This is a genomic window from Variovorax sp. W1I1 (genome assembly GCF_030815625.1).
In the GTDB taxonomy this organism is placed as follows: Bacteria; Pseudomonadota; Gammaproteobacteria; order Burkholderiales; family Burkholderiaceae_C; genus Variovorax; species Variovorax paradoxus_C.
Map to the genome: position 1 here is coordinate 4,777,261 of NZ_JAUSWZ010000001.1, position 451,600 is coordinate 5,228,860.

Annotated in this window: 404 protein-coding genes, 1 other RNA gene and 4 pseudogenes (1 of these 409 cut by a window edge); 183 read left to right on the forward strand and 226 right to left on the reverse strand. The window is 66.8% G+C overall.

Translation table 11 applies throughout. The features are described 5' to 3' along the window. Nucleotides 1-41: 41 nt before the first annotated feature. Nucleotides 42-953: an alpha/beta fold hydrolase gene (locus tag QFZ83_RS22465; RefSeq protein WP_013539676.1), complete on the forward strand. Its 912-nt coding sequence runs from the start codon at nt 42-44 to the stop codon at nt 951-953. A gap of 78 nt (nt 954-1,031) precedes the next feature. Here the strand turns inward: QFZ83_RS22465 and QFZ83_RS22470 are convergent, their stop codons facing one another. Together QFZ83_RS22470 and QFZ83_RS22475 are read right to left on the reverse strand one after the other, a co-directional pair. Continuing rightward, the gene (locus QFZ83_RS22470; RefSeq protein WP_307510198.1) at nt 1,032-1,916 is read right to left on the reverse strand and encodes a lipid A biosynthesis acyltransferase; all 885 of its coding nucleotides are present in this window, start codon (nt 1,914-1,916) and stop codon (nt 1,032-1,034) included. Next, on the reverse strand, nt 1,913-2,809 hold the full coding sequence (locus QFZ83_RS22475; RefSeq protein WP_307510200.1) for a lysophospholipid acyltransferase family protein: 897 nt from the start codon (nt 2,807-2,809) through the stop codon (nt 1,913-1,915). The genes QFZ83_RS22470 and QFZ83_RS22475 overlap by 4 nt, the downstream gene beginning before the upstream one ends. A 217-nt stretch (nt 2,810-3,026) precedes the next feature. On the opposite strand from QFZ83_RS22475, the gene metK reads away from it, so the two are divergent. After that, nucleotides 3,027-4,211, forward strand: a complete 1,185-nt coding sequence (metK, locus tag QFZ83_RS22480) for a methionine adenosyltransferase (RefSeq protein ID WP_013539673.1) — start codon at nt 3,027-3,029, stop codon at nt 4,209-4,211. A gap of 21 nt (nt 4,212-4,232) precedes the next feature. On the opposite strand, the gene QFZ83_RS22485 is transcribed toward metK, so the two are convergent. From QFZ83_RS22485 to QFZ83_RS22500, 4 genes are all read right to left on the reverse strand, one after another. Next, a complete protein-coding gene (locus tag QFZ83_RS22485; protein ID WP_307510202.1) occupies nt 4,233-6,368 on the reverse strand; it encodes a TonB-dependent receptor in 2,136 nt (711 codons plus the stop codon). 79 nt (nt 6,369-6,447) lie between these two features. After that, the gene (locus QFZ83_RS22490) at nt 6,448-6,651 is read right to left on the reverse strand and encodes a hypothetical protein (protein ID WP_013539671.1); all 204 of its coding nucleotides are present in this window, start codon (nt 6,649-6,651) and stop codon (nt 6,448-6,450) included. Then, nucleotides 6,648-7,847: a PepSY domain-containing protein gene (locus QFZ83_RS22495; protein WP_307510203.1), complete on the reverse strand. Its 1,200-nt coding sequence runs from the start codon at nt 7,845-7,847 to the stop codon at nt 6,648-6,650. Before QFZ83_RS22495 ends, QFZ83_RS22490 begins: the two co-directional genes overlap by 4 nt. Before the next feature lie 32 nt (nt 7,848-7,879). Beyond that, on the reverse strand, nt 7,880-9,925 hold the full coding sequence (locus QFZ83_RS22500) for a TonB-dependent siderophore receptor (RefSeq protein WP_373424161.1): 2,046 nt from the start codon (nt 9,923-9,925) through the stop codon (nt 7,880-7,882). A gap of 235 nt (nt 9,926-10,160) precedes the next feature. Between QFZ83_RS22500 and QFZ83_RS22505 the strand changes: the two genes are divergently transcribed. After that, nucleotides 10,161-11,750, forward strand: a complete 1,590-nt coding sequence (locus tag QFZ83_RS22505; RefSeq protein ID WP_307510207.1) for a phospholipase D family protein — start codon at nt 10,161-10,163, stop codon at nt 11,748-11,750. Between the two features lie 36 nt (nt 11,751-11,786). Here the strand turns inward: QFZ83_RS22505 and QFZ83_RS22510 are convergent, their stop codons facing one another. Together QFZ83_RS22510 and pyrB are read right to left on the reverse strand one after the other, a co-directional pair. Continuing rightward, a complete protein-coding gene (locus QFZ83_RS22510) occupies nt 11,787-12,548 on the reverse strand; it encodes a sulfite exporter TauE/SafE family protein (protein ID WP_307510209.1) in 762 nt (253 codons plus the stop codon). After that, nucleotides 12,542-13,717, reverse strand: coding sequence for an aspartate carbamoyltransferase (gene pyrB / locus QFZ83_RS22515; RefSeq protein WP_307510211.1), 1,176 nt, complete (start codon nt 13,715-13,717; stop codon nt 12,542-12,544). Before pyrB ends, QFZ83_RS22510 begins: the two co-directional genes overlap by 7 nt. On the opposite strand from pyrB, the gene QFZ83_RS22520 reads away from it, so the two are divergent. Next, entirely contained in the window at nt 13,664-14,623 is a 960-nt protein-coding gene (locus QFZ83_RS22520) for a LysR family transcriptional regulator (protein WP_307510213.1), read from the forward strand. The two genes, pyrB and QFZ83_RS22520, sit on opposite strands and share 54 nt — an antisense overlap. Here QFZ83_RS22520 and QFZ83_RS22525 read toward each other — a convergent pair. Further along, complete coding sequence (locus QFZ83_RS22525; protein ID WP_307510215.1) at nt 14,601-15,851, reverse strand: Zn-dependent hydrolase; 1,251 nt, start codon at nt 15,849-15,851, stop codon at nt 14,601-14,603. The two genes, QFZ83_RS22520 and QFZ83_RS22525, sit on opposite strands and share 23 nt — an antisense overlap. Before the next feature lie 263 nt (nt 15,852-16,114). On the opposite strand from QFZ83_RS22525, the gene QFZ83_RS22530 reads away from it, so the two are divergent. Together QFZ83_RS22530 and groL are read left to right on the forward strand one after the other, a co-directional pair. After that, entirely contained in the window at nt 16,115-16,405 is a 291-nt protein-coding gene (locus QFZ83_RS22530) for a co-chaperone GroES (protein WP_176660349.1), read from the forward strand. 51 nt (nt 16,406-16,456) lie between these two features. Continuing rightward, nucleotides 16,457-18,109 (forward strand): chaperonin GroEL, encoded by a 1,653-nt coding sequence (gene groL, locus QFZ83_RS22535; protein ID WP_093125515.1) that lies wholly within the window; start codon nt 16,457-16,459, stop codon nt 18,107-18,109. 163 nt (nt 18,110-18,272) lie between these two features. On the opposite strand, the gene xylB is transcribed toward groL, so the two are convergent. The 11 genes from xylB to QFZ83_RS22590 all read right to left on the reverse strand — a co-directional run bounded on the left by xylB (nt 18,273) and on the right by QFZ83_RS22590 (nt 30,092). Then, nucleotides 18,273-19,742, reverse strand: a complete 1,470-nt coding sequence (xylB, locus tag QFZ83_RS22540) for a xylulokinase (protein WP_307510224.1) — start codon at nt 19,740-19,742, stop codon at nt 18,273-18,275. A 33-nt stretch (nt 19,743-19,775) separates the two neighbouring features. Then, complete coding sequence (locus QFZ83_RS22545) at nt 19,776-20,732, reverse strand: AraC family transcriptional regulator (RefSeq protein ID WP_306880187.1); 957 nt, start codon at nt 20,730-20,732, stop codon at nt 19,776-19,778. A gap of 31 nt (nt 20,733-20,763) precedes the next feature. Continuing rightward, nucleotides 20,764-21,711, reverse strand: coding sequence for a carbohydrate kinase (locus QFZ83_RS22550; RefSeq protein WP_307510226.1), 948 nt, complete (start codon nt 21,709-21,711; stop codon nt 20,764-20,766). 19 nt (nt 21,712-21,730) lie between these two features. Continuing rightward, the gene (locus QFZ83_RS22555) at nt 21,731-22,402 is read right to left on the reverse strand and encodes a transaldolase family protein (RefSeq protein WP_307510228.1); all 672 of its coding nucleotides are present in this window, start codon (nt 22,400-22,402) and stop codon (nt 21,731-21,733) included. Nucleotides 22,403-22,501: 99 nt separating this feature from the next. Beyond that, on the reverse strand, nt 22,502-23,293 hold the full coding sequence (locus QFZ83_RS22560) for an L-iditol 2-dehydrogenase (RefSeq protein WP_307510230.1): 792 nt from the start codon (nt 23,291-23,293) through the stop codon (nt 22,502-22,504). After that, a complete protein-coding gene (gene dalD, locus QFZ83_RS22565) occupies nt 23,290-24,669 on the reverse strand; it encodes a D-arabinitol 4-dehydrogenase (RefSeq protein ID WP_306880281.1) in 1,380 nt (459 codons plus the stop codon). Before dalD ends, QFZ83_RS22560 begins: the two co-directional genes overlap by 4 nt. A gap of 85 nt (nt 24,670-24,754) precedes the next feature. After that, entirely contained in the window at nt 24,755-25,795 is a 1,041-nt protein-coding gene (locus QFZ83_RS22570) for an ABC transporter ATP-binding protein (protein ID WP_306880191.1), read from the reverse strand. 18 nt (nt 25,796-25,813) lie between these two features. Continuing rightward, entirely contained in the window at nt 25,814-26,638 is an 825-nt protein-coding gene (locus tag QFZ83_RS22575; protein ID WP_013539656.1) for a carbohydrate ABC transporter permease, read from the reverse strand. A gap of 10 nt (nt 26,639-26,648) precedes the next feature. After that, nucleotides 26,649-27,506 (reverse strand): carbohydrate ABC transporter permease, encoded by an 858-nt coding sequence (locus tag QFZ83_RS22580; protein ID WP_013539655.1) that lies wholly within the window; start codon nt 27,504-27,506, stop codon nt 26,649-26,651. A gap of 141 nt (nt 27,507-27,647) precedes the next feature. After that, nucleotides 27,648-28,958, reverse strand: a complete 1,311-nt coding sequence (locus tag QFZ83_RS22585; protein WP_307510232.1) for a sugar ABC transporter substrate-binding protein — start codon at nt 28,956-28,958, stop codon at nt 27,648-27,650. Between the two features lie 189 nt (nt 28,959-29,147). Beyond that, nucleotides 29,148-30,092, reverse strand: coding sequence for a LysR family transcriptional regulator (locus QFZ83_RS22590; protein ID WP_307510234.1), 945 nt, complete (start codon nt 30,090-30,092; stop codon nt 29,148-29,150). 92 nt (nt 30,093-30,184) lie between these two features. Between QFZ83_RS22590 and QFZ83_RS22595 the strand changes: the two genes are divergently transcribed. Both QFZ83_RS22595 and QFZ83_RS22600 read left to right on the forward strand, forming a co-directional pair. Then, nucleotides 30,185-31,162 carry a tripartite tricarboxylate transporter substrate binding protein gene (locus QFZ83_RS22595; RefSeq protein ID WP_307510237.1) on the forward strand — a complete coding sequence of 326 codons (978 nt, stop codon included), beginning with the start codon at nt 30,185-30,187 and terminating at the stop codon, nt 31,160-31,162. Between the two features lie 49 nt (nt 31,163-31,211). Further along, nucleotides 31,212-32,276: a 4-hydroxythreonine-4-phosphate dehydrogenase PdxA gene (locus QFZ83_RS22600; RefSeq protein ID WP_013539651.1), complete on the forward strand. Its 1,065-nt coding sequence runs from the start codon at nt 31,212-31,214 to the stop codon at nt 32,274-32,276. A 4-nt stretch (nt 32,277-32,280) separates the two neighbouring features. Here the strand turns inward: QFZ83_RS22600 and pgi are convergent, their stop codons facing one another. Beyond that, nucleotides 32,281-33,840 (reverse strand): glucose-6-phosphate isomerase, encoded by a 1,560-nt coding sequence (gene pgi / locus QFZ83_RS22605; protein WP_306880196.1) that lies wholly within the window; start codon nt 33,838-33,840, stop codon nt 32,281-32,283. A gap of 2 nt (nt 33,841-33,842) precedes the next feature. Next, complete coding sequence (gene tal, locus QFZ83_RS22610) at nt 33,843-34,799, reverse strand: transaldolase (protein WP_306880197.1); 957 nt, start codon at nt 34,797-34,799, stop codon at nt 33,843-33,845. Between the two features lie 255 nt (nt 34,800-35,054). Here tal and QFZ83_RS22615 point away from each other — a divergent pair, with 255 nt between their 5' ends. Next, nucleotides 35,055-35,729: a lipocalin family protein gene (locus tag QFZ83_RS22615; RefSeq protein ID WP_307510240.1), complete on the forward strand. Its 675-nt coding sequence runs from the start codon at nt 35,055-35,057 to the stop codon at nt 35,727-35,729. Here the strand turns inward: QFZ83_RS22615 and QFZ83_RS22620 are convergent. The 4 genes from QFZ83_RS22620 to QFZ83_RS22635 are packed head-to-tail and all read right to left on the reverse strand — an operon-like array spanning nt 35,675 to nt 40,674. Continuing rightward, entirely contained in the window at nt 35,675-36,337 is a 663-nt protein-coding gene (locus QFZ83_RS22620; protein WP_307510243.1) for an HAD family phosphatase, read from the reverse strand. The genes QFZ83_RS22615 and QFZ83_RS22620 overlap by 55 nt on opposite strands. Nucleotides 36,338-36,349: 12 nt before the next feature. Next, complete coding sequence (locus QFZ83_RS22625) at nt 36,350-37,390, reverse strand: ABC transporter ATP-binding protein (RefSeq protein ID WP_307510244.1); 1,041 nt, start codon at nt 37,388-37,390, stop codon at nt 36,350-36,352. Continuing rightward, nucleotides 37,387-39,663 (reverse strand): iron ABC transporter permease, encoded by a 2,277-nt coding sequence (locus QFZ83_RS22630; RefSeq protein WP_307510246.1) that lies wholly within the window; start codon nt 39,661-39,663, stop codon nt 37,387-37,389. The genes QFZ83_RS22625 and QFZ83_RS22630 overlap by 4 nt, the downstream gene beginning before the upstream one ends. After that, on the reverse strand, nt 39,664-40,674 hold the full coding sequence (locus tag QFZ83_RS22635) for an ABC transporter substrate-binding protein (RefSeq protein WP_307510247.1): 1,011 nt from the start codon (nt 40,672-40,674) through the stop codon (nt 39,664-39,666). A 156-nt stretch (nt 40,675-40,830) separates the two neighbouring features. Here QFZ83_RS22635 and zwf point away from each other — a divergent pair, with 156 nt between their 5' ends. Further along, the gene (zwf, locus tag QFZ83_RS22640) at nt 40,831-42,300 is read left to right on the forward strand and encodes a glucose-6-phosphate dehydrogenase (protein ID WP_307510250.1); all 1,470 of its coding nucleotides are present in this window, start codon (nt 40,831-40,833) and stop codon (nt 42,298-42,300) included. A 4-nt stretch (nt 42,301-42,304) separates the two neighbouring features. Here zwf and ygiD read toward each other — a convergent pair whose 3' ends face one another. From ygiD to QFZ83_RS22680, 8 genes are all read right to left on the reverse strand, one after another. Beyond that, nucleotides 42,305-43,240, reverse strand: a complete 936-nt coding sequence (ygiD, locus tag QFZ83_RS22645) for a 4,5-DOPA dioxygenase extradiol (protein ID WP_307510253.1) — start codon at nt 43,238-43,240, stop codon at nt 42,305-42,307. Between the two features lie 78 nt (nt 43,241-43,318). Beyond that, nucleotides 43,319-44,350: an ABC transporter ATP-binding protein gene (locus QFZ83_RS22650; RefSeq protein WP_306880204.1), complete on the reverse strand. Its 1,032-nt coding sequence runs from the start codon at nt 44,348-44,350 to the stop codon at nt 43,319-43,321. Next, nucleotides 44,347-45,417, reverse strand: a complete 1,071-nt coding sequence (locus QFZ83_RS22655) for an ABC transporter ATP-binding protein (protein ID WP_307510256.1) — start codon at nt 45,415-45,417, stop codon at nt 44,347-44,349. The genes QFZ83_RS22650 and QFZ83_RS22655 overlap by 4 nt, the downstream gene beginning before the upstream one ends. 21 nt (nt 45,418-45,438) lie before the next feature. Continuing rightward, nucleotides 45,439-46,350, reverse strand: coding sequence for an ABC transporter permease (locus QFZ83_RS22660; RefSeq protein ID WP_013539638.1), 912 nt, complete (start codon nt 46,348-46,350; stop codon nt 45,439-45,441). A 74-nt stretch (nt 46,351-46,424) separates the two neighbouring features. Continuing rightward, entirely contained in the window at nt 46,425-48,008 is a 1,584-nt protein-coding gene (locus QFZ83_RS22665) for an ABC transporter substrate-binding protein (protein ID WP_013539637.1), read from the reverse strand. Nucleotides 48,009-48,039: 31 nt separating this feature from the next. Then, entirely contained in the window at nt 48,040-49,326 is a 1,287-nt protein-coding gene (locus tag QFZ83_RS22670; RefSeq protein WP_307510259.1) for a M20 aminoacylase family protein, read from the reverse strand. Nucleotides 49,327-49,328: 2 nt separating this feature from the next. Further along, nucleotides 49,329-50,309: an ABC transporter permease gene (locus tag QFZ83_RS22675; protein ID WP_307510262.1), complete on the reverse strand. Its 981-nt coding sequence runs from the start codon at nt 50,307-50,309 to the stop codon at nt 49,329-49,331. A 193-nt stretch (nt 50,310-50,502) separates the two neighbouring features. After that, complete coding sequence (locus tag QFZ83_RS22680; RefSeq protein WP_307510264.1) at nt 50,503-51,750, reverse strand: porin; 1,248 nt, start codon at nt 51,748-51,750, stop codon at nt 50,503-50,505. A 281-nt stretch (nt 51,751-52,031) separates the two neighbouring features. Between QFZ83_RS22680 and coq7 the strand changes: the two genes are divergently transcribed. After that, nucleotides 52,032-52,661, forward strand: coding sequence for a 2-polyprenyl-3-methyl-6-methoxy-1,4-benzoquinone monooxygenase (gene coq7, locus QFZ83_RS22685; RefSeq protein WP_307510266.1), 630 nt, complete (start codon nt 52,032-52,034; stop codon nt 52,659-52,661). Between the two features lie 14 nt (nt 52,662-52,675). On the opposite strand, the gene QFZ83_RS22690 is transcribed toward coq7, so the two are convergent. Next, nucleotides 52,676-53,125, reverse strand: a complete 450-nt coding sequence (locus tag QFZ83_RS22690) for an OsmC family protein (RefSeq protein ID WP_306880210.1) — start codon at nt 53,123-53,125, stop codon at nt 52,676-52,678. 269 nt (nt 53,126-53,394) lie between these two features. Between QFZ83_RS22690 and QFZ83_RS22695 the strand changes: the two genes are divergently transcribed. Then, the gene (locus QFZ83_RS22695; RefSeq protein ID WP_307512797.1) at nt 53,395-54,618 is read left to right on the forward strand and encodes a porin; all 1,224 of its coding nucleotides are present in this window, start codon (nt 53,395-53,397) and stop codon (nt 54,616-54,618) included. A gap of 94 nt (nt 54,619-54,712) precedes the next feature. Here QFZ83_RS22695 and QFZ83_RS22700 read toward each other — a convergent pair whose 3' ends face one another. Continuing rightward, the gene (locus QFZ83_RS22700; protein ID WP_307510268.1) at nt 54,713-55,843 is read right to left on the reverse strand and encodes a hypothetical protein; all 1,131 of its coding nucleotides are present in this window, start codon (nt 55,841-55,843) and stop codon (nt 54,713-54,715) included. A gap of 50 nt (nt 55,844-55,893) precedes the next feature. Here QFZ83_RS22700 and ilvA point away from each other — a divergent pair, with 50 nt between their 5' ends. Then, nucleotides 55,894-57,510, forward strand: coding sequence for a threonine ammonia-lyase, biosynthetic (ilvA, locus tag QFZ83_RS22705; protein WP_307512799.1), 1,617 nt, complete (start codon nt 55,894-55,896; stop codon nt 57,508-57,510). A gap of 126 nt (nt 57,511-57,636) precedes the next feature. Further along, nucleotides 57,637-59,082, forward strand: a complete 1,446-nt coding sequence (locus QFZ83_RS22710; protein WP_307503597.1) for an IS1182 family transposase — start codon at nt 57,637-57,639, stop codon at nt 59,080-59,082. A 123-nt stretch (nt 59,083-59,205) separates the two neighbouring features. Here the strand turns inward: QFZ83_RS22710 and QFZ83_RS22715 are convergent, their stop codons facing one another. Beyond that, complete coding sequence (locus tag QFZ83_RS22715; RefSeq protein WP_307510270.1) at nt 59,206-59,835, reverse strand: type II secretion system protein N; 630 nt, start codon at nt 59,833-59,835, stop codon at nt 59,206-59,208. 49 nt (nt 59,836-59,884) lie between these two features. Between QFZ83_RS22715 and gspG the strand changes: the two genes are divergently transcribed. The 21 genes from gspG (at nt 59,885) to QFZ83_RS22820 (ending at nt 85,549) form a co-directional block, all read left to right on the forward strand. Continuing rightward, nucleotides 59,885-60,325, forward strand: coding sequence for a type II secretion system major pseudopilin GspG (gene gspG, locus QFZ83_RS22720; protein ID WP_013539627.1), 441 nt, complete (start codon nt 59,885-59,887; stop codon nt 60,323-60,325). Further along, entirely contained in the window at nt 60,300-60,776 is a 477-nt protein-coding gene (locus QFZ83_RS22725) for a prepilin-type N-terminal cleavage/methylation domain-containing protein (RefSeq protein ID WP_306880214.1), read from the forward strand. The genes gspG and QFZ83_RS22725 overlap by 26 nt, the downstream gene beginning before the upstream one ends. Beyond that, entirely contained in the window at nt 60,773-61,156 is a 384-nt protein-coding gene (gspI, locus tag QFZ83_RS22730; RefSeq protein ID WP_307510271.1) for a type II secretion system minor pseudopilin GspI, read from the forward strand. The genes QFZ83_RS22725 and gspI overlap by 4 nt, the downstream gene beginning before the upstream one ends. Further along, the gene (locus QFZ83_RS22735) at nt 61,156-61,854 is read left to right on the forward strand and encodes a type II secretion system protein J (protein WP_307510272.1); all 699 of its coding nucleotides are present in this window, start codon (nt 61,156-61,158) and stop codon (nt 61,852-61,854) included. Before gspI ends, QFZ83_RS22735 begins: the two co-directional genes overlap by 1 nt. Continuing rightward, a complete protein-coding gene (gene gspK, locus QFZ83_RS22740; protein WP_307510274.1) occupies nt 61,854-62,858 on the forward strand; it encodes a type II secretion system minor pseudopilin GspK in 1,005 nt (334 codons plus the stop codon). Before QFZ83_RS22735 ends, gspK begins: the two co-directional genes overlap by 1 nt. A gap of 127 nt (nt 62,859-62,985) precedes the next feature. Then, a complete protein-coding gene (gene gspL, locus QFZ83_RS22745) occupies nt 62,986-64,200 on the forward strand; it encodes a type II secretion system protein GspL (RefSeq protein WP_307510276.1) in 1,215 nt (404 codons plus the stop codon). Beyond that, nucleotides 64,197-64,739 carry a type II secretion system protein GspM gene (gene gspM / locus QFZ83_RS22750; RefSeq protein WP_306880217.1) on the forward strand — a complete coding sequence of 181 codons (543 nt, stop codon included), beginning with the start codon at nt 64,197-64,199 and terminating at the stop codon, nt 64,737-64,739. Before gspL ends, gspM begins: the two co-directional genes overlap by 4 nt. A 14-nt stretch (nt 64,740-64,753) precedes the next feature. Next, entirely contained in the window at nt 64,754-65,563 is an 810-nt protein-coding gene (gspN, locus tag QFZ83_RS22755) for a type II secretion system protein N (protein WP_307510277.1), read from the forward strand. A 2-nt stretch (nt 65,564-65,565) separates the two neighbouring features. Continuing rightward, entirely contained in the window at nt 65,566-67,878 is a 2,313-nt protein-coding gene (gene gspD / locus QFZ83_RS22760; RefSeq protein ID WP_307510278.1) for a type II secretion system secretin GspD, read from the forward strand. 5 nt (nt 67,879-67,883) lie between these two features. Further along, nucleotides 67,884-69,275: a GspE/PulE family protein gene (locus QFZ83_RS22765; RefSeq protein WP_307510279.1), complete on the forward strand. Its 1,392-nt coding sequence runs from the start codon at nt 67,884-67,886 to the stop codon at nt 69,273-69,275. A 15-nt stretch (nt 69,276-69,290) separates the two neighbouring features. Continuing rightward, nucleotides 69,291-70,529, forward strand: a complete 1,239-nt coding sequence (gene gspF, locus QFZ83_RS22770; protein WP_013539617.1) for a type II secretion system inner membrane protein GspF — start codon at nt 69,291-69,293, stop codon at nt 70,527-70,529. 13 nt (nt 70,530-70,542) lie between these two features. Beyond that, nucleotides 70,543-71,130 (forward strand): hypothetical protein, encoded by a 588-nt coding sequence (locus tag QFZ83_RS22775; RefSeq protein ID WP_307510280.1) that lies wholly within the window; start codon nt 70,543-70,545, stop codon nt 71,128-71,130. A gap of 13 nt (nt 71,131-71,143) precedes the next feature. After that, entirely contained in the window at nt 71,144-72,043 is a 900-nt protein-coding gene (locus QFZ83_RS22780; protein WP_013539615.1) for a 5'-nucleotidase, read from the forward strand. A 271-nt stretch (nt 72,044-72,314) separates the two neighbouring features. Further along, nucleotides 72,315-74,405, forward strand: a complete 2,091-nt coding sequence (locus tag QFZ83_RS22785) for a LamG-like jellyroll fold domain-containing protein (RefSeq protein WP_307510282.1) — start codon at nt 72,315-72,317, stop codon at nt 74,403-74,405. Between the two features lie 49 nt (nt 74,406-74,454). Next, on the forward strand, nt 74,455-74,655 hold the full coding sequence (locus QFZ83_RS22790; protein ID WP_013539613.1) for a hypothetical protein: 201 nt from the start codon (nt 74,455-74,457) through the stop codon (nt 74,653-74,655). Nucleotides 74,656-74,672: 17 nt separating this feature from the next. Further along, nucleotides 74,673-76,904: a phosphocholine-specific phospholipase C gene (locus QFZ83_RS22795; protein ID WP_307510285.1), complete on the forward strand. Its 2,232-nt coding sequence runs from the start codon at nt 74,673-74,675 to the stop codon at nt 76,902-76,904. 23 nt (nt 76,905-76,927) lie between these two features. After that, nucleotides 76,928-79,174 carry a phosphocholine-specific phospholipase C gene (locus QFZ83_RS22800; protein WP_307510287.1) on the forward strand — a complete coding sequence of 749 codons (2,247 nt, stop codon included), beginning with the start codon at nt 76,928-76,930 and terminating at the stop codon, nt 79,172-79,174. 267 nt (nt 79,175-79,441) lie between these two features. Next, complete coding sequence (locus QFZ83_RS22805) at nt 79,442-79,642, forward strand: hypothetical protein (protein ID WP_013539610.1); 201 nt, start codon at nt 79,442-79,444, stop codon at nt 79,640-79,642. Between the two features lie 31 nt (nt 79,643-79,673). Beyond that, on the forward strand, nt 79,674-81,944 hold the full coding sequence (locus tag QFZ83_RS22810; protein ID WP_307510291.1) for a phosphocholine-specific phospholipase C: 2,271 nt from the start codon (nt 79,674-79,676) through the stop codon (nt 81,942-81,944). 23 nt (nt 81,945-81,967) lie between these two features. Continuing rightward, entirely contained in the window at nt 81,968-83,362 is a 1,395-nt protein-coding gene (locus tag QFZ83_RS22815; RefSeq protein ID WP_307510293.1) for an 8-oxoguanine deaminase, read from the forward strand. Between the two features lie 177 nt (nt 83,363-83,539). Continuing rightward, nucleotides 83,540-85,549, forward strand: coding sequence for a lipoxygenase family protein (locus QFZ83_RS22820; protein ID WP_307510295.1), 2,010 nt, complete (start codon nt 83,540-83,542; stop codon nt 85,547-85,549). Nucleotides 85,550-85,695: 146 nt separating this feature from the next. On the opposite strand, the gene QFZ83_RS22825 is transcribed toward QFZ83_RS22820, so the two are convergent. Genes QFZ83_RS22825 through QFZ83_RS22835 form a run of 3 tightly spaced genes read right to left on the reverse strand, consistent with a single transcriptional unit; the run spans nt 85,696 to nt 87,879 of the window. Continuing rightward, on the reverse strand, nt 85,696-86,979 hold the full coding sequence (locus QFZ83_RS22825; RefSeq protein WP_307510297.1) for a cytochrome c: 1,284 nt from the start codon (nt 86,977-86,979) through the stop codon (nt 85,696-85,698). A gap of 7 nt (nt 86,980-86,986) precedes the next feature. Further along, nucleotides 86,987-87,694 carry a c-type cytochrome gene (locus QFZ83_RS22830; RefSeq protein WP_307510298.1) on the reverse strand — a complete coding sequence of 236 codons (708 nt, stop codon included), beginning with the start codon at nt 87,692-87,694 and terminating at the stop codon, nt 86,987-86,989. After that, a complete protein-coding gene (locus tag QFZ83_RS22835; RefSeq protein WP_307510300.1) occupies nt 87,691-87,879 on the reverse strand; it encodes a DUF2970 domain-containing protein in 189 nt (62 codons plus the stop codon). Before QFZ83_RS22835 ends, QFZ83_RS22830 begins: the two co-directional genes overlap by 4 nt. A gap of 98 nt (nt 87,880-87,977) precedes the next feature. On the opposite strand from QFZ83_RS22835, the gene QFZ83_RS22840 reads away from it, so the two are divergent. Next, nucleotides 87,978-89,408 carry a PLP-dependent aminotransferase family protein gene (locus tag QFZ83_RS22840; protein WP_307510302.1) on the forward strand — a complete coding sequence of 477 codons (1,431 nt, stop codon included), beginning with the start codon at nt 87,978-87,980 and terminating at the stop codon, nt 89,406-89,408. Here QFZ83_RS22840 and QFZ83_RS22845 read toward each other — a convergent pair. The 5 genes from QFZ83_RS22845 to QFZ83_RS22865 form a co-directional block, all read right to left on the reverse strand. Next, complete coding sequence (locus QFZ83_RS22845) at nt 89,356-90,624, reverse strand: MFS transporter (protein ID WP_307510304.1); 1,269 nt, start codon at nt 90,622-90,624, stop codon at nt 89,356-89,358. The genes QFZ83_RS22840 and QFZ83_RS22845 overlap by 53 nt on opposite strands. A 93-nt stretch (nt 90,625-90,717) precedes the next feature. Next, nucleotides 90,718-90,852: a hypothetical protein gene (locus tag QFZ83_RS22850; RefSeq protein WP_307510307.1), complete on the reverse strand. Its 135-nt coding sequence runs from the start codon at nt 90,850-90,852 to the stop codon at nt 90,718-90,720. A gap of 66 nt (nt 90,853-90,918) precedes the next feature. Further along, a complete protein-coding gene (locus QFZ83_RS22855; RefSeq protein WP_307510310.1) occupies nt 90,919-92,634 on the reverse strand; it encodes a putative 2-aminoethylphosphonate ABC transporter permease subunit in 1,716 nt (571 codons plus the stop codon). Between the two features lie 3 nt (nt 92,635-92,637). Beyond that, nucleotides 92,638-93,711 (reverse strand): ABC transporter ATP-binding protein, encoded by a 1,074-nt coding sequence (locus tag QFZ83_RS22860; RefSeq protein ID WP_307510313.1) that lies wholly within the window; start codon nt 93,709-93,711, stop codon nt 92,638-92,640. A 110-nt stretch (nt 93,712-93,821) separates the two neighbouring features. After that, entirely contained in the window at nt 93,822-94,859 is a 1,038-nt protein-coding gene (locus QFZ83_RS22865) for a putative 2-aminoethylphosphonate ABC transporter substrate-binding protein (RefSeq protein ID WP_013539599.1), read from the reverse strand. Between the two features lie 183 nt (nt 94,860-95,042). Between QFZ83_RS22865 and QFZ83_RS22870 the strand changes: the two genes are divergently transcribed. Continuing rightward, nucleotides 95,043-95,603, forward strand: a complete 561-nt coding sequence (locus QFZ83_RS22870) for a phosphonate degradation HD-domain oxygenase (protein WP_307510316.1) — start codon at nt 95,043-95,045, stop codon at nt 95,601-95,603. A gap of 119 nt (nt 95,604-95,722) precedes the next feature. Continuing rightward, entirely contained in the window at nt 95,723-97,528 is a 1,806-nt protein-coding gene (locus QFZ83_RS22875; protein ID WP_307510319.1) for an ABC transporter ATP-binding protein/permease, read from the forward strand. On the opposite strand, the gene queC is transcribed toward QFZ83_RS22875, so the two are convergent. Beyond that, entirely contained in the window at nt 97,510-98,223 is a 714-nt protein-coding gene (queC, locus tag QFZ83_RS22880) for a 7-cyano-7-deazaguanine synthase QueC (protein ID WP_307510323.1), read from the reverse strand. The genes QFZ83_RS22875 and queC overlap by 19 nt on opposite strands. 78 nt (nt 98,224-98,301) lie before the next feature. On the opposite strand from queC, the gene QFZ83_RS22885 reads away from it, so the two are divergent. After that, nucleotides 98,302-98,712: a DUF2177 family protein gene (locus QFZ83_RS22885; protein ID WP_013539595.1), complete on the forward strand. Its 411-nt coding sequence runs from the start codon at nt 98,302-98,304 to the stop codon at nt 98,710-98,712. Nucleotides 98,713-98,798: 86 nt separating this feature from the next. Then, a complete protein-coding gene (locus QFZ83_RS22890) occupies nt 98,799-99,944 on the forward strand; it encodes an acyltransferase (protein ID WP_307510327.1) in 1,146 nt (381 codons plus the stop codon). A gap of 7 nt (nt 99,945-99,951) precedes the next feature. Here QFZ83_RS22890 and QFZ83_RS22895 read toward each other — a convergent pair whose 3' ends face one another. After that, nucleotides 99,952-100,431, reverse strand: a complete 480-nt coding sequence (locus QFZ83_RS22895; RefSeq protein ID WP_306880242.1) for a DUF1854 domain-containing protein — start codon at nt 100,429-100,431, stop codon at nt 99,952-99,954. Beyond that, a complete protein-coding gene (locus QFZ83_RS22900) occupies nt 100,428-102,701 on the reverse strand; it encodes an ABC transporter ATP-binding protein (protein WP_307510330.1) in 2,274 nt (757 codons plus the stop codon). Before QFZ83_RS22900 ends, QFZ83_RS22895 begins: the two co-directional genes overlap by 4 nt. A 139-nt stretch (nt 102,702-102,840) precedes the next feature. On the opposite strand from QFZ83_RS22900, the gene cphA (QFZ83_RS22905) reads away from it, so the two are divergent. From cphA (QFZ83_RS22905) to QFZ83_RS22925, 5 genes are all read left to right on the forward strand, one after another. Continuing rightward, entirely contained in the window at nt 102,841-105,078 is a 2,238-nt protein-coding gene (cphA, locus tag QFZ83_RS22905; RefSeq protein ID WP_307510333.1) for a cyanophycin synthetase, read from the forward strand. Nucleotides 105,079-105,115: 37 nt separating this feature from the next. Then, a complete protein-coding gene (gene cphA, locus QFZ83_RS22910; protein WP_307510336.1) occupies nt 105,116-107,683 on the forward strand; it encodes a cyanophycin synthetase in 2,568 nt (855 codons plus the stop codon). Nucleotides 107,684-107,846: 163 nt separating this feature from the next. Next, nucleotides 107,847-108,257, forward strand: a complete 411-nt coding sequence (locus QFZ83_RS22915; protein WP_307510340.1) for a hypothetical protein — start codon at nt 107,847-107,849, stop codon at nt 108,255-108,257. Between the two features lie 31 nt (nt 108,258-108,288). Then, complete coding sequence (locus QFZ83_RS22920) at nt 108,289-108,792, forward strand: hypothetical protein (RefSeq protein WP_307510342.1); 504 nt, start codon at nt 108,289-108,291, stop codon at nt 108,790-108,792. A 129-nt stretch (nt 108,793-108,921) separates the two neighbouring features. Next, entirely contained in the window at nt 108,922-109,176 is a 255-nt protein-coding gene (locus QFZ83_RS22925; RefSeq protein ID WP_042580210.1) for a hypothetical protein, read from the forward strand. A 24-nt stretch (nt 109,177-109,200) separates the two neighbouring features. On the opposite strand, the gene QFZ83_RS22930 is transcribed toward QFZ83_RS22925, so the two are convergent. Beyond that, nucleotides 109,201-109,980: an SDR family NAD(P)-dependent oxidoreductase gene (locus tag QFZ83_RS22930; protein ID WP_307510345.1), complete on the reverse strand. Its 780-nt coding sequence runs from the start codon at nt 109,978-109,980 to the stop codon at nt 109,201-109,203. Nucleotides 109,981-110,099: 119 nt separating this feature from the next. Between QFZ83_RS22930 and QFZ83_RS22935 the strand changes: the two are divergent. Continuing rightward, nucleotides 110,100-110,972, forward strand: a pseudogene (locus QFZ83_RS22935) (LysR family transcriptional regulator); the annotation flags it as partial. 43 nt (nt 110,973-111,015) lie between these two features. Here QFZ83_RS22935 and QFZ83_RS22940 read toward each other — a convergent pair. The 10 genes from QFZ83_RS22940 to QFZ83_RS22985 all read right to left on the reverse strand — a co-directional run bounded on the left by QFZ83_RS22940 (nt 111,016) and on the right by QFZ83_RS22985 (nt 123,774). Next, nucleotides 111,016-111,933 (reverse strand): dihydrodipicolinate synthase family protein, encoded by a 918-nt coding sequence (locus tag QFZ83_RS22940; RefSeq protein ID WP_307510348.1) that lies wholly within the window; start codon nt 111,931-111,933, stop codon nt 111,016-111,018. Nucleotides 111,934-111,942: 9 nt separating this feature from the next. After that, on the reverse strand, nt 111,943-113,691 hold the full coding sequence (locus QFZ83_RS22945; RefSeq protein ID WP_307510351.1) for an IlvD/Edd family dehydratase: 1,749 nt from the start codon (nt 113,689-113,691) through the stop codon (nt 111,943-111,945). Between the two features lie 45 nt (nt 113,692-113,736). Then, nucleotides 113,737-114,765, reverse strand: coding sequence for a galactofuranose ABC transporter, permease protein YjfF (gene yjfF, locus QFZ83_RS22950; RefSeq protein WP_307510354.1), 1,029 nt, complete (start codon nt 114,763-114,765; stop codon nt 113,737-113,739). Beyond that, the gene (locus QFZ83_RS22955) at nt 114,762-115,796 is read right to left on the reverse strand and encodes an ABC transporter permease (RefSeq protein ID WP_307510357.1); all 1,035 of its coding nucleotides are present in this window, start codon (nt 115,794-115,796) and stop codon (nt 114,762-114,764) included. Before QFZ83_RS22955 ends, yjfF begins: the two co-directional genes overlap by 4 nt. Further along, a complete protein-coding gene (locus QFZ83_RS22960; protein WP_013539580.1) occupies nt 115,793-117,316 on the reverse strand; it encodes a sugar ABC transporter ATP-binding protein in 1,524 nt (507 codons plus the stop codon). Before QFZ83_RS22960 ends, QFZ83_RS22955 begins: the two co-directional genes overlap by 4 nt. Before the next feature lie 4 nt (nt 117,317-117,320). After that, on the reverse strand, nt 117,321-118,529 hold the full coding sequence (mmsB, locus tag QFZ83_RS22965; protein ID WP_013539579.1) for a multiple monosaccharide ABC transporter permease: 1,209 nt from the start codon (nt 118,527-118,529) through the stop codon (nt 117,321-117,323). Then, entirely contained in the window at nt 118,516-120,042 is a 1,527-nt protein-coding gene (gene mmsA, locus QFZ83_RS22970; RefSeq protein WP_041943335.1) for a multiple monosaccharide ABC transporter ATP-binding protein, read from the reverse strand. The genes mmsB and mmsA overlap by 14 nt, the downstream gene beginning before the upstream one ends. Before the next feature lie 35 nt (nt 120,043-120,077). Beyond that, nucleotides 120,078-121,148: a multiple monosaccharide ABC transporter substrate-binding protein gene (gene chvE, locus QFZ83_RS22975; protein WP_013539577.1), complete on the reverse strand. Its 1,071-nt coding sequence runs from the start codon at nt 121,146-121,148 to the stop codon at nt 120,078-120,080. A gap of 142 nt (nt 121,149-121,290) precedes the next feature. Continuing rightward, nucleotides 121,291-122,256, reverse strand: coding sequence for an ABC transporter substrate-binding protein (locus QFZ83_RS22980; RefSeq protein WP_307510361.1), 966 nt, complete (start codon nt 122,254-122,256; stop codon nt 121,291-121,293). Between the two features lie 63 nt (nt 122,257-122,319). After that, a complete protein-coding gene (locus QFZ83_RS22985) occupies nt 122,320-123,774 on the reverse strand; it encodes an aldehyde dehydrogenase family protein (protein WP_306880257.1) in 1,455 nt (484 codons plus the stop codon). Nucleotides 123,775-123,919: 145 nt separating this feature from the next. On the opposite strand from QFZ83_RS22985, the gene QFZ83_RS22990 reads away from it, so the two are divergent. Then, the gene (locus tag QFZ83_RS22990; RefSeq protein ID WP_013539574.1) at nt 123,920-124,879 is read left to right on the forward strand and encodes a LysR family transcriptional regulator; all 960 of its coding nucleotides are present in this window, start codon (nt 123,920-123,922) and stop codon (nt 124,877-124,879) included. On the opposite strand, the gene QFZ83_RS22995 is transcribed toward QFZ83_RS22990, so the two are convergent. Then, nucleotides 124,880-125,653 carry an SDR family NAD(P)-dependent oxidoreductase gene (locus QFZ83_RS22995; protein ID WP_013539573.1) on the reverse strand — a complete coding sequence of 258 codons (774 nt, stop codon included), beginning with the start codon at nt 125,651-125,653 and terminating at the stop codon, nt 124,880-124,882. 130 nt (nt 125,654-125,783) lie between these two features. On the opposite strand from QFZ83_RS22995, the gene QFZ83_RS23000 reads away from it, so the two are divergent. After that, nucleotides 125,784-126,704, forward strand: coding sequence for an SMP-30/gluconolactonase/LRE family protein (locus tag QFZ83_RS23000; RefSeq protein WP_307510364.1), 921 nt, complete (start codon nt 125,784-125,786; stop codon nt 126,702-126,704). A gap of 9 nt (nt 126,705-126,713) precedes the next feature. Here QFZ83_RS23000 and QFZ83_RS23005 read toward each other — a convergent pair whose 3' ends face one another. From QFZ83_RS23005 to QFZ83_RS23020, 4 genes are all read right to left on the reverse strand, one after another. Further along, a complete protein-coding gene (locus QFZ83_RS23005; RefSeq protein ID WP_307510368.1) occupies nt 126,714-127,790 on the reverse strand; it encodes an aldose epimerase family protein in 1,077 nt (358 codons plus the stop codon). Then, nucleotides 127,787-128,758, reverse strand: a complete 972-nt coding sequence (locus QFZ83_RS23010; RefSeq protein ID WP_307510370.1) for a S9 family peptidase — start codon at nt 128,756-128,758, stop codon at nt 127,787-127,789. Before QFZ83_RS23010 ends, QFZ83_RS23005 begins: the two co-directional genes overlap by 4 nt. A gap of 14 nt (nt 128,759-128,772) precedes the next feature. Beyond that, a complete protein-coding gene (locus QFZ83_RS23015; protein WP_307510373.1) occupies nt 128,773-133,551 on the reverse strand; it encodes a CapA family protein in 4,779 nt (1,592 codons plus the stop codon). A gap of 145 nt (nt 133,552-133,696) precedes the next feature. Continuing rightward, complete coding sequence (locus tag QFZ83_RS23020) at nt 133,697-134,575, reverse strand: LysR family transcriptional regulator (protein WP_307510376.1); 879 nt, start codon at nt 134,573-134,575, stop codon at nt 133,697-133,699. Nucleotides 134,576-134,708: 133 nt separating this feature from the next. Between QFZ83_RS23020 and QFZ83_RS23025 the strand changes: the two genes are divergently transcribed. The 3 genes from QFZ83_RS23025 (at nt 134,709) to QFZ83_RS23035 (ending at nt 137,556) form a co-directional block, all read left to right on the forward strand. Further along, nucleotides 134,709-135,692, forward strand: a complete 984-nt coding sequence (locus QFZ83_RS23025) for a DMT family transporter (RefSeq protein ID WP_307510378.1) — start codon at nt 134,709-134,711, stop codon at nt 135,690-135,692. A 6-nt stretch (nt 135,693-135,698) separates the two neighbouring features. Continuing rightward, entirely contained in the window at nt 135,699-136,820 is a 1,122-nt protein-coding gene (locus QFZ83_RS23030; RefSeq protein ID WP_307510380.1) for an NADH:flavin oxidoreductase/NADH oxidase, read from the forward strand. 124 nt (nt 136,821-136,944) lie between these two features. Then, the gene (locus QFZ83_RS23035) at nt 136,945-137,556 is read left to right on the forward strand and encodes a CPBP family intramembrane glutamic endopeptidase (protein WP_307510382.1); all 612 of its coding nucleotides are present in this window, start codon (nt 136,945-136,947) and stop codon (nt 137,554-137,556) included. 5 nt (nt 137,557-137,561) lie between these two features. Here QFZ83_RS23035 and QFZ83_RS23040 read toward each other — a convergent pair whose 3' ends face one another. From QFZ83_RS23040 to QFZ83_RS23050, 3 genes are all read right to left on the reverse strand, one after another. Continuing rightward, nucleotides 137,562-138,056 (reverse strand): DUF2147 domain-containing protein, encoded by a 495-nt coding sequence (locus QFZ83_RS23040; RefSeq protein WP_307510385.1) that lies wholly within the window; start codon nt 138,054-138,056, stop codon nt 137,562-137,564. A 168-nt stretch (nt 138,057-138,224) separates the two neighbouring features. Further along, nucleotides 138,225-138,770 (reverse strand): GNAT family N-acetyltransferase, encoded by a 546-nt coding sequence (locus tag QFZ83_RS23045; protein ID WP_307510387.1) that lies wholly within the window; start codon nt 138,768-138,770, stop codon nt 138,225-138,227. Nucleotides 138,771-138,775: 5 nt separating this feature from the next. Continuing rightward, a complete protein-coding gene (locus QFZ83_RS23050) occupies nt 138,776-139,384 on the reverse strand; it encodes a helix-turn-helix domain-containing protein (protein WP_307510390.1) in 609 nt (202 codons plus the stop codon). 130 nt (nt 139,385-139,514) lie between these two features. Between QFZ83_RS23050 and putA the strand changes: the two genes are divergently transcribed. Continuing rightward, entirely contained in the window at nt 139,515-143,267 is a 3,753-nt protein-coding gene (gene putA / locus QFZ83_RS23055; protein WP_307510393.1) for a trifunctional transcriptional regulator/proline dehydrogenase/L-glutamate gamma-semialdehyde dehydrogenase, read from the forward strand. A 281-nt stretch (nt 143,268-143,548) separates the two neighbouring features. Here the strand turns inward: putA and QFZ83_RS23060 are convergent, their stop codons facing one another. The 12 genes from QFZ83_RS23060 to QFZ83_RS23115 all read right to left on the reverse strand — a co-directional run bounded on the left by QFZ83_RS23060 (nt 143,549) and on the right by QFZ83_RS23115 (nt 156,558). Then, the gene (locus tag QFZ83_RS23060) at nt 143,549-143,941 is read right to left on the reverse strand and encodes a carboxymuconolactone decarboxylase family protein (RefSeq protein ID WP_307510396.1); all 393 of its coding nucleotides are present in this window, start codon (nt 143,939-143,941) and stop codon (nt 143,549-143,551) included. Nucleotides 143,942-143,989: 48 nt separating this feature from the next. After that, nucleotides 143,990-144,637: a phytanoyl-CoA dioxygenase family protein gene (locus tag QFZ83_RS23065; RefSeq protein ID WP_307510397.1), complete on the reverse strand. Its 648-nt coding sequence runs from the start codon at nt 144,635-144,637 to the stop codon at nt 143,990-143,992. 21 nt (nt 144,638-144,658) lie between these two features. Beyond that, on the reverse strand, nt 144,659-145,885 hold the full coding sequence (locus tag QFZ83_RS23070) for a lipopolysaccharide biosynthesis protein (protein WP_307510400.1): 1,227 nt from the start codon (nt 145,883-145,885) through the stop codon (nt 144,659-144,661). Nucleotides 145,886-145,890: 5 nt separating this feature from the next. Then, complete coding sequence (locus tag QFZ83_RS23075) at nt 145,891-147,156, reverse strand: hypothetical protein (RefSeq protein WP_307510402.1); 1,266 nt, start codon at nt 147,154-147,156, stop codon at nt 145,891-145,893. Beyond that, the gene (locus QFZ83_RS23080; protein WP_307510405.1) at nt 147,153-148,262 is read right to left on the reverse strand and encodes a glycosyltransferase family 4 protein; all 1,110 of its coding nucleotides are present in this window, start codon (nt 148,260-148,262) and stop codon (nt 147,153-147,155) included. Before QFZ83_RS23080 ends, QFZ83_RS23075 begins: the two co-directional genes overlap by 4 nt. A 23-nt stretch (nt 148,263-148,285) precedes the next feature. After that, nucleotides 148,286-149,425 (reverse strand): polysaccharide pyruvyl transferase family protein, encoded by a 1,140-nt coding sequence (locus QFZ83_RS23085; RefSeq protein ID WP_307510407.1) that lies wholly within the window; start codon nt 149,423-149,425, stop codon nt 148,286-148,288. A 20-nt stretch (nt 149,426-149,445) separates the two neighbouring features. After that, the gene (locus QFZ83_RS23090) at nt 149,446-150,525 is read right to left on the reverse strand and encodes a hypothetical protein (protein ID WP_307510410.1); all 1,080 of its coding nucleotides are present in this window, start codon (nt 150,523-150,525) and stop codon (nt 149,446-149,448) included. Then, nucleotides 150,522-151,247, reverse strand: coding sequence for a sugar transferase (locus QFZ83_RS23095; RefSeq protein WP_307510414.1), 726 nt, complete (start codon nt 151,245-151,247; stop codon nt 150,522-150,524). Before QFZ83_RS23095 ends, QFZ83_RS23090 begins: the two co-directional genes overlap by 4 nt. A gap of 331 nt (nt 151,248-151,578) precedes the next feature. After that, complete coding sequence (locus QFZ83_RS23100; RefSeq protein ID WP_307510416.1) at nt 151,579-153,840, reverse strand: polysaccharide biosynthesis tyrosine autokinase; 2,262 nt, start codon at nt 153,838-153,840, stop codon at nt 151,579-151,581. Next, on the reverse strand, nt 153,837-154,292 hold the full coding sequence (locus tag QFZ83_RS23105) for a low molecular weight protein-tyrosine-phosphatase (RefSeq protein WP_307510419.1): 456 nt from the start codon (nt 154,290-154,292) through the stop codon (nt 153,837-153,839). The genes QFZ83_RS23100 and QFZ83_RS23105 overlap by 4 nt, the downstream gene beginning before the upstream one ends. Next, entirely contained in the window at nt 154,289-155,443 is a 1,155-nt protein-coding gene (locus QFZ83_RS23110) for a polysaccharide biosynthesis/export family protein (protein WP_013539553.1), read from the reverse strand. The genes QFZ83_RS23105 and QFZ83_RS23110 overlap by 4 nt, the downstream gene beginning before the upstream one ends. A 911-nt stretch (nt 155,444-156,354) precedes the next feature. After that, complete coding sequence (locus QFZ83_RS23115) at nt 156,355-156,558, reverse strand: hypothetical protein (protein ID WP_307510421.1); 204 nt, start codon at nt 156,556-156,558, stop codon at nt 156,355-156,357. A gap of 316 nt (nt 156,559-156,874) precedes the next feature. On the opposite strand from QFZ83_RS23115, the gene QFZ83_RS23120 reads away from it, so the two are divergent. Continuing rightward, nucleotides 156,875-157,966, forward strand: coding sequence for an agmatine/peptidylarginine deiminase (locus tag QFZ83_RS23120; RefSeq protein ID WP_307510424.1), 1,092 nt, complete (start codon nt 156,875-156,877; stop codon nt 157,964-157,966). Nucleotide 157,967: 1 nt separating this feature from the next. Here QFZ83_RS23120 and QFZ83_RS23125 read toward each other — a convergent pair whose 3' ends face one another. Beyond that, nucleotides 157,968-158,795 (reverse strand): winged helix-turn-helix domain-containing protein, encoded by an 828-nt coding sequence (locus QFZ83_RS23125; RefSeq protein WP_307510427.1) that lies wholly within the window; start codon nt 158,793-158,795, stop codon nt 157,968-157,970. Between the two features lie 590 nt (nt 158,796-159,385). Next, nucleotides 159,386-162,994, reverse strand: coding sequence for an indolepyruvate ferredoxin oxidoreductase family protein (locus QFZ83_RS23130; protein ID WP_307510428.1), 3,609 nt, complete (start codon nt 162,992-162,994; stop codon nt 159,386-159,388). Nucleotides 162,995-163,086: 92 nt separating this feature from the next. Between QFZ83_RS23130 and QFZ83_RS23135 the strand changes: the two genes are divergently transcribed. Next, entirely contained in the window at nt 163,087-163,647 is a 561-nt protein-coding gene (locus QFZ83_RS23135; protein ID WP_307510431.1) for an Lrp/AsnC family transcriptional regulator, read from the forward strand. A 75-nt stretch (nt 163,648-163,722) separates the two neighbouring features. Here the strand turns inward: QFZ83_RS23135 and QFZ83_RS23140 are convergent, their stop codons facing one another. After that, nucleotides 163,723-164,505 (reverse strand): DeoR/GlpR family DNA-binding transcription regulator, encoded by a 783-nt coding sequence (locus QFZ83_RS23140; protein ID WP_013539549.1) that lies wholly within the window; start codon nt 164,503-164,505, stop codon nt 163,723-163,725. 258 nt (nt 164,506-164,763) lie between these two features. On the opposite strand from QFZ83_RS23140, the gene deoC reads away from it, so the two are divergent. The 8 genes from deoC (at nt 164,764) to QFZ83_RS23180 (ending at nt 174,527) form a co-directional block, all read left to right on the forward strand. Further along, entirely contained in the window at nt 164,764-165,825 is a 1,062-nt protein-coding gene (deoC, locus tag QFZ83_RS23145) for a deoxyribose-phosphate aldolase (RefSeq protein ID WP_307510435.1), read from the forward strand. 4 nt (nt 165,826-165,829) lie between these two features. Further along, a complete protein-coding gene (locus QFZ83_RS23150; protein WP_307510436.1) occupies nt 165,830-168,259 on the forward strand; it encodes an aldehyde dehydrogenase family protein in 2,430 nt (809 codons plus the stop codon). Between the two features lie 122 nt (nt 168,260-168,381). Then, nucleotides 168,382-168,834, forward strand: coding sequence for an RbsD/FucU family protein (locus QFZ83_RS23155; RefSeq protein WP_013539546.1), 453 nt, complete (start codon nt 168,382-168,384; stop codon nt 168,832-168,834). Between the two features lie 4 nt (nt 168,835-168,838). After that, nucleotides 168,839-169,801, forward strand: coding sequence for a ribokinase (locus QFZ83_RS23160; RefSeq protein ID WP_307510440.1), 963 nt, complete (start codon nt 168,839-168,841; stop codon nt 169,799-169,801). 10 nt (nt 169,802-169,811) lie between these two features. Further along, a complete protein-coding gene (locus tag QFZ83_RS23165) occupies nt 169,812-170,864 on the forward strand; it encodes an ABC transporter permease (protein WP_307510443.1) in 1,053 nt (350 codons plus the stop codon). A 12-nt stretch (nt 170,865-170,876) separates the two neighbouring features. Then, entirely contained in the window at nt 170,877-171,881 is a 1,005-nt protein-coding gene (locus QFZ83_RS23170; protein WP_307510445.1) for a substrate-binding domain-containing protein, read from the forward strand. Between the two features lie 13 nt (nt 171,882-171,894). Beyond that, the gene (locus QFZ83_RS23175) at nt 171,895-173,478 is read left to right on the forward strand and encodes a sugar ABC transporter ATP-binding protein (RefSeq protein ID WP_307510449.1); all 1,584 of its coding nucleotides are present in this window, start codon (nt 171,895-171,897) and stop codon (nt 173,476-173,478) included. Continuing rightward, on the forward strand, nt 173,475-174,527 hold the full coding sequence (locus tag QFZ83_RS23180; RefSeq protein ID WP_307510451.1) for an ABC transporter permease: 1,053 nt from the start codon (nt 173,475-173,477) through the stop codon (nt 174,525-174,527). The genes QFZ83_RS23175 and QFZ83_RS23180 overlap by 4 nt, the downstream gene beginning before the upstream one ends. A gap of 21 nt (nt 174,528-174,548) precedes the next feature. Here QFZ83_RS23180 and glmS read toward each other — a convergent pair whose 3' ends face one another. Beyond that, nucleotides 174,549-176,429, reverse strand: a complete 1,881-nt coding sequence (glmS, locus tag QFZ83_RS23185) for a glutamine--fructose-6-phosphate transaminase (isomerizing) (protein ID WP_280809510.1) — start codon at nt 176,427-176,429, stop codon at nt 174,549-174,551. Nucleotides 176,430-176,567: 138 nt separating this feature from the next. On the opposite strand from glmS, the gene QFZ83_RS23190 reads away from it, so the two are divergent. Then, nucleotides 176,568-177,050: an Lrp/AsnC family transcriptional regulator gene (locus tag QFZ83_RS23190; RefSeq protein ID WP_307510454.1), complete on the forward strand. Its 483-nt coding sequence runs from the start codon at nt 176,568-176,570 to the stop codon at nt 177,048-177,050. Between the two features lie 15 nt (nt 177,051-177,065). Here the strand turns inward: QFZ83_RS23190 and glmU are convergent, their stop codons facing one another. Then, nucleotides 177,066-178,502: a bifunctional UDP-N-acetylglucosamine diphosphorylase/glucosamine-1-phosphate N-acetyltransferase GlmU gene (glmU, locus tag QFZ83_RS23195; RefSeq protein ID WP_307510458.1), complete on the reverse strand. Its 1,437-nt coding sequence runs from the start codon at nt 178,500-178,502 to the stop codon at nt 177,066-177,068. Between glmU and QFZ83_RS23200 the strand changes: the two genes are divergently transcribed. After that, nucleotides 178,501-179,388, forward strand: a complete 888-nt coding sequence (locus tag QFZ83_RS23200) for a DUF6279 family lipoprotein (protein ID WP_307510460.1) — start codon at nt 178,501-178,503, stop codon at nt 179,386-179,388. The two genes, glmU and QFZ83_RS23200, sit on opposite strands and share 2 nt — an antisense overlap. A 19-nt stretch (nt 179,389-179,407) precedes the next feature. Here the strand turns inward: QFZ83_RS23200 and QFZ83_RS23205 are convergent, their stop codons facing one another. After that, entirely contained in the window at nt 179,408-180,133 is a 726-nt protein-coding gene (locus tag QFZ83_RS23205; RefSeq protein WP_306880326.1) for a Crp/Fnr family transcriptional regulator, read from the reverse strand. Between the two features lie 134 nt (nt 180,134-180,267). On the opposite strand from QFZ83_RS23205, the gene QFZ83_RS23210 reads away from it, so the two are divergent. Continuing rightward, nucleotides 180,268-180,672: a BLUF domain-containing protein gene (locus QFZ83_RS23210; RefSeq protein WP_307510461.1), complete on the forward strand. Its 405-nt coding sequence runs from the start codon at nt 180,268-180,270 to the stop codon at nt 180,670-180,672. A gap of 55 nt (nt 180,673-180,727) precedes the next feature. On the opposite strand, the gene QFZ83_RS23215 is transcribed toward QFZ83_RS23210, so the two are convergent. Continuing rightward, nucleotides 180,728-181,930: an MFS transporter gene (locus QFZ83_RS23215; RefSeq protein WP_307510462.1), complete on the reverse strand. Its 1,203-nt coding sequence runs from the start codon at nt 181,928-181,930 to the stop codon at nt 180,728-180,730. A gap of 150 nt (nt 181,931-182,080) precedes the next feature. On the opposite strand from QFZ83_RS23215, the gene QFZ83_RS23220 reads away from it, so the two are divergent. Further along, nucleotides 182,081-182,968, forward strand: a complete 888-nt coding sequence (locus QFZ83_RS23220; protein WP_307510464.1) for a LysR family transcriptional regulator — start codon at nt 182,081-182,083, stop codon at nt 182,966-182,968. Nucleotides 182,969-183,102: 134 nt separating this feature from the next. On the opposite strand, the gene QFZ83_RS23225 is transcribed toward QFZ83_RS23220, so the two are convergent. Continuing rightward, nucleotides 183,103-183,426, reverse strand: coding sequence for a DUF2917 domain-containing protein (locus tag QFZ83_RS23225; RefSeq protein WP_176660242.1), 324 nt, complete (start codon nt 183,424-183,426; stop codon nt 183,103-183,105). A 175-nt stretch (nt 183,427-183,601) separates the two neighbouring features. On the opposite strand from QFZ83_RS23225, the gene QFZ83_RS23230 reads away from it, so the two are divergent. Continuing rightward, nucleotides 183,602-184,585: a LysR substrate-binding domain-containing protein gene (locus QFZ83_RS23230; RefSeq protein WP_307510467.1), complete on the forward strand. Its 984-nt coding sequence runs from the start codon at nt 183,602-183,604 to the stop codon at nt 184,583-184,585. A 90-nt stretch (nt 184,586-184,675) separates the two neighbouring features. Here the strand turns inward: QFZ83_RS23230 and QFZ83_RS23235 are convergent, their stop codons facing one another. Beyond that, nucleotides 184,676-185,293 carry a 5-formyltetrahydrofolate cyclo-ligase gene (locus tag QFZ83_RS23235; protein WP_093443293.1) on the reverse strand — a complete coding sequence of 206 codons (618 nt, stop codon included), beginning with the start codon at nt 185,291-185,293 and terminating at the stop codon, nt 184,676-184,678. A gap of 36 nt (nt 185,294-185,329) precedes the next feature. Between QFZ83_RS23235 and QFZ83_RS23240 the strand changes: the two genes are divergently transcribed. The 3 genes from QFZ83_RS23240 to QFZ83_RS23250 all read left to right on the forward strand — a co-directional run bounded on the left by QFZ83_RS23240 (nt 185,330) and on the right by QFZ83_RS23250 (nt 188,662). Further along, nucleotides 185,330-187,333 carry a lytic transglycosylase domain-containing protein gene (locus tag QFZ83_RS23240; RefSeq protein WP_307510470.1) on the forward strand — a complete coding sequence of 668 codons (2,004 nt, stop codon included), beginning with the start codon at nt 185,330-185,332 and terminating at the stop codon, nt 187,331-187,333. 1 nt (nt 187,334) lies between these two features. Then, nucleotides 187,335-187,880, forward strand: coding sequence for an MgtC/SapB family protein (locus QFZ83_RS23245; RefSeq protein WP_307510472.1), 546 nt, complete (start codon nt 187,335-187,337; stop codon nt 187,878-187,880). A gap of 98 nt (nt 187,881-187,978) precedes the next feature. Further along, nucleotides 187,979-188,662: a glutathione S-transferase family protein gene (locus QFZ83_RS23250; protein ID WP_307510474.1), complete on the forward strand. Its 684-nt coding sequence runs from the start codon at nt 187,979-187,981 to the stop codon at nt 188,660-188,662. Between the two features lie 24 nt (nt 188,663-188,686). On the opposite strand, the gene QFZ83_RS23255 is transcribed toward QFZ83_RS23250, so the two are convergent. Then, on the reverse strand, nt 188,687-189,412 hold the full coding sequence (locus tag QFZ83_RS23255; RefSeq protein WP_306880332.1) for an OmpW family protein: 726 nt from the start codon (nt 189,410-189,412) through the stop codon (nt 188,687-188,689). Nucleotides 189,413-189,633: 221 nt separating this feature from the next. Here QFZ83_RS23255 and QFZ83_RS23260 point away from each other — a divergent pair, with 221 nt between their 5' ends. The 5 genes from QFZ83_RS23260 (at nt 189,634) to otsA (ending at nt 197,083) form a co-directional block, all read left to right on the forward strand. Next, nucleotides 189,634-190,899 (forward strand): multifunctional CCA addition/repair protein, encoded by a 1,266-nt coding sequence (locus QFZ83_RS23260; protein WP_307510476.1) that lies wholly within the window; start codon nt 189,634-189,636, stop codon nt 190,897-190,899. Between the two features lie 87 nt (nt 190,900-190,986). Next, complete coding sequence (locus QFZ83_RS23265) at nt 190,987-192,867, forward strand: hybrid sensor histidine kinase/response regulator (protein WP_307510478.1); 1,881 nt, start codon at nt 190,987-190,989, stop codon at nt 192,865-192,867. A gap of 102 nt (nt 192,868-192,969) precedes the next feature. Beyond that, the gene (gene otsB / locus QFZ83_RS23270) at nt 192,970-193,782 is read left to right on the forward strand and encodes a trehalose-phosphatase (protein WP_307510480.1); all 813 of its coding nucleotides are present in this window, start codon (nt 192,970-192,972) and stop codon (nt 193,780-193,782) included. After that, nucleotides 193,779-195,701 carry a glycoside hydrolase family 15 protein gene (locus QFZ83_RS23275; RefSeq protein WP_013539515.1) on the forward strand — a complete coding sequence of 641 codons (1,923 nt, stop codon included), beginning with the start codon at nt 193,779-193,781 and terminating at the stop codon, nt 195,699-195,701. The genes otsB and QFZ83_RS23275 overlap by 4 nt, the downstream gene beginning before the upstream one ends. Next, nucleotides 195,698-197,083: an alpha,alpha-trehalose-phosphate synthase (UDP-forming) gene (otsA, locus tag QFZ83_RS23280; protein WP_013539514.1), complete on the forward strand. Its 1,386-nt coding sequence runs from the start codon at nt 195,698-195,700 to the stop codon at nt 197,081-197,083. The genes QFZ83_RS23275 and otsA overlap by 4 nt, the downstream gene beginning before the upstream one ends. A gap of 273 nt (nt 197,084-197,356) precedes the next feature. Here the strand turns inward: otsA and QFZ83_RS23285 are convergent, their stop codons facing one another. Continuing rightward, nucleotides 197,357-197,695 carry a hypothetical protein gene (locus tag QFZ83_RS23285; RefSeq protein WP_307510484.1) on the reverse strand — a complete coding sequence of 113 codons (339 nt, stop codon included), beginning with the start codon at nt 197,693-197,695 and terminating at the stop codon, nt 197,357-197,359. 199 nt (nt 197,696-197,894) lie between these two features. On the opposite strand from QFZ83_RS23285, the gene QFZ83_RS23290 reads away from it, so the two are divergent. Further along, nucleotides 197,895-199,358 carry a PLP-dependent aminotransferase family protein gene (locus QFZ83_RS23290; protein WP_307510486.1) on the forward strand — a complete coding sequence of 488 codons (1,464 nt, stop codon included), beginning with the start codon at nt 197,895-197,897 and terminating at the stop codon, nt 199,356-199,358. Here the strand turns inward: QFZ83_RS23290 and QFZ83_RS23295 are convergent. The 5 genes and pseudogenes from QFZ83_RS23295 to hisN form a co-directional block, all read right to left on the reverse strand. Then, complete coding sequence (locus QFZ83_RS23295) at nt 199,355-199,804, reverse strand: DUF1877 family protein (RefSeq protein WP_306880339.1); 450 nt, start codon at nt 199,802-199,804, stop codon at nt 199,355-199,357. The genes QFZ83_RS23290 and QFZ83_RS23295 overlap by 4 nt on opposite strands. Beyond that, nucleotides 199,801-201,336, reverse strand: a complete 1,536-nt coding sequence (locus tag QFZ83_RS23300; RefSeq protein WP_307510489.1) for a tetratricopeptide repeat protein — start codon at nt 201,334-201,336, stop codon at nt 199,801-199,803. The genes QFZ83_RS23295 and QFZ83_RS23300 overlap by 4 nt, the downstream gene beginning before the upstream one ends. 21 nt (nt 201,337-201,357) lie before the next feature. Beyond that, nucleotides 201,358-202,284 carry an ROK family protein gene (locus QFZ83_RS23305; RefSeq protein WP_306880341.1) on the reverse strand — a complete coding sequence of 309 codons (927 nt, stop codon included), beginning with the start codon at nt 202,282-202,284 and terminating at the stop codon, nt 201,358-201,360. A gap of 20 nt (nt 202,285-202,304) precedes the next feature. Next, on the reverse strand, nt 202,305-202,499 hold the full coding sequence (locus QFZ83_RS23310; RefSeq protein WP_013539508.1) for a DUF2905 domain-containing protein: 195 nt from the start codon (nt 202,497-202,499) through the stop codon (nt 202,305-202,307). 9 nt (nt 202,500-202,508) lie between these two features. After that, nucleotides 202,509-203,286: pseudogene (gene hisN / locus QFZ83_RS23315) on the reverse strand (histidinol-phosphatase). A 111-nt stretch (nt 203,287-203,397) separates the two neighbouring features. Here hisN and QFZ83_RS23320 point away from each other — a divergent pair. After that, nucleotides 203,398-203,790 (forward strand): DUF5329 family protein, encoded by a 393-nt coding sequence (locus QFZ83_RS23320; protein WP_306880343.1) that lies wholly within the window; start codon nt 203,398-203,400, stop codon nt 203,788-203,790. A gap of 13 nt (nt 203,791-203,803) precedes the next feature. Here the strand turns inward: QFZ83_RS23320 and QFZ83_RS23325 are convergent, their stop codons facing one another. The 5 genes from QFZ83_RS23325 to QFZ83_RS23345 all read right to left on the reverse strand — a co-directional run bounded on the left by QFZ83_RS23325 (nt 203,804) and on the right by QFZ83_RS23345 (nt 208,794). Then, nucleotides 203,804-204,673, reverse strand: coding sequence for an ABC transporter permease (locus QFZ83_RS23325; protein ID WP_307510491.1), 870 nt, complete (start codon nt 204,671-204,673; stop codon nt 203,804-203,806). Continuing rightward, complete coding sequence (locus QFZ83_RS23330) at nt 204,670-205,545, reverse strand: ABC transporter ATP-binding protein (protein WP_307510493.1); 876 nt, start codon at nt 205,543-205,545, stop codon at nt 204,670-204,672. The genes QFZ83_RS23325 and QFZ83_RS23330 overlap by 4 nt, the downstream gene beginning before the upstream one ends. A 60-nt stretch (nt 205,546-205,605) precedes the next feature. Further along, nucleotides 205,606-206,616, reverse strand: coding sequence for an ABC transporter substrate-binding protein (locus QFZ83_RS23335; protein WP_306880346.1), 1,011 nt, complete (start codon nt 206,614-206,616; stop codon nt 205,606-205,608). A 37-nt stretch (nt 206,617-206,653) separates the two neighbouring features. Further along, nucleotides 206,654-207,541: a TauD/TfdA family dioxygenase gene (locus tag QFZ83_RS23340; protein ID WP_307510495.1), complete on the reverse strand. Its 888-nt coding sequence runs from the start codon at nt 207,539-207,541 to the stop codon at nt 206,654-206,656. Nucleotides 207,542-207,681: 140 nt separating this feature from the next. Continuing rightward, a complete protein-coding gene (locus QFZ83_RS23345; protein ID WP_306880348.1) occupies nt 207,682-208,794 on the reverse strand; it encodes a class I SAM-dependent methyltransferase in 1,113 nt (370 codons plus the stop codon). Between the two features lie 37 nt (nt 208,795-208,831). On the opposite strand from QFZ83_RS23345, the gene QFZ83_RS23350 reads away from it, so the two are divergent. From QFZ83_RS23350 to QFZ83_RS23390, 9 genes are all read left to right on the forward strand, one after another. Beyond that, nucleotides 208,832-209,611 (forward strand): SDR family oxidoreductase, encoded by a 780-nt coding sequence (locus tag QFZ83_RS23350; protein WP_306880349.1) that lies wholly within the window; start codon nt 208,832-208,834, stop codon nt 209,609-209,611. Nucleotides 209,612-209,619: 8 nt separating this feature from the next. Further along, complete coding sequence (locus QFZ83_RS23355; RefSeq protein ID WP_373424096.1) at nt 209,620-210,030, forward strand: dihydroneopterin aldolase; 411 nt, start codon at nt 209,620-209,622, stop codon at nt 210,028-210,030. Between the two features lie 52 nt (nt 210,031-210,082). Beyond that, complete coding sequence (gene ttcA, locus QFZ83_RS23360; protein ID WP_306880350.1) at nt 210,083-211,024, forward strand: tRNA 2-thiocytidine(32) synthetase TtcA; 942 nt, start codon at nt 210,083-210,085, stop codon at nt 211,022-211,024. Nucleotides 211,025-211,231: 207 nt separating this feature from the next. Then, nucleotides 211,232-211,876, forward strand: coding sequence for a DUF4136 domain-containing protein (locus QFZ83_RS23365; protein ID WP_307510497.1), 645 nt, complete (start codon nt 211,232-211,234; stop codon nt 211,874-211,876). A 21-nt stretch (nt 211,877-211,897) separates the two neighbouring features. Continuing rightward, nucleotides 211,898-212,542, forward strand: coding sequence for a histidine phosphatase family protein (locus QFZ83_RS23370; protein ID WP_307510499.1), 645 nt, complete (start codon nt 211,898-211,900; stop codon nt 212,540-212,542). Between the two features lie 124 nt (nt 212,543-212,666). Then, entirely contained in the window at nt 212,667-213,374 is a 708-nt protein-coding gene (locus QFZ83_RS23375) for a Crp/Fnr family transcriptional regulator (protein ID WP_041942782.1), read from the forward strand. Nucleotides 213,375-213,447: 73 nt separating this feature from the next. Beyond that, entirely contained in the window at nt 213,448-214,194 is a 747-nt protein-coding gene (locus QFZ83_RS23380; protein ID WP_307510501.1) for a 2OG-Fe(II) oxygenase, read from the forward strand. Between the two features lie 8 nt (nt 214,195-214,202). Next, nucleotides 214,203-214,919, forward strand: a complete 717-nt coding sequence (locus QFZ83_RS23385; RefSeq protein WP_307510503.1) for an AzlC family ABC transporter permease — start codon at nt 214,203-214,205, stop codon at nt 214,917-214,919. After that, entirely contained in the window at nt 214,916-215,191 is a 276-nt protein-coding gene (locus QFZ83_RS23390; protein ID WP_013539491.1) for a hypothetical protein, read from the forward strand. Before QFZ83_RS23385 ends, QFZ83_RS23390 begins: the two co-directional genes overlap by 4 nt. 101 nt (nt 215,192-215,292) lie before the next feature. Here the strand turns inward: QFZ83_RS23390 and QFZ83_RS23395 are convergent, their stop codons facing one another. Together QFZ83_RS23395 and QFZ83_RS23400 are read right to left on the reverse strand one after the other, a co-directional pair. Further along, entirely contained in the window at nt 215,293-218,460 is a 3,168-nt protein-coding gene (locus QFZ83_RS23395) for an efflux RND transporter permease subunit (RefSeq protein WP_307510505.1), read from the reverse strand. Further along, nucleotides 218,457-219,629: an efflux RND transporter periplasmic adaptor subunit gene (locus tag QFZ83_RS23400; RefSeq protein ID WP_307512802.1), complete on the reverse strand. Its 1,173-nt coding sequence runs from the start codon at nt 219,627-219,629 to the stop codon at nt 218,457-218,459. The genes QFZ83_RS23395 and QFZ83_RS23400 overlap by 4 nt, the downstream gene beginning before the upstream one ends. Nucleotides 219,630-219,885: 256 nt before the next feature. Between QFZ83_RS23400 and QFZ83_RS23405 the strand changes: the two genes are divergently transcribed. The 8 genes from QFZ83_RS23405 (at nt 219,886) to QFZ83_RS23440 (ending at nt 230,192) form a co-directional block, all read left to right on the forward strand. Continuing rightward, entirely contained in the window at nt 219,886-220,341 is a 456-nt protein-coding gene (locus QFZ83_RS23405) for a hypothetical protein (protein ID WP_307510507.1), read from the forward strand. Nucleotides 220,342-220,431: 90 nt separating this feature from the next. Further along, the gene (miaB, locus tag QFZ83_RS23410) at nt 220,432-221,799 is read left to right on the forward strand and encodes a tRNA (N6-isopentenyl adenosine(37)-C2)-methylthiotransferase MiaB (protein WP_307510509.1); all 1,368 of its coding nucleotides are present in this window, start codon (nt 220,432-220,434) and stop codon (nt 221,797-221,799) included. Continuing rightward, nucleotides 221,799-223,226, forward strand: coding sequence for a sensor histidine kinase KdpD (locus QFZ83_RS23415; RefSeq protein ID WP_307510511.1), 1,428 nt, complete (start codon nt 221,799-221,801; stop codon nt 223,224-223,226). Before miaB ends, QFZ83_RS23415 begins: the two co-directional genes overlap by 1 nt. A gap of 85 nt (nt 223,227-223,311) precedes the next feature. Then, the gene (locus QFZ83_RS23420) at nt 223,312-223,980 is read left to right on the forward strand and encodes a hypothetical protein (protein WP_306880360.1); all 669 of its coding nucleotides are present in this window, start codon (nt 223,312-223,314) and stop codon (nt 223,978-223,980) included. A gap of 31 nt (nt 223,981-224,011) precedes the next feature. Further along, on the forward strand, nt 224,012-225,400 hold the full coding sequence (locus QFZ83_RS23425) for a sigma 54-interacting transcriptional regulator (protein ID WP_013539484.1): 1,389 nt from the start codon (nt 224,012-224,014) through the stop codon (nt 225,398-225,400). Nucleotides 225,401-225,802: 402 nt separating this feature from the next. Continuing rightward, on the forward strand, nt 225,803-227,833 hold the full coding sequence (gene mdoH / locus QFZ83_RS23430) for a glucans biosynthesis glucosyltransferase MdoH (RefSeq protein WP_307510513.1): 2,031 nt from the start codon (nt 225,803-225,805) through the stop codon (nt 227,831-227,833). 320 nt (nt 227,834-228,153) lie between these two features. Beyond that, nucleotides 228,154-229,056, forward strand: a complete 903-nt coding sequence (locus QFZ83_RS23435; protein WP_307510514.1) for an RNA ligase family protein — start codon at nt 228,154-228,156, stop codon at nt 229,054-229,056. Next, nucleotides 229,053-230,192: an AAA family ATPase gene (locus QFZ83_RS23440; RefSeq protein ID WP_307510517.1), complete on the forward strand. Its 1,140-nt coding sequence runs from the start codon at nt 229,053-229,055 to the stop codon at nt 230,190-230,192. The genes QFZ83_RS23435 and QFZ83_RS23440 overlap by 4 nt, the downstream gene beginning before the upstream one ends. A gap of 66 nt (nt 230,193-230,258) precedes the next feature. On the opposite strand, the gene ffh is transcribed toward QFZ83_RS23440, so the two are convergent. Then, nucleotides 230,259-231,647 (reverse strand): signal recognition particle protein, encoded by a 1,389-nt coding sequence (ffh, locus tag QFZ83_RS23445; RefSeq protein ID WP_206177310.1) that lies wholly within the window; start codon nt 231,645-231,647, stop codon nt 230,259-230,261. 115 nt (nt 231,648-231,762) lie between these two features. Between ffh and QFZ83_RS23450 the strand changes: the two genes are divergently transcribed. The 8 genes from QFZ83_RS23450 to QFZ83_RS23485 all read left to right on the forward strand — a co-directional run bounded on the left by QFZ83_RS23450 (nt 231,763) and on the right by QFZ83_RS23485 (nt 242,174). Further along, nucleotides 231,763-232,578: an inner membrane protein YpjD gene (locus QFZ83_RS23450; RefSeq protein WP_013539481.1), complete on the forward strand. Its 816-nt coding sequence runs from the start codon at nt 231,763-231,765 to the stop codon at nt 232,576-232,578. Next, nucleotides 232,575-232,847, forward strand: a complete 273-nt coding sequence (locus QFZ83_RS23455; RefSeq protein WP_013539480.1) for a PP0621 family protein — start codon at nt 232,575-232,577, stop codon at nt 232,845-232,847. The genes QFZ83_RS23450 and QFZ83_RS23455 overlap by 4 nt, the downstream gene beginning before the upstream one ends. 1,033 nt (nt 232,848-233,880) lie before the next feature. Then, entirely contained in the window at nt 233,881-234,561 is a 681-nt protein-coding gene (locus tag QFZ83_RS32785; protein WP_373424102.1) for a sensor histidine kinase, read from the forward strand. Nucleotides 234,562-234,565: 4 nt separating this feature from the next. Next, complete coding sequence (locus tag QFZ83_RS23465) at nt 234,566-236,140, forward strand: sigma-54 dependent transcriptional regulator (protein ID WP_306880365.1); 1,575 nt, start codon at nt 234,566-234,568, stop codon at nt 236,138-236,140. Further along, nucleotides 236,127-236,750, forward strand: a complete 624-nt coding sequence (ampD, locus tag QFZ83_RS23470; RefSeq protein WP_306880366.1) for a 1,6-anhydro-N-acetylmuramyl-L-alanine amidase AmpD — start codon at nt 236,127-236,129, stop codon at nt 236,748-236,750. Before QFZ83_RS23465 ends, ampD begins: the two co-directional genes overlap by 14 nt. 350 nt (nt 236,751-237,100) lie before the next feature. After that, entirely contained in the window at nt 237,101-240,016 is a 2,916-nt protein-coding gene (locus QFZ83_RS23475; protein ID WP_013539476.1) for a ribonucleoside-diphosphate reductase subunit alpha, read from the forward strand. Between the two features lie 192 nt (nt 240,017-240,208). Continuing rightward, complete coding sequence (locus QFZ83_RS23480; RefSeq protein ID WP_013539475.1) at nt 240,209-241,444, forward strand: ribonucleotide-diphosphate reductase subunit beta; 1,236 nt, start codon at nt 240,209-240,211, stop codon at nt 241,442-241,444. Between the two features lie 196 nt (nt 241,445-241,640). After that, a complete protein-coding gene (locus tag QFZ83_RS23485; protein ID WP_013539474.1) occupies nt 241,641-242,174 on the forward strand; it encodes a histone H1-like DNA-binding protein in 534 nt (177 codons plus the stop codon). Between the two features lie 82 nt (nt 242,175-242,256). Here QFZ83_RS23485 and QFZ83_RS23490 read toward each other — a convergent pair whose 3' ends face one another. The 7 genes from QFZ83_RS23490 to QFZ83_RS23520 form a co-directional block, all read right to left on the reverse strand. After that, nucleotides 242,257-243,159 (reverse strand): carbohydrate kinase family protein, encoded by a 903-nt coding sequence (locus QFZ83_RS23490; RefSeq protein WP_013539473.1) that lies wholly within the window; start codon nt 243,157-243,159, stop codon nt 242,257-242,259. Nucleotides 243,160-243,232: 73 nt separating this feature from the next. After that, nucleotides 243,233-244,669: a zinc-ribbon and DUF3426 domain-containing protein gene (locus QFZ83_RS23495; RefSeq protein WP_307510525.1), complete on the reverse strand. Its 1,437-nt coding sequence runs from the start codon at nt 244,667-244,669 to the stop codon at nt 243,233-243,235. A gap of 73 nt (nt 244,670-244,742) precedes the next feature. After that, entirely contained in the window at nt 244,743-245,633 is an 891-nt protein-coding gene (gene prmA / locus QFZ83_RS23500; protein ID WP_307510527.1) for a 50S ribosomal protein L11 methyltransferase, read from the reverse strand. Between the two features lie 16 nt (nt 245,634-245,649). Further along, on the reverse strand, nt 245,650-246,999 hold the full coding sequence (accC, locus tag QFZ83_RS23505) for an acetyl-CoA carboxylase biotin carboxylase subunit (protein ID WP_013539470.1): 1,350 nt from the start codon (nt 246,997-246,999) through the stop codon (nt 245,650-245,652). A gap of 2 nt (nt 247,000-247,001) precedes the next feature. Next, a complete protein-coding gene (gene accB / locus QFZ83_RS23510) occupies nt 247,002-247,463 on the reverse strand; it encodes an acetyl-CoA carboxylase biotin carboxyl carrier protein (RefSeq protein ID WP_307510529.1) in 462 nt (153 codons plus the stop codon). Nucleotides 247,464-247,563: 100 nt separating this feature from the next. Then, on the reverse strand, nt 247,564-248,118 hold the full coding sequence (locus tag QFZ83_RS23515; RefSeq protein ID WP_307510530.1) for a TlpA disulfide reductase family protein: 555 nt from the start codon (nt 248,116-248,118) through the stop codon (nt 247,564-247,566). Beyond that, the gene (locus QFZ83_RS23520) at nt 248,119-248,715 is read right to left on the reverse strand and encodes a hypothetical protein (RefSeq protein ID WP_306880374.1); all 597 of its coding nucleotides are present in this window, start codon (nt 248,713-248,715) and stop codon (nt 248,119-248,121) included. A gap of 111 nt (nt 248,716-248,826) precedes the next feature. On the opposite strand from QFZ83_RS23520, the gene mpl reads away from it, so the two are divergent. Then, entirely contained in the window at nt 248,827-250,218 is a 1,392-nt protein-coding gene (gene mpl, locus QFZ83_RS23525; protein WP_307510532.1) for a UDP-N-acetylmuramate:L-alanyl-gamma-D-glutamyl-meso-diaminopimelate ligase, read from the forward strand. Beyond that, on the forward strand, nt 250,215-250,724 hold the full coding sequence (locus tag QFZ83_RS23530; protein WP_307510533.1) for a cupin domain-containing protein: 510 nt from the start codon (nt 250,215-250,217) through the stop codon (nt 250,722-250,724). The genes mpl and QFZ83_RS23530 overlap by 4 nt, the downstream gene beginning before the upstream one ends. Before the next feature lie 6 nt (nt 250,725-250,730). Here the strand turns inward: QFZ83_RS23530 and QFZ83_RS23535 are convergent, their stop codons facing one another. The 6 genes from QFZ83_RS23535 to QFZ83_RS23560 form a co-directional block, all read right to left on the reverse strand. After that, a complete protein-coding gene (locus QFZ83_RS23535) occupies nt 250,731-251,849 on the reverse strand; it encodes a 3-deoxy-7-phosphoheptulonate synthase (protein ID WP_307510535.1) in 1,119 nt (372 codons plus the stop codon). A gap of 227 nt (nt 251,850-252,076) precedes the next feature. Continuing rightward, a complete protein-coding gene (locus tag QFZ83_RS23540) occupies nt 252,077-252,610 on the reverse strand; it encodes a hypothetical protein (protein ID WP_013539463.1) in 534 nt (177 codons plus the stop codon). 82 nt (nt 252,611-252,692) lie between these two features. Then, a complete protein-coding gene (gene tldD, locus QFZ83_RS23545; protein WP_307510538.1) occupies nt 252,693-254,153 on the reverse strand; it encodes a metalloprotease TldD in 1,461 nt (486 codons plus the stop codon). 57 nt (nt 254,154-254,210) lie between these two features. Next, nucleotides 254,211-255,365, reverse strand: coding sequence for a rod shape-determining protein RodA (rodA, locus tag QFZ83_RS23550; RefSeq protein WP_307510540.1), 1,155 nt, complete (start codon nt 255,363-255,365; stop codon nt 254,211-254,213). A gap of 32 nt (nt 255,366-255,397) precedes the next feature. After that, nucleotides 255,398-257,254: an ATP-binding protein gene (locus QFZ83_RS23555; RefSeq protein ID WP_307510542.1), complete on the reverse strand. Its 1,857-nt coding sequence runs from the start codon at nt 257,252-257,254 to the stop codon at nt 255,398-255,400. Between the two features lie 6 nt (nt 257,255-257,260). Next, nucleotides 257,261-258,013: a response regulator transcription factor gene (locus tag QFZ83_RS23560; RefSeq protein ID WP_013539459.1), complete on the reverse strand. Its 753-nt coding sequence runs from the start codon at nt 258,011-258,013 to the stop codon at nt 257,261-257,263. Nucleotides 258,014-258,380: 367 nt separating this feature from the next. On the opposite strand from QFZ83_RS23560, the gene QFZ83_RS23565 reads away from it, so the two are divergent. The 5 genes from QFZ83_RS23565 to mtgA all read left to right on the forward strand — a co-directional run bounded on the left by QFZ83_RS23565 (nt 258,381) and on the right by mtgA (nt 263,693). Further along, the gene (locus tag QFZ83_RS23565; protein ID WP_041943323.1) at nt 258,381-258,974 is read left to right on the forward strand and encodes a YqiA/YcfP family alpha/beta fold hydrolase; all 594 of its coding nucleotides are present in this window, start codon (nt 258,381-258,383) and stop codon (nt 258,972-258,974) included. Between the two features lie 132 nt (nt 258,975-259,106). Continuing rightward, nucleotides 259,107-261,173, forward strand: coding sequence for a ribonuclease catalytic domain-containing protein (locus tag QFZ83_RS23570; protein ID WP_307510544.1), 2,067 nt, complete (start codon nt 259,107-259,109; stop codon nt 261,171-261,173). 49 nt (nt 261,174-261,222) lie between these two features. Further along, nucleotides 261,223-262,074 carry an energy transducer TonB gene (locus QFZ83_RS23575; RefSeq protein WP_307510545.1) on the forward strand — a complete coding sequence of 284 codons (852 nt, stop codon included), beginning with the start codon at nt 261,223-261,225 and terminating at the stop codon, nt 262,072-262,074. A gap of 21 nt (nt 262,075-262,095) precedes the next feature. Next, a complete protein-coding gene (gene aroE, locus QFZ83_RS23580; protein WP_307510547.1) occupies nt 262,096-262,953 on the forward strand; it encodes a shikimate dehydrogenase in 858 nt (285 codons plus the stop codon). After that, complete coding sequence (mtgA, locus tag QFZ83_RS23585) at nt 262,950-263,693, forward strand: monofunctional biosynthetic peptidoglycan transglycosylase (protein WP_307510549.1); 744 nt, start codon at nt 262,950-262,952, stop codon at nt 263,691-263,693. The genes aroE and mtgA overlap by 4 nt, the downstream gene beginning before the upstream one ends. On the opposite strand, the gene QFZ83_RS23590 is transcribed toward mtgA, so the two are convergent. Further along, nucleotides 263,638-264,081, reverse strand: a complete 444-nt coding sequence (locus tag QFZ83_RS23590; RefSeq protein WP_307510551.1) for a DUF2809 domain-containing protein — start codon at nt 264,079-264,081, stop codon at nt 263,638-263,640. The two genes, mtgA and QFZ83_RS23590, sit on opposite strands and share 56 nt — an antisense overlap. 9 nt (nt 264,082-264,090) lie before the next feature. Here QFZ83_RS23590 and QFZ83_RS23595 point away from each other — a divergent pair, with 9 nt between their 5' ends. The 3 genes from QFZ83_RS23595 to ruvC are packed head-to-tail and all read left to right on the forward strand — an operon-like array spanning nt 264,091 to nt 266,496. Further along, a complete protein-coding gene (locus tag QFZ83_RS23595; protein WP_307510553.1) occupies nt 264,091-264,951 on the forward strand; it encodes a lysophospholipid acyltransferase family protein in 861 nt (286 codons plus the stop codon). A gap of 1 nt (nt 264,952) precedes the next feature. Continuing rightward, entirely contained in the window at nt 264,953-265,942 is a 990-nt protein-coding gene (locus tag QFZ83_RS23600; RefSeq protein ID WP_307510555.1) for a phosphatidate cytidylyltransferase, read from the forward strand. A gap of 5 nt (nt 265,943-265,947) precedes the next feature. Then, nucleotides 265,948-266,496 carry a crossover junction endodeoxyribonuclease RuvC gene (ruvC, locus tag QFZ83_RS23605; RefSeq protein ID WP_307510557.1) on the forward strand — a complete coding sequence of 183 codons (549 nt, stop codon included), beginning with the start codon at nt 265,948-265,950 and terminating at the stop codon, nt 266,494-266,496. Between the two features lie 3 nt (nt 266,497-266,499). Here the strand turns inward: ruvC and QFZ83_RS23610 are convergent, their stop codons facing one another. The 22 genes from QFZ83_RS23610 to dksA form a co-directional block, all read right to left on the reverse strand. Further along, nucleotides 266,500-266,982, reverse strand: coding sequence for a hypothetical protein (locus QFZ83_RS23610; protein WP_307510559.1), 483 nt, complete (start codon nt 266,980-266,982; stop codon nt 266,500-266,502). Nucleotides 266,983-267,047: 65 nt separating this feature from the next. Beyond that, nucleotides 267,048-267,224, reverse strand: coding sequence for a hypothetical protein (locus QFZ83_RS23615; protein WP_307510560.1), 177 nt, complete (start codon nt 267,222-267,224; stop codon nt 267,048-267,050). 18 nt (nt 267,225-267,242) lie between these two features. Beyond that, nucleotides 267,243-268,166: a UDP-3-O-acyl-N-acetylglucosamine deacetylase gene (gene lpxC, locus QFZ83_RS23620; protein WP_306880388.1), complete on the reverse strand. Its 924-nt coding sequence runs from the start codon at nt 268,164-268,166 to the stop codon at nt 267,243-267,245. A 201-nt stretch (nt 268,167-268,367) separates the two neighbouring features. Next, nucleotides 268,368-269,576, reverse strand: a complete 1,209-nt coding sequence (gene ftsZ, locus QFZ83_RS23625; RefSeq protein ID WP_013539447.1) for a cell division protein FtsZ — start codon at nt 269,574-269,576, stop codon at nt 268,368-268,370. Between the two features lie 170 nt (nt 269,577-269,746). Continuing rightward, nucleotides 269,747-270,976 carry a cell division protein FtsA gene (ftsA, locus tag QFZ83_RS23630; RefSeq protein WP_013539446.1) on the reverse strand — a complete coding sequence of 410 codons (1,230 nt, stop codon included), beginning with the start codon at nt 270,974-270,976 and terminating at the stop codon, nt 269,747-269,749. Nucleotides 270,977-271,006: 30 nt separating this feature from the next. Then, nucleotides 271,007-271,795, reverse strand: a complete 789-nt coding sequence (locus QFZ83_RS23635; RefSeq protein ID WP_307510562.1) for a cell division protein FtsQ/DivIB — start codon at nt 271,793-271,795, stop codon at nt 271,007-271,009. Between the two features lie 2 nt (nt 271,796-271,797). Continuing rightward, nucleotides 271,798-272,781, reverse strand: coding sequence for a D-alanine--D-alanine ligase (locus QFZ83_RS23640; protein ID WP_307510564.1), 984 nt, complete (start codon nt 272,779-272,781; stop codon nt 271,798-271,800). Next, complete coding sequence (gene murC / locus QFZ83_RS23645; RefSeq protein ID WP_307510566.1) at nt 272,778-274,262, reverse strand: UDP-N-acetylmuramate--L-alanine ligase; 1,485 nt, start codon at nt 274,260-274,262, stop codon at nt 272,778-272,780. The genes QFZ83_RS23640 and murC overlap by 4 nt, the downstream gene beginning before the upstream one ends. Beyond that, nucleotides 274,259-275,323, reverse strand: coding sequence for an undecaprenyldiphospho-muramoylpentapeptide beta-N-acetylglucosaminyltransferase (gene murG / locus QFZ83_RS23650; RefSeq protein WP_307510567.1), 1,065 nt, complete (start codon nt 275,321-275,323; stop codon nt 274,259-274,261). The genes murC and murG overlap by 4 nt, the downstream gene beginning before the upstream one ends. Further along, the gene (gene ftsW / locus QFZ83_RS23655) at nt 275,320-276,618 is read right to left on the reverse strand and encodes a putative lipid II flippase FtsW (RefSeq protein WP_306880393.1); all 1,299 of its coding nucleotides are present in this window, start codon (nt 276,616-276,618) and stop codon (nt 275,320-275,322) included. The genes murG and ftsW overlap by 4 nt, the downstream gene beginning before the upstream one ends. Beyond that, on the reverse strand, nt 276,615-278,822 hold the full coding sequence (gene murD / locus QFZ83_RS23660) for a UDP-N-acetylmuramoyl-L-alanine--D-glutamate ligase (RefSeq protein WP_307510568.1): 2,208 nt from the start codon (nt 278,820-278,822) through the stop codon (nt 276,615-276,617). Before murD ends, ftsW begins: the two co-directional genes overlap by 4 nt. Before the next feature lie 10 nt (nt 278,823-278,832). Next, a complete protein-coding gene (gene mraY, locus QFZ83_RS23665) occupies nt 278,833-280,011 on the reverse strand; it encodes a phospho-N-acetylmuramoyl-pentapeptide-transferase (RefSeq protein WP_013539439.1) in 1,179 nt (392 codons plus the stop codon). 22 nt (nt 280,012-280,033) lie between these two features. Continuing rightward, nucleotides 280,034-281,473: a UDP-N-acetylmuramoyl-tripeptide--D-alanyl-D-alanine ligase gene (murF, locus tag QFZ83_RS23670; RefSeq protein WP_307510569.1), complete on the reverse strand. Its 1,440-nt coding sequence runs from the start codon at nt 281,471-281,473 to the stop codon at nt 280,034-280,036. Then, a complete protein-coding gene (locus tag QFZ83_RS23675) occupies nt 281,470-283,023 on the reverse strand; it encodes a UDP-N-acetylmuramoyl-L-alanyl-D-glutamate--2,6-diaminopimelate ligase (protein WP_306880397.1) in 1,554 nt (517 codons plus the stop codon). The genes murF and QFZ83_RS23675 overlap by 4 nt, the downstream gene beginning before the upstream one ends. 2 nt (nt 283,024-283,025) lie before the next feature. Continuing rightward, a complete protein-coding gene (locus QFZ83_RS23680; protein ID WP_307510570.1) occupies nt 283,026-284,780 on the reverse strand; it encodes a penicillin-binding protein 2 in 1,755 nt (584 codons plus the stop codon). Then, nucleotides 284,777-285,124 carry a cell division protein FtsL gene (gene ftsL / locus QFZ83_RS23685; protein ID WP_307510571.1) on the reverse strand — a complete coding sequence of 116 codons (348 nt, stop codon included), beginning with the start codon at nt 285,122-285,124 and terminating at the stop codon, nt 284,777-284,779. Before ftsL ends, QFZ83_RS23680 begins: the two co-directional genes overlap by 4 nt. 2 nt (nt 285,125-285,126) lie before the next feature. Continuing rightward, nucleotides 285,127-286,050, reverse strand: coding sequence for a 16S rRNA (cytosine(1402)-N(4))-methyltransferase RsmH (rsmH, locus tag QFZ83_RS23690; protein WP_013539434.1), 924 nt, complete (start codon nt 286,048-286,050; stop codon nt 285,127-285,129). An 8-nt stretch (nt 286,051-286,058) separates the two neighbouring features. After that, nucleotides 286,059-286,487 (reverse strand): division/cell wall cluster transcriptional repressor MraZ, encoded by a 429-nt coding sequence (mraZ, locus tag QFZ83_RS23695; protein ID WP_307510573.1) that lies wholly within the window; start codon nt 286,485-286,487, stop codon nt 286,059-286,061. 272 nt (nt 286,488-286,759) lie between these two features. Continuing rightward, nucleotides 286,760-288,088, reverse strand: a complete 1,329-nt coding sequence (gene hslU / locus QFZ83_RS23700) for an ATP-dependent protease ATPase subunit HslU (RefSeq protein ID WP_307510574.1) — start codon at nt 288,086-288,088, stop codon at nt 286,760-286,762. Nucleotides 288,089-288,090: 2 nt separating this feature from the next. Beyond that, a complete protein-coding gene (hslV, locus tag QFZ83_RS23705) occupies nt 288,091-288,636 on the reverse strand; it encodes an ATP-dependent protease subunit HslV (RefSeq protein ID WP_013539431.1) in 546 nt (181 codons plus the stop codon). 52 nt (nt 288,637-288,688) lie between these two features. Then, nucleotides 288,689-290,356 carry an STAS domain-containing protein gene (locus QFZ83_RS23710; protein WP_307510575.1) on the reverse strand — a complete coding sequence of 556 codons (1,668 nt, stop codon included), beginning with the start codon at nt 290,354-290,356 and terminating at the stop codon, nt 288,689-288,691. 48 nt (nt 290,357-290,404) lie between these two features. Continuing rightward, nucleotides 290,405-291,379, reverse strand: coding sequence for an RNA polymerase-binding protein DksA (dksA, locus tag QFZ83_RS23715; RefSeq protein ID WP_306880577.1), 975 nt, complete (start codon nt 291,377-291,379; stop codon nt 290,405-290,407). Nucleotides 291,380-291,758: 379 nt separating this feature from the next. Here dksA and QFZ83_RS23720 point away from each other — a divergent pair, with 379 nt between their 5' ends. Beyond that, nucleotides 291,759-293,267 (forward strand): YdgA family protein, encoded by a 1,509-nt coding sequence (locus QFZ83_RS23720; RefSeq protein WP_307510576.1) that lies wholly within the window; start codon nt 291,759-291,761, stop codon nt 293,265-293,267. 81 nt (nt 293,268-293,348) lie between these two features. Here QFZ83_RS23720 and QFZ83_RS23725 read toward each other — a convergent pair whose 3' ends face one another. The 11 genes from QFZ83_RS23725 to QFZ83_RS23775 form a co-directional block, all read right to left on the reverse strand. Continuing rightward, nucleotides 293,349-294,401, reverse strand: a complete 1,053-nt coding sequence (locus tag QFZ83_RS23725; protein WP_307510578.1) for a GTP-binding protein — start codon at nt 294,399-294,401, stop codon at nt 293,349-293,351. A gap of 97 nt (nt 294,402-294,498) precedes the next feature. Continuing rightward, entirely contained in the window at nt 294,499-295,719 is a 1,221-nt protein-coding gene (locus QFZ83_RS23730) for a class I SAM-dependent rRNA methyltransferase (protein WP_307510580.1), read from the reverse strand. Between the two features lie 25 nt (nt 295,720-295,744). Beyond that, entirely contained in the window at nt 295,745-296,698 is a 954-nt protein-coding gene (locus tag QFZ83_RS23735) for a tyrosine recombinase XerC (RefSeq protein WP_306880404.1), read from the reverse strand. Further along, a complete protein-coding gene (locus QFZ83_RS23740) occupies nt 296,682-297,317 on the reverse strand; it encodes a YdcF family protein (protein ID WP_306880405.1) in 636 nt (211 codons plus the stop codon). The genes QFZ83_RS23735 and QFZ83_RS23740 overlap by 17 nt, the downstream gene beginning before the upstream one ends. Beyond that, nucleotides 297,314-298,009, reverse strand: a complete 696-nt coding sequence (locus QFZ83_RS23745) for a DUF484 family protein (protein ID WP_013539423.1) — start codon at nt 298,007-298,009, stop codon at nt 297,314-297,316. Before QFZ83_RS23745 ends, QFZ83_RS23740 begins: the two co-directional genes overlap by 4 nt. Beyond that, nucleotides 298,006-298,899, reverse strand: a complete 894-nt coding sequence (dapF, locus tag QFZ83_RS23750) for a diaminopimelate epimerase (RefSeq protein WP_307510582.1) — start codon at nt 298,897-298,899, stop codon at nt 298,006-298,008. The genes QFZ83_RS23745 and dapF overlap by 4 nt, the downstream gene beginning before the upstream one ends. 54 nt (nt 298,900-298,953) lie before the next feature. Continuing rightward, nucleotides 298,954-300,534, reverse strand: coding sequence for an MFS transporter (locus QFZ83_RS23755; RefSeq protein ID WP_307510584.1), 1,581 nt, complete (start codon nt 300,532-300,534; stop codon nt 298,954-298,956). Then, nucleotides 300,527-300,934: a DoxX family protein gene (locus tag QFZ83_RS23760; RefSeq protein ID WP_307510586.1), complete on the reverse strand. Its 408-nt coding sequence runs from the start codon at nt 300,932-300,934 to the stop codon at nt 300,527-300,529. Before QFZ83_RS23760 ends, QFZ83_RS23755 begins: the two co-directional genes overlap by 8 nt. Beyond that, the gene (locus tag QFZ83_RS23765) at nt 300,934-302,832 is read right to left on the reverse strand and encodes an amidohydrolase (protein WP_307512803.1); all 1,899 of its coding nucleotides are present in this window, start codon (nt 302,830-302,832) and stop codon (nt 300,934-300,936) included. The genes QFZ83_RS23760 and QFZ83_RS23765 overlap by 1 nt, the downstream gene beginning before the upstream one ends. Before the next feature lie 89 nt (nt 302,833-302,921). Continuing rightward, nucleotides 302,922-303,212, reverse strand: a complete 291-nt coding sequence (locus tag QFZ83_RS23770; protein WP_307510588.1) for a DUF1427 family protein — start codon at nt 303,210-303,212, stop codon at nt 302,922-302,924. Nucleotides 303,213-303,242: 30 nt separating this feature from the next. Then, complete coding sequence (locus tag QFZ83_RS23775; RefSeq protein ID WP_013539417.1) at nt 303,243-303,896, reverse strand: hydrolase; 654 nt, start codon at nt 303,894-303,896, stop codon at nt 303,243-303,245. A gap of 185 nt (nt 303,897-304,081) precedes the next feature. Between QFZ83_RS23775 and QFZ83_RS23780 the strand changes: the two genes are divergently transcribed. After that, a complete protein-coding gene (locus QFZ83_RS23780) occupies nt 304,082-304,996 on the forward strand; it encodes a LysR family transcriptional regulator (protein WP_041943316.1) in 915 nt (304 codons plus the stop codon). A 42-nt stretch (nt 304,997-305,038) separates the two neighbouring features. On the opposite strand, the gene QFZ83_RS23785 is transcribed toward QFZ83_RS23780, so the two are convergent. Next, nucleotides 305,039-305,668, reverse strand: a complete 630-nt coding sequence (locus tag QFZ83_RS23785; protein ID WP_307510590.1) for a 2-hydroxychromene-2-carboxylate isomerase — start codon at nt 305,666-305,668, stop codon at nt 305,039-305,041. A gap of 89 nt (nt 305,669-305,757) precedes the next feature. Here QFZ83_RS23785 and QFZ83_RS23790 point away from each other — a divergent pair, with 89 nt between their 5' ends. After that, nucleotides 305,758-306,963: an MFS transporter gene (locus tag QFZ83_RS23790; protein WP_307510592.1), complete on the forward strand. Its 1,206-nt coding sequence runs from the start codon at nt 305,758-305,760 to the stop codon at nt 306,961-306,963. On the opposite strand, the gene QFZ83_RS23795 is transcribed toward QFZ83_RS23790, so the two are convergent. The 6 genes from QFZ83_RS23795 to QFZ83_RS23820 all read right to left on the reverse strand — a co-directional run bounded on the left by QFZ83_RS23795 (nt 306,950) and on the right by QFZ83_RS23820 (nt 311,083). After that, entirely contained in the window at nt 306,950-307,684 is a 735-nt protein-coding gene (locus QFZ83_RS23795) for an anti-sigma factor domain-containing protein (RefSeq protein WP_307510594.1), read from the reverse strand. The two genes, QFZ83_RS23790 and QFZ83_RS23795, sit on opposite strands and share 14 nt — an antisense overlap. Next, nucleotides 307,681-308,205, reverse strand: coding sequence for a sigma-70 family RNA polymerase sigma factor (locus QFZ83_RS23800; protein WP_307512804.1), 525 nt, complete (start codon nt 308,203-308,205; stop codon nt 307,681-307,683). Before QFZ83_RS23800 ends, QFZ83_RS23795 begins: the two co-directional genes overlap by 4 nt. Nucleotides 308,206-308,347: 142 nt before the next feature. Beyond that, nucleotides 308,348-308,917, reverse strand: a complete 570-nt coding sequence (locus QFZ83_RS23805; RefSeq protein ID WP_306880411.1) for a DUF3455 domain-containing protein — start codon at nt 308,915-308,917, stop codon at nt 308,348-308,350. 155 nt (nt 308,918-309,072) lie between these two features. Continuing rightward, nucleotides 309,073-309,363: a putative quinol monooxygenase gene (locus QFZ83_RS23810; RefSeq protein WP_307510595.1), complete on the reverse strand. Its 291-nt coding sequence runs from the start codon at nt 309,361-309,363 to the stop codon at nt 309,073-309,075. A 175-nt stretch (nt 309,364-309,538) separates the two neighbouring features. Then, nucleotides 309,539-310,540 carry an AraC family transcriptional regulator gene (locus tag QFZ83_RS23815; RefSeq protein WP_307510596.1) on the reverse strand — a complete coding sequence of 334 codons (1,002 nt, stop codon included), beginning with the start codon at nt 310,538-310,540 and terminating at the stop codon, nt 309,539-309,541. Nucleotides 310,541-310,729: 189 nt separating this feature from the next. Beyond that, a complete protein-coding gene (locus tag QFZ83_RS23820; protein ID WP_307510598.1) occupies nt 310,730-311,083 on the reverse strand; it encodes a hypothetical protein in 354 nt (117 codons plus the stop codon). Between the two features lie 314 nt (nt 311,084-311,397). On the opposite strand from QFZ83_RS23820, the gene QFZ83_RS23825 reads away from it, so the two are divergent. The 5 genes from QFZ83_RS23825 (at nt 311,398) to QFZ83_RS23845 (ending at nt 317,233) form a co-directional block, all read left to right on the forward strand. After that, nucleotides 311,398-312,642: a DUF262 domain-containing protein gene (locus QFZ83_RS23825; RefSeq protein ID WP_307510599.1), complete on the forward strand. Its 1,245-nt coding sequence runs from the start codon at nt 311,398-311,400 to the stop codon at nt 312,640-312,642. 113 nt (nt 312,643-312,755) lie between these two features. Continuing rightward, nucleotides 312,756-313,271: a HEPN domain-containing protein gene (locus tag QFZ83_RS23830; RefSeq protein WP_307510600.1), complete on the forward strand. Its 516-nt coding sequence runs from the start codon at nt 312,756-312,758 to the stop codon at nt 313,269-313,271. Nucleotides 313,272-313,423: 152 nt separating this feature from the next. Further along, the gene (locus QFZ83_RS23835; protein ID WP_307510602.1) at nt 313,424-314,626 is read left to right on the forward strand and encodes an MFS transporter; all 1,203 of its coding nucleotides are present in this window, start codon (nt 313,424-313,426) and stop codon (nt 314,624-314,626) included. Between the two features lie 59 nt (nt 314,627-314,685). Continuing rightward, nucleotides 314,686-315,522, forward strand: a complete 837-nt coding sequence (dkgB, locus tag QFZ83_RS23840; protein WP_307510603.1) for a 2,5-didehydrogluconate reductase DkgB — start codon at nt 314,686-314,688, stop codon at nt 315,520-315,522. 82 nt (nt 315,523-315,604) lie between these two features. Then, a complete protein-coding gene (locus QFZ83_RS23845; protein WP_307510604.1) occupies nt 315,605-317,233 on the forward strand; it encodes a hypothetical protein in 1,629 nt (542 codons plus the stop codon). 46 nt (nt 317,234-317,279) lie between these two features. On the opposite strand, the gene QFZ83_RS23850 is transcribed toward QFZ83_RS23845, so the two are convergent. Continuing rightward, nucleotides 317,280-317,657 carry a hypothetical protein gene (locus QFZ83_RS23850; RefSeq protein ID WP_307510605.1) on the reverse strand — a complete coding sequence of 126 codons (378 nt, stop codon included), beginning with the start codon at nt 317,655-317,657 and terminating at the stop codon, nt 317,280-317,282. A gap of 82 nt (nt 317,658-317,739) precedes the next feature. Here QFZ83_RS23850 and QFZ83_RS23855 point away from each other — a divergent pair, with 82 nt between their 5' ends. After that, nucleotides 317,740-318,366, forward strand: a complete 627-nt coding sequence (locus tag QFZ83_RS23855) for a hypothetical protein (RefSeq protein ID WP_307510606.1) — start codon at nt 317,740-317,742, stop codon at nt 318,364-318,366. A gap of 32 nt (nt 318,367-318,398) precedes the next feature. On the opposite strand, the gene QFZ83_RS23860 is transcribed toward QFZ83_RS23855, so the two are convergent. Next, on the reverse strand, nt 318,399-319,139 hold the full coding sequence (locus QFZ83_RS23860; protein WP_307510607.1) for a hypothetical protein: 741 nt from the start codon (nt 319,137-319,139) through the stop codon (nt 318,399-318,401). Nucleotides 319,140-319,381: 242 nt separating this feature from the next. On the opposite strand from QFZ83_RS23860, the gene QFZ83_RS23865 reads away from it, so the two are divergent. Further along, on the forward strand, nt 319,382-321,031 hold the full coding sequence (locus QFZ83_RS23865; protein WP_307510609.1) for a patatin-like phospholipase family protein: 1,650 nt from the start codon (nt 319,382-319,384) through the stop codon (nt 321,029-321,031). 65 nt (nt 321,032-321,096) lie between these two features. On the opposite strand, the gene QFZ83_RS23870 is transcribed toward QFZ83_RS23865, so the two are convergent. Further along, nucleotides 321,097-321,354, reverse strand: coding sequence for a hypothetical protein (locus tag QFZ83_RS23870; RefSeq protein ID WP_013539384.1), 258 nt, complete (start codon nt 321,352-321,354; stop codon nt 321,097-321,099). Nucleotides 321,355-321,471: 117 nt separating this feature from the next. Continuing rightward, on the reverse strand, nt 321,472-322,422 hold the full coding sequence (locus tag QFZ83_RS23875) for a S9 family peptidase (RefSeq protein ID WP_307510611.1): 951 nt from the start codon (nt 322,420-322,422) through the stop codon (nt 321,472-321,474). Between the two features lie 103 nt (nt 322,423-322,525). Between QFZ83_RS23875 and QFZ83_RS23880 the strand changes: the two genes are divergently transcribed. After that, nucleotides 322,526-323,464, forward strand: a complete 939-nt coding sequence (locus QFZ83_RS23880; RefSeq protein ID WP_307510612.1) for an IS481 family transposase — start codon at nt 322,526-322,528, stop codon at nt 323,462-323,464. Here the strand turns inward: QFZ83_RS23880 and QFZ83_RS23885 are convergent. Both QFZ83_RS23885 and QFZ83_RS23890 read right to left on the reverse strand, forming a co-directional pair. Beyond that, complete coding sequence (locus QFZ83_RS23885) at nt 323,430-323,759, reverse strand: hypothetical protein (RefSeq protein ID WP_307510614.1); 330 nt, start codon at nt 323,757-323,759, stop codon at nt 323,430-323,432. The two genes, QFZ83_RS23880 and QFZ83_RS23885, sit on opposite strands and share 35 nt — an antisense overlap. Before the next feature lie 49 nt (nt 323,760-323,808). Next, nucleotides 323,809-325,011 carry an amidohydrolase family protein gene (locus QFZ83_RS23890; protein WP_307510616.1) on the reverse strand — a complete coding sequence of 401 codons (1,203 nt, stop codon included), beginning with the start codon at nt 325,009-325,011 and terminating at the stop codon, nt 323,809-323,811. A 137-nt stretch (nt 325,012-325,148) separates the two neighbouring features. Here QFZ83_RS23890 and QFZ83_RS23895 point away from each other — a divergent pair, with 137 nt between their 5' ends. Then, complete coding sequence (locus QFZ83_RS23895) at nt 325,149-326,078, forward strand: DMT family transporter (protein WP_307510618.1); 930 nt, start codon at nt 325,149-325,151, stop codon at nt 326,076-326,078. A 103-nt stretch (nt 326,079-326,181) separates the two neighbouring features. Then, complete coding sequence (locus tag QFZ83_RS23900) at nt 326,182-327,012, forward strand: TorF family putative porin (protein WP_307510620.1); 831 nt, start codon at nt 326,182-326,184, stop codon at nt 327,010-327,012. Between the two features lie 169 nt (nt 327,013-327,181). On the opposite strand, the gene QFZ83_RS23905 is transcribed toward QFZ83_RS23900, so the two are convergent. Further along, nucleotides 327,182-328,207: a tripartite tricarboxylate transporter substrate binding protein gene (locus QFZ83_RS23905; RefSeq protein WP_307510622.1), complete on the reverse strand. Its 1,026-nt coding sequence runs from the start codon at nt 328,205-328,207 to the stop codon at nt 327,182-327,184. Between the two features lie 140 nt (nt 328,208-328,347). On the opposite strand from QFZ83_RS23905, the gene QFZ83_RS23910 reads away from it, so the two are divergent. From QFZ83_RS23910 to QFZ83_RS23920, 3 genes are all read left to right on the forward strand, one after another. Continuing rightward, nucleotides 328,348-330,048, forward strand: a complete 1,701-nt coding sequence (locus QFZ83_RS23910) for an MBL fold metallo-hydrolase (protein ID WP_307510623.1) — start codon at nt 328,348-328,350, stop codon at nt 330,046-330,048. Further along, nucleotides 330,045-330,767: an RNA pseudouridine synthase gene (locus tag QFZ83_RS23915; RefSeq protein WP_307510624.1), complete on the forward strand. Its 723-nt coding sequence runs from the start codon at nt 330,045-330,047 to the stop codon at nt 330,765-330,767. The genes QFZ83_RS23910 and QFZ83_RS23915 overlap by 4 nt, the downstream gene beginning before the upstream one ends. A gap of 118 nt (nt 330,768-330,885) precedes the next feature. Then, nucleotides 330,886-331,458: a hypothetical protein gene (locus QFZ83_RS23920; protein WP_307510626.1), complete on the forward strand. Its 573-nt coding sequence runs from the start codon at nt 330,886-330,888 to the stop codon at nt 331,456-331,458. A gap of 10 nt (nt 331,459-331,468) precedes the next feature. Here QFZ83_RS23920 and QFZ83_RS23925 read toward each other — a convergent pair whose 3' ends face one another. The 9 genes and pseudogenes from QFZ83_RS23925 to QFZ83_RS23965 form a co-directional block, all read right to left on the reverse strand. Beyond that, the gene (locus tag QFZ83_RS23925; protein WP_307510627.1) at nt 331,469-332,686 is read right to left on the reverse strand and encodes a multidrug effflux MFS transporter; all 1,218 of its coding nucleotides are present in this window, start codon (nt 332,684-332,686) and stop codon (nt 331,469-331,471) included. Continuing rightward, nucleotides 332,683-334,155, reverse strand: a complete 1,473-nt coding sequence (locus QFZ83_RS23930) for an efflux transporter outer membrane subunit (protein ID WP_307510628.1) — start codon at nt 334,153-334,155, stop codon at nt 332,683-332,685. The genes QFZ83_RS23925 and QFZ83_RS23930 overlap by 4 nt, the downstream gene beginning before the upstream one ends. 4 nt (nt 334,156-334,159) lie before the next feature. Then, nucleotides 334,160-335,071, reverse strand: coding sequence for an HlyD family secretion protein (locus QFZ83_RS23935; RefSeq protein WP_307510629.1), 912 nt, complete (start codon nt 335,069-335,071; stop codon nt 334,160-334,162). A 13-nt stretch (nt 335,072-335,084) separates the two neighbouring features. Continuing rightward, nucleotides 335,085-335,290, reverse strand: a pseudogene (locus tag QFZ83_RS23940) (DUF1656 domain-containing protein). Next, nucleotides 335,287-337,419: an FUSC family protein gene (locus QFZ83_RS23945; RefSeq protein ID WP_307510632.1), complete on the reverse strand. Its 2,133-nt coding sequence runs from the start codon at nt 337,417-337,419 to the stop codon at nt 335,287-335,289. Before QFZ83_RS23945 ends, QFZ83_RS23940 begins: the two are co-directional and overlap by 4 nt. Beyond that, complete coding sequence (locus QFZ83_RS23950) at nt 337,420-337,866, reverse strand: MarR family winged helix-turn-helix transcriptional regulator (RefSeq protein ID WP_013539371.1); 447 nt, start codon at nt 337,864-337,866, stop codon at nt 337,420-337,422. A 167-nt stretch (nt 337,867-338,033) separates the two neighbouring features. Continuing rightward, an RNA gene (gene rnpB, locus QFZ83_RS23955) (RNase P RNA component class A) lies at nt 338,034-338,391 on the reverse strand. A 145-nt stretch (nt 338,392-338,536) separates the two neighbouring features. After that, on the reverse strand, nt 338,537-339,055 hold the full coding sequence (locus QFZ83_RS23960) for a shikimate kinase (RefSeq protein ID WP_307510634.1): 519 nt from the start codon (nt 339,053-339,055) through the stop codon (nt 338,537-338,539). A 5-nt stretch (nt 339,056-339,060) separates the two neighbouring features. Further along, entirely contained in the window at nt 339,061-340,011 is a 951-nt protein-coding gene (locus tag QFZ83_RS23965) for an AraC family transcriptional regulator (RefSeq protein WP_307510636.1), read from the reverse strand. Between the two features lie 98 nt (nt 340,012-340,109). Between QFZ83_RS23965 and tehA the strand changes: the two genes are divergently transcribed. The 6 genes from tehA (at nt 340,110) to QFZ83_RS23995 (ending at nt 345,993) form a co-directional block, all read left to right on the forward strand. Beyond that, on the forward strand, nt 340,110-341,075 hold the full coding sequence (tehA, locus tag QFZ83_RS23970; protein WP_307510638.1) for a dicarboxylate transporter/tellurite-resistance protein TehA: 966 nt from the start codon (nt 340,110-340,112) through the stop codon (nt 341,073-341,075). A gap of 68 nt (nt 341,076-341,143) precedes the next feature. Beyond that, nucleotides 341,144-342,064, forward strand: coding sequence for a cysteine synthase A (cysK, locus tag QFZ83_RS23975; RefSeq protein ID WP_307510640.1), 921 nt, complete (start codon nt 341,144-341,146; stop codon nt 342,062-342,064). A 71-nt stretch (nt 342,065-342,135) separates the two neighbouring features. Continuing rightward, on the forward strand, nt 342,136-343,782 hold the full coding sequence (locus tag QFZ83_RS23980; RefSeq protein ID WP_307510643.1) for an NAD(P)/FAD-dependent oxidoreductase: 1,647 nt from the start codon (nt 342,136-342,138) through the stop codon (nt 343,780-343,782). Next, complete coding sequence (locus QFZ83_RS23985; protein WP_373457509.1) at nt 343,782-344,339, forward strand: VUT family protein; 558 nt, start codon at nt 343,782-343,784, stop codon at nt 344,337-344,339. Before QFZ83_RS23980 ends, QFZ83_RS23985 begins: the two co-directional genes overlap by 1 nt. Before the next feature lie 5 nt (nt 344,340-344,344). Next, entirely contained in the window at nt 344,345-344,974 is a 630-nt protein-coding gene (locus tag QFZ83_RS23990) for a flavin reductase family protein (protein ID WP_307510645.1), read from the forward strand. 65 nt (nt 344,975-345,039) lie between these two features. Further along, nucleotides 345,040-345,993 carry a ProQ/FINO family protein gene (locus tag QFZ83_RS23995; protein ID WP_307510647.1) on the forward strand — a complete coding sequence of 318 codons (954 nt, stop codon included), beginning with the start codon at nt 345,040-345,042 and terminating at the stop codon, nt 345,991-345,993. Nucleotides 345,994-346,087: 94 nt separating this feature from the next. Here the strand turns inward: QFZ83_RS23995 and htpX are convergent, their stop codons facing one another. The 5 genes from htpX to QFZ83_RS24020 all read right to left on the reverse strand — a co-directional run bounded on the left by htpX (nt 346,088) and on the right by QFZ83_RS24020 (nt 350,447). Then, nucleotides 346,088-346,960, reverse strand: a complete 873-nt coding sequence (gene htpX / locus QFZ83_RS24000; protein WP_013539363.1) for a protease HtpX — start codon at nt 346,958-346,960, stop codon at nt 346,088-346,090. 151 nt (nt 346,961-347,111) lie between these two features. Next, nucleotides 347,112-347,834 (reverse strand): DUF3025 domain-containing protein, encoded by a 723-nt coding sequence (locus QFZ83_RS24005; RefSeq protein WP_307510649.1) that lies wholly within the window; start codon nt 347,832-347,834, stop codon nt 347,112-347,114. A gap of 4 nt (nt 347,835-347,838) precedes the next feature. Then, on the reverse strand, nt 347,839-348,651 hold the full coding sequence (locus QFZ83_RS24010; RefSeq protein WP_307510651.1) for an NYN domain-containing protein: 813 nt from the start codon (nt 348,649-348,651) through the stop codon (nt 347,839-347,841). Continuing rightward, nucleotides 348,648-349,679: a dihydroorotase gene (pyrC, locus tag QFZ83_RS24015; protein ID WP_307510653.1), complete on the reverse strand. Its 1,032-nt coding sequence runs from the start codon at nt 349,677-349,679 to the stop codon at nt 348,648-348,650. The genes QFZ83_RS24010 and pyrC overlap by 4 nt, the downstream gene beginning before the upstream one ends. A 51-nt stretch (nt 349,680-349,730) precedes the next feature. Next, complete coding sequence (locus tag QFZ83_RS24020; RefSeq protein ID WP_307510655.1) at nt 349,731-350,447, reverse strand: peptidoglycan-binding protein; 717 nt, start codon at nt 350,445-350,447, stop codon at nt 349,731-349,733. A gap of 235 nt (nt 350,448-350,682) precedes the next feature. Here QFZ83_RS24020 and QFZ83_RS24025 point away from each other — a divergent pair, with 235 nt between their 5' ends. The 7 genes from QFZ83_RS24025 to QFZ83_RS24055 all read left to right on the forward strand — a co-directional run bounded on the left by QFZ83_RS24025 (nt 350,683) and on the right by QFZ83_RS24055 (nt 358,011). Continuing rightward, entirely contained in the window at nt 350,683-352,344 is a 1,662-nt protein-coding gene (locus QFZ83_RS24025; protein WP_307510657.1) for an ABC transporter substrate-binding protein, read from the forward strand. 37 nt (nt 352,345-352,381) lie between these two features. Beyond that, a complete protein-coding gene (locus tag QFZ83_RS24030; RefSeq protein WP_307510658.1) occupies nt 352,382-353,335 on the forward strand; it encodes an ABC transporter permease in 954 nt (317 codons plus the stop codon). Nucleotides 353,336-353,354: 19 nt separating this feature from the next. After that, nucleotides 353,355-354,257 (forward strand): ABC transporter permease, encoded by a 903-nt coding sequence (locus QFZ83_RS24035; protein WP_307510660.1) that lies wholly within the window; start codon nt 353,355-353,357, stop codon nt 354,255-354,257. Between the two features lie 4 nt (nt 354,258-354,261). Continuing rightward, complete coding sequence (locus tag QFZ83_RS24040; RefSeq protein ID WP_307510662.1) at nt 354,262-355,311, forward strand: ABC transporter ATP-binding protein; 1,050 nt, start codon at nt 354,262-354,264, stop codon at nt 355,309-355,311. Nucleotides 355,312-355,355: 44 nt separating this feature from the next. Beyond that, nucleotides 355,356-356,345, forward strand: a complete 990-nt coding sequence (locus tag QFZ83_RS24045; protein WP_307512806.1) for an ABC transporter ATP-binding protein — start codon at nt 355,356-355,358, stop codon at nt 356,343-356,345. 28 nt (nt 356,346-356,373) lie between these two features. Then, the gene (locus QFZ83_RS24050; RefSeq protein ID WP_307510663.1) at nt 356,374-357,552 is read left to right on the forward strand and encodes an amidase; all 1,179 of its coding nucleotides are present in this window, start codon (nt 356,374-356,376) and stop codon (nt 357,550-357,552) included. 78 nt (nt 357,553-357,630) lie between these two features. Then, nucleotides 357,631-358,011 carry a cupin domain-containing protein gene (locus QFZ83_RS24055; protein WP_307510664.1) on the forward strand — a complete coding sequence of 127 codons (381 nt, stop codon included), beginning with the start codon at nt 357,631-357,633 and terminating at the stop codon, nt 358,009-358,011. On the opposite strand, the gene QFZ83_RS24060 is transcribed toward QFZ83_RS24055, so the two are convergent. Genes QFZ83_RS24060 through QFZ83_RS24070 form a run of 3 tightly spaced genes read right to left on the reverse strand, consistent with a single transcriptional unit; the run spans nt 358,012 to nt 361,249 of the window. Beyond that, the gene (locus QFZ83_RS24060; protein WP_306880462.1) at nt 358,012-358,536 is read right to left on the reverse strand and encodes an ureidoglycolate lyase; all 525 of its coding nucleotides are present in this window, start codon (nt 358,534-358,536) and stop codon (nt 358,012-358,014) included. It abuts the gene before it with no gap. Further along, entirely contained in the window at nt 358,533-359,978 is a 1,446-nt protein-coding gene (locus QFZ83_RS24065; protein WP_307510666.1) for a UdgX family uracil-DNA binding protein, read from the reverse strand. Before QFZ83_RS24065 ends, QFZ83_RS24060 begins: the two co-directional genes overlap by 4 nt. Nucleotides 359,979-359,989: 11 nt before the next feature. Continuing rightward, nucleotides 359,990-361,249 carry a putative DNA modification/repair radical SAM protein gene (locus tag QFZ83_RS24070; protein WP_307510669.1) on the reverse strand — a complete coding sequence of 420 codons (1,260 nt, stop codon included), beginning with the start codon at nt 361,247-361,249 and terminating at the stop codon, nt 359,990-359,992. A 121-nt stretch (nt 361,250-361,370) separates the two neighbouring features. Between QFZ83_RS24070 and QFZ83_RS24075 the strand changes: the two genes are divergently transcribed. Genes QFZ83_RS24075 through QFZ83_RS24085 form a run of 3 tightly spaced genes read left to right on the forward strand, consistent with a single transcriptional unit; the run spans nt 361,371 to nt 362,594 of the window. After that, on the forward strand, nt 361,371-361,721 hold the full coding sequence (locus QFZ83_RS24075) for a Rieske (2Fe-2S) protein (RefSeq protein WP_307510671.1): 351 nt from the start codon (nt 361,371-361,373) through the stop codon (nt 361,719-361,721). Nucleotides 361,722-361,747: 26 nt separating this feature from the next. Then, nucleotides 361,748-362,302, forward strand: coding sequence for a YbhB/YbcL family Raf kinase inhibitor-like protein (locus QFZ83_RS24080; protein WP_307510672.1), 555 nt, complete (start codon nt 361,748-361,750; stop codon nt 362,300-362,302). A 52-nt stretch (nt 362,303-362,354) separates the two neighbouring features. Next, nucleotides 362,355-362,594 (forward strand): hypothetical protein, encoded by a 240-nt coding sequence (locus tag QFZ83_RS24085; RefSeq protein ID WP_013539345.1) that lies wholly within the window; start codon nt 362,355-362,357, stop codon nt 362,592-362,594. Here QFZ83_RS24085 and QFZ83_RS24090 read toward each other — a convergent pair. Beyond that, nucleotides 362,579-363,499, reverse strand: a complete 921-nt coding sequence (locus tag QFZ83_RS24090; RefSeq protein WP_013539344.1) for a LysR family transcriptional regulator — start codon at nt 363,497-363,499, stop codon at nt 362,579-362,581. The genes QFZ83_RS24085 and QFZ83_RS24090 overlap by 16 nt on opposite strands. A gap of 157 nt (nt 363,500-363,656) precedes the next feature. Here QFZ83_RS24090 and QFZ83_RS24095 point away from each other — a divergent pair, with 157 nt between their 5' ends. The 12 genes and pseudogenes from QFZ83_RS24095 (at nt 363,657) to QFZ83_RS24150 (ending at nt 377,998) form a co-directional block, all read left to right on the forward strand. Further along, nucleotides 363,657-365,792: a 3-hydroxyacyl-CoA dehydrogenase NAD-binding domain-containing protein gene (locus QFZ83_RS24095; protein WP_307510675.1), complete on the forward strand. Its 2,136-nt coding sequence runs from the start codon at nt 363,657-363,659 to the stop codon at nt 365,790-365,792. A 31-nt stretch (nt 365,793-365,823) separates the two neighbouring features. Further along, a complete protein-coding gene (locus tag QFZ83_RS24100) occupies nt 365,824-367,014 on the forward strand; it encodes an acetyl-CoA C-acyltransferase (RefSeq protein WP_307510677.1) in 1,191 nt (396 codons plus the stop codon). Nucleotides 367,015-367,024: 10 nt separating this feature from the next. Then, nucleotides 367,025-368,242 carry an acyl-CoA dehydrogenase family protein gene (locus tag QFZ83_RS24105; RefSeq protein WP_307510679.1) on the forward strand — a complete coding sequence of 406 codons (1,218 nt, stop codon included), beginning with the start codon at nt 367,025-367,027 and terminating at the stop codon, nt 368,240-368,242. A gap of 11 nt (nt 368,243-368,253) precedes the next feature. Beyond that, a complete protein-coding gene (locus QFZ83_RS24110; RefSeq protein WP_307510681.1) occupies nt 368,254-369,396 on the forward strand; it encodes an acyl-CoA dehydrogenase family protein in 1,143 nt (380 codons plus the stop codon). After that, nucleotides 369,393-370,208, forward strand: coding sequence for an oxepin-CoA hydrolase, alternative type (locus QFZ83_RS24115; RefSeq protein ID WP_307510683.1), 816 nt, complete (start codon nt 369,393-369,395; stop codon nt 370,206-370,208). The genes QFZ83_RS24110 and QFZ83_RS24115 overlap by 4 nt, the downstream gene beginning before the upstream one ends. Before the next feature lie 55 nt (nt 370,209-370,263). Then, nucleotides 370,264-371,472, forward strand: coding sequence for a CaiB/BaiF CoA-transferase family protein (locus QFZ83_RS24120; protein ID WP_307510685.1), 1,209 nt, complete (start codon nt 370,264-370,266; stop codon nt 371,470-371,472). A 51-nt stretch (nt 371,473-371,523) separates the two neighbouring features. Next, entirely contained in the window at nt 371,524-372,534 is a 1,011-nt protein-coding gene (locus QFZ83_RS24125; RefSeq protein ID WP_307510687.1) for a tripartite tricarboxylate transporter substrate binding protein, read from the forward strand. Nucleotides 372,535-372,582: 48 nt separating this feature from the next. Beyond that, nucleotides 372,583-374,532, forward strand: a complete 1,950-nt coding sequence (locus QFZ83_RS24130; RefSeq protein WP_307510688.1) for an acyl-CoA synthetase — start codon at nt 372,583-372,585, stop codon at nt 374,530-374,532. Between the two features lie 42 nt (nt 374,533-374,574). Further along, a pseudogene (locus QFZ83_RS24135) lies at nt 374,575-375,572 on the forward strand (Bug family tripartite tricarboxylate transporter substrate binding protein). A 32-nt stretch (nt 375,573-375,604) separates the two neighbouring features. After that, nucleotides 375,605-376,354: an electron transfer flavoprotein subunit beta/FixA family protein gene (locus QFZ83_RS24140; RefSeq protein ID WP_307510689.1), complete on the forward strand. Its 750-nt coding sequence runs from the start codon at nt 375,605-375,607 to the stop codon at nt 376,352-376,354. 2 nt (nt 376,355-376,356) lie between these two features. After that, the gene (locus tag QFZ83_RS24145; protein ID WP_307510690.1) at nt 376,357-377,289 is read left to right on the forward strand and encodes an electron transfer flavoprotein subunit alpha/FixB family protein; all 933 of its coding nucleotides are present in this window, start codon (nt 376,357-376,359) and stop codon (nt 377,287-377,289) included. A 439-nt stretch (nt 377,290-377,728) separates the two neighbouring features. After that, on the forward strand, nt 377,729-377,998 hold the full coding sequence (locus QFZ83_RS24150) for a hypothetical protein (RefSeq protein ID WP_307510692.1): 270 nt from the start codon (nt 377,729-377,731) through the stop codon (nt 377,996-377,998). An 83-nt stretch (nt 377,999-378,081) separates the two neighbouring features. On the opposite strand, the gene QFZ83_RS24155 is transcribed toward QFZ83_RS24150, so the two are convergent. Continuing rightward, entirely contained in the window at nt 378,082-378,564 is a 483-nt protein-coding gene (locus tag QFZ83_RS24155) for a GreA/GreB family elongation factor (protein WP_307510694.1), read from the reverse strand. Between the two features lie 411 nt (nt 378,565-378,975). Here QFZ83_RS24155 and QFZ83_RS24160 point away from each other — a divergent pair, with 411 nt between their 5' ends. The 10 genes from QFZ83_RS24160 to QFZ83_RS24205 all read left to right on the forward strand — a co-directional run bounded on the left by QFZ83_RS24160 (nt 378,976) and on the right by QFZ83_RS24205 (nt 387,741). After that, on the forward strand, nt 378,976-379,485 hold the full coding sequence (locus QFZ83_RS24160; RefSeq protein ID WP_307510696.1) for a DUF1993 family protein: 510 nt from the start codon (nt 378,976-378,978) through the stop codon (nt 379,483-379,485). Nucleotides 379,486-379,803: 318 nt separating this feature from the next. Next, complete coding sequence (locus QFZ83_RS24165; RefSeq protein WP_307510697.1) at nt 379,804-380,301, forward strand: Ish1 domain-containing protein; 498 nt, start codon at nt 379,804-379,806, stop codon at nt 380,299-380,301. A gap of 106 nt (nt 380,302-380,407) precedes the next feature. Continuing rightward, nucleotides 380,408-380,875: a hypothetical protein gene (locus tag QFZ83_RS24170; protein ID WP_307510698.1), complete on the forward strand. Its 468-nt coding sequence runs from the start codon at nt 380,408-380,410 to the stop codon at nt 380,873-380,875. A 40-nt stretch (nt 380,876-380,915) separates the two neighbouring features. Next, entirely contained in the window at nt 380,916-381,215 is a 300-nt protein-coding gene (locus QFZ83_RS24175) for a hypothetical protein (RefSeq protein ID WP_307510699.1), read from the forward strand. A gap of 56 nt (nt 381,216-381,271) precedes the next feature. Continuing rightward, the gene (locus tag QFZ83_RS24180; protein ID WP_307510700.1) at nt 381,272-381,961 is read left to right on the forward strand and encodes a hypothetical protein; all 690 of its coding nucleotides are present in this window, start codon (nt 381,272-381,274) and stop codon (nt 381,959-381,961) included. A gap of 541 nt (nt 381,962-382,502) precedes the next feature. Then, nucleotides 382,503-383,084 carry a TRAP transporter small permease gene (locus QFZ83_RS24185; protein WP_307510702.1) on the forward strand — a complete coding sequence of 194 codons (582 nt, stop codon included), beginning with the start codon at nt 382,503-382,505 and terminating at the stop codon, nt 383,082-383,084. Then, nucleotides 383,081-384,379, forward strand: coding sequence for a TRAP transporter large permease (locus QFZ83_RS24190; protein ID WP_013539321.1), 1,299 nt, complete (start codon nt 383,081-383,083; stop codon nt 384,377-384,379). The genes QFZ83_RS24185 and QFZ83_RS24190 overlap by 4 nt, the downstream gene beginning before the upstream one ends. A 46-nt stretch (nt 384,380-384,425) precedes the next feature. Next, complete coding sequence (locus QFZ83_RS24195) at nt 384,426-385,463, forward strand: DctP family TRAP transporter solute-binding subunit (RefSeq protein WP_307510704.1); 1,038 nt, start codon at nt 384,426-384,428, stop codon at nt 385,461-385,463. Between the two features lie 247 nt (nt 385,464-385,710). After that, a complete protein-coding gene (locus QFZ83_RS24200; protein WP_307510705.1) occupies nt 385,711-386,766 on the forward strand; it encodes a nucleoside hydrolase in 1,056 nt (351 codons plus the stop codon). Nucleotides 386,767-386,925: 159 nt separating this feature from the next. After that, nucleotides 386,926-387,741 carry a class I SAM-dependent methyltransferase gene (locus QFZ83_RS24205; protein WP_307510707.1) on the forward strand — a complete coding sequence of 272 codons (816 nt, stop codon included), beginning with the start codon at nt 386,926-386,928 and terminating at the stop codon, nt 387,739-387,741. A 101-nt stretch (nt 387,742-387,842) separates the two neighbouring features. On the opposite strand, the gene QFZ83_RS24210 is transcribed toward QFZ83_RS24205, so the two are convergent. From QFZ83_RS24210 to QFZ83_RS24235, 6 genes are all read right to left on the reverse strand, one after another. Further along, entirely contained in the window at nt 387,843-388,580 is a 738-nt protein-coding gene (locus tag QFZ83_RS24210) for an amino acid ABC transporter ATP-binding protein (RefSeq protein ID WP_041942767.1), read from the reverse strand. Between the two features lie 35 nt (nt 388,581-388,615). Next, nucleotides 388,616-389,305 (reverse strand): amino acid ABC transporter permease, encoded by a 690-nt coding sequence (locus QFZ83_RS24215; RefSeq protein WP_013539317.1) that lies wholly within the window; start codon nt 389,303-389,305, stop codon nt 388,616-388,618. A 1-nt stretch (nt 389,306) separates the two neighbouring features. After that, entirely contained in the window at nt 389,307-390,038 is a 732-nt protein-coding gene (locus QFZ83_RS24220) for an amino acid ABC transporter permease (RefSeq protein ID WP_093441603.1), read from the reverse strand. Between the two features lie 91 nt (nt 390,039-390,129). Beyond that, nucleotides 390,130-391,029 carry an amino acid ABC transporter substrate-binding protein gene (locus tag QFZ83_RS24225; RefSeq protein WP_013539315.1) on the reverse strand — a complete coding sequence of 300 codons (900 nt, stop codon included), beginning with the start codon at nt 391,027-391,029 and terminating at the stop codon, nt 390,130-390,132. A 179-nt stretch (nt 391,030-391,208) separates the two neighbouring features. After that, a complete protein-coding gene (locus QFZ83_RS24230) occupies nt 391,209-392,663 on the reverse strand; it encodes an aspartate ammonia-lyase (protein WP_307510709.1) in 1,455 nt (484 codons plus the stop codon). 174 nt (nt 392,664-392,837) lie between these two features. Continuing rightward, nucleotides 392,838-393,830: a LysR substrate-binding domain-containing protein gene (locus tag QFZ83_RS24235; RefSeq protein WP_306880495.1), complete on the reverse strand. Its 993-nt coding sequence runs from the start codon at nt 393,828-393,830 to the stop codon at nt 392,838-392,840. Between the two features lie 61 nt (nt 393,831-393,891). On the opposite strand from QFZ83_RS24235, the gene QFZ83_RS24240 reads away from it, so the two are divergent. Continuing rightward, nucleotides 393,892-395,337, forward strand: coding sequence for an amidase (locus QFZ83_RS24240; protein ID WP_307510711.1), 1,446 nt, complete (start codon nt 393,892-393,894; stop codon nt 395,335-395,337). Here the strand turns inward: QFZ83_RS24240 and QFZ83_RS24245 are convergent. Then, nucleotides 395,334-396,272: a 2-hydroxyacid dehydrogenase gene (locus QFZ83_RS24245; RefSeq protein ID WP_307510713.1), complete on the reverse strand. Its 939-nt coding sequence runs from the start codon at nt 396,270-396,272 to the stop codon at nt 395,334-395,336. The two genes, QFZ83_RS24240 and QFZ83_RS24245, sit on opposite strands and share 4 nt — an antisense overlap. A gap of 46 nt (nt 396,273-396,318) precedes the next feature. Further along, nucleotides 396,319-398,151 (reverse strand): ABC transporter ATP-binding protein/permease, encoded by a 1,833-nt coding sequence (locus QFZ83_RS24250; RefSeq protein WP_307510715.1) that lies wholly within the window; start codon nt 398,149-398,151, stop codon nt 396,319-396,321. A 41-nt stretch (nt 398,152-398,192) separates the two neighbouring features. On the opposite strand from QFZ83_RS24250, the gene QFZ83_RS24255 reads away from it, so the two are divergent. Continuing rightward, nucleotides 398,193-398,618 (forward strand): acyl-CoA thioesterase, encoded by a 426-nt coding sequence (locus QFZ83_RS24255; protein WP_007834091.1) that lies wholly within the window; start codon nt 398,193-398,195, stop codon nt 398,616-398,618. 15 nt (nt 398,619-398,633) lie between these two features. Here QFZ83_RS24255 and QFZ83_RS24260 read toward each other — a convergent pair whose 3' ends face one another. The 12 genes from QFZ83_RS24260 to QFZ83_RS24315 form a co-directional block, all read right to left on the reverse strand. Next, nucleotides 398,634-399,791, reverse strand: a complete 1,158-nt coding sequence (locus tag QFZ83_RS24260; protein ID WP_373424100.1) for an ABC transporter substrate-binding protein — start codon at nt 399,789-399,791, stop codon at nt 398,634-398,636. Between the two features lie 146 nt (nt 399,792-399,937). Continuing rightward, the gene (locus QFZ83_RS24265; RefSeq protein ID WP_306880499.1) at nt 399,938-400,702 is read right to left on the reverse strand and encodes an enoyl-CoA hydratase; all 765 of its coding nucleotides are present in this window, start codon (nt 400,700-400,702) and stop codon (nt 399,938-399,940) included. Nucleotides 400,703-400,748: 46 nt separating this feature from the next. After that, nucleotides 400,749-401,342: a 2-hydroxychromene-2-carboxylate isomerase gene (locus tag QFZ83_RS24270; RefSeq protein ID WP_307510717.1), complete on the reverse strand. Its 594-nt coding sequence runs from the start codon at nt 401,340-401,342 to the stop codon at nt 400,749-400,751. A gap of 29 nt (nt 401,343-401,371) precedes the next feature. Continuing rightward, a complete protein-coding gene (locus QFZ83_RS24275; RefSeq protein ID WP_307510718.1) occupies nt 401,372-402,121 on the reverse strand; it encodes an SDR family oxidoreductase in 750 nt (249 codons plus the stop codon). Between the two features lie 2 nt (nt 402,122-402,123). Then, nucleotides 402,124-402,960, reverse strand: a complete 837-nt coding sequence (locus QFZ83_RS24280) for an acyl-CoA thioesterase II (protein WP_307510720.1) — start codon at nt 402,958-402,960, stop codon at nt 402,124-402,126. A 31-nt stretch (nt 402,961-402,991) separates the two neighbouring features. Beyond that, nucleotides 402,992-403,909 carry an alpha/beta fold hydrolase gene (locus QFZ83_RS24285; protein WP_307510722.1) on the reverse strand — a complete coding sequence of 306 codons (918 nt, stop codon included), beginning with the start codon at nt 403,907-403,909 and terminating at the stop codon, nt 402,992-402,994. A 156-nt stretch (nt 403,910-404,065) separates the two neighbouring features. Then, nucleotides 404,066-405,268, reverse strand: coding sequence for an acetyl-CoA C-acyltransferase (locus tag QFZ83_RS24290; protein ID WP_307510724.1), 1,203 nt, complete (start codon nt 405,266-405,268; stop codon nt 404,066-404,068). Between the two features lie 11 nt (nt 405,269-405,279). After that, nucleotides 405,280-407,679, reverse strand: coding sequence for a 3-hydroxyacyl-CoA dehydrogenase/enoyl-CoA hydratase family protein (locus tag QFZ83_RS24295; protein WP_307510726.1), 2,400 nt, complete (start codon nt 407,677-407,679; stop codon nt 405,280-405,282). A gap of 39 nt (nt 407,680-407,718) precedes the next feature. Next, entirely contained in the window at nt 407,719-408,153 is a 435-nt protein-coding gene (locus QFZ83_RS24300) for a DUF2147 domain-containing protein (protein WP_307510728.1), read from the reverse strand. Nucleotides 408,154-408,193: 40 nt separating this feature from the next. Beyond that, entirely contained in the window at nt 408,194-409,990 is a 1,797-nt protein-coding gene (locus QFZ83_RS24305) for an acyl-CoA dehydrogenase C-terminal domain-containing protein (RefSeq protein ID WP_307510730.1), read from the reverse strand. A 68-nt stretch (nt 409,991-410,058) separates the two neighbouring features. Continuing rightward, nucleotides 410,059-410,754, reverse strand: coding sequence for a TetR/AcrR family transcriptional regulator (locus QFZ83_RS24310; RefSeq protein WP_307510733.1), 696 nt, complete (start codon nt 410,752-410,754; stop codon nt 410,059-410,061). A 127-nt stretch (nt 410,755-410,881) separates the two neighbouring features. Further along, a complete protein-coding gene (locus QFZ83_RS24315; RefSeq protein ID WP_307510735.1) occupies nt 410,882-411,640 on the reverse strand; it encodes an SDR family oxidoreductase in 759 nt (252 codons plus the stop codon). Nucleotides 411,641-411,757: 117 nt separating this feature from the next. Between QFZ83_RS24315 and QFZ83_RS24320 the strand changes: the two genes are divergently transcribed. After that, the gene (locus QFZ83_RS24320; RefSeq protein ID WP_307510737.1) at nt 411,758-412,645 is read left to right on the forward strand and encodes a LysR family transcriptional regulator; all 888 of its coding nucleotides are present in this window, start codon (nt 411,758-411,760) and stop codon (nt 412,643-412,645) included. Between the two features lie 9 nt (nt 412,646-412,654). Here QFZ83_RS24320 and QFZ83_RS24325 read toward each other — a convergent pair whose 3' ends face one another. Genes QFZ83_RS24325 through QFZ83_RS24410 form a run of 18 tightly spaced genes read right to left on the reverse strand, consistent with a single transcriptional unit; the run spans nt 412,655 to nt 430,690 of the window. Beyond that, on the reverse strand, nt 412,655-413,518 hold the full coding sequence (locus QFZ83_RS24325; protein ID WP_307510739.1) for an oxaloacetate decarboxylase: 864 nt from the start codon (nt 413,516-413,518) through the stop codon (nt 412,655-412,657). After that, a complete protein-coding gene (locus QFZ83_RS24330) occupies nt 413,515-414,927 on the reverse strand; it encodes an FAD-dependent oxidoreductase (protein ID WP_307510741.1) in 1,413 nt (470 codons plus the stop codon). The genes QFZ83_RS24325 and QFZ83_RS24330 overlap by 4 nt, the downstream gene beginning before the upstream one ends. Beyond that, a complete protein-coding gene (locus QFZ83_RS24335) occupies nt 414,924-415,538 on the reverse strand; it encodes a cysteine hydrolase family protein (protein ID WP_307510743.1) in 615 nt (204 codons plus the stop codon). Before QFZ83_RS24335 ends, QFZ83_RS24330 begins: the two co-directional genes overlap by 4 nt. Then, the gene (locus QFZ83_RS24340) at nt 415,535-417,589 is read right to left on the reverse strand and encodes a hydantoinase/oxoprolinase family protein (protein WP_307510745.1); all 2,055 of its coding nucleotides are present in this window, start codon (nt 417,587-417,589) and stop codon (nt 415,535-415,537) included. Before QFZ83_RS24340 ends, QFZ83_RS24335 begins: the two co-directional genes overlap by 4 nt. Further along, the gene (locus QFZ83_RS24345) at nt 417,586-419,298 is read right to left on the reverse strand and encodes a hydantoinase B/oxoprolinase family protein (RefSeq protein ID WP_307510747.1); all 1,713 of its coding nucleotides are present in this window, start codon (nt 419,296-419,298) and stop codon (nt 417,586-417,588) included. Before QFZ83_RS24345 ends, QFZ83_RS24340 begins: the two co-directional genes overlap by 4 nt. Beyond that, nucleotides 419,291-419,809, reverse strand: a complete 519-nt coding sequence (locus tag QFZ83_RS24350) for a 3-isopropylmalate dehydratase (RefSeq protein ID WP_307510749.1) — start codon at nt 419,807-419,809, stop codon at nt 419,291-419,293. The genes QFZ83_RS24345 and QFZ83_RS24350 overlap by 8 nt, the downstream gene beginning before the upstream one ends. Continuing rightward, entirely contained in the window at nt 419,806-421,092 is a 1,287-nt protein-coding gene (locus QFZ83_RS24355) for a 3-isopropylmalate dehydratase large subunit (protein ID WP_307510750.1), read from the reverse strand. Before QFZ83_RS24355 ends, QFZ83_RS24350 begins: the two co-directional genes overlap by 4 nt. Then, nucleotides 421,089-422,045, reverse strand: coding sequence for a tripartite tricarboxylate transporter substrate binding protein (locus tag QFZ83_RS24360; protein ID WP_307510751.1), 957 nt, complete (start codon nt 422,043-422,045; stop codon nt 421,089-421,091). Before QFZ83_RS24360 ends, QFZ83_RS24355 begins: the two co-directional genes overlap by 4 nt. Nucleotides 422,046-422,097: 52 nt before the next feature. Continuing rightward, entirely contained in the window at nt 422,098-422,808 is a 711-nt protein-coding gene (locus tag QFZ83_RS24365) for an ABC transporter ATP-binding protein (RefSeq protein ID WP_307510752.1), read from the reverse strand. After that, on the reverse strand, nt 422,805-423,566 hold the full coding sequence (locus QFZ83_RS24370; RefSeq protein ID WP_307510753.1) for an ABC transporter ATP-binding protein: 762 nt from the start codon (nt 423,564-423,566) through the stop codon (nt 422,805-422,807). Before QFZ83_RS24370 ends, QFZ83_RS24365 begins: the two co-directional genes overlap by 4 nt. After that, entirely contained in the window at nt 423,559-424,539 is a 981-nt protein-coding gene (locus QFZ83_RS24375; RefSeq protein ID WP_307510755.1) for a branched-chain amino acid ABC transporter permease, read from the reverse strand. Before QFZ83_RS24375 ends, QFZ83_RS24370 begins: the two co-directional genes overlap by 8 nt. Further along, on the reverse strand, nt 424,536-425,408 hold the full coding sequence (locus tag QFZ83_RS24380; RefSeq protein ID WP_206177136.1) for a branched-chain amino acid ABC transporter permease: 873 nt from the start codon (nt 425,406-425,408) through the stop codon (nt 424,536-424,538). The genes QFZ83_RS24375 and QFZ83_RS24380 overlap by 4 nt, the downstream gene beginning before the upstream one ends. Before the next feature lie 13 nt (nt 425,409-425,421). Continuing rightward, complete coding sequence (locus QFZ83_RS24385; protein ID WP_307510758.1) at nt 425,422-426,627, reverse strand: ABC transporter substrate-binding protein; 1,206 nt, start codon at nt 426,625-426,627, stop codon at nt 425,422-425,424. Nucleotides 426,628-426,648: 21 nt separating this feature from the next. Next, nucleotides 426,649-427,431, reverse strand: coding sequence for a GntR family transcriptional regulator (locus QFZ83_RS24390; RefSeq protein ID WP_307510759.1), 783 nt, complete (start codon nt 427,429-427,431; stop codon nt 426,649-426,651). Nucleotides 427,432-427,484: 53 nt separating this feature from the next. Continuing rightward, a complete protein-coding gene (locus QFZ83_RS24395) occupies nt 427,485-428,318 on the reverse strand; it encodes an AraC family transcriptional regulator (RefSeq protein WP_307510760.1) in 834 nt (277 codons plus the stop codon). Nucleotides 428,319-428,338: 20 nt separating this feature from the next. Further along, nucleotides 428,339-429,187 carry a fumarylacetoacetate hydrolase family protein gene (locus tag QFZ83_RS24400; protein ID WP_013539276.1) on the reverse strand — a complete coding sequence of 283 codons (849 nt, stop codon included), beginning with the start codon at nt 429,185-429,187 and terminating at the stop codon, nt 428,339-428,341. Nucleotides 429,188-429,212: 25 nt separating this feature from the next. After that, the gene (locus tag QFZ83_RS24405) at nt 429,213-429,959 is read right to left on the reverse strand and encodes an SDR family NAD(P)-dependent oxidoreductase (RefSeq protein WP_307510762.1); all 747 of its coding nucleotides are present in this window, start codon (nt 429,957-429,959) and stop codon (nt 429,213-429,215) included. Then, nucleotides 429,956-430,690: an SDR family oxidoreductase gene (locus tag QFZ83_RS24410; protein ID WP_013539274.1), complete on the reverse strand. Its 735-nt coding sequence runs from the start codon at nt 430,688-430,690 to the stop codon at nt 429,956-429,958. Before QFZ83_RS24410 ends, QFZ83_RS24405 begins: the two co-directional genes overlap by 4 nt. A gap of 126 nt (nt 430,691-430,816) precedes the next feature. Here QFZ83_RS24410 and QFZ83_RS24415 point away from each other — a divergent pair, with 126 nt between their 5' ends. From QFZ83_RS24415 to QFZ83_RS24465, 11 genes are all read left to right on the forward strand, one after another. Then, entirely contained in the window at nt 430,817-431,524 is a 708-nt protein-coding gene (locus QFZ83_RS24415; protein WP_013539273.1) for a FadR/GntR family transcriptional regulator, read from the forward strand. 46 nt (nt 431,525-431,570) lie between these two features. Continuing rightward, nucleotides 431,571-432,581, forward strand: coding sequence for a sialic acid TRAP transporter substrate-binding protein SiaP (locus tag QFZ83_RS24420; protein WP_307510764.1), 1,011 nt, complete (start codon nt 431,571-431,573; stop codon nt 432,579-432,581). 15 nt (nt 432,582-432,596) lie between these two features. Further along, nucleotides 432,597-433,157 (forward strand): TRAP transporter small permease, encoded by a 561-nt coding sequence (locus QFZ83_RS24425; protein ID WP_307510765.1) that lies wholly within the window; start codon nt 432,597-432,599, stop codon nt 433,155-433,157. 32 nt (nt 433,158-433,189) lie between these two features. Continuing rightward, on the forward strand, nt 433,190-434,587 hold the full coding sequence (locus tag QFZ83_RS24430) for a TRAP transporter large permease (RefSeq protein ID WP_013539270.1): 1,398 nt from the start codon (nt 433,190-433,192) through the stop codon (nt 434,585-434,587). Nucleotides 434,588-434,589: 2 nt separating this feature from the next. Further along, nucleotides 434,590-436,116, forward strand: coding sequence for a UxaA family hydrolase (locus QFZ83_RS24435; RefSeq protein ID WP_013539269.1), 1,527 nt, complete (start codon nt 434,590-434,592; stop codon nt 436,114-436,116). Between the two features lie 118 nt (nt 436,117-436,234). Further along, nucleotides 436,235-437,263, forward strand: a complete 1,029-nt coding sequence (locus tag QFZ83_RS24440) for an ABC transporter substrate-binding protein (RefSeq protein WP_307510766.1) — start codon at nt 436,235-436,237, stop codon at nt 437,261-437,263. 6 nt (nt 437,264-437,269) lie between these two features. Further along, nucleotides 437,270-438,781: a sugar ABC transporter ATP-binding protein gene (locus tag QFZ83_RS24445; RefSeq protein WP_307510768.1), complete on the forward strand. Its 1,512-nt coding sequence runs from the start codon at nt 437,270-437,272 to the stop codon at nt 438,779-438,781. Continuing rightward, nucleotides 438,778-439,743, forward strand: a complete 966-nt coding sequence (locus QFZ83_RS24450) for an ABC transporter permease (protein WP_307510769.1) — start codon at nt 438,778-438,780, stop codon at nt 439,741-439,743. The genes QFZ83_RS24445 and QFZ83_RS24450 overlap by 4 nt, the downstream gene beginning before the upstream one ends. Before the next feature lie 516 nt (nt 439,744-440,259). Next, entirely contained in the window at nt 440,260-440,739 is a 480-nt protein-coding gene (locus QFZ83_RS24455; protein WP_307510770.1) for an ABC transporter permease, read from the forward strand. A 40-nt stretch (nt 440,740-440,779) separates the two neighbouring features. Next, nucleotides 440,780-441,721: an SMP-30/gluconolactonase/LRE family protein gene (locus tag QFZ83_RS24460; protein ID WP_307510771.1), complete on the forward strand. Its 942-nt coding sequence runs from the start codon at nt 440,780-440,782 to the stop codon at nt 441,719-441,721. A 3-nt stretch (nt 441,722-441,724) separates the two neighbouring features. Continuing rightward, nucleotides 441,725-442,783, forward strand: a complete 1,059-nt coding sequence (locus QFZ83_RS24465; RefSeq protein WP_307510772.1) for a malate/lactate/ureidoglycolate dehydrogenase — start codon at nt 441,725-441,727, stop codon at nt 442,781-442,783. Nucleotides 442,784-442,786: 3 nt separating this feature from the next. Here the strand turns inward: QFZ83_RS24465 and QFZ83_RS24470 are convergent, their stop codons facing one another. The 4 genes from QFZ83_RS24470 to QFZ83_RS24485 form a co-directional block, all read right to left on the reverse strand. After that, nucleotides 442,787-443,668 carry a DMT family transporter gene (locus QFZ83_RS24470; protein ID WP_307510773.1) on the reverse strand — a complete coding sequence of 294 codons (882 nt, stop codon included), beginning with the start codon at nt 443,666-443,668 and terminating at the stop codon, nt 442,787-442,789. Between the two features lie 218 nt (nt 443,669-443,886). Continuing rightward, the gene (slmA, locus tag QFZ83_RS24475; protein WP_306880539.1) at nt 443,887-444,534 is read right to left on the reverse strand and encodes a nucleoid occlusion factor SlmA; all 648 of its coding nucleotides are present in this window, start codon (nt 444,532-444,534) and stop codon (nt 443,887-443,889) included. Nucleotides 444,535-444,600: 66 nt separating this feature from the next. Next, the gene (gene argB / locus QFZ83_RS24480) at nt 444,601-445,494 is read right to left on the reverse strand and encodes an acetylglutamate kinase (RefSeq protein WP_013539261.1); all 894 of its coding nucleotides are present in this window, start codon (nt 445,492-445,494) and stop codon (nt 444,601-444,603) included. Between the two features lie 49 nt (nt 445,495-445,543). Beyond that, the gene (locus QFZ83_RS24485; protein WP_306880540.1) at nt 445,544-446,635 is read right to left on the reverse strand and encodes a glycosyltransferase family 4 protein; all 1,092 of its coding nucleotides are present in this window, start codon (nt 446,633-446,635) and stop codon (nt 445,544-445,546) included. A 45-nt stretch (nt 446,636-446,680) separates the two neighbouring features. On the opposite strand from QFZ83_RS24485, the gene QFZ83_RS24490 reads away from it, so the two are divergent. The 3 genes from QFZ83_RS24490 (at nt 446,681) to gmd (ending at nt 450,756) form a co-directional block, all read left to right on the forward strand. Further along, on the forward strand, nt 446,681-447,451 hold the full coding sequence (locus QFZ83_RS24490) for a glycosyltransferase family 2 protein (RefSeq protein WP_307510775.1): 771 nt from the start codon (nt 446,681-446,683) through the stop codon (nt 447,449-447,451). Nucleotides 447,452-447,529: 78 nt separating this feature from the next. Beyond that, the gene (locus QFZ83_RS24495; RefSeq protein ID WP_307510776.1) at nt 447,530-449,569 is read left to right on the forward strand and encodes an acyltransferase family protein; all 2,040 of its coding nucleotides are present in this window, start codon (nt 447,530-447,532) and stop codon (nt 449,567-449,569) included. Between the two features lie 149 nt (nt 449,570-449,718). Continuing rightward, nucleotides 449,719-450,756 (forward strand): GDP-mannose 4,6-dehydratase, encoded by a 1,038-nt coding sequence (gmd, locus tag QFZ83_RS24500; RefSeq protein ID WP_307510777.1) that lies wholly within the window; start codon nt 449,719-449,721, stop codon nt 450,754-450,756. 33 nt (nt 450,757-450,789) lie between these two features. Here gmd and QFZ83_RS24505 read toward each other — a convergent pair whose 3' ends face one another. Next, nucleotides 450,790-451,600 carry the 3' portion of a glycosyltransferase family 2 protein gene (locus QFZ83_RS24505; protein ID WP_307510778.1) on the reverse strand. It continues 245 nt past the right edge of the window, so only the last 811 of its 1,056 coding nucleotides appear in the window; its start codon lies off the right edge, out of view; its stop codon occupies nt 450,790-450,792.

Consider the following 451,600-nt stretch of genomic DNA (forward strand, 5'->3'; position numbering starts at 1 on the left):
ATCAAAAAAATAGCGACAGTCAACCCAAGGAGACACGAAGCATGATCGAGACCTTCCAACGCAGCCTGCCCAACGGCACCACCCTGAGCTGCCGCGCGAGCGGCAAGCCGGGCCAGCCGCTGATGGTGTTCCTGCACGGCTTTCCCGAGGCCGCGTTCATCTGGGACGAGCTGCTCGATTACTTCGCCGACCCCGCCCACGGCGGCTACCGCTGCGTAGCGCCCAACCTGCGCGGCTTCGAGAAATCGAGCGCGCCGACCGAAGTGGCCGAGTACAAGGCACACCTGATGGTCCAGGACATCCAGCAGCTCGTCGCCACCGAAAGCGCCGACGGCAAGATGGCCGCGCTGGTCGCTCACGACTGGGGCGGCGCCTTCGCCTGGGGCTACGCGAACGCGTTCCCGGCGCAGATCGGCAAGCTGGTCATCATCAATTCGCCGCACCCGGGCACCTTCACGCGCGAACTGCGCAACAGCGCAGCGCAGCAGCAGGCCAGCGCGTACATGAACTTCCTCGCGCGTCCCGACGCCGAAGCGCTGCTCGCGGCCGACGACTTCAAGCGCATGTGGCCCTTCTTCACGCTGATGAAGGCCGGCCCCGACGGCTTCGGCTGGCTGACCGAAGAAGTGAAGCAGCAGTACCGCGAGGTCTGGGGCGCGGGCCTCACCGGCGCCTGCAATCTGTACCGCGTGACGCCGATGAAGCCGCCGCTGCCGGGCCAGACGATCGACGGCATTCCGGTGCTGCCGCACGAACGGCTCACGGTGAACGTGCCGACCTTCGTGTTCTGGGCGCTGGACGACGCGGCGCTGCTGCCGGGGTTGCTCGATGGGCTCGAGGACTACGTGCCGAAGCTCGAGGTCAAGAAGGTGCCCAACGCAACCCACTGGATCGTGCACGAGCAACCGCAATTGGTCGCGCGGGAGATCGAGGCCTTCCTGCAGCGAAACTGATTCCTGGAAGCCGTTCGGGCTGAGCCTGTCGAAGCCCTGCGCGGCGCTTCGACAAGCTCAGCGTGAACGGATTGGCCTTCAGTAGATTTTCGGCTCGCCGTCAGGGCGGGTCTTGAAGCGGCGATGCACCCAGTAGTACTGCGACGGCATCGTGTCGATGTAGCCCTGCAGCCGCTCGTTCATGAGGGCCGTGTCAGCCTCGACGTCGTCGGTGGGGAAGTTCTGCCACGCCGACTTCACTTCGATCTCGTAGCCGCCGGGCGTGAGCTTCGCCACCACCGGCACCACCTTGGCCTTGCCCAGGCGCGCGAAGCGCGAGAGCGAAGGCACGGTCGCGGCTTGCACGCCATAGAACGGCACGAAGATCGTCTGGTCGCGGCCGAAGTCCATGTCGGGCAGCAGGTACAGCAGGCCGCCCTTGCGCAGGCCCGAGAGCACCGGCTTGATGCCGTCCACCCGGTTCAGCGCCGCCACATCGCCGAAGCGCGTGCGGCCTTCGCGGATCCAGGCATCGACCATCGGATCGCGCTGGGTTGTGTAGATCGTGGCCGACGGACGCGCCGTGTGCATGGTGAGCGCGGTGGCCGCGGCATCGAGGCCGTAGAAGTGCGGCGCGAACAGGATCATCGGCACATCGCCCTCGGCGATCTCGCGGATCTCGGACTCGGAGCCCACGATCTTGAGCCGGCTCGCCACCACCTTCTCGGGCGCATGCCAGAGCCAGCTGCGGTCCAGCCATGACTGCGCGACGAAGACGAAGGTCTCGCGTGCGATGGCTCGGCGCTCGGCCTCGGATTTTTCGGGGAAGCAAAGCGCGAGATTTCGGTCGACCACGCGCCGCCGCGGCACGGCGATGGTGTGCAGCACGCGGCCGAGGATCTTGCTGAAGCCGCGCACGAGCGGCAGGGGCAGCGGTGCGAGCACCCGCATGAAGCCGATACCCAGTCGGGAGCTGAGGCTCATGGCGTCTGCTCCCCGGCGACGGCCGCGACGGCCCGGTCGGCGCGCGGCTCCTTGTAGCGCGCGTAGTCCCAGACGTACTGGCCGGGCAGGCTGCGGATCAGGCGGCCGATGCCGTCGTTCATTGCTGCGGCCGCTTCTTCGACGGTGGCGTTCGGGTCGGTCAGCGCCGTCCCCACGATGGGCTCGAAGCGGATCACGTAGCCCGCGCCACGCGGCAGCCGCTCGCACACGCTGAGAAAACACGCCGCACCGGTCTGCTGCGCGAGGCGCGGGAGCAAGGTCATGGTGTAAGCGGGCCGACCGAGGAATGGCACCCACACGCCCTGCCCCATCGGCGGCACCTGGTCGGGCAGGATGCCGGTGTAGCCGCCGCTGCGCAGCGTGCGGATCAGGCCGCGCACGCCGGTGTTGTTGGTCGGCAGCGTCTGCAGGCCGGGCCGGTCGCGCGAACCCGCGGCGATCAGGTCGGCCATCCACTTCTTGCGCGCGGGGCGGAACAGCGCGGTGATCGGCCCGAAGGCCTCGAAGAAGCGCTCGCCGATGGCTTGGCCACACATCTCCCAGCTGCCCAGGTGCGGCGCGACCAGGATCACGCCCTTCTTCGCCCGCATGGCGGCCTCGAAGGCCTCGACGCCTTCCCAGCGCACGACGCGGGGCAGCACGCTTTCCCCTTGCGGCCGCAGCCACAACCAGGGCAGCTCGGACGCCATGTGACCGGCGGCGGCGATGGCGGGACGGTATTGATCGGGCGAGAAGCCCGCGCTTTCGGCATTGGCCTTGAATCGGCGTCGGTAGTCCGGCGCAGAGAACCAGACCAGCCAGCCCAGCATGGCGCCCAGGCGATGCATCAACGGCATCGGCACGCGGGCGAGCAGGCGAAACAGGGTGATCATTGAACGGGAAAGGGAGTCAAAAAACGGACGCGCGCGCATGGTATTGCGCGGCTCTAATAGAATGCAAATTGTCGCCGAGTTACGGAACAACTTGCAGGGCGACAAACCACAAGCGCAAAGCGATTGTGTTCCGCCGATTCCCCGGCATCTGCTAAAGCGTTCGCCAGGGCTCCGCAGAGTTGGCAACGCGCCAATCAACTTCAAGGAGCTTTGAAAAATGGCGAACGACTTCCTCTTCACTTCCGAATCCGTCTCCGAAGGCCACCCCGACAAGGTTGCTGACCAGATCTCGGACGCCATCCTGGACGCGATCTTCGAGCAGGACCCCCGCAGCCGCGTGGCCGCCGAGACGCTGACCAACACCGGCCTCGTGGTGCTCGCCGGCGAAATCACCACCAACGCGCACGTCGACTACATCCAGGTCGCGCGCGACACCATCAAGCGCATCGGCTACGACAACACCGAGTACGGCATCGACTACAAGGGCTGCGCGGTGATGGTCTGCTACGACAAGCAGTCCAACGACATCGCCCAGGGCGTGGACCACGCCTCCGACGACCACCTGAACACCGGTGCCGGCGACCAGGGCCTGATGTTCGGCTACGCCTGCGACGAAACGCCCGAGCTGATGCCCGCGCCGATCTACTACGCGCACCGCCTCGTGGAGCGCCAGGCCCAGCTGCGCAAGGACGGCCGCCTGCCATTCCTCCGTCCCGACGCCAAGAGCCAGGTCACGATGCGCTACGTGGACGGCAAGCCCCACAGCATCGACACCGTGGTGCTCTCCACGCAGCACAGCCCCGACCAGAGCGAGACCTCGACCAAGATGAAGGCCTCGTTCAACGAAGCCATCATCGAAGAGATCATCAAGCCCGTGCTGCCGAAGGAATGGCTGCAGAACACGCGCTACCTGATCAACCCGACCGGCCGCTTCGTCATCGGCGGCCCGCAGGGTGACTGCGGCCTCACCGGCCGCAAGATCATCGTCGACACCTACGGCGGCGCCTGCCCGCACGGCGGCGGCGCGTTCTCGGGCAAGGACCCGTCGAAGGTCGACCGCTCGGCCGCCTATGCCGCGCGCTACGTGGCCAAGAACATCGTGGCCGCGGGCCTTGCGCGCCAGTGCCAGATCCAGGTCGCGTACGCGATCGGCGTGGCGCAGCCAATGAACATCACGGTCTACACCGAAGGCACGGGCGTGATCTCGGACGAGAAGATCGCCGAACTCGTGCGCGAGCATTTCGACCTGCGCCCGAAGGGCATCATCCAGATGCTCGACCTGCTGCGCCCGATCTACCAGAAGACCGCCGCCTACGGCCACTTCGGCCGCGAAGAGCCCGAGTTCACCTGGGAAGCGACGACGCAAGCGCCCGCACTGCGCGCGGCAGCCGGCCTCAAGTAAGTAGAAAAAGACGGTGGGTCGTCAGAAGCGGTACGCACCGCTCAGACCCACCGTCCAGTTACGGCCCGGCGCGGGCTCGTAATAGCGCGCATTGCCCTCGTTGACGATGACCGAGCCCACGTAGCGCCGGTCGAACAGGTTGTCGACACGCGCGAAGGCGTTGAACTCCCAGCGCTCCCATTTCTTCAGATAGCCCGCGTACAGCGCCGCGACGGCATAGCCCGGCGCGCTCGCGGTGTTGACGTCGTTCGCCTGGATACGCCCGAGCGCGCGCATCTCGACACCGGCGCGCCAACCCTCGGGCGGCACCCAGCCCAGCGATGCGAACAGCGACTGCCGAGCGATGCCCGGAATGCGGTTGCCGCCCGCCACCGTGTTGGCTGCCGCACAGGGTGACGGCGAGCAGAAGGCATCGCGGTACGTCGCATCGAGCCACGTATAGGCCAACTGCGTGCGCCAGTGGTTCAACGTCTCGTGCTGCCAGCCGAGTTCGAAGCCGTTGCGCCGTGTGCGCCCTGCGTTCTGGAAGGTCGCGCGGCCGCCGACGTTGGCGTCGGTCACGATCTCGTCGCGCGTGCGGGTCTGGAACAGCGCCGCTGTCAGCAGCCCGCCAGCGAGCCGCGCCTTCGCGCCCAGCTCGATGCTGTCGTTCACCGATGGCCGCAGCGCGAAGTTGAGGCCGCTTGCGCCGCCCGAGCGGTACGAGAGTTCGTTGAGCGTCGGCGTCTCGAACCCGCGGCCGATGGAGCCGTAGAGCGCGAGGTCCGGCGTTGCCTGGTAGCGGAGCGACGCCACCGGCAGCGTCTTGCTGTAGCGCGCGGTGCCGCTGTCGTCGCGGTTCGCGCCCACGATGTAGCGATCGTTCGATGCGAAGTGCACGCTGCTGCGGCGCACGCCGGCCTCGAGCGTCCAGCGCTCGGTCAAGCGCCAGGTGGCCTGCGCGTAGGGGTCGAGGTTCCAGACCTCGTTGCGCTCGCTGCGGCGCAGGCGCCCCTGCACGCCCAGCAGCGGGTTCACGACGCTGCCGAGGTAGTTCTCGTAGCCGCGGCGGCGTTCGCGCAGGCTGTCGTAACCGAGCCCCGCCACCACATCGAGCGGCCGGTCGGCGAGTTGCAGCGCGGCGGTCCAGCGCACATCGACGCCGCCGTACTGCCGCGAGAGATCGATCACGCCGCCCGCATGCAGCGGGTTCTGCTGCGCCGAGGGCGGGATCGACTGGTACTGCGTGGTCTTGCGCTCGCCGCCGTAGACCATGAAGCGCAGCCCCTGCGTCGCGTCGATGCGCCGCTCGTAGAGCAGGCCGAGTTGCGTCTGTTCGACCGTCTTGCGCGTGTCGTATTGCGTCGCGAGCGGCGCGCTACGGGGCGCTCGCGCGTACTGGTCGGCGGTCAGGCCCAGCGGGTCCTGCGCGTCGATGCGCACGCTGTTGAGCACGAGCGTGAGCTTGTCGCCGTTGTCCAGCGCAATGCCCAACTTGCCGTTGGCGATGTCGCGCCGCGCGGCACTGTGCTCGCGCCAGCCGTCGGTGTGGAAGCGGCTCGCGCCCAGCAGGTAGTCGACGGCGCCCTGCGAGCCGCTGATCTGCATCGACTGCCGCCACGTGCCGAAGCTGCCGCCGGCCACGGCATACGAAAGGCGCGGCGCACCTTCGCCCGATGCGGTGAAGGCCTGCACCACGCCGCCCGATGAGTTGCCATAGAGCGCCGAGAACGGCCCGCGCAACACCTCCACACGATCAACGGAGCCAATGTCGATGTTCGACGTCTGCCCCTGCCCATCGGGCAGCGTGGCCGGAATGCCGTCGACGTAGAGCCGCACGCCGCGCACGCCGAAGGTCGAGCGCGCGCCGAAGCCGCGGATCGACAGCTGCAGGTCCTGCGCGTAGTTCAGCCGGTTCTGCACCTGCAGCCCCGGCACGGCGCCGAGGCTTTCGGAGAGATTGACCTGCAGGCGGCTGTCGCGCATCTCTGCACCGTCAATGCGGTCGACCGAGCCGGGGACGTTGAAAGGTGCCACCTCTCCGCGCGGCGTGGAGACGGTGACCTCCCGCAACTGGCCCTTCGCCGTTTCGGCTGGAAGCTCCTGCTGCTGGGCATGTGCGGCGAAGGGAACGCCCAGGATCAACAGGCGAAAGGTGGTGGCGAATGCAGCGGTCATTGCACCGATTCTGCGTCGGTGCGGCGAGCGCCCTGCCTATCGGGAACCCGACCGGCGCCGGGCAACGGAACCCGCGGAATCAGTCCGCCGGCGCGCGGCGCCAGCCGTACCAAGCGCACACGACGACCGGAATGCCGAGTGCGACCCAGGCCAGCATGTCGCCGAACCCGCCGTCGCTGAAGAGCGCGGAGATGAGACCGATGGTCGTCAGCACACCGAGCACGATCGGCCATCCCCACATGCGCCAAAACGACTGGTGCGGCGTCTTGTGGTGCGTCGTCATGCCTGCACCTTCATGGCCGGTGCCGGGTCGGGCTGCGCGCCCGATGCAGTGGGCGGCGCGCGCTCCGAAGCGGGCGAAGCCGAAGGCGTCTTCGCAGGCACTGCCTTGCCGCGCTTGAGCCACAGGTAGAGCCCGCTGCCCAGCACGATGATGGTCGCGATGTCGAGCAAGGCCCAGAGGATCTGCATCGGCATGCCGCCGTAGTCGCCGAAGTGCAGCGGCTGCGACACGAGCAGCGCCGTCAGGTACCACGGCATCTTGGGCGCCGCAGTTACCTCCGTGGTCTTGGCATCGACCAGCACCGGCTGCAGCAGCTTCGAAGTGAAGGGCTCGTTGCCGCGCAGGAAGAAGGTCGTATGGTGCGGGCTCGAGAACGCGGTGCCGGGGAAGGCGATGAACGACAGCTTCGTGCCGGGCGCGCGCTGCATGGCCACTTCCATCGACCGCTGCACCGAGCCGCGCTCGGCCACCGCCACCGTCGGCTGATCCTTGTAGGGCGCGAGCAAGGTGCTGAGCTGGTCGTACTGCCAGTACTTGATGACCAGGTCCGCCCACGTGTTGATCATGCCGGTGGAGCCCACCACGAACAGCCACACCAGCGTGACGACGCCCAGCAGGTTGTGCAGGTCGAGCCACTTCAGGCGCGGGCGTTTCTCGCGCCGCACGGTGCCAAAGTCGAGCTTGCGCATGAACGGCGAATACAGCACCACGCCCGAGACAATGGCCACCAGCAGCAAGAGACCCATGAAGCCCAAAAACAGCTTGCCGGGAAGCCCCGCGAAGAGGTCGACGTGCAGCTTGAACATCACGTACATGAAGCCTTCGTCGAACTTCGGCTGAGCGAGCACGACGCCCGTGCGCGCGTCGACCGCGACCGACTTGAAGTCTTCGGTAGGCGCGGGGGTAGGCGTGAGCGTGACGAACCACAGTCCATCGTCGTCCTCGGGCTGCGAGGCGAACTGCACCACGCGGTCGGGATGCTTCGCCTTGGCGATGTCCAGCACCTTGTCCAGGCTGATGCGCGGCGTGTTGGCCGGCATCTTCGGCGCCTCGACCTCGGTGCCCAGCAGGTGCCCGATCTCGTGATGAAAGATCAGCGGCAGCCCGGTGACGCACAGGAGCAGCATGAACACCGTGCACACGAGGCTGCTCCACTTGTGCACCCAGGCCCAGGTCTTGATCTTTCGGCTGTTCATGTCGTTGCGGCTGTGTGGGTTGAAGGCGGAGTCTAGAAGCGGTAGGTGGCGCTCGCGACGATGTTGCGGCGCGAACCGTACCAGCAGTCACCGCGCGACAGGCAGGTAGAGAAGTACTTCTTGTCGGTCACGTTGTTGACGTTGAGCGCATAGCGCCAGCTCGCGGTGTCGTAGGCGAACACCAGGTCGGCCAGCACAACGCCCGGAATGCGGGGACCGGTGCCGAACTGGAGGTCGCGGAACGAGCTCATCGCCCGCACGCCGGCGCCGGCCGAGAAGCCGCTCACGCCGCCGATGGCGAATCTGTACTTCGCCCAGACGCTGGCCTGGTGCTTGGGCAGCCCTTCGATCTGTACGTCGGCATCGGTGTAGTTGTAGTGCGCGATCACGTCGAGGTTGGAACCGATCGAGCCCTTGGCCTCGAGCTCCACGCCCTTGGTCTTGGTGAGGCCGCGCTGCGAGAACACCTTCGGCTGCTCCTCGACGATCTGGTTCTTTTCGCGCAGGTCATACACCGCGGCGCTGAAGGCCAGGGCGCGGCCCTTGGGCTCGTACTTCAGGCCCACTTCCCACTGCTCGCCGCGCAACGGCGTGAAGATGCGCCCCTCGCGCGGCGACTGCGGCGTGAATGACTCGCTGTAGCTCACATACGGCGACCAGCCCGAAGGCGACGCGTACATCACGCCCAGACGCTTGGTGGTGGCGCTGCTCTTCTGCTCTTCGCTGCCGACGGCGCTGGAGGAAGCCCGGTCGTGGCGCAGGCCCGCCACGAAGATCCAGTTGTCCAGCTTGATCTGGTCCTGCAGGTAGATGCCCGTCTGGCGCTGGCGCGTGCGCGGCAGCGCGGTGGCGTCGGGCACGTCGCGGTGGCCATAGACCGGTGCGTAGACGTCGATGGTGTCGACATTGGTGCCGCTCCAGACGTTCTCGCGCTGGCGTGCGAAGTCCGCGCCCACCAGCAGCGTGTGCTTGAGGGCGCCGGTCTGGAAATGGCCCTCGACGTGGTTGTCCAGCGTCTGGGTGCGGTTGAGCGTCAACTGGTTGTCGAAGTAGCGGCCCAGCACGCGCTTGAAGATCGGATCGCTGGACCAGCTGTCGAACCCGCTGAACGCGGCGCCATAGTGGTACTGGTTGGCGTTTTCGTTCTGGGCGTAGCGGAAGTTCTGTCGCACGGTCCAGCTGTCGTTGAACTTGTGCTCGAACAGCCAGCCGAAGGTCTTGCGCTCGCTGTTGTAGAAGTCGCCCGGCTCGCCGATGAAGCGGCTGCCCGGCAGCCGCCCGTTGGGGTTCGGCAGCAGCGTGCCCTCCCACGGCAAGAACTGCGAGCTGCTGCCGCTCTTGTCCTTTTGCCACAGGCCTTGCAGCGTGAGCGAGGTCGCCGCATTGGGCCGCCAGGTGAGCGAAGGAGCGATCAGGCTGCGGTCGTCGGGCACGTAGTCGACCTGGGTGTCGGACTTGCGCTGCAAGGCGATCAACCGGTACGAGAGGGAACCGTCGGCATTGAGCGGCCCGGTCAGGTCCGCCTGGATCTGCTTGCGGCCGAAGCTGCCGAACTGCACGCCCACTTCGCGCTGCGCTTCCTGCAGCGGCCGCTTGCTGACCATGTTGACCACGCCCGCAGCCGTGCCCGCGCCGAACAGCATGCCCGAGGGGCCACGCAGCACTTCGAGCCGCTCCAGCGTGTAGGGGTCGGTACGGGTGGTGCTTGTGTAGTAGCCGTAGGCTTGGCGCAGGCCGTCGAGATAGACGTCGGGGTAGGCGCCGCGCACGCGCACGGAGTCGGTCCGAGAGTCGAGGCCGTAGGCGTCGGAGCGCACGCCGGCGGCATAGTTGAGCGCGTCCTGCAGGTTGTTCGCGCCCTGATCGACGATCTGGTCGCGCGTCACGACGGTGACGGATTGCGGCGTTTCGGACAGTGGCGTGTCGGTCTTGGTGGCGGTGACGGCGTTTTTCGCGCGATAGCCGATGACGGGCGTCGTGGCGGTTTCGGCTTCTGCATTCGCATCGACCCGCACTTCCGGCAGCGAACCCTGGGCTCCCGTCTGGGCCAACACCTGGTGTTGCATGTAAACAGCCATGCATCCCACCAGCACCGAGGCGGCTCTCTGCCGCACCAACATCCTCTTCATTCCAGCCTCACTCCAAGTGTTTATCAAATGTCAATTAAGAAGCATTCTCATTTTAGTAGGTAGAAAATCTCAATCTGTCCAATCCCCAAGCGCGGCAAAGGGGTTGCGTTGCGCATTTGCATCCTCGGCGCGGGGCAGAGCGGCTACGATGCCGCGGGCACATTTCTCCGTGCCGGCAGGTCTCATGCACAAGCTCATTGCCTTTCTGATTCCTGCGTTGCGCGCACCGGTGCTGCTGCTGATCGCCCTTGCACTGACGGGTTGCGCCGGGCTCCCGCCGCGCACGCCCGAACCGCCGAGCCAGGCCATCGCAGCCTCCCCCGCCACCGCGCTTGGCCGCGCCGCCATCAGCCTGAACACGCCGCCCGACGGACTCTCGAGCCTGCGGCCGCTGATCGAGGCCTCCTACGCCCTCGATGCGCGGCTGGAGCTGATGCGGCGCGCCCAGTCTTCGCTCGACGTGCAGACCTACCAGCTGGGCAACGACAAGACCGGCCGGCTCCTGCTGCGGGAGCTGCGCAACGCCGCGCGCCGCGGCGTGCGCGTGCGCCTGCTGCTCGACGATTTCTACACGGCCGGCATGGACCGCCTTCTGCTGGGCCTGGCCGCCGAGCCCAACGCCGAAGTCCGCTTGTTCAACCCCTTCGTCAACCTGCGCGACCACTCCTCGGGCCGCTGGTTGGAGTTCTTCGGCGATTTCCGGCGGCTCAACCACCGCATGCACAACAAGTTGTTCGTGGCCGACGGCGCCATGGCCATCGCCGGCGGCCGCAACCTCGCCGACGAGTATTTCCTGCGCAGCGAGAGCGCGAATTTCATCGACTTCGAAGTGCTCATGGCCGGCCCGGTGGTTCGGGAGTCGGCAGCGATTTTCGACACCTACTGGAACAGCGACGTCGTCTACCCGCTGCAGCGGGTCGCCGGCACCAGCCGCACGGCCGACGAACTGAAGTCCGCCTTCGACGCCGACACCTCCCCGCGCTACGCCCCGCCGCCCGACCCGCTGCCCGCCACCGACCTCCTGGGCGACCCGCCGCTGGCCGCGCAACTGGCGAACATCGACGAGACGAAGTGGATGCGCGCCGAAGCGCATGCCACCGCCGACAGCCCCAACAAGGCCCTGGGCGTCATGGCGCACCCCACCGAATCGCTGGCGCAGCGCTTCCATGAAATGCTGGCCACCGCGCAGTCGAACGTGGTGGTGATCTCGCCCTATTTCATCCCGGGCGACGAGGGCATGGCGCGTATCCGCATGGGACGCGAGCACGGGATCAACATCACGGTCATCACCAATTCGCTTGCCGACAGCGACGAACCGCTGGTCAACATCAACTACAACCGCTACCGCGTCGACATGCTCAAGCTGGGCGTGAATCTTTATGAGGTGAGCACGCAGCAGCTCAGGCGCAGCGGCCAGTTCCGCGACCTGCTCAAGAAGGCGCGCGGCCGCCTACACGCCAAGCTGGCGCTGGTCGACCGCCAATGGGTGCTGCTGGGCTCCATGAACCTGGATCCGCGCTCCGCCCTGCTGAACACTGAATTCGGCGTGCGCGTGCGCAGCTTCGACCTGACGCAGGCCCTGCTCTTCGCCTACCAGCTGGACGACATCGAGGGCGTCTACCGCGTGGTGCTCAAGCCGGACGGCCAGAACGTGCAATGGGTCGGCACCGGCGACGTCACCAACGAAGTGCTCGACAGCGAGCCGGATTCGAGCATGCTGACCCGGCTTCAACTGCTGCTTTTTTCGTGGTTCGTGCCGACCGACCAGTTGTAGCGGCCCGCCGATCGCGCACTGCGCATTCGGGGTCTACTAACCCGCCGCCCACGCTTCCCACAACAGCTTGGCACCCAGCAACAGCGTGAAGGCCTGAAAGGCGGCCTTCATGCGCTTCGGATTTGTCACGCGGGCCACCCACGCGCCGAGCCATCCACCCGCCGCACAGCCGACGAACAAGGGGATGCCCAGGCGAAAGTCGACAACGCCGCTGGAGATGAACGTGGTCACCGATGCACCGACCACCAGCAGGTTGATGCGTGTCATGACCGATGCGCTTTCGCCAAACGTGAGCCCGTAGCAGCGCATCAGCGCAAAGATCAAGAAGGTGCCGAAACCCGCGCCGAAAAAGCCCGAGTACACGCACAACCCGAAGATCATCGCCACGCCCACCGGGGCGGACGGCAGGCGAGCGTGCGCATCGCGTCGGCGTTGTGAAAAATCGGTCCGGTGCGTGATCCAGAGAATCACGACCATCAGCAGCGCCACCACGATCTTGAGGACACGGTCGTCAATGCCGACCACCAGCAGCGAGCCCGCCGCCGACCCCACGACAGCCAGCGGCCAGACCGCCCACGGCATCGCCTTGCGCTCGGCGGCGGCGGCGTCGCCGCGATGCGCCAGCGACCCGGTGACAAAGGAGCCGAGGAGCGCGAACTTGACCGTGGCAATGCTCTGCGCCGCCGAATGTCCCATGAGCAGCAGCAGCGGCACGCCCGCCGTCGCGCCACCGCCGATGGTGACCGCCACCACGCCGATGAAAAGCCCCAGCGCCACAACCACGAGCCCGATCACCACGACTTGCCTCGGCCGAACGCGCCCCTTCCCGAGTCGGCGTCTAGACACCGGAGCAGTACGGCGCTTCGCACGGCCACGCCGTGACGTGCCTGCTGGAAGTATTTGTTCTGCGGGGTGTCGTCGATGTCCGTATCGAGCTCGTCGGCACGCGGCAGGCAGTGCATGACGACCAGGCTCGGCGACGCGCGAGACAACAGTGCGCGATGCAGCCGGCACTTGTTCAACTGGCGCTGGTAGGCCGCCGGATCGGTGAATTTTTCTTGCTGAACGCGCACCACGTACACAACATCGACATGTCCGATCATTTCCTTCATGGACGAATATTCGAGCGCGGGCACGCCGTTCAATTCACCGAGTTCCCGGGGGAATTCGGTGCCTTCGTCCATCTCCTGCGCCGCATCCACCAAGTGAAGGCGGATATTGCTGAATTTGCGCAGGCCAGCAATCAGCGATTTCGCCGCGCGCGAATAACGAATACCGCCTGCAATGCCCACATGCAGGTTGTCAATAGCGCCAAAGTGTTCCTGCAGCGTATATAGATCGATCAACGTCTGGCTCGGATGCCGAACCTGCCCCTCGCCGGCATTGATGAGCGGCACGCGCACCGTCTCCTTGATGCGGTGCATGACGCCGTCCTCCACATGGCGCGCAACCACCACGTCGCAATAGAAGCCGACCATGCGTGTGGTGTCCAGCAGGCTTTCACCACGCTCCAATCGCGTGTTGCGCATGTCGGACACGCTCAGCACGCGCGCGCCCAGGCGATGCGCCGCCGCCTCGAAGCCCAACCGTGTCCGCGTGCTCGGCTCGAAAAAGAGCGTGCACACCACACGCCCGGCGAGCGCGTGCCTGAAGACGTCGGGCGTGTGCCGCAAATGATCGACGGTCGAAAACAGGTTTTCGATTTCGCCTCTGGAAAGATCCTCGATGGAAATAAGGTCCTGCATGCCATTCCCCTTGAGCAGCTTGTTTTGAAATGCGGGTCCTTGGCATATAACCTCCCGTCGGATCTCGCCAACCTTGGCATCCAATTCGTTCGGTCGATGTTTTTTGCTCTTTGCCCTCCCCAAATCATTTTTGTATTCACGCATGCTTAAAAGAAGCCGTGCATCGTTATGCATCTCATAAAAAACAATTTGGCTTCGTCTATTAATTTCGAGCAATTGCACACTTTTTCACTGGTGCTCGAATTAGGTAGTTTTTCAGCCGCGGCCGAACGACTCGGCCTGACTCAGCCGGCGGTCAGCGTGCAAGTCAAGCAACTCGAGAGACGCCTCGGGGTGCGCCTCATCGAACGGGTCGGCCGACGCGTCGGCCCCACGCCCGCAGGCTCCGACCTGATGGCGGAGCTTCCACACGTGGCGGCGGCGCTTTCCAACGCGATCAACGCCGCCACCTTCCACTCGGCGGGCGTGGCGGGTCGCGTTCGGCTGGGCACCGGAGGCACCAGTTGCCTCTACCTGCTGCCTCCGGCGCTGCGCGATCTGCGCGCACGCTTTCCGCTGCTCAACATCATCGTGAGCACGGGCAACACCGAGGGCTACGTACGGCGCGTGGAAGACAACACGCTCGATGCCGCAGTGGTCACGTTGCCGGTCAACTCGCGTGCGCTGTCGGTCACGCCGATCCTGCGCGACGACTTCGTGGCCATCTGCCAGCGCGGCAGCATCGACTGGCCCGCCGAGGTGACGGTGGCCACACTGCAATCGCTGCCACTCGTGAAGTTCGTGTCCGAAGCCAGCGCGCGGGGCATCGTCGACGATTGGCTGCGGCGCGGCGGGCATGCTTCGCCGCCGGTCATGGAGTTCGACAGCGTCGAAGCCATCAAGGCGATGGTCGCGGCCGGGCTGGGCGTGGCGATCCTGCCGAAGATGGCGGTCACGGGCCAGGGGCATCACCCCGAACTCGACCTGCGCCCGCTCCACCCGCCGCTGCACCGCACCCTCGCGCTGGTTGCCCGCAACGACAAGCCCGTAAGCAAGGGTTTGCGGCAGGTCATCGACGCCGTCGTGGCGGCGGGGCAGGCCTTCGAAGTCGCAGCAGTGGCGGCGACTAGCGTGCGTCCAGCACCCTGAGCGTTTCCGCCAGTACCCGAACGCCGGCGGCCACCTGCTCCTTGCTCGCCCACTCTTCCTGGCAGTGGCTGCGCCCGTCGAGGCAGGGGATGAAGATCATCCCCATCGGGCCCGCGGCCGCGACGTGCATTGCGTCGTGACCGGCGCCGCTGGGCAACGCACGGTGCGGCAGTGCCAGGCGATCGGCGGCCTGAGCGACGGCCCGCATCACGATGTCATCGCACTGCGTGGGCGGCGTCTGCGTCAGGGGTGCGGCGCTCAAGCCGACCCGCAGCCGCCGGAAGTCGTCGCGGCACAGCGCCATCACGCGCTCGGGAAAGTCGTCAAGCACTGCCTGGGCGTTGCTTCGCACCTCGAGCACCATGTCGACCCGGCCGGGCACGGCGTTGGGCACGTTGGGACTCATCGACATCCGGCCGATCGTCGCCACCACATAGTGCGGGCGGCCGTCCATGGCACTGGCCTCGCGGTGCACCGAATCGATCAGCCGCGCTGCACCGACGAGGGCGTCGCGGCGGATGTCCATCGGGGTGGTGCCGGCGTGATCCGGTTGCCCGGTCACCGTGAACGCGACGCGGCGGATGCCCACGATGTCGGTGACCACCCCGATGGGCAGCCCTTCTCGCTCCAGCACCGGACCCTGCTCGATGTGCAGTTCCACGAAAGCAGCGATGCCGCCGAGCCCGCGGGCCGCTGCGGCCAAGCCATCGGGTCGGGCGCCGATGCGTTGCATGGCCTCTGCGAGACCTTCGCCCGCCTCGTTGCGGGAGGCGAGCATGGCCGCGTCCAGCGTGCCGGCGAACGCGCGGCTTCCCACGCAGGAAATGCCGTAGTCGCTGGGTTCTTCGGACAGGAAATCGATCACTTCCAGCGGATGGCGCAGCAAGACGCCACCCTCATGGAACGATTGCGCCGCCTCGAGCCCCGCGAGTACGCCCAGGATGCCGTCGAAGCGGCCGCCGCCCACCACGGTGTCGCAATGCGAGCCGGTGACCAGCGGCGCCAGCCCGGGCTGGGTGCCCTCGCGGCGCCCGGTCAGATTGCCGGCCGCGTCGGTCCACACGGTGAGCCCGGCCTGCTCGAACTGGCTGCGCAGCCACTCTCTTGCACGTTCGAATTCCCGCGAAAAGGCCCGGCGGGTCCAGGGAATGTCGGGGCGGGTGAACGAGGCGAGGGTCTCTAGCCGCTGCCAGAGGCGATCGGCCTGGATTGGGAGTGTTGGAGGCATCCCCGCATCGTGGCTCGCAGAGGGCTTTTCATGAAGCGTGAACGGGTAATGCAAGCCATAAAGCGTACTTTCGCCAGCCCCCCGCCACGTGTTTCGCGCCGCCGCCGCAAGCCCCTGCGCTTGAAACGTCATCGATTGCCCTTATGATTAGCACTCGCTGATGATGAGTGCTAACAGCCCTCGCTCCCCAGTCGATGGGTCGCCAACCTCCGGGTCCGGCGCCCGACCACCAACCCGTTTCTTATCCATATCCAGGAGATGCAATGAAACTTCGTCCTTTGGCCGATCGCGTGATCGTCAAGCGTATCGACAGCGAAACCAAGACCGCCTCGGGCATCGTCATCCCCGACGCAGCCGCCGAAAAGCCCGATCAGGGTGAAGTCCTGGCCGTCGGCCCGGGCAAGCGCAACGACAAGGGCGATCTGGCCGCACTGACCGTCAAGGTCGGCGACCGCGTCCTGTTCGGCAAGTACAGCGGCCAGACCGTCAAGGTCGATGGCGACGAACTGCTCGTGATGAAGGAAGACGACCTGTTCGCAGTCGTCGAGAAGTAAGCCTTCTCCCTTTCGATTCATTCAATCCAATCCATTCGGAGTTAATTCATCATGGCAGCAAAAGACGTAGTCTTCGGCGGAGAAGCCCGCGCACGCATGGTCGAGGGTGTCAACATCCTGGCCAACGCAGTCAAAGTGACCCTGGGCCCCAAGGGCCGCAACGTGGTGCTCGAGCGCTCGTTCGGCGCCCCCACCGTGACCAAGGACGGTGTGTCGGTCGCCAAGGAAATCGAACTCAAGGACAAGCTCCAGAACATGGGCGCCCAGCTCGTGAAGGAAGTGGCTTCCAAGACTTCGGACAACGCCGGTGACGGCACCACCACCGCGACCGTGCTGGCCCAAGCCATCGTTCGCGAAGGTTTCAAGCTGGTGGCTGCCGGCATGAACCCGATGGACCTGAAGCGCGGCATCGACAAGGCCGTGACGGCCCTGGTCGCCGAGCTGAAGAAGGCTTCCAAGCCCACCACCACGTCGAAGGAAATCGCGCAAGTCGGCTCCATCTCGGCCAACAGCGACGAAACCATCGGCAAGCTCATCGCTGACGCGATGGACAAGGTCGGCAAGGAAGGCGTGATCACCGTGGAAGACGGCAAGTCGCTGGACAGCGAACTCGACGTCGTCGAAGGCATGCAGTTCGACCGCGGCTACCTGTCGCCCTACTTCATCAACAACCCCGAGAAGCAATCGGCGTTGCTGGATAACCCCTTCGTGCTGCTGTTCGACAAGAAGATCAGCAACATCCGTGACCTGCTGCCGGTGCTGGAGCAAGTCGCCAAGGCTGGCCGTCCGCTGCTGATCATTGCCGAAGAAGTCGAAGGCGAAGCCCTGGCTACTTTGGTCGTGAACACGATCCGCGGCATCCTGAAGGTCGTGGCCGTCAAGGCACCTGGCTTCGGCGACCGCCGCAAGGCCATGCTGGAAGACATCGCCATCCTGACGGGCGGCAAGGTCATCGCTGAAGAAGTGGGCCTGACGCTCGAAAAGGTGACGCTGGCCGACCTGGGTCAAGCCAAGCGCATCGAAGTGGGCAAGGAAAACACGATCATCATCGACGGCGCCGGCGCTGCTGGTGACATCGAAGCCCGCGTGAAGCAAGTGCGCGTTCAGATCGAAGAAGCGACCAGCGACTACGACCGTGAAAAGCTGCAAGAGCGCGTGGCCAAGCTGGCCGGCGGCGTTGCAGTGATCAAGGTCGGCGCTGCCACCGAAGTCGAAATGAAGGAAAAGAAGGCTCGCGTCGAAGACGCCCTGCACGCAACTCGCGCTGCAGTGGAAGAAGGCGTCGTGGCTGGCGGCGGCGTGGCTCTGCTGCGTGCCAAGCAAGCTGTGGGCGACTCGGTCAAGGGCGACAACGCTGATCAAGAAGCCGGCATCAAGCTGGTGCTCAAGGCCATCGAAGCGCCCCTGCGCGAAATCGTGAACAACGCCGGCGGCGAAGCCTCGGTGGTGGTGAACGCTGTGTTGGCCGGCAGCGGCAACTACGGCTTCAACGCTGCGAACGACACGTACGGCGACATGCTCGAACTGGGCATCCTGGACCCGACGAAGGTCACCCGCACCGCACTGCAGAACGCCGCTTCGGTGTCCTCGCTGCTGCTGACGACCGAAGCCATGGTTGCTGACGCACCCAAGGACGAGTCCGGCGCCGGCGGCGGCATGCCCGACATGGGTGGCATGGGCGGCATGGGCGGCATGGGCATGTAAATTTCGCTCGCCCCCAGGCTGCGCGGCACTTCGTGTCCGCTACGCCACCCCCCTACCGGGGGCAACACCTGCGGCCCGGCAAAGCCGGTTCCGCGGTGTTTCGCGAAATGAAAAAGCCCCGCTTCGGCGGGGCTTTTTCTATGGGCGCTCGTATGCGCCGCGCCTATCGGAATTGATCGCGCAACGCCATGTACAGCACCTGAAAGCGCGCATGCCGCGTCTTGTGCCCCGCGGCACCTTCGGACGAAGGAACCAGTTGCTGCTTGACCGGCGGCAGCGTGCACACCTCGGCCACGGCACCGCCATCGGCGAGCCACGCAAGCCGCGCCGCACCGAGCGCCCCGCCCGTCTCGCTGCCCGCATACAACGTAAGCGGCACCTGGAAGATGTCGGCCAGCAGTTGCCCCCACCAGATGCTGCGCGCCCCACCGCCCACCAGCGCAACCTCGCGCAGCGGCATGTCGGCCGGCAGGCGCAGGGTGTCGAAGCCGTCGCGCAGGCCGAAGCTCACGCCTTCGACCACGGCATAGGCGATCTCCGCCGGGCCGTGCGCATGCGTGAGGCCGAACAGCGCGCCCTGCGCATTCGGGTTGTTGTGCGGCGAGCGTTCGCCCGACAGGTACGGCAGAAACAGCGGGCAACGCGCCCGGTCCGCCAGCGCGACCGATGCCGCCGCTTCGAGCAGCGCGGCTTCGTCCGTGAACTTGAAAGTCTTGGCTGCCCAGCTCACCGCACTCGCGGCCGAGAGCATCACAGACATCTGGTGCCAGCGCTTGGGCAGCGCATGGCAGAAGGCATGCATCGCCTGCGCGGGGTTCGGCAAGAAGCGATCGGTCGAGACGAACACCACGCCCGAGGTACCGAGCGACACGAAGCCTTGCCCCGGTTCGACCAGGCCCATGCCGACCGCGCTCGCGGCGTTGTCACCCGCACCGCCGGCAATCAGCACCGTGCCGTTGCCCACACCCCAGCGCGCAGCCAGTTCGGGCTTGAGCTTCGCCGATACCTCGCTGCCTTCGACCAGCCGCGGCACGTGACCACGGGTGAGCCCCGTGGCCGCGAGCAGTTCGTCGGACCAGTCGCGCGCGCCCACGTCGAGCCACAGCGTGCCCGCCGCATCCGACATCTCGCTGACCGCCTCGCCGCTGAGCATGAAGCGCAGCCAGTCCTTGGGCAACAGCACGCGCGCCGTGCGCCGGAAGATTTCAGGCTCGTGCTCGCGCACCCATAGGAGCTTGGGCGCTGTGAAGCCCGGCATCGCGAGGTTGCCCGCGATCTCGCCCAGCCGCGGCACCGCGCGCGTGAGTTCGTCGCACTGCGCACCGCTGCGTCCGTCGTTCCAGAGGATGGCTGGCCGCAGCACTTCGCCAGCCGCATCGAGCAGCGTCGCGCCATGCATCTGGCCCGAGAGGCCGATGGCCCGCACGGCAGACAGCGCTTCCGCATGCGAGCCCCGAAGCTCCGCCATCACCTGCTCCAGCGCCTGCCACCATTGGCTGGGCGCCTGCTCCGACCAGAGCGGTTGCGGCCGTTCGACCGTGAGTGCCGCACGCGCCACGCCGACGATGCGGTGATCGTCGGCGAGCAACAGCGCCTTGAGCTCGGACGTGCCGAGGTCGAGTCCCAGATACAAGATGAACTCCCTGCTTGTTTGCTGTGAAGAAAGCTACGAAGAAATACCCGAGCCGAAGCGCGTGTCGGCCTGGCGCCGGAATTCGCTGGGCGTCATGCCCTTGATCTCCAGAAAGCGCCGGTTGAAATTCGCCACGTTGTTGAAGCCGACCTGATAGCAGATGTCCGTCACGTAGTGGTCGGTCTGCATCAGCAGGTGGCAGGCGCTGTTGATGCGCACGCGGTTGACGAAGTCGGTGAAGCTGTTGCCGGTCGAGCGCCGGAAGAAGCGGCTGAAGCGGCTCTCGCTCATGCCGAGCTCTGCCGCCACATCGGACATCGCGATCGGCTCGGCCATGTTGTTGGTGATGCGGTTGACGACCTCGTTGATCTGGTCGACCTGCGCATCGCCGTCGCTGCCCTGCGCGCCCTGCATCTGCACGCTGGACAGCAGCCGGTAGTCGGAGCATTGCGCAAGATCGGCCATGAACTCGAGGAACAGGCCGAGCCGGCGCGCGCCGCGCGCGGCCTTGATGTTGTCCCAGTGCGTCTGCGCCTGCTGCGACATGCCGAAGAACTCGATGCCGTGGCGCGCGCGCTCCAGCAGTTGCATCACTTCGCGCAGTTCGGGGATCTCGGCCGCGGCCAGCTCGATAGGCTCGTGCCGGAACTGGATCACCCGGTCGCGCCCGGCGGCGCCGCCTTCGGGCACGTCGAGCGAGATCCAGTTGTGCGGCAGCCGCGGCCCGCAGAGCACGAGGTGCCCGGGCTGGAACGGCCCGATCCAGTCGCCGATGAAGGCCTTGCCCGAGGTCTCGGTGATCAGGTGCAGCTCGTAGTCTTCATGGAAGTGCCATCGCACCAGCGGGCTCGGAAAGCCGTGCGCGAGGCAGCGCACCAGGCCGGTTTCTTCAGGAGCCTCGTAGCCCAGCGAGGGAGAACGCGCAAAGTCGCGCTCCAGCTCGGGTTGGCGCTGACGGGGGACCGAACGTTTGCGTGTGGACGTCGTCATGGCAGCAGGAAGGCAGAACCTGGAAGCAGCCTCAATTGTCCGCCTGGGCGAGCGCGTTGTGAACGGCTTCCAGGGTGGGTGGGTCCGCGCCTTCGCGGGTGCAGTTCAGGGCGGCGGCGGTGGCGGCGAAGCGCATCACTTCAGTCCAGGCTTCGTCCGTCAGTTCGCCCAGTTGGGCTGGGTGCTCGACGCCGTGTTCGAGCAGCGACACCGAGAGCCCCGCAGTGAAGGTGTCGCCCGCGCCGATGGTGTCGACCACGGTGACGCGCGGCGCCGCCACGGTGAGCGGCGCGTGCCCCGTGCGCCAGAGCGTGGCGCCCGCGCCGCCGCGCGTGACGATCACCGCGCGCGCGCCGGCCTGGAGGCACTCCGCGGCCAGCGCATCGACCGGCCGGCCGGGTGCGAGCAGTTCGGCATCCTCGTCGCTGAGCTTGACGAGGTCGGCCATCGCCAGCCAGTTCGTCACGCGATTGCGGAACGCGGCCATGTCCGGAATCAGGCTCGGCCGCACATTGGGGTCGAACACGATCACGCAGCGCCCGGCGTTGGCGGTAATGAGGTCGGCGATGCGCGTCGAGGCCGGCTCCTGCAGCAGCGAGATCGAGCCGAAGTGCAGGAATCGGCACTCCGCCGGCAGCTGCGGCAGCGGCTCGGGCGACCAGGTCGCATCGGCGCTGCCGCTTGTATAGAACGCATAGCGATTGGTTTGTGGCGTGCGCTCGACGAAGGCCAGCGTCGAGGGCGCGTTGCTGCGCAGGATGAAGCTGGTGTCCACGCCGTTGCGCGCCAGGAAACCCATCAGCCGCTCGCCGAACAGGTCGGTCGACAGCTGCGTGAGAAACCCCGTGTGCACCCCGAGCCGCGCGCAGGCCACGGCCGTGTTGAGCGGCGAGCCGCCCTCGTGGCCGAGGAACGCCAGGGCGCCCGCTTCGCTGGCGGTGAAATCGATCAGGGCTTCGCCCGTGAGTGCAATTCGCATGGTTCTTGAATCTTGTGGATCAGGTCAGATCGCCGGCATCGGCAAGGAAGCCGCGCTCGGCGGCCAGCGTGGCCGGATGGTCCAGCAGTTCGGCAAAAAGGCGCGGCGGGATCGTGATCGCGCCGACACCCAACGCGAGCAGCGACAGGTACGCCTCGCGCGACCGGATGCTCGCCACCAGGAGCCGCGTGCGGGGCGAAGGCCGCTGCGCAACCAGCGACTGCATCTGCGCGATGAGCCCCAATCCGTCGACACCCGCGTCCTCGAGCCGCCCGAGATAAGGCGCCGCATAGGCCGCGCCCAGTTGCGCCGCGAAGTGCGCCTGCTCGGGTGCGTACACCGCTGTCCACGTCACAGGCACGCCCTCGGCAATGAGCCGTGCGCCGGCATCGAGGCCCTGGCGCGTGGCGGGAATCTTGACGACCAGCTGGCCGCGGTCGAAATGCGAGAGCAGCACTTTCGCGTCTTCCAGCATGCCGTCGACGTCGCTCGAATACACCTGCGCCTGCACCTGCCGCGCGCCCAGATCGAGGCAGCGCTTCAGCAGGCCGGGCACGTCACCGCGGCCGACACCCGCGCGTTTCAGCAGCGTCGGGTTGGTCGTCACGCCGTGGACCACCGGATGCGGCAGGCAGGTTTTCAACTCCGCCAGGTCGGCGCTGTCGAGGTAGAGATGGAAGTCTTCGTTCATGGGTCGCGTGCTGCAAGGGAAACCGATCTTCTCACCGAGCCGGGCGAAATTCACCGCAGCAAAGGGAGAGGTCCCGATACTTTCTTATCCGGCCTCATGTCAGCTCATGACGTTGCCGCCGTCGACGTTCAGCGTCTGCGCCGTGATGTAGCGCGCCTCGTCGCTGGCGAGGAACACCGCAGCACCGGCGATGTCACCCGGCATGCCCATGCGCCCGAGCGGCACCTCGAGCCCCACGCGCCGCTTCTTCTCGCCGGGCGGCAGCCCTTCGGCCTTGGCGAACAGGCTGTCGACGTGGTCCCACATCGGCGTGTCGACCACGCCGGGCGCGATGCCGTTGACGCGAATGCCGTGCGGCGCCATGGCGAGCGCCGCACTCTGCGTGTAGCTGATGACGGCTGCCTTGGTCGCGCAGTAGTGCGACACCAGCGCCTCGCCGCGGCGCCCCGCCTGCGAGGCCATGTTGATGACCGACGCGCCCTGCGCACCGGCCTCGACCATGTGGCGCAGCACCGCCTGCATCACGAAGAACATGCCCTTCACGTTGACGGAAAAGAGCTTGTCGAACGAGGCCTCGTCGCTCTCGAGAAGTGGGGCGAGATCGAACACGGCCGCGTTGTTGAAGAGCGTGTGGACGGGGCCGAAGGCGGCAATCGCCTCGGCGAGCAAACGTTGAATGTCTTGCGTGCGCGTGACGTCGGCCGAGATGTAGGCCAGACGATCGGGGTGCCGCTGCTGCACCGCGCGCACCGCATCCGGCGCAGCGGCCGCCCGATCGATCACGCTGCAGCGCGCACCCTCGGCGATGCAGGCCTCGGCCACCGCAAGACCGATGCCGCCGCCGGCACCGGTCAGCAACACGTGGCGGTCCTGCAGGCGGCCGCCGGTCATTGCACGTCGCCTTCGACGAAGCGCACCACGCGCGCACACGCCTTGCGAACCGCCTCGACCAGCCGCGCATCGCCCGCAAGGTCGCCCCACAGGCCCGCGTCGGCGCACAGCGCTGCGACTGGATCGGCCGCATCGCAGATCGCGTGTGCCACCGCCTCGTCCATGCCCTGGTCCTGGTAGGCGTAGGGCAGCGCGCCGCGATGCCAGCGCTGCAGGAAGGCGAGGAACAGCGCCGGCAGCATCGCCACGCTGTCGATGCCCTGCCCCGCGGCCAGGCGCTCGCGCACGGTCGGCGCGATGAAGCCCGGGATCTTCGAGAAGCCGTCCGCCGCCACGCGCTGGTTGGTGTCGCGGATCGCGGGGTTGCCGAAGCGGTCGAGCACCACGTCGCGATACGCCGCGAGATCGATGGGGCTGGGGCTCAGGCACGGGATCACGTCGTCGGTCACGTAGTCGTGCGCCATTTTTCGGATGGCTGCGTCGTGCGTGCCTTCGTGGATGAACTCCAGGCCGATCAGCGTGCCGGCCCAGGCGATGCAGCTGTGCGTCGCGTTGAGGATGCGAATCTTGGCCTCTTCATACGGCTGCACCGACTCGACGAGCTCCACGCCCACGCGCCCCCAGTCGGGCCGGCCGGCGATGAAGTTGTCTTCGATGACCCACTGGATGAAGCTCTCACCCGTAATGGGCGCGGCGTCGTCACGGCCGGTGGCTGCGAGCACGCGCGCGCGCAGCTCGGGTGGCGGCCGGGGCGTGATGCGGTCGACCATCGCGTTCGGGCAGCGGGTGTTGGCAACCGTCCAGGCCAGCAGGTCGGCATCCCCTGCGCGCTCGATGAATTCCAGAAGCCCGCCGTGGAAGCGATCGCCGTTGTGGCGCAGGTTGTCGCAGTTCAGCAGCGTGACCGGCCCCGCGTCCGCCGCCTTGCGCGCGCGAAGAATCGCGCAGACCGCGCCGTAGATCGTCTCGCCCGCCTCGCCGCGCCGCGCGCGTTCGATGTCCGCGGCCAGGTCAGCGAACGACAGGTCGAGCTTGTTGTCCTTCGCATCGAGGTAGTAGCCCGCCTCGGTCACGGTGAACGAGACGATGCGCGTGGACGGCGCCGCGCCGCGCGCGATCACCGCGGCCAGCGAGGGCTCGTAGGGCAGCACCTCGCGGATCGCCTCGATCTGCTCGTAGCGGTACTCGCCCGCGGGCGACACGGTCTCCAGTGTGTAGCGCCCGCCCTGCGCGCGCAGGGCGGCGACGACCTCGGCCATGTCGGGCCGGATGTTGGCGCCCGACAGCGACCAGCGGGTGTCGCCCGCCTCGATCAGCCGCTGCAGGTAGACGGCCTGGTGGGCGCGATGGAACGAACCCAGGCCCAGGTGAAGCACCGTGAACTCCGAAGGAGCCGGTGGTGTGTGCGCGGTAGACGCTGCTGCGAGAGTCACGGGAAATGTCCGTAAAGAAGGGGAGGAATCAAGCGGAGACCGAACGGCCTTCGCGGTTGAAGAGGTGCAGCACGCTGGGGTCGAGTTCGACGGCCACGTCATCACCGGCCTGCAGCGGCGTGCGGTCGTTCTGCCGCGCGATGAGCGGCACGCCGCCCACATCGACGTGGATCAGGGTGTCGGCACCCAGCGCCTCGATCAGCTCCACGCGGCCCAGCACGTCCGACACCGGCGCGCCCTGCTTCGGATGCACGCGCAGGCCCTCGGGGCGCACGCCGAGGAAGCCGTCGTTCGGCAGCCGTCCGCCGGTGGCCGCCGAGAAACTCGGAATCGCACTCGCCGACACCATGTTCATCGACGGCATGCCGATGAACTGCGCGACGAACTGGTTGGCGGGGCGGTCGTACAGCTCCAGCGGCGTGCCGACCTGCTCGATCAGCCCGTCCTTGAGCACCACCACGCGGTCGGCCAGCGTCATCGCCTCGACCTGGTCGTGCGTCACGTAGATCGTGGTCGCGCCGAGCGCGCGGTGCAGCTTGTGGATTTCGACGCGCGTGTTGCCGCGCAGCGCCGCATCGAGGTTCGACAGCGGCTCGTCGAAGAGAAACACCTTCGGCGCACGCACGATCGCACGGCCGATGGCCACGCGCTGGCGCTGGCCGCCCGACAGGTCCTTCGGTGTGCGGTCCAGGTACTGCGTGAGGTTCAGCGTCTTGGCCGCGTACTCGACCTTGGTCCTGATCTCGTCCTTGGCGACGCCCGCGAGCTTCAGCGCGAAGGACATGTTGTCGTACACGCTCATGTGCGGATAGAGCGCGTAGCTCTGGAACACCATTGCCAGGTCGCGCTTGCCCGAAGGCGCCCAGGTGATGTCCTTGCCGTCGAGCATCAGGTTGCCGCTGGTGATCGGCTCCAGGCCTGCGATCAGCCGCAGCAGCGTCGACTTGCCGCAGCCCGAAGGCCCGACGAAGACGATGAATTCGCCCTTCTGGATTTCGAGGTCGACGCCCTTGATGATGTTGACGTCACCAAAGCTCTTCTTGATGTTCTTGAGTTCGAGGTAGGCCATGAGATGTCTCCCTTTTCTTTACTTGACGGCGCCGAAGGTCAGGCCTTGCACCAACTGCTTTTGGCTGAACCAGCCGAACACGACGATGGGCGCAATGGCCATCAGCGAGGCAGCCGACAACTTGGCCCAGAACAGGCCTTCGGGGCTGGAGTACGAGGCGATCAGCGTCGCCAGCGTGCCAGCCTTTGCCGACGTGAGGTTCAACGCCCAGAAGGCCTCGTTCCAGCTCAGCACCAGGCACAAGAGCCCGGTCGATGCGAGCCCGCCCACCGACAGCGGCATCACGACATGGCGGAACTCGGTCCACAGGCTCGCGCCGTCCATGCGCGCTGCCTCCAGGATCTCGTTCGGAATGTCCTTGTAGGCGCTGTAGAGCATCCACACCATGATCGGCAGGTTCGACAGCGTGAACACGATGGTGAGCGCGGTGAGCGAGTCCAGCATGCCCGCGGTCTGCGCCAACACGTAGATCGGCACCAGCGCGCCGACGGCCGGCATCATCTTGGTGGAGAGCATCCACATGAGGATGTCGCGCGTCTTCTTCGTGCGAAAGAACGCCATCGAGTACGCGGCGGGTGCCGCGATCAGCAAGCCGAGGATCGTCGAGCCCAGGCTGGTGATGAGCGAGTTGCGCGCATACAAGAGGTAGTCGCTGCGGCGCTGCACCTCGCCGAAGTTGTCGAGCGTGGGCTCGAAGATGAAAAGCGGCGGCACATGGATCGCCTGCAGCTCCGTCTTGAAGGCCGTGAGGAACAGCCAGCCGAGCGGGAAGAACAGGAGCAGCGCGACGGCCCACGCACCGACGGTGCGCAGCAATTGGGGAAGGAAGTTGCTGGGTTGCATGGTCGTTCCTTCAGTCGAGGTTCTTGCCGATGATTCGGATGAGGAACACCGCGACGATGTTCGCCAGCACCACCGCGAACAGCGCACCGGCCGAAGCCACGCCCACGTCGAAATTCATCAGCGACTGCTTGAAGATCAGGTAGGTCATGTTCGTGCTCTCGTTGCCCGGGCCGCCATTGGTGGTGATGGCGATCTCGGCGAACACGCTGAGCAGGAAGATCATCTCGATCATGATCACCACCGCCATCGGACGACCGAGGTGCGGAATGGTGAGATAGAAGAAGCGCTGGAACGAACTCGCACCGTCCATGCGCGCGGCCTCCATCTGCTCGCGGTCCAGCGACTGCAGCGAGGTGATGAAGATGAGGCAGGCGAAGGGCAGCCACTGCCAGGCCACCATGATGATCACCGAGAGCAGCGGCACGTCGGTGAGCCAGTCCACGGGCTGCGCGCCGAAGAAGCGCCACACGTCGGCGAGCACGCCGTAGATGGGGTTCATCATCATGTGCTTCCACAGCAGCGCGTTCACTGCCGGCATGACGAAGAACGGGGAGATGAGCAGTACCCGCACGATGCCGCGACCCGGGAAGGGCTCGTTCACCAGCAGCGCGAGCAGCACGCCGAACACCACGGTGATGACGATCACGCTGCCGATGAGCAGCAGCGTGTTCCATGTCGCGGGCCAGAAGTCGGGGTCGGTGACGAAGTAGTGAAAGTTCTCGATGCCCGCGAACGTGCGTTCGCCGGGCTGCATGAGGTTGTAGTTCACGAAGGAGAAGTACAACGTCATCAACAGCGGCACGATCATCCAGAGGAAGAGCGTGAGCACGGCGGGCGCCATGAGGGCCCGGGGCAGGAGTCTTTTCATTGTGTGTTCCTCTCTGGCTGCTGGCTGTTGCCCCCTCTCCCGCCTGCGGGAGAGGGTTGGGGTGAGGGCATGCGGCGGCTGTCGTGGACGCGCCGCCCCCTCACCCTGGCCCTCTCCCCGAGGGGAGAGGGAAACAGGCACTTACTTGTACTGGCCCGACTTCTTGATCTCGCGCTCGGCAAGCGTCTGCGAGGTCTTCAGTGCCTGGTCGACCGTGACCTTGCCCGACAGCGCCGCGCTCATCTGCTGGCCCACGCCGGTGCCAATCGCCTGGAACTCGGGAATCGCCGCGTACTGCACGCCGACGTAAGGCGACTTGGGCAACGTGCTGTCGCTCAGGTTGGCGCTGTCGATGGCCTTCTTCTCGGCTGCGGCGAACTTGGCCACCTTCTGGAACTCGGGGTTCGCATAGGTCGACTTGCGCGTGCCGGTGGGCACAGCGCCCCAGCCCTGCTCCTTGGCCACCAGGTTGACGTACTCCTTGGAGGTCGCCCACTTCACGAAGGTCTGCGCGGCCGCGCCCTTGGTCGAGCTGGCGGGAATCGCCAGGTTCCAGGTCCACAGCCAGTTGGCGCCCTTCGGAGTCACGGCGACAGGCGCTTGTGCGAACGCGACCTTGTCGGCCACCTTCGACTGCTTCGGATCACTGATGAACGAGGCCGCGATGGTCGCGTCCACCCACATGCCGCACTTGCCCTCATTGAAGAGCGCGAGGTTCTCGTTGAAGCTGTTGGCCGAGGCGCCCGGCGGGCCGTAGGACTTCATCAGGTCGACGTAGAAGTTGATCGCATCCTTCCAGGGCTTGGTGTCGATCTGCGGCTTCCACTGCATGTCGAACCACTGGCCGCCGTTGGTGTTGACCAGCGTGGTGAGGAAGGCCATGTTGTCGCCCCAGCCCGGCTTGCCGCGCAGGCACATGCCGTACACGCCGGCCTTGGGGTCGTGGATCTTGCCGGCCAGTTCCTTCACCTGCACCCAGGTGGGCTGCTCGGGCATCTTGAAGCCGACCTTGTCGGCCAGATCCTTGCGGTACATGAGCATCGAGCTCTCGCCGTAGAACGGGGCCGCGTAGAGCTTGCCTTCGTACGAGAGGCCCGCGCGAATCGCGGGCAGCAGGTCGTCCGCGTCATAGGCGGCATCGGTGGCGATGGGCTGGAGCCAGCCCTTCTTCGACCAGATCGGCGCTTCGTACAGGCCGATGGTCATCACGTCGAACTGGCCGCCCTTGGTGGCGATGTCGGTGGTCACGCGCTGGCGCAGCGTGCCTTCTTCCAGCGTGACCCACTTGAGCTTGATGTCGGGGTTGGCCTTCTCGAAGAAGGGCGTGAGCTTCTGCATCTCGATCATGTGGCCGTTGTTCACGGTCGCGATCACGAGTTCGGTGGCGGCCTGGGACACGAGCCCCGTGCCGAGGAGTGCGAGGACGAGGCCGGCTTTCAGAAAACGCTTCATGTTGTCTCCTAGAGGTGAGCGACGCCCTCCTGGTGGCGGGTCGCCGTGGGGGGATTCTGGAGAAACTCAGTTGCGGTTTTGGTACTTCGTCGGTTACCTCCAGTACTTTCATGCACCGGTTGGCTAGTGAATTCCCTAATTGGTGCAACACAGCATGGAAAACCGCAAGCCAAAGGCTTCAGGCCAATTTCAGGTACCGCCGCCCAGCAACTGGCGCCTGAACTGCGCGGCCGCCGGCGAGAGTGCCCGGTCTTCCCGCGTGATGAGGCAGATCGGCGGCACGCGCACCGGCAGCTCCACCGGCACGGTGCGCAGCACGCCGAGCCGGGCGTAGTGATCGGCCTGCGAGGCCGGCATCACCGCGGCCATGTCGGAGTTTTCCAGCAGCGCCGTGATGGCGATGGGCGATGCCGTTTCGATGATGTCCAGCCGCGCCTGGATGCCCGCCTCCCGCATCGCCGCCTCGAAGCGCCCGCGCTGCGGCGAGCCGGGCGGCTGCAGCACCCACGACCAGCCCGCCATCTCGGCCAGCGTGACCGGGGCGCTGCGCTCGAACACCGGGTGCGCCGCGCGCACCACCGCCACCTGAGATTCGCCCAGCAGCGGCACGCTCGCGTACTTCGCCTCGTCGTGGCTGTCGGTGAGCCGGCCCAGCACGAGGTCGACGTCGCCCTGCTCCAGTTGCGCCTGCATCACGTCGCTGGTCTCGACCACCACCGACACGGCCACTTGCGGATGGCGGCGGTGGTACTCCACCAGCGCCGGCGCCAGCAGCTCGGGCACCGCGCCGGGCACGCTGCCCACGCGCAGCGCGCCGCTCAGGCCCGAGCGTAGCGCGAGCATTTCCTCGCGGGCGGTGCCGAAGTCGCTGAGCACGCGGCGGGCGTAGCGGATCAGGATCTCGCCGTAGGGCGTGGGCTCCATGCCGCGCGCGAGGCGCTCGAAGAGCTTTTCGCCGAGCGAATCTTCCAGTTGCTGCAGCAGCTTGGTGGCGGCGGGCTGGCTGATGTTCATGGCTTCGGCCGCGCGCCCGAGGTGGCGGTGGGCGTCGAGCCGGGCCAGCAGCAGCAGCTGGCGCGGCCGCACATGGAGCATCAGCGAGGTGTCGGAGAGGCCCGGAGTTGCATCGGTCATGCATAAAAGTATATGAACCTCAGGACTTTTACGATTGGATTGCGAGGAGGAAGCTCCGTAGGCTCGGGCCAAACAAAGCAGGAGACAACCCGATGAAGCTTTCCTCCCTGGCCCGCGCGGCAGGCATTGCCGCGATGGCGCTACTGGCTGCGGCGACCACCGGCGCCCAGCCGAACTACCCCGACAAGCCGGTGCGCATCATGGTCGGCGCCTCGCCCGGCGGCGGCACCGACATCCTCGCCCGCGTGCTGGCCGACAAGTTCTCGCCGGTGTTGAAGCAACCCGTGACGGTGGAGAACCGTCCCGGCGCCTCCAACACCATCGCCGGCGAACTCACCGCGCGCGCACCGGCCGACGGCGCCACGCTGCTGCTGGCCACCAACACCGCGCAGGCGGTGGCGCCGCACATCCTCAAGCTCAAGTACGACCCGCTCAAGGACCTGACGCCCATCGGCCTCGTGGCCGTGATGCCCAACGTGCTGGTGGTCTCGGCCAACTCGCCCTACAAGTCGGTGAAGGAGCTCGTGGCGGCCATGGCCGCGAAGCCCGGCGGCTTCAAGTACGCCTCGTCCGGCATCGGCAGCACGCAGCATGTGGGCGGCGAGGCCTTCAACCTGGCCACGGGCATGAAGTCGATCCACGTGCCCTACAAAGGCAGTTCGCAGGCGCACATCGACATCATCTCGGGCGAGGTCGACATGATGTTCGACAGCACCTCGTCGGCCATGGGCCAGATCAAGGCCGGCAAGTTCCGCGCGCTGGCCGTGAGCGCGCCGCAGCGCTCGCCCGAACTGCCCGACGTGCCGACGCTCGCCGAGCAGGGCATCAAAGGCGCCGACGTGTCCACCTGGTATGGCCTCTACGTGACCGCCGGCACGCCTCGCCCCGCGGTCGACAAGCTGAACGCCGAGCTGGTGCGCACGCTGAAGCTCACCGACGTGCAGGCGCGCATCAAGGCCCTGGGCGGTGAACCCGGCGCGCTGACCGGCGACCCGTTCGCGGCGATGAACAAGCAGGAGTTCGACCACTACGGCCAGCTCGTGCGCGACGCCAACATCAAGGCCGAATGAGGCCGCCCTCCTCCCCGCCCACTCACTTCAACCTCCAAAACGCATGCCCATGTCAACGCAAACGAAAACCCCGAGCGTGATCTCCGCCAAGCCCCGCATCGTCGTGCTGCTGGGCGACCCCAGCGGCGTCGGCCCCGAGATGGCCGTGAAGCTGCTCGCGCGCCAGCGCAACCTGGACGCCGCGCGCGTGCTGCTGATCGCCGACCCGGCCGTGCTGGCCGAGGGCGAGCGCGTGGCGGGCGTGAAGCTCGATCCGCTGCAGGTCGACAGCCTGGACGAACTGCGCTTCGAGGACGGCCGGCCCAGCCTCTACCTGCGCGACTGGATGGAGGGCGAGGCGCCGGTGCTCGGCGAATCCAACGAGCGCTCGGGCCGGGCCTCGTTCGAGGCGCTCGAATATGCGACCGTGGTCGTGCGGCGCGGGCAGGCCGACGCGATCCTCTTCGCACCGCTCAACAAGCATTCGCTGCGCCTGGGCGGCCTCACGCACGAGGACGAGCTGCGCTACATGCAGGAGCGTTTTGCGGTGACCGGCTTCGTCTGCGAGTTCAACCTCACCGGGTCGCTGTGGACTTCGCGCGTGACCTCGCACATTCCGCTGAAGGACGTGGCGAGCCACATCACGGTCGAGGGCGTGGGCGACGCCGTGAAGATCATCGCGTCTGCCTTGCGCCGCGCAGGCGTCGCGCAGCCGCGCATCGCGGTGACGGGACTCAACCCGCACGCGGGCGACGGCGGCTCCATCGGCATGGAAGAGATCGAGATCATCGCGCCGGCCATCGAGAAGCTGCGCGCCGAAGGCTACGACGCGCGCGGCCCGTTCTCGCCCGACACGGTGTTCATCGGCGCGCGCCGCGGCGATGTGGATGCGGTGGTGTCGATGTACCACGACCAGGGCCAGATCGCGATGAAGCTCATGGGCTTCGAGCAAGGCGTGACGCTGCATGGCGGGCTGCCCGTGCCCGTGGCCACATCGGCCAGCGGCAGCGCCTTCGACATTGCCGGCAAGGGCATCGCGCAGATCGAAGGGCTGCAGCAGGCCTTCGACCTGTGCGTGCGGATGGCGAGCGGTGGAGCGCCTGTGCGGGCGCCCGCGGAAACCGCCGCGGCCTGAAACTTCAGGAGCTCAGGCGCTTCAACAAACCCGCCGTAGACGCGTCGAGCCCCATGATGTCGCCCGAGGCGAGGCGAGGCTCGATGTCCTTCGCCAGCACCTTGCCCAGCTCCACGCCCCACTGGTCGAAGCTGTTGATGCCCCACAGCGCGCCGCTGGTGAACACGCGGTGCTCGTACATCGCGAGGAAGGCGCCGAGCGCTTCGGGCGTGAGCTTCTCGAACACGAAGAAGCTGCTTGGCCGGTTGCCCGGAAAGTTCTTGTGGCCGCCTTCGTCCAGCTTGCCCACCATCAGCGCCTGCGCCTGCGCGAGCGCGTTGGCCAAGAGCTTGGGATGGTGGCCTTCGAGGTCGTGCGCCGCATCGCGCACCGCCACGAATTCGAGCGGCGTCACGTCCGTGCCCTGATGAAGCATCTGGAAGTAGGCGTGCTGGCCGTTGGTGCCGGGCTCGCCCCAGAGCACCGGCGAGGTGCCGAACGCCACGGGCTTGCCGCTCGCATCGACCTGCTTGCCGTTGCTTTCCATTTCCAGCTGCTGCAGGTAGGCCGGCACGCGCTTCAGGGCGCTGTGATACGGCGCGATGCTGCGGCTCGTGAACTTGTGGAAGTTGCGATACCAGACATCGAGCAGCCCGAGCCGCACCGGCAGGTTCTGCGCGAGCGGCGCGGTGCGGAAGTGCTCGTCCATCGCATGCGCGCCCGCGAGCAGCCGGCGAAAACCGTCGGCGCCGATGGCCAGCGCGATCGGCAGGCCGATGGCCGACCACAGCGAATAGCGGCCGCCCACCCAGTCCCAGAAGCCGAAGGTGGTGTCGATGCCGAACTTGTTCGCGGCTTCGACATTCGTCGTGAGCGCAGCGAAGTGGCCGGCGATGTCGTTGCCGCCCGACTGCTCGTACCAGCGCTTGGCCGAGAGCGCATTCGTCATCGTCTCGGTCGTGGTGAAGGTCTTCGAGGCGATCAGGAACAGTGTGTGCTCCGGCGCCAGGTCGCGCAGCACGCCCGCGAGCTCGTGGCCATCGACGTTCGAGACGAAGTGAAAGCGCTTGCCCGGCGCAGCGAACTCGGCGAGCGCCAGCACCGCCATCTGCGGGCCGAGGTCGGAGCCGCCGATGCCGATGTTGACCACGTCGGTGATCGTGTGGTCGCCGCGCACCTTCTCGGCATAGGCCAGCATCGCGTCGAGCGTGGCGTGCACCTCGCGCAGCTTGTCGGCCGTCTTGCCGACCTTCGCATCGGCCGGCGCGCGCAGCAGCGTGTGCAGCACGGCGCGGTCTTCGGTGTTGTTGATGTGCTCGCCCGCGAACATCGCGTCGCGGTGCGCTTCGAGGCCGCATTCGCGGGCCAGCGTGAGCAGCAGCTCTTCGGTGCGCGCGTCGATCAGGTTCTTGGACAGGTCGGCGAACACATAGGGCGCTTCCTGGCTGAAGCGCTCGAAGCGCCCCGCGTCGTCCACGAAGGCATGGCGCACGTCGAACTGGCGGCCCGCCGTCTCGAAGTACGACTGCAGTTGCGCCCAGGCCGGCGCACGGTCGCAGCGTTGGGTCACGTGGGTCACTGCCATGTTTACTTGCCGCTTTCCTGCATGAGCTTCTCGAGCTTCACGGCGTCGGCCGCGAAGGCGCGGATGCCTTCGGCGAGCTTCTCGGTGGCCATGGCGTCTTCGTTGAGCGCGAAGCGGAAGCCGGCTTCGTCGTAGCTCACCTGCTTCGCATCGCCCTTGGCCGCGGCCTTGGCGTCGAGCGCGTGTTCGAGCGGTTCGTTGCTCGCGGCCAGCTCGGCCAGCAGCTCGGGGCTGATGGTCAGCAGGTCGCAGCCGGCCAGCGCCTGGATCTGCCCCACGTTGCGGAAGCTCGCGCCCATCACCTCGGTCTTGATGCCGTGCTGCTTGTAGTAGTTGAAGATTTCGCGCACCGACTTCACGCCCGGATCGTTGGCGCCGGCATTCGCCGCTTCGTCCCACTTGGCGCCGGCCGACTTCTTGTACCAGTCGTAGATGCGGCCCACGAAGGGCGAGATCAGCTGCACCTTCGCGGCGCCGCAGGCCACGGCCTGCGCGAACGAGAACAGCAGCGTGAGGTTGGTGCGGATGCCCTTGAGTTCGAGCTGGCGCGCGGCCTCGATGCCTTCCCAGGTGGAGGCGACCTTGATGAGCAGGCGCTTCTCGGTGTCGATGCCTTCGGCCTTGTAGAGCGCCACGATGCGCTCGCCGCGGGCGATGGTGGCGGCGGTGTCGAACGAGAGGCGCGCATCGACTTCGGTGGAGACGCGGCCCGGAATGATCTGGAGGATTTCGGTGCCGAAGTTCACCAGGAGGCGGTCGATGACTTCATCGAGCGGCTTGCCTGCGTGCTTCTTCACGATCTCGTCGAGCAGGGGGCGGTATTCGGGCTTCTGAACGGCCTTGAGGATCAGCGACGGGTTGGTGGTCGCGTCCTGCGGCTTGGAAATGCTGAGTTGCTTGAAGTCACCGGTGTCGGCGACGACAGTGGTCCATTGGCGGAGGGCATCGAGTTGGTTCATGAAATCAATTATCCAGTGCGGGTTGTGACAAGTCCTGCACGCAGTTGCGCGGCGGCCGATGTTTTCATGCGCACCGTAGCACGGGTCTTCGCGAGGTTCCATCGGCCTTCTGCCCGCAGGGTTGTCGGCCGCCCTGCCCTACAGGGGCTGTGGTCCGTGGCTGACGGCATGCGGCCACCGGCCAGGGCTACCCTGAGCGTCAAGCGAGTCTTGTCCAGGACCTGCGCAGAACGTCTTACCTCCAGGAGCCCCCTCATGTCCCCTCGCCAACGACGCCCCGTCGCAGACCCCGCCGGCCGGCCTTTCGATGACCGCCGCACCAGCCAGGCGATCGGCGCGATGGCCACGGCCTTCGTCGTGGGCGGCCTCGCGACCTGGCTCGCGATGGGGGCCGCGCGCACCGCCCGCGCCCAGGTGGCCGGCCCGCCCGACGGCGCGCCGCTGATGCGCGCGCCCCTGCAGGTGGTGGCGCCGGTCGACCTGCAGCGCTATGCCGGCATCTGGCACGAGCAGGCGCGGCTGCCGAACCGCTTCCAGAAAAGCTGCTCGGGTCCCGTGACCGCCGAATACACGCCGCAGCCCGACGGCACGGTGCAGGTGGTCAACCGCTGCGTGCGGGCCGACGGCAATTTCAACGAGGCCATCGGCACGGCGCGCGTGGTGCCTGTGGCCGGTCAGCCCGGCGCGGGCCGCCTCGAAGTGCGCTTTGCGCCCGCATGGCTGAGCTGGCTGCCCATCGTCTGGGGCGACTACTGGATCCTCAAGCTCGACCGCGACTACCAGGTGGCGCTGGTCGGCACGCCCGACCGCGAGTACCTGTGGGTGCTGTCGCGCGCACCGCGCCTGGACGACGCGACGCTGCAGGTCGAGCTGGACTACGCGCGAAGCCTCGGCTTCGACGCCGACAAGGTGGTGCTCACCGGCAGATAGCGCGCGAGCTGCGCCGGCAGCATGTCCGGCGCGGTGCAGTGGATCGCCTGCCAGCCGAAGGCGCGCGCCGCCTCGACGTTGGGGGCCGAGTCGTCGATGAACACCGTCTCCGCCGCATCGAGCGCATGGCGCACCGCCAGCAGTTCGAAGATTTCACGATCCGGTTTGATGAACTTCACATCGCCCGAAAACACGCCGCCGTCGAAGCGGCGCATGAACGCATGCCGCCGCTCGAGCGCGCGCGCATACGGCGCAGGCATGTTCGACAGGTAATAAAGCCGCAGCGGCTGCCCGGCTTCGCGGTGGGCAAACAATTGCTCGAGCATGTCGACCGTGACCTCGATGGCTTCGAGGCGCTCGCCCAGGTTGCCGAGCATCGCGTGAAGCGGGTCCGCCGGCAGCGAGAGCCGCGCCGCCATGCGGGCGATGGCATCGTCCAGCGTGCGGGTGCCGCAATCGAAACTGGTCCAGTCGTCGTGATGGAAAAGCGCCCTGCCGAGCGCCACCGCGGCGGCTTCAGTGGGCGCGTGTTGCGCGAGATGGGCCTGCACCAGCCGCGTGGGCTCCCATGCGATCAGCACGGCGCCGAGGTCGAAAACCAAGTTCATGGCGCGATTGTTTCATGCGCCCGGCACCACGCTCACGCCATGGGCGCGCAACGACAGCGTGGTCTGCGCGCCCGCGGCCAGGGGCTGCGACAGGTCGGTGGAGACCACGAAGACGGGGCCAAGCGTGGTGTCGAAGCCGTATTCGTAGAAGCTGCCGAGGTACGCGGCCTTGCGCAAGGTGGCGGGAAGGCCGTCGGCCGCTCCGATTTCCCACGCCTCGGGCCGCACCGCCACCTTCACCGTGCCGGGCGCGACCGCGTGGCGCGGCTTGAGGCGCAGCGGGCCGAGCGTGACGCTGCCGTCGGCCTCCGCCACGCCGGGAAACACCATCGCCTCGCCCATGAAGCCCGCGACGAACTCGCTTTCGGGCCGGCCGTAGAGCTGCTCGGGCGTGCCGCGCTGGGCGATCACGCCATGGTCCATCACGATGATCTGGTCGCTCACGGCCAGCGCCTCGCTCTGGTCGTGCGTGACGTAGGCGACGGTGAGCTTCAGGCGCTGCTGCAGCGCGCGGATTTCCTCCCGCATCTCGCGGCGCAGGCGCGCGTCGAGGTTGGAGAGCGGCTCGTCGAACAGCAGCACCGCGGGTTCGAGCACCAGCGCGCGTGCGAGCGCCACGCGCTGCTGCTGGCCGCCCGAGAGTTCGCTGGGCAGGCGCTCGTCGAAGCCCACCAGGCCCACGCCCCGGAGCGCTTCACGCGCCCGCGACGTGGCCTCGTCCTTCTTCACGCCGCTCATGCGAAGGCCATAGCCAACGTTCTCGATCACGTTCATGTGCGGGAACAGCGCATAGCTCTGGAACATCATGCTCACGTTGCGCTCGGCCGGGCCGAGCGTCGTCACATCGCGCCCGCCCATGAAGATCGAACCGGAGGTCGGCGATTCGAGCCCCGCGATCATGCGCAGCGTGGTCGTCTTGCCGCAGCCCGAAGGGCCGAGGATCGTCGTGAGCGTGCCCACGGGTACTTCGAAGCTGATGCCCTTGACGGCCATCGGCCCGCTCTTGTCGGTGCCGTAGCGCTTGGTGACGTTGCGGAATTCGATGCCATTCATGGTGTAGCCAGGCTTTCCATTTTGTGATGTCCCTGATGCGGCGGCGTAGCCCCGCGCCGCCCCAGCTTGCGCTCCCCGACCACGAACTGCACCAGCGCGATCGCCAGGGACATCAGGATCATGAGCACCGTGCAGTACGCGAGCGCGATGCCGTAGTCGCCATTGCCGACGCGGCCGATGATGTACGTGGTGGCAAGCTCGTTCTCGGCGGTGACCAGGAAGATCACCGCGCTCACCGTCGTCATGGCGCGCACGAAGCTGTAGACCAGCGCGGCCACCAGCGCGGGCTTGAGCAGCGGCAGCACCACCTTGAACAAGGTCTGCGAGGTCGAGGCGCGCAGCATCAGCGAGGCTTCGTCGAGCGAGCGGTCCAGTTGCTTGAAGGCCGCGGTGCCGGCGCGCACGCCCACCGGCAGGTTCCGGAACATGAAGCACAGCACGATGATGAGCCCGGTGCCCGTGAGCTCCAGCGGCGGCACGTTGAACGCCAGGATGTAGCTCACGCCGAGCACCGTGCCCGGAATCGCGAAAGCCAGCAGCGCTCCGAACTCGAAGATGCCCTGGCCCTTGAACTCGTTGCGCGCCAGCAGCCACGCGATCAGCAAGCCCAGCGCCGCGGTGATCGGCGCCGAGATGCCCGCGAGCTTGAGCGTGGTGATGAGCGAGTTCCACGCCGTGCCCGCCCACACCAGCCCGAACTGGCCCCACTCCAGCGCGAACGCGTTCTTGAAGTGGTTGAGCGTGAAGCTGTAGTCGCGCCCCCAGGTCTGCACGAAGCCGCCCGCGAAGGCGAAGAGATACACCACCGCGGTGAACGCGATCCACGGCAGCGCGATGCAGTAGATGGTGCGGCGCACGCCGTCGGGCAGCGCCATCGCGATGCCTGCATCGCCCTTGCCGCTTACGGTCGTGTAGTTCTGCTTGCCGAGCAGCCCGCGCTGCAAGGCGAACACGCCGAGCGCGAACAGCGTCAGCACCCAGGCGAGCGAGGCCGCGCGGCCCTGGTCGTACTGCGCGCCGACGATGGCGAAGAAGATGTCGGTCGAGAGCACCGAGAACTGCCCGCCCACCACCACCGGGTTGCCGAAGTCGGCAATGCTCTCGATGAAGCCGACCAGGAAGGCGTTGGCCAGCCCGGGTTTCAGCAGCGGCAGCGTGATGGTGAAGAAGGTGCGGCGACGGTCGGCGCGCAGCATCTGCGCGGCTTCTTCCAGGCTGGGCGCAATGCCCTGCACCACGCCGCGCATGATCATGAAGGCGATGGGCGTGAAGGCGAAGAGCTGCGCCACCAGCACGCCCGGCATGCCGTAGAACCAGCGCGTCGGCTCGATGCCGAACAGGTTCTCCAGCATCTGGTTGACGATGCCCGCGCGGCCGAACAGCAGGATGAGCCCGAGGCCCACCACGAACGGCGGCGTGATGATCGGAAGCAGCGCCAGCACCCGCAGCGCGCCCTGCCCGCGCTTGCTGCCGCGCTCGGCCATGAGCGCCATCAGCGTGCCGAGGAAGGTGGTGCCGGCCGCCGTGAGCAAGGCCAGCACCAGCGTGTTCCACGCCACGCCGCAGCGCACGCCTCCTGCCAGGCAGCCCAGGCCCCAGATGCGTTCGGTGAACACGCGCGCGATGAAGGCGCCGATCGACCATTGCCCGTCTTCATTGAAGAACGCGCCCGAGAGCGCCTTGCTCACCGGATAGGCGATGAACAGCGCCATCAGCACGCCGCAGCCGATGACCGCGGCCGCCACGAAGAGGTCGCCCTTGAAGAGGCCGAGCCGCGCGACGCCGAAGGCCGCCAGCAGCACGAGCGCCGTTAGCGCCACGAAGCCACCCGCGCCGATGCCGAACTGGTTGATCGCGAGTTCGCCGAATTGTGTGTTGAGCGCCGCGACGCTCCAGCCGCGCGCTCCGATGGTGAAGCCGGCGAGCGACAGCCCGATGGCGCCGATCGCCCCACCCGCCAGCAGCCATCGCCCTTGGCCCCGTCCCGCGGGCAGCCATGCGCCGACCGCGCACATCACGAGCCCCGCCAAGCCGATGAAGAGCCAGCTGCGCCCCTGCATCGCGGCCTGCATCAGGCCGTTGGCGCCCTCGGCTTGCCCGAAGACCTGCGGAACGGCTTCGTACCAGGTCGCATCCTGAATCGCGTACCAAGGGAGCAGCAGGTACGCCGCAAAGCCCAGCGCGACCCACGCCCAGATCCAGCGCTGCGAACGCCGGGCCGCCGCCACGGAGGCCGGGTTGACTGGCGCGCCGCCGATGGAGCTCGCTTCCACTTAGCGCGGCAGCGAGTTGACGTCCTTCTCCCAGCGCGCGATCAGGCGCCGGCGCTCGGCGCTGGCGCCGTACTTGGCGTAGTCGTAGTCGATGAACTTGATCTTCTTGAAATCAGGGATGCGCGGATCGAGCTTGGCTGCCGCGTTGCTCGGCAGCTGGAACTGCTTGTTGGCGGCGCCCAGTTCCTGCGCGGCGGGCGTGAGTGCCCATTCGTAGAACTTCTTGGCGGCGTCGAGGTTGCGCGCGCCCTTGATGATGCTCATGGAGCCGATCTCGGCGCCGGTGCCATCGCTCGGCGTGATGGTCTCGACCGGGAAGCCCTGCATCTTCTCGCCCGGGCCATCGTGCACGAAGCTGATGGAGATCGCGGTCTCGCCGCGCGCCACCGCCTTGATCGGACCCGTGCCCGAGCGGGTGTACTGGCCCACGTTCTTGTGCAATGCCTTGAGGTAGTCGAAGGCCTTGTCCTCGCCCATCAGCTGGACCAGCGTGGCGATCATGGTGTAGGCCGTGCCGCTCGATGCGGGGTTGGCCACCTGGATGTCGCCCTTGTACTCGGGCTTGAGCAGGTCGGCCCAGGTCTTGGGCACGGGCAGCTTCTTCTTGGCCAGCAGCTCGGGGTTGTAGCCGAAGCCCAGCGGCCCCGAGTAGATGCCCACGGTCTTGTAGCCCGACTGCTTGGCCTGCTGCTGGGCCCAGGGGTGCAGTTGCGCGAGCGTGGGCGACTTGTATTCGAGCGTGAGGCCCTGCTCGGCCGCCTGCAGGTGCGGATCGCCCGTGCCGCCGAACCACACGTCGGTCTTGGGGTTGTCCTTCTCGGCGATGAGCTGGGCCAGCGCCTCGCCCGAGCCCTTCAGGGCCATGTTGATGCGAACGCCCGTGGTGCGGGCGTAGACGGTGGAGATCACGTTGCACCATTCGGCCTGGACCGAGCAGATCACGTTCACGGTCTGTGCCGATGCGGCGGCCGACAGGCCCAGCAATGCGGCTGCGCAAAAAAGCTTCTTCATTTGGAGTTTTCCTGCTTCATGCATAAAAAAAAGCCTTGCGGCTCGAGAGCAGCGTAGCTTTAGTACAGGTCGCGGGAATCGGTACAAGTACCATCGCGACTGGCGCGCCGGCCCTGCCCGGACGTCTCCAGGCACTCAGACAAAGGAAAGTTTTTCATGAGCTTCGATCTCGTTCTGTTCGGCGGTACTGGCGATCTCGCGTGGCGCAAACTCATGCCCGCGCTGTTCCAGGCCTTCCGGCACGGCAGCCTCCCGCAGGACGGACGCATCGTCGGCGTGGCGCGGGACGACCTGTCGGACGATCAATACCGCGAGTTGATCCAGTCGCGCTTCAGCGCGGTCGAAGGGGCCAAGCGGCCCTCCCCGGAAGAGTTCAAGAAGTTCGCGTCGATGCTGCATTACCTGCGCATGGACCTGTCCAAGCCCGACGACTACGCCAAGCTGGCCGAGCTGCTCAAGCAGCGCGACGCCTCCACGGTCGTGATGTACGTGGCCACGGCGCCCGCCCTCTTCACGCAGGTGGTCGAACAGATCGCAGCGGCCGGCCTCAACGGCCCCAAGACCCGCATCGTGCTCGAGAAGCCGCTCGGCCACGACCTCGCCTCCAACCGCGCGATCAACGCCGCGGTCGGCAAGGTGCTCGAGGAAAAGCAGGTCTTCCGCATCGACCATTACCTCGGCAAGCCCTCGGTGCAGAACCTGTTCGCGATGCGCTTCGGCAATGCGCTCTTCGAGCCCATCTGGCGCCGCGAGCACATCGCCAACATCCAGATCACCATTGCCGAAGACCTGGGCGTCGAGAAGCGCGGCGCCTTCTACGACCAGACCGGCGCGTTGCGCGACATGGTTCAGAACCACGCACTGCAGTTGCTGTGCGCGATCGGCATGGAGCCGCCGATCAACTCGCACGCCGACGCGATCCGCGACGAAAAACTCAAGGTGCTGCGCGCCCTCAAGCCCTGGACGCCCGAGAGCCTGAGCCTGCATGCGATCCGTGGCCAGTACACCTCGGGCACGGCCTACGGCGAGCGGGTGCAGGGCTACCGTGACGAGCCCGGTGTCGACCCCGAAAGCCGCACCGAGACCTTCGTCGCGCTGCGCACCGAAATCGCCAACTGGCGCTGGGCCGGCGTGCCGTTCTACATCCGCACCGGCAAGCGCCTCGCCTCGCGCGATGCGCGCATCGAGGTCAACTTCCGGCCGACGCCGCATGCGATCTATCGCGCGCCGGCGGGCAACGTCAACAAGCTGGTGATCAATCTGCAGCCCAAGGACGGCCTGGAGCTGCACATGCTCGCGCAGGCACAGGACAACCGGCAGCGCAACGGCAACCAGAGCGCCGCCGCACAGCTGGCGCCGGTGCAACTCGACCTGGACTTCGACAAGCGCTTCGGCGCCGAGCGCGTGGGTGCCTACGAGCGCCTGCTGCTCGACGTGATCGACGGGCGCCTCAACCTGTTCGTGCGCAGCGACGAGCAGGAAGAAGCATGGCGCTGGGTCGAACCGCTGATCGACAGCTGGGCATCGGACGGCGGCCCGCGTCCCTACGCAGCCGGCACCTGGGGTCCGAGCGCATCGAGCGCGATGATTGCGCGCGATGGTTTTTCGTGGGGCGAAGAGCAGTAAGCCTTCAGCCGAACTGCACGCAGCGCATGCTTAGCGTGCCCGACTGGAATCCCTCGTAGACCGTCTTCGCGCGCTCGCCAGTGCCGGCGGCGCCGAGGGCGTAGAGGAATGGAAAGTAGTGATCGGGCGTCGCCACCGCGGTCGATGCGCCCTCCAGCTTTTCATAGCCGATCAGCGCGCGGTCGTCGCGGCCCGCAAGCGCCGACTTCACCGCGTCGTCGAAGGACTGCGCCCACGGGCGGCTCGCCTTCGGCCCATCGACCGTTCCGCGGTCCGTGGCGCGCAGGTTGTGCACCACGTTGCCGCTGCCCATCACGAGCACGCCCTTGTCACGCAGCGCCGCGAGGTCTCGGCCCACCGCGTAGTGGAAGGCGGCCGGCTTGTCGTAGTCGATGCTGAGCTGGAAGACGGGAACGTCGGCCTTCGGGTAGAGGTGCTTGAGCACCGACCAGGTGCCATGGTCGAGCCCCCATTGGTCGGTGGCGATCACCGGCGACTGCTTCACCACGCCGACGGTTTCGCGCGCCAGTGCCGGATGGCCGGGCGCGGGGTAGTCGACATCGAACAGCGCCTGCGGGAAACCGCCGAAGTCGTGGATCGTCTTCGGCTTCGCCTGCACGCCGACGCCCGTTGCGCCGCGGCTCAGCCAATGCGCCGAAACACTCAGGATAGCTGTTGGCGGCGGCAGATCCCTGCCCCATGCCGAGAGGCGGCGCGTAAACGCGTTGTCGGCAATGGCGTTCATGGGTGTGCCATGGCCGATGAAGATGACGGGCATCCGCCGTGAAGGCGTGCCGCTTGCCGCATGCGAGCGCGTTGCAAGCGCAAGCGATGCCAGCGCGGTGGTAGCGCCGAGCGCGGACGCCATTACGAAGCCCCTGCGGCCGAGCTCGGGTGCGTTCAATGGATGCGGGGTCGAGAAAGTCGTGCGGCCTGCCATGGTGTCCTTCGGATTTGCGGCACCACTCTGCCGCAGCGCCCTAAGCCACGCAGTGCGTTTACGCACATGCGGCGACGTCTAGATCCGGCCCTCTTCGACCGCATGACACGCCACCTGCACCCCCTTGATACTCAGCAGCTTCGGCCGCTCCGCCGAGCAGCGCGCATTCGCATGCGGGCAGCGCGGATGAAACGCACAGCCCGTCGGCGGATTCAGCGGATTCGGCACCTCGCCCTGCACCGGCGTGCGCTGGCGCCCCGTGTGCTTCATCTGCGGAATCGCATCGAGCAGCATGCGCGTGTACGGATGCTGCGGCTCGGCGAAGAGCTTCTGCTTGTCCGCCACCTCGACCAGCCGGCCGAGATACATCACGCCGACCTGGTCGGCCACATGGCGCACCACCGCGAGGTTGTGCGAGATGAAGAGATACGTCAGCCCCTGCTCGCGCTGCAGGTCCTTCATGATGTTGAGCACCTGCGCCTGCACGCTCACGTCGAGCGCCGAGGTGGGCTCGTCGCACACCAGGAACTCGGGCTGCGTGGCGAGCGCGCGCGCGATCGAAATGCGCTGGCGCTGGCCGCCCGAGAACTGGTGCGGGTACTTGCTCATGTCCAGCGGCGAGAGGCCGACCGACTTGAGCAGTTCGCCCACGCGCTCGCGCAGTTCGGCCTTGCCGCTCAAGATGCCGTGCTCGCGCAGGGGCTCGCCGATGATGTCTTCCACGATCCAGCGCGGATTCAAGCTCGCATACGGGTCCTGGAAGATCATCTGGATACGACGGCGCAGCTTGCGGCCTTCGGGGGTCTTGAACTCGGCGTGCGCGTCCTGCCCGTCGAACTGCAGCCCGCCGCGCGTGGGCGCATAGAGGCCGACCAGGAGGCGCGCGACGGTGCTCTTGCCGCAGCCCGATTCGCCCACCAGCGCAAGCGTCTTGCCGCGTTCGATGGAAAAGCTCACGCCGTCCACCGCATGCAGCAGCACGCGCGGCTTGCGTTCGAGCACGCGGTTGAGCCAGGGCGGCGAGACGTCGAAGGTGCGCGCGAGATCGTGCGCGACCACCAGCGGCTCGCCGGCCGTCGTGTCCTTGCGAGGTTCGATCACGGCGCTCATCGCGTCACCTCCACGATGGGTTCGGCCGCTTCGGGCGTGGCGCGTTCGCCGGCCGCGAGCGCGTCGTGGTGCTTCGCCGCGATCTCGGCCTGGCCCGCATGCGGATCGGCCGCGTCGTGCAGCCAGCATGCGGCGCGCGTGGCGCCCGCGTGCAGCAGTTCGGGCCGTTCGGTGAGGCAGCGCGCAAAGGTGCGCGGGCAACGCGGGTTGTAGGCACAGCCGGTCGGAATGGCGTTGAGCCGCGGCATCGCGCCGTCGATCTGGTTGAGCCGTTCGCGGTCGCTTGCCATGTCGGGAATCGACGCCATCAGGCCCGAGGTGTAGGGGTGCGCTGGTTGATGAATCACTTCGTGCACCGGGCCGATCTCGGCGATGCGGCCCGCATACATCACGGCCACGCGGTCGCAGGTCTCGGCGATCACGCCCATGTCGTGCGTGATGAGCATCACGGCCGCGCCGCGGTCCTTGCAGATGCGCTTGAGCAACTGAATGATCTGCGCCTGGATCGACACGTCCAGCGCGGTGGTCGGCTCGTCGGCCACGATGAGCTTGGGCTCGGCCGCGAGCGCGAGCGCGATCACCACGCGCTGGCGCATGCCGCCCGAGAACTGGTGCGGGAAGTGGTCGATGCGCTGTTCGGCCGCGGGAATGCCGGTGTCCTGCAAGAGGCCGATGGCGCGCTTGCGGGCTTCGGAATCGGTCACGGGCAAATGCGCGCGGATGGTCTCGATGAGTTGCCGGCCCACGGTGTAGAGCGGGTTCAGCGAGGTCAGCGGGTCTTGAAAAATCGCGCCGATCTTGCGGCCGCGGATGGGGCGCATCGCATCGAAACTCAGGTTGTCGATGCGCTCCCCCTCCAGCAGGATCTGCCCGCCGGCCACGCGGCCCGGGGGTTCGAGCAGGCCGATGATGGCCGCGCCCGTGAGCGATTTGCCCGCGCCCGATTCGCCCACCACGCCAAGGATTTCCCCGGGCGCGATGTCGAACGAGATGCGGTCGATTGCGCGCAGCGTGCCGCGGCGGTGCGGAAATTCGACAACGAGGTCTTGGACCTGGAGCAGCGTCATGGTGGCGTTCTCCTTTTCTCTTCAGCGCAGGCGCGGATTGAGCGCGTCGCGCAGCCAGTCGCCCAGCAGGTTCACGCTCAGGGCAATGAGCACCAGCATCAGGCCCGGGAATACCGTGATCCACCACTCGCCCGAAAACAGGTACTGGTTGCCGATGCTGATGAGCGTGCCCAGCGAGGGCGAGGTCGGCGGCACGCCGACACCCAGGAACGAGAGCGTGGCCTCGGTGATGATCGCGGTCGCGACCTGGATGGTGGCCAGCACCATCACCGGCCCCATCACGTTGGGCAGCACATGGCGCAGCATGATGCGGATCGGCGCGACGCCGGTGACGCGCGCGGCCTGCACGTACTCCTTGTTGCGCTCCACCAGCGTGGAGCCGCGCACCGTGCGTGCGTACTGGACCCAGCCCGTGAGCGAGATCGAAATGATCAACACGCCGAAAGCGAGCGACTCGTGCGCGCCCGGAAAGAGCGCGCGGCCGACGCCTGCGATCAGCAGCGCGACGAGGATGGGCGGGAACGACAGCATCACGTCGCACACGCGCATGAGGAACGAATCGAGCCAGCCGCCGAGAAAGCCCGCGAGCAGGCCGAACACCACGCCGACGACGACCGACAGCACCACCGAGACGATGCCCACGATCATCGAGATGCGCGCGCCGTAGATGACGGCCGAAAGGATGTCGCGGCCCTGGTCGTCGGTGCCGAGCAGATATTTGGAAGAACCTTCGGCGCTCCATGCGGGCGGCAGGCGGGCATCACCGAGTTCGAGCGTGGCGAGGTCGAAGGGGTTGTGCGGCGACACCCATCCGGCGAACGCGGCGCAGAAAAGGCAGACCACCGCGATCAGTGCCGCCGCCATCGCCACCGGGGAAGTCCGGAAGCTGTAGCCGACGTCGCTGTCGAGCCAGCGAGCAAGGGTTTTTTTCATCGTGAGGAAAAAAAAGGAATGGGCCCGCAAGAAGCGGGCCCATGGTCAGGCCGCCGAAGGAGCGGCCAGCAGGATCACGGCTTGACGCTCATCCACTTGAAGTACATGAAGTTGTCGGCCAGCTGCACCAGCTCGACCTTCTTGCTCACGCCCCAGGCCAGCGACTGCTGATGCAGCGGCAGCGTGCCGATGTCGTCCGCATGCAGCTTGAAGGCTTCCTTGATGAGCTCGTTGCGCTTGGCCTTGTCGCTCTCGGACTGGATCTTCTTGGTCAGCTCGTCCAGCTTGGGATTGCAGTACGCGCCCAGGTTGAACTGGCCCGTGCCCTTGTCGTCCGGGCAGGCGGTGAGCGAGCTCAGCGCGTTGTGCGAGTCGTAGGTGGTCGGGGTCCAGCCCAGCATGTAGAAGCTGGTGTCGCGGCGCAGGATCTTGGGGAAGTAGGTGCCCTTGGTCTCGGCGGCCAGGTTGATCTTGACGTTGATCTTGGCGAGGTTGGCGGCCACGCTCTGGCAGATCTGGCCATCGTTCACGTAGCGGTCGTTCGGGCAGTTCATCGTCACCTCGAAGCCGCTCGCATAGCCGGCTTCGGCCATGAGCTTCTTGGCGGCTTCGACGTCGAAGGGCAGGCGCTTGTCCTGCTCGGCGGTCCAGCCGTTGATGCCGGGGCCGACCAAGAGGCCCGTGGGCTTGGAGGCGCCGCGCATCACGGTGCGCTGGATGCCGACGATGTCGATGGCCTGGTAGAAGGCCTGGCGAACGCGCTTGTCCTTGAACGGGTTCTTGCCCTTGATGTTGGAGTACAGCAGCTCGTCGCGCTTCTGGTCCATGCCAAGGAAGATGGTACGCATTTCGGGGCCGGTGATGACGCGGGCGTTGGGCGCGGCGTTGATGCGCGCGATGTCCTGCACGGGCACCGGCTCCATCACGTCGACTTCGCCCGAGACCAGCGCGGCCACGCGGGTGGCGGGGTTGGCGATGGGCGTGAAGACGATCTCCTGCGCGTTGCCGTCGATCTTGCCCCAGTAGGTGCCGTTGCGCGTGAACACGGTGCGCACGTTCGGCTGGCGCTCGCGCACGCGGAACGGGCCGGTGCCGTTGGCCTTGAACGAGGCGGTGTTCTCGATGCCCTTGCGGCGGTCGACCGGCTTGGTGGCCTGGTTTTCCTCGCACCACTTCTTGCTCATGATCATGGTGAGCGAGATCACGTCGGGCAGGATCGGGAACGGGCCGTTGGTTTCGATTTCGACGGCGAGATCGCCGACCTTGCGCACGGCCTTGATGTCGCTGAGCGTGGCGCGCATGTCGGAGCCGTCGCCCTGGGCGCGCGCGAAGCTGAACACCACGTCGTCGGCGGTGAACGGCGTGCCGTCGTGAAAGACCACGCCCTTGCGCAGTTCGAAGCGCCAGACGTTCGGCGAGGTCTGCTTCCAGCTGGTGGCCAGGAGCGGTGCAAGGCTCAGGTCCTTGTTGCGACCCACGAGGGTTTCATAGACGTTGGCAGTGACGCTCAACTGCAGCGACTCGTTGAGCGAGTGCGGGTCGAGCGACAGCGCGTCGCCCTGGTTCGCAATGCGGATGGTCTGCGCACTCGCGACCAGGCTGACGGCGCCCAGGGCGCACAGGACGGCGACCGCGGCCGCTTTCTTCTTGAAACTCATGGAGACACTCCTCGGGTTGAAATCGAACACATCACGACGCCGCGGTGGCGGCTGCTTTCCCTGGCTGCGTGCCGCGGGTAGCGGCTAGCGGCATGCCCTGCTCGATCAGGCCGGCATGCAGCGCGGCGCCGAGCGGCAGGATCTCGTCGTTGAAGTCGTAGCGGCTGTTGTGCAGGAAGGCGCCTTCGCGCACGTCTTGGCCGATGCGCAGGTACGCGCCCGCCTTTTTCTGCAGCATGAAGGAGAAGTCCTCGGCGCCCATGCTGGGCTCCATGCTGCGCTCGACATTCTTGGCGCCGACCAGCGACTCGGCCACGTCGGCCGCGAACATCGCCTCGGGGGCGGTGTTGATGGTGGCCGGGTAGATGCGCTCGTACTTGATGGTGGCGGTGGCGCCGAAGCCGCCGGCGATCGCCGTGCACAGCTCGGTCAAGCGCTGCTCGACCTGGGCCTGCACCCGCGCGCTGAAGGTGCGCACCGTACCGACCAGCGTGGCCTCGCCCGGGATCACGCTCATCGCACCGAGGTCGCCCGCCTGCACCGCGCAGATGCTGACCACGGCCGCATCGATGGGGCGCACGCTGCGCGACACGATGGTCTGCGCCGCGGTGATGATGTGCGCGGCAACCACCACCGGGTCGATGGTCTGGTAGGCGTGCGCACCGTGGCCGCCCTTGCCCTTGATTTCGATCGTGATGCGGTCGGCCGCGGCCATCATCGCGCCGCGGTTGATGCCGACGGTGCCGGCGGGCATCGCGGGCCAGTTGTGCATCGCGTAGACCGCATTCACCGGGAAGCGGTCGAACAGGCCGTCTTCGATCATCACGCGCGCGCCGGCGAAGCCTTCTTCGCCGGGCTGGAAGATCAGCACGGCGGTGCCGTCGAAATCGCGCGTCTCGGCGAGATAACGTGCGGCGCCGACCAGCATGGCGGTGTGGCCGTCGTGGCCGCAGCCGTGCATCAGGCCGTCGTTGGCGGAGCGCCAGCCGAAGCTGTTGTCCTCGCGCATGGGGAGCGCGTCCATGTCGGCGCGCAGGCCGATCATGCGGCCGCTCGCGGTGGACTTGCCGCGGATCACGCCGACCACGCCGGTCTTGCCGATGCCCTCGTGGATCTCGTCGACGCCGCAAGCGCGCAGCGCCTCGCGCACGCGGCCTGCCGTGTAGACCTCTTCGAAGCCGAGCTCGGGGTGCGCGTGCAGGTCGCGGCGAAAGGCCGTGAGCTCGGGGTAGAAGCTCGCGATGTTCGCGAAGGCCCGCCCGGACGCCTTGAGGCGAGGGACTGTCGTTGTGGTCACTGCTTCTGTTGCTGCTGCCATGTTCAATGCCCCCCCGCCTTGCCGACGCGCAGACGCGGATCGACCACGAAATACAGCAGGTCGACCACGAGGTTGATCACCACGAAGATCAACGCGATGAGGCACAAGTAGGCGGCCATCACCGGGATGTCGGCGAAGGTCACGGCCTGGATGAACAGGAGGCCCATGCCGGGCCACTGGAACACCGACTCGGTGATGATGGCAAAGGCGATCAGGCCGCCGAGCTGCAGGCCGGTGATGGTCATCACCGGCACCAGCGTGTTCTTGAGGGCGTGGCCGAAATGGATGGCGCGGTTCGACAGGCCCCGTGCGCGTGCGAACTTGATGTAGTCGGTGCGCAGCACCTCGAGCATCTCGGCGCGCACCAGCCGCATGATCAGCGTGAGCTGGAAGATCGCGAGCGTCACCGCCGGCAGCACGATGTGTTGCCAGCCGTCGACGCTGAAGAGGCCGCTGGTCCACCAGCCGAACTTCACGGTTTCGCCCCGGCCGAAGCTCGGGAACCAGCCCAGCGTGACCGCGAAGACGAGGATCAGCAGGATGCCGATCAGGAAGGTGGGCAGCGACACGCCGAGCAGCGAGACCGTCATGAACACCTGGCTTATGAAGGTGCCACGGCGCAGGGCGGTGTAGACGCCCATCGGGATGCCGATGAAGAGCGCCAGCACGGCGGCGACGAGTGCCAGTTCGAGCGTGGCCGGAAAGCGCTCGCCGATCAGGCGCGAGACCTTGGCGCCCTGGCGCAGGCTCAGGCCGAACTCACCCTGGGCCGCATTGACCAGGAAATGCCAGAACTGCACGAAGAAGGGCTTGTCGAGCCCCAAGCCGGCGCGCAATTCACGGATCTGTTCGGGCTTGGCATCCTGGCCCAGCAGGAACACGACGGGATCGCCGACGTATTGGAACAAGAGAAAGGCAATGAACGCGACCGCGATCATCACGATCACGGCCTGGATCAGGCGGCGCAGTACAAAGGCAATCATTAGCAAACAAAGTGATCGGGCATGCTAGCAGTGCAAGGTGCGTGCCCGCACGGGGGTTCCCCGGGGGTGCACACACATGGTGCTCATTGCCAACACCTTGCCCTTTGCAGCACCAGAACGAAAAAAGCCACCCGACTTGCGTCGGGTGGCTTTTGAGCTTTTAGCTTCGAAGCTGGCTTACGCCAGCGTCAAATCAGAAAGCGTGACGGATACCGAAGTCGTAGCCGGTCGAGGTCTTCGGGGTGAAGCCACCGGAGGTCACGAACGACGGGCCGCCAACGGTCAGAGCTGCACCGTTCTTGTTGCTCACACGAGCGATCGTTGCGTACAGAGCCGTGCGCTTCGACAGGTTGTGCACGTAGCCGATTGCCAGCTTGTTGGCCTTCCGGTCAGCAATACGCGGTTGGAACAGCACTTCTTGCTGGTTGTCGTCGTACTTGACAGCCGAGTACGAAGCGCGGATCAGGCCAGCACCGACCGGCACGGTCACGCCGAGCAGGTAACCGGTCAGATCGGTGTCAGGACGGCCGCCCAGGAAGGGTTCGGTTTCGTAGTCCAGCTTGTTCTTGGCACGCGACACTTCACCGAAGAGCTTCACAGGACCGAAGTCGTACGAAGCGCCGAGGTTCAGAGTGTTGACCTTGTTGGTCGTGCCAACGTAGTACTGGTCGCCAATGGTGCTGCTGCCATAAGCAATTGCAACGTCCAGAGGACCGTTTGCGTAGCCGAAGCGGCCACCGACGTAACGGCCTTGACGCGAGTTGTTCGCGACGTCAGGCGTTGCCAGGCCAGGGCTGTACTTGGTCTTTTCGCTGAACGCGTACTGCAGTTGACCGTAGAAGCCACCCAGGTTCGGCGGCAGGAAGTAGCCGATGCTGTTGCTGGTGCGAACGTAGTTGCTGCCAGTAACGCTAGGCACGCCGGCAACCGGCGTAGCAGCCGTACCATTGAAGGCGTTGAAGCCATTGTTGGCCGTGAAGATCAGGTTGGTGCCAACGCCGTTGGTGCCGAACGGATCGAACACGGTGTCGTTCCAGAACGTGGCGGTGTAGTCACGACCCAGACGCAGTTCACCGAAACCACCCGACAGGCTCACGGTCGAACGACGAGCGAACGTCGAAACACCGGTTTGGCCGTCGTCGTTGGTGATCGGGGCTTCGAGCCAGAAGCTGGCTGCCAGGCCACCACCGAGGTCTTCCGTACCACGGAAGCCCAGACGGCTGGAGTTGTAGGCGCCGTTGGCCAGTTCACGACGGCTTGCCTTGACGCTGCCCTTGTTCACATAGAACGGGTTCAGGAAGGTGGCGCCGTTCAGGTCACGCGAGGTGGACGAGTAGCCGCTGATCGACGCGTCGACCACACCGAAAAGCGTGACGGACGACTGAGCCGAGGCAACACCGGCAACAGCCAGGGCAGCCAGAGCAACTAGAGATTTTTTCATTGCAAGTTTCTCCAAGGTTAAACATAGGGCTCCGGTGCGAAGGGCTCACCGTGACTGGCACTTTGTGCTCCCACCGGACCCCGGGCCAACCTCCTTTTGGGAAGTTGTTGCTATTGCACCAGAGCCGCTGCGGCAGGGCAAAACAAATCGCCCGAAATCTCTGATGGCTCGGGCGTTTCGTTGCAGTCCTGCAACAAAGGACTTAGCCCGTCTGGCGCACCACAATGCGGAACAAGAACGTAACTTTTTGCAGCGCTTTTTAGGTGCGTTCAAATAGTCGAATGACGCTCTCGCTTGACCCTGTTCTCGCCGCCACAGATGCGGCGCTGCGCACCCTTTTTGCCCGCCCTCATGCAACGCGGGCCACGCCCACTCCACCCCAGGCTGCTGGCGAGATGGACGAGAAGGAGCGCCGCCAAGCCGGCGCGCTCATGCGCGTCAACCATGTCGGGGAAGTCTGTGCACAGGCGCTTTACACGGCCCAGGCCGCCGTGGCGCGCGATCCAGGCCTGCGCGCTCAATTTCTAGAAGCTGCGCACGAAGAGACCGATCACTTGGCTTGGACACGGCAGCGCCTGGACGAGTTGGGTGATCGGCCTTCGCTGTTGAATCCGCTCTGGTATGCCGGAGCTTTCGGCCTTGGCCTCGTTGCCGGCCGCCTGGGAGATCCTTGGAGCCTGGGCTTCGTGGCCGAAACCGAACGTCAGGTGGAGGCCCACCTTGACAGCCATCTGGACCGGCTCCCGTTATCCGACGGTGCCTCCCGGGCCGTGGTCGAGCAAATGAAGTCCGACGAGGCGCGCCATGCAGCGCAGGCCGTCGATGCCGGCGCCGCAGAACTCCCGCCGCCGGTCAAGGCCCTGATGCGCCTGGCCTCACATGTGATGACCACCGTGGCGCATCGGATCTAGAAACGCTCCCAGCCTCAGGTTTCGATCAGATCGAAGCTGGTAGTGATCTCGGCCGTCTTCGCCAGCATGATGCTGGCCGAGCAATAGGTCTCGTGGCTCAGCGCAATTGCACGTTTCACTGCGGAGGCGGGGATCGCTTTGCCGGCCACGGTGAAATGCATATGGATCTTGGTGAAGACCTTGGGATCCTCTTTCGCGCGCTCGCTGGTCAGCTTGACGCTGCAACGCTCGACGCGATGGCGGCCTCTTTTCAATATCAGCACCACGTCATAAGCGGTGCAGCCGCCGGTACCAGCCAGCACTGTCTCCATCGGCCTCGCGGCAAGGTTCTGGCCGCCGTTCTCCGGCTTCGCCGCGTCGGGTGCGCCGTCCATCATCAGGACGTGGCCGCTGCCAGTCTCGGCGACAAAGCCCATGGCCGAACGCGTTCCGGCGTCGCCGGTCCAACTCACTGTGCATTCCATGATTCTTCGGATTCCAGTCAGGATGCCCGGCAAAAACGCACGTCGGCATCAGATTTGTGTGGGAAAAGCATCACTCGCTTGTTGCAACGCAACAAACAGTCGATATACTTTATTTCATCGCGCATACGTTTGCGCCCACAGTTGTCTCCTCCACCCTTCCAATTGGTGGATTTAGCCCCGAGCTGCAAAGCTCGGGGCTTTTTTCTTTCCCGATCGGCCGGCGCGACCGGCATTCCCACTCTAGTTTTCGCTCCGAAAGGGCAACTGCTCTGGCTGCCCTGGCTGTTGCCGGTGTTGCCTCGGCTCAGTCGTCCGTCACGCTTTTCGGTGTGGTCGACGCGTCGATCAGCGGCTACTCGTCCACCTCGCGTGACCTGAACGGTGCGACTCCCGCCGACCCGTTTTACGTGAACAGGGGCAGTGCCAAAACCAGCAGCCGCCAACTGGCGAGCGGCGGCTACAACTCCAGCCGACTGGGTTTTCGCGGCACGGAAGATCTCGGCGGCGGCCTTGCAGCCAGCTTCTGGCTCGAAGCCCCGATCAGCAACGACGATGGCCAACAAGGTGTTGCCACGTTCAATCGTCGTTCGACCGTGAGCCTGTCGGGTGGTTTTGGCGAAATCCGCCTTGGCCGTGACTTCACCCCGACCTTCTGGAACGACACCGTGTTCGATCCGTTCGGCACCAACGGCGTTGGGACCAACCTGATCACGACGGCCAGCACCAGCTTCGGGGCCTTCGGTACGCCCGCAGCGACGACTGGGCCGTTCGCCAACGGTCTTAAGAGCAATTACGACCGCGCCAGCAACACCATCGGCTACTTCCTGCCGCCGAACCTGGGCGGCTTCTACGGTCAGGTGATGTACGGCTTCGCCGAAAAAACCAAGTTCAGCCCCGGCGCGGCTACGCCTGATGTGTTGAACAGCCAGCGTCAAGGTCGCTACGTCGGTGGTCGTTTCGGCTACGCAAACGGTCCTCTGGACGTTGCTGTCGCTTACGGCAGCAGCACAGTTGGCGATGACTTCCATGCTGGCGTCACCAACAAAGTGAACACGTTCAACCTCGGCGCTTCGTACGACTTCGGTCCTGTGAAGCTCTTCGGTGAGTTTTCGAAGGCCAAGAACAAGCTGGACTCCGAAAATCAACGGTTTATTTTCAGCGACGTCAACTCGGATTCGGTTGACTTGACCGGGTACCTGCTCGGCGTGACCGTACCGGTCGGTGCCGGGCTGATCCGCGCTTCGTACTCGTCGGTCAAGCTCGACCTGAACGAACCGTTCGAGCTCAACCGAGCAGATCCGAAAGCCAACAAACTAGCCATCGGCTACGTGCACAACCTGTCGAAGCGCACGGCTCTGTACGCAACGGTCGCTCGCGTGAGCAACAAGAACGAGGCTGGTCTGACCGTTGGCGGGCCTGGCTTCGACACCCGCGATGGTCGTACCCCGAAGACCTCGACCGGCTACGACTTCGGTATCCGTCACGCGTTCTGATTCGTAGATCTTGATTCCCATGCTGGCTCACGCCAGTTCGAATCGGCAAAGCCTCAAGCTGCCCAGCCCACGCTGGGCAGCTTTTTGTCTTTTCTCAACTCACCCGGCCACGCCTGCTTTGCAGCAGCCCCACATTCATTTCTCCGCTCAAAACGGATGCATAGAAACGTTCGATCATGTTGACGCTCGTTCGCGCGTTGCGCGCCAAGGTCAGCATGTCGATGCCTTGCCCATACAAGAGCCGCAACGTGATTGCGGTATGGCGCAAGCAATACAGCGTTCTCGATTGACCCAGCGGCCCTTTCCCGAGTCGCGTCACATCGAGAACCCAATGGAAGAAGAAATTGAGCACGGCAAGAGCGTGCTCGCGATTCTTCAAATGAGGCAGGAAAAGATAGTCTTCCGCTCCGTCGAAACCATGTTCTCGACGCTCTGCGAGCAAGCATTCATAAACACGCACGGCCGGCCGCAAGCTAACGATCGGTTGGCTGTGCCGTTTGCTTTCCGGCAGGTTCATTCGCAGATAGACATGCTTGCCGCGCACGACCTCGATGTGCTTGTGCTTCATGAGCTTGATATCACTCGGACGAACAAAGGTGTTCACCATCCAGCGAATCAGCCAGGGCAGCTCGTCCGGCATCGCCAGATGCTCGCGTGCGATCCAGAACCGCTCGCCGGCGCCCAACCGGCTGAGCACCGGATGCGAATTTCCGCGCAGGCTTCGCGCTGCAGCAACGATCGCCCGGTACTCCGAAACGCTGAAGCTCCCGCGCGGCTGGCTCCGCACCTTCACCTTGGGAAACAGCGGAGCTTCGCGCAGCACGCCGGTGTGCACGCCATGCATAACGACCTTTCGCAACAGCACCAGGTACTGGGCGATGGTGGTGCTGGTGAAACCCTGCTCGCCAAGGCGATCGATCAACCGCTGCGCGTCCGACGTAGTGAACGCGTGAACTGGCAAGTTGCCCAGCAACGGAATGATGTTCGCGCGCAATCTGTTGCCCATTACCTGCCATGTGGCGCGTCCGATTTCTCCTCGCTGAACGCGCGCGGCTTCAGCCTGCATCAGTCCAGTCGAAAGGTCACTGACAAGAACTGATAACAAATTTTGTTCGAAAGTAATTTGATTGGCGGGCGTTTGAATCGCGGGAAACGTGCGCGCAAAAAAACCAGAATCATTTGCTGCAGGCACGCTGTGGAAGAGGTTTATGACATTTGTGTCCATGTCATTTCTCGCAAGCAATCCCGATGCCTCTTATCATCGTTGGTAATCAAATGAAAACTCCCCTGGAAAAAACTGTGCGCATCGCAGCTGTACCAACGCAATTGACGCCCGCCGACTATCTCAGAAAAATTCTCAACGCCCGGGTTTACGACGTCGCCATCGAGTCCGCGCTCGAGAAGGCGCGCGCACTCAGCGACCGTCTTGGCAGCACCGTTCTACTGAAGCGCGAAGACCAGCAACCGGTGTTCAGCTTCAAGCTGCGCGGTGCGTACAACAAGATGGCGCATTTGAGCGCCGAGCAATTGGCAAGCGGCGTGATCTGCGCCTCGGCCGGCAATCACGCGCAAGGCGTTGCACTCGGCGCGCGAAAGCTCGGCACGCGCGCAGTGATCGTCATGCCGGTGACGACGCCCAAATTGAAGATCGACGCCGTGCGCGGTTTCGGCGGCGAAATCGTCCTGCACGGCGACAGCTATTCCGATGCCTATCTGCACGCGCTCGAATTGCAGAAGCAGCAAAACCTGACCTTCGTCCACCCCTTCGATGACCCAGACGTCATTGCAGGCCAGGGCACCATCGCAATGGAAATCCTGCGCCAGCACCAAGGCCCGCTCGATGCGGTCTTCGTCGCGATCGGCGGTGGTGGCCTCATCTCCGGCGTGGCCAACTACATCAAGGCCGTGCGTCCCGAGATCAAGGTGATCGGTGTGCAGATGAACGACTCCGACGCGATGATGCAATCGGTCGCAGCCCACCAGCGCGTGAACCTGTCTGACGTGGGCCTGTTCTCCGACGGCACGGCCGTCAAGCTGGTCGGCGAGGAAACCTTCCGCATCGCCAGCGAACTGGTCGACGAATACATCGCCGTCGATACCGATGCCGTTTGCGCCGCCATCAAGGACGTCTTCGTCGACACGCGCAGCATCGTCGAACCCGCAGGCGCGCTGGCCGTGGCGGCGATCAAGCAGTACGTGGCCGGGCACGGCCGTCAGGGAGAAACCTACGCGGCCATCCTGTGCGGCGCCAACATGAACTTCGACCGGCTGCGCTTCGTGGCCGAGCGCGCGGAGGTCGGCGAAGAACGCGAGGCACTCTTCGCCGTCACGATTCCCGAGGAGCGCGGCAGCTTCCGCCGCTTCTGCGAAGTGGTCGGCGAACTGCCTGCGAGCGATGCCGAGGAATCGGGGCCGGCCGGCGGCGCATTGCGCAACGTGACCGAGTTCAACTACCGCATCAGCGACTCGGCCAAGGCGCACGTGTTCGTCGGCCTCACGACATCGACGCGCGGCGAATCGGCCACCATCGCACGCAGTTTCATCGACCACGGTTTCGACGCGCTCGACCTCACGCACGACGAGCTCGCCAAGGAGCATTTGCGGCACCTCGTCGGCGGGCGCACCGGCCTCGCGCACGACGAGCGCCTGCTGCGCTTCGTGTTCCCCGAGCGGCCGGGCGCGTTGCTCAAGTTCCTGAGCCTGATGCGGCCGAACTGGAACATCAGCCTCTTCCACTATCGCAACCAGGGCGCCGACTACGGACGCATCTTGGTCGGTCTGCAGGTGCCGGGCGGCGACGCCGCAGCCTTCGATGCGTTCCTCGAAAACCTGGGCTACCCCTACGTCGAGGAAACGGCCAATCCGGCCTACCGGCTGTTCCTGCAGGCCTGAGGCACGGTCTACGCAAACAACGAAAAAAGCCGGCACGAACAGGCTGTGTAAATAGTCTGCATTGAGTCCGCGAGATATGCCCCTCAGGCGTTTGTCTGAGGGGCATTTTTCATTGGAGGCTGACCAATGGGACATCGACACGGGCAGCACCGAGGGCAAGCAATGCTGTTTCCTCTGATGCTCGATGAACTGGTGGGGCGGGACGCGTTGGTTCGAGTGGTGGACGCTTGGGTGCAGGCGCTGGATTTGAAGGCACTGGGCTTTGCCAAGGCGCAAACGCAGCGCCTGGGTACACCGCCCTACGACCCGGGCGATCTGCTGCGGCTGTACATCTGGGGCTACCTGAGCGCGATCCGCTCCTCGCGGGCACTGGAGCGCGAGTGCCATCGCAACGTGGAGTGCATGTGGCTGCTGGGGCGCCTGGCACCGGATCACAAGACGATCGCCGAGTTCAGGCGCCAGAACACGGCTGCCTTGGTGGCCAGCTGCGCGGCGTTCGTGCAGTTCGCGCGCCAGAGCCGGCTGATCCGGGGCAGCACGGTGGCCATCGATGGCACGAAGGTGCAGGCGGCGGCCTCGCGCAAGGCGGTGGTGGGCCAGCGCGAGCTGGCGGCCCAGGCGCAGCGCAACGCGCAGGAGATTGCCGCCTACCTGCGGCTGCTGGACAGCCAGGACAGCGACGATGACCAAGGCGGCGAAGGGCCTGGCGGCGGCCCTGGCGCGCCAGATGAAGTGCGCGCCGCCCTCAAGCGCCTGAAGGCCCAGGGCCGAGCCATTGCCAACGAGGCGCAGCAGCTCATGCGCAGCGGCGCGAGCACCGTGGTGCGTGGCGAGCCCGAGGCACGTCCGATGCGCAGTCTGAACAGCCAGCCGGGCTACAACCTGCAAACGGCGGTGGAGACGCAAAGCCACCTGATCGTGGCCCATGAGGTGGTCTGCGAGGTGAGCGATCAGCGCCAGTTGCAGCCCATGGCCGAGGCGGCCAGCAGGGTCCTGGAGCAGCCCTGCACGGTGGTGGCCGACGCGGGCTATGCCAATGGGCAGCAGATCGCGGCGCTGCAGGCCCAAGGCATCACCAGTTACGTGGCGGTCAACCGTTCGGTGAACAACCAAGGCGATGGAAGCCTGTACCAGCCAAGTGCCTTCGTCTACGACGCAACCAGCGACAGCTTCACCTGCCCGGCGGGCCAGTTGCTCCAACGCAAGCAGCTCTCGCGCAAAAACAAGATGGTGATCTATGCCGCGCAGCAAAGCGACTGCGCCGACTGCCAGCGCAAGGCCCAGTGCACCACGGCCAAGCAGCGCTTCGTCTCGCGCCACCTGTACGAAGAGGCATTGCAGGCCAATGCGAGCAGATTGGCCGCGCAGCCCTGGATGATGGCGCTCAGGCGCCAGACGGTGGAACACCCCTTCGCCAGCATCAAGCACCTGATTCTGGGCAATGCCCGGCTGCTGATGAGGCACACGAGCGGAGCGCGCGCCGAGTTCAGCCTGGCAGTGATGGCCTACAACCTCAAGCGGGTGTTCAACATGAAGGGCGCCGCCTGGATGCACCAGGCGCTGCGGGGCTGAGGCCCTTCGCGCATTTGCTCGCCCAATGAAAAATGCCCCGCTATCGCGGGGCATCTCGACTCAAGCGGCCAGCAGACTATTTACACAGCCTGCGAAGCCGGCTTTTTCATGGGCGCTGCCGCGCTATTGCGCGGCGACTGGCGCCTGCCCTTGCGGCTGTTGCGTCGCCTCGGTCGGGGGCGGCATCGCCACAGCGGGCATGGTGGACGGCAACATCCCGGCCGACCTTTGCGCGGGTGGCTGAGCCGGCGCCGGCATGGGCGACACGCCCGAAATCGGCGGAGGCGGCAGCCCCACGCTGATCGGCGCGCGCACCGGCAGTTGCAACGTGAAGGCCGGTGGTCCGTCGGCCTGCGCGCCGAGCGTCGCCGCGCGCACGCCCACCGACTGCAGCACGTAGTTGTCGCCGACACGAGAACCGACGCGGAACGGCTTGGGCGGCTTGCCGTCGATGGCGATCAGCGCAGCGCCTTGGTTCGACGGATCGGCCACCACGCCCACCAGCGCGAAGCGGCTGGCCGCTTCAGGGGCCGCGGGCGCCGAGGCCTGCGCGGAGACCACGCCGAGCAACCGCCCGACCGCTTCGGCATCTGCCGTGACCGAAGGCCGGGGCATCGCGGCCGCGGCGGCCACGGCATCGGCCGGCGACGAGAGGCGCAAGGCCCAGAACACCGCGGCGCCAGCGGCCAGCGCCCAAAGCCCCGTCGTTGCAAGTGGGGCATGCCAGCGGGCAGCGGAGTAAGGACTTGTCATGGGCGCGGATTATCATGCAGCGCGCTTTCCGAATCATGTCGCCCAACCTATGAACAAATTCCTTCGTGCCGCTTCCCGGACCGCCCAGCGCGGCTTCACGCTGATCGAACTGATGGTGGTGCTGGTCATCATCGGCGTGCTTGCCGCGCTGATCGTGCCGAACGTGATCGAGCGTGCCGACGACGCCCGCGTGACGGCCGCCCGCACCGACATCAACAACCTGATGCAGGCGCTCAAGCTCTACCGCCTGGACAACCAGCGCTACCCGACCGCCGAGCAGGGCCTGCAGTCGCTGCTGACGCGCCCGACCGTCGGCCCGGCCGCCCCGAACTGGAAGCCCTACGTCGAGAAGCTGCCCAACGATCCGTGGGGCCATCCCTACCAGTACATGAATCCGGGCATCAAGGGCGAAATCGACGTGCTCTCGTTCGGCGCCGATGGTCAGAACGGCGGCGAGGGCAAGAATGCCGACATCGGCAGCTGGCAATAGCAGCAAGACCAGCACGGCGCGCGGCTTCACGCTGCTCGAGCTGATCATCGTGATCGCGATCATCGCGATCGCCACCGCCAGCGTGAGCTTTGCGATGCGCGACACCAACGCCGCCAAGCTCGACCGCGAAGCCGACCGGCTCGCCGCGCTCCTCGAATCCGCCCGCGCCCAGTCGCGGGCCAGCGGCGTCGCCGTGCGGTGGCGCCCCGTCGAAGGCAGCTTCGTCTTCGATGGCCTTCCGGCCGATGCGATCCCGAGCGGCTGGGTCGCCGAAGGCATCACCGCCCAGGCCGCGCTGGGCAACGGCACGCTGGTTCCGGCGCTGCAGCTCGGGCCCGATCCGATCATCGCGGCGCAGCAGATCACGCTCTATTCCGCCGGCCCGCCTGCGCGCTCGCTGCGCATCGCAACGGACGGCCTGCGCCCCTTCACCGTCTTCCCCGTGCCATGAGATTGCGGCGCGGAAAAAGGGCATGGGCCTGCAGCGGCTTCACGCTGATCGAAGTGCTGATCGCGCTGGGCATCGTCGCGCTCGCGCTGGCCGCGGGCTCGCAGGCCACGATGTCGCTCACGCGCAATGCGCAGCGCCAGTCCGACCTCGTGCTGGCCGACCTGTGCGCCGAAAACGAACTCGCCAAGGCCCGCCTCTCGCGCCAGATGCCGGCCGTGGGCGACTCGGGCTCCATCTGCGTGCAGGCAGGCGCCTCGTTCAACGTGACGACCTCGACGGTGCCCACGCTCAACCCGAACTTCCGGCGCGTCGACGTGCAGGTGCGCGACGAGGTCAACTCGCCGATCCTGCGCATCTCGACCGTGATAGGCCGCTTCTGATGACGAAGACGAAGCAGAAGACATCGCGCGGCTTCACGCTGATCGAGCTGCTCGTGGCCATCTCGGTGATGGCGCTGCTCTCGCTCGTGAGCTGGCGCGGGCTGGACAGCATGTCGCGCGCGACCACGCAGAACCAGCAGCGCGCCGACGCCATCCTGACCCTGCAGGCCACGCTCGCCCAGTGGGGCGCCGACCTCGACGCGGTGACCTCGATCGCGCAGACCCGCCCCATCGACTGGGACGGCAACGTGCTGCGGCTCACGCGCCGCAGCAGCGATCCGACGGCGCCCGCCATGCTGGTGGTGGCCTGGACCCTGCGGCCGGGCGCCGAGGGCCCGCGCTGGCAGCGCTGGCAGTCGCAGGCCTTCACCACGCGCGGCGAATGGCAGCAGGCCTGGAACCTCGCGGCCTCCTGGGCGCAGGGCGGCGGCGCACAAGGCGGCTACAACGACGTGGTGCTGATGCCCGCCAGCGGCTGGCAGCTTTACTACTTCCGCGACAACAACTGGACGCCCGCGGGTTCGCTGCCCACGGCACCCACCCCGCCGGTCAATCCAGCCAACCCGGCCAACCCCGCAGGCCCGATCGTCAACATGCCCGACGGCGTGCGCCTGGTGATCAGCCTGCCGCCGGGCGACGGGCTGTCGGGCACGCTCACGCGCGATTGGGTCAAGCCGATCGTGGGGGGCGCGAAGTGATGACACAGCGCACTCCGGGACTCGGGCGACGTGCGCGCCGCCAGTCCGGCGCCGCGCTGCTCGCGGCGATGCTGACGGTGATGCTCGTCGCCACCTTCTCCGCTGCCGCGCTGTGGCAGCAATGGCGTGCAGCCGAAGTCGAAGGCGCCGAGCGCGCGCGCGTGCAGGCGGCCTGGGTGCTGATCGGCGCGCTCGACTGGTCGCGGCTGATCCTCGCCGAGGACGGCCGCGCCGGCGGCCCCGATCACCTGGGCGAACCCTGGGCGGTGCCGCTCGAGGAAGCGCGGCTCACCAGCTTCCTGTCGGCCGACAAGAACGTGTCGAGCGACAACCTCGACGGCCTGCCCGACGCCTTTCTCTCGGGCCGCATCGTCGATGCGCAGTCCAAGCTCAACGTGCTGTCGCTGGTCGATGCAGGCAAGCCGGTGCCGGCCAGCGTGGCCACCTTCACCCGGCTCTTCAACCTGCTGGGCCTGCCGGCCTCGGAGCTCAGCCAGATGACGACCGGGCTCGTGAGGACGCTGTCCACCGGCACCGACGAAGCCTCCGGCGGCGGCGATGCGGGCAATGCGCCCCTGATGCCGCAGGAGGTGTCGCAACTGGTGTGGCTCGGGCTTTCGCCATCGACCGCCGCGGCCATCGAGCCCTACGTGACGATCCTGCCGGTGCGCACCACGCTCAACCTCAACACCGCGAGCGCCGAGGCCATCAGCGCCAGCCTGGAAAACCTGCCAATCGCGACCGCGCGCCAGTTGGTGGAGAAGCGCACCCGCTCCTACTTCAAGACCATCGACGAGGCCAATCAGGGGCTGCCCAGCGAGGGTTCCCGCTTCAACGCCACCCAGCACGGCGTGGGCACCCAGTTCTTCGAGGTCTACGGGCGCCTGCGCCTGGACCGCACCTGGGTCGAGGAGCACTCGCTCCTGCAACGCAACGGTGTCACCGTGACGACCGTCTGGCGCACCCGCGGCGCCGGCGCAACGACGACTCCGGCTAAACCCTGAGTGCCGTTTACATATATTGATCAAAAAGCCTTATAACGCCCGTCACATCTGTCAACTACGCTATTCAAATAATAGCAATTGACTGTCAGACGCCCTCCTACAATCACCGGCTTTTCCGACCACCTCCATGACCCCGCTGCTGCTCATTGCCCCACTGCCCCCGGCCGACGCCGCGGGTGAGTACGACTGGGCCCAGGCCGGCGACGACGGCATTGCATTGCGCGACCAGGGCCGTGCGCTGCTGGCGCTGTTGCCCTCGGGCAGCGAAGTCACGCTCGGCATTCCTTCCGCGGCGCTGTCGTGGCACCGCGTCACGCTGCCCAAGGGCAGCATGGGCAGCGCGTCGAAGCTGCGCGCCGTGCTCGACGGCCTGCTCGAAGAACACCTGCTCGACGACCCCGAGGCCCTGCACTTCGCGCTCGAGCCCGACGCGAAGGCCGGCGCCCCCGTGTGGGTGGCCGCATGCAACCGCATCTGGCTTCGCAGCATCGTGCAGGGGCTCGAAGCGGCCGGACGCCGCGTGGTGCGCATCGTCCCCGAATTCGCACCGCAGGCCGCCGACGGTCCGCCGCTGCTGCAGATCACCGGCGAACCCGAAGCGCCGCAGCTCACCGTCTGCGATGCCGATGGCGTGGTCTCGCTGCCGCTGGCCGGCGCCGGGCTGGCGCTGTCGGGCAGCCTGCCGCTCGACACCGCCGTCATCACCACCGAGCCCGCGGTCGCCGAAGCGGCCGAGCGGCTGCTGGAGCGCCGCGTGCCGATCGTGAAGGCGCTGCAGCGCTGGCTCAACGCCGCGCGCACGCCGTGGGAGCTCGCGCAGTTCGATCTCGCCGCAACCGGCCGCGCGCGCGCCGGCAAGAAGTTCGCCTCCGTGCTGCAGACGCTGCGCTATGCGCCCGAATGGCGCGCCGCGCGCTGGGGCGTCGTCGTGCTGCTGCTGACGCAAGTGATCGGCCTCAACGCCTGGGCCTGGAAGGAGCGCGGCGCGCTCGAGTCCAAGCGCCAGGCCGCCAAGACCATCCTCACCCAGACCTTTCCCTCGGTGAAGATCGTGATCGACCCGCAACTGCAGATGACGCGCGAAGTCGCGGCGCTGCAGCAGGCCGTGGGCGACGTGGCCGCGACCGATTTCGAACCCATGGTCGGCGCGCTCGCCACCAACCTCCCGCTCGGCCGCACGCCTTCGGCCGTGGACTACACCAACGGCCAACTCCGCCTGCGCGGCCTCGGGCTGCAGCCGTCGGAGGTCTCGCAGATCACCGGCGCGATGGCGCCGCGCGGCTACAACGTGCGCACCGAGGGCGATCTGCTGCTCGTGCAGGCCGAGACCACTCCCCGATGAACTTCAGCGAACAACTCAAGGCCCGCTGGGCCGCCCTCGCGATGCGCGAGCGCCAGATGGTCGGCGGCGCCATCGCGCTCGTGGCACTGGCCTTGCTCTGGTGGATTGCGCTCGCTCCCGCGTTGCGCACGCTGGCCGCGGCACCGGCCGAACACGCGCAGCTCGATGCGCAACTCCAGCAGATGGCCACCTTGCAGAACCGCGCGAAGGCGCTGCAGTCGCAACCCCGGCTCGCCCGCGACGAGGCGCTGCGCTCGCTCGAAACTTCGGTGCGCGAGGGCCTGGGCGTCAACAACGCGCAGCTCATGACGGCAGGCGGCGACGGCGCCACCGTCACGCTGCGCGCCACGCCCGCCAGCACGGTCGCCCAGTGGCTCGCGCAGGCACGCGGCAATGCCCATGCGGTGCCGCGCGAAGTGCACCTGACGCGCGCGCCCGCCACCCCGCCGGCGCCCGGCAACAAGGACAAGGACGCGCCGCAGCTTCCGCAGGTCCGCTGGGAGGGCACCGTCGTGATGGCGTTGCCCGCCCCTCGGTGAACAGACAGCCCGGCATGGCGACGCGCTCCCCGCTTTCCGCACTCTCCGAGCCCAAGCCGCGGCGCGGCTGGCGCTGGGCCCTCCTCGGCATCCTGATCGGCGCGGTGCTGGCCGTGGTGCTGTTCGCGCCCGCGCGCTGGCTCGCCTCGGCGCTGTCGAACTGGAGCCAGGGCCGGCTGCTGCTGGTCAATCCGCGCGGCACGGTATGGAACGGCGCAGCCGCCGTGGTGTTCGCCAGCGGCACCGGCAGCGCGCAGGCCGTCTCGCTGCCCGGCCTCCTGCACTGGCGCCTGCGCCCGAGCTTCAGCGGCATCTTCGCCTCGCTCGACCTGCCCTGCTGCGCTCCGCGTCCGCTCGAACTCAAGGCCAGCCCGCGCGGCAACGGCGTGCTGCTCGACTGGCAGGACGGTCGCTCGCGCTGGCCCGCCACCATGCTCACCGGCCTCGGCGCGCCGTGGAACACGCTGAAGCTCGATGGCGCGCTCGACCTCTCCACCAAGGCCTTCTCGCTGCAGTGGGACGGCCCGGTGCTGCGCATCGCGGGCCAGGCCACGCTCGACGCCACCGACGTTTCTTCCAGCCTGTCGACCCTCAAGCCGATGGGCAGCTACCGGCTCTCGCTCGAAGGCGGCAACAGCCCCACGCTCCTGCTGAGCACGCGCGAAGGCAGCCTGCAACTGAACGGCAGCGGCAGCTGGAACGGCACCGCCTTCCGCTTCAACGGCGAAGCCAGTGCCGCGGCCGGCCGCGAAGACGCTCTTTCCAATTTGTTGAACATCATCGGACGGCGCGACAACGCGCGTTCGATCATCACCCTGGGTTGACCATGATGAAGCCACTGTCCACGCCCGGCGCCCGCCTCGGCATCGTCGCGCTCGCGGCGCGCCTGCTGATCGCGGCGTCCTTCCTGCAGGTGCTGCCGCCCGCCTTCGCGCAGGGCGATGCGCCGCGCCGCGGCGAGCCGATCACGCTCAACTTCTCCAACGCCGACATCGAGGCCGTGGCCCGCACCATGGCGGTGGTCACCGGACGCGACGTGGTGGTCGATCCGCGCGTCAAGGGCACGATGAACCTGGTGACCGACCGCGCCATCCAGCCGGCCGCCGCCTTCAACCAGTTCGCCTCGGCGCTGCGGCTGCAGGGCTTTGCGGTGGTGGAGGCCGACGGCCTCTACAAGGTGGTGCCCGAGGCCGACGCCAAGCTGCAGAGCAGCACCGTGAACACCTCGATCGGTGCCACCGCTTCGTCGGGCAGCAACCAGATCGTCACGCAGATCTTCCGGCTCAACTACGAGTCGCCCAACAGCCTGCTGCCGGTGCTGCGCCCGCTGATTCCGCCGAACAACACCATCAACGTGAACCCGGGCAACAACTCGCTCGTGATCACCGACTACGCCGACAACATGCGCCGGCTGGCGCGCATCATCGCGGCGCTCGACGTGCCCAACGCGTCGGACATCGAGATCATCCAGCTCAAGCATTCGGTGGCCAGCGACCTGCTGCCGCTGGTGCAGCGGCTGGTCGACGGCAGCGGTTCGGGCGCTGCACCGGGTGCTGCGCCGGGCGCGGTCGATGCGTCGTTCCGCACCACGCTGCTGGCCGATCCGCGCAGCAATTCGCTGATCCTGCGTGCCGCCAATCCGGCGCGCGCGCAACTGGTCCGGACGCTCGTTGAAAAACTCGACCGTCCGCCCGCGGAGAGCAGCAACGGCGCGGCCGGCAACATCTACGTGGTCTACCTGAAAAACGCCGATGCGGTGCGCCTTGCGGCCACGCTGCGCGCTGCGATGGCGGCGAACCAGCAGGCGACGCCGGGTACGCCCGGTGCCGCGGGCGGCGGCAGCAGCCCGGCGCCGCAGCAGGCCAGCTTCCAGCAGAACAACCAAAGCAGCATGGGCGGCAGCAACGGCCAAGGCGGCTCGGCGGCCGCCAACGCACCGCTCAACAACGCGAACCAACCCTCCACCGGCGGACAGATCCAGGCCGACCCATCGACCAACTCGCTGATCATCACGGCGCCCGAGCCGCAGTACCGCCAGATGCGCGCCGTCATCGACAAGCTCGACGGCCGGCGCGCGCAGGTGATGATCGAAGCGCTGATCGTCGAGGTCAGCGCCAACAAGGCGGCGAACTTCGGCGTGCAGTGGCAGAGCGCGCTGGGCAACAACGCGGTCATCGGCACCAACTCCAGCCTCAACAGGAACAACATCCTGGCCCTGACGCAGGCCTTGGCCACCCGCAACGCCGCGGGCCTGGCCGCCTCGATCCAGCCGGGGCTGAACCTGGGCATTGCCGGCAAGATCGGTGGCCAGTACATCCTGGGCGCCATCGCCAACTTCTTCAACAGCGATGGCGATGCCAACGTGCTCTCGACGCCCAACCTGCTGACGCTGGACAACGAAGAGGCCAAGATCATCATTGGCCAGAACGTGCCCTTCCCCACCGGCTCGTACGCGAGCACCTCGGGCTCGGTGGGCGTGAACCCGTTCACCACCGTGGAGCGCAAGGACGTGGGCCTCACCCTGCGCGTGCGCCCGACCATCAACGAGAACGGCACGGTGCGCATGACGATCTTTCAGGAGACCTCGACGGTCGACCAGAACTCGCTGGCCAACCCCAATGGTCCGACCACCAACAAGCGCTCGATCGAATCGAGCGTGCTGGTGGAAGACGGCGGACTGGTGATGCTGGGCGGGCTGCTGTCGGACACCTACAACAACAACATCGAGAAGATCCCGCTGGCCGGCGACATCCCGGTGCTGGGCAACCTGTTCAAGAACGAGAACCGCACGCGCAACAAGAGCAACCTGATGATGTTCCTGCGCCCGGCGGTGATGCGCGATGGCGCCTCGACCGAAGCCTTTGCCTACGACCGCTACGACGAGATCCGCGGCCAGCAGCTTCAGGTGCAGCCCAACACCGACAACGTGATGCTGCGCGGCGTGAACGCCGCCCCGGTGCTGCCTGAAGCGGCGCTGCAGCGCTCGAACAACCGCGGCAACGGCAGCACCCGCATGGAGGGCACGCAGCTGATTCCGCCGCCGCAGCCTTTGGCCGACACCCGCAAGCTCGCACCGAGCCCCCTGCGCGGCGCCCTGCCCCCCACCGCAGACCCGGTCTCCTCGCGCGAAATGCCTTGATGTCCATGCGTTACCCGCTTCCCTACGCGTTCGCACGCAGCCAGCAACTCCTTCTCGAAGAGGCCGACGACGGCCGCTACACGCTGTGGATGTCGGACCACCCCGCGCGCAGCGCGGTCGGCGAGGTGGCGCGCAAGTACAGCGTGCAGGCCTTCGAGGTGCTGGCCGATGCACCGCTCGCGCAGCGCATCAGCGCGGCCTATTCGCAGGGCGAATCGAGCGCCGCCGCGGTCGTGAGCGAAGTGCAGAACGACGCCGATCTCTCGCGCATGATGCAGGAGCTCCCCGCGGTTGAGGACTTGCTGGCCAGCGCGGGCGACGCGCCCATCATCCGCATGCTCAACGCGCTGCTCACGCAGGCCGCGCGCGACGGCGCGAGCGACATCCACATCGAGCCCTACGAGCGCACCTCGTCCGTGCGCTTTCGCATCGACGGCACGCTGCGCGAAGTGGTGCAGCCCAACCGCGCGCTGCACGCCGCGTTGATCTCGCGCCTGAAGATCATGGCCGACCTCGACATCTCCGAGAAGCGGCTGCCGCAGGACGGGCGCATCAGCCTGCGCATCGGCACGCGCGCGGTCGACGTGCGCGTCTCCACGCTGCCGAGCGCGCACGGCGAACGCGCGGTGCTGCGCCTCTTGGACAAGAGCGAATCGAAGCTCACGCTCGAATCGGTGGGCATGCTGGGCGACACGCTGCAACGCTTCGAAAAACTCATCACGCAGCCGCACGGCATCATCCTGGTGACCGGGCCGACCGGCTCGGGCAAGACCACCACGCTGTATGCCGCGCTGGCCCGGCTCGATGCGAGTCGCAGCAACATCATGACGGTGGAAGACCCCATCGAGTACGAGCTGCCGGGCGTGGGCCAGACGCAGATCAACGCCAAGATCGAGCTGACTTTCGCCAAGGCCCTGCGCGCCATCCTGCGGCAAGACCCGGACGTGATCATGATCGGCGAAATCCGCGATTTCGAGACCGCCCAGATCGCCATCCAGGCTTCGCTCACCGGCCACTTGGTGCTTGCGACGCTGCACACCAACGACTCGGTCAGCGCCGTCACGCGTCTCACCGACATGGGCGTGGAGCCCTTCCTCCTGAGCTCGTCGCTCCTGGGCGTGCTCGCGCAGCGCCTCGTGCGCAAGGTCTGCACGAGCTGCGCGGGCGCGGGTTGCGATGTCTGCGGGCAAACCGGCTACCAGGGCCGCACCGGCATCTTCGAACTGCTGGTGGCCGATGAAACCGTGCAGGGCCTCATCCACAGCAAGGCAGCCGAGAGCGAACTGCTCAAGGCCGGCGCGCGCGGCGGTCTGCGGCTCATGCGCGAAGACGGCGAACGGCTGGTGCAGGCCGGCATCACCTCGCGCGCGGAGTTGCTGCGCGTCACGCGCGACTAGCGCCGCGCTCTCGCCATGCCCGCCTATTCCTTCGAAGCCATCGACGCCAGCGGCCAGTCGCGCGAAGGCGTGCTGGAAGCCGACACCGCGCGCAGCGCACGCAGCCTGCTGCGCGCGCAGGCGCTGATTCCGCTGTCGGTCAAGCCGGTCGGCAGCGACCACATCAACGGCACCGGGCAGCGCAGCAGTCTTTCGCGCTGGCTGGGCGGCGGTAAGCGCGTCTTCAATTCGACCGGCCTTGCGGTGTGGACGCGCCAGCTCGCGGGCCTCGTCTCGTCGGGCCTGCCGCTGGAACGCGCGCTCACGGCACTCACCGACGAGGCCGAGTCCGAACCGCAGCGCAACCTCGTCGCCTCGCTGCGCGCCGAGGTCAACGCGGGCTCGCCCTTCGCGCGCGCGCTGTCGGCGCACTCGCGCGAGTTCTCGCCCATCTACACCGCGGTGATCGGTGCCGGCGAGCAGAGCGGCAACCTCGGCCTCGTGCTCGACCGCCTGGCCGACGACCTGGAAGAACGCCAGGCGCTGCAGCAGAAGCTGGTCGGCGCGGCGCTGTACCCGGCCATCGTCACGCTGGTGGCGATCGTGATCGTGATCTTCCTCGTGAGCTACGTAGTGCCGCAGGTGGCGCAGGTGTTCGCGGGCACCAAGCGCTCGCTGCCTTTTCTCACCACCGTGATGCTCTCGCTGAGCGCGGGCGTGCGCAACTATGGCTGGTGGATGCTGGGCGGTGTCGTGCTCTTCGCCATCGGCGTGCGGGTGGCGCTGGCGCAGGAGGCCTTCCGCCTCAAGTTCGATGCGGCCTGGCTGAAGCTGCCGCTGGTGGGCAAGCTTGCGCGCGGCTACAACGCGGCGCGCTTCGCGAGCACGCTCGCGATGCTGGCGACGGCCGGTGTGCCGATCCTGCGTGCGCTGCAGGCGGCCGCCGAAACGCTCAGCAACCGCGCGATGCGCGCCGACGCGCTCGATGCGCTGGTGCTGGTGCGTGAAGGCGCGCCGCTGGCCTCGGCGCTCGCGCAGAAAAAGCGCTTTCCCGGCCTGGTGTCGATGTTCGCGCGCCTGGGCGAGCAGACCGGCACCCTGCCGCTGATGCTGCAGCGCGCGGCCAACCAGCTGGGCGCCGAAGTGCAGCGCCGCGCGATGCACCTGGCCACCATCCTCGAGCCATTGCTCATCGTGGCGATGGGCGGCGTGGTGATGCTGATCGTGCTGGCCGTGATGCTGCCGATCATCCAGCTGAACCAGTTCGTCAAATAGCGGGAGTTGCGCCATGGCCAACCGGAGCTACCTGTTCGCAAGCCCCTTCGTTCCGGGCGCGGACACCGCGGGGAAGGATCCGAAACAGCTCAAGGGCCTCTCGGAGTGCAAGTACAACATCCCGCTGGTCTACCGGCTGTTGGTGTCGGCCGATGTGCAACGCTGCCGCTCGCTGATCTGGTCCATGCCCGAACCCACGGCGCTCGTGGGCTGCGCCGGTGCCGGCATCGACCGGCTCGAACAATTCCTGGCCCGCATCGACCACCCGGCCATCGGACCGATGCGCAACCAGGCGCTCGACTTCCTGAACCGCCACGCCGACCGCAACGGCTACATCTTTCTGGAGTGCGCCGAGGTTCTCGGCATGGACGACACGCCGCTCGAAACGCAGGCCGCGAGTCTGCTGCAGGGTGTGCAGAACATCGATGCGGAGGTCGAGGCGGCCCTGGCTCATCTGGCCCCGAAGAAAAAGGGCTTCTGGGACCGCGTCTTCACGCCCTCGCAGGAGAGCATCGAAGCGCCGCTGCGCGACCTGGGCCTGGGCTACTGGTCGAATACGCTCTACTTCTCGCTCGAAGACGCGCCTGACGACGCCACCTGAACTGCCTCCCACCATGCCAGTCACTCTCGAAGACAAACTCGTGGTCGCGATTTCCTCGCGCGCGCTCTTCAACCTCGAGGAAGAAAACCGCATCTTCGAGGCCGGCGACAACGAGGGCTACATGAAGCTGCAGCTCGACCGGCTCGACGTGCCGGCCGCACCCGGCATCGCGTACTCGCTGATCCGGAAGTTGCTGCGCTTCAACGACGACGGCGTGCAGCGCGTCGAGGTGGTGATCCTGTCGCGTAACGACCCGGTCTCGGGCATGCGCATCTTCAAGTCGAGCGCGGCCGCCGACATCAAGCTGCAGCGCGGCGTGTTCACGCAGGGCCGCCCGCCCTTCGGTTATCTGCGCCCGTTGCGCGCGCACCTCTTCCTCTCGGTCAATGCGCAGGACGTGCGCGAGGCACTGGTCGCGGGCTTTCCGGCCGCGCGCGTGCTGGTCGAATCGGTGAAGGCGAGCGATGCCTGGCCGAACGAAGTGCGCATCGCCTTCGACGGCGACGCGGTGCTCTTTTCCGACGAGGCCGAGCGCGTGTTCCAGGCCGAGGGCCTCGATGCCTTCCAGGCCCATGAACTCAGCAAGGCCGAACTGCCGCTGCCCGGCGGCCCGTTCAAGCCGCTGCTGGCCGCGCTGCATCGCCTGCAGATGGCGGGCAATGCGCAGATGCGCATTCGCACCGCGCTGGTTACCGCGCGCAGCGCACCGGCGCACGAGCGCGCGATCCGCACGCTGATGAACTGGAATATCCGCGTTGATGAAGCGATGTTCCTCGGCGGCCTGCCCAAGGGCGAGTTTCTGCGCGAGTTCGAGCCCGATTTCTTCTTCGACGACCAGACAGGTCACGTCGACGCGGCCTCGCGGCATGTGCCTGCGGGGCATGTGTCGAGTGGGATCAGCAACGAAGGCTGACCCTCAGGCGTCGGCCCCTTGCAGGGGAGCGACGCCTGCGGCCCGGCAACGCCGGTTCCGCGGCATCTCCAGAACGAAGCTCCCCGCTTTCTTGAGCGTTGCTTCGTGCGTCGTCACGCGCACGACTTCGCTCTGTCATCCCGCATTCATTGCGGCGTAACGCGCGCTTCTTAGCCTCGCTGTCTGTTCGGTGCGCAGTGCCCTCGTGGCACTTTTTTTTTGCCGCACCGGCGTCCATCCCTCCGACAGACAGACACACCGGCTTCCTCCGATGCGCCCGACCACACCTTCGCACGCCGCGCATTTCGCGCGCTGGCTCCTGCCCCTCGCCACCTCGCTCGCGCTTGCCGCTTGCGGCGGTGGTGGTGACGGCGGTGCTTCCTTCCCCCTCGTCAATGTGCCGCCGGCCAACGGTGGCGGTAGCAATCCGCCTGCATCCGGTACCAACCAGGGCAAGAGCGGCCCGAAGGCGCTCGTCGTGGAGATCGACGGCCTCACCCATGCGGCATTGCGCCATGCGATGGCGCAGAACAAGGTGCCTGCATTGCAGTCGCTGCGCGTGGCGCCCACATGGACCGGCGGCGCCAACGGCACGCCGAGCGAACAGCGCACCACCGACGGCCCGGGCTGGGCCACGCTGCTGACGGGCACCTGGGTGACGCGCCACGGCGTGCGCTGGGACACGGCCGACCAGCGCATCGATGCGAAGCTCGCGCCTTCGATCTTTGCGCTCGCCAAGCAGAACAAGGCGGCCGGCTACAAGACCGCATCGGTCACGGCCAATGCGCTCTATCCGCGGTTGCTGGCCAACGAGAGCGGCACCGTCGACGGAGCCGTCGATTGCGCGGGCGCCGATGCCTGCGTGACCGAGCGCACCGCGCAGTTCATCGACGCCGGCTACGACCTGACGGTCGCGCAGTACGGCGCACCGGCGGCGGCCGCCGACAGCGGCCTGAAGAGCGACGCCTACCAGCGCGCGATTTCCGACACTTCGGCCGCCGTCGGCCGGCTGCTCGCGCGCATCGCGCAGCGCACGGCCAATGATGCAAAGGAAGACTGGCTCGTCATCCTCACCACCGGCCACGGCCTGGACGCCTTTGGCACCGCCTCCGGCCTGCAGGCCATCGACAACAAGACCATCTTCATCGCCAGCAACAAGACGCTGGCCGTCCTGCCCGGCACGGGCACGGCAGCGCCGGCGGACACCGCGCTGCTGCAGCTCGCCGCGGCGACCGACATCGCACCGACCGTGCTGCGGCACCTCGGCGCCCTCCCGAGCTCGGAGGCCTACAACTTCAACGGACAGGCGCTGCAGGCCGCCACGTCGTTGCGCAATCTCTTCGCCAAGGCGGGCGCGGACAAGAACAGCATCGAACTCTCGTGGACGCTCGCGGGCGCTGCGACGGTGCCGGTGCAGGTGCTGCGCGACGGCAAGCTGGTCGCCACGCTGCCGGCGGGCTCGACCGCGTACGCCGATCCCATCGTGGCCGACGCGGACGGCGTCTACACCTACCAGTACACCGTCGTTGCCGGCGAAGCCAGCGTCGCGCTCGCCGCGCAACTCGCCTACGTGAAGCCCGCCACGCTCGCGCCCACGCTGGCGAACGGCCTCGTCAACTACTACCCGCTGGACACGCTCCCGGCCGCTGACCTGAGGAACGCCTCCACCCTCTCGCCCTGGGCGGCCGATGCCGACGGCGGCACATCGGTCGACGACGGTTTCAAGCTTCCCTACAAGGTCAAGGCGCTGCGTGTCGACAGCACGGTGAAGAACGCGAGCGGCTCGGCCGGCTACCGCCTGCTGCAGGCCACCGACGTGGCCACCAACCCGGCCGTCACCGCCTACACCCTCGGCTTCTGGGTGCGCACCGACGCCACATGCAGCCAGGGCGTGAGCAACGGCGCCTCGATGCTCGCCAACAAGAACTACACCACCGGCGCGAACGCGGGCCTGGCCATCGGTCTCTTCGGCAGCTGCGAGATCCGCTTCAACGTGGGCGCCGGTGGCGGCATCCGCGCCGACAGCAACGGCTACGGCCTGAGCGCAGGCCAGTGGGCCTACGTGGCGGTCGTGATCGACAAGGCCAACCTCAAGCTCACCGGCTACGTGTTCGATTCGGCCCGCGCCATGCAGACCGGGAGCGCCACGCTCACGAGCACGCTGGTCGCGCAACTCGGCGGCCTGAAGAACGGCATCGGCCTCAATGAAGACGGCACCGGCCAGTACTACCAGCGCGAGACCAGCTCGCCGCGCGGCGCCATGGACTTCAACGAGTTCGCCATCTGGAATCGCGCGCTCACCACCGACGAGCTCGCCAGCATCTTCAAGTCGGGCCAGCCGCTGACGTTGCTGCTGCCCTGAACCGTCCCCCGCTCACCTCCCACAACGAACGACTCAAGAGATCTTCATCATGCGAATTCCATTCCTTGCCCCGCGCCTTGTGCCCGTGCTGTCCATGTTGATCGTGGCCTCTGCCCTGTCCGCCTGCGGTGGCGGCAGCGGCGGTGGCGGCTTCGCCGGCCTGCCCGGTGCTGGTACGCCGCCCACGACTCCGCCCGTGACGACCCCGCCCGAAACCGGCGTCGCCCCCGTGAAGAGCTGCGCGCCCTGAAAGAGAAAGTCCACGCCATGAACCAGAACGACAAGCCCACGAATTCGCGCCGCAAATTCCTCACCGGCACCGCCACCACCGGCGCTGCCGCGCTCGCGCTCTCGGCCTTTCCACCCGCCATTCGCCGCGCGCTCGCCATTCCGGCCAACAACAAGACCGGCACCATCCAGGACGTCGAGCACATCGTGATCCTCATGCAGGAGAACCGCTCGTTCGACCATTACTTCGGCACGCTGATGGGCGTGCGCGGCTTCGGCGATCGCTTCACCATTCCGCTGCCCAAGGGCATGAATGTGTGGCAGCAGAGCGATGCCTCGGGCAAGCCGATCCTGCCCTACCACCTGGACAGCCGCAAAGGCAATGCGCAGCGCGTGAGCGGCACGCCGCATTCGTGGAGCGATGGGCAGAACGCCTGGGACGGCGGGCGCACCTACCAGTGGCCTCGCTACAAGACCAATGCGTCGATGGGCTACTTCAAGGAGACGGAGCTCGCCTTCCAGTTCGCGCTGGCCAACGCCTTCACGCTGTGCGACGACTACCACTGCAGCATGCACACGGGCACCAACTCGAACCGCATGTTCCACTGGACCGGCACCAACGGCCCCGGCGGCCAGCTGGCTAGCGGTGCGGGGGGCGTCGCAGGCGTGGCCACCGTGAACAACGAGTGGGACTCCATCGACAGCTCGGCGACCGGCTATGAATGGAAGACCTACCCCGAGCGCCTGCAGGAAGCCAAGGTCAGCTGGATCGTCTACCAGAACATGCCGGAGAACTTCGGCGACAACCCGCTCGCGGGCTTCAAGCAGTACCGCCTGGCCAACGAGGCCTCGGGCAAGCCGGTGAGCAACGACGCGGCCTCGCCGGTGTACGACCCGGCGAGCGACGACGCGGGCAACCCGCTCTACAAGGGCATCGCCAACACGATGGGAGACGGCGGATTCCTGGAGCAGTTCCGCCAGGACACCAAGAACGGCAAGCTGCCGCAGGTGTCCTGGATCATTGCGCCCGCCACCTATTCCGAGCACCCCGGCCCGTCGAGCCCGATCCAGGGTGGCTGGTACATCCAGGAAGCGCTGGACGCGCTCACCGCCGTACCCGACGTGTGGAGCAAGACCGTGCTGCTCATCAACTTCGACGAGAACGACGGCTACTTCGACCATTACCCGTCGCCGGCCGCGCCCTCGATCAATCCCGACGGCTCGATGGCCGGCAAGACCACGCTGCCCGAGGCCGAGCTCGCGGTGGAACGCTTCAATCACCCGAAGCCCCCGGGCACGAGCAGCCAGCCCGCGCCCGATGGACGCGTCTACGGCCCCGGCGTGCGCGTGCCGATGTACATCGTCTCGCCGTGGAGCCGCGGTGGCTGGGTCAACTCCCAGGCCTTCGACCACACCTCGGTGATCCGCTTCATCGAGACGCGCTTCGGCGTGAAGGAGCCCAACATCTCGCCGTTTCGGCGCGCGGTGTGCGGCGACCTCACCAGCGCCTTCAACTTCGCGACACCCAACACCGAGGCGCTGCCCACGCTCGCGGGCCGCACGACCCGCACCGGCGCCGACAAGACGCGCAGCGACCAGGAAGCCCTCGCGCAGGTGCCGCTGCCGCTCGATCCGCAACTGCCGCGCCAGGCCACCGGCATCCGCCCCTCGCGCGCACTGCCCTACGAGTTGCATGTGAGCGCGCGCGCCGATTCGGTGAGCGGCAAGATCCAGCTCCTGTTCAAGAACAGCGGCAAGGCCGCGGCCGTGTTCCACGTCTACGACAAGCTCAACCTCGACCGCCTGCCGCGCCGCTACATGGTGGAACCCGGCAAGTCGCTGGACGACGCCTGGAGCCCGATGACCGACAACAGCGGCTTCTACGACCTGTGGGTGCTCGGGCCGAACGGCTTTCACCGCTACTTCAAGGGCGACCTCAATGCGCTGCGCACGAGCGGCGCGAACCCCGAAGTGCGCGTGTGCTACGACATCGCCAACGGCAACGTCTACCTGGAGATGCTCAACGCCGGCACGAACCCCGCCAGGTTCACGGTGCGCGCCAAGGCCTACCGCAACGACGGCCCCTGGGGTGCCACGGTGGCCGGCGGCGCCAAGGCCGAGCAGCTCTGGGTGTTGGCGAGCAGCGGCCAGTGGTACGACTTCGCGGTCACCTGCGATGCCGACCCGGCCTACTACCGCCGCTTTGCGGGCCGCGTGGAAAACGGCAGGCACACGGTGAGCGATCCCGCCATGGGCCTGGCCGACCTGTGAGCGTGGCATCCGGCAACCGCCCCATGAACTCACGCCGCAAATTCCTCACGGGCACCGCCACCACCGGCGCCGCCGCCCTCGCGCTCTCGGCCTTTCCGCCGAGCATCCGGCGCGCCCTGGCCATTCCGGCCAACAACAAGACCGGCACGATCATGGACGTCGAGCACGTCGTGATCCTGATGCAGGAGAACCGCTCGTTCGACCACTACTTCGGCACGCTCAAGGGCGTGCGCGGCTTCGGTGACCGCTTCACGATTCCGCTGCCCAAGGGGCTGAACGTGTGGCAGCAGAGCGATGCCTCGGGCAAGCCGATCCTGCCGTATCACTTCGACAGCCGCAAAGGCAACGCCCAGCGCGACGGCGGTACGCCCCACGACTGGAACGACAGCCAGAACGCGTGGGACAACGGCCGCATGTACCAGTGGCCGCGCTACAAGACCAACAAGGCGATGGGCTACCACAAGGAAGCCGAGGTCCCCTTCCAGTACGCGCTGGCCAACGCCTTCACGATCTGCGATGCGTACCACTGCGGGATGCACACCGGCACGGATGCGAACCGCTCCTTCCACCTCACCGGCACCAACGGACCGACCGCGCAAAACGTGGCGTTCGTGCGCAACGAGTGGGACTGGATCGAGGGCAAGCCCGCCTCGGCCAATACCGGCTACACGTGGAAGACGTATGCCGAACGCCTGGAGGATGCGGGCGTCAAGTGGATCAGCTACCAGAACATGCCCGACGAATGGGGCGACAACATGCTGGGCGCGTTCCAGCAGTTCCGCCAGGCCAACCTCGCCTCGGGCTTTCCGGTGTGCAGCGGCGGCGCGCCGAACCAGCCCTACGCGGACACCGGCCAGGCCTTGCCGTATCACGCCTACGACGCGGCCTCGGACAACGCGAAGAACCCGCTCTACAAGGGCGTGGCCAACACGCTGCCGGGCACGCGCCCCGAGGAGTACCTGGACGCCTTCAAGCGCGACATCCGCGAAGGCAAGCTGCCGCAGGTCTCGTGGATGAACGCGCCCTCGATCTACTGCGAGCATCCGGGGCCGTCGAGCCCCGTGCAGGGCGCCTGGTTCCTGCAGGAAGTGCTGGATGCGCTCACCGCCGTGCCCGAGGTGTGGAGCAAGACCGTGCTGCTCATCAACTTCGACGAGAACGACGGCTACTTCGACCACGTGCCCTCGCCCTCGGCACCATCGCCCAACGGCGACGGCACCTACGCCGGCAAGACGACGCTGCCCGATGCGGACCTGGGCGCCGAGTACTTCACGCATCCGGCGCCGGCCGGCAGCAGCAGCCAGCCCAAGCCCGATGGCCGCGTCTATGGCCCGGGCCCGCGTGTGCCGATGTACGTGATCTCGCCGTGGAGCCGCGGCGGCTGGGTCAGCTCGCAGGCCTTCGACCACACGTCGGTGATCCGTTTCCTGGAGACACGCTTCGGCGTGAAGGAGCCGAACATCTCGCCGTTTCGGCGCGCGGTGTGCGGCGATCTCACGAGCGCCTTCAATTTCGCGACGCCCAACACCGAGGCCCTGCCCACGCTTACCGGGCGCACGACGAAGGCTGACGCCGACAAGCTGCGCAACGACCAGCAGGCGTTGCCGCAGGTGCCGCTGCCGCTCGATCCACAGCTACCGCGCCAGTTCACCGGCACGCGGCCTTCGCGCGCGCTGCCTTACGAGCTGCACGTGAGCGCCAAGGCCGACACGATCGGCGGCAAGGTGCAACTGCTGTTCTCGAACACAGGCAAGGCGGCTGCGGTGTTCCACGTCTACGACAAGCTGAACCTCGACCGGCTGCCGCGCCGCTACATGGTGGGGCCCGGCAAGATGCTCGACGATGCGTGGAGCGCGATGACCGACAACAGCGGCTTCTACGACCTCTGGGTGCTCGGGCCGAATGGCTTTCACCGTCACTTCAAGGGCGACCTCAACCGCTTGCGCGCGGGCGATGCAGCGGTGCCCGAAGTGCGCGTGTGCTACGACATCGCGAACGGCAATGTCTATGTGAGCATGCGCAACGACGGCAAGAATCCTTGCCGGTTCACCGTGCGGGCGAAGGCCTATCGCGACGACGGCCCGTGGACTGCAACGGTGAATGGCGGTGCCACCGCCGACCAGCACTGGGAGCTCGCCGAGAGCGGCCAGTGGTACGACTTCGCGGTCACTTGCGATGCCGATGCCAGCTACTACCGCCGCTTCGCGGGGCGCGTGGAAACCGGCAAGCACACGGTGAGCGATCCGGCGATGGGGCTGGCCGATCTCTGAGCCTGTGCGGACGGCAGTGCTTGTGCGCGCGCCGATTCATGGCGCGCGCACAACACGCTGTGCCGGTGTGATCACGCGCTGAAAAACAACGGCGCACAGCGCGCAACGTAGTCCGAAAGATCGCAAACATTCCCGGTCGTTTCGCACTCTTACACCTCGCCCCCTGCGGTTCATGGCGTTGTCATCGCCGATTTCTAGCCTTGGTTCTGGCGGCCTTCACGACTCTGCGTGAAGTGCCGCACAGCAACTCCAAGAGGATCTCACCCGATGCAACTTCTTTCTTCTTCCGCGCGACTTGCACCCGCATTGATCGTGGCCTGCGTGCTCTCCGCCTGCGGCGGCGGCAGCGATGGCGGCGGCGGCTTCTTCGGCGGCCTTCCGGGCGCGGGAACGCCACCGACAACGACGCCACCCGTCACAACGCCGCCCGACACCGGCGTGAAGCCCGAGATGCGCTGCGCGCCCTGATCGCACAATGAGAAACACCAAGAACAACACCATGACCTCACGCCGCAAATTCCTCACGGGCACCGCCACCACCGGCGCCGCCGCCCTCGCGCTCTCGGCCTTTCCGCCGAGCATCCGGCGCGCCCTGGCCATTCCGGCCAACAACAAGACCGGCACGATCATGGACGTCGAGCACGTCGTGATCCTGATGCAGGAGAACCGCTCGTTCGACCACTACTTCGGCACGCTCAAGGGCGTGCGCGGATTCGGCGACCGCATGACCGTTCCGCTGCCCAACGGCCTGGCCGTGTGGCAGCAGCTCGACGACACCGGCAAGCAGGTGGTGCCCTATCACCTCGATGCGACCAAAGGCAATGCGCAGCGCGTGAGCAGCACGCCGCACACCTGGGTCGATTCGCACAATGCATGGGACGGCGGCCGCCTCTACCAGTGGCCGCGCTACAAGAAGGTGAACAGCAAGGCACCCTTCACACAGTCGATGGGCTATCTCACGGAGGCCGAGCTTCCGTTCCAGTTCGCGCTGGCCAACGCCTTCACGATCTGCGACGACTACCACTGCGCGATGCACACCGGCACGCACGCCAATCGCTCATTTCACTGGACCGGCACCAACGGCCCCAACAGCTCGGCCGGTGGCAACCAGGCCTACGTGAACAACGTCAACCCGTGGAGTTCGACCGGGCCTTCGACCGAGGGCTACGAATGGAAGACGTATGCGGAGCGCCTGCAGGAAGCCAACGTCAGCTGGATCGTCTACCAGAACATTCCGAACAACTACGGCTGCAATCCGCTGCTGGGCTTCAAGCCGTACCGCAAGGCCAACGAAGCTTCGAGCAAGCCGGTGAGCACTTCGCTGCCGCAGGGCGCATCGCCGGCCTACGCGCCTGGCGACGACGCGGGCAACCCGCTCTACAAAGGCACGGCCAACACGCTGCCGGTGGCCGACCAGGCGGCCTTCGATGCGGGCGCGATCTTCGATGCGTTCCGCGCCGACGTGAAGGCCGGCCGCCTGCCGCAGGTGTCGTGGGTCATTCCGCCGGACGTGTACTCCGAGCACCCCGGCCCTTCGAGCCCTGTGCAGGGCGCCTGGTACATCCAGGAAGTGCTGGACGCGCTCACCGCGGTGCCCGAGGTGTGGAGCAAGACGGTGTTCATCGTCAACTTCGACGAGAACGACGGCTACTTCGACCACGTGCCCTCGGCTTCCGCGCCCTCGCCCATTCCCTCGGCCGACCCGAGCGTGAAGGCCTTCGCGGGCAAGACCACGCTGCCGGATGCGGACCTGAGCTACGAGTACTTCAACCACCCGAAGCCGCCGGGCATGACCGCGTCGCAGCCCACGCCCGACGGCAACGTCTACGGCCCGGGCATGCGCGTGCCGATGTACGTGATCTCGCCGTGGAGCCGCGGCGGCTGGGTCAACTCGCAGACCTTCGACCACACCTCGGTGCTGCGTTTCCTCGAAGCGCGCTTCGGCGTGAAGGAAACCAACATCAGCCCGTTCCGCCGCGCGGTGAACGGCGACCTCACGAGCGCCTTCAACTTCGCCACGCCGAATGAAGAAGCGCCGCCCACGCTCGCGGGCCGCCGCAGCAAGGCCGAGGCCGACCAGGTGCGCGCCGCGCAGGACGCGCTGCCGCAGGTCACGCCGCCGGGCGACGGCAAGCTGCCGGTGCAGGTCACGGGCACGCGGCCGTCGCGCGCGCTGCCTTACGAATTGCATGCGAGCGCCAAGGTCGACACGGCCGGCGGCAAGGTGCAGCTGCTGTTCTCGAACACGGGCAAGGCAGCCGCCGTGTTCCACGTCTACGACAAACTCAACCTCGATCGCCTGCCGCGCCGCTACATGGTCGAAGCAGGCAAGTCGCTCGACGACGCCTGGGCCGCGGCCGCCGACAACGCCGGCAAGTACGACCTGTGGGTGCTCGGGCCGAACGGCTTCCACCGTCATTTCCAGGGCGACCTCAACACCGTGCGCGCGGGCGATGCGGCGGTGCCCGAGGTGCGCGTGTGCTACGACATCGCCAACGGCAACGTCTACCTGAGCATGCGCAACGACGGCAAGGCGGCCTGCAAGTTCACCATTCGCGCCAAGGCCTACCGCGGTGACGGCCCATGGACCGCGACAGTGAACGGCGGTGCCACCGTCGATCAGCATTGGGAGCTTGCAGCGAGCGGCCAGTGGTACGACTTCGCGGTGACCTGCGATGCCGATGCGAGCTACTACCGCCGCTTCGCCGGCCGCGTGGAAACCGGCAAGCACACGGTGAGCGATCCCGCGATGGGCATGCCCGACCTCTGAACGGTCGCGCGCAAAATGCCGGCATGCTGATCCTCCAACACGCCGACATCCTCGTCACCATGGACGCCGCCCGGCGCGAAATCGCCAACGGCGCCGTGGTGACCGACGGCCCCGCGGTCGCCTGGGCCGGCCCCACCGCCGAGCTGCCCACCGCCTACCTCGATGCCCTGCGCAACGGCCAGGCCGAGGCTATCGACATGCACGGCCACGTGGTAATGCCCGGCCTGGTCAACACGCACCACCACATGTACCAGAGCCTCACCCGCGCCGTGCCAGAGGCGCAGGACGCCGAGCTCTTCGGCTGGCTCACGAACCTCTACCTGCTGTGGGCACGCCTCACGCCCGAGATGATCCGCGTCTCGACGCAGACCGCGATGGCCGAGCTGATGCTCTCTGGCTGCACCACCACCAGCGACCATCTCTACCTGTTCCCCAACGGCTCGAAGCTCGACGATTCGATCGAAGCCGCCGACGCCATGGGCATGCGCTTCCATGCCGCCCGCGGCAGCATGAGCGTGGGCCGCAGCGCCGGCGGCCTGCCGCCCGACGAGGTGGTGGAAACCGAAGCGGCCATCCTGCGCGACAGCGAGCGCCTCATCGGCCGCTGGCACGATGCCTCGCGCCATTCGATGCGCCGCATCGTGCTCGCGCCCTGCTCGCCGTTCTCGGTCTCGCGCGACCTGATGCGGCTGTCGGCCGAGCTGGCGCGCGAACGCGGCGTGTCGCTGCACACGCACCTGGCCGAGAACGACAACGACGTCGCCTACTCGCGCGAGAAGTTCGGCATGACGCCGGCCGAGTACGCCGAAGACCTGGGCTGGGTCGGCCGCGATGTGTGGCATGCGCACTGCGTGAAGCTCGACGAAGCGGGCATCGCGCTCTTCGGGCGCACCGGCACCGGTGTTGCGCATTGCCCCTGCTCGAACATGCGGCTGGCCTCGGGCATCGCGCCCATTGGAGCGATGCGGCGCGCGGGCGTGCCGGTGGGCCTGGGCGTGGATGGCAGCGCGTCGAACGACGGCGCGCACATGCTGGGCGAAGCGCGGCAAGCGATGCTGCTGCAGCGCGTGGGCTACGGCCCCGCGGCGATGACGGCGCGCGAGGCGCTGGAGATCGCGACGCTCGGCGGTGCGCGCGTGCTGGGGCGCGACGACATCGGCGCGATCGCGCCCGGCATGTCGGCGGACCTCGTGGCCTTCGACATGCGCGGCGTGGCGCACGCGGGGGCGTGGCACGACCCGGTCGCGGCGCTGGTGTTCTGCACGCCGGCGACCACCGCATTGAGCGTGATCAACGGCGAGGTCCGCATCCGGGACGGACGCTTCACGGCGCTGGAACTGCCACCCCTGCTGGCGAGGCACCGCGAGCTGGCGCGCACGCTGTACGACAGCGCCCGGCATCCGCACACGGCGCCGTGACAGACAGACAGACAGACATCGAATGCGTACCTTCGAATTACGCGCGTGAACCCTGATTGCCAAGCCTCGGGCCGCTCCGCAGAATCCGCCCACTAAATAGAACGGGCGTTCGATTCAGCAGGCAGAAGGCCGATCACCCGACGGCCTCCCGAGATTCATAACAACAGGGCCTCCCCGATGAAGCGCAGAGACATCCTCAAGTGGTCCGCCTCGGCGGGCGGCCTCGGCCTGCTGGCCGGCAAGCCTTCCACCGCATCGGCCGCGCTGCCGGTCCTCAAGCCCACGCTGCCGCAGAAGATCGACCCGATCAGCGCGACGCTGCGGCGGCTCGAGCTGGTCGGGCGGCAGGCGACCTACCTCTGGACCGAATCGCACATCAACCTCGCGGGCGTGCCGATGGGCGCGGTGGTGCCGCCGGGCGAGCTGCCGGCGGTGGAGCATCAGTTGAAGACGGTGTCGAAGGCGGTCGAGGCGGTGACCAATTTCGCGGCCTCGTTCGCCACCAGCGCGCTGGCATCGGGCAGCCTGCAGTCGCTGGACAACCTGCGAACGCGCATCGCCGGGCTGCAAGCCACGTTCGACCAGTTGGCTGCGCAGAACGCGGGCCTTCTCACGTTGCCGGCAGCGGTGCTGGCGCTGCTGGGCACGCTCACGAGCAGCCTGGGCGATGTCGGCACGCAGTTGAAGCAGATCCACCACGACCTGCTCTCGCAAGGACCGCTCGGCGCGTTGAACGGACCCAAGACGCTCGCGCAGTACGACGCGCTGTTCGTCACCATCGAGAAGCCGTCGATCTCGCAGATCCTGCACGACAACGACCTGTTCGCGGCCATGCGCGTGGCCGGGCCGAACCCGACGCTGCTGCAGCGGGCCACGTCGCTGCCGACCAAGTTTCCGCTGGGCAACGCGCAGTACCAGCAGGTCATGGGTGCGAACGACAGCCTTGCCGATGCGACCGCCGCGGGCCGGCTCTACCTGCTCGACTACGAAGGCCTCGGCGACATGGCACCGGTCGGCCCGGTCGCCAAGCCGCTCACCGGCACGGGCTACGTCTATGCGCCGATCGCGCTTTTCGCGCGCCCGAAGAACGGCCGCTCGCTCGTGCCGGTCGCCATCCAGTGCGGGCAGGACCCGGTGCGGAATCCGATCTTCCTGCGCGCCGACGACACCACCAACGCCGAGGCCTACTGGGCCTGGCAGTCGGCCAAGACGACGGTGCAGGTGGCCGACTTCAACTACCACGAGATGTTCGTGCACCTGGGCCGCACGCATCTGATGTCCGAGGCCTTCGCGATGGCCACGCAGCGCCAGCTCGCGACCGCGCATCCGCTCAGCCGCCTGCTCTCGCCGCACCTCGAAGGCGCGATGTTCATCAACGAGTTCGCGACGCTGATCATCATGGCGCCGCTGACCACGGGCGACGTGATCCTCACCGCGCCCATCGAGACGCTGCAGCATGAATGCGGCCGCGACCGCCTCGCCTACGATTTCCACGACCGCATGATGCTGCCCAACGACCTGCGCACGCGCGGCGTGGACGACGCGACGGCGCTGCCCGACTACCCCTACCGCGACGACGCGCTGCTGGTGTGGAATGCCATCGCGCAATGGGTGGCCGACTACGTGGCCGTGTACTACCCGAGCGACAGCGACGTGACCGGCGACTACGAGCTCGCGGCCTGGGCCACCGAACTCGCGACGACCGGCAAGGTCAAGGGCTTTCGCGCGATCGCCACGCGCGCGCAGCTGGTCGACGTGCTCACCGCAATCATCTTCAACGCCAGCGCGCAGCATGCGGCGGTGAACTTCCCGCAGTATTCGGTGATGACCTATGCGCCCTTCAGCGCGGGCGCGGGCGGCACGCCGGCGCCAACGACGAGCGGGGGCCAGAACGAGGCGAGCTGGTCGCAGATGCTGCCTTCACGGATTGCGGCACAGGAGCAGATCCTGCTGTTCCACATCCTCGGTGGCGTGTACTACCGGCCGCTCGGCGAATACAAGGACAACACCTTTCCGCACCTGCCGGTGCTGCTCGACCCGGCGGTCGCGGGGCCGGGCGGGCCGCTGGAGCGGTTTCGCACGGCGCTCGCGGGCATCGAGAACACGATCCGCCAGCGCAACACCACGCGCGCGCGGCCTTACGAGCACCTGCTGCCGAGCCGCATTCCTTCGAGCACCAACATCTGATATCAAGTTGCGCTCGAAAGAAAAGACCGTTCACGCTGAGCTTGGCCTGTCCTGAGCGTGTCGAAGGGTCGAAGCGCCGCGCGAGGCTTCGAAAAGCTCAGCCCGAACGGTCCTTGTTGATCGAACGCAATACCGTATGAAGGCGCTCAGCGCCGCATGGTGTCCAGTTGCGTGACGGGTGCGCTGTCGTTGCCCCACGAGCCGCGGATGTAGGTGAGCACGGCTGCCACCTCCGCGGCATCCAGCACCTGGCCGAACGGCGGCATGCCGTAGGGGCGCGGATTGCCCGCCGTCGATGGCAGGAAGCCGCCGTGCGAAACCACCTGGATGAGGTTGGTCGGCGGCGACATGTTCACCGCGCGATTGCCCGCGAGCGGCGGGTAGGCGCCGCTCGCGCCCTGGCCCTGGTCGCCGTGGCAGTAGGCGCAGCGCTGGTCGTAGATCTTGCCGCCGCGCGCCATCGTGCCGGCGTCGCGGCGGATGGGCGTTGGCGTGCGTGCGGGCTCGTCGGCCTTGTGAACCTCGGGCAGGTCTTTCAGGTAGCCCGCCATGGCCGTGAGGTCGGCTTCGCTCAGATGCTGCGTGCTGCGGAACACCACATCGGCCATCGGCCCCATCACCGAGCCGCCCGGCGCGGTGCCGGTCTTGAGCAGCGCCACCACGTCGGCCGTGGGCCATCCGGCGACGCCGGCCTGGCGCTTGTCGGTGAGCGACGGTGCATACCAGTTCTCCACCGCGATGAGCCCGCCCGAGAGGCCGAGCCTGGTCTCGGTCGCGCCCAGCGAATTGCGCGTGCCGTGGCAAGCGATGCAATGGCCGAGGCCGTCGACGAGGTACGCACCGCGGTTCCATTCGGCCGGCTTGCCCGCGTTGGCCACGAAGGACTCGGGCTTGAACGAGAGCGCGCGCCACACGGCCAGCGCGGCCTGCGTGTCGTAGGGAAAGCGCAGCCGGTGCGCGAGGTTCGGCGCGGGTGCGGGTGCCACGGTGCGGAGGTACGCGTAGATGGCGTCCGAGTCCTCGCGCGTCACCTTGGTGAAGTTCGGGTACGGGAACGCGGGGTAGAGCAGGCGCCCGTCCTTGCTGCGGCCGTTGTGCATCGCGCGCCAGAAATGCGCGCTGCTCCAGCTACCGATGCCGGTCTTGGCGTCGGACGTGAGGTTGCTCGAATAGATGGTGCCGAAGGGCGTTTCCAGCGGCAGGCCGCCCGCATACGGCTGGCCACCGCGCGTGGTGTGGCAGCCCGCGCAGTTGCCGGCGAGCGCGAGGTACCGGCCGCGCTCGACCTGCTGGGGCGTGGCCTCGAAGGCTTGCGCCTGTTCGGGCAACGGGTCTTCGCCGCGCAGGTTCATCGCCACGAGCACGCCCGCGCAAACGGCCGCGAGCACGATGAGGATCAAGAAGGTCCAGCCGAGATATCGCAGTTTCATCGGCGGCTCACTTCGGCATGCCGCCGCACGCGACGGGCAGCGGCGCGGGCAACGAAGCCGCGGGCTTGGTGTTCGCCGGCATCGGCTGCACCGCCAGCCAGCTTGCGACCGCGTTGATGTCGGCGGTGGTCATGCGGCGGCCGACCTCGGCCATGCAGTCGGGCGCCATCGCATGCCGCTCGCTCGTGAGCCATGCGCCGAGCTGCGACGACACATAGAGCCGCGGCAGTCCGAGCAGCCCGGGGATGGCCGGCTGCACGCCGGTGAGCGCCGCGCCATGGCATTGCACGCACGCCGGAATGCCGCGTGCCGCATCGCCTTCGAGCGCGAGCTTGCGGCCGCGCTGCAACTGGTCGGGCGTCGCGTCGCTGTTGGGAGAGATCGGCGGGTACGGCAGGTCGAGCCCCGCGAAGTACTCGGCCATCTCGCGCAGGTAGGCGTCCGAGAGGTGCTGCACCATGTACGCCATGTCGGCGTTGAAGCGGCGGCCGTCGCGAAAGCTCACGAGCTGGTTGAAGAGATAACCCGCGGGCTTGCCGGCCAGCCGCGGAAAGAAACCCGCGTTGGTGGTCGCGCCTTCGCGGCCGTGGCAGGCGATGCACGCGGCCACGCGCTGCTCGATGGTGTCGGGCACGGTGGCTGGCGGCGCGGCACTCGCCACGCCTTGCACGAGGAACAGCAACGCGAGCGCGAAGGAGCGAAGGCCGGCTGTCATGTGCCGGCCACGAAGCGCGCCAATGTGATCAGGCCCACGACCAGCAACAGCACCACGAACAGCGCGACACCGATCAGCGGCAGGATGCCGACCTGGGCGGTCCGCTTGTCGGCGTCGGCGCGGCGGCCGCCCAGCCCGATGAAGCTCCAGAGAACGGCGCGCAGCGCGCGCATGAGATTGGACATGCACCGACTGTGCCCCAAACTGCACCGAAAAAACAGATGCAGATACTGCTCGATTCACCGGTGCAGATAAAGTCCGGGCCAATGACGAACCTCGCGCCATGAAACGTTACGAAGCCCTGGCCGCCGACATCGAGGCCTCGATCCGCAACGGCACCCTGAAGACCGGCGACCGCCTGCCCTCGGTGCGCCACACCGGCCAGAGCCGCGGCGTCAGCGCATCGACGGTGTTCCAGGCCTACTACCTGTTGGAAGCGCGCGGCCTCGTGCGCGCACGCGACCGCTCGGGTTACTACGTGACAGGCGGGGGCCTGCGCGATGCACCGCCCGAATCCACCCTCACCTCGCGCCCCACGGAGGGGCCCACGTCGCTCGACGTGAGCGACCGCGTGTTCGACATCCTCGAAGCCAGCATGTCGCGCAAGGTCGTGCCCTTCGGCTCGGCGTTTCCGAGCCCCCTGCTCTTTCCGCTCGCGCGGCTCGGCCAGTTCATGGCCGCGAGCGCCAAGTCGCTCGACCCATGGAGCACGGTGGACGACCTCACACCCGGCAGCGCGGCGCTGCGCAGGCAGATCGCGCTGCGTTACCTCGCTGACGGGATGCAGGTGCCGGCCGAGGAGATCGTCATCACCAACGGCGCGCTCGAGGCGCTCAACCTGTGCCTCGCGGCGGTCACGCGGCCGGGCGATGCGGTGATCGTCGAATCGCCCACCTTCTATGCCGCGCTGCAGGCGCTGGAGCGCATGGGCCTGAAGGCCATCGAAGTGCCGACGCATCCGGGCGAAGGCATCGACCTCGGCGCGCTCGAGCAGGCCATTGCGGCGCACCAGCCCAAGGCCTGCTGGCTCATGACGACCTTCCAGAACCCCCTCGGCAGCCTGATGTCCGATGCGAAGAAGAAAGCGCTGGTGGATCTGCTCGCGCGCCACGAGCTGCCGCTGATCGAGGACGACGTGTACGCCGAGCTCTACTTCGGCGACCGCAAGCCCGCACCGGCCAAGGCCTTCGACACGCAGGGGCTGGTGCTGCACTGCTCGTCGTTCTCGAAGTGCCTCGCGCCGGGCTACCGCATCGGCTGGACTTCGGCCGGGCACTTCGCGCGCAAGGTGGCGCGGCAGAAGCTCACGTCCACGCTCAGCACGTCGGCGCCCGCGCAGCTTGCGCTCGCGGCGTACCTGGAGAAAGGCGGTCTCGACAAGCACCTGCGCAAGCTCCGGCAAACGCTCGCTATGCAGCAGGCGACCTTCGCGCAGGCGGTAGGGCACTACTTTCCCGAGGGCACGCGCGCCACGCGGCCGCTGGGTGGTTACTTCCTGTGGGTCGAACTGCCGGCGCAGGTGGATGCGCTCGACATCCATCGCAAGGCGCTGGCGCTCGGCATCAGCGTCGCGCCAGGGCCGATCTTTTCAGCGACACGCGCCTTCACGCATTGCCTGCGCCTGAACTACGGCCACGCGTGGAACGCGCAGAGCGAGAAAGCTATGCGGACACTGGGCCGGCTGGTGTCCGAAGCCGCAGGCGGTACAGCCTGAACAGCAGGAACGACGCGATGCACAGGTTCAGCAGATTCCAGCCGATGCCGTTGACGAAAGCCGCGTGGTAGCTGCCGGTCAGGTCGAACACCTTGCCCGACATCCATCCGCCCAGCGCCATGCCGAACAGCGAGAACATCAGCACCGTGCCCACGCGCGCGCCGGCTTCCTTCGGCGGAAAGTGCTCGCGCACGATGATCGCGTAGGCCGGCACGAGGCCGCCCTGGAAAAGCCCGAACAGCGCCGAGATCACATAGAGCGACACCAGCCCGTCGAACGGCAGGAACAACAGCAGCGCAATGCACTGCAGCACGCCGCCCAGCAGCAGGGTGCGGAGACCTCCGATGCGGTCGCAGATCGCGCCCGACACCAGCCGGCTCACCACGCCGAAGCCCAGCATCAGCGACAGCATCATCGCGCCCTGCGTGGGCCCGTAGCCGAGGTCGCCGCAGTAGGCCACGATGTGCACCTGCGGCATCGCCATCGCCACGCAGCAGGCCACGGCCGCGACGCACAGGAGGCCCTGCGCCGTCGTCGTGCTCAGGCCGAAGGGCCGTGTCATGTCGCGCGCTGCCGTTGCATTCCATGCATTGCCGACCGGCGCTGCGGCCACTGCCGGTGGCCGCGCACGGAAGAAGAGCGCGAGCAACGCCATCGCGATGCCGCAGAAGATGCCCATGCCGATGTAGGTCTGGCGCCAGCCGACCGTCTCGATGAAGTGCTGCGCAATGGGCGGCCAGATGGCGCCGGCCACGTAGTTGCCGCTCGCGCACACCGCCACCGCGATGCCGCGCCGCTTGACGAACCAGAGCGACGTATCGGCCACCAGCGGCGCGAAGGCGGCCGAGCTGCCGAGCAGGCCGACCAGCAGGGCCTGCGCGACGGTGAATGAGACGATGCCGCCCGACAGCCCCGTGGCGATGTACCCCGCGGCGAGGAAGACCGAGCCCGCCAGGAGCGGCCACATCACGCCGAAGCGGTCGGCCAATTTGCCCATGAGCACGCCGCCGAAACCGAAGCCGAGCATCAACCAGGTGTAGGGCAGTGAGGCAGCGGCGCGATCGATGCCGAACTCGGCCTGCACCGCGGGCAGCATCACCGAGACCACGTACATGCCGCTGCTGCCGACCGTCATGATCAGCAGCGTGAGCGCCAGGCGCAGCATGGCGTAGCGCGAATCCGCCGCGTGGGCGGTTGTCTCTGAAGTCTTCGTCATTGTTTTTCTCCGCAGCGAGGATACCCCTCGGCGCGGAGATGCGAGCGCGCAATGGCCGGCGACGCTCGGCCGCCTTTTCGCGCGGTGCGCGGATCAGCTCGCCAACACGACCGGCAGCACGACATTCGCCGAAGCCTTGGGCATCGGCCCACCCGGCTTGGGCTTGTCGTCGCAACCGGCCGCAATGAGGCCGATGCAGAACAGAAGAGCAAGTGCTGTGCTTCTCATCAGGCGGATGCTATGCCTGCCGACTTACCCGTCAAGTCGGACACCGCGCCGACAAGGACCTGCCGGCTACCTGCTTCTCCAGGCCTGCGTGCGCTTGAGCGCCCAGTGCCCGGCCAGCGCGAAGATGCCGCGCCCGATCGCCGCTGTGAGCATGATCAATGAAGCCATGGCGGCCGCGGGCGCCACGTCGCCGGCATCGTCCATGTTGAGCACGGCGATGGCGGCCAGCGTGGTCTGCGGCGAGTAGAGGAACACGACGGCCGACACCGTCGTCATCGCGTTGACGAAGAAATAGCCGCCCACGTTGAGCACGGTCGGCAGCGCCACCGGCAGGTGCACGCGCCAGAGCGTGCGCCAGAACGGCACGCCCATCGACTCGGACACCAGCTCGTACTCGCGATCGAGCTGGCGCAGCGCCGTGAGCGAGGTGAGGTGCGCCACCGAGAAGAAGTGCGCCACCGTGCAGATGACCAGGATCGTCATGCCGCCGTACAGCCCGTTCAGCGGATTCGACGGCGAGATGAAAAAGAAGATGTAGCCCACGCCCAGCACCAGCCCCGGCACCGCGAGCGGCAGGTTCGCGAGCAGGTTGAGCAGCTCGCGCAGCAAGCCGAAGTGGCGCGGCTTCTCCACGAGGTAGGCCGAGACGAAGGTGATGAGCGCGCCTGCCACCGCGGCGCACAGCGCGAGCCGAAGCGAATTGAAATAACTGCCCCAGCCGCCGCCGTCCATGTTGCTGAAGTCGTAGTTCTTCAGCGACGGCGCGAGCTGGTAGGGCCAGTAGGTGGCGAGCGATGCGAACACCGCCATGCCGATCATCACGAGGATGGCGCAGGCCGTCAGCGTGCAGAACACGAGCAGCGCGCGATCGCGCGTCTTCACGGGCTCCGGTTGATATGGCGTGGCGCGTGCCGAAAGCGCCGCGGCCTGTTTGCTGCGAACGTAGCGCTCGACGAGGAAGGACAGCACCGCCGGAATCAGCAGCACGAGCCCGACCACCGCGCCCATCTGGAAGTTCTGCTGGCCGACCACCTGCTTGTAGATGTCGGTCGCGAGTACGCCCGTCTGGCCGCCCACCACCTTGGGCACGCCGAAGTCGGTGATGACGAGCACGAACACCACCATCGCGGCCACGATGAGGCCGTAGCGCGAGGCCGGCAGCGTCACGGTGCGGAAGATGCGCCAGCGCGAAGCGCCGAGCGTCTGCGCCGCCTCATAGAGACGGCCATCGGACGTGGCCATGGCGGTCGTGAGGATCAGCAGCGCATGCGGCAGCGTCCAGAACACTGAGCCGAGCACGATGCCCAGCGGGCCGTAGATCGAGGCATCGCCCATCAACCCCTTGAAGAGGCCCTGGTTGCCGAACAGGTAGACCAGGCTGATGGCCGGCAGCAGCGAAGGCGCGAGCAGCGGAATGAGCGCCACCGCACGCAGCGCACCCTTGGCCGGCATGCACGAGAGCGTGAGCGCATACGCGTAGACGTAGGCGATGGTCGTGCAGATCACGGCGCTGATGGCCGCGAGCCACATGCTGTTGAAGGCCGACTGCACAAGCGCCGGGTTGTCGAGGTAGCGCGCGAAGTTCGCGAGACCGATGAAGGCGCCGGCCCGATCGAAGAAGCTCTGGCCGACCAGCGCGCCGACGGGCAGCGCGACGATCACGACCAGCAGCAGCACGACGAAGGCAACGGCAGCACCGGTGAGCCAGCGCTCGCGGTCGAACGCGCTGCTGCGCGGCATCGCCATCGGCATGACGGCGATGGCGTCGGGGGTGCTGCTCATGGCTCAGTGCGCCAGAACCGACAGCGCATTCAAGGGCAGTTGGATGTGCACCATGCTGCTCGGCACCAGCGGCTCTTCGCCGCCATAGCGCGCATCGGCGGGCAGCTCGGCTTCGATCTCGATGCCCAGCGGTTCGCAGGCCAGCCGCGCCGAGGTGCGGTTGCCGAAGAATTCCGTGTCGAGCAGGCGCGCCGCAAAACTGTTGGCACCGAGTTCGGTGCCGAAGCGTTTGACCACCACGTGTTCGGGCCGGATGCCCACGGTGGCCTGCGAACCGACACTGAGGTTGCCGGGCGCGCAGAACAGTTCGCTGTCGCGCACGCGCACCTTGCCGTCAGCCAGCACGGTCGCAGGCAGCATGTTCATGCGGCCGACAAAACCGGCCACGAAGCGGGTGCGCGGCTGGCGGTACAGCTCGTCGGGCGTGCCGGCCTGCTCGATGCGGCCGTTGTGCATCAGCACCACGCGGTCGGCCATCGAGAGCGCTTCTTCCTGGTCGTGCGTGACCATGATGGTGACGATGCCCAGGCGCTTCTGCAGCGCGCGGATTTCGCTGCGCAGGCTCGCGCGCACCTGCGCGTCGAGCGCGGAGAGTGGTTCGTCGAGCAGCAGCAGGCGCGGGTTGGGCGCGAGCGCGCGCGCCAACGCGATGCGCTGCTGCTGGCCGCCCGAAAGCTGCACCGGGTACTTGTCGGCATGCGCGGTGAGGCCGACCAGGTCGAGCATCTCGCGCGAGCGCTTGGCCATCTCGCGTGCCAGCGCGCCCGTCGGGTGCAGGCCATAGGCGATGTTCTGCGCCGCTGTGAGGTTGGGGAACAGCGCATACGACTGGAACACCACGCCGAAGCCGCGCGCCGCGGGCGGCAGGCCCCCGATGTCCTGGCCGCCGAGCAGGATCTGCCCGCTGTCGGCACGCTCGATGCCGCACACGATGCGCAGCAGCGTGGTCTTGCCGCAACCCGAGGGACCGAGCAGGCAGACGAATTCGCCGGGCTCGATGTCGAGATCAATGCCGTCGAGCACGCGGGTGGCACCAAAGGACTTGCCGATGCCGCGGAGAGAGAGAAAGCTCGTCATGTACTTTTACCGTTCGGACTGAATCCACCACCGTTCGCCCTGAGCCTGTCGAAGGGCTGCCTCGCACGCGCAAGGCTTCGACAAGCTCAGCCCGAACGGTTGGGAGTGCATCAGAGCGGTGCCTTCTTTTCCGACTTCGATTCGTAGCGCTTCGACCATTCCGTCAGGATGCGGTCGCGGTTCGCGGCAGCCCAGGTGAAGTCGTTCTTGGCGAGCAGCTTCTCGACATCGCCCGGCACGAATTCGAGCTTTTCCTGGATGCCCGGCAGCGCGAGCACGGCGAAGTTCTTCGCGTAGAGCTCGTTGGCCTGCTTGGTCACAGCCCAGTCGGCCAGCGCCTTGGCGGCGTCCTGCTTCTTGCTGGTCTTGATGATGCCGGTGGCTTCCATGTCCCAGCCGAGGCCTTCCTTCGGCAGCACGATGTCGATGGGCGCGCCGTCGCGCTTGGTCTTGTTGGCGCGGTATTCGAAGGACATGCCGAGCGCGAACTCGCCGGCGCCCGCCTGGCGGCAGGGCTTGCTGCCCGACTGGCTGTAGATGCCGATGTTCTGGTGCAGCGCGTCCATGTACTTCCACGCTTTTTCTTCACCCATCATCTGGATCCAGCCCGACACCATCAGGTAACCGGTACCCGAGGCCGCCGGGTTGGGCATGGTGATCTGGCCCTTGTAGACCGGGTTCGTGAGGTCAGCCCAGCTGGTGGGCTTGGGCAGGTTCTTCTTGGTGGCTTCGGCGGTGTTGAAGCAGATGGCCGACGACCACACGTCCATGCCGACCCACTTGGGCGGGTTGGCCGGATCGCGCATGGTGGGCTTCACCGCGTCGAGGCCCTTGGGCGCGTAGGGCTGGAGCATGCCTTCCTTGTCGAGCAGCATCAGCGAGGTGGCGGCCAGGCCCCACACCACGTCGGCCTGCGGGTTGGCCTTTTCGGCCAGCAGCTTGGCGGTGACGATGCCGGTCGAGTCGCGCACGAACTTCAGTTCGATGCTCGGGTTTTCCTTTTCGAAGGCGGCCTTGTAGGCCTGCACCTGGTCGGCTTCGAGCGCGGTGTAGACCAGCAGTTCGGTGCGGCCTTGCGCGGAGGCGGCGAACGCCAGCGAGAACAGGGCAGCCGGTACGGCGGCACGACGGATGAAGCGGAGCAACATGATGGGGAATCCCTGGCAATGAGTGAAATGACGCGGACAAAAGTACGCACGGCGTGGCCGTGAACGCGGCGATGCTCGCAGCGCCATGTGACAGAGGTTTGTCAGATGCGTCACACGGATGTCATGGCGCGCGCCGACGCTTCACGGGCTGTCGCACGCGCTTCCTGCTTCCATTTCAGAAAAATGGCACTCGACCTTGCCGAGATCGCACGGCTGTTCGCCGAACGTGGCGGGCTCGCCTACGCGGGCGAGCCGGTGTCGCAGCTGGAGCACGCGCTGCAGTGCGCGTGGCTCGCCGAAAAAGCGGGTGCGGGCGATGCGCTGGTCACGGCCGCGCTGCTGCACGACCTCGGCCACCTGCTGATCGCCGAGCACCAGACGCTGTCGCAATCGCCCACTGAGCTGGGCATCGACGACCGCCATCAATACATTGCGCTGCCGCTGCTGCGCGGCGCCTTCGACGTGGAAGTGCGCGAGCCGATCCGGCTGCATGTGGATGCCAAGCGCTACCTGTGCGCGACGCGGCCGGACTATTTCTCGAAGCTCTCGCCGGATTCGGTACGCAGCCTGGCGTTGCAGGGCGGGGTGATGGATGCGGAGGCGGCGAGCCGCTTTGCCGCGCATCGCTGGGCCGGCGATGCCGTGCGGCTGCGCTTGTGGGATGAAGAGGCGAAGGTCGAGGGGCTGACGACACCGCCGCTGGCGCACTTTCTTTCGACGGCTGCGCGGGTTCTGCTGCGCTGAGGCGCTGAAAAGGAAGAGGGTTTCTGCCCCTCGGCCGGCTTCAGGCCGCTTTAAGAAACATTTGTCTACGATGGCTTCCTCACGATGTCCGGCGCGCGAGCGCCTGCGAGGAAACCTGCATGTCTTCATCCGTCACGGCGCGCGCCGCCACGTTCGCCCAGGTGCTGAAACGCGTCTTTGCGCTGTCTGCGCCTTATTTCAGGTCTGAGGAGAAGTGGCGGGCGCGCGTCATGCTGCTGGGCATCGTCGCGCTGAATCTGTTCTACGTGTACGTGGCGGTGCTGGGCAACGAGTGGTACGGGCGCTTCTACGACGCGCTGCAGAACAAGGATTCGGTGGCCTTCTGGCGCGAAGTCGGCGTCTTCGGCTGGATTGCTTTCTTCAATATCGCAGTGCAAGTGCTCAAGTTCTATGTGACGCAGCTGTTGCAGCTGCGCTGGCGCGCATGGATGACGCGCAGCTACCTGTCGCGCTGGATGGCGGACCGCACCTTCTATCACCTCGAACTTGCGCGCTACGCGGGCAAGGATGGGCACACGCCGGACAACCCCGACCAACGCATCCAGGAAGACATGCAGATCTTCACCAGCGCCACGATGACGCTCTCGATGGGCCTGCTGAATGCCGTCGTCACGCTGATTAGCTTCATCGGTCTGCTCTGGGGGCTATCGGGAAATTTCTCGCTCACCTTCGGCGGCACCACTTACCAGATCGTCGGTGCGATGGTCTGGGTGGCATTGGGCTATTCGATCCTGGGCACGGTCATCACCCACTTCATCGGCCGCCCGCTGATCAGGCTGAACTTCACGCAGCAGCGCTACGAGGCCGACTTCCGGCATCACCTGGTGCGCGTGCGCGAATACAGCGAGGCCATCGCGCTGGACAAAGGAGAGAAGGTCGAGCGCGAACAGCTCGACCTGCGCTTCGGCGACGTGCTGCGCAATTACCTGCTGCTGATCAAACAGCAGAAGAATCTGGTCACCTTTACCTCGTTCTTTGGGCAGGCGGCGGTGATCTTTCCGTTCCTCGTGGCGGGACAGCAGTATTTCGGCGGAGCCTTCCAGCTCGGCCACCTGATGCAGATCGGCTCGGCCTTCGGCAAGGTGCAGGAGTCGCTGAGCTGGTTCGTCGATAACTACGACAGCGTGGCCGTGTGGCGCGCCACCACCGATCGACTGACCAGTTTCGATGACGGCATGCGCGCCCACACCGAGCGCGAAGACGGCTTGCAGCACAGCCCCTCTGCCATGCTGCAGACCGACGACCTCACGGTGGCGCTGCCCAACGGCATGCCGCTGCTCGCTGGCGCCGCACTCGCGGTGAAACCCGGCGACAGCGTGCTGCTGCAAGGTCCTTCGGGCAGCGGCAAATCGACGCTGTTCCGTTCGTTCGCGGGAATCTGGCCGTTCTCGAAAGGCCGAATACAGGTGCCCGACAACGTCGCCTTCATGCCCCAACGCCCCTACGTGCCGGACGGCAAGCTGCGCGACGCACTGACCTATCCGAACCCCGCCGCCGATTTCACCGACGACCAGCTCCGCCAGGCTCTGACCGACGCCCTGCTCCCCGACCTCGCCACTCGCCTGGACGACAGCGATTCATGGAGCCAGAAGCTCTCCGGCGGCGAACAACAACGCTTGGCCATCGCGCGCGTGTTGCTCAAGAAACCGGCATGGCTCTTCGCCGACGAAATCACCAGCGCCCTCGATGCCAAGGCCGAAAGCGAGCTCTACAAGCGGCTGTCGGACACGGTGCACGCGGCGGGCGGCGCGATGGTGTCGATCGCGCACCGCGCGGCGGTCGGCGACTTCCACAACCAGCGCTGGACGCTGGTGCCTCAAGAAGAAGGAACAGGAACGGGAACGCCAGGCGGCGGCGCGCGCTACCGCCTGAACACCTCGACCGCTCAGCCGGCAGCGGCCTGACCGGAATAACGCTCCCAGCCCCTCTTTCGCAAATCGCAGGCGGGGCATTCGCCGCATCCGTAGCCCCAGGCCTGCCGATGCACCCGGTCGCCGAGGTAGCAGGTGTGGGTTTCTTCCACGATCAGCTCGACCAGCGGCTCGCCGCCCAGGCGGTGCGCCATCTGCCAGGTCTCGGCCTTGTCGATCCACATGAGCGGCGTCTCGATGACGAGCCGGCGCTCCAGGCCGAGCGAGAGCGCGAGCTGCATCGCCTTCATGGTGTCGTCGCGGCAGTCGGGGTAGCCCGAGAAGTCGGTCTCGCAGACGCCGGTGACGATCACCTGCAGCCCGCGGCGGTAGGCCAGCGCGCCGGCCAGCGTGAGGAACAGCAGGTTGCGCCCGGGCACGAAGGTGTTGGGCAGGCCGTCGGCCTGCATCGCGAAGGCCACCTCCTCGGTGAGCGAGGAGCCGCCGAGCTGGGCCAGCGCGGCGAGCGTGAGCACGTGGTCTTCGCCCAGGCGCGGCGCCCAGTCGGAAAAGCGCTCGCGCATCTGCGCGAGGATGGTGCCGCGCACGTCGAGCTCGACGCGGTGGCGCTGCCCGTAGTCGAAGCCCAGCGTCTCGACGCGCTGGTACTTCGAGAGCGCGTCGGCCAGGCAGGTGGTCGAGTCCTGGCCGCCGGAGAACAAGACGAGGGCGGTGGTGTGCAGGGGCATGTGCGTCAGCGAAAGGCGCTGTAGTCCAAAGACGCGATTTTCGCAGGGCTCCCCCGGCGCGCGGATACGATCCCGCGGATGAGCACCAAACACCTCGTCGCATGGGCCGCCACCTTCATCGTGCTTTTGGTGATCGACATGCTCTGGCTCGGCGTCGTCGCCAAGAACATGTACCAGCAGGCCATGGGCGACCTGATGTCGCCGGAGCCCCGGCTGGCCTTCGCGGCGGTGTTCTACCTGCTGTACCCCGTCGGCCTGCTGATCTTCGCGATCCTGCCGGGCATCGAGGCGCAGAGCATCACGCGTGCGGCGGTGCTGGGCGGGCTCTTCGGGCTCTTCTGCTACGCCACCTACGACCTGACCAACCTGGCGGTGATCCGCAACTGGCCATTGGCCCTGTCCTTCATCGACATCGCCTGGGGCACGCTGGTGAGCGGCGTGGCCGCCGCGGCCGGCGCCCTGGCCTTGCGCTGGTTCGCAGGGCGTTGATTCCGTCCCACACTATGACTTTAGTCAGGTGGTTGTAACGCCTTGTCAAGGCAAAATCCTGCACCAACGATGCAGGGGACAACCAGATGGGCGAGCGCGGCACCGCGATCAGCTTCGAAGACTTTCAGGGCACACGCAATTTCGGCGCACTCGACGGCCTGCGGGCCATCTCGGTCTTCCTTGTATTCAGCGACCATTTCGGCGGCATCGGCTGGACACGTTTCTCGGGCTGGCTCGGCGTTCACGCCTTCTTCGTTCTTTCCGGCTTCCTGATCACCACCCTGCTGCTGCGCGAGCGCGACGGCACCGGCCGCATCTCGCTCAAGGCGTTCTACATCCGCCGCACCACGCGCCTCTTGCCGCTCTACCTGCTGGTGCTGCTGGCGGTGCTCGCCCTGAGCTACCTGGCGCAAGACGGCACCTGGGAGCAGATGAAGGCGGCCACGCCCTACTACCTGACGCTGCTCAACGAGATGGCCAACGTCGCGCCGCTGCACATGACCTGGACGCTGGGCGTGGAATGGAAGTACTACCTCGTCTGGCCCACGCTGCTGGTGGTCTTCGGCACGACGCTCCGCTCGGGCCTGGCGACTGTCGGCTTCTGCCTCGCGGCGCTGGCCATGATCGACATCGGCGGCTTCCGCTGGGACCTTCTGCTTCCTCAGAACTACGTGGGCATGCTGTTCGGCTCGGCGCTGGCCCTGCTGATGAATTCGCGCCGCACCTTCTCCCTGGTGCGCGGCCTCATGAACCACGGCACGGCCATCGCGCTGGTGGTCGCGCTGCTGGTGGTGCACCGGCGCTTTCCGGTGATTGCCGGGCGCATCGGCGATGCATCGGCCATCGCGCTGTACAGCCTGCTGATCGCGATGCTGATCCCGGCGCTCGTCGCCAGCCGCACCTGGATCGCGCGGGCGCTGGCGTCGAAGCCGCTGGTGTTCGTCGGGCATCGCTCGTACGCGATGTACCTGGTGCAGTACGTTGCCGCGCACACGGTGATCGCGCTGCTGCCGGCGCCCACCATCGTCGGCGGCACGCTGCTCTTTCTTTCGTTCGCCCTGGCACTGGTGCTCTCGGACCAGCTCTACCGCTGGTTCGAGAAGCCGATCACCGACTGGGGCCACCGCTGGGCCAAGGCGGTAAAGCAGGCGGCCCTGTCGAAGACGCCGCTGCCGGGCTGCGATGCCGCCGCCGCGGCGCTTGGGCCGGCCGGAAAGCGCAGTCCGCTCTGAGCTCGGCCTAGAGAAAGCGCTCGAGCAGCTTGCGCGAAGGCCGGTCCAGCGCCTTCACATCGGGAATGCGGAACTGCACGCCGTGCGCGCTCGCAATCAGCAGCGCGCCGCCTTCGAGCCGACGGATGTCTTCCTCGGCCTTGAGCACGAAGCTGGTGTCGCCGCGGTCGGTGCTCACGGTCCAGGTGCTGGGCACGCCGAAGCTGGAGACCTTGTGCAGCTTCAGGAGCGTGGGGGCGAAGTCGCGCACCGCGAGTTCTTCTTCGAGCAATGCCCGGGTCTGGGGCGGCAGCGTCTCGGCGCGGTCGATCCAGACCAGCTCACGGCCATCGCCGCCGACCAGCGAGATGCCCTCGCCAGGCGCGGTGAGCGGAAAGGCGCGCACGGGCGTGATGCCCACATGGCGCTCGCCCTGTGCGTCGGTCAGCACGAGGCGGCCGAAGGCGTCGCGCGCGAGATCGAAAGTGGTGATGGTGGTGTCGGTCATGCGTCGCCTGCCGGGTGTGCTGCGTGGCTGATCATCGGCAACTGCGCGCCGGCGCGTTCGTCGACAGCACCTTCGCTCGCATCGTCGTCGGCCTGGCGCAACTGCGCCTGGTAGAGCCGCCAATACGCGCCCTGCTTGGCCATGAGCGCATCGTGCGGCCCGACCTCGACCACCTCGCCGCGGTCCATGACCACGAGCCGGTCGGCCTTGCGCAGCGTCGACAGGCGGTGGGCGATGGCGATGGTGGTGCGGCCCTGCACGAGGTTGTCGAGCGCCTTCTGGATTTCCTTCTCGGTCTCGGTGTCCACCGCCGAGGTGGCTTCGTCGAGGATCAGGATGCGCGGATCGATGAGCAGCGCGCGCGCAATGCTGATGCGCTGGCGCTCGCCGCCCGAGAGCCCCTGGCCGCGCTCGCCGACCAGCGAGTCGTAGCCGTGCGGCAGGCGCAGGATGAAGTCGTGCGCGTGCGCGGCGCGGGCCGCGGCCACCACTTCCGCGCGCGTGGCGTCGGGTTTGCCGTAGGCGATGTTCTGCGCGATGGTGCCGAAGAACAAAAACGGCTCCTGCAGCACGAGCCCCACATGCCGCCGGTAATCGGCCACGGCGAAGCGGCGGATGTCGGTGCCGTCGACCTTGATGGCGCCGTCGGTCACGTCGTAGAAGCGGCAGATCAGGTTGACCAGCGTGCTCTTGCCCGAGCCGCTGTGGCCGACGAGGCCGATCATCTCGCCGGGTTCGATCACGAGATCGAGGTCGTGGATCACCGCGCGCGATCCGTAGCGGAAACCCAGCCCGCTCATCTCGATGCGGCCCTGCACGCGCTCCACCTTCACCGGATTCACCGGTTCGGGCACGTTGCTCACATGGTCGAGGATGTCGAAGATTCGCTTGGCGCCGGCGGCCGCCTTCTGCGTGACCGAGACGATGCGGCTCATCGAGTCCATCCGCGTATAGAAGCGGCCGATGTAGGCGATGAAGGCGGTGAGCACACCCACGGTGATGCTGCCGCGCGCCACCTGCCAGATGCCGAAGCCCCACACCACGAGGAGGCCGATTTCAGTCAGAAGCGACACCGTCGGCGTGAACACCGACCAGGTGCGGTTGAGCTTGTCGTTGACCTGCAGGTTGTAGGCGTTGGCGGTGCGGAAGCGGTCGGCTTCGCGGCGTTCCTGCGCAAAGGCCTTGACCACGCGGATGCCGGGAATGGTGTCGGCCAGCACATTGGTCACTTCCGACCAGACGCGGTCGATCTTCTCGAAGCCGGTGCGCAGGCGGTCGCGCACCACGTGGATCATCCAGGCGATGAAGGGCAGCGGCACCAGCGTGACCACCGCGAGCAGCGGGTTGATGGAGATCAGGATGGCCGCCGTCATGACGATCATCAGCACGTCGTTGGCGAAATCCAGCGCGTGCAGCGACAGGAAGACGTTGATCCGGTCGGTTTCCGAGCCGATGCGCGACATCAGGTCGCCGGTGCGCTTGCCGCCGAAATAGTCGAGCGGCAGGGTCAGCAGGTGTTCGTAGGTACTGGTGCGCAGGTCCGCGCCGATGCGCTCGGACACCAGCGCCAGCAGATAAGTGCGCGCCCAGCCGAGGCCCCAGCCCAGCAGCGCGGCGCCGAGCAGCCCGCTCAGGTAAAGGGCGACGCGGGAGGGATCGATCTGCTTGCCGTTCTGGAACGGGATCAGGATGTCGTCCATCAGCGGGATGGTCAGGTAGGGCGGGACCAGCGTGGCGGCGGTCGAGAGCAGGGTCAGGAAAAACCCGAGGAAAAGCTGCTTCCTGTACGGCTTGGCGAAACGGCCCAGGCGCAGCAGCACCCAGGTCGAGGGCGGGGTCTGGAGTTCGGTATCGGCCGGCTCGTCGCCGTCGATGGCGTCTGCTGTCGCTTCGGCGACAGCATCTGCGCGCTGACCGAACAGCTTGAGAAGGCGCAGCGCGTTGGCCTGGCTGGCCAGCGTGTAGCGCCAGCGCGCCAGGCGGCCATCGGGGCCGATCAGGTCGAGCGTGCCGACGCCCGAATGGTCGGCCAGAAGCAATTGAAGTGCCGGTTCTGTGAGTGGCCACTCACGCCATTCGCCGCCCGGTTCCAGCGCAATCAGGCGCTGGTCAGTCAGGGCAACTAGGCCGGAAGCGAAACGAAGTTCGTAATCGAGGTCAACCGCCAGTGTTACCAGAACGTTTTCCGCGACTGCGAGCCGGTTTTTCAGCGCACCTGAAGCCGCCTCGATTTCTCCCTCCCGGGTGCCGACTGGATCGTGATGTTGCATTGTGTTTCTTTGACTCTTGCCCGTCGCGGGCCGCAGGGACCGCGCCATGGCGTCCTTTGTCGGGCGCCGATTCTGACTGATTGCCATGGGCGCGCTTGAAGGCGCCGTGGTGCTCGGCCAAAGCACATCGAACGTTTTCATGACCCGTTTCGACGACATCCGCCTGCTGCGCATCAACTATTTGCGCGGTCCCAACCTCTGGACCTACCGTCCGGTGCTCGAAGTCTGGCTCGATCTGGGCCAACTGGAAGACTTTCCCTCCAACAAGATCGACGGCTTCACCGACCGCCTCACGGGCCTGCTCCCGGCGCTCATCGAGCACCACTGCGGCGTGGGCGAGCGCGGCGGCTTCATCCAGCGGCTGACCGAAGGCACCTGGTCGGGCCACGTGCTCGAACACGTCGTCATCGAACTGCTGAACCTGGCCGGCATGCCGACCGGGTTCGGGCAAACCCGTAGCACCTCGGAGCACGGCGTCTACCGCATGGTGTTCCGGGCGCGCGACGAGCAGGTCGCCCGGGTGGCGCTGGCCGAAGGCCACCGCCTGCTGATGGCCGCCATCAACAACGACCCGTTCAGCGCTGCCGAAGTGCAAAAGGCCGTCGACGCGGTCAAGGCCAAGGTCGAAGACTGCTACCTCGGCCCGAGCACCGCCGCCATCGTCTCCGCCGCCACCGACCGCGGCATCCCACACATGCGGCTGAACAGCGGCAACCTCGTGCAACTGGGCTACGGCGCCAACCAGCAGCGCATCTGGACCGCCGAGACCGACTACACCAGCGCCATCGGCGAATCGATCGCCAGCGACAAGGAACTGACCAAGTCCCTGCTCGCGAGCTGCGGCGTGCCGGTGCCCGAAGGCCAGATCGTTTCCAGCGCCGAGGAAGCCTGGGAAGCCGCCGAAGACATCGGCCTGCCGGTGGTCGTGAAGCCCTCCGACGCCAACCACGGCCGCGGCGTGTCGCTCGAGCTGACGACGCGCGAAGAAGTCATGGCCGCCTTCGCGGTCGCGGAGCCCGAGGGCAGCGACGTGATGGTCGAGCGCTTCATCCGCGGCCACGAACACCGCCTCCTGGTGGTGGGCGGCGAAGTGGTGGCGGCCGCGCGCGGCGAGATCATCACCGTGACCGGCGACGGCAAGCTCAGCGTGGCCGAGCTCATCGAAAAGCAGCTCAACAGCGACCCGCGCCGCGGCGCCGAAGAGGAATACCCGCTCGACCTGATCGTGCTGGCCACCGACGCCAAGCTGCAGCTCGAACTCAAGCGCCAGGAGCTGGACGGCGCCGCCGTGCCGGCCGCCGGCCGCGTGGTCACGATCCAGCGCAACGGCAACATGGCCAACGACTGCACCGACCAGGTCCACCCCGAAGTCGCGCACGCCGCTGTGCTGGCCGCGCGCGTCGTGGGCCTGGACATCGCGGGCATCGACCTCGTGGCGCAGGACATCTCCAAGCCGCTCGGCCCCCAGCGCGGCGCGATCGTCGAAGTCAATGCCGGCCCGGGCCTGCTGATGCATCTGAAGCCGGCCGTCGGTTCGCCGCGCCCGGTGGGCCGCGCGATCTGCGACCACCTGTTCCCCAACGACGCGCCCGGCCGCATTCCGGTGGTCGGCGTGGCCGGCTCGCAGGACACCGCGGTGCTCGCGCGCCTCGTCGCCTGGCTCATCAACCTGGGCGGGCGCCACACGGGCCTGGCCTGCCGCGACGGCCTGTTCCTGGAGCGCCGCCGTGTCGATGCGCGCGACAGCGCCAACTGGGAAGCCGGCCATCGCCTGCTGGTGAACCGCGCGGTGCAGGCCGTGGTGATCGAGAACGGCGCCGAGACCATCCTGCGCGACGGCCTGGCCTACGACCGCTGCGAAGTCGGCATCGTGACCGACCTGGAAGGCGCCGAAGCCCTCGCCGACTACGACATCACCGAGAGCGACCAGATGGTGAAGGTGCTGCGCACCCAGGTCGACGTGGTGTTGGGCGAAGGCACGGCCGTGCTGAACGCGGCCGATGCGCGCGTGGCGGGCCTTGCGCCGCTGTGCGATGGCGCCGTCATCCTGTATTCGGCCGACCCGCAGGCTGCCGCGCTCACCGCGCACCAGAGCACCGGCGGCAAGGCCGTGCTCGTGCGGCAGGACCGCGTGGTGCTGGCCAACGGCAGCAGCGAATCGTTTTTGCCGGGCCTGGGCCGCCTCACGATCTGGCGCGCCACCCATGCCGGCGTGAGCCTCGAAAGCGTGCTGGCCGCCGTGGGCGCCGCGTGGGCCATGGGCATTCCGCTGAACCTGATCGGCGCCGGCGTGGAGGCTTTCGAAGCCGACCTGCAGGCGGCCCTGGCTTCGCTGCAACTGTCGCAAACGCAGCCCCTTCAACCTCAATTCGTCTGAGGCGCCCAGCGCCCGACCGCAAGCTCCCGCAAGCCCCATGAAAGTCACCCGCATCCGAGCCCTTCGCGGGCCCAATCTCTGGAGCCGCCACACCGCCATCGAGGCGGTCGTGGCTTGCGAAGGCGATGAAAACGCCATCAGCAAGCTCGCCGGTTTCGAAGCGCGCCTGCGCGCCCGCTTCCCGACCATCGGCGAACTGCACCCGATGGTGCTGGGCCAGCCGCTGGCGCTCGCCCACGTGCTCGAAAACGCGGCCGTGGCGCTGCAGGCGCAGGCCGGCTGCGCGGTCAACTTCGGCCACACCGCGCCGACCGTGGAAGACGGCGTCTACCAGGTCGTGTTCCAGTACAGCGAAGAGGCCGTAGGCCGCCGCGCCATCGAGCTGGCCGAAGCGCTGATCGCCGCCGCGCAGGCCGACACGCCCTTCGACGCGACCGCCGCCATCACCGACCTGCGCGACCTGGACGAATCCGAGCGCCTCGGTCCGAGCACCGGCTCCATCGTCGATGCGGCCGTGGCGCGCGGCATTCCGTACCGCCGCCTGACAAGCGGCAGCCTGGTGCAGTTCGGCTGGGGCTCCAAGCAGCGCCGGATCCAGGCGGCCGAAGTCGACAGCACCAGCGGCGTGGCCGAATCGATCGCGCAGGACAAGGAACTGACCAAGCAACTCCTCAACGCCGCCGGCGTGCCGGTGCCGCTGGGCCGCCCCGTCACCAGCGCCGAAGACGGCTGGGTCGCGGCTGGCGAAATCGGCCTGCCGGTCGTGGTCAAGCCGCAGGACGGCAACCAGGGCAAGGGCGTCACCGTCAACATCACCACCAAGGAACAACTGACCTCGGCCTACGACTCGGCCGCCGTCTATGGCGAGGTGATGGTCGAGAAATTCCTGCCGGGCTTCGACTTCCGCCTGCTGGTGGTGGGCGACCGGCTCGTGGCCGCCGCGCGGCGCGATCCGCCGCAGGTGATCGGCGACGGCCAGCTCACCGTGCGCCAGCTCGTGGACACCGTGAACCTCGACCCGCGCCGCGGCGAAGGCCACGCCACCTCGCTCACCAAGATCCGCCTGGACGACATCGCCATCGGCCGGCTCGAATCGCAGGGCCTCACGCCCGAGAGCGTGCCCGAGCGCGGCCAGCGCGTGGTGCTGCGCAACAACGCGAACCTTTCCACCGGCGGCACCGCCACCGACGTGACCGACACCGTGCACCCCGAAGTGGCCGCGCGCGCGGTCGATGCGGCGCAGATGGTCGGCCTGCACATCTGCGGCGTCGACATGGTCTGCGAGAACGTGCTGCGCCCGCTCGAAGAGCAGCACGGCGGCGTGGTCGAAGTGAATGCCGCGCCCGGCCTTCGCATGCACATCTCGCCTTCGTTCGGCCGCGGCCGCGCGGTCGGCGAAGCGGTGGTCGACACCATGTTCGCCCACGGCGACGACGGCCGCATTCCCGTGGTCGCGGTCACCGGCACCAACGGCAAGACGACCACCGCGCGCCTCATCAACCACCTGCTCGCCTCCAGCGGCCTGCGCACCGGCATGACCAACACCGACGGCGTGTACGTCGATGGCCGGCAGACCGACAGCGGCGACTGCAGCGGCCCGAAGAGCGCACGCAACGTGCTGATGCACCCCGACGTCGATGCGGCCGTGTTCGAAGTGGCCCGCGGCGGCGTGCTGCGCGAGGGCCTCGGCTTCGACCGCTGCCAGGTGGCCGTGGTCACCAACATCGGCAGCGGCGACCACCTGGGCCTGAACTACATCACCACCGTCGAAGACCTCGCGGTGCTGAAGCGCGTGATCGTGCGCAACGTGGCCGCCGATGGCTACGCGGTGCTCAACGCGGCCGACGTGAACGTCGCCGCGATGGCGGCCGGCTGCCCCGGCCACGTGATCTTCTTCACCGCCGACCGCATGCACCCGGTGATGGCCACGCACCGCGCGCAGGGCAAGCGCACCGTGTACGTCGACCAGGACACGCTGGTGGCCGCCGAAGGCTCATGGCGCGAGCGCATCCCGCTGCGCGACGTGCCGATCACGCGCAACGGCACCATCGGCTTCCAGGTCGACAACGTGATGGCCTCGGTGGCCGCGGCCTGGGCCGTGGGCCTGGACTGGGACACCATCCGCAGCGGCCTCGCGAGCTTCATGAACGACGCGGCCGGCGTGCCCGGGCGCTTCAACGTCATGGACTACCGCGGCGCCACCGTGATCGCCGACTACGGCCACAACACCGACGCCATGCGCGCGCTGGTCTCGGCCGTGGACACGATGCCGGCCAACAAGCGCTCGGTGGTGATCAGCGGCGCGGGCGACCGGCGCGATTCGGACATCCGCGACCAGACGGCCATCCTCGGCGAAGCCTTCGACGATGTGATCCTGTACCAGGACGCCGCGCAAAGGGGCCGTGCGGACGGCGAGGTGATGGCGCTGCTGCGCCAGGGCCTGCAGGGCGCGGGTCGCACGCGCCAGATCGACGAGATTCGCGGCGAGTTCGTGGCGATCGATGCGGCACTGGCCCGCCTGCAACCCGGCGACCTGTCGCTGATTCTGGTCGACCAGGTCGAGGAAGCGCTCGCTCACCTGGCACAGCGCATCGCAGCAGGCTGAGCAGGCTGGCGCATGGGTTGACGGACATGTCCCACACCGAAGGGCGTGTCCGGCCCGCCCGCTGAACACAGGGCTGTCCCACACGCGGCAGCCCCTGGCGGGCAGCAGACTGTGGCTCCGGTCGCGAACCTCCGGCGAGGTCGCGTCCCAACCAGGAGCCCGCATGACAACAACAGTTCGTTCCCTTCTTTCCGCCACGGCATTCCTTGCCGCCAGCGGCTTCATCGTCTTCGGCGCACAGACCGCCAGCGCACAGGCGCCGGGCACCGATGCCCGCGCACAGAAGGAACGCGCCGTGTGCGATGGCGTGCAGCAAGACCGCGCGGCGTGCCTGCGCGAAGCCGGTGCTGCAAAACAGGAAGCCGGCCGCGCCGGCCTCACCACGCCGAGCCCGGCACGCGGCCAGGTCAATTCCCTGGCGCGCTGCGCCGAGCAGCCCGCGGCCGATCAGGCCGACTGCGAAGCCCGCATCAAGGGCGGCGGGCGCACCACCACCGAAGGCAGCGTGATGGGCGGCGGCGTGATCCGCGAAACCGTGACCCCGCTGCCGGCCCAACCCGCGCCGGCACGTTGATTTGCAGATCGATCACTCCAAGGAGCACATCATGAAAAGCAACACCCCCTCGATCGTCCTTGCCCTGCTCGCCGTCGGCGGCATGGCCACCGCCGGCATCGCCTCCGCACAAGGCTCGCGCGGCGGCACCTACCAGCAGGAACTCGCGGTTTGCGGCCACAACCAGCAAGACCGCGCAGCCTGCATCCGCGAAGCTGGCGCCGCCCGCCAGGAAGCCGCGCGCGGCGGCCTGACCGGCGCGCCCGACTACCGCGCCAATGCGCTCGCGCGCTGCGGCCTGCAGCAGTCGCCCGGTGACCGCAGGGATTGCGAAGCCCGCGTGCTCGGCGGCGCGGGCAACACCAGTGCCAGCGTCGAAGGCAGCGTGATGGGCGGCGGCGTGATCCGCGAATCGGTCACCACCGTCGTGATGCCTGCACCGATGCCCGCCGAGCGCGCACCCGCGCCGATCATGGCGCCGATGCCTGCGGAGCGAATGCCCGATCCGATGATGCCGCCGCCGCGCCCCGCGCCGATGCCGGCACCTTTGCGCTGATCCCGAAGGCATCGCCGCCCGCGTCGCACGACGCGGCGGGGATGCCCTTGATTGTCACGAGACTGTCACAAAAGACGGTGACCTGCTAGCTATAGTTCTCGGTCCCTGCCCACCGAGGAACTCTTTCCCATGAATGCCATCAAGGTCGCTCGCCGATTCATAGAAACGGACCCGGCCAACGAATCGGCCAAGATCCTGGCCCAGCTCGTGTTGGCCCTGGAGTCCGAACGCAGCTTCGAGCTGGTCACGCTCTATTCCCTCGACTACAAGAGCTTCGAGCTCGCCATGGACATCCTGAAGGAATGGCGCCTGGACCGCTACTACGCGAGCAAGTCCAAGCTGTTCGACCTGTCGCTGCAGGTCACCGAACTCGAGAAAAGCTGACCGTCCCTGTCGCCGGGATACCGCTCAGACGAACATCCCGCCCGACACCTCGATGCGCTGGGCATTCACCCAGCGGCTCCCCTCTCCCAGCAAGCCCGCGATCGCACCGCCGATGTCGTCGGGCTTGCCCGTGCGTCCGAGCGCGGTGAAGCCCGCCACCATCGCATTCACCTGGGCGTTGTCGCGCACCATGCCGCCGCTGAAGTCGGTTTCGATCGCGCCCGGCGCGATCGTGTTCGCGGCGATGCCGCGCTTGCCGAGTTCCTTGGCGAGGTAGCGCGTCAGCACTTCCACGGCGCCCTTCATCGCGGCATAGGCCGAAGCGCCTTCCATGGCGAAGCGCGTCAGCCCCGTCGACACGTTGACGATGCGCCCGCCATCGTTGATGAGCGGCAGCAGCTTCTGCGTGAGGAAGTACGTGCCCTTGAAGTGGATGTTGTAGAGCGCATCGAACTGCGCTTCGGTCATGTCCTCGAAGTTCACATGCAGGCCGACGCCCGCGTTGTTCACCAGGAAGTCGAAGCGCTCGCGCCGCCAGGTGGCCGCGAGCACCGCCTTCACCGACTCCGCGAACGCGGCGAAGGCCTTGCTGTCGCCCACGTCGAGTTGCAGTGCGACGGCGCGGCGCCCTTTCGCCTCGATCTCGGCGACCACCGCCTTTGCGGCGGCTTCGTTCGACACGTAGGTCAGGATCACATCGACGCCATCGGCGGCAAGCGCCAGCGCGGCGCTGCGGCCGAGGCCACGGCTGCCGCCGGTGATGAGTGCGATGCGGGATGGATTGGAAGTGCTGGAAGCGGTCATTTCAAAGTCCTCGGGTGTTGATCGGTGAATCGATACGTGGACTTTAAAAATTACCGGCAGAAAGATAAATTCCGCCAAACTGCGCACACTGTTATCTGAAGAAGAAACAATCTGCCGCCATGAACACCGACGAACTGCGCATCTTCTCGAGGGTCGCCGAGCTCGCGAGCTTCAGCCGCGCCGCGGACCAGCTCGGCCTGACCCGCGCTCGCGTCTCGGTGGCCGTGCAGCACCTCGAAGAGCGCCTGGGCACGCGGCTCCTGCAGCGCACCACGCGCAGCGTGCGGCTCACCGAAGACGGCGAGCGCTTTCTCGACCGCTGCAGGGACTACCTCTCCGAAGGCGAGCAACTGGCCACCATGTTCCGCGCGAACACCGGCGGCCTCACGGGGCGCCTGCGCATCGACCTGCCGGCCACCTTGGCGCGCGACCTTGTCATTCCGCGCCTGCCCGAATTCCTCGCGCGGCATCCTGCATTGGAGATCGGCATCAGCACCACCGACCGCCGCGTCGACCTGGTGAACGAGGGCTTCGACTGCGTGCTGCGCGTGGGCGCTCTGGGCGACTCCGAGCTCATCGCGCGGCCGCTCGGTTTCATGCGGATGGCCAACGCCGCAAGCCCGGCCTACCTGCGGGCGCACGGCACACCGCACACGCTGGCCGACCTCGCGCAGCACCGCATCGTGCACTTCGCGCAGACCCTCTCGCCGAACGACGCCGGCTGGGAATACTTCGACGCGGCCCAGGGCCGCTACCGAATCAAGCCGGTGCGCGCCATCGTCACGGTGAACGGCACCGATGCCTACAACGCCGCGGCGGTCGCGGGCCTCGGCCTGATCCAGGCACCGGTCGGCGGGCTGCTGCCCTGCTTTGCGGCCGGCTCACTGGTGGAGGTGATGCCGGCGTTCACCGCGCGGCCCATGCCGGTGTCGCTGGTGTACGCCAACCGGCGGCAGCTCGCGCCGCGCGTGCTTGCGGTGATGGACTGGCTGGCCGAACTCCTCGCGCCCTACTTCGTCGAGGGCAGCGAAATGACTATCGCCCCCAGCGCAGCACCAGCGGGTCCAGCCGCTTCGCCGTCTCGATCAACCCGGCGCGCGTTGCGGGATGCATCGCCGGCAGCGGATGCCGCGGTGCCTCGCAAGCGATCACGCCGCCCTCCTTCATGAGCGACTTGCAGGCCAGCAGGCCCGCCTGCCGGTTCTCGTAGTTGATGAGCGGCAACCACTGCTGATAGAGCGCGAAGGCCTTGTCGCGGTCGCCCGCGCGGTGCGCTTCGATGATCGGGCGGATGCCATCGGGATAGCCGCCGCCGGTCATCGAACCGGTCGCGCCGGCATCGAGGTCGGGCATCAGCGTGATGGCCTCTTCGCCGTCCCACGGGCCTTCGATGGCGTCGCCACCCAGGCGGATCAGCTCGCGCAGTTTCGCGGCCGCATTGGCGGTCTCGATCTTGAAGTACGCGACGTGCTCGATCTCCTTGGCCATGCGCGCAAGGAACGGCGCCGACAGCACCGTGCCGCTCGCGGGTGCATCCTGGATCAGGATCGGAATGCCCACCGCATCGGACAGTCCCGCATAGAACTCGAAGATCTGCGGCTCGGGCACGCGGAAGGTGGCGCCGTGGTACGGCGGCATCACCATCAGCATCGCGGCGCCCATGTCCTGCGCGCGGCGGCTGCGCTCGGCGCAGACCTTGGTGCTGTAGTGCGTGGTCGTCACGATCACAGGCACGCGGCCTTTCACGTGTTCGAGCATCGTGCGCGTGAGCACCTCGCGCTCTTCGTCCGACAGCACGAACTGCTCCGAGAAATTCGCGAGGATGCAAAGCCCGTCGGAGCCCGCGTCGATCATGAAATCGACGCAGCGCTTCTGGCTTTCCAGGTCGAGTGCGCCCTGTTCGGTGAAGGTGGTCGGCACCACCGGGAAGATGCCGCGGTATCTAGGGGTCATGGTGTGTGGTCAGTGTGAATGGCGTGGAACGGCGGAGCCTCTGCAGCCCACCAGAAAGTCGAAGTCGCAGCCTTCGTCGGCCTGCAGCACATGGTTGACGTAGAGCTTCTGGTAGCCGCCGCCGCGCGTGCTCATCGGTTGCGCATCGGAGGCGGACAGCGACGCCAGGCGCGCAGACAGCTCTTCATCGCTGATGTCCAGGTGCAGGCGCCCCGCATCGCAGTCGAGCTCGATCCAGTCGCCATCGCGCACCGCCGCGAGCGGCCCGCCGTCTGCCGCTTCGGGTGCGACGTGCAGCACCACCGTGCCGTAGGCCGTGCCGCTCATGCGTGCATCCGAGATGCGCACCATGTCCTTCACGCCCTGGCGCAGCAGCTTGGGCGGCAGGCCCATGTTGCCGACCTCGGCCATGCCGGGGTAGCCCTTGGGGCCGCAGTTCTTGAGCACCATCACGCAGCTCGCATCGATGTCGAGCGACTCGTCCACGATGCGTTCCTTGTAGTGCTCCAGGTTCTCGAACACCACGGCGCGGCCGCGGTGCTTGAGCAGTTCGGGCGTTGCCGCCGAGGGCTTGAGCACCGCGCCGCGCGGCGAGAGGTTGCCGCGCAGGATGCGGATGCCGCCATCGGCGATCAGCGGGTTGTCGAGCGGGCGGATCACCTCGTCGTTCAGGCTCGGCGCCTCGCGCACGTTGTCCCAGATCGACTGGCCGTTGACCGTGAGCGCATCGGGGTGTGGCAGCAATCCGTTCTCGCCGAGCCGGCGCAGCACGGCGGGCAGCCCACCCGCGTAATAGAACTCTTCCATCAGGAAGCGCCCCGAGGGCATCAGGTCGACGATGGTCGGCGTGTTGCTGCCGATGCGCGTCCAGTCTTCCAGTTCGAGGTCGACGCCGATGCGGCCCGCAATCGCCTTCAGGTGAATCACCGCATTGGTCGATCCGCCGATGGCCGCGTTCACGCGAATGGCGTTCTCGAACGCTTCGCGCGTGAGGATCTTCGAGAGCGTGAGCCCTTCCTTGGCCATCTGCACCGCGCGCATGCCCGACATCTGCGCGAGCACATAGCGCCGCGCATCGACCGCCGGAATCGCCGCGTTGTGCGGCAGCGAAGTGCCCAGCGCCTCGGCCATGCAGGCCATGGTCGAGGCGGTGCCCATCGTGTTGCAGGTGCCCGCCGAGCGCGACATGCCACCCTCGGCCGAGAGGAACTGGTGCAGGTTGATCTCGCCGGCCTTCAGCGATTCGTGCAGTTGCCACACGGCGGTGCCCGAGCCGATGTCCTTGCCCTCGAGCTTGCCGTTGAGCATCGGCCCACCGGTCACCACGATGGCCGGGATGTCGCAGCTTGCCGCGCCCATCAGGAGCGCCGGCGTGGTCTTGTCGCAGCCGGTGAGCAGCACGACGGCATCGACCGGATTGCCGCGGATGGCTTCTTCCACATCCATGCTCGCGAGATTGCGCGTGAGCATCGCGGTGGGCCGCAGGTTCGATTCGCCGTTCGAGAACACCGGAAACTCGACAGGGAAGCCACCCGCTTCCGAAATGCCGCGCTTCACATGCTCCGCGATCTTGCGGAAGTGCGCGTTGCACGGCGTGAGCTCCGACCAGGTGTTGCAGATGCCGACGATCGGCCGGCCGTCGAACTCATGGTCCGGAATGCCCTGGTTCTTCATCCAGCTGCGGTACATGAAGCCGTTCTTGTCGGCCGAGCCGAACCATTCGGTCGAGCGCAGTTTCTTCGGAGGGGTGTCCGGCATGCGAAAGTGTCCTGAGAGAAAAGAGGGAGAAGGAAAAAAAGAACGTCAGCGCCGGGGTGCGCGCGACGTGAAGAAGCGTTGCAGCAGGCAGAACACGAAGAGCAGCGCGCCGACGACGATGCGCGTCCACCAGGAGCTCAGCGTGCCGTCGAAGGAAATCAGCGTCTGGATGATCCCGAGCATCAGCACGCCGAAGAGCGTGCCCGCCACATAGCCCACGCCGCCGGTGAGCAGCGTGCCGCCGATCACCACCGCCGCGATGGCGTCGAGCTCCAGCCCGAGCGCATGCAGGCCGTAGCCCGAGAGCATGTAGAAGGTGAAGATCACGCCCGCCAGCGCCGAGCAGAAGCCCGAGAGCGTGTACACGCCCACGAGCGTGCGGCGCACCGGCAGGCCCATCAGCATTGCCGAATGCTCGCTGCCGCCGATGGCGTACACCGCGCGGCCGAAGGGCGTGCAGTGCGCGATGAACACCGCGGCCAGCAGCACCACGATGGCGATCACCGCGCTGATCGAGACCGAGGCTTCGCCCCAGATCGGAATGCGGATCTGCGAGACCTCCGAATAGAACTCGTTGGTGATGCTGATCGAATCGATGCTGATGAGATAGCAGAGCCCGCGCGCGAGGAACATACCCGCGAGCGTGACGATGAAGGGCTGCAGCCGGAAGCGCTCGATGAGCAGGCCCATGAACGCGCCGAAGGCGGTGCCCATCGCGAGCACCAGCGGAATCACGATGGCCGGGCTCCAGCCGTGCTTCTCGACCAGCGAGGCCGACACCATCGTCGTGAGCGCAATCACCGAGCCCACCGAGAGATCGATGCCGCCCGAGAGGATCACGAAGGTCATGCCGACCCCGACGACGATGAGGAAGGCGTTGTCGATCAGCAGGTTGAGGAACACCTGCGCCGAGAAGAAGCCGTCGTAGAACACCGAGCCCAGCGTCGCCATCAGAACGAACAGCGAGATGGTGGCCGTGAGCGGCAGGTACTTCGGGTTGAGCCCTGCCCTGCCCTCTTTCCGAGGAACGGGTTGAGGCGAGGGAGCAGCGTTCGTCTCGATCACCGCGCTCATGCCCGTCCCCCTTCATACGCCGGCCGCTGCACCAGCGACCGCACTTCCGACCTGAACTCCGGCGACTGCAACAGCATCACCACGAACACCACCACCGCCTTCACCACGAGGTTGATTTCCGGCGGCACGCCGAGCGAATAGATCGCATAGGTGAGCGTCTGGATGATCAGCGCGCCGATCACGCTGCCCACCAGGCTGAAGCGGCCGCCCGTGAGCGCCGTGCCGCCGAGCGTGACCGCAAGAATGGCGTCGAGCTCCAGCAACTGGCCGGCGTTGTTGCCGTCCGCGCTCTTCACGTTCGAGCTGATCAAGAGACCCGCCACGCCCGCGCAGAGGCCGCAGAACGCATACGCGCCGACGACGAGCCGCCGCGACTGGATGCCCGCCACGCGCGCCGCGGTCGGGTTGATGCCCACCGCCTGGATGAACAGGCCGAGGGCCGTGCGCGTGATTGCGAGGTACAGCAGCACGAACACCGCCGTCACGATGAACAGCGAGAACGGCAGGCCCAGCAGGTAGCCGCTGCCGAGGAAGAAGAAGGGCTTGTAGTAGATCGTGATGATCTGCCCGTCCGCGACGAGCTGCGCGATGCCGCGGCCCGCGACCATGAGGATCAGCGTCGCGATGATCGGCTGCATGCCGACCTTGGCGACCAGCAAACCGTTCCAGAGGCCGCACAGCAGCGCGACGGCGAGCGCCGCAAGGATCGCGAGCGGCATCGGGAAGCGGCTCACGTCGCTCGCGACAGAGCCGCCGATCATCCAGGCCGCGACCGCCGCCGCAATGGCCACCACCGCGCCGACCGAGATGTCGATGCCGCGGGTGGCGATCACGAGCGTCATGCCGAGCGAGACCAGCACCAGCGGCGCCGCGCGGTTCAAGATGTCGATGAGGCTGCCGTACAAGTGGCCGTCGCGCCATTCGAGATGCAGGAAGCTGGCGTTGAACGCGGTGTTGATCGCGAGCAGCAAAAGCAATGTGACGATGGGCCAGGCGAGGCGATGGCTCATGAGGGACGAGAAGCGGTTCATGCTGCAGCAATCATTTCGTAGACCTCGTCCTCGGTCGAGCCGCCCGGCAACTCGCCCACCTTCTGCCGGTCGCGCAGCACCACGATGCGATGCGCCACGCGCACCACTTCGCTCATCTCCGACGAGATGAAGACCACCGCCATGCCCGCACGCGCGAGCCGCAGGATCTCTTCCATGATTTCCTGCTTGGCCGCGACGTCGATGCCGCGCGTGGGTTCGTCCAGGATCAGCAGGCGCGGCTCGGTCGCGAGCCAGCGCGCGATCATGGCCTTCTGCTGGTTGCCGCCCGAGAGCAGGCCGATGGGGGTTTCGACGCTCGCCGTCTTGATGCCCAGCGAGGCGACGAAGCGCTCGGCCATCGCGGTCTGCTCGGCGTGCGAAAGAAATTTCCGTGTGCCCAGGCGTGCCTGCAAAGCCAGAGCGATGTTCTCCCGCACCGACAGCTCGGCCACGATGCCGTCGGTCTTTCGCTCTTCGGGGCACAGCGCGAGTCCTTCGCGGATCGCATCGGCCGGGTTCGAGAAAGTGACGGCGCGGCCGTCGACCTTGAGCACGCCGCGGTCGGGCGATTCAAGGCCGAACAACAGCCGCGCCAGCTCGGTGCGGCCTGCGCCGAGCAACCCCGCGATGCCGACGACTTCGCCGGCACGCACGCGCAGGTCGGTGGCCTGCAACTGCCCGGCCTGGCCCAACCCTTCGGTCTGCAGCAAGGCGGGCGCGGCTTCATCGAATGCCGGCAGCGCGGCGGGCCGTGCCGACTGCGCAGCCAGTTCGCGACCGAGCATCGCCGCGATCAGCGCTTGCGGGCCGAGGTCCGCCGCCTTCCATTCGCCCACCCAGTTGCCATTGCGCAGCACGGTGATGCGGTCCGACACCGCGTACATCTGGTTGAGAAAGTGCGTCACGAAGACGATCGCGAGCCCCTCGCTGCGCAGGCGCCGCAGCACCTCGAACAGCTTCTCGACTTCGTCGTCATCGAGGCTCGATGTCGGCTCGTCGAGGATCAGCACCTTCGACGACACGCCGAGCGCGCGCGCGATCGCCACCAGTTGCTGTACCGCGACCGAGTAGCTGGACAGCAGGCGCGTCACGTCGATGTCGAGCCCGATGCGCGCCAGCAATTCGGCCGCGCGGCGGTTCACCGCCGCCCAGTCGATGCGAAAACCCTGCAACGCGCCGCAGCGCGGATAGCGCCCCGCGAACACGTTCTCCGCCACCGAGAGATTCGGGCACAGGTTCACCTCCTGGTAGACCGTGCTGATGCCCAGCTTCTGCGCCTCCAGCGGCGAGCCGGGCCGGATGGCCTGGCCGTCGAAGAACATCTCGCCGCCGCTGGACGGCAGCACGCCGGTGAGCACCTTGATCAGCGTCGACTTGCCCGCGCCGTTCTGTCCCATCAGCGCATGCACCTCGCCCGGGTACAGCCGCAGCTGGACATCGTTCAGCACCGGAATGCCGCCGAACTGCTTGTGGATGCCCCGCAGCTCGAGCACGGGGGCGAGGGTCGTGCGCTCGGTCATGCGGTTACTTGTTCTTGTTGTAGACGTCGATGAACACGGCCGCCAGCAGCACCAGTCCCTTGATGACCTGCTGGTAGTCGATGCCGATGCCCAGGATCGACATGCCGTTGTTCATCACGCCCATGATGAAGGCGCCGATTACCGCGCCCATCACCCGGCCCACGCCGCCCGATGCAGACGCACCGCCGATGAAGCAGGCCGCGATCACGTCGAGTTCGAAACCCAGGCCCGCCTTGGGCGTGGCCGTGTTGAGCCGCGCCGCGAACACGAGGCCCGCGAGTGCGGCGAGCGCGCCCATGTTCACGAAAGTGAGGAACGCGAGCCGCTGCGTCTTCACACCCGACAGCCGCGCGGCCTTCTCGTTGCCGCCCAGCGCATAGATGCGCCGGCCGATGGTCGTGCGGTTGGTGACGAAGTCGTACACCACGATCAGCACCGCCATCACCACCAGCACGTTGGGCAGGCCCTTGTAGGTGGAGAGCAGGTAGCTGAAGAACAGGATGATCGCCGCGAAGAACAGGTTCTTCACGAGGAAGAAGGCGTAGGGCTCCTGCTCCATGCCGTGCGCCTTGAGCTTGGCGCGTCCGCGCAGCTTGAAGAACACCAGGGCCGCGGCAGCGAGCGCACCCACGACCAGCGAGGTGGTGCGCAAGGTGTCGCCGCCGAGCGGATCGGGAATGAAGCCCGAACTCAGGCGCTGGAACTCCACCGGAAACGGCCCCACCGATTGCCCGGCGAGCAGCGCCAGCGTGAGCCCCTTGAACACCAGCATGCCCGCGAGCGTGACGATGAACGACGGGATCTTGCGGAACGCGACGAACCAGCCCTGCGCGGCGCCGATCACCGCGCCGGCCACGATGCTCACGATGGCCGTGGGCACGAAGTGCCATTCGTACTCCACCATCAACACCGCCGCGAGCGCGCCGATGAAGCCGCACACCGAGCCCACCGACAGGTCGATGTGCCCTGCCACGATCACCAGCAGCATGCCCAGCGCCATGATGACGACGTAGCTGTTCTGCAGCAGCAGGTTGGTGAGGTTCAGCGGCCGCAGCAGCGTGCCGTCGGTCAGCACCTGGAACAGCACCATGATCGCGACCAGCGAAATCAGCATGCCGTATTCGCGCAGGTTGTTCTTCAGGAAGCCGACGTGCAGCTTCGGGGAGGCAACAGGAGCGGCGCCTTGCACCGCGTTGGCTTCAGGCTGCGACATGAACGGAACTCCCTGCGCTCACGATGGCATGCATGATGCGTTCCTGCGATGCCTCGGCTGCCGTGAACTCGGCGACGAAGCGCCCCTCGTTCATCACGTAGATGCGGTCGCACATGCCGAGCAACTCGGGCAGTTCGGAAGAAATCATGAGAATGCCTTTGCCCTCGTTCGCGAGCTGGTCGATGATGGTGTAGATCTCGTACTTGGCGCCCACGTCGATGCCGCGCGTGGGTTCGTCCAATATCAGCAGTTCGGGTTTGGTGAAGAGCCACTTGCTCAGCACCACCTTCTGCTGGTTGCCGCCCGACAGGTTGACCACCAGCTGCTCGACGCCCGAGCAGCGGATGTTCAGCGCCTTCCTGTAGTCGTTGGCGACCTTGAATTCGCGGCCGTCGTCGATCACCGAGCGTTCGGAAATCGCATCGAGGTTCGCGAGGCTGATGTTCTTGCGGATGCCTTCTTCCAGCACCAGCCCGAGGCCCTTGCGGTCTTCGGTGACGTAGGCAATGCCGTGGTCGATGGCCTTGCGCACCGTGCTCACGTCCACCGGCTTGCCGTGCATGAGCACCGAACCGCTGATGCGCTGCCCGTACGACTTGCCGAACACGCTCATCGCCAGTTCGGTGCGGCCCGCGCCCATGAGGCCCGCGATGCCGACGATCTCGCCCTGGCGCACATGCAGGTTCACGCCCTTGATCTGTTCGCGGTCGGCATGCAGCGCGTGGTGCACGCGCCAGTCGCGAACCTCGAACACCGTCTCGCCGATCTTCGGCGAGCGCTGCGGGTAGCGGTGTTCCATGTCGCGGCCGACCATGCCGCGGATGATGCGGTCTTCGCTGATCGGGTCGCTGCGGCAGTCGATGGTTTCCACCGTCGCGCCGTCGCGCAGTACGGTGATCGAATCGGCCACCTTGGCGATCTCGTTGAGTTTGTGCGAGATGAGGATCGATGCGATGCCCTGGCGCTTGAGTTCAAGCAGCAGCATCAGCAGCGCATCGCTGTCGTTCTCGTTCAGGCTGGCGGTGGGCTCGTCGAGGATGAGGAGCTTCACCTCCTTGGCCAGCGCCTTCGCAATTTCCACCAGCTGCTGCTTGCCGACACCCAGGTCGGTCACCAGCGTGGTGGGCAGCTCTTTCAGGCCCACCTTGGCGAGCAGCTCGCGCGTCCTCGCATAGGCGGCGAACCAGTCGATCACGCCGCCGCTCGCGATCTCGTTGCCGAGAAACAGGTTCTCGGCAATCGAGAGCAGCGGCACCAGCGCGAGCTCCTGGTGAATGATGATGATGCCCAGCTTCTCGCTGTCGGCGATCGTCTTGAAGCGGCGCAGCTCGCCCTCGAAATGGATCTCGCCCGTGTACGAGTCGCACGGGTAGACGCCGCTCAGCACCTTCATGAGCGTCGACTTGCCCGCGCCGTTCTCGCCGACCACCGCGTGGATCTCCCCCGCGCGCACGGCGAGGTTGACGTTGCTGAGGGCTTTCACCCCCGGGAACGTCTTGGTGATCCCGCGCATCTCGAGGATCGTGCGCCCGTCTGCGCTCACCGTGCTCACTTGACCTGGCTTTCCTTGTAGTAGCCGCTGTCCACCAGCACCTGCTTCCAGTTCGAGGCGTCCACGCTCACCGGCTTCAGCAGGTACGAGGGCACGACCTTGATGCCGTTGTTGTAGGTCTTGGTGTCGTTCACTTCAGGCGTCTTGCCCGAGAGCATGGCGTCCGCCATCGCGACCGTCACCTTGGCCAGCTCGCGCGTGTCCTTGAACACGGTGGAGGTCTGTTCCTTGCGCAGGATCGACTTGACCGAAGGCACCTCGGCGTCCTGGCCCGAGACGATGGGCATCGCCTGCGTGCCCGAGCCGTAACCCACGCCCTTGAGCGACGACAGGATGCCGATCGAAAGGCCGTCGTACGGCGACAGCACCGCATCCACGCGGTCCTTCGTGTAGTAGGCCGACAGGAGGTTGTCCATGCGCGCCTGCGCCACGGCGCCGTCCCAGCGCAGCGTGCCGACCTTGTCCATGCCCATCTGCTTGCTGCGCACCACGAGCTTGCCGCTCTTGATGTAGGGCTCCAGCACCGACATCGCGCCGTTGTAGAAGAAGAAGGCGTTGTTGTCGTCCGGCGATCCGCCGAAGAGTTCGATGTTGAACGGGCCCTTGCCGCTCTTCAAGCCCAGGGCCGCCTCGATCGATTGCGCCTGAAGCACGCCGACCTGGAAGTTGTCGAAGGTGGCGTAGTAGTCGACGTTCTTCGAGCCCTTGATGAGCCGGTCGTACGCGATGACCTTCACGCCCTTGTCGGCTGCCTTCTGCAGCACGTCGGACAGCGTGGTGCCGTCGATGGCCGCGATGACCAGCACCTTGGAGCCCTTGGTCACCATGTTCTCGATCTGCGCGAGCTGGTTCGGGATGTCGTCGTCCGCGTACTGCAGGTCGGTCTTGTAGCCCTTTTCCTTGAAGTACTTGACCATGTTGGCGCCGTCGGCGATCCAGCGGGCCGACGACTTGGTGGGCATCGAGATGGCGATCAGGCCCTTGTCCTGCGCATTGGCCAGCGGCGTGAAGCCGACGACGGCAAAGGCGAGGCCCGCGAGCGAGGCCTTGAGGAAATTGCGTTTCATGGTGCGATGAACTCCGTCTTTCTTTGATGGGTGTTGTCTTGTTCAAGGAACACCGCGGAACCGGCTTTGCCGGGCCGCTGGTGTTGCCCCCGGCGAGGGGGTTGGCGAAGCGACACGAAGTGCGCGTAGCCTGGGGGAGTACTCAGTACTTGCGGTTCGGGAATTCCTTGGCGGCCACTTCCATCGGGAAGATGCCTTCCTCGGTCACGATGCGCTTGGGCAGCGCCTTGCCGGCCTTGATGTCCTTCACGGCGCTCATCAGTTGCGGGCCGAGCAGCGGGCTGCATTCCACCGACACGTTGAGCTTGCCGGCGATCATGGCTTCGAACGCGCCCTTCACCCCGTCGATGGAGATGATGGTGATGTCCTTCGCGGGCTTCATGCCGGCTTCCTCGATGGCCTGGATCGCGCCGATCGCCATGTCGTCGTTGTGCGCGAAGAGCACATTGATCTTCTTGCCGTCTGCCTTGAGGAAGGCTTCCATCACTTCCTTGCCCTTGGCGCGGGTGAAGTCGCCGGTCTGCGAGCGGATGATCTTGAACTTCGGATCGGCCTTGATGATTTCCTCGAAGCCCTTCTTGCGGTCGATGGCCGGCGCGGAGCCCACGGTGCCCTGCAGCTCGACGATGTTCACTTCGCCCTTCTGGTCCTTCATCTTCTCGACGAGCCAGCGGCCGGCCTTGCGGCCTTCCTCGACGAAGTCGGAACCCATGAAGGTCACGTAGAGCGTGTCGTCCTTGGTGTTCACCGAGCGGTCGGTCAGCACCACCGGGATCTTGGCGGCCTTGGCTTCGCGCAGCACGGTTTCCCAGCCCGATTCGACCACCGGCGAGAACGCGATCACGTCGACCTTCTGCGCGATGTACGAGCGGATCGCCTTGATCTGGTTCTCCTGCTTCTGCTGCGCATCCGAGAACTTGAGCTCGATGCCCGCCTCCTTGGCCGAGGACTTGATCGACTCGGTGTTGGCGGTGCGCCATTCGCTCTCGGCGCCCACCTGTGCGAAGCCCAGCACGAGCTTCTTCTGCGCGAGCGCGGACACGGGCAGCATGCTGCCCAGGGCTGCAGCGGCGAGTGCGGTGTTGAGGGTGCGGCGATTCATGGTCATGGGATGTCTCCTTCTGTGGATTTGCTTGTTGAGAACCGTTCGAGAACCGATTGTTGTGACGGCTCAGGCCAGCATGTAGCCGGTCTTCACCGTCGTGTAGAACTCCGCGGCGTGGCGCCCTTGTTCGCGCGGCCCGTAGCCCGACCCCTTGCGGCCGCCGAAGGGCACGTGGAAATCCACCCCCGCGGTCGGCAGATTCACCATCGTCATGCCGACCACGGCATGGCGCCTGAAATGCATCGCATGCTTGAGCGAGTTGGTGCAGATGCCCGCGCACAGGCCGAAGGGCGTGTCGTTGCACAGCGCCAGCGCCTGGTCGTAGTCGTCGGCGCGCAGCACGCAGGCCAGGGGGCCGAAGATTTCTTCCCGCGCGATGCGGTGCGAAGGCTTCGCGAGAAACAGCGCGGGGCTCATGTAATAGCCGGGCGTCGAACGCTCGAGCGCTTCGCCGCCCCACACATGCTCGGCACCTTCTTCGCGCGCGATGTCGACCCACGCGAGATTCATCGCAAGCCGCTCTTCGTCGGCCACCGGGCCGATGTCGATGCCGCGCTCCAGGGCGTGGCCGATCTTCAGTGTCTTGAGGCGCTGGCGCAGCTTCGCCACGAAGGCGTCGTGCACCGCCGCCTCGACGATGAGCCGGCTCGATGCCGTGCAGCGCTGGCCCGCGGAAAAGTAGGCGCCCTGCACTGCGCAGTCCACCGCGCGGTCGAGGTCGGCATCGGCCAGCACGACGAGCGCGTTCTTGCCGCCGGTCTCCAGCTGCACCTTCGCGCGCCGGGTGGCTGCGGCCTGCAGCACGCGCTCGCCGTTTGCGGCGGAGCCGGTGAAGCTCAGCGCATCGACCAGCGCGCTGTCGACCAGCGCCTGGCCCACTTCGCGGCCGCTGCCCATCACGAGGTTGAAGGCGCCCGCCGGCAAGCCCGCGCGGCTGATGATCTCGGCCAGCGCCCAGCCGCAGGCCGGCACCAGCTCGGCCGGCTTGAACACGACGCTGTTGCCATGGGCGAGCGCAGGCGCGATCTTCCAGGCGGGAATCACGAAAGGGGCGTTCCACGGCGTGATGAGCCCGGTCACGCCGACCGCTTCGCGCGTCACGTCGACCTGCACGCCGGCCCGCGTCGAGGCCATGTTCTCGCCACCGCCGCCGCGCAGCGCTTCGCCCGCGAAGAACTTGAAGACCTGCCCCGCGCGCGCCGTTTCGGCCACGGCCTCGGGCAGCGTCTTGCCCTGTTCGCGCGCCAACAGCAGGCCCAGTTCGTCCTTGCGTGCCAGGAGCTCGGCGCCGATGCGGTCGAGCACGTCGGCACGGCGCTGCGGGGTGCTGTGGCTCCAGTGCGGAAAGGCCTCGGTGGCCGCTCGGATGGCGGCTTCGGCCTGGCGGCGGTCGGCACGTGCGTACTCGGCGACCACCTCGCTGGTGTCCGAAGGATTGGCGCTCATACCCGTGGTCGCGCTGGTTTCCCAGCGGCCGTTGATGTACTGCCGCACGTTCTGATGGATCTCACCGTGGATCACGAGGGCGCCGATCTTTCTTGTCTCTTTGTTTGAACTGGCGTGAGTCTAGGAACAGAATTGATATCGATCCAATCGTTTTTTCGACAAAATGCATATCGATCGCCGGATTCTGGAAAACCCGATAAGCCCTTAGTTCCACGAAGTCATGACCAACTACAACCACTGGTTTATTCGCGCGCGGCTCAAGACGCGGCAGCTCCTGCTGCTGGTCGCGCTGGCCGAGGAAGGCAACATCCACCGCGCGGCGCAGGTGCTCAACATGACGCAGCCGGCCGCGTCGAAATTGCTGAAAGACCTGGAAGACGTGCTGGAGGTGCCTCTCTTCGACCGCCTGCCGCGCGGCATGCGGCCCACCTGGTACGGCGAAACCATGATCCGCCACGCCCGCGTCGCGCTCGCGAGCCTGAACCAGGCGCACGACGAACTCACCGCGCTCAAGGCCGGCCGCTTCGGGCAGGTGAGCGTGGGCGCGATCACCTCGCCGGGGCTGGCGCTGCTGCCGCCGGCCGTCGCGATGGTCAAGCGCGAGCAGCCTGACCTGCGCGTGTCACTCGAAATCGAAACCAGCCCGGTGCTGATCGAGCGGCTCGAGCAGGGCAAGCTCGACATGCTCGTGGCCCGGCTCTTCGCCGAGCACGACAAGTCGCAACTGCGCTACGAGGCATTGAGCGAGGAACCGGTGTGCGCGCTGGTGCGCCCGGGCCATCCGCTGCTCGGCGAGAGCGGGCTCACGCTGCGCGACGTGGTCGGCGCCGGCTGGATCGTGCCGCCCGCGGGCAGCGTGCTGCGCCACCGTTTCGAACTGATGTTCCAGGAGGAAGGGCTCGCGCCGCCGACCAACACCATCGAGAGCTCGGCGCTGCTCTTCATCACCCGCATGCTGCAGCAGAGCGACATGCTGGCGGTGCTGGCGACCGATGTGGCGCGCTATTACGCGGCGCACGGTATCGTGTCGCTGCTGCCGCTGGACATGCCCTGCCACATGGACCAGTTCGGCATCATCACGCGCACCGACCGGCTGCTGTCGCCCGCGGCGCGGGTGATGATGAAAGCGCTCAAGACCGCCAGCATGAGCGTGTACGGACGCAAGCTGGAGATGGACTGATCAGGTCCAACCGGCGTCCACCGTGAACTCCTGCGCCGTGCACATCTTCGCGTCGTCCGATGCCAGGAACAGCACCATGCGCGCGATGTCTTCGGGCATCAGTTTGTCGGGCAGGCACTGGTTGCGCTTGAGCGCTTTCTCGCCTTCGTCGTCGAGCCACAGCTTCACCTGCCGCTCGGTCATCACCCAGCCGGGCGACACCGTGTTGATGCGGATGCGGTCCTTGCCCAGATCGACCGCAAGCCCCCGCGTGAGCCCGTTCACCGACGACTTCGCAATCGCATAGCAGGGGTAGCCCGAGCCCTTGCTCTGCCAGCCGGTCGAACCGAGGTTGACCACCGAACCGAAGCCCAGCCGCTTCATGCCCGGCACCACCGACTGGATCGCGAACAGCGCAGGCCGCTCGTTGATCGCCATGCGGTTGTCGTAGTAGTCGGGCGTGACCGATTCGAGCGTGTGGCGGTCGTCGCTCGCCACGTTGTTGACCAGCACAGCGAAGTCGCCGAGCGCGGCGGCCGCATCGGCGATGGCGCCTTGCATCGCGCCGATGTCGCGCACGTCGCAGGCGCGCCACCAGGGCGCTGCATGGCCGGCCTCGACGATCTGTTGCGCGAGCGCGGCGCTGGCGCTCTCGGCGATGTCGATGAAGGCCACCCGCGCACCTTGCGCCGCAAAGGCGGCGACGATGGCCGCGCCGATGCCGCTGCCGCCGCCGGTGACGAACACAGTGCGGTCTTTCAGGCTCGGATGGATCGAGAGTTGGGGTGAATTCAAGAAGGGTCTCCAGTGAGATGGAAAACTGACATTGCAAAACGCATATCAATCTATTCCATATTGTTTGATTTCAATTATCAATATGCCTTGATACGATCCGCCGCGTCAAGGAGACATGACAAGGAAAACAATGACGAACTACACCGCACCCTCGATCGAGGGCTCCCCCGAATGCATCTGGGCCGCCGAGGCGAACCTGGGCGAAGGCACCCTCTGGTCGGAGCGCGAGCAGGCGCTCTACTGGATCGACATCCTCACGCCGCGCCTGTTCTGGTTCCGCCCATCCGACGGGGCGCGCCGGGCCTGGCAGTTCGATGAAGAGATCACCGCGATCTCGGAACGCGCGGAGGCGCCGGGGCTCATCCTCACGCTGCGTCGCGGCTTCGCGCTCTTCGACACGACACAGCTGCCGGGCGCCGGCGCCAAGCCGCGCTACCTGCACCAGCCCGAACCCGAGCGCATCAACAACCGCTTCAACGACGGCAAGTGCGACAGCCGCGGCCGCTTCTGGGGCGGCAGCATGGACTTCGACTGCAAGGCGCCCACCGGCGCGCTCTACCGCTACGACGCCGACGGCCGCTGCACGAAGCACGACGACGGCTTCGAGGTGACCAACGGCCCGACGTGGTCCGCCGACGGGCGCACCATGTACTTCAACAACACGGTGCTCAACAACCTCTACGCCTACGACTTCGACATGGAAGCCGGCACCGTGTCGAACCGCCGCGTGTGGCACCGCTTTCCCAAGCCGGACGGCCTGCCCGACGGCATGACCACCGACGCCGCCGGGCGCCTGTGGATCGCGCATTGGGACGGCGCGTGCGTCACCTGCCACGACCCGGTGACCGCCGCGGAACTCGGTCGCATCACACTGCCCGCAAGCAACGTCACCGACTGCGCCTTCGGCGGCGCCGACATGCAGACGCTCTACATCACGACCGCGCGCAACGGCCGCACCGAGGAACAGTTGAAGAGCGAGCCGCTGGCCGGCGGCCTGTTCGCCGTGCGCATCGGCAGCCCCGGCGTGCCGGCCGCCTTGTTCGCCGGCTGACGCAAGGCTTCAGCGGACGACGCTGAAGCGGTGTTCCGTCGTGCTGCGGAACACCTCGCCCGGCCGCAGCACGGTCGATGGAAAGCCCGGCTGGTTCGGCGAATCCGGGTAGTGCTGCGTCTCCAGGCAGAGGCCATCGCCCTGCCGCAGGCTCGCACCTTGCGAACCCATGAGGCTGCCGTCGAGGAAGTTGCCCGAATAGAACTGCACGCCAGGCTCGGTGGTGTGCACTTCCATCACGCGGCCGGAGGCTTCGTGCGCAAGGCGTGCGGCCAATGCGAGGCCATCATCGCCGCGGTCGCCATCGAGCACCCAGTTGTGGTCGTACCCGTGTGCACGCAGCAGTTGCTCGTGCCCTTCGCGGATGCGTTCGCCGATGCGCGTGGGCGTCCGGAAATCGAAAGGCGTCGCGCCCACCTCCGCCAACCCGAGCGGGATCAGCGTCGCATCCACGGGGCAGTAGCGGCTCGCGGGCAGCGTCAGCACGTGGTCCATCACCGCGCCGCTGCCGGCGAGGTTGAAGTAGTCGTGGTGGCTCAGGTTCAGCACTGTCGGCTTGTCGGTCTCGGCGCGGTAGTCGATGCGCCAGGTGTTCTCGGTCGCCGAGAGCGTGTAGCGCACGGTGAGCTGCACTTCGCCCGGATAGCCCTCTTCGCCATCGGCGCTCGTGTAGCGCAACTCGATGGCGATGTCGCCGCGCGCGTCCTCCGCGGACACCGGCGCGATGTCCCAGAGGCGCGTGCCGAAACCCTTCGCGCCGCCGTGCAGGGAATTCACACCGTCGTTCAGGCCCACCTGGTGCGCAGCGCCATCGAGCGAGAAGCGCCCGGCCGCGATGCGGTTCGCATAGCGGCCGACGATGGTGCCGAAGTGCGGATGCGGCTTCATGTAGTCGTCAAGCGACGGCAGGCCCAGCACGATGTTCGCGGCCTGTCCGTGCCGGTCGGGCACGCGCAGCGCGGTGACGATGCCGCCGTGGTTGATGGCACTCAAGCTGAGGCCGTGGCCGTTGTCGAGGGTGTATTCGGTCACGGCGCGCCCATCGGGCATGCGGCCGTATTCACGTGAGGTGATGCTGCTGCTCATTCAGATCCAGGTATGGGTGGAAACAACGCCTCGCGCGCGCACAGCGATGCGGTCTGCAGGCCGATGCGGTCGGTGAGGTCGTGGTAAGTGGGTGGTTCCGCCGCATGCGTCTTCAGCTCGATGCGGTGGCCGGCCTTCGCCACCGCATCGCCGAAGTGCTGCTGCAGGACGAAGGGCGTGTTCTTGTCGTCGCGGTTGCCGATCAGCACGATGCGCCGCGACGGGTCGCGCGCGATGCCGCTCACATGGTCGAGCGGATCGTAGAACTGCGTGCTGCCGGTGGTGTCGGTGCGGCCGCCCTTCGACATGCCCAGCATGCGCGCGCGTTCGAGCAGCCCGTAGGCGCCCGAGGTCAGCACCGCGCAGGCCACGCGCGTGCGGCCCATGGTGAGCAGCGCGGCGCCGGCAGTCGCACCGCCGCTGTGGCCCAGGATCACGATACGCTGCAACTGGTGGCGCTGCATGAGCGCATCGAGCGCCGCATCGAGCGCGTGGAACTCCACGGGCTCGCGCCGTCTGCGGTGATCGCCCGAAGAGCCGTAGGTGCCGGGCCGCGCCACGAAGATCCACGGCACGCCCGCGCGGTCGCGGCTGCGCTGCGCATCGAGCGTGCGCAGCGCCTCGGTGTTGCCGGAAATGCGCGTGGGCGGCTGGTCCATCACGCTGTCGCGGTCGCCGGAAAACTGCACGATGGCCACGCGCGCGCCATCGATCTCGTCGCTCGCGAAGTAGCGGATGCAGGCCGGCCCCTCGACCGGCTGCACCCAGAGGTAGCCGCGGCGGTCGGGGCAGTTCGCGCGCACGGCCGGCTGGTTCCAATGCAGAAATTCGTCTTCGGCGGCCGTCGTCGCGCGTGCAGTCGGTGTGCCCGGCGCGCGCAGGTCGGCGCCCGCGCGCTGCGCACAGGCGGCCTGCATCAACGCGAGCAGCACGAACGCGAGGCGCCGATGTCGCCAGAGGGCAGGCATGAAATGCAGCGTGGTCACAGCTTCTTCAACAGCGAGGGAATGGTGCCGAAGTCCGAGCGGTCGCGGTCGCCCTTCACCAGCAGCAGGTCGCCGTCGCGCAGGTACTCGCCGAGGTACAGGGTCAGTTCGGCCGCGTTGTCGAAATGCGGGCCGAGCAGGCTGGTGGGCACCTCTTCGCGCAGCCAGCGCATCTCGTCGCCGTGCGTCACCAGGTGCGCGATGCCCGAGGCCAGCAGCGGCTCGGCCAGCCCGCGGTGCATCGCCTCGGCCTGCTCGCCCAGGTTGACGATGCGCCCGAGCACGCCGACCTTGCGCGCGACCGGCGCGTTGCCGGACGGTGCGCGGTAGCTGCGCACGAAGCTCATCGCGTTGCGCATCGACATGACCTCGGCGTTCCAGCTGTCGTCGACCAGCGTGACCAGCGCGCCATTGCGGGTGCGCAGCGGCTCCACCTGCATCACCGACGCGGGCAGCCGCACATTGGGCATGCGCGCGCTGGCCTCCTCGGCATCGAAGCCCATCGCCACGATCGCGGCGAAGGCCAGCGCCGAGTTGCGCACCAGCCCGATGCTCGCGACCGGGAACAGGTATTCGTGGATGCGCCCCTTGAACGAGAGCCGCACGCGGCAGCCCGAGGATTCGGGGCGCGCATCGAGCAGGCGGATGTTGTCGCCCGGCCCGGTGCCCACGGTCCACACCTTCGCGGCCGTGCGCATCGCGGCCTTCACGACCTTCGCGAGGTGGGGAATGTGCCCGCTCACGACGGCGATGCCGCCGGGCTCCAGCCCGAGGAAGGCACGCGACTTGTACTCGGCCGTCTTCTCCAGCGTGTTGGTCTTGGCGGTCTGCGAGAGCCCGACCTCGGTGAGGATCGCCACATGCGGGCGCGCCTCCAGCGAGATCGGTCCGCGGTCCATCCACAGCGCGCTCTGCGCCATCTCGAGGATGCACACGTCCACGTCGGGCCCCAGGCTCGCCATGGCGCCGGGCACGCCGACGCGCGAGTTGTTGTTCTCCACCGTGGTGAGCACGCGCGCGCCCGGCGGCAGCAGGTCGCGCACCATCGCGATGGTGGACGACTTGCCCACCGTGCCGGTGACGCCCACCACCAGCCCCTTGTAGCGCGCCCGCGCGGCCGCGCCGAGCGAGAGCAGCGCGCGGATCGGGTCGGGCACCTGCAGCAGCGGAAAGTCCGGCGGCAATCCTTCGACCGCGTGCTGCACGATCGCGCCCGCGCACTGGGTGTGCAGGCGCGGCAGGTCGTCGTGCTGGTCCCAGTCTTCCGGCGCGTGGCTGAAGTTCTCGTGCGCGGCCAGCGTGCGGTAGTCCGACGCGACGAACAGCGCCGGACCCGGCCGCACCTTCAGGTGCATCGGAAGGCGCACCACCGACTGCACCGACCAGCCCGCGGGCGGCGGCACCAGCCACTGCCCGCCGGTGATCTGCGCGAGCTGCTCGGCCGTCCACACCGGCCCCGGGTCGCGGCTCGCGCCCGGCAGGTTGACCGACAGCACCGGCGCGCGGGTCTCGGGCAGCGGCGCCGGCACGCCGGGCATGCGCAGGCCGCACCACACGGGGAGCCGCCGCGCCGCGGGCAGTTCGGGCGCGCCGCGCAGGCGCACTTCGAGCTGCAGCACGTCGCTTTCCATCTGGCGCGTGAGCGGCGGCCGCAGGCCGTAGCGGTCGCGGTAGATGCGCCCGGGCGTCCAGCGGCTGGTCGGCCACATCCAGTCGCAGGGGTCGTGGTCCATGCCGTCGCCCCACGCCGGCATGGTCTTGCTGCGCACCGGGAGCGCGCGGAACTGCAGCCGCAGGTCGGCCTCGACCGGCGCATCGACCGTCCAGAACGACTCCACCCACAAGAGCTGGCGGCCGAAGACCTGGTTGGGCGTGCAGCGCATGCCAACGAGGCGCAGCGGCCCGATCTTCAGCGGCGGCATGGCCGCGTCCGCGGGCACGGCATCGACGACCCAGCCGGGTCTTGCGGTGCGGAGAGGCGGCGATGCTGGGCGAGCCACCGCCGCATCGGCCGTCACTGGTTGCAGCGGTTGCTGCGGCAGCACCTCCCGCACGGGCGGCGCCAGGTGCAGCACGCAGCCGCCCTCCGGCGTCGGAAAGACCTGCGTGCCCAGCGCGCGGCATTGGGCGGCGAAGTGTTCGCTCGCAGCGCGCGCACGGTCGCCTTCGTACTGTTCGGAGAAACCGAAATCGACGCGGATGGGCGTGAACTGCACCCGCTCGACACCGTGCGCATGGAGCGTGAGCGAAAAGATGCCCGCGTTCCACGCATCGCCGCGCATCGCATCGAACAGCAGGTCGCCCGCGTCATGGATGATCGGCCGCCCGCGGTAGACCTCGATGCCCTGCAGCACATGCGCCGAGGTGCCGAGGATGGCGTCGGCACCCGCATCGATGATCGCGTGGCCCACGGCGATCTCGGCGCGCGAGGGCACGGTCTCCAGGTTGTCGCCCCAGTGCACCGCCACCAGCACCACGTCGGCGTGCGACCGCGCGCGTGCGATGCGCGGCGCGAGCGTCGCGGTCCATTCGGCCGGGTCGGTCAGCGGCAGGTAGGCGCCGCCCGGGTGCCAGGCCGTGGCCGCGAATTTCGGCTGCGTGGCATCGAGCGAGAACAGCGCCACCCGCACCTCGCCGGCGCGGGCCATCACCGGCTGCAGCGCGGCCTCGAGGTCGGGCCCGGTGCCCGCCGAGCCGATGCCCGCAGCGTCCAGCAGCGTCTTCTGTTCCAGCAGGGCCTGCGGGCCGTAGTCGCCGCTGTGGTTGTTGGCGGTGCTCACGAGGTCGATGCGCGCGGCCGTCAGCACGTCGATCATCTCGGGGCGTGCGCGGTAGTAGTAGGCGCCCGTCTCGTCCTTGTCGGCGCCCTGCTCGCCGGTGGTCGCGACCACGCATTCGAGGTTGACGATGCGCAGGTCCGCATCGCGCAGCGCGGCGATGTTGCCGAGCATCGCCTGCGGTCCGCCCAGCTCGGCCACCCGGTAGTGCTGGCGCCGGCCCAGGTTCACGTCGCCGCCCCAGGCCACTACACCGCTCGGGCCGCGCGGGTCCGATGCGGCGCCCGTCTCCGCGGCACCGGCTTCGGCCTGCTGCGCCTCGCGGTTGCGCAGCAACCGGTGGTACGCGACGTAGCCCGAGAGGTAGTGCTCCACATCGTCGATGCGCACCCGAAAGCTGTGGTGCTTGATGAAGAACGAGCCCGTGATGCGGTCCGGGTTGCGGAAGAACATCGCCAGCTCGGGCCAGAAATGGCCATTGGCGAGATACCGCGCGCGGTGCTCCAGCGCCTTGTCGAACTTCTCGCGGTCGAAGCCGTCGAGCAGCGGGCGCAGCGCCGGATCGGCGTCGATGCGCAGCACCATCTCGCGCGCCGCCATCATCAGTTCCAGCAGCGTCGGGAAGGTGGTGATGCGCTCCAGCACGAAGTCCAGGTACCCTGCCACGTTCTGCAGGCCGAACTGGTAGTAGCGCGTCTCGGGCCGGTAGCGCGTGAGCTCGTTGACGCAGTAGCTCAGCCAGTGGTCGTGCGCCTGCCAGTGCTTGGCGGCGATGAAATGGTCAAAAGCTTTTTCGACCACCGCGAGCCAGCGCTCGTCGCGCGTGAGCCCGTAGAGGCGCATCAGCCCGAAGGCGGCCTCGCCGTCGTAATAAATGACGCGGAACGCATCCTTGATGTCGAGCTTGGGAAAATTGAGCACGTGCACGAAGCGCCCGCTCTTCTGGTCCTGCATGGCGCGGATGCCGAGAGCCAACTGCTCCATCAGCGTCATGTACTGCCGGTCGCCGGTGAGCTCGGTGTACTTCACCAGCGCAAGCAGGCACACCGCGTTGCCGCCGAGCTTGACCTCGTTGCCCACGTCCACCAGCAGTGCCGCCTGCGCGCCGTCGGGCAGCGGCACCTGCCGGATCAGCTTCTGCGTGAGGATGCCCAGCGAGCGGTCGATGGCCGCCTTCTGCGTGGCGCTGCGCGTGAGCTCCCAGGCTTCGAGCATCGCGTAGGTGGTGCTGGCGTGGCGCAGGGTGTTGTAGGTGGGAATGGCGCGGTCGAAGCAGGGAAACCAGCCGTAGTGGAATTCGCCGGTGGGCTTGACCTGTTCGGCGAGGTAGTCGCTCGCCGAATCGATCAGGGCGCGCACCTGCCGCGCGTTCCAGTCGTCCAGCCGGCGAAAGCCCGCCGCCTGGCCTTCGGCGGTGATCGGCCAGGCGCCTGCGGCATCGACGTAGACCGCGCGGGTGGTGAAGCACCAGACGGGCGCGGTGTCGTCCGAGGGAAAGTCGATCTCGGTGCCGAAGCGGCGCTTGGCGTGCAGCCGCAGGTTCGCGAGGTTGGGCAATGCGTGCTCGACCTCGCCGCTGTAGAGCACTGCCGCGCCCTGCATCTCCTGGGCGAGCAATGCGTGCTTGAAGTGCGCGTCGAAGGCGATGCCGAGGTTGAAGTAGTTGCGCTTGGTTTGTGCCAGCTTCGCCTTCAACTCCCCCCAGCTCATGGCCGTGACCGTATCGACGATCTCCGCGCGCAGGCGCTCGAAAGGCCGATCGCCGCGCTTGGCCTGAACGGCCGCCGCATCGGCGCCCCGCGTCCATGCGGCCTCGATGTCCGGTCCGCGTCCGGACACCACACGAGCCCGGCTCTCGCCTTCGCCCATGGCGAAGAACACCACGCATCCGGCCTCCGCGGTGGCGGGCGATGCAGGGGGCAGTGCGCCCTCGGCATCGGCCAGGGCGAGCCTGGCACGGTTCAACAGATCGGCGAGAGAGTTCGGTTCGTGCGTCATTCCACCGCGAATGATGACAGGGCACGACGCAGCCTGCCATCCCGATAACCCGGGGCGTGGGCCGCTGCTCGGGGTGCCATTTATTCAGGTCGTGCTCAGGTAGCGGGTCTAGGGCCTGCGCACCCTGCGCGAGGGGTCGCGAAGCTCAGGCCCACGCCTCCATCACCGCCCCACGCACCGCATTGACCGACACGGCCCGCTTGCCATCGACCGGTGCGATCCAGCAGAGCCAGGTGTGCGACCGCCAGCCGTTCCAGATCGCAAGCTCGCCATTGCGCGCGCCCTGCTCCGCCTGGTCCAGCCGCATCAGCCCCGCGCCCATGCCGCTTGCGACCATGCTGCGGATCGCGCTCTCGCCGTCGGCGGTGCGGCCCTGCTGGTACTCGCGGCCCGCGCTCGCGAAGAGTTTTTCGAGATGCACACGCAGGATGCAGGAGGTCGGCGTGCCCACCCACGGCAGGTTCACGACTGCATCGAGCGAGAGATCGGGCTGCGCCGCCGCCACCGGCAACGGCAGCACCACCGCCAGGTCGACGACGCGGAGGCGCTGCAGCTCCAGCCCCTCGGACTGCTCGCTGTCGCTGAGCACATAGGCGCAGTCGAGCTCGCCGCGCCGCACGCCGGCCAGCGTCTCGAACGACAGCCCCTGCGTGAGCTGCAGCGTGACCTGCGGATGCCGCTCCGCCAGCTTCACCAGCACCTCGCCCAACTTGAGTGACACCGGATCGACCACCGTGCCGAAGCGCACCACGCCCTGCGCCGCGCCGCGCAACTGCTCGGCCGCCGAGCGCATGCGCATCGCCGAAGCCAGCGTGCGCTCGGCCTCGTCGAGCAGGCTGTGGCCGGCTTCGGTGGGCACCATGCCGCGCGGGGTGCGGTCGAAGAGCTTCACGCCCAGTTCGTCTTCGAGCGCCTTGAGCTGCGCGCTGACCGCCGGTGCGCTGGTGAACACGCGCTCGGCGGCGCGGGTCAGGCTGCCCTCCTTGGCGATGGCGACAAAGGTCTTGAGTTGGTAGAGCTCCATGGCCCGGATTGTGAGCACTTCGCCTCGAGCCGGCCATTCGCTTTTTTGGAGGCCCCGGTCCAAAGAAGCGAATGGAAATCGGGGCGCCGAACCCCGATTCTTGGAGCCATCGATTCATCGCCAAAGGCTCCCCGTGTCGCTCACCCTGTCCCCTCGCCAACGCCTGCTCGGCATCGCCGCGCTGCTGCTCGCCACCTCCAGCTGGGGTGGCATGTTCCTCGTCAGCAAGGGCGTGCTCCATCACGTCGAACCCGTGTGGTTCACGCTCACCCGCTACAGCATGTCCGCGTTGCTGTTCGTGGTGCTCATTCTTCCGCGCGGCATGGCGCCCTGGCGCAAGCTCAAGCTGCACGCGGGGCCGCTGGCGCTGCGCGGATTCGCGGGCTTCGGCGTCTTCAGCGTGATGCTGCTGGTCGGCCTCGCGCACTCGGTGCCCTCGCACGGCGCGGTCATCGTGGCGACCACGCCCATGACCACGCAGTTGCTGCGTTGGGCGCTCGACGGCGTGCGCCCCACGCGCTCGACGCTGCTGGCGTCAGCGCTGGCGCTGCTCGGCGTGGCCATCGTGTCGGGGCTCTTGTTCGGCAATGCGGCGGCGGGCGAATCGACGCTCTTCGGCGATGCCGTGGCCTTCGTCGGCACGCTCGGCTGGATCTGGTACACGCGCGGCGCGGCGCGCTTTCCGGAACTGGACGTGATCGAGTACAGCGCGCTCACCGTGCTGGCCGCATGGCCGCTGCTGCTGGCCGTCGCCGTCGGCGCGAGCGTGTTGGGGCTCTCGCACATGCCGAGCGCCGAGGGGCTGCGGCTGTCGTGGGAGGCGCTGCTCTATGTGGGCCTGGTGTCTTCGGCCATCGCGGTGCTGGCTTTCAACTACGGCGTGAGCAAGCTGGGCGCGGTCACGGGCACGGCCTTCTTCAACTTCGTGCCGGTGTCGGCGCTGCTGATGAGCATGGCGATGGGCAAGATTCCCACGGCCAACGAGGCCGTCGGCATGGCGATGGTGATCGGCGCGCTGCTCATCCATACCGCGGCCGGCCGCAAGGCTTCTGCGGCGCCGGCAGCAGAGGCCGTGCCGCCGCTCCAGAATCGCGGCACCTGCGCAGCCACTTCGTGACATGACATGAGCCAAGCCCAACTCTTCACACCCCTGCAACTCGGCCCGCTCCGCCTGGACAACCGCATCGTCATCGCGCCGATGTGCCAGTACTCCGCCACCGAGGGCACACCCGGCGACTGGCACCTGATCCACCTCGGCCACCTCGCGCTCTCGGGCGCGGGGCTGATGATCCTGGAGGCGACGGCGGTGGAGGCCGAAGGGCGCATCTCGCCCGGCGACCTCGGGCTTTATTCCGATGCCAATGAAGAGGGCCTCGCCCGCGTGCTCGCGGCGACACGGGCCCACTCTCCCATCAAGATCGCGATGCAGCTCGGGCACGCAGGACGTAAGGCATCGAGCCGCGCGCCATGGGAAGGCGGCAAGCAGATCGCACCGGGCGAGCCCGGCGGATGGAAGGCATACGCGCCCTCGGCCGTGCCGCATGCACCGACGGAAGATGCACCCATCGCACTCGATGCGGCGGGCCTCGCGCGCATCCGCAATGCGTTTGTCGATGCCACACGCCGCGCGGCGCGGCTGGGTCTCGATGGCCTGGAGATCCACGCGGCGCACGGCTACCTGCTGCACCAGTTCCTCTCGCCGCTGGCCAATCACCGCGACGACGCATACGGCGGCAGCCTGGAGAACCGCATGCGTTTTCCGCTCGAGGTGTTCGATGCGGTGCGCGAAGCCTTCCCCGCCGACAGGCCGGTATGGGTGCGCGTGTCGGCCGTCGACTGGGTGCCGGACGGGTGGGACCTCGAAGGCACCGTCGCGTTCGCCCAGGCGCTCGAAGCACGCGGCTGTGCGGCGATTCACGTGTCCAGCGGCGGCGTGTCGCCGAAGCAGGCCATCGCGCTCGGCGCGGGCTACCAGGTGCCGTTCGCCGAACGCGTGAAATCCGAGGTCGGCATGCCGGTCATCGCCGTGGGCCTCATCACCGAGCCGCGACAGGCCGAAGAGATCATCGCGAAGGGACAGGCCGATGCGGTGTCGCTCGCACGCGCGATCCTGTACGACCCGCGCTGGCCCTGGCATGCGGCCGCCGAGCTGGGCGCGCAGGTGAAGGCGCCGCACCAGTACTGGCGCTCGCAGCCGCGGGAGTTCAAGGACCTGTTCGAGAACGCGGCGTTCGGGGCGCGCTAGCAGACGAAGACCGGGTCCGGCTGCCCGGCTCTGCCTTACCATCCCGCCCGGCGTCATGGGCCCGCCGGGCCATCGCCTTCGTCCGCGAATGAAACAGTCTCCCGTTGCCCCCAACGCCACGCCCATGGAAGCCCTGGGCATGGTCTCGCTTTGCTTCGGGTGGTTCATCCTCGGATCGCTGTGGTCGGTGAGCGCAGGGTTCCGCAGTGGCGCCATCACCGATGCCTCGTTGCTCGGAATCGTGGGGTTCGAACTGGTGATCGGGCCCATCGCCCTTCTGGTCCTGCGCAGCCGGGGCTATGCCGTGGCAGACCTTCTGCCGTCGCCATCGTGGATCGGCTGCGGTGTCGGTGCGCTGCTCTACATCGCTTGCGTACTGGCGATCTGGATCGTGCTCGCGCCCTTCGCGAGCAGCGCGCCCCAGCCGATCGACCAGCTCATGGCGACGGCCCGCCCTTCGCTCGCCGTGGTTTTCTTGCTGTCGGTGGTCAACGGTCTCTACGAGGAAGTATTTCTGCTGGGTTACCTCATGAAAGGCTTCCGCCATCGCGGTGCTTCGTTCGCACTGGGGCTGAGCCTTCTGGTCCGGGTTCTGTACCACCTCTACCAAGGCCCGCACGGCGCCTTGTCGATTGCCGTCGCAGGTTTGGTATTCGGCGTTTTCTATCTGCGCACGGGTTGGCTCTGGCCCGTCGTGTTTGCGCACATGCTGGCAGACACGCTGCCGTTTCTCTGACCCGTTCAGTCCGACGCAACCCGCACCCATCGCTGCGTCTTCCCGAACAGCGGGATGCCGACATACGCATGCAGCAGCAACTCGCCCGCCGCATTGCCAGCGGTGCTGACCGACATGTTGCAGCTGTAGAGCTTGCCGTTCTCGCGGTTGTAGATCTGGCCGGCCCATTCGGTGGGCGGCCGCGCGGGGTCGGCGGCATCGACGGGCGCGAAGTCCTTCAGCAGCGTCATGCCCAGAGCCGGGCGTTTGTCGGCGGCTTGCATGTCGCCGCCGCCGGGTGCCATCGAGCGGTTGCCCAACACCTTGGTGACGGTGCCGCACAGCGCGGCACCGCAGGGCGCGACTTCGACTTCGAGGTTGCCGTTCGCGGTGATCCAGCGGCCGCGCGGATCGGAGGAGGCGGATGGTGAAGAAGACTGCGCCTGCGCCGCGAAGGCCGTGGCGAACAACAGGGCAGCGCCGAATGCGCGGCCTTGACGATGGAGCAAGGGCTGGGTCATGGCGGACTTCATGTCGAGTGGATGAAGCGCCCATTCCATCGCGGCACACGCCGTGATGTGTGTCGAGACACACACTGAATCGTCCTGTTCCGTATCTGGCGCGGCGCCAGACACGGTGCGATACAAAAATCTGTGCCGCTCAGCCGGCCGCGGTGTCCCGCGAACCGCTCATGCGTGTCCCCCCAACGCGCGATAGAAGAAGGTGGTGCCGCACGGCTCCCCCTCCGGCAGCAGCGCGAAGCCGGGGATCACGCCCACGCGCTGCCAGCCCATGCGCGCATAGAGCCGCTCGGCCTCGGCGCTCGATGTGTCGAGCACCAGCAGCGTCTTGCGATGCGCGTGCGCCGCGTCCTCGGTGGCCTGCATCAGCAGCGCCCCGATGCCTCGGCGCCGCGCGCGGCGGTACACGAGCATCTTCGAGACCTCGGCGCGGTGCGGCTGGTTCTCGGGCTGGTCGAGCACGAGCTGCACCGTGCCCAGCAAGCCCTCGGCATCCTCGGCCACCAGCAGCACGCGTTCGCCGCGCGCCACGCCGTCGGCCACCTTGCGCCAGAACGCGAGGGCGCGCTCGCGCGTGATCGGCAGCATGAAGCTCACCGACGCGCCGCCTTCCACGCAGTCGATCAGCAGGTCTGCCAGTGCGTGCACCTCCGCATCGCTCACCGCCGCAAGGGCACGGATGCGGGGTGCTTCCTCGGTCGTCGTTGTCGTCATGTCGTTCATCTCCACGAGGTGGGTGCCGTGGTGATCACGACGGCATAGCGCGCGGTCTTGCGCGTGGGGTTGTGATAGCTCATCGGATGGTCGAGCGTGAGCGCAAGACAGTCGCCCGCATCGAGCCGGTGGAGGTCGTCACCCACGGTGACTTCGATGCGCCCTTCGAGCACCCACACCTGCTGGTGGATGCGCGGCTCGCGCGCGCCGGTTTCGTAGGCCACACGGGCCTTGGGCGGAAAGTTGACCTCGACGATCTGTATCGGCGAGATGGCGCCACCGGGCGAGACATTGCGGCGCACATAGCCGGAGTGCGGGTCGCGCCATTGCAGCTGGTCGGCCAGCCGCGACACGGGACTGGCGACCGGCTCCGCATCGTCGAACAGCGAGGCGAGCGGAACGCCGAGGCCGGTGGCGAGCTTTTCGAGCAGCACTGCGGTCGGGCTGCTCTCTCCGCGCTCGATCAGAGAGATCATCGAACGGCTGACGCCGCAGTGCGTGGCCAGTGCATCGAGCGACAGGCCGCGGGAGGCGCGAAGGTCGCGCACGCGCTGGGCGATGCGGTCGTTGAGGGTGGTGGCAGTGGCGGCCAGGGGTGGCGTTGATTCCGTCATATTGGATGAAATATCCATCAAATAAGAAATGCAGTCAACCCGTCATTTGCTCGGCGAAGCTGCCATTCTTCGAACGAATATTCGTCAAAGAGATTGAGATCATTCAACAACTCACCAGCACGGATTCGACATGAGCGCCAACAACCCCGACCCTCTGCCCTCCTCGTTCATCGATTTCGCCGATGGCCTGACCCCGCCTTCGGCCTTGCGTGCGCAGATCACCGCCGCTTACCGGCGCCCCGAACCCGAGGCATTGCCGCCCCTGCTCGAACAAGCCCGCCTGCCGGCCGGCCAGGCCGAAGAAGCACACGCCCTCGCCCATCGCATCGCCGAGCAGTTGCGCAACCGCAAGAACGCAGCGGGCCGCGCCGGCCTCGTGCAGGGCCTGCTGCAGGAATACGCGCTCTCCTCGCAAGAAGGCGTCGCACTGATGTGCTTGGCCGAAGCGCTGCTGCGCATTCCCGATTCCGAAACGCGCAACGCCCTGATCCGCGACAAGATCGCGCACGGCCAGTGGCAATCGCATGCGGGGCGCAGCCCCTCGGTGTTCGTCAACGCCGCGACCTGGGGCCTCTTGCTCACCGGCAAGCTCGTGGCCACGCACAGCGAGACGGGCCTTTCGACGGTGCTCACGCGCCTCATCGGCAAGGGCGGCGAGCCGCTGATCCGCAAGGGCGTGGACATGGCGATGCGCATGATGGGCGAGCAGTTCGTCACCGGCGAAACCATTTCGCAGGCGCTGGACAACGCGCGCGAACTGGAGGCCGAGGGCTTCCGCTATTCGTACGACATGCTCGGCGAAGCGGCGCTCACCACGGAAGATGCGAAGCGCTACCGCATCGCGTACGAAGACGCGATCCATGCGATCGGCAAGGCCTCGAACCACCGCGGCGTGTATGCGGGGCCGGGCATCTCCATCAAGCTCTCGGCGCTGCATCCGCGCTACAGCCGCGCACAGCACGCGCGTGTGATGGACGAGCTGTACCCGGTGCTGCGCGCGCTCACGCTGCTCGCGCAGCAGTACGACATCGGCATCAACATCGACGCGGAAGAAGCCGACCGCCTCGAACTCTCGCTCGAGCTGCTGGAGCGCCTGTGCTTCGAGCCGGCGCTCGCGGGCTGGAACGGCATCGGGTTCGTGATCCAGGGGTATCAGAAGCGCTGCCCGTTCGTGATCGATTTCGTGATCGACCTTGCGCGCCGCAGCCGTCATCGCCTCATGGTGCGGCTCGTGAAAGGCGCGTACTGGGACAGCGAGATCAAGCGCGCGCAGATCGAAGGGCTCGAGGGCTACCCCGTCTACACGCGCAAGGCCTACACCGACGTGTCGTACCTCGCCTGCGCACGCAAGCTGCTCGATGCGCCCGAGGCGATCTACCCGCAGTTCGCCACGCACAACGCCCACACGCTCGCCGCGATCTACACGATGGCGGACCCGTCGCGCTACCAGCCGGGGCAGTACGAATTCCAGTGCCTGCATGGCATGGGCGAGCCGCTGTACGAGCAGGTGGTCGGCCCGCTCGGTCGGCCGTGCCGCATCTACGCGCCGGTGGGCACGCACGAGACGCTGCTCGCGTACCTGGTGCGCCGACTGCTGGAGAACGGCGCGAACACCTCGTTCGTCAACCGCATCGCGGACCCGACGATTCCGCTCGAAGCGCTGGTCGAAGACCCTGTCGCTACTGTCGAGCACATGGCGGCGAAGGAAGGCGCGGTCGGCCTGCCGCACCCGGCCATTCCCTTGCCCGCGGCGCTCTACGGCGAGCAACGCATCAACTCGCAAGGCATCGACCTCGCGAACGACAACAGCCTGCGCCTGCTGGGCGAAACGCTCCGCGCCACGGTCGCCGAACCATGGCGCGCGGAACCGCTGCTCGCGGAGGACCGCGAAGCCTCCACCAGTTGGGCCGATGTGCTGAACCCCGCGGACCATCGCGATGTCGTCGGGCAGGTGCGCGAAGCCACACTGGCCGATGTCGAATCGGCCGTGACGCAAGCCAAAGGCATCGCAACGACATGGGCTGCGACACCGCCCGTGGAACGCGCCGCCTTGCTCGACCGCGCGGCCGATCTGCTCGAAGCACAACAGCCCCGCCTGCTCGGCCTGCTCGCCCGCGAGGCCGGAAAGACGTATGCCAACGCCATCGCCGAAGTGCGCGAGGCGGTCGACTTCCTGCGCTACTACGCCGCACAGGCACGCACCGATTTCTCCAACGACACGCACCGCGCGCTCGGCCCGATGGTGTGCATCAGCCCGTGGAATTTTCCGCTCGCGATCTTCACTGGCCAAGTGGCGGCCGCGCTCGCGGCCGGCAACCCGGTGCTGGCCAAGCCCGCGGAGCAAACACCGCTGGTCGCCGCCGAGGCGATCCGCGTGCTGTGGCAGGCGGGTGTTCCGCACGCGGCCGCTCAACTGCTGCCGGGCCGCGGCGAGACCGTGGGCGCCGCGCTGGTCGCCGATGCGCGCGTGCAAGGCGTGATGTTCACCGGCTCGACCGAGGTCGCACGCATCCTGCAGAAGACGCTGTCGACAAGGCTCGGCGCGAACGGCGCGCCCGTGCCGCTCATCGCCGAGACCGGCGGCCAGAACGCAATGATCGTGGACTCGTCCGCGCTGATCGAACAGGTCGTCACCGACGTGATGGCCTCGGCTTTCGACAGCGCCGGCCAGCGCTGTTCGGCGCTGCGCGTGCTGTGCGTGCAAGAGGAAGCAGCCGGCCGCCTGATCGAGATGCTCAAGGGCGCGATGGCCGAAAGCTGCATCGGCAACCCCGCGCGGCTGGCCGTCGACGTGGGCCCGGTGATCGACGCCGAAGCGCGCGACAACATCGAGCGCCACATCGCCACCATGCGCAGCCGCGGCCGCCGCGTCTACCGGCAAGGCCGCGAGTACGCGCACGACACGCGCCAGGGCACCTACGTGATGCCGACGCTCATCGAACTCGACAACATCGCGGAGCTGCAACGCGAAGTGTTCGGACCGGTGCTTCATCTGGTGCGCTATCGCCGCCGCGACCTGGGCGCGCTGGTCGGGCAGATCAACGGCACGGGCTACGGGCTCACGCTGGGCGTGCACACGCGCATCGACGAAACCATTGCGCAGATCGTGGAGCACGCGAAGGCGGGCAACGTTTATGTGAACCGGAACATCGTCGGCGCGGTCGTGGGCGTGCAGCCGTTCGGCGGCGAAGGCCTGTCGGGCACGGGGCCGAAGGCGGGCGGGCCTCTCTACATGTACCGCATGCTGTCGAAGCGGCCGGACGATGTGCTGGTGCGTGCGATGGCGGATGCGGACCCGGGCAATGCATCCCCGACGCAGACTGGCGCAACACATTCCGCCTTGTCGGCACTGGCTCACTGGGCCAATGAAACGAACCGCAGTGCATTGGCAACGCAATGCCAACGCTTCGGCGAACTCTCGCGCTCCGGCAGTTCGCGCACGCTGGCCGGCCCGACGGGCGAGCGCAACATCTACACGCTGCAGCCGCGCGAAGCCGTGCTGTGCCTGGCCGATGCGGAAGCCGACCGGCTCGTGCAACTGGCAGCCGTGCTCTCGGTAGGCAGCACCGCCATCTGGCCTGCGGATGCGGGCGCGCAAAGTCTGCGCGCATCGCTGCCGGCCGAGGTACAGCAGTCGGTGGCCGTTGCGAGCGACTGGACTTCGGAGACCGTGGTCTTCGACGCCGTTCTTCATCACGGCGATGCGACGGGTCTCATGGGCGTCGTGCATCGCATCGCATCACGGTCGGGGCCGATCGTCGGCGTGCGCGCGTTCGCTCCGGGGGACACGGGCATACCGCTTGAAAGCCTTGTGGTCGAACGTGCGTTGAGCGTGAATACAGCGGCGGCTGGTGGCAATGCGAGCTTGATGACGATCGGGTGAGAAGGCGGGGTCATTCAGGGCGGGTGCACAGGCCGCCGGGTACTCCCCTCCGCGAATGTCCCCCGGCTTCGCCTCCTCCTTGATTTCGCTGCGGGGAGCACCCGACGCCCTGCGCACATGGGCACGCTGCTGGTGTGCGGCTGATCAACTACTGCTCTGAAAACGAGCACGCCGATGGGGTGCCTTGCGCAGCGAAATCAAGGAGGAGGGGCGAAGCCCCGGGGGACATTCGCGGAGCAAGGCACCCCGTCGGCGTGATCGCCGCCCCAACGCAACGGCCCTTACTTGTCGAACGCCGGATCAATAGGCACGCGATACCCGTTGACCAGCCGGTTCGTCTCGTTCGCCATACCGACCACGCCCATCAGTTCCCCGAACATCTCGGGTGTCATCCCCGCTTTCTCCGCGCCCGCGTGATGGCTCGCGATGCAGTAGCCGCAGCCGTTGCTGACGCTCACCGCGAGGTAGATCATTTCCTTGACCACCGGGTCGAGCGCGCCGGGCGCCATCACTTCCTTGAGGCTCGACCAGGTGCGCTTGAGCGTCACGGGGTCGTTCGCCAGGTACTTCCAGAAGTTGTTGACATCGGGCACGTTGCGCGATGTCTTGATGTCGTCGAACACGGCCTTCACTTCGGCCGAAGCGTCTTCGTAGTTGATCGGTTGGGGTTTCATCGGGTCTCCTAGGTCAGCGGTGTGCCGCGCACAAGGATAGTCCGCCCCTCATGCCAGGCGAGGCCCGTGGTCTCTAACGGCCGGCGGCATCAGCGGCGGCCGATGCCTCAACGCGAGCGCATCGTCCGCATAGAGGATCGCGAACGCCCTGCGCTTCTCGTCGAAGTTCACGCCGCTCGCGCCCGCATGGTGCAGCGAGCGGTAGTTGAAGGCCACCACATCGCCCGCGTCGACCTCGTAGCCCACGATGTCGAAGGCGCGGCGGTTGGCCTCGATGTCGCGCACCTCGATGCGGCCGGCCCAGCCGCGCTCCGCCTTCCAGAGGTGCGATCCGCGCACGACCTCGATGCCGGTTTCGCGCGGCACGTGGTCCACCGGCATCCACACGCGCACGATGCGGTGGCTGTCGGCGAGGCCGTACGAGGTGTCCTGGTGCCAGGGGGTGCCGGCCGCCATCGGGTCGCTGTCGAAGAGCTGGTCGTAGATCCAGCGCAGGCGCCGTGTCACGGTGAGCTGCCGCGCGACCTCGCCGGCGCCGGACTCGAACATCACCTGCTCGTGCTCGACGCCGTCCTGCGCGCGTCGCACCCACTCGGGCGAGATGATCTGGCGCAGGCACACCACGCCGTCCCGGAGGAACCGCAGGCGCTCGTCCAGGCGGACATCGCGAAGCAAGGGGTTGATGCTGTTGTTCATGGCAGGTTGCTTCTCAGCCTCTCAAGCGGCCTGCAGCCTCGGCGCCCGCATGAACACGAACAGCCAGCCGATCATCAGCGCGGCCATGCAGGCAAAGCCCAGCGTCATCGCGTGGATGGTCTGGATGTACGAGACCGGTGCTTTGGCCGCAAGCATCGCGATGCCGAACACCACCGCCCCCACGACCGAGCAGAACAACAGCGCGCCCGGCCGCGCCGCGGCGCGAAAGCCCGTGCGCAAACACATGGTGAGACCGAAGATGGCGGGCGCGTAGTAGAAGGGCGAGAAATCCATGTGGCGGTAGTTCTCGCCGAAGGCCAGCACCACGAGGTGCGGCCCGAGCAGGCCCAGCACCACGCCGGCGAGTTCGGCGATGAGGAACCCCATCAGCACGAACATCACGAAGAGCCGATGCACGCTCCTGCGGTCTTCGGCATGCCAGCGGGCCGCCAGTTGCGGCAGCAGGTAGTAGCCGAGCGCCGCGAGCACGTACTGCATCGGCAGCAAGAAGGTGATGTAGATCTTGAGCAGGCCGCCCTGCTCCGAATCGGCCGATGAACCCAGCAGCAGGATGGCCCCGCCCGTCATGATCCAGCTCATGAACTGCGAGAGGCTGGCCTTCCAGCCGTAGGCCATCGATTCCTTCACGGTGAGGCCTTGTGCATCTTTTGCAGCCGGCAATGCGGGCATGACGTTGCGCAGGTTCAGCAGCACCAGGATCAGGAAAGGCAACTGCAACGCCGAGACCAGCAGCAGCGCCTCGCCCCATGTCGCGGGCTTTTCGACACCGAGCACCGCGACATACCCCACGCATATCAGCACGCCGGTGATGCACAGCATCGCGTAGCGCCGCCCCGTGAGCAGCAGGCTGCGCGAGAGCCAGAAGATCTCGTAGCCGACGATGAGCGCCACGCCCACCCAGCGCAGTTGCCCGGGAAACACGATGAGCTGCCAGCACAGATAACCCGCCAGCGAGAACAGCGCCACGAGCCCCCAGCTCGTCCACGCCGCCGACCGGCTCACGTAGAAGCGCCGGATCAGCAAGGGCTCGTGCACCATCGCCGTGTGCAGGATGTACTGGAAGCTCACGACCGCCAGGAACGCGGAAGCGATGCCGAAATCCGACGGCGACAGCACGCGCGCAAGCGCGAAGCTCAAGAGCAGTTGGCTCGCGCTGTAGATGCACTGGTCGGCAATCGCGAAGACCGGGCCGCCGAGACGTTTCCTGATACCTGAAAGACGCGCCATCGCGTCTAGTCCGAGATCGACAGCAGCACGGGATAGGCCGAGGCCTTCGCGGAGAACCCGCCGCCCGCGCGGGGCCCGCAACTGCCGCGGCGCATCTCTGGGAAGAAGTCGACGCGCGTGCACTTCTTGCCTTCGGCGACGGGGACGGTCACGTCTTTTTCGGAGCCGGGTGTCCACAGCACGTGCAGCAGCGCGTCGCTGCGCTTGAGCACCAACTGGTTCACGCCCTTCGCGTCGTCGTACGAGACTTTCTTCGAGTGCTTGGCGATCTTGAGGAACTCGGTGAGCGCGGAGAACGCCTCTTTCTTCTCGCCCGCGTTCGACATGATCCCGAAGTTGTCTTCCTTCGAGAACGACGAGCGACCGCGGTCGCGCCAGGCGTAGAGATTCAGCAGCTTGATGCCGGCGGCCGCGTTGATGAGGTACTCGCGAAACACCAGCGAGGCCTGCGTGCTCTGGCTGCGCACCGGCAGGTACGAGGCATAACCCCATTCGGAAATGGCGATGCCGGTCTTCTGCAGTTGCCGCTGGTCGAGCTGCGCGCGCAGCTTCTCGTAATCACCGAAGGCGGTCTCGGGCACCGGTCGGTACGGGTGGATCGAAATGTCGGTCAGGCAATCGGACTTCGCGGCCGCGACGAAGGCGTTCTCCAGCTGCGCCGGCACCTTGCCGCCCACGAAGGGCAGGTTCGCGAAACCGAAGCCGACGACGATGTTCGGCTGCACCTTCTGTTTGGCCATGTTGGCGCAGAGCTCCGACGATGCGGCTTCGAAATCCGACAGCATCGCGGGGTTCAAAAAGGTCTTGTGGTCGGGCTCGTTCCACACTTCCCACACCGCCACGTCGTCGGTGTGCGCCTTCATGAAGCCGACTGCGAAGTCCGAGAACAGGCTTTCCTTGCGGGCGCCCGCGCGCAGCTCTTCGGGCTTCGCGCCCCAGATCGCGTTGCCGCCGAACAGCGTCACGATCGCGTCGAGCTTGGCGTTGCGCACGCGCTTGATGAGGCGCGAGTAGTCGATGAGGTTGGGGTTCACGCTCTTGAGCGGCGGGCGCACGCCGAAGCGCACGAACTCGAAGCCGGCCGCGCGGATTTCATTGAGGTCGGCATCGGTGATGGTGGCGGGGTCGATCTGCACGCTCAGCGCGACCGGGTAGTCCGTGTCGATGCCGCTCACGCCCCGGGCTTGCGCGGGCGTGCCAGCGAACATCCACACGCTCAGCAACGCAAGGGCCTGCAGGAAACGTCGGGCGCGGCCGGAAAAAATCTTCATCGGAGAACCGACTCCTTGTACAGGTTGACGATGGCCGTGTTCATGCGATGCGAGGTGAACTTCTCTTCGAAGATCCGCCGCCCGGCCTGCCCCATCTGCTGCAGGGCCGCGTCGGAGAGGCCGTCGATGTCGCGCAGCGCCTGGTCCATCTGGTCGAGGGAAAAGAGCCGGCCGCTTCGGTCGTGCTCCACGATGTCGACAAGGCCGCCGACGGCCGAGGCGAACACGGGCTTGCCGCGCGCCATCGCTTCCACCGCGACGAGGCCGAAGCCTTCCCACCGCGACGGGACGATGGTGGCGTCGCAATCGCGGTAGACGGCATCGAGCGCGTCTTTCTCGAGCCAGCCCTTGAACTCCACGTGCTCGGGCTGCGCGAGCTGCAGGTCCTTGCGCACGGAGTCGCCGACCACGATGAGCTTGAAGTTCGGCCGCACCCTTGCGTAGGCATCGAGCAGGGCGTCGATGCCTTTCTGCTTGTCGAGCCGGCCGACAAAAAGCACCTTGCGCGGCCCGACGGGCTCAGTGCTGGTGGTTGTGCTCGTGCTGGTACTGATGCCGCTCGCCGGCACGCCCTGCTGCACCATCGACTGCTCGATGCGGTCGATGCCGTTCGGAATGCACCGGCAGCGCAGGATGCCGAACTTCTCGGCGATGCGGATCTCGTGTTTGCTGATGCAGATGATCGCGTCGCTGCGCCAAGAGAGCAGCCGCTCGATCCAGCGGTAGGCGATGTTCTTGTACGCCGGGCCGGTCTGGTCGAAGGCCCAGCCGTGCGAGCAGTAGACGATCTTCACGCCGCGCGGCACCTGCCCGGCGAGCGCCATGGCGCGCACGACGCCGCCGGCAATCGAGCTGTGCAGATGAAGAATCGCCGGGCGCTCCGCCGCGATGATCTCGCGCACGCTCTTCGCGTACCCGAGCAGCGCCGAGGCCTTGCGCGCGGTCGGCACGACATGCGTGTTCTCCGCGCCCAGCCAGTCGACCTGCCCCGGCAGCACGAACTTCACCTGGCTGATGTCGGGCGACGTGGTCTGGTGGCGCGCGACGATGCGCAGGTACGTCTCCAGCCCGCCCTTGAGCGTCTCGGCAACGTGCAGTACTTTCATGGTGCGAGGTGCTCCGAGGTCGGTCAGATCAGCGCGTGCGTGCCGGCGATGACTTCGCCCTGCAGCACGTCGAGCCGTTCGCGGTCGGCGTTCTTCTCGCGCAGCAGCTGCAGCACCGAGGCCTTGAGCTGGTCCGGGCGCGGCGACAGGTCGAACAGGTACTGCGTGCGGCCGGTGAGGCGGAAGAACGATTCGACCTTCTTGTCCCAGTTCATCCCCACCGAGGGAATGTTCAGGCTGTAGGCCACGATGTTCGCGTGCAGCCGGTGCGCCGCGATGCACGAGCACGCGCTGATGAGCGCGACGAGATCGTCGGGGCGCTTGGGCACGAGAAAAGTGGTGTCCGCCGCGTTCGCGCCCGCACTGGCCGGGCGCGCTGAAATCTCGGCCATCACGCGGTTGTCTTCGGCCGCGCCGTTGGTGAAGTAGAGAACGCGCGCGCCTTCCTGCTGCAGCGCCTCGGCGAGGTTGGCGAAGAAATCGGCCGAGCCGATGGCGTTCGATTCGCCGTACTCCGAGTTCATGACCAGCGCATCGAGGCTGCTCACGCAGATGCCCACGTCCCATTTCTTGTCGGGCGAAAGCTCGCTGGAGAACGCGCTCTCGCAGACCAGCGCCGGGTCGGGCACCACGCGGATGTCGGGCCGGGGAATGCGAAAGATGTCGTGCAGGTTCTTCGCCGACTCCGCATCGCGCGTCGCGAAGAACACAGGCGCAGCGTTCTTGAAGAACTTGCCCACGAGCACCTTGCCCCAGTACGACCACTTGGCCGTGACGCCGACCGACACCACCGCCACCCGCTTGCCGCGCAGCAGCCGGCTCAAGAGGAAGAGCTTGGCCGGGAAGTTGAGCGCCACGTCGCAAAAGAGCTGGCCGCCGCCGACGATGACGAGGTCGGCGTCGCTCACGGCCGCCTTCCAGTGCGGGCGCCAGCGCTGGAAGTAGTTCTTGAGGCAATACGCGAACACGATGGCCGAGCGCAACAGCGCCGGCAATTTCTGGAAAACGCCGAATGCGCCGCCGCCGCGCAGGTTTTGCTCGTCGAATCCGTGGCGCCCGGCGATATCGAGGAATTCGACTTTGGCGTCCGGGTATTTGAGGCCGGCAATGTGCGCCAGCGACGCGGCAATGACGCCGTCGCCGAGGTTGTCGCTGAATGGCACGGCGCAAATCAGGATTTTTTTCATCTGAGGAATGGTTTTCTCTCGGCGACCTTGATGGCAATGAGATAAAGCAGCACCGAGGTCAAATGGCGGGTAAAGCTTCCGAGATCGGGTTCGAATATCAATTGCACCAATATGTGGGCAATGAAAAGGCTGGCAAAGAATCTGGTTTCGTAGCGGTCATGCCCGCGCCGGGCTTTCTTTCGGGCCCGGTAAAGAATGACCAGCATCGCGCCGATCATCAATTGCATGAAGAAATCGCTGGCCGTCTGGAAATACAGCACCGGCGTAATCAATACCGTGCCGGCATAGGCGTAATTGACCAAAAAACCGGGGCCGGTGGCCGGCGACGCGATATTGGTAAAGGCCGTCCGGTTGTCGCTGCCGATTTGCTCCGCATAGGCGTTGGATGTATCTCTTGGCGATTGCAATGTCTGCAATACGCTGGATGGCGCCGCCATGATTGCGCCGGCCGCCACAATGGCCGCCAGCACGTGGTATTTAAGCGGCCGCCGCCAGAGCCAATAAACCAAAAAGAACACGCCGACAATCAGCAAATAATATTGACGGACGAATACGCCATAGACCGCGTACAGGAACAGAAAGGAAATGAAGGTGTATTTCTTCGAAGTGCGGAAATAGATCGCCGACACGGTGATGAACATCGTCATGATGAGCACCACCGTTTCTTTCGACGGCGCAAACATGTTGAGCATGATGCACGGCGCAATCAGGAGCAATCGCGTAAAGAAATCACCGGCCCGGCGAATATCGTGGGTCGCGAACAGCAGGAACAGCGCGCTCACGCCGCAGGTAAAGACATCCAGGTTGTCCACGCCGATGAGTCCGAACAATGCCGCGGTGACGGCGAACGAATTGTCCAGGTCGCCGCCCGCGCCGCCGTAATTCAGGATCTCGATGATCTTTGCCGAATCGACGCTCCATTTATCGGGAAGCGAATCCCGAAAGTAGACGTAGATGACCGTGTAGATGAACACGATCGAAATCCCGGCAATCGAATACGGGTTGACGCGCCCCGAATTCTTTTTTGTTCTTTTTGTCGTCGTGGCTGGATATCCCTGCTGGATGGCGTGGCTCACCGCGACCCGTGCCCGACTGCGACCACCCATATCGTCCGGAGGAAGATATCGACGTCTTTCGTGACGGAAAGCGTCTCGACATACCTCACGTCCAATGCGACGCGTGCGTTATACGTGAGCTGATTGCGGCCACTCACTTGCCAAAGGCCCGTGATGCCCGGGCGCACGGCGCAGTAGTGCACCCAGTCGTGGCCGTACAGCGCCTTCTGGTCGAGCATGCAGGGGCGCGGGCCGATGAGGCTCATCTCCCCGATGAGCACGTTCCAGAATTGCGGCAATTCATCGAGGCTGGTCTTGCGGATGAATTTGCCGAAAGGCGTGATCCGCGGATCGTTTTCCAGCTTCTGGTATTCGTCCCATTGCCGGCGCGCTTCCGGATTGTTTTTCAGGTGCTCTTCGAGCACCTGCGCCGAATTGGCGGTCATCGAGCGGAATTTCCAGAAGCGGAATACCCGTCCGTCTTTTCCGTAGCGCGGCTGCGAATAGAAGACGGGCGCACCGGAGCTGATCATGACGCAAAGTCCGATCAATACGAACACCCAGCCGAATGCGAGGAAAAAGAAAAGCGCGGCGGTAATGTCCACCGATCTTTTTCCAATTCGAAGCAGGACCGGATGATTCACCCGGTTTTGCCCGATGTCATAGGGCGATTGGCTGTGCGAATGTTCCGAATTGTCCCAACCTTGCGGGACCATCGATTCTTCGGGTCGGAGGTTTCTCATGGTTTTCTCCATCCAGAGGTGAAACGCGAAAGAATTTCTTTAGCAAGGTATTTCATTGGCGACGCACCTTTCCACATGCGGGCAAAAACGCCCGCATCTCTTCGGTTATGGCCCTTGATTTTTTTGGCCGACAGGACCCGCGCAAATGCCCCGTAGCTTCTGCAGTGCAAAAACTATTGCGCGGTCAACGGACTCGATAGAAGTAGTAAAAATGAATTGCTGCTCATTGGTACTACATAAGTTTTGACTGAATACAAATTGAGTATGAACTCAATGCGGCTGTCTGAATGTCAAGCGCATCGAGATGAATTTAACTCCAATTTTTCACGGTCTAGGTGGAATCCCTGTTGGCTTTGTATGTGTATTGTAAATGCTTGTAAGCGCCATACTTATAGCCCCCACTGCCCGCATGGCGGCGCGATAGGTCAATAGCATTCAGAATTACGCCATTTACCGATCGACCGGCGTGCGCGAGGCGCCGGACGCTTTCATTCAATTCGCCGAGCTGGGTTTTTTCGGCCCGCGCAACCAGAAGGAAGGTGCTTGCCAGCGGCGCCACCGAGGCGGTATCCGCTGCCACCAGCACGGGCGCCGTGTCGATGATTACCAGGTCATAAGCGGGCGAGAGCCTGTCCAGCACCTGCACGAAGGATTCGCTCATCAGCAATTCGGCCGGATTGGGCGGCAGCACGCCGGTGGTGATGATGTCCAGGTTCGGCAGCACCGACGGGCGCACCGCCTTTTCGAAACTGAGGGTTCCTGCGATCAATTCCGACAATCCCGAAGAACGGGGAATCGACAGGAATTGATTGACCCGGCCTTTTCGCAAATCCGCGTCAATCAAAAGAACTCTTTTTCCGGCAGCGGCGGAAATGGCGGCGAAATTGACCGAAATAAACGTTTTGCCTACTCCGGGCGTTGCACCGGAAATGAGCAGGCGGTTGTTGGTCGCCTCCAGCATCGCGAACTGCAGCGCGGTGCGCAGGCTCCGCAGGCTCTCGACCGCCGGGTCTTCGGGCTGCTGGTGCGCGAGCACGTGCAGGCCGGCCGCCTTGTTCTCGATGCTCCGGTCGATCGTGCGCTGGGCCGCGCTCAGCGGAATGCTGCTGTAGACGTTGAGCCCGGTGTGGGTCTCGATCTCGCCCGGGTTGCGGATGCCGCCGAAGAAAGAACTGCGGGCCACCGCGGCCGCGACGCCCGCGGCGAGCCCGAGGATGAGCGCGAGCGCGATGACCAGCGGACGCTTGGGCCACACCGCTTCTTCGGGAACGATGGCCTCGTCGAGCAGGCGCACGTTGCCGACCTTGCCTTCCTTGGCCAGCCGCATCTGCAGCGAGCTATTGAGCAGCGACACGTACAGGTCGGTGTTGACCTTGATGTCGCGCTGCATGCGCACGGTGTTCTGCTGCAGCTCGGGCATCTTGCGGATACGCGCATCGATGCTGGCGAGCGCCGCCTTCCATGCGACGACCTGGGTGTCGAGCGTCTGCACCGCGGGGTGCTCGTCGGTGAAGCGCGCGGCGAGCTCGCGCCGTTTCTGCTCGGCTTCGAGCAGCTTGGATTGCAGGTCGACGGTTTGCGTGAGCGCGTTCTTGGCTTCGTCGTCCAGGCTCACCGTGCCGTTCTGGTTGCGGTAGCGGTTGTAGATGTCTTCGGACTGCTCCAGCTGCTTCTTGAACTGCGGCAGCGCGGTGTCGAGGAAGCCCAGCGTCTTCTCGGCTTCGGCCGCCTTGCGCTCCATGTTCTGGCGCACGTAGAGCGTGCCGATCTCGTTGAGAAGCTGCGTGAGCTTTTCGGGGTCGGCGCTCTTCCAGCTCACATCGAGCACGCCCGACTGCTTGCCCTTTTCGACGACCTTCAGCGCATCCTGCAGCGCGAGCAGCGTCTTCTGCGTGGACGAGCGCACGAGCTGGAACTGCGCGCCCGGCTTGCCTTCGATGCTGGTGACCATCAGGCTCATGCTGCCGTTCACGACGTTCGGCACGTTCGCCGAGAGCAGCGTGCCGACGGTGCCTTTCATCGGCGTGTCGATGTCGGGGTTGCTCAGCTCGTACTGGCCGTTGGTGCCGACGGTCAGCGTGAAGGGCTTGTCTTCGAAATCGGGCGGCACGTCGAAGCGCGGCACGAGGATCTTCTCGGTGCCGGTGACGTAGCCCGCGAGCCCCATGAAGCCCGGCTCCGAGAGATCGGTGGCGCGGCGCGCGAGGTAGCTGCCCACGAAGGGCGCATAGCGCGGCCGCGCGCTGATGTAGAGCTTGGTGTTCTCCACCGCCTTGCCGAGGATGGCGCGCGAACGCAGGATTTCGATCTCGCCCGCGGCCGGCGTCTTCACGCTCAGGAGCGACGAGGCCGCATCGCCGAGGAAGCTGCCGGCGGAGTTGCCCGAGTCTTCCACCTGCACCGCGAGGTTGGCTTCGTAGACGGGCTTGCCCAGCAGCGCGTAGGCCGTGCCGAGGAACAGGAAAACGGCCACCACGGCTGCGACGAGCCAGCGGTTGTCGACCAGGATGTCCCAGTACTCCGCGGGATTGATGCCTTCGCTTTCGTCGTCGGGCGCTTGCATCGGCGGGGCGGCTTGCGGGGATGCATTCATGTGAGTTGATGCTCGGGTTTTGTGATCTTCAGGACGCGCTCGATCCACGAGCGGGCGCCGGCCTCGATGAGCGCCAGCGCATCGGTGAATGCGGCTTCGCCTTGGCGGTAGGGATCGGGCACGTCTTGCGCCAGCGTGTCGGCGATGCGGAACACCTTGCCGCGCACGAAGGGGTAGGTCGACTCGAGGTGGCGGCGCTGCGCAAGGTCCATCACCAGAATCAGGTCGGCCTGGCGGCACAGGAGTTGGCTCACCTGCTGCGCGACGTGGCCCGAGATGTCGATGCCGCGTGCCTGCATGAGTTTTTGCGCGGTGGCGTCGGCCGGCTGGCCGATGAGCGCGCCGGTTCCCGCGGACACCACGCGCAGGTGCGGCAGGCCCGCCGCGAGCAGGCCTTCCGCCATCGGGCTTCGGCAGATGTTGCCGATGCAGACAGTGAGCACGGATTTCATCGGTGGTTCATGTAGACGCGGTCGCCGATGTCCAGCACCTGGGCGGCCGGCAGGATCAGGCTGGCCACGCGGTTCCAGCTCACGAGCGGCACCGAGTCGATGTAGACGACGTCTCGCGGCTGCAGCGGAAAGCGATCGGCCAGCGCGAGCGCGGCGGGGTTCTTCGCATTCAGGTGGAACACGGCCGGCGTGCCCTTGGCGGTGTTGCGCACCACGTAGATCTGCCCCGTGTTCGCGGTGCCCAGGCTCGCGCTGCCGGCTTCGCCGAGCGCTTCGTTCAGGCTCAGGCGCCCGTTGTGCATGAGCAGCGCCGAGGGACGCAGCACCTCGCCCATCACCACCACCTTGTTCTCGTCGCGGTTGCGCACCAGCACCACGTCGCCGTTCTGCAGCGGAATGCTGCCGGCGCCGCTGCCCAGGTCCTGCAGGCGCGTGAGGTCGATGAGCGTGGTGCGGTCGCCTCGCGTGAGCGTGACGAACGAGCGGTCGCCGTTGGGCGTGATGCCGCCGGCGCGGTTGAGCGCTTCGGCCAGCGTCATCGGCACGTCGGTGAAGATCTGCAGCCCCGGTGAGCGCACCTCGCCTTCGACAAAAGCGCGGCGGCTGCGGAACGACTGGATGCGCACCGTGACCTGCGGCTCCTTGATGTAGCGCGCGATGCGCTTGGTGATGAGGTCGGAGGCCTCGATTTCGGTGAGGCCCTGCATCTTCACGCGGCCGATGTACGGAAAGCTGATCTCCCCGTTCGCGCCGACGATGAAGCCCGGCGCCACGCTGATGCCGGTCGGATCGACCTGCTGGGAGATCACGGCGCCCGCGTTCGGGAGCAGCTCGGGGTGGTCGTAGACGATGACGCCCACAACATCGCCCGGCCCGATGGTGTACGGGGCGGCCTCGCCGAACAGCGCCTTCACGTCGGCCGGCACCGCGGTCGGTTGCGCATCGGCCATCGCGCGGATGAGCGATGGCGAAATCGGCGTGAGCGCGCCTTCGGGCGAGCCGTCCGCGGACAGGGCGGGCGCCGGACCGAGGTCGGGCTCGGAAGCCGCCATCCTGCCAAAGCCCGGCGCACAGCCCTGGAGCAACATCGCGCCGGCCAGGGCAGCGCTCCACCCCATCAGGTACACGTAGCGTGTCAAATTGATCTCCATTGCAAATCTGATTTCTTCTTCAACTGCGGCCTATGCAAAGGTCGAGCCCGGTTGAAACGGGTCGGCCCTTTGATCGCGGCGCACCACAAAGCGCAGCCCGGGATTTACCGGTGCGCAGGTCGAAAAATGAATTGTCGCTGCGCCCGAAGATGCATTTTTTCGTCGCACAGGCGAAAAAATCGTGTCTATTCGTGGTGCAACCCTGTGCTATGCATGGTTATCTGTCATCGCACTCTCTGGAACGATGTTTTCATTGGGAAAACCGCCTTTGGAACAACATTCCGGAATGCCATTTTTGGCATTGAAATGGCGACTTATTAATTACCCCGCTGCACAGGGAGATCGTGGCGCCTGTGCCACGAAATGGATTTTTTGAGGGTTTTTGATATTGCGCGCCTATTTGTAAGATTTTGTGTTTTCGTGCAGTGCAGGAGAACTTCCCGAATGAAGAACCCCTACCACAACCTTCAAACGGGCATGCAGCAGCACCCGAAAGGGGCGCTGCACCAATGATCCATGCCCCGATTTGAATGGTTGTAGGTTTTTCGATTTACCTGAAATTCTTCTCGCCGCAGCCGGTGATGGCACCAAGATCGTGCAACCATTGCTCACAAAGCTAAATGAATAATTTCACATTCATTTTGAGCTAAAACTTTTGCATTGTTTTTCAATTTCGGTCATCCATATGCCATAGATTCTTCGCTTTTCGGTCATGCAAATCCGCTTTAATCATTCAACGGCAGGGCGAATGAGAAAAAAGAATTCAGATCGAATATGGGTATACGAATTCCACGATAAGAGTTATCGGGAATTGGGATATGGCGCCGCGTGGGAAATCAAATGAAAAAGGCCTCCAAAAGGAGGCCTGTCGGGGATCGATGCAGGGCCCGTAGGGCCTGCTGGCGCGGAGCCTACTGCTCCTGGTCGTCGCCGGGCTGGCCCAGCTTGTCCTTGGTGGCGCGAACGCCGCGCAGCACGAGGAACAGGACGATGCCGACGAGAACGAGAAAGCCAGCGAGCGCCCAGCCGCCCATGCCGAAGGCCCACCACCAGAAAAGGCCGCTCAACGGCAGCAGCACCAAGGCCAACAGCAGTTCGATGACGATCAAGCGCATTTGTCTCTCTCCCTTCGCTCGGGCACGCGTCAGCCCCATGGATGTGTAAAAAATCGCTACGCGCGTCGGGCGAGAGGATAGCCCAAGAAAAGCCGAGGATATGCAGGTCCCCGGGCGCTGCATAGAGAGTATTTGTGCTGAACCTGTGCAGGGGCTGACCGTGTTTTTCTCCTGCGCTTCCGATCGTTGTTCGCCGGCGACGCCCTGCGCGGTGCGCGCACCGAAGTGGGCATCCAACCGCGTATCGCGCGACTTCCGCCACATGACAACAGAACCGGTTGAATGCGGCGCTGCGCTCCTCGCCGAAGATCGACCCATGCACTTTTCCCTTACCCGCCGCCTCCTCCTGAACGGACTGGGCCTCGCCCCACTGGGCTGGGCCGCCGACTCCGCCGGCGCAGCGCCCGAAAGCTGGCACATGCCGGACGAAGGCGATCCTCACCGCGCCACCTGGATGTCCTTCGGACCCAGCGAAAAAATCTGGGGCCGGCGCCTGCTGAAGCCGGCGCGCGAGCAAGTGGCGCTCATCGCCCGCACCATCGCCGCCTTCGAACCCGTGCACCTGCTCGTGCGCGAGCAAGAGCACGACTTGGCTGCGCGCCTGTGCGGCGACCGCGTGCAGCTCGAGGTGCAGGCAGTCGACGACCTCTGGATGCGCGACACCGGGCCGGTGTTCGTGCGCGATGCCAAGGGCGAGTGGGCGGGCATCGACTTCAATTTCAACGGCTGGGGCGGCAAGCAGGCCCACGCGAACGACGCCGAAGTCGCCGGCTACGTGACCGGCGTGGCCAAGGTGCGGCGCTTGACCACCCGGCTCGTGCTGGAGGGTGGCGGCGTCGAGGTCGATGGCGCGGGCACGGCCATCGTCACAGAGAGCTGCGTGCTCAACGCCAACCGTAATCCGGGTCTGGACAAGGCCGCCTGCGAAGCCGAGCTCGGGCGCCTGCTAGGCGTGCGCAAGATCATCTGGCTGCCGGGCATCGCGGGCCGCGAGATCACCGATGGGCACACCGATTTCTACGCCCGCTTCGCCGCGCCCGGCGTGGTGGTGGCGGGCCTGGACGAAGACCCCGATTCCTATGACCACGCCGTGACCCGACGGCACCTGGAGATCCTGCGCCGCGCCACCGACGCGCGCGGGCAGCGGCTGCGCGTGGAGGTGCTCAAGGCGCCCGCGACGGTGCGCCCGGCCTTCGAGAACGACGAGTTCGCCGCCGGCTACATCAACTTCTATGTGTGCAACGGCGCCGTCATCGCGCCGCAGTTCGGCGATGCGGGCGCCGATTCCAACGCGCGCGGGCTGCTACGCGACCTCTTTCCCCGGCGCGAAGTCGTGCAGCTCGACATCGACGCCATTGCCGCGGGCGGCGGCGGCATCCACTGCACCACGCAGCAGCAGCCGCGCTGATTTACGCCTGCGCTTCCGTCAATTGCGCTTCCTTGCGCATCGAATTCATCTCGTAGCCGCGCCCGTAGATCGATCGCAGGATCAGCCCTCTTTCCGGTACGAGCTTCAGCTTTCTGCGCACATTGGAAATGCAGACATCGAGCGCCCGCGAACCGGGAGATCGGGGACGCCCGCGCCACAGAAAAGCAAGCCTTTCGCGGGTGACCAATGAATTCATGTTTCTAAAAAGCTCGAGCGCCAGATGAAACTCCATGGGCTTCAAAGACACGTTTTCTTCTTCGAGCCAGACCTGGCGCCGGTCGATTTCGAAGCGGTATTCATCCCATACGAAATCCTCGACGGCGGGATTGGCAGCCTGTTTGCGGTGCACCAGCATTTCGAGCCGCCATTCGAGTTCGCGATCGGTGGAGAAAGGAAGCACGACGTCCATGTTTCCATAGCTCGCCATTTCTTCCTTCAAATGGGACAGCGCGCCCAGGTATTCGGGAAGCGCGACCAGCAGCAGCGGTATGTCTGAATCGATGAGGATCGATTTCAATTGACGCTTGAATTCTTCATTGGAAATCGCCATCACGATGCATTCGAATTTCTTGCCGGCGCGCAGGTTGGCGAAGAGGTCATCTATCGAGGCGAGGGCCAGGGACGCGCATCCGAGTGAATCCAGACGACTGCGCAGCAGATTTCTTTGTGTTGCATCGCTGTCCACCAAGGCTACGAAGAATGTTTTTTCCTTGATGGCGACCTGCGATTGTCTTGATTGATCCAATGGAGTCATGAATTCGTTTTGATAAAAATAGGAAAGCTCGGCTTTATCAATAGCACCTGTCATCTGATATTTATTTTTAGACTGGTTGCAATTTTTTGGGAGCACAGAGCAGCAGCTCAGGCAATTTTTTAAGAAAATCCAAAGAACAGTTTTTCAATGCGAATTGAATTCAACTGGTTTGATCTAAGGAATTTGAAACAGAAAAGAAAACCGATCTATTCTTACCTCGCATCCGGGCGATGCTCAATGAAAGAGAAGAAGAATGTGATCGGCGAGCCGTTCTCGGCCTTTCTGACGGCATTGCGCAAAAAGGTGAGAAATTCTTCACCTATCTAAACCAGACCCGGTTTAGCAATGTCAAAGAAACGACTTTTTGGCGAGGAAACTTCTCAAGCCTGGAAGTATTTCACTCGCGAATTCGGTGATCTTTTGCTTCCCGGGAGGGCACGCCTGGAGAATGCTTTTCGGCAGCGCGGCTAACGCGCTGTGCGTTGGCCAACCGTGGGCGGCACAACGTCAGCGCGCTGACGGACGCGCGCAAGTCCGATCTCGACGTGGCCATGGCGGCGCACGAAGAGATCGAGGCGGGACGCGCGAAGGGAAAGACCGTCGCTGACGGCCCGCAGCTGAAAACAGGCCGCGCGGATGACCGCTCAGTGCGACGACACGACCGCAATCCCGCGGAACTGGCCCGTCTGTGCCTTCTTCTCGGGTCTCGGATAGCGCTGCGGCGAGAAGCGGTGCAGCAGCTCCGCCTCGCGATCGGTTGCGAGCGCGAGGTTGGCCAGCTTCACATGCCCGAAGCCGCGGATCGTCAGCGGCAGCGCCGCGATCTGCGCGGCGAGCGGCTGGTTCGCGACAGACAAATCGGTGGCCAGTTCATCGAGCCGCTTGTCGAACTGGGCGATCAGCGCGCGCTCCATCCGGCGCTCCGCCGTGTAGCCGAACAGGTCGAAGCCCGTGCCGCGCAGCCGCTTGCCGTAGGCCAGCCATTGCATCGCCGGCAGCATCCACGCCCCGAGACGAATCTTGGCGGGCGCCTGGCCGTGCGCGGGGCGCGAGAGCAGCGGCGGGGCCATGTGGAATTCGAGCTTCAGGTCGCCCTCGAACTGGTCCTTCAGCTTCTGCAGGAACGCGCCGTCGGTGTAGAGGCGCGCGACCTCGTACTCGTCCTTGTAGCTCATGAGCTTCAACAGGCTGCGCGCCGCGTTGCGCGTGAAGGGCAAGCGCGCATCGCCGCCCGGCAGCGCGGATTCGGCCGCCTGCAGCGCGCGGATGCGCTGGTCGAAGCGCGCGGCCCACGCCGCGTTCTGGTAGCCGGTGAGATGGCGGCGCGCATCGGCGAGCAGCGCGTCCAGCGGGCGCTCGTCGGCTTGCTGCTGCGCCTGCGCTTGCAGGGGCGCCGCACGCAATTGGTCGAGAGCAGCCGCATCGCCCGCCGCGAGCCGCCCCAGCGAAAACGCCGACTGGTTAGCCGCCACGGCCACGCCGTTGAGTTCGATCGCGTGCATCAGCGCCTCCAGGCTCAACGGCACCAGCCCGCGCTGCCACGCGTAGCCGGTCGCGACGATGTTCGCGGCCAACGTGTCGCCGAGGAACTCCTCGGCCAGGCTTTGCGCGTCGAAGGTCTCGACCTGCTCCTCGCCCGCGACGAAGCGCATCTTCTCCAGCAAGAGGTCGACGTGCAGGTCGGCATCGGGATTGCGCAGCGATTCGGCCACCGGAATCTCGTGGATGTTCGCCAGCACGCGCGTGCGCCCGTGCCGCACGGTCTGCAGCGCGTCGGGCGAAGCGCCCACCACCACGTCGCAGGCGAGGATCGCGTCGGCCTGCTGCGTGTCGATGCGCACCTGGTTCAGCCGCTCGGGCGTGTCGGCCAGGCGCACGAAGCTCAGCACCGAACCGCCCTTCTGCGCGAAGCCCATGAAGTCGAGCACGCTGGCCGACTTGCCTTCCAGGTGCGCGGCCATCGCGATGACCGCGCCCACCGTCACCACGCCGGTGCCGCCCACGCCGGTCACCAGCAGATCGTAGGGGCCGGTCCATGCATGCGGCGCGGGATGCGCGAGCGCGGCCACGCGGTGCAGGAAGGCGTCGCGCCCGGCGGCGAGCGCCCCGCTCTTGCGGCGCAGCTTGCCGCCGGTGACGCCCACGAAGCTCGGGCAGAAACCCTTGGCGCAGGAGTAGTCCTTGTTGCAGCTGGTCTGGTCGATCTTGCGCTTGCGGCCCATCGGCGTTTCGTGCGGGAGCACGGCCACGCAGTTGCTCTGCACGGTGCAGTCGCCGCAGCCTTCGCACACGGCCTCGTTGATGTAGAGGCGCTTGGGCGGATCGGCCAGCTCGCCCTTCTTGCGGCGGCGGCGCTTCTCGGCGGCACAGGTCTGTTCGTAGATGAGCACCGTGACGCCGGGCATTTCGCGCAGGCGCCGTTGCACAGCGTCGAGCGCGGCGCGGTCGTGGAATTCGGTGCCCGCAGGAAAGCGATTCTTGATGTCGTCGTATTTGTCGATGGCATCGCTCACGACCACCACCTTGGTGACGCCTTCCGATTCCACCTGCCGCGCGATCGCGTCCACGCTGATGACGCCATCGACCGGCTGCCCGCCGGTCATCGCGACCGCGTCGTTGAAGAGGATCTTGTAGGTGAGCGTGGCCTTGGCCGCGACGGCCTGGCGGATCGCCAGGTAGCCCGAGTGGTAGTAGGTGCCGTCGCCCAGGTTCTGGAACACGTGCGGCGTCTTGGTGAACATCGCGTGCGAGATCCAGTCGACGCCCTCGCCGCCCATCTGGATAAGGCCCGCGGTGCTGCGGTCCATCCAGTTGGCCATGAAGTGGCAGCCGATGCCGGCGCGCGCGGTCGAGCCTTCGGGCACCTTGGTGCTGGTGTTGTGCGGGCAGCCGGCGCAGAAGTACGGCAGGCGCTTGACGGCATCGCTCGCGTTGCCCAGTAGATCGGGCGGCGTGAAGTCGCGCACATGCTGCAGGTGGTCGCCGAGGTCGTGGTTGTCGGGGAAGTGCACGGCCAGCCAGTGCGCGACCAGTTCGATGAGGCGCGAGGGCCGCAGCTCGCCGAGCGCCGACACGAGCGGCTGGCCGTCGCGGTCGTGCTTGCCCACGAGCACGGGGCGCGCATCGGGCGGCGCGTTGTAGAAGATGTCGCGCAGCTGCGTCTCGACGACCGCGCCCTTCTCTTCCACCACGAGGATTTCGTCGAGCCCGCGCGCAAATTCCTTCAGGCGCGTCTGCTCCACCGGAAAGCTCAGCCCCACCTTGTAGAGCCGCACGCCGGCGCGCGCGAGTTGCTCAGGCGAGAGCTCCAGGCGCCGCAGCACCTCCATCAAGTCGTGGTGCGCCTTGCCGCAGGTGACGATGCCGACCTTCGCATGCGGGCTCACGATGACGTGGCGGTCGATGCTGTTGCGCTTCGTGAATGCGGCCACGGCGGCGAGCTTGTCTTCCAGCCGCGACTCGATGCGCAGCGAGGGCAGGTCGGGCCAGCGGTAGTGCAGGCCGTCAGGCGGCGCGGCGTGGCCGGTGGCGGCGCGCACGGCGTCGGAGTCTTCCCAGGCGGCCACGCGTGCGTTCACCGCGTCGAGGTCCACGGTGCCCGCGCTCTCGACGATTTCCGACAGCGCCGCCATGCCGACCCACGCGCCCGAATAGCGCGAGAGCTCGTAGCCGTACAGGCCGAACTCCAGGTACTCGGCCACGCTCGCCGGCTGCATCACCGGCATGCGCCAGGCCATGAAGGCGTGGTCGCTCTGGTGCGGCATCGACGATGACACGCAGCCGTGGTCGTCGCCCGCCACCACCAGCACGCCGCCATGCGGCGAGGAGCCGTACGCGTTGCCGTGCTTGAGCGCATCGCCCGCGCGGTCCACGCCCGGGCCCTTGCCGTACCACATGGCGAATACGCCATCGACGGTGCGCTCGGGGTCGGACTCCACGCGCTGCGTGCCCAGCACCTGCGTGGCGGCAAGCTCCTCGTTCACCGCGGGCACGAAGCGAATGCCGGTCTCTTTGAAGCGATCGCCCGCCTTCCAGATGGCCTGGTCGACCATGCCCAGCGGCGAACCGCGGTAGCCGCTCACGAAGCCCTGCGTGTGCAGGCCGCGCGCCGCGTCGCGCTGCTTCTGCATCGCCAGGATGCGGATCAGCGCCTGCGTGCCGGTGAGGAAGACCGAGCCGGCATCGGCCCAGAGGTTGTCGGAGAGCTGGTAATCGGGCCGTCGCAGCGCGGCCGTCTTGTGTGGGGCGTTCATGCCCGGAATTGTTCTGCCGCGCCCCGAGTAAGTGTTTCTTCAATACACTGGCGCAGACCCTTGTTTGAAGAGGAATCTTCTCGAAAATCGCCATGAACATCGATTCTGTTTCTCTCGACGAGCATTGCCTCAAGATCCTTTCCGCGCTGCAGCACGACGGCCGGCAGACGGTGCAGCAGATTTCAGAGGCCGTCGGGCTCTCGCCCACGCCCTGCTGGAAGCGCATCAAGGACATGGAGGCGGCCGGCGTGATCCGCGGCTACACGGCCATGATCGATCCCGAACTCGTGGGCCTGCACGTCTCGGCCGTGGCCGAGGTGAATCTCGATCGCCACAGCGAGGCGATGGTGCAGCGCTTCGAAGAGGTGGTGGCGGCGAGCCCGCAGATCATCCGCTGCGTCTCGGCCACCGGGCCGGCGGACTACATCCTCCACGTGACGGTGCCCGACATGAAGCACTACGAGCGCTTTCTGCACGAGGTGCTCTTCAGCCTGCCGGGCGTGACGCATGTGCGCTCGAGCATCGTGCTGCGCGAGATCAAGTCGGAGGTGGCGCTGCCGCTCGGGCACTTGACGGGGGCCAAGGCGAAGGCGGGTGCCGCGTCGTCGCGGCTGGTCTCGGCAGACAAAGGCAAGGCCGGAAACCGCATCTGAGCCTTTGCATCCATGCGGCCCGGCGGAGCGCCGGAAAGAGCGCGCATGGCGGACGACGTCAGGGCGCCTTGGACTTCAATCAGCCCGCGCGAACTCCACCGGCAGTTCCTTGAATTGCTTCTTGACGGCCGCAGCCGGCGCGCCGCCCACCACGATCCGCGCGAAGGCCTGCAGCGGGCTGAAGAACGCAGGCCTCAGCGTGCCCAGCTTGCTTTCGTCGACGATGAGAAAACTCTCCGACGCGCTGCGGATGGCCGCCTGCTTCACCGGCACCTCGTGAAAGTTGGAGCAGCTCGCGCCGCGCGCCACGTCCAGCCCGCCGGCCGAGATGAAGGCCTTGTTCACACCCAGCTTGTCGAGGTACTGCAGCCCTTCGTCGGAAAAGAAAGTGGCCGATGAGGGGTGATACAGCCCGCCCATCAGCATCAGTTGCGTATTCGGCCGGCGGCTGAGCACCGCTGCAATGTTCGTGGAGTAACACACGACGCTCAACGGCATGTCGGGCGGCAGCGCTTCCGCGAAGTGGACCATCGTGGTCCCGCAGTCGATGAACAGGCTGTCGTGCGGCTGCACCCATTCGGCCGCGCGCTCGCAGGCCAGGCGCTTGTTGGCGGCGTGCTGGTCGCTGGCCTCGTCGAGCGAATAGCGCTCGGCGCCCGGCAGCGTGGTCGCCAGCACGTAGCCGCCCAGCACGGAGAGCGGCGAATCGGCCGACGACAGGTCGCGGCGGATGGTCATCTCTGTCACGTCGAGCCGCTGGGCGGCCTGCTTGATGGGCAACGGTCCGCCGGCCTCGACGAGTTCCTGCATCTTCGCCAGGCGCACGGCCCGGGCCTCGGCTCCTGCGGTCTTTCGCATGTTCGGGTTCCTCTGGTCCAAGCGCCCGAGTATCGGTCATCGCGGGTTTTTAAATGTTATTTCAAAAACATCTTGCCTGATTAAATGTTTTTATTCTAACATTCAGGCCAACACGCCGCCGGCCCTGCACGACGGCACGCACGACGAAAGACACCACCGCTGCGCCGCCGCGCGACGTAGCACCGGAGACACACAAGACATGCCCTTTGCCTGCCCGCCGCACCTGCGGCCCCTGCGCGCCGCGGCGCCTCTCACGCCATGACATCCACCTCCCTCGTTCGCAGCAGCGGCACCGTGCGCTCGCGGCCGGCGCCGCCCGCCAGTGCTGTCGCAGCGCTCACCCCTGCGACTGCACCCACGCAACCGCACGCCGCTGCGCGCAACACCGCACAGCCCTTCGACAGCGGCTGGTTCGAAGGCATCCGCATCAACCTCTCGGCCGCCGAACGCCGCGTGGCCACGCTGCCGGGGCGCCGCTCGGTCAAGAAGGACGCGCAGGCCGGCTGGCTGCTCAAGGCCATCACCTGCATCGACCTCACCACGCTCAACGGCGACGACACGGCCGAGCGCGTGCGCCGGCTTTGCGCCAAGGCGGTGACGCCCGTGCGCGCCGATCTGCTGGCCGCGCTGGGCTTTGCCGACCGCACGCTGCACACGGGCGCGGTGTGCGTGTACCACCGCTTCGTGTCGACGGCGGTCGAGGCGCTCGCGGGCACCGGCATCCCGGTGGCAGCGGTGTCCACGGGCTTTCCGGCGGGGTTGATTCCGCATGAGCTCAAGCTCAAGGAAATCGAAGCCTCGGTGCGCGATGGCGCGGCGGAGATCGACATCGTCATCACCCGCGAACACGTGCTCACCGGTCAGTGGCAGAAGCTCTACGACGAGATGCGCGACTTCCGCAGCGCAGCCGGCAACGCGCACGTCAAGGCCATCCTCGCCACGGGCGAACTGAAGACGCTGCGCAACGTGGCCAAGGCCTCGATGGTCTGCATGATGGCCGGCGCGGATTTCATCAAGACCTCCACCGGCAAGGAAGGCGTGAACGCCACGCCGCTGGTCACGCTGGTGATGCTGCGCATGATCCGCCAGTACGAAGCCCGCACCGGCTTTCGCGTGGGCTACAAGCCCGCGGGCGGCGTCTCCACCGCCAAGACCGCGCTCGACTACCAGGTGCTCATGAAGGAAGAGCTGGGCCGCGCCTGGCTCGAGCCCGACCTGTTCCGCATCGGCGCCTCCACGCTGCTGGCCGACATCGAGCGCCAGCTGGAGCACCACGTCACCGGCCGCTACTCGGCCTTCCACCGCCACCCGATCGGATGACCCGATGAGCAGCAGCCAGAACAACAACACCAGCAGCGTCGCACGCTATTTCGACACCATGGACTACGGCCCCGCGCCAGAGAGCGACACCGACGCGCGCCAATGGCTCGCACGCCATGCCGAAGGCTTCGGCCACTTCATCGGCGGGCGCTTCACCGATGTGTCGGCTGGCGCGCAATTCGACACGGCCGAGCCCGCCACCGGCCAGCGCCTGGCCGGCATCGCGCAGGGTTCCGCGGAGGACGTGGATGCGGCCGTTGCCGCGGCGCGTGCCGCGCAGCCCGGCTGGCTCGCGCTCGGCGGCCACGGCCGCGCTCGCCATCTCTACGCGCTGGCGCGCATGGTGCAGCGCCATGCACGGCTGCTCGCGGTGGTCGAGGCGCTGGACAACGGCAAGCCCATCCGCGAGACGCGCGACCTGGACGTGCCGCTGGTGGCGCGCCACTTCTATCACCACGCCGGCTGGGCGCAACTGCAGGAACGCGAGTTCGCCGACCAGGTGCCGCTGGGCGTCGTCGGCCAGATCATTCCTTGGAACTTCCCGCTGCTGATGCTCGCGTGGAAGATCGCGCCCGCGCTCGCCCTGGGCAACACGGTGGTGCTCAAGCCCGCCGAGCTCACGCCGCTGAGCGCCCTGCTCTTTGCCGAACTGGCCGCAGAGGCCGGCCTGCCGCCGGGCGTGCTGAACGTGGTGACCGGCGACGGCGCCACCGGCGCGGCGCTGGTCGCGCACGAAGGCGTCGACAAGATCGCCTTCACCGGCTCGACCGACGTGGGGCGCCTCATCCGCGAAGCCACCGCGGGCTCGGGCAAGTCGCTCACGCTGGAGCTGGGCGGCAAGTCGCCCTTCATCGTGTTCGACGATGCGGACATCGACGCGGCCGTCGAAGGCGTGGTCGATGCCATCTGGTTCAACCAGGGCCAGGTGTGCTGCGCCGGTTCGCGGCTGCTGCTGCAGGAAGGCATTGCGGCCGACTTCATCGAGCGCCTGAAGCGCCGCATGCAGAGCCTGCGCGTGGGATCGCCGCTGGACAAGGCGATCGACATGGGCAGCCTGATCGATCCCACCCAGCTTGAGCGCGTGCGCACGCTGGTGGCGACCGGTGTGCGCGAAGGCGCGAGCTGCTACCAAGCGCCGGGCGCGCTGCCGCCGGGCGGCAGCTTCTTCCCGCCGACGCTCCTGACCAACGTGCACCCCGCATCGACCGTGGCGACCGAGGAGATCTTCGGCCCGGTGCTGGTGACGATGACCTTCCGCACGCCCGACGAGGCCGTCGCCCTGGCCAACAACACGCGCTACGGCCTGGCCGCGAGCGTGTGGAGCGAGACCATCGGGCTGGCGCTGGGCATCGCGCCGCAACTGCAGGCCGGCGTGGTGTGGGTCAACGCGACCAACCTGTTCGATGCGGGCGTGGGCTTCGGCGGCTACCGCGAATCGGGCTACGGCCGCGAAGGCGGGCGCGAGGGCTGCTACGAATACCTGAAGCCGCGTGCGTGGGCGGAGCGCAAGCCGCGTGCGGCCGCCGTTGCGGCGAACGCAGCGAACGAAGCCTCGAAGACGCCGGCCAAGCCTTCGTCTGTACTGCCGCCCATCGATCGCACCGCCAAGCTGTTCGTCGGCGGCAAGCAGGTACGGCCGGACGGCGAACTCTCGCACCCGGTGTTCGCGGCGAACGGACAACGCGCCGGCGAGGTCGGCACCGGCAACCGCAAGGACATCCGCAACGCCGTCGCCGCCGCGCGTTCGGCCGCGAGCTGGTCGAGCGCCACGCCGCATCGCCGCGCGCAGGCGCTCTACTACCTCGCGGAAAACCTCGCGGCCCGCGCCGACGAATTCGCCACGCGCATCGCCAGCCTGACCGGGGTGGGTGCGCCCGCAGCACAGGCCGAGGTCGATGCATCGGTAAGCCGCCTGTTCGCCTACGGCGCCTGGGCCGACAAGTACGAAGGCACGGTGCATGTGCCGCCACTGCGCGGCGTGGCACTGGCCACCGTCGAGGCCATCGGCGTGGTCGGCGTGGTGTGCCCCGACGAGGCGCCGCTGCTCTCCTTCGTGAGCCTGTTCGCGCCGCTCATGGCCATGGGCAACCGCACGGTGATCGTGCCGAGCGAGAAGCATCCGCTGGTGGCCACCGACTTCTATCAGGTGCTCGAAACCTCCGACCTGCCGGCCGGCGTGATCAACCTCGTGACCGGCCCCGCGGCCAGCCTCGTGCAGACGCTCGCCGAGCACGACGACGTCGATGCGCTCTGGGTCTTCGGCGCGAAGGCGCTCTCGCGCAACGCCGAGCGGCTGTCGGTGGGCAACCTCAAGCGCACGCTGGTCGACCACGGCCTGGCCACCGACTGGCACGACGCCGCCTCGGCCGAAGGCGCGCTGTTTCTGCGGCACGCCACCCAGGTCAAGAACATCTGGATTCCCTATGGCGAATGAGCGCCCGGCGTCCAACCGAATCAAGGAAACCAAGGGAAATCCCCGAATAGCAAACGTTTGCGCAAACGTTTTCTTTCTCTAAGATACGTCGAAAGAACGACAAATCCTTCACGGAGACAAACATGCTGAAGTCCATCCATCCGCTGCTCAACGCGGACGTGCTTTACGCCCTGCGCGCCATGGGCCATGGCGACGAACTGGTGCTGTGCGATGCCAACTTCCCGGCCGATTCGGTCGCACGCCAGACCACGCTGGGCCGGCTGCTGCGCATCGACGGCGTGGGCACCACCGAGGCGGCACGCGCCATTCTTTCGGTGCTGCCGCTGGACAACGCGGTGGACGATCCCGCGCGGCGCATGGAGATCATGGGCGAGCCGAACGAGATCCCGCCGGTGCAGCAGGAGATGCAGCGCGAGATCGATGCGGCCGAGGGACGCGCCCGTCCGCTGGGCTCCATCGAGCGCTTCGCCTTCTATGAAGCCGCGCGCCGCGCCTACTGCGTGATCGCCACGGGCGAGCGCCGTTTCTACGGCTGCTTCATCTTCAAGAAGGGCGTCCTCGCACCCGAGGCCTGATCGCATGACCGCCATTCCCGTCTCTTCACAGCAGCAGCAACAACAGCGTGGCGTCGCCGTGCTCGGCATCTTCGTGGCCGACCTCGCCTTCCGCGCGGCCCAGCTTCCCGGCGTCGGCCAGACCATCGCGGGCTCGGGCTTCGCCATGGGCCCGGGCGGCAAGGGCTCGAACCAGGCGGTGGCGGCAGCGCGCTCAGGCGCGGGGGTCACGTTCATCTCCAAGCTCGGGCAGGACGCCTTCGCCGCCAACGCGCTCGCGCTCTGGGCAGCGGAAGGCATCACGCCGCGCACCCCGCAGGTGGCGGACCAGCCGACCGGCGCAGCCTTCATCTACGTGCACGAGGTCACGGGCGCCAACGCGATCATCGTGGTGCCAGGCGCGGCAGCCCTGATCGATGCGGCCGACGTGGATGCGGCGGCCGACGCCATCCGCGGTGCACGCGTGTTCGTCACCCAACTCGAACAGCCCGCCGGCGCCGCGCAGCGCGGGCTGGAACTGGCGCGCGCCGCCGGCACGGTGACGGTGTTCAACCCCGCGCCCGCCCTGCCCTTCGACGACGCGCTGTACGCCCTGTGCGACTACATCACGCCGAACGAGCACGAGGCCGCGGCGCTGAGCGGCATGACGGTCGAAACGATCGACGACGCGCGCCGCGCGGGCGACTTCTTCCTGGCCAAGGGCGTGGGCTGTGCGCTCATCACGCTCGGCGACAAAGGTGCGCTGCTGCACAGCGCGAGCGGCTCGGTGCACATCCCCGTGTTCAACGCCGGTGCCGTGAAGGAAACGACCGGCGCGGGCGACGCTTTCAACGGCGGCTTCGCGGCGGCATTGGCCGAAGGCGCCTCGCCGCTGGAAGCCGCGCGCTTCGGCTCGGCGGTGGCCGCCATCTCGGTCACGCGCGCCGGCACCGCGCCCTCGATGCCCACGCGCGCCGAGGTCGACGCGCTGATTCACCGCGCCCACTGAAGGAGCCCACATGACCTCCAGGTTTTCAGACCGCGAACTCAACTTCCTGGTCGCCATCAACGTCGTGATCCTCGTGGTCGCGACGGTGCTGTCCAAGGGCGACTTCCTCGACGTCTACAACTTCCAGTCGATGGGCGGCCAGTTGCCCGAGCTCGGCCTGCTGGCCATGGGCGTGGCGCTGTCGATGATCTCGGGCAACGGCGGCATCGACCTGTCGGGCGTGGCGCTGGCCAACCTGGCCGGCGTGGTTGCCGCCACGGTGGCACCGATGTTCGCGGCGCCCGATGCTTCGCCCTGGATCTACACGGCATGGTTCGCGGTAATTGCGCTGGCGGTGGGCCTGGTGGGCGGGCTGCTCAACGGGCTGCTGATCGCGCGCGCCGGCCTCACGCCCATTCTTTGCACGCTGGGCACGCAGTTGCTCTACACCGGCTTCGCCGTGGTGCTCACCGGCGGCTCGAGCCTGCGCGTAGGCGATGCCGAGCCGCTCTCGGCCATCGGCAACGAGATGGTGCTGGGCGTGCCGATTCCGTTCGTCATCTTCGTGGCGATGCTGCTGGGCGTGGGCTGGCTTCTGAAGCAGAGCCCGTTCGGCATCCGCCTCTTCCTGCTGGGCACCAACGCCAAGGCGGCGCGCTACGCGGGCATTTCGCAGAACCGCATGCTGGTGGCCACCTATGCGCTGTGCGGCGTGCTCGCCGCGGTGGCGGGCGTGATCATCGCGGCTCGCACGGCGAGCGTGAAGTCCGACTACGGCAACTCCTACCTGCTCATCGCCATCCTCATCACCGTGATGGCGGGCGTGCGGCCGCAGGGCGGCTATGGGCGCATGACCTGCCTGTTCTTCTCGGCCGTGGCGCTGCAGCTTTTGTCCAGCACCTTCAACCTGCTGGGCATTTCCAATTTCTTCCGCGATTGCGCCTGGGGCCTCTTGCTGCTGTTCTTCCTCGCATCGGCACGGCTCAGCCTGGCCGACCTGCGCAGCTTCGTTTCGATTACGCGCTCCAGCGCACCGCCGCACCAGTCCCCTCCTGGCGCGACGCAAAGAACCACCGAGGGCTAGGAGACAAAAGACATGCTGAAGAAAACAAAGATCGCCTGCACCGTGCTGGCACTGGGCACCGTGGCCTTCGCCTCCGCGCTGCACGCGCAGGGCAAGCCGCAGGACATCGTCACCGTGGTGAAGATCACCGGCATCAGCTGGTTCAACCGCATGGAAGTGGGCGTGAAGGAATTCGGCGCCAGCACGCCCGGTGTGGCCACGCGCCAGATCGGCCCGGCCCAGTCGGACGCCGCGCAGCAGCAGCGCCTGATCGAAGACCTGGTGGCCAAGAAGGTCGACGCCATCGCCGTGGTCTCGATGGACCCGCCCACGCTCGAGCCGGTGCTCAAGCGCGCGATGGAACGCGGCATCAAGGTCGTGACGCACGAGGCCGACAACCAGAAGAACACCATGGTCGACATCGAGGCCTTCGACAACACGGCCTACGGCGCGCGCATCAACGAACGCCTGGCCGCCTGCATGGGCCAGCAGGGCAAATGGACCTCGCTGGTCGGCTCGCTGGGCAGCCAGTCGCAGGTGCAGTGGGCCGACGGCGGCGCCACCAACGCGAAGAAGTACCCCAAGATGCAGCTGGTCGACGCCAAGAACGAATCGCTCAACGACGCGGAAAAGGCCTACGGCAAGGCCAAGGAAATGCTGCGCAAGCACCCCGACCTGAAGGGCTTCCAGGGCTCGTCGTCGCTCGACGTGCTGGGCATCGGCCGCGCGGTGGAAGAAGCCGGCCTGCAGGGCAAGGTCTGCGTGTACGGCACGGGCCTGCCGAGCGAGGCGGCCAAGTTCCTCGAATCGGGCGCGGTCGGCGGCATCGCCTTCTGGGACCCGAAGGACGCCGGCATCGTCATGAACAAGGCCGCGAAGATGCTGCTGGACGGCAAGACCATCACCGACGGCACCGACATGGGCGTGCAGGGCTACAACAAGGTTTCGGTGAAGAAGGGTCCGGGCGTCGGCGTCATCGTCACGGGGCAGGCCTGGGTCGAGGTCGACAAGCAGAACTACAAGAAGTACGCCTTCTGATCCTGCGGCAGCCATGACTCTTACCGCGCCTTCCACGCAAGCCCCGGCCGGTGCCGGGCGCCGTGTCTTCCTCGAAGTGCAGGACGTGCACAAGCGCTTCGCGGGCGTGCACGCGCTGCGCGGCATCGACCTCACGATCGAAGCCGGCGAGATCTACCACCTGCTCGGCGAGAACGGCTGCGGCAAGAGCACGCTCATCAAGATCATCTCGGGCGCACAGCCGCCGAGCCAGGGGCGCATCGTGATCGATGGCCATCCGCACGAATCGCTGTCGCCGCTGGAGGCGCTCACGCTGGGCATCGAGACGGTCTATCAAGACCTCTCGCTGCTGCCGAACATGAGCGTGGCCGAGAACGTCGCGCTCAGCGAGCAGCTGGTCTCTACCGGCGGCAAGCTCGCGCGGCGCTTCGACCGCAAGGCGGTGGCCGCCACGGCCGTGCGCGCCCTCGAAACGGTGAAGCTGCCGACCGATGCGGCCTTTCTGGCGCGCCGGGTCGACGAGCTGCCTATCGCCACGCGGCAGCTCGTGGCCATCGCACGCGCCGTGGCCACGCGCGCGCGCATGGTCATCATGGACGAGCCCACCACCTCGCTCACGCAGAAGGAGGTCGACAACCTCGTGCACGTGGTCGAACACCTGCGCGCGCAGGGCGTGGCCGTGCTGTTCGTGAGCCACAAGCTCGACGAGTGCATGGCCATGGGCGGCCAGGCCATCGTGTTCCGTGACGGCACGAAGGTGGCACAGGGACCGATCCGCGATTTCACCAAGGCCGAGCTCGCGCACTGGATGACCGGCAAGCAGCTCGACGGCGCGCGCTACCGCCACCGCACGCACGGCGGCGACACGCTGCTGAAGGTCGAGGCGCTCGGCCGCGGCGCGCAGTTCAGCGATGTGAACTTCACGCTGCACAAGGGCGAGATCCTGGGCATCACCGGGCTGCTCGACTCGGGACGCAACGAACTGGCGCTGGCATTGGCCGGCGTGCAGGCCGCCGACCGCGGGCGCATTTCGCTCGACGGCCGGCAGGTCACGCTGAAGACGCCAAGCGACGGCATCCGCCAGGGCATCGGCTACGTGCCAGAAGACCGGCTGAGCGAGGGCCTTTTTCTGGACAAGCCGATTCGCGACAACATCGTCACGGCCGTGCTCGGTCGCCTGCGCGGGCGCTTCGGCGCGCTCGACGGCAAGCAGTGCCAGGCGCTGGCCGAACGCACCGTGAGCGAGTTGCAGATCGCCACGCCCGATGTCGACCGGCCGGTGCAATCGCTCTCGGGCGGCAACCAGCAGCGCGTGCTCATCGGCCGCTGGCTGGCCATCGATCCGCGCGTGCTGATCCTCCACGGTCCCACCGTGGGCGTGGACGTCGGCTCCAAGGACACCATCTATCGCATCGTGCAGCGGCTGGCCGAGCAGGGCCTCGGTGTGATCCTCGTCAGCGACGACCTGCAGGAGCTGCTGCAGAACTGCGACCGCATCCTGCTGATGCGCAAGGGCCGCATCGCCAACGACTTCGACGCCGAGGGCCTCGCCGAAAGCGAGCTCTACCACGCGCTGGTTTCCGACTCCCCCTCTTCTGCTTCCCCCGCATTCTCATGACGGCTTCCACCATGCAAGCGCATTCCACGACCGCGCCGGCTTCGGCTGCGCAAGCGGCTCCAAAAGCAGCAGCCTCCTGGCGCGGCTGGCTCGCGCAGCGCCCCTCGGTCTTCACGCTCGTGCTGATCGTGCTGGTGTGCCTGGCGGTCGGCGCCATCAACCCGGGCTTCTTCCAGTTGCCGGTGTTGATCGACATCGTGCGGGCCTGCACCGTGCTCGGGCTCTTTGCGCTGGGTGTGCTGATCGTGCTGGCGGCCGGCGGCATCGACGTGTCGTTCGCCGCCATTGCCGCGCTCACGATGTACAGCATCACCAAGCTGGTGCTGAACTACTTTCCCGAAGCGCCCATCGCGCTATTGCTGGCCGCGGGCGCGGTGAGCGGCGCAGTGCTGGGCGTGTTCAACGGCCTGCTGGTGCATTGGCTCAAGGCGCCGTCGCTGATCGTGACCATCGGCACGCAGTACCTGTACCGCGGCATCCTGCTGACCTTCGTCGGGACCGTGTTCTTCATGAACGTGCCTGCGCCGATGGACGCGTTCGGCAAGCTGGCGCTCTGGCGCTTCGACACCGCGCAGGGCCTGCACGTGGTGCTGCCCGCCACGGTGCTGGTGCTGGCCGGCGCGGCGGTGCTGACGTGGTGGCTGCTGAACCGCACGCTCATCGGCCGCGCGGTGTACGCCATCGGCGGCAGCCTCGCGATTGCCGAACGGCTGGGCTATAACCTCCGCACAGTGCACATCTTCGTGTTCGCGTACGCGGGGTTCCTGTCGGGGCTGGCGGGCATCGTGCACGTGTCGAGCACCCGGCTGGCGAACCCCTTCGACCTCGTCGGCAACGAGCTGGACGTGATCGCCGCCGTGATCCTCGGCGGCGCGCGCATCACCGGCGGCAGCGGCACCGTGGGCGGCACGCTGCTGGGCGTGGTGCTGGTCACGCTGATCAACAACGTGCTGATCCTCGCGGGCGTGCCGAGCACCTGGCAGAAGGTGATCATCGGCGCGTTCATCCTGGTGGCCGGGGCCTGCTTCGCGATGCGCAAGCAGGGCTGAGGTTCCTGGCCCCTCAACGCCTCACTCCACCGTCACGCTCTTCGCCAGATTCCGCGGCTTGTCCACATCGGTTCCGCGCGCACACGCCGTGTGATACGCCAGCAGCTGCAGCGGCACCACGTGCAGCAGCGGCGACAGTTGCCCGTAGTGCTCCGGCATGCGGATCACGTGCAGCCCTTCGCCGCTCTTGATCTTCGTGTCGCCATCGGCCAGCACATACAGAACACCGCCGCGCGCGCGCACTTCCTGCAGGTTGCTCTTGAGCTTTTCGAGCAGCGCGTCGTTCGGTGCGACCGCGACCACCGGCATCTCGCTCGTCACGAGCGCGAGCGGGCCGTGCTTGAGTTCGCCCGCCGCATAGGCCTCGGCGTGGATGTACGTCACTTCCTTGAGCTTGAGCGCGCCTTCGAGCGCGATCGGGTAGTGCAGCCCGCGGCCGAGGAAGAGCGCGTTGTCCTTGCGCGCGAAGTCTTCGGCCCAGCCGATGATCTGCGGCTCCAGCGCGAGCACCGATTGCAGCGCAACCGGCAGATGGCGCATTTCCTTCAGGTAGCGCGCCTCGTCGGCTTCGGTGAGGTGGCCCTTGGTCTGCGCGATGGCCAGCGTCAGGAGGAAGAGGCCGGCAAGCTGCGTGGTGAAGGCCTTGGTCGACGCCACGCCGATCTCGACGCCGGCACGCGTGATGTACGCCAGCTTGCACTCGCGCACCATCGCGCTGGTGGCCACGTTGCAGATGGTCAGCGTCTGCTCCATGCCGAGCGATCGGGCGTGCTTGAGCGCGGCGAGCGTGTCGGCCGTTTCGCCCGACTGGCTGATGGTGACCACCAGCGTCTTCGGGTCGGGCACCGACTCGCGGTAGCGGTACTCGCTCGCGATCTCGACCTGCGTGGAAATCTTCGCGATGCTCTCGAGCCAGTACTTGGCGGTGCAGCCGCTGTAGTAGCTGGTGCCGCAGGCGAGGATGAGGATCTTGTCGATGTCCTTGAAAACGCGGTGCGCGCTGGCACCCGTGGCGCCGTCTTGCCCGATGCCGTCGAACAGCTCGGGCACGATGCCCGCCACGCCTTCGAGCGTGTCGCCGATGGCGCGCGGCTGCTCGAAGATTTCCTTCTGCATGTAGTGGCGGTAGGGGCCGAGTTCGGCCGCGCCGCTGTGCGCGAGCACGGTGCGCACCTGGCGGGTCACGGGCTTGTGGTTCTTGTCGACGATCCAGTACTTGCCCGGTTGCAGGTCGACCACGTCGCCTTCTTCGAGATAGACGATCTGGTCGGTCACGCCGGCCAGGGCCATCGCGTCGCTGGCCAGGAAGTTCTCCGCGCCGTCCTTGCCCGCGCCGAGGATCAGCGGCGAGCCGGCGCGCGCGCCGACCACGCGCTGCGGCTCGTCGCGGCAGATCACTGCGATGGCGTAGGCGCCGTGCAGTTGCAGCACCGCGGCCTTGACGGCTTCGAACAGGTCGCCGTCGTAGAGGCTGTCGACCAGGTGGGCGATGACCTCGGTGTCGGTCTGGCTCTCGAACACGTAGCCCTTGGCTTCGAGCGCGGCGCGCAGCGCTTCGTGGTTTTCGATGATGCCGTTGTGCACGAGCGCGATGCGGCCGGGGCGCGCGCCCTGCGCGTCGGCGCCGGGGCCATGGCTGAAGTGCGGGTGCGCGTTGTGCACCGCCGGCGCGCCGTGCGTGGCCCAGCGCGTGTGGGCGATGCCGGTCAGTCCTTCGACCTTGTCTTCGCGCACCTGGGTGACGAGTTCCGCCACGCGCGAGGTGGTGCGCGCCCGGGTGAGGCCGCCCGCATGCACCGCGACGCCGCAGGAGTCATAGCCGCGGTACTCGAGCCGCTGGAGGCCCTGGACGAGGACCGGAACGATGTTGCGATGGGACGCTGCCCCGACGATGCCGCACATGGTGAGCTGCCTTTGAATGAAGAAGAGGCCAGATGGTAGGGAGGTGAAGAAAAAATATGTCCTCGAAATTTCATGAATTTCGGAGTTTTATTTCATAGATTCTCTAATTTGGATTTTTATTCCATAATTTACAGATATATGGAATCAATATCCCTAGATGCAACAGACCTTCGGCTGCTCGATGCGCTTCAGCGCGACGCCTCGCAGACCAACCAGCGCCTCGCCGCCGACGTGGGCATCTCCCCGCCCACGTGCCTGCGACGGGTTCAGCGGCTGAAGGACGAAGGCCTCATCGAGCGCCAGGTCGCGCTGCTCTCGCCCGACCGTCTGGCCACGGCGCTGGGCCACGGATTGCAGGCGGTGGTCGAAATTTCGCTGGACCGGCAGGACGCCGCCGCGCTCGACGCCTTCGAAACCCGCGTGATCGCCGACGACGCGGTCCAGCAGTGCTGGCGCGTTTCGCCCGGCCCCGATTTCGTGCTGGTGGTTGCGGCGCGCGACATGCCGGACTACGGCGCGCTGACCCAGCGCCTGTTCACCGCCGATGCCAACGTGCGCAACGTGAAGGCGTTCTTCAGCCTCAAGCGCGCCAAGTTCGAACCGACGGTTCCGCTGGGCTGACTGGCGCCGCGCTCGTCAGGCCTTCGGCTTTTTCTGCGGCCGCTTCCAGTTGGGGAAACTCACCGGCTTGCTCCGCGCCACGGTCAGCGCGCCCGGTTCGGTCGACTTGTTCACCGTCGATCCGCCCCCGATGGTGCCGCCCGCGCCGATGGTGACCGGCGCCACCAGCACGCAGTTGCTGCCGATGTGCACGTCGGCCTCGATCACCGTGCGGTGCTTGTTGGCGCCGTCGTAGTTGGCGGTGATGCTGCCCGCGCCGTAGTTGACGCGCTCGCCCACCGTGGCGTCGCCCAGGTAGGCGAGATGGTTGGCCTTGGCGCCGGCGGCGAGCGTCGAATTCTTCACCTCGACGAAGTTGCCGATGTGCACCTCGGTGCCAAGCTGCGCGCCGGGGCGCAGGCGCGCGAACGGGCCGATCAGGGCGCGCTCGCCCACCGTCACGCCGGCCTTCTCGCCGTCGATGTGAGTGAACGGATGGATCACCGCGCCGGCCTCGATGCGCGCATTGGCGATCACGCAATTCGCGCCGATGCGCACGCCCTCGCCCAGCGACACCGCGCCTTCGAACACGCAGTTGACGTCGATCTCGACGTCGGCCGCGCAGTCCAGCGTGCCGCGCAGGTCGAAGCGCGCCGGGTCGACCAGGCGCACGCCCTGCTCCATCAGCGCATTCGCCTGGCGCAACTGCCAGGCGCGCTCGAGTGCCGCGAGCTGCACCGGGCTGTTGATGCCCGCCACCTGCAATGCGTCGGTCGTGATGTGCGCCACCACCGGCACACCGTCGGCGGCGGCGAGCTTCACGACGTCGGTCAGGTAGTACTCGTTCTGCGCGTTGCGGTTGTCCAGCCGCGCGAGCCAGCCCTTGAGCAGGCGCGCCGGCACGGCCATCACGCCGCTGTAGATCTCGCGCACCGCGCGCTGCGCCTCGTTGGCGTCCTTGTGCTCGACGATGGCGGTGACCGCCCCGCCGGCCGACGTGCGGATCACGCGGCCATAGCCGCTCGGGTCGTCGAATTCGATGGTCAGCAGCGCCAGGCGCTCGCCCGCGCTGGCCGCGACCAGCGCCCGCAGCGTGGCTTCGCCGATGAGCGGCACGTCGCCCGAGAGCACGACCACCGTGCCGTCGTCCGGCAGCAGCGGCGCCGCCTGCTGCACCGCGTGGCCGGTGCCCAGCTGCGGCTCCTGGCGCGCGAAACGGGGTGTCGCGCCGCCCACAGCGCCGGCCATCGCGGCCTCGACCTCGGCAGCGCCGTGGCCGGTCACGACCACCACATGGCGGGCGCCGATGCGGGCGGCGGTGTCGGCGACATGCGCGATCAGCGCGCGGCCGCCCAAACGATGCAACACTTTGGGCAGTCTGCTTTTCATGCGTGTGCCCTTGCCGGCCGCCATGATCACCACGTCGATCGGCCCCTGGATGTCTTGCTTTTGCTGCTGCGGAGTCTGATTCATGCTTGTGTTTTCCCGGATGCGTTGCGCGGAACTGGCGCGAATTATCGGCGTGCTGCTGCTGGTGTCTGCGCTGGGCGCCTGCAGCGCGGTCAAGCTGGCCTACAACAACCTGCCCGAGGTGAGCTACTGGTGGCTCGACGGGTATTTCGATTTCGACAGCACCCAGACACCCAAGGTGCGCGACGAACTCGCCCAGTTGCTGGCCTGGCACCGGCAGAACGAGCTGCCCAAGGTCATCACCCTGCTGCAGGAAGCGCAAGGCCTGGCGCCGGGCGAGGTGACGCCGGCACAGGCCTGCAAATTCGCCGACAGCATTCGCGAGCGCCTGCTGGCCGTAACCGAGCGCGCCGAGCCGGCCACCACCGACCTGGCGCTCACCTTGAGCGAATCGCAGTTGCAGCAGCTCGAACGCAAGTACGCCAAGCTCAACAACGACTACCGCAAGGACTGGCTCGACCGCACGCCCGCGCAGGTGCAGGAAAAGCGCTACGACCAGTTCCTCGACCGCATGGAAGACTTCTACGGCCGGCTCACGGCCGAGCAGCGCGACCTGCTGAAGCAGCAGGTCGCGCAGTCGGTGTTCAACCCGCAGCTCGCCGATGCCGAGCGCCGCAAGCGCCAGCAGGAAGCGCTGGCGATGCTGCGCGGGTTCGCCACGAAGAAGCCGTCGCCGGCCGAGGCGCGCGCCGCGCTGCATGCTTATCTGCTGCGCATCGCCGAGCCGCCGCCGGGCCCCTGGCGCGACCAGCAGCAGGCGCTGTTGGAGGAAGGCTGCCGCAACCTCGCGGCCCTGCACAACGGCACCAGCGCCAGCCAGCGCGAGCAGGCGGTGCGCCGGCTGCAGGCCTACCAGAGCGACCTGCGGCAACTGGTGGCCACGCGCTGAGGCCGCGGCCGGCGCGCTTTCAGATCAGCGGAACGGGCCGCAGCGGCCGCTCGAAATAGTCGCCCAGCGCCTCCAGCGCATGCGGCTCCAGGATGCGGAGCCACCCCGCATCGAGCTTGTGGAGCCCCTGGCGCTGCAGGCGGCGCAGCGTCTTGTTGGTGTGCACCAGCGAAAGCCCCAGCGCATCGGCGATGTGCTGCTGGTTGAACGGAAACTCCACCCAGCCGTCGCGCACCATGCCCACGCGTTCGGCCCGGCGGTACAGGTGCATGAGCAGCATCGCCACCCGTTCGCCCGCGTTGCGCCGGCCGGTGGTGACGAGGTTGTCGTCCACCATCTTTTCCTCGCGCGCCGCGAGCCAGGTGATGTCGTAGCCGAGCTTGGGCTGGGCATGGAAGAGCGGCCAGAGGCGGTCGCGCGAGAAGGCGCACAGCGAAACGTCGGTCACGGCTTCCACGCCGTGCGTCTGGCCTTCGGCGAATTCGTCCTGCAGGCCGATGAAATCGCCGGGCAGCAGAAAACTCAGGATCTGCCGGCGCCCGTCGGTCAGGGTCTTGTAGCGGAACGCCCACCCCGAATAAAGGGTGAAGAGCTGCGTGCTGGGCCGGTGCTCTTCGATGATCGAGCCGCCCGCTTCCACCCGCCTGGCGCCGACACGAAACGACTGGATGGTCTTGAGCTCTTCCGGCGATGCGGGCAGGAACGCCTCGAGCCGGCGCAGCGCGCAGTCGTCGCAAGGATTCACCCCTTGGGGAGGGGACGCTGCAACTGGATAGTCATCGAATCTCACGCGGCACTATAGGCTTTTGCGCTGTGTCTTTTTACATTTCGCCGGCCGTCGCCGCTGTCTAGACTCCGCAGCGTTTTCCTCCAAGACGCATGACAGACGAACAGCCGCTCCACGAAATTTTCTATTGCAGCGTACTCGCGCAAGACCTGCCCCCCAATGCCGTGGGCACCATCGTCGGCCAGGCACGGGCCCGCAATGCCCAGCGAAAGATCACCGGCCTGCTGGTCTTCGACGGCATGCGTTTCTGCCAGCACCTGGAGGGCCCGCGCGATGCGGTGAAGGCATTGATGCGGAGCATCGAACGAGATATCCGGCATACCGAGGTGCGGCTGGTCCACGAGGGTCCGTTGGAATCGCGCCGCTACAGCGGCTTCGGTCTGGGCCTGGCCGAGAGCGAGGGCCCCGATCTCATGGCCGGCGTGCACGCCCTGGAAGGGGAAGCCGCGCTCAAGCACTTTCTGGCGCTGCGCTCCAGCTTCGACATCAGCGGCTGACTCGACTCTCTTCCGACGCCAATGCGCGCCGGCGATTGCCGTCCGTCTCTTGAGATCAGTTCGACGTTCGACGGGGTTTCGCAGGGAACCCATGGGTACTCGATGCCCAGGCGATCAGAAGGCCGGGAAGCAACAGCGCCAGCAGTGCCCATGGGAAAGCGCCGACACCCGATGTCTCCAGCAGCACCCCGCCGACGATGCCGCCGCCCGCAATGGCAATGTTCCACACCGTGACGAGGATGGATTGCGCCACGTCCGCGCCGGGGCCGGCCGCTTCGGCCGACGCGGTCTGCAGCAAAGCCCCGGAGCCACCGAAAGTCAGCCCCCACGCGGCCACCGCGAGATAGACGACCACCGGTTGGGCGCCGGCGATGCCGAGGCCCAGCGCCGCCAGCGCAAAGCCCGCGAGGCTGAGCAGTACCAGCGAGCGCAGCATCCGGTCGATCAGCAGCCCGCTGATCCAGATGCCCGCCAGTGACGCCAGACCGAAGACCAGCAGCACCACGTCGACCCGATGGGACAGCCCGGCCAGCGCCAGGAACGGCATCACGTAGGTGTAGAGGATGCTGTGCGCCAGCACCCAGAGGGCAAGGACGGCCAGCACCGGACGCACGCCGGGTGTGACGAAGATCTGCCGCACGGGCGCACGCTTTTCCGCCGCCTGGCCTGGATAGTCCGGCACCTGCAGGAAGACCCAGGCCATCACCGCCAGCGTCAACAGCGACATGCCGCCGAATGCGGTGCGCCAGCCCAATGCCGCGCCCAGCAGTGTTCCCAGCGGCACGCCCAATGACAACGCCAGCGGCGCGCCCAACCCCGCCACCGCGAGGGCGCGTCCCTTGAGAGGGTCGGGCACCATGCGCCGCGCATACCCCGCCAGCATTCCCCAGATCAGGCCGCCCGCCATGCCGGCCAGGAAACGCGCAGCCAGCGCGACGGCGTAGCTCGACGTCAATGCCGTGAGCGTGTTGAAGACGAGCAAGGCAATCAGGGCCGCGATCAGCAATGGCCGGCGCCGCCAGCCCAGCGTGGCCGCCGTCAGCGGGATGGCCGCGACCAGCGAGCCGATGGCGTAGAGCGTCACGAACTGGCCCGCGAGCGCTTCCGACACGCCCAGGTCTTCGCTGATGCGCGACAGCATGCCGGCCGGCATCGTCTCCGTCAGCAATGCCAGGAAGCCGGTCATCGCCAGGGCCAGCAAGGCGGCCACGGGCAATCGTTCGGTGCGTTTGCCCGCAAGGGCTGTTGTAGTGGTCATTCAGCTATTTCCCATCGTCATTGCCCGAGTGGCCAGGTGGCCCGCGTTTGGCGTTCGCCGCAGTGTGGATGGGAACGCAACGATGAAAAATAGGCCAAAGCTTCAAATACATGTGACTATCAAGTCATCAATCGAGCAAAGAGAGAGGCCATGGAAAACCTGGGTTCGCTGAATGTCTTCGTTCGCGCCGGCGAAACACGCAGCTTCACGGCTGCGGGGCGGCAACTGGGCATATCGGCCTCGGCCGTCAGCAAGGCCATCGTGCGGCTCGAAGAGCGGCTGGGCGTGCGCCTGTTTCATCGCTCCACGCGCACCGTCAACCTCACGCCGGAGGGCGCGCTCTACCTGGAGCGCTGCCGACGCATCCTCTGTGAGGTGGAGTCGGCCGAAGCGGAACTCCGGCAGACGCAAAGCACACCGCGCGGCAAGCTGCGCATCAGCCTGCCGTCGGTCGGCACGCTGTTCATGCCCAAGCTGGCGGCCTTCAAGCGGCTGCACCCCGAGATCGAACTGGACATCGACTACTCCGACCGGCTGGTGGACGTCATCGAGGAAGGCTTCGATGCCGTGATCCGCACCGGGGAGCCGAGCGATTCGCGCTTGATGGCGCGCCGCATCGGGTCGTGCCGCAAGGTGATCGTCGGCGCACCGGCCTACTTTCGCGAGGCGGGTGTGCCGCACAAACCGGAAGACCTCGCAAGCCACGCCTGCCTGCTCTATCGCTTTCACAGCACGGGAAAGCTGGACGTCTGGCCGCTGGGCCTTGCGGCCGGTGCACCCGCCATCGACCTGCCAGCCAGCATGGTGACCAACACGCTCGATCCGCAAGTGTGCTTTGCCGAGCAGGGGCTGGGCATTGCCTGTGTGCCGGAGATCGCCGTGCGCCGGCAATTGGAAGAGGGCCGCCTGGTCACGGTGCTGGACGAATACAACCGGGACCACATGATCTTCCATGTGCTGTGGCCGTCGAGCCGACACCTGTCGCCCAAGATCCGGGTATTCGTGGACTTCATCGTGGAGCACCTGTTTCCACTTTGAACGAACGGAGCGCGGTACTCCGGCTCGCTGCTGTTCCAGCGCCAGGGCCAATCAGCGACCCGCTAGATAAGCCCCTTAAAAAAGAAAAAAGGCGGCCGAAGCCGCCTTTGTGCGTCCATGGAACCGGTGACCGTTCAGGCCTGATCCCATGTGTAGGTGGCACCGTAGCCATCCCATGCTTCCATGACGATGCGCTGGCCGGCGGCCACGGTCATCGATTCGCCCGGTGCGAGCACCAGGTCTTCGCTGGGATTGGCCAGCGTGGCATCGGGCGTGATCCATACCCGGCCCTGCTTGACGCGCAGGACGCTGGCCGCACGCGCCTTCAGGCTCATTGCCTCGCCGGGGGCAATCTGCCAGGCGCCGCGGCGTACGGCCGGCGGCACGGCGGCGGCAGCGGTACGGGCGGGGATCGACAGGGAAGCGAGCGATTGGGTGGTGCAGACGGCGGTGGACATGATGAAACTCCTTGGGCTTGCCGAAGTGCGATTGACAGGACGGAGGCAATGGCGCAGTTCGGGAATGAATGATCGTTTCCCGGGCGTTGTGGGTCCAATGAAAACGAAGTAGCCTACTGATGCTGGTTTCGCATCAATCGACCCGACCGCCGGCCTGCCGCCGGAATCCCTCTTCATGCAACATTCGCAAACCCACCTGCGCTCCCGCCCGATCTCCGCCGGCCACCTCCGTGCCTTCGAGGCCGTCGCCCGGCACCTGAATTTCCGCGCCGCGGCCGAGGAAATGGCGCTGACCCAATCGGCGGTCAGCCGCCAGATCCAGTCGCTGGAAGAAGAAGTGGGCGTGTCGCTGTTCCTGCGCCACACGCGGGCGGTGGAGCTGACCAGCGCCGGAGCGCAGCTGCTGCTCGCGGTGCAGCAGTCGCTGCCGCGCATCGACATGGCGGTGCGCCAGATTCGCCAAAGCGCGGGACGCAAGAGCGTGTCGCTCACCACTTTTGCGTCGTTCGCCTCGATGTGGCTGATCCCGCGGCTGGAGGCCTTCCAGCGCGACAACCCCGAGATCGACATCCGCATCGATGCCAGCGACGTGGCGGTCGACCTCGAAGTGGCCGACGTGGACATCGCACTGCGCTACGGCCCGCGCGAAGCCATGCCGCCCACCGCCGTGCGCCTGTTCGGCGAGAACCTGACGCCGGTGGCGAGCCCCTGGCTCATCAAGAGCAGCCCGCCGATCAAGACGCCGGAAGACATCACGCGCTTCACGCTGATCGAGGCCGGCGATGCGCATCGCACGCACCTCGAATGGCTGACGTGGCGCCGCTGGTTCGAAGTGAATGGCCTGGAGCGCGCGCAGCCCAAGCGCTGGCTCTACTTCAATTACGCCTACCAGATGGTGCAGGCCGCGCTCACCGGACAGGGCGTGGTGCTGGCACGCAGTTCGCTGATCGCCGAAAGCCTGGCCAACGGCGACCTGGTCGAGGTGCTGCCGCAGCACCGCATGGATTCACCGATGTCCTACTGGCTCATCGCCGGCCCGCGCAACGCGCTGCGGCCCGAGATCAAGGCCTTCTGGGACTGGCTGCTGCTGCAGGCCGACACCACGCGCGGGACCATCGGCGAGGTGCCCGATCCGGACACCATCGACGACATCGATTGATCGGGAATGCGGCCGCCGCCGGGCCGCCCCAAGGCGGGCCGCGCCTCCCCCTTGGGGGGTGGAGTTACACGAAGTGAAAAGCCGGGGGGCTCAAGACATCGGCCAGACGACGCCGTTGTCGTTGAGGATGGCGTCCAGAGGCAGGTCGTGCGCTTCGGGCTCGAAGTCGTCGAGGAAGCCGTGCGTGAAACCGAGGCCCACCGTGAACGGCCGCGGCTCCAGCGCCGCCAGCGTGCGGTCGTAGAAACCGCCGCCGTAACCCAGCCGGTAGCCGCCGGCGCTGTAGCCCACGCAGGGCACGAACAGCAGGGTCGGCACGATCAGCTCGGTGTCCTTGGGCTTGGGGATGCCGTAGGCGTCTTCTTCCATCTGGCAGCCGGGGTACCAGGCATGGAAGGTGAGCGTCTTGTGAACCTTGTCGATCACGGGCAGTCCGATGCGGCGGCGCTGCGTCTCTTCCATCAGCTCGCCGTCTTCCTTCCAGCGGTGCAGCGCGGGCAGTGGATCGAACTCGCCCTTGATCGGCCAGTAGGCGCCGATCACGGTGTCGGGCCGGCCAACCAGCCAGATGCGCATGACGCGCTGCAGCAGGTCGGCGCGTGTCAGCCGGTCCGGCATCGCCAGACGTTGTTCGATCAATGCCTTGCGCAACTGATCCTTCAGAAAACTCGCCGTCGCCGAGGTGTCGGCTCCCTTTGACTTGTCCATAATCCCCCGATGCAGTTCCCAAGCATTTTGGCATCCATGCGCAACCGCCCGCGCAACGCAACGCCAGCCGTTGCTTTTTCCCTCGTCCTGACTGCCGCCGCACTGCTTTTTCATCCACCCGCCAGCGCACAGACCAACACTAACGACGACGTGCTGGTGCAGATGAAGCAGGCCTTCCAGCGCGGCGACAAGGCCCGTCTCACCGCCCTCCTGCCCCAAGCCCGCGGCCACGCGCTCGAACCCTGGGCCGCTTACTGGGAACTGAAGGCCCGCCTGCAGGAAGCCGCGCCGAACGAAGTGCAGGACTTCTACGCTCGCTACCCCGGCACTTATCAGGAAGATCGTCTCCGCAACGACTGGCTGCTGCTGCTCGGCCAGCGCCGCGACTGGGACGGCTTCTCGGCCAACGTTGCCGGCTACCGCATGGGCGACGACGCGCAGGTGCGCTGCTACGCGGTGCTGGTCGACACGCTGCGCTCGGGCACCGCCACCCAGGCCCAGGCCGACGAAGTGCGCCGCAACTGGTTCAGCCAGAAGGAAGCCGACGACGGCTGCCTCACCGCCGCCGACCGCATGGTCGCCGCCCGCCTCATGTCGACCAACGACGCGTGGAAGAAGGCGCGCCTGGCCATCGAGGCCAACCGCCCGCAGGCCGCGCGCGGCGCCGTCACCATCGCAGCGCCCGATGCGCTGCCGCTCTTCGAGGAGCTCAACGCCAGCTCGGCCAAGTTCCTCGTCGGCCGTGCCTTCGTCGCGGCCAAGTCGCGCAAGGAGCTGGTGGTGCTCGCGCTCATCAAGGTCGCGATTGCCGACCCCGACATGGCCGCCTCGCAGCTCGACAGCAAGTGGGGGCCGATGCTCTCGGCCGAAGAGCGCAACTGGCTCTGGGGCGCCATCGGCCGCGCCTCGGCCAACAAGCTCTCGCCGCAGGCCGTGGGCTATTTCGGCAACGTGACGAAGAACAGCGACCTGTCGGACGACATGCTCGGCTGGCGCGTGCGCGCCGCGCTGCGCGCCGGCCAGTGGAAGGACGTGGCGCCCGCCATCAACGCGATGAGCGAAACCGCCCAGCTCGATCCCACCTGGGTCTACTGGAAGGCCCGCGCGCTCGCCAGCGAACGCAGCGAGGAACGCCGCGCCCAGGCCCGCGAGCTCTACACCAGCATCGCCGGCACGCGCGGCTTCTACGAAATGCTCGCGCTCGAAGAGCTGGGCCAGCGCGTCGTCGCGGCCACCCGCCCCGCCCCGCTCACGCCCGAGGAAAAGGCGGCGGCGCGCAGCAACGTCGCGCTCAACCGCGGCCTCTACGCGATCGCGATCGGCCTGCGCTCCGAAGGCACGCGCGAGTGGAACTACGCCACCAACCTGCACGACAAGGGCGGCATGGACGACCGCGCGCTGCTGGCCGCGGCCGACTTCGCCTGCCAGCGAGAGGTGTGGGACCGCTGCATCAACACCAGCGAGCGCACCAAGGGCGTGATCGACGTGGAGCAGCGCTTTCCGATGCCCTTCCACGACACCGTGCTGCGCAAGAGCCAGGACATCGGCCTCGATCCGGCCTACGTGTACGGCCTCATCCGCCAGGAAAGCCGCTTCATCATGGACGCCCGCTCGGGCGTCGGCGCCTCGGGCCTCATGCAGGTCATGCCCGCCACCGCGCGCTGGACGGCCCGCAAGATCGGCATGACCGACTTCACGCCCGGCCAGATCAACGACCGCGAGACCAACATCACCATCGGCACCAACTACCTGAAGCTCGCGCTGGACGACTTCGATGGGTCCATGGCGCTGGCGGCCGCGGCCTACAACGCCGGCCCCGGCCGCCCGCGCAACTGGCGCAACGGCCCGGTGCTCGACGCCGCGATCTGGGCCGAGAACGTGCCCTTCACCGAAACCCGCGACTACGTGAAGAAGGTGCTGGCAAACACCACCAACTACGCGGCGATCATCAGCGGCCGGCCGCAGTCGCTGAAGGAGCGGCTGGGCCGCATCGGGCCGCGCGACGCCGCCGAACCCGAACCGAACAAAGACCTGCCCTGACATGAGCTGGCACGACGAGGTGCTCGACACCATCGCGTCCGAGTTCTCGGACGTGACGGATATCGCGCAGCTCACCCGCATCGTCGTTCGCCTCACGCTCGCCGGCGTGCTCGGCTTCATGCTCGGCTTCGAGCGCGAGCAGCAGGGCAAGGCGGCCGGCGTGCGCACGCACATGCTGGTGGCGATCGGCTCGGCGATGTTCGTGCTGATCCCGCAGCAGACCGGCATCGTGCCGGCCGACATGAGCCGGGTGATCCAGGGGCTGGTGGCGGGCGTGGGTTTTCTCTGCGCCGGCACCATCCTCAAGCAGGGCAAGGACGAATCGCACGTGCAGGGCCTCACCACCGCCGCCGGGCTCTGGATGACTGCGGCCATCGGCATGGCCTGCGGGCTCGGCCGCGAAGCCACCGCCTTGCTGAGCGCGCTGCTGGCGCTGGCCGTGCTGTCGCTGGTGCCGCGGCTGGTGAGCCTGCTCGAGCGCACCATCGCGAAAGACGACGCACAGCGCGTGATCGCCTCGCCGGACGACAAGTCCCGCGACCGCTGACAGGCATCAATTCGCGCCGCGTTCGGCATCAATGGCGGCGCGCCGCGCGGCTAGCATCGAAGGCTTTGCCCTCACCGAATCGAACCGAAGGAATCCTCATGCGCAAGCTCTACATCGGCAACAAGAACTACTCGTCGTGGTCCATGCGCCCCTGGGTGCTCATGAAGCAGGCCGGCATCGCTTTCGACGAGGTGATGGTGCGCTTCGATTCCTTCGAGGCGGAGTCGCAGTTCAAGCACACCATCGCCGCGCTGAACCCGGTGGCCAAGGTGCCGGTGCTGGTCGATGGCGACCTCGTGGTCTGGGACACGCTGGCCATCGCCGAATACCTGGCCGAGACTTTTCCCGAGAAGCAGCTGTGGCCCAAGGGCGTGGCCGACCGGGCACGCGCGCGCAGCATCTGCGCCGAGATGCACTCGGGTTTCGGCGGCCTGCGCGGCCATTGCGGCATGAACATCGAGGCGTCGCTGCCCGACGTCGGCGCCCGGCTGCTCGAGGAACAGCCCGAGGTGCGCAGCGACCTCGACCGCATCGTGCAGATGTGGGGCGACCTGCTCAACACCCATGGCGGCCCGCTGCTGTTCGGCGACTTCACCATCGCCGACGCGTACTTCGCGCCCATCGGTACGCGCATCAAGACCTATGGCCTGCCGGTGCCGCCGGCCATCTCGGCCTACATCGAACGCGTGCAGGCGCTGCCGGGCATCAAGGCCTGGATCGACGAAGCGCTGGCGGAGAAGGATTTCCTGCAGTTCGAAGAGCCCTACCGCACAGCGCGATAGGGCTTGCTCGCGCGGCAGGCGGGATCAGAACCTGTAGGTTGCCGACAGGAAGGTGACGATCGGGTTCAGCTTCAGGCTCGCTTCGCTGCGGGCGACCGGCAAGCCGGTGATCGACGTCGTCGTCAGCTTGGCCTTGGTCTTCAGCGGGATGTACGACACCGAGAAGGCGATGCCCCAGTGCTTGTCGAGCTGGTAGGAGACACCGGCATTGAGCACGGGCGCGAACGAGCTGTCGAGCTTGGCGGTGGTGTTCACCGAGTACGGCGACTGGCGGAACTGGCTGGCCAGCGCGCCCTGCAGGTTCGAGGTGAGCTTCACGTCGCTGTACCAGACGTAGGTGGCGCCCAGGCCCACGAACGGACGGAAGGCGTCGTTGCCTTCGTTGAAGTTGTACTTGACCAGGACCGTGGGGCTCCACTGGCGGGCTTCGCCCAGTTCGCCCACCCGGGCCAGCGTGCCCTGGCCCTCGAGCTTGAACTTCGGCGGAATGCCCAGGACGCCTTCCACAGCCCAGTGGCTGTCGATGAAGTAGGCCAGGCTCAAACCGAGCGTGTCCGAGTCCTTGACGCTGGCGCCCGAACCCGGCAGCACGCTCTGCACCGGCGCCGTCACCTGGAGCGGCTTGCTCGAGTCCTGAGGCGCGAGGTGGAACCAGCCTGCTCCCGCGACCCAATCGCCGGCGTTTTGCGCAAACGCGCTGCCGGACGCCAAGGCACCCAGAGCCGCCAGCGCAAACATTGTTTTCTTCATGATGTGAATGCTCCTTTGGTTGAAATATCCCGGTGAACGCGATGCCAGCCCGTGGTCGGCGCTGCGTTCCAGCAAATAAACGAACGTTCGTTCTGTTTGCAATTCGAAATTATCGAACGCTCGTTCTATTTAGTGAGTGCGGGGTATCCCTATCCCTAACTCCCACCTCATTCGCCGCCCCATTCGCCATCTCCCACATTCCTCATCCCTACACTGCGGCCATGAAAATCTTTCTCGTCGGCGGCGCCGTCCGCGACCGGGTGCTCGGGCTGCCGGTGTCCGACCATGACTGGCTGGTCGTCGGCGCCACGCCCGAAGACATGACCCGGCGCGGCTACCTGCCCGTGGGGCGCGACTTTCCGGTGTTCCTGCATCCGAAGACGCGCGAGGAATACGCCCTCGCCCGCACCGAGCGCAAGAGCGCGCCCGGCTACCGCGGCTTCACCGTCCACACCGCGCCCGACGTGACGCTGGAGCAAGACCTCGCCCGCCGCGACCTGACCATCAACGCCATCGCGCTGCCGGCCGAACTGGTGAGCGGCGACGGTCAATTCGAACCTGACCCCGAAAAACTGGCCGACCCCTTCCACGGCCAGCGCGACCTGCAGGGCAAGGTGCTGCGCCACGTGACCGACGCCTTCCGCGAAGACCCGGTGCGCATCCTGCGGCTGGCGCGCTTTGCCGCGCGCTTCGACGATTTCTCGGTCGCCCCGGAAACCATGGCGCTGATGCGCGAGATGGTGCGGGCCGGCGAGGCCGATGCGCTGGTGCCCGAGCGCGTCTGGCAGGAGCTCGCGCGCGGCCTCATGGAAGCGCGGCCTTCCCGCATGTTCGAGGTGCTGCGCGAATGCGGCGCCCTCGCCGTGCTGCTGCCCGAGGTCGATCGCCTCTGGGGCGTGCCGCAGCCCGAGGCGCACCACCCCGAGATCGACACCGGCGTGCACCTGATGATGGTCATCGACACCAGCGCGCGGCTTTCGGCCAGCCTGCCGGTGCGCTTTGCCTGCCTGATGCACGACCTGGGCAAGGGCACCACGCCCGCCGACGTGCTGCCGCGCCACATCGGCCACGAGAAGCGCAGCGTCGACCTGCTGCATGCGGTGTGCGATCGCTGGCGCGTGCCGGTCGAGATCCGCGAGCTGGCCGAGGTGGTCGCGCGCGAGCACGGCAATGTGCATCGCAGCGGCGAGCTCGATGCGGCGCCGCTGGTGCGCCTGCTGGAGCGCTGCGACGCCTTCCGCAAGCCCACGCGTTTTGCCGAAGTGCTGCTGGCCTGCGAGTGCGACGCGCGCGGCCGGCTCGGCTTCGAGGACAGGCCCTATCCGCAGCGCGAACGCCTGCTCGCCGTGCTGGCCACCGCCGCGGCCGTGCCCACCGACGTGGTCGCGCGCAAGGCGCAGCAATCGGGCGCCACCGGGCCGCAGATCGGCGACGCCATCCACCGCGCGCGCATCGAGGCCGTGGCGGCATCGCTGCAAGAAAGCTGAAGAAAAGTCGCGGTCGGCCTTTCGCGCACATCGCGGGCATGACTTCTGGCACTTCTCCCTGCAAATCGGCCCGATAGCATCGATCGGGTGAATGCCACCGAGCCGACGCTGTCACACCCATCCCCGCCGCCCCGCCCGGCGGTGCCGGGCGATCTTGGCCTTCGCGTGCTGCGGGAGCATGTGGCCTCGGTGTACGCGGCCTACAACGCGTCGATCCTGGTTCACTTCGGCCTCGGCGCGGCGCTGGGCATCGTCATGTACGTGCACCGCCCGCGGTGGTGGATCCTCGCGTGGATGGCCGCCCACCTGAGCTTCGGCCTCGCCCTCTTCCTCATGCCCCGCTGGCGCGCCGATGTGCCGCTGAAGGACACCACCCGCTGGGCGCGCCGGCATTCGCGCACCGTCACGCTGGTCAGCATGGCGACGGCGACCGCGCCGTGGCTCTTCATCTCGGCCGACGACCTGCCCACCACCTCGGTGCTGACCGTCGTCGTCATCGGCAGCTGCGCCCGCGCCATGCAGCTCCTGTGGCCGCTCAAGCCCGCGCTCTACGGCTACACCCTGCCGATGATGGCGAGCCTGATCGCCGCGCTGGCCTGGCAGGGCGACGCGATGCATCTCTTCCTCGCGGTCTTCAGCCTCGGCTACCTGCTGTTCACGCTGCGCGTGGGCGGCCAGCAGCACAAGCTCCTGACCGATTCGCTGGTGCTGCGCTTCGAGAACGAGGCGCTGGCCGCCCAACTGGGCGTGCAGATCGCCGCCGCCGAGCGCGCGAGCGCCGAGAAGACGCGTTTTCTCGCCACCGCCAGCCACGACCTGCGCCAGCCGCTGCATGCCATCGCGCTCTTCGGCGCCGCGCTGGAAAACGAACTGCGCGAGCACCACGGCAGCCGCAACGCGCAGCGGCTGATGCGCGCGGTGAATGCGCTGGGCAATTCGCTCGACACCATGCTGGACGTCTCGCGCCTGGACGCGGGCGTGATCACGCCGGACATCGCGCCGGTGTCGCTGGACGCGATGTTCCGCTCCCTCAACCACATGTTCGCGGCGCAGGCCGAGCAGCGCGCGCTGCAGTTGCGGGTGCGCGCGAGCGGCCTGTGGGTGCACAGCGACCCGCAACTGCTCTACCGCATGCTCTCGAACCTCGTGGACAACGCGCTGAAGTACACCGCGCACGGCGGCGTTTCGGTGCGTGCTCGCGCGCGCGGCACCGTCGTGTGGATCGAGGTGCTGGACACCGGCATCGGCATCGCGCCCGAGCAGCAGGACCGCGTGTTCGAGGAGTACTACCAGGTGCAGAACCCGGGCCGCGACCGCGCCCAGGGCCTGGGCATCGGCTTGTCGATCGTCGAGCGGCTGTCGCGGCTGCTCGACCATCCGGTGCAGGTGACTTCGCGCGTGGGCCGCGGCACGCGCTTTCGCCTGCAGTTGCCGATGGTCGCGGCCGCGCCGCAGCACGAACAGCAAGCGGCGGCCTCGATGCAGCAGCCACAGCGAACGGCTGCCGCACCCGTAATCTCCATCGCGCCTGCCGCGCACCCATTGCCATCGGCCGAGGCAATACAGGCAGCGCACGGCCGCGTTCTCCTGATCGACGACGAGGCCGAGATCCGCGAGGCCATGGCCCGGCTGCTGCAGGGCCACGGCATCGCAGTGGAGACGGCCGCCAACGAGGCCGAGGCCATCGACGCGCTCGGCCGGCCCGGAACGCAAGCCGAGCCCTTCGTGCTGCTGCTGTGCGACTACCGCCTTGCCAACGGCGACAACGGCCTCGACGTGGGCCTGCGGCTGCAGCGCCGCTTCGGGCTCGACGCGCCGCTGGTGCTGGTCACCGGCGAGACCGCGCCCGAGCGGCTGCAGCGCGTGCGCGCCTCCGGCGTGCCGGTGCTGTTCAAGCCGGTGAACGCGGCCACGCTGCTGCGCATGCTGGGCGATTTCATGCCGGGCCTGGCCACGCGGCCTGCCTGAGAGCGATCGAGGGAAAGATCGGCAGGTCGCGGCCCCCGCCGCGAAACACGTCCGGTTTTGGCCGACACGCGGCGCACAAAGCGCGTGTTATGGTTTTTCCCAATGCCAAAGTCCTCCGACAGCAACCACCAGTTGCCACCTCCGCTGGGCCGCGACGCCGCCCTTTTCCTCGACTTCGACGGCACGCTGGTCGGCCTTGCGCCCACCCCCGAAGCCATCGAGATTCCCCCCGCGCTCGTCGCCCTTCTCAGCGATCTGCGCGACCAGCTCGGCGGTGCGCTGGCCGTGGTGTCGGGGCGCCAGATCGACTCGATCGACCGCTTTCTCGCGCCGCTGCGGCTGCCCGCGGCCGGCGAGCACGGCGTGCAGCGCCGCGATGCCCAGGGCCACATGCAGGAGCAGCACGCGCCTGATCTCGTGCCGATCCTGGACATTGCCAACGAACTCGCACGGGTGCACGAAGGCCTCCTGGTGGAGCGCAAGCACGCTGCCATTGCCCTGCACTACCGGCTCGCGCCGCAGCTGGAGGCCGTGTGCCGCGATGCGATGTCGCGCGCCATCGAGGGCCGTCCGGCGCTCGAACTCATGCACGGCAAGTTCGTCTTCGAGGTCAAGCCCGCGGGCGTCAACAAGGGCATTGCCATCGACGCCTTCATGACCGAGGCGCCCTTCGCGGGCCGCACGCCGGTCTTCGCGGGCGACGACACCACCGACGAGAGCGGCTTCGCGGTCGTGCAGCCGCGCGGCGGCATCGCGATCAAGGTCGGCTCGGGGCCCAGCCTCGCGCTGCACCGGCTCGAATCGCCGCGCGCGGTGTACGAATGGCTGGTGCAGGCGCGCGACATGCTGGTGGCGAAGCCCGACGAAAACACGCCAGAGAAAACGAAAACCGAAGAACCGAGGAACCCCGGATGAGCGAAGAACAACTGTCGAAGGCGCCCGAGGACCGCGCCGGCGAGGCGCTGGCCGACGCCGCCGGCCCCGACGACCGCGCGCCGGTCGACCTGCAGGCCGCCACCGCGCCCGGTCCGCGCGGTTTCGCGCCGCCGGCCGATCCTTCGCTCGATGTCGGCGTGATCGGCAACTGCGCCTACAGCGCGCTCATCGACGCACGCGGCCGCGCCGTGTGGTGCTGCCTGCCGCGCTTCGACGGCGACCCGGTGTTCAACGCGCTGCTGCATCCCGGCGAAGGCGCGGGCGCGTGGAGCATCGACATCGAGGACTTCGCCGAAGCCAAGCAGTGGTACGAGCCGAACACGGCCGTGCTGCGCACGCAACTCTTCGACAGCGCCGGCCAGGGCATCGAGATCACCGACTTCGCGCCGCGCTTCTACAGCCGCTCGCGCTACTTCCGCCCGCTGATGATGGTGCGCCGCGTGCGGCCGATTGCCGGCGCGCCGCGCATCCGCGTGTCGCTCGATCCGCGCTTCCAGTGGGGCGCATCGGAACCCATCGAGGTGACGCGCGGCAGCAACCACATCCGCTACGTCGGCCCCGACGTCACGCTGCGGCTGAACACCGACGCCTCGATCTCGCACATCCTCGCGCGCCAGCCCTTCGTGATCTCGCGCGAATACAACTTCATGTTCGGCGTGGACGAGACGCTGCTCGACGGCATCGCCGACACCGCGCGCAAGTTCGAGCAGGAAACCATCGCCTACTGGCGCACCTGGAGCAAGCGCCTCGCGATTCCGTTCGAGTACCAGGACGCGGTGATCCGCGCGGCCATCACGCTCAAGCTCTCGCTGTACGAGGACACCGGCGCCATCGTCGCCGCCATGACCACCAGCATCCCCGAGGCGCCGGGCAGCCAGCGCAACTGGGACTACCGCTACTGCTGGCTGCGCGATGCCTTCTTCGTGGTGCGCGCGCTCAATTCGCTGAGCGAGGTGGGCACGATGGAAGACTACCTGCGCTGGCTCGGCAACGTGGTGATCGGCTCGCACGGCGAGCACATCCAGCCGCTCTACGGCATCGGGCTGGAGCGTGAGCTGCCCGAGTCCTTCGTCGAAGGCCTTCCGGGCTACCGCGGCATGGGGCCGGTGCGCGTGGGCAACCAGGCGCAGGAGCATTTTCAGCACGACGTGTACGGCAACATCGTGCTCGGCGCGGCGCAGGCGTTTCACGATCACCGGTTGCTCGCCCGCGCGGGCGTGGCCGAGTTTCCGCACCTGGAGGCAGTCGGCGAGCGCGCGGTGAGCGTCTACGGCACGCCCGACGCCGGCATGTGGGAGCTGCGCACCCGCGCCCGCGTGCACACCAGCTCCGCGCTGATGAGCTGGGCCGCCTGCGACCGGCTCGCCAAGATCGCGCGCACCCTGGAGTTGCCCGACCGCGCCACCTACTGGCACGGCCATGCGGCGCGCATGAAGGAAGAAATTCTTGCCAAGTCGTGGTGCGAGGAGCGCCAGGCCTTTGCCGAGAGCTTCGGCGGCCACGAGCTCGACGCGAGCATCCTGCTGATGGTCGAAGTGGGCCTGATCGATGCGCGCGACCCGCGCTTCATCTCCACCGTCGACGCCATGGAAAAGTCGCTCTGCGACGGCCCCTACATGCGCCGCTACGAAGCGGCCGACGACTTCGGCAAGCCCGAGACCGCCTTCAATATCTGCACCTTCTGGCGCATCGACGCACTTGCCAAGATCGGCCGCAAGGCCGAGGCACGCCAGATCTTCGAGACCATGCTCGCGGCGCGCAATCCGCTCGGCCTGCTCTCGGAAGACACCCACCCGGTCACGGGCGAGATGTGGGGCAACTTTCCGCAGACCTACTCGATGGTCGGCATCATCAATGCGGCTGTGCGTCTGTCCGCTCCCTGGGACTCCTGCATATGAGCCGTCTCGTAGTCATCTCCAACCGCGTGGCCGACCCACGCAAGCCCGCCGCCGGCGGCCTGGCCGTCGCCCTCGGCGAAAGCCTTCAACAAAGCGGCGGCCTCTGGTTCGGCTGGAGCGGCCAGATCGTGGAAGACGGCCCCACCGGCGAAGGCGAGCTGCACAAGCACCAGGCCGGCAAGGTCACGCTCGCCACCATCGACCTGAGCCGCGAGGACCACGACGCCTACTACCTCGGCTACAGCAACGACGTGCTCTGGCCGGTGTTCCACAACCGCCTGGACCTGGCCCACTTCGAGGCCGGCTTCATCGGCGGCTACCGGCGCGTGAACCAGCTCTTCGCGCGCAAGCTGCTGCCGATGCTGAAGGACGACGACGTCATCTGGATCCACGACTACCACCTGATGCCGCTCGCCGCCGAGCTGCGCGCGATGGGCTGCAAGCAGCGCATCGGCTTCTTCCTGCACATTCCGCTGCCGCCGCAGATCATCGTGGCCGCCATTCCGCAGCACGAGTGGCTGATGCGCTCGCTGTTCTCGTACGACCTGATCGGCTTCCAGGCCCAGCAGGACGTGCAGCACTTCGAGCACTACGTGCGCAACGAGGCGCGCGGCGAGTACCTGGGCAACGACATGTACCGCGCCTACGGGCAGACGGTGCGCTGCAGCGCTTTCCCGATCGGCATCGACGTCGATGAATTCGCCGCGCTCACGCACGCGAAGGAATCGCGCGACATGTACGAGACCATGAAGCGCGAGTACTCGAGCCGTCGCCTGTTGCTGGGCATCGACCGGCTCGACTACTCCAAGGGCATTCCACAGCGCGTGCGCGCATTCCGCGAACTGCTCGCGAACTATCCCGAGAACCGGCGCAGCGCGACGCTGATCCAGATCGCCTCGCCCACGCGCGAGACGGTCGATGCGTACGGCGACATCCGGCGCGAACTCGAATCGCTGTGCGGCGCGATCAACGGCGACTACGGCGAACTCGACTGGATGCCGGTGCGCTACATCCACCGCATGGTGGCGCGCAAACGCGTGCCGGGCCTCTGCCGCGCCGCTGCAGTCGGACTGGTCACGCCGCTGCGCGACGGCATGAACCTCGTCGCGAAGGAATACATCGCGGCGCAGGACCCGGCCGATCCGGGCGTGCTGGTGCTGTCGCGCTTTGCCGGTGCGGCGGAGCAGTTGAAAGAGGCGCTGCTGGTCAATCCGTACGACACGCACGGCACGGCGGAGACGGTCCAGCAGGCGCTGCAGATGCCGCTGGAAGAGCGGCGCGAACGGCATCAGAAATTGCTGTCGCGGATTCGCGAGCAGGACATTCACTGGTGGCGGCGGACCTTTCTCGACGCGTTGCGCGAGGCGGCGAGCGAGCGCTGAGGCTGCTGTTCGGGGCGGCGATCACGCCGACGGGGTACCTTGCTCCGCGAATGTCCCCCGGCTTCGCCTCCTCCTTGATTTCGCTGCGCAAGGCACCCCATCGGCGTGCTCGTTTTTCAGAGCCGTCGTTGATCAGCTGTTCACCCAGAGCGTGCCCAAGTGCGCAGGGCATCGGGTGCTCCCCGCAGCGAAATCAAGGGGGAGAGCGAAGCCCGGAGGACATTCGCGGAGGGGAGTACCCGGTGGCCTGTGCACCCGCCCAGAATGCAGCTCCTACAAGCCAGTGAGCAGCCGCACAAAGCGCATCACAGGCCGAGCCTCGGAATAGGCAGAAGCCGCCGGCGCCTCCTTCGTAGGCGCATGAACCCGCAGATGCGAAGGCTTCAGCGCCGACACCTCGATCCACCCGCCGTGCGCCATGCGATGCACGTCGCCTTCATCGAGCGCCGTCTCGCTCATGAACACCATGCCGCCGAACCACCCAGGCGGCGACACCAACCGCACACGCCCTTCGGCCACCTGCAGCCAGGTGCCCGCATCGACGCAGGTGCGCAGCGACTGGCCGGGCTCCAGGACGATGGAGTCGGGTGCTTGGGACAGGGTGGTGATCATGGCGGGCCTCGGAGGTGAGTGAGTGAGCGGTGGAAAGCGAATCGGCGAGTCCAGATCGTAGAAATTCGGGCGCTCGAAAAACAGACACAACCAACGCCTATTCGCACCGGAACAGCCAGTCGACAGCCCATCTGTTATGGTCGTTTTCCCGTTCAACTGCATCTGTTTTCGGATGCCCGTTTGGGGGAGCATCGACGCCATGGACTCGCTACCGCTCTACCGGCAACTCGCAGCGCACTACGTGGATGCGATCCACACCGGCTCGCTCAAGCAGGGCGACAAGCTGCCTTCGCTGCGCACCCTGATGCGCCTGCACGAGATCAGCCTCTCGACCGCGCTGCAGCTGTGCCGCGCGATGGAGAGCGACGGCTGGGTCGAGGCGCGCGACCGCTCGGGCTACTTCGTGCGCCGGCCGCAGCGCCTGGCCATCGCGCCGATGGAAGAGCCCGTGGCCGACGTGCCACCCGACCCCGCGCAGTTCGTCAGCATGCGCACCCGCATGGCCACTTTCATGGCGCGCGGGCGCCACACCGGCGTGAAGCTCAACTTCGCCATCGCGCGCGCCGCCCCCGAGCTGTACCCGGCCGAGGCCCTGCGCAACTCCATGACGCGCGCGCTGCGCCAGCGGCCCGAGCTGCTGACCACCGCTTCGTCCCAGAAGGGCCACGAGCAGTTCCGCGAGGCCGTGGCGCAGCGCAACCTGCGCGTCGGCATGACGGTGTCGCCGGACGAGGTGCTGGTCACCAACGGCTGCATCGAGGCGCTGAATCTCGCGCTGCGCGCCGTCGCCAAGCCCGGCGACACCGTGGCCGTCGAATCGCCCACCTTCTACGGTCTGCTGCAGGTGCTGGAAAGCCTGAACATGCGCGCGCTGGAAATCCCGACCAGCCCGCAGACCGGCATCTCGATCGAAGCGCTCGACCTCGCGATCCACACCTACGACGACATCAAGGCCGTGGTGGTGGTGCCGCATCTGCAGAACCCCATCGGCAGCGTGATGCCCGATGCCCACAAGCAGCGGCTCGTGCAACTGTGCGAGAGCCACGGCATCGCGCTTGTCGAAGACGACACCTACAGCGACCTGGTCGAGAGCGAGGTGCCGCTGCGCGCCGTGAAGTCGTGGGACCGCACGGGCAACGTGATCTATTGCGCCTCGCTGCACAAGGTGCTGGCGCCAGGCCTGCGCCTGGGCTGGATCACTGCCGGCCGGTGGCACGCGCAGGTGGAAATGCTCAAGTACGCGCAGACGCGCAACAACGAGGCGCTGGCGCAGATCGCCGCGGGCGAGTTCATCGCAAGCGGCGCCTACGACCGGCACCTGCGGCGCCTGCGCGACCGGTTGCACGCGCAGCGCGACCAGACGGCGGATGCCATCGCGAAGTACTTTCCGCCGGGCACGCGGCTGAACCTGCCGCGCGGCGGCCTTCAGCTGTGGGTCGAGTTGCCCGAGCAGCGCTCGTCGGTCACCGTGTTCGAGGCCGCGCTGCGCGAGCACATGCTGGTGTCGCCGGGCGCGCAGTTCTCCAACTCGGGGCGCTTCGACAACTACCTGCGCATCAACTGCGGATGGCCGTACTCCAAGGCGGTGGACGCGGGGTTGCAGCGGCTGGGCGAGATCGTGTCGTCCACGCGCAAGCTGCCGCGCGCGCCGGCAGCAGGCTAGACGATGTAGAAGACGACGGCGTCGCGCCGCACCGCCGCCTCGGCGAAGAAACGCTTCACGCCTTCCATGAAGTCCGCCAGATCCTCGGCGCTGCCCTGCCAGGTCTTCGCCCAGTAGAGCTCGGCGAACTGCGCCGGCTCGCCGGTGAATCGCGCCACCAGCTCGGGCACGCTGCGCCGCGCCAGCCGGGCCGCCGCGCGCTCGACATGGCTGGCCGTCAGGTAGATGCAGCCCAGGCCCTCCGTGCCTTCGAGCTGTTCGCCGTCCACGGCCTCGGGCAGCAACACGCGCACCACGTCCCATGCCTGCTCCACCGTCTGGCTGGCGTGCGGTCCGCCCTTGTCCTCGGGCGTGTGGAAGAGAAAACCCGACACGCTGGCCGGATCGATGACCAGCCCGCGCAGCCGGTAACGGTCGAAGGCGTAGAACGCGCCCCCGATGCTCACGTGCTCGGCTCCAGCCGCGCGGCCCGCGCGACCGCCGCCAGTGCGAGGCTCACGTTGTCGATGTTGCGCTGCGCGTTCGCGAGATTGCCGAAGTGGTCCGGCGCGCAGATCTGGTTGAGCAGCAGCGTGCGCTTGAAATGCTTCAGCGCCTCGCGCAGGTCGCCCTCTTCCTGCGCGATCAGGCCCAGGTCGTTGTGGGCGGTGGCCGCGCTGGTGGAAATGCCCCGGCAGCTTCGCTCCTGGATCGCCAGCGCGCGTTCGAACAAGGGCTTGGCGTGCTCGGCCTCGTTGCGCGCCATGTGCAGTTGCGCAAAGTTGATCAAGAGGTCGGCGTGCAGGTCGGCATCGCCCTTCCCGTTCTCTTCCGGCGCGAGCTTGTCCAGGTGCACCATGGCCCGCGCATAGCAGAGCTCGGCCTTCTGGTCCTGGTCGGTGGTCGCGTAGAGAAACGCCAGGTTGTTGATGGCTCGCACCACGTCGTCGGTCGAGTTGCCCTTGCTGAGCGCCACGGCCATCGCGATGGTCTTCTTGTAGAGCACCTCCGCTTCTTCGGAGCGGCCGGCGCCGGCGTGCAGCAGCGCGAGCGTGTTGCTCGGGCCGAGCCGCCAGCTGTCGTCAAGGCCCAGCTGGTCGATGATGGCCAGGCATTCATCGAGCAGCGACACCGCCTTGTCGTGCCATTGCAGCTGCCGGCAGAACTCGGCGTGATTGATGAGGTGCAGCACGACGGCCTTGCCGAGCCCGCCGCCGCACAGTTGCCGGCTGGTGTGGACGGCCTCGGCGCACAGCCGCTCGGCGAGCGCCAGGTCGCGCCGCTCGAAGGCGGCCTTGTAGCGCCGCTCCTGGTCTTCGAGCAGGCCGAGCAGCACGGTGTCGTCGCCCGGACCGCGACCGGCGGGCAGGCCCGCGCGCAACTGTCGCGCGGCGTGGTGTTCGCCGATCCCGGCCAGGGTCATGGCCAGCGCCTTGCGCACGATGTCCATGTCTTCCGCCGGCATGCCGATCTGGCGGCCGATGGCAAGGCTTTCCTCCAGGCTGGCCTTGGCCTCGTCGAAGGCCTTGAACTGGTAGCAGGCCTGGCCGTGCATGCACAGCGACATCGCGAGGTTCTGGTGCGGTCCCTTGAAGACCTTGCGCGCGTTGGCGACGATCTGCTCGCCGAGCGCCACGGCCCGGGCCCAGTCGTGCGTCTCGGCGGCGATGACGAAGCGCTCGCGCAGCGCGTCGGCGTGGCTGAGCGCTTCGAGGTCGTAGGCTTTCGCGGCCGGCCGGCGCGCAGCGTCGATTTCATCCTGCCGCTTCAGGCGCACGTGGACCCAGTAGATGTCGAACAGGAGCCAAGGGCCGAGCAGGCCCAGACAGAACCCCGAGCCCGGCAGGCTGCTGACGCCGACGAGCAACAGCAGCAATTGCGCCGCGCCGCCCAGGTAGCTGCCCAGATAGAAACGGTGCGCACCCAGGAAGCCCCCGACCACCAGCAGCAGCCAGGCGAGCGGCTTGCGGCGGGGGGACTGGGGTGGCGATATGTGCATGGTTCGCCGAGCGTATTCCGCTCAGTCCAGCAAAGCCAGCGCGGCGTAGTCGCCGACCTTTTCGCCGAGGCCAGCGGGCACAAGAAGCACGCCGCGGGTGAGCGGCATCAGCTTGCCGTCGATCTGCGCCTGCAGCCGGGGCAGCAGGAAATCGCGGTGGTGCCAGAACACGCTGCCGCCCAGGCTGATGCGCTGCAGGTCCAGCGTGATGACCATGTTGTAGAGCATGCGGCCCATGACGCGGCACAGCGCATCCACGATTTCCAGCGCATGCGGTTCGCCGGCCGAGGCCGCCGAGAACAGGTCGGGGGCGGGTTGGCCGAAGCGGCGCGAAATCGAGTTGCCGGCGACCAGTGCCTCGACATCGCCCAGGTTGCCGCAGCCGCACAGCGCGCCGCTTGCGTCGTCCACCACGAAGCTGTGCCCCGCATGGCCTGCATTGCCGTTCTTGCCGCGCAGCGCCCGCCCGTCGACGCAGAGGCCGACGCCGACGCCCGTGCTCCAGGTGGCATACGCACAGTGATCGAACCCCTTGAGCGCGCCCCAGTGGCGCTCGGCCTCCAGGCCCGCCACCGCATCGTTCTCGACACGCACCTGCCCAAAGCGCTTGGCCAATGGCGCTTCGATGATGGCGGTCATCCACTGGTTGGGCAGACCGCGCGCCGGACCGGCGATGCCGCCGCAAATGTTCGGCGTTGCGAGCTCGACCATGCCGTCGTGCAGCTCGAAGGGACCGGTCGACGACACGCCCACGCGGTCGATGGTGGCCGGATCGACCCCCTGCTCGGCGCAGACCTCGTCGATCATCCGCATGATCTGCACCGCCACGGCGTCGTTGTCGCCGGTCTTGGCGGTCGGCTCGCTGCGGCGACCGATCAGCGGCGCGTCGGCGGAGGGGGAAAGGCTCACGGCCACCTTGGTGCCGCCGATGTCTACGCAGGCTCTCATTGCGGTTTTTCTCTTCTTCTCTAGAGGAGGCGCGCCACCAGCGCCGCGATCATGCTGAGCACCAGGGTGCTTGCAATCGGCAGCTGCCAGTCGCGGCCGAAGGCGCGAAACTCGAAATCGCCGGGCAACCGTCCGAAGCCGAAGCGGCGCAGCCAAGCGGTCAGCCCGCTCATGAGCACCAGTGCAAGGACGACGACGATCAGCCAGCGAAACATGAGGACAGTCTAGGCGGCGAGGACAGCCATGGCTTGTCGGTGAAGTTCGGGCGTTGCTGCGGCGATCACCCTGCCGTCGGACTTCAGGTTCAGCGGCTGGCCCTGCCAGTCGGTGATGACGCCGCCCGCGGCTTCGATCAGGCCCGCGGGGCCCAGGTAGTCATAGGGCTGCAGGCCGGTTTCCACCACGAGGTCGATGGTGCCGCCCGCCAGTTGCGCGTAGCCGTAGCAGTCGCCGCCCGAAGCGGCGCATCGCGCATTGGCGGCTGAGCCGGTCGAAGGCCTGCCAGTCGGCGGGCGCGAAGATGTCGGGCGAGGTGGTCACGATGCGGGCCTTGGCCACCTCGGTGCAATTGCTCACGTGCACCGGCTGGCCGTCGCGCGTGGCGCCCTTGCCGGCCTGGCCGATCCAGCGCTCCTTGAGCACCGGCATGTCGATCATGCCGAGCACCACGCGTGCGCCCTGCAGCACGCCGATCAGCGTGCCCCACAGCGGCGAACCGGTGATGAAACTGCGGGTGCCGTCGATCGGGTCGAGCACCCAGATGCGATCGGCATCGAGCCGCTCCGGGCCGTGTTCTTCGCCGTAGATGCCGTCCGCCGGCACGCGCGCACCGAGGATCTCGCGCATCGCCGTCTCGGCCGCGCGGTCGGCCAGCGTGACGGGGCTTTCGTCGGCCTTGGTGATGATGTCCAGCGGCGTGCGGAAATGGCGCATCGACAGCGCCGCAGCCGCATCGGCCAGCGCCTCGGCAATCGCCGACAGATCGGGAGTGGAAGAGCTCATGGGGGAGAGTGAACGCGTGCCAAAACTGCGATTAGACCCGAGGCGGCCAGGGTTTGACACGACAAGGCCTGTCGACCTAGCATGGCGCGAAAATTGCCAGGGACAGAACCAATGGCCTCCTTCAAATTCCTGCGCGCCGCGCTCCTCACCCTGCTGCTCGGCGCCTCGGCCGTGCTGGCACAGGCCACGCCTTCCGACGCCGAGGACAAGCTCATCGACACGCTGATCCAGCGCGTCTCGAAGATGAGCGCCATGGTGTTCCTGCGCAACGGCAACGAATACAACGCCGCCGATGCCGCCAAGCACATGCAGGCGAAGTACGACTACTTCAAAAAGGAGCTGGCCACGGCCGAGGACTTCATCGAGCGCTGCGCCTCGCGCTCCGAGATGACTGGGCAGGCCTACAAGGTGAAGCTCAACAATGGCGCGGTGCGGGATGCCAACGAGTTCCTGAACAGCGAATTGCGCGCATTGCGGCAGCAGGGGAAGAAGTCGAGCGGTTGAGTCGGCCGTCGCTCTAACGCTGCTGGCCCCAGCGCCGCACGGTGAGCCGCTCCAGCGTCTTGAACCCCAGGCTCTCCACCAGGAGGCCGATCAGCACCACCATCGCGAGGCCCGCGAACACGCGGTCGGTGTAGAGCTCGTTGCGGTTCTGGAAGATGTACCAGCCGAGGCCGCCCTTGCCCGACGAAGCACCGAACACCAGCTCGGCCGCGATCAGCGTGCGCCACGCGAAGGCCCAGCCGATCTTCAGCCCCGAAAGAATCGACGGCAGCGCGGCCGGCACCAGGATCTGCAGCACATAGCGCAGGCCCTTGAGCCCGTAGTTGCGCCCGGCCATGCGCAGCGTTTCGGGCACGCCCTGGAAGCCCGCATAGGTGTTGAGCGCCAGCGGCCACAGCACCGAATGGATCAGCACGAACACCAGGCTGCCGCGGCCCAGGCCGAACCACAGCAAGGCGAGCGGCAGCAGCGCGATGGCGGGCAGCGGGTTGAACATCGACGTCAACGTGTCCAGCAGGTCGCGGCCGATCTGCGTGGACACCGCGAGCGTGGTGAGCGCGAAGGCCAGCACCACGCCGGCAAGGTAGCCCTGCAGCAGCACGGCCAGCGAGATGCGCACCTTCTCGATCAATTCGCCGCTCGCGAGTCCGTCGAACAACGCCGACGCGGTGGCGGTGAAGGTGGGCAGCAGCAGATCATTGTTTTGCCAGCGGGCCGCGAGCTCCCAGAGCACGGCGATGACGATGAGGATCAGGCCCTTGCGCACGCCCGCCTGCGCCCAGATGCGGGCCGGCAGCGGCAGCGTGCGTTCGAGCGGCGCTTCGGTGAAAGGCTCGAGCGTGCGCTCGTATTCGGGACGAATCGGCGGAACGATGGCGCTCATGCGGCAACCTCCGCATGCGCTTGTTCTTCTTCGAACAGCATGTCGTGAATGCGCTGCGCCGTGCTTTGGAACTCGGCACCGCCCAAGCTCGCAAGCGAGTACCCGTGGCTGTTGACCTCGGCGCGCATGCGCCCCGGATGCGGCGACAGCAGTGCCACGCGGTTGCCCACCACCAGCGCCTCTTCGATGGAGTGCGTGACGAACAGCAGCGTGAAGCGCACCTCGTCCCACAGCTCGAGCAGCTCCTGCTGCATCTTGCGGCGCGTGAGTGCGTCGAGAGCGGCGAAGGGCTCGTCCATCAGCAGCACGCGCGGCTGCATCGCGAGCGCACGGGCGATCGCCACGCGCTGCTTCATGCCGCCCGAGAGCTGGTGCGGATGCACGTCGGCGAACTTGGCGAGGCCGACCTTGTCGAGGTAGTGCAGCGCGCGCTCGGCCGCTTCCTTCTTGCCGAGCGTGCGGGACGCCAGCAGCGGGAACATGACGTTCTGCTTCACCGTCTTCCACGGCGGCAGTTGGTCGAACTCCTGGAACACGACGATGCGGTCGGGGCCGGGCTGCGTCACGCGCTGGCCATCGAGACGGATCTCGCCTTCGACCGGTGCGATGAACCCGCCCACGGCCTTCAGCAGCGTGGACTTGCCGCAGCCCGAGGGGCCGAGCAGCACGAAGCGGTCGGCGGCGTGGACGTCGAAGCTCACGCGGTGCGTGGCGCGCACGACGCGTTCGGGGGTGCGGTATTCGAGGCTGACGCCGTCGACCTGCAGCAGCGGCGCAAGGTCGTTCCCGTGGTCTTGCTCCCTCCCCTTCCGGGGGAGGGCCGGGGTGGGGGCAAGCGGCGCTGGCTTCGTCGCCGCTCTGCCCGCCCCCATCCCAACCTTCCCCCAGAGGGGGAAGGAGTCAACCCCCGAAGACGCCTTCGCCGAGCTCACTCAATTCCCCGAAGCGTTCTGCGCATCGTCGAAGAAATAGTCCTTCACCGACGCCGGCTTGTTCTTGATCGCGCCCACCCGGTGCATGAACTCCGCCAGCGCATAGGTGTTCTGCGGCGTGGTCTTGAACTGCACTTCGGGGTTCTTGATGATCTTGAGCAGCAGCTCGCGGTCGAGCTTCGCGTTGCTCACCTTTAGATAGATGTCGGCGGCCTTCTCGGGGTTGGCCGTGACGAACTTCGCGGCTTCATCGAGCGCATCGACGAAGGCCTTGTAGGTCTTGGGGTTCTCGTTGCGGAATTTCTCGGTCGCGTAGAGCACCGTGGCCGAAGCCGGTCCGCCGAGCACCTGGTACGAATTGAGCACGATGTGCGCATTCGGATTGCCCGCCAGTTCCTGCTCCTGGAACGGCGGATTGCCGAAGTGCCCCGTGATCTCGGTGCCGCCCTTGATGATGGCCGCGGCCGCATCGGGGTGCGGCAAGGCCACGCTGATCTTGTCGAGCTTGTTGAATTCCTTGTCGCCCCACAGCTTGGCCGAGGCGAACTGCAGCACGCGCGATTGCACCGACACGCCCACGGCGGGCAGCGCGATGCGGTCCTTCTCGGTGAAGTCGGCGATCGTCTTCACGTTCGGGTTGTTGCTCACCAGGTAGTACGGGAAGTTGCCCAGCGACGCCACACCCTTCACGTTCTGCTTGCCCTTGGTGCGGTCCCACAGCGTGAGCAGCGGACCGACGCCGGCACCCGCGATCTCGATGTTGCCGGACAGCAGCGCGTCGTTCACCGCCGAGCCGCCCGAGAGCTTGATCCACTCGACCTTGGCATCGACGCCCGCGGCCTTCGCGTGCTTCTCGATGAGCTTCTGCTCCTGCGCGACGTTGAGCAGCAGGTAGACGATGCCGAACTGCTCGGCAATGCGGATCTGGCCCTCGGCATGCGCGGCAAGGCTGCCGGCGAGAAGGCCGAGGCCTGTGACGAATGCAGCGGCCTTGCGTGTGAAGCGGTTCATGGTGGAAAGCGGTCCGGAAAAGAAAGATCGAGAAGGATCAGAAAGGCGTGTCGCCCACGATGGTGGTGCGATTGAGGCGCCGGCGCAGGTGGTCGGGCGTGCCTGCAGCGAGGTGCATCAGCGAGCGGTTGTCCCAGAACACGAGGTCGTGCGGCGCCCAGGTGTGGCGGTACACGAACTCGGGCTTCACGCTGTGCGCGAACAGCTCGGCCAGCAGCGCATCGCTTTCGTCCTGCGGCAGGCCGACGATGCGCGTCGTGAAATGCTCGCTGACGAACAGCGCCTTGCAGCCGGTCTCGGGGTGCGTGCGCACCACTGGCTGCACGGCGGGCGCGACCTGGTCGATCTGCGCCTGCGAGAGCTTGGGCCGCCACGGATTCTTGGCTCGCAGCTCTTCGTACTTGGCGAGGTAGCTGTGCTCGGCCTTGAGCGGCAGGATGCGTTGCTGCAGTTCGGGGCTGAGCGATTCCCAGGCGAGGTGCTGGTCGGCGAAGAGCGTGTCGCCGCCTTCGCTCGGCAGTTCCTGCGCGTGCAGCAGGGAGCCGAGGCTCGGCTTGGGCTTGTACGAGATGTCGGAGTGCCAGTAGACGCCTGCGTCGCCCAGGCCGATCGGTTCGCCGTTCTCCTTGATGTTGGAGACGATCAGGATCTCGGGGTGGTTCTGGAGCTGGAACTGATGGAGGACGTGGATTTCCAGCGGGCCGAAGCGGCGGCTGAAATCGATGTGCTCTTGCGGGGTGATCTGCTGGTTGCGGAAGACCAGGACGTGGTGGTCTAGGTGCGCCTTGTGAATGCGCTGGAAGTCTTCGGCGTTGATCGGCTTCGAGATGTCGAGGCCGATGATCTCGGCGCCTACCGGGGCATCGAAGGGGCGCACTTCGAAGTGCTGTGCTGCGGCCTCTGTGTCGTGGGGAACGGCTGTCATTCCGGGAATGTAGGGGCCGGGGAGTGCTTCTCCAACGAAATCTTCGTTGCTAGCTTATTCCTTGCCGCTTTACTTTTTTCTTTCCGGGGCCGGGTCTCGCCCCGGCTTCGGAACTCAAAAAAAGCAAGAAAGAGAAAGAGTCACAGCGTATGGCTGCGATCCCCTTCACCAAACCCCATCGCATCCCACGGTTCCCCAACCGCAAAGCCAACAACCTTGAAGAGCTCCCCCATCTCATGCTCATGGATCAACCGAGCCGCCATCGCCCGCTCGGCGACGGTCCCCTGCTCCATCCTCGCCAACAGTCCGCAGTTCAGCAGAAACCGCGCCTGGCTCGTGTAGCCCAGCACCTCGAGCCCCGCCTCCTGCCCAGCAACCGCAATCCCCGTGAAATCGACATGCGCCGTGATGTCCTTGTAGCCCACGTCAGCGAGCGAATCCCCATCGGCCTGATGCGCCCGATGGCACATCACCGTCCCCATATGCCGCTGCGGGTGGTAGTACTCGCTCTCTGGAAAACCGTAGTCGATGAGGAAGGCCGCGCCTTTCTCCAGCCGATCCGCCAGCGTGGCAATGAAAGCCTGCGCCTGCGGATGAATCTCGGTGAGGTAGTCGTGCTCCCCGGGCACGTCGACCGGCGGCCGGAGCTCGGTAGGCCGATCAGCCCAGATCCAGCCGTCATTGCCCGCGTTGCGCACCACGCCGCGCTCGAACCACTGGCCCTTCACGCGAGCGAGCAATTGCACAGGCATCGCATCGAGCACCTCGTTGCCAACGACCACGCCCTGCATCGACTCCGGCAGTTCGCCAAGCCACTCGACACGCCCCGCATACCGCACCAGCGCCTGCTGCTGCCGCTCACGCAGCGTGCCCGAGAGATCGACGATGCGATAGCGCACATCGCTGCGCCCCATTTCGTCGAGCGCGTGCAGCAACTGCACCGCCAGCGCGCCGGACCCGGCGCCGAATTCCCAGACCGTCTCAGTGCCGGTCTTCTCCAGCGCCTCGGCCACCTGCGCCGCCAGCGCCTGGCCGAACATCGGCGTGAGTTCGGGCGCAGTCACGAAGTCGCTACCGGAAGACGGCATGTGGCCGAACTTGGCCGAGGTGTTCGCGTAATAGCCCAGGCCCGGCGCATACAGGGCGAGCGCCATGAAGCGGTCGAAGCCGATCCAGCCGCCCGCGCGCTCGACGGAGCGGGCGATCAGGTGGTCGAGGGCGGTGGGTAAACTGTTCGGGGTCTTGGTCGTCACCCCTCGATTCTCTCTCCCTCTCCGTTCTTTTCCCTGCATGAGCACCGCCCCCCTCTCCCCTGCCCGCCGCACCGTCCTCGTCACGGGCGCGGGCCGACGGCTGGGCCGCGAGATCGCGCTGGCGCTGGCCGCGGGCGGATGGCAGGTGGCGGTGCACTACCGCAGCTCGCGCGCCGAAGCCGAGCAGACCGTCGCCGATTGCTCCGCGCTCTCGGGCGATTCGGCGCTCTTCGAAGCCGACCTGGAGGACGAGCACGCCACGCGCGCGCTGCTGTCCCGCGTGGCGGCGCGCTTTCGCACCGTCGATGCGGTGGTCCACAGCGCGGCCCTCTTCGAGCACGACGACACGGCCACCTTCAGCTACGCGCTCATGGAGCGCCACGCTCGCAGCAACACCGGTGCGGCCATCCTTCTGGCGCAGGCGTTGCACGACCACCTCGCACGGCGCGGCGATGCGCAGGGCGCGGTCGTCCACCTGCTCGACCAGAAGCTCTGGAACCCGAACCCCGACTTCCTGAGCTACACGCTCTCCAAGGCCGCGCTCGAAGCCGCCACGCCGATGCTCGCCTTGGCCCTCGCGCCGCGCGTGCGCGTGGTGGGCGTGGCGCCCGGCCTCACGCTGCCCAGCCACATGCTGGACGACGACAAGTTCGCGCAGCTGCACAAGCTGTCGCCGCTGGGCCGCTCCTCCACGCCGGCCGACGTGGTCGCCACGGTGAAGTTCGCGCTGGAGAACGGCTCGATCACCGGCACCACGCTGCTGGTCGATGGCGGCCAGCACCTGATGAAATTCGAGCGCGATTTCTCGCTCATGTGAGCACGACCATGTCCATGTCCATCTCCACGCCCTCGCCCACGCCCACGCTTTCGCCGATCCAGGGCCGCCAGACGCTCACCCTCCAGGGCCTGCGCTTCGACGCCAACCTGGGCATCCTCGATCACGAGAAAACGGCGCCGCAGCCCATATTGGTCGACGCCGAACTCAGCCTTGGCCCGCAGCCGCTGCTGCCTCAGGACGACGACATCTTCCACGTGCTCGACTACCGCAAGGTGCGCCGCATCATCATCGACGAGTGCACCGCCGAGCACGTCAACCTGCTGGAGAGCCTGATCGGCAAGGTGGTGCACCGCCTGCTGCAGCTGCCCGGGGTGCGAGGCGTGCGGGTGAAGATCGCCAAGCTGGAAATCTTCGACGACTGCGAAGTGGCGATCCGCATGGAAGCCGGGGAATGGTGATCCGAGGCAAAATCGGGGTCCTTTCCCCCGATTTGCCTGAAGTAGCCCACCAATGAACGCCGTCTGGATCGACGAGGCGCCTGCCGACGCCACGACCGTCGCCGCGCCCACCAACTCGCTGAAGATCGAGCGAGAAACGCACAAGCTCGAGAAGCGCCTGTGCCGCGAGGTCGGCCGCGCGATCGTCGACTACAACATGATCGAAGAGGGCGACAAGGTCATGGTGTGCGTCTCGGGCGGGAAGGACAGCTACGCGATGCTGGACATCCTGCTCAAGCTCAAGGCGCGCGCACCCATTCACTTCGACATCGTCGCGGTCAACCTCGACCAGAAGCAGCCCGGCTTTCCCGAAGAGGTGCTGCCCAAATATTTGAGCGAGCTCGGCGTGGCCTTCCACATCGAGAACCAGGACACCTACAGCATCGTCAAGCGCGTCATTCCCGAGGGAAAGACGACCTGTGGCCTCTGCAGCCGCCTGCGCCGCGGCATCCTGTACCGCGTGGCGGACGAGCTGGGCGCGACCAAAGTCGCGCTCGGCCATCACCGCGACGACATGCTGCAGACCTTCTTTCTCAACATGTTCTTCGCCGGCAAGTTGAAGAGCATGCCGCCCAAGCTGGTGAGCGACGACGGCAAGCACATCGTGATCCGCCCGCTCGCCTACGTGGCCGAAAAAGACCTGGTGCGCTGGGCGCAGCACCGCGAATTCCCGATCATTCCCTGCACCCTCTGCGGCAGTCAGGAGAACCTGCAGAGGAAGCAAGTCGGCGAAATGCTGCGCGAGTGGGACCGGAAGCACCCCGGCCGCGTGGAGAACATGTTCACCGCGCTTCAGAACGTGGTGCCTTCGCACCTGCTCGACGGAACGCGGCACGACTTCAAGGGTCTGAAAGCGACGGGCGTGGCCGACGACGACGGCGACAAGGCCTTCGACGCGCCCTCCTTCGATTTGCTCTCCCAGGCACCCGCAGCCCTTCGCATCGTCCAGGGTTGAGAGGCTGAGAGGCAATTCGCCGTGGCCGAGCAGCGCCCGCACAGGGCCCCAGTCAAGGCGCAAAGCGCAGCCATAGCGCGGGCTATGGCGAGCATTTGCAACGCAGAGTGGGGCCCTTTGCGGGGGATGAGCGGTCATGTCGGATTGCCTCTCAGCCTCTGACGGCTACCCAGGGGAATTTTGGGCATCGCTGCCCGGAGACCCTTCATGAAACGTGCTTCTCTCGCTCTGCTTTTGGTAGCAGCAGCAACAGTGACTCTCAGCGGCTGCGCCACCTCCTGGGTGGTCGACAGCGACGTGAAGAGTTTTTCGTCGCTCTCCGCCGTTCCGCCCGGCGCCACCTACCGCTTCGAACGCCTGCCCTCGCAGCAGGCCGACACCGCCCGGCAGGACTCGCTCGAAGCGATGGCCGCTGCCGCACTCGAAAAAGTGGGCCTGCGCCGCGACGACGCCAAGCCCCAATACAGCGCGCAGATCGGCGCCCGCGTGACGGCCGGACTCTCGCCCTGGGCCGATCCGTGGCTCTTCGACGGCCCCTGGGGTTATGGCTACGGCGGCGGATACGGCTACTACGGCCGCCGCGGGTATGGCGGCTGGTACGGCGGCCCGGCGTTCTTTCCGCCGGCGGCCAACCCCTGGTACGAGCGCGAAGTGAGCATCGTGCTGCGCGAAGCCGGCACGAACCGCGTGGTTTACGAAACCCGGGCTCGCAACGACGGTCCCTACAACGCGAGCGCTGCGATCCTGCCGGTGATGTTCCAGGCCGCGCTGCAAGGCTTTCCGAATCCGCCTCAAGGCGAGCGCCGGGTCAACATCGACCTGGCCACGGCAAAGACGCCCGCCGCGAAATAGTGCACTTCTAGAATCGAGCGGATGCAAGAAGCCACCCGTTTGATCGCCGTCCGCCATGGCGAGACCGCCTGGAACGTCGACACCCGCATCCAGGGCCATATCGACATCGGACTCAACGCCACCGGCCTCTGGCAGGCAGAGCGGGCCGGACTGGCGCTGGCGGACGAGGACATCGGCGTCATCTACGCCAGCGACCTCGCCCGCGCCTGGCAGACCGCCGAAGCCATCGCCAGGCCGCACGGGCTCGCCGTGCAGCCCGAACCGCGCCTGCGCGAACGCGCCTTCGGTCACCTCGAAGGCATGAGCTTCGCGGAGATCGAATCGATGCTCCCCGAAGACGCCAGGCGCTGGCGCGAGCGCGATCCCGAATTCGAACCCGTCGGCGGCGAGAGCCTCCTGACCTTCCGCGACCGCGTCACGCGCGTGGCGGCCGAGCTGGCGGCGCGCCACCCGGGCCAACTGGTCACGCTGGTCGCGCACGGCGGCGTGATGGACGTGCTCTACCGCGCCGCCACTCGCCAGGAGCTGCAGGCGCCGCGCACCTGGCAACTCGGCAATGCGGCCATCAACCGCATGCTGTGGACGCCGGAGGGTTTCAGCCTCGTGGGCTGGAGCGACATCGCCCATTTGGCGGTGGACGATACGCTGGACGAGACGACCGCCTGATGCGCGTCGCGCAGATGACGAATAGCCAGGCAAGAAATAAATTGCGCCTTTCACCTCGAGGCGAGGCGCAAATCGCAGAAATCTTTCAGGGAATCACGAGGATTTTTTGCAACGCATCTTCTGAATGAAAAGAATAAATTCCGAATCCTCGGCCTATGCCAGTTGGGACGCCTCCCTGGCGCTTTCGACGCCATGGATCGAAGCCACGCATTTGGGCAGCGTCGTCAGTTTGACAACGGGTGATGTATTGGCCCGCGAAGGGGAGCGGCACAGTTATTTTTATCTTCTTCGATCGGGATTTGTGCATTCGACAATCCAGCGAAGCAATGGCGCCGAATTCCTGCTCGAGATATTCGGGCCGGGCGCAATATTTGGCGAAGGACCGGCATTTGCCGACAGGCCCCGCCCAACCACGACACGCGTGGTTGCGCCCGCAATTCTCAGCCGCTATCTCCCTTCGGACATCAACCAAAAATTCGCCACCATGCCCGAATTGGCGGATTCGCTCATCAAGCTGCTGGGTTTCAAGAATCAAATGATTGTTGAAAAGCTGGCGGGTGTTGCGGCGGCCCCCACGGAACGCGTCGTCGATTTGCTTTTGCGTATTGCGCGATTGCAATCGAACAGCGAGTTTTCATCGACACCGGAATCGCAGGATTTCCAGGTCGATCTCACGCACGAGAAAATTGCCGCAATGACGGCATTGAGCCGGGTCACCGTGACGAGGACATTGAACGCGCTGTCGAGGCAAGGGGTCATCGAGACGCGGGCCAAGCAGGTCATCATCCACGACGCCTCCGCGCTACGTCGTTTGCATTACAAAAATAGTTAACTTCCTGTATCTCTGGATACCACGAAAACCCTCACTTGACGCCATTATCAGCCTCGCAATTCAAGAGGAAATGATGGCAGAGTCAAACAACTGGGTGGTTGAGGATATCAATCGCACAACGCCGAACCTCGCGGCGATAAGGAAATTTGCAATCGGGGACCGCGCAGGCCTGCGGTTCGAGAATTTTCTGCAGGAATATCAAATCGACCTGATATTGCATGCCGTTAAAAAAATTGGCATCGAATATTACGAGGGCGACGACAAAGCCGGCGGCATGGTTCGCAAAGGAAAGCTAGGCCCCAATTTCTTTCGATTCAAGGCGGATCAAAGCGAATATTTTCGCCGGGCGCAGATTTTCGAAGAGATATTCGATCAGCAGATTCTCGGCTTGGTCAATTTCTTTCCCCGGGTCCAGGAAGTGGCGTCGAAGATGTTTTCTTTGGCACATGGAGTCGCGGAGCACCACGGCCGACGCATGATGAATTTCACGGTGCGCGTTTTGCCGGAAGCGCCAATTCATCGGGACTGGATGCCCGGCGAAGACTCCGGCCTTTCATTTGCACCGCAAATCAAAGAGCAATTTGCCTGGAACATTTATCTGAAAACGCCCAAGTCCGGCGGTCAGACTCGAATTTATAACGAGCAAAACCTCGCGCTTGTCAGCAAAGGAAGCGAACATTGCGAGGTCGCCCCCCGCGTCGGGGATTTGATCATTTTCCGCACTACGCACCCCCACGAGGTATTGCCAAGCGATGGCGAACGATTGACCCTTTCGGGGTTTTTCGCAACCACCCCTGAGAAACTCCTGTTCTGGATATAAGGGTTTCGATGGAAAAGTCCCTGTCCGCACCCATGGGAATTTCGCATGGGTGGATTGCGGCGCTGCCTTTCATTCCCAAGGTATTGGTATTCGGTTTGATTGTCGGCGTGGCCAGCAAGAATGCCGATTGGTCCTTGAATGAATTGATTCTTGCCGCATTGAGCATCAATGCGGCCACCGCTCAATTGGCCGCGCTCGAATTCAACAATTCCGCGCATATCGGGGCATTGATTGCATTGACCATCGGGCTCAATGCAAAACATCTTATTTTCACGGCCTCGCTTTGGCCGTATTTGAAGAATTCGGGCAAATGGCGCGCGTGGCTGGCGGCCGCGATGGTGACCGACAGCAGCTGGACGGCATGCCACATCGCCGCCCAGCGCGGCCCGATCAACGCCAACTTCATCCTCGGAAACTCCTCCGCCCTGACCCTGGCGTGGACGGCCGGCTGCATCGCCGGATTCCAGTTCGGCGCGGTTTTCACGCAGCAGATGCTGTATCGCTTTGGATTGGATGCGCTGGTGCCCCTTTCGATGGCACTGCTGCTGCCCATCGGCCTGCGGAGAAATCCTCACCAGCTGACGCCCATCGGCATCGGCGCCGTGGTCGGCCTGGCTTACTGGTGGCGAACCGATCAACAGGCCGCGGCGGTGCTGGTGGCGGGCCTGGCCGGCATGGCGGCCACGCTGTGGCTCCACAGGCGCCACAAGGAGAGCCAGGCATGAACGCCATCCTCGTCATGGCCTTGGTCACGATTGCGATCCGCCTGTCGGGGCTGGGCGCGGCCCAATGGCTGTCGCGCTGGCCGGCTGCCGAGCTGGCCTTGTCGAACGCCGGCCCGAGCCTGATGGGCGCCTATCTGTTGATCCAGATCTGCATCGCGCCCACCCTGCTCTTGCCCGTGGTCGTCACCATGGCCGTGATGTGGCGCTTCGGCGGGCTGCAGATCGCCTTTCTCGCCGGGTGGCTGGCGCTCATGGCTGCGCGCCATCTTTGAGGCCGAGGGGGCCGCGCGAGGCTTCGACAAGCTCAACCCGAACGGTTCTTGTTGATCGAACGCAAGATCGCGAGAGTGACCTTGAGAACGAACGCCGCGGCTCAGGCGTGCGCCGCCGTATCTCCAGCCACGCCCGCTTCGGCCTTCTTCGCCTCGCCCGGCAACTCGACCATCGGCCCGGTGCCGCTGTAACGGTCGAGTGCGAGGTAGATCGCGGGCGTGATGTAGAGCGTGATCACCTGCGAGAAGATCAGCCCGCCCACCACCGCCACGCCCAGCGGCTGACGCAGCTCGGCGCCGGCGCCCAGGCCCAATGCGAGCGGCAGCGCGCCCATCAGCGCGGCCAGCGTGGTCATGAGAATCGGGCGGAAGCGCAGCCGGCAGGCTTCGCGGATCGCGTCGACCGGCTTCATGCCCTCGGTGCGCTGCGCGTCGAGGGCGAAGTCGATCATCATGATCGCGTTCTTCTTCACGATGCCGATCAGGAGCAGGATGCCGATGGTGGCGATCAGCGTGAGGTCGAAGCCGAAGATCTTGAGCGACAGCAGCGCGCCCACGGCCGCCGAGGGCAGCCCGGCAAGAATCGTCAGCGGGTGGATGTAGCTCTCGTACAGCACGCCCAGCAGCACATAGATGACCAGCACCGCGAGCACCAGCAGCACCGCCTGGCTGGACTGCGAACTCTGGAACACCGCCGCGTCGCCGCCGTAGGTAGTGATGATCGACTGGGGCATGTTCAGCTCGCTCTTGAACTGGTCGATCTTGGCGGTCGCGTTGCCCAGCGGCACGTCGGGCGCGAGGTTGAACGACACCGTCACCGCCTGCAGCTGGCCCTGGTGGTTGACCGAGGTCGGCCCCACGGTGCGGTTGATGGTCGAGAAGGCCGACAGCGGCACCAGCCTGCCCGTGGTGCTGCGCACCGACAGGCGCGAGACGTCGTCCTCGAACTGGCGGTCGCTGTCGGCGGCCGAGAGGATCACCTGGTAGGTGTTGCTCGCGGCGTAGATGCTGCCGATCTGCCGGTCGCCGTAGGCGTTGTAGAGCGCGGTGCGCAGGTCCCCCACCGCCACGCCGAGCACGCCGGCCTTGTCGCGGTCGATGTCCAGCGTGGCCTGCAGGCCCCGGTTCTGCGAATCGCTGGTCACGTCGCGGAAGGCGGGGTCGGCGCGCATGCGCTCCATGAGCTTCGTGGCCCACGGCACCATCTCGCCGGCGTTCACGCTCTGCAGCGTGTACTGGAAGCGCGCCTTGCTCTGGCGGCCGCCCAGGCGCAGGTTCTGCACCGGCTGCATGTAGACGGCAATGCCGGGGATCTCGCGGAATCGCTGGCGCAAAGACTCGAGCACCTTGGCCATCTTCGGTCGCTCGCTGCGCGGCTTGAGCACGGCGAAAAGGCGCCCTGAATTCTGCGTGGCGGTCGGGCCGCCGACGCCGACGAAGGAGCTCACGTAATCGACGCTCGGATCGTCCTTGAGCGTCGCGGCCACGCGGTCTTGAAGCGCCTTCATGGCGGTGAAGGAAATGTCTTCGGCCGCCTCGGTGGTGATCTGGATCTGGCCGATGTCTTCCTCGGGGAAGAAGCCCTTGGGAATGGTGACGAAGAGCCAGGCGGTGACGACGAAAGTCAGGCCCGCGGCCGTGAGCATCACCCAGCGGTGCGCGAGCGTCCAGTCGAGCGTCCGCATGTAGTTGCTGTGCACCCAGCGGTAGCCGCGCTCGAAGGCGCGGCCGATGGCGGTGCCGGGCTCGGGGTGTTCTTCCTCGTGGTCGAGCGCACCCTCTTCGCGCGGCACATGCTTGAGCAGCCGGCTCGCGAGCATCGGCACCAGCGTGAGCGACACGATGGCCGACACCAGCACCGCCAGCGCCACCACCACTGCGAACTCGTGGAACAGCAGGCCGATGACGCCCGGCATGAAGAAGATCGGGATGAACACCGCCACCAGCGAGATCGAAATCGACACGATGGTGAAGCCCACCTCGCGCGCCCCGCGCAGCGCCGCCGCGAAGGGCTCCATGCCCTTTTCGACGTAGCGCATGATGTTTTCGAGCACCACGATGGCGTCGTCCACCACCAGCCCCACTGCCAGCGTGATGCCCAGCAGCGAGACGTTGTCCAGGCTGTAGCCGAAGGCGTAGAGCAGCGCGACCGCGCCGATCAGCGAGATCGGAATGGTCGCCGCCGGAATCAGCGTGGCCACCAGCCGGTGCAGGAACAGGAAGATCACCAGCACCACCAGCGCGATGGTGCCCAGCAGCGTGAGCTGCACGTCGTGCACCGCCTCGCGGATGGAGAGCGAGCGGTCGTTCACCATCTGGATCTCGACCGACTGCGGCAGCTCCGCCTTGAAGCGCGGGATGAGCGCACGCACCGCGTCCACCACCTGCACGGTGTTGGCATTGGGCTGGCGCTGCACGGCGAGCGAGATGGAGTCCTGGCCGTTGAAGCTGCTGGCGGTTTTCACCGATTCGAAGCTGTCCTCGATGGTGGCCACTTCATCGAGCCGCACCGGCGCGCCGTTGCGCTGGCCGACGATGAGCTTGGCGAAATCGGCCGCCTTCACGAGCTGGCGGTTGGCTTGGATGGTGAGCGTCTGGCGCGGGCCGTCGAGCACGCCGACCGGTGTGTTGGCGTTGGCCGAGTTCACCGCCTTGGCGAGTTCGTCGAGCGTGATGTTGCGGGCGTTGAGCAGGTCAGCGTTGGCCTTGATGCGCACCGCGAAGGCCTTGCGGCCGTACACGCCCACCTGCGCCACGCCGTCGATGGTCGAGAGCGTGGGCGAGATCAGGTTCTCGGCGTAGTCGTTGAGCTCGGCCGGGTTCATCGACGGCGAGATCAGCGCGATGAAGAGCACCGGCGCGTCGGCCGGGTTCACCTTGCGGTACGAGGGGAGCTGCGTGAGTTCCTGCGGCAGTTGGCGCTGGGCGCGCAGCAGGGCGGCCTGCACGTCGACGGCGGCGGCGTCGATGTCGCGGCTGCTGACGAATTCGAGCGTGAGCGAGGTCACGCCCTGGGTGTTGACCGAGCTGATGGTCTGCAGGCCCGGAATGGTCGAGAACTGCTTTTCGAGCGGCAGCGCGACCGAAGACGCCATCGTGTCCGGACTGGCGCCCGGCAATTGCGCGTTGACGTTGATGACCGGCGTGTTGTAGCTGGGCAGCGCCGCCACCGGGATGCTGAAGTACGCAAAGATGCCGACCACCACCACCGCCGCAGACAGCAGCACCGTCATCGCAGGACGACGGATGCAGAGCTCCGAGATGTTCATGCGCGTTCCCGCTGCGGAGGCTTTACGTCCGCGCCGTCGGACGAAGCGGCGCTACCCGGCGTCACGCCCGTGGTGCCGTTGGGGGCGGTGCCCGGTCCGCCAGCCTTTGCATCGACGCGCACCTTGCCGCCCGGGCGCACGTTCTGGCTGCCCTCGATCACCACCTGCTCGCCGGGCTCGATGCCGCTCACGGCCACCTTGGTGCCGAAGGTGTGCAGCGTCTTCACCTTGCGGCGGGTGGCGGTCTTGGCCTGGTCGACCACGTAGAGCGAGGTGCCGTCGGACAGCATCATCAGAGCGGCGGCCGGGACCACCGTGGCGCCGGCGAGTGTGCGCACGGTAATGCGCGTGCCGACGAACTGGCCCGGCCAGAGGCCCTGGTCGGCGTTGGCGAACACGGCCTTCGCGCGCACGGTGCCGATCTGCGGATCGACCGTGTTGTCGACGAAATCGAGCGAGCCGACGAGCGGCGTCTTGCGCCCGGCGACGAGCGCCTCGACCGGCGCCCGGCTGCGCGCGGCTTCCAGCAAATCCTGCAGGTTGCCTTCGGGCACCGGGAAGCTCACCGCGATCGGGTCGAGCTGCGTGACGGTGACCAGCGACAGCGTCGGCTGCACCAGCGTGCCCGGGTAGATGTTGACGGCGCCGATGCGGCCGGCGATCGGCGCGCGAAGGGTGGCATAGCCGAGCGCCACCTGCGCCGACTGCACGGCGGCGCGGTCGGCCGCCACGGCTGCGCGCTGCGCCTCGAGCTGCGACAGCGTGGCATCGGCGGCGCTCTTGGCGATGAAGTTCTGGGCGACGAGGTCCTGGCTGCGCTTGTACTGGCGCTCGAGGTCGGCCATGGTGGCCTCGTCTTTTTGCTGCTGGGCACGGGCACGGGCCAGATTGGCCTGGTCGTTCCGGTCGTCCAGCGAGAAAAGCAGCTGGCCCGCTTTCACGAACTGGCCTTCCTTCACATGCACGGCGCTGACGGTGTTGGTGACCTGCGGGCGCAAATCGACGCTGTTGAGAGACACCACGCTGCCGTTGACCTGCACCGTGACCGGCACGTCCTGCTTTTCGGCGGTGGCCAGGGTCACCAGGGCAGGGGCGCCGCCGCCCGGTGCGCCATTTCCCGGGGCGGCCGCGGTCTTCGCATTCTTTGCCCCGGCCTTGTCACCGGACATGCTCCACCACCCGCCTGCGACGGCTACGATCAACACACCCGCAAGGGCAATGGCAGCATTTTTCTTCATGGGGTTCTTGTGCACTTTGGGCTGACACTGGCTATTGAATCAGCGCCCGACTCACGGCGTTCATGGTTCCCGTAAAGAAATGTAAAGCAGGTCAACCGACAAGCCCGCGCTCAACCTGCTGTGGCCGGCGCGAAGGGGCCGAACCCCTCGCTAAAATCGCCCGCTCCACAGCCTCTGGATATACCCCATGAACCGCTGCAAGAAAACCACGAATGCCCTCACTTTCACCGCGCTGTGCGCCCTCGCCGCCAGCGCCGGACTTTTCTCCCTGCAAGCCAGCGCACAGGACGAAGTTCCCCGTCCGCAGACCCAGAACGAATCGCTGAACGGCGGCCGCAACTTCCCCATCGGCACGTTGCGCGGCAAGTTCATGGTGACCAATGCGCCTGACGTCGAACTCGACGGCAACGCCGACCGCCTCGGCGCCGGCGCCCGCATCCGCAACCCGCAGAACATGCTGGTGATGCCCGGCGCGATCATTGGCCAGAAGTACCTGGTGAACTACACGCGCGATGCCGCCGGGCTGCTGCGCGAGGTCTGGATCCTCACGCCAGAAGAAGCGGTGGCCAGCCGCGAGTCGCTGAACAGGCCGCTGCTGAACATCTGGCCGTTCACTACGAACGACACCCTCAATACGCAGTAACCGCTGCGGACAGACATACAGAGAAAGAGGCGGCGCAGGCCTTCCGCGCCCGCCGCGCCTTCCATCCCTGGAGGGCATAGAGAGCACCCCATGAAAAAAGTATTCATCAAGACCTTCGGCTGCCAGATGAACGAGTACGACTCGGACAAGATGGCCGACGTGCTGAACGCCGCGCAGGGCTACGAGCCGACGCAGAACGTGGACGAGGCCGACCTCATCCTGTTCAACACCTGCTCGGTGCGCGAGAAGGCCCAGGAAAAGGTGTTCTCCGACCTCGGCCGCGTGAAGCACCTGAAGGCCAAGGGCGTGAAGATCGGCGTGGGCGGCTGCGTCGCGAGCCAGGAAGGCGCGGCCATCATCGCGCGCGCCCCGTACGTCGACATCGTGTTCGGCCCGCAGACGCTGCACCGCCTGCCCGAGATGCTCAACGACCGCGAGCGCCTGAACCGCCCGCAGGTGGACATCAGCTTCCCCGAGATCGAGAAGTTCGACCACCTGCCGCCCGCGCGCGTCGAGGGCGCGACCGCCTTCGTGTCGATCATGGAAGGCTGCTCCAAGTACTGCAGCTACTGCGTGGTGCCCTACACCCGCGGCGAGGAAGTGAACCGCCCGCTGGACGACGTGCTGGTCGAAATCGCCGGCCTCGCCGACCAGGGCGTGCGCGAGATCACGCTGCTGGGCCAGAACGTGAACGCCTACCGCGGCAAGATGGGCGACACCGCCGAAATCGCCGATTTCGCGCTGCTCATCGAGTACGTCGCCGAGATCCCCGGCATCGAGCGCATCCGCTACACGACCAGCCACCCGAACGAGTTCACGCCGCGGCTCATCGAGGCCTACGCCAAGGTGCCTCAGCTCGTGAGCCACCTGCACCTGCCGGTGCAGCACGGCAGCGACCGCATCCTCATGGCGATGAAGCGCGGCTACACCGCGATGGAATACAAGAGCACGGTGCGCAAGCTCCGCGCCATCCGCCCCGACCTCGCGCTCTCCAGCGACTTCATCGTCGGCTTCCCCGGCGAGACCGACGAAGACTTCGCCAAGATGATGAAGCTCATCGACGACTGCCAGTTCGACAACAGCTTCAGCTTCATCTTCAGCCCGCGCCCCGGCACGCCGGCCGCCGCGCTGCATGACGACACGCCGCACGAGGTGAAGCTCGCGCGCCTGCAGACGCTGCAGCGCGTGATCGACGGCAACGTGCGCCGCTTCGGCGATGCGCTCGTGGGCAGCACGCAGCGCGTGCTGGTCGAGGGCGCTTCCCGCAAGGACGCGAACGAACTCATGGGCCGCACCGCCTGCAATCGCGTCGTCAACTTCGAGGGCGACGCACGCCTGGTCGGCCAGATGACCGACCTGCGCATCACGCGCTCGCTGGCCTACACGCTGCGCGGCGAAGTGGTGACGCGCGAATCGTCGCCGGCGCTGCAGCAGCCCGCCGTGGCGCTCGCCCACTGATGGCGAAGCGACCGTCGATACGGGGCTCGTTCCAGCAGCTCCTGCTCTTTGCCTTTCTGCTGATCACCGCGCTGCTGGTGGGCGTGGCGCTGCGCTCGGTGTTCCAGTACGACGCGCTCATGACCCAAAGCCGCGATGCCGCGGCGCGCGCGCTGCGGCTTTCGGGCGCGGCCCAGTCGCTGGCCGAACGCAGCGCGGCCATGGAACGCGCCGGGCGCCAGTCGCTGGTGCTCAACGACGCGGTGCTGCGCCGCCGCTTCGACGAAGCCGCGCGCGAATCGCACCAGGTGCTCGAACGCCTGGAGAAGAACGGCCTGCTGCCCGCGAGCATCGAGCCATGGCGCGTGCAGCTGAGCGTGATCGAAGGCCTGATGAGCGGCAGCGCCGACAGCGCCCTCGCCCGCGAAAGCACGATGGCGATGCAGTTCCGCGAGCTCGACACGCTCAACACCAGCCTCGCGCAGCAGGCCCAAATGCTCATCGAGATGCAGAACGACGCGCTCGCCAAGCGCATCGAGAACGCACGCCGCCGGCTGATGCGCGAAGTGGTGGCCGCGAGCGTGCTGGCGGTGGTGCTGGCGCTGGCTTTCGGCATCTGGCTCGCGCGCCCGTTCAAGCGCATGGAGCACGCGATCGTCGGCCTGGGCCAGAACCGGCTGGACGAGCCCATCGACATCCGCGGCCCGGCCGACGTGCGGCGCGTGTCGCAGCAGCTCGAATGGCTGCGGCTGCGCCTCACCGAACTGGACGCCGACAAGGCACGGTTCCTGCGGCACGTGTCGCACGAACTCAAGACGCCGCTGGCCGCGCTGCGCGAAGGCGTCTCGCTGCTGGAAGACGGCGTGACGGGTCCGCTGAATCCGGCGCAGCTCGAAGTCGCGCAGATCCTGAACCAGAACACCGTGTCGCTGCAGGGCCAGATCGAGGCGCTGCTGCGCTTCAACGCCGCGGCGTTCGAGGCGCGCGAACTGCGCCGCGAGCGCACCGAACTGCTGCCGCTCATCGAGGAGCAGATCGAGGCCCAGCGGCTGCAATGGCAGTCGCATGGTTTGCGCGTGCGCGCCGAGGGCGAGCCGATCTCGATCACGGTCGACCGGACCAAGCTGGGCACGGCGATCGCCAACCTGCTGTCGAACGCGATCCGCTTTTCGATAACGGGTGGTGTCATCACGCTCGCGGTGTCGGGCACGCCCGAGGCCGTCTACATCGACGTGAACGATGCCGGGCCGGGCATCGCCGAGGGCGATCGCGACCGGATCTTCGAACCCTTCTTCCGCGGCGAACGCCAGCCTGAACACACGGTGAAAGGCACCGGCATCGGACTTTCCATCGTGCAGGAGTACATTGCAGCCCACGGGGGCCGCATCACGCTGCAGCCTGGCGGACCCGGTGCACGTTTTCGCATCGAGTTGCCGCGCACGGCCTGACGCCCGATCTCCTTGCCGGCACGCCCCAGCTTCTTTTCTTCTTCTGAATCACCGCTTCGCGCCCCTTCGTCCCTTTTTTCGACCCATGTCTTTTTCGTTCGTCCGCAGTTCCACCCTCGCAGCGGCGTTGGCCATGCCCTTCGTCCTGTTGCTGGCCGCCTGCGCCACGCAGCCCAAGCCGCCCGCCGAGGCCGATGCACTGCCCCCGCCTGCCGTCGTGCCGCGCGTGATGCCGGTCGAGGCCGAGCCCCGCGCGCCCGCGACGCAGCCGGCCTCGCTCTTCACGCTGATGACCCAGGGACCGCTGGCGGCCATGCTGTCGTATGCCGACAAGGTGCGTCCGCTCGGAGGGAACGAACTCGGTGCCGAAATTGCCCGCATCGGCGACCCCGGCGATTCGCCGACCACGCAGATGCAGCTGGCGATATTGCTGTCGCAAACCCGCGTGCCGGCCGACCTGGCGCGTGCGCTGGGCCTGCTGCAGCGCGTGGTCGCCAATCCGTCGCCCGAGGCGCAGCCCCTGCACCCGCTCGCGCGCGCACTGGCCGCCCGCTATGTGGAACAGCGCCGCGTCGAGGACGACCGCGACAAGCAGGTGCAGCAACTGCGCGAGAGCCAGCGCCGCATCGACCAGCTCAACGACCGCATCGAAGCGTTGCGCGCCATCGAACGCAGCTTCGCGCGGCCCGCCGCCACGCCGGCCCCGGCAGCAGTTCCGGCGCCGGCGACCAACGGAAACAAGCCCACGCCATGAGTACCGCAGGGCACAGCACGAAGGCTTCCTGATGAGCACCACCGGCGCCCGCCTCCTCGTGGTCGACGACGACCCGGACATGCTGCGTCTGATCTCGATGCGGCTGGTGTCGGCGGGCTACCAGGTCACGGCCGTGACCTCGGCCGAAACCGCGCTCACCCAGCTCGAGATCGAACATCCGCAACTGGTATTGAGCGATGTACGCCTGCCGGGCCGCGATGGCCTCGCGCTCTTCGACGAGATCCGCAAGCGCCATCCCTCGCTGCCCGTGATCCTGCTCACCGCGCACGGCACGATTCCCGACGCGGTCGAGGCCACGGCCCGCGGCGTGTTCACCTACCTCACCAAGCCCTACGACGCGCGCGAGCTGCTCGACAAGATCGGCCAGGCGCTGGCGCTCGGCGCCCCCGCCAGCACGCCGGCCAAGAGCGGCGACGAAAGCTGGCGCGCCGAGATCGTGAGCCGCAGCAACCGCATGGCCGAGTTGCTGGCCGAGGCGCGCATGGTCGCCAAATCGGACGCTTCGGTGCTGCTGCGCGGCGACTCGGGCGCCGGCAAAGAGTTGCTGGCGCGCGCCATCCACAAGGCCAGCGCGCGCGCCGACAAGCCCTTCGTGGCGGTCAACTGCGGGGCGATTCCCGAAGCGCTGCTCGAGTCGGAACTGTTCGGCCACATGAAGGGCGCGTTCACCGACGCCCACGCGAATCACAAGGGCCTGTTCCAGCAGGCCGACGGCGGCACGCTGCTGCTCGACGAAATCGGGGACATGCCGCCCGCGTTGCAGGTCAAGCTGCTGCGCGTGCTGCAGGAGCGCGCAGTGCGTCCGCTGGGCGCGAGCCAGTCGATCGAGGTCGACGTGCGCATCGTCTCGGCCACCCACCGCGACCTGGACGCCGCGATGGAAGCCGGCCAGTTCCGCGAAGACCTGTATTACCGCCTGAACGTGGTGACGCTCACGCTGCCGCCGCTGTCGGCGCGGCGCGAGGACATTCCGCTCCTGGCCAATCACTTCCTGCAGCGGCTGTCGACCAAATACGGCAAGCGGCTTTCCGGCTTCGCGCCCGAGGCGCTGAAGGCGCTGACCACCGCGGCCTGGCCGGGCAACGTGCGGCAGCTGTTCAACGTGGTCGAGCAGGTGTGCGCGCTGTCGAGCTCGCCGCTGATCCCGCTGGCGCTGGTGCAGCGGGCGCTGCGGGTGCCGACGGTCGAGGTCCAGACCTATGCCGAGGCCAAGCAGCGTTTCGAGCGCGATTACCTCGTCGGCCTGCTCAAGCTGACCGACGGCAACGTGGCCGACGCGGCCCGCCTGGCCGACCGCAACCGCACCGAGTTCTACCGCCTGCTGCAGAAGCACGAGCTCACGCCGGGCCACTTCAAGGCCGACGCTGTCGCTCCCGGGTCAGACCCTGTCGCCGAGTAGCGACGCCCCTAAGTCGTTGATTTCAAAGGGCATCTCCCACCGGCCGCCAAGGCTTGTCGGGATTCGGCGACAAAAACAGGGGTTCTGAGGGCCTGCGGCGGGCCTCCCTACCGAAATCCGTACCCAGATCACTCCAAGTCGTTGATCTGAAAGCGTTTTTCCAGGCTGGCACAGGGTTTGCCCCTGTACTGGCATGACAGCACTTACCAGCCCATCTTTCGCACTGCGCCCGCAGCGCGACGGCCTGCGTCAAAAGCAGTTTTCCCTCTCGCGGCCCCGTGCCGCGGGTCATTCGTCCGCAGCGCTCGCCAGCGCAGGCGGCGCCGAACCCGATTGCGTCATCAAGCGCTTTCCGGCCATTGGCGACACCCCTTCCCTCGACAAGCAACGTTGGTAAATCACATGAAGCCCACTGACTTCTCCCAACTGAACGTGCTGACCGAAGCCGACTTTTCGCACCGCAGCCCGGTCCGCGAAGAGCGCCACCCCAATTCGGTCACCGCACCGCCCGTCAACCGCGGTTCGATGACGCCCCGCCCCTGGCGCGGTTTCTGGAACAGCATCGGCACCGCCCTCTTGGTCAAGCTCGGCGCAGGCCGTTCGGCCAAGGACGAAAGCGCCGACGCTGAATCCGCCGAATCGACCCAGCAGGTCAAGCAGCCGTGGCAGCGCGCCGCGGCCCGCCGCCGCAACGCCTTCATGCTGCTCACGGTGCTGAGCACCGTGATCGCCTCCACGCTCTTTGCCGGCGTGCAACCCGACTACGACAACGTCTGGCTCGAATACGGCCAGATCGGCCTGTACGGCCTGCTTTCGGGCTGGGTCGTGACCGGCTTCGTGACCGCCCTCATGGGCTTCTACGTCTCGGTGCGCGGTGACAAGCACGCGCTGTCGGCCAAGCAGGTCGCCAATCACCCGATGAACCCCGAGGCACGCACCGCGATCATCATGCCGATCTGCAACGAAGACGTTGCCACGGTGTTCGCCGGCCTTCGCGCCACCTGCGAATCGGTCGCTTCCACCGGCCACGCCAAGCAGTTCGACGTGTTCGTGCTGTCCGACAGCTACAACCCCGAGACCGCCGCCGCCGAGCGCGCCGCCTGGGAAGACCTGCGCGCCGCGCTGGCCGACAGCCCGAACCAGCCGCAGGTCGAGGTGTATTACCGCCTGCGCACCCGCCGCACGCACCGCAAGGCCGGCAACGTCGCCGACTTCTGCCGCCGCTGGGGCAAGGACTACCGCTACATGGTCGTGCTCGACGCCGACTCGGTGATGAGCGGCGACTGCCTGACCTCGATGGTCAAGCTGATGGAAGCCAACCCCACCGCCGGCATCATCCAGACCGCGACGCAGGCCATCGGCCACGTCACGCTGCACGCCCGCGCTCAGCAATTCGCTTCCCGCGTGACGGGCCGCCTGTTCACGCTGGGCATGCAGTTCTGGCAACTGGGCGAATCGCACTACTGGGGCCACAACGCGATCATCCGCGTCGAGCCCTTCATGAAGCATTGCGCGCTGGCCTCGATCAAGGGCACCGGCGGCATGTCGGGCGGCATCATGTCGCACGACTTCGTCGAAGCCGCGCTGATGCGCCGTGCCGGCTACAACGTGTGGCTGGTGTCCGACCTGGTCGGCAGCTACGAACAACAACCGCCGGACCTCCTGGCCGAGCTGCAGCGCGATCGCCGCTGGTGCCAGGGCAACCTGCAGAACGCCCGCCTGATGGCGGAGCCCGGCATCCACCCGGTGCACCGCGCGATGTTCGTGACCGGCACCATGGCTTATGTGTCCGCACCCCTGTGGCTCGCGTTCCTGACGCTGGGCACGGCCCTGTGGCTCAGCGGTTCCAGCCTCGTGTCGAGCTGGAGCGTGCTGCCCGCCGAACTGGCCGGCCTCTGGATCTGGACCCTGTGCCTGTTGTTCCTGCCGCGCGTGCTGGGCATCGCTGCCGTGCTGATGCGCGGCGAACAACGCCAATACGGCGGCACCTGGGGCCTCGTGAAGAGCTCGGTGATGGAAAGCGCCCTGGCCATCGTGCAGGCACCGGTCCGCATGCTTGCCCACTCGCTGTTCGTGCTGGTCGCCCTCACCGGCATCAAGCTCGACTGGAAGTCGCCCCCGCGTGAAGCCAACGCCGTGCCCTGGAAGATCGCCGCCACGCAACTGGCCCCGATGACCCTGGTGATCGGCATGCTGGCCGTCGGTGTCGCCATGATCGACCCGAGCGCGCTGATCTGGCTCATGCCCGTCGGCCTGCCCCTGCTGCTGGCGATTCCGCTGACCGTGCTGACCAGCCAGATCGCGCTGGGCACCACGCTGCGCGACCGCGGCTTCCTGCTGATTCCCGAAGAATCGCGCTCGCCGGCCGTGCTGCGCCGTGCGTGGATGCATGCGTTGCGCCTGGCGCGCCCCGCGGCTCTGGCTGCAGCCTGAGCTCCGCTGATGCGCTGAAGACACAGCGCCCACGAAAAGCCGGCCTGAGGGCCGGCTTTTTTTATGGTGCGTGGCTAGAATCGCCCACTCTTTTTTCCTTCAACCCACGGATCGTTCGATCCCCTGGAGCGCCAAGTGCCCCGATTCGCCGTCATCACTCTCTGACGCCGACAACACCACTTCATTGCTGGTCATGTCGGGCGCCTAGCTGCGTACCCCGCTGACCAGACACGGCCTCTTCGGCCATCGAAGTCGACTTTCTCTTCCAGCTTCGCTCCCGCACGTTGTCGGTTCTTCCTGATTTCCATCTGGAGAACAACGTGTTTTCTCTCTCTTCTTCCCTTTCATCGATCCCGCTGCTCAAGTACCCGCGTACGGCGCACCTGGAAGGCTCTCGATTGCAGGCCGGCGATACCGACGACGGTCAGACACCCTTGGCCGCGCTGCATGGCCAGCATGTGGTCATCGAGGAAAAACTCGATGGCGCGAATGCCGCCGTGTCGTTCACTTCGGCGGGCGAATTGCTGCTGCAATCGCGCGGCCACTACCTGGCCGGCGGCGCGAGCGAGCGGCAGTTCAACCTGTTCAAGCACTGGGCCGCGGCGCATGAAGCCGCGCTGCTCGAACGGCTTGAGGACCGCTACGTGATGTACGGCGAATGGTGCTTTGCCAAGCACAGTTGCTGGTACGACCGGCTGCCGGCGTTCTTCCTGGAGTTCGATCTGTACGACCGGCAGGCGGCGTGCTTTCTCTCGACGCCTGCCCGGCACGCGCTGCTGGCCGACGGCCCGGTGATGTCGGTGCCCGTGCTGTACGAGGGCGAGATGCCGCGCAGCACGAAGGCAATGCGTTCGCTCGTGCGGCCTTCGCTGGCGCGCAGTGCCGACTGGAAGCCGGCGTTCGAGCAGGCCGTGGCGCAGGAGAACCAGCCGCTCGATCTCGTGCGGCAGCAAACCGACCTGTCCGACCTCGCCGAGGGCCTTTATCTCAAGACCGAATCGGGCAGCCAGGTGACCGGCCGCTACAAGTGGGTTCGACCCGATTTCGTTCAGACCATCCTCGACTCGGGCTCGCATCACAGCCGCCGGCCGGTGCTGCCCAACCAACTCGCCCCGGGGGTGGACCTCTACGCACCGACACCGCAAGTGAGCTGGCAAGACCTGGGACTGCGCACGCTGCGCGACCCCGCCGGCCTGACAACAACCACAAGGAGGCCGCGATGACTTACGACGATCTGCGCGCGCTGGTCCCCGCGCCTTCGCAAGGCTGCGACTGGGCCCGGTGCTGCGACCTGCTGCCGGCCCTGCTGCGCCTCGAAGAAACGCCGCAAGACCCGTACTACCACGCCGAAGGCAACGTCGGCATCCACACGCGCATGGTGCTCGACGCGCTCCAGGCCGACGCGCATTTCCAGCGCGCCGACGCCGACGGCCGCTTCGTGCTGTTCATGGCCTGCCTGCTGCACGACATCGCCAAGCCCGACACCACGGTGATCGATGAAGCCAGCGGCCGCATTGGCCAGCCGGGCCATTCGCGTCGCGGATCGGTCGACGTGCGCGTGCTGATGTGGAGGGCCCGCGTGCCCTTCGCATTGCGCGAGGCGGTCTGCCGGATCATTGCCGTGCACCAGGTGCCGTTCCACGCCTTCGCCTCGCGCAAGGGCGAGCGGCCCGAGTGGCTGGCGCACCGGCTCTCGTGGGAGCTGAGCCTCCCCGATCTGTGCTGCGTGGCGCGTTGCGACATGCTTGGGCGACACTACGAAAAGCGCGCCGACAGCCTCGCCGACATCGCGCTCTTCGAACAGCTCGCGCAGGAAGAAGGATGCTGGACCGGTCCGCGGAAGATGGCCGATGCGCACACGCGCCTGGCCTACTTCCGCGGTGCCGACACCAGCCCTGACTACCCGCTGTTCCAGCAGCCGGGCGCGCAGGTCACCGTGATGTGCGGCCTGCCCGCGAGCGGCAAGAACCACTGGGTGGCGCAGCACCGCAAGGGTTGGCCGGTCGTGTCCTTCGACGATGCGCGCGCCGAGCTGGGGCTCAAGCACGGCGAGAACGATGGCATGGCTGCGCACCACGCGGTCGACCAAGCGAAGGCGCTGCTGCGCAGGCATGAACGCTTCGTCTGGAACGCCACGCACCTGAGCCAGCAGATGCGCACCAAGACGCTGGACCTGCTCTGGGCGTACCACGCGCAGATCGAGCTGGTGTACCTGGAAGTGCCGCACCCGGAACTGATGCGCCGCAACCGCGAGCGCGACACGACGCTTTCGAACGCGGGCATCGAGCGGATGCTGCACCGCTGGGAGCTGCCCGCACCGATCGAGGCGCACGAGACGGTCTACGACGTGCAGACCTGAAAACGAAGAAGCCCGCCGGGGCATCCCACGGCGGGCTTCTGCTTTGTCTCTATATATGTATGCAGCTCAGAACGGCAGCTTCGGACCGCCCGGCCCACCCATGCCGCCCATGCCCTTCATGCCGCCCATCTTCTTCATCATCTTCATGAGGCCGCCGCCCTTCATCTTCTTCATCATTCCCTGCATCTGCTCGAACTCGTTGAGCAGGCGGTTCACTTCCTGAACCTGCACGCCCGCGCCGGCCGCGATGCGGCGCTTGCGTGTGGCCTTCAGTAGTTCGGGCTTGCGGCGCTCCAGCGGGGTCATGCTCTGGATGATCCCTTCCTTGCGGCGGATGTCGCGCTCGGCGCGCGTCATGTCGGCCTCGGTGGCCTTGGCGGCCATCTGCGTGGGCAACTTGTCCATGAGGCTGGAGAGCCCGCCCATCTGCTTCATCTGCTGCAGCTGGCCGAGGAAGTCGTTCAGGTCGAAGCCCGCGCCGCTCTTGACCTTGGCCGCTAGCTTCTGCGCCGCCGCGACGTCGACGCCGGCCGTGACCTGCTCGACCAGCGCGACGATGTCGCCCATGCCCAGGATGCGGCCCGCGTGGCGCTCGGCGTCGAACACCTCCAGGCCGTCGATCTTCTCGCTCGTGCCGGCGAACTTGATCGGCACGCCCGTGACCTGCCGCACCGACAGCGCCGCGCCGCCGCGCGAATCGCCGTCGGTCTTGGTCAGGATGATGCCGGTGAGGGGCAGCGCCTCCTTGAAGGCCTTGGCGGTGTTGATCGCATCCTGGCCCTGCATGGCATCCACCACGAACAAGGTCTCGACCGGATCGAGCGCTGCGTGCAGCTGCTTGATTTCGGTCATCAGCACTTCGTCGATCGCGAGGCGGCCCGCCGTGTCGACCAGCAGCACGTCGAAGTAGTGGCGTTTGGCGTGATCGAGCGCGGCGCGCGCGATGTCCAACGGCTTCTGGTCGGGCGTGCTCGGGAACCACTCGGCGCCGGCTTGCTTGGTCACCGTCTTGAGCTGCTCGATGGCGGCCGGCCGGTACACGTCGCCCGAGACCGTGAGCACCTTCTTCTTGCGCTTCTCGATCAGGTGCTTGGCGAGCTTGGCGGTGGTGGTGGTCTTGCCCGCGCCCTGCAGGCCGGCCATGAGGATCACCGCCGGCGGCTGGGCCGCGAGGTTGATGTCCGAGACGCCCTCGCCCATGGTGGCGGCAAGTTCGCGGTTCACGATGCCGACCAGCGCCTGGCCCGGCTTGAGCGAGCCCAGCACTTCCTGGCCGAGCGACTTTTCCTTCACGCGGGCGACAAAGTCGCGCACCACGGGCAGCGCCACGTCGGCTTCCAGCAGTGCCATGCGCACCTCGCGCAGCATGTCCTGCACGTTGCTTTCGGTGATGCGGGCCTGGCCGCTCATCGTCTTGACGAGGCGGGAGAACTTTTCTGTAAGGGCGGTGGCCATGAGCGGGGATGCCTTGCTGCCCGCTGCGGCGGGCCGGATGGAAAGTCTGAAAGACGAGGGGAGAACTTGAAGTCGGGCGCGGGGAACGCAAGGTCCAGCCGGTACACTCCGGCCGATGATTTTAGCGATCCCCTCCCCACTCGGCGTGGCGCTGGGCATCGCCACCGCGGCAGCCTACGGATTTGCCGCTGCTGCGGGTGCCCGGCTCAGCCGTCAAACCACACAATGGGCCCTTGGAATCGCGTGGCTTCTGCATGCAGCCGTGCTGGCGCATGGACTGGTCGGCAGCGAGCCGCGCTTCGGCTTTGCCCCCGCGCTGTCGGTCACGGCCTGGCTGGTGCTCACGGTCTATGCGATCGAAAGCCGCCTGTATCCCCAATTGAAGGTGCGCCGCGCGCTGGCCTGGCTGGGTGCGGCGGCGGTACTGCTGGCCATCCTGTTTCCGGGTACGCCGCTGCACGTCACCGCTTCGCCGTGGCTTCCTCTGCACCTCGCACTGGGCATCGCGTCCTATGGCCTCTTCGGCGCAGCCGTGGTCCATGCGTGGCTGATCACGCGCGCCGAAAAGCAGATCCGCCTGACGACCGGCGCGCCCCCCGAAGGCGGCCTGCCGCTGCTCACGCTGGAACGCCTCACCTTCCGCTTCGTGACCGCGGGCTTCGTGCTGCTGTCGGCCACGCTGCTGGCCGGCCTGCTGTTCACCGAGCAGTTGTACGGCGCCGCGGGCCGCGCCTGGAAGTGGGACCACAAGACGACCTTCTCGGTGCTCGCCTGGGTCACCTTCGCGGTTCTTCTGATCGGCCGCGCGCGCTTCGGCTGGCGCGGCCGCACGGCCCGCCGCGTGCTGTACGCCGGCTCCGCCCTGTTGCTGCTGGCCTATGTGGGTTCCCGCTTCGTGCTCGAAGTGGTGCTGGCGCGTCCTCCCGTATGAAATACCTCCTCGTCCTCGCCGTGCTCTGGATCGCCATCTGGCTCTGGCGCAAGAACCGGCGCGAAGAAATGCGCGATGCCCAGCGCGAGCGCATGGCCAAGGCGCAGCAACGCCCGGCCGCGCCGACCGCCGTCGGCGCGCCGCAGGCCATGGTGCGCTGCGCCCACTGCGGCCTGCACCTGCCCGCGAGCGATGCCATCGCGGGCCCCGACGATGCGGTCTATTGCAGCACCGCCCACCGCCAGGCCGCGGTCGCGGCGCGCGGCTGAACACGCCCCCTGCTCCATGAGCACCCCTCTCTGGTCGCGCGGCGAGCCGGTCACGGATTGGGACGTGCTCGAACCGGGCGGCAGCGAAAGCACCGCGCTGCTGCGGCTCTGGCGCGGCTTCATGGCCGCGCGCTGCTTTGTCGCGCTGGTGCTGGTGGTGCTGCAGGGCGTGGCCTTCGCGCTCGGGCAGACGATGCAGGCGGTGGCCATCGCGATCTGCGCGGCTTACCTCGTCGTCACCTGGCTGGAGCTGCGCTATGCGCACTTCGAACCGCCGATCCGCGGCTTCTCTACGCTCTGGCTGCTGACCATCGGCGTCGACCTCGCCACCTTCACCGCGCTGCAGGTGCTGCAGAGCGGCAACGTCAACTACACACCGCTGTTCGCGCTGCCTGTTCTCATGAGCGCGGTGCTCGGCACGATGATCGTGAGCCTGGGCACCACGGCCAGCGTCACGCTGCTGCTGCTGGCCGATGCCGGATGGCACTGGCTGCAGCAGCCGGGCGACTCCTCGGCCCGCTTCGTTCAGGCGGCGCTCACCGGCACCGGCCTCTTCGTGGTGGCGCTGCTTGCGCACGAGCTGGCGCGCCGGCTCGCGCGCGAAGAAGCGGTCGCGCAGCGCAACCGCAGCAGCGCGCAGATGCAGGCGGAGGTCAACGACCTGGTGATCGAAACGCTGGCCGAAGGCGTGCTCGTGATCGATGCCGAAGGCATGGTGCACGCAGCCAATCCGGCGGCCGACGCGATCCTCGGCCAGGGCCTGGCGAAGCTGCCACTGCCATTCGCGCTGCACGCGCAGCCCGCCTGGCATGCGCTGGCCGCGCTCTCTCGCCAGACCTTCGCGCGGCGGGCGCCGCAGTCTGAGGAAATCCCCGTCGCGCAGGCGCGCGGCGCAGCGCGCGAGGTGCGCGTGCGCACCCGCCTCACGCCGACCAGCGACAAGCGCGCCGACAGCCTCTGCGTGATGTTCCTGCAAGACCTGCGCGAACTCGAGGCCCGCATCCGCACCGAGAAACTGGCTGCGATGGGCCGCATGTCCGCCGCCGTGGCGCATGAAATCCGCAACCCGCTGGCCGCCATCGCGCAGGCCAGCGCACTGCTCAGCGAAGACCTCACCGATCCCGCGCACCGCAAGCTCACCGACATGGTCCAGCACAACGCGCAACGGCTCGCGCGCATCGTGGACGACGTGCTCGACGTCTCGCGCGCGCGCCAGCAGCGCGTGCTCTCGCTCGGCGAACAGGTGGTGCTCGACCCGGCGGTGCAGGTGCTGGCCGAGGAATGGGTGCGCCAGACGCAGCGCAAGGGCGTGCTGGTCGCGCTCGACGCGCCCGGCATCGATGTGCGCTTCGACGCCGAGCACCTGCGCCGCCTGCTGGTGAACCTGCTGGACAACGCATCGCGTTATGCGGGCAAGGGCGAGGGCGCGATCCAGGTCATCACCACGCTGCAGCGTGCGGGCACCAACCGCCCGGCCCTGCAGGTATGGAGCGACGGCGCGCCGCTGGAGCCGGCGGTGCAGCGCCACCTGTTCGAGCCCTTCTTCTCGTCCGAAAGCCGCTCCAGCGGCCTCGGCCTTTTTCTCTGCCGCGAGCTGTGCCGGCGACATGGCGCCACCATCGGCTACGAGCGGCGGGCGCTGGTGGCGGGCGGCCCCGAGGGCAACGAATTCTTCGTCAGCTTTGCCGCCAGCGAGAACCGGCTGACACAATAGCGCCGTGAGCACCCCCCTCCCTTCCGCCCCGCGTCCCGCGCAGATCCTTGTCATCGACGACGAGCCCGACCTGCGCACGCTGTATGAGCTGACGCTGCTGCGCGAAGGCTATCGCGTCGAGGCCGCGGGCAGCGTGTCCGAAGCCTGGCAGCACCTGGAGGCCGCGCGCTTCGATGCCGTGATCACCGACATGCGCCTGCCCGACGGACAGGGCATGGAGATCATCCACCGCATCCAGAAGAACCAACGCAGCGAGCGCTGCGTGGTGATGACGGCCTACGGCTCGGCGGAAAACGCGGTCGAGGCGCTCAAGGCGGGTGCGTTCGACTACCTCACGAAGCCTGTCGACCTGAAGCAGTTCCGTGCCGTGGTCGCTTCGGCGGTGCAGGCCACGCGGGCGCCCGTCGTGCAGGTCAAGCCTGAGAAAGCTGTCGTTTCAAGCACCAGCAGCGAACGCACCGAGGCTGCATCAGTCACCGGCAGCAGCGGCATCGCGGCGCTCGATCGGCTGGTGGGCGAGTCGGACCCGATGCGTCTCGTCAAGTCGCGCATCGCCAAGGTGGCGCGCGGCATGGCGCCGGTGCTGGTGCGCGGCGAATCGGGCACCGGCAAGGAGCTGGTGGCGCGGGCCGTGCATGCATGCAGCCAACGCAACGACGGCCCGTTCGTCGCGGTCAACTGCGGCGCGATTCCCGAGAACCTGCTCGAAGCCGAATTCTTCGGCGCGAAGAAAGGCTCGTACACCGGCTCCTCGCAAGACCGCGACGGCTACTTCCAGGCGGCGCGCAGCGGCACGCTGTTCCTCGACGAAATCGGCGACCTGCCGCTGGCGATGCAATCGAAGCTCTTGCGCGCGATCCAGGAGCGCAGCGTGCGCTCCATCGGCTCGACGCAGGAAGAAGCGGTCGACGTGCGCATCGTGAGCGCCACCCACAAAGACCTGCACGCCGAGGTGCAGGCCGGCCGCTTCCGGCAAGACCTTTTCTATCGCCTCAACGTGATCGAGATCGCGGTGCCTGCGCTCCGCGACCGCCGCGAAGACCTGCCCGCGCTCTGCGCCGCGCTGCTCGCGCGCATCGCGCAGGACGGCGGCTTGCCGGTGCCGCACCTGTCGACCGAACTGCTGCGCCGCCTCGCGCTGCATCCGCTCGACGGCAACGTGCGGGAGCTCGAAAACCTGCTGCATCGCGCAGTCGCGCTCAACGATGGCGACGAACTGCACCTGGACCTGATGGGCGGCAATGTCGCCACGACGATGGCCGCCGCCGACGTGGCCTCGATGACGCCCGCGCAACTTGCGCCGGGCAACGATGCGCCGCCACCGGCCGTGGTTGCGCCAGCACCGGTGGCTGAGTTCAAGCCGACCCCGCCGCCGCTGCCCTCTGACCTGCAGGCCTACCTCGACCAGCAGGAGCGCGAGATCCTCGTGCGCGCCCTGCACGAAAGCGGCTTCAACCGCACCGCGGCGGCCGCGCGCCTGGGCATGAGCCTGCGCCAGATTCGCTACCGCATCGCGCGGCTGGGCATCACCACGCCCAATGGCGACGATGGCGCCAGCAGCAGCCATGCCGACGACTGAAGCAGCCTCTTCGCACAACACGCCGCCCGCCGACGACGGGCTCTGGCGGGCCGGCTGGTACCGCTTCGCGAAAGCCCTGCCCTCGCCGAACTTCGGTCCCCGCCCTGTCGGCGCACAGACCGATCTGATCGTGTTGCACTCGATCAGCCTTCCGCCCGGTGAATATGGCGGCGATGCGGTGCAGCAGCTCTTCACCAATCGCCTCGACTGGGACGCGCATCCTTACTTCCAGTCGATCCGCGGCATCGAGGTGTCCTCGCATTTCTATGTGCGCCGCAACGGCGAGCTCTGGCAGTTCGTGAGCTGCGACGACCGCGCCTGGCATGCGGGCGTCTCGTCGTGGCGCGGCCGCGGCAACTGCAACGACGACTCCATCGGCATCGAGCTCGAAGGGCTCGAGGGCCAGACCTTCGAAGTCGCGCAATACGAGACGCTGGCGAGCCTCTGCCCCGCGATCGCGCAGCACTACGCCATCGCGCACATCGCCGGTCACGAGCACATCGCGCCGGGCCGAAAGCAGGACCCCGGCGCGGGCTTCGATTGGCATTTGCTGCACGCGCAACTGGGCTGGAAATCACAGATGTTTCCCCCACCTGTGTTGAAGCGCTAATTTTTTCAATCGCGTGACGCCCTGCGATGCCCCGCCCTCGGGCCGCATCGATTTCAGAAATGCAGATGCGCAGTGCAGCAACCATGCGCCCTGCAGGCCCAAATCGGCTTGCAAGCCACGCCCCATGCGGGTTGCGCAACCATAGTCCAGTATTCACGCGGCATTGCCGGTCACGGCATACATCCAGAGAGAGATCCGCCCTAGGTGAATCACTCACAAAACACTACCTGTAGTGGCTTGTAGACCCCTGACACCCTAGATATAGTGTCCTCCGTCCGGTCAACAACGCCGGCGCGGCGCCCAGCCAAGGCGTCGCCACCCAACAAGAATTGCCAACCGAGAGGAAGCGAATGCAAACAGCCCTGAACACCCCATCGACCCCGCGTGCCGTTCCCTCCACGCCTGTCCAACAACAGCGGGACACCGCCGGCTCCCCCACCGGCCAGAACCTGGCGCACTACCAGATCATTCGCCGCAATGGCGCGGTCGTTCCCTTCGAGCCGAACAAGATCGCCATCGCGATGATGAAGGCCTTCCTGGCCGTGCACGGCACCCAGGGCGCGGCTTCGGCCAGCGTGCGCGAGACGGTCGACGTGCTCACGCAAGGCGTGATCCGCGCCATGGTGCGTTCGCGTCCGGGCGGCGGTACCTTCCACATCGAGGACGTGCAGGACCAGGTCGAGCTCGGCCTGATGCGCGGCGGCCACCATGAGATCGCACGCGCCTACGTGCTGTACCGCGAACGCCGCACGCAGGAGCGTTCCAAGCAGGTCGAGCAGGAAGCGCCGGCCACGCCGACGCTGCACGTGCTGGACAACGGCGAACGCGTCGCGCTCGACCTGAACCAGCTCAAGGGCCTGATCGAATCGGCCTGCGAGAACCTGGGCGACAGCATCACCGCCGCGCCGATCGTCGCCGAGACGATGCGCAACCTCTACGACGGCGTGCCGCTCGACGAGGTCTACAAGGCCTCGATCCTGGCGGCCCGCACGCTGATCGAGAAAGATCCCGACTACACCTTCGCCACCGCGCGCCTCCTGCTGCACACGATCTTCAAGGAAATCATCGGCCGCGAAGTGATGCCGGTCGACCGTGCCACGGCCTACGCCGACTACTTCCCGCAGTTCATCAAGAAGGGCGTGGAGAACGACCTGCTCGACGAGAAGCTGCTGCAGTACGACCTGCCCCGCCTGGGCGCGGCCCTCAAGGCCGAGCGCGACAACCAGTTCGACTACCTCGGCCTGCAGACGCTGTACGACCGCTACTTCCTGCACGTGCGCAAGACCCGCATCGAACTGCCGCAGGCTTTCTTCATGCGCGTGGCCATGGGCCTGTCGCTTGGCGAAATCGACCGTGAAGCGCGCGCCATCGAGTTCTACGAAGTGCTCTCGTCGTTCGACTTCATGTCGAGCACGCCCACCCTCTTCAACGCCGGCACGCTGCGCTCGCAGCTCTCCAGCTGCTACCTGACCACCGTGCCCGACGACCTGGACGGCATCTACGAGTCGATCAAGGAAAACGCGCTGCTCTCGAAGTTCGCGGGCGGCCTGGGCAACGACTGGACCCGCGTGCGCGCGCTCGGCTCGCACATCAAGGGCACCAACGGCGAATCGCAGGGCGTGGTGCCGTTCCTCAAGGTGGTGAACGACACGGCCGTAGCGGTGAACCAGGGCGGCAAGCGCAAGGGCGCTGTGTGCACGTACCTGGAAACCTGGCACCTGGACATCGAGGAGTTCCTGGAACTGCGCAAGAACACCGGCGACGACCGCCGCCGCACGCACGACATGAACACGGCCAACTGGATCCCCGACCTCTTCATGCGCCGCGTGATGGAAAAGGGCACCTGGACGCTGTTCTCGCCCTCCAACGTGCCTGACCTGCACGACCTGTTCGGCGCCGACTTCGAGAAGGCCTATGTGGCCTACGAAGAGAAGGCCGCCCGCGGCGAGATCAAGCCCGCGCGCACCATCCAGGCGTCGGACCTGTGGCGCAAGATGCTCACGATGCTGTTCGAGACCGGCCATCCCTGGATCACGTTCAAGGACGCCTGCAACGTGCGCTCGCCGCAGCAGCACGCCGGCGTCGTGCACTCGTCGAACCTCTGCACCGAGATCACGCTGAACACCAGCGACACCGAAACCGCTGTCTGCAACCTGGGTTCGGTGAACCTGCTGCAGCATCTGAAGGACGGCAAGGTCGACCAGGAAAAGTTGAAGCGCACGATCTCGACCGCGATGCGCATGCTCGACAACGTGATCGACATCAACTACTACGCCGTGAAGAAGGCGCGCGACTCGAACCTGCGCCACCGTCCGGTGGGCCTGGGCCTGATGGGCTTCCAGGACGCGCTGTATGAACTGCGCATTCCCTACGCCTCGCAGGAAGCCGTGCAGTTCGCCGACGAGTCGATGGAAGCCATCTGCTACCACGCCTACTGGGCATCGACCGAGCTGGCCAAGGAACGCGGCAAGTACTCGAGCTACAAGGGCTCGCTGTGGGACAAGGGCATCCTGCCGATCGACACGCTCGACCTGCTCGAGCAGGCACGCGGCGGCTACGTCGAAGTGGACCGCTCGGCCACGCTCGACTGGGACGCGCTGCGCGCCAAGATCAAGGCCGACGGCATGCGCAATTCGAACTGCGTGGCCATCGCACCGACCGCGACCATCTCGAACATCATCGGCGTGGACGCTTCGATCGAACCTTGCTTCGGCAACCTCTCGGTCAAGTCGAACCTGTCGGGCGAATTCACCGTGATCAACCACTACCTGGTGCGCGACCTCAAGCGCCTGGGCCTGTGGGATGACGTGATGGTGATGGACCTGAAGCACTTCGACGGTTCGCTGCGTCCCATCGACCGCGTGCCGCAGGACGTGAAGGCGCTCTACGCCACCGCGTTCGAAGTGGAAACCACGTGGCTCGTCGAAGCCGCCTCGCGTCGCCAGAAGTGGATCGACCAAGCGCAGTCGCTCAACATCTACATGGCCGGCGCATCGGGCAAGAAGCTCGACGACACCTACAAGCTCGCATGGCTGCGCGGCCTGAAGACGACCTACTACCTCCGCACGCAGAGCGCGACGCACGCAGAAAAGTCGACGGTGCAATCGGGCCGTCTCAACGCGGTGTCGTCGGGCAACGATGCACCCTCGGGCATGAGCGCACTCGAAGCCGCCGCTGCTGCAGCGAAGGCACAGATGAGCGCGATGCCCGCCACCGACATCGCGTTCTGCGGTGTGGACGATCCGACCTGTGAAGCGTGCCAGTGACACGCCGATGCTCGCGACAGTGAGTCAGTGAGGTGCATGCGAAAAATCGCGCGACGTTCAAGCAATGAAGCCATTGACTGACATCGCGCGATGCATGCGAGCAACATAACAACCACATAAATGGAGCGCGATGTGAACGAGCACTTTGCAACTCACATCGTTGCTCCGATAATTTGAGCATTGGATTTTTCTATGTTGACCTGGGACGAAGAAGTCAAGCCCTCCTTACCAAAGGATATGCAACAAGGATTGCAGCACCACAACGCATCGACCAGCGGCTTGCCCGCAGGCCGTTCGGTGGACGCTCCGACTTCGTCGATTGCACAACCCGCGCTGCGCACGCTCGATGACGGCGCCGCAGTCCGTCCGGTTGTCGCCGCAGCAGCAACGCCTGCCGCCACCCCGACCACCCAGCGCGTCAAGGCTTCCGACAAGCGCATCATCAACGGCCAGACCGACGTCAACCAGCTGGTGCCGTTCAAGTACAAGTGGGCTTGGGAAAAATACCTCGCCACCTGCGCCAACCACTGGATGCCGCAGGAAGTGAACATGACGCGCGACATCGCGTTGTGGAAGGACCCCAACGGCCTGACCGAAGACGAACGCCGCATCGTCAAGCGCAACCTCGGCTTCTTCGTGACCGCCGATTCGCTGGCCGCCAACAACATCGTGCTGGGCACCTACCGCCACATCACGGCCCCCGAATGCCGCCAGTTCCTGCTGCGCCAGGCTTTTGAAGAAGCGATCCACACGCACGCGTACCAGTACATCGTCGAGTCGCTCGGACTGGACGAGAGCGAAATCTTCAACGCCTACAACGAAGTGCAGTCGATCCGCGAGAAGGACCAGTTCCTGCTCCCGTTCATCGACGCCATCAGCGATCCGCACTTCAAGACCGGCACGCACGAGACCGACCAGACGCTGCTCAAGTCGCTCATCGTGTTCGCCTGCCTGATGGAAGGTCTCTTCTTCTACGTCGGCTTCACGCAGATCCTTGCGCTCGGCCGCCAGAACAAGATGACCGGCGCCGCCGAGCAATATCAGTACATCCTGCGCGACGAGTCGATGCACTGCAATTTCGGCATCGACCTGATCAACCAGCTCAAGCTCGAGAATCCCGGCCTCTGGACCCCAGAGTTCAAGGCCGAGATCAAGGACCTCTTCATGAGGGCCGTCGAGCTCGAATACAAATACGCCGAAGACACCATGCCGCGTGGCGTGCTCGGTATGAACGCCTCCATGTTCAAGGGCTACCTGCGGTACATCGCCAACCGGCGTGCGCAGCAGATCGGCCTCGAAACGCTCTTCCCGAACGAAGAAAATCCGTTCCCCTGGATGAGCGAAATGATTGACCTGAAGAAAGAGCGCAACTTTTTCGAAACCCGCGTGATCGAGTACCAGTCGGGTGGTGCGCTCTCCTGGGATTGAATCTTTCCGATAAGAATTAATGAATTCAAGAATTGCCCTTGCCACCGATCGCGCCGAAGAGCGCGGCATGGACGAGGGCTCAGGTGTTCATGGTGCTGGGGCTCAGATTCCAACGCCATGAATCGCTTCACGCTCCCAACGTGCGTGGAGTGCTTCAATAGGTTGATTTTTTCAACTTGATCAAGGAGAAATAGAAATGGCAACTGCAAAGAAAGCGCCGGCTAAGAAAGCCGCTGCAAAGAAGGCTCCGGCAAAGAAGGTCGCGGCCGCTAAGAAGGCTCCGGCAAAGAAGGTAGCAGCGAAGAAGGCTCCGGCCAAGAAGGTTGCTGCCAAGAAGGTCGCCGCCAAGAAGGCTCCTGCCAAGAAGGTAGCAGCGAAGAAGGCAGCACCGGCCAAGAAGGCTGCTGCGAAGAAGGCTCCGGCGAAGAAGGCCGCTGCCAAGAAGGCGCCTGCGAAGAAGGCTGCAGCGAAGAAGGCTCCTGCCAAGAAGGCAGCTGCCAAGAAGGCCCCTGCAAAGAAGGCCGCCGCCAAGAAGGCTCCTGCGAAAAAGGCTGCGGCCAAGAAAGCCGCGAAAAAGCCCGCTGCCAAGCCTGCCGCTGCTGCCAAGAAGCCTGCTGCAAAGAAGGCTGCCAAGGCACCCGCCAAGGCTGCAGTAGCGCCTGCCCCTGCTGCGCAAACGACGCTGAATCCCCAGGCAGCCTGGCCGTTTCCTACGGCCAGCAAGCCCTGAGTTTTCTCAGCGCCCTTGACGGCAAAAAACCCGGCACCTCACGGTGTCGGGTTTTTTTATGGGCGCTCGAGAAAGAGGCTTCTTACAAGCCCAGCGCCTTGCGATCGACCTGGTAGTTCTGTGGTCCACGCTGCGCGATCTTGAGTGCTCCGATGCGGTTGCCCAGTGCCGCGCATTGCGCGAGCGGCCATTCCTTTTCCAGACCGAACAGCAGGGCGCCGCGCCATGCGTCGCCGCAACCCGTGGGCTCGATCACGGCAGTCGGCGTAACGCCCGGCACATGCTCGCGCTCGCCATCGATCCAGACTTCGCAGCCCTCGGCCGCGAGCGTGACCACCAGGCCGCGCACGCGCTTGGAGATCTCGGCGAGGCTCCAGCCGGTGCGCTGCGACAGCATCTTGCCTTCGTAGTCGTTGACCACGACCCAGCTCGCGAGATCGACGAAGTGCTTGAGCGCATCGCCGTCGAACATCGGCAGACCCTGGCCCGGATCGAACACGAACGGAATGCCGGCGGCAGCGAATTGCTCGGCGTGCTGCAGCATCGCCTCTCGGCCATCGGGCGCGATGATGCCGACCTTGATGTCCTCGCGCGCCGCCACTTTGGTGATGTGCGCCTGCTGCATCGCGCCGGGATGGAACGCGGTGATCTGGTTGTTGTCGACGTCGTTCATGATCATCGCCTGCGCGGTGAAGGTGTCGTCGAGTTGACGCACGAACTCGGTGTCGATGCCCAGCGAACGCATGCGCTCCAGGTAGTCGGCGCCGTCGCTGCCGAGCGTGGCCATCGGCAGTGCTGTGCCGCCCAGCGCGTTGAGGCTGTAGGCGATGTTGCCGGCGCAGCCGCCGAAGTCGCGGCGCAGGCCCGGCACGAGGAACGACACGTTCAGGATGTGCAGCTGGTCTGGAAGGATCTGATCGGCGAACCGTCCCTCGAAAGTCATGATGGTGTCGAACGCGAGGGAACCGCAAATCACTGCTGCCATGGGTGGACCGTTTTCGTTGAATGAAGATGGATGAAAGAAGGAGGACGATGGCTTGCGCGCAGGCGTCGTCCAGCTAGGGATAGAACGCTTCCACGCGGTAGCCCGCGATGGGAGGCAGCACGGCCGCTTCGTTCGGTGAAAGCGTGAGCGGCAACGAGGCCGTGCGGTCGGCGCGCGCCGCGAGCACCGAGGGCGCGCCGTAGTCCGCGGGCATCAGCACGCGCCGCACGACCGCACGCTCCTGTGTGTCGAGCAGCGACAGCTCGACAGCCGGCATCGCGAGCGGCACGGTGGCCGCGTTGCGCAAGGTGAAGCTCAGCCGGTAGTCATTGCCGCCGCTCTTCTCGCGCGCGAAGGCGGCGCCCTCGATCATGATGTCGCCGATCTGGCGCAGGGCCGAGAGCTCGCAGCCGGTGTACTGGCACAGCGTCGCCAGCGCGGGGCGCAGGCCCGGCTGGCGCGCGACGATCCCGTCGCGCTCGTGGCGAACGGTCTGCACGATGAGCAGCAGGACAGCGAGCACCGCCAGAACGACCAGCAGCAGCCGCACGCCCTTGCGCTGCCAGAAACCGGGCGCATGGACGTCGTGCTCTTCGTCGTCGGAGAAACGGTGGTCCTCTTCGCGCTCCGCAAACATCGGCGGCAACGAGGCGGGGCTCTCCGGCTCACTCGCCTCCCGCACCACCGATGACGGTGACGACGATGCGGCCTTGGCCGCAGCCCTGGCTTCGCGCGACTTGTGGGCGCTCGCGATCTTGGCCGACTTGATGCGCGCACGCCGCAGCGCCTTCTGCATCTGGACCTGGTCGTGGTCCTCTTCCTTTTCTTCTTTTTCTTCTTTCTCTTCGGCGTCGTCGTCGATAGCGGGCTCGACCAGTCCATGCGTCGTCTTGACGCGAGGCACCGGCAGCGGCGGCACCGGAGGGGGCGGCGATGGCGGCGGTGGCGCGAGATTCAGGTCGATGTTCGGGAACGGCGGCAGCGAGCTTGCCGGCGGCCGCCACGTGGGCTCGCTGACATCCAGGTCGGACCACGGCTCGTCCGCGATGATGCCGTGCGCAGGCAGCGAGAGCGCCGGGGACTGCGCGGGCGATGCAGGTGGTGGCGGTGGAGGCGGCTCGGACTGCGGCGCGACCGCCGCTTCTACAGGCTCGAAAGCTTCCGATGCGGGCGGTGGATGCGCCACCTCGGCGCGGGCATGCCCTTCATCAGGTTCGTCGTCGAAGAAATCCGCGTCTTCGGAAGCATGGGAAGGAGGCTGCGACGCTGTCGACGCGTCGGACCGGCGATCGGAGGAAGGCTCGACCAGCGAGGGCGAATAAGCGGCAGCCGGGGACGGTGCGGGGGGCGCTCCGGCCGACGGTCCATCGGATGATTCGTGCAGGTCGAGCGTCGCATCGAACACATGGCTGCAGCGGCCGCAGCGCACCCAACCATCCGAGATGCGAAGCTGGTCGCGCACCACCTTGAAGGTGGTGGTGCAGGCGGGGCAACGCGTGACGAGGCTCATGACCGGGCGATTGTAGGGTTGGGCCCCCGCCACGCGAACGGTGCGCGGCAGTGCAAAAACCCGGCCCCGCTGCTCAGCAGCGTGCCGTCATGAGGATCCAGCCGTCCTCGCTGTCGCTGACCTCAAGGGCCGCATACGGCGCGTAGGCCTCTTTCAACTCGTCGGCCTGGCGCTCGAGGATGCCGGCCATCACCAGCGATCCGCCCGGCGCCACATGGCTGCGCAGCAGCGGCGCGAGCAACTTGAGCGGCGTCGCAAGGATGTTGGCAAGCACCGTGTCGTAGGTGCCCTTGGCCGCGTCCGGCAGGCCGACGTTAAGGCTCACGCCGTTGGCTTCGGCATTGAGCCGGCTCGAGGAGACCGCGGCTTCGTCGATGTCGACGGCATCGATGTCGCGCGCGCCGAACTTCGCCGCGCCGATTGCCAGGATGCCGGAACCGCAGCCGTAGTCGAGCACGCGCTGCTTGCCGAAGGCGCCCTCGCCCTGTTTCGCGATCCAGCGCAGGCACATGCGCGTGGTGGGATGCGTGCCGGTGCCGAAGGCCAGGCCCGGGTCGAGACGGATCACCTGCTTCGCCTGTTCGGGCGGCTCGTGCCAGGTCGGCACGATCCAGAACTCGGGCGTGATTTCGACCGGCGCGAACTGCGATTGCGTGAGCCGCACCCAGTCCTGCTCGGGCACATTCGCCACGCCGAGCACCGAGCAGCCCTCGAAGAAGTCCTGCAGCGCGAGCAGCGATGCGGCCTCGTTCGCAAGCGCCTCGTCGGGGAACAACGCGATCACGCGCGAGCGTTGCCAGCCCTCCTTGGGCGGCGGCATGCCGGGCTCGCCGAACAGCGCCTGCTCGGCATCGGTCTGCGCGTCGGCGTCCTCGACGGACACGCTCAAAGCATCGAGTGCATCGAGCGCGTCGCTAAGCATTTCGACCCGGTCTTCCGGTGCCATCAGGCGAAGTTCGAACATGGCGTCGTCTCGTGGATCAGCGCTTGTGCGCCGCCAGCCACTCTTCGAGGTAGTGAATGTTCGTGCCGCCGCTCATGAACTTGGCATCGACCATCAACTCGCGGTGCAGCGGGATGTTGGTCTGGATGCCTTCGATCACGGTCTCGTTCAGCGCCGTGCGCATGCGGGCCATGGCCTGCTCGCGCGTGTCGCCGTACACGATGATCTTGCCGATCATCGAGTCGTAGTTCGGGGGCACGAAGTAGTTGGTGTAAGCGTGCGAATCGACGCGCACACCAGGGCCGCCCGGCGGGTGCCACATGGTGATGCGGCCCGGCGACGGCGTGAACTTCCACGCATCTTCGGCGTTGATGCGCACCTCGATGGCGTGGCCGCGCATCTCGATCTGACGCTGGGTGAACGGCAGCTTTTCGCCGGCGGCCACCATGATCTGCGTCTTCACGATGTCGATGCCGGTGGTGAACTCCGTCACCGGATGCTCCACCTGCACGCGCGTGTTCATCTCGATGAAGTAGAACTCGCCGTTCTCATAAAGGAACTCGAAGGTGCCGGCGCCGCGATAGCCGATCTTCTTGCAGGCCGCGGCGCAGCGCTCGCCGATCTTCTCGATCAGCTTGCGCGGAATGCCGGGAGCCGGCGATTCCTCGATCACCTTCTGGTGGCGGCGCTGCATGGAGCAGTCGCGCTCGCCCAGGTAGACCGCGTTCTTGTGCTTGTCCGCGAGGATCTGGATCTCGATGTGGCGCGGGTTCTGGAGAAACTTCTCCATGTACACGGCCGGATTGCTGAAGGCCGCGCCGGCCTCCGCCTTGGTCATCTGGATCGCGTTGACCAGCGCCGCCTCGGTGTGCACCACGCGCATGCCGCGGCCACCGCCGCCGCCCGCCGCCTTGATGATGACCGGGTAGCCGATCGCACGGGCAATGCGCTTGTTGGTGGCGGCGTCGTCCGAGAGCTCGCCCTCGGAGCCGGGCACGCAAGGCACGCCCGCCTTGATCATGGCCTGCTTGGCCGAGACCTTGTCGCCCATCGTGCGGATGTTGTCCGGCGTCGGGCCGATGAACTGGAAACCGCTCTGCTCCACGCGTTCGGCGAAGTTGGCGTTTTCACTCAGGAAACCGTAGCCGGGGTGAATGGCTTCGGCGTCCGTCACTTCAGCCGCCGAAATGATCGCCGGCATGTTGAGATAGCTCAGCGCCGAAGGGGCCGGGCCGATGCAGACGGCTTCCTGCGCCAGCTTGACGTATTTGGCGTCGCGATCGGCTTCGGAATAGACCATCACGGCCTTGATGCCCATCTCGCTGCAGGCGCGCTGAATCCGGAGGGCAATCTCCCCCCGGTTTGCAACCAGGATCTTCTTGAACATGGTCACTCGATGATGAACAGCGGCTGGCCGTATTCGACCGCCTGCCCGTTTTCGCCGAGGATCTGGGTGATCGTGCCGGACTTGTCGGCTTCGATTTCGTTGAGGATCTTCATCGCTTCGATGATGCAGATCGTGTCGCCTTCATTCACCTTGCTGCCGATTTCGACGAAAGCAGCGGCGCCCGGGCTGGACGAACGATAGAACGTGCCAACCATCGGCGACTTGACCGCGTGGCCGGCCGGTGCGGCGTCGACCGCGGGAGCGCTGGCGGCGGCCGTGGCGGCAGGCGCACCGGCGACCGGGGCGGCGGCGGGCGGCGCGGCCAGGGTTTGCACATACTGCACCGGGGCGGCGCCGCCGCCCTTGACGATGCGAACCTTGCCTTCGGTTTCGGTGATTTCCAGTTCGGAAATATTCGATTCGGACACCAGATCGATCAGTGTCTTGAGTTTGCGCAGATCCATGGGACTCCAGTGCCGGCTTTGCCGGTCATTCGGATATAACTGAGCTGAAAATCGGCGATTTTCAGCGTTTGGTGGCTAACGCCAGCTTGGGCGGCCGATTCTAACCATGAACAAGTTCACGCCGCCATGTCTCCAGATCGGCGGTTTCGAGCTTGCCCATTTTACGAGCCGCAACCGAACCGTTACCGTTGACAACCAATGTGAACGGCAGTCCGCCGCCGGTATTGCCAAGATTCTTGACCAGTTCCGTGCCTTGCAGGCCCGCAAGGCCGGTCGGATAGGTGACCGGGGTGCGTTGCAGGAACTTGCGCACCGCGCTGGGCTGATCGATGGCCAATCCGACCACTTGCCAGCCATTGGCGCTGTTTTGACGAAAAAAAGCATCGATCATCGGCATTTCTTCGACGCACGGTGGGCACCACGTGGCCCAGAAGTTGAGCAACAGCGGCTTGCCGCGCAGGCTCGACAGGACGAGGTCACCACCCTCCGGCCGTTCGAATTTCTGGGCCCAGAAGGTCGCGTCGAGTTGCTCGCCACCCCCCGCATTGCTGCCGGCGCTGCGTTCCCGCCACCAGGCGCCACCCACCCCGGCAGCGGCGGCCATCGCCGCCACGCCGCCATAGAGCATGCCGCGTCGTGTCGGCGAAGAAGTCATTCACTTGTCCTTTTCTCTTTCAATCAGTCGGCGCAATGCAGGCAGGTCGCCGCGCGGCGTGCGGCCCTGGGCATCAGGCTTCAGGGCTCCGCGCAGGTCGTCCAGGTCGTAGACCAAGAGGTGCACGCCGATTTCCTCACCGAGCGCGCGGCTGGGCGCATGCACGCTCAAGGCTTCGACCTGCTCGCCGTGAAAGCCGGTGACCATGCGCGGCTCGTAGTCCACGTGGTGGTCGATGAGGGCGATCTCGGCGGACTTGGAATCATCGCAGAACATCTGTATGTAAATGTCCGACAGCCGGGTGGCCGTGCCGTGCCACACGGCGCCGCCGATGTGCGGCCGGAAGGCCGCCATGCGCTTCATCCATTCCAGCGCCAAGAGGCGCAGTGCATGCAGTTCCTGGGGCTGGGTGTCGGCGCAGAAAAGCGCAATGTAGTCGCGCACCTCGGCCTCGACTTCGTCGTTGTTCGGCAGCGAAGTGCGCGCCGACAGGCCCAGGTCACGCACGGCCCTGCGTTTGGCGGGGCCGTATTCCAGCCCTTCCTCGACGACAAGGCGGGCTGCGGTGGCGGCAATTTCGCGCTTGGACGTGTCCATCGGGGCATTTTGCCCGCAGTAGGCGTCACGCACACGAAATCAACACGAAGCTCGGGGCGAAGGCCGGGCTTGCCTGCCGAGTCCCGCATTCCGCCTCCCTAGAATCGCCCGATGCACATTCATATTCTGGGTATCTGCGGCACGTTCATGGGTGGCGTGGCCGCCCTGGCGCGCGAAGCGGGCCACCGGGTCACGGGCTGCGATGCCGGCGTGTACCCGCCGATGAGCGACCAGCTGCGCTCGCTCGGCATCGATCTCATCGAAGGTTTCGGCGCCGACCAGCTCGCCCTCGCGCCCGACATGTTCGTGGTGGGCAATGTGGTTTCGAGGGCTCGCTTGCCCGACGGCAGCCCCAAGTTCCCGCTAATGGAAGCCATCCTCGACGCCGGCAAGCCCTACACGAGCGGCCCGCAATGGCTGGCCGAACACGTGCTGCTGGGCCGCCACGTGCTGGCAGTGGCCGGCACGCACGGCAAGACGACGACCACGTCGATGCTGGCCTGGGTGCTCGATCAGGGTGGCAAGGCGCCGGGTTTCCTGGTGGGCGGGGTGCCGCTGGACTTCGGTGTGTCGGCCCGGTTGGGCGACGGCGCCGCCTTCGTCATCGAGGCCGACGAATACGACACCGCCTTCTTCGACAAGCGCAGCAAGTTCGTGCACTACCGGCCGCGCACCGCGGTGCTCAACAACCTGGAGTTCGACCACGCGGACATCTTCGACGACCTTTCCGACATCGAGCGCCAGTTCCACCACCTCGTGCGCACCGTGCCCGGCACCGGGCGGCTGGTGGTGAATGCGACCGAGGAGAGCCTGCAGCGCGTGCTCACCCAGGGATGCTGGAGCGAACTCGCGCGATTCGGTGCCGGTGGCGAGTGGCAGGCAAGCGGTTCGCACGACGCCTTCGACGTGCTCCGGCAGGGGGAAAAAGTCGGCCGGGTCGAGTGGGAGCTCTCGGGCCTGCACAACCAGATGAACGCGCTGGCCGCCATCGCGGCCGCCGACCACGTCGGCGTTGCGCCGGCCGATGCGGCGCGCGCGCTCGGCAGCTTTCGCAACGTGCGCCGGCGCATGGAGTTGCGCGGCACGGTGGGCTCGATCACCGTCTACGACGACTTCGCCCATCACCCCACCGCCATCCGCACCACGCTCGACGGCCTGCGCAAGAAGCTCGACGACGCCGGCAAGCAAAGTGAGCGCATCCTCGCCGCGTTCGAGCCGCGCAGCAACACGATGAAGCTGGGCGTCATGGCCGCGCAGTTGCCCTGGAGCCTGGAGTCGGCCGATCTTTCGTTTTGCCACACGGCCGGGCTCGACTGGGATGCCGCAGCCGCCCTGGCGCCGATGGGCGACCGCGCGCAGGTCGCCGGGGCCATCGAGCCCCTGGTGGCGCAGATCACCGCCGCCGCGCGTCCAGGCGATCACATCGTCTGCATGAGCAACGGCGGCTTCGGCGGCGTGCACGACAAACTGCTTGCGGCCCTGCGCGCCGCGACGGCATCATGACCGCCATGCGCGCCCGGGAACTGATCGACAGCCTGAAGCTGCAGCCTCACCCGGAGGGCGGCTGGTACAGCGAGGTGTTCCGTTCGCCGGCCGGCGTCACTCCGGCCGACGGCCGCGCGTCCCGCAGCGCGCTCACCAGCATCTACTTCCTGCTCGAAGCGGGCCAGCATTCGCGCTGGCACCGGGTGCTGTCCGACGAAGTCTGGGTGCACCTCGAAGGCGTGCCGCTGGCGCTCTGGACCTGCGATGCCGCGATGCGTACGGCGCCAGCCCATGTGCGGCTGGGGCCGGTCGATGCGCACGGCACGCGCCCCCAGCATGTGGTGCCGGCCGGCCAGTGGCAGGCGGCCCGCCCGATCCAGGGTCATTCGTCAGGCGACTACACGCTGGTCGCCTGCATGGTCGGTCCAGGCTTCGACTTTGCCGACTTCTCGATGGTGCCGCCCGACAGCGACGAGGCGGCGTCGATGCGGCACCACTGGCCCGAACTGGCCGGAATGCTCTGACCCTTTTCAGCCGCGGCGCGCCTTGACGGCCTGCGACAGCGTCTCGAGCACCTGCGTCGAATCGTCCCAGCCGATGCAGGCATCGGTGATGCTCTTGCCATATTCGAGGCCCAAGAGCTTGTCCTTGCCCGGCGTGAACTTCTGAGCACCGGCCTGCAGATGGCTCTCGACCATCACGCCGAACACGCGGTTGGAGCCGTTGGCGATCTGGCCCGCGATGTCCTTGGCCACGTCGATCTGCTTCTGGTGCTGCTTGGAGCTGTTCGCGTGGCTGCAATCGACCATCAGCGTGGGCGGCAGCTTGGCCGCTTCGAGGTCCTTGCAGGCGGCTTCGACGCTGGCGGCGTCGTAGTTCGGCGCCTTGCCGCCGCGCAGGATCACGTGGCAGTCGCGGTTGCCGTTGGTCTGCACGATCGCGACCTGGCCATTCTTGTGCACCGAGAGAAAGTGATGGCCGCGGGCCGCGGCCTGAATGGCGTCGGTCGCGATGCGGATGTTGCCGTCGGTGCCGTTCTTGAAGCCGATGGGGGCCGAAAGACCCGAGGCCAGCTCGCGGTGCACCTGGCTTTCGGTGGTTCGCGCGCCGATGGCGCCCCAGGAGATCAGGTCGCCGATGTACTGGGGCGAGATCACGTCGAGGAACTCGCTGCCCGCCGGCAGGCCGATGCGGTTGATGTCGATCAGGAGCTGACGCGCAATGCGCAGGCCTTCGTCGATACGGAAGCTCTCGTCCAGGTACGGGTCGTTGATCAGGCCCTTCCAGCCGACGGTGGTACGCGGCTTCTCGAAGTACACACGCATCACGATCTCGAGGGTGCCGGCGTATTTTTCGCGCTCGACCTTCAGGCGCTTGGCGTACTCGATGGCGGCGGCCGGGTCGTGGATCGAACAGGGCCCCATGATCACCAGCAGCCGGTCGTCCTTGCCATCCATGATGTTGTGGATGTTGCGGCGGGTGCCCTCGATCAGCGTTTCGACCGGCGTGCCGCGGATCGGGAAAAAGCGGATCAGATGTTCAGGAGGGGGCAGCACGTTGATGTCCTTGATGCGTTCGTCGTCGGTCTTGCTGGTTTTTTCGACGCTCGCATACCAGCTGTCGCTGGCGGGGGCAGTGTTCGTGCTCATGGTGCTTTTCCTTGTTGGAGTGAAATCGTCAGGGCATAAAAAAACCGCCGAGGCTTGAGGCGCCGGCGGTTTTGGGAGGGTGTTCGTTTGCTTTACGCGCTCGCCTCTCGTCCGCCGGAAACCGGGAACCAAAAGAAGGCAAAGAAATAAGCGCGGAGGGCGGACATAGGGGCGGAATGTAGCACGGAAAATAAAGACCCGGTCAAGCAGCCGGGCCCAGGGGTGGTTTACCGATAGCCCGATTCATTGGCGTTGTGAATGATCCAGATCAGGTTGCCGCCGGTGTATTCACCCATGCCGCCGCCCGCGAAGATCAGCCGTCCCTGGCCCTTGTAGGTCATCTCGAAACGATGGCGATCGCTGCCGAAATAGAAGGGAATGAAGGCCTTGCCTGTCACGTAGGCGCCCTGGTCGGTCGGCGGGCCGGCGAGGTCGGTGACCTGCTTGGCGCTCATGCCGATTTGCAGGCGGGTGAACTTGCTGTTGCGCGCCGGATTGCCGGTGATCTCGCCTTCGTAGCCGTTCAGGCCCTTGACGGTGCGGCCGCTGCCGGCCTCGACCTTGGAGGAATCGGTCACGTTGCCGCGAGCGTCCATGCCGGCCTTGGAACCGCTGGGCGCCGCGGGCGCTGCAGCAGCGGGTGCCGGTGCGGCGGCGGGCTGGCTGCCCGAACCGCCGCGCGAGGCGCAACCGGCGGTGGCCAACGCCACCACGGCGGTCACGGCCCACAGCACGGCGGGCGAATTGATCCTGTTCCCCATTGAAATGCTCCTTGATTCGTCGTTCGGAAAAAAAGAGCGCAGCTTAGCAACCGAAGGAAACAGCCGGCAAGTGACGAAAGTCCTAAGCCGTTCCACCTACCGTGAGACCGTCGATGCGCAGCGTGGGCTGCCCGACGCCGACCGGCACGCTCTGGCCTTCCTTGCCGCAGGTGCCCACGCCGGAATCGAGCGCCATGTCATTGCCGATCATGGTCACGCGGGTGAGCGCGTCGGGGCCATTGCCCACGATGGTCGCGCCCTTGACCGGGTACTGGATCTTGCCGTTCTCGACCCAGAAGGCCTCGCTGGCCGAGAACACGAACTTGCCGCTCGTGATGTCGACCTGCCCGCCGCCGAAGTTGGTGGCGTAGAGGCCCTTCTTGATGCTGGCCACGATTTCCTGGGGATCCTTGTCGCCGCCCAGCATGTAGGTGTTGGTCATGCGCGGCATCGGCACGTGGGCGTAGCTCTCGCGGCGGCCGTTGCCGGTGGGCTTGACCTTCATGAGGCGGGCATTCATCGAATCCTGGATGTAGCCCTTGAGGATGCCGTCCTCGATCAGCACGTTGCGCTGGCTGGCGTTGCCCTCGTCGTCGACGTTGAGCGAGCCGCGGCGGTCGGCGATCGTGCCGTCGTCCAGCACCGTGACGCCCTTGGCCGCCACGCGCTGGCCGATGCGGCCCGAAAACGCGCTCGAGCCCTTGCGGTTGAAGTCGCCTTCCAGACCGTGGCCGATGGCCTCGTGCAGCAGGATGCCGGGCCAGCCGGAGCCGAGCACGACGGTCATCTCACCGGCAGGGGCCGGGCGGGCGTCCAGGTTGGTCAGCGCGGCCTTCACGGCCTGGTCGACGTATTCGGCGATCTTCTCGTCGTCGAAGTAGGCGAGGCCGAAGCGCCCGCCGCCGCCGCCGGAGCCGACTTCACGGCGGCCGTTCTGCTCGGCGATCACGGTGACCGACAGGCGCACCAGCGGGCGCACGTCGGCAGCCAGCGTGCCGTCGGCACGTGCCACGAGCACCACGTCGTATTCGCTTGCGAGGCCGGCCATGACTTGCGCCACGCGCGGATCACGCGAACGCGCCAGCTTCTCAGTCTTTTCGAGCAGCTTGACCTTGGCCGTGCTGTCGAGCGTGGAGATGGGATCGACGCCGTTGTAGAGCGACCGGCTCAAGGCAATCTTGCGGGTCGGCGTCTTCACGCGGCCGGTGCGGCCGGCGGAGGAAATCGAGCGGACCGTGCGGGCCGCATCGAGGAGCGAGGCTTCGGAAATGTCGTCCGAATAGGCGAATGCGGTTTTCTCGCCGCTGACCGCACGCACGCCGACGCCCTGGTCGATGCTGAAGCTGCCGGTCTTGACGATGCCCTCTTCCAGGCTCCAGCCTTCGCTGCGCGTGTACTGGAAGTAGAGATCGGCGTCGTCCACCTTGTGCGAGGTGATCTCGGCGAGGGCCTTGCTCAGGTGCGATTCGTCGAGTCCGAACGGCGTGAGCAGGAGTTGTTGGGCTGTTGCCAGGCGCTCGATGGTGGGTTCGCGAGAGATCATGACTGCCATTCTAGGCAGCCACCCTCTTCCGCGCCGCCCCCAAGGGCACTCGGGCGCCTAGTTCTGCGCCAGCTTTCGGGCCCGGGCGATCGACATCAGGATGCCCAACCCCAGCCCCAGCGTCACCATCGCCGTCCCGCCGTAGCTGATGAACGGCAGCGGCACGCCCACCACCGGCAGGATCCCGCTCACCATGCCCATGTTCACGAAGGCGTAGGTGAAGAAGATCATCGTGACCGCCCCCGCCAGCAGGCGCGAGAACAGGGTGGCCGCGCTGGTCGCGATGGCCAGCCCGCGGAAGATGAGGAGGATGAAGGCCGAGATCAGCGCCAGGTTGCCCACCAGCCCGAACTCCTCGGAATAGGCGGCAAAGATGAAGTCGGTGGTGCGCTCGGGAATGAATTCGAGGTGCGTCTGGGTGCCCTGCATGAAGCCCTTGCCGCCGACGCCGCCCGAGCCGATGGCGATCATCCCCTGGATGATGTGGAAGCCCTTGCCCAGCGGGTCCTTGCTCGGATCGAGCAGCGTGCACACGCGCTGCTTCTGGTAGTCGTGCAGCACCCGCCAGTCGACGCCGTCGGTGCACAGCTTCGACTCGAAGCTCACGATCAGCGTCACCGCAATGGCGCCGATCACCACCGGCGGCACGATCAGCTTCCAGGGCAGCCCGGCGAAGAAGATCACCGCCAGGCCCGCCGCCAGGACCAGGAGCGAGGTGCCCAGGTCAGGCTGCTTCATGATGAGCCCGACCGGCACCGCCAGCAGCACGGTGGCCACCACGAAATCGAGCGGCCGCAACTGGCCTTCGCGCCGCTGGAACCACCAGGCCAGCATCAGCGGCATGGCGATCTTGAGGATCTCGCTGGGCTGGATCACCACGCCGATATTGATCCAGCGCTGGGCGCCCTTCTTGGTGATGCCGAAGAGCGCCACCGCGATCAGGAGCGCCACGCCCGCCGCGTAGAGCGGCACGGCGAACATCATCAGCCGCTGCGGCGGCACCTGCGCCACCACGAACATGATGAAGCCGGCCAAGAGCATGTTGCGGCCATGGTCGACGAAGCGCGAACCGTGGTCGTAGCCGGAGGAATACATAGTCAGCAGCCCGGCGAAGGCGAGCAGCAGCACGGCGAAGGCCAGAAAGCCGTCGAAGCCCTGGAAGATGGGCGCAATTCGACGCGCCAGGGAGGGCTGATTGAACACGGCAGACATGGGGGCGGATTATCCGCGCCCCGCATGTCCTTTCAGCCAAAAGCGAGCTGAACGACCGTGCGTCCCGGTCGGCTTTCGACCGCCAGGCGCGCGCCGATCGCGCCGGCGCGCTCCCACAGGGCCCTGGGGACCTGCGAGGCGTCGAAGCCTCGGCCGTTGTCGATCACCCGCAGCCGCACGGTGTCGCCCTGCATGTCCGCCTCGATCCGCAGCACGCTGGCCTGCGCGTGCTGCAGCACGTTGGAGATGGCCTCGAACAGCAGGAACTGCAGCTGCCGCATGGCGTGCGCATCGAGCAACTGCACCGGCTCGACTTCGTCCACCGCCCATTCGAACTCGATGCCCGCCGCCACCAGCCGGGGTTCCAGCCGGTAGCGCAGCGCCGCCAGCAGCGCGCCGACATCGCCCGGCGGCAGGTGGATCGAGTCGATCGACAGCTTGAGCTGGTCGAGCGAATCGCGCAGCGTGCGCAGCAGTTCCTCCGAACTGGTCTGGCCCGACTGCAATTGCCGGATCGCCGAGCTGATGTGCGAGCCCACGCCGTCGTGCATGTCGCGCAGGATGCGCTCGCGCTCGTGGGTGCGGGCCTGGTCGCGCGCCACCTGCTCGAGCTCGGCATAGGTCAGCGCCAGCTCGCGCTCGCGTTGCGCGACCCGGTCGGCCAGCGCCGCGACCCATCCGCGCGCCTGCGTGCTCACCGCGTGAAAGCGCCTCAGCACGATCAGCAGCAGCGCGATGCCGAAGAAGATCGACGAATAGCGCACCCAAGTGGTCTCGCCGTAGGCGTCGCTCAGGCGGATCACCAGCCAGTCGCGCAGGCCGAAGGCCACCGTGACGAGCGCGGCGATGGCCACCAGCATCCGCTCGGTGCTCGGGTTGCGCACGGTCGCCACCACGAAGCCGCCCACGAAGACGCCGATGATCACGATCTCGATGGCGAGCCAACCGGTGAGCCACACCGGTTGTTCGCGCTGCAGCGCCAGCGCGCTCGCCACCACTGTGCCGGCGACGACCACGGCGAGCGGCCAGCGCAGCCATTGCTGGCGCGGATTCCGCGCCCACCCCGCGAGGTGGTAGCAGAACATCATGGCCGACGCCGCCCAGCCCGCGTAGCAGGCGGCCATCAGCACGCCCCAGGGAACCCAGGGCAGCGGCGGCTCGGCGATCACGCCGTCTGCCACGCGCACCGCCCAGCAGAACTCGGCAAGCGCCGCCCAGAAATAGATGCCGTCGCGCCGCTGCCGCCCCACGGCGCCGGTGTCCACCTGCGTGAGCCAGAGCGCCAGCGCGATGCTGCCGACGATCAGGCTGAAGGCGGTCAGCAGCACCGAGCCGGTGAAGCGCCAGGCATAGGCGCTCTCGAAGAGCTCGGTGCGCACCGGCGTGGCGGGACCGACGACGACGCGCGAGAGTCCCGCGCGCCGGGCGCTGTCGGCGCGCAGGCGGATCTGCAGGTGGTTCTCGCCGGCCGTCAGCAGGTGCCCCGGCACTGGCACATAGATGGGCGCCTTGGCGTAGTCGGCGTCATTGCCCACGCTCATGTCGCCGTAGACCTGCAGCAGCGCCCCGTTGAGCTGCACCTCGAAGACGTTGCCGACGCGGGGAATGAAGATGCCCCAGGGCGTTGCCGGCGCGGCCGCGAGGGTGAAAGGCAGGTCGAAGCTCGCCAGGCCTGGCCGGCCGCGGTGCTGGCGGTCCCAGTGATAAGAGAGCTCGACCGGCCCGGTGCGGGTGATGCCATCGACCGACGTCGTGATGGTGCCGTGGCGCAGCTCGATCGAGCCATCGGCCGCCTGGAGCGGCTCCGCCGACGCAGCCCTCATGCCGGCAGCGCCGATCACCAGCACCGCCAGCCACAGCGAAAGCAGTGCGCCCAGCCTCGCCAGCATCCGTCCTCAGCCCGGGTGAGGCAGCAGGCCGAGGCGCGTGGCCTCGAAGACCGCCTCGCTCTTGGAGTGCACCGCGAGCTTGCCGTAGAGATTCTTGATGTGGGTCTGCACCGTGTGCACGCTCAGGCCCTTGAGCCGCGCGATTTCTGCATACGAGAAGCCGCGGGCGATCAGCGTCAGCACCTCGTGCTCGCGCGCCGACAGCAGGCCGCGCTCGTTCTCGTCGAAGGCGGTCTCGGGTGCCGCGCCCGAAGCAGCCATGCCCGGCGCGAGGCTGGCCGATTGAAGGCTGCGGTACTTGGCCAGCACCCGCCGCGCGATCATCGGCGAGATCGGCGATGCGCCGGCCTTCATCTCCACGATGGTCTGCGCGATGTCCTCGGGTGCGGCGTCCTTGTGGATGTAGCCCACGGCACCAGCCTCGATGCTGGCGAGCACGTTCTCCTCGTCGCCGAAGACCGACACCACCAGCGGCTCGCAGCCGGGAAAGCGCGCGACAGCATCGCGGATCACGTCCAGGCCGGTGCCATCGGGCATTCCGAGGTCGACCAGCAGCACGTCGGGGATCGTCGTGGTGCGCGCCAGCCAGCCCCGCGCCTCCTGCACCGTGCCCGCGCTGCCGAGCCAGAAAAGACGCGGGCTGCGCTGCACGCTGGCTTCGAAGAAGGCGCGTGCGCGGCTGTCGTCCTCGACCACCAGCACGCCCCAGCGGCGCAGCGTCCCGTCGTCCAGAGCCTCTGTATTCATGGGATGAAGCATAAGCCTCGGCGCCTTGCCGAACGCTGGACATGCATACCGCTTTCATGGGATGCGCACGGCGGATCGGGTCCCGAGAATTGGGCGTTTTCTTTTTCTTTTTGCCGCGGGTTCATCGCCGAGCGTGCGACGCCGGCAACGAGGAGCAGCCCATGAATACTTTCGAACTCAAGCCAGGCGAACGTCGCAGGGCCGAGGCCGACGGGATGTTCATGCGGTGTAAGTCGTTATGAGTTATCGCTTTCCGCAAGAGCCCCTCGCCGCAGGTTTTTTGAATGCCGCGAGCCGCTTTGCGGGCACGGACCTCATGCAGAATTACCTCGCCTCGGCCAGCGAGGTACGGCGTTCGCACCTTCCCGGCCTTCCCCCCATGGACCCGCAAACCACCCATCTGCTGTACCTGCACGGCTTCCGTTCCTCACCCCGTTCGACCAAGGCGAGGCTCGTGGCGCAGCGCGTGGCGCAGGCGCATCCGAACCTGGAGTGGTGGTGCCCGCAACTGCCGCCTTCGCCGCACGACGCCATCGACATGGTGATGAAGGGCATCGCGCACTGGCCGCGCAAGTCGATGGCCGTGATCGGCTCGTCGCTGGGCGGCTTCTATGCCACTTACGTCGCCGGCATGACGCGCTGCCGCGCGGTGCTGCTCAATCCGGCCGTGTACCCGGCGCGCGACCTCACGCGCTACATCGGCGACCAGACTGTCTGGCACGACCCGGCCGAGCATTTCTATTTCCGCCCCGAGTACATCCACGAGCTGCGCGCCATGGAAGTCGGATCGCTCACGCGGCCCGAGCGCGTCTTCGCGATCATCGCCAAGGGCGACGAAGCGCTCGACTGGCACGAGATGTCGGCGCGCTATCCGGACAGCAACATCAAGCTGCTGGAAGGCAGCGACCACGCGCTGTCGGATTTCGAGACGGCGCACCTGGACGACGTCATGGCGTTCATCAATCCGGTCTGAGCCAATTCCAGAAACACCGCGGAACCGGCTTCGCCGGGCCGCAGGTGTTGCCCCCGGAAGGGGGAAGGAGGCCACACGAAGTGGGCAAGCCTGGGGGAGAGCCGGTCTTTCGCCGTGGGAGAATCCGCGCCTATGTTTGTATTGTTTGAAGAAGCCGGCAAGTACCTCGGCGGCCGTGTCCTGTCGGAGGCCGAAGCCTCGGCGCAGGTCGAGCTCGAGACCGGCAAGCGCGTCAAGGTCAAGGGCGCCAACATCGTTCTGCGTTTCGAGAAACCGTCTCCGGCCGAGCTGATCGCCGAGGCGCGCACGCTCGCCGCCGCGATGGATCTCGACCTGGCCTGGGAATTCGCAGCCGATGGCGAGTTCGGCTTTGCCGACCTGGCCGCCGACTATTTCAGCGACAAGCCCACGCTCGCCCAGCAGGCCGCCGCGCTGTTCGCCCTCTTCGAGGCGCCGCACTACTTCCGCCGCGCAGGCAAGGGGCGCTTCAAGAAGGCGCCGGCCGAAATCGTGCAGCAGGCGCTCGCCGCCATCGAGAAGAAAAAGGTCATCCAGGCGCAGATCGTCGAATGGGCCGGACAGCTGGCCGAGGGCGTGTGCCCGCAGCCAATCCGCGAGCAGCTCTACAAGATCCTGTTCAAGCCCGACAAGAACGCCCCCGAATACAAGGCCGTGGTCGATGCCGCGCGCGCCACGCAGCGCCCGCCGCTCGATCTGCTGGAACGCGCCGGCGCAATCGATTCGCCCTACCAGTTCCACTGGCGCCGCTTCCTCTTCGAGAACTTCCCCAAGGGCCACGGCTTCCCCGCGCTCGCCGCACCGGCCATCGTGGACGACCTGCCTGTCGCCACCGGCGTGCAAGCCTTCTCGATCGACGATTCGCAGACCACCGAAATCGACGATGCGTTGTCGGTGCAGGGCCTGGGCACAGGCACCGTCACAGTCGGCATCCACATCGCGGCGCCGGCCCTGGCGCTCACACCGGGCAGTCCCATCGACAACGTGGCGCGTGCGCGCATGTCGACGGTCTACATGCCGGGCTACAAGATCACGATGCTGCCCGACGAGGTGGTCAACACCTACACGCTGCTCGAAGGCGCCGACCGCCCGGCCGTGTCGCTCTATGCGCGCTTCGATGAAGCCACACTCGAGCTGCAGGGCACCGAGACCAAACTGGAGCGTGTGCCCATCGTCGCCAACCTGCGCCACGACCAGCTCGACGCCGTCGTCACGCAGCCCTGGCTCGAAGACGCCACGGTCACGAGCCCCGACACGCCCGAGGCCGCCGCGAACCTGCGCGCCCCGCTCTCCTTCCTGTTCCGCCTTGCGAAGCAACTGAAGGCGCAGCGCGAAGTGGTGCGCGGCAAGCCCGAGAACTTCAACCGGCCCGACTACAACTTCCGCCTCGTCGGCAACGACGGCAACGAACCCACCGGCAACGAGCAGGTGCAGATCACGACGCGCCAGCGCGGCGCGCCGCTCGACCTGATCGTCTCGGAAGCGATGATCCTGGCCAACAGCACCTGGGGCAGTTGGCTCGGCGAACTCGGCGTGCCCGGGCTCTATCGCAGCCAGGCGAGCCTCGCACCCGGCATCAAGGTGCGCATGGGCACGCGCGCGCTGCCGCATGCGGGCCTGGGCGTGAAGAGCTATGCATGGAGCACCTCGCCGCTGCGCCGCTACACCGACCTGGTGAACCAGTGGCAGATCATCGCGGCCGCCCGCCACGGCAAGACCGCCGCGCTGGCCGCACCGTTCAAGCCGAAGGACGCCGACCTGTTCTCGATCCTCTCGGGCTTCGACGCGGCCTATGCCACCTACAACGGCTACCAGGGCGGCATGGAGCGCTTCTGGACGCTCAAGTACTTGCAGCAGAACGGCATCACCGAGCTCGAAGCGACGGTCATCAAGGACATCCCCAACGGCGCGCTGGTGCGTGCCGATGCGCTGCCCCTGGTGTTCCCGGTGGCCGGTCAGCAGGAGCGCGGCGCGCGCCTGCGCGTGAAGCTCGGCGAGATCGACGAGATCGCGCTCGACGTGAGCGGCACCGTGCTCGAACGCCTCGACACGCCGAAGGCCGATGCCTCGGCCGAGGAAGAGAGTGGCGAGGATGAAGAAGAAGTCGCCGGCCCGATCGCCATTGCCGTCGATTTGAGCGACAGCGAGGCCGCGCCGGAAAACACACCCGCACCTGCATGAACTCCGGCGAGACGTCCGGAGAAGTGCGCCCCCTGGAGGAGTTTCGAGAATGAACTTCAAGGACCTCAGCACGCTGCAGATTGCACTGGGCGTGTCGGTCATTGCGCATGCCGCGCTGCTGGCGGTGCGCTTCGTCGATCCCGAATCATTCAACCGCGCGTTCACCGACACGCCGCTCGAGGTGATCCTGGTCAACAGCAAGACCAAGGAGCGGCCGGACGCGAATGCCAGGCTGATGGCGCAGACCTCGCTCGCGGGCGGCGGCGACCTCGACAAGGGCCGCGCGACCAGCCCGCTGCCCCCGTCGAGCTTCACCGCGGTGGGCGATTCGTTCGAAGACGCGCGCAAACAGGTCGATGCCCTGCAGGCCGAGCAGATGCAGATGATCACGCAGCTCAAGCGCGACATCGCCGCCATGCCGGTGCGCGATCCGCGCAACGCGGGCGACCCGACCGAAGCCGCCGCGCAGGAAGAAAAGCGCCGCCAGATGGTCGAGCTGCTGGCCCAGATCGAGCGCCGGGTGAACGAGGAAAACTCGCGCCCCAAGAAGCGCTACGTCAGTCCGTCCACGCGCGAGGCTGCGTTCGCGGTGTACGTGGACACCATGCTGCGCCGCGTCGAGGCGCGCGCCGCGGAAAACTTCCCGGAGCTGGCCGGCAAGAAGCTGTACGGCGAACTCAAGATGACGTTGACCGTCAACTTCGACGGCAACGTGCTCGCCACCGTGGTCGACCAGAGCTCGGGCAACATCGCGCTCGACCGCCGCGCGCAGGCCATCGTTCGCAGCACCGGCAACTTCGGCAAGTTCACGAACGCGATGCGCCAGGAGCAGGCCGATCAGATGGTGATCCAGGGCACGTTCCGCTTCGCGCGCGACGGCACGATGGAAATTTCCCAATAAGCATTGACCGAGGCTGCTGCGATGGACCTGTACTGCGTCATGGGCAACCCCGTCGAGCACAGCCGCTCGCCGCGCATCCATGCCCGCTTTGCCGAACTCTGCGGCCAGCAGATCGACTACGGCCGCCGGTTGATTCCGCTCGGCGCCTTCGCCGAAGGCATTGCCGCGTTCCGACGTGAAGCCGCCGAGCGCGGCGACAGTGCGCGCGGCTGCAACATCACCGTGCCCTTCAAGTTCGAAGCCGCCGCCCTGGCGCAGCACACCAGCGAGCGCGCCCTGCTCGCGCAGGCGGTCAACACGCTGCGCTTCGAGGCCGACGGCAGCATCCACGCGGACAACACCGACGGCATCGGGCTCGTCAACGACATCGTCCGAAACGCGGGCGTGCCGCTGGCGGGCAAGGAGTTGCTGCTGATCGGTGCCGGTGGCGCCGCCGCTGGCGTGCTGGGTCCGCTGCTCGACGCGGGCGCTTCGCGCATCGTGGTCGCCAACCGCACCGTCGACAAGGCGGTAGCGGTGGTCCGGCGCCATGCGGCACTCGCGCTCGGCCACGGCGCCGCGCTCGAAGCCTGGGCGCTCGACGAAGTGCCGGGCAGCTTCGACGTGGTGGTCAACGCCACCGCCTCCAGCCTCGCGGGCGACGCAGTGCCGGTGACCGCAAAGGTGCTGCGCCCCGGCGCACTCGCCGTCGACATGATGTACGGCCCAGCGGCCGCGGGCTTCATGGCCTGGGCCGAGGCGCATGGCGCCGTGCCCCGCGACGGCCTCGGCATGCTGGTCGAGCAGGCGGCCGAATCGTTCGATATCTGGCGCGGCGTGCGCCCGCCTTCGGCGCAGGTGCTGGGCGAGTTGCGCGCATCGCTCGCCGCCGGCCAATGAAAGCGGTGCTGCGCCTGATCGCCTGCCTCGCGGTGGCGGCTCTCGCGCTCGAACTCTTCTTCGTGGCGCGCATCGCGGCCATGGCGGTGATCGATCCGCAAAGCACCGCGTTCCAGCGCTCCGAAGCCTGGCAGGTCGCGATCCACAAAGGCAGCGAAGGCGGCTGGCGGCAGGAATGGGTGCCGTACACGCAGATCAACGACACGCTCAAGCGCGCCGTGATCGCGAGCGAAGATGCCGGCTTCGTCGATCACAACGGCGTGGAGTGGGAAGCCATCGAGCGCGCACGCCAACGCAATGCCAAGGCCGAAGAACTGGCCGCCAAACGCGCCGCCCGTGCCGTGGCGCGCGGCAAGCCGGTGCAGCCGGTGCGCCTGCGCGGTGGCTCCACCATCACGCAGCAGCTCGCAAAGAACCTGCTGCTTTCGGGCGAGCGCACGATGCTGCGCAAGGGTCAGGAGCTGGTGCTCGCGACGCTGCTGGAGGTTTTTCTCGACAAGCGCCGCATCCTCGAGCTCTACCTGAACAACGTCGAATGGGGCGAAGGCGTGTTCGGCGCCGAGGCCGCCTCGCAGTACTACTTCAAAAAGCCCGCCTCGCGTCTGAGTGCCAACGAAGCTGCGCGGCTCGCGGTGATGCTGCCGAGCCCGAAGTTCTTCGAGCGCCGGCCCGGCTCGCCGTACCTCAGCGGACGGGCGTCGACGGTCGTGGCGCGGATGTCATCGGCCGAGCTGCCTTGAGGCCGAGCTTGGTGCGCAGCGCTTCGAGCGCCAGCACGCCCGCGAAGCCGATCGTGTAGGCCAGCACGTCCCACCAGTCAGCCGTGCTGCCGAGCACGATGCGCAACGCGCGGTTCGGAATGTGCAGGTGCCACGCCGACGCAATGAACTGGCCCAGCTCCACCGCGTAGCCCACGCCGAGCGCGGCCAGTGCCAGCGGCAGCACGCGCGCCGCGATGACGGTCTTGAAGACGAAGTAGACCCACACCACGGCCAGCACATCGCCGAAGAAACTTCGCAGCCACCCCCAGCGCGCGCCGACGGTGGCCAGCAACGCAAGAACAACGAACAGGGCCACCGCCCACGCCAATGAAAGAGGATCGAATCGCCATCGCATGGCCCGTATCATCGCGCCCATATGCTGGCAAAGCTCACAGGTTGGTTGTTGTTGGGGTTCGTCCGGTTGCTGACGGGCGCGCAGGCGCGCTGGTACGGCTGTCCACCGAAGGCCGAGCAGCGCATCTATTTCGCCAACCACCAGAGCCACGCCGACCTCGTGATGATCTGGGCGGCGCTGCCCGAGGAGCTGCGCAGCATCACACGGCCGATCGCGGCGCGCGACTACTGGGCCAATACGCCGGTCAAGCGATGGATCACGACGGAGGTGTTCAACGCGGTGTATGTGGAGCGCGCGGCCACGGCGCCTGCTGCAGCTGCTGCGACTGAACCGATGCAGGCCGACTCGGCACCCGAGCCTGCTGTCGCTGCACCGCCTGCCGAGCGCATCGAGCCGTCGATGGAGCCGCTGCTGCCAGCCACGCCGCCCGTTGCCGAAGCCGTGAATGAACTGCAGGGCGAACTCGACCTTCCGGCACCGCCACCGCCGCCTCCACCCGTCGCGCCGCCGATATTCGTTGCGGAACCGGCACCACCGGCCGAACCCGCACCGCCGCCATCCGATCCCCTCGCCCCACTCGTCGAAGCATTGCGCAGCGGCGACTCGATCATCATCTTTCCCGAAGGCACGCGCGGCCACACGGGCGAGCCGCAGAAGTTCAAGTCCGGCCTCTACACACTCGCAACGATGTTCCCCGACGTGGTGCTCGTGCCGGCCTGGATCGACAACGTGCAGCGCGTCATGCCCAAGGGCGAGATCGTGCCGGTGCCCATTCTTTGCTCGGTCACCTTCGGCGCTCCGATTCGCGTCGAGGATGGCGAAGAGCGCCGCCCCTTCCTCGATCGCGCGCGTGCCGCGGTGATTGCATTGCGCGATATCTGACATGAACCAGTTCCTGCGCAGCCTCACCCCGACCCAGCAGGTCGCGGCGCTCTTCCTCATCATCTTCGGCCTGCTGGTGATCATCAGCACCACCGCCTTCTTCCTGAGCTTCCGCGAAAAGCGCAACCCGGTTCACGACGCCGCCTGGCAGGCCGAGCTCGCGCACTTCCGCGGGCTCCTGGGCACGACCTGGTTCATGGTGGTGATCTTCTGGATCGGCTGGGCGCTCGGCGAGACGGTCGCCACCGTGCTCTTCGCGCTGATCTCGTTCTTCGCCCTGCGTGAGTTCATCACGCTCTCGCCCACGCGGCGCGGCGACCATCGCAGCCTGATCCTTGCGTTCTTCGTGGTGCTGCCGATCCAGTTCTGGCTGGTGGCCACGGCGCACTTCGATCTCTTCACCGTGTTCATCCCGGTCTACGTGTTCCTCGCGATTCCCGTGGCGAGCGCGCTGGCCAACGATTCGAGCCATTTCCTCGAGCGCAACGCCAAGCTGCAGTGGGGGATCATGGTCTGCGTCTACGGCATGAGCCACGTGCCGGCGCTGCTCTTGCTGAGCTTTCCGGGCTACGAAGGCAAGAGCGCCTTTCTCGTGTTCTTCCTGGTGTTCGTGGTGCAGACCTCGGTGCTGGTGCAGCACCTCATCTCGCGCCGCACGCAGCGCACGCCGTTCGCGCCCAACGTGAGCCGCAGCTTCAACTGGACCAGCTGGGGCATCGGCATCGTGGTCGCGAGCCTGGTGGGCGCGCTGTTCTCGTTCATCACGCCGTTCAAGTTCGGGCAGGCGCTCGCTGTGTCGGTCATCGCCTGCATCGCGGGCTCGATGGGGCATCTGGTGATGAAGGCACTCAAGCGCGACCGGGGCATTCCGAACTGGGGCAAGAAGGGCGTGGGCGTGACCGGTGCGAACGGCCTCTTGGACCGCGTCGATGCGCTGTGCTTCGCGGCGCCGATCTTCTTCCACTCGATCCGCTGGTACTTCAACGCCTGACAGACATGCGCATCCTCGGCATCGACCCCGGCTTGACGACCACCGGCTTCGGCGTGGTCGATGCGGACGGCCACGCGCTGCGCTACGTGGCCAGCGGCACCATCAGCACTCGGCACCTGGGCAGCGGCAACCTGCCAGCGCGCCTGAAGGTGCTGTTCGACGGCATCGCCGAAATCACCGCGCGCTACCAACCCGATGCGTCGGCGGTGGAAATCATCTTCGTGAACGTCAACCCGCAGTCGACGCTGCTGCTGGGCCAGGCGCGCGGCGCGTGCGTGACCTCGCTGGTGAACAGCAACCTCACGGTGGCCGAGTACACCGCGCTGCAGATGAAGAAGGCGGTCGCGGGCCATGGCCAGGCCGCCAAGGCGCAGGTGCAGGAGATGGTGAAGCGGCTGCTCGATCTGCCGGGGCTGCCCGGTGCCGATGCGGCCGACGCGCTGGGCATCGCGATCACGCATGCGCAAGTGGGCCGTTCGATGGCGCGGCTGGCCGAAGCCGCCGAGCTGTCGAAGACCCATGCCGGCACGTACCGGCAAGGGCGTTCGCGCTGACCGCTACCTGCGGAAATCCAGCCGCCCGTTCGTCCAGCGTCCGTCGATCCGCCGGTTGTCCACGATCATTCCGACCCAGGGGCGCGTGATGTCCGGGCTGCTCAGATTGATGTAGCGGCCCACCAGTGTGTCGGGTGCGATGTAGCGAACGTCGAGCAAGGCATGGCGTTCGCCGTTGCCCCAGTCGAACATCAGGTAGAAGCGGCCACCGGTCACCTTGACCGTCGCCTTGCCTTCCTTCCAGGCCTCCGCGGTGTCGCCGGGGATGGTGGGGTCCGCGCCGCCATTCCACCGGCTGGACCACGCACCCGCGATCGAGTCTGGAAGCTCATCGACCACCGTGCCCCATGGCGGCGCATTCGGGTCGTCGGCGCCGCCGCCCAGTTCGACGCTGTCGGCGAACGCGTCGACATCGGGGCCGTCCGGGTCCGGGGCGTCCTGAACGCCGAACGGATTCCTCGTGGGTTGTTCAGTGTGTGTGTTCATGGCGCCATCGTGCGCCGGTGCCTGTGGCTTCGCATGCCGTTTCCGGACATGCGAACGGCCAGAAACTAGGCCACGCGCTCTGCGATCAGCACCGCGAAGAAGCCGAACGCCGCGAGCAGCGTCCACTTGAGCAAGATCCAGCCGAAGCGCCGGTACTTGGCCTGCCCCGTGCCCGCATAGAAGGCGAACGAGACGCCCGCCACCAGCAGAAGAAACAGGATGGCCCAGCGAAAGAGGAGCATCGTCCGGAGCGCGTCGACCTACCAGGCCCGCGCCACTTCGCCGAAGCCGCGCGGTGCGCGCTTCTCGTCGTCGAAAGTCACGACCTCGTAGGCGTCGCTGTGCGAGAGCAGTTCGCGCAGGAGCTTGTTGTTGAGCGCATGGCCCGAGCGGAACGCGGTGTAGGCCGCGAGCAGCGGCTTGCCGATGATGTAGAGGTCGCCCATCGCATCGAGGATCTTGTGCTTCACGAACTCGTCGTCGTAGCGCAGGCCGCCGGCATTGAGCACCTTGGTGTCGTCCATCACGATGGCGTTGTCCAGCCCGCCGCCGAGGGCTAGGCCCTTGCTGCGCATGTACTCGACCTCTTTCGTGAAGCCGAAGGTGCGCGCACGTGCGATGTCGCGGCTGTACGAATCGGTGCCGAGATCGAACTCCACGCGCTGGCCGGTGGAATTGACCACGCGGTGATCGAAGTCGATCTCGAAGCTCAGCTTGTAGCCGTGGTACGGCTCCAGGCTCGCCCACTTCTCGTTGGCGCCCTCGCCTTCGCGCACCTCGACCTTGCGGGTCACGCGGATGAAGCGGCGCGGCGCCTTCTGCAGTTCGATGCCCGCGCTTTGCAGCAGGAACACGAAGGACGAAGCCGACCCGTCGAGGATCGGCACTTCGTCGGCCGTGATGTCGATGTAGAGGTTGTCGATGCCGAGGCCGGCGCAGGCCGACATCAGATGCTCGACCGTCTGCACCTTCGCGCCGCCGGTCGAGACCGTGGAGGCGAGGCGCGTGTCGGTGACCGCTTCGGCGGTCATTCGGATTTCAGCAGGCTCGGGAAGATCGACGCGGCGGAACACGATGCCCGTGTCGGCCGGGGCCGGTCGCAGGGTCAGTTCCACGCGTTGCCCGCTGTGAAGCCCCACGCCCACGGCGCGGCTGATCGACTTGAGGGTTCGTTGTTGCAGCACGCCGGGGATTTTAGGCGCGCCACGGGCGTGGCGACCTAATCCCCTCGCTATGGCAGCGATAGACATCGGTTCTATGCAATCCCGGCAATGGACGCAAAGGGCACGAAGTGAACGCAGCGCCTAGAGCCAGCGGAAGTCCCTTTCAGGTCTCCCCTGTACCCCTTGCGAACCTTCGTGCCCTGAGCGTTCGGTCGCCTTCCGTCAGTCGGCCTGACGGCGCAGGAATGCGGGAATTTCGAAGTCGTCCATGCCACCCGACGACAGCGCATCCACCTTGGCCGCGGCCATCGTGCGGTTGGTGCGCCACACGCTGGGAACCGCCATGCCGTCGTAGTTCGGCTGGCTGCCACCGCTGGTGTGGCCGACGCCGCCCATGGTGGGCACGTTGAACGGGATGTTGTCGGTGCCGGTGCGAATGACTTCCAGCGTCGGTGCCTGGCGGCGTGCGTCCGCGCGCGAGAGGCCCGTGGCCACCACGGTCACGCGCATCTCGTCGCCCAGGGCTTCGTCGTAGGCAGCGCCGTAGATCACATGCGCATCGGGCGAGGCGTAGGCGCGGATGGTGTTCATCGCGAGCTTCGACTCGTTCAGCTTCAGCGAACCCTTCGATGCCGTCACCAGCACCAGCACGCCCTTGGCACCCGAGAGGTCGATGCCTTCGAGCAGCGGGCAGGCCACGGCCTGCTCGGCGGCGATGCGCGCGCGGTCGGGACCGGCGGCCGCGGCGGTGCCCATCATGGCCTTGCCCGGCTCGCCCATCACGGTGCGCACGTCTTCGAAGTCGACGTTCACGCCGCCGTACTCGTTGATGATTTCCGAGATGCCGCCCACGGCGTTCTTGAGCACGTCGTTGGCATGCGCGAAGGCTTCGTCCTGGGTGATGTCTTCACCGAGCACGTCGAGCAGCTTCTCGTTGAGCACCACGATCAGCGAATCGACATTGGCTTCGAGCTCGGCCAGGCCGTCGTCCGCGTTCTTCATGCGGCGGCCGCCTTCCCAGTCGAAGGGCTTGGTCACCACACCCACGGTGAGGATGCCCATTTCCTTGGCCACGCGCGCGATCACCGGCGCAGCGCCGGTGCCGGTGCCGCCGCCCATGCCGGCGGTGATGAACAGCATGTGTGCGCCGTCGATGGCCGCGCGGATTTCGTCCACGGCGGCCTCGGCGGCTTCACGGCCCTTGTCGGGCTTGCTGCCGGCGCCCAGGCCGCTGGTGCCGAGCTGGATGATCTTGTTCGCGTTGCTGCGGGTCAGCGCCTGTGCGTCAGTGTTCGCGCAAACGAACTGCACGCCTTGCACACCACGCTCCATCATGTGGGCGACCGCATTGCCGCCACCGCCGCCGACACCGATCACCTTGATCTGCGTGCCCTGATTGAATTCTTCGACTTCGATCATTTCGATGGTCATTTCTAACTCCTTGAATATTGCAGTTGCCGTTATGTATCTATGAATAATTCTTTTGCCGTGACGTGTTCAACGAGAGCGTCGTCACGATGGTGGACCTGTTCGTCGCCATCGCTCGTTGAAATGCAACGGCGGACTGCCGCGTGCGAGCCAGAGTGGGGAGTGGTTCATGGTCAGAAGTTCCCCACGATGAAGTCCTTGAAACGTCCGAACGCAGTCTTTACCGACCCGTTCTTCTGCGCGACCTTGAAGCCGCGCATGCGTGCGAAGCGCGCTTCCTCGAGCAGGCCCATGACAGTAGCCGCGCGAGGCTGCGCGACCATGTCGGACAACGCGCTCGAATACTTCGGGATGCCGCGGCGCACGGGCTTGAGGAAGATGTCTTCGCCCAGCTCGACCATGCCCGGCATCACCGCACTGCCGCCGGTGAGCACCACGCCCGAAGAGAGCACCTCTTCGTAGCCCGATTCGCGCACCACCTGCTGCACGAGCGAGAAGATCTCTTCGATGCGCGGCTCGATCACGCCGGCCAGCGCCTGCTTGCTCAGCATGCGCGGGCCGCGGTCGCCCAGGCCCGGCACTTCCACCTGCTGGTCGGGGTCGGCGAGCAGTTGCTTCGCATAGCCGCTCTCGACCTTGATGTCTTCCGCGTCCTTGGTGGGCGTGCGCAGCGCCATCGCGATGTCGCTGGTGATGAGGTCGCCCGCGATCGGAATCACCGCCGTGTGGCGAATCGCGCCATTGGTGAAGATCGCCACGTCGGTCGTGCCCGCGCCGATGTCCACCAGCACCACGCCCAGTTCGCGCTCGTCTTCCGTGAGCACCGCCTGGCTCGAGGCCAGCGGGTTCAGCATCAGCTGATCGACCTCCAGGCCGCAGCGGCGCACGCACTTGATGATGTTCTCGGCCGCGCTCTGCGCACCGGTCACGATGTGCACCTTGGCTTCGAGCCGCATGCCGCTCATGCCGATCGGCTCCTTCACGTCCTGGCCGTCGATCACGAACTCCTGCGGCTCCACCAGCAGCAAGCGCTGGTCGCTCGAGATGTTGATCGCGCGCGCGGTCTCAACCACGCGGGCCACGTCGGCGGGCGTCACTTCCTTGTCCTTCACCGCCACCATGCCGCTCGAATTGATGCCGCGGATGTGGCTGCCGGTGATGCCGGTGTAGACACGGCTGATCTTGCAGTCGGCCATCAGCTCGGCTTCTTTCAGCGCCTGCTGGATGCTCTGCACCGTGGCGTCGATGTTCACCACCACGCCGCGCTTCAGGCCATTGCTCGGCGCGATGCCGAGCCCGGCGAGCTTGAGCTCGCCGCCGGGCAGCACCTCGGCCACGACCACCATCACCTTGGCGGTGCCGATGTCCAGGCCTACGACCAGGTCTTTGTATTCTTTGGGCATTGAAATATGTCCTCGATTTCTCGCTGTGCGCTACTTGATTCTTCTTGGGGTCTCGGGCGAGACCGTGGTGACGCCGCGCAGCCGCAATGCATACGCGTCGTTGTGGCGCAGATCGGCGCCTTCGACGTCGGCCACCGTGCGGTGGTACTGGCCCGCGACCTGGGTCACGGTCTTCAGGAAGCGCTGCAGCCTGGCCGACACCTCTTCGCTCTGCCCGCGCCCGAGTTCGATCCGCGCGCCGCTGTCCAGCACCACCCTCCAACTGCCCCGGCTGGACAGCGTGAGCTCGTCGATGCCGAAGTCGTAGGGCTGGAACTGCGGCGCCAGCACGCGGTACATGCCCAGCACCTGCCCGGCCTGCTCGATCGGGCCGTCCAGGCGCGGCAGGTCCTCGTCGACCTCGGCCACGTTGGCTTCGAAGACGTCGCCGAAGCCGTTGATGAGCTTGGACCCCGCCTCGTCACCCCAGCTGGCCACCGGCACCTGCTCGGTCAGCGTCACGCGCAGCTTGTTCGGGAACTCGCGCCGCACCACCGCACTGCGCACCCACGGCACCGCTTCGAAGGCGGTGCGCGCACGCGCGAGATCGATGGTGAAGAAGTTGCCCGAGAGCTGCGGCGCCACGTTGGCACGCAGCGTGACCGCGTTGTTGTGCGTCACTTCGCCGTCCACCTTGATCCCCGCGAGCGGGAAGAAAGGCTGGCGCAGCACCCACCACGCGCCCGCCGCCAGCAGCATGAGCGCCACCGCCACGAACGCGAGGTTCGCCACGATGTTCATGAGCTTGACGTCGAACGGCGCCTGGATGCTGTCGGCCATGGCTATTGCGCGCCTCCCTTGGCATCCAGCGAAGCGGAGGCCAGCACGCGCAGGCACAGCTCTTCGTAGGGAATGCCCGCCGCGCGCGCCGACATCGGCACCAGCGAATGGCTGGTCATGCCGGGCGAGGTGTTCATCTCGAGCAGGAAGGGTTTGCGGTCGCTGGCGCGGATCATCACGTCGGCGCGGCCCCAGCCGCGGCAGCCGAGCGTGTGGTACGCGGCCAGCGTGATGCGCTGGATCTCGTGCTCCTCGTCCGCGGGCAAGCCGCTCGGGCACTTGTATTGCACGACGTCGGTGAAATACTTGTTCTGGTAGTCGTAGGCGCCTTCGGGCGCGGCGATGCGAACCACGGGCAGCGCGCGCGCATCGAGCCCCTGGCCGAGCACGGCGCAGGTCACTTCCTCGCCTTCGATGAACTCCTCGCAGAGCACGTCGGCGTCGTACTTGGCCGAGAGCGTGACCGCGTCCTGCATCTGCCTGTCCACGTCGTTCGGGCCCTCGACCTTGGTCACGCCGATGGACGAGCCTTCGCGCGGCGGCTTCACGATCAGCGGCAGGCCGAGCACATCGGGCACGGCGCGGATCTGCTCGCGGCTTTGCTGGTCGAAGGCCAGGCGCACGTACTTGGGCGTCGGCAGGCCGTCGGCCTGCCAGATGCGCTTGGTCATGACCTTGTCCATCGCCACGCTCGAAGCCATGACGCCCGAGCCGGTGTAGGGAATGCCGAGCAGTTCTAGCGCGCCCTGCACCGTGCCGTCTTCGCCATGGCGGCCGTGCAGCACGACGAAGCAGCGGGCAAAGCCTTCGCGCTTGAGCTCGACCAGGTCGCGCTCGGACGGATCGAAGGCATGCGCATCGACGCCGCGCGAACGCAGCGCCTCGAGCACGCCGGTGCCCGACATCAGCGAGACCTCGCGCTCGGCCGAACTGCCGCCGAACAGCACGGCGACCTTGCCGAAGAGTTTTGGATCCTGAAGGCTCACGATGCCCTCCCCTTGCGCGAGCCGCGCTCCGAAGTTGTTGACGATGGCGCAGTGGCCGTTGCGACCGCTGCGGGTGCGGCCGCGCCGCCGAGTTCGACCACCTTGCCGGGCACCGCGCCGATGGAACCGGCGCCCATGGAAAGCACGACGTCGCCCGGGCGGGCGTTGTCCAGGACGGCCTGCGGCATGGCCGCGATGTCGTCGACGAACACCGGCTCCACCTTGCCGGCCACGCGCAGCGCGCGCGCCAGCGTGCGGCCGTCCGCGGCCACGATGGGCGCCTCGCCGGCGGCATAGACCTCGCCGAGCAGCACCGAATCGGCCGTGCCGATGACCTTCACGAAATCCTCGAAGCAGTCGCGCGTGCGGGTGTAGCGGTGCGGCTGGAATGCCAGCACCAGCCGGCGGCCCGGGAACGCGCCGCGTGCGGCGGCGATCGTGGCCGCCATCTCGACCGGGTGATGGCCGTAGTCGTCGATCACGGTGAAGCTGCCCACACCGCCCGGCACGCGCACTTCGCCGTAGCTCTGGAAGCGGCGGCCCACGCCCTTAAAGCCGGCGAGGCCTCGCTGCACCGCCTCGTCGGGAATGCCGAGCTCGACCGCCACCGCGATCACTGACAGCGCATTGCGCACGTTGTGCTCGCCCGGCAGGTTCAGCACGATGGGCAGGTCGGGCAGCGTCACGCCGTTGCGGCGCTGCGCGGTGAAATGCATCTGGCCGCCGACCGCGCGAACGTCGACCGCGCGCACCTGCGCGTCTTCGCCGAAGCCGTAGCTGGTGACCGGGCAGGTGACCTGGGCCACGATGTCGCGCACCGCCGCGTCGTCGGTGCAGAGAATCGCCACGCCATAGAACGGCATGCGGTGCAGGAAGTCGACGAATGCTTTCTTCAGCTTCGCGAAGTCGTGCCCGTAGGTCTCCATGTGGTCGGCATCGATGTTCGTGACCACCGCCATCACCGGCAGCAGGTTCAGGAACGAGGCGTCCGACTCGTCGGCCTCGACCACGATGTAGTCGCCGCTGCCGAGCTGCGCATTCGCGCCTGCGCTGTTCAGTCGCCCGCCGATCACGAAGGTCGGATCGAGCCCGGCCGCATCGAGCACGCTCGCCACGAGGCTGGTGGTGGTGGTCTTGCCGTGCGTGCCCGCGATCGCGATGCCCTGCTTCAGGCGCATCAGCTCAGCCAGCATCAGCGCGCGCGGTACGACCGGAATGCGCTTCTCGCGCGCGGCCAGCACCTCGGGGTTGTCCGACTGCACGGCAGTGGAAGTGACGACCGCGTCCGCGCCCTCGATGTGCGCGGCCGCATGGCCCACGAAGGTGCCGATGCCCAGGCCCGCGAGCCGGCGCAGCGTGGCGCTGTCGGACAGGTCGGAGCCGGTGATCCTGTAGCCCAGGTTGAGCAACACCTCGGCAATGCCGCTCATGCCCGAACCGCCGACGCCGACGAAATGGATGTGGCGAATGGCGTGCTTCATTTGGCAAGCTCCTCGCAGGCGCGGACGACGGCTTCCACAGCCTCTGTCTTCTGCATGGTCTTGGCCTTCGCGGCCTTCTCGATCAGCGCGGTGCGCTCGGTGTTCTGTAGCAAATCAGCCAGCAATTCAGGTGTGAGGTCGGCCTGCTGCACCAGCCAGCCGCCGCCCGCGTCCACGAGGAAGCGCGCGTTGGTGGTCTGGTGGTCGTCGACCGCCGAGGGGAAAGGCACGAACAGCGCTGCTGCGCCGACGGCCGCGATTTCTGTGACGGTGCTGGCACCGGCGCGCGCGACGATGATGTCCGCGTCCGCATAGGCCTGCGCCGTGTCTTCGATGAACGGCGTGAGTTCGCCTTCGACGCCCGCCGCCGTGTAGTTGGCGCGCAGTTCGTCGATCTGCTTGGTGCCGCTCTGGTGCAGCACCTGTGGACGCGTTTCGGGTGCGATACGCGCCAGCGCCTGCGGCACCACGGTGTTGAGGCCGCGTGCGCCGAGGCTGCCGCCCACCACGAGCAGCTTGAGCGGACCGGTTCGGCCCGCGAAGCGCGAGGCCGGATCGGGCTGCGAGGTGAACGCCGCGCGCAGCGGATTTCCCACCCACTGCGCCTTCTTCAGCACATTCGGGAAGGCGGTGAAGACGCGGTCGGCCACGCCCGCCAGCACCTTGTTGGCGAGGCCGGCGACCGAGTTCTGCTCGTGCAGCACCAGCGGCTTGTTGAGCAGCACGCCCATCATTCCGCCCGGAAAGGTGATGTAGCCGCCCAGGCCCACCAGCACGTCGGGCTTCACGCGGCGCACCACGCGAAAGCTCTGCCAGAAGGCGCGCAGCAGTTTCAACGGCAGCAGGAACAACGTGAGCGGACCCTTGCCGCGCACGCCGCCGAACTGCACCGGCTCGAACGCGAAGCCACGCGGCGGCACGAGCTTTTCTTCCATGCTGCCGGGCGCGCCCAGCCAGTGCACGCGCCAGCCGCGCTCGCGCAATGCCTCGGCCACGGCGAGGCCGGGGAAGATGTGGCCGCCGGTGCCGCCGGCCATGACGAGTGCGGTGCGCCCGGTCATACGCGGCCTCCGCGCATGAGAACTCGGTTTTCGTAATCGATGCGCAGCACGATGGCCAGCGCGATCATGTTCATCAGGATGGCCGAACCGCCGAAGCTCATCAGCGGCAAGGTCAGGCCCTTGGTCGGCAGTGCGCCGAGGTTCACGCCCATGTTGATGAAGGTCTGGAAGCCGAGCCACACGCCCACGCCTTGCGCGACCAGGCCCGAGAACACGCGGTCCAGCGCAATGGCCTGGCGGCCGATGTGCATGACGCGGCGGGTCAGCCAGAGGAAGAGGCCGATGATCAGCAGCACGCCGACCAGGCCGAACTCCTCGCCGATCACGGCGAGCAGGAAGTCGGTGTGCGCTTCGGGCAGCCAGTGGAGCTTCTCGACGCTGCCACCGAGGCCGACGCCGAAGATCTCGCCGCGCCCGATGGCGATCAGCGAGTGCGAGAGCTGGTAGCCCTTGCCGAGCGCATGCTCCTCGCTCCACGGATCGAGGTACGCGAAGATCCGCTCGCGGCGCCACGGGCTGCTCGCCACGATGGTGCCGAAGGCCACCACCACGAGCGCGGCGATCACGAAGAACATGCGCGCGTTCACGCCGCCCAGGAAGAGGATGCCCATGGCGATCACCGCGATCACCATGAACGCGCCCATGTCCGGCTCGGCCATCACCAGCATGCCGACCACCACCACCGCAATGCCCATCGGCAGCACGGCGCGAAAGAACCGCTCCTTGATCTCCATCTTGCGCACCATGTAGCTGGCGGCGTAGAGCACCATCGCGAGCTTGGCGAGTTCCGACGGCTGGAAGCGCATAAAGCCCATCGGCAGCCAGCGGCGGGCGCCGTTCACGTTGATGCCGATGTGCGGAATTAGCACCGCCACCAGCAGCAGCAGCGAGGCCACGAAGAGCCAGGGCGCGGCGCGCTCCCAGGTCTTCATCGGGATCTGGAAGGCCAGCAGCGCAGCGATGAACGCGAACGCCACCGAGGCGGCATGCCGCGTCAGGAAGAACGAGGCGCCGTAGCCGGCACGCGCGAAACGCGGGTTGTCGGGCAGCGCGATGGACGCGGAATACACCATCACCAGGCCCCAGGTCAGGAGCGCCACGGTGACCCACACCAGCGCCTGGTCGAAGCCAAGCACGCGCATCGGCGTGGCCTTGGTCTGCGCGATGCCGGCGCCGCCCAGCCGAACCGGCAGGTGCACGGGCAGCGAATCGATGCCGCTGCGGGCGCGCCTGAACCAGCCACCGAAGCGGCTGGTGCGGGTGTTGGGCGTGGCGCCTGCAGCAGCGGAGTTCACAGCGTTTCCTCCGGGGACGAACCGTCGGTCGACATTCCGCGCGGGTTGTCCGCGAGCGCCTGGACGACCTCGCGGAACACTTCCGCACGGTGCTCGTAATCCTTGAACATGTCGAAGCTCGCACAGGCCGGTGACAGCAGCACGGCATCGCCGGGGTTGGCGCGCGCGGCGGCCAGCTTCACGGCCTCGTCCATCGAGGCGGCATGCATCAGCGAGACGCCGGTGTTCGCCAGCGCGGCCTCGATCAGCGGCGCGTCGCGGCCGATCAGCACGACGGCGCGCGCATGCTGGGCCACGGGTGCTGCGAGCGGTTCGAAATCCTGCCCCTTGCCCTCGCCGCCAAGGATCACGACCACGCGGCGGTCTTCGCCCAGGCCGTTCAGTGCCGCGACCGTCGCGCCGACATTGGTGCCCTTGCTGTCGTCGAAGTACTCCACGTCGTCGATCAGCGCGATCGGCTCCACGCGGTGCGGCTCGCCGCGGTATTCGCGTAGGCCGTAGAGCATCGGGCCCAGCGGGCAGTCGGCGGCGGTGGCGAGCGCGAGCGCGGCCAGCGCGTTCATGGCGTTGTGGCGGCCGCGGATGCGCAGTGCGTCGGCGGGCATGAGGCGCTGGAAGAAGATTTCCTCTTCGACCACCGCGCCGCGCTTGCGCTTCTGCGTTTCGTCGGCCTCCAGTGCGCGCACCAGCCAGCCGATGCCGTTGATGCGTTCGATGCCGTAATCGCCCGGGCGCAGCGGCATCGCGCTGCCGAAGGTGACGTGCGTACGGATCTGCGGGCGCTGCAGCTTCACCCGGACGGGTGGCGGCAGCATGGCCATCACGCCTGCGTCGTCGCGGTTGAGGATCATCAGGCCCTTCGCACCGAAGATGCGCGCCTTCGCCGCCGCATAGGCCGGCATGTCGCCGTGCCAGTCGAGGTGGTCCTGCGTGAGGTTGAGCACGGTCGCGGCGGTCGGCTCGAAGCCCTGCACACCGTCGAGCTGGAAGCTGGAAAGTTCGAGCACCCACACGTCGGGCAGCGTCTCGGCATCGATGTGCGCGGCCAGGGTGTCGAGCAGCGTCGGGCCGATGTTGCCGGCGACAGCCACGCTCTTGCCCGCGCGCTCGACCAACTGGCCAGTGAGCGCGGTGACGGTGGTCTTGCCGTTGGTGCCGGTCACGGCGAGCACCGCGGGGGTGTAGCCCTTGGGCGCCGGAGGTTCCTCGATCGGCACCAGGGGCAGTTGGGCCGTCGGCTCTTCTTCCACCGCGGCGGAGGCCGGGTTGGTGGCGGAAAGTTCGGCGATCTTGGCGACGAAGTCGGCGGCCTCGCGGGCGGCCGTGGGGACGTAGGGCTTGCCGGTGGCGGGCAGGCGGGAACCGGTGGCGGGTGCGACTGCTGCCGCCGGTGCCGTCGCGTCGGGTGCGGCATCGGTGACCTCCGCGGCCGGGGCGGCTTCGTCCACGGGCGGCGTGACCGGAACGCTCAGCGAAGGATCACGCGGCATGGCCTCGGCCATCGCGGGGGTTGCGGGTTCAGGTGCTGCTTCGGTTGCTTCGGTGCTTTCCGTCGCGGCGGCGGGCTCGACGGTTTGCGCTGGCACTTCCGCCGTCTCGACGGCTTCCGGCACTTCAGTTGTCTCGACAGGCGCAGGCGCTTCAGCCTCGACCTGCTCGGTCACTGCATGCACCTCTTCCGGTTCCGGTGCGGCCGGCACTTCGGCCGCTTCGACGGGCGGGGCTTCCGCCGGCTCGACGGTCAACGTCAGCTCGGCTTGTGCCGCTTCGGGCACGACGGGTTCCGCAGGCACTTCGGCAACCGGTTCAGCCACGGCTTCCGGTTCGGCCTCGATGACTTCTGTCACCGGCACTTCGACCGTCCGCAGGTCCAGCAACGCGCGCGCGAAAAGGTCCAGCTCACCGCCGACCGTCAGCCCCACGGCCTTCGCCGCATCGATGACCGGCGCAATGGTCGCGGGCGACAGGCCCGGCGAGCGGTACACCGCGCGAATCGGCGTGCCTTCGACCAGCGCGGCCGAGAACGGCCCGCCGATGAATGCCACATCCGGCAACTCCGCCTGCAGCGTCGCGAGCGCGGCGGGCGCCTCGCGCGTGTCCGCCACGGTCACGACCGCACCGTGCCGCGCGCACCAGCGCGCCATCGCCAGCCCGGACGCACCGAGGCCGAGGACGAGGACGGGGAGGTCTTTCAGATGGCGCATCTGTTTCTTCTCACCGCAACTTCAGCGTCGAGAGACCCACGAGGCACAAGAGCATCGTGATGATCCAGAAGCGCACCACGACCTGCGTTTCGCGCCAGCCGCTCTTCTCGAAGTGGTGGTGCAGCGGCGCCATCTTGAGCACGCGCCGGCCTTCGCCGTAGCGCTTCTTCGTGTACTTGAAGTACATGACCTGCGCCATCACCGAGATCGCCTCGACCACGAAGATGCCGCCCATGATGAAGAACACGATCTCCTGGCGCACGATGACCGCGATGGTGCCCAGCGCGCCGCCGAGCGCGAGCGCGCCCACGTCGCCCATGAACACTTGGGCCGGGTGCGTGTTGAACCAGAGGAACGCGAGGCCCGCGCCGGCCATCGCCGAGCAGAACACCAGCAGTTCGCCCGAGCCGGGGATGTTGGGGAACAAGAGGTACTTGGAATACACCGCGCTGCCCGTGACGTAGGCGAACACGCCCAGCGCCGAGCCCACCATCACCACCGGCATGATCGCGAGGCCGTCGAGCCCGTCGGTGAGGTTCACCGCGTTGCTCGCGCCCACGATCACGAGGTACGTGAGGATCACGAAGCCGATGCCGCCCAGCGGATAGCTCACTTCCTTGAAGAAGGGCACCAAGAGGTTGATCTTGGGTGGGAAGTCCAGGTCGAAGCCCGACTGCACCCAGGCGAAGAACAGCTGCAGCACGCGCCAGTTGGAGCTCTCGGAAATGCTGAAGAGCAGGTAGAAGCCCGCGAGCAGGCCGACCACCGACTGCCAGAAATACTTCTCGCGCGAGCGCATGCCCTCGGGGTCCTTGCGCACCACCTTGCGCCAGTCGTCGACCCAGCCGATGGCGCCGAAGCCCATCGTCACCCACAGCACGATCCACACGAAGCGGTTCGAGATGTCGAACCACAAGAGCGTGGCAAAAGCGATCGCGAACAGCACCAGCACGCCGCCCATGGTGGGCGTGCCGCTCTTGGTGAGGTGCGTTTCCATGCCGTAGCCGCGCACCGGCTGGCCGATCTTGAGCGCGGCGAGGCGGCGGATCACGTACGGGCCGGCCACCAGGCCGACCAGGAGCGCGGTCACTGCGGCCATCAGCGCGCGGAAGGTGAGGTACTGGAAAACGCGCAAAAACCCGAACTCGGGCGAAAGCGTCTGCAGCCATTGGGCAAGGCTCAGCAGCATGGTGTATCGCGCGGCTCATGCGTCATGACCGGCCTCCTTTTGTTGTTTTGGGTTGTGACTGAGCAAGATCGCCAATCGCTTGCACCACGCGTTCCATCTTCATGAAGCGCGAGCCCTTGACGAGCACGCTGCCGACCAGCGGCAGGCGGGCGAGCACGGCGGCATGGAGCGCTTCGTAGTCACCGAAATGACGGCCGTTGTCCGCATCCTGGAAGGCCGCAACCGTGTGCGCAGTCTCGGCGCCGAGCGTGTAGACGGCCTCGATGCCGCACTGCTTCGCCCAGGCGCCGACCTCGGCGTGGAACTCCGGCGCGCGGTTGCCGACCTCGCCCATGTCGCCGAGCACCAGCAGGTGCGGGCCGGGCAGGCCCGCGAGCACGTCGATGGCGGCGATCACGGAATCGGGGTTGGCGTTGTAGCTGTCGTCGACCAGCGTGAGCACGTGCTTGTTCGACAGCACGACCTCGCTGGCCTTGGAGCGGCCCTTGACCGGCTCGAAGGCCGACAGGCCGTCGGCGATGCGGTCGATCGGCACGCCCGCGGCCAACGCGCAGGCGGTGGCGGCCAGCGCGTTGCCCACGTTGTGGCGGCCGGCGATGTGCAGTTGCGCATCGAAGCCGCCCAGCGGCGTGCGGATGCGCACGGCCCAGGCGCCCTGCTTCCAGTCAGCGCTCTCGAGCGAGATGTCGGCGCCTTCGTCTTCGCCGAACGTCATGCAGCGGCGCGAGCCGCCGTCGTGCGCCATGTCGGTCCAGAGCGAGGTGAAGACGTCGCCGTAGGGGAAGACGGCCGTGCCGTCATCGGGCAGCACCGCGAACACGGCGGCGTTCTCGATGGCGACCGCCTCGACGGTGGCCATGAATTCCTGGTGCTCGCGCTGGGCGTTGTTGACCAGCGCGATGGTCGGGCGCGAGATGGCGGACAGCCGCGCGATCTCGCCCGGATGGTTCATGCCCAGCTCGAGCACCGCGTGCTGGTGGCGCGCGCGCAGGCGCAGCAGCGTGAGCGGCACGCCGATCTCGTTGTTGAAGTTGCCGGCGGTCGCGAGCGCGCGGTCGGCGCGGAAGGCGACGAGGATCGCCGCGATCATCTGCGTGACCGTCGTCTTGCCGTTGCTGCCGGTGACGGCGATCAGCGGCAGCTCGAACTGCGCGCGCCAGCCCGCGCCGAGCGCGCCCAGTGCCACCAGCGAGTCGGGCACTTCGAGGCCCGCGAGGACGGCGGCTTCGAGGCCGTGGTGGGCGATGGCTGCGATGGCGCCCTTTTCCTTGGCCTGGGCCAGGAAATCGTTGGCGTCGAAACGCTCGCCCTTGAGGGCGACGAACAGGTCGCCGTCTGCCAGCGTGCGGGTGTCGGTGTGTACGCGCGCGATGACCGTGGCCGGGTCGCCCACGAGGCGCGAACCCGGAATCCATTGCTGCGCTTGAGCGAGCGTCATGTTCAGCGGCGTCATATCCGTCATGCCGCACCTCGCTTCGTCAGCGCATCCAGCGCGTGGGTCTTGTCCGAGAACGGCAGGCGCTGGCCCGCAATCTCCTGCCAGGCCTCGTGGCCCTTGCCGGCGATCAGCACCACGTCCTGCGGCGCGGCCTGTGCGATCGCGTCGGCGATGGCGGCGGCGCGGTCGGGCTGCACCTGGGCGGCGTCGGAGCGAGAGAAGCCGCGCAGCACCTGGCTGATGATCGCGTCGGGCTTTTCGCTGCGAGGGTTGTCGCTGGTCACGATGACGCGGTCGGCCTGGCGCTCGGCGACGGCCGCCATCATCGGGCGCTTGATCGGGTCGCGGTCGCCGCCGCAGCCGAACAGGCACCAGAGCGCGCCGCCGCGCTGCTGCGCCAGCGGGCGCAGGCCAGCGAGTGCCTTGTCGAGTGCATCGGGCGTGTGGGCGTAGTCGACCACCGCAAGAGGCGCATTGCCACCGACGCTCACGCGTTCCATGCGGCCGGGCACGCTGGTGAGGTTGGCGCACGCGGCAACAGCCCGCGAGAGCGACAGGCCCAGCGCGCGCAGCGTACCGAGCACGCCGAGCAGGTTCGCCACGTTGTACTGGCCGATGAGGCCGGTGGAAAGACGCTCGACCGACACGCTCCCCTGCTCTGCCACCGAGAACTGCAGGCCCTGCGCGTCGTAGCCGATGTCGCGTGCCACCAGGCGCGCCGGTTTGCCGCCGGCCGACACCGTCCAGACATCGAGCGCGCCAATGCCTGCATCGACGAGGTTCGCGCACAGGCTCGCGCCGTGCATGTCGTCGATGTTGATCACCGCGGCGCGCAGGCCCGGCCAGCGGAAGAGCTCGGCCTTGGCTTCCCAGTAGGCATCCATGCTGCCGTGGTAGTCGAGGTGGTCCTGCGTGAAATTGGTGAACACCGCGACCGCGATCTGCGCGCCGTCGAGCCGTCGCTCGGCGATGCCGATCGACGAGGCCTCGATGGCACAGGCGCCGAAGCCGCGCTCGACCAACGCGCGCAACTCGCCCTGCATCATCACGGGGTCGGGCGTGGTGAGGCCGGTGTAGGTGAGATCGGGCGGCACGCCGATGCCCAGCGTGCCCATCACGGCGCAAGGCGACGGCGCGCTGCGCTCCATGGTCCCGTCGGGCCGCATCGCGCGAACGCCGCCGGCCGCGCGCAGCGTCGAAAGCGATTCGGCCAGCCACCACGCGGTGGAGGTCTTGCCGTTGGTGCCGGTCACGGCCAGCACGTCGAGCAGCGCCGAGGGGTTGTCGTAAAAAGCCGAGGCGATCGGGCCGGTCGCGGCCTTGAGACCGGGGTAGCTCGCGATGCGGTCATCGTCACCGAAGCCGAAGGCATCGACGCCCTCGTACTCGACCAGGCAGGCCGCAGCGCCCTGCGCCAGCGCGGCGGCCACGTGCTTGCGCCCATCGGTCGCGGCGCCGGGCCAGGCGATGAAGCCGTCGCCCGCGCCCACCGGACGGCTGTCGGCATGCAGCGCGCCCTGCACGCGCTCCTTGAGCCAGAGCGCGGCCATTTGGGGGGAGGTGAGTGTCAGCATGCTCAGAAGCTCTCGTCGACGCCCTGCGTCATCACCAGGGGTTTGACCGCCAGATCGGGTGCGACGTTCATCATGCGCAGCGTCTGCTGCACGACTTCGCTGAACACGGGCGCTGCCGCAACGCCGCCGAAATACTGGCCGTCGCTGGGCTCGTCGATCATCACCGCGACGATGATGCGCGGCTTCTCGATGGGCGCCATGCCGGTGAACCAGGCGCGGTACTTGTTGCTCGCGTAGCCCTTGCCGACCTGCTTGTGGGCCGTGCCCGACTTGCCGCCGACCGAGTAGCCGACCGTCTGCGCGCGCGTGCCGGTGCCGCCGGGGCCGGCGGCCATCTGCAGCATCTTGCGCACGGCCAGCGCGTTGGAGGGCGAGAACACCCGCACGCCGACCGGCGGCTCGGAGTTCTTCAGGATGGTGACCGGGATGATCGAGCCGTCGTGCGCGAACGAGGTGTACGAATGCGCCATCTGGAACAACGACGCCGACAGGCCGTAGCCATAGGCCATGGTGGCCTGCTCGACCGGCTTCCAGGTCTTCCACGGGCGCAGCCGGCCCGTCACGGCGCCGGGGAACTGGATCTGCGGCTTCTGGCCGTAGCCGAGCGCGGTGTAGGTGTCCCACATCTCGTGCGGGGTCATCTTCTGCGCGATCTTGAGCGCGCCCACGTTGCTCGACTTCTGGATCACACCCTCGACCGTCAGCGTGCCGTAGTTGTGCGTGTCGCTGATGGTGAAGCCGCCGAGCTGGTAGCGGCCGGGGCCGGTTTCGATGAGCGTCGATGGCTTCACGCGGCCGGCTTCCAGCGCCATGCCGACGGTGATGGGCTTCATCGTCGAGCCGGGCTCGAAGGTGTCGGTGAGCGCGCGGTTGCGCAGCTGTTCGCCGGTGAGGTTCTGGCGCTTGTCGGGCACGTAGCTCGGGTAGTTGGCCAGCGCCAGCACCTCGCCGGTGATGGAGTCGAGCACCACCACGCTGCCGGCCTTGGCCTTGCGCGCGGTCACCGCGTCGCGCAGCTTCTGGTAGGCGAAGAACTGCACCTTGCTGTCGACGCTCAACTGGATGTCCTGGCCGTCGAGCGGCGGCACGATGTCGCCCACGCCTTCGACCACGCGGCCCAGGCGGTCCTTGATGACGCGGCGCGAGCCCGCCTTGCCGGCCAGCTCCTTGTTGAACGCGAGTTCGATGCCTTCCTGGCCGCTGTCTTCGACGTTGGTGAAGCCCACCACGTGCGCGGCCGCCTCGCCCTCGGGGTACTGGCGCTTGTATTCCTTGCGCTGGTAGATGCCCTTGAGGTTCATCGCGGCGATCTGCTTGGCGATGGGCTCGTCGACCTGGCGCTTGATCCAGACGAAGGTCTTGTCCTCGTCCTGCAGCTTCTTGTCGAAGTCCTTCTGCGGCATCTCGAGCAGCTTGGCCACCTGCTTGAGCTTGGCGCGCACCTCGGGGTCGTCGCGCTCGATGTCCTCGGGAATCGCCCAGATGCTGGGCGCCACCACGCTGGAGGCGAGGATGAGCCCGTTGCGATCGAGGATGCGGCCGCGGTTGGCCGGCAGCTCGAGCGTGCGCGCAAAGCGCACTTCGCCCTGCCGCTGGAAGAAGCTGTTGTTGAAGACCTGCACGTACGCGGCGCGCCCCGCCAGCCCGAGGAAGCCGAAGGCAATGCCCGCGACGATGAACTTGCTGCGCCACACCGGCGTCTTGCTCGCGAGCAAGGGGCTGGTGGTGTAGCGAACGCTGCGGTCGCGACGGCTCATCGTGCAGCCCCCCTGGCGGTGGTGGCGGCCGGCTTCGGCGGCACGACGGGCGGCAGCGGCGCGACGGCCGGGATCACCGAACCGTCCGGGCGCACGTACTGCGTGATCGCCGGCGTGGTGGTGCGCATCTGAAGCTGCTCCTTGGCGAGCTTCTCGACGCGCAGCGGCGTGGCCTGCGCGCGCTTCTCGACTTGCAGGCGGTCGTGGTCGGTTTCGAGGCGCCGGGCTTCCTGCTGCACGCGGTCGAGCTCGGTGTAGAGCTGGCGCGAGCGGTACTGCGTATGGACGAGATAGAGCGACGTCGCGATGACGGCCATCAGCAGGAGCAGGTTCAAGCGGGCCATGATCAGTTGGCCTCGGTGCGTTCGGCGACGCGCAGGATCGCGCTGCGCGAGCGCGGATTGCCGCGCACTTCGTCTTCGGACGGCTTGATGCGCTCGAGCGCGTTGAGCTTCATCACCTTAGGCGCAGCGAAGGGCGCCCGGCGGTCGTAGACCTCTTTCGAGTGCTTGGCGATGAACTGCTTGACGATGCGGTCTTCCAGAGAGTGGAAGCTGATCACCGCGAGCCGGCCGCCGGGCTGCAACACGGACAGGCTCGCTTCTAGCGCCTGTTGCAGCTCTTCAAGCTCGGCGTTGATGAAAATCCGAAAAGCCTGAAATGTGCGCGTTGCAGGGTTCTGGCCCTGCTCGCGGGTTTTGACCGTGCCAGCCACGAGCTCGGCCAGTTCGGTGGTGGTTGAAATTGGGCCCCGTTCTTGTCGGCGAGCAACAATCGCCTTTGCAATCTGAACAGCAAACCGTTCTTCGCCATAGTCACGGATCACCTCTGCAATCTGCTGAAGTTCGGCCGTTGCCAGCCATTCGGCCACGCTCTCGCCGCGCGTGGTGTCCATGCGCATGTCGAGCGGGCCGTCGAATCGAAAACTGAAGCCGCGCACCGGGTTGTCGATTTGCGGCGAACTCACGCCCAGGTCCATCAGCAAGCCGTTGACGCTCGCATCGGGCAGCTCGCCCAGCGAACGGAATCCCTGGTGCCGGATAGAAAAACGCGCATCCGAGATGCGCGCTGCTTCGGCCACTGCTTCCGCATCCTTGTCGAATGCGATCAGCCTGCCTTCCGGCGCCAGCCTCGCGAGGATCGCCCGCGCGTGCCCTCCCCGCCCGAAGGTGGCGTCCACGTAGGTGCCGGTGGCTGCCGTGCTGCCGGAAAGAAGGGCTTCCACCGCTTCGTTCAGCAAGACGGTCGTATGGGTCCATGGGGTGTTCACGTGGGTCCTCAGAACGCGAAGTCCTGAAACACATCCGGCATCTCGCCCTGGGTGGCCTCGGCCTCCTTGGCCTCGTACGTGGCCTTGTCCCAGAGTTCGAAGTGGTTGCCCATGCCGAGCAGCAGCGTGTCGCGTGCGATGCCGGTGGCGGCGCGCAGCTCGGGCGACACCAGGATGCGGCCGGTGCCGTCCATCTCGACGTCCATCGCGTTACCGAGGAAGACGCGCTTCCACCACTGCGCCGACATCGGCAGCGCGGCGATGCGCTCGCGGAATTTTTCCCATTCGGGACGGGGGAACACCATGAGGCACCCATGCGGATGCTTGGTGATCGTGAGCTGGCCGCCTGCCGTCGCAATCAGGACGTCACGGTGCCGGGTCGGCACGGAGAGCCGCCCCTTGGCATCCAGACTGAGCGATGAAGCGCCTTGAAACACGACCACAAACCCCTGTGTTGGGAGGTACTGCAATGCCCGAAAGAGGCACTACCCGCACTTTTTCCCACTTAACTGCACTTTTTTGCACTGTAGCAGGAAACACTTGGGGCGCAACTGGCCGTTGGTGGTATTTTTTGTAATGGAATCAACGACTTAGCGCCGATTCCAAAACCTTGGAATCGGCGAATTTCGTTGAAAATGAAGTACTTAGCCCACGCAGTGAAAGTAAAGCGTGAAGCATTCCCCCGTTACAGGGGGAAGAAGAAGCTGCTTTAGAGGATGAAGCGCGAGAGGTCTTCGTCGTGACTTAGTGCCGCAAGGCGCTCGTCGACGTAAGCGGCATCGATGCGGATCGTCTGACCCTCGATGCGGGCCGCGTCGAAGCTTACCTCATCGAGCAGGCGCTCCATCACGGTCGACAAACGGCGCGCGCCGATGTTCTCGGTGCGCTCGTTCACCTCGAAGGCGATGCTCGCCAAGCGGGTCACGCCGTCGGGTTGGAAATCGAGCGTCACGCCCTCGGTCGCGAGCAGCGCCTGGTACTGCTTCACGAGCGATGCGCGGGTCTGCGTGAGGATGCTTTCGAAGTCCGACACCGAGAGCGATTGCAGCTCGACCCGTATCGGAAAACGCCCCTGCAGCTCGGGGATCAGGTCGCTCGGCTTGCTCAGGTGGAACGCGCCGCTCGCGATGAACAGCATGTGGTCGGTGCGCACCACGCCGTACTTGGTGGTCACGGCCGTGCCCTCGACCAGCGGCAGCAAATCGCGCTGCACGCCTTGCCTCGACACGTCGGAGCCCTGCGCTTCGCTGCGGGTCGCGACCTTGTCGATCTCGTCGATGAAGACGATGCCGTTCTGCTCGGCGTTGGTGATCGCCTGCGCGCGGATTTCGTCCTCATTCACCAGCTTGGCGGCCTCCTCGTCGATCAAGAGGCGCAGCGCCTCGGCGATCTTGAGCTTGCGCGTCTTGCGCTTGCCACCGCCCATCTGGCCGAACATGCCGCGCAACTGCTCGGTCATTTCTTCCATGCCGGCGGGGCCCATGATTTCGAGCGGCGTGCGGGTCTCGGCGAGGTCGAGTTCGACTTCCTTGTCGTCGAGTTGGTGCTCGCGCAGCTTCTTGCGGAAAGCCTGTCGCGTGGGATTGGGTCCATCGATTGCCGCGGTCGTGCCGTCTGCACCGCGCGCTGGAGGCAGCAGCACGTCGAGGATGCGGTCTTCGGCGGCGTCTTCGGCCCGCGCGCGCACCTTGGCGCTCTCAGATTCGCGGGTCTGCTTGACGGCGATTTCGGCGAGGTCGCGAATGATCGAATCGACGTCTTTCCCGACGTAGCCCACCTCGGTGAACTTGGTCGCCTCGACCTTGATGAAGGGCGCGTCCGCCAGGCGCGCGAGACGGCGTGCGATCTCGGTCTTGCCCACGCCCGTCGGGCCGATCATGAGGATGTTCTTCGGGGTGATCTCGCTGCGCAGCTTCTCGTCGACCTGCTGGCGGCGCCAGCGGTTGCGCAGCGCAATGGCCACGGCACGCTTGGCGGCGGGCTGCCCGACGATGTGGTTGTCGAGCTCGGAGACGATTTCCTGGGGGGTCATGGACATGGTCAGAGCGCTTCCACCGTGTGGTTCATGTTCGTGTAAATGCAGATTTCTCCGGCGATCCCCAGCGATTTGCGCACGATCTGCTCGGCCGAAAGGTCGGTGTTCTCGATCAGTGCCTTGGCCGCCGACTGGGCATATGCGCCGCCCGAACCGATGGCGATCACGCCGTCTTCGGGCTCCAGCACGTCGCCGTTGCCGGTGATGATGAGCGAGGTGGTGGCGTCCGCCACGGCCAGCATGGCCTCGAGCTTGCGCAGCACGCGGTCGGTGCGCCAGTCCTTGGTGAGTTCGACCGCCGCGCGGGTCAGGTGCCCCTGGTGCTTTTCGAGCTTGGCCTCGAAGCGCTCGAAGAGCGTGAAGGCATCGGCGGTGGCGCCGGCAAAGCCGGCCAGCACCTTGCCGTGATAGAGCCGTCGCACTTTGCGCGCCGTGCCCTTGATGACGATATTGCCGAGAGTGACCTGCCCGTCCCCGCCAATGGCGACTTGGTCGCCTTGGGGAGTCTTGCGGCGCACGCTCACGATGGTGGTGCCGTGAAACTGTTCCATCGCAGCCATCTGGGGATTGCCGAAGGCAATGCAACCCCGAAACAGGGTGGTTTCAGTTCTTTCGAACGGCTACGGTTGCGTGGTCGGTAATGCCCACGAGCCCGAACAGCGCGGCGATCAGCCGGTGCGCATCGACGAACTGCACCCGCTCGCCATCGGCGTCCCGCGCCCGCACCCAGCTCAGCAGCGTGCCGGCGGCGGCAAGGTCCATGCGCAGCAGCGCCGCGCATGAAATGACGGGCGCCGTGGTGTGGCGCAGGTCGGTGTCCAGCCGCTGCCAGGCCGACAGCGATTCGCCCCGCAAATCGCCCGCCAGTGCGGCAAAGCCGGTGTCGTGCGTCGGAAAGCTCTCCGATTCGGCACTCGACAGCAGCGACCACACCGAGCTGCTGCGGCTCGGCGGCGGCGCGGTGAGCGCGGTGCATTCGCCGATCGGGTCCTGCCAGGACGGCGGCGACACCTCATAGGTGATGCAGTAGTTGAGCGCCACCAGTTCGAAATCGTCGGGCAGGTGCATCACCCGCAGCGCGGCCAGATGCAGTTGCCACCAGACGTCGTCGGTGCCGCGTTCGTTGTTCGGCGCCGCCTCGGCCAGCACCGCCAGCAGTTGCGCGGTGCCGATGAAGCGCAGCTTGACCGGCGAATCGGCCCAGTGCGTCAGCAGCACCCGCAGCGGCGCGGCAGCTTCGGGCTCGATGGCGGTCAGGGGGCGCCAGTCGAGCGTCCAGACCGAACCGGCCTGCGACAGCGCGCGCGTGAGGCTCATCAGCCCTTCGCGGGACAGGCGCGCGGGGCTGCTCCAGTCGGCCTGGGCACCACCGCCCTCGCCTTGCTCTGCCGCCTCTTCGCTGGCGGTCACTGCCTTCACGCTGCGCGCCAGGTCTTCGAGCGACACCCAGTCGGGGCCCATGCGCTTCATGCGCTGCGCGTAACGCATGCGGGCGGCCGCGAACTTGGCGGCGTCGCCGGTGGCGCGGTACAGGTCGAACAGGGTGCGCCAGCGGCTGTCGTCGCGCTCGGCTGCGGCGTCGTTCTCGCCGTCGGCGGCCGGAGCGCTTTCGGAGGCCAGGGCCTGCAGCAGGATCGCCTCGGCGCCGGCGTCGTCGCCATGCGCAAAGCGGATTACCGCTTCTTCGAGCGCGCCATCGTGCGCCAGCCGGGAAGACAGGGGCGACGCACCGCCGCCCCCGGCCGCGACGGGGCTGGCTGCCTGGACGGGCGGCACGGCCGCCACGGTGCGATGCACCGGCGGCGGCTCGAGCAGATCGTCGACATGCACCGGCGGCAGCGTTTCGGCGCCGGCATCGGGCGGCGGATTGACCAGCGTCTCGCCGTTCGGGCCGCGGCCCTTCCACCACTGCTGCGACATCTGCTCTTCGATCTCGTCGATCTTCTTGAGCGTGAGCGCGCGGCCCTCGGACTTTTCCGAAGAGCTGTTGATGTTGAACGACGAGGGCGTGACCGTCCCCTCGAAGGCATGGGCGGCCGCCTCGCGCTGGCGCAGCTTGCGAAGCATGTCGAACTCGCGCCGGCGAACGAAGTCGTTGCGCTGGCGCCGCTCGATCATCTCCTTGAGCATCTCCCGGCTGTAGGTCTGCTCGGGGAGCGAGGAGTCCGACGTCGTGGAGGAAGGCGCATCCAGCTCCGACCAATCCTTGAGCGGATTGCGGACAAACTTGGCCACCTTCGAGAAAAGACGGCCCGATTCTTCCTTTGGCATTCGGTGAAGACTATCGAACGGGCTGGGGTTTATCTACCTTGACCCGGTTCAATCCCCGAACATTTTCTGCTTGAGTTCGCGGCGCTGTTGCGCCTCGAGCGACAGCGTGGCGGTCGGGCGGGCCAGGAGGCGGCCGACGCCGATCGGCTCGCCGGTCTCGTCGCAGTAGCCGTAGTCGCCGGCGTCGATGCGCTGGATCGATTGCTCGATCTTCTTGAGCAGCTTGCGTTCGCGGTCGCGGGTGCGCAGTTCGAGGGCGTGTTCTTCCTCGATGGTCGCGCGGTCGGCCGGATCGGGCACGACCACCGTGTCTTCACGCAGGTGCTCGGTGGTCTCGCCGGCGTTTTCCAGGATGCCGCGCTTGAGTTCTTCGAGCTTCAGGCGGAAGAACGCCATCTGCTTTTCGTTCATGTACTCGGTGTCGGGCATCGCGATGACTTCGGCATCGGTCAGCTCGGCGGGCGACTTGGTCTTCCAGTTGTTCGCGAGCTTGGGGTCTTTCTTGACGGCCAGCGGCGGCGGCGGCACCAGCGCGGTGGACGGCGCCTGCGAGAAGCTGGACTTCGCGGCGGTCGACGCCACGGATTGCGGCATCGAGGGGACGGTCAGTTGCGACAGCCGGGACACACGGCCCCCACGCGCGGCGGGTGCGGGCGTGGCGGTTTGAGCGGGCATCGAGGGTGTCGCCGGGGCGGAAGAGGAGGCGGCAGCCGTTTTTTTCATGGGGATCGGGGGAGCAGAAGGAACGGCAGCAGGGCGGCCGACGGGTTTGGATGACGATGGACCCGTGCCTGCGGTCTTGGTTGCTGTTGCAGGCTTGGCGGGCTTGACGGACTTCTTTGTCGCAGCGGTGGCGGCCTTGGCCGGTGGTGCTGCGGGCTTTTTGGACGCGCTTTTCTCCTTCGTTGCAGGCGCCTTCGCGGTGGCGGAAACCTTGTTCGCCGCGGGTACAGCCTTCGCAGCCGTCGCCTTCTTTGCGGCGGGCTTGGATGCTGGCGTGGCCTTGGCGGCGGGTTTCTTCACGGTGACTGGCTCCTTGGACGAACTGGAACGCGCTTTCACTGGGTGTCTCCTCCCATGGGAACCACTCGCGGCTTTCGTGCCGCGCGGGCTCCACGTTGTCGGGGTGCTCGCGGTTGCGAACCCCGGGGTTATACCCCCGAAAGCCCTGCAGAAACCCGCGGCGCCCCGTGCCGGAAGTCACATCTCGTCCAAGAGGACTGGGTGTGGCTCCCGGAACAGGCGCGCGATTGTATAGAGAACTCGAAATCGCGGGCGATGTGTCTGCATGCCGGTTGGCTCCGGTAGCATCGGCCCGCGTCGCCGGAGGGGGTGACGCGGGGCTGCCGCTCCCTCGGGGCGGCGCGGGCCCATCCGATCATTCGATAAAAGAAAGCAAGCCTTGAGCAAGAAAGTAGTTTTGGGAGCCGTGGCCGCGGCCATCGTCGTCGCCTACGGAGGGAGCACCTGGTGGACCGGATCGAAGGTCCGTTCGATCTACGAGACCGCGCTCGACGAGATGCCCAAGCAGACCGCGCTGGTGCGCGTGACCGAGCGCAAATACGAGCGCAACTTCTTCGGCGCCGTGAGCACCGTGACGCTGGAAATCGGCTGTGCGGCCGATGCCGCCACCGCCCCGGCCGTGGCGCAGGCGCCCGCCGCCAAGCCCGCGGAAGGCGAGGAGCCGCAGGAGGAAGAAGACGGCGACGAAGCGGACGCCAAGCCGCCCAAGCCCCTGCGCATCACCATTCGCGACACCATCCACCACGGCCCGATCGCCGGCGGCAAGTTCGCGGCGGCCACCATCGACAGCGAGCTGGTGCTCGACATCAAGGGCCAGGCGCAAGCCGAGAAGTTCTTCGGCAAGGCCAAGCCGCTGACGGCATTCACCAAGGTCAACTTCGACGGCAGCTACGCCATCGACATGGCGGTCGCGCCCGTCAAGGTGGCCGAAGAAGGCAAGGGCGAATTCGCCTGGCAGGGCGCGCAGGCGCACATCGAAGTGAACGCCGCCCGCACCAAGGCGCGCTACGACATGACGATGCCGGGCCTGGACTTCAACTACGCGGCCAAGGGCGTGCAGATGAAGATGGGCAAGATCACGGCCAAGGCCGACATGGACGGCAGCGCGGGCTGGATCCTGGCCACCGGCAAGACCGAGGGGCGCCTGGACGCCTTCGAGTTCTCCGCCACCAAGGGCCTCGGCGGCAGCGCCGATGCCGACGCGCCGGCCGGCACGCACAAGCCCGTGAAGGTGCTGCTGCAGAACGTCGACCTGAACGGCGAAGCCACGATCAAGGACGGCCTCTACGCCTCCGAAGGCACCCTCAAGGGCCAGGGCAAGATCGGCGAGACCAGCATCGACAAGTTCGAGATGTCCAGCGGCGGCCGCCGCATCCACGCCGCCGGCTACAGGAAGCTGGCCGACGCCTACCTGCAATCCACCGCCCTGGCCGGCTGCGGCAAGAGCAGCAAGGCCACGCAGGCCGCGATGAAGGCGCTGGCCGACCAGCTCGCCCCCGATCTGAAGGCCATGGCCAAGTACAGCCCCGAATTCGGCCTGGACAAGATGGTGGTCGAGATCGGCGGCAAGCGCGGCGAACTCAGCTACACCGCCGGCATGGTCGGCGTGACCGACGAAGACCTGCAGGAGCCGGGCATGGCCCTCCTGATGAAGCGCGGCGTGCTCAAGGCCAACGCGCGGCTGCCGGTGCAATGGCTCGAACAGATCGCCGCCACCGGCGCCGAGAGCGGCCAGACGCCGCCGCCCGAAATGGTGGCGGGGCTGGTCGAGCAAGGCGAGGCCAGCGGCTTCGTCAAGCGCGACGGCGAACATGTCACCGGGCAGGTCGAGTTCAGCGAAGGCAGCCTGAAGGTCAATGGCAAGCCGCTGACCGAACTGGGCAAGTAAGCCACTGCCAGGCCATGAAAAAGGCGCTGTCCCTTGCGGGGCAGCGCCTTTTTCCTTGGATGAATCAGCAGCGGGCGGTCGTCACACCAGGCACTGCTCGAGTCCCTGCTCGAGAATTTCGCGCGGCAGCTCGATGCCGATGAACACCATGCGGCTCTGGCGGTTTTCGTCCTTGCCCCACTCGGGGCCCAGGTCGCTGCCCATCAGCTGGTGCACGCCCTGGAAGATCACCTTGCGCTCGGTGCCCTTCATGTTCAGCACGCCCTTGTAGCGCAGCATGCGCGGGCCGTAGATGTTGACGATCGCGCCCAGAAAGTCTTCGAGCTTGGCCGGATCGAAGGCGCGGTCGGCCTTGTAGACGAAGCTCTTCACGTCGTCGTCGGTGTGGTGATGGTGGCCGTGGCCTTCGTGCTTGTGCGAGGGGTGGTCGCAATGCTCGCCATGCGCGTGGTCATGGTCGTGATGGTCATGATCGTCTTCCCTCAGGAAGTCCGGATCGATGTCCAGCTTCGCATTCAGGTTGAAGCCACGCAGGTCGAAGATGTCCTTCAGCGGCACGTCGCCGAAATGCGCCTTCTGCTGCGGCGCGCGCGGGTTCATGTGCTTCAAGCGATGGATCAGCGCCTCGGTTTCCTCGGCCGACACCAGCTCGCTCTTGCTGATGAATATCTGGTCGGCAAAACCGACTTGGCGGCGCGCTTCCTGGCGGTCGTTCAGTTGCTGCGGCGCGTGCTTGGCGTCCACCAGCGTGAGGATCGAGTCGAGCAAATAGCTCTCGGCGATTTCGTCGTCCATGAAGAAGGTCTGGGCCACGGGGCCGGGGTCTGCGAGGCCGGTGGTCTCGATCACCACGCGGTCGAAATCCAAGAGGCCCTGGCGCTTCTTGGCGGCCAGCAGTTGCAGCGCCTCGCGCAGGTCTTCGCGGATGGTGCAGCAGACGCAGCCGTTGCTCATCTGCACGATCTGCTCTTTCGATTCGGTCACGAGGATGTCGCTGTCGATGTTCTCTTCGCCGAACTCGTTCTCGATGACCGCGATCTTCTGGCCGTGGGCCTCGGTCAGGATGCGCTTGAGCAACGTGGTTTTGCCCGAGCCGAGAAAGCCGGTGAGGATGGTCGCGGGGATGAGGGCCATGAGGGGTGCTCCGAAGCGGAAAAACTAAAAAACGGGGGTGGCGGGCAGTTTAGCCAATGCCACTGAGTTGCGTTGCCGAAGGGGTCAAGCGGCCTTTTCAGGCGGGCTTTCTCACCACCACCAGGCCCTTCAAATACTCCCCTTCCGGGAATTCGATCGTCATTGGATGGTCGGGTGCCGCACCCAGGCGTTCGCTGATGTAACCGTCGACATTCGCATCCAGCCCGGCCGAGGCCACGATCTTGTGGAACAGGTCGGCGGAGATGCCGCCCGAGCACGAGAAAGTCAGCAGCACGCCGCCCGGCTCCAGGATCTTGAGCGCGAGGCGATTGATGTCCTTGTAGGCCCGCGCCGCGCGCTCGGCATGCGCCGCCGTGGGCGCGAACTTCGGCGGATCGAGCACGATGGCATCGAAGGTGCGGCCCTGGTCGATGAACTCGCGCAGCACGGTGTTCACGTTCGCATCGAGAAACTCGGTCTTCACGCCCGAACCCTCGCCGCCGAAGCCGTTGAGCGCGATGTTGGCGCGCGCGAAGTTCAGCGCCGGCTGCGACGAATCGACCGACACCAGCTCGGCCCCGTCGAGCGCACCCGCGGCCTTGAGCCCCGCCAGCGCCGCGACGGTGAAGCCGCCCGTGTAGCAGAAGCAGTTCAGCACGCGCTTGAAGCGCCGGTGCTTCGCGAGTTCGGCAAAGCGCTGGCGGCTGTCGCGCTGGTCGAGGTAAAAGCCGGTCTTGTGGCCGGTCGCGATGTCGAGCGAGAGTTTCCAGTCGTGCTCGCGGATAGTGATTTCGGTGGCGCCCTCCCCGCGCAGCCAGCCCGTGACCGGCTTCAGGCCTTCGCGCTCGCGGCCGCTGGCATCGGAGCGCTCGTAGAACTTCGTGAGCCCAGTGGCCTTGAGCAGCGCATCGGCCAGCGCGTCTTTCCAGCGCTCCACACCGGCCGAGAGGAATTGCGCCACCAGCGTGTCGCCGTAGCGGTCGACGATCAATCCCGGCAGGCCGTCGGCCTCGCCATGCACCAGCCGCACGCCATCGCTCTGCAGATCGAACAGGCCCCTTGCACGCACGGCACGCTCGCACACCGACGCGAGAAACGCGGCGTCGATGCGCTGCGTTTCGACAAAGCTCCAGGCCCGCGCGCGGATCTTGGAGATCGGGCTGAACGCCGCCCAGGCGAGGAACGCGCCGTCGTGCGATTCCACGCGCACCGTCTCGCCCGAGTCGGCACCGCCGCGCGCAATGGCCGATTCGAAGACCCACGGATGGCGGCGCTGCATCGAGCGCTCTTTGCCGGGTTTGAGGCGAAGGGTTTTCATTTTTTTACCTGGCTTGCTTGCTTACTTATTTGTCTTTGTCGGTCCGGGCCTTCGCGCGCGGATGCGCCGCGTCATAGGCCTTTGCCAGATGCTGGAAATCCAGCCGCGTATAGATCTGCGTGGTCGCGATGTTCGCGTGCCCCAGCAGCTCCTGCACCGCGCGCAGGTCGCTGCTCGACTGCAGCACATGGCTCGCGAACGAGTGCCGCAGCATGTGCGGATGCACGGGCGCGGCAAGGCCGGCCTTCAGACTGCGTTCGCGCAGAAGCTTCCACACGGCCTGCGACGACATCCGCGCGCCCTTGCTGCTGACGAAGAGCGCGGGCACCGAACGATCGCCGCGCACGTCCAGCCACTCCTGCAGCGCCTCGGCCGCCTTGCTGCCCACCGGCACGATGCGGCGCTTGCTGCCCTTGCCGAGCACGTTGGCCTCCTTCGCGTCGAGGTCGATCCAGCCGAGCGCCGTGTTGCTCGCTTGTGCATCGAGCCCCGTGAGTTCGCTCACGCGCAGGCCGCAGCCGTAGAGTATTTCGACGATGGCCCGGTCGCGCGCTTCGATCCATGGGTCGGCGTCTTCGTCATGCAGCTCGGCCAACTGCACCGCGTCGTCCACGCCCAGCGCCTTCGGCAGCGGACGGCCGGCCTTGGGCGCATGCACGTCCTGCACCGGGTTGAAGCCGATCAGGCCTTCATGCCCGAGCCAGCGGTAGAAGCTGCGCCAGCACGACAGCACCAGCGCGATGCCGCGCGGCTCGCGACCGGCGCTGTGCAGCTTGGCCATCCAGCGCCGGATGTGGGCGGTCTGCACGCGGTCCAGCGGCAGATTGGCCTCGGCCGCGTTTTCCCTCAGCGCCTGCAGGTGGAAGGCGTAGAGCTCGACCGTGCGCGCCGCGAGCCGGCGCTCCACGCGCACATGCTCCAGGTACTTCGCGATCCAGTCCGGCGGAGCGGATGCGGTCGGCTCAGAAGAGATAGCCATGGCCGGCATTGTTGATGATGGCTGCCGGCTCGCGCAATGCGCCCTTGAACAGCATGCCCCAGCGGCGCCAGCACGAGGTGGGCGCGGCGGCGTACTGCACGTCGAAGGTCTGGTCGAACCCGCTCATGCGCACCAGCCGCTCGACGCGCCACAGGTGATAGGGCTCCGACACGATCACCACGCTGCGCACCCCGGCCGCCTGCAGCAGCGGGCGCGAGAGCGAAAGATTCAACCGCGTGGACGTGGATGCGGGCTCCAGCAGCATCGGCCCCGCAAAGCCCAGGCCTTGCGCGTGCTGCTGCATCACATCAGCCTCGATACGCCCGTCTTCCTTGTCGACACCGCCCGTGAACACCAGTTGCTTCACCTGCCCGGCCTGCGCCAGCGCGATGCCGGTATCGACGCGGCCCGTGAGACAGGGATTCGGTTTGCCGTCCAGGTACGCACGGCTCCCCAGGATCAGCGCCGCATCGGCGGGCCTTTGCGGCGGGTTGTCCAGCAGCTCGTCGGCGCGCTGCCAGATGACGGCGGCAATCGCCGCATAGGCCAGCGCCAGAACCAGCAGCGCGCCGAGCAGCGCGACCTGCCACGGCCGGCGCAGCCAGCGCGGCCGGTTCAAGGACGCAGCCGCGAGAGGCCGCCCGAGGCCAGCTCGGCGATGCGCTCGAGAAAGTCGGTGCCCATCTCGGCATTGAATCGCTGCGCGTCGGGCGACGCGAGCACCAGCAGACCGAAGGCCGGCGATTCGGCATCGGCGCGCAGCGGAATCAGCGCGATCGACATCGCAGCCTGCGGCTCCGGCAGCCAGTTGGCGGCCTCAAAGCCCGAGTTCAGGCCGCAGTACGGCGAAGTGAGCGAAGTGGCCAGCGCCTTCACGTCGTCGCTCACCCACTGGGCATAGGCTTCGTTCAGGTAGTCGCTGCTGCAGTCCCACACCTTGATCGCCGTCTGCGGCACGAGGAACAGCGACTGCAGATCGACCGCGATGCGGTACGGCAGGCTGCGCGGGTCGCGCGTGGTCAGCAGGCCGCTGGTCCAGCGCTGCAGCCGGTCGGCAATGACGACGTTCTCGGTGCCGTGGCGCACCATGTCCATCAGGCGATGCTCCAGCGCCTTAATCTTCTCGCGCAGCATCTCGGCCTGGCGCTCCTGCAGGCTCACCGCGCGGTTGCCGTGCGGGCTGGTGAGCTGCACCTGCGCCAGCAACTGGGCATGGCGCTCGAAGAAGTCGGGCGTGTTCGCCAGGTAATTGGCGATGTCGTCTTCGGTGATCGGGTTCATGGCGTCGTTGTCGTGAGTGGAATTGGTCATGGCTGTTCCGAGATTTCGGGCACGTCGGGTACGTCGATGTGGCCCTCGAACACCGTCGTGGCCGGGCCCGTCATGAGCACCGGCTGGCCCTCGCCCTGCCATTCGATCGTGAGAATGCCGCCGTGCGTCTGCACGTCGACGCGTGGGTCCAGCAATCCGAGCCGGATGCCCGCCACCACCGCCGCGCAAGCGCCCGTGCCGCAGGCCAGCGTTTCGCCGGCGCCGCGCTCGAACACCCGCAGCTTGATGTGGAAGCGATCGACCACCTGCATGAAGCCTGCATTCACCCGCTGCGGAAAGCGCGGATGGTGCTCGATCTGCGGGCCCTGCTCGGCCACCGGCGCGGTGTCGACGTTGTCGACCACCTGCACCGCGTGAGGGTTGCCCATCGAGAGCACCGCAACCGACACGATCGGGCTGCCGGCCCGGGTGCCCAGCGCGAGGTGCCACTTTTCCCACGAACCGTCAGGCTGGGCATCGAGCCCGGCGGTGTCGAAGGGCACGCGCGCGGCCTCGAAGATCGGGGCGCCCATGTCGACCGTCACGCGGCCGTCGGCGCCCATGCGCGGCTCGATCACGCCGGCCAGCGTCTGCACGCGGACCTGGGCCTTGTCGGTGAGCTTGTGTTCCTTCACGAAGCGCATGAAGCAGCGCGCGCCGTTGCCGCACTGCTCGACCTCGCCGCCGTCGGCGTTGTGGATCACGTATTGGAAGTCGATGCCTTCCGCGGGCGATGGCCGCACGGTGAGGATCTGGTCGGCGCCGACGCCGAAATGGCGGTCGGCCAAAAAGCGGTACTGCGCGGCACTGAGGCCCAGCGTGCCGCGGGTTTCGTCCAGCACGACGAAATCGTTGCCGGCGCCCTGCATCTTGGTAAAGCGGATTCGCATCGGGGGATTATCGCCACCGGCACCGCCGGTGACGACCCGGCGGCGCCAAACCCGCTACAGCGACAGGAAGTGATGCACCTCCGGCTTGTCCGGCCCGATGTGAAAACGCAGCGCCTCGGCCTGCAGGTCGGCATCGGCGTGCGACACGCGGTGGTGCTGGCGCAGGTGCTCGGCCCACGACTCCACGAGGAACCACTCCATCACCCGTTCCGCGTCGTTCGTGTGCTCGTGCACGCCCCAGGCGTAGGCGCCGTCGCGGCGGCGCTCCAGCGAGAGCTTCTTCATCGCCGCCATGAAGGCCGGCCGGTCTTCCTTGCGGATGCGGTACTCGACCTGGATCATCACGGGCCCGCGGTCGTGCGCCACGGGCTCGGCCAGGAGCGGCTCGGGCCAGTGGTTCGAGGCCTGCAGGTCGGCCTCGCCGGCGGGCAGCCGCACGCGGTGGAACACGAGCCCCATCACCACCAGCCCCACCGCGCCCGCCACCAGCGTGGCCGGCACGCCGATCTGCTGCGCGATCAGGCCCCAGCCCAGGCTGCCGGCCGCCATCGCGCCGTTGAACACCGTGAGGTACACGGCCAGCCCGCGGCCGCGCACCCAGTTCGGCAGGATCGACTGCGCCACCCCGTTGAGCGTGGTCAGCGCAATGATCCAGCCCAGGCCCAGCACCAGCAGCATCAGCACCGCGAGCCATTGCGGCGGCGCGAACACCAGGCCGCCCATCACCGCAGCGGTGAGCAGCGAAGCGAGCAGCAGCATGCCGTCGGCATCGAGCCGGGCGCGCAGCCGCGGCATCACCAGCGCGCCGCCGATGGCGCCCGCGCCCACCGCGCCGAGCAGGATGCCGTAGAAGCTCGCCGTGCCGCCGAGCATCTGGCGCGCCACCAGCGGCAGCAGCGCCCACACCGAGCTCGCGAACAGGAAGAACACCGCCGCGCGCAGCAGCACCACGTGCAGTTCCTTGCTGGCCCGCGTGTAGCGGATGCCCGCGCGGAAGGCGCCGAAGAAGTTCTCCGAGAGCCCGCTGTCCACAGCAGCCGGGCGCTTCCACCACAACAGCGCCGCGATCACGAACACATAGCTCAGCACGTCGAGCCCGTAGGTGGCCGCCGCGCCGAAGCTCGCGAGGATCAGCCCGCCCGCCGCCGGCCCGATGGAGCGCGCGATGTTGATGCCCAGCGAGTTGAGCGCCACCGCGCCCTTGAGCTCGCTGCGCGGCACCAGCTCCGGCACGATCGACTGCCAGGTCGGCCCCATCAGCGCCGCGCCGATGCCGCCCACGAAGGTCAGCGCGACCAAATATTCGACCGTGAGCGAACCGATGTGCGAGAGCACCAGCAGCGTGCCGCTCACCGCGCCCAGCATCACCTGCACGAAGATCAGAAAGCGCCGCCGGTCGAGGATGTCCGACAGCACCCCCGCCGGAATCGCCAGCAAAAAGATCGGCAGCGTCGCCGCCGTCTGGATCAGCGCCACCGCCGTCGGGCTCGCCGACAGATCGGTCACCAGCCACGAACTGGCCACATCGCGCATGAAGCTGCCGATGTTGCCCAGCACCGTGGCGGCCCACAGCACCGCGAAGACCGGCTGGCGCAGCGGCGCGAAGGCGCCGGCGGATTTTTGAGGCTCAGTCATCCTGGCGCTCCTTGAGATCGAGCCAGGCGACGAGCAGGAAGCCGCCGACCAGGCCCAGGTGTTCGAAGAAAGAGTTCGCGGCCATGAAGCGCTCGGGGCCCACCGGCATTTCCCAGAAACGCAGCGCGACGAAGGTTGCCATCAGTGTGAAGGCGCCGAGCGCGAGCGCGCCGAGCCAGCGCCAGAAGCCGATGAGGATGAGCGCCGCAGCGCCCAGCTCCAGCACGATCACCGCCACGGCCAGCGGCCCGGCCGGCGACAGGCCGAAATGGTTCATCTCGCCGATGGCGGCGTCGAAGTCCATCACCTTGTTCAGGCCGCCCTGCAGGTAGGCCGCGCACAGCAGCAGCAAGGCGATCCAGCGCACGGCGGGCGAAAGGGTCCAGTGCATCGTCTTCATCACACCGCCCAGCAGGCGCAGCCGAGCGCACCCCAGAAGCTCTTGAGGTCGGCAATGGGCAGCTTGCTGCTCCAGGCGGTTGCGTGCTGGTGGCCGTGCACATTGCAGTCGTTGGCGCAGGCGCAGGACATCGCAGCATTGCGCATGACCTTCTGCAGCGGCGCGCCTTCGGCCGTGTCGGCCCAGCCGGCATAGCCGCCGAAGGTGCGCGCGGGCGACCAGTCGGGCATGGCCGGCGGCAGCGTGCCTTCGTCGTGCGCGGCGAAGGGGCCGGCGCCGTAGACCACCTTGCCGCCCACCATGGTGAGCAGCGCGGTCGTGTCCGCGATTTCCGATTCGGCGCAGGCGAAGAAATCGCGGTCGGGCACCACCAGATCGGCGAGCTGCCCGGCCTCGATGCGGCCCTTCTTGCCCTCTTCGTTCGAGAACCAGGTGACGTTCTCGGTCCACATGCGCAGCGCGCCTTCGCGGTCCAGGCAGTTGCGCTGCGGGTACAGCTGCATGCCGCCCACCGTCTTGCCCGTGACCAGCCACGACAGCGACACCCACGGGTTGTACGAAGCCACGCGCGTTGCGTCGGTGCCGGCCGAGACCTTCATGCCGCGCTCGAGCATGCGCTTGACCGGCGGCGTGGCTTCGGCCGCGCCGGCGCCGTAGCGCTCCACGAAATACTCGCCCTGGTAGGCCATGCGGTGCTGCACCGCCACCCCGCCGCCGAGCGCGGCGATGCGGTCCATCGACTTCTCGGAAATCGTCTCGGCATGGTCGAAGAACCAGTTCAGGCCCGCGAGCGGCGTGTCCTTGTTGACCTTCTCGAACACGTCGAGCGAACGGCTAATCGTTTCGTCGTAAGTGGCGTGCATGCGCCACGGCCAGCGGTTCTGCGCCAGGATGCGCACCACGCCTTCGAGCTCGCCTTCCATCTCGGGCGCCATGTCGGGGCGCGGCTGGCGGAAGTCTTCGAAATCGGCCGCCGAGAACACCAGCATCTCGCCCGCGCCGTTGTGGCGGAAGTAGTCGTCGCCCTGCTTGTACGTCGAGTTCGCCGTCCAGTTGAGAAAGTCTTCCTTCTCGGCCTTGGGCTTCTGCGTGAAGAGGTTGTAGGCGAGGCGAATGGTGAGTTGCCCGTCGTCGTGGAGCTTGCGGATCACTTCGTAGTCGTCGGGGAAGTTCTGGTTGCCGCCGCCCGCGTCGATGGCGCCGGTCACGCCCAGGCGGTTGAGTTCGCGCATGAAGTGGCGCGTCGAATTGAGCTGGTAGTCGAAGGGCAGCTTCGGTCCCTTGGCCAGCGTGGCGTAGAGGATGGCCGCGTTCGGCTTGGCCAGCAGCAGGCCCGTGGGGTTGCCGGCGCCGTCGCGCACGATCTCGCCGCCGGGCGGCGCGGGCGTGTCCTTGGTGTAGCCCACGGCGCGCAGCGCGGCGCCGTTGAGCAGCGCGCGGTCGTACAGGTGCAGGATGAACACGGGCGTATCGGGCGCCACCGCGTTCAGCTCGGCGATGGTCGGCAGGCGCTTCTCGGCGAACTGGTGCTCGGTGAAGCCGCCCACCACGCGCACCCACTGCGGCGCGGGCGTGATCGCCACCTGGCGCTTGAGCATGCCCATCGCATCGGCCAGGCTCCGCACGCCGTCCCAGCGCAGCTCCATGTTGTAGTTGAGCCCGCCGCGAATGATGTGCAGGTGGTTGTCGATGAGCCCCGGCAGCACGCGCTTGCCCTCGAGGTCGATCACGCGGGTGTGGCTGCCGGCCAGCGGCAGCACGTCTTCGGCGCGGCCCACGCGGGTGAAGCGGCCGTCCTTGATCGCCACCGCGTCGGCCATGGGATTGGCGCGGTCCAGCGTGGTGAAGCGGCCGTTGCGCAGGATGAGGTCGGGGGTGGAGTTCAGGGTGTTGGCCATGGTCGATGCGGGTGCGAGGGAGGTTGCGGCGAGCGCGCCGAGGGCGCCAAGCGAGCCGAGGAAGTGGCGGCGTTGCGGGTCCGGGGAACTCATGCGTCGCTCCGGTCCGATGGGCGGGCGGAAGCAGTCTTCACCGCCTCGGGCTGCACGCACTTGGGCAGCTCGCCGAACACATGCGGCTTCACCTGGTGATGCAGCCACGAGGTGGCGGCCGGCCGGTCGAGCACCTGCCGCACCAGCGGTGGGAGCTGCTCGCCGAGCAGGATGCCAAGAAGCCCCACCAGGGCGATCACCGGCGGCGCCGGCGAGCGCACCTGGAAGAGCGCGTAGATCACGCCGACCAGAAGGCCGAGTGCGAGGGAAACGACATAGGGCTTCATGGCCGGCGCTCTCTTTCGTTCTTCGTCCGCTCAGCCTTCGTGCGCGCCGAACATGCTCTTGGCGTAGTTGATGCCGATGCCGTAGGCGCCGCCCACCTTCTTCGCGATGCCGGTCGTCAGCTCGTACGTGTCGCCGCGGGCCCAGTCGCGCTGCAGCTCCAGCAGGTATTGCAGCGAGGTCATCGGGCGCGCGCCGGCCTGCACCATGCGGTCCATCGCGCGGTTGTGCGCCTCGGTGGAAACGTCGCCGCAGGCATCGGCGATCACGTACACCTCGAAGCCCTGGTCGAGCGCCGAGAGCGCCGGGCCGACGATGCACACGCTGGTCCACAGGCCCGCCAGCACGATGCGTGGCTTGCCGATTTCGTTCACGCGGTCGATCACGGCGGCGTCTTCCCAGGTGTTCATCGAGGTGCGGTCGAGCATCTTCTGGCCGGGGAAGGCGTCGGTGATCTCGCTGAACATCGGGCCCGAGAAGCTCTTCTCCGCCACCGTCGTGAGGATGGTCGACACCTTGAAGCCGGCTGCCGCCTGCGCCACCAGCGCGGCGTTGTTGCGCAGGTTCACCGCGTCGATCGAGTGCGTGGCAAAGGCCATCTGCGACTGGAAGTCGATCATCACCAGCGTGTGGTCGGCGGGGGTCAGCAGCTTGGAACCGGCGGTGGGGGTGGCTTGGATGGACATGAAAAAGACTCCTGGGTGGTTGAACGGATATTCGATTGAATTCACAATTGCTTTCGGAGGGAATCTCCTTGGCATGGACTCAATCATCGGGGCCCGACCCAGCGCCATTGACGAAACTTTTCAGCGCCAATGATCGAAGTTTTCGATCATTCCTTTTTTCCCCACCCACCTGAAGGAGCCGCCGCGTGCTCAAGCTCAGCCTGGAAGCCATCGAGGTCGTCGACGCCATTGCGCGCCACGGCTCCTTTGCCGCCGCCGCCACCCACCTGAACAAGGTGCCCTCCACCATCTCGTACGCGGTCGGCAAGCTCGAGGAACAGCTCGGCATGCTGCTCTTCGAGCGCAATGGCCCGCGCGTGAGCCTCACTGCCGCCGGCGACGAAATGCTGAAGGAAGGCCGCTGGCTCCTCGGCGCCGCGAGCGACCTCGAATCGCGCATGCGCCAGATCGCCACCGGCTACGAGTCGGAGCTTCGGCTGGTGCACGACTCGCTCATTCCCACCGAGGCGCTGATCGGCGACATCCGCGCCTTCGAAGATCTGCGCTGCGGCACGCGATTGCGCGTCGGCTGCGAGGCGCTCACCGGCAGTTGGGAGGCGCTGCGCGAAGGCCGCGCCGACATCGTCATCGCCGCGGGCGAAGGCCCGGCCGGCGGCGGCTACCAGGCGGCGACCGTGGGCAGCATCGAGTTCGCGTTCTGCGTCGCGCCCACCCATCCGCTCACCCGGCTCGGGCGTCCGCTGGAGCGCGGCGATCTGCTCGACTGCAACGCCATCGTCGTGGGCGACACCGCGCGCACGCTGTCGGACCGCACCGTCGGCCTGCTCGCTGGGCAGCCGCGCATCACCGTGCCGTCGATGGCCGCGAAGGTCGCCTGCCAGGTGGCCGGCCTCGGCCACGGTTTTCTGCCGCGCGCCTGCATTGCCAACGAGCTCGAACGCGGCACGCTGGTCGAACTGCCGACCGAGGAGCCGCGCGCGCCCGAGGTGTTCTGGCTTGCGTGGAAGACCGGTGCGAAGGGGCAGGCGCTGCGCTGGTGGCGCGAACGCATGAACCGCACGCTGGTGCCGGCGCTGCTGCCGCGATCGTTCGTGCGATGAAGATTCGGGCGATGAAGGGGCGATGAAGATGCGGCCGGGCGTTCAGCCCGCCGCGCGCAGCTTGTCCAGCGCCCGATCCAGAAACGCCAACCGGTCCTGCCCCCAAAACCGCTCCCCGTTCAGGATGAACGTCGGCGCGCCGAACACGCCCGCTTCCACCGCCTCCGCACTGTTCGCGCGGTACACGGCCAGCGTCTCGGCCATCTGCTCCAGCGCCTGCAGCGAGGCGCCGTCGTAGCCGTTTTCGTTGGCGACGGCGATGCGCACATCGGCCTGCGAGGTGTCGCGCTCCTCCGCCCACAGCGCGCGCAGCAGCGCATGCGAGAGCGGCTGCGCATCGAGCCCCTTGAGCTGCGCGGCGATCACCATCCAGCCCGGGTACTTGTTCCAGTTCGGATCGGTGGGCGCGCCCTTCGGATAGTGCGCGGGCTCCAGGTTCATCGGCATGCCGAGGTAGTCGCTCCAGCGCGCGAGCTCGAGCGCGTGGTAGGTGCGGCGCGGCTCGGGGCGCGTCTTCAGCGGAATGCCGCCGGTCTGCGGCACCACCGCCTGGAAGTCGTAGGGCTTGAGCGTGAGCCGCACATGGTGGCGGCGCACGATGTCTTGAAGCTGCGGGCCGCCGAGGTAGGCCCAGGGGGAAGAGAGGCTGTAGTAGCAGTCGAGCGCGATCATGTTTGGGATTATCTTCAGCGCATGCCCGCCCACGCCCCGCCCCTCACCCTTTCGCCCTCGGGGTCGGCGCCTGCGCCGGCAGCGCGACGATGAAATTCCCCGCCTTCCTCTTCTCGCTGTTCGTCTCCCGGCTGGCCGACCAGATGCTGCTGTTCCTGGTGCCGCTCGTGGTGTTCCAGGTGACGCAGAGCGTGGCGTGGTCCGGCTACGCCTTCGCGGCCGAGACCTTTCCGCGCTTTCTGTCTTTTCCCATCTGCGGCGCGCTGTGCGACCGCGTTTCGCCGCTCAAGCTCCTGCGCGCGAGCCAGATCTTTCGCGCGCTGGTGTGCCTGCTCGGCGTGCTGGGCAGCGAGGCGCTGGGCGGCATCGGCTGGCTCGTGGGCCTCTCGGCCGTGTGCGGCGTGCTCACCACGCAGGGCGTGATGGCGCGCGAAGTGATGCTGCCGCAGATGACCGCCAACGGCCACCGCTTCGACCGCGTGCTGGCCCACGCGCAAACCGCCGAGCAGACCGGCATGGTGCTCGGCCCGCTGGTGGCGGCCGCGCTCTTTGCGCTCTGGCCGTGGCAGGCGGTGGTCGGCGCGGCGGCGGCGCTGTTCCTGCTGGCCGATGCCGCCACCGCGTACTGGCGGCACGGCAACCCGGTGCAACTGAGCGAACCGCACGCCGAGCCCGGGCACTTTCTGCGCCCCATCCAGACCGCCCTCTTGCACGTGCTGCGCCTGCCCGGCCTGATGCGGCTCACCGTGGTGACCGCGGGCGTCAACCTCGTCATCGGCGTCACGCTCGCCTCTTCGGCGGCGCTGGTCACCGGGCTCTACCAGCGCTCGGCCAACTACTACGCGGGCCTGCAGATGCTGGGGGCCGTCGCCACCGTGGTCGTGCTGCTGGCCATTGCGCGCGGCGCGTTCGCGCTGCGCAAGATGGGCGTGGTGTCGTTCCTGTTGATCTTCGGCGGCGGCGTGCTCACCGCCATCAGCCCCAGCCATTGGGGCTACGCGCTGGGCTTTCTGCTGGTGACCGGGTTCGACAAGATGTTCAGCATCTACATCCGCGTGCACCGGCAGAAGATCATTCCCGCCAAGGACTACGGCAAGACCACCGGCGTGATCGTGCTGCTCAACAACCTGAGCCAGCCGGTGGCGGGCTTGCTGGTCGGTGCGCTGGCCGGTACGGCGCAGACGGGTTGGGTGATCCTCGCGCTGTGCTTGCTGATGGCCGCCCTCGGCGTCGCCGCCGCGATCAGCCACCGGGCATCGGCTGCAGCAGCCGATGCCTCCGCTACATCACCTTGACCGCGCGCCCGATGAACTGAATCGGCCCCGTCGGCCGGTCGAGCGGCGAACCGTTCTCGGGCTCCAGCGTCAGCTCGAACAGCTGATTCGGCTCCAGCGGCGGCAGCTTGTCGATGGGAATGCGCAGCGTCTGGCCCTGCTGCTTGACGAGGCCCAGCGACACCGGCCCGCGCCACTGATCGGCCTTGGTCCAGAACTGCAGCGTTTTCTGCGGCGGCACCTCGAACGTGCCCAGCGGCACGAGGTTGAGCTGACGCGACGAGTTCGCCTGGATCACCCAGCCCGGCGACTTGTTCTCGGGTGCGACCAGCACCACCATGTACTGCGTGGCCGGCGGCGCCCCGACGCGCGTGACCACCACCGCCAGCAGCAGCGCCGCCGTGGCGAAGCCGCCCGCGGCCAGACCGCGCCAGAGCTTGAGGTTGTTCCACCAACCAACGACACCGGCGGCCTGCGCCTTCGACGCCCTCCCCAACCCATCGACGCTGCGCTCGATGCGCGCCCACAGCGAAGGCGACGGCTCTGCCGGCTCCGCCAGCGCCGTGAGCGGCTGCAGCCGCGCCTCCCACGCGCGCACGGCTTCACGTAGCGCCGGCTCGCTCCGCATGCGCACCTCGACCGCCGCGCACCCGGTGGCCGAGAGCGTGCCCAGCACGTACGCGCCCGCCAGCCCGTCGATGTCGTTGATGTCTTTGTCTGTGATGTCGTCAGCGCTGCTCATCCCATGCACTCCCGCAGCGCGCGCATGCCGCGCTGGATCCAGGCCTTCACCGTGCCCAGCGGCGTCTGCAGCCGCTCGGCGATTTCGCCATGCGAGCAGCCTTCGACGTACGCGTAGAGGATGCAATCGCGCCGCGCCGGCTCCAGCCCCGAGAGGCAGCCGTGCAGCCGGCCCAGGTCGGCGCGCAGCTCGAACGGATCGCCCGCTGCCGCATACGCCGCGAGCGAGGCGCTGTCATCGACCGCAACGGCCGCGTCTTCATCCAGGCTCACCTGCCGCGCGCCGCTGCGCACCATGTTCAGCGCCGCGTGGCGCACCACGCTGTAGACCCAGCCCCGGCCTTCGCCGAGCGCGGGGTTGAAGCTCTCGGCGCGCTGCCAGATGCTGATGAAGGCATCGTGCAGCACGTCTTCGGCCTGCTGGCGCTGACGCACGATGCGCAGCGCCACGCCCATGAGGTAGCGGCTCTCTCGCTGGTAGAGCTGCTGCAACGCCGTACGGTCGCCGCGGGCGCAGGCCATGAGCGCGGCGTCGTAGTCGAAGGGGGCGGCGGTGGATGTGGGGGGCGACAAGAAGAAGGTCTGCGGCGGGTGGCGGGCGGCCCATCGTAGTGGAGCCCGCCCGCGCCGCCGCGGATTCACCCCCGAAACATCGGGGCGCCTGTCAGGACGCCTTGTAGAAGATGTAGTCGGCCTGGTACTTCACGACCTGCTTCTGGCCCTTGGTGGCGGGCGTGCAGGGCATGGCGGCCGGTGCCACGCCGCCTTGCAGGGCCACGCGCTGGATGTAGGTGACGCCGGTCATCGCGCCCGAGCCCACGGCCGGGTTGGCCTTCACGAGCTGGAACGGCAGGCTGGTCGGGCCCGACGGTGCGACCGCCAGTTGCGTGGCGGTGAGCTTGGAGCCGTCCATCGACTCCCAGGTGGCCGGCGGGCCGTAGTACTTGCCGACCTGCTTGCCGCTGCGGTCGTTCAGCTTCGCGTCGGGGCCGACGAACACCCACTCGGTCGCGCCGGGCGTGTTGGCCTTGTCGCGGCATTCGTACGTGATGTCGCCCACGCCGACGGTTTCCATGGCGACCTTGTTGCCGGCGGGCACCTGGATGGTGGGCGGCAGGCTGGACTGGTTGAACGTGGGGGCCATCGACATCGAGCCGCAGGCGGTGAGCACGGCGGCAGCGGCGGAGATGGCGCCGAGAACGGCGATCGAGCGGGAGGTGGTGTGCATGGACATGGAATTGCTCCTGGGTTGTAGAAGGTCAGCAGCTCCTCGCTGCTGACAGGTACTACCCGCCGGATGCACGTTTGGATGCAGGGGATGCGAAATATTTTTCGGCCGCGGACGCCACGGACTTTCTGCGACAGGGGCCGCGGCCCCTGCTCACACCCTCAAAGCTCGTTGCAATAACAACTGACAGGCGGGCAAGCCAACTCCTTCGCCAGCGAATCCCACGCCCCCGACGCCACCGCACCCGCGATGTGCGCCTGATGCTGCCCCTTCGACGCCCACGATTCGACCAGCGTGAAAACGCAGTCGTTGTCGCTGCGACTAAACAGCTGCACGCCCCGGCATCCGTCCGCCGATGGCAGCGACTGCTTGACCTGGTTCATGAGTTCCGCGAACGCGGAGGCGCGCTCGGGCTTGGCTTCGAAAGTGATGATGACGTTGATCGGGTCCATGGCAATTTCTTCTTCGCGTTGGCTTGATTGACTGAATGAAAAGAGTGAGCAGGCAGGTTAGCCAGCCCCCTCCCCCGCGCCAAGACACGAAGCTGCGAACAAATTGACCATGGCTGCGAAGACGAAGGCAGGCGGGCAAGCAGCCACGCCGGCACTACTCCGGCATCACATCACCTCACCCCGCCTGCATGCGCCGCACGTACTCCGCAGGCGTCGCCTCGAACCGCCTGCGGAACGCGCGGTTGAAATGCGCCGCGCTCTCGAACCCCACCTGGGCGGCCGCATCGCCGGCGCGCAGCCCGGTGGTCAGCATCAGCGAGCGCGCCTCTTCCAGGCGCAGGTCGCGAATGCAGCGCATCGGCGTGACGCCGGCCACCTCGCGAAAGCTGTGCGCGAAGTGCGAGGGGCTCATGTGGACGTGGCTCGCGATTTCGGCCACCGACAGCGGCCGGCCCAGATGGCGGCGCATGAAGCCGATGGCCGTCTGTATGCGGGCGCCGGCCTTGGTGACCGCGCTCGCGCTGCGGATCGCGGCGGCGGCCTCGGAGCGCAGCAGCCGCAGCACGATTTCTTCGACGGCCAGCGGCGCGAGCGTGCGGCGGTCCACCGGGTCATCGGCCGCCAGCAGCAGGCGGGCGAAGGCCTCGACCACCTCCGGCCCCACCGGCGCCGTGAAGTGCTCGCGCACGCGGGCGGGCTCGGCCGGCGGCGCATCACCACGACCAGCAACACCGCCACCACCACCGCCTTCGGCCAGTGCGAGGACCGACTTGACCAGCACGTCCGGCGGCAGGTCCAGATGAATCGCCAGGTACGGCGCCGCGGCGCTCGCTCCGACGACCGTGCCGAGACACGCGACCTCGGCCCCGAGCACCAGGCACTGCGTGGCGCCGTAGGCCAGCGAACGGTCGCCGCCGAGATGCGCGGTCTTCCGGCCCTGCAAGACCACCACCACGCCCGGCGTGAGGCGCTGGGTTTTCTCGTAGCGGATCGGGTGCGAGAAGCGGTAGCAGCGCAGGCCCGGGTACAGCGCGTCGGTGCGGCCGTCCACCGGGGTTCGCGCTGCGACCATGTCGCGCAGGCGGGTCCAGGCGGCGGGGAGGACGGCGGGGTCGTCGGGGTTAGGGGTGTTGTTGCTGCCGTTGTTGTTGTCGTCGGCGATGGGCGCGGCTGGCATCGGCTTTGTCGGGGGAAGAAAGAGAGGAAGAAGAAAGCGAACGGGACGCGCAGGGTAGCCGGTCGGCGCGCGCCCGCTGGCGGGGCGCGCTACCTACTCAATCACTTAATTACTTGATTGGTTGTTTGCTTGTTTGTTGCGAAGGGCCGGCCGTGAGAAAGCGTTGACGCCTCTCCGGCGGCCCGGCCGTCACGTCGCCAAGGGCAGATTGCTATTGCTGCTGTTGCTGCCCTGCAGCGCCATCAGCGCCCGGCGCATGTCGCCAGCGGCTGCGTTGACGGCGTCGATGCGCGCCACGAGCGCTTCGTTGAGCAGGCCGAGCAAGGCGCTCAGTTCGCTGCGGGTGGGGGCGAGCACTTCGCTGTCGTTCGGGGCGCCGGTTTCGATGAGCTTTTCGAACGCGGTGTAGGCGCGAAGGATTTCGTTGAGGTTTTCGGCGTCGTCGCAGGTTTGGATTGCGAGGGTGTCGATATCCGGAAATGCGGGATTGAAGGAAACAGAAGAATTGCGAGATTGCGCGCTGGCGCGATCGGATTCAGCCATTAGATGGACTCCTAGTTACGCAGAGGCTTCATCAGGCTTCCAAACCCGGCCGCTCCATCTGGAGCGACGCGCCGCAGTATATCTATAAAAGTGTTGTGCGCAATACGCTTCATTTCCATGCGACAAAGAAAAGCAATCAACTCATGGTTCTCAATCTTGATTCCCATCCAGCTGAAGGATTTATCCTCATTAAAAAATCATCCGGGAGCACGCTTGAGTGTGAAAGTCTCTGCTAGCTTTTTTCTTCAGATGTCTGAGATACTGTCACCGCTCGCTTGAGCGCGATGACCGAGCACTCTTCTAAAGGACACACAATGGCTACGCGAATCCAGGAACTTGAATTCGAAGATGAAGCGGAAGAGCAGGATGTTGCAGAGCAACTAGACCCTCAAATTGTTGCCGCCGTAGTCACAGGAACGGACTGGACAACTGAAACTGTTGTGTCTCAGTTAAAGCGAAAAAATATCCAGCTAAATCCTGGATTTCAACGTCGCGATGCATGGGGGCTGGATCGCAAAAGTCGATTTATTGAATCTCTTATTGTCGGCCTACCAATCCCCCAAATTGTCTTAGCAGAGGTCAAAGGCGAGCGAGGAAAATTTATTGTCCTCGACGGAAAGCAACGTCTTCTTTCAATCTTACAATTTTGGGGACTTGGTGAAGGTGAAAACAATTCATACCCACTTTCTTCTCTGACATTGCGCGATGATCTGAAAAAAAAGACTTTTGAAGATCTTGAGACAGACAGTGATCTTGAAAATGATTACACCGCCCTCTGCAATCAGCCAATTCGCACGGTGGTAATTAGAAATTGGAAGGATACCGATTTTCTTCACACCATTTTTCTAAGACTGAATACTGGAAGTGTGAAATTGTCACCTCAAGAACTGAGGCAAGCATTGCTACCCGGAGAATTTTCCGAGTTCATTGACAAGGCGGCCGGCAGCTCGACTGGGCTTCAAAAGATCCTTGCAATCGAAGGCCCCGACCCCCGAATGCGCGACATCGAGATCATGGCTCGTTTTCTAGCATTTAGATTCTTTGCACCCACATACCCTGGGCGCATGAAAAAGTTTCTGGATGGCGCTTTTAGTGAATTTAATAAAACATGGAAAACCTCGGAAAACAAAATTGCCTCTGCAATTAGCGAATTTGAGTCCGGAGTTCTAGATTTGTATAGAATTTTTGGGGATGACATCGCCAGAAAACCCGCATCACGTCAATTCAATAGAGCAATTTTTGATGCGTTGATTTATTTTTCTTCGCAGCCCGCCGTGGTTGCGGCGCTGAAGGCAAAAGGCGCTCAAGTAAAAAAATCCTACGCGGATCTATTTACCCCTAATTCTGGCTTCGCAAAGGCCGTCGAAAGTGACACCGCAGGAGCACCTAACACTGCTGCACGCCTCCAATTATGGGCAGCCGAGCTTTCGAAGATTACCGGAAAAAACATTAAGGCCCCCATAATTCCCAATTCTTCGAACCCGATAGCGATCAAGAAAATAGCGACAAAGAAAATCGCAGGCAAAAAAGTTGCCGCAAAGAAAATCACTAGGCGCTAACAGTGGCTCCATCAGTTTTCCTTCAACGCGCTCGGAAGGATGTAGGAGCCCTTCGTACATACTTTCTTCCACCCACTTTCGAGCCAACTGGACTGTATAGCGAGCCCCTTAAGGTGCAAGCACATACTCGGGCATTTCTTGTGCTTGCTCATGCAGAAATTGAAACCTATTTAGAGTTGTGGGCAAAAGAATTAGCGCGAGCGGCAGAAAGAGCTTGGACAAATTCGCAAAGAATATCAAAGCCTCTTGCGTTTCTATTAATTACCACCGGCGCAAAAATACCGGCAATTTCGCTAATCCCAAAAGACACCCCGCAGCGCCTGCTGGACGAGTGCTCGGCTCTCTTTCAGCGCTACTATAAGCAGATCAAAGACAATCACGGTGTAAAAGAAGCCAATGTTCTTTCGCTATTTGGACCACTGGGTGCGCCTGCCAGTGCATTTGGCACGACACTGCTCCCGTTTCTAGAAAGCTTTGGAGAAGATCGCGGAAACCATGCTCATCACGCGGCACGCGCGGTGGTAAATACTTTGGACCCTGAAACAGAGTACAACAGGGTATTAAATCTTTTATTAGAGCTTGAACTCCTTGACGAATGGCTTAAAAAATGTCGTCGCGGCATTCGTTAAATCGCAATTGAGTTCTTTGTTTTAAACCCTCATCCGAGATCAGTGGCTGTCTGTTTATTTTTGACTTGACAGCAACTATCTTCTGCCTAAACCCCCATTTATCCGCAAAGGTATCCCCAAGACACTCCTCCTAACCCATCCAGGAGTGCCTCATGCCAATTGCCCTACTCGCGCTGACCCTCAGCGCCTTCGCCATCGGGACGACCGAGTTCGTCATCGTTGGCCTCATCCCCACGGTCGCTGCTGACCTTGCCATCAGCCTGCCCTCGGCCGGCTTGCTGGTCAGCCTCTACGCGCTGGGCGTCGCCATCGGCGCGCCGGTGCTCACCGCCCTCACGGGCAAGCTGCCGCGCAAGGCGCTGCTGCTCGGGCTGATGGCGCTGTTCACGCTCGGCAATCTGCTGGCGTGGCAGGCACCCAGCTACGAATCGCTGGTGGCCGCGCGCATCCTCACGGGCCTCGCGCACGGGGTGTTCTTCTCGATCGGCTCGACCATCGCCACGGGCCTCGTGCCCAAGGAAAAGGCGGCGAGCGCCATCGCGATCATGTTCACCGGGCTCACGGTGGCGCTGGTGACGGGCGTGCCGCTGGGCACGTTCATCGGGCAGCACTTCGGCTGGCGCGAGACCTTCCTGGCCGTGTCCGCGCTGGGCGTGGTCGCCTTCATCGGCAGCTGGATCTTTGTGCCCAACAACATCCGCCACACGGCGCCGGCCTCGCTGGCGCAGCAGGCAAAAGTGCTGGCCGAGCCGCGATTGCTGCTGGTGTATGCCAAGACGGCCATCGGCTACGGCGGCTCGTTCATTCCGTTCACGTTTCTCGCGCCGATCCTCACCGACGTGTCGGGCTTCAGCGCCGGCGCGGTGGGCTGGGTGATGCTGGTCTACGGCATCTCGGTGGCGGTGGGCAACATCTGGGGCGGCAAGCTGGCCGACCGCCTGGGGCCGATTCCGGCGCTGAAGATCATCTTCGCGCTGCTGGCCGCCGTGCTGCTGGTCTTCAACTTCGCGGCGCCGCACAAGTGGCTGGCGCTGGTGGCGGTGCTGATGTGGGGCGCGGTGGCGTTCGGCAACGTGCCGGGGCTGCAGGTGTATGTGGTCAAGCAAGCCGAGCGCTTCACGCCGCAGGCGGTGGACGTTGCCTCGGGCCTGAACATCGCGGCCTTCAACCTGGGCATTGCGCTCGCAGCCTGGGCCGGCGGCCTGATCGTGACGCACCTCGGGTTGATGCACACGCCATGGATCGGCGCGCTGGTGGTGCTGGTGTCGCTGGCCCTCACGCAGTGGAGCGGCGCGCTGGACCGCCGTGCCGGGATTCCGGTGCGCGCTTCGGGGCCGGTGCCAGTCGGGCACTGATCGATCTGGTTTCTTTTCTTCTTCTTCCTCTTCTCTTTATCAACGTACAGGACAACACCATGACAACGACGAACAACAACGCCAACACCATTCCCGCCTTCGGCCTCGGCACCTTCCGCCTCAAGGGCCAGGTGGTCATCGACTCGGTGAAGAACGGCCTGGACGTGGGCTACCGCGCCATCGACACCGCGCAGATCTACGGCAACGAAGCCGAGGTGGGCCAGGCGATTGCCGAAAGCGGCGTGGCGCGTGATGACCTCTTCATCACCACCAAGATCTGGACCGACAACTACGCCAAGGCCAAGCTGGTGCCGAGCCTGAAAGACAGCCTCGCCAAGCTGCGCACCGATCACGTCGACCTGACGCTGATCCACTGGCCCTCGCCCGGCAACGCGGTTTCTGTCGCCGAGTTCATGGGCGCGCTGGCCGAGGCGAAGGCAGCGGGGCTCACGAAGCGCATCGGCGTGTCGAACTTCAACGTCGCGCTCATGAAGGAAGCGATTGCGGCCGTGGGCGCGGAGAACATCGCCACCAACCAGATCGAGCTGCACCCGTACCTGCAGAACCGCAAGGTGGCCGAATTCGCCAAAAGCCAAGGAAGCCAGGGCATCCACATCACCTCGTACATGACGCTGGCGTACGGCAAGGTGATTGCCGACCCGGTGATCGAGGCGATTGCCAAGGCGCACAACGCGACGACCGCGCAGGTCACGCTGGCTTGGGCGATGCAGTTGGGCTACGCGGTGATTCCGTCGTCCACGAAGCGCGCGAACCTCGAAGGGAACCTGAAGGCGCAGCAGTTGAAGCTGACGGATGCGGAGATGGCGCAGATGGCGGCGCTGGACCGTGGCGAGCGGCTGACCGATCCGGCTGGGCTGTCGCCGGCTTGGGACTGATCGCACCCCATAAATGAAGTAGTTGGTTTGCAAATTGATCGGATAAGGTCAAACTCGCGCAAACCAACGACGGGAGGCCCGCATGTCGATCACGCGTACCTTGATGGGAAGCATCCTGATGTTCGGCGCCATGCAGGCGCATGCGTCGAGCGACGGCACCGACAGCCATTGCGTCGTCGGCAAGAACCGGACGCTGTTCAACCAGTGCGACTATCCGGTCGACGTCGGCTTCTGCGTCGAGAACCCGCAGCAGACCAAGAATTTCTTCGACAGCTCCGAGGCTTTCAAGTGCCCCGACGACGGACTCAGCACGCTTGCCCCCGGCAAGGAGGAAGGCAACATCCTCAATGGCACCGTGCACTGGTTTGCCTGTGCCACGACACACAGGGGAACGGCAGGCTGGAAGTACGTTCCCGGCTCCGGCTACAAGGGACATTGCGCCGCGGACGATTCCAGCGCCAGCAACGGCTCACCGCCAGCGGAACGCGGTTTGGTTCGGCCCGGGGAGCCTGCCGTCTGGAGTTCTCCGGTTGAATGCAACGATTGGTTTTCCGAAGGTGCTTACTGGTGGAGAGAACTGGACCCTGCGACTCACAAGCTCATGTGCAAGAGGCCGCTCACCTCGAGCGCGCGCGCAGCCACGGCGCACAGGTACATCGAGTCCAAGCGCGTGGAGGCGGAGTCAGCCCAGCGCAAGCGCGATGACGCGGCACGCGCCGAGCAACTCAAGCGAGACGAAGTTGCGCGAGCCGATCAGCAGTTCCGCACGAGCTTGCAAACGATGAACCCCGGGCAACTGTTTGCACGCGCCGACGAACTGAACACCCGCGGCGAAAGCGCCCGCGCCCGCGAAGCACTGCGAGCCTTGATCGGCCGATTCCCGAACCACCCGCTGGCGGCCGAGGCGGCACGGCAACTGACTGGCGCAACGGGCTCCGCGGGAAGCCCGGGTAGCAATGAAGGCGGCAGCGCGCCTTCGGCAAAAACTTCCACCCCAGCTTCCCTTGCGCCTGCAGTTGCAAGCAGGCAGGCCGTCGATGACTCGGGCGTCGCGGTTCGGGCATCGAAAGGCGCGCTCGCGATTTCACGGTCCGCCGGGCATGCCATCGAGCCAGCGACCATGTATGCGCACAAGGGAATGAATCTGGTCACCGGCGATGTGGGATGGGTGATCGCTACCAGCCCCGAAGAGGCCGCCAAGTTGGCCGATGAGCAGTACGGCTATTCGCATCTGGCGTCCAGCATCCGGCAAGGCAGGGCGGGGAACGACTACCTGGTGCTGGATTTCGGCTGGTTTGCGTTCGTCGACGCATATGTCGAATCCGCCAAGTACCCCGGCAACCTTTCACGGGACGGCGCCAAGAGGGTGTGGGCGTATGCGGCACGCTCTCGCGAGGAGGCGATCGCTACCGCGATCAGGGAATACGACGGCATTCGAGGAGAAGCCGTTGCGCAGTTCGTCTATTCGGGATTGGTCGCAAAGATCGACAGAAGCGGTCGGGGCAGCCCGAGTTGCTCTATATGCAACCCCGACATGCTCTATCGCAGCGTCTGCAGCGTCGGCGCCAAACGCGAGCGCGGGGATTCGAGATACCTGAACCGCAATCCGCGGCTCGCGCCATCACAGTTCGAAGGCGCGTTTTGCGAATCGAATGACACAAGACCGTTCATGCGCGCACAAGAGCGCCAGCCGCCTCCCGTCTTCAAGTAGCAGCGGCGACACCGGCCGATGCCTGGTGTTGCGTCTTGAGTGACAGCTACTCTGCCGCCACCGGCCCGGCCTTCTTCTGCGCGGAGATGGCAGCCGGCTTGATGTGCAGCGCGCTCAGCGCATCGCACTCGGTCTTCAACTCGGCCGCAACCTGCTCGGGGTCCAGGTGCAGCTCCACGATGTCGCGCTCGCCGACGCAGTGGCCGTCGAGGCGCACGTAGATGCGCTTGAAGTCGCCGCCGAGCGCCCGTGCCACATCGCTCAAGCAGTCCGCGAGGGTGGGGAAGCCGCCGTCCTTATAGGAACTCGGCGGGATCACGCCCTTCGAGCGCGGCGCCCGCACCGAATAGGCAAACGTCGCACCCTCGCCCCGCAGCTCCACGACGGGCTGCAGGATGCGGGGAACGTCCCGGGGGCTTTTCATGGGCGGAGTTTAAAACCGCTGCAGCTGCCGCAAGGTAACGCCATGCGCCGCGCGCTGGCAGACAATCTGCAGGCCCTTTGAAATGAATGCATCCATGCCGCTCGACCCCTACCTTCTTCTTTCCCTCGCAGACCCTCGGTCGGGCAGCCATGTGCGATGCCTCAATGCCGCGGGCCGATGGGCGATTCACGGCACCGCGCATTCGCCACTTCTCGTGTGGCATTCAACGCAGGCCAATGACGCGCGGGCGGCCGCAGAACGGTCGTCGAAGGCGCGTGGCCGTGCCGTCGAGGTTGTGTCGCGAGGAGATAGCTCGTGGGTCGAAGGTCAGCAGATCCAGGTGTTCACTGACGCGTTCGAGGCGGCGCTTCATGGCCACGCGGCCCACAGCGAAGCCAAGGCCCGGCGCCTGCGCACCGAAGCCGACAAGCTCGAAGCGTTCTGCGTCGTGGTTCGCGCAGCTTCGACCGCAGCGGACCACGCGGCGTTTGCCGAGGTCAGCCGTGCTGCATCGAAGGCGCTGCGTGCCAAGTTCGGCGGGGGGTCCATCACGTCGGTATTCGCGTGGTTGACCGGGCGTGCCGGGAACGAGGCGCTGGCAAGCGTTCTGGCAGGCGAGGTCGAGCTGACCGGACCGCTCTCCATCCAGCAGGTGGTCGAGGCGGTCGAGCTGGCGAAGAAGGCGGAATTCCTGCGCGAAGAAAGCTGAGGGGCCGTGAGGCTGAGACGCTGGGCGTTCGCTCAGCGGGCCACGCGCCATCGGCCGGATTCCGGGCACACGTCGGCCGGAGCGCCGTCGAGCAAGACCTGCTCGTCATCCTTTGGCAGCGAGGCCGAAGGGGCGATGTCGAATCTGATCTGAAGTGCGCGCGCGACATCGGCGTTCTCGATGGGAAGCTCCCAGGTCAGGAACACCTGGGTGCAGTCCCGCTCGGGTGCGAAGTCGCTTGCATCGAAGCCGCTGCTGCCGCGTCGGATCACGGCGTGAGGCTGGCCGGTATCGAACATCAACACCGTGCCCCTGACGAGCGGGATGCGATCGCCCGTTCCGGGGAAGTGCACATCGAGGCCCTTGTCCTCGCTCACGAAGAGATTGCAGAAGGCCGCGCCGCCGTACTGCGCGCCGTCGTGGTGGTACCTCGCGCCGCGGCAGGCCATCAAGGCGATGTCGCTTTCGGCAAGCACTTCGGACAGGCCTAGCGTGCGCGCCCAGTCGGATGCGGCCTGCACGCAGCGTGGGTAGTCGGGCCAGCGCGCACGCGCGCGCGCCAGGGGCAACGGCTCGACATCGCCGGGCTCCAGTTGCAACTGCGAGGCAATGTCGCGTTCCCAATCGGCCACGAGGCGCGCGGGCGGCATGGGCACGTCGACCACGCCCGTGCGCACGATGCCGCTCACGCTGCGGCTGCGCATGGCATCGCCGCTGCTGAAGCAAGCGGTGAGAAGACCTTGCGATGAAGCGTGCTGACTTTCGGTTGTCATGAAGGTGCGGATCGGATGTGCACTGAATGTGCGCTGCATGTGGTTCGGCGTGCGGATTCGAGGACCATTTTCTTATCTTCACAGTGCCGTCGCTGTGCCTTCGCGAGTCACCTATCTATTGCGCATGACTTGGAATTACGCTGTTCTGCTGAACGGGATTTCACGCGTAGACGATGAATCTTCATGGCGAAGACACTGCGCGCTCAGGAAGGACCAACTGCTTCACTCAATAGGAGTCAACCGTGGATCCCAATCAAAATTTCACCATCCTCTCGTTCGTCGGCGGCGGCATTCGCGGTCTTATGTCGGCGACCATTCTCCAGCGGTTGTCACAACCGCCGTACGACACGCTGATCAATCAAACCACGATGCTTGCGGGCTGCTCGACCGGCTCGATCATCACCAGCGAACTGCTGGCCGGCACGAAGCCGCAAGGGCTCATCGAGCTGTTCACGGGCTCCGAGATCGGCTTCTACAACAACATGAACGACAAACCGGACGCGCCGGCCTATCCCATGATCGACGTGCTCTATTCGCAGGAGCAGTTGCATGGAGACACGCCCGTGTCCCGGGCGGGGAAGGATGTGCTGCTCGTGTCGTTCAATGTCGGTGCGCTCAAGACGAACCCCGATGGCCGCGTGGTGCCCAAGCCCTGGGACACGCTCATGTTCACAAACCTTCTGGGCACCGAGCAGGACCAGCAAAGCGGCCTGGACGGCAACAGCAGCACGCCGATAGCCATCGCCGCATGCTCCAGCGGCGCGATGCCCGGCCAGCTCGGGTCGGTGGAAGGCAATGTCGATGGCGCGTTCTTCAACCACGACCCGACACTCGCGGCAATCTGCCTGGCGGTGCACAACGGCGTGCCGCTCGAGAAGATCGTGGCCATCACCATCGGCACCGGCCTCATGCCCGACTGGCTCGCCAGCGACACGGCCAATTGGGGCGCCAAGCAGTGGATGAACGGCGATGGCAACCCGTTCGACAACACGCCGCCGTTCCTCATGAACCAGACGCAGCCTTCGCCGATCCTGGACATGTGCCTGAACGGCACCTCGGCCAACATGATGCCCAGGCTCTGCAAGATGCTGCTAGGCGACCGCTACGTGAACATCAACCCTCGCCTGCCCTGCTTCATTCCCGAAAACTCCACCAGCCCGCAGGCCATCAACCTGCTCCAGCGGCACGGGGAAAGCGGCGACCCCGAGAACTTCGAGAAAGCGCAATCGCTGCTGCGGGACTACTGGCCGAAAAGCTGCCCGCCCATTAACACCACCATCTCCCCGCCGCCCCACACCGGCGGTGTGAAGACACCGGCCTCCGTGCCTTCCAAGCCCAAGGCTGCAACATCGAATGCGGCGCCAGGTGCGACACCCGGCCACGGCGAGTTCTTCTTCATCCAGCACAAGGAATCGGGCCTGGTGCTGGACGTGTACAAGGAGCAAACCGCCCCGGGCACCCCGGTCATCTTCTATGAGAAGCACAAGGCGCCGCACTCGCTGGCCAACCAGCTGTGGCAGTTCGTTCCTTCCGAGGAAAACCCGGGCTGGTGGTATCTGCAGGCGCAGCTGTCGAGCGACATCGTCCTCACGCTCGCGGATGCCCCGGTGCCCTCGCCAGCGCCGGTGATCACCATGGAAAAGAAAGATCCCGCCGGCAAACCGAGCCAACTCTGGAGCTTGATCTCTACCGAAGAACTCGGTTGGTGGTTCATCCAGTGCAAATCCAAGTTCGCTCGGGTCCATCTCACGAATCCGGACGCGATCTCGCCCTTCGTGATCGGCCGCGGCAGCAACGGCCAACCCGACCCGATCGCGGTGGGCGTCACGCTGGACTACGCGGCGGACGAACCGATGTCCTGGGGTTTCATGAAGGTGCCTGACGCCCAGTGATGTGGGCGCGGCGGGTTTCGCGACCCGTCCGCCGACGGGGGCGCAGAAGGGCGCGCGGCTTTTCTTCAGCCCGCGTTCTTCAGCGATTGCTTGGCCTTGTCAGCCGAGCTCTTCGAGCGATTCTTGTGATAGCCCGACTTGACGTTGTTCACCGCCTTGCCGACCGGGCCGCTCTTCTTGGCCTTGCTGTCGGCCTGCTTCTCGTCGATCTTGTGCTGCGCGGCATCGGTCGCCTCGGAGGCGGCCTTGCCGATCTGCGCGTTGGCCGTGCCGGCCGCGAGCAGGGTGAGCGAGGTGGCGAGTGCGATCAGGGTCTTGTTCATCGGAATTCCTCCAAGAATTGAAATTGGAGTCGATGGTTGCATCGCCCGCGCGGGCGGCGTGTCAGCGAGGGCCGCGCATGCACTGGGGGCCGGGCCCCACAAGCCGCGCCGGACGTCTTACTGGAGCGAGCCCAGGTATGAGTCCACAGCCGTGCCCCACAGGCGTTGCACGGTGTAGGTGCCGTGGCCGTCCATCCCCTTCGGCGGCAGGAGAACGTCGAACGTGCCCTTTCCACCCGCCGACTGGAATGCCTTGAAGTTGGCCCTGCTGTGCGCGATGGGGTAGTACGGATCGTCTTCGCCGTACAGCCAGAGCGTCGGCTGCGGAAAGGCGGCTGCGCGCTTGAACAGTTCACCGTTGACCTTGACCGCATCGGGGCAGCCCGCACCGATCCAGCCGCCGACGAAGTTGATCGCGCCCACGACCTCTTGCGGATGAAGGCCCGCGTAGGTCGCCGCGAGAATGCCGCCGCGCGACACGCCGCCGATCACGATGCGCCTGGCGTCCACGTCGCTGCGCTGGCGGATGTGCGCCATGGCCACCTGCAGATCCGCCAGTGCGTGCTCGGCGCCGGGCAGCGACAGCGCGGCCTTGCATGAATAGCGCGAGCGGTCCGCCTCGAAGCCCTCGTCATAGAGGCCCTCCGAACGGCCCCGCCCCCGGCGCTGCGGATAGATGACCTGCCAGCCGCGCGCAACGAAGAACGCGCTCACCTCGGGGCTGACCCAGGTCAGCTTGAACCACTCCGGGCGATTGCCCATGCCCGTTGAGCCATGGTTCATGACGAGCGTGGGAAAGGGCCCGTCGCCTTCGGGGCGGTGAATGACCATCTCGAGCTTCACGGGCTTGCCGTCTTCCATGAACGGCGTGTCCAGCCATTCGACGCGGCGCACGTACGCGGGCGGGCGACGCGACAGCACGCCCATGGACAGCAGCTGGGTTTCGGGCCGCCAGATGCCGAGCTCCATGTCGCCGTCCTTGCGCAGGCGCAGCACCAGCTTGGCACCGGTCTTGAGCCTGACCTGGAGTTCGTCGTTCTCGAAGCGGCCGGGCGCCTCGTCGACCACCGTCTGCAGCGGGCTAGCTGTGATGTCTCAATAGGTTGTTCACCCGAATGGGTCTGGGAAACTGGAGTTACCACGCTTCAGGATCTCAGAGGAATCCCACCGGATGAACAGCCATAAGAATGCCAGATTGACATTGGAAGGTCGCAAGTTGCTTGTCGAACGCATTGCAGGAATGGGGCTGATGCCTGCCGCCGAGGCGGCAGGCATCAGCCCGCGCACCGCGCGCAAGTGGCTCAAGCGCTTCCTGGAGGGCGGCGTGCAGGGCCTGCACGATCGCAGCTCGCGCCCGGCCAGGACGCGCACGAGCCTGGACGCTGCGCTGCACGAGCGCATCGAGCAATTGCGCCGCTCGCGCATGCCCATGCGCCGCATCGCCACCATCGTGGGGCGCAGCGTGTCCACGGTCAGCCGCCTGCTCGCACGCCTGGGGCTGTCCAGCCTGAAGGCCCTGGAACCCATTGCACCAATCGTTCGCTACGAGCGAGAAGCGCCGGGCGAGCTGCTGCATATCGACACCAAGAAGCTCGGGCGCATCGTGCAGCCCAGCCACCGCGTCACAGGCGATCGTCGCGATGCCACGCGGGGCGCAGGCTGGGAGTTCGCTCACGTGGCCATTGACGATCACTCGCGAGCGGGCTTCGTGCAGATGCGCGACGACGAGCGCAAGGGCTCGGCCGTGGCGTTCCTGCAGGCGGCCGTGGCTCACTACGCGGCCTTGGGCGTGACCATCAAGCGCCTGATCACCGACAACGGCTCGGCCTATCGCTCGCGGCTGTTCGCCAAGACTTGCCAGGCACTGGGCATCAAACATACCTTCACCAGGCCCTATCGCCCACAGACCAATGGCAAGGCCGAGCGATTCATCCAGACCTGTCTACGCGAATGGGCCTATGGCCGTGTCTGGGCCAACAGCAAAGAACGCACGACATGGCTGCCTGCGTTTCTGAACTACTACAACGCCAGGAGGCCGCACTCCGCATTGGGCTACAGGCCACCAGCTTCCCGACTCAGCGGGAATAACCTATTGCAACTCGACAGCTAGCACCCGCATAGGTCACGGTCGCGCCAGTGGCGGAGAGATCGCGGATGGCGATCTTGATGTCGCAGCCCGCCACGCGACAGGCCCATCCGTGCCAGATGCCGCTCCATTGCGCGACCTCGGCAGGGGCCGTGGCGTCCTGCGCCAGCGCGGCCACCTCCGCCGGCAGTTCGGCCGCCACGGTGCTTTCGGAAACGGCGCGCGGAAGATCGCCGATGTAGCTGGGCCATGCGGTCTGCTGGGCCGATGCGGCCATGCAAACGCCGAGCAGGAACGCACCGATAAAACCTTGCTTCAAGAGAACTCCCTCCGTTTTTCTGACGAGCGAAATGCACGCCTCGCGATTCTCACAGCGAGGCCACCTCGGCCACCAAGGCGCCATCGCGCGCCACGATGTGCCCACCCGCCACCACGAGCTTTCGCACCGGCCGCGACACCACCGCATGCGCCAGGGTCTGCGCATCGACCAGCACCAGGTCCGCGCGATTGCCCGGCACGAGTCCGTAGGCCTCGAAGCCGCAGCCGCGCGCGCCGGAATAAGTGACGGTGTCGAGCGCCACTTCGACCTCGTCGTCGCGGCGCAGGTTGTAGCGCAGGCCGATGAGCATCGCGCGCTCGAGCATGTCGGGGTTGCCATAAGGTGTCCAAGCATCGCGGATGCCGTCGTTGCCGCCGACCACCGTCACGCCCGCCTGCCGGCAGGCCAGGAGAGGCGGCACGCTGCGGGACGGCGGCGCACTGGTGACGAGCACCACGCCGAGCTTCGCCATGCGCGCGAGCAGCGTCTCGCGCTCGCGTTCGGCCACGTCGCCGAGGCAAAAGCCGTGGCTCACGGCGACCTTGCCCTGCATGCCCAGCGCTTCGGTGCGCTGCAGGATGAGGTCGAGCGAGAACGCACCCATGGCGCCCGGCTCGTGCAGGTGAATGTCGATGGGCCGCTGGTGTTTGTCTGCAATGCCGAAAAGCACGTCGAGCGATTTCACCGGGTCGCCGTCGATGGCGCACGGGTCGAGGCCGCCGAGCACATCGGCGCCGAGCGCGAGCGACTGGTCGAGCAGTTCGGCGGTGCCGGGGCGTCCCAGCAGGCCCGACTGCGGGAACGCGACGATCTGGATCTGCTGCAGATCGCGCAGCGCCTCACGCGTCTGCAGCGTGCCTTCGAGATGCCGCAGGCCCGCCTGGGTATCGACATCGACATGCGTGCGAAGCCGCGTGGTGCCGAGCGCGAGAAAGGCCTTGGCGAGCGCGAGCGACTGCGCGGCGGCATCGTGCCCACTCGCGTGGCGGAAGGCGCGCTCGTTCTCGATCTTGTCGATGAGATTGGTGCCGACTTCGTTGCGATACCAGTCCATGCCCCACATCGTCTTGTCGAGGTGGGTGTGGCCTTCGACCAGGCCGGGCAGCAGCAAGGCACCGCCGCCCTCTTCGAACGTTGCATCGGCAGGCGCGGACAGCGCGGTGCCGATGCCCGCGATGCGGCCGTCGCGCACCAGCACGTCGACGGGAGAAGCGCCCATGGGGCGAACGTTGCGGATCAGGAGCGTGGGCATGGTTCTTTTCGAGAAGGCATCGGGGGCATCGTGAGACAGCGTACCCAGATTCGCGCGCGTGGTCATCATCACCGCACGCACACGATTCGTTCCAGGCCGAAGTGTTCGCGTCGCCCGCTCGCGATGATCGGCGCACCATGCACACGACCACGCTCGATACAGCCGCCAAGCCTCGCCCCAACCTCGCCTTCGAATGGGCGCTGCTCGCAGTGCTCGCGACCTGCTGGGGCGCCTCGTACACCTTCATCAAGATCGGCGTCCAGACGCTGCCGCCCGTCACGCTGATCGCGGCGCGCACGCTCGTCGCCGGCCTGCTGCTGCTCGCGGTGCTGCGCATGCGCGGCGTGAAGCTGCCGACGGAGCCCGCGATATGGAGGCGCTTCGCGCTACAGGCGTGCCTGAACAGCGTGCTGCCGTTCACGCTCATCGCGTGGGCCGAGCGCAGCGTGGATGCCGGGCTCGCGACCATCCTCAACTCGACCTCGCCGATCTTCATCTTCCTGCTCGGCCTCGGCATGGGCGGCGCGGAGAGGCCCACGCTGCGCCGGCTGTTCGGCGTCGGCGCGGGGCTGGCGGGCATCTGCCTGATCGTCGGCTTCGAGGCGCTGCACGGCCTCGGGCATTCGCTGCTCGCGCAGATCGGGCTGGTGGCGGCCGCCGTCTGCTACGGCTGCGCCGCGATGTTCGGCCGCGTGTTCAAGGGGCTCGACCCGATGGTGCCGGCTGCCGGCTCGCTGCTGAGCGGCGCGGCGATGCTGCTGCCCGCGAGCATCGCGATCGACAGGCCGTGGACGCTCGCACCCTCGGCCGCATCGGTGATGGCGGTGCTGGCGCTCGCGGTGCTTTCGACGGCCCTTGCCTTCACCATCTACTTTCGCTTGATCAAGACGCTCGGGCCGATGTCCACCGCCGCGCAGGCGTATCTGCGCGTGCCCATCGGCGTGACGATCGGCGTGGTGTTTCTCGGCGAAACGCTCTCACCTACTGCGTGGATCGGGCTCGCGTGCATCGTGGCGGGCGTGGTCGCGATGACGATGCCGGCGCGACGCGGCGCGCCAACGGGCTGAGGCCGCGTTCAAAACTTTTGCGCCCGGGGCTTCATTTTTTACGCGGCTTTTAGACGCCCCCTCCTACGCTGCCGGCTCCTCTATCCGTTAGCGATTTCCTTCGATGAAACACCTTCTCCGCATCGCCCTGCCGGCGATCCTTCTCCCCACCCTCGCCGCCCTGCCGATGCTCGCGAGCGCGCAGCTCAGTGGCAACGTCGCGCTCACCACCAACTACAAATTCCGCGGGCAAGACCAGGACATGCTCGGCCGCAACGACTACGCCAAGACCAGCGGCTTCAAGCCCGCCATCCAGGGCGGCCTGGACTACGCCTTCGGCGAGAGCGGCTTCTATGTGGGCAACTGGAATTCGAGCGTCAACTGGCTCAAGGGCAACAGCCTGGAGAGCGATTTCTACGGCGGCTACAAATTCAAGGCCGGCCCGCTCGACCTGGACGTGGGTGCGCTCACCTATGTGTACCCCGGCAATTCGTCGGGCAACACGACCGAGCTTTATGGCAGCGCGGGCTACACCGACGAAGCGATCGGCTCCTTCACGCTGAAGTACTCGCACACGGTGTCGAAGGACTACTTCGGCTACGCGGGCAACAAGGCCGGCTCGGGCCTGAAGGGCACCAACACGGGCTACCTGAACCTGGCGTACAGCAAGGAGATCGCGCCCAAGCTCACGTTGAAGGCGGCCGTGGGCTACACGAACATGTCGAGCGACATCCGCAGCCTGGGCTACAGGAACTACGTCGACTACAACGTGGGCGCCTCGTACGACTTCGGCAACGGCCTTTCGCTCGCGGGCTCGGTGCAGGGCGCGAACAAGAAGAGCGCATACACCTCGGTCAGCAACCCCGGCGTGGACTTCGGATTCGGCACCTTCGGCCGCGAGACCTATTCGCCGAACAAGGCGCGCTTCATCGTCACGCTGACGAAGACGCTGTAGTTCCAGCAGTCAGAGCACTGGCGCCAACCGCACACCCGCAGCGTGCCCATGTGCGCAGGGCGTCGGGTGCTCCACGCAGCGAAATCAAGGAGGAGGCGAAGCCGGGGGACATTCGCGGAGGGGAGTACCCGGCGGCCTGCGCACGCGCCCTGAACGCAAGCCGCACCAATCAATCGATGCTGATATTCGCAGCCTTCGCCACCTCAGCCCACTTCACGCGGTTCTCATGCACCGTCTTCTTGAACTGCGCAGGCGACTCGATGCGAATGGTGTTCCCCTGCGCCTCGAACTTCTCGCGGATCTCGGGCTGCTCCAGCACCGCCTTCACAGCCGCATTGAGCTTGTCCACGATCTGCGCATCCGTGCCCCTGGGCGCGAAGATGCCGAACCAGATCGAACTGTCGAAACCCTTGGTGCCCGGCACACCGCTGGAGGCGATGGTCGGCACTTCCTTCACCGCGGCCACCGGCGTCGCGGTGGTCACGCCCAGCAGGCGCACCTTGCCCGCCTTGTAGTGCGGCAGCACCGTCTGCACCTGGTTCATGATGCAGCAGGTCTCGCCGCGCACCACCGACGTGATGGCCTCCGGCCCGCCCTTGTAGGGCACATGCACCATGTTCAGCCCGAGGCGCGAATTGAACTCGGCAAACGCCATGTGCGTGCCCGCGCCATTGCCCGTGGACGCGTAGTTGTATTTGCCGGGGTTGGCCTTGACGAGGTCGACGAACTCTTTCAAGGTCTTCACGTCGATCACGCTCGAATTGATGGTGAGCACGTTCGAGACATCGAGCACCGGTGCCACCGGCACGAAGTCGGCCTCCACGTCGAACGGCAGCTTCTTGTAGAGCGCGGCGTTGCTGCCATGCGTGGCCGCAGTGCCGAATGAGAGCGTGTAGCCATCGGGCTTCGAATGCGCCACGTACTCGCTGGCGATGTTGCCGGCTGCGCCCGAGCGGTAATCGATGATGACCGGGCGGCCCAGCTGTTTGGACAGCGGCTCCTGGATGGTGCGGGCGACCACATCGACGCCCGAGCCGGCCGGAAAACCCATGATCAGCGTGACCGGCTGCTGCGGCCAATCTTGCTGGGCGAAAGCGGCCGGCGATACGGCGGCGCACAAGGCGGTGGCCAGCAGCACCGAGCGGCGCGAAAACAGGGAGAAGAGTGAGAACGGAGAGGAGTGAGAATGGGCCATGACTGTCTTTCTGCGAGACCGACGGTGTGGACGGAACAGACGATGCAAAAGCGGATTGTGGCGCGCGGCTCATGCCCGTTGGCTCATGAGCTTATGCACCAAGCCACACGCGCATCGCACCTGCTCCCGATAATCACCCCATGGTCCGCTTCTCCCAACTGATTCACCCCGCACGCGAGCCCGCGCCCGTGCGCGCCGCCGCCACCGTGCTGCTGCTGCGCGACACGCCCGCCGGCATCGAGGTGCTGATGACCCGCCGCTCGGCCACCGCGAGCTTTGCGCCGGGCGCCTATGTTTTTCCCGGCGGCCACATCGACGCGGCCGACGAAGCCGCCAAGCGCATCGCCACCCGCCGCCCCACCCAAAGCCGCATCCAGCGCACCCAGGCCATCGCGGCCATTCGCGAGGCCTTTGAAGAACTGGGCGTGCTGCTTGCACACCACGCCGACGGCCGCCCCGTGAGCGCCGAAGACATCGCCGCCATGGACCGCGGCGACACCGCGGGCACCGCTTTCGCCGACCAGTGCGCGGCACGCGGGCTGGTGCTGGCGTCGGACCAGGTGTTCACCTTCGCGCACTGGATCACCGACCGCGACCTGCCCAAGCGCTTCGACGTGCCCTTTCTCGTCGCGCGCATGCCCGAAGGCCAGGTGCCCACGGCCGACGAGAGCGAGCAGTTCGAGCCCTGCTGGGTGCGCCCCGCCGATGCGCTCGCGCGCCACGCGGCAGGCAACTTCTTCATGATCTTCCCGACCGTGCGCACGCTGCAGCGCATGGCGGCCTATGCGACGGTCGATGCGGTGCTCGCGGCCTGTGCGCCCAACGGCAATGGCGAGGCACCGCTCTGGACCAGCTGCCCACGCGCGGGCTTCCTCAAGGGCGAGGACGTGCGCTACATGGAAAGCGATTCGCCCTACGGCGAGCTCGCGCTGGTCTGCCCCGACGGCCAACTGGTGCATGCGCTCGACTGGCAGAGCGAGCAGCCGGTGGCGCTCTTGAAGAACGTGCAGCGCCTCACCGCGCCCAACCCGAGCGCCATGACCGGCCCGGGCACCAACACCTACATCGTGGGCGACGCGGCCACCGGCTATCTGGTGATCGACCCGGGTCCGAACGACTTCGACCACATCGGCCGCCTCTGGCGCATCACGCACGGCGACATCCGCATGATCGTGTGCACGCACTCGCATGCCGACCACTCGCCGGGTGCCGCGCCGCTGCAGGCGCTGTGCAAGACGACCAAGCCGCCGATCCTCGGCCTGCCCTCGGCGCCGACCGCGCGCGCCACGGCGCGCTTCACGCCCGAGCGCTCGCTGGTCAACGGCGAGCGCCTCGCGCTCTCGGGCACCACCGCCGAGGGTGAGCCCATCACCCACACGCTGCGCGTGATCCACACGCCCGGCCACGCGGCCAACCACCTGTGCCTGGTGCTCGAAGAAGACGGCCTGCTGTTCTCGGGCGACCACATCCTGAACGGCAGCACCACCGTGATCGATCCGCCCGATGGCGACATGACGGCCTACCTCGATTCGCTCGACACGCTCGATGCGGCCTGCGCCGAGGGCCTCGTCGAATTCATCCTGCCGGCCCACGGCTACGTGATCGGCTTTGCGCGCAACGCCATCGCGCACCTGAAGGCGCACCGGCTCAAGCGCGAGGCAAAGATCGCGGCGGCCATGCAGGCCCTGCCGGGCGGCACGCCCGAGCAATGGCTGCCGATCGCCTACGACGACGTGCCCGAACGCATGTGGCCGGTGGCCGCACGTTCGCTGGCCGCGCATGTGGCGCGCATCCAGCATCTGCTTCAGCAGCAACAACAAAAACAGACGGGCGCCCGATGAACAACAACGCTCCCGAAGACGAAGGCATCCGCCTCGCCAAGCGCGTGGCCGCCCTCGCCGGCGTGTCGCGGCGCGAGGCCGAACTGCTGATCGAGAACGGCGCGGTGCGCGTCGATGGCGTGCCCGCGGTGCTGCCGCAGTCGCGCGTGCAGGCGCACCAACAGGTTGAGATCGCGGCCGGCGCCAAGCCCGAGCCGGTGGTGCCCGTGACGATGCTGCTCTACAAGCCGGCCGGCATGCCGACCGACAACGCGCACAGGCTGCTCGTGGCCGCGAACCATCACGAGCCCGAACGCGCCGGCCAGAAATTCCTGCCCGCGCACTTGAAGGGCCAGCACTGCATGACGCCGCTGGAAACCGGCGCCAGCGGCCTCGTGGCCTATACGCAGGAGTTCCGCATCGAGCGCAAGCTGCAGGAAGACGCCGGCATCCTCGAACACGAGGTGATGGTCGACGTGGCCGGCACGGTGAGCCCCGAAGTGCTGATGCGCTTCGAGCGGTCGCCAGCGCGCGTGAGCATCGGCCGGCAGGCCGAGGATGGCAGGCAGACGGGTCTGCGCTTCGCGCTCAAGGGCGCGCGGCCCGGGCAGATCGCACACCTGTGCGACCAGATGGGCCTGACCATCGTCGCGATGCGGCGCATCCGCATCGGGCGCGTGCCGCTCGCGGGGTTGCAGCCCGGTCAATGGCGCTACCTGGCACCGCACGAACGCTTTTGAGATCGAAGAAGAAGAAGAAGAAGAAAAAGAAAGAGAAAAACGACGCGACGCCTGCCTTGCGCTTGCGGCCTGAAATTTTCAGCAAGCGGCCTCGCGCCGCCGACAGGGAGACCGAGCCATGACATTCAGAAAAACCAGAACCACGGCCGCCGCATTGGCTTCCACGGTGCCCGTGGCACTGCTGGCAGGTTGCAGCTTTTTCGCTTCGCTGCAGCCGACGCCCGGGCCCGCCGCGGCAACTGCGCCGCCCGCCCCTCCGCCCGCGGTGGTGTCGAAGGACGGGCTCGCACCGATCACCGGCGAGCAGGTCGAGCGCATCCGCGAAGTCATCGGCGGCAAGACGCCCAGCCCGGCTGTGGCCAAGGTGGTTCGCGGCGCAGCGCCGACCATCGAATCGTTCGTGCGGACCGAAGGCTGCATCACCGACCGCAACGGCGCGGTGCTCAACCCCTTCGCGGCGCCGGGCCGGCTGTTCGACGGCACCGGCTTCCAGGGCGGGCCGATGGCGCAGATGCAGTACCACGACAAGACGGCCTGCGTGACCGTCAAGCGCATCCAGAACTGGAAGATGGTGTCGCCCAAGCTGCTGCGCTTCGACGTGGTCTACGTGGGCGACGACGGCGAGGAGCAATCGGTGCGCCGCCACGAGCTCGTGCGCCAGCCCAAGGGCGGCTGGCTGTTCACGCGCTGAGCGTCGTTCTTCAGTCCGCGGCTGCGCCCACGAGCTTCTTCTGGTGGCGCAGTGCCACCGCGAACGACAACTGCGCCACGATGCCCGCCCCGGCCAGCACGAGGGCCGCGGCCAACGCCGGATTCTGGTGGCCCATGCCGGCCAGCGCCGTGCACAGCGCGCCCACCGCCATCTGCGTCGAACCATAGAGGCCCGAGGCCGAGCCGATGACTTGCGGGTTGACGCTGATCGCCTGCGTCAATGCGGCCGGCGAGGCCATGCCCGCGCCGACGGTGTAGAGGAACATGGTGCCCACCGCCAGCGGCACCGAGAGGTGCCCCGACAGCACCCCGCCCAGCAGCACGAAGGCCGCGAGCACGCTGAGCGCGTTCGATCGGATCATGAGGCGGTCCACGCGCACGCGCTGGATCAGATGGCTCGTGAGAAAGCTGCCGAGCCACACGCCCGACACCAAAATCGCGAGGTAGATGCCCGCCTCGTGCGCCGGTCGGTGCAACTGGTCCACGAAGATGAAGGGCGCGGAGGCGATGAAGGCATACATCGAGGTGGTCGCGCAGCCGCCGCCGATCGAGAAGCCGAGGAACGCGGGCGAGCGCAGCAGTTGGCCGTAGTTGCGCGCGAGCGCCGAGGCATCGAGCCGCGCGCCCGGCGTGCCGGTCTCGGGCAAGAGGCGCCAGGTGAAGAGCAGGCCGACGATGCCGAGCGCGAAGAGCGCGTAGAAGATCGAGCGCCATCCGAGCGCGGTGGCGAGCGCGCCGCCGACCAAGGGCGCGATGCTCGGGCCGACGGTGACCATCAGGTTCATCAGCGCGAGGCGTCGCGTGGCCTCCTGCGGCCCGGCCGTATCGCGCACGATGCTGCGGCCCAGCACAAGGCCCGCACAGCCGCCGATGGCCTGGAACAGCCGCGCCGTGATGAGCGCATGCACATCGGGCGCGAGCGCGGCGACGAGACCCGCCGCCGAATAAAGGCCGAGCCCGAGCAGCAGCACGGGGCGGCGCCCGAAGCGGTCGGCCATCGGGCCGTACAGCAACTGCCCGACGGCGAGGCCCAAGATGTAGAGACTCACAGTCATCTGCATCGCGCCCATGCCGGCGCCGAGGTTCTTCGCGGCGATCGGCAAGGCGGGCACGAAGATGTGCATCGCCAGCGTGCCGCTGAAGGTGACCAGCGCGAGCAGCCACAGCGGCGCGTGCGGGCGTTGCGACGGCGTTGCTGTCGACGTCATTGCTTCGTGGTTGCTGCCGTGTTGCTGTCGAGTGCGACGGCGCTGGATTCATCGGGCTCCCAGCCGCCGCCGAGCGCCATGAAGAGCACCACCTGGTCGTCGGCCAGTTGCGCTTCGCTGGCGGCCAGGGCCGCGTCGCTTGCCGCGAGCGAGCGCTCGGCATCGAGTGCGTCTAGGTAGGCGGTGCGACCGTTCTTGTAGAGCTGGCGTGCCTGCGCCGCGACCTTCGCGCTTTCGTCGCGCGAGGCCTGCAGCGCGGCATGGCGGTCGAGTTCGCGGGCGTAGGTCCCAAGCGCGGTTTCGGTTTCGCGCAGCGCGGTGAGCACGGTGCCGTCGAACTTGGCGAGCGCCCCGCGCGTGGTGGCTTCGGCCTCGGCGATGCGGGCCTGCGCGATGCCGGTGTTGGGGATCGTCCAGGAGATCAGCGGACCCATGCTCCAGCTCATCGTTTCCTTGCGGCCGAAGTCGGCGGCCGGGCCGGCCGATGAAGCCGAGAGACCGAGCGTGACCTTCGGATAGAGATCGGCAGTGGCCACGCCGATGCGCGCGGTCGATGCGGCGAGACTGCGCTCGGCCTGGCGGATGTCGGGGCGGCGACGCAGCAGGGCCGCGCCATCGCCCACGGGCAGCGTTCCGGCTACGCGCGGGGGCACGGTGCAGTCGGCAACTTCACGCGGAAAGTCCTGCGGCAGTGCGCCGGTCAGCGCGGCGAGGCGGTAGAGCGCGCCCTGGCGCCCGGCCTTCAGCGGCGGCAGCGCGGCGTTCAGTTGCTCGAGCTGCGCACGCGCGCGGCTGGTGTCGATGGTGCCGGCGCGGCCGGCGCGCTGCAGGCGGTCGGTGACGCTCACCGCGTCCTGTTGCAGCGCGACGGACTTCTCGGCGATCTGCAGGCGCAGCCCTGTTGAGCAGGCCTCGGCGTAGGCGCGCGCGGTGCCGGCGGCGACGTTCACGCGCACAAGATCGAGCGCCGCGGCGGCGGCTTCGGTGTTGGCGCCGGCTGCTTCGATGCTGCGGCGGATCTGGCCGAACAGGTCGACCTGGTACGACAGCGATGCACCCGCGCTGTAGTTGAAGCGGCTCGGCGGCTCGTAGCCCTTCTGCAGCAGCGAGAGGCCTGACACGTGGCCGAACGACGGGCCGCCGCTCACGCCCAGCGTGGGGCGCTGCGCGCCGGCCACTTCGGACTCGATGGCGCGTTCGCGTTCGAGGTTTGCGACGGCCTGGCGCAGGTCGGTGTTGTGCGCGAGGGCCTCTGTGACGAGCTTGTCGAGCAGCGGATCGTGGTACAGGCGCCACCAGTGCGGAGGCAGCGGCGCGGCGTTCGCAGGCGCTTCGGCAAAGGGCTTTGCCGCAGCAGGCTGGCTGGCGAGCGCATCGGCGGGCTGCTTGTAATCGGGGCCGACCGCTGCGCATGCGGCGAGGCCGGTAGCGACCGCTAATGAGGCCATGCGAAAAGCGAAGCGGGTCATGGCGTCATCCCTTCTTCGGGGTGGCCGCGCCGTGCTCCAGCACCTGCACGGTCACGGTCTGGCCCGCGACGAGCCGCGCGCCTTCGGGCAACGGATCGAGCTTCACGCGTACCGGAATGCGTTGCGCGAGGCGCACCCAGTTGAAGGTCGGGTTCACGCTGGGCAGCAGGTTCGCGCTGGTGGAGCGGTCGCGGTCGGCGATGCCGGCGGCCACGCTGTCGACCGCGCCTTCGAGCACCGCGCCGCCGCCCATCGGCGTCACGCGCACGCGGTCGCCCAGGTGGATGCGGGGCAGCTTCGTTTCCTCGAAATAGCCTTCGACGTAGAACGACTGCGCATCGACCAGCGCGAGCACCGGCCTGCCCGCCGCGGCGTAGCTTCCTTGGCGCAGATCGAGGTTGGTCACGAGGCCGTCGGCCGGCGCGCGCACCTGGGCGCGCTGCAGATTGAGGCGTGCGGAATCGAGCGCCACCTCGGCCTGCGCGACGGCAGCCCGCATCTGCTCGAGGCGCGAACGGGTCTGTTCGCGCGCTTCCTTGGAGACCAGTTCGTCCAGGCCCGCGTTGCGCGCGTTCTCGCGCTGCACCTGCGCGCTTGCGGCGCGTTGCGCCGACAGAGCGGCCTGCGCCTGGCGCACGGCGAGGTCGTAGCGCGCGCGGTCCACCTCGAACAGCAATGTGCCCGCGGCGACCGATTGGTTGTCCTGGATCGGCACGGCGGTTACGAGACCCGACACGTCGGGCGCGATCTGGACCACGTTGGCGCGCACGCGGCCGTCGCGCGTCCACGGCGCGAGTTCGTAGTGGTCCCAGAGCCGAAAGCCGGCCCAGACGGCCGCGGCCACCACGGCCACGGTGAGGAGGACGCGCAACACGCGCTGTATCCGGGAGTTGTCTGAAGATGAACTGGCGGTCATGGGAATCTCTTCGTCATTGAAGGTGTGAGGTGAGGCGGCTCAGGGCGTAGAGCAGCAGCAGGTAGAGCGCCATGTCGAACAGCGCCGGGTGCCACACCCAGCGTACAGGCCGGTGGCCGCGAGCAGGCGCCGCACGCCCCAGAGCGCGAGCAACGCACCGGCAGCGAGCACCATGAGCCATGGCAGGTAGAGGCCGTAGAAACTGGCTTCGCCGATCATGAGGAAGCTCCTTGAAGAACTGCGGGAGGGACTGCTGCCAGCGAAGGCGGCGCATCGGGGAACAGGTTGCGGCGCAGGCCCACCAGTGCGGTGACGGCGGCGCGCGATGCCGAAGAGGTATCGCGCGCGGCGAGCACCGCATGGAGCGCGCCGTCGATCTGCGGCAGCAGGCCTTGCGGCCGCGGCGTCATGCGGCCTTCGCCGCGCTGGCGGAAGAAGCGCGAGATGCCGCCCAGCAGCGCAGCCGAAGTGGCCAGTGGCAACTGCGCGCGCACGCGCTGCAGCACGGCGATGTCGGCGCCCATGCGCAGGTCGCGCAGCGCGTCGTCGGCGGCCACGCCCTCGACGCTGCCGCCGGCCTGCGCGATGCGCGGCGCGAGCAGGCCGATGCGGTCGAGCATGCGCACCGCGTAGGCGTCGCCCTGCGCGTGCTGCGGCTGCGATGAAGCGGCCATCTCGCCGAGCTCGCGCCAGGTCGCGCGCTGGATGCGGCGCGCGCTCCAGTCGGCGCCCACCGAGCGCACAAGACGCGTGACGCGGGCCGCGACCAGCACGCCGACGATCTGGCCGATCATGCTGTTGATGAAGCTCACGAGGTCGGCGCTGGCGGTGTCGTGCATCGCGAGCGTGCCGGCCACGCCAAAGATCATCGCCATCGCGGGCATGAAGTGCGTCGGCCGCGGCAGGTAGAGGCCGAGCAGCAGGAAGAGCGGCGCGCAGATCGCGACCAGCATGCCGAAATCCTGCACCGTGGGCATGAGCACCAGCACGTAGACGGCGGAGATCGGAACGGACCACAGCGTCCATTTCAGGAAGCCGTGGATCGCCGGCACCGGGTCGTCCATGGTCGCGAAGAAGCAGCAGAAGACCGCGGCCATCATGGTGGCGACCGAGCCCATGGTCCAGCCCGTGAGGATCCAGAACGCGCCGCACAGGCAGATGGCGATGACGGCCGCGAGTGCGGAGAGCAGCGCCATGCCGTAGTCGCGGTGCAGCGCGCGGTTGCCGAGGGCGGCGGTGCGGCGCAAGGGGGCGGCGCCCTTGAGGCCTTCGTCGATGTCGAGGCGCAGTTGGGCGCAGGCGTTCCAGCCGTCGACGAGTTCTTCGAGGCGGCCGGCGAGGCCGATGCGCAGCGCGCGGCCCCAGGTGGTGGGTTGTTGCGCGCCGGTGTCGGCTTGCGGTGTGGCGCTCAGTGTGGCGATGGCGTTGCGCAGGGCTTGCAGGCGCTCGGCGCGCGAGGTGTCATCGCTCGCAGGTTCGGCTTCGGCGCGCAGCCATTGCGCGGCCTGCGCGAGCACGGCGGCCACGTCGGGCGCGAGCGCGCCTTCGGCCTCCTCGAGCGCGAGCAGCCGGTCTTCGACGGCCGAGAGCGCTGGCGTGAGCGCGGCGACGCGGTCCTGCATCGTGCGGATCGCGCCGGCCGTCCAGCGCAGGTGCGTGGTATCGAAGGGCACGTGGGTGGAGAGCAGGCGCAGCTGCGTGATGTCGCCCGCGAGGCGGCGGCGGTCGGCATCGAGGCGCTTGGGATCGGCATCGCCGCTGCTCTTGCGGCCGGTCGGCTGCAGCAGGTCGCCGAGCCACTTGCGCGCGTCGTGCAGCGTGCGGTCGAGCAGGCCGAGCACCGTGGGTGCGAGGCCCGTGGGCAGCACGAGGCTGTGGATCAGCGTGGCGCAGAAGATACCGAGGCCGATCTCCTCGACGCGCGCCACGGCGGTGTCGAACAGCACCAGCGGCGTCTGCACCGACGGAAAACCGATCAGCGCAGCCGTGTAGCCCGCGAGCATGAAGACGTAGGAGCGCGGCGTGCGGTCGAAGAGCGAGATGCACAGGCACAGGCCCACCCACAGTGCGAGCACCAGCGTCAGCAGCTCGGGCGCATTCGAAAGCGCGGGCACCAGGAGCACCGTCGCCGTGCAGCCGATCAGCGTGCCGAGGAAGCGGTACACCGCCTTGGAGCGCACCGCGCCGGCCAGCGGATGGGCCACGATGTAGGTGGTCATGAGCGCCCAGAACGGACGCGGCAGGCCGGCGCGGCTGGCCAGGTACATCGCGAGCATCGCGGCGGCGAAGCTCTTGCCGGAGAACAGGAGCTCCGCGCGGCTGAAGCGCGGCAGGCGGAGCGTGGTCATCTACTTGCGGCCTTCCTGCTGCGTTGCCAGGGCGTTGCGACCCAGGCGCTCTTCGAGCGTGGCGAAGACGCGCAGGCACGCGGCGATGTCGTCGTCGGCGACGCCTTCGAAGAGCGTGTTGCGCATCTCGCTCAATGCGGCTTCGATGGTGGCGCAGGCCTTCACGCCGGTGGGTGTGAGGTGCAGGGTCTTGGCACGGCGATCGGCCGGGTCTTCGAGGCGTTGAACGAGGCCCGCATCGACCAGTTGATCGACCGAGCGCACCAGCGACGGTCCCTCGATGCCCAGCACGGAGGCGAGCATGCCCTGGCGCATGCCGTCGCCCATGCGGCCGATCATCACGATCGGCCAGGCCAGCGTCTGCGACACGCCGACGTGGGCCACCGCCTTGTCGGCCGCGGCACGGTAGGAACGCTGCAGCGTGGACAGCGACATGCCAAGGTGCATGAGCGCGTGTTCGCGGGTCTGGGTTTTCTGGGAGGTGGTCACGCCGGATATATATTAGTTAGCTTGCTATCTATTATACGGGTAACTACCGATCCGTGCAGCGACCACGCTTGCGCCCGCCTGGGGCGCCGGCGAACCGGGAAAGAAAAACGAGGGAAAGAAGAAAAGTGTGAAGCCCGCCGATAAGCCGGATTCTGTGCACCGAAAGCCTCTTGCGAAGCCTTCGGCGTGACCGCCATTACTCTGGGCCGTTTGTCGCCAAACGGCTCGATGCCACCTACCCGCCAGCTCAGCGGAACCACCTCGATACTGGCCTACTTGGTGTTGCTGCGCGCAGAGATTGCCCGTTTCACCCGAACTGAATCGGCTCGTCTCTGTTGCTCTGATCCTCACCTCACGGTGGAGAGTCGTTAACTCCTGCGCTGTCCTGTGCAGTCCGGACGTTCCTCCAGTGCGGTCTTTCGACGCGGCGCCCTAAGGCGTCGCCCCTTTCGGGCTTGCACCAGCGGCGGTCTGGCGTGCTTCACACGGCGATTATCGCCCGGCGGACGAAGCTCGATTCCGGCAGCATGGCGCGCCCCGGTTCAAGGAGATCATTTGCGTCCGGAGACATCAAGGCCCAGTTGCCGACCCGAGCGGGTCAGCGTTCAGCCTGATCGGCGCCCGGCAGCTACAGCGCGAGCACGCGCGCAATCTGCCGCGCCGCTTCGTCGGGCGGCGTGGCCGTGGTGTCGATCGTCAGCTCGGCCGGCGGCATCGCCCGCTCCGCCTGTTCGAACTGCGTGCGCAGTTCCTTCAGCAGTGCCAGCGAACGCAGCTTGCCGAACTCGGCGCGGCTCGCGGCATCGATGCGTTTTTCCTGCGCGTCGCGCGAGAGCGTCAACCGCACGAAGGCCGTGCTGCCGCCCGCATTGGCCACGGCCTGCGCCGCGCGCTGCGGAAAATCCGGTGCCACCGAGGGCTCCGGCGCAAAGGTGAAGACCAGCGAGTGCCCCGCCACTGCGGCCTCGCGCATCATGGCCAGCCACATCTGTTCGCGCAGCCTGATGAAAGGCTCGCTGCCGAAGGGGAATACCGCCGCAACGGCATCGACGACCAGATGGTTGTGAAAGACGGCGAGGCCGCTCAGGCGGCCCAGCTCCCTTGCGATGGTGAGCTTGCCGGAGGCGACAGGCCCATGGATGAACACCAGTTTCAGGAGTCCATTCTGCCGACACCCGCGCGCCGGAACCGCCCCGGCGTGATGCCTGCGTGGCGCGCGAAGGCACGGTTGAACGCAGCCTCGGACCGGTAGCCGACCGCCTCGGCGATGCTGGCCGTATCGCGCCCGCCCTGTGCCAGCAGGCGCGACGCGAGCTCCATGCGCAGCGTGGTGAGGAATTCGAGCGGCCCGGTGCCCACGCGCCGTGTGAATTCGCGCGCGAAGGTGGCGCGCGAAAGATGGCAGCGCTCGGCCAGCGACGCCACGGTCCAGGGTTCCTCCGGCTGCGCCAGCATCGCCTGCAGCCCGGGCGCCAGACGCGGGCTGGCCATGAGGCCGAGCACGCCGGTGAGCTCGGGCCTCGTTTCCAGGTGCGCGCGCACCGCCAGCGTGAAGAGCGTGCCCGACAGTTGCGCCACGATGGCCGCGGCGCCAGCGCGCTGCTGCCCGATCTCCTCTGCCATCAGCCGCACCAGCCCTTCGAGCCAGGCGAACCCGGGGCGGTCGGCGAAGGCGATCACCATCGGCTCGGGCAGCGCCTCCAGCAGCACGCTGCGCCGCCGGCCGGGAAACTCGAACTCGCCGCAGAGGATGTCGGTGTCCGCCTTTTCGGGGCGCTTGAGGTTGGTCTTGAGATCGAGCAGCTCGCCCGTCCGCAGCCTGATGGCCCGGCCCTCGCCCTGCAGTCCCGCGGTGCGCAGCACATGCGCCGGCCCGCGCGGCAGGATCACGAGGCTGCCCTCCTCCAGCGGCACCAGCATGCGGCTCTCGGGCAGCCAGAGCTCGCAGCGTCCGCGCAGCACGATGTGAAAAGGTGCGCGCCACGGGCCGATGGCCTCGTGCGGCGCCGCCCAGTCTTCGCCGAACAGGCAATGCAGGTCCATGCGCCCGCGCAGGCCGAGCCAGTCGACGAGTTCGCTCAGGGGGTCGACATGCGGATTCATTTGAGACGATGGAGCAATTTATAGAGGCTCAGGAGCATTCAAAATCTTACCCTCGGCGCCCAGAATTCTTCCAACGATCCTTCCCTCAGGTGAACCGAATGACTTCCGAGCGTGCCCCCGTTCCCGTTTCCTATTTCGGCATTGCCGTCGGCGCGCTGGCGCTGGGCAACGCCTGGCGTGTCGCGGTACCGCTGTGGCATCTGCCGCAGGACATCGCCCATGTCGCGACATGGAGCGGCCTCGCGGTATGGCTCGTGCTGCTCGCGCTCTATGCGCACAAGTGGCTGCGCCACGGGGACGCCGCACGCGCCGAGATGAACCACCCGGTGCAATCGTCGTTCGCGTCGCTGGTCCCGCTGGCCAGCATGCTCGCGGCGATGGCGCTGCTGCCTTACGCGCGGGGCGTGGCGCTGGCCGTGTTCGCGGTGTCGATCGTCGCGTCGCTCGTGCTCGGCCTCTGGCTCTATGGGCGCACGTGGCAAGGCGGCCTCGCGCCCGAACTCGTCACGCCGGCCTTCTACCTGCCGGCGGTCGGACAGAACTTCGTGGCCGGCACGGCTGCAGCCGCATTCGGCTGGCCGCAACTGGGCATGTGGTTCTTCGGCGCGGGGCTCTTCTCGTGGCTGGCCATCGAATCGCTGATCCTCGGCCGCGCGGCGACGCACGCACCGCTGCCCGAGGCGTTGCGCCCCACGCTGGGCATTCAGCTCGCGCCGCCGGTGGTGGGGGGCGTCACGTACATGAGCCTGAACCACGGCGCGCCCGACCTGTTCGCGCAGGTGCTGCTCGGCTACGGCCTCTTCCAGGCGCTGCTGCTTCTTCGCCTCTTGCCGTGGATCGCCAGGCAGCCCTTCACGCCGTCGTACTGGGGCTTCACCTTCGGCGTGGCGGCGCTCCCGACCCTGGCCATGCGACTGGTCGCGGCCGGTGCCACGGGGCCGGTCGAATGGGTCGCGCCGACGACCTTCGCGGCGGCCAACGCGATCATCGGATTCCTGGCGTTTCGGACGATCGCGCTCTTGGTGCAGGGCCGGCTGTTGCCGGCTGCAACACCCTCGCGCTGAAGCGGTCACGGGCTGGTCTCACAATGCGCGCTGTCCGCTGAACAACCGCATCCAAGGAGATCCATTCCATGAAGGCCCAGAACATCCTCCAGACCATCGGCAACACGCCGCACATCCGCATCAATCGCCTGTTCGGCAATGCGAAACAACAGGTGTGGATCAAGTCGGAGCGCGCCAACCCGGGCGGCTCTATCAAGGACCGCATCGCGTTGTCGATGGTGGAAGACGCCGAGAAGTCCGGCGCGCTCAAGCCCGGCGGCACCATCGTCGAGCCGACCTCGGGCAACACCGGCATCGGCCTCGCGATGGTCGCGGCGGTCAAGGGCTACAAGCTGATCCTGGTGATGCCCGACAGCATGTCGATCGAGCGTCGCCGCCTGATGCTGGCCTACGGCGCCACCTTCGACCTCACGCCGCGCGCCGGCGGCATGAAAGCCTCCATCGCCCGCGCCGAGGAAATCGTGGCCGGCACGCCGGGCGCGTGGATGCCGCAGCAGTTCAACAACCCCGCCAACGTCGAGGTGCATGTGCGCACCACGGCCGAGGAAATCGCGGCCGACTTTCCCGACGGCATCGACGTGATCATCACCGGCGTGGGCACGGGCGGCCACATCACCGGCGTGGCGAAGGTGCTCAAGAAGAAGTGGCCCAAGCTGCAGGTGTTCGCGGTGGAGCCGGTGGCCTCGCCCGTCATTTCGGGCGGCGCGCCGTCGCCGCACCCGATTCAAGGCATCGGCGCGGGCTTCATCCCGAAGAACCTCGACACCTCGCTGCTCGACGGCGTGCTGCAGGTCGACGCCGAACCCGCCCGCGAAATGGCCCGCCGGTGCGCGCAGGAAGAAGGCATCCTCGTGGGTATCTCTTCCGGCGCGACGCTCGCGGCCATCGCGCAGAAGCTGCCGTCGCTGGCGCCCGATGCGGTGGTGCTGGGCTTCAACTACGACACGGGCGAGCGGTACCTGTCGGTAGAAGGCTTCTTGCCCGCCTGATCCAGCTATCTCTTTCATAGCGCCACGGCGCGTAAAATCCGCGGTCTGCTTGATAACCACAAGCCACCGCCATGCTGAGAATCTCCGAACTCAAACTCCCGCTCGACCACGCGCCTGAAGCGCTCGTCACCCTGATCGCCCGGACCCTCGACGTCCCGCTCGAAGCGATCGCCTCCCACACCGTCTTCAAGCGCAGCTTCGATGCGCGCAAGGTGGACCTGCTCACGGTCTACATCTGCGACGTGCAGCTGACCGACGCGAAGCTCGAAGCCGCGTTGCTCGCGAAGCACGCCGGCCATCCGCACATCCAGCCCGCGCCCGACATGCGCTACACCCCGCCGGCCAACGCGCCCGAAGGCACGAGCCGCCCCGTGGTGATCGGCTTCGGCCCCTGCGGCATCTTCGCGGCGCTGATGCTCGCGAAGATGGGTTTCAAACCCATCGTGCTCGAACGCGGCAAGACCGTGCGCCAGCGCACCCGCGACACCTGGGGCCTGTGGCGCAAGAGCGTGCTCAACCCCGAGTCGAACGTGCAGTTCGGCGAAGGCGGCGCGGGCACGTTTTCCGACGGCAAGCTCTACAGCCAGATCAAGGACCCGCGCTTCCTCGGCCGCAAGGTGATGGAAGAGTTCGTGAAGGCCGGCGCGCCGCCCGAAATCCTTTACGTCGCGCATCCGCACATCGGCACCTTCAAGCTGGTGAAGGTGGTGGAGAACATCCGCGAGCAGATCGTCGCGCTCGGCGGCGAGATCCGCTTCGAGCAGCGCGTGACCGATGTGCACATCGAAGACGGCCAGCTTCGCAGCCTCACGGTGCTCGACCAGACCACCGGCCAGTCGAGCGAACTGCGCGCCGACCACGTCGTGATGGCGCTCGGCCACAGCTCGCGTGACACCTTCGCGATGCTGCACGAGCGCGGCGTGTACATCGAGGCCAAGCCCTTCTCCATCGGCTTTCGCGTCGAGCACCCGCAGGGCCTCATCGACCGCGCGCGCTGGGGCCGCCACGCAGGCCATCCGCTGCTCGGCGCGGCCGACTACAAGCTGGTGCACCACGCGAGCAACGGCCGCTCGGTCTACAGCTTCTGCATGTGCCCGGGCGGCACCGTGGTCGCGGCCACCAGCGAACCGGGCCGCGTGGTCACCAACGGCATGAGCCAGTACTCGCGCAACGAGCGCAACGCCAATGCGGGCATCGTCGTGGGCATCGATCCGAAGGACTTCCCCGGTGATGCGCTCGCGGGCATCGCCCTTCAGCGCGATCTCGAATCGAACGCCTACCTGCTCGGCGGCAGCAACTACCACGCGCCGGGGCAGCTCGTCGGCGACTTCGTGGCCGGCAAGCCTTCGACCGCGCTCGGCAGCGTGACGCCTTCGTACAAGCCCGGCGTGACACCGACCGACCTGCGCGAGGCCCTGCCCGCCTACGCCATCGAGGCGATGCGCGAGGCCTTCCCCGCCTTCGGCCGCAAGATCAAGGGATTCGATACGCACGACGCGGTGCTCACCGGCGTCGAGACGCGCACCTCGTCGCCGATCCGCATCACGCGCGGCGACGACTTCCAGAGCCTCAACGTGCGCGGCCTCTACCCGGCGGGCGAAGGCGCGAGCTACGCGGGCGGCATCCTCTCGGCGGGCGTGGACGGCATCAAGGTGGCCGAAGCGGTGGCGCGCAATGTGCTCGCCGCGGCCGAACGCGAACGCACGGCGAACGTCTGATGCAGACCATGCCGTTCGCACGCCCCACCGCCGGCCAGTTCGCCGTCGCCACGCTGGCCATGGCCGCGGTGGTGCTGGCCTCCAACATCCTGGTGCAGTTCGCCATCAACGACTGGCTGACCTGGGGCGCCTTCACCTATCCGGTGGCCTATCTCGTGAGCGACCTCGTCAACCGGCGCTTCGGCCCGGGCATGGCGCGCCGCGTGGCGTGGGTCGGTTTCGCGGTGGCCATCGTGGCCTCGCTGATGCTCGCGCCGATGCGCATCGCGCTCGCCTCGGGCCTGGCCTTCATCGCCTCGCAGCTGCTCGACATCCGCGTGTTCGATCGCCTGCGCCGCGGCCTCTGGTGGCGCGCGCCGCTGGTGGCGACCGTGATCGCGGCGGTGCTCGACAGCATCGTCTTCTGGGGCATCGCCTTCGCGGGCACCGACGGTCCCTGGCTCACCTGGGCGGCGGGCGACCTTGCGGTGAAGCTCGGCGTGGGCGTGCTGATGCTGCTGCCGTTCCGGCTGCTGATCGGCCGCACGGCCGCGCGCACCTCGGCCCTGAGCCATTGAAAGCCATGATGTCCAGCAACGACGACTTTCACTACTACGAGCCCGCCAAGGGCCACGGCCTGCCGCACGATCCGTTCAATGCGATGGTCGGCCCGCGCCCGATCGGCTGGATCTCGTCGCAGGACGAGAACGGCGTGCTGAACCTCGCGCCCTACAGCTTCTTCAACGCCTTCAACTACACACCGCCGATCGTCGGCTTCGCGAGCATCGGCGCGAAGGACAGCCTGCACAACATCCGCCAGACCCGCGAGTTCGGCTGGAACCTCGCCACGCGCCCGCTGGCCGAGCGGATGAACCAGTCGTGCGCGGCCGTGCCGCCCGAAGTGAACGAGTTCGAACTTGCGGGCCTCACGCCCGTGGCTTCGAAACGGATCGCCGTGCCGCGCGTGGCCGAGAGCCCCGTGTCCTTCGAGTGCCGTCTCACGCAATTGATCCAGCTCGAAGGCGTCGATGGCGTGCCGGTGCAGACCTGGCTCGTGCTCGGCGAAGTGGTGGGCGTGCACATCGCGCGCCACCTGCTCAAGAACGGCATCTACGACACCGCGGCGGCGCAGCCCATCCTGCGCGGCGGCGGTCCGGCCGACTATTTCGAGATCAGCTCCGACAATATGTTCAGGATGTTCCGGCCGCGCTGACCGCGCGCCACCGGCTTCCTGTTGTTCCTCTTTCCATCCCATCGCGCCCACCGCCGATCCCACGTATGACCGACGCATCCACCGCCGCCCCGAACACGAACGCGCGCAACGCACGGCGCCCGCGCCAGGACCTGGCCGAGCAGCTGCAACAGCTGAAGACGGGCGCAAGCGACGGCGCCCTTGCGAGCTCCGACGCGCAAGCGTCAGCCGAACAGCAGCCGCGCCAGCAGCAAGAACAGCGACCACCGCGCGACAGGAAGCCGCGTCCGCAAGGCCAGGGACAGCAGCCCCGGCAGCAGCAGGGCCGGAAGCCGCAAGCGCAAGCACAGGCACAACAGCAACAACCGCAGCGCGCGCCGCGCAAGGTCAACCCGGTGCTCGAGCGTTTGTTCGAGCTCTACCCGCAGCTCTTCGGCGCACGCTTCGTGCCGCTAAAGCTCGGCGTGTACGAGGAACTGATCGCGCGCCATCCCGAAGACTTCAAGGCCGAAGACCTGAAGATCGCGATGGGTCAGCACGCGCGCTCCACGCGTTACCTCGAAGCCGTGGCCGCAGGCCTCGCGCGGCATGACCTCGACGGCAACGCGCTCGATCCGGTCGCGCCCGAGCATGTGCATCACGCCATCCTCGAATTGCACCGCCGCCGCATGCATCGCAACCCCGGCGAAGACCTGCGTCCTCAGCTCGTCGCGCGCATTGCCAAGGCGATCGAAGCCTCGGGGCTCGATCGCGAAGCCTATGCGGTGCTCGTGCGCTCGCGCGATGCGAACAACAATGCGGTGGTCGACGAGGCACTGGCCGAACTCGCCCAGCAGGCCGCCAAGCGCGAAGCGCTGCTGCGCGCCTTCGAGGCCAGCGGCCGCAGCGAGCAGGAGTTCGCCGACATGTACGGCATGAAGCCCGGCGAGGTGTCGCGCACGCTGGAGCGCGCGCGGGCCGAGCGGCAGGCGCCGGTTGCGGCCGCTGCAGAACCGGCGGCACCGGTCGCCGAGGCCCCTGCCGAACCCGCCGCCGACTGACGCATCGGGCGCCTCCGCGCCGCGACAGCCCATAAAAAAACCGCCACGCAAAGCTGGCGGTTTTTTTACGTCCGGCGGCAGCGCCGGGTTCGTGTCAGCGCGCGTTCTGCAACGCGGCGATGCGCTCTTCGATCGGCGGGTGCGTCGCGAACAGCTTGCCGATGCTGCCGGTGATGCCCATGGCTTCCACCGCCTTGGGCAGTTCGCCGGCGGGCAGGCCGCCCAGGCGCGCGAGCGCGTTCATCATCGGCTGCTTCTGGCCCATGAGCGCGGCGGCGCCGGCGTCGGCGCGGAATTCGCGCTGGCGCGAGAACCAGGCCACCACCATGGCGGCGGCGAAGCCCAACACGATGTCCAGCACGATGGTGCTCACGTAGTAGCCGATGCCGGGGCCCGAGGAGCGGTCGTCGCCGCGGCGCAGGAAGCTGTCGACCGCGTAGCCGATCACGCGCGAGAGGAACACGACGAAGGTGTTCATCACGCCCTGGATCAGCGTCATCGTGACCATGTCGCCGTTGGCGATGTGCGCGACTTCGTGGCCGATGACGGCTTCGACTTCTTCGCGCGTCATGTTCTGCAGGAGGCCGGTGGACACGGCCACGAGCGACGAGTTCTTGAAGGCGCCGGTGGCGAAGGCATTGGGCTCGCCTTCGAAGATCGCGACCTCAGGCATGCCGACGCCGGCCTTGTCGGCGAACTTGCGCACGGTGGCGACGATCCAGGCCTCGTCGGGCGACTGGGGGTTGTCGATCATGCGCAGGCCGGCGGTCCACTTGGCCATCGGCTTGCTGATGAGCAGCGAGATGAATGCGCCGCCGAAACCCATGATGAGCGCGAAGCCCAGCAGCGCCGTGAGGTTCAGGCCGTTGGCCGTGAGGAAGCGGTTGACGCCGAGCAGGCTCGCGACGATGCCGAGCACTGCGACGACCATCACGTTGGTCAAAACGAACAGAAGGATACGTTTCAAGTTGAATTCTCCGTGGGGGAACTGCCGCTCAGATGAGGGCCGGCGGGCCCTCTTCAAGCCATGCGGTGATGCGGGCGCTTCTTTGTTGTTGGGATACTGACGCGGCCCCGGCATGGCGGCTGCGGGTAGAGCAATGATAGGAGCAAAAGTTCTACGGACGGGGCCGGAAGACCTTCGGATCGTCGTAGTACTCGGCCGACGCATTGGCGGCGCACCATCCCGGTACGCCCAGGACGGGAAGCGGCACGAAGGGCTTCTGCGCGAGCCATTCCGGGCCGAGGCGCTGGGCCAGTGTGGCGTCGTCGAGGGCGTTCGAACGCGACGCACCCGTCAACAACACGTGGGCCGTCGCGGCCTTGCGCGGCGCGACCAGCTTTTCGAGCAGCGCGTGGCCGAACACGAGCAGCCGCGCGTCGGACCACAAGGCGCGCCGCGTCACGAACAACGCGTGCCAATCGCGCGCCACCAGCGCGTCCCATAGCGCGGGCGGCGCATCGAGCACCGCGCCGTTCTCATCGAACAGCGTGAGCGCGTCGCGCAGCGGGCCGCGCGTGGCGCCGACACCGGTGCGGGCGATCTCGGCGGCCTGCAGTTCGTTCAGGCGCCGCTTGGTTTGCGGAAAGGCGAGCCAGACCAAGCCGTTGAAGAAGTCGTGCAGGTTGTCGCGGGTCGGCACGGTGCGGGTCTCGAAGATGTGCGCTTCGTAGGCCTGGCCGGCAGGCAGGCTGTCCTGGTGCACGAAGTCGGGCGCCGAGGGCGGCTTGATCGCCTGCAGCGCCGAGGCGACCGATGCATCGCTTGCCTGCGCAACCGCTTCGCCATCGGCGCGATAGGGCGCAAACCAGGGCTGCGCCCAGTCGACCGCCGGCAGCATCGAATCAGGACGCGGACGCGCCCGTCCAGCGGATGCGGTCGGGGTGCTGCATCACCGCGAACTCCGCCGTCAGCTTGTCGAACAGCTTGAGCGAGCTGCCGCTCTTGCTGAGGAGGCCTGCGGTGCGCAGGGCTTTCGCCACGTCGTTGAGCGGCACGTCCTTGCCGCTTCGCAGGGCCGGCGCGGCTTCCAGGATGAACTCGGCGGCTTCGGAGACCGGCTGCGGCGTGGGCTGGGGCGGCGGGGCGGCGGCCCGCGTCGTCTTCCGGGCGGCCGTCTTGGTCGCCGCTTTCTTCGCGGGTGCCGCCGCGCTTTTCGCGCGCGTGGTCTTCGCGGCAGGCACCTTCGCCGCGACCTTCTTCGCCGCAGCGGTGCGGGCCGCGGGCTTCACGCTGTGGTGCGCGAGATCGATGAAGGTGTCGTAGATGCCGACTGTCTCGTCGCCCGTCTTGCCTTGCTGGCCGATGCCGCAGACGCGGCAGCCCTTTTCGCGCAGCCGGCTCACGAGGGGCGCGAAGTCGGAGTCCGAGGACACCAGCACCACCACGTCGGGCCGCTCGGCGATCACGAGGTCGATCGCATCGACCGCGAGCGCGATGTCGGTGCTGTTCTTGCCGGCCGAGAGATTCACCATCGGCCGCACCGAAAGCTGCTTGAAGAGCGCCTGCCGATTGACCGCCATCTCGGCGTTGCAGTACGCACGGCGCACGTGGACGGCGCCGTATTCGTCCATCGTGCGCTGCACGGCCTGCTCGATCACGTCGGCCGAGACGTTGTCGGCATCGATCAGGAGCATCACGCGCAGCGTCGGTGTCATACGAGTTTCCAGTGGATGGTTTCGCCGCCGCGCAGCGGCTTGAGCGTCGCTTCGCCGTAAGGCACGGTCTCCGGCACGGTCCATGTCTCGCGCTTGAGCGTGACGGTGTCGGTGTGGCGCGGCAGGCCGTAGAAATCGGGACCGTGGAAGCTCGCGAAGCCTTCCAGCTTGTCGAGCGCGTTCACGCTGTCGAAGGCCTCGGCATACAGTTCGATCGCCGTCAGCGCGGTGTAGCAGCCGGCGCAACCGAGGGCGTGCTCCTTCAGGTGCGCGGGGTGCGGCGCGCTGTCGGTGCCGAGGAAGAAGCGATCACTGCCGCTCGCAGCCGCCTCGACCAGCGCGACGCGGTGCGTCTCGCGCTTGAGCACCGGCAGGCAGTAGTAATGCGGGCGGATGCCGCCGGTGAAGATCGCGTTGCGGTTGTAGAGCAGGTGGTGCGCGGTGATGGTGGCGGCCGTGAAGCGGTCGGCATCGCGCACGTAGTGGGCGCCCTCTTTGGTGGTGAGGTGCTCGAACACCACCTTGAGCTCGGGGAAGTCGCGGCGCAGCGGGATCATCACGCGGTCGACGAAAACGGCCTCGCGGTCGAACAGGTCGATGGCCGGGTCGGTCACCTCGCCATGCACCAGCAGCAGCAGGCCGTGCTTCTGCATGGCTTCGAGCGTCTTGTAGGTCTTGCGGATGTCGGTCACGCCGGCATCGCTGTTGGTGGTGGCGCCGGCCGGGTAGAGCTTGAGCGCGCGCACGCCGGCTTCGGCGGCAAGGGCTATTTCCTCGGGCGGCAGCTTGTCGGTGAGGTAGAGCGACATCACCGGTTCGAAGGCGCTGCCTTCGGGCACGGCGGCAAGGATGCGGTCGCGATACGCCACGGCCTGGGCAGCGGTGGTCACGGGGGGACGCAGGTTCGGCATGATCAGCGCGCGGCCGAACTGGCGCGCGCTGTGCGGTACGACGGCTTCGAGCGCGGCGCCATCGCGCACATGCAAATGCCAGTCGTCGGGGCGGGTGATCGTGAGGGTGTCTGTCATGGCGCGGGGATTGTCGCACCGCCTCCCCGGCGTGCCCTTCGCCGCTGCGGGCTACGCGTGCAGGAACACCCGGCAGATGGTTGCGGCCGTGTGCCGGCTCCAGCTCGCATGGTTGACCGAGCAGCGCGCGCCCTTGTTCGGAGGCCAGGGATCGAAGATGCGCAGCGTCGTTCCCTCCTCGCCGTCCCCGCGGATGCCCGCCACGACGACCATGTGCCCCGGGCCGCCGGCCGCATGGCCCTTGGCGCCCCAGCGCAGGTCGAACATCAGCAGCCCGCTCTCCAGCGCGGTGCGCATGGCACAGACCGTCCAGGACATCGCCGGCCGCTGCAGCACCAAACCGTGCGCGGATGCGAAGAGCGCATCGGCCGTCATCGCCTCGTCGGCGTCCGCGAAGCCGCGCAGCCCGCCGTCCTCGGCGACCAGTTCGCCCGGCGTGCGCGCGACCACCGCCGGCACCGTGGAGCGCGTGATCATGGCCGTGGCGGCCGCCCAGCACAGGGCGGGCATGGGCTGGGGGATCAGCGCGACGGGATGCAGGATCGGCTCGCGGACCTCCCGGCCGAACACGAGGTTCTGCGTGCAGAGACCGGCCTCGCCGTCCTCGACCAGCCAGTTCGCAGCCTGCAGCCGGCGCACGGCCATCCGGGTGAATGGACCGTAGTCGCCATCGATCACGAGCCCGGGCCCCGGCCGCAGCGTCCTGTTCAGGGCCTCCTGCAGCCTGCGGACATCGGCCCCGCGCGAGCCTTGTCTCAGTGTTGTCATCGTTCTTGCCCTCGCCCACGCGACTTCGGCTTTCGAAGCGGGCGGCTGCATTGTCGAAAGCGGGGCGCGGCCGCGTCTATCGGTCGGATGGCATAGCCGGGATGGCGGCATCGCCGCAACAGCCGGCGACAACCGGAAATAGCCGGCGCATGCCTGGGGGCTCTGTACCGGTTGGCACATGTCGTGCTTGAGCGCTTCCTTCGCCTTTCCGTCATCCCCCACACCGGAGTTCCATGTGAAGCGTGCTGCCCCCGCCCTGTCCCTGAAACCCCTGGCCGCCTGCGCGGCGCTCGCCGTCCTGGTTCTTGCATCGCCCGCCGCGCTGGCCCAGGAAAAGACGCTGCGCATCGCCATGACCGCCGCCGACATTCCGCGCACCCTCGGCCAGCCCGACCAGGGCTTCGAAGGCAACCGCTTCACCGGCATCCCGATCTACGACGCGCTCACGCAGTGGGACCTGTCCAAGGCCGACGCGCCCAGCGTGCTGATTCCCGGCGTTGCCACCACCTGGGCAGTCGATGCCAGGGACAAGACCAAGTGGGTCTTCAAGCTGCGCCCCGGCGTCAAGTTCCACGACGGCTCGGCCTTCAACGCCGATGCGGTGGTGTGGAACGTGCAGAAGGTGCTCGACAAGGATTCGCCGCAGTTCGACCCCAGCCAGGTGGGCGTCACCGCCTCGCGCATGCCCACGCTCAAGTCCGCCCGCAAGATCGACGACATGACGGTCGAGCTCACCACCAGCGAGCCCGATGCCTTCCTGCCGATCAACCTGTCGAACCTGTTCATGGCGTCGCCCGCGCACTGGCAGAAGAAGTTCGACGCCGCTGCCGGCGCCACGCCCGCCGACAAGGCCAAGGCCGCCTGGACCGCTTTCGCCGCCGACCCGTCCGGCTCGGGCCCGTTCAAGGTCACGCGCTTCGTGGCGCGCGAGCGGCTGGAACTCGCCGCCAACAAGACGTACTGGGACGCCAAGCGCGTGCCCAAGATCGACAAGGTCGTGATGATCCCCATGCCCGAAGCCAACGCGCGCACCGCCGCGCTGCTGGGCGGGCAGGTCGACTGGATCGAGGCGCCCTCGCCCGACGCGATGGCGCAGATCACGCAGCGCGGCTTCAAGATCTATTCGAACGCGCAGCCGCACGTGTGGCCGTGGCAGCTCTCTTTCGCGGAGGGCTCGCCCTGGCTCGACAAGCGCGTGCGCCAGGCGGCCAACCTGTGCATCGACCGCGGCGGCATGAAGCAGTTGCTGGGCGGCATGATGGCCGAGCCCAAGGGCACGGTGCCGCCGGGCCACCCGTGGTTCGGCAAGCCCGGCTTCGACATCCGCTACGACGTGAAGGCCGCGCAGGCGCTTATGACGCAGGCCGGCTACTCCGCCGCCAAGCCGATCAAGGTGAAGGTGCAGATCTCGGCCTCGGGCTCGGGCCAGATGCAGCCACTGCCGATGAACGAGTTCGCGCAGCAGTCGCTCAAGCAGTGCTTCTTCGACGTGCAGTTCGACGTGATCGAATGGAACACGCTCTTCACCAACTGGCGCAAGGGTGCGAAGGACCCGTCGGCCAACGGCGCCAACGCGGTCAACATCAGCTTCGCGGCGATGGACCCGTTCTTCGCGATGGTGCGCTTCGTGAGCACCAAGGCGTTTCCGCCGGTGTCGAACAACTGGGGCTATTACGGCAACGCCGAGGTCGACAAGCTCGTGGCCGATGCGCGCACCAGCTTCGACGACAAGGCACGCGACGCCGCGCTCGCCAAGCTGCACACCCACATCGTGGATGACGCGCCGTTCGTGTGGATCGCGCACGACGTGGGCCCGCGCGCCATGTCGGCCAAGGTCAAGAACGTGGTGCAGCCCAGGAGCTGGTTCATCGACATCGCGACCATGACGATGGACTGAACGTTTCGCTCCAGCCAGCCCACGAGCCAGCCACCCCATGTTCACCTACCTCCTGCGCCGCGTGATCTACGCCGTGCCCATCATGATCGGCGTGGCCCTCGTGTGCTTCCTGCTCGTGCACATCGCGCCCGGCGATCCGCTGGTGTCGATCCTGCCGCCCGACGCCTCGGCGGACCTGCAGGCGCAGCTGCGCGAGCTCTACGGCTTCAACCGCTCGCTGCCCGAGCAGTTCGCCATGTGGGTCTGGCGCGCGATGCACGGCGACCTGGGCGTCTCCATTGCCAGCAACCGCGCGGTGGCCGGCGAGGTGTTCACCGCCGTGGGCAACACGCTGCGGCTGGCGGTGGTGGCCACCTTCATCGGCTTCGTGCTGGGCTGCCTCTTCGGCTTCGTGGCGGGCTACTTCCGCAACTCGTGGATCGATCGCTTCGCCTCGATGTTCTCGGTGCTCGGCGTGAGCGTGCCGCACTACTGGCTGGGCATGGTGATGGTGATCGTGTTCTCGTCGCAGCTCATGTGGCTGCCCGCCACCGGCGCCGGCCCGAGCGGCTCGGACGACTGGGCCTGGAACTGGGAGCACCTGCAGTTCCTGCTGCTGCCCGCGCTCACGATGTCGGTGATTCCGATGGGCATCATCGCGCGCACGGTGCGCGCACTGGTGGCCGACATCCTCGACCAGGAGTTCATCGTCGGGCTGCGCGCCAAGGGGCTCACGCATTTCGGCGTGTTCCGCCACATGGTGAAGAACGCGGCGCCCACGGCGCTCGCCGTGATGGGCCTGCAACTGGGCTACCTGCTGGGCGGCTCGATCCTGATCGAGACCGTGTTCTCGTGGCCCGGCACCGGCTTCCTGCTGAACTCCGCCATCTTCCAGCGCGACCTGCCGCTGCTGCAGGGAACGATCCTGGTGCTGGCGATGTTCTTCGTGGTGCTCAACTTGCTGGTCGACGTGCTGCAGACGCTGCTCGATCCGCGCATCGCGCGGGCCTGAAGAAGGAAGCTGCAACACCATGTCCACCGTGCTCGCTTCCTCTCCCACCGCCGCAGCCGTCGAGCCGTTGCCGGCCCAGCGCTCGCGCGGCTACTGGGCTTCGGTCTGGCTGCGCTTTCGCCGCGATCCGGTCGCGGTCGGCGCAGCCGTCGTCGTCTTGCTACTGATCGCGATCGCAGTGTTCGGTCCGTGGCTCGCGCCGTCCGACCCGTACCAGTCGTCCATGCTCAAGCGCCTCAAGCCCATCGGCACCGAGGGCCTGCCCTTCGGCAGCGACGAGCTGGGCCGCGACATGCTCTCGCGGCTGATCGTCGGCGCGCGGCTGTCGCTCTTCATCGGCATCACGCCGGTGCTCTGCGCCTTCGTGCTGGGCACGGTGATCGGCATCGTCGCGGGCTATGCGGGCGGCATCACCAACACGCTGATCATGCGCACCATCGACGTGTTCTACGCGTTCCCGTCGGTGCTGCTGGCCATCGCGCTGTCGGGCACGCTGGGCGCGGGCGTGGTCAATTCGCTGATCTCGCTGACCATCGTGTTCATTCCGCAGATCGCGCGCGTGGCCGAGAGCGTGACCACGCAGGTGCGCACCCGCGACTACGTGGAGGCGGCGCGCGCCTCGGGCGCCAGCCCCTTCACCATCGTGCGGGTGCATGTGCTGGGCAACGTGCTCGGGCCGATCTTCGTGTACGCCACCAGCCTCATCGCGGTGTCGATGATCCTGGCCTCGGGCCTCTCGTTCCTCGGCCTCGGCGTGAAGCCGCCCGAACCTGAATGGGGCCTGATGCTCAACACGCTGCGCACCGCGATCTACGTGCAGCCGTGGGTTGCCGCACTGCCGGGGGCGATGATCTTCATCACCTCGATTTCCTTCAACCTCCTGTCCGACGGCCTGCGTTCGGCCATGGACAACAAGGGCTGAAGCCATGGAAGCATTGAAGGACATCGGCGGCCCCGCGCAGCCGCTCCTCACCATCTCGGGCCTGGTCAAGCACTTCCCGCTCAAGAAAGACCCGCTCGGCCGCGGCGGCGGCGTGGTGCGCGCCGTGGATGGCGTGGACTTCGAAGTGATGAAGGGCGAGACCCTCGGTGTGGTCGGCGAATCGGGCTGCGGCAAGTCGACGACCGCGCGCCTTCTGATGCAGCTCATCGAACCTACGCGCGGCGAGGTGATCTTCGACGGCCGCGAGGTCGGCGGCCGCGACCTCCCGCTGAAGGAATTCCGTCGCCAGGTGCAGATGGTGTTCCAGGACAGCTACGCCTCGCTCAACCCGCGCCTCACCATCGAGGATTCGGTCGCCTTCGGGCCGCAGGTGCACGGCGTTTCGCGGCGCGAATCGGTGGCGCGGGCGCGCGACCTGCTGGCGCGCGTGGGCCTCGCGCCACAGCGCTTTGCCGAGCGCTATCCCCACGAGTTGTCGGGCGGCCAGCGGCAGCGCGTGAACATCGCGCGGGCGTTGGCACTGCAGCCGCGCATGGTGATCCTCGACGAGGCCGTGTCGGCGCTCGACAAGTCGGTGGAGGCGCAGGTCATCAACCTGCTGCTCGACCTGAAGGCCGAGTTCGGCCTCACGTACGTGTTCATCAGCCACGACCTCAACGTGGTGCGCTATGTGAGCGACCGCGTGATGGTGATGTACCTCGGGCAGGTGGCCGAAATCGGTCCGGCCGATGCGCTGTACGAGACGCCCGCGCACCCGTACACGCGCGCATTGCTGTCCTCGATGCCATCGATGGACCCGGACCACCGCACCGAGGTGGCGGCGCTCGCGGGCGATCCGCCGAACCCGATCAACCCGCCGACGGGCTGCCGCTTCCATCCGCGCTGCTCCATCGCGGCGCCGGTGTGCAGCCAGATCGTGCCCGAGCGCATCGCGACGGATTCGCAGCATGCGGTGAGCTGCCTGGTGCACGAGCCCGGCAGCGGGCATCCGATGGCGCAGCCGCAACCCTTCTTGCAGAGACAGGCCGCATGAGCGCAACAGCGACAACAGCAGCAGAAACCGCCGCCACCGGCCCCATGGTCCGGCTGCGCGATCTCAGCGTCACCTTCAGCGGCGGCCGCAAGCCCGTGCATGCAGTCAGCGGCGTGAGCCTCGAAGTGCAGCGCGGCGAAGTGGTCGCGCTGATCGGCGAATCGGGCTCTGGCAAGAGCGTGACCCTGCGCACGCTGCTGCGCCTGCACCCCGAGCGCCGCACCCGCATGGGCGGGCTGGTGGAAGTGGCGGGCCGCGACGTGCTCGGGATGTCGCAGCGCGAACTCGCGGACTTCCGCGGCAAGGTCGCGTCGATGATCTTCCAGGAGCCGCTGCTCGCGCTCGACCCGGTGTACTCGGTGGGCGCGCAGATCGTCGAGTCGATCCGCCGCCACGAGTCCGTGAGCCAGGCCGAGGCGCAGCAGCGCGCGCTGGCGCTGTTCGAGCGCGTGCGCATTCCGAGCCCCGAGCGACGGCTGCAGGCCTATCCGCACGAGATGTCGGGTGGCATGCGCCAGCGCGCCATGATCGCGCTCGCCCTCGCCTGCAAGCCGCAGCTGCTGTTGGCCGACGAGCCGACCACGGCGCTCGATGCCACGGTGCAGATCCAGATCCTTTTGCTGCTGCGCGAACTGCAGCGCGACCTCGGCCTCTCGGTGATCTTCGTCACGCACGACATCGGCGCGGCCGTCGAGGTGGCCGACCGCATCGCGGTGATGTATGCGGGGCGCATCGTCGAGGAAGGCACGGCGCGCGAGCTGATCCGCTCGCCGCGCCATCCGTACACCATCGCGCTGCTCAAGAGCCGGGCGCACGGGGCGCTCGCGCGCGGCACGCGGCTGGAGACCATCGGCGGTGCGCCGCCCGATCTTTCGGCGCTGCCGCCCGGCTGCTCCTTTGCCGAGCGCTGCGCGCTCGCGAGCGATGCCTGCCGCGCCGCACAACCGCCGGTGATTGAACTGGCACCGAATCACCGTGTACGCTGCATCCACACGGAGGCCGCAGCGGCCATTGCACCCGTGCTGGTCGCCTGAGTCATCCTCCTTCACGCCTCTCATTGCCATGCCATTGCACGACCCTGCCCACGCCTTCGTTCCGTACCCCGATGCGCCGGTGGCGCGCGCCGGCACCGGCCCGCTGACGGACCTGAGCTTTGCCGCCAAGGACCTGTTCGACGTGGCCGGCTATCCGACCGGCGGCGGCAACCCCATCGTGCTGGCGATGTCGGGCATCAAGACCCGCACCGCGCCCACGGTGCAGAAGCTGCTCGATGCCGGTGCGCGCTTCGCGGGCAAGACCGTGACCGACGAGCTCGCGTTCTCGATGAACGGCAACAACGCGCACTTCGGCGCGCCGGTCAACGGTGGCGCGCCGCTGCGCATCACGGGCGGCTCGTCGTCGGGGTCGGCATCGGCCGTGTCCTCGAATCTGTGCGACTTCGCGCTCGGCACCGACACCGGCGGCTCGGTGCGCGCGCCGGCCAACCACTGCGGCCTGTACGGCCTGCGCCCGACGCACGGCCGCGTGAGCCTGGAAGGCGCGCTCGACCTCGCGCCCAGCTTCGACACCTGCGGCTGGTTCGCGCGCGACATCGGCACCTTCGCGCGTGTGGCCGATGTGCTGCTGGGCACCGACGCAGCCGCCCTGCCCGAACGTGTGCGGCTGCTGCGGCCCGACGACGTCTGGGCCCTCGCCGTGCCCGCCGCGGCCGAAGCGCTGCAAGGCGCGGCCGACCGCGTGCAAAGCCTGCTCGGCCCTGCGCAAGGAACGACCGTGGCGATGGAATCCTTCGACGCGATGTACTGGCACTTCCGCTACCTGCAGTCGCGCGAAGCCTGGCTCACCGACGGCCCGCTGATCGAACGCTACGCGCCGCCGCTGGGCCCCGGCGTGGCCGAGCGCTTTGCGTGGTCACGCGAAGTGACCGATGCGCAGGTGGCGACCGCGCGCGTTTTCCGCACCGCGTTCCGCGCGCACCTGGCCGGGCTGCTCGGCACCGACGGCGTGCTGCTGATGCCGACCATGCCCGACATCGCACCGCTGCGCAGCGACAGCGAGGCGTCGATGGAGGATTACCGCAACCGCGCGATCCGTCTCTTGTGCATCGCGGGGCTGGCGGGGTTTCCGCAGCTCTCGATGCCGCTCGCCACACGCGATGGCGCGCCGCTGGGCATTTCGCTGCTCGGGCCGGCAGGGTCGGACCGGTCGCTGATCGCGCTGGCCGAGCGCATCGCGGGTTAGTGCAAGGTAGTGCCGAGGGCGTGCGAGATCGTGCGGCCTGGGGTAGGCTGCCACTCCCACGTCCTGCACAGAAGCCTCATGTCGAACACCCACCAGGTCAGCACCCCCAAGGAAATCGCCGCCTCTCTCACCGAGTTCTGGTCGCCGCGCGTCGTCGCCGAAGTCGACGACGCCTACATCAAGGTCGCCAAGGTCCAGGGCTCGCTCGCCTGGCACAGCCATGACGACGAAGACGAGCTGTTCATGGTGCTCAAGGGCCGTTTGCGCATCGAGATGGAAGCCGGCCCCGTCGATCTCGGCGAGGGCGAGATGTTCGTCGTGCCCAAGGGCGTGCGGCACAACCCCGTCGCCGACGAGGAATGCCACCTGATGCTCATCGAGCGCAAGACCACGCTGCACACCGGCAGCACCGTCACCGAGAAGACGCGCTCGCTCGCGGACCAGCTGCGCCCTGTCTGATCAGCGCGACGCGGCAGCCACGATGCGCAGCGGCTCCTGCAGCCAGCAGACATCGCAGTCGACCGCAGCCGCCGCCCGCTCGATCACCACGAAGTCCCCCGCATCGACCGCGAGCAGTGCGTGGTGCCAGGTGCCGGGCGCGAGCACCACGCCTTGATGCCCGTCGGTGACGAAGGCCGCGAGATCGCTGTGCGACACCGGCGCATCGCCGGCCCGCGCCACCACGATCACGAAGCGCCGCTCGCCCAGCGGAACGAAGGTCTGGCTGCCGAGCGCATGCCGTTCCATCTCCGTGACCTCGTGCGGAAAGCTTCGCGCCTGCGCGCGGAACAGCGCGAGCATCGGCCGGCCGCCGTCGGCATCGAGTTGCAGATCGCCGAGCAGATCGAACCGCCGTGCGTTGCCGCCGTTGATGAAGCGGCCTTCGCCGGTCGGAGCCTCGATCACCGTGCCGAAGGGCGCAAAGGCCGTGGATGTGAGCGGTTGCGCAACGAGCGGCGCTGCAAGGGGCGATTCGGCATTCATGCCGCGATTGCAGCAGAAACCGTGCCGCGCGCGCGTTCAAGGTCGTCCAGCCAGCGGGCATAGGCCTCGGCGCGCTCGCCGTCCGCGAGCCGCAGCAGCGCGGAAGGATGCAGGGTCACGAACACCGGCCTGCCATCGCGGCGTTCGTGCAGCCACGCCCCGCGCTCGGCCTGCACTGCCACCGGCCGGCCCAGCAACGCGCGCGCCGCCGTGGCGCCGAGCGCCACCAGCCCTTCCGGCCTCACGAGCGATATCTCGCTGTCGAGCCAGTGCGCGCAGGCGTCGGCCTCGCGCTGCGCCGCGGTCTTGTGGATGCGGCGCTTGCCGCGCAGCTCGTACTTGAAATGCTTGACGGCGTTGGCGAGGTACACGCTGTCGCGCGCCCAGCCCAATTGCGCCATCGCGCGGTCGAGCAACTGGCCCGCCGGGCCGACGAAGGGGCGGCCGGCCAGGTCTTCCTGGTCGCCGGGCTGCTCGCCGACGAGCATGTGCCGCGGCGCGAGCGGGCCTTCGCCGCACACGGCCTGCGTGGCGAGCGCGCCGATGGGGCAGGCGCGGCAGGCGTGCGCGGCCGCGCGCAACTCGCCCAGGTCGGCGGGCGCCACGCCATCAGCGGGCCGCACATGCAACGCAATGGGCGCACGGATGCGCCGTGCCGCCGTGGGCGGCGCATCGATCATCGACTGGCTGCGCGCCTCGGCTGCGTCCGTGAGCGGCTGGATCAGCGCGGCCTCGGGCAGGTTGTGCCAGTAGCGGCGCGGCATCTCGCGCCGCATCATCGCGACCTTCAGGCGCGCGGGGTTGAAGATGTGCTCGTAGTAGGTGAGCCAGAGCTGTTCGCCCGCATCGGGCGGCGGCTTCTCGCGGCGGTCGGCGCCGTCGCGGAAGGCCAGCGTCTCGCCGTTCCATTCGACACAACGCTCGGGCGTAAGGATGGCCCAGCGCATCTGCGCGAAGCGGCGCGCGAAGAACGGTGCGTTGGCCTCGACGATGTGGTGGTCGGGCTCGAACCAGGCGACGTGGCGCTCGAGCCCGTCGTCGCCCATCACCCGGGTGAAGCGCACGAAGGCGCGCATCTTGTGGATGTCGCGGTGCACGGCCTTGGCCATCAGCTGCGCCTGCATCATGTCGGCGTCGAGCGGGTCGTGCCGCAGGGCGGGCTCGTGCGCGAGGCGCCACAGCAGGCGGTACATCAGGGCGAAGCGCTGCGGGTCGCGGTGCAGGATCACATCGCCGCACAGCGCGACGAAGGACGCGGGCACGGCGTGCGGCGCGCCGGCGATGAGCGGTGTTGGCGACACCTCGCTCGTCTCGTCGAAGAGGCCGGCAACCCGCTCCCCATTCCATTCGACCTGCTCCGGCGGCACGCCCCCGGCCAGCAGTTGCCGCGCGTGACGGCGGAAGGCGTCGAGATCGATCGGGTTGTCGAGCCGCACGTGCATCGGAGGCCCGCTCAGAACAATGCGGCTTGCGTCGGTTGCGCGGTGGGCGCCGGTACCGCCGCCGCCATCGCACCCACCGCGGGCCGGTGCCCATCCGCCACCACGAACGGCAGCACCTTGCGCGCCGGCACATGCAGCCGCCGCAGGTCGTCCGCCCGCACCCGGCGCACGCGCCGCGCCTGCAGCAGGCGCTCGACCGCCTTCACGCCCAGGCCGGGCACGCGCAGCAGCATCTCGCGCGGCGCGTGGTTCAGGTCGACCGGGAAACGCTCGGCATGCGCGAGCGCCCAGGCCATCTTGGGATCGACGTCGAGCCGCAGCAGGCCGTCGGGCGCGGCCACGATTTCCTGGTGCTCGAAGCCGTAGAAGCGCATGAGCCAGTCGGCCTGGTAGAGCCGGTGCTCGCGCATCAACGGCGGCGCGACCAGCGGCAACGCGCGCGCCGCATCGGGGATGGGGCTGAAGGCCGAGTAGTACACGCGCTTCAGCTTGTAGGCGCCGTAGAGCGTGGCGCTCGAGGCAAGGATGTGGCGGTCGTCGGTGGCGTCGGCGCCCACGATCATCTGCGTGCTCTGGCCCGCGGGCGCGAAGGGTGGCGGCTTGGCGGCTGTGGGCGCGGCGCCGGGCAGCGCGCGGATCGGCACCACCCGGCGCGCCTCCTCGCGCGTGTCGTCGATGCGCAGCCGCAACCGCGCCATGGAACGTCGGATCGCGCTCTCGTCCTTCTCGGGCGCGAGCGCCTGCAGGCCTTCGGTGGTGGGCATCTCGACATTGATGCTGAGCCGGTCGGCATAACGACCGGCGCGGGCGATGAGTTCGTCGCTGGCGTCGGGAATGGTCTTCAGGTGGATGTAGCCGCGAAAGTCGTGGTCTTCGCGCAGTTGGCGCGCCACCTCGACCACCTGCTCCATCGTGTGGTCGGGCGACTTGATGATCCCGCTGGAGAGAAACAGGCCCTCGATGCAGTTGCGGCGGTAGAAGTCGAGCGTGAGCTGCACCACCTCCTCGACGCGGAAACGCGCGCGCGGCACATTGCTCGAAGCACGGTTGACGCAGTAGAGGCAGTCGTACTGGCAGTGGTTGGTGAGCAGCACCTTCAGGAGCGAGATGCAGCGGCCGTCGGGCGCGTAGCTGTGGCAGATGCCGGCGCCCTCTGTCGAGCCGATGCCGCGGCCGCCGAGCGAGTCGCGCGGCTGCGAGCCGCTGGATGCGCACGAGGCGTCGTACTTGGCGGCGTCCGCAAGGATGGCGAGTTTGCGCTGGATATCCACGGTTTTGCTGGGCTGAAAATACTGTATGAATATACAGTTTTCGAGAACCCATGTCGGAAGAAGGCGCAAGCTGGCCACGTTGCATTGCCCGGCGCGAAGCCCTCGGCTACGCTCGGCGCCGATGACGCTTTCTCCCCCACGCGACGCCGCGGCCCCGCGCCTGATTTCCTCGAAGCTCGCCGACGGCGGCCTGGCTGCCACGTTCACTGCGCCCGACGGCACACCCGCCTTCGCGGTCCGGTGGCACGGCGGCGTGCACGGCTACCTCAACCAATGTCCGCACGCGGGCGGCCCGCTCGACTTCGAGGGCCAGGTCCTCGAAAGCTCGGGCCGCTTTTTGATGTGCGCGCGGCACGGCGCGATCTTCGAGCCGGACACCGGCAAGTGCGTCGGCGGCCCCTGCCGCGGCGCGCGGCTCACGCCCGTGGCGCTGCGCGAAGACGAAGAGGGCCACGTGTGGCTCACCGATTGATCGACAACAACCACCCTGGAAAACACATGCACACCCTCTCCATCTCGACCGTCGCCCTTGCGGCGCTTCTCTCGGGTTGCGGCGCCATGGCCCCCGCCACCGGCGGCAAGGCGCCCACCGGCATGAAAGTCACCTCCACCGCCTTCGCCGACAACGGCACCATTCCCGCCGAGCACGCCGGTGTCGGCGACTGCGGCGGCAAGAACGTCTCGATGCCCGTGGCCTGGACGCAGTTGCCCGCCAAGGCGAAGTCGGTCGCGGTGCTGCTGTCCGATCCGGACGGCGCGATGGGCCTGGGCGTCTCGCACTGGGTGGCCTACAACATCCCGGCCGAGCGCGGCCAGCTCAAGGCGAACGAGACGGGCGGCTTCACCGTGGGCACGAACGTGGCGGGCGCGACGGCCTACCGCGGCATGTGCCCGCCGGTCGGCGACCATCCGCACCACTACGTGCTGACCGTGGTCGCATCCGACCTCGCACCGGGCGCGCTGCCGGCCGGACTCACGCGCGATGCGCTGCTCGCGGCGCTCAAGGGGCACGCGCTGGGCGGGCAGAGCGTGGTGGGGCTCTACAGCCGCTAAAGTCGCGCACTTCTTTTCTTTCCACCACCGCGCGCAGCGATGCGCGTTCACGATGCGCCGCTTCACCGCCCTTTTTGCTCTCGTCGCCACCGCCCTGGCCGCAGGATGCGTGTCGCGTCCCGCGCCCCGCGTCACCTTTCTCAACGACGGCGTGCTCAAGTCGCCCAGCGCGCAGGACGCGGAAAACTACTGCCGCAATTTCGGTGCGCCGATGCGCTTCCTGAGCGCTGCAGGCTCGGAAATCCCGGCCGCGCAGGTCCCCGCCGGGGAAGTGATCTACCGCTGCGACTGATCGCCCGGCGGCGCACCGGCCGCCCGGGCCCGCTCCAGGATGAAGTCGATGAAAGTGCGGATCGCGCGCGTGTGCTGCCGGTTCGGCATGTAGAGCATGAACATCTGCGTGCCGAAGATACTGAGGCGCCAGTCGTCCAGCGTGGTCAGCACCTCGCCCTTGCGAACGTCTTCCTGCACCACGTAGTCGGGCACGAGGCCGATGCCCAGGCCCGCGAGGATCGCCTGGCGCAGGAACAGGAAATTCTCTGAGATCAGCGTCGGCTCCAGGATCACCTCGCGCCGCGTTTCCCCTTGGTAAGCCGACACGCGCAGTTGCCGGCCGATGACCGCGGCCGTGACCACCGGCGCGCCCTGCAGTTCGTCGAGCTGTACAGGCAGCGGATGTTTTTCCGCGTAGTCACGTGAGGCGCACGCCACGTAGCGCACCGGCCCCAAGTCGCGCGCCACCAGGTTCTGCGGCGGCTCGGGGATCACGCGCACCGCGATGTCGACCTCGTCGCGCAGCAAGTCCTCGATGCGGTTCTCGAACACCACGTCCAGCACGATGCCGGGGTACTGGCGCTTGAAGTCGATCAGCCAGTCGGCCATGACCAGTTGCCCATAGCCGCTGGGCACGCTCAGCCGCACGCGGCCCTGCAGGCCTTCACCCAGCGTGGTGACCGATTCGCGCGCGGCCAGCAGTTCGGTCTGGATCGCCACCCCGTGCTGGTAGAGCCTGAGGCCGATTTCGGTCGGCTCGGCGCGCCGCGTGGTGCGCCGCACGAGCTGCGCGCCGACCGAGCGCTCCAGCTGGTTCAGGTGGTAGCTGACGTTGGCGCGGCTCATCTTGAGCCGGCGCGCCGCGGCGCTCAGGTTGCCGGCGTCAAGGATTTCCACCAGCAGGGTGAGCGATTGAAGGTCCATCTAACGATTGTGTCAAAAATCCTTTGACAGTCTGTCAACCGTCTATGCAATTGTCAAAGCCGCAATGCGGGCCAAGAATGCGGGGTTCACCCCCAGAGCCTCGGGCCCCTCGCGAATGCATCCGCGTCGAGGGCCCGCCAACGCAAGAGACAAGCACATGGCCACCACCACTCCGAGCCCCTCCACGTCCTCCGGTCCCGTCACCTTCGAACGTCCTGGCGACGTGTTCGTGGTGACCATCGACAACCCGCCCGTCAACGCCCTGGGCGTGGATGTGCGCCGCGGCCTCGTGGCCGCCATCGCCGCAGCCGAGGCCGACAGCGCGGCCAAGGCGGTGCTGATCGTCGGCGCCGGCCGCAACTTCATCGCGGGCGCGGACATCCGCGAATTCGGCAAGCCGCCGCAGGCACCGTCGCTGCCCGAGGCGTGCCTTGCGATCGAGAACTGCACGAAGCCGGTCGTCGTCGCCATCCACGGCGCGGCGCTCGGCGGCGGTCTCGAAGTGGCGCTCTCGGCGCACTACCGCATCGCCTCGCCCACCGCCAAGCTGGGCCTGCCCGAAGTGGCGCTGGGCCTCCTGCCCGGCTCCGGCGGCACGCAGCGCGCGCCGCGCCTCATCGGCGTGAAGCCCGCGCTCGAGCTGATGCTCAGCGGTCGCCATGCGGGCGCGAAGGAAGCGCTGTCGCTCGGCCTCGTCGACCGCCTGGGCACCGAAGCCGACGCCCGCGCCGAAGGCCTCGCCTACGCAGAGGAACTCGTCGCCGCCAAGGCCCCGGTGCGCCGCACGCGCGAAGCCACCGGCCTTGCCGACAAGGACGCGAGCCGCGCCGCCCTCGAAGCCGCGCGCGCCGACACCGCCAAGAAGAGCCGCGGCCTCTTCTCGCCGATGAAGATCATCGAAGCCGTCGAAGGCGCGCTCACCCTGCCCTTCGACGAAGGCATGGCACTGGAACGCAAGCTCTTCATGCAGTGCATCGACAGCCCGCAGCGCGCCGGCCTGATCCACGCCTTCTTCGCCGAGCGCGAAGTGCTGAAGGCGCCGGAAACCAAGTCCGCCAGCCCGCGCAAGCTCGAATCGGCCGGCATCGTCGGCGGCGGCACCATGGGCGCGGGCATCGCGGTGGCGATGCTCGATGCGGGTCTGCCCGTGACCATGATCGAGCGCGACGAGCCCAGCCTCGCGCGCGGCCGCCAGCATGTCGAGAAGGTGTACGACGGCCTCATCGCCAAGGGCCGCATGACGCCCGAGGCCAAGGCTGCGGTGATGGCGCGCTTCAGCGGTTCCACGTCGTATGACGCGCTGGCCAATGTCGACATCGTGGTCGAAGCCGTGTTCGAAGAGATGGGCGTGAAGAAGGCCGTGTTCGCCGAGCTCGACCGCGTCTGCAAGCCCGGCGCGGTGCTCGCCACCAACACCTCGTACCTGGACATCGACGAGATCGCCGCGAGCATCAAGCGTCCGCAGGACGTGGTGGGCCTGCACTTCTTCTCGCCGGCCAACATCATGAAGCTGCTGGAGATCGTGGTGCCCGCGAAGGTCAGCGCCGACGTGGTCGCCACCGGTTTCGAGCTCGCGAAGAAATTGAAGAAGGTGCCAGTGCGTGCCGGCGTCTGCGATGGCTTCATCGGCAACCGCATCCTCGCGGTGTACCGCCAGGCGGCCGATCACATGATGGAAGACGGCGCCTCGCCCTACCAGATCGACGAGGCCGTGCGCGAGTTCGGCTATCCGATGGGCCCGTTCCAGGTGTCGGACCTGGCCGGCGGCGACATCGGCTGGGCCACGCGCAAGCGCAAGGCCGCCACGCGCGATCCGCAGGCGCGCTACGTGCAGATCGCCGACCGCATCTGCGAGCGCGGCTGGTTCGGCCAGAAGACGCAGCGCGGCTATTACCTCTACCCCGAAGGCGCGCGCACCGGCTCGCCCGACCCGGCGGTGCTCGCCATCATCGACGCCGAGCGCGAGCGCGCGGGCATCGTGCGGCGCAGCTTCACGAACGAGGAAATCATCCGCCGCTACATGGCAGCGATGGTCAACGAAGGCGCGAATGTCGTGCTCCAGCGCATCGCGCTGCGTCCGCTCGACGTGGACGTGACCTTCCTCTACGGCTACGGCTTTCCGCGCCACCGTGGCGGCCCGATGAAGTACGCCGACACCGTGGGCCTGCCCAAGGTGCTCGCCGACATCCGCGAGTTCGCCAAGGAAGACCCGATCTTCTGGAAGCCGTCGCCGCTGCTGGTCGAGCTGGTCGAACGCGGCGCCGACTTCTCGAGCCTCAATCAACCCGAATAACCAACAAGCCAACCGTCCAGGAGACATCCCCATGCGTGAAGCCGTCATCGTTTCCACCGCCCGCACCCCGCTCACCAAGGCGCACCGCGGCGAATTCAACATCACCCCCGGCGCCACGCTGGCGTCCTTCGCGGTGAAGGCCGCGGTCGAACGCTCGGGTCTGGACCCGGCACTCATCGAGGACGCGATCCTCGGCTGCGGCTACCCCGAGGGCACCACGGGCCGCAACATCGCGCGCCAATCGATCATCCGTTCGGGCCTGCCGATCAGCATCGCCGGCACCACGGTGAACCGCTTCTGCGCCTCGGGCCTGCAGGCCATCGCGATGGCCGCAGGCCGCATCGTGGTGGACGGCGCGCCGGCCATGATCGCGGGCGGCGTCGAAAGCATTTCGCAGATTCGCGGCCGCAGCCCCGGCGATGGCGGCGACCTCAGCCTGGACCCGTGGATCGTCGAGCACAAGCCCGAGCTCTACATGGCGATGATCGACACGGCCGACATCGTCGCCAAGCGCTACGGCATCAGCCGCGTGGCGCAGGACCGCTTCTCCGCCGAGAGCCAGCGCAAGACCGAAGAAGCGCAGCTCGCCGGCCGCTACAAGGACGAGATCGTCGCCTGCACCACCACGATGGCCGTGACCGACAAGGAGACCAAAGAGGTCACCTACCGCGAAGTCACCGCCACCGAAGACAACTGCAACCGCCGCGGCACCACCTACGAGGCGCTGGCCAAGCTCAAGCCCGTGATGGGCGAGGACAAGTTCATCACCGCGGGCAACGCCTCGCAGCTTTCCGACGGCGCCTCGGCCTGCGTGCTGATGGAAGCCAAGGACGCCGAGCGCGCCAACATCAAGCCGCTCGGCGCCTTCCGCGGCCTGGCGCTGGCCGGCTGCGAGCCCGACGAGATGGGCATCGGCCCGGTGTTCGCGGTGCCCAAGCTGCTTGCGCGCCACGGCCTCAAGGTCGAGGACATCGGCCTGTGGGAACTCAACGAAGCCTTCGCCTCGCAGTCGATCTACTGCCAGGACAAGCTGGGCATTCCGTCGGAACTGCTCAACGTGAACGGCGGCGCGATCTCCATCGGCCATCCGTTCGGCATGACCGGCGCGCGCCTCACCGGCCACGTGCTCATCGAAGGCAAGCGCCGCGGCGCGAAGTACGCGGTGGTCACGATGTGCATCGCCGGCGGCATGGGCGCGGCGGGCCTGTTCGAAATCTATTGAGGAGCCAGCGATGGACCTGAACTTCACCTCCGAAGAAGAAGCCTTCCGCGCGGAAGTGCGCGCCTTCCTCGCCGACAAGCTGCCCGCGCGCCTCTCGGCGAAGGTCAGCGGCGGACAGATTCTCAGCAAGGCCGACATGCAGGAGTGGCACGCCATCCTCAACGCGCGCGGCTGGCTCGCCAACCACTGGCCCGAGCAGTACGGCGGCCCGGGCTGGACGGCGGTGGAGAAGTTCATCTTCGAACACGAATGCGCGCTGGCCTTCGCGCCACGCATCGTGCCCTTCGGCGTGAACATGCTGGGGCCGGTGCTCATCAAGTACGGCAACGAGGCGCAGAAGCAGCGCTGGCTGCCGCGCATCCTCGATGGCTCGGACTGGTGGTGCCAGGGCTATTCGGAACCCGGCGCGGGCTCCGACCTCGCGGCGGTGAAGACCTCGGCCGTGCGCGGCATCGATGCACAGGGCGACCACTACATCGTGAACGGCCAGAAGACCTGGACCACGCTGGGCCAGCACGCCAACATGATCTTCTGCCTGGTGCGCACGAACCGCGAGGCGAAGAAGCAGGAAGGCATCAGCTTCCTCTTGATCGACATGACCTCGCCCGGCGTGGAAGTGCGCCCGATCATCACGCTCGACGGTGAGCATGAAGTGAACGAGGTGTTCTTCTCCGACGTGCGCGTGCCGGCCGAGAACCTCGTGGGCGAAGAGAACAAGGGCTGGACCTGCGCCAAGTACCTGCTGACCTACGAGCGCACCAACATCGCGGGCGTGGGCTTCTCTGTGGCCGCGCTCGAACAGCTCAAGGGCATTGCCGCCAAGCAGGTGAAGAACGGCAAGCCGCTTGCCGAAGACCCGTCGTTCGCCGCACGCATGGCGCGTGTCGAGATCGACCTGGAGAACATGAAGACGACGAACCTGCGCGTGATCGCTGCCGTGGCCGGCGGCGGCGTGCCGGGTGCGGAGAGCTCGATGCTGAAGATTCGCGGCACGGAAATCCGCCAGGAGATTTCGTCGCTCGCCCGCCGCGCGATGGGCGTCTACGGCCGCCCCTTCGTCGAGGAAGCCCTGCACGACGGCTACACCGAGAAGGGGGGCGAGACCTTCGGACCGGCCTACGCGAAGGCGGCCGCCGCACGGTACTTCAACAACCGCAAGCTGTCGATCTTCGGCGGCTCGAATGAAATCCAGAAGAACATCATCAGCAAGATGATCCTGGGCCTGTAAGGAGACATGCAATGAACTTCGAACACACCGAAGACCGGCGCATGCTCGCCGATAGCCTGAACCGCTTCATCGCGGAGCAGTACGCCTTCGATGCGCGCGACCGCATCGCGAAGTCGGCGCACGGTTTCAGCAAGGAAATCTTCCAGCAGTTCGCCGAACTGGGCGTGATCGGCGCACTGTTCAGCGAAGCCGACGGCGGCTTCGGCGGCGGCGGCTTCGACATCGCCGTGGTCTTCGAAGCACTGGGCCGTGGTCTCGTGGTCGAGCCGCTGCTGGGCGCCGTCATGGTCGGCGAAGCGCTCAGCGCCGCCGGCAGCGATGCGCAGAAGGAAAAGCTCGGCGACATCATCAACGGCGTGACCGTCGCGGCCTTCGCGCACGACGAAGCCGACACGCACTACGAACGCACGCGCGTTTCGACCCGCGCCGAACGCAGCGGCGATGGCTGGGTGCTGAACGGTGCCAAGGCCGTCGTGCCGCAGGGCGAGCAGGCCGACCTGTTCCTGGTCTCCGCCCGCACCTCGGGCAACGTGGACGACGAAGCCGGCATCTCGCTGTTCCTCGTGCCCGCGAAGACCGCGGGCCTCACGGTGCGCGGCTGCCCCGCCATCGACGGCGGCCGCGTCGCCGAACTGACGTTCGACGGCGTGAAGCTCGGCGCCGACGCATTGCTCGGCGCCGAAGGCCAAGGCGCCGCAACGCTGGAACGCGCCATCGGCCGCGGCGTGCTCGCGCTGTGCGCCGAAGCCGTCGGCGCGATGGAAGCCGCCAAGACCGCGACGCTGGAGTACCTGCGCACGCGCAAGCAGTTCGGCATCCTGATCGGCAGCTTCCAGGCGCTGCAACACCGCATGGCCGACCTGCTGCTCGAGATCGAACAGGCCCGCTCGGCCGTGATCAACGCGGCAGCCGCCATCGACGGCACCGACCGCGTGGCGCGAGAGCGCGCGCTGTCGGCCGCCAAGTTCAGCATCGGCCGCATCGGCGCGCTGGTGGCGGAAGAAAGCATCCAGATGCACGGCGGCATCGGCATGACGTGGGAGCTGCCGCTGCCGCACTACGCCAAGCGGCTCGTGATGATCGACCACCAGCTCGGCGACGAAGACCATCACTTGCAGCGCTACATCGCGCTCGGTAAGGGGCTGGCGGCATGAGCGACACGAAGACAGTCCTGATCTCGCAGCAGGGCGCGGTCCGCATCCTGACGAACAGCAACCCTGGCTCGCGCAACGCGATCACACCGACGCTGTATGCCGAACTCTCGGCCGCCCTCACCGATGCACAGAACGACTCCGAAGTGGGCGCCATCGTCTTCACCGGCGCGGGCGATTTCTTCTGCTCCGGCGGCGACCTCAACCTGCTGGCCAAGCGCCGCGAGTTGCCCGCCTCGGAACGCCGCGAAAAACTCGAGGGCCTGCATGACCTGATCCGCGCGATCCGCGATTGCGGCAAGCCGGTGATCGCGGCCGTCGAAGGCGGCGCGGCCGGCGCGGGCCTGTCGATGGCGCTGGCCTGCGACATGCTGGTGTCGGCGCGCGATGCGTTCTACACGGTGGCTTACGTCAAGGTCGGCCTCACGCCGGACGGCGGCGCGACCGCCTTCCTCGCGGAATTCGTCTCGCGCCAGGTGCTCACCGAGATGTGCCTCACCGGCGACCGCATGCCGGCCGAGCGCCTGCATGCGCTGGGCGCGGTCAATCGCCTCACCGATAAAGGCGCGGCGCTGGCCGAAGCCATCGCGCTCGCGGCGAAGGTGGCCGAAGGCCCGCAGCGCGCGAGCGCACGCATCAAGACGCTGTGCCGTCAGGCGCACCGCGCGACGCTCGAAGAACAACTCGACGCCGAGGCCATGTACATGGTCGAGTCGCAGGCGGATGCCGAAGCGGCCGAAGGCATCGGTGCCTTCCTCGGCAAGCGCAAGGCGGACTTCGCCGCGCTGCGCCACAAGAAGCAGGACGCGTCCTGATATCTCCTGCCCCGCACCCGGTGCGGGGCTTTCTCGTTTCCAGGGAGCTGCCCTCATGCCACTGCTGAATTCCTCGCTGCCGCTCGCCGGCGTGCGCGTCCTCGATCTGTCCCGCATCCTCGCGGGCCCCTGGTGCGGCATGGTGCTGGCCGACATGGGCGCCGAGGTGATCAAGGTCGAGCACCCGGGCCGCGGCGACGACACGCGCGATTGGGGCCTGCGCGTGGGCAAGACCGAGACCGCCTACTTCAACAGCGTGAACCGCAACAAGCGCTCGGTCACGCTCGACCTGCAGACGCCCGAGGGCCAGCAGATCGCGCGCGATCTTGCGAAGCAATGCGACGTGGTGATCCAGAACTTCAAGTTCGGCGGCATCGACAAGCTGGGCCTGGGCTACGAGCAGCTGAGCAAGGAGCAACCGGGCCTCATCTACTGCTCGATCTCGGGCTACGACCGCACCGGCCCCGAAGCCGCGCGGCCCGGCTACGACCTCGTGGTGCAGGGCGAGGCGGGCCTCATGGCGCTCAACGGCGAAGCGAACCATCCGCCGCTGAAGTTCGGCGTTGCCGCCGTGGACCTCTTCACCGGCATGTACTCGGCGCAGGCCATCCTCGCCGCGCTCTACCAGCGCGAGAAGACCGGCAAGGGCCGGCATGTGGAGATGGCGCTCTTCGACTGCGGCCTGATGATCACCGCCTACTACGGCCTCGAAGCGCTGCTGATGGGCGAAGACCCGCCGCGCTACGGCAACTCGCATCCGTCGATCGTGCCTTATGGCGTGTTCGATGCGGCCGACGGTCCACTGGTCATCACCGTGGGCAACAACGCGCAGTTCGCGCGCTTCTGCACGGACGTGATCGACCGCCCCGACCTCGCGGCCGACGAGCGCTTCAAGACCAACATCCTGCGGTCGGCGAACCGCGCGGTGCTGCTGCCCGAGCTGCACGCCGAGCTGGCCAAGCGCCAGCGCGTCGACCTGCTCGCCAAGCTCACCGCCTCGGGCATTCCGTGCGGCGAGGTGCTGGGCTTGCTCGAAGCGCTGCAGTCGAAGCGCGCGACCGATGCGGGCCTCGTGACCACGCAGCCGCATCCGGTGGCCGGCACGGTCAACGTGCTCGCGCCGCCCTACCGTTTCGATGGCGAGCGCCTGCCGGTGCGCAGCGCGCCGCCCACCTTGGGCGAAGGCACGCACGACGTGCTCCAGTCCCTGCTCGGCCTGTCGGACGACAAGCTGGCCGCGCTGAAAACCAGTGGCGTCGTCTGAAGAAGACGCGCCTGCATTCCTGATCCCCTGAAGAAGTAGCAACTGAAGTCCATGGCCTCCCCTGTTTCCCGTTCCGCTTTCCGCTCCCTCCGCAATCCCGTTCGCCGTGCACTCGTCGCCCTGGCCCTTCCGCTCATCGCCGGCAGCGCCTTCGCGCAAGCCTGGCCCGCCAAGCCGATCACGCTGATCGTGCCGTTCCCGCCCGGTGGCCCGACCGATGTGGCTTCGCGCATCGTGGCGCAGAAGATGTCGGTCGCGCTCAAGCAGAACATCGTCATCGACAACCGCAGCGGCGCCTCGGGCACCGTGGGCGCAGCCGCCGCGGCACGCGCGCCGTCGGATGGCTACACCTTCGTGATGCTCGCCACGCCCACGCTGCTGGCCTCGCACCTCTACGGCCCGACCGGCTACGACATCTTCAAGAACTTCACGCCCGTGGGCTCGGTGTACGACCTGCCGATCGTGCTGGTGGTGAACCCGAAATCGCTGCCCGACGTGACCACCCTGCAGGGCCTGATCGCCAAGGCCAAGGCCGAGGGCGGCAAGCTCAACTACACGACGGCCGGCGCCGGCAGCTTCGGCCACCTGACGACCGAGCAGCTGAAAACCATCGGCAAGTTCGACATGCAGCACGTGTCCTACCGCGGCAGCGCGCCGGCCGTGACCGACCTCATCGGCGGCCAGGTGCCCGCGATGTTCTCGGACCTCGTGGGCGTGCTGCCGCACATCCGCGCGGAAAAGCTGCGCGCCATCGCCGTGGGCTCGGGCCAGCGCGTGAGCCTGCTGCCCGATGTGAAGACGGTGGCCGAGCAAGGATTCCCCGGTTTCGACGCGACCTCGTGGGGCGGCCTGCTGGCGCCGGCCGGCACGCCGAAGAACGTGATCGACCGCATGAGCGCCGAACTCAAGACCGCGCTGGCCGACAAGCAGGTGCAGGAAAAGCTCGAGAGCGTCGGCTCCTTCGCGGCCTACCGCACGCCCGAGCAGACCGGCACACGCATGCGCCAGGACTTCGAACGCTGGGGCAAGGTCATTCGCGACAACAAGATCACGAACCAGTAAAACAGGGCGCTTCGCGCGCGGCCCGCAAGACGACATCAAGGAGACAACATGACAGGCAACGACAACAACAACAAGAAGACGGCCGCTGCGCCGTTCCGCCCCCTGTTCCCGGTGCGCGGCCTCGCCGACATCCGGCGGCTGGAAGAAACGCCGCTCGAAGAAGCGCTCACGGTGCGCAGCACCTACGAGCTGTTCCGCAATTCCGGCGCGGCGTTCCGCGACAAGACGGCGCTGACCTTCTTGCGCAGCGGCAATCCGGCCGATGAGCCGATCCGCTGGTCGTATGCCCAACTGCTCGCGGGCATCCACCAGACCGCGAACCTGCTGCACACGCTGGGCGTGGGGCCCGAAGACGCGGTCGCGGTGCTGCTGCCCGGCTGCCTCGAATACCACCTCGCGCTCTGGGGCGGCGAAGCGGCCGGCATCGTGCAGCCGCTGAACCCATTGCTGACCGACGAGAAGCTGGTCGCGCTGATGACCGCGGCGCGCGCGAAGGTGTTGATCGCCTACGGCTCGGACGCCGAATCGGGCATGTGGTCGAAGGCGATGCGCCTGCGCGGCCAGGTGCCCACGCTCGCGACCGTGCTGCGCGTGGCGCCGCACGACGAAGCGCCCGGCGCTGTGGGCGCGCTGCCCGAAGGCGTAGCCGAGTTCGACGTACTGCGCGCGGCCCAACCGAGCGACCACCTCGTGAGCGGGCGCGACATCGCGCCCTCGGACATCGCCGCCTACTTCCACACCGGCGGCACCACCGGCGCACCCAAGCTCGCGCGCCACAGCCACGGCGCGCAGGTGTTCACCGCCTGGGCCAGCGTGCAGCTCGCGGGCATGAACGAGCACGGCATCTCCATCAACGGCTATCCGCTCTTCCATGTGGCGGGCGTGCTTCCGGCTTCGCTTTCGGCGCTGTCGGCGGGCGTGGAAGTGATCATTCCAACGCCCTCGCTGCTGCGCAACAAGGAGGTGCTGGCCAACTACTGGAAGCTGGTCGCGAAGTACCGGCCGACCTCGCTCTCGGCCGTGCCCACGGTGCTCGCGGCGCTGGCGAACGTGCCGCTCGATGGTGCGGACATCTCCTCGATCACTTATTGCCGCACCGGCGCCGCCGTGCTCGCGCCCGAGCTGGCCGCGCGCTTCGAGCGCCTGTTCGGCCTGCATGTTCACGAGAGCCTGGGCATGACGGAGATGGCCGGCATCTCGACCATTACGCCGCCCGGCGTGAACGGGCCTGCGGGCTGCGTCGGCTTTCGCCTGCCGTATTCGCAGATCCGCATCGTTGAACTCGACGACCACGGCAACGCGAGCGACCGCGATGTGGCGCCCGGAGCGCAGGGCATGGTGCTCTTCAAGTCGCCCAATGTGTTCTCGGGTTTTGTCGATCCGGCGGACAACGCAAAGGCCTTTACTGCCGACGGCTGGCTCGCGACCGGCGACCTGGGCTGGATGGACAGCGAGGAGCGGCTGAACCTCACGGGCCGCTCGAAGGACCTCATCATCCGCAGCGGCCACAACATCGATCCGAAGACCATCGAGGACGCGCTCGGCGCGCACCCTGCGGTGCAGCTGTGCGCGGCAGTCGGCGCGCCCGATGCCTATGCGGGCGAGCTGCCCGTGATCTTCGCGACGCTGGTTCCTGGCGCCTCGGCCACCGAAGACGAACTGCTCGCCTTCACCGCCGCGCGCGTGGACGAAGCACCCGCCAAGCCCAAGTGGGTGTCGGTGATCGGCGCGATGCCGATGACCAACGTCGGCAAGATCTACAAGCCCGAACTGCGCACGATGGCCGCGCGGCAGGTGGTGGCCGCGACTGTCGCCGAGTTGTGCGCCGAACTCGGCGCGAGCGATGCCGCATTGCCGTCGGTGACCACCGAAGGCGAAAGCCTCGTGCACGTGCAGATCGACGCGAATGCGGCGGGCGCACTCGCCGCAACGCTGCAGGAGCGGCTGCAGAAGGCGCTGGCACCGCTGCCCTTCAAGACACGCATCGCACTGAAGTGAACTGAACCTCAAGAGTTTCTGAAACCAACGGGAGACAAAACCATGACCCATTCATCCTCCAACCGCCGCGCCTTGCTCTGCGCCGCCGCATCGACCGCCGCGCTGTTCGCGCTGGCTCCCGCCCACGCCCAGGCGCCCTACCCGAACAAGCCGATCCGTCTCGTCGTGCCCTTCCAAGCCGGCGGCGCGACCGACGTGCTCGCGCGCGTGCTGGGCCAGAAGATGTCGGCCGGCTTCGGCCAGCCGGTCGTCATCGACAACAAGCCGGGCGCGGCCGGGATCATCGGCACGGATGCGGTCGCCAAGTCGGCGCCCGATGGCTACACCGTCGTGTTCTCGCTCAGCAATGCGCTGCTGACCAACGAGTTCCTCTACGAGAAGCTGCCCTACGACACGCAGCGCGACCTCACGCTGGTCTACCAGGTGGCGATGGGCCCGCTGGTGCTGGTGGTGCACCCGAGCGTGCCGGTGAAGACCGCACCGGAACTCTTGAAGTACGTGGCCGCGAACAAGGGCAAGGTCGCCTACGGCTCCTACGGCGTGGGTGCGTACCCGCACCTGGCCGGCGCGCACATGAGCCTCACGCAGCAGGCCGACATGAACCACGTCGCCTACAAGGGCGAGGCGCCGATGATCCAGGACCTGATCGGCGGGCAGATCCAGATGGCCTATGCGAGCGCGCTCGTGGCCAAGCCGCACATCGACGCGGGCAAGGTGCGGGCCATCGGCGTGAGCGGCGAACGCCGCATGGCCGCGCTACCCGATGTGCCGACGCTCGCCGAGCAGGGCCTGAAGGACGAGGCCTATCGCGTGACCGGCTGGCTCGCGTTCGCGGTGCCTGCCAAGACGCCCAAGCCCATCGTGGACCGCATCGCCGACGAAGTGCGCAAGGCCTCGCAGCAGCCCGACGTGCGCGAGCGCATCGCGGCCATGGGCTTCGAGTTGCGCGACAGCTCGCCCGAACTCTTGCCGCCGCCTGGAAGCAGGAGCGCCCGGTGTGGGAGCGCCTCATCAAGCAATCGGGCGCGAAGCTCGAGTGAACGAACCTCATCTGATTTCTGAAGGAACAACCATGAAGATTCTTGTGCCTGTCAAACGGGTCGTCGACTACAACGTGAAGGTGCGCGTCAAGAGCGACGGCACCGGGGTGGACATTGCCAACGTCAAGATGAGCATGAACCCCTTCGATGAGATCGCTGTCGAAGAAGCGGTTCGGCTGAAGGAAAAGGGCTTGGTCACGGAAGTGATCGCTGTCTCGTGCGGCGATGCGAAGTGCCAGGAAACGCTGCGCACCGCGATGGCCATCGGCGCGGATCGCGGCATCCTGGTCGAGACCACCGAAGAGCTGCAGCCTCTTGCGGTTGCCAAGCTGCTCAAGGCGCTGGTCGACAAGGAACAGCCCCAGCTCATCATCCTCGGCAAGCAAGCCATCGATGACGACGCGAACCAGACCGGCCAGATGCTGGCTGCGCTGGCTGACCTGCCCCAAGCCACCTTCGCCTCGAAGGTCGATCTCGCGGCCGACAAGGTCACCGTGGCGCGCGAAGTCGACGGCGGCATGGAAACGCTGACGCTCACGCTGCCAGCCGTCATCACGACCGACCTGCGCCTGAACGAGCCGCGCTACGTGACGCTGCCCAACATCATGAAGGCCAAGAAGAAGCAGCTCGACGTCTTCAAGCCCGAAGACCTGGGTGTGGATGTGAAGCCGCGCCTGAAGACCCTGAAGGTCAGCGAGCCGCCCAAGCGCGGTGCCGGCATCAAGGTGCCCGACGTTGCAACGCTGGTGGACAAACTGAAGAACGAAGCGAAGGTGATCTGAACATGACCGCACTTGTTATTGCCGAACACGACCACGCCAGCATCAAGCCGGCCACCCTCAATACCGTGACTGCAGCGCTGGCTTGCGGTGGCGACGTCCACGTGCTCGTGGCTGGTGCCAATGCCGCTGAAGCTGGCAAGGCCGCTGCGCAGATCGCCGGCGTGTCCAAGGTCATCGTGGCCGACAGCCCGAGCCTGGCCGAGAACCTCGCGGAGAACGTCGCTGCTCAAGTCCTCGCGATTGCAGCCAACTACAGCCACATCCTGTTCCCCTCGACCGCCAACGGCAAGAACGTCGCCCCGCGCGTGGCCGCCAAGCTGGATGTCGCGCAGATCAGCGACATCACCAAGGTGGACAGCCCCGACACCTTCGAGCGCCCGATCTACGCCGGCAACGCGATCGCCACCGTGCAGAGCAGCGACGCCACCAAGGTGATCACTGTCCGCACGACCGGCTTCGATGCAGCCGCCGCCACCGGTGGCACGGCAACCGTCGAAACGGCTGAAGGCGTGGCAGACAGCGGCAAGAGCACGTTCGTCGGCCGCGAGGTCACCAAGAGCGAGCGCCCCGAGCTGACGGCCGCCAAGATCATCGTCTCGGGTGGCCGCGCCTTGGGCAGCGCCGAGAAGTTCACCGAAGTGATGGCCCCGCTGGCCGACAAGCTCAACGCAGGCCTCGGTGCCAGCCGTGCCGCCGTCGACGCGGGCTACGCCCCGAACGACTGGCAAGTGGGCCAGACCGGCAAGATCGTCGCGCCGCAGCTGTACATCGCAGCCGGTATCTCGGGCGCGATCCAGCATCTGGCCGGCATGAAGGACTCCAAGGTGATCGTGGCGATCAACAAGGACGAGGAAGCACCGATCTTCTCGGTGGCCGACTACGGCCTCGTGGCCGATCTGTTCGTGGCTGTGCCCGAGCTGGTGAAGGCGCTCTGACCGCATCGCTGCATTGGGCCGGAGGGCATCGTTCGCGATGCCCTTTTTCGTATCCGCTGTATCTGAAGACAAGACATGAGAGCGTTCAGAGCCGCGGCGGACCGGCACGATACGGGCCCACGAGGTCCGCGCGCGGCGCGTTGCGGAAGCTGCATTTGTTGGCGGTTGCCGAGACTTCGCGCCGCATCGAACGCTCGCTTTGCTGCGTTCTTCTCTAAAGTGAATGCCCCTGTCACTCGATACCCCAACAAGGGGAGAAGGAAGGCGCAACACACCAAGCCACCACCGAGATGTTTGAAGGCTGCTTGCCTCGCGGCAGGTTGTCGGTGCGAAAGCAGCGATGCAAATGCGAGGTATCAAAAGGCGACGGCCGAGGTGTTACGAGCACCCCAGCCGTCTAACCAAGTTCGTGCAACACCTTCGAAGGAAACGCACAAAAATGGCTACCAAGACTATAGCCCGGCCTCGCACGCCGGTAGCTTCCGAAGACAGCGCCCAAGACCCGGCGGATCTTCTCGAAAACACCCTCTCTCAACTCGAAGCGCTCCTGTGGGTCTGCCATGGGGAAGACATCGACTGGTGCAGCGGTGATGGGCCTCGACAACTGGACAACCTGCTTTGGCTTGCGGCTGAACTGGCTCGCAAGGCTGGGGAGCTGTTTCAGGTGAGCGAGATGGCGCGACGTGAGGCGCTTGAGACTGGCGGTTAGCGGCTGGTCTGCGGGCTGCAGTTGTTGCAGCCCGACTGAAGCCTTCGTGGTGCAGGGAATTCGGTTCGGTTGAGGCTTGCGGCTCAATGAACCCACAGCACCTCAAACTGCCGTCGGGTCAGAGCCACCTGTATCGACACCTCATCACCCTCGCATTTGCCCAGCACGGCCCTGCCCAACGGTGCTTCGCTGCTGATGACCTGAACGAGCTGAGCGCCGCTGACCAACGTCATGCTGCCCCCATTCGGACCGAGGAAAAGCTGTTGCTGCTTGTCGTCGGAATCGACCAGGCAGACCAGTGCGCCGAGCTGTATGCCTTTGCTGGCGTCGTAGGGACGCGGGCGGAATTGGCGCCAATTGGCCATCGCCTGGCGGATCGCTTCGGCGCGCCGAGCTTGGCCGGTGGCCAGGTAGGCGGCTTCGAGTCCCAAGGTGTCGTATTTGTTTTCGGCGACGTTCTCTTCGTGAGTCGCCGTTTCATGGGCCGCCCGCACTGCCTGCTCGGCTTGCAGCAGGTCTTCGGCGAGCCGTTCCAGCACCTGCTGTTGCAGCAAGAATTTATCCATGACGAAAGGTCGGCATCTCGAGCAAGCGGGGGTAGGTTTTGAATATGAAGGGCTCCAGAACCCTTCGACGCTTATGTTTGTTGGCTGCAGGTTAACTTCAGCTCAGCTACGGGCCCATCCGCGCCGTTTCGCTGCCTGGTGTCGAACGGCAGTAGACAGTCAATCTGAAGCGTGCGTACGCGAAGGACAGCTGTGCAGCGATCGCGGTCTGTCGTGCATCTGCAATTGACGTCCGCTTCTTGCTGGTGAATTGCCCTTCGACACGGCTGCTCCGACTACCAGCGGGAAGAAAAGCTGGCCACAAAAGCCGGGGCGATTCAGTTCGCCCTGTGCTGTTAGCCTCGCATGGTCGGCAGGCCTTCTGCCACGCCAACTCCGGCCATCGCGCCCAATTTTAGAAGTGAACTCACCATGACCAGCCCGCTGTACAACGCCTCCGTTCCCGTCATGCAGCAGATGCTGCGCGCCCTGTCCGACGTGCTCAAGAAGGCCGAAGACCACGCGACCCAAAAAAATATCGATCCCAATGCGCTGCTGCAGGCGCGGCTGTTCCCTGACATGTTTCCGCTGGTACGCCAGGTACAGATTGCCGCAGACTTCTCCAAGGGCATTGCCTCCCGCCTGGCTGGTGCCGAGGTGCCGTCCTGGCCCGACACTGAGGTCAGCTTCGCCGACCTGCAAGCGTTGATCGTCAAAGCCTTGGCCCATATCGGCTCCTTCAAGTCTGAGCAATTCGATTCAAGCGAGAGCCGCGAGATCGTATTGCGCCCCGGCACCCCCAAGGAAAAGAAGCTGACCGCAGGCGCATATCTTCTGAACTATGGACTGCCGCAGTTTTTCTTCCACGTGACCACCACCTATGCCATCTTGCGCCACAACGGTATTGAGATCGGCAAGCGCGACTACATGGGTGCCTACTGATCCGAGACAGATAGGAGTTCAGCCACTCTGGCCACCGCCGCTCGATAGCAACCAGAGCCTCCGTCGCTGCGCGATTTCAGCTAACTGTGGACGGAGGCTTTATCTACCCTAATTTGCTTGGCGCCTGGTCAAAGCTGACCAAATGTCTGCTGCGTTAGTCTGTGAATTACACATTCGATCCGTTGCGAGCGTTCGACGTTGGTCTGCTGATGGCTGCTATGCAGCGATTGCCGACATTCCGAAGGGCTCGTGCGAATAGGTCCTATCGGCCAGAAGCTGACATCCGACACCGACCTTCATCAACCTGCAATTTGACCCATGGGTATTCTGTACACGGTCTGGCCGCTCGACTCCGATATGAAAGAGTGGCTGAGGTCGCAAGACATCGCTTTCCCAGATGCGTCCTCTCGATGGCCAACCCGTGAAGAGGTTGTCAAAACTCTGCGTGCTCTTCGGGGATTTCGCATTCGATACACGGAAAACGGGCCCGGCAAGAGATGGGATGCCGACATCACCGAGGGGCAGGATGGCGAGTGGTGGACGCTGCTTCATGCGGAGCCGAAAGGGGATGCCGACTTGACAACGGAAATCAGTTTCGAGAAGGGGGAGTCAGCGCTCATCATTGCGATTCTGCGCGACCTGTCTGCCGCGACTGGCCCCTTGGTTCTGATGGCAGACGTCGGTGGGCCGCCGTTGGTGGTCAGCCAGCGCTATTCTTTCGCGGCGTTGGTTCAGGAATTAAGTGCACCGGAAGAGGATGAGGTGCGCTGGCGGCGGCTTCTTGAAAATGCTCCCGGCGCTGCATCTACACATTGACTGGCAATGGTTCGTTTGGAGCGAACTTAGCACCGGTAGGTGCCCAAACTCCGAACCGGCGACCGACTACAGTCGGCCAGAACCAGACATTGACAAGGGTAACCTGATGCGAGACCAAGACGAGGTTTTGGAGCGACGGCGGGCGGAGCTGGAGGACTTCTACAAGGGCCTGCTACCGGCCTTGGTCGATTTCGTCGACCGCCTCGGAATTGGTCCTGCTCACGAAGTCCTCAACCATGCCCAGCAGTTTGCCCCGCACGTGGAGACGGCGCTGCGCGACCTCGCCCCGGCGGATGAAGACGACCGGACCTGGCTGCTTACGCGGGTTGCGTACTTCGTCGGCGAGTTCTTCGTCCAGAAGCACCAGGGTTGCTGGTACGTGAACGACGTGAAGGGGTCAAGGTACTTCGCCAGGTACGTGGTTGGACGTTTTCCCCGGATGCCGAACAGCGGAACGATGCTGGACCCGTTCGAGGTCGCGCGAGCCTTCGTGGACTCCGCCTGCCCGCGCAGGCTGAGCGACTTCCTGGAAGAGGTGGATGCGGCGGTCATGGGCCGGCCGCCACTACACTGACTCCACGCGGCCACAACCAGTCGTTCAACATCAACTCACAGTGAACCCAACCAAGCAGTTCATCGACGTGCTCTGGAAGCACGAAGACAACGAGGACCCTGTCCGATTGGTTTCTGAACTTGGCGAAGACCGCTGCGAGCTGCGCAAGCTGGAGTTCTTCCCAGATGGAACGGTCGATGCTGCGGATAGCGACCGCGAAACTCCGCGAACGCGTCTCGGCATCGGCGCCGTACCTTCGCTGGACGAAATCAACCAAGACCCGCAATTCGAAGTCGTAGCCATCACAGAGGAAGCGTTCGAGGCGATGTGGCTCGAACATGCCTGTCCTACGAAGCAGTGACCGAAGGCAGAATGCGGCCAAGACCGGACAACGGTGGACCAAATTCAACACGGCCTATGAACCAGATTTCCGATATGACCATAGGCGGGCGCTCGACGAGCGGCTTTTCAGATTTGAGCATCAACCGGGTGGTGTTCGACTCGGGCTACGTTCCTCTTTCGTCGGTGCCGGGAGATTTCACCCTTTTCTCTAATGTGAACCTAGCTGATGTGTCGCATATCAACTGCGACGTCCTCACTTCGCGGCTTGAGCGAATTTCAGTCAGCGGTCTCAAACGACTTGGTTCTAACCCACTGTTTCTATGGGGATGTGTATTCAACCAAGTCGAGCTCGCCGGGCATATGGGTGGGCTGAAAATTAACAGAAGAGTAGCAGCGGGAACGATTGCGACACCCGCTCAGCAAGAGGCTTGGGATCTCGCCGTCAAAACGTACTATGAAGGCGTGGATTGGGCGCTCGATATCTCGAAAGCAAAGTTCCCCGGCGGTATCACATTCGAGGCATTGCCTGGTCACAAAGTGAAGCGAAACATGGAGACGCAGGTACTCGTGAGACGCGACAAGCTCTCTGCTTTCGATTGGCAGAAGCTCGACTTCGGAGCTTCGGGCTTTGGTATCGCCCTGAGTTGGTTCCTAGATGGCTCGCAGTTCGATTCAGTAGTTCTTGCTGCACGAACCGCAAGCAAGTATGGAGCGCAGGATGTGGCTGTTTTGGACATGTTGCGGAGGCAAGGGCTGGCTGAGTAAGTCGCCAAAAGAACGGCCGCTTCAGAGAAAAATCGATGACCGCTTCGGGCCCATCCTTGCCCTTCGGGCTCCACGCGTGAGCGTCCGCAACCAATCTGAAGCGAACATTGAGCGTAGTCGTGCCAATGTCGAGCGCAACCGACACCAAGCCTTCGGACTTCTGCTTGTTCACCGCCCGTCTCTCACGAAAGCTCAGTAGTACGCCCCCGCACGTCCATCTGCAATCCGCCACAGCGGTCGAACCGCCAACCTCACCCCCGCACTCACCGTGCACAGGCCGTCGGGTACTCCCCTCCGCGAAATAAAGGAGGAGCCCGAAGGGCGGGGGACATTCGCGGAGGGGAGTGCCCGGCGGCCTGTGCACACACCCCGGAAGTGCCTTACACAAGCCCCGAAAGGAAGAGCCCAGCTAAGGAAACCCCCGATGCATGAATGGTCATCGACCCTCTAGCATCGGCGGCTGCTCTCCCCTGTCGAGGTGTACGGACCGCGTCCCGGCGTCCGCCCGGTGACATGGCGTGCCTCACCTGCCCTTTCTGCGATGACAACTCCTCCCGAGTCCGGCCCCACGCTGGACGCCGCCAGTCCCCTCCCCCCCGACATCGAAGCCGCCGACGAACCCACCAAGGTTCCGCTCGCCATCGAAGACTGGCTCACCGTCATCATCATGGGCGCGCTGGCGCTCATCACATTCGCCAACGTGCTGGTGCGCTACTTCACCAGCTCGTCCTTTGCCTGGACCGAGGAGTTCTCGGTGTTCCTCATGATCATGCTGGCGCTGGTGGCGGGCTCGGCCGCGGTGGCGCGCGACCGGCACATCCGCATCGAGTACTTCTCCGAGAGCGGCTCGATGGCGCGGCGCAAGCGCCTTGCGCAGTTCGGCGCGCTGATGATCGCGATCCTCTTCGGCCTGATCGGTACGCTCAGCATCCGCATGGTGTGGGACGACTACCGCTTCGAGGAAACCACGCCCGGCATCGGGCTGCCGGCCTGGTGGTATTCGATCTGGCTGCCGATCGTGTCCTTCGCCATCGCGGGGCGGGCCATCGGCCTCATGGTCCGGCGCGGGCGCAAGACGAACTACGCGTCCGACGACATCGGCCAAAAAGGCAACGCCAAGTGATCGCCACCCTGCTCTTCGTCGCCTTCGTGCTGATGATGCTGGTGGGCGTGCCCATCGGCGCCGCGCTCGGCCTGGCGGGCGCCGCCTGCATCGCGCTCGCCAACAGCGACGCCCAGTGGTTCGGCCTCCTGGCTGTGCCGCAGAACTTCTATGCGGGCCTGGGCAAATACCCGCTGCTGGCCATTCCGATGTTCGTGCTGGTCGGCTCGATCTTCGACCGCTCGGGCGTGGCGCTGCGGCTGGTGAACTTCGCGGTTGCCATCGTCGGGCGCGGCCCCGGCATGCTGCCGCTGGTGGCGATTGCGGTGGCGATGTTCCTCGGCGGCATCTCGGGCTCGGGCCCGGCCAACGCTGCCGCCGTGGGCGCGGTGATGATCGCGGCCATGTCGCGCGCCGGCTACCCGGCCGCGTTCTCGGCCAGCGTGGTGGGCGCCGCGGCGGCCACCGACATCCTGATTCCGCCGTCGGTCGCGTTCATCGTGTACTCGGTGCTGGTGCCGGGCGCCTCGGTGCCGGCGCTGTTCGCGGCCGGCATGATCCCCGGCATCATGGCCGGCCTCGCGCTGATGATCCCGGCCGTGTGGCTGGCCCGCAAGCACAAGATGGGCGCGCTCGAGGCGACGCTGCCGCGCCCGCCGTTCTGGAAGAGCTTTCGCGAAGCGATCTGGGGCCTTGCGGCGCCGGTGCTGATCCTCGGCGGCATGCGCGCCGGCTGGTTCACGCCGACCGAAGCGGCGGTGGTGGCGGTGTTCTACGGCCTCTTCGTGGGCATGTGCATCCACCGGACGATCAAGGTGCGCGACCTGTTCGTCATCTTGCGCGAATCGGGCGAGCTCTCGGCGGTGATCCTGCTGGTGGTGTCGCTCGCGGGCATCTTCGCGTACTCGCTCTCGACGCTGGGCATCATCGATCCGGTGACGCGGGCCATCGTGAATTCGGGGCTGGGCGAGTACGGCATCCTCGCGCTGCTGATTCTGCTGCTCATCACCGTGGGCATGTTCCTCGATGGCGTGTCGATCTTCCTGATCTTCGTGCCGCTGCTTCTGCCGATCGTGCAGTACTACAAGTGGGACCCGGTGTGGTTCGGCGTGATCCTCACGCTCAAGGTCGCGCTCGGCCAGTTCACGCCGCCGCTTGCGGTGAACCTCATGGTCTCGTGCCGCATCGCCAAGGTGCGCATGGAAGAGACCGTGCGCTGGGTCGGCTGGATGCTGTTCTCGATGTTCGTGGTGATGGTGCTGGTCATCGCATTCCCCGAACTGGCGCTCTGGCTGCCGCGCAAGCTGGGCTACTGATTTTTTTGTTCCACATTTCGTTCCATCTACAAAGAGGAGACCTTCCATGAAATTCCGCCGCACCCTGCTGGGCCTCGCCGCTGTCGCCGCCACGCTCGGCCTCTTCTCGACCGGCGCCATGGCGCAGGCCGCCTACAAGCCCGAGTACAAGATGTCGCTCGTGCTCGGCCCGCCCACGCCTTGGGGCCAGGCCGGAAAGATCTGGGCCGACCTCGTGAAGGAGCGCACTCAGGGCCGCATCAACATCAAGCTGTACCCGGGCGTGTCGCTCATTCAAGGCGACCAGACGCGCGAGTTCAGCGCGCTGCGCCAGGGCGTGATCGACATGGCCGTGGGCTCGACCATCAACTGGTCGCCGCAGGTCAAGCAGCTCAACCTGTTCTCGATGCCTTTCCTCATGCCCGACTACGCGGCCATCGATGCGCTCACGCAGGGCGACGTGGGCAAGGAAATGTTCAAGACCCTCGACAAGGCCGGCGTGGTGCCGCTCGCGTGGGGCGAGAACGGCTACCGCGAGATCACCAATTCGAAGAAGCCGATCAAGTCGCCAGAGGACATGAAGGGCATGAAGATCCGCGTGGTCGGTTCGCCGATCTATTCGGACATGTTCACCGCGCTCGGCGCCAACCCCACGCAGATGAGCTGGGCCGATGCGCAGCCCGCGCTCGCGAGCGGCGCGGTCGATGGACAAGAGAACCCGCTCTTCCTCTTCACCGTGCTCAAGATGCACACGGTGGGCCAGAAGTTCGTGACCACCTGGGGCTATGTGGCCGACCCGCTGGTGTTCGTGGTGAACAAGGAAATCTGGGCCTCATGGACCCCGGCCGACCAGGCCATCGTGCGCCAGGCCGCCATCGATGCGGGCAAGCAGGAAATCGCGATCGCGCGCAAGGGCCTCGTGGAAGCCGACAAGCCGGTGCTGAAAGACATCGCCGCCATGGGCGTGACGGTGACCAGCCTCACGCCGGCCGAGCGCGAAGCCTTCGTGAAGGCGACGCGCCCGGTGTACGACAAGTGGAAGTCGACGGTCGGTGCTGATCTGGTGGCGCAGGCCGAGAAGGCGATTGCCGCGCGCAAGAAGTAAGCAGCGTTTTCACAACACCGCAAGGCCTTCGATGGCCGCACCAAGGCCCCGCTTGCGGGGCTTTTTCTTTGCCGGTTGCGCACTTTCAACTGCAACGAAAATGGCGGGAGAAATCCTTGGTTTGCGGATCGTCCGATGCCCCGCGGCAGACGCCAAAAACCCGCCTTCGATTTCATGCCGCCGACGCGAAATGCTCTGGCAGACTGGTTTTCACCGCGCGTTTTTCGCGCTTCAAGGAAGCCCATTCATGCCTCTCTCTTCGCGTTGGAAAGCCGATCTTTCCTCGTTCCTTCTCGCGGGACTCGCCCTCTTGATGACCACCAGCATCGCCCCGACCGCAGCGCACGCCGCCGACGCCAATACGGTGCACACGCTCATCATCGACACCGACCCCGGTGCCGATGACGTGATCGCGTTGCTGTTCGCGATGGCATCGCCCGAGACGCTGAAGATTCAGGCGCTGACCACGGTGGCCGGCAACGTGCCGCTCGCGAAGACTTCGCGCAATGCGCGCCTCGCGCGCGAGTGGGCCAAGCGACCTGACATCCCCGTCTACGCCGGCGCGCCGCGTCCCCTGCTGCGCACACCGATCTATGCGGCCGACATTCACGGCAGCGAGGGCATCACGGGCGTGAAGGTGTTCGAGCCGAAGCAGCCGCTGGCCGATGGCAACGCCGTCGACTACCTGATCCGCACGTTGCGCGCCGCACCCGAGAAGAGCGTGACGCTCGCGATGCTCGGGCCAGAGACCAACCTCGCGCTGGCGCTCACGCAAGCCCCGGACATCGTGCGCGGCCTGCGCGAGCTGGTGCTGATGGGTGGCGCGCACTTCAATGGCGGCAACATCACGCCGACGGCAGAGTTCAACGTGTTCGCCGATCCACATGCGGCCGAGATCGTGCTGAAAAGCGGCGTGCCGATCACCATGCTGCCGCTGGACGTGACGCACAAGATCCTCACGAGCCCCGAGCGCATCGCCAAGCTGCGCGGCATCGGCAACCAGGCGGGCAAGACGGTGGCCGACATCCTCGATGCCTACGTGCAGCACGACATGCAGTACTACGGCCTGCCCGGCGGGCCGGTGCACGACGCCACTGTCATCGCCTACCTGCTGCAGCCCTCGCTCTTCAAGGGCAAGCAGGTGAACGTGGAGGTCGACAGCCGCGAAGGCATCGGCTTCGGCCAGACGGTGACGGACTGGTACGGCGGCCTGAAGCGCCCCGCCAACGTCAACTGGATCGCCGAAGGCGATGCGCAAGGGTTCTTCGATCTGCTGACGCAGCGCATTTCTCGCTTGCCTTGAGCGGCACCGCCCCAGGGCGACGTTGACTCGAGTGGTCGGCGCGGCGCACCATAGCGCACCGTCGCCCAAGCCCAACACGCGGCGGACTCGTTGGGGAGGCCCGCCCCGCTCTGCAGCAGGTGATCCAACACGCCATTTCAGAGCTTTCGAGGAGCTCTCATGGCTGAAAGCGACAAGGTGTTCGCGGGTTCGATCCCGAAGTTCTACGACACGCTGATGGTCCCCCTGATCTTCGAGGCCTATGCCACCGACATGGCCGCACTTGTTGCCGCCTTCTCGCCTGGCTCGGTGCTTGAAACGGCGGCAGGCAGCGGCGTGGTCACGCGGGCGCTTGCCCCCAGACTCGGCGCCGGCGCGCGCTACGTGGTGACCGACCTCAACCAGCCCATGCTCGACTACGCCGCCACCCGGCAAGGGGCCGATAGCCGTATCGAGTGGCGGCAGGCCGACGCGCTCGCCCTGCCGTTCGAAGATGCCTCGTTCGATGTCGTTTGCTGCCAGTTCGGCGCGATGTTTTTCCCCAATCGAGTGGCTGGCTACGCCGAGGCGCGCCGTGTGCTGAAGCCGGGCGGGCGCCTTGTCTTCAGTGTCTGGGACCGTATCGAGGAGAACGCCTTTGCCGACGACGTCACCAACGCCGTCGCCACGGTATTTCCGCAGGACCCTCCGCGATTCCTGGCCCGCACGCCGCACGGTTATCACGACACCGCACTGATACGCGAGGACTTGAGCCGCGCAGGGTTCACCGACATCGGCATCGAGACGCACGAGAAGCTGAGTCGCGCCCCCTCGGCGCGCGACGTTGCCACCGCCTATTGCCAGGGGACGCCGCTGCGCAACGAAATCGAGACACGCGACGCCAGCTTGCTTCAGCTCGCAACGGAGCGCGCGACGGAGGCGATCGCCAGCCGCCATGGCGAACAGGGCCCGGTGGCCGGCAAGATCCAGGCGCATGTGATCGTGGCGGCGGGATAGCAGGGTTCCGGCCTTCTTCGACAAGGCCTTGCCGGCCCCATGAAAAAAGCCACGCTGCGGAACAGCGTGGCTTTTGTCTTTGCGCCGCAGCAGCGAATCGATCAGTGCTGCAGGATCTTGTTCAGGAAGTCCTTCGTGCGCGGCTGACGGTTCTCAGGGTGATTGAAGAACTCGTCCTTCGCGCAGTCTTCCAGGATCTTGCCGCCCACGTCGATGAAGATCACACGGCTCGCGACCTTGCGGGCGAAGGCCATTTCGTGCGTGACCACCATCATGGTCATGCCTTCCTTGGCCAGGCTCACCATCACGTCGAGCACTTCGCCGACCATCTCGGGGTCGAGCGCCGAGGTGGGTTCGTCGAACAGCATCACGATCGGGTCCATCGACAGCGCACGGGCAATCGCCACGCGCTGCTGCTGGCCGCCCGAGAGCTGGCCCGGGAACTTGTCCTTGTGCGCCATCAGGCCCACGCGGTCGAGCATCTTCAGGCCGCGGGTCTTGGCTTCGTCGGGCGTGCGGCCCAGCACCTTGATCTGCGCGATCGTGAGGTTCTCGGTCACCGACAGGTGCGGGAACAGCTCGAAGTGCTGAAACACCATGCCGACCTTGGAGCGCAGCTTGGGCAGGTTGGTCTTGGGGTCGTGCAGCGGGATGCCGTTGACAGTGATCTCGCCCTTCTGGAAGGGCTCGAGCGCGTTCACGGTCTTGATGAGCGTGGACTTGCCGGAACCCGACGGGCCGCACACCACCACCACGTCGCCCTTGGAGATGTTCACCGAGCAGTCGTTGAGCACCTGCACCGGGCCATACCACTTGGAGACGTTCTTGATTTCGATCATTTTTTCGGACATTTCTTTCTCTCCGGTTCAGCCACTCAGCGAATGATGGCGATCTTCTTGTGGAGGCGCTTCACGAGCCACGACAAGGCATAACACATGACGAAGTACACGACGGCTGCGAGCAGGTAGGCCTCGATCGGGCGGCCGAAGTTCTTGCCGGCGGTCTCGAAGCCCTTGAGCATGTCGTAGGCACCGATGGCATACACCAGCGAGGTGTCCTGGAACAGGATGATGGTCTGCGTGAGCAGCACCGGCAGCATGTTGCGGAACGCCTGCGGCAGCACCACCAGGCGCATGTTCTGGCCGTAGGTCATGCCCACCGCCTGGCCCGCATTCACCTGGCCGCGCGGGATCGACTGGATGCCGGCCCGCATGATCTCGGAGAAGTACGCAGCCTCGAACGCGACGAAGGTGATCACGGCCGAGATTTCGGAGCGGTAGTTCGAACCGAGCGAACCGAACAGCGAATAGAACGACGCCGGCACGAGCAGGAAGAACCACAGGATCACCATCACCAGCGGAATGCTGCGCATGCCGTTGACGTAGATGGCGGCGGGCGTATCGAGCCACTTCTTGCCCGACAGCCGCATGAGCGCGAGGATCGTGCCGAAGATCACGCCGCCGATCGTGGCCACCACCGTCAGCATGATGCTGAAGTAGAAGCCCTTGATGACGAAGTTGCTGATGACGTCCCAGTTGTAGAACGACAGGTCGAGATTCATCATGTCAATGACCTCCGCCGCCAGCGCTGGCCGAGACGATGAAGCCCGGCACGCGGGTCTTCTTCTCGATGAACGCCATGAGCCGGTTGATGGCCAGGGCCGACACCACGTAGCACGCCGTCACCGCGAGGTAGACCTCGATGCCGCGCGAGGTTTCTTCCTGCGCCTGCATGGCGAACATGGTGAGCTCGGTGACCGACACGGCGAACGCGACGGACGAGTTCTTGAAGATGTTCATCGTCTCGCTCGTGAGCGGCGGGATGATGATGCGGTAGGCCATTGGCAGGATCACGTAGCGGTAGTACTGCGTGGTGGTGAAGCCCACCGCCATGCCCGCATAGCGCTGGCCCTTGGGCAGCGCCTGGATGCCTGAGCGCACCTGCTCGGCGATACGCGCCGAGGTGAAGAAGCCCAGCGCCAGCACCACCAGGATGAAGCTCGGCACGCCCTTCATCACGGGTATGAGCGCCGGAATCACGTGGTACCAGAGGAAGATCTGCACCAGCAGCGGGATGTTGCGAAAGAGCTCCACCCATGCATTGCCGAACCGCACCAGCCATGGGCTGTCGGGCAGCGTGCGGATGATGCCGATCAACGAGCCCAGCACCAGCGCCACGACCAGCGCCAGCAGCGCCACCGACACCGTCCAGCCCCAGGCCGAGAGCATCCACTGCCAGTAGGTCGGATAGTCCCCCCCCGGGTCCTGCAGGAACACCTGCCAATCCCAGTTTCCCATTTCTTACTCCTTCACCGTCTTCGACAAAACCGTCCCTTGAAAAGAAACGCCCACCGCGAAAGGTGGGCGTCATTCACGCAGCGACGCGCGCTTATTCCTTGGTGACGTACTCTTCCGCGGGCTTGTCGTTCGGGTTGGCCCACGCGTTCTTGGTGGCTTCGCCCAGCGGCAGGTTGATCACGACATTGGCCGGGGGAATCGGCTTCAGGAACCACTTGTCATAGAGCTTGGCGAGCTCGCCCGACTTGGCCTGTGCCTTGATGCTGTCGTCCACGGCCTTCTTGAAGGCCGGGTCGTCCTTGCGGATCATGATGCCGATGGGTTCCACGGCCAGCACGTCCGGCAGGATCTTGTAGTCCTTGGGCGACTTCGACTTGGCGGCGAGCGCGGCCAGGATGGAACCGTCCATCACGAAGGCGTCGGCACGGCCTGTTTCCAGCAGCAGGAAGCTGTCGGAGTGGTCCTTGCCGTAGACCTCCTTGAAGCTCAGGTTCTCGGCGCGCTTTTGCTTGCGCACGGTCTGCAGCGGCGTGGTGCCGGTGGTGGTGGCGACCGTCTTGTCCTTCAGGTCGGCCAGCGAGTTGATGCCCGAGTTGGCCTTGACGACGATCTTGGTTTCTTCGACGTAGGTGGTCACGCCGAAAGCCACGTCCTTCTGGCGGGTGGCGTTGTTGGTGGTCGAGCCGCACTCGATGTCCACGGTGCCGTTCTGCACGAGGGGAATGCGGTTCTGCGAGGTGACGGGCTGGAACTTGACTTCGAGCTTCTTGCCAGCGGCCTTCTCGAGGTCCTTGATGATGTTGGCGCAGACGTCGTAGTGGAAGCCGGTGTACTGGCCGTTGCCCAGCGTGTACGACAGGCCCGAGGATTCACGCACGCCTTCGGTGATAACGCCCGAGGCCTTGATCTTGGCCAGGGTGTCATTGGCCTGAGCGAAGGCGCCGCTTGTGGCGAACGCTGCGATTGCCAATGCCATTGCTTGTTTTTTCATACAGAAAACTCCTGAGGGTGACTGAAACAGATACAACTAAATTCTAGACATACATATTTTGCGTGATACCCGGACCAACCCGGTGCATCCGGGGGGCATCCCCGCATGTCTTGCACCGGCCGCGCGCATTGCAGCGCCAGCCTGGTGCGATCCTGCCTCCTGGCATTGTCCGACTTTCACTAAGCAGCCTTTGTGCCCGAAGGCTCGGCAGCCGGCGGGACCGGTGCGGCGGACAGGCGCACCGGCTGGGTCAGGTTCTCGGGCACCAGCAGCGCCTCCATTTCGGCGCGCGTCATGATCCCGAGCGACTCCGCCACCAGGTCGATGGGCCCGCCCGTGGCGAGCGCCGTCTTGGCGATGAGCGCCGCCTTCTCGTAGCCGATGAGCGGATTGAGCGCAGTGACCAGCGTGACCGATTCGCGCACCCGCTTGGCCAGGAACTCCCGGTTGGCCTCGATGCCGTCGACGCAGTTCAGCTGCAGCGTGTTGCAGGCGTTGCCCAGGTGCTTGATGCTCTTGAACAGGCTCCAGCCCATGATCGGCTCGAAGGCGTTGAGCTGCAGTTGGCCAGCCTCCGATGCCATCGTCACGGTGATGTCGTTGCCGATGACTTCGAAGGCCACCTGGTTCATGACTTCCGGAATCACCGGGTTGACCTTGCCCGGCATGATCGAGGAGCCCGCCTGCCGCGCGGGCAGCCGGATCTCGCCGAAGCCGGCCTGCGGGCCGCTGGAGAGCAGGCGCAGGTCGTTGCAGGTCTTGCTGAGCTTGGTGGCCACGCGCTTCAACACACCCGAGAGCTGCACGAAGGCGCCCGTGTCCTGCGTGGCCTCGATGAGGTTGGCGGCCTGCTTGAGCGGCACGCCGGTCTGCTCGGCCAGGTACTGGCAGGCGAGGTTGGCATAGCCGTGCGGCGCGTTGATGCCGGTGCCGATCGCGGTGGCGCCGAGGTTGATTTCCTCGATGAGCGAGCGGGCCTCGCCCAGCCGCGCCTCGTCCTCGCCGATCATGATCGCGTAGGTCAGGAACTCCTGGCCCAGCGTCATCGGCACCGCGTCCTGCAGCTGGGTGCGGCCGATTTTCAGGATGTCCTTGAACTCGAGCGCCTTGGCCTCGAAGCTGCGGCGCAGCGCGGCCATGGCTTCGAGCAGCTTGCCGATCGCGAACCACAGCGCCAGGCGCACCGCCGTCGGGTACACATCGTTGGTGCTCTGCGAGGCGTTGACGTGGTCGTTGGGGTGCAGCACGTCGTAGCGCGCCTTCTCGTGGCCGAGTTTTTCGAGCGCGAGGTTGCAGATCACCTCGTTCGCGTTCATGTTGGTCGAGGTGCCAGCGCCGCCCTGAATCACATCGACCACGAACTCGTCGAGCAGCTTGCCTTCGATGATGTCCTCGCAGGCCAGGATGATCGCGGCGGCGCGGTCGCGGTCGATGGCGCCCAGGTCGGCGTTGGCGCGGGTCGCGGCCTTCTTCACGAAGGCCAGCGCGCGCACGAGGTCGGGCATGGCCGAGATGCGGGTGCCGGAGATAGCGAAGTTCTCGACGGCGCGCGCCGTGTGCACGCCCCAATAGGCGGCAGCAGGAATCTGCTTCTCGCCGAGGAAGTCGTGTTCAGTCCTGAAATTGGAGTTCATACGGGGTTCCTCGGCTTAAAAAAAAGCACGCGAGTGGCGCGTGCCGGAGAAGGATGCTGTGACAGCAGTGAAAAACTGCCGCGACTGTAGTACCCCAGTGCTCATGGCGCCAATGCTGAATCCGGGGGGCCCCATGCACGGCATTTATAGATTGTGCGGCGCACAAATCCGGTGTCAGAGGGTGGCCGGCTGGGTGCCGACAAGGTACGACCAGAGCGCGTCGGCCGTTCGCTTGGGCTGGATGCCTTCGGACACCGCCGCCACCTTGGCAGACCGGCCATTGCCGGTCTTCACGGGCACCGGGGCGCTCGGCTTCTCGCGGTAGGCGCGGATTTCCATCGTCGCCTCCAGGCTGTCGATCTCGGGCGGTAGCGCGCTCACGAGTTTGCGGGCCTTGATCTCCTTGCGCACCGCGCTCTGCGGCAGGAAGGCGATGCCATGGCCTTCGAGCGCCATCACCTTCAGGCCCTCGGCCATGTCGGTCTCGTAGACGCGGTCCAGGTGGATGGCCGTGCCCGACTCCTTGAGCAGTTGGTCGACCACGCGGCCCAGGTAGGCGCCGGGCGCATAGCCCAGGTAAGGGAGCGGTTGGCCCGGGCGGCCCGGCAGCCGGAAGCGCGGGGCGCCGTCGGCATCGGCCTTGACCCAGGGGGCCACGGTTTCCTCGCCGAGGCTCACCATCTCGTACTTGTTGTTGTCCAGCTGCAGCGGCTGCGAGGGGTGGTGGTAGGCGATCAGCAAATCGCAACTGCCCTCGACCAGCCGCAGCACCGCGTCGTGCACGTTGAGCGCGATGAGCCGGCTCTTGATCGGCCCGAAGTGCTCGCGCAGGCTGGTCACCCACGAGGGGAAGAAGGTGAAGGCCAGCGTATGCGGCACGGCGATCTCGATCACGTCCTGCCCGGCGGCCGAGTGGCCGCGCAGCATGGCCCGGGTGCTCTGCAGCGACTGCAGCATCTCGATGGCCTGGCTATAGAGCGTCTGGCCCGCGGGCGTGAGCCGCGTGGGGTAGGAGCTGCGATCGACGAGGTCGGTGCCGGCCCAGCCTTCGAGCGCCTGGATGCGGCGGGAGAACGCCGGCTGCGTCACGTGCCTCAACTGGGCCGAGCGGCTGAAGCTGCGGGTCTCCGCCAAGCTGATGAAGTCTTCAAGCCACTTTGTTTCCATGAGTGACGATTATGCGAGCGCCGCGCCATACTGGGCGCCTCCTCCTTTACCCGCATCCGCCATGCCTTCAGACGACCTGCTCGCCCTCAGCGCCACCGAACTCTCGCGCCGCATCGCAGCGCGCGAGGTGTCCTGCCACGAACTCATGCAGGCCTCGCTGGCCCGCATCGAGGCGCTGAACCCGCGCTTCAATGCCATCGTCTCGCTGCGTGAACCGCAGCAACTGCTGGCCGAAGCGAGCGAGCGCGATGCCGAACTGGCACGCGGCGAACGGCGCGGCTGGATGCACGGCTTTCCGCTCGCGGTGAAGGACCTGAGCCATGCCGCAGGGCTGCCGACCTCCATGGGCTCGCCCCTGTCGCCGCGCTCGCCTGCGCGCACCGACAGCCTGCACGTCGCCCGCATGCGCGCGGCCGGCGCCATCGTCATCGGCAAGACCAACACGCCCGAGTTCGGCCTCGGCTCTCACACCTACAACACCGTGTTCGGCATCACCCGCAACGCCTATGCGCCCGAGCGCAGCGCGGGCGGCAGCAGCGGCGGCGCGGCCGTGGCGCTGGCCCTGGGCATGCTGCCGGTGGCCGACGGCAGCGACATGATGGGATCGCTGCGCAACCCCGCCGCCTTCAACAACGTGATCGGCATGCGTCCCTCGCGCGGCCGCGTGCCCGGCGATCCGGAGCAGGAGCTGTTCTTCCAGCAACTGGGTTGCGAAGGGCCGATGGCGCGCACGGTGGAAGACACGGCGCGGCTGCTCGCGGTGCAATCGGGTTTCGACGGGCGCGTGCCGCTGTCGTCGCCGCATGCCCTGCCCTCGCCCGACGAACTCTCGCTCGATGGCGACGGCAAGGGCCTGCGCATCGGCTGGCTCGGCAGCATCTGGCCCGAGCTGCCGCTCGCGCCCGGCATCCGCGAACTCGGCGAGAAGGCGCTCGACACCTTCCGCACCATCGGCTGCGAGGTCGAACCCTGCACGCTCGACGTGCCGCGCGAGCACAACTGGAGCGCGTGGCTGCGGCTGCGGCAACTGCTGGTCGGCGGCAAGCTCGGCGCGTACCTGAGCGATCCGAAGCTGTTCGCGCAGTTGAAGCCCGAGGCGCAATGGGAAATCGAGCAGAGCCGGCACCTGGATGCGGCGTCGCTGTACCAGGCGTCGCTCTATCGCTCGAACGTGTACCGCGCGTTCCTGAAACTCTTCGAGCGCTTCGATTTCGTCGTGGCGCCGACCGCGCAGGTCTTTCCATTCGATGCCGAGCTGTACTGGCCTGCCGAAGTGGGCGGGGTGAAGAGCGATACGTATCACCGCTGGATGGAGATCGTCACGCCGTTCACGCTGGCGGGACTGCCGACGTTGAATGTGCGCGCCGGCTTCGGCGAAGGCGGTTTGCCGATGGGGCTGCAGCTCGCCGGGCCGATCCATGCCGACCTCGACGTGCTGCGGCTCGGGCATGCGTATGACCAGGCCTGCGGCTGGGGCGCGCGGCGCCCTTCGGCGCTGGCTGCCTAGATCGGCGTCAGTACGCCACGCCCCGCGAAGTGCCCTTCGGCATTCGCGAGGAAGTGATCCACCGACTTCTGCGTCGCCTCGGGCGACCAGCCCGCCATGTGCGGCGTCAGCAGGACGTTGTCGAGACCCACGAGCGGCTCCGGCCGCTTGGGTTCGCTCTCGTAGACATCGACACCCGCGCCCGCGATGCGGTTCTCGCGCAGCGCCGCACCCAGCGCCTCGGTATCTACCACGCTGCCGCGGCCGATGCTCACCAGGTAGCCCTGCGGCCCGAGCGCATCGAGCACCTCGGCATTGACCAGGTGCTTGGTCGCCGGGCCGCCCGGCGCGGCGAGCACCAGGAAGTCGGCCCAGGCGGCGAGCGACTTCAGGTCGTCGAAGTAGCGGTGCGTCGCGCCTTCGCGCGGCTTCCGGTTGTGATAGCCGATTTCCATGTCGAACGCCGCCGCGCGCTTGGCGATCTTCTGGCCGATGGTGCCGAGCCCCAGGATGCCCAGCTTCTTGCCCGACACGTTCGGCGGCTGCGGAATGGCCTCGCGCCACACGCCTTCGCGGCACAGCCGGTCGAGCTTGCGGAGCTCGCGCACGACGCCGATCAGAAGGCCGAAGGCGTGGTCGGCCACGCAGTCGTCGTTGGTGCCGGCGCCGTTGGCGGTCACGATGCCGCGGGCGCGCGTCACCTCGAGCGGCACGCATTCGTAGCCCGCGCCCAGGCAGCAGATCAGCTCGAGCGCCGGCATCGCCGCGATTTCCTCGGGGGTGACGCCGATCACGCCGATGGTGAGCACCGCGCGGAATGCCTTGCCGCGCTCGGCGATGGCGGCCGCGCGTGCGGCGGGGTCGAAGGCGTAGGTCACGTCGTAGACCTCTGCAAGCTGGGCCTGGTGGGCGCTCGAGAGGCTGTTGAGCACCAGCAGGGGAATCTTGGTCGACACGTCTGAACTCCTGGATCGAGTAGAGGAAAAGGGTTGAATGATCGGGCTAGAGCAGAGGCGCCGCTTCGCTCTTCTGCAAAGCCCACATCTGGGCATAGCGGCCTTGCTTGGCGAGCAGCTCGGCGTGCGTGCCGCGCTCGACGATCACGCCGGATTCGAGCACGAGGATCTCGTGCGCATCGACCACGGTCGACAGGCGGTGCGCGATCACCAGCGTGGTCTTGTCCTGCGCAGCGCTCTTGAGCTCCGACTGAATGGCGCGCTCGTTAGCCGAATCCAGCGCCGAGGTGGCCTCGTCGAAGATCACGATCGGCGGATTCTTCAGGAGCGTGCGCGCGATGGCCACGCGCTGCTTCTCGCCTCCCGAGAGCTTGAGGCCGCGCTCGCCCACCGTCGTTTCGTAGCCCATGGGCGTGGCCGAGATGAAGTCGTGGATGCGTGCAGCCCGCGCTGCGCCTTCGACCTCTTCGCGCGTTGCACCGGGGCGGCCGTACGCGATGTTGTATTCGACCGTGTCGTTGAAGAGCACCGTGTCCTGCGGCACGATGCCGATGGCCCGGCGCACGCTCGACTGGGTGACCTCGCGAATGTCTTCGCCGCCGATGGTGATGCGGCCCTGCTGCACGTCGTAGAAACGGTAGAGCAGCCGAGCCAGCGTGGACTTGCCCGACCCCGACGGCCCGACCACCGCCACCGTCTTGCCGGCTGGAATCTCGAAGCTCACATGCTTGAGGATCGGCCGCGCGGGTTCGTAGGCAAAGTTCACGTCCTCGAAGCGGATGGTGGAATCGATGCCGGCCAGGGGCTGCGCATCGGGCGCATCGCGCACCTCGCGCTCCTTCTCCATCAGCACGAACATCTTGTCCAGGTCGGTCAGGCTCTGCTTGATCTCGCGGTAGATCACGCCCAGGAAGTTGAGCGGAATGTAGAGCTGGATCATGAAGGCGTTGACCATCACCAGGTCGCCCAGCGTCATGCGCCCTTCGACCACGCCCGAGGTGGCGCGCCACAGCATCAGCACCAGGCTGATCGCGATCAGCAACTGCTGCCCGATGTTGAGCATGCTCAGCGTGCGCTGGCTCTTGATGGCCGCCTTGCGGTAGCGGTCCAGGCTCGCGTCGTAGCGCTTGGCCTCGAACTCCTCGTTGTTGAAGTACTTGACGGTTTCGTAGTTCAGGAGCGAATCGACCGCGCGGCTCTGGGCCATCGAATCGAGCTCGTTCATGGTCTTGCGGAACTGGGTGCGCCACTCGGTCACCGTCACCGTGAAGGCGATGTAGAGCACCAGTGCCGCCGCGGTGATCCAGACGAACAGCGAATCGAACTTCACGCCCAGGATCGTGAGCACCAGCACCAGCTCGATGATGGTGGGCACGATGCTGTAGAGCGACATCGAGATGAGCGAGTGCACGCCGCGCGTGCCGCGCTCGATGTCGCGGGTCATGCCCCCGGTCTGGCGCTCCAGGTGAAAACGCAGGCTCAGCGAATGCAGGTGGCCGAAGACCTCCAGCGCGATCTGCCGCGCCGTGCCCTCGGTGGCCTTGGCGAAGATCAGCTCGCGCAGTTCGCCGAAGAGCGCGGTCGAGAAGCGCAGCAACCCGTAGGCCAGCAGCAGCCCGATCGGCACGATGAGCAGCGCCTGCGCCATGTCCGGCTTGGGCGTCATCGTGTCGATGAGGTTCTTCAGCAGCACCGGCACGCCCACGTTGGCCACTTTCGCGCCCACCATGAACGCGAGCGCGGCCATCACGCGCCACTTGTATTGCCAGAGGTAGGGAAAGAGCCGGCGCAGCGTCGCCCAGTCGGAGCGGTCGCTTTTCGCCGGTGGATGGCCGGAGACGGTATGGGAAGGGGGAAGGGCTTCGCCGCTGCGGCGCATGAGGGACAATCGTGGTTGTTGTTTGTTGCCAGATTGTGCCCATGTCAGATACTTCCAGTGCTGCCGCCGCAGCGACCCTCAAAAGCCTGCCCACCGACATGGAGCTGGTACTCAAGGTCATCCCGATGCCGGCCGACTGCAATGCCAACGGCGACATCTTCGGCGGCTGGGTCATGGCGCAGTGCGACCTGGCCGGCTCGGTGATTCCGGCGCGCTATGCCAAGGGGCGGCAGGCCACGGTGGCGGTCAACGAGTTCATCTTCAAGCAGCCGGTGCGGCTGGGCGACATCCTCTCGTTCTATTCGAAGCTGGTGCGCATCGGGCGCACTTCGGTCACGGTGACGGTAGAGGTGTTCGCCGAGCGCTTCCGGGCGCAGGGCGAGTACATCAAGGTGACGCAGGCGACGTTCACCTATGTGGCGATCGACGACAACGGCCGGCCGCGGGTGATCGAACAGCAGCCGTGAACACTGGCCCCGGGCTCAAACGCCCGGGTCGCGCACGCGCTCGAATCGCTCGAACTCCTGGTTGACCCAGCGCCCCTCGCGCCGCTCGGTGCGGCGGATGTAGACGGTCTGCACGATGTCGCGCGTGTGGGCATCGATCTCGATCGGACCGCGCGGGCTCTCGAACTTCAGGCCGCGGAAGGCATCGACCAGCCGCTCCCCACTGAGGGAGCCGCGCGCCGAGGGCGAGCTCATCGCCGCATCGATGGCCGCAAGCGCATCGTGCGCCGCCACCGCGAAATAGCCCGGCCGCAGGTGGCTGCCGTATTCCGTCTCGAAGACGCCGGCGAAGCGGCGGTTGGCCGGCGATTCATGCGCGAACGAGTAGTGGTGGCTGGTCACGAGCCCGTCGGCCAGTTCGCCGACGCCTTCGAGGTAATGGTCGTCGGTGGCGTCGCCGGTCGCGAGCAGCCGGATGCCGGTGTCGGCCATGCCGCGGTCGCGCCAGAACTTCAGGAACGTCGCGGGCATCTGCCCCGAGGGCAGGAAGAAGAACACCGCCTGGGGCTTCAACTCGCGCAGCCGCAGCATGTAGGCCGAGTAGTCGAGCGTGTTGAGCGGCACCCGCAGCATCGCGCCGACCTGCCCGCCGCCGGCGGTGATGCCCGCGACGAAGGTGCTTTCGGCATCGACGCCCGAGGCGTAGTCAGCCACCACGGTGCAGACGTCGCGCAGCCCCTGCTGCAGCGCCCAGCGCGCGAGCGGCAGCGTGACCTGGGCGATGGTGAACGACAGCCGCACGGCATAAGGGCAGCGCGCCGTGATCCCCGAGGACGCCGCATTCATCACCACCAGCGGCAGCTTCGCCTGCACGGCGACGGTGCCGACGGCGTAGGCGTTGGAGCTGAAGTCCAGGCCGGCGAGCAGATCGACGCGCTCGTTCTCCACGAGCTCCTGCGCATTGCGACGCGCCTGCTCGGGCGCGCTGCCCGGCACGTCGCGGCGCAGCAATTCGACGGGCCGGCCCGCGATCTGCTGGTTGTGCGCGGCCAGCCAGACCGACATGCCCGCATCGAACTGCCGCCCGCCGCCCGCATAAGAACCTGACCAGGAACCGATGACCCCGATGCGCAACGGGCGGACCCGCGCGAGGACCACGGAAGGCGCCGCCAATGTTCCCGCAAGCAAGCCCAAAGTACGCCTGCGCGTGCGGTCGATTGCTACTTTTTCAGTAGCATCAATTGCCCGCTGGCTGGGCGTTTCGGGAGGTCTTGTCTCGAAAACTTGCACGGCAGACAGTGTAAAGGGCCACTGTCTGCGGGCCAACGCGGGAGGAACCCTCAGAGCTTCGAGAAATCGGGCTTGCGCTTCTCCATGAACGCGCCGAAGGCTTCCTTGGCGGCCGGCTCGCGCAGCATGCGGCCGAAGCTCGCGCCCTCTTCGCCCATGCGCTCGAGCACTGCGGGCAGTTGCCCCTTCTTCAGCAGGCGCTTGGTCTCGACCAGCGCGCTCAGCGGCTTGGCCGCGAGCTTGCGGGCCTGCGTTTGCGCGATGCCGTTGGCTTCGGTCGGCGGCACGACGCGGTTGACCAGGCCCACTTCGAGCGCGGCCTCGGCCATGAAGGGCTCGCCCAGCAGCAGCGCTTCGGCTGCGCGGTGATAGCCGAGCATCTGCGGCACCAGCAGGCTCGACGCCGCCTCGGGGCACAGGCCCAGGTTCACGAAGGGCATCGAGAACGCCGCGTTGTCACCGGCATAGACGAGGTCGCAATGGAACAGCATCGTCGTGCCGATGCCCACGGCCGGACCGCAGACCGACGCGACGATGGGCTTCGGAAAGGTCGCGATGCCGCGCAGGAACCGGAACACCGGCGACTCCTGGGTGGCGGGCGGCCCGTTGAGGAAATCGCCGATGTCGTTGCCCGCGCTGAAGATCGTCGGGTCGCCCTGGATCAGCACGCAGCGCACCGCCGCTTCGCTCTCGGCCGTGGCCAGCGCATCGGCCAGCTCGGCGTACATGCTGCTGGTGATCGAGTTCTTCTTGTCGACGCGGTTGAATGTGATGGTCATCACACCGGCTTCGGTGTGGACGAGGATGTCGCTCATGGGAATGGTCCTTGGGTAAAAACGGTTGCTGCTGTCGGCAGTGCGCTCAGGCGTCGAGGGCTTCGCGCACGAAATCGAGGCGGTCCTGCCCCCAGAACATCTGGTCGCCGACGAACATGGTGGGGGCGCCGAACACGCCGCGCTCCACGGCTTCCTGCGTGACGGCCTTAAGGCGGTCCTTCGTCTCCTGCGCGCCGGCCAGTGCGAGCAGGCCCGCAGCGTCGAAGCCTGCATTCTGCAAGACGGCGCCGACCGTCGCCGGGTCGTTGAGGTTCTGCGGCTCGACCCACATCGCGTGGTAGACCGCATCGACGTATGCGCCGAAACGCGCCGGCTCTTTCATCTGCATGCCGGTCGCACCACGCATCAGCAGCAGCGTGTTGATCGGGAAATGCGGGTTGTGCACGAAGGGCACGCCGTAGCGCCTGGCGAAGCGCTTGAGGTCGATGTTCATGTACGGGCCCTTGGGCTTGATCTCCGCGGGCGAATGGTTGCCGGTGGCCTGGAACACGCCACCCAGCAGCATCGGCTTCCACACCAGTTCGGCACCGGTGTCTGCACACACGTGCGGCAATTGCGTGGCGGCCAAATAGGCGGCAGGGCTGCCGAAATCGAAATAGAACTCGACGGTCTTTGTCATGGGCGTCTCCGGGTCTTTTGATTTGTTTGTCAGAACTTCTCGGACCAGGGCCGCAGATCCAACTCGTGCGTCCACGCGTCGCGCGGCTGTGAATGCAGCATCCAGTAGCTGTCTGCGATGTGGTCCGGATTCAGGATGCCGTCGCTCTCTTTCAGCGCATAGCGCTCGGGGAAATTGCTGCGGATGAACTCGGTGTCGATGGCGCCATCGACCACTACATGCGCGACGTGAATGCCTTGCGGTCCCAGCTCGCGCGCCATCGATTGGGCCAGTGCGCGCAGGGCCATCTTCGCGCCCGAGAAGGCGCCGAAGTTCGCGGCACCGCGCAGCGAGGCGGTGGCGCCGGTGAAGATGATCGTGCCGCGATGCCCGCCTGGCGGCACTTCGCGCGCCACCATGCGCTTAGCCACTTCGCGCCCGTTGAGAAAGCCCGAGAAGCACGCCATCTCCCACACCTTGAAGTACTTGCGCGCGGTCTCGGTGAGGATGCTCTCGGGCACGTTGGCGCCGATGTTGAACACCATCACCTCGATCGGGCCGACCGTGGATTCGATCTGCTCGATGAGCGCGACCACTTCTTCTTCCTTGCGCGCATCGCAAGCGAAGGCATGGGCGCGGCCGCCATCGGCCTCGATCTGCGCGACCAGCGGCTGCAGCTTGTCGAGGCTGCGCCGGGTGACGCAAGCGGCGAACCCCTCGCGTGCGAAGCGGCGGGCGATGGCGCCGCCGGTGGCATCGCCAGCTCCGACGATGAGTGCGGCTTTCTGCAGAGCGGCCATTTCTATTCCTTGTAGTAGACGATCTGGTTCGAGGTGGCGAGCAGCACGCCCTTCTCGCTCCACAGATGCGCCGTCTGGTCGAAGAATCCGTTGAAGAACTGCTGCCCCGCCGCGCGGCCCAGCAGGTAGCCCGTGCCGACCTCGGCCAGCTCGGCCGCACCGACATGGAAGTAGGTGGTGATCGACACCGTTCCCGCCGGCACGTGCTTGGCACGGCGCAGCCAAACGCGCGGATAGAACATGTCGCTCATCGCCGCGAGCGATGCGAAGTCGAGCGGCCGCGGTTGCGCGTCGCGCAGCCAGATGCGGGTTTCGCTGTGCTGCAGGCTGCCGTCCCACTTCGCGGGAATGCCACCGCTGAACGGGCGCATCTCGTACTGGTTGATCCACGCCACGCCCGACGGGCCGATGCTCATGCGCTCGACCGTTTCGGGCGCGGGCGCCTCGGGCATCGGCATGTCGCTCTCGCCCCAGGTGTCGCGGCGCGCGGCCGTCACCACGGTGGCGGTGGTGGTCATGTTCGGCGCGCCGCTCGCGCCGGCCTGCGTGATCTGCACGGTCCAGTGCTGCGTCGAGCGGTTGGTGCGCACGGCCGTGGCCTGGATGTCGAACGCGCCGGCTTCGAGCGCGGCCGCGTAGTTGACGGTCAATGCGATCGGCGTGCCGAGCACGTCGGGATGTCGCATCACCGACTGCAGCACCAGGGCTGCGGTAGTGCCGCCGAAAGGGCCGACCATGTTCCAGTAATCGGGGCTGGTCATGCCCGTGAAGTGGCCCACGCGGATGTCGCTGTGATGCAGGGCCAGGGCTTTGTCGAAGGGGTGTTGCGTGCTGCTCATGGTGCTTGCAGTGTGCCTCCGGTGGATGGCGTCACGCAGTCGTGTGCGGGACGTTGGCGTGCTGCACCGCCGCAGGCGCGGCAGGTGCGGTAAGGGCGGCCAGCCGGTGCAGCTTGTCGACCATGCCCGGCCACAGGCTCTGGCTGAACTGCTCGCGGAAGAAGCCGAAGTGGCCGATGCGCCGCGCCTGCACATCCGCCGGCGCGATGCGCTCGACCGCACTCGGGGCGCCCGCATAGAAGCTCACCAGGCTCTCGGTGCCGGCGAGCGTCATCAATTCATCGTCGGTGATCGACAGCGCAAGCACCGGGAAGCGCACGCGCCCGTAGCTTCGCACCGCCGATTCGCCTTCCGCGCCGAGGCTGTAGCGCGGGTGCAGGCACCAGCGCCGCCATTGCAGGATCACGCCGCGCGGCAGGTCGCCCACCTTCTTCAACTTGCGGCCTGGGAAGTAGCCGCACAGCCGCGTGACCAGCGGCACGAGCACGAACCAGAAGTAGAGGATGCTGCGCCGAAGCTTCGGCGCGTTCTCGCGCCAGTAGCCGCTGCCGGCCGCGATGCTCACGAGGCCCGCGACTTGCTCGGGGCGTTGCAGAAAGCCCGGCAGTTGCGCGCCGAGGCTGTGACCCAGCAGATAGAGCGGTTCATCGGGCAGCGCAGCCTTGGCAGTGTCGATCACCGCTTCGTAGTCGCGCGCCCAGTCGAACAGGTCGGCCTTGAAACCGCGCAGCGGCGCGTTGCCGCGCGAGTCGCCAGAGCCCCGGTAGTCGAAGGTCCAGACGCGCAAGCCTTGGCCGGCGAGCCACTGTGCGAAGGGTTCGTAGAACGACTGGCGCACACCCATCGCACCACCGATCACGATGCTGGCGCGCGGTGCGCCGGCGGGCTCGTAGCGGCGCACCGCCAGTTGCTGGGCGCCACCATCGACCGGGAGTTGTTGCGCTTGCATGCGTTTGCCTCTTTCTTCGTTGATCCACCACCGGCCTTCGGCGTAGCGAGCGGGATGAGATGCAAGGCGCGGGTGGCGGGAAACCGGAGCGATCTGAAGGTCGTGAGGATTTCCCGACGGGCCCCGCAACGCCGCAGACCGCCCGCGCAGCAGCCGCTAGACGCGTTCGAAGATGCCTGCGGCGCCTTGCCCCATGCCCACGCACATCGTGACCATGCCGTACTTCAGGTTCTCGCGGCGCAGCGCGTGCACCACGGTCGCCGCGCGGATCGCGCCGGTCGCGCCGAGCGGATGGCCCAGTGCAATCGCACCGCCCATCGGATTCACCTTCGACGGATCGAGCCCCAGCGTGTTGATCACCGCAAGCGATTGCGCGGCGAAGGCTTCGTTGAGTTCGAACCAGTCGATGTCCTCGTGCTTCAGGCCCGCATAGCGCAACGCGGCCGGAATGGCCTCGATCGGGCCGATGCCCATGATGTGCGGCGGCACGCCCTTGCTCGCGAAGCTCACGAAGCGTGCGAGCGGCGTGAGGCCGTATTGTTTGACCGCCTTTTCGCTTGCGAGGATCAGCGCACCCGCGCCGTCGGAGGTCTGCGAGCTGTTGCCGGCCGTCACGGTGCCGCGCGCGGCGAACACGGTGCGCAGCTTGGCGAGGCCTTCGAGGCTGGTGTCGGGGCGCGCGCCTTCATCGAGGCTCACCGTGCGGGTCTTGGCAATCGATTCGCCAGTTTCCAGATCGGGCGAGCGGTCGGTCACTTCGATGGGCGTGATCTCGTCGGCGAACTTGCCGGCCTTCTGCGCGGCCAGTGCCTTCTGGTGCGAGGCCAGTGCGAACTCGTCTTGCGCCTCGCGGCTCACCTTCCACTGCTGGGCGACCTTCTCGGCCGTGAGGCCCATGCCGTAGGCGATGCCCACGTCGCCTTCGCGCTCGAAGATCGAAGGCGACAGTGAGGGCGAATTGCCCATCATCGGCACCATGCTCATGCTTTCGACGCCGGCCGCGATCATCACGTCCGCCTCGCCGACGCGAATGCGGTCGGCAGCCATCTGCACCGCGGAGAGACCCGAGGCGCAGAAGCGGTTGACGGTGATGCCGCCGATGCTGGTCGGCAGGCCCGCGAGCACCGCGCCGATGCGCGCGACGTTCAAGCCCTGCTGCGATTCAGGAATCGCGCAGCCGCAGATGATGTCTTCGATGGCCTTGGGGTCGAGGCCCGGCACGGCGGCGAGCGCCGCCTTCAGCGTGGTCGCGAGCAGATCGTCGGGACGGTAGTTGCGGAAATAGCCGCGGTGCGACTTGCCGATGGGCGTGCGGGTGGCGGAGACGATGTAGGCGTCTTGTACTTGCTTGCTGCTCATGAAATCTGTCCTTAGTTGCGCACGGGCTTGCCGGTGCTGAGCATGCCCATGATGCGTTCCTGCGTCTTGGGGTGCACGATGAGCGAGCAGAACGCCTTGCGCTCCAGCGTCATCAGGTATTCCTCGGTCACGAGCGAACCCGCGTCCACGTCGCCGCCCGTGACCACGTTCGCGATCAGGCTGGCGATGTGGAAGTCGTGCGCGCTGATGAAGCCGCCGTCGCGCATGTTCACCAGTTGGCCCTTGATCGTCGCGGCGCCGCTGCGGCCCGCCACGCGGAAGGTGCGGCGCAGCGGTGCGCGGTAGCCGGCGTCGGCCATGGCCTTGGCCTGCTGCAGCGCCACGTAGAGCAGTTCGTCCTTGTTCGGCACGATCACATCGCTGTCGAGCAGATAGCCGAGCTTCTTCGAATCGAGCGCGCCCGTGCCGACCTTCGCCATCGCCGCGGCGGTGAAGCCTTCGGTGAGGAAGGGCAGGAGATCGGTGCCCGTGGAAGCCGATGCGTTCTCGGCCGCACGGCGTGCGATGTAGGTCAGGCCGCCCGCGCCGGGGATCAGGCCCACGCCCACTTCGACCAGGCCGATGTAGCTTTCCATCGCGGCCACGCGCTTGGCCGAGTACACGGCCAGTTCGCAACCGCCGCCCAGCGCCATGCCGCGCACGGCCGAGACAACCGGCACGCTCGCGTAGCGGATCTTGAGCATCACGTTCTGCAGCTCTTCTTCCGCGCCTTCGACCGCGCCGATGCCCGCGACCACGAAGGCCGGCAGCATCGCCTGCAGGTCGGCGCCGACCGAGAACATCTCGTCGGGCGACCAGATCACCAGGCCCTTGTATTCAGCCTCGGCCAAGTCGACCGCGGTGCCCAGCGCCTCGGCCACATCGGGGCTGATGGCGTGCATCTTCGAATGGATGCTCGCGATGAGCACTTCGCCGTCGAGCGTCCACACGCGCACGTCGCCTTCGTCGCTGATCGTCGTGCCGGCCGTGTTGGCATCGGCTGCGTTCGCGCCGAGCACGCTCTCGGGGAACAGCTGGCGGTCGTGCACCGGGAGCTTGCGTTGCGGAACGAACTGGCCCTGCGATGCGCTCCACGAGCCTTCGGGCGTGTGCACGCCACCGGCCTTGGCGACGGCGCCTTCGAACACCCACTTGGGCAGCGGCACGGTGCTCAGCGCCTTGCCGGCGTCGATGTCTTCCTGGATCCACTTGGCGACCTGCGCCCAGCCGGCTTCCTGCCAGAGTTCGAACGGGCCCTGCTTCATGCCGAAGCCCCAGCGCATCGCGAAGTCGATGTCGCGCGCGCTCTCGGCGATGTCGGCCAGGTGCACCGCGGCGTAGTGGAAACCGTCGCGCAGGATCGCCCAGAGGAACTGGCCCTGCGGCCCTTCGCTCTCGCGCAAGAGCTTCAGGCGCTCGCCCGCAGGCTTCTTGAGCATGCGGCCGTACACCTCGTCGGCCTTCGCACCGGCGGGCACGTATTCGCCGCTCTGGAGGTCGAAACGCAGGATGTCGCGGCCGACCTTCTTGAAGAAGCCGGCCTTGGTCTTCTGGCCCAGGTTGCCCAGCTCCAACAGCTTGGCGAGCACCGGCGGGGTCGCGAAGTTCGCATAGAAAGGATCGCTCTCGGCATTCAGGTTGTCCTGCAGCGTCTTCACGACGTGGGCCATCGTGTCCAGGCCCACCACGTCGGCGGTGCGGAAGGTGCCCGAGCTCGCGCGGCCCAGCTTCTTGCCGGTGAGGTCGTCCACCACGTCGGGCGTCAAACCGAACTTCTCGACTTCCTTCAGCGTGGCCAGCATGCCGGCGATGCCAACGCGGTTGGCGATGAAGTTGGGCGTGTCGTGCGCGCGCACCACGCCCTTGCCGAGCGTGCTGGTGACGAAGGCCTCGAGGTCATCGAGCACCTGCGGCTGCGTGGTGGGCGTGTTGATCAGCTCCACCAGGAACATGTAGCGCGGCGGGTTGAAGAAGTGAATGCCGCAGAAGCGCGGCTTCAGCGCTTCAGGCAAGGCCTCGCTCAGCTTGGTGATCGAGAGGCCCGAGGTGTTCGAGGCCAGGATCGAATGCTTGGCCACGTGCGGCGCGATCTTCCTGTAGAGATCCAGCTTCCAGTCCATGCGTTCGGCAATGGCTTCGATGATGAGGTCGCACTCGCCGAGCTTGGCGAGGTCGTCGTCGTAGTTGGCCTGTTCGATCAGGCCCGCATCGGCCACGTCGCCGAGTGGCGCGGGCTTGAGCTTCTTGAGGTTGTCGATGGCGCGCGTGACGATGCCGTTCTTCGGGCCTTCTTTCGCGGTCAGGTCGAACAGCACGACGGGCACGCGCACGTTGACGAGGTGGGCCGCAATCTGCGCGCCCATCACGCCGGCGCCGAGCACGGCGACCTTCTTCACTTGAAATCGGGACATGTTGCTTGGTATTTCTTCGGTTGAAAACGCACGGCAGGTTTACTGCGCGCGGGTCCAGGTTTGGGTGCGCCAGAACGGGCCCAAGTAGCCGCGCACTTCGAGCTTCTTGCCGCCGTCGATGGGCGTGAAACTCGCGCGGTATTCCTTGCCGTTCTCGGGGTCGAGGATCTTGCCGCCTTCCCAGACGTCCTTGCCCTCGGCCTTCTTGCCGCCGCGGATGATCTCCAGGCCCGTGATGGGCTTGCCCTTGCGGTCGTCGCTGCATTCGTCGCAGGTCGCATCGGGCTTGGTGTCTTTCTTCAGCGACTTCTCGATGCGGCCGCTCAGCGCGCCGTTGGTCTCGGCGATGCGAATCTCGGCCTTGACCTCGCCGGTCTTGTCGTCGGCGTTGCGCCAGAGGCCCACCGGGGTGCTCTGTGCCATGGCCGTGAAAGAAGTAGCGGCAAGGACGATGGCTGCAAGTGTCGTTTTCATGAGCGGCTCCCGGTTTGGACGATGAAGAAAGACAGTGACCTTAGGCAAGCGCTGCGTCGGTGTCCATCAGCACCTTGCTGCCGGCACGCGCGGTGCGCATCAGCGTCGCGGTCTCGGGGAACAGCTTGGCGAAGTAGAAGCGCGCGGTCTGCAGCTTGGCCACGTAGAACGGATCGGTGTTGCCGGCGGCGATTTCGCGCAGCGCCACCTGCGCCATGCGGGCGAACAGGTAGCCGAACACGAAGTGGCCTGCCACGCGGAGGTAATCCACCGCGGCGGCGCCGACTTCGTCGGGGTTCTGGAAGCCCTTGAAGCCGATCTCGGTCGTGAACTTGGTGAGCTGGTCGCCCAGCATCGCGATCGGGTTGATGAACTCGGCCATCTTCTCGTTCACGCCCTCTTCTTCCACCAGCCTCGCAACGAGCTTGCCGAACTTCTTGAGCGATGCGCCGTTGTTGCCCAGCACCTTGCGGCCCAAGAGGTCCAGCGACTGGATCGTGTTGGTGCCCTCGTAGATCATGTTGATGCGGTTGTCGCGCACGAACTGCTCCATGCCCCATTCCTTGATGAAGCCGTGGCCGCCGAAGACCTGCATGCACGAGTTGGTCGCGATGTGGCCGTTGTCGGTGATGAAGGCCTTGACGATGGGCGTGAGCAGCGCGACCAGTTCGCCCGAGTCCTTGCGCACCTTTTCATCGGGATGGTTGTGCTCCTTGTCGAGCAGCAGCGTGCAGAAGATCTGCAGCGCGCGGCCGCCTTCGGCATACGCCTTGGCGGTGAGCAGCATCTTGCGCACGTCGGGGTGCACGATGATGGGGTCGGCTTCCTTGTCCTTGGCCTTCACGCCCGAGAGCGAGCGCATCTGGATGCGGTCCTTGGCGTAGGCCAATGCGTTTTGATAAGCCACTTCGGTGAGGCCGAGCGACTGGTTGCCCACGCCCAGGCGCGCGGCGTTCATCATCACGAACATCGCGGCCAGGCCCTTGTTGGGCTCGCCCACCAGCGTACCGGTGGCGCCTTCGATCACGATCTGTGCGGTGGCGTTGCCGTGAATGCCCATCTTGTGCTCGAGGCCGGCGCAGAAGATCGGGTTGCGCTCGCCGAGCGAACCGTCGGCCTTCACCTTGAACTTCGGCACCACGAACAGGCTGATGCCCTTGCTGCCCTTGGGCGCATCCGGCAGGCGGGCCAGCACCAGGTGAATGATGTTGTCCGTCATGTCGTGCTCGCCGGCCGAGATGAAGATCTTGCTGCCGGTGATGCGGTGGGTGCCGTCGGGCTGCGGCTCGGCCTTGGTGCGCAGGAGGCCCAGGTCGGTGCCGCAATGCGGCTCGGTCAGGCACATGGTGCCGGTCCACTCGCCGCTCGTGAGCTTGGGCAGGTAGGTCTTCTTCTGTTCTTCCGTGCCGTGCGCCTTGAGCGCTTCGTACGCGCCGTGCGAGAGGCCGGGGTACATGGTCCAGGCCTGGTTGGCGCTGTTGAGCATCTCGAACAGGCACTGGTTCACCACGAACGGCAGGCCCTGGCCGCCGAAGGCCGGGTCGCACGAGAGCGCCGGCCATCCGCCTTCGACGTACTTGGCGTAGGCGTCCTTGAAGCCCTTGGGCGTCTTGACTTCGTGCGTGGTCTTGTCGAGCACGCAGCCTTCTTCGTCACCGCTGATGTTCAGCGGGAAGGTCACCTCGGCGGCGAACTTGCCGGCCTCTTCGATCACCGCATTGATGGTGTCGGCATCGGTTTCGGCATGGGCCGGGAGTGCCTTGAGTTCTTCGGCGACGTTGAGCACTTCGTGCAGCACGAACTGCATGTCGCGCACGGGTGGGTTGTAAGTAGGCATCCGGGACTCTCCTGGTCGAAGCTAGATAGAAAGAAGAAAAAGGGGAAAACGAAAACGGTGCCGCGCGCTCAGCGCACGGGCTTGAGGCGCCGGCCGGCGGGCGCTGGTACGGCTGCGGCCGGGTCTGCCGGCGCTTCGGGCGTGGCGCTGCGCGCCAGGATGTTGTTGAAGCCGACGGTGGCGCGGCCGATGGAGCCGGGCACCTGCAGGAAGCGGGCTTCGTAGTGCAGCGCGAGGATGAGGCCGTGGATTTCGAACGCGACCTGGCGTTCGTCGGCATCGGCGCGCAGATGGCCTTCGGACTGCGACTGCACGATGGCGCGCAGCACCGCGGCCTGCCAGATGCTGACCGATTCGACCAGCGCATCGCGCACGGGGCCGGGACGGTCGTCGAATTCGGAAGCGCCACTGATATAGATGCAGCCCGAGTCGATCTCGGTCGAGGTGCGCTTCATCCAGTTGGCGAACATGGCGCGAAGGCGCGGGAGGCCGCGCGGCGCCGAGAGCGCAGGAAAGAACACCTCCTGCTCGAAACGTGCGTGATACTCGCGCACCACCGAGATCTGCAGTTCCTCGCGCGAACCGAAGTGGGCGAAGACGCCCGACTTGCTCATCTTGGTGATTTCGGCCACGGCGCCGATCGACAGGCCTTCGAGCCCGATCTGCGCCGCCAATGCCAGCGCGGCATCAACGATCACGGCCTTGGTCTGCTGGCCTTTCTGGGCGGCGCGGGCCGGCTTGGCGGGAACGGCATTGACAGACATCGTGAAAGCTCCGAATAAAACGAACGGTCGTTCTATTTTGCGGGAGCTTTGCACTTTTGGCCGCAAATGACCTTCTATTCCAGAAGGTTAAATGATGCGAAGCGGGGCCGCACGGGCCCCGCCCCGATCAGAAGTCCTGCGACACCGGCCGCACGACCACTTCATTGATGTCCACGTTCGCCGGCTGTTCCACCGCATAGACCACCGCGCGGGCGATCGCGTCAGCCGGGATCTGGTTCGCGTCGTAGAACGCCTTCACGCCGGCCGCGGCATCGGCATCGGTGCTGCCGAACTTCAGTTCCGACTCGACCGCGCCGGGCGACACGATCGTGACGCGCACGCCCGAGTTGCCCACTTCGACGCGCAAGCCCTCGGAGATGGCGCGCACCGCATGCTTGGTCGCGCTGTAGACCGTGCCGATCGGCGTGAACACCTTGATGCCCGCGATCGACGCGACGTTCAGGATGTGCCCGCTGCCCTGCGCCTGCATGCGCGGCAGCACCGCGGCAATGCCGTAGAGCACGCCCTTGATGTTGACGTCGATGGTGCGGTCCCACTCGTCGACTTTGAGCTTCTCGAGCGGCGACAGCGGCATCACGCCCGCGTTGTTGACCAGCACGTCGATGCGGCCGAAGGTTTCGACCGTCGCGGCGGCGAGCTTTTCCAGGTCGGCGCGCTTGGACACGTCGGTGGCGATGGCAACGGCTTCGCCGCCAGCCTCGCGAATCTCGGCGACCACCTTGTCGAGCCGGTCGGTGCGGCGTGCCGCGAGCACCACCTTGGCGCCGCGTGCGGCGAGGTGGCGGGCCATGGATTCGCCGATGCCGCTGCTCGCACCGGTGACGATGGCGACCTTGCCTTGGATGTTGTCTTGAACGGATGTCATGGGAAATTCCTTTCGGGTGTGTTGAAGAAGTGCATGCAGTGTGGAAAATCCACGCGTTCCAGTAAATGAAACTCTGGCGACTTCAGAATTCCACATCCGGGAACAAGGCAACACACCATGTCCAACCGTCTCGAAGCCCTGCGCGTGTTCTTCACCGCCGCCGATGCCGCCAACTTCCGCGAGGCGGCCGTGCGGCTGTCCGTGTCGCCGCAGGTGGTGACGCGCGCGGTGCGCGAGCTCGAAGAAGAACTGGGCGAGCCGCTCTTTCACCGCAGCACGCGCGGCGTGCAGCTCACCGATTTCGGCCGGCAGCTCGCGCAGCGCGCGCGCGCCGCGGTGGGCGGTGTCGACGCGCTGTTCCACCGCACCGACCGGCGCGCGCTGTCGCAGCACGCGGGCACGGTGCGCGTGACCGCGCCCAACGTGTTCGGCCGCCGGCTGATTCCGCAGGTGCTGGCGCCGATGCTGGCCGAACATCCCGGCCTGGTGCTCGACCTGAGGCTGTCGGAGACCCATGCCGACGTGGTAGACGAGCAGATCGACATCGGTGTGCGCGCGGGTCCGATCCGCGATGCCCGCTTCGTCGCGCGCACCGTCGGCAAGATGCGCCTCTACGTGGTGGCGACGCCCGCACTCATCGAGCGCACGGGCATTCCGAAAAGCCTCGATGCGCTGCCCGGCTTTCCGCTCACCGCGCTGATGGACCGCAGCTCGGGCCGCCCGTGGTCGTGGTTCTTCAGCAAGGGGCGGCAGATGCCGGTCGCCGCGCCGGCCTTCGTCACCGACGACGTCGATGCCGAGTGCGCCGCGGTGCGCGCGGGCCTGGGCTTCGGCCAGCTCGTGGGCCCGCTGGCCGAGCCGCTGCTGCAATCGGGCGAGCTGGTGGCGGTGCTCGAGGCCGAAGCGCCCGAGCCTTGGCCGATCCATGTCTACCGCTCGCAGCGCGCGCCGGTTCCGGCGCGAGTGCGGCTGGTCTACGACGCGCTGGTGAGCGCGCTGCGCTGAAGCGCGCGTTCAGTCGTACTTCTGCCCGGTGCGCATCAGCTCGGGCGTGCCGATCACCTCGTTGAGCGCATCGAAGTCCAGCATCTGCCCGCGCCACGGCTGCGTGGTGCGGTGCTGGTGCAGGCTCGCGTAGTAGCCCTGCAGCGTGTGCACCACCGCACGCGCCGTGCCGCCCGGAAAGATCGCGATGCGAAAGCCGTGCTTCTGCAGCGCATCCGCATCCTGGATCGGCGTCTTGCCGCCTTCGACCATGTTGGCCAGCAGCGGCACGCGGTCGCCGAAGCGCTGGCAAGCGGCATCCATCTGCTCGGGCGAGCGCAGCGCCTCGATGAAGAGCGCATCCACGCCGCAAGCGAGGTACGCCTCCGCGCGGTCGAGTGCGGCGTCGAGTCCTTCGACCGCCACGGCGTCGGTGCGCGCGAGGATCAGCGTGTCGCTCGATGCGCGCGCGTCCAGCGCGGCCTTGAGCTTGCCGACCATCTCGCGCTCGGGCACCACGGCCTTGCCATCGAGGTGGCCGCAGCGCTTGGGAAAGGTCTGGTCTTCGATCTGCACCATCGCCGCGCCCGCGCGCTCGAAGCCGCGCACGGTGCGCTGGGTGTTGAGCGCGTTGCCGAAGCCGGTGTCGGCATCGACGATCACCGGCAGGCTCACCCGCTCGGTGATGCGCGCGAGCGTGTCGGCCACCTCGGTGAAGGTGGTGAGTCCGATGTCGGAGCGGCCCAACCGCGTGTAGGCGATCGAGGCGCCCGAGAGGTACAGCGCCTCGAAGCCGGCCTGCTCGGCCACCAGGGCGCTGAGCGCGTCGTACACGCCCGGCGCAAGCACGATGTCGTTGCGTGCGAGCCGGGTCTTGAAGGAAGGGTTCGTCATGGGGACGCTTTCGTCGAATGGATCAATGCGGCAGCGGTGTGCGCCGCGATGTAGCCGCCGGCCACGGCACTCAGCAGGCCGTTGCCGGAGAGATAGCCCCACACCGCATCGCCCGACACGCCGCCCGCCGCGCCACCGGCTGCGAGCAGGTTGGCGAAGGGCGTGCCGTCGTGGCGCAGCACGCGCATGTCGGGCGCGGTGTCGAGGCCGCCTTGGGTGTGGAAGAGCGCGCCCGTCACCTTCACTGCGAAGTACGGGGCGTCGAGTCCGCGTGTGAACGCGCGGCCGTCGGGCCGGGTGCTGTTGCGCATGGCGTCCAGCGTGCCTTGCAGCACAGCGGGTTCGCAGCCGATGCAGTCCGCGAGCGCCTCCACCGATTCGCAGCGACGCAAGGCGCCCGCCGCTTCGGCATCGCAGAAATCGGGAAATCCCCGCGCCAGCGCGAGCAGCGGCGCATCGAACACATTCCATGCAATGCCACCCGGCTGCGCGAGCACATGCACCGCGGCTTCAGAGTAACCCTCTGTCTCGTCATGAAAGCGCCGGCCTTCGCAATTGATTTGCACCCCGCCTTCCATCATCACGGCCCACGACATCAGCGCCCCTTGCGGCGTGACCCACGAGCCGTGGCCCTGGTAGCCGCCGAGGTCGCGCAGCCGCGCGCCCAGCGATTCGCCCCAGAGGATCGCGCTGCCGTCGTTGCCGGTGTGGCCGCCGAAGGTGGCCTCGGCCATCTCGGGCAGCAGCGTGCGAACCATCTGCGCGTTGCCGCCAAAGCCGTTGCAGGCGAGTAGCAGTGCGTCGCAGGCCAGTGTCTCGCGGCTGCCGTCGGGCCGGGTGTAGTCGATGCCGATCACGCGGTCCTCGGCATCGAGCACCAGCGTGTCGACCAGTGCCTGCGTCAGCACCGGAATGCCCGCGGCCTCGACGGCCGATTGCAGCGCGGCCATCAGCGACGCCCCGGTCTTCTGCGGCAGCGCGTGCATGCGATGCACGCTGTGCCCCGGATAGAGAAAGCCATCGAGCAGCATCCACTGCAAGCCGTGCCGCTCCTGCAACACATCGAGCGCCGGACCGATGGAGTCGGCATAGGCCTCGACCAGCGCAGGCGCCGCGCGCCCGTGCGCCTTGGCCTGGATGTCGGCGGCGAAGCACTCGGCGCTGTCGTCTTGCACGCCGTGCGCGCGCTGCGTGCGGGTGCCTGGCGCGGGAATGAAGCCGGAGGACAGCGCGGTCGATCCGCTCGGCAGCGCATCGCGCTCCAGCACTACGCACTCCACGCCCGCATCCGCCAGCATCAGCGCGGCCGTGAGCCCGCAGGCGCCGCCGCCGACGATGGCCACCGGCACATGCGCGTCGGCCTCGACCTCCGCCGCGCGGCGGATGAGGCGCGAGGGATTGCCAGTCATGCGAGCGATGCAGTGAAGCCCGCGCAGTCCGTCACCTCGGCCACGTTGCGCATGTCGGCCAGCGAGGTCTGGTGGCGCTCTTCGCCGAAGGCCGCGCAGCCGTCGGCGAGCACCAGCGTGCGGTAGTCGCGCATGTGTGCATCGCGCACCGTGCTCGCGACGCCACCGTTGGTGACGATGCCGCAGACCGCGATCGTGTCGATGCCTGCGCGGCGCAGCACCCAATCGAGCTGCGTGTTGAAGAAGGCTGAATACGCGACCTTGCTCACCGTCACGTCGACAAGCCCGGTCAGCGCATCGACGTTCGCCTGGCCCCAGCTGCCGGGCGCGAAGTCGCCCTTCTTCAGGTACGGGCGCAGCGCCTTCAGGTGCGGCGAAACCATCGGTTCGCCGGCCGCATCGGGCCACAGCGTGAACTGGCTCGCGACCACGAGACCACCGGCAGCCTTGAGCGCGCGCGCCACATCGGCCACGCGCGTCGGCAGCAGCAGCGCCGGCGGGTTGGTGTCGCCGCCGCGCGCATAGGCGCCGTTCGCGTCGAGAAAATCGTTCTGCAGGTCGATGACGACCAGCGCCGTCTTCGCTGCAATAGGTTTCGTCGCTTCGCTCATGACAGCCTCACCAGCAGATTGCCGTGCGCATCGACCTCGGCGTGGAAACCGGGTTCGAGCCACACAGTTGTATCGGCCTGTTCCAGGATCGCGGGCCCTTCGATGCGCGCAGCCACCGGCAGCTCGAGCCGCGCATAGCGCACGGCCTCGTGCCACTGGCCGTGGTGGAACACGCGCTGCGTGCCCAGCGGCGCGGTGCTGCCCTCTCCTTCGGGCGCAAGCACCTTCAGGTCGAACTTGGGCCGCACGCCGATGCGCGCGTAGCGCAGGTTCATCACGCGGATCGGAATGCCTTCGAGCACGCGACCGAAGGCGGCGGTATAGCTGGCTTCGAACGCGGCGCGGATCGATGCGGCCGTGAGCGGCGCCTTGCCCGCATCGGCGAGCACCACGGGCAGCGTGTGCGTCTGGCCCGCGTAGAGCATGTCGAGCGCGATCACCTCGCGCACTTCGTCGAAGCGCACGCCCGAGGAGTCGAGGCGCTGCTGGCAGCTCGCCGCCAGCTCGTCGATGCGGCGCTGCACGTCGGCCACGTCGAGTTCGGTCAGCGGCTTGTTGAGCGTCTGCACCGCGTCGTGGCGCATGTCGGCGATCACGCAGCCCAGGGCCGACGTCACACCGGGGTAGCGCGGCACGATGCCCGTGGCAACGCCCACCTCACGCATCATGGCGCACACATGCAGCGCGCCGCCACCGCCGAAGGGCATGTAGGCGAAGCGGCGCGGGTCGTGGCCGCGCTCGATGGAAACGAGGCGAATGGCACCCGCCATGCGCGCATTGGCCACCGTGAGAATCGCTTCGGCCGCCGCGTGCACATCGAGGCCCAGTGGGCGTGCAACGTGCTCCTCGATGGCTTGGCGCGACTTCTCCGCATCGAGCGCCGCGAGCAAACCACCGCCGAGCGGACGGTCCGCCGCGATGCGCCCCAGCAGCACGTTCGCATCGGTCACCGTCGGCCGCATGTTGCCGCGTCCGTAGCACGCCGGGCCCGGCACGCTGCCGGCCGACTCGGGGCCCACCTGCAGCATGCCGCTCGCATCCACCGATGCGATGGAGCCGCCGCCCGCGCCAATGGTCTCGATCTGGATCATCGGCGAGCGGATCACCATGCCGAACTCGATGGCGGTCTGCGCGGCCAGTGCGGCCTCGCCGTTCGCCACCAGCGACACGTCGAACGAAGTGCCGCCCATGTCGCCGGTGATCGCGTTCGGAAAACCCGCCGCGCGCGCGATGGCCGCGCAGGCGATCACGCCGGCCGCCGGGCCCGAGAGCGCCGTGCGCACCGGCAAGTCGCTCGCGGTCTGGCGCGACATCACGCCGCCGTTGCTCTGCACCACCAGCAGTTCGCCGGCGAAGCCCTGGCCGCGCAGGTCGGATTCGAGCCGGCCGAGGTAGCTGCCCACCACCGGCTGCAGCGCGGCGTTGAGCGTGGCGGTCGAGCAGCGTTCGAACTCGCGGATCTCGGGCAGCACTTCGCTGGCCGACGTGACGTGTGGGTTGGGCCAGAGCTCGCGCACCGCCGCGACGGCGAGGCGCTCGTTCTCGGGGTTCGCGTAGGTGTTGATGAAGAACACGCACACCGCTTCGCAACCGGCTTCGAGCAGCGAGCGCGCTTCGGCACGCACCTGTTCCAGATCGACCGCGGTGTGCAGCGTGCCATCGGCCAGCACGCGCTCGTCCACCTCGCGGCGCAGGTCGCGCGGCACCACGGGCGTGAAGCTGCCGCGCAGGCCCCAGGTCTCGGGGCGGTCGCGGCGGCGCATCTCCAGCACGTCGCGGAAACCGCGCGTGGTGATGATGCCGGTGCGCGCCACCTTGCGCTCCAGCAATGCGTTGGTGCCGACCGTGGTGCCATGCACGATGGTGGCAATGTCGGCGGCCGAATCGGCCACGCGCGCCACGCCGTTCATGAAGCCGCGCGCTTCCTCGCCGCGCGTGGAGGGCACCTTGACGATGCGCGCCATGCCGTTCGCCTCGTCGAGCACGAAGAGGTCGGTGAAGGTGCCGCCGACATCGACGCCGACGACAAGGGATTTACCGGAGGAAGTCATTCGGACGCTTTCTTCTTGCTGCTGTCGGTCGTCACATAGCCCATTGCGCTGTCGGCTTCGCGCTGCGACCCCGGCCGCTCGACCGCATGCCCCCAGCCGCCGCCGCCTGGCGTTTCGAGCCGCACGCGTTCGCCGCGCGCCAACTGGATGCCGCGCATCTTCGACACCATGGGCGGCGTATGCCACGTGCCTTCGTTCTCGTAGCTGAACCGGTTGACCGCGCCCTCGCCCCCGCCTGCGATGCCCTTGGGCGGCGAGGTGCCGCGCTCGCCGAAGACGAACACCTCGGCGTCTTTCTCCAGCAGTTCGATTTCGTAGACCGCGCCCAGGCCGCCGCGGTGCCGGCCGTCGCCGCCCGAATCGGCGCGCAGCGACCATTCGGTGAAGCGCACGGGGTACGCGGCTTCGAGGATCTCGAGCGGCGGAATCGTCGCGGTCGAGATCGGCGCATTGCCGTGCGAAAGCCCGTCGCCGCCCGAGTGACCGCCATGGCCGCCGCCGAAGAAGCTGAACATCACCCAGCGCTGGCCTTCGCGGCCCTTGTCGCTGCGGTGGCCCGCGATCGACAGCGCGTTGATGGTGCCGTAGGCCTGTGCGACCGCGCGCATCGGGTCGGCCTGCGCCGCGGCGCTGAAGATCACGTCGATCATGCGCAGGATCGTCTCGGTGTAGCCACCGACCGGGCGCGGGCGCTCGCAGCTGATCACCAGCTTGTCGGGAATGTTGAAGTCCACGGCGTCGAGTACGCCGGCATTGGCCGGTACATCGGGGAACAGGTGCTTGAGCGCGACGTAGCAGGCCGCCACCGCGGTGGCGCGTGAGATGTTCACCGGCCCCGCGCATTGCGGCGAGGTGCGCGAGAAGTCGAGCAGCAGCCGGTCGCCGGCCACCGTCATGTCGAGCGCGATGGTGAGCGGCTCGTTCGTGATGCCGTCGTTGTCGAGCACGTCCTCGAAGCTGTAGCGCCCGTCGGGCAGCGAGGCGATGTGCGAGCGCATCAGGCGCAGCGCGCGGCCGCGCAACTCGCCCAGCGCGTTCAAAACGAGGTCGTCGCCGTACTCGTCGAGCAGGCCGTTCAGCCGTTTCTCGCCGAGCTCCAGCGCCGCGAGTTGGCCGTTCAGGTCGCCCCACAGGCTGTCGGGCAGGCGCGTGTTGGCCTGCAGGATGGCGAGCACGTCCGCATCGAGCACGCCATCGCGCACGATGCGCACTGGCGGAATCTGCACCGCCTCCTGCCAGCACTCGGTGGCGGCCGGGTTGTAGTTGCCGGGCACCGCGCCGCCCACGTCGTGCCAGTGCGCGGCCGAGGCCATATAGCAATAGAGCTCGCCGTTGCGAAAGAAAGGCTTGACCAGCTTGAAGTCGTTGGCGTGCGTGCCGCCGTCGTAGGCATCGTTGCTGATCCAGATGTCGCCGTCCTTCATGCCGCCGCGCGGCTCGGCCGCCTTGGCGGTGGCGCGCACCGCGAAGGCCATGGCGCCGACGAACACCGGCAGGCCCGATTTGCCCTGCACCAGCGTGTCGCCGCTCACCGCGTCGTACAGGCCGTGGCAGGCGTCGTGCGCCTCGGCAATGATGGGATTGAACGCACTGCGGTAGAGCGTGGCGTCCATCTCGTCGGCCACCTGCTCGAGGCGGCCGCGCAGCACGGCGAGCGTGACGGGGTCGATCGCTGCCGCGGTCGCTGCGAAAGAAGAAGGGTCAGACATTGCTTGCTTTCTGGGAGGCCGGGGAGCCGCCACGCTGGCGTAACTGGTTCATCAATCCGCCGGCGCGGACCATGTCCATGAGAAATCCGGGCACGGGCTCGCAGGCCAGCCGCGCACCGCGAGGCGAGACGACTGCGGGCACCGTCGTGTCGAGGGCGATGCGGTCGCCCTCGTTCAGCGTCCCGGCCTCGGCACAGGTCAGCACCAGCAGGCCGAGGTTGAAGGCGTTGCGGAAGTACAGGCCGCTGTACGAAGGCGCGATCACTGCCGCCACGCCGAGTTGCACGAGCACCGCCGCCGCCTGCTCGCGCGAAGAGCCGATGCCGAAGTTGGGGCCGGCCACGATCACGTCACCCGGTTGAACTTCGCTCGCGAACTCGGGGCGCACGGCTTCGAGGCAGTGCCTGGCGATGATGTCGATGCCATGTTTCATCGCGTGGCCTGGCGCGAGCGCGTCGGTGTCGATGTCGGCGCCCAGGCGCCACACCCGGTGCAAGGTCTGCCCGTTCATGCGAGCACCTCGCGCGGGTCGGTCACGCAGCCGCGCAATGCAGCCGCCGCCACCGTGTAGGGCGAACCCAGGTAGACCTGCGCAGTCGGCGAGCCCATGCGGCCCTTGAAGTTGCGCGCGGTGGTCGAGATGACGGTGACGTCGTCGCCCATCGGATCGCCGTAGCCGGAGCACGCGCCGCACGCGGTGGGGAACAGCTCGGCGCCGGCGTCCATCAGCACTTGCAGAACGCCCTCCTCGCGCGCCGCTTCCTGGTCGCGGATGCTGGCGGGTGCCACGATGAGGCGGATGCCGCTCGCCACCTTGTGCCCGCGCAGAACCTGCGCGGCGGCGCGCAGGTCGTCGAGCTTGGCGCCGGTGCAGGCGCCGATGTAGGCCACGTCGACATGCGTGCCCACGTATCGGCTCACGCCGTGCGCATTGGCCGGGCTGTGGGGCGCGGCGACATACGGTTCGAGCGTGGAGGCCTCGAAGCGATGGTCGGTGAGCACGGCGTCTTCGTCGGTGAACCAGGGCGCCATGTCCACGGGCGGCGCGCCGGCGCCGGCCAGGAATTCGGCGGTGGTCGCGTCGGGTCCGATCAACCCGGCCTGCGCGCCCAGCTCGGCGCTCATGTTCGAGAGCGTCATGCGCTCCTGCATCGAGAGCGCAGCCACCGCCGGCCCCGCGAACTCGACCGCCTGGTAGCGCCCGCCGTTCATGCCGAAGCGGCCGATCATGTGCAGCATCATGTCCTTGGCGGTCACACCCGCGGGCAGCGCGCCGTCCCACCACATGCGGATGGTCTCGGGAACGCGCAGCCAGATCTCGCCGGTGACCATCACGCCCAGCATCTCGGTGCTGCCGATGCCGAACATGTAGGCGCCGAACGCACCGCCCGTAGGCGAGTGCGAATCGCCGCCCACGCACAGCATCCCGGGGCGGATGTGGCCGTGCTGCGGCACCACCACGTGGCAGATGCCCTGGCTGTCGTACACGTGCGGCAATTGCTGGTCGTGCGCCCAGTCGCGCGCGATGCGCACGATGCGGCGCGAATCGTCGTCGCGCTCGGGCACGTAATGGTCCATGACCAGCACCACGCGCGAGCGGTCCCAGATCTGCGCGCCGAGCTCCTCGAGCATGGGCTTCAAGCGCCGCGGCCCCGAGGAGTCGTGGAACATCGCCAGGTCGACGCCGCAAGTCACGATCTCGCCCACCGACACCCGCTCGCGTCCGCTCGCGCGTGCGATGAGCTTCTGCGCCAGCGTCTGGGCCGGCGCACGGGTTGGAGCCATCGATGTCATTCGGGCTTGGCTCCCGAGAACTTGACGACCTTGGCCCATCGCGTGATCTCGCTCTGCACGAAGGCGGAGAACTGCTCGGTCGAATTGCCGACCGGGATCGCGCCTTCGGTTTCGAGGCGCTGGCGCATGTCGGCCTGTTGCAGCGCATGGCGCGCGGCATCGCCGATCTGCTTGACGCGATCGGCGGGCATGTGCGCGGGTCCGAAGAGGCCGAACCATGCGCTCGATTCGTAACCCGGCAGCGCCTCGGCAATCGCCGGCACGTTGGGGAAAGCCGGCAGCCGCTTGGCCGTGGTCACGCCCAGCGCCTTGAGCTTGCCGGCCTGGATGTGCGCCTTGACGTTGCCCACGGCCGCGAACATCAGCTGCACCTGGCCGGCGAGCACGTCCTGCACGGCGGGCGAAGTGCCCTTGTAGGGAATGTTCACGATGTCCACGCCCGACTGCATCTTGAAGGCCTCGCCCGCCATGTGCAGCGAGGAGCCCACCGCGCCGATCGCGAAGTTCAGTTGCCCCGGCTTGGCCTTGGCGAGCGCGATGAGTTCGCGCACGTCCTTGGCGGGCAGCGACGGGTGCGCCACGAGGATCGAGGGCGACGTCGCCACGCAGGTGAGCGCGGTGAAGTCCTTCACCGGATCGAAGGGCAGCGCCGGGTAGAGCGTGGCGTTGATCGCGTGGCTGGTGAAGCTCATCAGCAACGTGTTGCCGTCGGGGGCCGCCTTGGCGACCGCATCGGCGGCGATGTTGCCGCCCGCGCCGGGCCGGTTCTCGACGATGACCGTGCGGCCGAGCGCCGGGCCCATGCTCACGGCGAGCGAGCGCGCGAGCGTGTCGGTCGAGCCGCCGGCGGGCGCGCCCACGAGGATGCGCACCGGCGCGTTGCCGATCTGCGCGAAGGCGCCGCCGGCCCATGCCGCGGCCAGCGACGAGAGGAGGATGTCGCGTCTTTTCATGTGTTGTGTCTCCGGGGGAATCGTGGGTTTTCGCGTGGGCGGTTCGCGGGGGTCAGAGCCCCAGGTAGGCGCGCCGCAGTTCGTCGCTGCCGAGCAGTTCGCCCGGCAGGCCCGAGAAGCGCACGCTGCCGTTCTCCAGCACGTACGCGCGGTCGGCAATCTCCAGCGACTGGCCCACGTTCTGCTCGACCAGCATCACGGCGAGGCCGCCGTCGCGCAAATTGCGGATCAGCGCGAACATCTCTTCGACCAGCAGCGGCGAAAGGCCGAGCGAGGGCTCGTCGAGGATCAGCAGCACCGGCTCGGCCATGAGGCCGCGCGCGATGGCCAGCATCTGCTGCTCGCCGCCGCTCATCGTGCCGGCGTGCTGCGCCATGCGCTCGCGCAGCCGCGGGAAGATGTGGAACATCTTCTCGACGTTGGCCGCGCGCCGTTCGCGGGCGCGGGTGAAGGAGCCGAGCTCCAGGTTCTCCAGCACGCTCAGGTTGGGAAACACCTTGCGGCCTTCGGGCACCTGGATGAGGCCGGCCTTCACCACGTCGCGGTAGTGCGCGCCGCTCAGGTCCTTGCCATCGAAGCGCACCGTGCCGCCCCAGGCGGGACAGAGGCCGCAGACCATCTTGTTGAGCGTGGACTTGCCCGCGCCGTTGCTGCCGAGCAGCGCGACCATCTCACCCGCGTTCACCTTGAGGTCGACGCCGCGCAGCACCTCGACGCGGCCGTAGCCGCCGCGCAGGCCTTGAATCTCCAGCAACGCGCTCATGCGGCAGCTCCCGACGCGGCCTTGCGCAACCGCGCCGCGGTGCCATGGCCCAAATAGGCTTCGACGACCTTGTCGTCGGACGTCACTTGCGCCGGGCTTCCTTCGGCGATCAGTTGGCCCTGCGCGAGCACCCACACATGCTCGGCGAGATGCATCACGGCCTGCATGACGTGTTCGATCATCAGCACGGTGACGCCGCTGTCGGCGATGCCGCGCACCACCGGCATCATCTCGGAGATCTCCTGCGGGTTGAGGCCGGCGAGCACCTCGTCGAGCAGCAACAGGCGCGGCCTGGTGGCGAGCGCGCGCGCCAGTTCGAGGCGCTTGCGGCCGGCCACGGTGAGGTCGGATGCGGGCTTGTCGAGCTGCGGCGCAAGGCCCACGCGCAGCGCGACGGCCTCGGCGTTTCGCAGCGCCTCGGCGCGGCCGCGCACATGCAGGTGCGCGCCGACCGCGATGTTCTCGCGCACCGTCTGCGCGGCGAAGGGCTTCACGATCTGGAAGGTGCGGGTCATGCCGAGCGCGGCATTGCGGTGCGGCTCGCGGCCGGTGATGTCCTCGCCCGCGAAGCGCACGGTGCCGGTGTCGGGCTTCAGGAAGCCCGACATCAGCGCGAACAGCGTGGTCTTGCCCGCGCCGTTGGGGCCGATCAGCGCGCTCAGGCTGCCCTCTCGCACCGAAAGGCTCACGTTCTGCACGGCCTTCAGGCCGCCGAAGGAGCGCGAGAGGCCGTCGATGGCCAGCAGGGCGTCAGTCATGGCGGCCTCCCTTCGACTTCCACAGCTGCCGCACCGACAGCCCGATGCCCGCGATGCCGCGCGGCACGAAGATGACGATGAGCACGAGCACCGTGCCGTAGATCACCATGTTGATACCCGGCAGTTCGCCAAAGAGATTGCGCGTGAGGTCCGACAGCACATGCAGCACGACCGCGCCGAGCACCGGGCCCCACATCGTTCCCATGCCGCCGACGATGGCCGCGACCAGCGCCTCGATCGACACGGCCGGACCGTAGGCGATGCCCGCGTCGATGTACTGGAACACCTGCACGTAAAACGCGCCCGCCGCTCCCATGAACGCAGCCGACAAGCCGATGGCGCCGAGCTTCACGCGGAACGGATTGACGCCGACGGCGCGCGCCGCATCTTCGTTGTCGCGCACTGCCTGCAGGTAGGCGCCGAAGCGGCCGTTGCGCAGCCACCAGGTGACCAGCAGCGCCGCGACGACCATCGCGAGCACCACCCACAAGTAACCGGCACGCGAAGAGAACTGCAGGTTGGCCACCGATTCGCGCAGCGGCACCATGAGCCCGACGCCGCCGCCCGTGAAATCGACCGACAGCGCGAGGATGCGGAACACCTCGGCGAAGGCCAGCGTGACCAGCGCGAAGTACGAGCCCTTGAGGCCGTAGCGGAAGGTGAGCGCCCCCATGAAGAGACCGACCACCGCCGCACCGACGGTGGCCAGCGGCAGCGCCACCCAGGCGTTGATGCCGCCCTGCAGTTGCGCGATCGCCTGGATGTACGCGCCGGTGCCGAAGAACAGCGCATGCCCGAACGAGAACTGACCGCCGAAGCCGCCCAGGATGTTCCAGGCCTGTGCGATGAGCGTGGCGTAGAGCGCCATCATCACGAAGTTGAGCGTGACGCCCGACTTGGTGACGAACGGCACGCACGCGACCAGCACCGCGAAGAGCGCGATGCCCGCGAGTTGTTTGGTGCTCCCCTTCATGCCTTGGCCCCGAACATGCCCTGCGGCCTGAAAAGCACGACACCGATGAAGATCGCGAAGATGCCGATCTGCCCAAGCGACTCACCGAGGTAGAGACCACCGAGCGATTCGACGATGCCGACGAGGAAGCCGCCGATCAGCGCGCCCACGAAGCTGCCCATGCCGCCGAGCACGACGATGGTGAAGGCCACCAGCACGAAACCGCCACCCACCTGCGGGTTGACGTAGTACGCCGGCAGCAGGAAGCACGCGGCAGCACCCAGGCATGCGAGGCCGATGCCGAAGCTCATCGCATAGACATGGTCCACGTCGATGCCCATGAGCTTGGCGCCCTCCTTCTCCTTGGCAACGGCGCGGATGGCACGGCCGAGGTCGGTGCGGCCCATGATCCAGAACAGGATGCCCGAGACCACGAGCGCACCTGCGAAGGCCACGAGCTTGGGCACCGCGATCATCGCGGGGCCGATGGCGACGGTGCTCAGCGAATAGGCGGTGTCGATGTTGCGCGTGTCGGACTTGAAGAACAGCAACGCAAGGTTCTCCATGACGATGGCGATGCCGAGCGTGGCGAGCAGGATGTTCTCGTCCTTGCCGTGGCCCGCGCGGTTGATGACCACGCGCTGCAGCGCATAGCCGAGCGCGAACATGCCGAGCACGACGATGGGGAGTGCGAGGTACGGGTCGATCCCCAGCTTCTCTTTCAGGAAGTACACCGCGTACAGCGCCAGCATCAGGCTCGCGCCATGTGCGAAGTTGATGATGTGCAGGACGCCGTAGATCAGCGTGAGCCCCAGCGCGATCAGTGCATACACCGCGCCCGTCGTCAGCCCGTTCAGGACCGACGGGAAAAGAATGCCGAAATCGAACATCCCGCCTTCCGCCTCAGGCCGCGCGCAGCGGGAACACCGGGTCCACTTCGCGGTAGTCGCGCGGGATGATGACCTTGATGTCGTTCTTCACCACCTGCGTCATGAGCGGCTGCGCGCCTTCGTTCTGGCCGTTGACGAACTTCGTCGGGCCGTAGGGCATGAAGTGGTTCGAGAAGCTGCTCTTCTCCAGCGCATCGATGATGGCCGCACGCTCGGTGGACTTGGCACGCTCCAGCGCATCGGCCAGGAGCCACATCGAGGCGTAGGTCATGAAGACCTCGTAGCTGAAGAACTGGCCCTTGGCCTCGACGCGCTTTCGCAGGTCCTGCGCGCGCTTGTCCTTGGGGTTGAACCAGTGGTTGCAGTCGATGATGCCGTTGGCCGCGTCCGGAAATTCCTTCACGAACTTGTAGCTCGATGCCGCGCCGCCCAGCACCGAGAAGATCGCCTTGGGCACCACCTTCTGCTGCTGCATGGTGCGCACCAGGAGCGCGTACTCGTTGTAGTAGTTTGCCGGGATCACGATGTCGGGGTTGATCGACTTCATGCGCAGCACGATGTTGTTGAAGTCGCGCGTGGGGTTGGCGTGCTTCACCACCTCCTTCACCTCGAAGCCGTAGCCCGGCAGTTCGCGCGAGAGCAGTTGCGCGGTGCCGGCGCCGAAGAGCGATTCCTCGTGAATGATCATCACGGTCTTGGCCGGGTTGCCCGCGGCCTTGTTCAGCACCAGCAGGTTGGCCATGGCCACCTCGGTCGACTTCTTGTAGCCGGGGCCGAAGCGGAAGGTGTTCTTCAGGCCGCGCTCCACGATCTGGTCGGCCACGCCCACGTCGACCACGTGCGGCAGGTTGTACTTGGCGGCCGCCTGCGTGGTCGCGAGGCAAATGGCCGACGCATACGCCCCCACGATGGCCGAGACGCCGGCCTCGTTCATCTTCTCGACCTCGGCAGCGCCGGCCTGCGGCTGCGACTGCGCATCGCCGAGCAAGGCTTCCAGCTTCGCGCCGCCGAGCGACTTGATGCCGCCCGCGGCGTTGATGTCCTCGATGGCCATCAGCGCACCGAGGCGGCACTGCTGCCCCGAGTAGGCGAGCGCACCGGTGACCGGATGCAGCACGCCGACCTTGACGGCTTTGGGCTGCGCGCCGGCCACGAGCGGGAAGGCAACGGCAGTCGCCAGGGCGGCGGACTGCGACACGAAACTGCGGCGGTTCTGCATGGTGGGCTTTCCTTTTTCTCTTCAGTTGAACTGGGCTGACACGTCTTTGCTGACCCACACCTTCGCGTCGATGCTGCCCACGCGGGAGAGCTGCATTTCGTAGGTGTAGCGGTCGGGTCGGTAGAAGCCGTGCAGCCACTGCACGGGCCGCTCGTCTTCGTCGTAGATGAGGCGTCGCACCGCGAGCAGGGCCGAGCCGACCGACACGTCGAGGTGCTGCGCAAGCACGTTGTCGGCCAGGCGCGCGGAGATCGTCTGGTGCGCGCGGCCCACCTTCACGCCCGACTCCTCCAGCAGCACGAGGATCGGCTTCTTGGAGAGCTCGCGGCGGCCGAAGCGGCGCGCGATGGTGTCGGGCACGTATGTGGTGATGTGCGAGAGCGGGCCTTCCTTGGTGGAGCGCACGCGCACCGCCTTCTGCACTGCATCGCCAAGCTGCAGTTGCAGCGCCTCGGCCACCTGCGTGGAAGCGGTGATGGTCGCGACCTCGATCACCTTCACCGAGGTGTGCAGGCCCATGGTGACGAGGTTCTCGAGCAGGCCGCGCAGGTTGGCTCGCTCCAGCTTCTTCGTGCCCGGCTGTTCGCCGGCGGCCGGCGGCTGCAGCGCGCGCGTGCGCCGGCCGGGGTTGCGTGCGATCAGCCCTTCGGACGAAAGCTGTTCGAGCGCGCGCCGCACCGTGACGCGCGCCACGCCGAACTGCGCCATGAGCGCGAGTTCGCCGGGCAGGCCTTCCGCAAAACGCCCCTCGTGCAGCTGCTCACGCAGGACCAGATAGATCTGGTGGTACTTCGGCAAAGGCATTTGCGACATGCCTTTGATGTTTTTGCAGTTTCAATGTTCTGTCAATGGGACATTTAAAACCGAAGTCCGCGCTGCCAGGCACCGGGCGTGAAGCCGAACTGGCGCGTGAAGATGCGCGTCATGTGGCTCTGGTCGGAGAAGCCGCTTGCCGCGGCGGCTTCTGCGAGATCGGTACCGTGGCGAATCAGGTGGCGCGCGCGTTCGGTGCGCTGCAGCACGAGCCATGCATGCGGCGGCACGCCATACGCCTTCTCGAAACGTCGCAGCACCTGGTAGGTGCTGAGGCCCGTCATCGCCGCGAGTTCGGCGAGCGTGGGCGGAGCGAGCAGTTCATCGGCGAGGCGGTCGCGCACCTGCTGCACGTCGATGGATGCTTCGCGCGAAGGTGCGGCGGTGGAGTGGCTGTCGCGCAGCAGGCCGCAGACTTCGGCCAGCGATTCTTCGCAAGCGAGTGATTCGGCGCGGCGTGCATCGGTTGCAGCAGAGCGCCAATCGTCGAGACGGATGAACAGGCGGCGCAGCGTGTCGCCGAGCCTTGCATCCTGAATGACGGGATGCGTCAACGCCACATCGCCAGCCATGTCGCCGTTCATGGCGGCCATCACGTCGACATCGAAATACACCATGCGCCAACGGCGCGACGGCCCGCCGAGCGGCTGGCCGTCATGCACTTCACCGGGGTTGGTGGCGATCAGGTCGCCGGCATACGCATCGACCTTGCCGCGGCCGCTGGCCGAGCGCTGCGCGCCGTGCTCCAGCAGGCCCAATCCGTAGGTGGAATGCCAGTGCCGGCCGTAGTGGCGGGCACTCTCGATCGAGGTGCCGTGCACGCCCTCCCAGGGCGTGCCGAACACCTGCGATCGATGATGGTCCGGCGGCGCTTTCATCCGCCGGATGATCGCAGGGATCAGAGCTTGAAGGGAATCACTTCCTGGCGTTGTTCGCCCAGGCCTTCGATGCCCAGCGTGATCACGTCGCCCTTCTTCAGGAACAGCGGCGGCTTCATGCCCATGCCGACGCCGGGCGGCGTGCCGGTGGTGATCACGTCGCCGGGCATCAGCGTCATGAACTGGCTCACGTAGCTCACGATCTTGGCGACCGTGAAGATCATGGTCTTGGTGCTGCCGTTCTGCACGCGCTTGCCGTTCAGGTCGAGCCACATCGAGAGCTTTTGCGGGTTCTCGATTTCGTCGCGCGTCACCAGCCACGGGCCGAGCGGGCCGAAGGTGTCGCAGCCCTTGCCCTTGTCCCATGTGCCGCCGCGCTCGATCTGGTATTCGCGTTCGCTCACGTCGTTGATGGTGCAGTAACCAGCCACGTAGTCGAGCGCGCTCTTCTGCGAGACATAACGCGCCTGCGTGCCGATGACCACGCCGAGTTCGACTTCCCAGTCGGTCTTGACCGAGCCCTTGGGCAGCATCACCGGATCGTTCGGACCCTGGATGCAGCTCGTGGCCTTCATGAAGACCACGGGCTCCTTGGGCACCGGCAGGCCCGATTCGGCCGCGTGGTCCGCGTAGTTCAGGCCGATGGCGATGAACTTGCCGACGTTGGCGACCGGGCTTCCGAAGCGCGGCTTTCCCTTGACCAGCGGCAGCTTGTCGAGCTTCACCTTGCGCAGCTTGGCGATGGCGGCATCGCCGAGCTGGTCGGGACCGATGTCCTTGACGACGGCGCTCAGGTCGCGCAGCTTGCCGTCGGCGTCGATGAGGCCGGGCTTCTCCTTGCCGGGGTTGCCATAGCGGACGAGTTTCATGCTTTCCTTTCAGTGCATTGAATGATCAATAAGTGGAGCGGCCACCGGAGAGGTCGAAGACCGCACCGGTGGAAAAAGAACAGTCTTCGGTGCAGAGCCAGCCGACCATCGCGGCCACCTCTTCCACCGTGCCGAATCGGCCCATGGGGATTTTCGACAGCATGAACGCGATGTGCTCGGGCGTCATCTGGTCGAAGATCGCCGTCTTCACCGCAGCCGGCGTCACGCAATTCACGCGGATGCCGGTGTCGGCCAGTTCCTTGCCGAGCGACTTGGTGATGCCGATGACGGCGGCCTTGCTCGCGCTGTAGGCGCTGGCGTTGGGGTTGCCCTCTTTGCCGGCGACCGAGGCGATGTTGACGATGCGCCCATAGCCCTGCTTGCGCATCTGCCCGACTACCTCGCGGCAGCACAGGAACACGCCGTTGATGTTGACCTCCATCACCTGGCGCCAGTCGTCCACCGGGTAGTCCCACAGCTTGACGTTGGGGCCGGTGATGCCGGCGCTGTTGACCAGCGCGTCGATGCGCCCCGCATGCGCGAGCGTCGCGGCCACGGCCTTGGCGACCGAAGGCTGCTGCGACACATCGACCTTCAGCGCGAAGGCCTTGTCGCCCAGCGCCTCGGCAGCCTGGTTCGCGGCCGCCTCATCGCGGTCCCACAGCGTGACGCTGCCGCCCGACGCCACCAGCCGCTGCGCGATGCCGAATCCCAGGCCCGTGGCGCCGCCGGTGACGACCGCGTGCCGGCCGGTGAAGTCGAGCTGATTCATATCGTGATGCCGCCGTCGACCGTGAAGAACTGGCCGGTGGCGAAGATCGATTCGTCGCTCGCGAGGAACACGACCACCGGCGCAATTTCTTCCGCCTGCGCGAGCCGGCCCATCGGCTGGCGCGCGATGAAGGCCTTGCGGGCTTCCTCGGGATCGGCGTTGGCGTTGATGCGGTCGCCGAGCGATGGCGTGTCGACCGTGCCCGGGCACACGGCGTTGCAGCGGATGCCCTTGGTCACGTAGTCGGCCGCCACGCTCTTGGTGAGGCCGAGCACCGCAGCCTTGGTGGTGCCGTAGACGAACCGGTTGGGCAGGCCCTTCATGCTGGAGCACACGCTCGCCATGTTGATGATGCTGCCGCGGCCGGCCTTCAGCATGCCGGGCAGCACGGCCTGGATGGTCCACATCTGCGCGCGCACGTTGAGCGAGAAGGCGAAGGCCAGGTCGTCGTCGCTCGCCTGCTCGATGGTGCCGTTGTGCACCACGCCCGCGCAGTTGAAGAGCACGTCGAGCGCGGGCAGCTTCGCGAACAGCGCGCCGATGGCGGCCTTGTCGAGCACGTCGAGCTTCACGGCCGTGACGTTCGCGACACCGGCATAGCGCTCCAGCAGCTTCTCGTTGACGTCGGTGGCCCAGACCTGGGCGCCCTCGGCGGCAAGCGCCATCACGCTGGCGTGGCCGATGCCCTGGCCGGCTGCCGTGACGAGCGCGGTCTTTCCCTTCAATCGCATGGTGTCTGTCTCCAATTCGGGTTTGGCCCGATGGGTGACACGGGCGACACATCGTATTCTGAATTGGCCTTACCACTTGTCCAATTCAGGACAACCCTTAAACCCCCGTTCGTTCATCCGCCCCTCGTGCCCCTTCAGACCGTCGAACCCCAGCGCCTCTATCGCCAGATCGCCGACCAGCTCCGCGCGCTGATCGCCAAGGGCGAGTTCGCCGTGGGCGCCCGTCTTTCCGCCGAACGCGACCTCGCCAAGCAGCTGGGCGTGAGCCGCCCCTCGGTGCGCGAGGCGCTGATCGCGCTCGAGGTCGAGGGCTGGGTCGAGGTGCGCACCGGCTCCGGCGTGTACGTGCTCGACCGCTCGCACCGGGCTCCGGCACCGGTCGCGCCCACCGAGTGGGGCCCGCTGGAACTGATCCGCGCGCGCCGCGTGATCGAGGGCGAAACGGCCGCCATCGCCGCCGCAGCGGGCAAGCGCAAGGACGTCGATGCGATGTCGCGTGCCATCGAGCTCATGCGCGAGATGGCCGACCGCAACGTGATGCCGCTGGAGGGCGACCGCGCCTTCCACCTGGCGATCGTCAATGCCAGTGGCAACACGGTGCTCGTGGAGACGGTGCAGAACTTCTGGGACTCGCGCAAGGGCCCTATCTTCACGCGGCTGGGCGGCTATTTCGAGAACGTGCCTTCCTGGCGCTCGGCCATCGTCGAGCACGAGGCCATCCGCGATGCGGTGGCCGCCCGCGACGCAGAGGGCGCGCGTGCTGCGATGCATGCGCACATGGACAAGTCGCACCAACGATTCAGCGCGAGCTGGCGACGCGCGAAGCCTTCCTGATTTCTCGCCAGCATTTCTGCCAACTACTACAACGGAGACAAGCCACATGATCAGAGACAGCAAGAACAGCAAACGCACCGCCCTCAAGGCGCTCGCCGCCTGCGCCCTCGCAGCCGGTGTGGTGGGAATTCCGGGCATCGCCTCAGCGCAGACCAAGCTCAAGTGGGCCCACGTCTACGAGACCTCGGAGCCCTTCCACAAGTACTCGGTGTGGGCCGCCGAGGAGATCAAGAAGCGCACCAACGGCAAGTACGACATCCAGGTGTTCCCGGCCTCCACGCTCGGCAAGGAAGCCGACATCAACCAGGGCCTGACGCTCGGCACGGTCGACATCATCCTGTCGGGCGCGAGCTTCGCGGGGCGCACCTACACGCCGCTGGCGATCTCGTACTTTCCGTTCATCTTCCGCGATGCCGAGCACCAGCTGAAGTACGCCAAGAGCGACGTGTTCAACGAGCTCGCCAAGGGCTACGACGACAAGAGCGGCAACCACATCACCGCGCTCAGCTACTACGGTGCGCGCCACGTGACATCGAGCGCCGCGCGCCCGGTGAGCAAGCCCGAGGACATGAAGGGCCTGAAGATCCGCGTGCCCGACGCGCCGGCCTACCTCGCCTTCCCGAAGGCGCTGGGCGCCAACCCGACGCCGATCGCCTTCGCCGAGGTGTACCTCGCGCTGCAGAACAACACGGTCGATGCGCAGGAGAACCCGCTGCCCACCATCGAGGCCAAGAAATTCTTCGAAGTGCAGAAGAACATTTCGCTGACCGGCCACATCGTCGATTCGCTGCTCACCATCTGCTCGGGGCAGTTGTGGGCCAAGCTCTCGGCGGACGAAAAGAAGATCTTCACCGACGTGATGCAGGAAGCCGCCGAGAAGACCGGCCGCGAAATCATCGCCTCCGAAGTGCGCTTGGTCGAGGAGTTCAAGAAGAAGGGCAACAACGTCATCACAGTCGACAAGAACGCGTTCCGCGAAGCGGTGCTGAAAGCCACCAAGCCGACGGACCAAGGCTACCGCCAGCAGGACTACGACCGCATCCTGGCGATCAAGTGAACGCGTGATCTAGCCATGAGCGAACCTCAGAAAATCATCGACGACGAAGGCCACTTCCACGCGGAAGACGAGGTGGTCGACCTGTCGGACACCATCGCCGAAGGCTGGATCTCGCTGGCCGTCTTCTGGGTGCTGGGCCTCACGGTCTTCTACCAGTTCGTCACGCGCTACGTGATGAACGACTCGGCCGCCTGGACGGAGGAAGTGGCGCGCTACCTGCTCGTCGGCGTCGTCTTCATCGGCGCGGCGGTGGGCGTGGCGAAGAACAACCAGATCCAGGTGGACTTCTTCTACCGCCACATGCCGCGCGCCATGGGCCGTGTGCTCTCGATGGTGGTGGACGTGCTGCGCACCGCCTTCTTCGTGGCGGCCGTGGTCATGACGGTGCAGATGATGATGAAGATCGGCAACCAGACGCGCATGACGCTCGTCGACCTGCCGATGAACTTCGTGTACGCACTGTGCGTGTTCGGCTTCGCCGCGATGGCGTGGCGCTCGCTGCAGGTGCTGCGCATCCACTGGAAGCGCGGCTACAGCGTGCTGGAGCAGCCGGAGTCGACGCTCTCCGACCGCTGACCCCGGCACCGCAACGACCCAGAAAAAGACCCATGCTGAAAATCATCTTCCTGTTCTTCATGGCCGGCGGCATTCCGGTGGCCATCGCCATGGCCGGCGCCTCGCTGGTCTACATCCTGGTGAGCGACAGCACGCTGCCGCCCTTCGTGGTGATCCACCGGATGGTGAGCGGCATCGACAGCTTTCCGCTGCTCGCAGTGCCCTTCTTCATCCTGGCCGGCAACCTGATGAACAACGCGGGCATCACCACCCGCATCTACAACTTCGCGCTCGCGCTGGTGGGCTGGCTCAAGGGCGGCCTCGGCCATGTGAACGTGCTGGGCTCGGTGATCTTCGCGGGCATGAGCGGCACCGCCATCGCCGATGCCGCGGGCCTTGGCACCATCGAGATCAAGGCGATGAAGGAGCACGGCTACTCGACCGAGTTCGCGGTGGGCGTGACGGCCGCGTCGGCGACGCTGGGGCCGATCATTCCGCCGAGCCTCCCCTTCGTGATCTACGGAATGATGGCCAACGTGTCGGTGGGCGCGCTGTTCCTGGCGGGCCTCCTGCCCGGCGCGCTGCTGGCCGTTTTGATGATGCTCACGGTGGCCTACTACGCGCACAAGAACAAGTGGGGCGCGGACGTCAAGTTCTCGCGCACCCGGCTCTTCAAGGCGTTGATGGAGCTGGCCGTGGTGATCGGCTGGCCGCTGCTGCTGTGGCTGCTGGTGGTCAAGCTGGGCACGCCGCCGCAGCTCACCGTGTTCGCAGGGCTGGCGTCGCTCTTCGTGCTCGACAAGATCTTCAGCTTCGAGGCGCTGCTGCCCATCATGACGCCGGTGCTGCTGATCGGCGGCATGACCACCGGCCTCTTCACGCCCACCGAAGGTGCCATCGCAGCCTGCGTGTGGGCCATGATCCTGGGCTTCGCGTGGTACCGCACGCTCTCGTGGAAGATGTTCGTCAAGGTGTGCCTGGACACCGTCGAGACCACGAGCACGGTGCTCTTCATCGTGGCGGCGGCATCGATCTTCGGCTGGATGCTGACGGCCACCGGCGTCACCACCGACATCGCCGCCTGGGTGCTGGGCTTCACCAAGGAGGCATGGGTCTTCCTGCTGCTGGCCAATCTGCTGATGCTCTTCGTCGGCTGCTTCCTGGAGCCGACCGCGGCCATCACCATCCTCGTGCCGATCCTGCTGCCCATTGCCACGCAGCTGGGCGTGGACCCGATCCACTTCGGCCTCGTGATGGTGCTCAACCTCATGATCGGCCTGTTGCACCCGCCCATGGGCATGGTGCTCTTCGTGCTGGCGCGCGTGGCGGGGCTGAGCTTCGAGCGCACGACGATGGCGATTCTTCCGTGGCTCGTGCCGCTCCTGCTGAGCCTGGGCCTCATCACCTACATGCCCAAGCTCGTGCTCTGGCTGCCCAAGATGTTCTTCTGACCATGACTCCCTACATCCGACTCCATCCCGCCGACGACGTCGTCATCGCGCGCTCGCAACTCCTGGGCGGCACGCTCGTCGAAAACGTGGCCGTGCGCGGCCTCATTCCACCGGGCCACAAGGTGGCGATGCGCGCCATCGCACAGGGCGAGCCCGTGCGGCGCTACAACCAGATCATCGGTTTCGCGAGCAAGGCCATCGCGCCCGGCGAGCACGTGCACACGCAAAACCTCGACATGGGCCCGGACAAGGGCGATTTCGAACGCGACTACGCCTTCGGTGCCGACGTGAAGCCCGCGCCCGCCAAGCGCGAGGCGACGTTCATGGGCATCAAGCGCGCCGACGGCCGCGTGGCCACGCGCAACTACATCGGCGTGCTCACCAGCGTGAACTGCTCGGCCACGGCCGCTCGCGCCATTGCCGATCATTTCTCGCGCCGGACCAACCCTTCGGCGCTCGCAGCATTCCCCAACGTGGACGGCATCGTCGCGCTGACGCATGGCACCGGCTGCGGCATGGACACCGAGGGCATGGGCATGCAAGTGCTGTCGCGCACGCTCACGGGCTACGCCACGCACCCGAACTTCGCGGGCGTGCTGGTGGTCGGGCTGGGCTGCGAGGCCAACCAGATCAACGCCTGGCTCGCGACCGGCCACCTGGCCGAGGGCGAGAACTTCCGCACCTTCAACATCCAGGACACCGGCGGCACGCGCAAGACGGTCGAGAAAGGCGTGGCGCTCATCAACGAAATGCTGCCGCGCGCCAATGCGATCAAACGCGAACCGTGCAGCGCGGCGCACATCACCATCGGGCTGCAGTGCGGCGGCTCGGACGGGTACTCGGGCATCAGCGCGAACCCGGCGCTCGGCGCCGCGGTCGACCTGCTGGTGGCGCACGGCGGCACGGCCATCCTGAGCGAAACGCCCGAGGTCTACGGCGCCGAGCACCTGCTGACGCGCCGCGCGGTGAGACGCGAGGTGGGACAGAAACTGGTCGACCGCATCAAGTGGTGGGAGCACTACACCGAGATCAACGAAGGCGAGATGAACAACAACCCCTCGCCCGGCAACAAGGCGGGCGGGCTCACCACCATCCTGGAGAAGTCGCTGGGTGCGGTCGCCAAGGGCGGCACCAGCAATCTCGAAGCGGTGTACGAATACGCCGAGCCCGTCTCAGCGCACGGCTTCGTCTACATGGACACACCGGGCTACGACCCGGTGAGCGCAACGGGCCAGGTGGCCGGCGGCGCGAATCTCATCTGCTTCACGACCGGCCGCGGCTCGGCCTACGGCTGCGCGCCCTCGCCCTCGCTCAAGCTCGCGACCAACTCGGCGCTGTGGCAGCGGCAGGAAGAGGACATGGACATCAACTGCGGCGAGATCGTCGACGGCACGGCCTCGATCCAGGAGATGGGGCAGCGCATCTTCGAACTGGTGCTGGCCACCGCGTCGGGCGCGCAGTCCAAGAGCGAGCAGCACGGCTACGGGCAGAACGAGTTCGTGCCCTGGCAGGTCGGCGCCGTCATGTAACCCGACACCCACACCGCCTGGGTGCCGCGCTCTGGCCAGCGCGGCATCGCACCACGGGCATCCGCAGGAGACAAGCTGGAACCGGGACAGCGGCTTCAGTCATCAAAGGACAACACACATGAAGAAGATCCGACTCTCATCCACCGCACTGGCCGCCGCGCTCGTGCTGGGCGCCGCCGCATTGCACCTTCCGGCCCATGCGGCCGACACCAAGGCCAAGAAGATCGCGCTGTCGAACAACTTCGCGGGTAATTCGTGGCGCCAGGCCATGCTCAAGAGCTGGGACAAGGTGACCAAGGATGCGGTCGCCAAGGGCGTGGTGGCGCAGGCGCCGAGCTTCACGACATCGGAGAACCAGGCCACCGAACAGGCCGCGCAGATCCAGAACATGATCCTGCAGGGCTTCGATGCCATCGTGATCAATTCGGCCTCGCCCACGGCGCTCAACGGCGCGGTCAAGCAGGCCTGCGACGCGGGCATCGTGGTGGTGTCGTTCGACGGCATCGTGACCGAGCCCTGCGCCTATCGCATCGCCGTGGACTTCAAGCAGCTCGGCGCGATGCAGATCGACTACTTCGCGAGCCGCGGACTCAAGGGCAACCTGCTCGAAGTGCGCGGCCTGGCCGGCGTGTTCGTCGACGACGAGATCCACCAGGGCATCACCGCGGCCGTGGCCAAGCGGCCCGAGTACAAGATCGTTGGCTCGGTGCACGGCAACTGGACGCAGACCGTGGCGCAGAAGGAGGTGTCGGCCATCCTCTCGACGCTGCCGCAGGTGGCGGCGGTCGCTACGCAAGGCGGCGACGGCTACGGCGTGGCGCAGGCCTTCAAGGCCGCGGGCCGCCCGACGCCGGTGATCTTCATGGGCAACCGGCAGGACGAGCTCGCGTGGTGGAAGGAACAGCGTGACGCCAACAAGTACCAGACCATGTCGGCCAGCATCGCACCGGGCGCCTCGACATTCGCGTTCTGGGTGGCGCAGCAGATCCTTTCGGGCGCCAAGGTGCCCAAGGAGATGAAGCTGCCGATCAGCGTGGTGACGCAGGAGACGCTGGACGATGCGGTGAAGAAGACCGAGGTCGGCAGCGTGGTGAACGTCGAGTACTCGCAGAAGGAAGTGATCGACTTCATCGCCAAAGCCAAGTAAGCGGCGATGCAAGTCTCATCGCAAGCTCTCGCCGGCGAGGTGCTGGTCGAGGCGCGCGGCGCAGCAAGGTCCTTCGGGGCCGTCCAGGCGCTGCGCGGCGTCGACCTGCAACTGCGGCGCGGCGAATGCGTGGGCCTGGTCGGGCACAACGGCGCGGGCAAGTCCACGCTGGTCAACATCCTGTGCGGCGCGCTGGCACCCGACCATGGCGAGCTGCACTTTGCCGGCAAGCCGGCGGACGGCGCCGCGTGGAGCCTGCGCGAGGCGCGGCGCTGGGGCCTGCGCTGCGTGTTCCAGGAGCTGTCGCTGTGCGACAACCTCACGCTCGCGGAGAACATGCGCATCGCGCAGCCGCAGTCGGCCGAATGGGCCTGGCGCAAGCGCGCGGGCGCGCAGTTGATGGCCACGCTGGATCGCATCTTTCCGGGCCACGGCCTGCGCCCCGACGACGTGGTGGGCGAGCTGCCGATCGGCAAGCGCCAGATCGTCGAAGTGGCGCGCGCATTCACGCCGGGCGCGCAGCCGCTCGAACTGATGATCCTGGACGAGCCGACCTCCTCGCTCGACGGGCAGGCGGCCGCGCAGCTGCTGGCCTACATCCGCAGCTTTGTGGCCGAGGGCAAGACCTGCGTGCTGATCACGCACAAGCTGCGCGAGATCTTCGCGGTGACCGACCGGCTGGTCGTGATGCGCGACGGGCAGGTGGTGCAGGCCACGCCGACCGCCGAGACCGACCGTGAGCGGCTGGTCTCCGCGATGGGGCAAGCGGTTGTCAACGACGCGCCGCAGGCCGCAGCGGCTCGCACGCGCACGGCCGGAGGGCACACGCAGACCGTGCAGGACGTGGTGCAGGTGCAGGCCTCCACGCAGCGCGGCATCGCTTTGCGCGCAGCGCGCGGCGAGGTGATCGGCCTCGCAGGGCTGGCCGGGCACGGGCAGACCGCGATGCTGCTCGCGCTGCAGGAAGCCTCGCAGCACAACGGCAAGGACGCGATGCGCGTCGAGGGCGGCACCGCCTTCGTGGCCGGCGACCGGCAGACCGACGGCGTGTTCGCGCTCTGGTCCATCGCGCGCAACATGACGGTGGGCTGGCTCGCGCAGTTGCGCGCCCGCAGCCCGCTGATCGACCTGAAGCAGGAACAGCAGCAGGCGCAGCAATGGCGCCAGCGCCTGGGCCTGGTCACGCCCGACATGGACCTGCCCATCGGCTCGCTCTCGGGCGGCAACCAGCAGAAGGTGCTGTTCGCGCGGGCGCTTGGCTCGACGGCGCCGGTGATCCTGATGGACGACCCGATGCGCGGCGTCGATGTCGGCACCAAGCGCGACGTGTACGCGCTCATCCGCGAAGAGGCCCGCGGCGGCCGCACCTTCGTCTGGTACACGACCGAGTTCGACGAGTTGCATCACTGCGACCGCGTCTATGTTTTCAGCAACGGGCGCGTGGTCGGCGAACTGGCCGGCGACGACATCAGCGAGGAGCGCGTGGTGGCACTTTCATTCGAGGAGGCGGCGGCATGACGGGTATTGCCCTGACGAACCACCGCGGCCCCGCGCGCCGCGTGGCGATGCTGCATGCGCTGCTGCCGGCCGTGGCGCTGGCGCTGCTGCTCGCGGCGGTGTTCCTGAAGCAGCCGCGGGCGATGTCCTACTTCGGCATCAACCTGCTGCTGAACCTCGCGATCCCGGTGATGTTCGCGACGCTCGCGCAGATGATGATCCTCGCGGTGAGCGACCTGGACCTGTCCATCGGCCCCTTCGTGTCGCTGGTGGCCTGCATCGGCGCCACGCTGATGCCGGAGCAGCCTGTGCTGGCTGTGCTGGCGCTGGTCGCGGCCGTGGGCGTGTATGCGCTCGCGGGCGCGGTGATCCAGGCGCGGCAGTTGCCCTCCATCGTCGTGACGCTCGGGCTTTCGTTCGTGTGGCTGGGCTGCGCGGTGTTGCTGCTGCCCACGCCGGGCGGCACCGCGCCCGAGTGGCTGCGCGCCGCGATGAGCTGGCGCACGCCGCTCCTGCCGATGCCGATCTGGATGGCGATCGCCACGGCCATCGTGGGCCACCTGCTGATCACGCGAAGCGCCTTCGGCACGCTGGTGCGCGGCCTCGGCGGCAACCCCGGCGCCATCGCACGCGCGGGCTGGAACATGGTGCGCGTGCGCGCCGGCGTGTATGCGATTGCCGGCGTGTTCGGCGTCTGCTCGGGGCTGATGCTGGTGGGCCAGGCCACCTCGGCCGATGCCAACATCGCCTCGCGCTACACACTGGTGGCGATTGCGGCGGCGATCCTCGGCGGCGCGGAGTTCGCGGGCGGCAAGGTGGCGCCGGTGGGCGCGGTCATCGGTGCGCTCACGGTGACGCTTGCGGCCTCGTTCCTGACCTTCCTGAACATCGCGCCCGACTGGCAGGTGGGCATGCAGGGGTTGATCCTCGTGGCCGTGCTCGCACTGCGTGCCGCCATCGACCTGTTCGGAGGCAAGCGATGAGCGCGGCGGACGAACGCATCACAGCACCGGCGACCACGGCGGCGGCGGCGCCGCGATGGAAGCGCCTGGCCGGCAACCGCCCATGGCTGGGTTCGTGCGTGGCCGCGGTGCTCGCCTGGGCCGCCACGGTGTGGAGCGGCCACGGCCAAGGATCGGGCGACCTGCTGACCGCGGCACTCGCGTTCTCGGCGTTCACAGTGCTGGTGTCTCTCGGGCAGATGCTGGTGATCAGCGTCGGGCCGGGCAATGCGGACCTCTCGATTCCATCGACCATCGCGCTCTCGGGCGCGGCCGCGATGATCGTGATGGACGGCAGCAACGCGATGCTGGTGCCGGGCCTGCTGGCAGCGACCGCGGTGGGCGTCGGCGTGGGCCTCTTCAACTTCGGGCTGATCCGGCTGCTACGCATTCCGCCGATCATCGCCACGCTCGCAGCCTCGCTGATCGTGATGTCGGTGGCCATCAACGTGGGGCGCGGCCTCAAGGTGAAGCCGCCCGGCGCTGTTCTCGGACCTGATGGCGCAGCGCGTGCTGGGCATTCCGCTGGTGGCCGTCGGGGCACTGGTCGTCACGGTGCTCGTGGCCCTGATGCTGGAGCGCACGGTGCTCGGCCGCTCGATCGCGGCGGTGGGGCAGAACCGCCGGGCCGCGCAACTCGCGGGCCTCAAGGTGGAGCGCACGCGGCTCATGGCCTACGTGATCTGCGCCGGCCTCGCGGGCCTGACGGGCGCGCTGATCGCAGGTTTCTCGGGCGGCAACTCGCTGGACCAGGGCCAGGAGTACCTGCTCATGACCATCGCCGTCGTCGTCATCGGCGGCACGGCCGTGGCGGGCGGACGGCCCAGCGTGCCGGGCATCTGGGGCGCGGCCATGTTCATGTTCCTGCTGGTGGCGCTGCTCAACGCCGTCGGCGCCGGGCCGGGGCTGCGCATGCTGCTGACCGGCGTCATCATCATCGCGGTCATCGTCGTGGCGAGCGCTCGCCCCGCGCGCTGAAGCCGCCGTCGATCTCTCACGCAAGGAAAAACACGTACCCATGGCTCAACCCCAAGACCTCTCCTTCGGCTTCCTGGAAGGCACCGGCTTCGAACGGCTGGACGCGCGATTCAACACCTGCATCCCCGGCCCCGAACGCGTCGAGCGCCTCTGGACCGGCGCGCGCTGGTGCGAGGGTCCGGTGTGGTTCGGCGCGCACCGCACGCTCCTGTGGTCGGACATTCCGAACAACCGCATGCTGCGCTACGACGAGGTGACCGGCACGGTCGGCATCTTCCGCGAGCCGTCGAACAACACGAACGGCCACACGGTCGACCGCGAAGGCCGGCTCGTGAGCTGCGAGCACCTCACGCGTCGCGTGACGCGCACCGAACACGACGGATCGATCACCGTGCTGGCCTCGCACTGGCAGGGCAAGCGCCTGAACTCGCCCAACGACGTGGTGGTGCATTCGGACGGCGGCGTGTGGTTCACCGACCCGAGCTACGGCATCCTCTCGGACTACGAAGGCCTGCGCGCCGAGAGCGAAATCGGCGCGTGCTACGTCTACCGCATCGACCCCGCGAGCGGCGAGGTCGAGCGCATGGCCGACGACTTCGTGAAGCCCAACGGGCTCGCCTTCTCGCCCGACGAATCGCTGCTCTACATCGCCGACACCGGCGCGAGCCACCTGAAGGACGGGCCGCGCCACATGCGCCGCTTCAAGGTGGGCGCCGATGGCCGCAGTCTGAGCGGCGGTGAGGTGTTCGCTGAATGCACGAGCGGCATGTTCGACGGCTTTCGCCTCGACACCGAAGGCCGCATCTGGACCAGCGCGCTCGACGGCGTGCATGCCTATGACCCCGACGGCACGCTGCTCGGCAAGATCCTCCTGCCCGAGCGCGTGGCGAATGTCTGCTTCGGCGGACCCAAGCGCAACCGGCTTTTCATCTGCGCGACGACGTCGCTCTACGCCATCACATTGAACGCGAAGGGAATCTGATCCATGTCCAGAACACTGCCGGCCGACGGCCTGCAAACCACCGTCGCCCGCATCCTCGAAGCCGCGGGCAGCAGCACTGTTGAAGCGCAGCAGGTGGCCGCCAACCTCGTGCTGGCCAACCTGAGCGGGCACGACTCGCATGGCGTGGGCATGCTGCCGCGCTACATCGATGCGGTGGCCGAGGGCGGGCTGAAGCCCAATGCCTCGCTCAAGGTCAATCTCGACATCGGCACGCTGATGGGCCTGGACGGCCAGCGCGGCTACGGCCAGATCGTCGGCGTGCAGGCGATGGAACTGGGCATCGCGCGGGCGAAGCAGCACGGCAGCTGCATCTTCACGCTCGCGCATGCGCACCACCTGGGCCGCATCGGGCACTTCGCGGAGATGGCGACGGCCCAGGGGCTGGTGGCGATGCATTTCGTGAACGTGCTCTCGCGGCCGGTGGTCGCGCCGTGGGGTGGCGGTGACGGTCGCTTCGGCACCAACCCGTGCTGCATCGGCGTACCGCTCGCGGGCGCAGAGCCCTTCGTGCTCGACTACGCGACCAGCCGCGTGGCGCAGGGAAAGATGCGCGTGGCGCACAACAAGGGCGAGCAGGTGCCCGACGGCTACCTGATCGACGAGACCGGCGCGCCGACCAACGACCCGGGCGTGGTGGTCGTGCCGCAAGGCAACGGACTCTTCGGCGCGCTCATGACCTTCGGCGAGCACAAGGGCTACGGCATGGCGGTGGCCTGCGAGCTGCTGGGCGGCGCGCTCACCGGCGGCGGCACCTGGCACCGGCCGGCGGACACGGCGCGCTCGGTGCTCAACGGCATGCTGACGGTGCTGATCGATCCGGCGAAGCTCGGGACACAGAAGGCCTTCGACGACGAGGCGCGCGAGTTCATCGACTGGCTGCGGCAAAGCCCGCCGGGGCAAGGCTTCGACGAAGTGCAGATCGCCGGCGAGCCGGAGCGCAAGGCGCGTGCGGCGCGGCGGCAGGACGGCATCTGGGTGGACGATGCGACGTGGGGAGAGATCGTCACGGCGGGCGCCAAGGTGGGCGTGGCCGTCGCCTAGGGTTCACCGGCGCGCGGTGCGCGACTTCTGCGCCAGCACGAGCGCGATGCCGCCCAGGATCGCCACCGAGGCGGCCGCAAGCCGGGGCGTGATCGCTTCCGACAGAAACAGCACGCCGCCGAATGCAGCAAGGAGCGGCACGGACAGCTGCACGGTGGCGGCCCGCATCGCCGACAGTCGGCCCAGCGACGCATACCAGACGACGTAGCCGAGCCCCGACGTCAACGCGCCGGAGACCACGGCCAGCGCGATGCCGCGCGCATCGGCGTGCGCGTCTCTGACGAACACCAGGCTCAAAGCAAAAGCCATCGGCACCGCACAGAGGAAGTTGCGCGCGGTCGCGCCCAGCGGGTCGGGCACGCCACGGCCGCGCAGCGAATACACGCCCCACGCCACGCCCGCCACCGCCATCAGCACGGCGCCAAGCGGCGGCGGCGATGCAACGCCCGGCGACACCAGGTAGACAAGTCCGGCTGCCGCGAGGACAAAGCCGAACCACGCGAGCGCACCAAAGCGCTCGCCGCCGCCCAGGCCCGCAGCCAGCATCGTGAGCTGCACCGCGCCGAAGAGAATCAGCGCGCCCGTGCCCGCGGACAGGCTCAGGTAGGCGAAGGAAAAGAACGCGACGTATGCGAACAGCATGACGGCGGAGAGCCAGTCTGTGCGCCTGGGGGCGGACGGTTGCGTCCGGAACCGCACGACGAGCGCCAACGTGATCGCCCCGGACGCGAGCCGAATGCTGCCGAAGCTGGCGGGGTCGATGCCGCCGTGTTGCAGCGCGAGCCGGCACAACAGCGAGTTGGCCGCGAACGCGACCATGGCGACCGCGGTGAGCGCGATCGTGTGCAGAAGAAGGGCCGGGCGGGTGGCGGCACCGTCAGGCATGGCGCGCCCCAGGCAGTCGATGGCCGCGGCTGCGCGGGCTGGGGGAAGGACAAGCGTTCATCCGAACCTCCGATCCAGAGGTCATGCGAAACGGGCTTGTCACCGCGACATCACGTGGCGGCAAGGGAAGAATTCATCGTACGCGCCGCAACGAGTCGCGTCGAGTTCGGCATTGCTGCGGCGGACCGGCTGGGAAGCCGGTCGGCCTTGGCGTCACTTCAAACGATCAGGGCGATCGTGGCTTCCAGGTGTTCGGAAGGTGCGCGGCGGAAACCCGAGCGCGCAAAGCGCTGCAGTTGCCCGACCACGAAGGCGGTGAGCGCGGCGGCGCGCACCTGCGCATCGACGGAGGGCGTGGCCGACCCTTCGGCGGTGGCCGCGCCGCGCAGCACCTGGCGCAGCGTGGATTCGATCTTGTCGAAGAACTGGTTCATGCGCTGCTGTAGGCGCTCGTTCTCGTAGACCAGCGCATCGCCGACCATGACGCGCGTCATGCCCGGGTTGCGCTCGGCGAACTGGACCAGCAACGTGAGGATGCGCGCGGCTTGCTGGGCGCCGGTGGCGCCCTCGCGCTCGAGGATCTGGTTCACCAGGGTGAACACGCTCTGCTCGATGAAATCGATCAGGCCCTCGAACATCTGGGCCTTGCTCGCGAAATGGCGGTAGAGCGCGGCCTCGCTCACTTCGAGCCGCGCGGCCAGCGCCGCGGTGGTGACCCGCTCGGCGCCGGGCTGCTCCAGCATGGCGGCCAGCGCCTGCAGGATCTGCACGCGCCGCTCCCCCGGTTTCGGACGCTTGCGCGTCGGGGTGGCTGGCGTTTCCGCTGAGGTCTCTACGCCGGGAGCAGCTGTCTCTTCGTTCTGCATGGGAGCGCGTGCAAAGATGTAATCAATTGATTCTCGCACAGCGCAACAGGCGCTCCTCCGCCCTGCTCAGCGGGCGCGAATCATCGTCCCGTAGGCCTGGTCGGTCAGGATTTCCAGCAGCATCGCGTGCGGCACGCGGCCGTCGATGATGTGCACCGCGTTCACGCCGCTCTTGGCCGCGTCGAGCGCGCCCTCGATCTTGGGCAGCATGCCGCCCGAGATGGTGCCGTCGGCGAACAGGTCGTCGATTTCGCGGGCGCTCAGGTTGGTGAGCAGCTTGCCGTTCTTGTCGAGGACGCCGGGCGTGTTGGTCAGGAGCATGAGCTTCTCGGCCTTGAGCACGGTGGCGAGCTTGCCGGCGACGACGTCGGCGTTGATGTTGTAGCTCTCGTTCTCCTCGCCGAAGCCGATCGGGCTCACGACGGGAATGAACGCATCGTCCTGCAGCGCCTTCACCACGCTGGGGTCGATGGAGACGATGTCGCCGACCTGGCCCACGTCGTGCTGCACGTTGGGATCGGTGCGGTCGGCCAGCTTGAGCTTCTGCGCGCGGATCAGGCCGCCGTCGCGTCCGGTCAGGCCCACGGCCTTGCCGCCGGCCTGGTTGATCAGGCCCACGATGTCCTGCTGCACCTCGCCGGCCAGCACCCATTCGACGACTTCCATGGTCTCGGCGTCGGTCACGCGCATGCCCTGGATGAAGCTGCCCTTCTTGCCCAGCTTGTTGAGTGCCGCCTCGATCTGCGGGCCGCCGCCGTGAACGACCACCGGGTTCATGCCGACCAGCTTGAGCAGCACCACGTCCTCGGCGAAGTCGGCCTGCAGGGCCGGGTCGGTCATGGCGTTGCCGCCGTACTTGATGACGATGGTCTTGCCGTGGAACTTGCGGATGTACGGCAGCGCCTGGGCCAGGATCTCGGCCTTGTCGCGCGGGGGGATGTTGAGGACGGGGTCGGTCATGGGCGGTCAGGCTCCAAAGCGTTGATCGATGGGAACGAAAGGAATTCTCTCAAGGCCGCAGCCAGCGCGGGACCTTGAACCTGACGATCATCAGGTACGCACCCACGTACGTCGTGACGAACAGCAGGCAGAACAGCATCAGCACGATGGTGTTGTTCCAGAACAGCACCGCGGGCACCACCGAGAGGGCGGCGAACATCCAGAGGTAGGGCGAGGTGCGGTTGTTGCGCGCCAGCAGTTGCCGAGCCTCGTCGTCCGCCAGCGCCACGCGCACGATGCGGCGAAAGATCAGCTGGTGGAAGTGCAACGCATCGGCCGTGCCGGGCGACTGGCCGCGCGCGAGCTTGCGGTAGATGGAGAAGAGCGTCTCCCACACCGGGTAGATCAGGAGCAGCATCGGGAACCAGGGCGACACCACGCGGTGGCGCTGTACCAGCGTCACGCAGGCCACGGCGATCACCATGCCCCAGACGTAGGCGCCGCCGTCGCCGGCAAAGATCTTGCCGCGCGGGTAGTTCCAGACCAGGAAGCCGACCGTGGCGCCCACCAGGCAGACCATCATGGCCGCCAGTTGCCGGTCGCCCACCTGCAGGGCCACGTGCGAGATTGCCAGGCAGACCAGCACGGCGACCGTGCCTGCCAGGCCGTTGTAGCCGTCGATGATGTTGAAGGCATGCGGCAGGCCGCCGATGGCAAGCGCCGCGAACAGCACGGTGGCATACGGCAGCATCGCCAGCCAGCCATCGACCATCGGGATGCCGGTGCGCGCAACGCCCAGGCCGAGCAGCCAGCACACCAAAAGGGCCGAGCCCATGGTGAGGCCCAGCCGGTAGCGCACCTTCACCTTCTGCGTCATGTCCTCGACGATGCCGCCGAGCACGGCGGGCAGGATGCACACCAGCGTGAGCATCGAAGTCTTGAGCGGCCAGGCGATGTTCAGCGGTTCGATCAGGCTGGCGCCCAGCCAGGCCGTGCTCATGCCCATCAGGATGCCCGCACCGCCCAGGCGCGGCACGTGGCCCTTGTGGAAGCGCTGCGGCATGTCGGCGCCGTAGAGCCGTGCGTGCCTGCGCGCCCGGCGCATGAAGAGCTGGACCGCGAAGGCGGCAACGAAGAAACTGATGACGATCAGGGCAATCATGTGTGGGAGTTGGGGAACCCTAGAATTCCCGAGCGAAATTAGACCATGCCCACGCCTTCATCCCCCGCCTCCCCCGCTCCTTTGCCCCCGATCACCATTTCCATCGTGAGCCACGGCCAGCTCGCCTTGGTAAAGCCGCTGATTGACCAGTTGGACCGGCACAGCCGCGCGTCGATTGCCAAGGTCGTGCTCACGGTGAACATTCCCGAGCCCGACGTGCTCGCGGGGAAAAGCTGGGGATTCGAGGTCGAACGGATCGAGAACGCGAGCCCCAAGGGCTTCGGCGCCAATCACAACCAGGCTTTTGCGCGCTGCACGACGCCCTGGTTCCTGGTGCTCAACCCGGACATCCGTTTCGACAGCGACGTGCTCGCGCCGCTGATCGTGCAGGCCGCACCTGACGCCGGCCTGATGACGCCGCGCATCCTGGAGCCCGGCAAGCCCGGGCCCGAGCCGCACCGGGCTTTGCTCACGCCCGTCGAGATCCTCGGGCGCAACAAGCCGGGCTATGTGCCGCCGGCCGTGCCCGCATGGATTCCCGGCCTGTTCATGCTGTTCCGGAGCGAGGCCTACCGCCAGATCGGCGGCTTCGACGAGCGCTTCTTCATGTACGGCGAAGACTTCGACATCTGCGCCCGCACCCAGCTCGCGGGCTGGAAGCTGCAGGTCGGCGAAGACCTGCTCGCGCGGCACGACGCCCAGCGCGCGAGCCATCGCAGCAAGCGCTATCTGTACTGGCACGTCACCAGCCTGCTCAAAGTGTGGCGCTCGGGCGCCTTCTGGCGCTACCGGCGGATGCAGCGGCCCGGCGCCTGACGAGCGCGCTGAGCGGGGCGAAAAGCGTTTGCGAGGACAATCGGGAACGAAAAAAGCAGGCGCGCCTTCACACAGACGATGACGACGACAACAACGACGAGCCCGACGCTCCACAACGAACACGCCCACCTGGTTCACCCCAAATACCGCCCGGACATCGACGGGCTGCGCGCCGTGGCGGTGCTCTCGGTCCTGGGTTACCACGCGTTCCCGCAGTGGATCAAGGGCGGCTTCATCGGTGTCGACATCTTCTTCGTCATCTCGGGCTTCCTGATCACCACGATCATCCTGGGCAGCTTCGAGGGCGACGGCTTCAGCTACCGCGAGTTCTACGCCCGGCGCGTGAAGCGGATCTTCCCGGCGCTTGCGCTGGTGCTGGCGGCCACGCTGGCCTTCGGCTGGTATGCGCTGCTGCCCAACGAATGGGTGCAGCTGGGCAAGCACGTGGCCTCGGGCGCCGGGTTCGTTTCGAACTTCGCGTTCTGGAGCGAGGCGGGCTACTTCGACAACGCCGCCGAGACCAAGCCGCTGCTGCACCTGTGGTCGCTGGCCATCGAGGAGCAGTTCTACATCTTCTGGCCCGTGCTGCTGGGCCTCGCATGGAAGCGCAAGTGGCGCGTGCTCTGGGTGGTGGGCATCGTGGCGGCGGCATCGTTCCTCCTCAACGTGACGACCATCCACAGCCACCGGACGGCCGCGTTCTATTCGCCGCTCTCGCGCTTCTGGGAGCTGATGATCGGCGGCATGCTCGCGTACATGCGGCTGCACCGGCCACTGCCCAAGCCGGGCTGGGGGCGCCATGCGCAGTCCATCGCCGGGTTGACGCTGATCGTGCTGGGCCTGTGCCTCATCCGCGGCGGCAAGGCCTTCCCGGGTTTCTGGGCGATCCTGCCGGCGCTCGGCGCCTTCTTCTGCATCGCCGCCGGACCGACCGGCGTGCTGAACCGCTACGTGCTCGCGTCCAAGCCGATGGTGTGGGTCGGGCTCATCAGCTACCCGCTGTACCTCTGGCACTGGCCGCTGCTGGCGTATGCGCGCATCCTGGAAGGCAAGCTGCCGTCGGATGGCATCCGGGCGCTGATGCTGGTTGCCTCGTTCGTGCTCGCGTGGTTGACCTACCGCTTCGTCGAGCGCTACACGCGCAAGACCGAGAACCCCACGGTGACCTCGGGCCTCGTGGCCGCGATGGTGGGCTTCGTCGTGCTCGGCCTCCTGGCCACCTCGGGCTACTACGTCGGGCGCCACAGCGACCCGTACTTCAACAAGACGGCGGCCGCGGCCAAGGACTGGGGCTACCCGGACGGCCTGAGCCCGATCAAGGTCGATGGCGAGGTGCTGCAGCAGATCGGCCACGGCAAGCGCCGGGTGCTGTTCTTCGGCGACAGCCACATCGAGCAGTACGGCCCGCGCGCGGTCGAGCTGAGCAAGACCGCGCCCGACACGCTCGACTCGCTCTCCTTCGTGACCTGGGGCGCCTGCCCGCCGATTCCCAACGTGGTCGACGAGCAGAACAACCTCTGCGCGGAACGGCGGGACGGCGGCATGCGCCTGGCGGTGAGCGACAAGTTCGATGCGGTCGTCTTCGGCGGCTGCTGGAACTGCTACTTCTCGGAGACCGACAAGCCCACCGCCGACAACGCCGCGGCCGACCGCTACTACTACCAGGACGGCAAGAACAAGCGCCGCTTCATGGGCGGCGGTGGCGCGGACTTCGCGCTCAATACGCTGGAGACCGTGCTGACTGCGCTGTCCAAGCACAAGCAGGTCTACCTGCTGCTGGACAACCCGGTCGGCGAAGGCTTCGGCCCCGAGGAGTTCGTGAAGGGCGGGCGCCTGGGCAACATGACCGTCGGGCGCATGTCACCGACCGCGCCCTGGGTCTCGGAGCAGAAGGCGCTGCACGAGCGCATGCGCCAGATCGCCAAGCGCAGCGGCGCCATCGTGATCGACCCGATTCCGACGCTGTGCGAGAAAGACTGGTGCACCCGCGCGGATGCCGATGCCACGCCGATCTACAAGGACGCCGGGCACCTGCGCGCCGAGTACGTGCGCAAGTTCGCGACGTGGATCGATGCGGCGATGACCTCGAGGTCGCCCGCCTCCGCTCCGGCCCGCTGAATAGGTACCTCGCGCGTCTTCAGCACCTCGCAGGGCTGGCGTGCACTTTCATACAGGCCGGGAAGCGTTTTGGCAAAATAGCTCCGAGCGGCGCCTGTCACGCTTCTTGCAGTGAAATGGGCTACCTTTTCTCCAACCGCGAGGTTTTCATGAAGAAACGTGCCGTTGTCACGGGCATCACGGGTCAGGACGGCGCCTATCTGGCGGAGCTCCTTCTTTCCAAGGGGTACGAAGTCCACGGCGCGTACCGCCGCACCAGTTCGGTCAATTTCTGGCGCATCGAGCAGTTGGGCATCCAGAACCACCCCGACCTTCACTTGATCGAGTACGACCTGACCGACCAGGGCAGTTCGATCACGCTGCTGCGCGACGCGCAACCTGACGAGGTGTACAACCTCGCGGCCCAGAGCTTCGTGGGCGCAAGCTTCAATCAGCCCGGCGCAACGGCGCAGATCACCGGCATCGGCGCCTTGAACCTGCTGGAGGCGGTTCGCCTCGTGAACCCGAAAATCCGCTTCTACCAGGCCTCGACCTCCGAGATGTTCGGCAAGGTGCAGGCCGTTCCGCAGACCGAAGAAACTCCCTTCTACCCGCGCAGCCCCTACGGCGTCGCCAAGCTCTACGCCCACTGGATGACCGTCAACTACCGCGAGAGCTACGACATCTTCGGCTGCAGTGGCATCCTCTTCAACCACGAGAGCCCGCTGCGCGGGCGCGAGTTCGTCACGCGCAAGATCACCGATGCCGTGGCCAAGATCAAGCTCGGCCTCCTCGACGTGCTCGAGCTGGGCAACCTCGACGCCAAGCGCGATTGGGGTTTTGCGAAGGAATACGTCGAGGGCATGTGGCGCATGCTGCAGGCCGACGAGCCCGATACATACGTGCTGGCCACCAACCGCACGGAAACCGTGCGCGACTTTGTTCGCATGGCATTCAAGGGCGTGGGTGTGGACGTCGAATTCAGGGGCAGCGGCGAAGCCGAAAGCGCGGTCGACACGGCTTCAGGCAAGACCGTGATGCGCATCAACCCCAAGTTCTACCGGCCGGCCGAAGTCGAACTGCTGATCGGCAGCGCCGCCAAGGCCAAGGCCAAGCTGGGCTGGGAGCCCGCCACCACGCTGGAGCAGTTGTGCCAGATGATGGTGGACGCCGACCTGCAGCGCAATGCGCGCGGCGCTTCGTTCTGACGAAGGCGAACGGGAGCAATCCCGACGGCGCGCTCAGTTTTTGTAGATTCGCCTCAGGCTGCGGATGACCGGCAGCTTGGTCAGCCCGCCGACGAGCCGCACCACGCCCGGCGGGCAGTGGTTGAGCAGGAACAGCGTGATCCGCAGGCGCAGCTTCTTCTTGCGCCCCACATACGGGTTGGCCAGCACCATCGCGCCGTACTCGTTGAGGATCGCGGTCATCTCCTCGCGGTACTGGTCGTCGTTCTTGATCGACTCGATCGCGTGGTTGACGAAGTACGGCTGGAACCGGGGCGCTAGGAAATCACGCAAGTAGTAGCGCCCGCGCAGGTGCTCGTCGGGGAACATCTGGGTGAGCTTCTTGAAGTACTTGAAGCGGCTACGGATCATCCGGATGCCGAACGACGTGCTGGCCGTGTGGATGCACCAGACGGTGACGGCCTTGTCCACGAAGTAGTTGCTGAACCCCTTGCGGAAGATGCGCAGGAACAGGTCGTCATCCTCGAAGCCCATGAACTGCGAATCGAAACCGCCGACGGCCTCGAAGGCCTTGCGGCTCACCAGCGCGGCCGACGGCAGCACGAACATGTCGTTGCGCAGCAGGTCGTTGATGTTGCGCTTGGGATGCGTCGCGTGCTCCTTGATCACGCCGGTGCGGATCACGTTGCCGTCGGCATCGGCCTCGTACAGGTCGGCATAGACATACCCGAACAGCCGGTCGCCAGCCGGGATCGACGCGGCCAGCGTCTCGATGTGGTTGGGCAGGTAGAAGTCATCCTGGTCGAGAAAGCAGATGAAGTCCGAGGTGGACGCCTTCACGCCGGCGTTGCGCGCCGAGCCCTGT

Excerpts from the sequence above, each read along its gene's own strand:
- QFZ83_RS23935 (WP_307510629.1), bottom strand. The coding sequence starts at position 335,071 with ATGACCGCCAGTTCATCTTCAGACAACTCCCGGATACAGCGCGTGTTG.
- QFZ83_RS23110 (WP_013539553.1), bottom strand. The coding sequence starts at position 155,443 with ATGGAGATCAATTTGACACGCTACGTGTACCTGATGGGGTGGAGCGCT.
- QFZ83_RS23980 (WP_307510643.1), top strand. The coding sequence starts at position 342,136 with ATGCTGAGAATCTCCGAACTCAAACTCCCGCTCGACCACGCGCCTGAA.
- QFZ83_RS23375 (WP_041942782.1), top strand. The coding sequence starts at position 212,667 with ATGAAAAGAATAAATTCCGAATCCTCGGCCTATGCCAGTTGGGACGCC.
- QFZ83_RS23235 (WP_093443293.1), bottom strand. The coding sequence starts at position 185,293 with ATGGACAAGTCAAAGGGAGCCGACACCTCGGCGACGGCGAGTTTTCTG.
- QFZ83_RS24120 (WP_307510685.1), top strand. The coding sequence starts at position 370,264 with ATGCCACTGCTGAATTCCTCGCTGCCGCTCGCCGGCGTGCGCGTCCTC.
- QFZ83_RS23575 (WP_307510545.1), top strand. The coding sequence starts at position 261,223 with ATGAACTTCAAGGACCTCAGCACGCTGCAGATTGCACTGGGCGTGTCG.
- QFZ83_RS23030 (WP_307510380.1), top strand. The coding sequence starts at position 135,699 with ATGAGCCAAGCCCAACTCTTCACACCCCTGCAACTCGGCCCGCTCCGC.
- QFZ83_RS22815 (WP_307510293.1), top strand. The coding sequence starts at position 81,968 with ATGCTGATCCTCCAACACGCCGACATCCTCGTCACCATGGACGCCGCC.
- QFZ83_RS22715 (WP_307510270.1), bottom strand. The coding sequence starts at position 59,835 with ATGACAAGTCCTTACTCCGCTGCCCGCTGGCATGCCCCACTTGCAACG.
- QFZ83_RS22590 (WP_307510234.1), bottom strand. The coding sequence starts at position 30,092 with ATGACCGATGCAACTCCGGGCCTCTCCGACACCTCGCTGATGCTCCAT.
- QFZ83_RS24090 (WP_013539344.1), bottom strand. The coding sequence starts at position 363,499 with ATGGACCTTCAATCGCTCACCCTGCTGGTGGAAATCCTTGACGCCGGC.
- QFZ83_RS23255 (WP_306880332.1), bottom strand. The coding sequence starts at position 189,412 with ATGAAGAAAACAATGTTTGCGCTGGCGGCTCTGGGTGCCTTGGCGTCC.
- QFZ83_RS23045 (WP_307510387.1), bottom strand. The coding sequence starts at position 138,770 with ATGACGACAACGACGACCGAGGAAGCACCCCGCATCCGTGCCCTTGCG.
- QFZ83_RS23245 (WP_307510472.1), top strand. The coding sequence starts at position 187,335 with ATGAGCTGGCACGACGAGGTGCTCGACACCATCGCGTCCGAGTTCTCG.
- accC (WP_013539470.1), bottom strand. The coding sequence starts at position 246,999 with ATGTTCAAGAAGATCCTGGTTGCAAACCGGGGGGAGATTGCCCTCCGG.
- QFZ83_RS24325 (WP_307510739.1), bottom strand. The coding sequence starts at position 413,518 with ATGACGAACCCTTCCTTCAAGACCCGGCTCGCACGCAACGACATCGTG.
- QFZ83_RS23275 (WP_013539515.1), top strand. The coding sequence starts at position 193,779 with ATGAGCGAAGAACAACTGTCGAAGGCGCCCGAGGACCGCGCCGGCGAG.
- gspL (WP_307510276.1), top strand. The coding sequence starts at position 62,986 with ATGACCCCGCTGCTGCTCATTGCCCCACTGCCCCCGGCCGACGCCGCG.
- QFZ83_RS22495 (WP_307510203.1), bottom strand. The coding sequence starts at position 7,847 with ATGAACAGCCGAAAGATCAAGACCTGGGCCTGGGTGCACAAGTGGAGC.
- gspG (WP_013539627.1), top strand. The coding sequence starts at position 59,885 with ATGAACAAATTCCTTCGTGCCGCTTCCCGGACCGCCCAGCGCGGCTTC.
- QFZ83_RS24240 (WP_307510711.1), top strand. The coding sequence starts at position 393,892 with ATGCCTTCAGACGACCTGCTCGCCCTCAGCGCCACCGAACTCTCGCGC.
- QFZ83_RS23330 (WP_307510493.1), bottom strand. The coding sequence starts at position 205,545 with ATGGGGGCGGGCAGAGCGGCGACGAAGCCAGCGCCGCTTGCCCCCACC.
- QFZ83_RS24290 (WP_307510724.1), bottom strand. The coding sequence starts at position 405,268 with ATGAGCAGCAAGCAAGTACAAGACGCCTACATCGTCTCCGCCACCCGC.
- QFZ83_RS23735 (WP_306880404.1), bottom strand. The coding sequence starts at position 296,698 with ATGGCTATCTCTTCTGAGCCGACCGCATCCGCTCCGCCGGACTGGATC.
- QFZ83_RS23080 (WP_307510405.1), bottom strand. The coding sequence starts at position 148,262 with ATGAAAGTACTGCACGTTGCCGAGACGCTCAAGGGCGGGCTGGAGACG.
- QFZ83_RS23805 (WP_306880411.1), bottom strand. The coding sequence starts at position 308,917 with ATGTCCATGCACACCACCTCCCGCTCGATCGCCGTTCTCGGCGCCATC.
- QFZ83_RS24465 (WP_307510772.1), top strand. The coding sequence starts at position 441,725 with ATGTCCAGAACACTGCCGGCCGACGGCCTGCAAACCACCGTCGCCCGC.
- QFZ83_RS22550 (WP_307510226.1), bottom strand. The coding sequence starts at position 21,711 with ATGCGAATTGCACTCACGGGCGAAGCCCTGATCGATTTCACCGCCAGC.
- prmA (WP_307510527.1), bottom strand. The coding sequence starts at position 245,633 with ATGTTCGAACTTCGCCTGATGGCACCGGAAGACCGGGTCGAAATGCTT.
- QFZ83_RS23370 (WP_307510499.1), top strand. The coding sequence starts at position 211,898 with ATGCAAGAAGCCACCCGTTTGATCGCCGTCCGCCATGGCGAGACCGCC.
- QFZ83_RS23570 (WP_307510544.1), top strand. The coding sequence starts at position 259,107 with ATGTTTGTATTGTTTGAAGAAGCCGGCAAGTACCTCGGCGGCCGTGTC.
- QFZ83_RS22615 (WP_307510240.1), top strand. The coding sequence starts at position 35,055 with ATGTCCCCTCGCCAACGACGCCCCGTCGCAGACCCCGCCGGCCGGCCT.
- otsB (WP_307510480.1), top strand. The coding sequence starts at position 192,970 with ATGCCAAAGTCCTCCGACAGCAACCACCAGTTGCCACCTCCGCTGGGC.
- QFZ83_RS23800 (WP_307512804.1), bottom strand. The coding sequence starts at position 308,205 with ATGGCCTGCGCCCGCGGCGACCGTACGGCGTTGCAGCAGCTCTACCAG.
- QFZ83_RS23850 (WP_307510605.1), bottom strand. The coding sequence starts at position 317,657 with ATGAAAAGCCCCCGGGACGTTCCCCGCATCCTGCAGCCCGTCGTGGAG.
- pyrC (WP_307510653.1), bottom strand. The coding sequence starts at position 349,679 with ATGACAGACACCCTCACGATCACCCGCCCCGACGACTGGCATTTGCAT.
- QFZ83_RS23725 (WP_307510578.1), bottom strand. The coding sequence starts at position 294,401 with ATGGCCCTCATCCCCGCGACCATCCTCACCGGCTTTCTCGGCTCGGGC.
- QFZ83_RS24365 (WP_307510752.1), bottom strand. The coding sequence starts at position 422,808 with ATGAGCGCGTTGCTGGAGATTCAAGGCCTGCGCGGCGGCTACGGCCGC.
- QFZ83_RS23965 (WP_307510636.1), bottom strand. The coding sequence starts at position 340,011 with ATGAATCCGCATGTCGACCCCCTGAGCGAACTCGTCGACTGGCTCGGC.
- QFZ83_RS23930 (WP_307510628.1), bottom strand. The coding sequence starts at position 334,155 with ATGACCCGCTTCGCTTTTCGCATGGCCTCATTAGCGGTCGCTACCGGC.
- QFZ83_RS24250 (WP_307510715.1), bottom strand. The coding sequence starts at position 398,151 with ATGCGCCGCAGCGGCGAAGCCCTTCCCCCTTCCCATACCGTCTCCGGC.
- mmsA (WP_041943335.1), bottom strand. The coding sequence starts at position 120,042 with ATGCGCGGGATCACCAAGACGTTCCCGGGGGTGAAAGCCCTCAGCAAC.
- QFZ83_RS22860 (WP_307510313.1), bottom strand. The coding sequence starts at position 93,711 with ATGACGAGCTTTCTCTCTCTCCGCGGCATCGGCAAGTCCTTTGGTGCC.
- QFZ83_RS23710 (WP_307510575.1), bottom strand. The coding sequence starts at position 290,356 with ATGCCAAAGGAAGAATCGGGCCGTCTTTTCTCGAAGGTGGCCAAGTTT.
- QFZ83_RS22960 (WP_013539580.1), bottom strand. The coding sequence starts at position 117,316 with ATGACCGAGCGCACGACCCTCGCCCCCGTGCTCGAGCTGCGGGGCATC.
- QFZ83_RS24110 (WP_307510681.1), top strand. The coding sequence starts at position 368,254 with ATGAACTTCGAACACACCGAAGACCGGCGCATGCTCGCCGATAGCCTG.
- QFZ83_RS23015 (WP_307510373.1), bottom strand. The coding sequence starts at position 133,551 with ATGACGCACGAACCGAACTCTCTCGCCGATCTGTTGAACCGTGCCAGG.
- metK (WP_013539673.1), top strand. The coding sequence starts at position 3,027 with ATGGCGAACGACTTCCTCTTCACTTCCGAATCCGTCTCCGAAGGCCAC.
- ftsZ (WP_013539447.1), bottom strand. The coding sequence starts at position 269,576 with ATGACCATCGAAATGATCGAAGTCGAAGAATTCAATCAGGGCACGCAG.
- gmd (WP_307510777.1), top strand. The coding sequence starts at position 449,719 with ATGAAGAAACGTGCCGTTGTCACGGGCATCACGGGTCAGGACGGCGCC.
- QFZ83_RS23420 (WP_306880360.1), top strand. The coding sequence starts at position 223,312 with ATGTCTTTTTCGTTCGTCCGCAGTTCCACCCTCGCAGCGGCGTTGGCC.
- QFZ83_RS22545 (WP_306880187.1), bottom strand. The coding sequence starts at position 20,732 with ATGACGACGTCCACACGCAAACGTTCGGTCCCCCGTCAGCGCCAACCC.
- QFZ83_RS22945 (WP_307510351.1), bottom strand. The coding sequence starts at position 113,691 with ATGCCGGACACCCCTCCGAAGAAACTGCGCTCGACCGAATGGTTCGGC.
- QFZ83_RS24235 (WP_306880495.1), bottom strand. The coding sequence starts at position 393,830 with ATGGAAACAAAGTGGCTTGAAGACTTCATCAGCTTGGCGGAGACCCGC.
- QFZ83_RS23075 (WP_307510402.1), bottom strand. The coding sequence starts at position 147,156 with ATGAAGATTTTTTCCGGCCGCGCCCGACGTTTCCTGCAGGCCCTTGCG.
- mpl (WP_307510532.1), top strand. The coding sequence starts at position 248,827 with ATGCACATTCATATTCTGGGTATCTGCGGCACGTTCATGGGTGGCGTG.
- QFZ83_RS22560 (WP_307510230.1), bottom strand. The coding sequence starts at position 23,293 with ATGACCGGCGGCCGCCTGCAGGACCGCCACGTGTTGCTGACCGGTGCC.
- QFZ83_RS23775 (WP_013539417.1), bottom strand. The coding sequence starts at position 303,896 with ATGTCCATCCAAGCCACCCCCACCGCCGGTTCCAAGCTGCTGACCCCC.
- QFZ83_RS22800 (WP_307510287.1), top strand. The coding sequence starts at position 76,928 with ATGAACTCACGCCGCAAATTCCTCACGGGCACCGCCACCACCGGCGCC.
- tldD (WP_307510538.1), bottom strand. The coding sequence starts at position 254,153 with ATGATCTCTCGCGAACCCACCATCGAGCGCCTGGCAACAGCCCAACAA.
- QFZ83_RS23985 (WP_373457509.1), top strand. The coding sequence starts at position 343,782 with ATGCAGACCATGCCGTTCGCACGCCCCACCGCCGGCCAGTTCGCCGTC.
- QFZ83_RS24300 (WP_307510728.1), bottom strand. The coding sequence starts at position 408,153 with ATGAAAACGACACTTGCAGCCATCGTCCTTGCCGCTACTTCTTTCACG.
- QFZ83_RS23035 (WP_307510382.1), top strand. The coding sequence starts at position 136,945 with ATGGAAGCCCTGGGCATGGTCTCGCTTTGCTTCGGGTGGTTCATCCTC.
- QFZ83_RS22620 (WP_307510243.1), bottom strand. The coding sequence starts at position 36,337 with ATGAACTTGGTTTTCGACCTCGGCGCCGTGCTGATCGCATGGGAGCCC.
- QFZ83_RS22570 (WP_306880191.1), bottom strand. The coding sequence starts at position 25,795 with ATGGCCTACCTCGAACTCAAGAACATCAAGAAGAGCTTTGGTGACGTC.
- QFZ83_RS22725 (WP_306880214.1), top strand. The coding sequence starts at position 60,300 with ATGCCGACATCGGCAGCTGGCAATAGCAGCAAGACCAGCACGGCGCGC.
- QFZ83_RS23825 (WP_307510599.1), top strand. The coding sequence starts at position 311,398 with ATGGCTACGCGAATCCAGGAACTTGAATTCGAAGATGAAGCGGAAGAG.
- QFZ83_RS23485 (WP_013539474.1), top strand. The coding sequence starts at position 241,641 with ATGGCAACTGCAAAGAAAGCGCCGGCTAAGAAAGCCGCTGCAAAGAAG.
- QFZ83_RS22470 (WP_307510198.1), bottom strand. The coding sequence starts at position 1,916 with ATGAGCCTCAGCTCCCGACTGGGTATCGGCTTCATGCGGGTGCTCGCA.
- QFZ83_RS24440 (WP_307510766.1), top strand. The coding sequence starts at position 436,235 with ATGAAGAAGATCCGACTCTCATCCACCGCACTGGCCGCCGCGCTCGTG.
- QFZ83_RS23000 (WP_307510364.1), top strand. The coding sequence starts at position 125,784 with ATGACGAACTACACCGCACCCTCGATCGAGGGCTCCCCCGAATGCATC.
- QFZ83_RS23890 (WP_307510616.1), bottom strand. The coding sequence starts at position 325,011 with ATGCCCACGCTCCTGATCCGCAACGTTCGCCCCATGGGCGCTTCTCCC.
- QFZ83_RS23050 (WP_307510390.1), bottom strand. The coding sequence starts at position 139,384 with ATGACGGAATCAACGCCACCCCTGGCCGCCACTGCCACCACCCTCAAC.
- gspM (WP_306880217.1), top strand. The coding sequence starts at position 64,197 with ATGAACTTCAGCGAACAACTCAAGGCCCGCTGGGCCGCCCTCGCGATG.
- QFZ83_RS24370 (WP_307510753.1), bottom strand. The coding sequence starts at position 423,566 with ATGACTGACGCCCTGCTGGCCATCGACGGCCTCTCGCGCTCCTTCGGC.
- QFZ83_RS22980 (WP_307510361.1), bottom strand. The coding sequence starts at position 122,256 with ATGACCATGAATCGCCGCACCCTCAACACCGCACTCGCCGCTGCAGCC.
- QFZ83_RS24080 (WP_307510672.1), top strand. The coding sequence starts at position 361,748 with ATGCACACCCTCTCCATCTCGACCGTCGCCCTTGCGGCGCTTCTCTCG.
- QFZ83_RS23590 (WP_307510551.1), bottom strand. The coding sequence starts at position 264,081 with ATGATACGGGCCATGCGATGGCGATTCGATCCTCTTTCATTGGCGTGG.
- QFZ83_RS23765 (WP_307512803.1), bottom strand. The coding sequence starts at position 302,832 with ATGGCCAACACCCTGAACTCCACCCCCGACCTCATCCTGCGCAACGGC.
- QFZ83_RS23010 (WP_307510370.1), bottom strand. The coding sequence starts at position 128,758 with ATGCCTGCCCTCTGGCGACATCGGCGCCTCGCGTTCGTGCTGCTCGCG.
- QFZ83_RS22625 (WP_307510244.1), bottom strand. The coding sequence starts at position 37,390 with ATGAATGGCATCGAATTCCGCAACGTCACCAAGCGCTACGGCACCGAC.
- QFZ83_RS23785 (WP_307510590.1), bottom strand. The coding sequence starts at position 305,668 with ATGATCGCGCTCGACTGCTACTACAGCCTCTCTTCCCCCTGGGCCTAC.
- QFZ83_RS23170 (WP_307510445.1), top strand. The coding sequence starts at position 170,877 with ATGCTGAAGAAAACAAAGATCGCCTGCACCGTGCTGGCACTGGGCACC.
- dapF (WP_307510582.1), bottom strand. The coding sequence starts at position 298,899 with ATGCGAATCCGCTTTACCAAGATGCAGGGCGCCGGCAACGATTTCGTC.
- QFZ83_RS24320 (WP_307510737.1), top strand. The coding sequence starts at position 411,758 with ATGTCCAACCGTCTCGAAGCCCTGCGCGTGTTCTTCACCGCCGCCGAT.
- QFZ83_RS22735 (WP_307510272.1), top strand. The coding sequence starts at position 61,156 with ATGACGAAGACGAAGCAGAAGACATCGCGCGGCTTCACGCTGATCGAG.
- QFZ83_RS23845 (WP_307510604.1), top strand. The coding sequence starts at position 315,605 with ATGTCGATCACGCGTACCTTGATGGGAAGCATCCTGATGTTCGGCGCC.
- QFZ83_RS23495 (WP_307510525.1), bottom strand. The coding sequence starts at position 244,669 with ATGAGCCTCGTCACGCGTTGCCCCGCCTGCACCACCACCTTCAAGGTG.
- miaB (WP_307510509.1), top strand. The coding sequence starts at position 220,432 with ATGAAAAAAGTATTCATCAAGACCTTCGGCTGCCAGATGAACGAGTAC.
- QFZ83_RS23795 (WP_307510594.1), bottom strand. The coding sequence starts at position 307,684 with ATGAGCAGCGCTGACGACATCACAGACAAAGACATCAACGACATCGAC.
- QFZ83_RS23325 (WP_307510491.1), bottom strand. The coding sequence starts at position 204,673 with ATGAGCGCCATCGTTCCGCCGATTCGTCCCGAATACGAGCGCACGCTC.
- QFZ83_RS23680 (WP_307510570.1), bottom strand. The coding sequence starts at position 284,780 with ATGAGCCGTCGCGACCGCAGCGTTCGCTACACCACCAGCCCCTTGCTC.
- QFZ83_RS22555 (WP_307510228.1), bottom strand. The coding sequence starts at position 22,402 with ATGAACGAAGACTTCCATCTCTACCTCGACAGCGCCGACCTGGCGGAG.
- coq7 (WP_307510266.1), top strand. The coding sequence starts at position 52,032 with ATGACGCTCTCGCTTGACCCTGTTCTCGCCGCCACAGATGCGGCGCTG.
- QFZ83_RS23440 (WP_307510517.1), top strand. The coding sequence starts at position 229,053 with ATGACTTACGACGATCTGCGCGCGCTGGTCCCCGCGCCTTCGCAAGGC.
- QFZ83_RS22915 (WP_307510340.1), top strand. The coding sequence starts at position 107,847 with ATGACAACAACAGTTCGTTCCCTTCTTTCCGCCACGGCATTCCTTGCC.
- QFZ83_RS23150 (WP_307510436.1), top strand. The coding sequence starts at position 165,830 with ATGAGCAGCAGCCAGAACAACAACACCAGCAGCGTCGCACGCTATTTC.
- QFZ83_RS22765 (WP_307510279.1), top strand. The coding sequence starts at position 67,884 with ATGCGTTACCCGCTTCCCTACGCGTTCGCACGCAGCCAGCAACTCCTT.
- ftsL (WP_307510571.1), bottom strand. The coding sequence starts at position 285,124 with ATGGCCCGCTTGAACCTGCTCCTGCTGATGGCCGTCATCGCGACGTCG.
- QFZ83_RS22595 (WP_307510237.1), top strand. The coding sequence starts at position 30,185 with ATGAAGCTTTCCTCCCTGGCCCGCGCGGCAGGCATTGCCGCGATGGCG.
- QFZ83_RS22900 (WP_307510330.1), bottom strand. The coding sequence starts at position 102,701 with ATGCAACATCACGATCCAGTCGGCACCCGGGAGGGAGAAATCGAGGCG.
- QFZ83_RS23130 (WP_307510428.1), bottom strand. The coding sequence starts at position 162,994 with ATGAACGCCCCACACAAGACGGCCGCGCTGCGACGGCCCGATTACCAG.
- QFZ83_RS24210 (WP_041942767.1), bottom strand. The coding sequence starts at position 388,580 with ATGATCGAAATCAAGAACGTCTCCAAGTGGTATGGCCCGGTGCAGGTG.
- QFZ83_RS24285 (WP_307510722.1), bottom strand. The coding sequence starts at position 403,909 with ATGCAAGCGCAACAACTCCCGGTCGATGGTGGCGCCCAGCAACTGGCG.
- QFZ83_RS24170 (WP_307510698.1), top strand. The coding sequence starts at position 380,408 with ATGCGAGACCAAGACGAGGTTTTGGAGCGACGGCGGGCGGAGCTGGAG.
- QFZ83_RS24180 (WP_307510700.1), top strand. The coding sequence starts at position 381,272 with ATGAACCAGATTTCCGATATGACCATAGGCGGGCGCTCGACGAGCGGC.
- QFZ83_RS22870 (WP_307510316.1), top strand. The coding sequence starts at position 95,043 with ATGGCACTCGACCTTGCCGAGATCGCACGGCTGTTCGCCGAACGTGGC.
- QFZ83_RS23365 (WP_307510497.1), top strand. The coding sequence starts at position 211,232 with ATGAAACGTGCTTCTCTCGCTCTGCTTTTGGTAGCAGCAGCAACAGTG.
- QFZ83_RS23820 (WP_307510598.1), bottom strand. The coding sequence starts at position 311,083 with ATGGCTGAATCCGATCGCGCCAGCGCGCAATCTCGCAATTCTTCTGTT.
- tal (WP_306880197.1), bottom strand. The coding sequence starts at position 34,799 with ATGAACCAACTCGATGCCCTCCGCCAATGGACCACTGTCGTCGCCGAC.
- QFZ83_RS24450 (WP_307510769.1), top strand. The coding sequence starts at position 438,778 with ATGACGGGTATTGCCCTGACGAACCACCGCGGCCCCGCGCGCCGCGTG.
- mraY (WP_013539439.1), bottom strand. The coding sequence starts at position 280,011 with ATGCTGCTGAGCCTTGCCCAATGGCTGCAGACGCTTTCGCCCGAGTTC.
- QFZ83_RS23190 (WP_307510454.1), top strand. The coding sequence starts at position 176,568 with ATGGAATCAATATCCCTAGATGCAACAGACCTTCGGCTGCTCGATGCG.
- glmS (WP_280809510.1), bottom strand. The coding sequence starts at position 176,429 with ATGTGCGGCATCGTCGGGGCAGCGTCCCATCGCAACATCGTTCCGGTC.
- QFZ83_RS24390 (WP_307510759.1), bottom strand. The coding sequence starts at position 427,431 with ATGCCTTTGCCGAAGTACCACCAGATCTATCTGGTCCTGCGTGAGCAG.
- QFZ83_RS22875 (WP_307510319.1), top strand. The coding sequence starts at position 95,723 with ATGTCTTCATCCGTCACGGCGCGCGCCGCCACGTTCGCCCAGGTGCTG.
- QFZ83_RS24305 (WP_307510730.1), bottom strand. The coding sequence starts at position 409,990 with ATGCCTACTTACAACCCACCCGTGCGCGACATGCAGTTCGTGCTGCAC.
- QFZ83_RS24125 (WP_307510687.1), top strand. The coding sequence starts at position 371,524 with ATGGCCTCCCCTGTTTCCCGTTCCGCTTTCCGCTCCCTCCGCAATCCC.
- QFZ83_RS23385 (WP_307510503.1), top strand. The coding sequence starts at position 214,203 with ATGGAAAAGTCCCTGTCCGCACCCATGGGAATTTCGCATGGGTGGATT.
- QFZ83_RS22675 (WP_307510262.1), bottom strand. The coding sequence starts at position 50,309 with ATGATTGCCTTTGTACTGCGCCGCCTGATCCAGGCCGTGATCGTGATG.
- gspN (WP_307510277.1), top strand. The coding sequence starts at position 64,754 with ATGGCGACGCGCTCCCCGCTTTCCGCACTCTCCGAGCCCAAGCCGCGG.
- ilvA (WP_307512799.1), top strand. The coding sequence starts at position 55,894 with ATGAAAACTCCCCTGGAAAAAACTGTGCGCATCGCAGCTGTACCAACG.
- QFZ83_RS23535 (WP_307510535.1), bottom strand. The coding sequence starts at position 251,849 with ATGAGCACGAACACTGCCCCCGCCAGCGACAGCTGGTATGCGAGCGTC.
- QFZ83_RS22690 (WP_306880210.1), bottom strand. The coding sequence starts at position 53,125 with ATGGAATGCACAGTGAGTTGGACCGGCGACGCCGGAACGCGTTCGGCC.
- QFZ83_RS22585 (WP_307510232.1), bottom strand. The coding sequence starts at position 28,958 with ATGAAGCGTTTTCTGAAAGCCGGCCTCGTCCTCGCACTCCTCGGCACG.
- QFZ83_RS24220 (WP_093441603.1), bottom strand. The coding sequence starts at position 390,038 with ATGGGAAACTGGGATTGGCAGGTGTTCCTGCAGGACCCGGGGGGGGAC.
- QFZ83_RS22780 (WP_013539615.1), top strand. The coding sequence starts at position 71,144 with ATGCCAGTCACTCTCGAAGACAAACTCGTGGTCGCGATTTCCTCGCGC.
- QFZ83_RS22600 (WP_013539651.1), top strand. The coding sequence starts at position 31,212 with ATGTCAACGCAAACGAAAACCCCGAGCGTGATCTCCGCCAAGCCCCGC.
- QFZ83_RS23900 (WP_307510620.1), top strand. The coding sequence starts at position 326,182 with ATGAAACACCTTCTCCGCATCGCCCTGCCGGCGATCCTTCTCCCCACC.
- QFZ83_RS23895 (WP_307510618.1), top strand. The coding sequence starts at position 325,149 with ATGCACACGACCACGCTCGATACAGCCGCCAAGCCTCGCCCCAACCTC.
- QFZ83_RS22805 (WP_013539610.1), top strand. The coding sequence starts at position 79,442 with ATGCAACTTCTTTCTTCTTCCGCGCGACTTGCACCCGCATTGATCGTG.
- QFZ83_RS32785 (WP_373424102.1), top strand. The coding sequence starts at position 233,881 with ATGTCCGCCGCCGTGGCGCATGAAATCCGCAACCCGCTGGCCGCCATC.
- QFZ83_RS23260 (WP_307510476.1), top strand. The coding sequence starts at position 189,634 with ATGAAAATCTTTCTCGTCGGCGGCGCCGTCCGCGACCGGGTGCTCGGG.
- QFZ83_RS23020 (WP_307510376.1), bottom strand. The coding sequence starts at position 134,575 with ATGGAGCTCTACCAACTCAAGACCTTTGTCGCCATCGCCAAGGAGGGC.
- QFZ83_RS24105 (WP_307510679.1), top strand. The coding sequence starts at position 367,025 with ATGGACCTGAACTTCACCTCCGAAGAAGAAGCCTTCCGCGCGGAAGTG.
- hslV (WP_013539431.1), bottom strand. The coding sequence starts at position 288,636 with ATGGAACAGTTTCACGGCACCACCATCGTGAGCGTGCGCCGCAAGACT.
- murF (WP_307510569.1), bottom strand. The coding sequence starts at position 281,473 with ATGACGGATATGACGCCGCTGAACATGACGCTCGCTCAAGCGCAGCAA.
- QFZ83_RS24020 (WP_307510655.1), bottom strand. The coding sequence starts at position 350,447 with ATGACAACACTGAGACAAGGCTCGCGCGGGGCCGATGTCCGCAGGCTG.
- QFZ83_RS23815 (WP_307510596.1), bottom strand. The coding sequence starts at position 310,540 with ATGCCAGCCGCGCCCATCGCCGACGACAACAACAACGGCAGCAACAAC.
- QFZ83_RS23920 (WP_307510626.1), top strand. The coding sequence starts at position 330,886 with ATGACATTCAGAAAAACCAGAACCACGGCCGCCGCATTGGCTTCCACG.
- QFZ83_RS23290 (WP_307510486.1), top strand. The coding sequence starts at position 197,895 with ATGGACTCGCTACCGCTCTACCGGCAACTCGCAGCGCACTACGTGGAT.
- QFZ83_RS22810 (WP_307510291.1), top strand. The coding sequence starts at position 79,674 with ATGACCTCACGCCGCAAATTCCTCACGGGCACCGCCACCACCGGCGCC.
- QFZ83_RS23730 (WP_307510580.1), bottom strand. The coding sequence starts at position 295,719 with ATGAAAACCCTTCGCCTCAAACCCGGCAAAGAGCGCTCGATGCAGCGC.
- QFZ83_RS24095 (WP_307510675.1), top strand. The coding sequence starts at position 363,657 with ATGGCCACCACCACTCCGAGCCCCTCCACGTCCTCCGGTCCCGTCACC.
- QFZ83_RS24455 (WP_307510770.1), top strand. The coding sequence starts at position 440,260 with ATGGCGCAGCGCGTGCTGGGCATTCCGCTGGTGGCCGTCGGGGCACTG.
- yjfF (WP_307510354.1), bottom strand. The coding sequence starts at position 114,765 with ATGAGCGCGGTGATCGAGACGAACGCTGCTCCCTCGCCTCAACCCGTT.
- QFZ83_RS23405 (WP_307510507.1), top strand. The coding sequence starts at position 219,886 with ATGAACCGCTGCAAGAAAACCACGAATGCCCTCACTTTCACCGCGCTG.
- QFZ83_RS23990 (WP_307510645.1), top strand. The coding sequence starts at position 344,345 with ATGATGTCCAGCAACGACGACTTTCACTACTACGAGCCCGCCAAGGGC.
- hslU (WP_307510574.1), bottom strand. The coding sequence starts at position 288,088 with ATGTCCATGACCCCCCAGGAAATCGTCTCCGAGCTCGACAACCACATC.
- QFZ83_RS23870 (WP_013539384.1), bottom strand. The coding sequence starts at position 321,354 with ATGAACAAGACCCTGATCGCACTCGCCACCTCGCTCACCCTGCTCGCG.
- QFZ83_RS23915 (WP_307510624.1), top strand. The coding sequence starts at position 330,045 with ATGAACAACAACGCTCCCGAAGACGAAGGCATCCGCCTCGCCAAGCGC.
- QFZ83_RS24460 (WP_307510771.1), top strand. The coding sequence starts at position 440,780 with ATGGCTCAACCCCAAGACCTCTCCTTCGGCTTCCTGGAAGGCACCGGC.
- QFZ83_RS24030 (WP_307510658.1), top strand. The coding sequence starts at position 352,382 with ATGTTCACCTACCTCCTGCGCCGCGTGATCTACGCCGTGCCCATCATG.
- chvE (WP_013539577.1), bottom strand. The coding sequence starts at position 121,148 with ATGAAACGCAATTTCCTCAAGGCCTCGCTCGCGGGCCTCGCCTTTGCC.
- QFZ83_RS22775 (WP_307510280.1), top strand. The coding sequence starts at position 70,543 with ATGGCCAACCGGAGCTACCTGTTCGCAAGCCCCTTCGTTCCGGGCGCG.
- QFZ83_RS23905 (WP_307510622.1), bottom strand. The coding sequence starts at position 328,207 with ATGGCCCATTCTCACTCCTCTCCGTTCTCACTCTTCTCCCTGTTTTCG.
- QFZ83_RS23425 (WP_013539484.1), top strand. The coding sequence starts at position 224,012 with ATGAGCACCACCGGCGCCCGCCTCCTCGTGGTCGACGACGACCCGGAC.
- murC (WP_307510566.1), bottom strand. The coding sequence starts at position 274,262 with ATGAAGCACGCCATTCGCCACATCCATTTCGTCGGCGTCGGCGGTTCG.
- QFZ83_RS23860 (WP_307510607.1), bottom strand. The coding sequence starts at position 319,139 with ATGACAACCGAAAGTCAGCACGCTTCATCGCAAGGTCTTCTCACCGCT.
- QFZ83_RS22920 (WP_307510342.1), top strand. The coding sequence starts at position 108,289 with ATGAAAAGCAACACCCCCTCGATCGTCCTTGCCCTGCTCGCCGTCGGC.
- QFZ83_RS23540 (WP_013539463.1), bottom strand. The coding sequence starts at position 252,610 with ATGGGGAACAGGATCAATTCGCCCGCCGTGCTGTGGGCCGTGACCGCC.
- accB (WP_307510529.1), bottom strand. The coding sequence starts at position 247,463 with ATGGATCTGCGCAAACTCAAGACACTGATCGATCTGGTGTCCGAATCG.
- QFZ83_RS22520 (WP_307510213.1), top strand. The coding sequence starts at position 13,664 with ATGCATCTCATAAAAAACAATTTGGCTTCGTCTATTAATTTCGAGCAA.
- QFZ83_RS22635 (WP_307510247.1), bottom strand. The coding sequence starts at position 40,674 with ATGAAGAAGCTTTTTTGCGCAGCCGCATTGCTGGGCCTGTCGGCCGCC.
- QFZ83_RS23995 (WP_307510647.1), top strand. The coding sequence starts at position 345,040 with ATGACCGACGCATCCACCGCCGCCCCGAACACGAACGCGCGCAACGCA.
- QFZ83_RS22485 (WP_307510202.1), bottom strand. The coding sequence starts at position 6,368 with ATGACCGCTGCATTCGCCACCACCTTTCGCCTGTTGATCCTGGGCGTT.
- dkgB (WP_307510603.1), top strand. The coding sequence starts at position 314,686 with ATGACAACGACGAACAACAACGCCAACACCATTCCCGCCTTCGGCCTC.
- QFZ83_RS24130 (WP_307510688.1), top strand. The coding sequence starts at position 372,583 with ATGACAGGCAACGACAACAACAACAAGAAGACGGCCGCTGCGCCGTTC.
- QFZ83_RS22850 (WP_307510307.1), bottom strand. The coding sequence starts at position 90,852 with ATGAGAAGCACAGCACTTGCTCTTCTGTTCTGCATCGGCCTCATTGCG.
- QFZ83_RS24360 (WP_307510751.1), bottom strand. The coding sequence starts at position 422,045 with ATGAAAAGACGCGACATCCTCCTCTCGTCGCTGGCCGCGGCATGGGCC.
- QFZ83_RS23335 (WP_306880346.1), bottom strand. The coding sequence starts at position 206,616 with ATGAACCGCTTCACACGCAAGGCCGCTGCATTCGTCACAGGCCTCGGC.
- murG (WP_307510567.1), bottom strand. The coding sequence starts at position 275,323 with ATGACCGGGCGCACCGCACTCGTCATGGCCGGCGGCACCGGCGGCCAC.
- QFZ83_RS23610 (WP_307510559.1), bottom strand. The coding sequence starts at position 266,982 with ATGAACACACACACTGAACAACCCACGAGGAATCCGTTCGGCGTTCAG.
- QFZ83_RS24490 (WP_307510775.1), top strand. The coding sequence starts at position 446,681 with ATGCCCACGCCTTCATCCCCCGCCTCCCCCGCTCCTTTGCCCCCGATC.
- QFZ83_RS22505 (WP_307510207.1), top strand. The coding sequence starts at position 10,161 with ATGCACAAGCTCATTGCCTTTCTGATTCCTGCGTTGCGCGCACCGGTG.
- QFZ83_RS23745 (WP_013539423.1), bottom strand. The coding sequence starts at position 298,009 with ATGACCAATTCCACTCACGACAACGACGCCATGAACCCGATCACCGAA.
- otsA (WP_013539514.1), top strand. The coding sequence starts at position 195,698 with ATGAGCCGTCTCGTAGTCATCTCCAACCGCGTGGCCGACCCACGCAAG.
- pgi (WP_306880196.1), bottom strand. The coding sequence starts at position 33,840 with ATGGCAGTGACCCACGTGACCCAACGCTGCGACCGTGCGCCGGCCTGG.
- QFZ83_RS24005 (WP_307510649.1), bottom strand. The coding sequence starts at position 347,834 with ATGCTGCCGGCGGTCGACTGGGCGCAGCCCTGGTTTGCGCCCTATCGC.
- gspF (WP_013539617.1), top strand. The coding sequence starts at position 69,291 with ATGCCCGCCTATTCCTTCGAAGCCATCGACGCCAGCGGCCAGTCGCGC.
- QFZ83_RS24040 (WP_307510662.1), top strand. The coding sequence starts at position 354,262 with ATGGAAGCATTGAAGGACATCGGCGGCCCCGCGCAGCCGCTCCTCACC.
- QFZ83_RS22790 (WP_013539613.1), top strand. The coding sequence starts at position 74,455 with ATGCGAATTCCATTCCTTGCCCCGCGCCTTGTGCCCGTGCTGTCCATG.
- cysK (WP_307510640.1), top strand. The coding sequence starts at position 341,144 with ATGAAGGCCCAGAACATCCTCCAGACCATCGGCAACACGCCGCACATC.
- argB (WP_013539261.1), bottom strand. The coding sequence starts at position 445,494 with ATGACCGACCCCGTCCTCAACATCCCCCCGCGCGACAAGGCCGAGATC.
- QFZ83_RS23175 (WP_307510449.1), top strand. The coding sequence starts at position 171,895 with ATGACTCTTACCGCGCCTTCCACGCAAGCCCCGGCCGGTGCCGGGCGC.
- groL (WP_093125515.1), top strand. The coding sequence starts at position 16,457 with ATGGCAGCAAAAGACGTAGTCTTCGGCGGAGAAGCCCGCGCACGCATG.
- QFZ83_RS23450 (WP_013539481.1), top strand. The coding sequence starts at position 231,763 with ATGATTTTAGCGATCCCCTCCCCACTCGGCGTGGCGCTGGGCATCGCC.
- QFZ83_RS23040 (WP_307510385.1), bottom strand. The coding sequence starts at position 138,056 with ATGACCCAGCCCTTGCTCCATCGTCAAGGCCGCGCATTCGGCGCTGCC.
- QFZ83_RS24385 (WP_307510758.1), bottom strand. The coding sequence starts at position 426,627 with ATGCAGAACCGCCGCAGTTTCGTGTCGCAGTCCGCCGCCCTGGCGACT.
- mtgA (WP_307510549.1), top strand. The coding sequence starts at position 262,950 with ATGAAAGCGGTGCTGCGCCTGATCGCCTGCCTCGCGGTGGCGGCTCTC.
- QFZ83_RS23515 (WP_307510530.1), bottom strand. The coding sequence starts at position 248,118 with ATGACTTCTTCGCCGACACGACGCGGCATGCTCTATGGCGGCGTGGCG.
- QFZ83_RS24140 (WP_307510689.1), top strand. The coding sequence starts at position 375,605 with ATGAAGATTCTTGTGCCTGTCAAACGGGTCGTCGACTACAACGTGAAG.
- QFZ83_RS23285 (WP_307510484.1), bottom strand. The coding sequence starts at position 197,695 with ATGATCACCACCCTGTCCCAAGCACCCGACTCCATCGTCCTGGAGCCC.
- QFZ83_RS23950 (WP_013539371.1), bottom strand. The coding sequence starts at position 337,866 with ATGCACCTTGGCATGTCGCTGTCCACGCTGCAGCGTTCCTACCGTGCC.
- QFZ83_RS23600 (WP_307510555.1), top strand. The coding sequence starts at position 264,953 with ATGAACCAGTTCCTGCGCAGCCTCACCCCGACCCAGCAGGTCGCGGCG.
- QFZ83_RS24255 (WP_007834091.1), top strand. The coding sequence starts at position 398,193 with ATGTCAGATACTTCCAGTGCTGCCGCCGCAGCGACCCTCAAAAGCCTG.
- QFZ83_RS24230 (WP_307510709.1), bottom strand. The coding sequence starts at position 392,663 with ATGAACTCCAATTTCAGGACTGAACACGACTTCCTCGGCGAGAAGCAG.
- QFZ83_RS24295 (WP_307510726.1), bottom strand. The coding sequence starts at position 407,679 with ATGTCCCGATTTCAAGTGAAGAAGGTCGCCGTGCTCGGCGCCGGCGTG.
- QFZ83_RS23240 (WP_307510470.1), top strand. The coding sequence starts at position 185,330 with ATGCGCAACCGCCCGCGCAACGCAACGCCAGCCGTTGCTTTTTCCCTC.
- QFZ83_RS22840 (WP_307510302.1), top strand. The coding sequence starts at position 87,978 with ATGAAACGTTACGAAGCCCTGGCCGCCGACATCGAGGCCTCGATCCGC.
- QFZ83_RS22650 (WP_306880204.1), bottom strand. The coding sequence starts at position 44,350 with ATGAGCGCCGTGATCGAACCTCGCAAGGACACGACGGCCGGCGAGCCG.
- QFZ83_RS23490 (WP_013539473.1), bottom strand. The coding sequence starts at position 243,159 with ATGGCAGCAGTGATTTGCGGTTCCCTCGCGTTCGACACCATCATGACT.
- QFZ83_RS24215 (WP_013539317.1), bottom strand. The coding sequence starts at position 389,305 with ATGATGAATCTCGACCTGTCGTTCTACAACTGGGACGTCATCAGCAAC.
- putA (WP_307510393.1), top strand. The coding sequence starts at position 139,515 with ATGAGCGCCAACAACCCCGACCCTCTGCCCTCCTCGTTCATCGATTTC.
- QFZ83_RS23310 (WP_013539508.1), bottom strand. The coding sequence starts at position 202,499 with ATGTTTCGCTGGCTGATCGTCGTCGTCCTTGCACTGGTGCTCATGAGC.
- QFZ83_RS23400 (WP_307512802.1), bottom strand. The coding sequence starts at position 219,629 with ATGTCCGGTGACAAGGCCGGGGCAAAGAATGCGAAGACCGCGGCCGCC.
- QFZ83_RS24270 (WP_307510717.1), bottom strand. The coding sequence starts at position 401,342 with ATGACAAAGACCGTCGAGTTCTATTTCGATTTCGGCAGCCCTGCCGCC.
- ruvC (WP_307510557.1), top strand. The coding sequence starts at position 265,948 with ATGCGCATCCTCGGCATCGACCCCGGCTTGACGACCACCGGCTTCGGC.
- QFZ83_RS22525 (WP_307510215.1), bottom strand. The coding sequence starts at position 15,851 with ATGCCTCCAACACTCCCAATCCAGGCCGATCGCCTCTGGCAGCGGCTA.
- QFZ83_RS23250 (WP_307510474.1), top strand. The coding sequence starts at position 187,979 with ATGCGCAAGCTCTACATCGGCAACAAGAACTACTCGTCGTGGTCCATG.
- QFZ83_RS24165 (WP_307510697.1), top strand. The coding sequence starts at position 379,804 with ATGGGTATTCTGTACACGGTCTGGCCGCTCGACTCCGATATGAAAGAG.
- QFZ83_RS22825 (WP_307510297.1), bottom strand. The coding sequence starts at position 86,979 with ATGAAACTGCGATATCTCGGCTGGACCTTCTTGATCCTCATCGTGCTC.
- QFZ83_RS23005 (WP_307510368.1), bottom strand. The coding sequence starts at position 127,790 with ATGAGCAGCAGCATCACCTCACGTGAATACGGCCGCATGCCCGATGGG.
- QFZ83_RS22890 (WP_307510327.1), top strand. The coding sequence starts at position 98,799 with ATGGGCGAGCGCGGCACCGCGATCAGCTTCGAAGACTTTCAGGGCACA.
- QFZ83_RS22820 (WP_307510295.1), top strand. The coding sequence starts at position 83,540 with ATGAAGCGCAGAGACATCCTCAAGTGGTCCGCCTCGGCGGGCGGCCTC.
- ftsA (WP_013539446.1), bottom strand. The coding sequence starts at position 270,976 with ATGCCCAAAGAATACAAAGACCTGGTCGTAGGCCTGGACATCGGCACC.
- QFZ83_RS23120 (WP_307510424.1), top strand. The coding sequence starts at position 156,875 with ATGCACTTTTCCCTTACCCGCCGCCTCCTCCTGAACGGACTGGGCCTC.
- QFZ83_RS23165 (WP_307510443.1), top strand. The coding sequence starts at position 169,812 with ATGACCTCCAGGTTTTCAGACCGCGAACTCAACTTCCTGGTCGCCATC.
- QFZ83_RS23060 (WP_307510396.1), bottom strand. The coding sequence starts at position 143,941 with ATGAAACCCCAACCGATCAACTACGAAGACGCTTCGGCCGAAGTGAAG.
- QFZ83_RS23210 (WP_307510461.1), top strand. The coding sequence starts at position 180,268 with ATGACAGACGAACAGCCGCTCCACGAAATTTTCTATTGCAGCGTACTC.
- QFZ83_RS22680 (WP_307510264.1), bottom strand. The coding sequence starts at position 51,750 with ATGAAAAAATCTCTAGTTGCTCTGGCTGCCCTGGCTGTTGCCGGTGTT.
- QFZ83_RS22700 (WP_307510268.1), bottom strand. The coding sequence starts at position 55,843 with ATGGACACAAATGTCATAAACCTCTTCCACAGCGTGCCTGCAGCAAAT.
- QFZ83_RS22895 (WP_306880242.1), bottom strand. The coding sequence starts at position 100,431 with ATGACCGACACCACCATCACCACTTTCGATCTCGCGCGCGACGCCTTC.
- QFZ83_RS23415 (WP_307510511.1), top strand. The coding sequence starts at position 221,799 with ATGGCGAAGCGACCGTCGATACGGGGCTCGTTCCAGCAGCTCCTGCTC.
- QFZ83_RS22845 (WP_307510304.1), bottom strand. The coding sequence starts at position 90,624 with ATGACGAAGACTTCAGAGACAACCGCCCACGCGGCGGATTCGCGCTAC.
- QFZ83_RS22930 (WP_307510345.1), bottom strand. The coding sequence starts at position 109,980 with ATGACCGCTTCCAGCACTTCCAATCCATCCCGCATCGCACTCATCACC.
- QFZ83_RS23200 (WP_307510460.1), top strand. The coding sequence starts at position 178,501 with ATGCTTGTGTTTTCCCGGATGCGTTGCGCGGAACTGGCGCGAATTATC.
- QFZ83_RS23135 (WP_307510431.1), top strand. The coding sequence starts at position 163,087 with ATGAACATCGATTCTGTTTCTCTCGACGAGCATTGCCTCAAGATCCTT.
- QFZ83_RS23065 (WP_307510397.1), bottom strand. The coding sequence starts at position 144,637 with ATGAACAACAGCATCAACCCCTTGCTTCGCGATGTCCGCCTGGACGAG.
- QFZ83_RS23910 (WP_307510623.1), top strand. The coding sequence starts at position 328,348 with ATGGTCCGCTTCTCCCAACTGATTCACCCCGCACGCGAGCCCGCGCCC.
- QFZ83_RS24225 (WP_013539315.1), bottom strand. The coding sequence starts at position 391,029 with ATGAAAAAACAAGCAATGGCATTGGCAATCGCAGCGTTCGCCACAAGC.
- QFZ83_RS23790 (WP_307510592.1), top strand. The coding sequence starts at position 305,758 with ATGAAATTCCCCGCCTTCCTCTTCTCGCTGTTCGTCTCCCGGCTGGCC.
- QFZ83_RS22500 (WP_373424161.1), bottom strand. The coding sequence starts at position 9,925 with ATGGCTGTTTACATGCAACACCAGGTGTTGGCCCAGACGGGAGCCCAG.
- QFZ83_RS24420 (WP_307510764.1), top strand. The coding sequence starts at position 431,571 with ATGATCAGAGACAGCAAGAACAGCAAACGCACCGCCCTCAAGGCGCTC.
- QFZ83_RS24395 (WP_307510760.1), bottom strand. The coding sequence starts at position 428,318 with ATGAAAGCGCCGCCGGACCATCATCGATCGCAGGTGTTCGGCACGCCC.
- QFZ83_RS23530 (WP_307510533.1), top strand. The coding sequence starts at position 250,215 with ATGACCGCCATGCGCGCCCGGGAACTGATCGACAGCCTGAAGCTGCAG.
- QFZ83_RS24410 (WP_013539274.1), bottom strand. The coding sequence starts at position 430,690 with ATGCGATTGAAGGGAAAGACCGCGCTCGTCACGGCAGCCGGCCAGGGC.
- QFZ83_RS22660 (WP_013539638.1), bottom strand. The coding sequence starts at position 46,350 with ATGAAAAAAACCCTTGCTCGCTGGCTCGACAGCGACGTCGGCTACAGC.
- QFZ83_RS24430 (WP_013539270.1), top strand. The coding sequence starts at position 433,190 with ATGCTGAAAATCATCTTCCTGTTCTTCATGGCCGGCGGCATTCCGGTG.
- QFZ83_RS24200 (WP_307510705.1), top strand. The coding sequence starts at position 385,711 with ATGCCTCTCTCTTCGCGTTGGAAAGCCGATCTTTCCTCGTTCCTTCTC.
- QFZ83_RS24380 (WP_206177136.1), bottom strand. The coding sequence starts at position 425,408 with ATGTTCGATTTCGGCATTCTTTTCCCGTCGGTCCTGAACGGGCTGACG.
- QFZ83_RS23160 (WP_307510440.1), top strand. The coding sequence starts at position 168,839 with ATGACCGCCATTCCCGTCTCTTCACAGCAGCAGCAACAACAGCGTGGC.
- QFZ83_RS23355 (WP_373424096.1), top strand. The coding sequence starts at position 209,620 with ATGTCCATGTCCATCTCCACGCCCTCGCCCACGCCCACGCTTTCGCCG.
- QFZ83_RS24400 (WP_013539276.1), bottom strand. The coding sequence starts at position 429,187 with ATGAAACTCGTCCGCTATGGCAACCCCGGCAAGGAGAAGCCCGGCCTC.
- QFZ83_RS23835 (WP_307510602.1), top strand. The coding sequence starts at position 313,424 with ATGCCAATTGCCCTACTCGCGCTGACCCTCAGCGCCTTCGCCATCGGG.
- QFZ83_RS24350 (WP_307510749.1), bottom strand. The coding sequence starts at position 419,809 with ATGAACGGGCAGACCTTGCACCGGGTGTGGCGCCTGGGCGCCGACATC.
- QFZ83_RS24280 (WP_307510720.1), bottom strand. The coding sequence starts at position 402,960 with ATGAGCAGCACGCAACACCCCTTCGACAAAGCCCTGGCCCTGCATCAC.
- QFZ83_RS23945 (WP_307510632.1), bottom strand. The coding sequence starts at position 337,419 with ATGACCACGCTCCGCCTGCCGCGCTTCAGCCGCGCGGAGCTCCTGTTC.
- QFZ83_RS24060 (WP_306880462.1), bottom strand. The coding sequence starts at position 358,536 with ATGAATGCCGAATCGCCCCTTGCAGCGCCGCTCGTTGCGCAACCGCTC.
- QFZ83_RS23105 (WP_307510419.1), bottom strand. The coding sequence starts at position 154,292 with ATGAAATCCGTGCTCACTGTCTGCATCGGCAACATCTGCCGAAGCCCG.
- QFZ83_RS24335 (WP_307510743.1), bottom strand. The coding sequence starts at position 415,538 with ATGAGCGAAGCGACGAAACCTATTGCAGCGAAGACGGCGCTGGTCGTC.
- QFZ83_RS24155 (WP_307510694.1), bottom strand. The coding sequence starts at position 378,564 with ATGGATAAATTCTTGCTGCAACAGCAGGTGCTGGAACGGCTCGCCGAA.
- QFZ83_RS23615 (WP_307510560.1), bottom strand. The coding sequence starts at position 267,224 with ATGCTCCTCTTTCGCTGGGCCATCCTGTTTCTTCTGCTGGTGGCGGGC.
- QFZ83_RS24345 (WP_307510747.1), bottom strand. The coding sequence starts at position 419,298 with ATGTCTGACCCTTCTTCTTTCGCAGCGACCGCGGCAGCGATCGACCCC.
- aroE (WP_307510547.1), top strand. The coding sequence starts at position 262,096 with ATGGACCTGTACTGCGTCATGGGCAACCCCGTCGAGCACAGCCGCTCG.
- deoC (WP_307510435.1), top strand. The coding sequence starts at position 164,764 with ATGACATCCACCTCCCTCGTTCGCAGCAGCGGCACCGTGCGCTCGCGG.
- QFZ83_RS22475 (WP_307510200.1), bottom strand. The coding sequence starts at position 2,809 with ATGATCACCCTGTTTCGCCTGCTCGCCCGCGTGCCGATGCCGTTGATG.
- QFZ83_RS24150 (WP_307510692.1), top strand. The coding sequence starts at position 377,729 with ATGGCTACCAAGACTATAGCCCGGCCTCGCACGCCGGTAGCTTCCGAA.
- gspI (WP_307510271.1), top strand. The coding sequence starts at position 60,773 with ATGAGATTGCGGCGCGGAAAAAGGGCATGGGCCTGCAGCGGCTTCACG.
- QFZ83_RS24075 (WP_307510671.1), top strand. The coding sequence starts at position 361,371 with ATGACGCTTTCTCCCCCACGCGACGCCGCGGCCCCGCGCCTGATTTCC.
- QFZ83_RS23810 (WP_307510595.1), bottom strand. The coding sequence starts at position 309,363 with ATGGACCCGATCAACGTCATCATCACTTTCGAAGCCAAGCCCGAGCGC.
- QFZ83_RS24405 (WP_307510762.1), bottom strand. The coding sequence starts at position 429,959 with ATGAATCAGCTCGACTTCACCGGCCGGCACGCGGTCGTCACCGGCGGC.
- QFZ83_RS24315 (WP_307510735.1), bottom strand. The coding sequence starts at position 411,640 with ATGACATCCGTTCAAGACAACATCCAAGGCAAGGTCGCCATCGTCACC.
- QFZ83_RS23180 (WP_307510451.1), top strand. The coding sequence starts at position 173,475 with ATGACGGCTTCCACCATGCAAGCGCATTCCACGACCGCGCCGGCTTCG.
- QFZ83_RS22885 (WP_013539595.1), top strand. The coding sequence starts at position 98,302 with ATGAGCACCAAACACCTCGTCGCATGGGCCGCCACCTTCATCGTGCTT.
- gspD (WP_307510278.1), top strand. The coding sequence starts at position 65,566 with ATGATGAAGCCACTGTCCACGCCCGGCGCCCGCCTCGGCATCGTCGCG.
- QFZ83_RS22530 (WP_176660349.1), top strand. The coding sequence starts at position 16,115 with ATGAAACTTCGTCCTTTGGCCGATCGCGTGATCGTCAAGCGTATCGAC.
- tehA (WP_307510638.1), top strand. The coding sequence starts at position 340,110 with ATGACTTCCGAGCGTGCCCCCGTTCCCGTTTCCTATTTCGGCATTGCC.
- QFZ83_RS24085 (WP_013539345.1), top strand. The coding sequence starts at position 362,355 with ATGCGCCGCTTCACCGCCCTTTTTGCTCTCGTCGCCACCGCCCTGGCC.
- glmU (WP_307510458.1), bottom strand. The coding sequence starts at position 178,502 with ATGAATCAGACTCCGCAGCAGCAAAAGCAAGACATCCAGGGGCCGATC.
- QFZ83_RS23520 (WP_306880374.1), bottom strand. The coding sequence starts at position 248,715 with ATGGACACGTCCAAGCGCGAAATTGCCGCCACCGCAGCCCGCCTTGTC.
- mdoH (WP_307510513.1), top strand. The coding sequence starts at position 225,803 with ATGAAGCCCACTGACTTCTCCCAACTGAACGTGCTGACCGAAGCCGAC.
- QFZ83_RS22990 (WP_013539574.1), top strand. The coding sequence starts at position 123,920 with ATGACCAACTACAACCACTGGTTTATTCGCGCGCGGCTCAAGACGCGG.
- QFZ83_RS23230 (WP_307510467.1), top strand. The coding sequence starts at position 183,602 with ATGCAACATTCGCAAACCCACCTGCGCTCCCGCCCGATCTCCGCCGGC.
- QFZ83_RS22955 (WP_307510357.1), bottom strand. The coding sequence starts at position 115,796 with ATGAACCGCTTCTCGTCCCTCATGAGCCATCGCCTCGCCTGGCCCATC.
- QFZ83_RS23475 (WP_013539476.1), top strand. The coding sequence starts at position 237,101 with ATGCAAACAGCCCTGAACACCCCATCGACCCCGCGTGCCGTTCCCTCC.
- QFZ83_RS24330 (WP_307510741.1), bottom strand. The coding sequence starts at position 414,927 with ATGACTGGCAATCCCTCGCGCCTCATCCGCCGCGCGGCGGAGGTCGAG.
- QFZ83_RS23455 (WP_013539480.1), top strand. The coding sequence starts at position 232,575 with ATGAAATACCTCCTCGTCCTCGCCGTGCTCTGGATCGCCATCTGGCTC.
- QFZ83_RS22665 (WP_013539637.1), bottom strand. The coding sequence starts at position 48,008 with ATGAGTTTCAAGAAGAAAGCGGCCGCGGTCGCCGTCCTGTGCGCCCTG.
- QFZ83_RS24145 (WP_307510690.1), top strand. The coding sequence starts at position 376,357 with ATGACCGCACTTGTTATTGCCGAACACGACCACGCCAGCATCAAGCCG.
- QFZ83_RS22795 (WP_307510285.1), top strand. The coding sequence starts at position 74,673 with ATGAACCAGAACGACAAGCCCACGAATTCGCGCCGCAAATTCCTCACC.
- ffh (WP_206177310.1), bottom strand. The coding sequence starts at position 231,647 with ATGGCCACCGCCCTTACAGAAAAGTTCTCCCGCCTCGTCAAGACGATG.
- QFZ83_RS22865 (WP_013539599.1), bottom strand. The coding sequence starts at position 94,859 with ATGTTGCTCCGCTTCATCCGTCGTGCCGCCGTACCGGCTGCCCTGTTC.
- QFZ83_RS23225 (WP_176660242.1), bottom strand. The coding sequence starts at position 183,426 with ATGTCCACCGCCGTCTGCACCACCCAATCGCTCGCTTCCCTGTCGATC.
- QFZ83_RS24160 (WP_307510696.1), top strand. The coding sequence starts at position 378,976 with ATGACCAGCCCGCTGTACAACGCCTCCGTTCCCGTCATGCAGCAGATG.
- QFZ83_RS24445 (WP_307510768.1), top strand. The coding sequence starts at position 437,270 with ATGCAAGTCTCATCGCAAGCTCTCGCCGGCGAGGTGCTGGTCGAGGCG.
- QFZ83_RS24470 (WP_307510773.1), bottom strand. The coding sequence starts at position 443,668 with ATGCCTGACGGTGCCGCCACCCGCCCGGCCCTTCTTCTGCACACGATC.
- QFZ83_RS23555 (WP_307510542.1), bottom strand. The coding sequence starts at position 257,254 with ATGCTGGCGAGGCTGGGCGCACTGCTTTCGCTGTGGCTGGCGGTGCTG.
- QFZ83_RS22830 (WP_307510298.1), bottom strand. The coding sequence starts at position 87,694 with ATGACAGCCGGCCTTCGCTCCTTCGCGCTCGCGTTGCTGTTCCTCGTG.
- QFZ83_RS23070 (WP_307510400.1), bottom strand. The coding sequence starts at position 145,885 with ATGGCGCGTCTTTCAGGTATCAGGAAACGTCTCGGCGGCCCGGTCTTC.
- rodA (WP_307510540.1), bottom strand. The coding sequence starts at position 255,365 with ATGTCTGCCGTGTTCAATCAGCCCTCCCTGGCGCGTCGAATTGCGCCC.
- QFZ83_RS23215 (WP_307510462.1), bottom strand. The coding sequence starts at position 181,930 with ATGACCACTACAACAGCCCTTGCGGGCAAACGCACCGAACGATTGCCC.
- QFZ83_RS22655 (WP_307510256.1), bottom strand. The coding sequence starts at position 45,417 with ATGACGCTGCTCCAGGTCCAAGACCTCGTTGTCGAATTTCCGCACCGC.
- murD (WP_307510568.1), bottom strand. The coding sequence starts at position 278,822 with ATGCGCCATCTGAAAGACCTCCCCGTCCTCGTCCTCGGCCTCGGTGCG.
- QFZ83_RS24055 (WP_307510664.1), top strand. The coding sequence starts at position 357,631 with ATGTCGAACACCCACCAGGTCAGCACCCCCAAGGAAATCGCCGCCTCT.
- QFZ83_RS22490 (WP_013539671.1), bottom strand. The coding sequence starts at position 6,651 with ATGACGACGCACCACAAGACGCCGCACCAGTCGTTTTGGCGCATGTGG.
- QFZ83_RS23480 (WP_013539475.1), top strand. The coding sequence starts at position 240,209 with ATGTTGACCTGGGACGAAGAAGTCAAGCCCTCCTTACCAAAGGATATG.
- QFZ83_RS24100 (WP_307510677.1), top strand. The coding sequence starts at position 365,824 with ATGCGTGAAGCCGTCATCGTTTCCACCGCCCGCACCCCGCTCACCAAG.
- ttcA (WP_306880350.1), top strand. The coding sequence starts at position 210,083 with ATGAACGCCGTCTGGATCGACGAGGCGCCTGCCGACGCCACGACCGTC.
- QFZ83_RS24340 (WP_307510745.1), bottom strand. The coding sequence starts at position 417,589 with ATGACTTCCTCCGGTAAATCCCTTGTCGTCGGCGTCGATGTCGGCGGC.
- QFZ83_RS23760 (WP_307510586.1), bottom strand. The coding sequence starts at position 300,934 with ATGAAGACGATGCACTGGACCCTTTCGCCCGCCGTGCGCTGGATCGCC.
- QFZ83_RS23880 (WP_307510612.1), top strand. The coding sequence starts at position 322,526 with ATGAACAGCCATAAGAATGCCAGATTGACATTGGAAGGTCGCAAGTTG.
- QFZ83_RS24185 (WP_307510702.1), top strand. The coding sequence starts at position 382,503 with ATGACAACTCCTCCCGAGTCCGGCCCCACGCTGGACGCCGCCAGTCCC.
- QFZ83_RS23155 (WP_013539546.1), top strand. The coding sequence starts at position 168,382 with ATGCTGAAGTCCATCCATCCGCTGCTCAACGCGGACGTGCTTTACGCC.
- ampD (WP_306880366.1), top strand. The coding sequence starts at position 236,127 with ATGCCGACGACTGAAGCAGCCTCTTCGCACAACACGCCGCCCGCCGAC.
- QFZ83_RS23220 (WP_307510464.1), top strand. The coding sequence starts at position 182,081 with ATGGAAAACCTGGGTTCGCTGAATGTCTTCGTTCGCGCCGGCGAAACA.
- QFZ83_RS24115 (WP_307510683.1), top strand. The coding sequence starts at position 369,393 with ATGAGCGACACGAAGACAGTCCTGATCTCGCAGCAGGGCGCGGTCCGC.
- QFZ83_RS23595 (WP_307510553.1), top strand. The coding sequence starts at position 264,091 with ATGCTGGCAAAGCTCACAGGTTGGTTGTTGTTGGGGTTCGTCCGGTTG.
- QFZ83_RS24310 (WP_307510733.1), bottom strand. The coding sequence starts at position 410,754 with ATGTCTGTCAATGCCGTTCCCGCCAAGCCGGCCCGCGCCGCCCAGAAA.
- ygiD (WP_307510253.1), bottom strand. The coding sequence starts at position 43,240 with ATGGCAGGCCGCACGACTTTCTCGACCCCGCATCCATTGAACGCACCC.
- QFZ83_RS22925 (WP_042580210.1), top strand. The coding sequence starts at position 108,922 with ATGAATGCCATCAAGGTCGCTCGCCGATTCATAGAAACGGACCCGGCC.
- QFZ83_RS24195 (WP_307510704.1), top strand. The coding sequence starts at position 384,426 with ATGAAATTCCGCCGCACCCTGCTGGGCCTCGCCGCTGTCGCCGCCACG.
- QFZ83_RS22785 (WP_307510282.1), top strand. The coding sequence starts at position 72,315 with ATGCGCCCGACCACACCTTCGCACGCCGCGCATTTCGCGCGCTGGCTC.
- QFZ83_RS24355 (WP_307510750.1), bottom strand. The coding sequence starts at position 421,092 with ATGACATCGATGGCTCCAACCCGTGCGCCGGCCCAGACGCTGGCGCAG.
- QFZ83_RS23350 (WP_306880349.1), top strand. The coding sequence starts at position 208,832 with ATGAGCACCGCCCCCCTCTCCCCTGCCCGCCGCACCGTCCTCGTCACG.
- QFZ83_RS24275 (WP_307510718.1), bottom strand. The coding sequence starts at position 402,121 with ATGGCCGCTCTGCAGAAAGCCGCACTCATCGTCGGAGCTGGCGATGCC.
- QFZ83_RS23675 (WP_306880397.1), bottom strand. The coding sequence starts at position 283,023 with ATGCTGACACTCACCTCCCCCCAAATGGCCGCGCTCTGGCTCAAGGAG.
- QFZ83_RS23305 (WP_306880341.1), bottom strand. The coding sequence starts at position 202,284 with ATGAGAGCCTGCGTAGACATCGGCGGCACCAAGGTGGCCGTGAGCCTT.
- gspK (WP_307510274.1), top strand. The coding sequence starts at position 61,854 with ATGACACAGCGCACTCCGGGACTCGGGCGACGTGCGCGCCGCCAGTCC.
- QFZ83_RS22835 (WP_307510300.1), bottom strand. The coding sequence starts at position 87,879 with ATGTCCAATCTCATGCGCGCGCTGCGCGCCGTTCTCTGGAGCTTCATC.
- QFZ83_RS22710 (WP_307503597.1), top strand. The coding sequence starts at position 57,637 with ATGGGACATCGACACGGGCAGCACCGAGGGCAAGCAATGCTGTTTCCT.
- QFZ83_RS24265 (WP_306880499.1), bottom strand. The coding sequence starts at position 400,702 with ATGAGCGACATCCTCGTCCACACCGAAGCCGGTGTGATGACCATCACA.
- QFZ83_RS23300 (WP_307510489.1), bottom strand. The coding sequence starts at position 201,336 with ATGCACATATCGCCACCCCAGTCCCCCCGCCGCAAGCCGCTCGCCTGG.
- QFZ83_RS24010 (WP_307510651.1), bottom strand. The coding sequence starts at position 348,651 with ATGACACCGACGCTGCGCGTGATGCTCCTGATCGATGCCGACAACGTC.
- QFZ83_RS24065 (WP_307510666.1), bottom strand. The coding sequence starts at position 359,978 with ATGCACGTGCGGCTCGACAACCCGATCGATCTCGACGCCTTCCGCCGT.
- QFZ83_RS23115 (WP_307510421.1), bottom strand. The coding sequence starts at position 156,558 with ATGCGCTTGATCGTCATCGAACTGCTGTTGGCCTTGGTGCTGCTGCCG.
- queC (WP_307510323.1), bottom strand. The coding sequence starts at position 98,223 with ATGCCCCTGCACACCACCGCCCTCGTCTTGTTCTCCGGCGGCCAGGAC.
- QFZ83_RS23390 (WP_013539491.1), top strand. The coding sequence starts at position 214,916 with ATGAACGCCATCCTCGTCATGGCCTTGGTCACGATTGCGATCCGCCTG.
- QFZ83_RS23140 (WP_013539549.1), bottom strand. The coding sequence starts at position 164,505 with ATGCGAAAGACCGCAGGAGCCGAGGCCCGGGCCGTGCGCCTGGCGAAG.
- QFZ83_RS24485 (WP_306880540.1), bottom strand. The coding sequence starts at position 446,635 with ATGATTGCCCTGATCGTCATCAGTTTCTTCGTTGCCGCCTTCGCGGTC.
- QFZ83_RS23395 (WP_307510505.1), bottom strand. The coding sequence starts at position 218,460 with ATGAACATCTCGGAGCTCTGCATCCGTCGTCCTGCGATGACGGTGCTG.
- QFZ83_RS23095 (WP_307510414.1), bottom strand. The coding sequence starts at position 151,247 with ATGAGAAACCTCCGACCCGAAGAATCGATGGTCCCGCAAGGTTGGGAC.
- QFZ83_RS22465 (WP_013539676.1), top strand. The coding sequence starts at position 42 with ATGATCGAGACCTTCCAACGCAGCCTGCCCAACGGCACCACCCTGAGC.
- cphA (WP_307510336.1), top strand. The coding sequence starts at position 105,116 with ATGAAAGTCACCCGCATCCGAGCCCTTCGCGGGCCCAATCTCTGGAGC.
- cphA (WP_307510333.1), top strand. The coding sequence starts at position 102,841 with ATGACCCGTTTCGACGACATCCGCCTGCTGCGCATCAACTATTTGCGC.
- QFZ83_RS22940 (WP_307510348.1), bottom strand. The coding sequence starts at position 111,933 with ATGACCCCTAGATACCGCGGCATCTTCCCGGTGGTGCCGACCACCTTC.
- QFZ83_RS24425 (WP_307510765.1), top strand. The coding sequence starts at position 432,597 with ATGAGCGAACCTCAGAAAATCATCGACGACGAAGGCCACTTCCACGCG.
- QFZ83_RS22855 (WP_307510310.1), bottom strand. The coding sequence starts at position 92,634 with ATGAGCAGCACCCCCGACGCCATCGCCGTCATGCCGATGGCGATGCCG.
- slmA (WP_306880539.1), bottom strand. The coding sequence starts at position 444,534 with ATGCAGAACGAAGAGACAGCTGCTCCCGGCGTAGAGACCTCAGCGGAA.
- QFZ83_RS23855 (WP_307510606.1), top strand. The coding sequence starts at position 317,740 with ATGAATGCATCCATGCCGCTCGACCCCTACCTTCTTCTTTCCCTCGCA.
- QFZ83_RS24495 (WP_307510776.1), top strand. The coding sequence starts at position 447,530 with ATGACGACGACAACAACGACGAGCCCGACGCTCCACAACGAACACGCC.
- QFZ83_RS23925 (WP_307510627.1), bottom strand. The coding sequence starts at position 332,686 with ATGACGTCGACAGCAACGCCGTCGCAACGCCCGCACGCGCCGCTGTGG.
- QFZ83_RS23100 (WP_307510416.1), bottom strand. The coding sequence starts at position 153,840 with ATGAATGCATCCCCGCAAGCCGCCCCGCCGATGCAAGCGCCCGACGAC.
- QFZ83_RS23755 (WP_307510584.1), bottom strand. The coding sequence starts at position 300,534 with ATGACTGAGCCTCAAAAATCCGCCGGCGCCTTCGCGCCGCTGCGCCAG.
- QFZ83_RS24375 (WP_307510755.1), bottom strand. The coding sequence starts at position 424,539 with ATGAAGGGGAGCACCAAACAACTCGCGGGCATCGCGCTCTTCGCGGTG.
- QFZ83_RS22670 (WP_307510259.1), bottom strand. The coding sequence starts at position 49,326 with ATGGCAGCAGCAACAGAAGCAGTGACCACAACGACAGTCCCTCGCCTC.
- QFZ83_RS24035 (WP_307510660.1), top strand. The coding sequence starts at position 353,355 with ATGTCCACCGTGCTCGCTTCCTCTCCCACCGCCGCAGCCGTCGAGCCG.
- QFZ83_RS22580 (WP_013539655.1), bottom strand. The coding sequence starts at position 27,506 with ATGAAAAGACTCCTGCCCCGGGCCCTCATGGCGCCCGCCGTGCTCACG.
- QFZ83_RS23125 (WP_307510427.1), bottom strand. The coding sequence starts at position 158,795 with ATGACAGGTGCTATTGATAAAGCCGAGCTTTCCTATTTTTATCAAAAC.
- mmsB (WP_013539579.1), bottom strand. The coding sequence starts at position 118,529 with ATGTCGCAGCCTGAAGCCAACGCGGTGCAAGGCGCCGCTCCTGTTGCC.
- QFZ83_RS24045 (WP_307512806.1), top strand. The coding sequence starts at position 355,356 with ATGGTCCGGCTGCGCGATCTCAGCGTCACCTTCAGCGGCGGCCGCAAG.
- QFZ83_RS23635 (WP_307510562.1), bottom strand. The coding sequence starts at position 271,795 with ATGGCCGACAGCATCCAGGCGCCGTTCGACGTCAAGCTCATGAACATC.
- zwf (WP_307510250.1), top strand. The coding sequence starts at position 40,831 with ATGAGCTTCGATCTCGTTCTGTTCGGCGGTACTGGCGATCTCGCGTGG.
- QFZ83_RS24205 (WP_307510707.1), top strand. The coding sequence starts at position 386,926 with ATGGCTGAAAGCGACAAGGTGTTCGCGGGTTCGATCCCGAAGTTCTAC.
- QFZ83_RS23560 (WP_013539459.1), bottom strand. The coding sequence starts at position 258,013 with ATGCTTCATCCCATGAATACAGAGGCTCTGGACGACGGGACGCTGCGC.
- QFZ83_RS24435 (WP_013539269.1), top strand. The coding sequence starts at position 434,590 with ATGACTCCCTACATCCGACTCCATCCCGCCGACGACGTCGTCATCGCG.
- QFZ83_RS23565 (WP_041943323.1), top strand. The coding sequence starts at position 258,381 with ATGGACCCGCAAACCACCCATCTGCTGTACCTGCACGGCTTCCGTTCC.
- QFZ83_RS23320 (WP_306880343.1), top strand. The coding sequence starts at position 203,398 with ATGGCCTCCTTCAAATTCCTGCGCGCCGCGCTCCTCACCCTGCTGCTC.
- QFZ83_RS23340 (WP_307510495.1), bottom strand. The coding sequence starts at position 207,541 with ATGACAGCCGTTCCCCACGACACAGAGGCCGCAGCACAGCACTTCGAA.
- QFZ83_RS23380 (WP_307510501.1), top strand. The coding sequence starts at position 213,448 with ATGGCAGAGTCAAACAACTGGGTGGTTGAGGATATCAATCGCACAACG.
- QFZ83_RS22575 (WP_013539656.1), bottom strand. The coding sequence starts at position 26,638 with ATGCAACCCAGCAACTTCCTTCCCCAATTGCTGCGCACCGTCGGTGCG.
- QFZ83_RS23770 (WP_307510588.1), bottom strand. The coding sequence starts at position 303,212 with ATGAAGCCCTATGTCGTTTCCCTCGCACTCGGCCTTCTGGTCGGCGTG.
- QFZ83_RS24050 (WP_307510663.1), top strand. The coding sequence starts at position 356,374 with ATGCCATTGCACGACCCTGCCCACGCCTTCGTTCCGTACCCCGATGCG.